Here is a 397591-nt window from a genome sequence, read left to right on the forward strand (position 1 = left end):
ACCAGCAATCGCTAATCCGCTTGAGTTTCTTTAGAGCGAGAGACTTCGTCGCCAGCAGCGCCGCCGCCCTCGTTCAGTGAGTGGGCTTATAGAACCAACCCCTTTTCCAAGTCAACAGCGCTTTTCGAAAAAAATCATTTTTCTTGCATGGCGTTGTTTTTGCAGACGAAATTTCGACCTACGCTCAGATGCGATCGTTCCCCGGATTCCGACCGGCCTCACGGCGCAGGAGAAGTGAACATTCTTCGACTTTTCCCGGGAAAGAACGCCTCTTTCGTCTCCCGCGCCCCGACATGATCACAATCTGCTGGTCTTAAGAGACACATGATTCACACAGGCAAATGCGCGCAGACTGCCTTTCCGTGGCTGATTTGACTTCCATGCCCAAAATATGCACATCTTTCGCCCCAGCCAGGATGGCCAGGAAATGCTCCCAGAGACGCCAAATGTAAGGATGCGGACCCGACTGCCATGATGACGGAGAAAATGATGATCCGCTCGTTGGGCAACGAGCCTCCGCTTCTGGCCGACGGCAGGCGCGCGCCTGACAAGCGCGAGGTTTCCTTGCGCTGGCTCTCGGGCACGTTCCTCACCGGCATTACATCTTCCGTTCTGATGGGAGTGGCCCTGTTTGCCGCGCTTGATGGCCGCCAGCAGCTGGCGATCCCTGCCGAAGCCTATGCGAGTGCTGCCGCTGCGGCGCATGAGGATACGACCGTCGTCCGCGGTGGCCGGCTGATCGCGCCCGCAATCGCCGCAAAACCGTCAGACCGGGCGATCATGGAAGTGTCGACCGTCGTCCACGACGGCGAAAAGGAGGTCGTGCGCCGCCAGCCCTTCGCGCATGTGAAGATGACGCTGGCCGCCAACCATGTCGCGACAGAGGACTATCCCGACTTCGATCCCCTGGCGATCTTCTCCGCCGACGAGCCGCAGCCTGCCCCGCAAAGCCGCACCGGCGCGATTTATGGCTCCGACGTTGAATCCGAAGTCAGCCTGAAAACCATTGCCTTCCCGACCGGCAAGACCGGTATGAAGATGGCCTCCGGCCTGTCACTGGAGGAGGTCGAAGAGAATGTCCGCTCCAACGGTTCCGTGCTGACCGACGGCAACACGCAGCTCGCGGCGCTCTATTACGTCGACCCGCGTCGTTTCTCCAACGAGGATGCCGATGTCGATCTGACCGCCGGTCTCTCCGCCCGCGTGCTCGAGCAGAACATGACGGTCTCGGCACCGGAATCGATCACGCCGCAGACCGAAGAATTCGCCGACGACATCCTGCCGGTGCGCGTCGACGCACCAATCGCCAAGGCGCTGACAGATTCCGGTTATCCGCAGCAATATGCCGATGGCATTGCCGGCATCATCGCCGAGCAGTTGGGAGCCAGTGACCTCGAAAAAGGCGACGTGCTGCGCATCGGCATCATCCAGAAAGGTGAACAGGCAAAGATCATCCGGGCGAGCGTCTATCGCGGCACCCGCCATCTCGTCACGGTGGCCGTCGACGACAAGGGCAAATATGTGCCCGGTAGCGAGCCGCCGATGCTGGATGCCATCGCCACAGCTTTTGATGACAATTCCTTCGCCCCGCCGCCCGGCCAGAACCTGCCGCGCGTTTATGACGGCATCTTTCGCGCTGCCCTTTCCTACGGCATGACCAAGGATATGACCGCGCTGATCATCAAGCTGCTCGCCAGCAATGTCGATTTCCAGGCGCAGCTGCGACCGACGGATACGCTCGAGGCCTTCTTCTCCGTCGCCGACAGTGCCGGCCAGGCGACTGCGGATTCCGAACTTCTCTACGTCAACGCCCGTTTCGGCGATACGCAGACGCGCTTCTATCGCTTCCAGGATCCTGAGGACGGCACGGTCGATTATTTCGACGAGAACGGCAAGAGCATCCGCCAGTTCCTGCTGCGCAACCCGGTCCCGAACGGCATCTTCAAATCCGGCTTCGGCATGCGCCGGCACCCGATCCTCGGTTTTGCCCGCATGCATACCGGCGTCGATTGGGCGGCACCCCGCGGCACAGCAATCATCGCTGCTGGTAACGGCACGGTCGAGAAGGCCGGGTGGGATTCCGGCGGCTATGGCAACCAGACGATCATTCGCCATGCGAACGGTTATGAATCCTCCTACAATCACCAAAGCGCCATCGCCAAAGGCGTCGTGCCCGGCGCCAAGATCCGCCAGGGCCAGGTGATCGGCTGGGTTGGCACGACGGGCGAATCCACCGGCCCGCATCTGCATTACGAGCTGATCGTCAACGGCACCAAGGTCGACCCCCTGCGCATTCGCCTGCCAGGCGGCAAATCCTTGCAGGGCGAGGCACTGGCAAAGTTCGAGGATGAGCGCAAGCGCATCGATACGCTGTTGAACAACCAGACACCGGATCAGGTGGCGAGCAAGTAATCGCCGCCGCAGCCGGCAGGCTGATGAACTGCCGGGGCGTCTCGACCCACAAAAAATGGCGGCCAAGGCCGCCATTTCTCATTCCTCTGACAGCTCAGGCTATGCCGCTTCGCTGACCGTCTGCCGTGACCGGAACTGCAGCCGGTCCGACCCGTTTGTCACCTTCACCGTCGATCCATCCGGCACCTGGCCGGACAGAATCTGCTCGGCCAGCGGATCCTGCACGAATTTCTGGATCACCCGCTTCAGCGGCCTTGCGCCGTAGACCGGATCATACCCCTTGTTCGCCAGCCAGTGGCGGGCGTCCTCATCGAGATCGATGACGATCTTGCGCTCCGACAACAGGGCCACCAGCCGCTTCAGCTGGATATCGACAATCGCGCCCATTTCCTCACGCTTCAGGCGATGGAAGAGGATGATCTCGTCGATACGGTTCAGAAATTCCGGCCGGAAATGCCCGCGCACGACCTCCATCACCTGTTCGCGAACCGTGTCGCTGTCGTCACCATCCTTGAGCTGCGTCAGATATTCGGCGCCGAGGTTCGAGGTCATGATGATCATCGTGTTGCGGAAATCGACCGTCCGCCCCTGGCCGTCGGTCAGACGTCCGTCGTCCAGCACCTGCAGCAGGATGTTGAAGACGTCGGGATGCGCCTTCTCGATTTCATCGAACAGCACGACCTGATAAGGCCTGCGGCGCACCGCTTCCGTCAGCGCTCCACCTTCGTCATAACCGACATAGCCGGGAGGGGCGCCGATCAGCCGGGCAACGGAGTGTTTCTCCATATATTCCGACATATCCATGCGCACCATCGCCGTTTCGTCGTCGAACAGGAAGCGGGCGAGCGCTTTGGTGAGCTCCGTCTTGCCGACGCCGGTCGGGCCGAGGAAGATGAACGAGCCGATCGGCCGGTTCGGATCCTGCAGGCCGGCGCGGGCGCGGCGGACCGCGCGCGACACGGCCTGAACCGCATCACCCTGGCCGATCACCGATTTCCCCAGCTCGTCTTCCATACGAAGCAGCTTGTCGCGTTCGCCCTCCAGCATCTTGTCGACGGGGATGCCGGTCCAGCGGGAAACGACATGAGCGATGTTGTCGGGGATCACCACCTCCTGAACCATCGCGCCGCGCTCACCATCCTGCTTCTCGGCTTCGACGAGCTGCTTTTCAAGGTCCGGAATGACGCCATAGGTCAGCTCGCCGGCGCGCTGAAACTCACCCTTGCGTTGGGCAATCGCGAGTTCGTTGCGGGCATCGTCGAGCTGCTTCTTGAGATCGGCGGCAAGGCCGAGCTTCTGCTTTTCCGCCTGCCAGCGGGCTGTCAGCGCATCGGCTTCCTCTTCAAGACTGGTAAGTTCGGTCTCCAGCCGCTTCAGCCGATCGGCGGAAGCGACGTCGGTTTCCTTCTTCAGCGCCTCGCGCTCGATCTTCAGCTGGATGATGCGGCGGTCGAGCTCGTCGAGCTCCTCCGGCTTGGAATCCACCTGCATGCGCAGCCGCGCCGCCGCCTCATCCATCAGATCGATCGCCTTGTCGGGCAGGAAGCGGTCGGTGATATAGCGGTTGGACAGCGTCGCGGCGGCGACAAGTGCTGCATCGGCGATGCGCACCTTGTGATGCTGCTCGTATTTTTCCTTCAGGCCGCGCAGGATCGAGATCGTGTCTTCGACCGTCGGCTCGTCGACGACGACGGGCTGGAAGCGGCGGGCAAGCGCTGGATCCTTCTCGACATGTTTGCGATATTCGTCGAGCGTGGTCGCGCCGACGCAGTGCAGCTCGCCGCGGGCTAGCGCAGGCTTCAGCAGGTTGGAGGCATCCATCGCCCCGTCCGCCTTGCCAGCGCCGACCAGCGTGTGCATCTCGTCGATGAACAGGATGATCTCACCGTTCTCCGCCTGCACTTCGTTGAGCACGGCCTTCAGCCGCTCTTCGAATTCGCCGCGATACTTCGCGCCGGCAATCAGGGCGCCCATGTCGAGCGCCATCAGCTTCTTGTCCTTCAGCGATTCCGGTACGTCGCCGTTGACGATCCGCAGCGCCAAACCTTCGACGATCGCCGTCTTACCGACGCCGGGCTCGCCGATCAGCACCGGGTTGTTCTTGGTGCGGCGGGACAGGACCTGGATGGTGCGGCGGATCTCGTCGTCGCGGCCGATGACCGGATCGAGCTTGCCCTCGCGAGCTTCGCCGGTCAGATCACGCGCGAATTTCTTCAGAGAATCGAAACCCTGCTCGGCGTTGGAAGAATCGGCCGTCCGGCCCTTGCGGATATCGTTAATGACTTGGTTCAGGCCCTGAGCCGTGACGCCGGCATTCTTCAGCGTCGCAAAGGTCGACGCCGAGGATTCGATCGCCAGCGCCTGCAGCAGGCGTTCCACCGTCACGAAGCTGTCGCCGGCCTTCTTCGCCGCCTCTTCGGCGGTCGAAAGCACCTTGGCAAGCGGCTGCGCCAGATAGATGTTGCCGTTGCCGCCTGAGATCTTTGGCATTTTGGCAAGGGCGGCGTCATTGGCAAGGCGGGCAGCCTTGGGATCGCCGCCGGCGCGCTCGATCAGCGACGCCGCCATGCCCTGATCATCGTCAAGCAGGACTTTCAGCACGTGCTCGGGCGAAAATTGCTGATGACCCTGCGCCAGCGCATAGGTCTGCGCCGATTGGATGAAACCGCGCACCCGCTCCGAATATTTCTCGATATTCATATTCCACCTCCATGGATCGTCCTGCCCTCACGAGGCGCAGACCGATGATTGAGATCGACCCCCTGAAAAGGCAGGCCGCGCTTGCCCGTCTGTCGATTTGGGCAAAGCAGTTCGAGGGGAATATGGTAGCCTGTTCCAAGAGTTTAAAGAGCCCGTAAAATGAAAAACCCCGGCACTGGGCCGGGGATTTTCAAGCAAATCCGAGCAGATGATGAACGTCCCGCCTCTTCCCGAAGGAGAGACGAAATCCCTCACTCCGATGTGGCGTCGGCCAGAACAGGCGCCTCTGCGGAAGCGCCCTCCCCTTCCGAGGCTGCATCGCCTTCTGCGCCACGACGCGGGCGACGGGGACGGTTGCCGGCGCTGCGGCGGCGAGGCTGGCGTTCGCGCGGCTGGCCGGCGGAACCTTCCTCATCCATGGCGACCTCGGCGGGAATGCCTTCGATCTCCGGCTGCGGACCGGTTCCATCGATGACCTCGGGCTGAGGTGCCGGAGCGGGAGCCGGCTGCGGCTGTGCCTGCGGCTGCCTGCTCTGCGGCGGCTGAACGATAACGACATCATCGCCGTCATTGTCGTTGTTATCAATATCGTCGCCGTCGCGATCCGCCGCGTCACGGTCATTGTATTCGCCGCGATCGTCGCGCTGGAAACGCTCCTGCATCTGCGCCTGGGCGCTGGCGATGATCCGATTGTAATGTTCGGCGTGCTGAAGATAGTTCTCGGCCATCACGCGGTCGCCGGAGCTCTGGGCGTCACGGGCAAGTTGCGCGTATTTCTCGGCAATATGCTGGGCAGTACCGCGAATTTTCACGTCGGGGCCGGAGCTGTCATAGGTCCGGGTCAGCGGATTGCCGCCCTTGCGGTTGAAATTGTTGTTATTGTTATTTCCACCGCCGCCATTGTTATTGTTGTTACCACGCCCTCGACCGCGCTTGTTTTGCTGTCCTGGCCTCATAGATCGTTCACCTGAATTCTCTGTTTGTGATGGATACATGGCACCAACCGCCATGACCGGAAAACCGGGTCAGGACCTTTGTGCCGCGAGCATACTGCGCCTCTGCGCCGACCTGCCGCTTGGTTCTCAAGTCAGTTTGACTGATTCACGCGTTGGGTCGTGTTCAACCGTTGAAACTCTCGTTTAAAAGAGCGGACCCCCGAGGCAAACCAAGTACCGAACGAATCTCGTTCATTCCTCTCTGCCCAACACGTGTCCGCAACCTATATTGCTTCCCTGGGAAATCCAAGCCTTTTCTTCGCAATAACAATAATGTCCCGTCCGATGCCGCTATTATCGCCTTTTACGCGAGCGCGAAAATGAGCGCCCTGTCGTTCTGACCATAATCTTTCACGGATTTGAGGCAGCTGAAGCCTTTCGCTTCGAAGATCGCCGTCACATCGTTTCGCTGATCGTAGCCGATTTCCAGTCCGAGAACCCCATCGGGCCTCATGAACCTTGCCGCATCCTTGGCTATGGCATGGTAGGCGTCAAGCCCATCCGGGCCGCCATCCAGAGCCGCAACCGGATCAAATTTCGTCACTTCGGGAGCGAGATCGTGAATGACATTGGAGGCAATATAGGGCGGATTTGAGACAATCGCGTGAAAGGAGCCCTGGATGTCCTCGAACCATCTCGACTGTACGGCCTGAAAGCGATCCTGCAATCCGTTTCTTTCCGCGTTTGATCTTGCCGTTCCAAGGGCATCCGCCGATATGTCGCTACCGATACCTGACGCCTCAGGACACTCGCTCAAAAGCGCAAGGCATATCGCCCCGGTCCCGGTTCCGATATCAAGAATATGGAGATGGCCGTGCACCTTTGCAAGGTCCTTGAGATAGGCAAGCACCGTATCGACCAGGATTTCCGTATCCGGGCGCGGCTCCAGCGTTTCTGCCGATAGCTGAAGCGGCAGACCGTAAAATTCCCGCTCGCCAAGAATGCGGTGCACCGGCTCATGGTCGAGCCGCCGTTCCATCGCCTTGGAAATCATCACGAGCTGGTCAGGAGAAAGTTTCTCGGCCGATCGCGTCAACAGTTCGGTCGACGACTGTTTCAAAAGGCCCGCGACCAGCAGCCGCGCATCGGTTGCCGGATCGACGATGCCTGCCTCCGTGAAGCGGCGGCGCGCTTCGGCAAGCATATCGCCGACCGTCGCGCTCATAGCTGCTCGCCGAGCTGCGCCAGCTGGCTTGCCTGATAATCGGCCATCAGCGCATCGACGACCTCCTCGATCTCACCCTCCATCATCCGGTCGAGCTTATAGAGCGTCAGATTGATGCGATGGTCCGTCACCCGCCCCTGCGGGAAATTATAGGTACGGATACGTTCCGAGCGATCGCCCGAGCCGACCTGGCTCTTGCGATCGGCGGAGCGTTCGCTGTCGGCCCGTTGCCGCTCGGCATCGTAGAGCCTGGAACGCAGCACCTGCATCGCCTTGGCGCGGTTCTGATGCTGCGATTTTTCCGAGCTGGTGACGACGATGCCGCTCGGCAGATGGGTGATGCGCACTGCCGAGTCCGTCGTATTGACGTGCTGGCCGCCGGCGCCGGAGGAGCGCATTGTGTCGATGCGGATATCTTCCGGCCGGATTTCGATGTCGATCTCCTCTGCCTCCGGCAGCACCGCCACCGTCGCGGCCGAGGTATGGATGCGCCCGCCCGCCTCGGTTTCCGGCACACGCTGCACGCGGTGTACGCCGGATTCGAATTTCAGCTTGGCAAAGACGCCGCGCCCGGTGATCGTCGCGATGATTTCCTTGTAGCCGCCGGCTTCTCCCTCGCTTGCCGAGAGCACCTCCACCTTCCAGCCCTTTTCCGAAGCGAAACGCTCATACATGCGAAAGAGATCGCCGGCGAAAAGGGCTGCTTCAGAGCCGCCGGTACCGGCGCGGATTTCCAGGATCGCGCTTTTTTCGTCCGCCGCATCCTTCGGCAGAAGGAGGATCTGCATTTCCTGCTCCAGCGCCTCGATCCGCTCCTTCACCTCGGGCAGCTCGAGTTCGGCAAGATCGCGCATCTCGCGATCCACCGATTTGTCCTCGAGCAGCGTGTCGAGGTCGGCAAGCTCGGCGACCGCCTTCTCATAGGCGCGGATCTTCGTGACGACAGGCTGCAGCTCGGAATATTCGGATGCGAGCTTGACGTAGACGTCGGCGGCCGGGCCTGCCGACATACGCGCTTCGATCTCGTCGAAACGGCGTTCCAGCTCGCGCATCTTTTCCACGGGAAGCTTCGCCACCCTTCACTCCGATTCTTCTTCGTATATGCCTAAAGGGGAATATTGTGGCTCTCGGCGAAGCGGGCAAGCACCTCGCGCATCGGCACCATGGCGGTGTTGTCGTCCAGCACTTCATCCATCGCCTTCGCCAGCGCGCCGACATCGAGCCCGAGCAGCATCGCTTTCACTGGCCCGATCGAGGCCGGCGACATCGAAATCGAGCGGAAGCCTATGCCGAGCAGCGCCATTGCCGAAAGCGGCTTGCCGGCAAGTTCGCCGCAAAGCGTTACCGGCGTCTTGTTCCGGTCCGCCCCACGCACGATGTCGCGCAGGATGCGCAAGAACGGCTTGCCCAGCGGATCGAAGCGGTCCGACACACGCGCATTGCCGCGGTCGACGGCCATCGCGAACTGGAACAGGTCATTCGAACCGACCGAAACGAAATCGACCGCCTCCATCAGCTCGTCGAGCTGCCAGAGCAGCGCCGGCACCTCTAGCATCGCGCCGAATTGCAGCTTGCGCGGCAGCCCGTGGCCGAAGCGCGAGAGATGCTGCACTTCCTTCTGCAGGAGCTCGCGCACCATCCTCAGCTCGGAAACCTCGGTTACCATCGGCACCATCAGCTTCAGCTCGGTGTCGGCCGACGCCTTCAACAGGGCACGCAGCTGCGTGCGCAGCAGTCCCGGCCGGTCGAGCGACAGCCGAATGGCGCGCCAGCCGAGTGCCGGGTTTTCCTCCTCGTGGCCGCGGAAATAGGGTACGACCTTGTCGCCTCCGATATCGAGCGTACGGAAGGTGACGACGCGGCCGGCCGCCTGTTTGATCACATTGCGGTAGAACTGCTCCTGCTCGTCCGCCTTCGGCATGGTGGAGGCGATCATGAATTGCAGCTCGGTGCGGAAGAGACCGATGCCCTCTGCACCCGATTCCGACAGCTGCGGCAGATCGACCAGCAGGCCGGCATTCATCATCAACGAGATCCGCTTGCCGTCTTTGGTGACCGGCTCGATGGCGCGCAGGGCCCGGAACTGCTCCTGCCGTCTGGCGCGGAAGCGGACCTTTTCCTCATAGGAACGGCGATGATCGGCCATCGGCCGCAGATGCACATGCCCCTCGTCGGCGTCGATGATCACGGCATCGCCGTTCTCGGCGAGCGCCACGACGCCCGCCGCCTGACCGATAACAGGAATGCCCATGGCACGCGCGACGATCACCACATGGCTCGTCACCGCCCCTTCCTCCAGCACCAGCCCGCGCACATTGGCTCTGGGATAATCGAGCAGTTCCGCCGCCCCCATGGCACGCGCCAGGATGACCGCGTCGCTGGGGAAACCTTCGGCCGTCGTCCGGCCGGTATAACCGGTCAACTGTCTGAGCAGGCGATTTGCCAGATCCTCGAAATCATGCATGCGCTCGCGCAGATAGGGGTCGGTCAAGCGCATCATCCGCGCTTTGGTGTCGCTCTGCACCTTCTCGACCGCCGCTTCCGCCGTCAGGCCGTTGCGGATCGCCTCCTCGAGCTTGCGTACCCAGCCCTGGTCATGGGCGAACATGCGGTAGGTTTCGAGCACCTCGCGATGTTCGCCTTCCATCGAGACGTCGCGACGCGACAGCATGTCGTCGATCGAGATCCTGAGCGAGCCCATGGCTTCCGCCAGCCGCCGGATCTCTTTCTCCGCATCCTCGTTCAAAAGGTTGGTGACGACAATGCGCGGCTCGTGCAGCACGACGTAGCCGAGGCCGATACCGTCATTATAGGTGTCGCCGTCGACGGTCACCGAGCGCGTCAGGTCGAGTTCGAGGCCCGGCTTGGTGATCTTCTTGAGCTCGCCGGTGGCGATCATCTCGGCAAGCACCATTGCCGTCGTCTCGAGCGCTTCCACCTCTTCTTCGCGATAGTTGCGGCTCGCCTTATTCTGCACGACGAGAACGCCGAGCGACCGCCCGGTCCTCAAGATCGGCACGCCAAGGAAGGAATGGTAGATTTCTTCACCCGTCTCCGGCAGGTAGCGGAACGCCGGGTGCGACTGCGCGTCGGAAAGGTTCAGCGGCTGGGCTGAGGCGGCGATCGTGCCGACGAGGCCCTGGCCCATCTTCAGCTGCGCCAGGTGCACGGCTTCGCGGTTGAGGCCTTCGGTCGCATAGAGTTCGAGCACGCCGTCGGCGCGCAGCACATAGACGGAGCAGACTTCCGCCACCATGTTGCCGGCGATCTGGCGGACGATCCGGTCAAGACGATCCTGCGGCTCCAGCGGCTCTGCCATCAACTCGCGCAGCCGCCTGAGCAGCACGCGCGGACCGCCGGAAAGGTCTCTCATGACGTCTCAAGCTCCCGAAACAACGCACTCTGTCCCGGCCGGCCTGCCTTCGTCTCCTCAACCTGAAGGAGCAGGCCGCCCGCTGGGAATCAATTCTTATCCAGACCGTAGCAGGAATGCAAAGTCCTGACAGCGAGTTCTGCATAGGGACCGTCGATCAGGATGGAAATCTTGATCTCGGAGGTGGTGATCGCCTTGATGTTGATGCCTTTTTCGGCAAGTGCACGAAACGCGGTCGCTGCCACGCCGGCATGGCTGCGCATGCCGATACCGATCACCGAGACTTTCACCAGCCCCGATTCGTTCTGCACGACGTCGTAGCCGATCTTCTCCTTATGGTCGCCGAGCACCTTGATCGCCTTCTCGACGTCGCCCGACGGTACGGTGAAGGTCATATCGGTCTTCGATCCGTCCTCGGAAATATTCTGGACGATCATGTCGACATTGATATGGGATTCGGCAAGCGGCCCGAAGATCGCGGCGGAGACGCCCGGCCGGTCGGCAAGACGGCGAAGCGAGATCTGAGCCTCATCCTTGGCATAGGCGATGCCGGTGACTACTTCCTGTTCCACGATTTCATCCTCGTCACAAATCAGCGTTCCGGGCGGGTTCAACAGATCGCCCATGCCCGGAGCATCGGGATCTTCGAAAGACGAGCGCACGAAGGTACGCACCTTGTGCACCATGGCAAGCTCGACCGAGCGCACCTGCAGCACCTTGGCGCCGAGCGAGGCCATCTCGAGCATTTCTTCGAAAGCGATCTTCTTCAACCTGCGCGCCTGCGGCACGATGCGCGGATCGGTCGTGTAGACGCCGTCGACATCGGTATAGATATCGCAGCGATCCGCTTTGACAGCGGCCGCGATGGCGACGGCCGAAGTATCCGATCCGCCGCGCCCGAGCGTCGCGATGCGGTTGTCGGGTCCCAATCCCTGGAAACCGGCAATGACGGCAACCTGCCCCTCGCCCATGCGCTTGATGATGTCGGAACCGTCGATCTCCAGGATGCGCGCCGCACCATGGGCATTGTCGGTGCGGATCGGGATCTGCCAACCCTGCCAGGAGCGCGCGTTGATATCCATCGCCTGCAGCGCGATGGCCAGCAGCCCCGAGGTCACCTGCTCGCCGGAGGCAACGACCGCATCATATTCCCGCGCATCGTAAAACGGGGAGTTGGCGCCGATCACCTTCGGCGTGCCCTGCACCCAGCCGACCAGCTCATTGGTCTTGCCGGACATGGCCGAAACGACCACCGCCACCTCGTGGCCAGCCTCGACTTCACGTTTCACATGGCGGGCAACGTTCTTGATGCGGTCCAGGTCAGCGACGGACGTGCCGCCGAATTTCATTACGATGCGTGCCATATGCCTCTACCACGACTGGCGCCGGGCGAGCGGAAAACCGGACCCGGCATCACGAAAGCCCAGGGGTGACCGGTTGGCGAGAGAGCCGGGACCACGAATTCTGGAACCGCTCTAAAGCCCAGGCCCCCAAAGGCCCCAAGTTGCGGCGTCTCTTAGCGAGTTTGGCCGGGGGAGGCAAGCGCGCGCGATAAAAGCAGTTGCCGGGCTGCTCCACGCCTGCCAGGTCGCCTGCTTCGCGCCCCTTGACTTATGCCCGTGATCATCCGACTTCACATCTGACGAACGCAAGGAGTGGACGATGACGGAAGGCGCCAGAAGCACGATCGACCAGGGCGAAGTGGACCGCTTCTCGGCGATGGCGGCGGAATGGTGGAGCCCGACCGGCAAGTTCAAACCGCTGCACAAATTCAATCCCGTTCGGCTTGCCTATATAAGAGACAAGGCCTGCGAGAATTTCGGCCGCGATCCGAAAAGCCCCCGGCCGCTCGGGGGTCTGCGCGTCCTCGATATCGGCTGCGGCGGCGGCCTGTTGTCCGAACCGGTCGCCCGCATGGGCGCCTCCGTCGTCGGCGCCGATCCGTCCGAAAAGAATATCGGCATCGCCTCGACCCATGCGAAGGCATCCGGCGTCTCGGTCGACTACCGCGCCGTCACCGCCGAGGAACTCGCCGGGGCCGGCGAAACCTTCGATATCGTCCTGAACATGGAAGTGGTGGAACACGTCGCCGACGTCGAGTTCTTCATGACGACCTGCGCGAAGATGGTCCGCCCCGGCGGCCTGATCTTCGTTGCCACCATCAACCGCACGATGAAGGCGGCAGCGCTTGCCATCTTCGCCGCCGAGAACATCCTGCGCTGGCTGCCGCGCGGCACCCATCAATATGAAAAGCTCGTGCGTCCGGAAGAGCTGGAAAGGCCGCTTGCCGCAAGCGGCCTCGAAATCACCGACCGCGCGGGCGTCTTCTTCAATCCGCTGTCGAACCAGTGGAACCTGTCGAGAGATATGGACGTGAACTATATGCTGCTGGCGAAACGGCCGGCATGATCCGGCATTCATAAGCCGGCTACATTTCGGGCCAGCCGCGCAGACTGACTATCAGTGCACATCCTCCGGCAGAACCGGAATAGCAGCGATCTCGATGCCTTCTTCGACGAGCGCTTGCGCCTCGTCGAGAGTCGCCTGGCCGATGATGCCACGGGCATCAGCCTCGCCGTAATGGATCTTGCGGGCCTCCTCGGGAAACTTCGTGCCGACATCCTCGGAGTTGGCTTTAACGGCGGCGACCGCCTCTTTCAGTTTCTGCAGGGCCTCCTGCCGCATCGCATCCATCGCCAGCGTCTGCCTCTCGTCCTTCTTGCGCGCGGTCGACACGGAAGGCGCCATCAGCAGCTTGGAGACGGCGGCGGAATGGCAGACCGGGCAGGTTAGGAAACCGGTCGCGACCTGACGGTCGAATTCGGCGCTTTCTGAAAACCAGCCTTCGAATTCATGGGCATTGTCGCAGGTGAGGGAATAGCGGATCAAGCGGCGACGCCTCCTGCGACTGCCCCCGCAATCCTTTCGACCGAGAATTCCCGGCCGTTCCTCAGGTTCGGGATCTTGTCATGTGCAGCCTTGACCGCGCCGGGATCGATCTCGGCCAGAATGACCGCCTCTCCAGTGGCGCCGGCCGAGGCCAGCACCGTGCCCCAGGGATCGATGATCATCGAATGACCAAAGGTCTCGCGCCCATCCTCGTGCCGGCCGGCCTGCGCCGCGGCGATCACGAAGACACCGTTCTCGATCGCGCGGGCGCGCAGCAGGATCTCCCAATGCGCTTCGCCCGTCTGCCGGGTAAAGGCGGCCGGAACCGTCATCACTTCGGCTCCGGCAATCGCCTGGGCGCGGAAGAGGGCGGGAAAGCGCACGTCGTAGCAGATGGCAAAACCCATTTCTGCAAAGGGCAGCGACAGGACGCGCGCCTCCGAGCCGGCCGTATAGGCCGCACTTTCACGCCAGCTCTCGCCATTGTCGAGGTCAACATCGAACATATGGATCTTGTCGTAGCGATTGAGGATCCTGCCGTCCGGATCAAACAGGAAACCGCGATTGGCGATCTTGCCGTCGGAAAGCGCGATCGCCGTCGAGCCGACATGCATGTGAATGCCGAACTCCCTGGCAAGCTCGGAGCCGGTCTTGACGATAATGTCATGCGCCTCGTCGGCAAGCACGGCGCGCGCCGCGGCGCGGTCGCGCTGCAGCATGCCGGTCATTTCGGGCGTCTGCACATAGGTCGCGCCCTGGGCGGCAGCCTCGCGCACCAGCCGCGCCATGGCGGCGGCATTCTTGACCGGATCGACCCCGGAGCACATCTGGATGGCGGCAGCCTTGAAACTCATCGGTTCGTCCTCAGGCCGCCAGCATCGGATCGAGCTTGCCGGCGCGGTCGAGCGCAAAGAGATCGTCGCAGCCGCCGACATGTTCGGCGCCGATGAATATCTGCGGGAAGGTGGTCCGCCCGTTCGACTTGCCGATCATCTCCTGGCGAAGGTCCGGGGAATAGGTTGCGTCGTGCTCGACGTAGTCGACGCCCTTTTCTTCAAGAAGGGACTTGGCGCGGCTGCAATAGCCGCAGAACTGCCGTGTATAGATCGTGACGGGTACCATGATATCTCCAGACGGAATGCCGGGTATTTCTGTCATATAGGCTCGGAGAGAGCCCTTGCAAAGGTCAAAACCGTGATCTCGGCCGCACCCGCCTTGCGCAGCGTCCGGCTTGCGGCGGCAACCGTCGCCCCTGTCGTATAAACGTCGTCGACAAGGACGACGCGTTTGCCGAAAATGTCGTTTTCGCGGCCCTTGGCAATCGCGAAAGCGCCCCTGACATTGTCCTCGCGCGCTTTGGCGCCGAGGCCAACCTGCTGGCTGGTGCGCTTGACGCGCACAAGCGTGGCGGCAAGCAGCGGCTTGCCGGAAAGCCTTGCCATATGGCGGGCAAGTTCGGCAGCCTGGTTGAACTTGCGGGTCAGCATGCGGGTGCGGTGCAGCGGAACGGGAATCAGCGCATCGCAGCTTTCGACCGTCCCATCGGAGGCGCGCAGCATCCAGCCGGCCATCATCGGCGCCAGATCGGTGCGATCGCGATATTTGAGCCCATGCACGAGGTCGCGGACCGCATGGTCGTGGGTCGCCGCGGACCGCAACCGGTCGAAAGGCGGCGGATTGGCGATTGCCTCAGCGCTGAGAATGCCGGCGCCGAGATCGTGCGAGAAGGGAATGCCGAGCACCTCGCAATAGGGCCGTTCGATGAAGCGGATGCCGGACCAGCATTTTGCGCACAAACCGCGATGGCCGCCGGCGGAAACACCGCAGACGGAACAAGTCGGCGGATAGAGAAAATCGACAAGTGCCGAAAACGGCCGCAAGAACTGCGTCCGCAGGAACTCCGCCGGTCTCTCGAAATCGATCGGTGCCATGCCGCCCAGAGTAGCCGGTTCTCATTCAAAGGAAAATCGCCTTGCTGCTTCAGCGAGGCGGGACTATGGACATCGCCATGGAAACGATCTTCGACAGAGACCTGATCGCCGCACATCGCCATCGCGCGCTTGCCAACAACGACCTGAAAGCCGCCTTCCTGCTGGACATCGCGGCAGAGGAAATGGCCGAGAGGCTGGCGGTCGTCGAGCGGCGTTTCGAAACCGCCGTCGAATTGCATGGTACGACCGGTGCAGCGGCCCGTGCGGCAATGGCGACGGGCAAGATCGGCACGATGATCCGCGTCGAGAGCGAAAAGGCCTATGCGGGCCGAGGCGAAACCCTGATCGAAGCGCCTTTCGAAGATGTGCCGCTCGAGCCGCAATCGACCAATCTCGTCCTTGCGCCGCTCAGCCTGCATCTGACCAACGACACGCCGGGCGTTTTCATCCAGATTCGCCGTGCCTTGAAACCGGACGGCCTGTTCCTGGCGGCTATTCCCGGCGCCGGCACGCTGCAGGAACTGCGCGACGCCCTCTTGACCGCCGAGGTTGAAATGACCGGCGGCGCCAGCCCGCGCGTCATCCCCTTCGCCGATGTGCGCGATGTCGGCAGTCTCATGCAGCGCGCCGGCTTCACCCTGCCGGTGATCGACGCTGAGACCTATACAGTACGATATGATTCTCTCTTTCCGCTGATGCGCGATCTCCGAGCCATGGGCATGAGCAATCCGCTCGCAGCCCGCGGCCGCATGCCGCTAACGCGCGCCTTCTTCCTGCGGGCGGCAGAGATCTATGCCGAGCGCTATTCCGACCCTGACGGACGGATTCGCGCGACCTTTTCGATCATCTATGTGTCCGGATGGGCGGCTCACGAGAGCCAGCAGAAGCCGCTCCGGCCGGGTTCGGCCAAGGCACGCCTTGCCGATGCGCTGAAAGTGGACGAGCACAAGCTCAGGCAATAAAGCCCTTTGTTTTTATGCATGTCGTTGTCCCGGAACCGCTGCACACTTCCGGGCGACATGGGCATAATATCGAAAAGTGTCAGCGGTTTTCGCAGCCCATCGTGCTGCAGTTCGTCAATCTAGACGGTCGCCTCTTCAATTGACGGTTATGTTGTTGCTGAGAAGGCTGAAGACATTCTGCAGGCTGCCGGTGAAAAAGCCGAGACCCGAGACGAGCGCTGTGCAGATGAGGGCGGCGATCAGGCCGTATTCGACCGCCGTTGCACCCGTGCCGTCCGCAAAAAATGCTTTCAAAAGACGCATTACCCAGCCCTCTGCGTGAATCGACTGCAATGATTAATACAGGCCATCGGGCGATGGCCGGCATTTTCAACAACCGGCGCCGACGCCATATCCCTGGACGACGCAGACCGACCCGGGCGTATCCTGAAGGACGCTTCGGCGAATCGTATAACGCTTGCCGCTTTCATTGTTCGGGATCGATCCGGTGGTTATCGTATCGAAATCCACCGGAGCGCTTGCAAAGACGCTTTTCTTCGAAGAATCCGCCAGCATTGGCGTCAGGATCAGCGTCAGCGCGACCACCGCCGTGCCAAAGAGAAGGGCGATATTGAGCGCACCCGTCCTGCGCGAGGCAGACGAAGCCCGTTCCTTTTCCCGGACAGCTTTCCAGAAATCATCGTCCATGAGGTCAAGCCTTTTAAATACGCACGCCAGATGCTTGATTGAGGCCGATCTTTGGCAGAAGGTGTTAAACGATCCATTAATATCCACAGCCGAAAACAGCACGGCGCAATAATAATCAGCAAACGCTAATGCATTGCGCCTGGAAAAGTCCGGCGACTGCAGAATAATGACACATCGACAAAACAAAAATCGCCGGCGGGTCGCACGGACCAAGCTCAACGAGAGGCGCTTTAAAGCAAATCCTGCAGCATCGGGATGAGCGGCTCGTCGGCCGGCGGCATCGGGTAATCCCGAAGAGCCCCCGCACGCACCCATTTCAGCGCCTGCCCCTCGCGGCCCTGTGCAATGCCTTCATAGCGCCGGCAGATATAGAGCGGCATCAGCAGATGGAACGTCTCGTAGGAATGGCTGGCAAAAGTCAGCGGCGCGAGGCAGGCGATCTTCGTCTTGATGCCGAGCTCTTCCTCGAGCTCGCGAACCAGCGTCTCCTCCGGCGTCTCGCCGGGCTCGACCTTGCCGCCGGGAAACTCCCAAAGCCCGGCCAGCGATTTTCCCTCGGGACGCTGTGCCAATAGAATACGCCCGTCGGCATCGATCAGCGCGCAGGCGGCGACCAGCAATATCTTCCGGCCTGCCTCGCTCATCGCGTCTCCCGCTGCCAATAACAATAATGATAGGCGTCGCGAAAACCGAGGCGCTCATAGAGTGCGATCGCCGGGCGATTGGAAAGCTTTACCTGCAGCCAAGCCGATCGGGCACTGCGCATGCGGGCCCAGCGCAGCGCCGAAGTCAGGATTTCGGTGCCTAGTCCTTCGCGCCGCCGCGTTTCGCAGACCGAAAGCGACATGATACCGGCAAGGTCGTTGTCCTGAACGCAGAGCACGGTCGCAAGAGGTCCCTCTACCGCATTTTCGATCATGAAAAGGCCCGACGGCGGCTTGATCGCGGAAATGATTTCGGCAAGCGCCGGCTTCAAGCTCAGCGGCGCCCTCTCGACCGTCAGATTGGCGTCGACGAAACGGCCGACGTCATGGGTCGGCAGATGATCGAGCGTATCCGGCAGCGCAGCCTCGATGAGATCGCAGGTCATCACCACCGTTTCGTCGAACCGCGTCCAGTTCTGCGCGCTGAGAAGCTCGATCAAGACAGGCGAAGCGAGCGGCGTCTGCCGGACGACGGCGGCGCGGCCATAGGCCTCGAACTTGCGGCTCGCCTTTTCCAGGCGGATCTCGACGTCGCGATGGTCCGAGGGATCGAGCGGCACGATGGAGTTCAGCCGATTGGACGGGTGGCCGGCCGTCAACCGGACCTGCCAACTGCCGTCATATTGCACGGATGCCGCCGGCCAGGCACGAAAACCGACAGCCTCCAGCCTGCGGACCAGCGGCAAATTCTGCGAGGAAATAGATGCCTGCTCCAACGAACGATCAGCTCCGATAGTCGCCATTGATCGCAACATATTCCTTGGTGAGGTCGCAGGTCCAGACGGTTGCCGAACCAGTGCCGAGGCCGATATCGACTTTAACGGGGATATCCTGCGCCTTCATCACATTCGAGGCGGCTTCCTCGGAATAATCGGGATCACGCTCGCCATTGACGGCGACCCTGACGTCACCGAACCAGATGGCGAGCCGGTCGCGGTCGGCCATCTCGCCGGACTTGCCGACGGCCATGACGATCCGGCCCCAATTGGCGTCTTCGCCGGCGGCCGCCGTCTTGACCAGCGGCGAATTGGCGATCGACAGGGCGATACGTTTGGCGGCGGCATCGCTCTCGGCACCCGACACGGTGATTTCGAGCATCTTGGTGGCGCCCTCGCCGTCACGCACCACCTGCAGCGACAGATCCTTCAGCACTTCGTTGAGAGCGGCGCGAAAGGCGGCAAGGCGGGGATCGTCGGCGCGTTCGATATGCGCTTGGCCGTCCTCGGCCGCCGCACCCGTCGCAAACAGCATCAGCGTGTCGGAGGTGGAGGTGTCGCTGTCGACGGTCATCGAATTGAAGGTCGGGCCGACGCCATCGGATAGCAGCGCCTGCAGCGCGGCCGGCGCGATGTCGGCATCGGTCACAACGAAGGAGAGCATCGTCGCCATGTCGGGGGCAATCATGCCTGCGCCCTTGGCGATGCCGTTGATCGTCACGGCAACGCCGCCGATCTCGGCGCTGCGGGTCGAAACCTTCGGATACGTATCCGTCGTCATGATCGCCTTGGCGGCTTCGAACCAGAAGTCGCCCGTGGCCTCGGCCTGCATCCGGTCCAGGACACCTGAGAATTTGCTGGCGTCGAGCGGTTCGCCGATGACGCCGGTAGAGGCCAGATAGACCTCGTTCTCACCGCAGCCGACGGCCGCCGCGGCCGATTTCGCCGTCAGCGCGGTCGCCTGGCGGCCCTTCATGCCGGTAAAGGCATTGGCATTGCCGGAATTGACGACGACGGCGCGGGCGCTGCCATGCGGCAAGTTGGCGCGGCAGAAATCGACCGGCGCCGACGGGCACTTGGAGCGGGTAAAGACCCCTGCGACGGCGGCCGGCTTGTCGAAGACCATCATCAGCACGTCGGTGCGGTTCTTGTACTTGATACCGGCGGAAGCCGTCGCCATGCGCACGCCGCGCAACGGCGGCATGGCGACAAAGGATTTCGGAGCAAGCGGAGAGACGGAACCGGACATGATGAAACCTGCCAATGAGCATTTCCAGGCGGCGTTAGAGCCGGATCGCTGTCTGGAAATGCGACAACATAGTGAAGGGCCCGGAAGAACCGGGCCCGATGCGAATATTACTGCTGCGGCGCCGGCTGGGCGGGCTCACTGCCCGGTTCCGGCTGCTTGTTGGCCTGATCATAACCCTTGCGCAGCGTCTCGTCCGATATCTCGATCTTGGCGGACGTCTTGGCCTGGTTGAGGAGCGCAAGATACTTGTCGCGCATGACGAGCTGACGAACCTGATCCTGCACCTGATCGAAAGGCGGCGGCGGAGCGTCGCGCTTGTCCTCGACCTTGATGACATGATAGCCGAAGTCGGTCTTCACAGGGGTCTTGGAATAGGTGCCCTTCTCGAGCGCGAAGGCTGCGTCCTCGAATTCCTTGACCATGCGGCCGCGCGAGAAATAGCCGAGATCGCCGCCTTCCGACTTGTTCGGATCGGTGGATTTTTCCTTGGCGAGTTCGGCGAAATCCTTGCCGGCGTCGAGCTGCTTGATGATCTCCTTGGCTTCGTCCTCGGTCTTGACGAGGATATGGCGGGCGTGGACTTCCTCCTGCTTCGGCAGGGCTGCGACTTCCTTGTCGTAGCGCGCCTTGATTTCGTCAGGGGTCACGGTGTCGACGACATGCTTCTTGAAATAGGCGTTGTGCAGCTCGCGATCGGAAAGATACTGCATGCGCTTCTTGAATTCATCGGTCTGGTCGAGCTTCTCGGTGATGGCGTCGGCGGCAAGGAGCTTGACGTCGATGGCGGCGGAAAGGGCTGCGACCTTCTTCTGGTCGTCGGGAAGCTGCGCCAGCTGCGGATCGAGATTGGCGACGGCAAGATCGAGTTCCGACTGGTGGATCTCCAGATTGCCGACCTTGGCGACGACGGCGTCCTCTGCATGGGCCGGAGCCTGGAATGCAACGAAAGTTGCAAACGCCAGCAGGGCGAATTTATTGGTGCTCAACATCAAATAACCCTTCACAGTTTCATCGCCGGCGTCAGCATCGCCTATTCCAGCTCAAAATAGCCATCAACACCGGATTGTGGCCTTTCTGTATCCGCCAAATCCGTTGACATCATTCGACCCCCCTCTTATCTGTCACGCAACCTCGCGTCCAGAACAGTTTCCGGGCGTTTCAAGGCGTGCGCCTGATTTTCGGCTGGGCCGCGGACAAGAAACGTCGCGGATGAATATTGAGAAAGGACCAGTCACATGGTCAGCTTTGGCGGTATTGCCCGCAAGTTATTTGGATCGTCCAATGATCGCCGCGTGCGGTCCTTCCAGCCGAACGTCACCGCGATCAACTCCATCGAAGAGAAGACGAAGGCTCTGACGGACGAGCAGCTCGCGGCAAAGACCGCGGAGTTCCGCGCTCTTCTGGCCGAAGGCAAGACGCTCGACGACATCCTGATTCCCGCCTTTGCCGTCGTGCGCGAGGCTTCGCGCCGCGTTCTCGGCCTGCGACCTTTTGACGTACAGCTGATCGGCGGCATGATCCTGCACTCGAATGCGATCGCCGAAATGAAAACCGGTGAAGGCAAGACCCTCGTCGCCACCCTGCCGGTCTATCTGAACGCGCTTTCCGGCAAGGGCGTGCACGTCGTCACGGTCAACGACTATCTCGCCCAGCGCGACGCCGCGACCATGGGCCGGATCTATGGCTTCCTCGGCATGACCACCGGCGTCATCATCCACGGTCTCTCCGACGAGGAGCGCCGCGCAGCCTATGCCTGCGACATCACCTATGCCACCAACAACGAGCTCGGCTTCGATTATCTGCGCGATAATATGAAGTACGAAAAGAACCAGATGGTCCAGCGCGGCCACAACTTCGCGATCGTCGACGAAGTGGACTCGATCCTCGTCGACGAGGCGCGCACGCCGCTGATCATCTCCGGCCCACTCGACGACCGTTCAGAACTCTACAATACGATCGACGCCTTCATTCCGATGCTCGTCCCCAGTGATTACGAGATCGACGAGAAGCAGCGCTCAGCTAACTTCTCCGAAGAAGGCACCGAGAAGCTGGAGAACCTGCTCCGCCAGGCCGGCCTCCTGAAGGGCAACGCGCTCTACGACATCGAAAACGTTGCGATCGTCCACCACATCAACAATGCGCTGAAGGCCCATAAGCTCTTCCAGCGCGACAAGGACTATATCGTCCGCAACGACGAAGTCGTCATCATCGATGAGTTCACCGGCCGCATGATGCCGGGCCGGCGTTATTCGGAAGGCCAGCACCAGGCGCTCGAAGCCAAAGAAAAGGTGCAGATCCAGCCGGAAAACCAGACGCTGGCCTCGATCACCTTCCAGAATTATTTCCGCATGTACGACAAGCTCGCCGGCATGACCGGCACGGCGCAGACGGAAGCGGAAGAATTCGGCAATATCTATAATCTCGACGTCATCGAGGTCCCGACCAACCTGCCGATCAAGCGCATCGACGAGGACGACGAGGTCTACCGGACCTTCGATGAGAAGTTCAAGGCAATCATCGAAGAAATCCTCGACGCCCACAAGCGCGGCCAGCCGGTGCTCGTCGGTACGACCTCGATCGAGAAGTCGGAACTGCTTGCCGACCGTATGCGCAAGCAAGGCTTCGCCGACTTCCAGGTGCTGAACGCCCGCTACCACGAGCAGGAGGCCTATATCGTCGCCCAGGCCGGCGTGCCGGGCGCCGTCACGATCGCCACCAACATGGCCGGCCGCGGTACCGACATTCAGCTCGGCGGCAACCTGGAAATGCGCATCGAGCGCGAACTCGGCGAGATGGAAGCCGGTCCGGAGCGTGATGCCCGGATCCAGGCGATCGTCGAAGAGATCAAGGAACTCAAGCAGAAGGCGCTGGCCGCCGGCGGCCTCTATGTCATCGCCACCGAACGCCATGAAAGCCGCCGCATCGACAACCAGCTGCGCGGCCGCTCGGGCCGTCAGGGCGACCCCGGCCGCTCGAAATTCTACCTTTCGCTTCAGGACGACCTGATGCGCATCTTCGGCTCCGACCGCATGGACAGCATGCTGACCAAGCTCGGCCTCAAGGAGGGCGAGGCGATCGTCCATCCCTGGATCAACAAGGCGCTGGAGCGCGCGCAGAAGAAGGTCGAAGCCCGCAACTTCGACATCCGCAAGAACCTCTTGAAGTATGACGACGTTCTCAACGATCAGCGCAAGGTGATCTTCGAGCAGCGTCTCGAACTGATGGAATCGACCAACATTTCGGAGACCGTCTCCGACATGCGCCGCGAAGTGATCGAGGATCTGGTCGCAAAGCATATCCCCGAACGCGCCTATGCCGAACAATGGGATGCCGTCGGTCTGAAGACGGGCGTCACCAATATCCTCAATCTCGATCTGCCGATCGACGATTGGGTCAAGGAGGAAGGCATTGGCGAGGACGATATTCGCGAGCGCCTGACGGAAGCCGCCAATGCCGCCTTTACGGAAAAGGCCGAGCGTTTCGGCGACGACATCATGCATTATGTCGAGCGCTCGATCGTCATGCAGACGCTCGATCATCTCTGGCGCGAGCACATCGTCAACCTCGATCACCTGCGCTCGGTCATCGGCTTCCGCGGTTACGCCCAGCGCGATCCGCTGCAGGAATACAAGTCTGAAGCCTTCGAACTCTTCACCGGGCTCCTCAACAATCTACGTGAGGCCGTCACTGCCCAGCTGATGCGCGTCGAACTGGTGCAGCAGGCGCCGGCCGAACCCGAACCGCCGCTGATGCAGGCCCATCATCTCGATCCGATGACGGGCGAAGACGATTTCGCCCCGATCTACCAGGCCTCCGAAGTAATGGTCGCGCCCGAGAACCGCAATCCCGAGGACCCCGCCTCCTGGGGCAAGGTCGGCCGCAACGAGGCCTGCCCCTGCGGCTCCGGCAAGAAATACAAGCATTGCCACGGCGCCTTCGAACAAGTCTAAGGCACATACGACAAATCTGAAAATGCCGCCTTCGGGCGGCATTTGCTTTTCTGCGGCAACGCCTGGCAGCTCGGATTCCAGGTCCGCGGCCAGGGCCGTCCCGGAACCGTTTCTTAACCCTGCTCTGTCAAAACTTCGGGGACGATTTGCCTGACCTCAGAGTTTTGCGTGTTCATCATGGCGGTCATAGAAACAGCGGAGAAGATGCTGCCGGCGGGCCTGCGCCCGATCGGCGGCCGAACGCTGCGCATGCTTGCGGCCGTGCTGACCGAAGGCGGCGAGAAGGCCGTCGCTCAGCGCATGGCGCTGACGGCCTTTTCTATCCGCATCCTCAGCGCCGCACTCGCCTTCGTCTCCCAGATCCTGCTCGCCCGGCTGATGGGCGAATATGAATACGGCATCTTCGTTTTCGTCTGGGTGCTGGTCGTCGTCTTCGGCGACCTCTCCTGCCTTGGCTTCCACACCGCGATCATCCGCTTTCTGCCGCAGTACAAGGCGGCGGGCGCCTTCGAGGAAATCCGTGGTCTGACCGGTGCGGCACGCATCTTCGCGCTGCTGTCCGGCACGGCAATGCTTGCCGCCGGCATGCTCGGGCTGCATCTCTTCGGTGATCTGATCGAGCCCTATTATCTCGTCCCGATTTTCCTCGGCCTGTTTGCCATGCCGATGATCGCGCTGGGCGATATTCTGGAAGGCACCTCGCGGGCGAATCACTGGCCGGTGATGGCGCTGGGCCCGGTCTATATTATCCGGCCGATCCTCATCATCGCCTGCATGCTGATTGCGATTGCGACGGGCGCGGAGCATACGGCCGTCACCGCCATGCAGGCGGCGCTCGTGGCCACCTTCGTCACCGCCCTCGGCCAATATGGCGCGACGCTTTACCGCCTTCGCCGGCATTATGACGACGGCCCGCGCAAGGTCGATTTCCTCGCCTGGCTCAGCGTCGCCTTCCCGATCTTCCTGATCGAGGGCGTCAGCTTCCTGCTGACCAATTCCGACGTCGTCGTTGTCGGCATCTTCCTCGAGCCGCATGACGTCGCCATCTATTTCGCCGCCGCCAAGACCATGGCGCTGGTGCATTTCATCAATTTTTCCGTCAAGGCCGCTTCCGGCCCGCGTTTTTCCTCGATCATCGCCGAGGGCGACCATGCCCAGTTGGCGATCGCCGCCACCGATGCCGCCCGTTGGACCTTCTGGCCGGCGCTCGGCGTCGGCCTCGCGGTGCTCGCGGCCGGCAACCTGCTGCTGTCGCTGTTCGGCGGGGCCTTCACCGCGGGTTATCTTGTCATGGCGATCCTGCTTGCCGGCATTCTCGCCAAATCGCTGGTCGGCCCGGCTGAAACGCTGCTGATGATGGCGGGTAAGCAGAACCTCTGCGTCGCCCTCTATGCCGGTGCATTGGCCGCCAATGTCGGTCTCAACCTCGCTTTGATCCCGCATTACGGCATCGAAGGCACCGCGATTGCCACCGCCTCGGCCATGGCGGTCGAGGCCGTTCTTCTGCATGTCGCCGTGCGCCGCACGCTCGGCATTGTCCTCTTCGCCTTCGCCAGCCCCTCCGCCGCAACGCCAGAAATGAGAGTTCGATAGATGGTGCGTCCGCCCCCCGTCACCGAAAGCACCGACCGCATCACCAACCGCATGATCCATGATCTCGCGTCGCTGCATTTCGAGGCACCGCAGGCCGAGGCCCGTGCCGAGATCGGCCGGCCCGGACGCGAACTTTGCCTCTATCCCGGCAAGCTCGGCTACGACCTTCAGGACGAGCTCGACTTCCTCTCCAACCGGGCGATGGAGCCGAACGTCTTTTTCTCCGGCCGCTTCCTTGCGCCCGCCATGCCGCGGCTCGAAGACAGGCAGGTGAATTTCGCCCTGATCCGCGACCACAATGTCGGCCGCAGCCGCATGCGTTTCCTGCTACCGTTTTCGGTCGACAAGCCGGGCTTTGCCGTCGGTCCCTCGATCATCCGCGGCTGGTCGAACAGCTTCGGCCCGCTCGGCACGCCGCTCGTCGACAGCGAGGATGCGGCCGAAACCCTCGACAATTTCTTCGAGGGGCTGACCATTCCTGATCTCAACCTGCCGGGCACCCTGGTCCTGCCGGATCTGAGATTGAACGGTATTTTCGTGCGCATGCTCAAGGCCGTGGCGCTCGGCCGCAATCTGCCGCTCACCGTGACCAATCCCTATCTGCGCCCGATGCTGCAGAGCGAGGAAGAGGCGCCTGCCTATCTCAGCAAGACCATCTCCTCCTCGCATATGCGCGAGATGCGTCGCCAGTGGCGTCAGCTGGAAGAACTCGGGAAGGCGGTCTATGCCGTCGCCCGCCAGCCACGCGAAATCCACGTGCGTTTCGAGGAGTTCCTGGCGATGGAAGCCGGCGGTTGGAAGGGTAAACGACGAAGCGCTCTCGTCACCGATCGCTATCATACCGCCTTCGCCCGTGAGGCGGTGTCGAACCTTGCCGCCGTCGATGCCGTACGCATCCATACGATCGACCTCAACGGCAAGGCGATCGCTGCCATCGTCGTTTTGATGATGGGCGGCGAGGCATATACCTGGAAGACCGCTTATGACGAGAATTATGCCCGCTATTCGCCGGGCAAGCTGTTGATGAGCGAACTCACCGAATGGCATCTCGACGACGCCAATATCGTCCGCTCCGATTCCTGCGCCGTCTCCGACCACCCGATCATGAGCCGCTTCTGGCAGGAGCGCGAGGAGATGGGAACGCTGGTGATCGGCCTGACGCAGAACGGCGACCGCGACATGCGCCAGGTCGCCGCCCAGCTCCACATGTACCGCAGCACCCGCAACATGGCGAAGATGCTGCGCGAGAAGATCATGTCGCTCGCCGGCCGGGGCTAACCTTCCGTCGCAGCTTTCTCTCGCAGCAGCCGGCGGATCACCTTGCCGGTCGTCGTCAGCGGCAGTGACTCGACGAATTCCACCTCGCGCGGATATTCGTGCATCGAAAGCCGCATCTTCACCCAGTCCCTGATATCGGCCGCCAGCGCCTCGCTCGGCGAGTGGCCCGGCGCCAGCACGATATAGGCTTTGACGATCTCAGTGCGCAGTGGATCGGGTTTGCCGACGGCGGCGGCAAGCTGCACGGCGGGATGACCGACCAGGCAATCCTCGATCTCGGCCGGGCCGATGCGATATCCCGACGAGGTGATGACATCGTCGTCGCGGCCTTCGAAGGTGACGTAGCCGTCCGCGTCCTGCCGGCCGATATCACCGGTGAGCAGCCAGTCCTTGACGAATTTTCGCGTCGTCGCCGCCGCGTCATTCCAATAGCCGAGGAACATGACGGGATCGGGACTGGCGATGGCGATCTGGCCCGGCTCGCCTGCCGGCAGTTCATCCCCCTCATCGTTGACGATCGCGACGCGGTGTCCCGGCACCGCCCGGCCGATAGCACCGGCTCTGCTGACATCGTAGGCAGCGGCAGACGAGAGCACGAAATTGCATTCCGTCTGGCCGTAGAATTCGTTGACGGTGATGCCGAGCGTGCGCCGCGCCCATTCATAGGTTTCGCGGCCGAGCGCCTCCCCGGCAGAGCCGATCGTGCGCAGCACCAGATCATATTTCGAGCGGGGATTGGAAACCGAGCGCATCAGCCTCAGCGCCGTCGGCGGGATGAAGGCATTGCGCACGTCCATCTCCGCCATGATCCGATAGGCCATGTCGGCATCGAATTTCTGCGCCGGCGACGAGACGACGGGAACGCCGAGCAGAAGGCTCGGCAGCAGCGCGTTAAGCAGACCACCGGCCCAGGCCCAGTCGGACGGCGTCCAGACCTTGTCGCCCACCTTTGGAAAACCCTCATGGGCGAACTGCATGCCGGGAATATGGCCGGGCAGGACGCGGTGGCCATGCAACGCCCCTTTCGGCGGCCCTGTTGTCCCGGAGGTGAAGATCATCAGCGCCGGATCGTCGGGCGTTGTCTTCTCGCCTTCGAAGACGGGCGCATAGGATACGATGAGATCGGCAAAGGAGAGAGCGTCCGGAGCGCCATCGACGCTGATCACATGCCGCAACTCCGGCAGACGATCGCGGATTTGCCGGATCCGATCGAGGCCGAAATCATTGGTGACGATTGCCGCCGCACCCGAGATCCTCAGCCGATATTCCAGCGCCTCGATGCCGAACAGCAACGCCAGCGGCAAGGCGATCGCGCCCATCTTATAGATTGCGACATGCGCAACCACGGTCTCGAAGGACTGGGGCATCAGCAGAGCGACGCGATCGCCGCGCTTGATGCCAAGCGATGCCAGCACATTGGCGAACATCGAAGAGCTGCCGGAGAGTTCGCCATAGGTCAGCGAAAGATGATTGCCGTCCGGACTGAAATGCTCGAGACAGACACGCTCCGGATCTCGCGCCGCCCAATCGTCGCTGACGGCGCGGCCGATATTGAAGTCTTCCGGAATCCGCCAGGAGAAATCACGATAGAGATCGTCGTAACGATCATGGGAGGGCAGTCGCATAGTCTGGCTTCCGGTGAAATGCTGCAGCAGCTAACACCTTGCGGCGCGGATGTGCAAGCCGGCGACGGAAACGGCGGCCCCATCACTTATCATTGTACGCATCGCCGCGCCGATTCCGCGTGCGCCTCCCTGCGACTTTGACGGTTTCGCACTAGATCATCAAACGCCGCACGGGGTGTCTCATTTCACGGAGTCGTTTCATGGAATACGTCAAATTCGGAAAGACCGGTCTCGAAGTGTCGAAAATCTGCCTGGGCTGCATGACCTTCGGCGATCCGGGCCGCGGCAATCATGCCTGGAGCCTGCGGGAAGAGGAAAGCCGGGCAATGATCAAGCAGGCGATCGACCTCGGCATCAATTTTCTCGATACGGCCAACACCTATTCCAACGGTTCCTCGGAAGAGATCGTCGGCCGCGCCATCAAAGACTTCGCCAAGCGCGAGGATATCGTTCTGGCGACCAAGGTGTTCAATCGCATGCGGCCGGGTCCAAACGGCGCCGGCCTTTCACGCAAGGCGATCTTCGACGAGATCGACAATAGTCTTCGCCGTCTCGGCACCGACTATGTCGACCTCTACCAGATCCACCGTTTCGACTACACGACGCCGATCGAGGAAACGCTGGAAGCGCTGCATGATGTCGTCAAAGCGGGCAAGGCGCGTTATATCGGTGCCTCCTCGATGTATGCCTGGCAATTCGCCAAGGCGCTCTACGTCTCCCGGCTGAACGGCTGGACGGAATTCGTCAGCATGCAGAACCATCTGAACCTGCTCTACCGCGAGGAGGAGCGCGAAATGCTGCCGCTCTGCGAAGACCAGAAGATCGCCGTCATTCCCTGGAGCCCTCTTGCCCGCGGCCGTCTGACCCGCGACTGGGACGAGATGACGGCGCGCAGCGAGACCGACGAATTCGGCAAGACGCTCTACACGCAATCGATCGATGCCGACCGCAGGATCGTCGAGGCCGTGGCCGACATCGCCAGCGCCCGCGGCATTTCCCGCGCCCAGGTCGCCACCGCCTGGATCCTGCAGAAGAGCGTGGTGACCGCGCCGATCATCGGCGCGTCCAAACCGAACCATCTGGCAGATGCCGTCGCTTCGCTCACGGTCAAGCTCACTGCCGAGGAAATCGCCGTGCTGGAATCACCCTACATCCCGCACGCCGTCGCCGGCTTCAAATAGCTGCATCCTCTTCTCGGCGCCCTCATAAAGGCAGATCCTCTCCCGGCCGCGGGAGAGGAGTGGGATACGGCACCCAGCGGTCACAGCTCCGTCCTAGCGGTTACCTGAATATCGAGTAATCGGCTGTCATGACCACCGTTTCTTCACCGAGATCGTTGAGGCCAATGCGCTCATCGCCTTGCGCGACCAAATTATTTCCGCCTACCGGGATCGAGCTGCCGGCGCATCGTCACCAGAAACTGCTCGGCAAGCGCCCGGTCCTCGACAGCACGGGCCAGAATAACGGCGCCGATCATCGATGAGAGCGTGGTGGCGGCATTGGCGCGGCGCTCCTCGGCGGTGTCGCCGGGAACAATATCGGCAAGCGTTTCGACCAGCACCGACAGCCCGTCGCTAAAGACGGCGCGGACGGCGCCGCGGCTGCGGCTGACCTCCTGGATCAGCGTTGCGAAGACGCAGCTGCCGCCCGGATCGTCGACCGTACGCCAATGGATATAATGGTCGAGAAGCGTTTCGAGCGGCCGGTCCGGCGAACTGGCGATATGCTCCTTCCAGCGCGTTTCGACCTTGTCGATCAGCTTGCGGCTGACCTCTAGCGCCAGCTCGTCCTTCGAAGCGAAATGACCGTAGAAGCCGCCATGCGTCAGCCCCGCCGCCTTCATAATGTCGGCGACGCCAACCCCGTCGAAACCGTTCTCGCGGAAAAGCACGCCGGCAACGCTCAGGATCTTTTCGCGGTTTTCGGCAAATTTTTCGCGGCTGACCCGCATTGCTCATCTCCAGAAAATAGTCGCTTGACAAAATATATGACGCCCATCATGAATACGCAAGAAATATGATGACCATCATGTAAATCGGCAGTCCCGCAGCGCCCTCAAATTGAATTCGAACGGAATCTTGCCCATGGTTTCCACCGTCCTTGCCTCAACCCTTGCCCGGCGCAACATTCATTACGGCTGGGTCGTCGTTGCCGCCACCTTCCTCACCATGTTGGTGACAGCGGGCGCCATGGGCGCACCCGGCGTGCTGATTAAGCCGCTGCAGGACGAATTCGGTTGGGAAACCTCGCAGATTTCCTCCGCACTGGCGATCCGGCTGATCCTTTTCGGCTTCATGGGGCCGTTTGCCGCCGCCTTCATGAATTATTTCGGCGTGCGCAAGGTCATAGTCTTTGCATTGGCGCTGATCGGCATAGGCTTCGTCGGCTCGCTGTTCATGACAACGTTGTGGCAGCTCCTGCTGCTCTGGGGCATCGTCGTCGGCTTCGGCACCGGATTGACGGCCATGGTGCTCGCCGCGACGGTGTCGACGCGCTGGTTCACCAGGCATCGCGGCCTTGTCGTCGGCATGCTTTCGGCAAGCTCGGCCACCGGCCAGCTCGTCTTTCTGCCGCTGATGGCGGAACTGACCGAGCGTTACGGCTGGCGCTCGACGGTATTCTTCGTCTGCGCCATGATCATGGTCGCCGCCCTTGCCGTTCTCGCCTTCATGCGCGACCGGCCGGCTGACGTCAATTTGCCCTCGTTGGGCGAGGAGCATGTGACGCCGGCACCGGCCAGGCCGACGCTCGGCGCTGCCCTGATGACGCCGATCACCACGCTTCGCGAGATTTCAACCACCTCGACCTTCTGGATCCTCTTTGCCACCTTCTTCATCTGCGGTCTCAGCACCAACGGCCTGATCCAGACCCATTTCGTCACCCTCTGCGGCGATTTCGGCATCGTGCCGGTGGCCGCCGCCAGCGTGCTGGCCGTCATGGGCATCTTCGATTTCTTCGGCACGATCGGCTCCGGCTGGCTGTCCGACCGGTTCGACAATCGCTGGCTGCTGTTCTGGTACTACGGCCTGCGTGGCCTGTCGCTGCTCTATCTGCCCTTCAGCGATTTCAGCTTCTACGGCCTTTCGATCTTCGCCATCTTCTATGGCCTCGACTGGATCGCCACCGTGCCGCCGACCGTCAAGATCGCCGCCGACCGCTTCGGCCGTGAAAAGGCCGGCCTCGTCTTCGGCTGGGTCTTTGCCGGCCATCAGTTGGGCGCCGCCACCGCCGCCTATGGCGCCGGCCTCTCGCGCACGGAACTGTCGAGCTATCTGCCCGCCTTCTTCGTCGCCGGCGCCTTCTGCCTGCTGGCCTCGATCCTGGCGCTCACGCTGAAGAAATCAGGCCTGCCGAGCGCGGCTCCTGCCGCCGCCCATTGATCAAGCAAGATCCGGCCTCGAAGCAAGGCCGGATTTCTCCACTCGATCAGTCCGATAACTTAGCCCGACCGTCTTGCGCGCGCGGGCGCTCACATGTTAGACAGCCGCCCGGTCTGTATCCGTTGCCCCATTGGCGGAATTGGTAGACGCGCTCGACTCAAAATCGAGTTTCGAAAGAAGTGCTGGTTCGACTCCGGCATGGGGCACCAGCCTACGCTCTGTGAGCTTCGGCTCGGCGAGCCGAAGCTTACAGAGCGTAGGCTGTCGCGCCGTAGTTCCGTCAGGAACGAAGGCGGACTGGTTTCGACCAGCAGCGCCTCGATCCCGATACGGGACAATCCGCATCCAGCTGAAACTATTTATTCTTCAGCAGCCACATCTTGCCGGCCATGGTGATGCCGTAGACGTCTTTCGAGACATCGTCATCGAGGTGCCGCCGCTCAAGGAAACCCGGCTCCTTCAGCTCGCCCAGCGTCTTAGCGGTGACCGATTTGATTTTCTGAGGCCGCTCTTTCCAGCGGTCGTTCTTCGCGTAGGTCACCGTTGCGTTCTGATGCGTCCATTTATTGGCCGGCTGAGGGTAAAGGTCTCCATCCCTGGCGAGTTTCAGCGCGGCGATCTGGGACGGCGTAAGTTCAATCATACTCGAAAATCCTGTGCAGGCGGTGTTTGCGCTGCAAATGCGCTACTACCAAAGGCGTGCTCATAACACCGATGGGCGCGTTTCACCACTGCATTGAGAGTATGCCCGGCATGAAAGGCGAAAACCCGGCTCTTTGAACCGGGCCCCGCCCTTCTGTGATAGTTTCATCAGTTACAGCGCCGCACAGTCCTGGTAACCTCGCCGTCCTCGGTCTGGCGGGTGACGCTCCTGGTTTCGCATCCATTGTCGCGATAGCGACGGCGTTCGCGTTCGCGGACACCGAAGGTCACGCCGCGCTCGCTGATGGTAATCCCGGGCCGGACCCGCTCCTGGCGATAGCCGTCGTCATCATAGGTGCGCTCTCGGACATAGATGCTGTCGGCGAGGACAGGTGTTGCAAACGAACAGGCGGCAAGCGCCGCCACAGTACAGTTCAGGATGAACTTCCGCATGTCGTTTCTCCTTCTCGTGATGAGGGGGCAACGACCTAAGCTAAAACTGGTTCCACATCGCTGGCGCGCCGGCCATGGCGATCCTTTGCCGAGAATATCTGTTCCCGACTGGCCAAGAGCGCCGACCAGGCCCTCAAAATGCAAATCAACTGTTTAATTTTGCTTAGGCTTCGTCCAAGGTGGCGACCGTTACCATCAGATGAGGGCGGACGTGCATCAGGAAGTAGGACTTATCGCGACGGTCGCCGTCAGTTTCGTTTTCGCGGCGGTCCTCGGCTATGGCGCGGACCGGCTCCGGCTGCCGCCGCTCGTCGGCTATCTGATGGCAGGTATCCTGATTGGGCCCCTGACGCCCGGCTTCGTCGCCGACACGGCCCTTGCCGGCCAGCTCGCCGAAATGGGCGTCATTCTGCTGATGTTCGGCGTCGGCTTGCATTTTTCCGCCTCCGATCTGCTCGCCGTGCGCGGCATCGCCGTGCCCGGCGCGATCGGACGGATTTGCCTCGCCACGCTGCTGGGCATCGGCCTTTGCAAGCTCTGGGGCTGGAGCCTCGGCGCCGGGATTGTCTTCGGCCTCAGCCTGTCGGTTGCGAGCACCGTCGTGCTCCTGAAGGCGCTGGAGGAGCGCAATCTTGTCAATGCGGCAAGCGGACGCGTCGCTGTCGGTTGGCTGATCGTCGAAGATCTGGCGATGGTTCTGGCCTTGGTGCTGCTGCCGGCGCTGGCAGAACTTCTCGGTGGCCATGCCGTCGATGCGACCAATCACGGTCTCGGCGAACTGCCGCTGACGCTGACGATCGGGCTGACCTTGTTGAAGGTGGCGGCTTTCGCCGCCATGGCGATCTTCCTCGGCCCTCGGATCGTGCCCTGGCTGCTGACGATGATCGCCCGCACCGGCTCGCGCGAACTCTTCACGCTGACGGTGCTGGCGATCGCGCTCGGCATCGCCTTCGGCTCGGCCGCGATCTTCGGCGTCTCCTTTGCGCTCGGCGCCTTCTTCGCCGGCGTCATCATGAGCGAATCCCAGCTCAGCCACCGAGCCGCGGCCGATTCGCTGCCGTTGCAGAACGCCTTCTCCGTGCTGTTCTTCGTCTCCGTCGGCATGCTCTTCGACCCCTCGATCCTGGTGCGCGAGCCGCTGGCCGTAATCGGCGCGCTGGCGCTCGTCATTGTCGGCAAGGCCATCATCACCTTCGCGATCGTCATGCTGCTGCGCTATCCGATCAGCATGGGCCTGACCTTGGCCGGCGGACTTGCTCAGATTGGCGAATTTTCATTCATCCTCGCCGGCCTCGGCGTCTCGCTCGGGCTTCTGCCGCATGAGGGCCAGGATCTGATCCTTGCCGCCGCGATCCTGTCGATTACTCTCAACCCCGTCGTGATCTTCGCGAGCGACGGCCTTAAGAAATATATGCATTCGACATGGCCTCTCCTTTTCGAAAGCTACGGCAGAAAGAAGCAGAAGACGCTCAGCAAGGAACTGGAAAAGATCAGGGCGCTCGGCGAGGAGCGCGAACGCCAGTACCAGCTGAAGATGCAGCAGCTGATCGAAACTTTCCCTCTATTCTCCCAGGTCGGCGAGGACGCACAGGAGGAGCTTCTACTGCTCTTCAAGGCAAAGGCCGCCCCGCCTGGAGAACGCGTCATCCGCCGCGGCGATCGCGGCGATAGCATGTATTTCATCTCCTCGGGCGCCGTCGAAGTGCGGCTCGCCAGCGGCGCGATCCGCCTCGAACCGGGCGCCTTCTTCGGCGAGATGGCGCTGCTGAGCGGCGGACGGCGCACGGCCGACGTCATCGCCGTCGACTTCTGCCAGTTCGAGGTGCTCGAGCGGCGCGACTTCAACATGTTCATGTCGCACCATCCCAATCTGCGGGCGATCGTCAGCGAAATGGCCCAGAAGCGCACGGAGATGAACGTGCTGCGTCAGCAATGGGAAAAATCGATGGATCTGTCCTGAAACCGCAGTCCGCCATCGTGCCGCGATCCGTTCAGGAATATGCCGGCCAGTAACCGTCGGAACGGAAATCCGCGGGGATGGGATCGAGCCGCGACAGCGCTTCGGCGGCGAAATCGATCTGCATCGACAGATATTGCAGCGCCGCCGGCATCGGGGCGCCGGTCACAAATTCCCGGATGCGGGAGGGATGATAACCGCTGTCGTTGAGCCGCCGGACGGCTTCCCGGCGGACGTCGTCGCGGTTCGGCCTGCCGTCCTCCTCGATACGCCAGTCCGTCAACGCGGCCTGCCCAAGGCCGCCTTCGATCACCTTGAATTTCATGTCTCGCCACCCTGCATTCCGACGCGAAAAAGCTTGCCGCAGAATGGCTGATTCGCAATCTTGCGAAATCTTGGAAGACGCGCACACACTCCGGCGTCACAAAATTTTTAGACCGAGGTGGCACGAAGGACACGGACGAGCATTTACAGCGCTGCCTGCGGCCCCTAAAGCTCTTTTGCATCGCAACAGGAAAGGAACGGAATGCTCCGCAGACTTTACGATTGGACCATGTCTCTGGCCGCGCGCAAATCGGCCGAAGTCTGGCTCGCCGTCATCGCCTTCGTCGAAAGCTCCGTCTTTCTCGTCCCTGCCGATGTGCTTTTCCTGCCGATGGCGCTCGCCAAACCGGAACGCTCCTATCGCTACGCGTTGGTTGCGACCATCGCCTCCGTGCTCGGCGGCATCGCCGGCTGGGCGCTCGGCTATTACGCCTATGATGCAATCGCCAGACCAGTTCTTGAGTTCTACAGCAAATTCGATGAATTCGAGCAATGGCGAAGCGCAATTCACGGCGAATGGGAAATCCTGTTACTATTGCTGGTGACTTCCGGCTTAGCACACCTTCCGCCGATTAAGGTCGTGACCATTCTGGCTGGCGTCATTGGCATGAATCTAGGCTTCTTTGTTATTTCCGCGATCATAGCTCGCGGTGCTCGGTTCCTGCTTTTGGCGTGGCTGCTTCGTCGATATGGCGAGCCAATCCGCCATTTCGTCGAGAAACGCCTTGGTCAGATCGTCGGCATCGGTGCAGGCGTCCTCATCACACTCGGAATCGCGTATAAACTGCTTGCCCACTGAGCCAATTTCGCGGAGTTCCGCCATGACTGCCACTTCTTCGCCGCTCGCCCGCCCCGGCTTTATCTATTCTATATTGCTCGCTATCGGCATGGCTGCGGTGGTCGGCGCCGCGATCGGTTTCCAGTATATCGGCGGCTATATTCCCTGCGCCCTCTGCCTGCTGCAGCGGCAACCTTATTATTATGCCATTCCGATCGCCATTCTCGCTGCGATCTGCGAGCTCGCCGGTCTGCCGAACTGGATTTCCCGCGCAATGATTCTCGCGGCCGGCATCCTGATGCTCGTTACAGCCGGCATGGGCGTCTATCACGCCGGCGTGGAATGGCACTTCTGGCCGGGCCCGGCCACTTGCTCGACGACGGCAAACGGGCTGACGAGCAATGCCGGCGATCTGCTCACCGAGCTCAATACGATCAAAGGCCCCTCCTGCACCGATGCGGCGCTGAGAGTGCTCGGCCTGTCTTTTGCAGGCTGGAATGTAATCGCAGGAGTTCTACTCGCGGCCTTCGCCTTTGTCGGCGTCCGCAAGGCCGCGTGATCAGGATCGATCAGGGCTGCAGCTCAGTATCCCAGTAGAGATAATCGAGCCAGCTGTCATGCAGATAGTTCGGCGGAAACAGCCGGCCGTTATTGTGCAGATCCTGCACGGTCGGCTGATAGGGCTTCTGCGACGGGAACATGCCCGCCTGCTTCGGAAGCTTGCTGCCCTTGCGCAGATTGCAGGGCGAGCAGGCCGCCACGACATTCTCCCAGGTCGTCTCGCCGCCATGGGCGCGCGGGATGACGTGATCGAAGGTCAGATCGTCATGGGCGCCGCAATACTGGCATTCGAACCGGTCGCGCAGGAAGACGTTGAACCGGGTGAATGCGGGATTACGGGACGGCTGAACGTAGGTCTTCAGGCATACGACACTCGGAAGCCGCATCGAAAAGCTCGGCGAGGAAACTGAATGTTCATATTCTGCAATGATATTCACACGGTCGAGAAATACCGCCTTGATCGCGTCCTGCCAGGACCAAAGCGACAAGGGGTAATAACTCAGCGGCCGATAGTCAGCGTTCAGGACGAGCGCCGGCAGGGCCTGTGGGGAGACTGCAATCGTCAAGGGACTCTCCTGATCGATTCGGCATCTGCACCTGTATATTAGGCCGGTTGTTACAGGATTGTGAAGTCCAATAAATTCAGAGGATAAAGGCAATTTAAAGAGTGTGACCGATCAGCCGACTGGCACCATGTCACGACGCATTTTCGTGGCGTAATAGGCCCAGAAAAGCCGGGCTGCCACCGAGCGCCACGGCGACCAGACTTCCGAAAGCTTGGCAAGCGCCTTCGCTTGCGGCCGCGCCGCAAGTCCGAGCGCCGCGCCGACGGCGTTCTGCAGCGCGACATCGCCGGCCGGAAAGACATCGGCATGGCCGCCGCAGAACATCAGATAGACCTCCGCCGTCCACGGGCCTACGCCCTTCAGCCCCGTCAGTTCGCCAAGCGCTTCGCCCGGCGGCTTCAGGCAGAGCCCGGAAAGATCGAGGCCGCCGGAGGCAACCGCTTCAGCGATCCGCGTCAGCGTATCGGCCTTGGCGCGCGACAGGCCGAATTCCCGCCATGCCTCGGGGTGAAACAGCAGGTAAGCTTCCGCCGTGAGCGGACCGTCCGCCGGCAGCATGCGCCGCCAGATCGCCTCGGCGCTGGCACGCGAGACCATTTGCGACACGATGATATGGGCAAGGCCGGCAAATCCGGGCTCGCGCAGTCGCAGCGGAAGCGGGCCAACATCCGCTGCGATCGGTGCGAGGCGCGGATCGAGGCGAAGCAGCACTTCGAGCCCCAGCCTGACGTCATCGTCGTTGCGAATGATCTGCACCTCGCGCCCCCAGTGGTTCAAAACCAAAATCCGTGGCAGAAGAAAGCATGACCACGAGCGAGCGTCAAAAACCTGTCTTTCGTTTTGCGCCGAGTCCCAACGGATCGCTGCATCTCGGCCATGCCCTGTCGGCCTTTTTGAACCGCGACATGGCCGAAGCCTCTCATGGCCGCCTGCTGCTGCGCATCGAGGATATCGACCAGGCTCGCTGCACCCCCGAATTCGAAGCCGGCATCCTGCGGGACATCGACTGGCTTGGCATCGACTGGGAAAGTCCGGTGCGGCGCCAGTCGGAGCATTTTCCGGAGTACCAGGCGGCGCTGCATGCGCTGATCGAACGTGGCCTGGTCTATCCGGCTTTCCTGACGCGCGGCGAAGTGAAGGCGCGTGTCGCCGCTTACGAGGCAACGGGCCAATCCTGGCCGCGCGATCCCGACGGCACGCCGCATTATCCGCCGATTGATCGCGAGCGGCCGGAAACCGAATGGCGGGAGATCCTTTCCTCCGGGAAAAAACATGCCTGGCGGCTCGACATGCGCAAGGCGCTCGACCTGATCGGCGAACTGCTGTTCTGGACGGAAACCGGTGACGGCAGGACAGGCGAGATCGCCGCCGAACCTGGCGTCTGGGGAGATGTCATCCTGTCGCGCTCGGATGCTCCTTCGAGCTACCATCTGTCGGTGGTAGTCGATGATGCCCTGCAGGGCGTCACCCATGTCGTGCGCGGGCTCGACCTTTTCCACGCCACATCGGTACACCGGCTGCTGCAGGTTCTGCTCGGCCTGCCGCCGCCCCTCTACCACCATCATCGTCTCATTCTCGACGCCGATGGCCGCAAGCTTTCGAAAAGCGAAGGTGACAGCGGGCTCGCCGAATTGCGTGCCCGGGGCATGTCAGGGGCCGACATTCGCCGCCTTGTCGGGCTCTGAGCGCCGTTCGACACGCTCTCTGCCGACGATCGAAAGCGTATGCGAGAACATCCGGAAGACGCGGAACTTGATCAGCGCCGCATTGATCTCCGCGCCGATAATGAAGATGGCGCCGACCATGTAGAGAAAGATCAGCACGATCATCACCGAGGCGAGACCGGCATAGGTTGCCGTATAATTGGCGAAGGTCGCCAGATAGTAGGCAAAGATCAGCGCGCCGGCGAGCCAGAGAAGCAGCGTCAGCAAGACCCCGGGGATAACATCGAAAACCCGCCGCTTGCCGGCCGGCAGCCAGAGATGCATGACCAGCAGGCCGACGGTCAGCACGACAAGTGTGCCGTAAATGCGCCAGCTGAAGACGATGCCGAGCGTATCGGCAAACAGCGGAAACCAATTCCTGGCATAATCGAGCGCCAACGGCACCGCCACCAGCAGGATGCTGATCGCCGCGAAGATGATCACCGCGATCAGCACGTAGCCGAGGCTGGCCAGGCGGGTGAAATACCACGCCCGGGTTTCCTGCACCCGGTAGGCGCGATTGAGCGAGATGCGCAGCGCTTCGACGCCGTTCGATGCGAAATAGGCGGCCGCCAGCACCGAGATCGTCAGCAGCCCGCCGCGTTGAATGGTCAGGACCTGCAGCACCTGGTCGGCCAGCGGCTTGGCGATCGCTTCTGGCCAGGTGTCGAAGATCAGATGGATGGCGGTGGAGGAAAACTGATCGGCGCCGAGGAAGCTTGCAAGCGCGGTACCGAAGATCAGGAAAGGGAAAACCGCAAGCAGGCTCGACAGCGCCACGTGGCTTGCCATCGCAAATCCGTCGTCCTCGACCATATGACAGATCGCGTCATAGACCACGTCGTAGATCGTGCGCAGCACCTTCCGCATTCCGTCTCCGGCTTCGAGATTGTATCCTCTGGCCGAATATGGGAAACGAGTCCCATTTTGTACAGGAATCATTCCATGGTGGAGCAGCGAACAATCGTCGTCACCGGCTGTTCCTCCGGCATCGGCGCTCATTGCGCCCGGGCGCTGAAAGCCGATGGCTGGCGCGTCTTTGCGACGGTACGCAAAACCGATGATCTGGCGGCCCTTCAAGCCGACGGCATTGAAGCCTTCCTGATGGATTATGCCCGAACCGAGACGATCACCGAGCTGGTCGGCACGGCTCTCGAACGCAGCGGCGGTCGCGTCGACGCGCTCTTCAACAACGGCGCCTATGGCCAGCCGGGCGCCGTCGAGGATCTTTCGACGGCAGCGCTGCGCGCCCAGTTCGAAGCGAATTTCTTCGGCTGGCACGAATTGACGCGGCAGGTCATTCCGTCAATGCGCAAACATGGCCAGGGCCGGATCGTGCAATGCTCGTCCATTCTCGGGGTGGTCCCCTATCGCTATCGCGGCGCCTATACCGCCTCCAAATTCGCGCTCGAGGGCCTCAGCATCACCCTGCGCATGGAGCTCCACGGCAGCGGCATCCATGTGAGCCTGATCGAGCCGGGACCGATCGCCACACGTTTCACCGCCAATGCGCTCGCAAAGTTCAATGAGAATATCGACGTCGAGAACTCGCCGCACGCAGCCGATTATATCAGACAGTTGGCGAGGCTCGAGGGTACGGGGCCGGTCAACCGCCATAAACTTGGCCCGGAGGCGGTCTATTCGGTATTGAAACACGCATTGAAGGCGAAAAACCCAAGGCCACATTATCCTGTAACGACTCCGGCTAAACAGGGCATGTTCCTGAAGCGGCTGCTCCCGGCGGGCCTCTTCTACAACCTGATGCGCTGGACGGACTGATTAGAAAGCTGAGCGGCATGTCCACGGTCACCTATATCCTTGCGATCATCGTCATGGGCATCGTCGCCCTGGTGCTGATCCGCGGCCTCTTCAACATGATGAAGGGCGGCGACGCCAACCTTTCCAACAAGCTGATGCAGCTTCGCGTCCTGCTGCAGGCAGTCGCTGTCATCCTGATCATGGTGACGCTCTGGCTGACCGGCGGCGGCCGCCCGACCTGAGGACCGACCTAACTATAGAGGGGTAAATATGGGTACTATCGCCTCCTCGAACTCCCTCATTCCTGTGCACGTCACAGGAATCCAGCCACCGCGCGTCCGCGCGGTGAATAACAAAATCCGACGTTCAAAAGAGTCTCCCGCGCCCAAGGACTTGGGCGCACTGGATTCCTGTGACGAGCACAGGAATGAGGGAGGTGAGGTAAGCGGCTTGAGGACGCACCCCGACGGGGGGTGTGTCAGTATGCCGGGGCGAATTTGGCGAGAAGGCCAACCCCACCCTCAGTCATCCCAGGGCTTGACCCGAGGATCCATCCTCCTAACCGCTGACGGATGCGGTGTGGATGCTCGGGTCAAGCCCGAGCATGACGGAGAGTGGGGTGGTTCAACCCTCCCCTCGATCGGCGGTGCGGCATGGTGAAGCTCAACAAGATTTACACGAAGACCGGCGACGACGGCACGACAGGCTTAGCTTCCGGCCCGCGCCGCCGGAAGGACGATCTGCGTGTCGAGGCCTATGGCACGATCGACGAGGCCAACTCCGCGATCGGCCTGGCGCGGCTTTACACGACCGACATGGCCGAGCTCGACACCATGCTGATGTCGATCCAGAACGATCTCTTCGACCTCGGCGCCGATCTCGCGACACCCGATACCGGCGAGCCGCCGGCCTATGAGCCGCTGCGGATCGTCGAGACACAGGTCGAGCGCATCGAGCGCGATATCGATCGGCTGAACGCCCGGCTCGGGCCGCTGACATCCTTCATTCTACCGGGCGGCAGCCCGGCCGCCGCGCATCTGCATCTCGCCCGCACGATCGCCCGCCGGGCCGAACGGCTGATGGTGACGCTGGCGCGCATGGAGGGCGAAATCGTCGGCGGGACCGCGATGAAATATATCAACCGGCTTTCGGATTTCCTCTTCGTCGCTGCCCGCCATGCAAATGACCAGGGTCGTGCGGATGTGCTTTGGGTTCCGGGAAAAAACAGATAGGTTTGCCGCGATCACGATTGCCGGGGGGCCTTATGTTCATACCATTTCACGACGCCAATACGCTGAAACATATCAAGGTCCAGTGGGTGACGCTGGCTTTGATCGCGCTGAATGTCGCAGTCTGGCTCTTTATCAACCTGGAGAGCGAACAGGCTGCCCAGGCAACGACCGTTGGCCTCGGCTACATCCCGGCGATCGCCTTCGGGCAGGCACAGTTGGCTGAGGGATTGGAGATCGTGCCGGAGCCGCTGACCTATCTCACCTATGCCTTCGTCCATTCGGGCTTCTGGCATCTGGCTTCCAATATGGTCTTCCTGTGGGTCTTCGGCGACAATGTCGAGGATGCGATGGGGCATATGCGCTTCCTGCTTTTCTATCTCCTCTGCGCGGCCGTCGGCGCGCTTTGCCACGGCTTGCTGACGACGACACCGGAAGCGCCGCTGGTCGGCGCCTCGGGGGCGATCTCCGGGGTCGTTGCCGCTTATGTCATACTGCATCCGCGCGTCAGGGTCTGGGTGCTGGTGTTCTTCCGTGTGCCCTTGCCCCTGCCGGCCTTCGTGCCGCTGCTTTTGTGGATCGGCCAGCAGTTCTTCATGCTGGCGATTGCACCCGATGGAGACGTCTCCTGGGGCGCCCATGTCGGCGGCATTCTTGCCGGTGCTGTGTTAATCCTGGTGCTGCGTCGTCGCGGCGTACCGCTGTTCGATCAGGAAATCGTGACGCCGCGCGCCGTGAGGAACGAAGCCGGCGCGGGTACGGCCATTGCGGCCGGCGCGAACGGACGGATCGAGCGTCTTCCCTGGGACCGTGGCCGAGGTTAACAGATGGATTGACGTGCACGTAAACGTCAATATATTGCGAAAGCAATGCCCGGCCTGCGTCATTGCAAGCGTTGTATTTGGAGGAAAAACGCGTATCCATGTCGCCATTCGACAATCGAAGCGACGCTCGAGCGCGCATTTTCCTTAAAGCCTCGCTGAGCCAGTTTTCTTGAAGGAAGGACCCCCATGAAGATTCTCGTGCCCGTCAAACGGGTTGTCGACTACAACGTGAAGATCCGGGTGAAGCCGGATGGTTCGGGTGTCGAGCTTGCCAATGTGAAGATGTCGATGAACCCGTTCGACGAGATCTCGGTGGAAGAGGCGCTGCGGCTGAAGGAGGCCGGCAAGGCCGAAGAAGTGGTGGTGGTGTCGATCGGCCCGGCCAAGGCCGAGGAGACGCTGCGCACGGCGCTGGCCATGGGTGCCGACCGGGCGATCCTCATCGAGACCGACGATGCCGTCGAGCCGCTCGCCGTCGCCAAGATCCTCAAAGGTGTCGCCGATGCCGAACAGCCGGGCCTGATCATCACGGGCAAGCAGGCAATCGACGACGATTCCAACCAGACCGGCCAGATGCTGGCGGCGCTGCTGGGTTCGGCCCAGGCGACCTTCGCCTCGAAGATCGAGATCGGTGACGGCAAGGCGACCGTGACCCGCGAGGTCGACGGCGGCCTGCAGACGATCGAGATCAAGTTGCCGGCGGTCGTCACCACCGATCTTCGCCTGAACGAGCCGCGTTATGCCTCGCTGCCCAACATCATGAAGGCGAAGAAGAAGCCGCTCGACAAGAAGAGCCCGGCCGATTTCGGCGTCGACACGACGCCGCGGCTGAAGGTGTTGAAGACCGAGGAGCCGAGTGGCCGCAAGGCCGGCGTCAAGGTCAAGTCGGTGGCCGAACTTGTCGACAAGCTGAAGAACGAAGCCGGCGTGCTGTAATCGGGTTGGAACAGGAGCAACTAAATCATGACCATTCTTCTTCTGGCCGACCATGACGGCAATCACCTCTCCGACCAGACCGCCAAGGCGTTGACGGCGGCAAGCCAGATTGGCTCCGACGTGCATATCCTGGTCGCCGGCAAGGCCGCCAAGGCGGCGGCCGACCAGGCTGCCAAACTTTCCGGCGTCTCGAAAGTGCTGCTGGCCGAAAGCGACGCGCTTGCCAACAATCTCGCCGAGCCGCTGGCCGATCTGATCGTCTCGCTCGCCGGCTCCTACGACACGATCGTCTCGGCCGCCACCTCGGTCGGCAAGACGGTGCTGCCGCGCGTCGCTGCCCTCATCGATGTCGCCCAGGTCTCGGAGATCATCGAGGTCGTCAGCCCCGACACCTTCAAGCGGCCGATTTATGCCGGCAATGCCATCCAGACGGTGCAGGCAAGCGATGCGAAGAAGGTCATCACCGTGCGCACCGCCTCGTTTGCTTCGGCACCGGCAAGCGGCTCTGCAACGGTCGAGGCGATCCCTGCTGCTTCCGATCCGGGTCTGTCGCGCTTCGTCGCCGATGCACTGTCGGCCTCCGACCGTCCGGAACTGACCTCGGCGAAGATCATCATCTCCGGCGGCCGCGCGCTCGGCTCGGCCGAGAAGTTCAAGGAGGTCATACTGCCGGTTGCCGACAAGCTGGGCGCTGCCGTCGGCGCATCGCGTGCCGCCGTCGATGCAGGCTATGCTCCGAACGACTGGCAGGTCGGCCAGACCGGCAAGGTGGTGGCGCCCGATCTCTATATCGCCGCCGGCATCTCCGGGGCCATCCAGCATCTGGCCGGCATGAAGGATTCGAAGGTGATCGTCGCCATCAACAAGGACGAGGAGGCGCCGATCTTCCAGGTCGCCGACTACGGCCTCGTCGCCGATCTGTTCGACGCCCTGCCGGAACTGCAAAAGGCGCTCTAACGAGGGCAAATGCTTTTTTCTTTCGCACTTGCGAATGACTGGAAAATTGTCTCTTATCGAGCTACTACTTACTGCCGGGCGATCCTTCGTCCGGCAGTATTGCTAAAATAAGGCGGCAACGCGGGGGCGAATGCCGTGTGGGGTTTGGAGATGAGTGCGGTGTTAAAGAATATTGGGATTATCGGTGCGGGCCAGATGGGCTGCGGCATCGCGCATGTTTCGGCCGCCGCAGGTTATAGGGTTCATATCTACGATCTCTCGCAGGACCGCATTGAATCCGGCCTTGCCACCATCAACGGCAATCTCGCCCGGCTGGTGACGAACGGCAAGATGACCGATGAAGAGCGTAAATCGACCTTGTCGCGCGTCACCGGCTCCGCCGATGTCAATGACCTCGCTCCGTCCGATCTGGTCATCGAGGCGGCCACCGAGGACGAAAGTGTCAAGCGCAAGATTTATAGTCAGGTTTGTCCGGTAATGAAACCGGAAGCGCTGCTTGCCACCAATACTTCCTCTCTTTCGATTACCCGGCTTGCCGCCGCCACCGACCGCCCCGAGCGCTTCATGGGCATACATTTCATGAACCCGGTGCCTGTCATGAAGCTGGTCGAACTGGTGCGCGGCATCGCCACCGATGAGAAGACCTTCTCCGCCGCCAAGGAATTCGTCGGCACGCTGGAAAAGACCATTACCGTCGCCGAGGACTTCCCGGCCTTCATCGTCAACCGCATTCTGCTGCCGATGATCAACGAAGCTATCTACACGCTGTATGAAGGTGTCGGCACGGTCGACGCCATCGACACGGCGATGAAGCTCGGCGCCAACCATCCGATGGGGCCGCTGCAGCTTGCCGATTTCATCGGCCTCGACACCTGCCTGTCGATCATGCAGGTGCTGCATGACGGCTTGGCGGACTCGAAATATCGCCCCTGCCCGCTGCTGGTGAAATATGTCGAAGCCGGCTGGCTCGGACGCAAATCCGGCCGCGGCTTCTACGATTATCGCGGCGAAGTGCCGGTCCCGACGCGCTAAGCGGGACATCACCAAAAAGGGCGAATGGACCGGACGCCCGTGAAATGCTTTCCTTGCCGTGAACGGGGGGAAACGCCATGTCGACCGAAACACCGATGTTCTTGCTGCAATGCTGCGTCCTTATCGGAATTGCCGGCGTTTTCCTGATCAGAGGAGATGGCGACTCCTGATCGATATCCTTACGATCCGATCGCACCCTTGATCAAAGTCTTGGCGTCCTCGCTGTCCCAGGCGGCGGGTCCGTTCATGGCGGAGATCAGGCAGCCCTTGTTGTCGAGCAGCAGCGTCACCGGCAGGCCGAAGGCGAGACCTTCCTTTTTCAGGCTATTGAAGACGCCGATGGTATTGTCGCGATAAAGCTGCAGCGCATCGACGCCGGTCTCGGCGAGGAAAGTCTTCGGCTTCTCGTCATCCCCCGTATCGATATTGACCGGCACAACCTGGAACTTGTCGCTGCCCATCTGCTTTTCCAGTGCGTTCAGCGCCGGCATCTCCTCGCGGCAGGGCACGCACCACGTTGCCCAGAGATTGAGCAGCACGGTCTTGCCGGCGAAATGGTCGAGCGTCAGCGGCTTGCCGTCAGGGCCGTTGAAGGACACTCCGGTCAGCTTGCGAGGCTCGTTGGCGGCGACCATTGCGGCAACCTGGCCCTTCATCAGCGGCGTCAGATTGGCGGCGCGTTCCCTCGCCATCGGGCATTCGGCCGAAGCGGTATCGCCGATGCCATTGCCAATCCCCGTCTCCTTCACGTATACCGCTGCCGCACCGGCAACAACGCCTGCAACGGCGGCGATTGCGATCAGTTTTACGGACGGCAGACCGAAGGGTTTTTTTGTCGTCATTTCATTCTCCAGGACGGGCATCATGGCCGAGAGCAACACGGACACCAAATCCTCCAACCAGATGTGGGGTGGGCGCTTCGCCTCCGGCCCGGACGCGATCATGGAGGAGATAAATGCCTCGATCGGTTTCGACAAGAAGCTATTCGCGCAGGATATCCGCGGTTCCATCGCCCATGCGACGATGCTCGCCCATCAGGGGATCATTTCGGCCGAAGATAAGGACAAGATCGTTCACGGACTAAACACGATCCTGTCAGAAATCGAAGGCGGCAATTTCGAATTCTCACGCCGGCTCGAAGACATCCATATGAACATCGAGGCGCGCCTGGCGACGCTGATCGGACCGGCGGCCGGCCGGCTGCACACCGCCCGCTCGCGCAACGACCAGGTGGCGCTCGACTTCCGCCTCTGGGTGAAGGAGGAGTTGCAGAAGACGGAGCAGATGCTAACTGGCCTGATCGCCGCCTTCCTCGACCGCGCCGAGGAACATGCCGAAAGCGTCATGCCGGGCTTCACCCATCTGCAGACCGCCCAACCCGTCACCTTCGGCCATCATTGCATGGCCTATGTCGAAATGTTCGGCCGCGACCGCTCGCGGGTGCGCCACGCCATCGAACATCTGGACGAAAGCCCGATCGGTGCGGCTGCCCTCGCCGGCACCGGCTATCCAATCGACCGCCATATGACGGCCAAGGCGCTCGGTTTCCGCGAGCCGACCCGCAATTCCATCGACACGGTCTCCGACCGCGACTTCGCCATCGAGTTCCTGGCGATCGCCGCGATCACGGGCATGCATCTGTCGCGCCTGGCCGAAGAGATCGTCATCTGGTCGACACCGCAATTCGGTTTCATCCGCCTGTCAGACGCCTTCTCGACCGGTTCCTCGATCATGCCGCAGAAGAAGAACCCGGACGCGGCCGAACTGGTGCGCGCCAAGACCGGCCGCATCAACGGCTCGCTGATCGCACTGCTGACAATCATGAAAGGCCTGCCGCTCGCCTATTCCAAGGACATGCAGGAAGACAAGGAACAGGTCTTCGACGCGGCCGAGAGCCTGGAACTGGCGATCGCCGCCATGACCGGCATGGTGCGCGACATGACCGTCAACACCGCGCGCATGAAGGCGGCGGCCGGCTCCGGCTTCTCGACGGCGACCGACCTTGCCGACTGGCTGGTGCGTGAAGCCGGTCTGCCCTTCCGCGATGCCCATCACGTCACCGGCCGCGCCGTGGCGCTGGCCGAAAGCAAGGGCTGCGACCTCGCCGAACTGCCGCTCGCCGACCTGCAGGCGATCCATTCCGCGATCACCGACAAGGTCTATGACGTTCTGACGGTCGAAGCCTCGGTCGCCAGCCGCAAGAGCTTCGGCGGCACGGCGCCGTCCGAGGTGCGCAAGCAGATCGCCTTCTGGCGCGCCCGCAACTGAAAGAAAGGCGAGGCGGAAGCCGCTTCGCCTTCCGCGCACCGGGGGAAAGACCATCCAACAATCAGGGTGCACAAGGCGGAGAAACTTCGCTATGAAGATGTCCATCGTTCGGAATGAATGATGTCCGCCATATCTCGTACAAGAGGATATCCATGCAGAAGAGCTTGCCGCACCTCATTCGCTTGACGGCAGTCGTCGCCGTCATCGGCCTTGCCGTTGCCGGATGCGGGCGTAAGGGCGATCTCGACCCGCCGAGTGCTGCGGCAACGAAAGAAGGCGACGTTTCCAAGCCGACGAAACAGCCGGGAACCGTTGACAAGCCCTTCCTTCTCGATCCTCTTCTTTAAGGCATAAGTCCGTGAACCATTTCGAGTACCGCGACGGCATCCTTCACGCCGAGAACGTTCCCGTTCCCGAGATCGCCAAGGCGGTCGGCACGCCGTTCTACGTCTATTCCACCGCAACCCTGGAACGCCATTACCGGGTCTTCTCCGAAGCCTTCGCCGATATGGACTCGATGGTCTGTTACGCGATGAAGGCGAACTCGAACCAGGCGGTGCTGAAGACGCTGGGTCGACTCGGCGCCGGCATCGACGTCGTCTCGGAAGGGGAGCTGCGCCGCGCACTCGCAGCCGACATTCCGGCAAGCCGCATCATGTTTTCAGGCGTCGGCAAAACCCCGTCGGAGATGGATTTCGCGCTCGAGGCCGGCATCTACTGCTTCAACGTCGAATCCGAACCCGAGCTCGAAATCCTCAACCAGCGCGCCGTCAGCGCCGGAAAGAAGGCTCCCGTCTCCTTCCGCATCAACCCGGATGTCGACGCAAAGACGCATTCGAAGATCTCGACCGGCAAGAAGGAAAACAAGTTCGGCATCTCCTGGGAGCGCGCCCGCGCGATCTACGCCCACGCCGCCAAGCTGCCCGGCATCGAGGTCACCGGCATCGACATGCATATCGGCAGCCAGATCACCGAGCTGCAGCCTTTCGACGACGCTTTCAAGCTGCTGCGCGACCTTGTCGCGACGCTCCGCGCCGATGGCCACACGATCGATCACGTCGATATCGGCGGCGGCCTCGGTGTCCCCTATAAGGACGACAACAATCCGCCGCCGCTGCCGGATGCCTATGCGGCGATCGTCAAGAACCAGCTGCGCGATCTGAATTGCAAGGTCATCACCGAGCCCGGCCGCCTGATCGTCGGCAATGCCGGAATCCTCGTGACCGAGGTGCTTTATGTGAAGGACAGCGGCGAAAAGACCTTCGTCATCGTCGACGGCGCGATGAATGATCTCATTCGCCCGACCCTCTACGAGGCCTATCACGAAATCCGCCCGGTGACGATTTCGGCAGCGAACGCGCCGCGCATCCGCGCCGACGTCGTCGGCCCCGTTTGCGAGACCGGCGACTATCTGGCGCTCGACCGCGAAATGGCGATGCCGAAGCCCGGTGATCTGCTGGCCGTCAGCACGGCCGGCGCCTACGGCGCCGTCCAGGCCGGCACCTATAACAGCCGCTTGCTGGTCCCCGAAGTCCTGGTCAAGGGCAGCGATTTCCATGCGATACGACCGCGTAGAACCTATGCCGAGCTGATCAGTCTCGACTCCGTTCCCGCCTGGCTCGACTAAAGCTTGTCGCGCAACGTGTGCGGCGGTTTTACGATCACGGCGTGCGCAAAACAAAGAACCTAAAGCGCGGGAAGCGACCTGAAAAATCGCGGCGCGCTTCAGGTAGAGCATCACTTTTTGGCGAATAAACGTGAAAAGCCGGTATTGCCGGCCGCTCGCCCTCGCCTTCGCCACAAAGAGTGTTATCCTTGTCAGCCATGAGCGTATTGCCCCGCAATCGCCGGAAGCGCCCTCTGTTCCACTTGAGATCGCGGAGACCGGACCGATGACAAGCCCCTTCAGGCAGAAGAAAGGTGCATTTGCGCTCCGCCCTGCCCTTGCCCGGCTGGTGACGACGAAACGGTTGCTGGCCCGCATCGTGCTTTTTTGCGAGCAGCTGCTGCCACCTCTGTTGCCGGTCCTGTCGGTCGCTGCCCTTTATCTCTCCGCCTCCTGGTTCGGTGTCTTCCGCAGTGTGCCGGACTGGCTGCGCATCCTGTTGTTGATCGCTTTCGCTCTCGCTTTGCTTGTCGCGCTCCTTCCCTTCCGCAATCTGCGCTGGCCGAGGATCGCCGAAGCCGATCGCATGCTGGAAGAGCGCAACGGCCTGCCGCACCAGCCGGTCACCGTCCAGGAAGACGAGCCGGCCTCCGATGCGGCCTTCGCTCGGGCGCTTTGGCGCGAGCACCAGCTGCGCATGGCCGAAAAGATCGCAGCCCTCGATGCGGGTATGCCGAGACCTGATATTGCCGGGCACGACCGTTTCGCCCTTCGCGCCATTCCGGCGCTGCTTGTTGTCACGGCCTTTGCTTATTCGCTGTCGATCAATGGCGGTTCGGTCAGTGACGCCTTGCAGGCAGCACCCGAACAGGTGACGGTCGATCCGGCGGTGCGCATCGACGCCTGGGTGACGCCGCCCTCCTATACCGGCCGCGCGCCGGTCTACCTGACCGCCGACGGCAGTGAACAGGCGCCGATCGGCATTCCGCAGTTTTCCGCTCTGACCGTGCGCGTCAGCGGCGGAAAGACGGCCGAAAAGGTCGTGTTCCGCAAAGCTAACGGTCAGGCGCAGGAGATCGCCGTGCAGGCGGACGCAAGCCGGCGCCAGACGGCTGCGACGGCCGACAACCAGCCGGATGCCGCACCGGCCGGCCAGGCCGCCATCGCGCAGACGCATGCGATGAAGCTCGAGGAGAACGGCACGCTCGAAGTGAACGGCCGCCGCTGGAGCTTCGACATCCTTCCCGACAAGGCGCCGGAAATTGCCTTTGACGGCTTGCCGAAGCCCAGTGTCAACGGCGCGCTTGAGATTGGGTTCACCGTCAAGGACGACTACGGCGTCCAAGAGGCCCATGCGGAGATCGTACCGGTCGAAACCGATCCGGAAGCAACGCCTCTCTACCCATTGCCGGAGTACAGGCTGGATATCCCCCGCCGCAACGCCCGCGACACCAAGGGTGTGACCAGCCGGAACCTGACCGAACATCCGCTCGCCGGCAAACGCGTGCGCGTGACGCTTGTCGCCAAGGACGGAGCCGGCCAGACGGGCCGCAGTCCGCCGCACGAGATGACGCTGCCGTCGCGGCCCTTCAACGAGCCGCTTGCCGCCGCCGTCGCCGAGGAACGGCAGGTTTTCGCCCTCGACACCCGCAAGATGCCGCAGGCGATCGCGCTGAACCAAGCGCTGACCATCCGTCCCGAGGAGACCATCCCCAAGCTCACCAACTACCTGCTGCTGGAATCCGCCTTGGCGCGCATGAAGCTCGCAAGGAGCGAGGAGGCGCTGAAGGATACGGCCCAATATCTCTGGGAAATCGCCCTCGGCATGGAGGACGGCGATCTTTCCCTTGCCGAGCGCAAGCTGCGCCAGGCTCAGCAGAATCTTGCCGATGCGTTGAACCGCAACGCCCCGGACGAAGAGATCAAGAAGCTGATGGACGAGCTGCGCAAGGCGATGCAGGACTATCTGAGCGAGCTTGCCGAGCGCATGCAGAATGCGCCGATGCAGCCGAACCAGAACGCCCAGAACATCCTGCGCCAGCAGGATCTGGAACGGATGATGGACCAGATCGAAAATCTCGCCCGTTCCGGCAACCGTGACGCGGCCCAGCAGATGCTGTCGGAATTGCAGCGCATGATGAACAACCTGCAGGCCGGCCGGCCGCAGCGGGGCCAGCAGAGCCAGGAGAACAGTGAGGCCCGCAAGCAGATCGACAAGCTCGGCCAAATCCTGCGCGACCAGCAGAAGCTGATGGAACAGACCTTCCGCCTTGATCAGCAGCTCAAGGACCGCCTGCAGCGCGGCGAACCCGATATGGGCGAAAACGATCCGCTGCTCGACGAGATGCTCCCCGGCGAAAACGGCGAGCCGCAGGAGCAGCAACAGGGCCAGCAAGGCCAGGAAGGCCAGCAGCCCTCTGATCAGATGACGGCCGAACAGCTGCACGAGGCGCTGAAACAGCTGCGCGCCCAACAGGATGGGCTTGGCAAGCAGCTGGGTGAATTGCAGAAAAAGCTCGGCGAAATGGGCATGAAGCCCGGCCCCGGCTTCGGCCAGGCGCAGCGCGAGATGGAAGGCGCCGGCCGCGAACTTGGCCAGGGCCGCGGCCAACCGGCCATCGAAAACCAGGGTCGCGCGCTGGAGGCGCTTCGCCAAGGCGCCCGTGACATGATGAACCAGATGATGCAGGCGCAGCAGGGCCAGCAGGGGCAAGGCCCGAACGGCCAGGTCGGCCAGGGCGACCAGAACGGCCGCGATCCGCTCGGCCGGCCGCGCATGAGCGAGAGATATATCGAGGACGACGGCGTGAAGGTGCCTGACGAAATCGACGTTCAGCGGGCGCGGGAAATCCTCGATGCGATCCGCGAAAAGCTCGGCAACAATCCGCCGCAGGAAATGGAACGCCGATATCTCGAACGGCTGCTGGATATCCAATAGGCGCTCAAGCGCGTAACCCCGAAAATCGCAACCGGGTTTTCGGGGTTACGCGTGAAATTTCGAATAGGCGTTAGGCGACCAGCGCCCGGGCAACCGCCTTGCGGATATCGGGAAGCGCGAATGGCTTGGCGACGACGTCGATGATCTTTTCGGCAAGGTCGTCGGCTCGTTCGCGCTGCTCGGCATATCCGGTCATCAGCAGGATCTTCAGGCCGGGAAAGGCATCCTTGGCCTGATGGGCGAGTTCGATGCCGTCCATCACAGGCATGCGGATATCGGAAAGCAGCAGGTCGTAGACGCCGTCCTTGAGCTTCTCCAGTCCCTCGGCGCCGTCGGCCGCTTCATCCGTCTCGTGACCGTCGAGCCTGAGCGCCCGGGCTACGAAAGACCGCAGGGAGTCCTCGTCTTCCGTAATCAGAATTCTTGCCATATGTGCATTGCTCCGTCTTCAGCCCCGCGACGGAAATCACCAGACTTTCCTTTTCGATCGGTAAAGATGGCGAAGCGATGGACGGGATGGTTAACAACCCGTCTCGAGCGGCAGCGCAGCGCGGCGCCTCTTTCAGACGTGCGAAGGCGCTGCAGCACTCCCGATCATTAGGCGTCGCCGGTCACTACGCCGACGAAGGGCAATTCACGAAAAGCATAGGCGACATCCATGCCGTAGCCGACGACGAAATAGTCGGGGCATTCGAAGCCGACATAATCGGCCTCCAGCTTTTCCTTGCGCTTGACGCGCTTGTCGAGCAGCACGGCGATCGTGACGTTGCGTGCGCCACGTTCGAACAGCAGCTCCTTGGCAAAAAGCAGCGTCCGGCCGGATTCGAGAATATCGTCGATCAACAGGACATCGCGGCCATGCACATCGCTGTCGATATCCTTGACGATGCGCACGCCCTGCGAGACCGTACCGCTGCCATAGCTCGACAGCGTGATGAACTCGACCTCCGGGGCAAGCCCGGTGTCATGCAGGGCGCGGATCAGGTCAGCGGCGAAAATGAAGGAACCCTTGAGCACGGCGATGACGAGCAGGTCCTTGGTCGGGCCGTTGGCGATCTCCCGCGCCATCGAATGATTGCGTTCGGCGATCTGTTCGGCGGTGAAGAGCGGCTCGATATTTTTTCCACGCACGACAGGCATAAGGCTTGCTCCATAAAAAGAAGGGTAAGCCGTTAGCACATATGCGAGCGTGAAACAGCCTCGCCAGCCAGGAAATTAACCGGATTAGCGCGATCTGTGGCAGGAAAGTCGGCGATGACCCATCCGGCGCGCTAGAGCCTTTCCTGGTTAGATTGAAGCATTCTGTTGGCTCAAACGGAGTCGGATGGTCGACCGGCCGGCGCGCGTCGTAGCCCAGTTCTACGGCCAAGCCGGCCGGTCGAACAGCCGGCCCGTTTCAGCCAACCCGAAGGGCCGGGCATCTTTCCGCCAGGATCAGAGGCGATCGGCTCGGACGTACCAAGGGGTATGCCCATCGCCAATCGCCTCTGCCCTGACGAAAACCTGCTCCGGCAGAATGCTTCAATCTAACCCGGAAAGGCTCTAAGGCAGGAACGATAGCCGGACCTCTGGCACTGTTCCGCCGGCATGCTGAACGCGCGCCGAAAAGCCCCGGCTCTGGCCGCCATAAATGACGTCGACAGGCGGGTTGATGACGACGCTCGCGGTCAACCGCTCGTCGGTCACGAGATCGGCGCGGATCGGCTGCAGCGTCTGCGTCGTGCCGCTGTCGTTCTCGATGATGCCGTTGATGACGAGCACGCGCATGCCGTTCGCATCACGCGGCGTCACCGTCACATGGGTGAAATGCAGCGGCGCTCCGGAATAGGCGCTCTGGTTGGAAAAGCCGGAAAAACCACCGGCAAGTCCGAAGACGAGCACGGCGATGGCCAGCACGAGCGTCGCGAAGCTGCGCAATGAGGCGCGCTGCAGCCAGGATTCCGCAGCCCGTAGCCCAGAAGCCGCCATCGCGAGCATGAACGGGGGCTCTGCGGCGCGTGCGGTGGCCGCGCGCCTGCGGTTGTCATTATTGGTTCTGGCGTTGAACTCCTTCGGTCGAACGCTGCCGAGCGTGACGAATTCGGCGTCAGCAATATCGACAGGGCGCGGATTGCGGAACGGGCGGTTTGCGGGTTCGGGCGGCAGGAAATCATAGGCCCGGCCCGGTGTCCGGCGGCTGAAGAAGGATGCTTCCATGGTGGCTTCCTCGCAGATGTCCACATGGTTTCGCTGCCAGGGGAAATCTGGCATTGAAACGAATCCTGCTCAGTCGTAAATTTTAATGGTTAATGCTTCGCAAAGATCGCCATCAAACGGGCGTCTTTCCGGCAAAATTTACCGGCTGTTAACGGTGTTGGTTAACAAGTCGCACGGTGAAACCAAGAACAGACTGAGCTGCCCGTTGATTCACTTCGAGAATGTCGGTTTGCGCTACGGCATGGGCCCGGAAATCCTCCGGGACCTGACCTTCGACATTCCGAAGAAATCCTTTCAGTTCCTGACCGGCCCGTCCGGCGCTGGCAAGACATCGCTGCTGCGGCTGCTCTTCATGTCGCTGCAGCCGACGCGCGGTCTGATCCGCATGTTCGGGCGGGACATTTCCGAAATTCCCCGTCCCGAGTTGCCGCTGCTGCGCCGGCGCGTCGGCATCGTCTTCCAGGATTTCCGCCTGCTCGATCATCTCACCACTTATGAGAATGTCGCTTTGCCCTTACGGGTGCGCGGCAAGGAGGAAAGCTCCTACAAGACCGACGTCCTGGAACTGTTGAAATGGGTTGGCCTTGGCGAACGCATCAACGTGCTGCCGCCGGTGCTCTCCGGCGGCGAGAAGCAGCGCGCCGCCATCGCCCGGGCGCTGATGGACCGGCCGGAAGTCCTGCTGGCCGACGAGCCCACCGGCAATGTCGACCCGCCGATGGCCCGGCGCCTGCTCAATCTGTTCCTTGAGCTCAACCGGCTCGGCACGGCGGTCGTGATCGCTACCCACGATCTGGCGCTTATGGAGCAGGTGGAGGCCCGCCGCATGATCCTTTCGGAAGGGCATCTCGATATCTATGACTGAGCCCCCATCCAGCAACCGGGAGAAGACGCCGGCCCAGGCCCAGCAGAAGCGGCCGGAAATGCGCGTGCGCCCGACTGCGCCGATCCTGCCGCCGTCCAACATTCAGGGCAACGCCCTGATGGTAGTGATATCGATCATGGCTTTTCTCGCCTGCCTGACGCTCGGCGGCGTCAGCATGGTGCGTTCGACGGCAGCAAGCTGGGAAAGCCAGATCTCCCGCGAGATCACCATCCAGATCAAGCCTGACGACAATCTCGACATGGAGAAGGCGCTGACGCAGGCGCGCGACCTGGCGCTGACGTTCGTCGGCACGAAGAGCGGCCAGATCGTCGACGAGGCAGCCACCGCCCGTCTGCTCGAACCCTGGCTCGGCCCCGGCCTCGACCTCAAGGATCTGCCCGTCCCCCGGCTCGTCGTCATCACCATCGACGAGAGCAACCCGCCCGATTTCGATGCAATGCGCGGCCTCCTGAAGGACAGCATCCCGCAGGCGAGCCTCGACGATCACCGCACCTGGGTCGACCGGCTGGTGTCCATGGCGCACACGACGGTGCTGATCGGCACCGGCGTCCTGCTGCTGGTCTTTTCGGCAATGGTGCTGACCGTCGTCTTCGCCACGCGCGGCGCGCTGTCGGGCAACCGACACATCGTCGAAGTGCTGCATTTCGTCGGCGCCGAAAGCTCCTTCGTCGCCACCGAATTCCAGAAGCATTTCCTGAAGATCAGCCTCAAGGGCTCGGCGGTCGGCAGCGCCCTTGCCGCTCTTTTCTTCGCCACCGCCGGCTTTTGGCAAAGCCGTACCCTGGCGACGCCAGAAACGGATCAGGCAACCGCGCTGTTCGGCACCTTTTCCGTCGGCGTACTCGGTTATGCCGGCATCTTCGCGACCATGATCGTTATCGCGCTGCTAACGACCGTCACCGCGCGGCTGACCGTCATGCGGACGATCTATGAAATCGATACATTGCGCTCGGACCCGACGCGCACCGACGGCATCGCAAGTTGATCGTGACCATGTCGTTTTGTCATTAAAGCGTCTGTTCCACGCCGTAATCAGCGTATAATCACGATTCATGACCATGGGCCATACGACACGCAACCCGATTCGGCAGGATCCGGAGCTTGATCGCCCGGCGGGCCTGCCGCCGCGACGCGGCCCGATACGCCGCCTGCTGCGCTGGGGCGGCTTTGGTTGCGTCCTGGCGATCGCCCTGTTGTTCGGCGGCTTCCTGCGCTTTGCCGATTCCGTGACGACGCTTAAGCCCCCGGTCGAACCGAAGGCGGACGCGATCGTCGTGCTGACAGGGGGCTACCAGCGCATCGACCAGGCCGTGGAACTGTTGCAGAAGGGTGCCGGCAAGCGGCTCCTGATCTCCGGCGTCCACCCGACGACGACGCCGGCTCAGATCCGCAAGATGACGCAGGGCTCGGCCGATCTTTTCTCCTGCTGCGTCGATATCGGTCATGATGCGATAGACACGATCGGCAATGCCGAGGAAACCTCCAACTGGATCCATGCCAAGGGATACAGAAGCGTGCTGGTCGTCACCAACAATTACCATATGCCGCGCACCCTCGCCGAGCTCTCCTATGTCGATCCCGACATCGAGTTCATCCCCTATCCCGTGGTCAACTCGGATCTGAAGACCCGCAACTGGTTCACCGATCCGAACGCGATGCGCGTCATGCTGGCCGAATATCTGAAGGTGCTGCTGGCCGGCGCCCGCAACATCACCGGCTTCGGCCGTCATACCGGATTGCGCTCGGCCAGCGTATCCGCCTCAGACTAGGTTTTACATTCGGATGGCATCAAACGCTTTTTATGACGGACAATATCGTGTAGGCCGGTCGCGTGAGCATGCCTCGGGAAAATTTCATGATCGCCCTGCGTTCCGTCCTCTTCAACACGATCTTCTATGCCAATCTCATCATCCGGATGATCGTGCTCTCGCCCTATTATTTCGTGGTGCCGCGGCTTACCGCCTATGAAATCCCGAAGAACTGGGCGCGCTCCAATCACTGGCTGATGCGCGTGATCGTCGGAACGACCTTTGAGATCGAAGGACTGGAGAACCTGCCTGACGGCAGCTACATCCTGGCGCCGAAGCATCAGTCCTTCTGGGACACCTATGCGCTGCTGCCGCGGCTCAAGGACCCGGTCTACATTTTGAAGCGCGAGCTGATGTGGATTCCGCTCTTCGGCTGGTATGCAAAAAAGCAGCGCATGATCCCGGTCGATCGCGGCGCCCGCGGCAAGGTGATGGTGGACGTGTTGAAGCGCACGAGGGAAGAGCTTTCGACCGGCCGCCAGCTCATCATCTATCCCGAGGGCACCCGCCGCCCGCCAGGCGCCGAGCCGGTCTATAAATACGGCATAGCCCGCATGTACCGCGACCTTGGCATTCCCGTCGTGCCGGTCGCCATGCATCCCGGCCTGTTCTGGCCGCGGCGGAGCATCCGCCGTTATCCCGGCCATTTCAAGGTGAGAATCCTGCCGCCGATCATGCCGGGAATGGATCCGGACGCCTTCTTCGCCCACCTGATCGAGGTGACCGAACGGGCAAGCGACGAGCTCTTGCTCGACACCATCGAACGGAATCCGCATCTGCCGCTGCCGCCGACAGCGATCGCCAGGTTGACCGAGCTACGCAAAGTGAAGGCGGCGACGGCCTGAAATTACAAGGACGCTGTAACACTTTGAGTTGCTGTCTGATTCCTTAAATCGATACCGATTTAAAGAATCAGGCAGCCCGCAGCCGTTCCACCTCGTTGACGACCTGCTCCAGCCACTGATCGCGAATGCCCATCTGCCTCAGATGCGCAAGCGTGTTGAAGACATAGGCATCGTTCGGACCGGACTGGCCCCTGGCCTCGTTCACCACCCGTGCCGCCGCGAGCGTGTCAAGCGTGCCGGCATATTGCTCGTGGTCGCGATCAGCGATATAGGTCACCGCCTGCGTCCTGCGACCCCCTGCGAACTGCAGCCGGACCCGGCGTTCCAGATAGACATTGGTGACAAGTTCGCGGGCGCGGAGATACTCGATCACCTCATCCCATCTGTCCGGCGCAATCCGGAAGGCCATGCCGCGGCAGGCGCCGCCCCTGTCGAGGCCGAGGACGAGGCCCGGATTGTCGCGCGTTCCGCGATGAACGAAGGACCGGACACAGAGCGAACGCCTGTAACCATGCACCAGGGCTTCTGCCCGTTCCAGAAACTCAAAGCCCGGATTCCACATCAGCGAGCCGTAGCCAAACACCCAAAATTCGTCCATATCGCACGCCAGACCGGAATCACATTCGCGATTCACCATTGGAGAACATCATGGCAGCGTCAAGCCGATCCGGCAGCGGTCAATCCAGCAGCGGCAAGAAATTCTGGTTGCTGGGCGGAGGCATTCTCCTGGTGATCGCGCTTTATACCGGCGGCTGGTTCTATGCGGCATCGGCGTTGAAGACCACGGTGCTGAAAGCGATCGCGCCGCGCGATCAGGCGGGCGTCAGCGGCGAATGCTCCGATATCGAATTCCGCGGCTATCCCTTCCGCATCGGCCTGTTCTGCTCCAAGGTCGATGTCGACGACAGCGTCAACGGCGTCTCCGCCACCTTCGGCGCCCTGCGCTCGGCAGCCCAGGTCTATGCGCCCGGCAATATCGTCTGGGAACTCGATTCCCCGGCCGAGATCCGCACCAGCAACGGCCTCTCGATCTCGGCCCAGTGGGCGAACCTGCAGTCGAGCCTGGCGACCAGACTGAAGGGCATCGACCGCAGCTCGATCCTCATCGAGGGCCTGAAGGCGACGGCGGTCTCTTCCTTCACCGGCCAGACCGTAAGCTTCGATGCCGCCCGTACGGAAATCCATCTGCGCCAGAACGGCGCCGATCTCGACGGCGCGATCTCCGTGCAGGATGCGAATACCGCAATCACGGACTGGCCCCAGGTCTTCCCGAAACTCTCCGCCAGCATCGATCTCACCGTTACCGGCAAGGCCGGCCTGATCGACGGCAGCGACCCGAATGGCCTCAATGGCGCAGCCGGCGAGCTGCGCCGCGTCGTCGCCGACATCGGGGACGGCAAGGTCATGACGCTGACCGGTCCCTTCTCCTTCGACGAACAGGGTTTCCTGTCGGGAAAATTCAAGCTGGAGATCGAACGGCTCGGACCATGGGGCGACAGCCTGAAGCAGACCTTCCCGGACATTGCATCGACCGTCAACACGGCGACCAAGCTCTTGAAATCGCTTGCCGGCGGCAAGGATAAGGTGTCGGTCGATCTCGTTGTCGATCATGGCAACGCCACCGTCAGCGGCTTCATCCCGCTCGGCCGGATACCGCCGATCTGAGAGGCTCGCCTTTCAGCCGATGTGCTTGATGAAGAAAACCTCGGGCACCGATTGCAGACCGGGCAGCTCGATGGCGCCGGTTTCGATAAATCCGTTGCGGCGATGCCAGTCCTGCGGCCGGCTCTCGTCGCATTCGCTCGATGTCATCAGCATGCGGGCGCCCTCGGCACGCATCGCCTGTTCCCAGGCAAGAAACAGCGCCGTGCCGACACCCGACCGGCGACGGGCAGTCTGGATACGGATCATTTCCATATAGGGAACCCTGCCCCAGAAGCGCGAGAAGCGCAGGAAGCCAACGATCTCGCCGGCCTCCTTGGCGACGAGATATTCGCCGAGCGCCACGCATCGCGATATCCATGCCTTGCCGGCATTGGCATCTTCGCGCACCAGCCAATCGATATCCGCCTGGGTCGCGCTGACCACCTCCACCATCGCGCGGCTACTTCTTGTCCAGCGGATGGGGGCGGCCGAAATCGGGGGCATCGACGTCCTGGCCGGCCTGGACGATCGAGCGGCGGATGGCGCGCGTGCGGGTGAAAAGTTCGAAGATCTTGTCGCCCTCACCCCAGCGGATCGCCCGCTGCAGATAGGCGAGATCCTCCGAGAAGCGTGCCAGCATTTCAAGGATGGCATCGCGATTGTGCAGGCAGACATCGCGCCACATCGTCGGGTCGGAGGCGGCGAGACGGGTGAAGTCGCGAAAGCCGGAGGCGGAATATTTGATGACTTCCGATTCCGTCACCGTCTCCAGATCGTCGGCGGTGCCGACGATGTTGTAGGCGATGATATGCGGCAGGTGCGAGACGATCGCCAGCACCTTGTCGTGATGTTCCGCATCCATCTCGTCGACCTTCGAGCCGAGCGCCTCCCAAAAGCCGCGCAGCCGCTTCAGCGCCGTCTCGTCGGTTTCCGCGACCGGCGTGAAGATGCACCAGCGGCCTTCGAAGAGGCCGGGAAAGCCGGCATCGGGACCGGACTTTTCCGTGCCGGCCAGCGGATGGCCGGGGATGAAATGTACATTCTCAGGCATATGCGGCTGCATCTGCGCGATGACGGACGCCTTGGTGGAGCCGACATCGGTGACGATTGCGCCGGGCTGGAGGTTGCCGGCGATTTCCTTCGCCACGCTTTCCGAAGCACCGACCGGCACCGAAACGATGATGAGGTCGGCATGCTTGACGGCCTCTGCCGAAGAGGTCGTATAGCGATCGCCGAGGCCAAGCTCTTCGGCACGCTTCAGCGTATCGGCGCTGCGTGTGGCGACGACGATCTCTTTCGTCAGCCCGAGCCGCCGAATGTCGTGGGCGAGCGAAGATCCGATCAGGCCGATGCCGATCAGCGCGATTCGGTCAAACAGCACGCTCATGCCTGACGTCCCATGAATTCGCGGAGTGCTGCGATGACGCCGCGATTGGCCTCTTCAGGACCGATGCTCATGCGCAGCGCATTGGAAAAGCCGTAGCTGCGCACGGCTCGCAGGATGTAACCGCGGCTCGTCAGTAGTTCGTCCGCATCGGCGGCACGCTTGCCATCGATCTCGGGGAAATGGATGAGGACGAAATTGGCGACCGAAGGCGTGACTTTCAGCCCGATCGCTTCCAGCGCCTCCGTCAGCGTTTCCACCCACATCTGGTTGTAGGAGACGGCCTGCTGGACGAAAGCCTGGTCGCGGATGGCCGCGGCACCGGCAGCGATCGCCGCCGCATTCAGGTTGAACGGCGCGCGGACGCGGTTCACCGCGTCGACGATCTCGGCCGGCGCGTACATCCAGCCGACGCGCAGCGCCGCCAGACCGTAGGCCTTCGAAAAGGTGCGGGTCATCACCACGTTGGAGCTGGAAGACACTACCTCGATGCCGGCTTCGTAGTCGTTGCGGCGCACATATTCGGCGTAAGCCGCATCGAGCACGAGGACGACGTGTTTCGGCAGGCTTGCCTGCAGGCGGCGGATTTCGCTGACCGGAACATAAGTGCCGGTGGGATTGCCGGGATTGGCGATGAAGACGATCTTCGTCCTTTCCGTCACCGCGGCCAAAATCGCGTCGACATCGACGGTGTAGTCCTTTTCCTTGACGACGACGGGCGTGGCACCCGTCCCCATGATCTGGATCTTGTAGACGAGGAAGCCGTGCTCGGTGATGATGCCTTCGTCGCCCGGGCCGAGATAGACATGGCAGAGCAGGCCGAGCAGTTCGTCCGAACCGTTGCCGCAGAGGATGTTTGCCGGATTGAGGCCGTGCACGGCGGCGATCGCCTCGCGCAGTTCGATCGCCTGTCCGTCGGGATACCGTCCGAGATTATCGGCAGCGGCCTTGACGGCCTCGATCGCTTTCGGGCTGGCGCCGAGCGGCGTTTCGTTGGAAGAGAGCTTGTAGACTCGGGCAACACCCGGCGCATGTTCCTTGCCCGGCACATAGGATGCAATATCGAGAATACCGGGACGCGGAACGGGCTTGCTGATCTCAACGCTCATGGGTCGACCTTGGATTTTCCGGAAAATGACCAAGTGGCATTAAAGCGGAATGCGGTTCTTGTCGAGAGCCCGGAACGGGGTCACCGGTTGCGCGCCGTCGGCACGCCGTGGGGTGCGAGCACCGGTACGAAGACGCGGCGGGAAGCGCGTGCCGCCACCGGCAGTCCCTGATAGAGCCGCTTCTGCGCCTCGACGATGATGACGCCCGAAAAGGCTGGCCACAGCGTCCGGCCGATCCGCTCGAAGGCGCGGCGAAGCCGCAGGATGGTCCTGAGTTTCGAGGGCGGAAAGAACAGCGCTTCGGCCGTCGCGCCGGGCGTGAAATTCGTCTCGCGCAGCAGATGCGTCAGCTGACCGCGCGAATAGGGCCGGCCCGAACCAAAGGGCGTATGCTCCATGCGGGCCCACACGCCGCGCCGGTTCGGCACGACGATGACAAGCCGTCCGCCCGGTGCCAGCACCCGCCAGAGTTCCTTCAGCGTCTCGCGCGGGCTTTCGGCAAATTCCAGCGAATGCACCATCAACACCCGGTCGATCGAGGAATCCGGCAGCGGCAGTTCCTCATCGAAAATCAGCGTCGTCGACGACAGCGAGCCCATCGGCCAGTTCACTGCGCCCTGTCCGGCCGGCATGAAGGCGAAGGTGCGTTCGGTATCGGCCTGGAATCGATCGAGGAAGGGCACGGCATAACCGAGACCGACAAGGCGCTCCTGCGGCAGGCGCACCCAGAGCGACGACAGCGCCATGGCGATCGACTGCTCGGCAAAACGCCCGAGGTCGGAATGATAGAACTGACGTAGGTCGACGATATCGGCGTGCATTGCAATAAATGTTATCAGCGGGCGGTTGGACTTCAAGGCCGGAACCTCTACATTCCCGCGAGACTCGCATGACAAAGGATTATTGAACGATGAAACCTTTGGAATTAGACGTTTTTCTCTGCCGCACCGATAACTTCGGCGTTCTCGTGCACGATCCGGAGACGGGATTTACCGCGGCGATCGATGCGCCGGAGGAGGCGCCGATCCTGGAAGCGGCGACACGGCGCGGCTGGAAGATCACGCATATCTTTACCACCCATCATCACACCGATCACGTCGCCGCCAATCTGGCGCTGAAGGAGCAGTTCGGCTGTGAAATTATCGGCCCGATCAACGAGGCCGTTGCCATTCCCGGCCTCGACCGGACGATGGCGGATGGCGACAGGTTCCTCTTCGGCAACCACACGGTCAACGTGATCGAGACGCCGGGCCACACCGCCGGCCACATCTGCTATCACTTCGTCGATGACAAGCTGCTTTTTGCCGCCGACACGCTGTTTGCTCTCGGCTGCGGCCGTCTGTTCGAGCGCCCAGCCGCCGACATGTGGCATTCGCTGCAGAAACTTGCCGTGCTGCCGGATGAGACGGCCATCTATTTCGGCCATGAATATACGCTCTCTAACGCCCGCTTCGCGCTGACGATCGATCCCGACAACGAACGCCTGAAGAGCCGCGCCGCCGAGATCGAGGCTTTGCGCGCCGAGGGCAAATTCACCATTCCGACGACACTGGGACTGGAAAAGGAAACCAATCCATTCCTGCGCGCCGGCGATCCGGCCATCCGCCGCAACCTGATCATGGAGGGCAAGACGAACGAGGAAGTCTTCGCCGAAATCCGCAAGCGCAAGGACAATTTCTGATGTCGCCCGAGGACATTGTCCGGCAACTTGGCTTGCAGCCGCATCCGGAAGGCGGTTGGTACGTCGAGACATTCCGCGATGCGGCGGGCGGAGAGCGCGGACATTCGACCGCGATCTATTACCTCCTGACCAGCGGGCAGCGCTCGCACTGGCATCGCGTCCACGACGCCGCCGAGATTTGGCATTATTACGCCGGCGCGCCGCTGGCGCTGCACCGCTCTCAGGATGGGGCGGCAAGCGAGACCCTGACGCTCGGACCGAATCTGATCGCCGGCGAGCGGCCGCAAGCGGTCATTCCCGCCAATTGGTGGCAATCGGCGGAAACCCTTGGCGATTTCACCCTGGTCGGCTGCACCGTTTCGCCCGGTTTCGTATTTGCAAGCTTCGAAATGGCCCCACCCGGCTGGAAGCCCGGCGGCTGAACCCTATTTCGCCGCGGCCGGCCGCAGCCGGGACTTGCGACGGAACATCTCCTGGGCGGCCAGTACCGCCCCGCCGGTGACGAGCAGGCAGGCGAGCGCGATACGCCAGCTCGGCTCTGCAAATCCGAACAGCGTCAGGATCAGCGTCGAAAGCAGGGGTGCTGCATAACTTGCCGCGCCGAGGATCTGGATATCGCCGTTCTTGACGCCGTAATCCCAGGCGTAAAAGGCTGCGCCGACGGGCAAAAGCCCGAGCCCGATGACGGCGATCCACTCGAAGCCCGTTGCCGGCCAGACGGTCACTTCCAGGCCGAGATGGCAGAACAACGACAGGATTGATGTCGCAAGGCAGAAGCCGGTGACGACGTCGGTGGAGACGGCCTCGAAGCGCCGCGTCAACAACGAATAGCCCGACCAAGTGAAGGCGCAGAGGAAGGCGGCGCCGTAACCGACGGCATAGGCGCCGTCGAAATCGATGCCGTTGCGGCCGACGATCAGGAAGGTGCCGCAAAGCCCGGCCAGCGCGCCCGCCACGTGATACCAACGCAGCCGTTCGCCCGGCAGCAGCGCCGAGCCGACGACGATCAGCAGCGGCCAGAGATAGGCGATCAGCCCCGCCTCCACCGCCGGCGCGTTCCTGAGCGCGGTGAAATAGAGGAAATGGTAGCCGAAGAGCCCGGCAATGCCGGTCAGCCACACCTTTGCCGGCTGCTTCAGCAGCGTCAGCCGCGACGGGTTGAGAATAAGCACGACGAGACCGGGGACGCTGCCGATCGCAAAGCAGATGGCCGAAAGCTGGAACGGCGGCATCTTGCCCGAAGCAGCCGTAAACAGCGCCAGGAACGACCACATCAGAATGGCCGTAAAGCCGATCAGCGTCGCGCGAAGTTTCACCTGTCCCCCTTCACGGAGGCGAAAGCTCCGTCAGCTGACGCTGCCATATTTGACGGCAGTGATCGTCACCATTCCATATTCGGTCGGAATGCGCACATAAACAGGAGCATATACATTTGCCACGTCCGACTTGGCAAACCAGATTTCCATGCGGTCGCTTTTGCTCAGATAGTCAATGTCCTTGCGGCCCTTCTTGTAGCCCGAGCGCGGCACGAAGCGGACGCCGCAGACAACCGCCTTGCCCTTGAAGCCGTCGGTGGAAAAATCCTCGTCGCCCTTCGGCGAGAGCACCAGATCCATGCGCGTCTCGCCATCGAAGATCGGCAGCGTCTGCGAGCAGACCTTGGTGCCGCCGGTGAAGACCAGGCCGGAGATCGGGTCGAGCACCGAGCGCATGTCGCGCGGCGTGACGTCGATCCAGTTCTTCGGCCGCCTCGGCGGCGGGGTCGTCGTCGCCGAGATGATATCGCCGTTGCGGTAGCTGACCTCGTAGACGCGGGCCTTCTTGCCGCTCTTATAATAGAGCGAATATTTCAACGCCTGCAGCCGATCATTGCGCACGACGCCGGTGACACTGGTCTTTGCCGAGATAGTCTTGACGAGATTGGCAAGCCCGGCCGATTTGATATCGCCGGCGATTTTGTAAGAATGATCGTCCTCGATCTGCGTGAGGAACGCGGCGCGCGCGATCGGCAGGCCGGCAAGCGTCACCCGGTATACCGTCCGGTGCTGGATCTCGGCCGCCGCTGCCGGTATGGCAAGGAGTGCGGCGATGGCCGAAATGAAAATGCGTCTGCCCGAATGAGCCATGTGTGTAGCCTTGTCCAACCGCGCGCGGCAGTCCTTGCCGAGACGCTCTATACTCCTGCCTTGAAGGGAAGAAAACAGCAGCTTTTTGACAGAATTGCGGGAAAGGCCAAGGTTTGGCTTGACGCGAGCAGGCTGTCTGACTATAGAACCGCAACTTTCCAATCATGCCTGTTGGATTGCGAGCCCGGTTTTGCCGGGGATGGCAATCCGATGGCCCGAGAAAAACAAGAATAGGTGTTCCATGTCCCGCGTGTGCGAATTGACCGGCAAGGCCGTCCTGACTGGTAACAATGTCAGCCATGCCAACAACAAGACCAAGCGCCGGTTCCTGCCGAACCTGTGCCAGGTAACGCTGATTTCCGACGCTCTCAACCAGCGTTATCGTCTTCGCGTTTCGGCTGCTGCTCTTCGTTCCGTCGAGCATCGTGGCGGCCTCGATGCCTTCCTGCTGAAGGCCAGCGAAAACGAACTGTCGATGCGCGCCCGTCTGCTGCGCCGCCAGATCGTCAAGAAGACTGCCGAAGCCGCAGTTGCTGCGTAAGCTTCTGCCCTTCTTGCATACGGCTTCAAAGGCTTGAACGGGTGATACCGGACAAGCCTTTTGCTTTGCCGGATCGTCTCTCCAACTGGTGGCATCACCCAGGATAAAAAAATGCTGAAGACCCGCTATACCATTGCCTATGTCGCGCTGATGACGCTTGTCGTCGTCGCCTCCAACTTCCTCGTTCAGTTTCCGCTGAACGCCGAAGTCGCCGGCATCAACCTCGCCGACATCCTGACCTGGGGCGCCTTTTCCTATCCGGTCGCCTTCCTGATCACCGATCTGACCAACCGCCAGTTCGGCCCGCAGACGGCCCGCAAGGTGGTCTTTGCCGGCTTCGTTGTCGGCGTCAGCCTCTCCTTCTTCACCTCGGTGCCGCGTATCGCCATTGCCTCCGGCTCGGCCTACCTCGCCGGACAGTTGCTCGATATCGCCGTTTTCAACCGCCTTCGCCGCCAAGCCTGGTGGCGCGCGCCGCTCCTCGGCTCGCTGATCGGCTCGGCGCTCGATACGGTGATGTTCTTCTCGCTGTCCTTCGCCGCGTTTTTCGTCGTCCTCGGACCGAACGATCCTTTCGCGCTCGAATCGGCGCCCATCCTCGGCGTCTTCGCAGCAGAAGCTCCGCGCTGGATCTCCTGGGCGATCGGCGATTTCGCCGTCAAGATGATCGTCGGCCTCGTCATGCTGCTGCCCTATGGCGCGCTGATGAACGTGCTGCGGCCGATGCAGCCCGCCCGCGCCAGCTGAACACGCCGGAGAAGTTCACCGACGCCGCCGGACCGCACCGGCGGCGATGGCCGGGTGCAGAAGAACCTCTGCGAGCAGATCGTCGATGTCTCGCGACGAATCGAGCCGCAGCACCGGCGCGGTCTGCGTTTCCAGCCATTGCTCATGCGCCGCGAGGCTGCGCCGCTCGGGGCCGGCCGTATCGTAGCTTGCTGCCCATGCCAGGAATTCTCCGCTTTTGGCTTCCATGTCGCCGCCGGGCCCGATCCTGTCTCCGTATCGAGCCGCCTCGCGCGCACGGATTCGCGCCATGCGAAGCTCCGGCTCGATCCTGAGGAACACGATCAGATCGTAGAGGGGCTCGAGCGGCCTGCCCCATTTCAGCGCCGATCCGGAAAGAATCCAGCCGCCGGGCCGCCGCGTCTCCTCAAGCAACAGCCTTATGCGCTCGCCGGCATCCCGCGGCGTCGTAAACGGCGGATCGGTCGGCAGCCAGAAGAAATCGTCCGTGTCGAGATGAGCGATATCCAGCCGTTCCGCAAGCGCGAGGCCAAGCGACGTGGTGCCGGAACCGGACGCACCCATGACATGAATATGCAGCATGATTTTCCTCCGAAAACCGCCGCTTCTGCGATACCGCCAGCGGGATAACCGAGGCATGTGACGTCAATCTGACGATCCGAGCAATTGCGGCTCTTCGGCGAGCCGGAATTCCAGCATCAGATTGCGCTGCAGAATGGAATGATTATCGTCCGACACCAGAATGATATGGGTCGTGCCGTCGGCCGCCCGAAAAGCATCGAGACCTTCCATATTGTCGATCTGCGAATTGAAATTGCCTTCGAGCAGCAATTCGCCCTCGACCACGGCTCCCGGCCTGATATCGGCGCCCTTGATGCGTCGAAGGCGCATGCCGATGCCTTCGGCCATATTGAAGCGGCGCTCGAGCAGCAGCAGATCGCCGTTCGGCAGGAAGGCGCCGTCGGTGACGTCGAAACTCCCGTCCCGCGCCACCGCGAAGCGCCCTTTGAGCGGCCCGCTGAGAACCGCCGCCACCCGGTTGCCCTCGCTGTCGAGGCCGCGTTCGGAGACGATGACCACACCGCCCTTGAGCGGGCTCGATGAGGGCGCGACAGCAATCGTCTCGATACCGCGATTGTCCTTCAGCATCTTGCGCGGAATGAGGAGCGGCAGGGTGCCGACCGCCGGCGATTCGGCAAAGCCCGGATCGGGATAGACATCGACGCGATGATCCTGCTCGAAGGAGACCAGGATCCGATCGCCGTCGAGCGTCAGGCCCTCGGCATCCATATGGCCCTTACCCTCGAAGCTACGCCCGGCGCGGTTCTTCATCCGGGTGATCTCGACATCCGAAACGCCCCAAAGCTTGCCCTTGGCATCGCGCTCAATGCTGCCGGTCAGCCACTGGCCGGTATCGAGCACGACCACGAAATGCTTCTGGTCCGGCCGGAAGCGGATGGAGGAAAGCGAGCCGAACAGCGCCTTGCCGGAAACCATCTCCAGGCCGCCAAGAAATTCCAGCGATCCGAATTTGGTCTCCGAAGAGCCGATCCTGAAATCCGATATTTGCCGGCTAATGACCGGCACTTCATCGACCGCCCATGAGGGGCAAGCGCCTGTTGCGACGCAGAGAGCGATCGAGGCCGCACGGCAGAGGCGCTTGCCTGTCATTCCGGCGATTTCCCTGAAGCGGCGTCAGCCGGCACGGCGCAGCCGGCCGCCGCGCGGCTGGACGGATTGATCTTCGAAGAGCGAGGCAAGCTGCTCGGTCATCGCACCCGCAAGCTCGTCGGCGTCGACGATCGTCACGGCCCGGCGGTAGTAGCGCGTCACATCGTGACCGATACCGATCGCCAGCAATTCCACCGGTGAACGGGTCTCGATCCGCTCGATGACAGCGCGCAAATGTCGCTCCAGATAATTGCCGGGATTGACCGACAGGGTCGAATCGTCCACCGGCGCCCCATCCGAGATCATCATCAAGATGCGGCGCTGTTCACGCCGCGCGAGCAGGCGATTATGCGCCCAGATCAGCGCCTCGCCGTCGATATTTTCCTTGAGCAAACCCTCGCGCATCATCAGCCCGAGATTGGCGCGCGCCCGCCGCCACGGCGCATCGGCCGATTTGTAGACGATATGGCGCAGGTCGTTGAGGCGGCCCGGCGTCTGCGGCTTGCCGCCGGCAAGCCAGCTTTCCCGCGCCTGCCCGCCCTTCCAGGCCTTTGTCGTAAAGCCGAGGATCTCGACCTTGACGCCGCAGCGCTCCAGCGTGCGGGCAAGAATGTCGGCGCAGGTGGCGGCGACCGTGATCGGCCGGCCGCGCATCGAGCCGGAATTGTCGATGAGCAGGGTGACGACCGTATCGCGGAACTGCGTGTCGCGCTCCATCTTGAAGGAGAGCGCCTGCATCGGATCGATGATGATGCGCTGCAGCCGGGCCGGATCGAGATAACCTTCCTCCAGGTCGAAATCCCAGGAGCGGTTCTGCTGCGCCATCAGGCGGCGCTGCAGCCGGTTGGCGAGGCGGCCGACGGCGCCCTGCAGATGCGCCAGCTGTTTGTCGAGGAAGGCGCGCAGGCGCTCCAGCTCGGCGGCGTCGCAGAGCTCCTCGGCGGTGATGATCTCGTCGAACTCTTCGGTATAGACGTGATAATCGACCTTCTCGTTGAAATCGGCGAAGGGCGTGTTCGGGCGGCGGGTCTCGCCCGGCGTTTCCGAATCGTCCTCGCCCTCTTCCATCATGTCGTCGTCGGAGATTTCGGCGCCTTCGGTCTCGCCGTCCTCCATCTGTTCGTCGGCGACTTCACTGTCTTCGACCGGGGCGGCATCGGTGCCGGCATCCTCGTCGACCTCGTCCTGGTCCTGCTCGTCGCCGCTCGGCTGGTCTTCCTGTTCCGACTGGTCGTCATTGTCGGCTTGGCTGTCGTCATCGCCGTATTCCTCGGCCATCTCCATGGCCGACAGCATATTGCGGACCACCTTGGCGAAGGCCTGCTGGTCGTTGATTGCGCCCGACAGGTTGTCGAGTTCGGAGCCGGCCTTGTCCTCGATGAAGCCGCGCCAGAGGTCGAGCACCTTGCCGGCGGAGGCCGGCGGGCGCTGGCCGGTCAGCTTCTCGCGCACCATCATCGCGACGGCTTCACCGATCGGGGCATCTTCCTGGCGTTCGATACCGGTGAAATTCGCCTTGGAATATTTCTCTTCCGTCATCGAGCGCAGGTTCGACGCCACGCCTTCCATGCGCAACGCACCGATCGATTCGACACGAGCCTGCTCGACCGCATCGAAGATCACCCGGGCGTCCGAGCCCTGCGGCGCCATCGTCGTATGCACCTTTTCGTCATGGCAGGCCAGCCGCAGCGCCATGGAATCGCCGAGCCCGCGGGTGACCGCCAGCTCGTGCGCCGTCGGCCGCTTGGAAAGTTCCGGCAGACGGATGCGCTCGCCGGTCATACCCGGCCGTTCGTTGGCGAAGGTCACCTCGACATCGCCGTCGCCGGCGATCGAGCGCACGCAGCCGGATATCGCCCGGCGCAAGGGCTCGACATCGACGGGCGCACCGGGCTTTGCTTTCGAATTGTCACCGCGAGCTGCCATGATCGGTCGGTCTCAGGCTCCGAGAACGATGTTGGCGGCACTTTCCTTCAGCTCGACGCCGAAGGCGCGCTGATAATGCTCGGCCACCAGCGGCCGCTCCAGCTCATCGCACTTGTTGAGGAAGGTGGTGCGGAAGGCAAAGGCGAGATCGCCGAAGATCTCGGCGTTCTCAGCCCAGGTAATGACCGTGCGCGGGCTCATCACGGTGGAGAGGTCGCCGTTCATGAAGGCGGCACGCGTCAGGTCGGCAACCCGCACCATCTTCGACACGGTCTCGCGGCCTTCCCTGTCCTTGCCGAAGCTCTTCACCTTGGCGGCGACAATATTCACTTCGTGATCGTGCGGCAGGTAGTTCAGCGTCGTGACGATCGACCAGCGGTCCATCTGCGCCTGGTTGATCTGCTGCGTGCCGTGATAAAGGCCTGTGGTATCGCCGAGGCCGATCGTATTGGCGGTCGCAAACAGGCGGAAAGCCGGGTGCGGCCGGATGACGCGGCTCTGGTCGAGCAGCGTCAGGCGGCCGGAGGATTCGAGCACGCGCTGGATGACGAACATCACGTCGGGACGGCCGGCATCATATTCGTCGAAGACGAGCGCGACATTGTGCTGATAGGCCCAGGGCAGGATACCGTCCTTAAATTCGGTGACCTGCAGCCCGTCCTTGACGACGATGGCGTCCTTGCCGACGAGATCGATACGGCTGACATGGCTGTCGAGGTTGATGCGCACGCAGGGCCAGTTAAGCCGTGCCGCCACCTGTTCGATATGCGAGGACTTGCCGGTGCCGTGATAGCCGGAGATCATCACGCGTCGGTTATGGGCAAAGCCTGCGAGAATGGCGAGCGTCGTGTCGCGGTCGAACAGATAGTCGGGATCGAGGTCCGGCACATAGGCGTCGCCCTTGCTGTAGGCGGGGACGCGGATGTCCGAATCGATGCCGAAGGTCTCGCGAACCGAAACGGTGGTGTCGGGCAGTTCAGATATATCCAGGTCGATCTTGCTCATCATGTCTCCAAGGCGGGTGATGCCACCCGGCCATACTGTCTCAGGCCATGTCGCAACCGTGACGCCGCGATTATCTCCGCGCCCGTCCAGGTCGGAACGTCGGCGATACTTCTCCGGGACTGAAACGAAACCTCGGCGGGATGATGTCCGCTTGCGAGCATTCTTGAAAGAGTCCCGGACAAGAAACGCCGCGTCCGGAAGGTCGGCGGAGGCGATGGGTAAACACGCAGATAGGAGCCGCGTTTGCCTGCGGCCTCAGCCGAGTTGGACCATACCCGATTGAAGCCTAAGAGCAAGGACGGGAATTAACAAAAACCGTTCTGCTTCAACAATTGATAAGCCTGGATAACGGCGCGGAAGCGCTCCTCCGAGCCGCGGTCGCCGCCATTGGCATCCGGATGGTGCTTCTTGACCAGCTCCTTATAGCGGCTCTTGATCTCCGCCGACGTCGCATTGGCGTGCAGCCCCATCGTATCGAAAGCCTTGCTTTCCAGCGACTTCAGCTTGCGCGCCTGGGGAAAACGCGGGCCGCTGCCCTTGCCGCCTTCCTTGACGAAACCGAAGGGATCGCGAACGCGGGTATAGGCGCCGGAGCGGACTTCCGAATGCAGCGGACTGTCCTTCGCCGACTTGTTGACGCCGACGGTCCATGTCGGCCGATGGCCGGTGATCGCCTCTTTCTGATATCGGGCGATCTCGCCGTCCGAAAGGCCGGAAAAATAATTGTAGCCCTTGTTGTATTCCTTGACGTGCTCGAAACAGAACAAAAAGAACTGGCCCTCCGCATTGCGTCCGACAGGAGCGCGATGCGAACCTTTCTTGTCGCAGCCGTCCCACTGGCAGGTAGGCGGCGCCTGCTCTGCCTCCTGCTCGCGTTTGCGGCGTGTTCGGATGCGATCGAAATATTTGGAATCAAGTCTCATGGCGGCGCTAATTATGGGGCTGTCGGAAGGCGACAACAAGAATTGACAAATGGGAATGTTGCTGGCTTGGTGGGAACCCCTTTCGCGCAACAGCAAGACCGGATGATGACCCTCAGGACCCGCATCGAAGAAAAACTTGTCGAAGCCTTCGCGCCCGAACGCCTGAGCGTCATCGACGAAAGCCACCTGCATGCCGGCCATCAGCCCGATATCACAGGCACCGGCGAAACCCACATGCGGGTGAGGATCGTTTCGGCGAAATTTGCCGGCCTGTCGCGGCTGGCGCGCCACCGCGCCATCACGGATCTGCTGAAACCGGAGCTCGATGCCGGCCTGCATGCGCTGGCCGTCGAACCGGCAGCACCGGGCGAGGCGACGCGATGGTAGCAGCGCCTATATGGGGAATGGTCGCCGGCGATCCAAGCGGGATCAGGCCGGCTTTGCGCCGTCTTCCCCGGCGGGACGGATGCGCAGCTTGGTGATGCGGTTCTTCTCCCGCTTCATGACGACAAAACGTTTGCCATAAAAGGTGAAGGCCTGGCGCTCTTCCGGAATGGTCATCGATTCATGGATGACGAGGCCCGCGATCGTCGTCGCCTCCTCGTCAGGCAGGTTCCAATCGAGCGCACGGTTCAGGTCGCGGATCGGCACGCCGCCATCGACGACGACCGAACCATCCGCCTCCTGGCGCACGCCCTGAATCTCGATGTCGTGCTCGTCGGAAATGTCGCCGACGATTTCCTCGAGAATATCCTCGAGCGTGACGATGCCCTGGACCTCGCCATATTCGTCGACGACGACGGCGAAATGCTGTTTGCGGCGCAGGAAGGCATTGAGCTGGTCTTCGAGGTTGGTGCTGTCGGGCACGAACCACGGCTTCTGCGCGATCTTGACGATATCGAGATTCTGCGGCTCCATGTTTGGCTCGGCCAGCGCCCGCAAGAGATCCTTGGCGTGAACGACACCGATGATGTTGTCGATCGTGCCGCGCCACAGCGGCATGCGCGTATAAGGGCTTTCGAGGATGGCGCGCACCACCGCCTCCGGCGGATCGTCGGCATTGATCGCCCGCATCTTCGTGCGGTGGACCATGATATCAGACAGTTCCAGCTCGCCGAGATCGAGCACGCCGCCGAGGCGATCGCGGTCGGCCTTCACCACCGACCCCTCGCGATGCAGCAGATCGACGGCGCCGCGCAATTCCTCATGGGCCGTCAGCATCGAGACCTCCCGCGAGAGATTGATGCCGAACAGCGCAAGAATCCGCCGCACGATGCCGTTAACGAAGGAGGAAATCGGACCGACGACGGTGACGAAAAGCCTGGTCGGAAGCGCGACCGCGAGGGCGAAGCGCTCGGGCGCCGATATCGCCCAGCTCTTCGGCAGCACTTCCGCGAAAATGACCAGGATGACGGTCATCGCCAGCGTCGCCAGCGCCACGCCGGAACTGCCGAACAGCCCGAGAAACAGGCTGGTGGCGATCGACGACGACAGGATGTTGGCGAGATTGTTGCCGATCAGCATCGCGCCGATCAGCCGGTCGCGTCGCTCGATCAGCTGGCGGACGAGGCCGGCGCGCTCGTCGCCGTTGACCTCAAGCGTATGGATGCGACTGCGCGACACGGCGGTCAGCGCGGTTTCCGAGCCGGAGAAGAAGGCGGACGTCAGCACGAGCGCCGTGATCGAAAGGATCTCCGGCCAATATGTCGTGAGAAATGCCAGAGCGCCTTCGACTGTCATCAGGGATGTTTTTCCCGGAGAAAGCTGATCACCTCGGAGGCCGGAACGTCGTCAGCGACGAAGGACTGGCCAATACCGCGCGTCAGGATGAAGGTGAGCTTGCCGCCCTTGACCTTCTTGTCCTGCGCGATCGCCTCCATCAGCACCTCAGCCGGCGGCAGCTCGCCCGGAATTTCGGCCATCCGGGTCGGCAAGCCGACCGCCTGCAGATGCCGCGCGACGCGGCGCGCATCGTCTGGGCTTGCGAGGTTCATCCGTGCGGAGAATTCATGCGCCAGCACCATGCCGATCGAAACGCCTTCGCCGTGCACAAGGCGGCGGCTGTCATAGGCGGTCGCCGCTTCCAGCGCATGGCCGAAGGTGTGGCCGAGATTGAGCAATGCCCTTTGGCCGTTCTCGCGCTCGTCGGCGACGACGACATCGGCCTTTGCCTGGCAGCTTGTGGCGATCGCTTCGATGCGCGCAGAACCACCTGTAAAAACCGCCTTCCAGTTCGCTTCCAGCCAAGCGAAGAAATCCGGCTTGTCGATCAGCCCGTATTTCGCCACCTCGGCGTAACCGGCGCGGAATTCCCGTTCGCTCAGCGTGTTCAGCACGTCGGTGTCGGCGAGGACGAGGTCCGGCTGGTGAAAGACGCCGATCAGGTTTTTGCCGTGGCGGGAATTGATGCCGGTCTTGCCGCCGACGGAGGAATCGACCTGCGCCAGCAGCGAGGTCGGCACCTGCACGAAGCGCACGCCGCGACGCACAATGCCGGCCGCAAACCCCGAGAGGTCGCCGATGACGCCGCCGCCGAGCGCGAGGACGCAGTCGTTGCGCTCGACGCGGGCTTCCAGCACCTTGTCGCAGGCCGTCATCAGATGTTCGAAACTCTTCGTCTTCTCGCCGGCCGGCAGCACGACGGCAGCCGAGGCGATGCCCGCCGCATCGAGGCTGGCAACGAGGGCGTCGAGATACAGCGGAGCGACATGTTCGTCGGTGATGACAGCCGCCTTGCGGCCCTTGAGGCGCGAAGCGATCTCGGCCCCGGCCCGCGCAATCAGCCCCGGCCCGATCAGGATGTCGTAGGCGCGCTCGCCGAGCGGCACATGCACGGTCTGGACGGCCGACGCGGAGCTTATCGCATTCATGACACTGTATTTTCCTTCTGAGCTTCGATCATCGCCTTCAGCACCTCGTCGGCCATGATTTCCTTGCGCACGTCGCGCGAGAGCACGGTAAGATCAGCCTGAGCGTAGATCGGATACCGTGCGTTCATCAGATTTTCGAGCGTCTGCTTCGGATTTTCGGTCTTGAGCAGCGGCCGCGTGTCGCGTTTGTTGACCCGTTCCCAGAGCACCTCGAGATCCGCCTTCAGCCAGACCGAAAGGCCGCCCCTCTTGATATGCCTGCGCGTCCGCTCGTTGACGAAGGCGCCGCCGCCGGTGGAGACGACGCGCGGACCGCTCTTCAGCAGACGCTTCATGACCCGCGTTTCCAGCGCCCGGAACTCGTCCTCACCATAGGCCGCGAATAGTTCGGCGATCGTCATGCGCGACACCCGCTCGATTTCGTGATCGCTGTCGATGAAGGGAATGCCGAGTTGGCTGGCGACAATGCGCCCGACGGCGGATTTTCCCGCACCCATCAGGCCGACGAGGATCAGATTGCGTGAACCGAGCGCGGCGCGAGCTCTGTCTTTCAGGCTGTCAGCAACGGTCAGCAGTGGTTCACTCATCGGTCCATTCACACTTTGTTTGCAAACCGTATCGACAAATGCAGGTGGAGCGTCAAGTCGCCGTCAAGGGAATCATCGCTTGAATACCGCTTCTTGCGCTGTCAGATACGCTTCTTATAACAGAAGCAGAGCATGAAGGAGTTGCCGGATGCCGACCCTGTTCCGTTTTCTGTTCGTCTGCGCGATCCTCGCCGGGACGGTTTACGGAGCGATGTGGGCGCTTGCGACCTTCGTGGAGCCCGAGCCGCGCGACGTGACGATCCGCATTCCGTCCGAGCGGGTCAATCCGCCGCCGACGGGCACGATCGACACCACCGGGAAGTGAGAGACATGAGGGATCTCGGCCGCGTCCATGTGGAATCCTTCCTGGAAATGATGAGCGCCGAACGCGGTGCCGCCGTTAACACGCTGCAATCCTATGAGCGCGACCTCGATGACATCAGGTCCTTCCTGAACGGCCGCAGCATAAGGTTGACCGAAGCCGTCTCCGCCGACCTTTCCGCCTATCTCGCCTCGCTTGCCAGCCAGGGTTTCAAGCCCTCTTCGCAGGCACGCCGGCTCGCGGCCATGCGGCAGTTCTATAAGTTCCTCTACGCCGAAGGCATTCGCACCGACGATCCTACAGGCGTGCTCGACGCGCCGAAGAAAGGCCGGCCGCTGCCGAAGACGATGGGGGTCGAGGAGGTCGGCAGGCTGCTGTCGCAGGCGCAGGCCGAGGCCGACGACCCGGCCCCGGGCCAGTTGCAGCGCCTGCGCATGCTGGCGCTGCTGGAACTGCTCTATGCCACCGGCATGCGTGTCAGCGAACTGGTCTCGCTTCCCGCCCGCGTCCTCGACCAGGAGGGCCGCTTCCTGATGATCCGCGGCAAGGGCAACAAGGAGCGGCTGGTGCCGTTGTCGCTCTCGGCGATCAGAGCTTTGAAATCCTACGGCGGCCTGCTGGCTGCCGAAAATGCCGCGGCAAAGGAGCCGCAGGAAAGCCCCTGGCTGTTTCCGGCCGCCTCGAAGGAGGGCTATCTGCCGCGTCAGGTTTTTGCGCGAGACCTGAAGAACCTGGCGATCCGCGCCGGCCTGACGCCGTCGCTGATCTCGCCGCACGTCATGCGCCACGCCTTTGCCAGCCATCTGCTCGCCAACGGCGCCGACCTGCGCGTCGTGCAGGAACTCCTCGGCCATTCGGACATTTCGACCACACAGATCTACACACATGTGCTGGAAGAGAGGCTGCAGCAGCTCGTCCAGACGCATCACCCCCTTGCCAAACAGGCGAAAAAGCACGAATAGGACCGGCGACAAGGGGCGGAGCCAGGAAAACGCCCCGGGCACAAGGAACGGAAACGCACCTCATGCACAATTATCTCGACTTCGAAAAGCCGATCTCCGACCTCGAAGGCAAGATTATCGAACTGAAGAAGCTCGCCACGGAAGACGAGAGCATCGACACCACCGATGAAATCGGCAGGCTCGAGATCCGCGTCCGCGAGGCGATCGTCGAAATCTATTCCAAGCTCAATCCCTGGCAGAAGACACAGGTCGCCCGCCATCCGCAGCGCCCGCACTTCGTCGACTACGCCAAGACCCTCTTCCAGGAATTCACGCCGCTCGCCGGCGATCGCAAGTTTTCCGAGGATGCCGCAATCCAGGCGGGCCTTGCCCGCTTCCGCGGCCAGCCCGTCGCCGTCATAGGCCAGGAAAAGGGCAACGACACCAAGACCCGCCTGAAGCATAATTTCGGCAGCCCCCGCCCGGAGGGCTACCGCAAGGCGATCCGCATCCTTGAAATGGCCGATCGTTTCGGCCTGCCGGTGATTTCGCTGGTGGATACGGCAGGCGCCTATCCCGGCGTCGGCGCCGAAGAGCGCGGCCAGGCCGAGGCGATCGCCCGCTCGACGGAAATGTGTCTCGGCGTCAAGGTTCCCCTCGTTTCCGTCGTCATCGGCGAAGGCGGCTCGGGCGGCGCGATCGCCATCGCCACCGGCAACAAGGTCTATATGCTCGAGCATTCGATCTACAGCGTCATCTCGCCGGAAGGGGCCGCCTCCATTCTCTGGCGCGATTCGACCCGCGCCCGGGAAGCGGCGACCAACATGAAGATCACCGCCGAAGACCTGAAATCGCTCGGCGTCATCGATGGTATCATTTCCGAGCCGCTCGGCGGCGCCCATCGCGATCCCGACAGCGTCATTGCCGCAACGGGCGATGTGATCGCCAATGCGCTGGCCGAAATGGCATCCCGCTCCGGCGAACAATTGCGCAACGAACGGCGCCAGAAATTCCTCAACATGGGCCGAAATCTGTAAGCTAAGCGGCAGCTCTTTGCCGATTGAGGCCAAACCTTGGCCACATTGATGTTATCTCTGACATTTGCGCTTGCGGGGGCGTTCCTCACACGTCATAGGCTGGTAAGGATTTGTGAAGTATAAGCCGCTTATGATTCTGCCTCGTGCCAGGACTCCTTAAGCGACCGGGTCGCACTTCTTTATGGGCTAGTTTGGATGCGCATACGTCATTTTGCCTATGTTTCCCTCATCGCGCTGGCTCTGACCGGCTGCAATGACGCGCTGGAGACGGCGCAGGTCGACCTTTCCAAGGTCAAGAACAAGGTCGAGCAGCCGCTTCCTCCTCATATTCTCGCCGCCATGTCCGCCAAGGGCATGGACCGCAACTCGCCGATCATGATCCGCATCTTCAAGGAAGAAGGTGCCATGGAGATCTGGAAGGCGAAGACCGACAACCGCTTCGACAAGATTGCCGACTACAAGATCTGCGCCTGGTCCGGCCGTCTCGGCCCGAAGGTCAAGACTGGCGACCGGCAGGCGCCGGAAGGTTTCTACGACCTGACACGCGCCAACCTGAACCCCAACTCGAAATATTATCTGGCGATCAACACCGGCTTTCCGAACCGCTACGACGCGGCGAACGGCCGAACCGGCTCCGATCTGATGATCCATGGCGCCTGCTCGTCCTCCGGCTGCTATTCGATGACCGACCAGCAGGTGCTGGAGATCTATGCCTTTGCCCGCGACGCTTTCAAGGGTGGCCAGGCGACCGTGCAGCTGCAGGCCTTCCCCTTCCGCATGACGGCGGAAAACATGGTCAAGCATCGCCTCGACAGCAATTACGAGTTCTGGAAGATGCTGAAGGTCGGCTATGACAATTTCGAAGTGACGAAGCGCCCGCCCGAGGTGAACGTCTGCGAGAAGAAATACGTCTTCAATCAACAGGCAACCGATGGCGGCGCTTTCAATGCCGCCGGCAAATGCCCTGCCATGTCGACGCCGCCGGCGCTGACGGCAGCCCTTGCCTCCTATGGCAAGACCTACGATGCCGACTATGCCAAGGCCATGAGCAAATATGACGGCATGGCCTGGTACGACCCGTCCGAAGCCGAGCGCAAGGCGGTGGTCGCCAAGCTGCGCAAGGGCCGAGAGCTGGCCTTCGCCCCGACCGGCACCTCGTTGGAAGCCGGCCGCATGGTCAAGGTCGCCGAGCTCGAAGATCTGATGGCCAAGCGCACCGCCCACAGCGTGACCACCCAATCCGCGACAGGCGCCACGCCCGCAACGCCCGCCCAGCCGCAGGCAACGGCCGTCGCGGCCGCAGCCCCTGCGGTCGTGCCGGTGCCGATGCAGAACCCGCTGGCCTTTACCGCGCCGGAACCGCAGGAAACGGCAGAAGCCGTGACGAAGAAGCCGTTCTGGAAATTCTGGGCGCGGAACTGAACGGCTTGAACCCCGTTCTGTACGATCTCCGTGGTCTGAAATGCCCACTGCCCGTGATCAAGACACGCAAAAAGCTTGCCGCCATGGCAAGCGGTGCGCTCATTCGTGTCGACACCACCGATCCGCTTGCCGTGATCGACATGCCGCATTTTTGCAGTGAGGACGGCCACGAGCTGGTCGAGACCGAAAAGACCGAAAACGGCCACCGCTTCCTGATCCGCAAGCGCTAAACTTTTCTACGTTAAATAGTCACGGCCGATGTCGTCCAAAGCGGCAGGATCACAGCCGCTCTCGGCGCATTTCCAATTTCCCTGCCATTTCTCGGCTCCGCCGCTCGGAAGTCGCTCCCGCGCCAAAATTCATCATACAACTACACAGCTTTTGTATGTTGACATTATACTTGGCTGGTTCTAGCCATAGTAAGCCGGTCGGAGGAACGGCAAGAATAGAGGAGGCTGACTGACCCACATCTTCTGTTTCCACGAGAAGAGGTAAGCGTGCGCCATCAGATCCGATGAGCACGCCGAGACCGTTTGTTATGTCTCTATGAGCCCTTTCGCGTGATGTTTCCAGCGCGCCTGCCCGTGCGTGGCCGGCCTCGCAAATTGCAGGAAGCAGGCGAAGCGTGCAGGGATCTTCAGCAAAGCCGGAATACTGACTTCTGAAAATAATCGTCATGCAAAATGGGAGGAGAGCATGAAAAACTTTGTCAAACTGGCCGCCGGTCTTATGGTTGCCGCTTCAGTCATGAGCAGCGCCGCCAGCGCGCAAACGGTGCTGAAATCGTCCGATACTCATCCGGACGGCTATCCGACTGTTGAGGGCGTCAAATATTTCGGCGAACTGGTGAAGGAGCGTACGAAGGGCCGCTATTCGGTCGAAGTGTATCATTCCGCCCAGCTTGGCGAAGAGAAGGACACGATCGAACAAGTACGCTCCGGCGTGATCGAGCTCAACCGCGTGTCGATGGCGCCCTTTAACGGCACGGTGAAGGAATCAATCGTTCCGGCCCTGCCCTACATCTTCCGTTCGGAAGAGCACATGCACAAGGTCATGGACGGCGCGGTCGGCGATCAGATCAAGAAGGCCTTCGAACCGGCCGGCCTCGTGGTGCTAGCCTTCTACGATGCAGGCGCGCGCTCGTTCTACAATAAGACGAAGCCGATCAATTCAGTTGCCGATATGAAAGGTCTGAAGTTCCGCGTCATCCAGTCGGACATCTTCGTCGACATGGTGGCGGCCCTCGGCGCCAACGCGACGCCGATGCCCTATGGTGAAGTCTATTCGGGGATTGAAACCGGCGTCATCGATGGCGCTGAAAACAATTTTCCGAGCTACGACACCGCCAAGCATGCGGAAGTGGCGAAGAACTACTCGCTTGACGAACACACCATCCTGCCGGAGGTGTTCGTGATGAACAAAGCGGCGTTCGACAAGCTGACGCCCGAGGATCAGGAAATCTTCAGGCAGGCAGCCAAGGACAGTGTCGCCAAGCAGCGCGAGCTCTGGGCAGCCAAGGTCGCTGAATCACGTGCCAATGTCGAAAAGCTCGGCGCGCAGATCACCACACCGGACAAGCAGGGCTTCATCGAAGCGATGGCCCCGGTTTACGAAAAGCACGTCAAAGACGACGTGCTGAAAAAGATGGTCGCGGATGTAAAGGCTGTGCAGTAGCCTTCGCTTGCCTTCCTTCTTGCGGGAGGCCGCGTGAGCCATCGGGGTGGAGGACTACCTCCACCCCATTTCACCCTTCCGTGCCCCACATTTCTTGATCGATCCTCTCTGTAAGGGAGAGCGTCCGCCCGATTTCGACGAGGCCTGCATGTCGAATAACCTGATCCCCGTCACCAACTTCCTGGCGCGCCTAAGCAACGCTGCGTTGTGGCTCGCCGGCGGCGGCCTGATCCTGATGACGGTCTTTGTCGCCTGGCAGGTATTCTGCCGTTACGTATTGAACGACTCGCCGAGTTGGACGGAGCCGGGCTCGGTCATGCTGATGAGCTGGTTCATCTTCCTGGGCGCCGCCGTCGGGATCCGGGAAAACAATCATCTTGGTTTCGACGTGCTGCTTTACGTCCTGCCAAAATCAGGAAAGCGCGTCCTGCGCATGATCTCGGACGTCGTCATTCTCGCATTCGGCGCCGGCATGATTTGGTATGGCGGCGCGCTCATGAGCCTGACCTGGAACACGACCCTGCCGTCGCTGGGCATTTCCGGCGCGTTCGATTATCTGCCGCTAGCCGCCGGCGGCGTCCTTGCCGTGATCTTCTCGCTGGAGCGGATTGTGCTGCGCCTCGCTGGTGAGCCGATCGACGACGTGCTGGATGAAGTTCTGCCGGCAGAGATTGCCGTCGAGATCGAAAACATCCAAGCCGACCCGAACGCCAAATTGAAAGTGTAGCGCGATGGAACTGTGGATTCTGTTCGGTGTTTTCACCGCCCTAATGCTGATCGGCACTCCGATTGCCTTCTGCCTCGGCGTCGCCAGCTTCGCTACGGTGCTATACATGGGCCTGCCGCCGCTCGTCATCTTTCAACGGCTCAATTCCGGCATGAGCGTCTTCTCGCTGCTTGCCATCCCCTTCTTCATCTATGCCGGTGACCTGATGGTGCGCGGCGGCATCGCCAGCCGCATCGTCGCCTTCGCCGCATCATTAGTGGGGCATGTGCGCGGCGGCCTCGGCCAGGTCAATGTCGTCACTGCGACGCTGTTCGGCGGCATTTCCGGTTCGGCGGTGGCAGAGGCCGCAGCCGTCGGGGGGCTGATGATCCCGCAGATGAAGCAGCGCGGCTATGGTGCCGACTACGCGGTCAACGTCACCTCGATGGCGGCACTGATCGCGCTGCTCCTGCCGCCTTCCCACAATATGATCATCTATTCGATCTCCGCCGGCGGCAAGATATCGATCGCCGATCTGTTCACCGCCGGCGTCCTGCCTGGCCTGTTGCTCGCAGCCGCACTCATGGTGACCGCCTACATCGTCGCACGCTCCCGCGGTTATCCAACGGAACCGTTTCCCGGCTTGGTCATGGTGGCTCACCTGCTCGCCGTCGCGGTACCCGGGCTTCTGCTGATCGCCATCATCTTCGGCGGGGTGAGGTCCGGTGTTTTCACAGCGACGGAAAGCTCGTGCATCGCTGTGCTATACGCGCTGCTGGTAACTCTCTTCGTCTACCGGCAGATGAGCTGGAAGGACTTCGTCCACGCGACGCAGGGCGCCGTGCGCACGACGGCAATGGTACTCCTGATCATCGGCACCGCCGCCGCTTTTTCCTGGCTGATGGCCTTCCTCAAGGTGCCCGCTTCGCTGGTTATCTGGATGAAGAGCGTCGCCGACGACCCGCTGACGGTGCTGCTTCTGCTCAATGTGCTGATGCTGGTGCTCGGCACCTTCATGGACATGGGACCGACCATCATCATCTGCACGCCGATCTTCCTGCCGGTGGCACAGGCTTACGGTGTCGATCCGGTGCACTTCGGCGTGATCATGATCCTGAATTTCGGCATCGGGCTGAACACCCCTCCTGTCGGCGCCGTGCAATTCGTGGCCTGTGCGGTCGGCAAGATTTCGGTCTGGGAGGCTATGCGCTCCATCTGGCCGTTCTACGGCGCCGGTCTCGTCGTGCTCGGTCTGGTCACCTACATCCCGGCGATTTCGCTGTGGCTGCCGGCTGTGTTCAAATAGGAGGGCCACATGGCGGCCGATACAGCCGTTGAATTAAGGATCGAGCGAAGACCGAAACTCTCCGAGGGCGTGGTTTCGGCGATCCGCGCCCAGGTCTTGTCCGGGGGTTACGCGCCGGGCGAGAAGCTGCCGACGGAATCACGAATGGGCGAGCTTTTCGGCGTCAGCCGGACTGTTGTCCGCGAGGCGATTGCAACCCTTGCAGCCGATGGCCTCGTAGAGGCGCGGCAGGGCGCCGGCGTCTTCGTCAAAAATCACCCAACGATCGCCTTCGGCGCGATCAGCCTCGATGTGGGAAACAAGATTTCCCATGCACTCAACGTCATCGAGGTGCGCATGGGACTGGAGATCGAAAGTGCTGGACTTGCTGCGCTGCGACGTAATGCAGCTCAGGAAGCGCAGATCCACGAAGCCTTCTTCGAGTTCGACCGGCTGCTCGAGCGTGGCGAGGCGACCGGCAAGAGCGACTTCGCCTTTCACCGAGAAATCGCGGCTGCCACGAACAATTCATATTATGTGGAAGTTCTCGATGCGCTCGGCATGCGGGCGATCCCCTGCGACATCGCCTCGCCCTGGGGCACGGACAGCACGCTGTCGCGCGATTATCAGGAAGGCCTGCAGCGCGAGCATTTGGCAATCCTGAAGGCGATTTCGGCCGGTGAGCCGGAAGCCGCCCGCGCCGCCATGCGCGCCCACCTGACCGCGAGCCAGGAGCGCTATCGCACGCTGCTGAGCGGCCAGCAGGCAAGATGGCTTTCAGGCACCCGTAAACACAACAGCTGAAGACGATCGCGTCACAACAAAATGCTCCGGCGGTTTAGATCCGCATGCCGGGAATGGCCAGCGGATTGTCCGACAGCGCCGCACGATCCGGCATATCGATGCGCGGTTTGCCGAGGAAAGCGTCGAACAGATCCTTGACGAAGGCTTCCGGCAGATCCCGGGTGATCAGCACCATGCGTGTGCGCCGGTCGTTGGGGTCCGGCCAGGCGGCAAGCCGCACCGGCGGATGGAAAATGCTCTGCACGCCATGCAGCACCAGCGGCCGTTCCGGCCGGTCGGAGACGGAAACGATCGCCTTCATCCGCAGCAGCTTCTCGCCATGGGCCGAGCGCAGGAGATCGATGAACATCTCGAGCGCCATCGGATCGATCGGCTTCTCCTCGATGATCGAGAAAGAGCGGATCGAGGCATTGTGACGATTGATGTCGTGCGGATCCTGATGAGCCTCACCGCCATGATGGTGGTGATGATGATGACCGTGATCATGATGGTGATCGTGGTCATGGTTGTGGTGCGCCGCGTGTGCATCCTCGTCCTGCAGCCAGCGGCCGACATCGGCGATCTTCGTCGCCGGATCATAGAGGCCGTTGACCAGCATCGCAGCACTGCCCGCCTCAGTGCTGTCGGCATCCATCATCGTCGCGCGTGGATTGAGCGCCCGCAGGCGCTTTTCCAGCCTGTCCGTCGCCTCGGCCATCGTCCTTTTCGAGACGATCAGCCGGTCGGCGACGGCCGCCTGTTTGCGCGCTTCCTCGTGATTATCGAGCGTCTGCAGGCCGTTGACCGCATCGACGACGGTCACGACGCCGTCGAGCTCGAAATTGGTGGCGATGACGGGATTGCCCATGATCGCCTGCATGACCGGTGCCGGATCGGCAAGGCCGGTCGTTTCGATGACGACGCGTTTCACCGGCTTGACGCGGCCGGTCTGCACGGCATCCATCAGGTTCGCCAGCGTATCGACAAGCTCGCCGCGCACGGTGCAGCACAGGCAGCCGTCGGAGAGCTCGATGATCGAATCGCCGGAGCTTTCGACCAGCAGATGATCGATGCCGACATCGCCGAACTCGTTGATGATGACGGCCGCGTCCTTCATCGCAGGGTCTTTGAGGATGCGGTTGAGCAGCGTCGATTTGCCGGCGCCGAGAAAGCCGGTCAGGATGGTGACCGGAATCCTGTCGTTGAGCGCGCTCATCTCATTTTACCTTGAAAACGATCTTGCCTTAGAACGAAGTCGGACGCGGCATCGGCACCGGCACGTTGGCGACAGCTCCGGCCGCATCGCCGGTTGCTACTTTTTCCGGCTGCTGCGCCGGCTGCGGATCCTGCCCCGGAATGAGGCCGGCGAAGACGAATTGCGGATCGTGGTCCATTTCCAGAATATAGGGTGAGCTCACCTTCATGCGGCCGACCTCGTCGCGCGTTTCGCTGCGTATCTTGGCGCCCTTGGCGCTGCAGATATCGGCGGTAATGTCGGTCACCTGGTCCTGTCCCTGTCCGTAAGGCTTCAGCGAACCGAGCGTGTCATTGCCGGGAAACTGGGTGGTGAAGCCCTTCTGCAAAAGGTTCGCCGTCGCATCGGCGCGCGCTGCCAGGCTGTCGGTGCCGAGCACGACGGAGACGAGGGTGCGGCCGTTGCGGGTCGCCGAACCGATCTGGTTGAAGCCCGAGGCACAGATGAAGCCGGTCTTCATGCCGTCCGCGCCGGCGAAGCGGCCGATCAGCATGTTGAGATTCGGCACGTTCTGCTGGCCGGTGGTAAATCCCTCCAGCGAGAAATAGCTGGCATATTGCGGAAAGTCGCGGCGCAGCGCCACCGTCAGCACCGCAAGGTCGCGCGCCGTCGTATATTGTCCTTTGCCCGGCAGGCCGTTCGGGTTGACGAAATGCGAATCCGTCATGCCGAGCTTCAGCGCCTCGCCGTTCATCCGCGTCACGAAGCCTTCCTGCGTGCCGCCGACGGCTTCGGCAACCGCAACCGCGACGTCGTTCGCCGATTTCACCAGCAGGATCTTCAACGCGCTGTCGAGCGTCAGCTTCTGGCCGGGCTTGAAATACATCTTGGCGGCCGGCTGCGCGGCGGCGCGCTTGCTCATGACAATGGGCGTATCAAGGCTGATCTGGCCGGCGCGGATCGCATCAAACACGGTATAGACCGTCATCAGCTTGGTGAGCGAGGCCGGGTACCACTTGCGGAAGGCTTCCTCATGCTCCAGCACGCGGCCGGTCTGGACGTCGACGAGAATATGCGGATTGGCCTGAGCGAGCGAAATAGAGGCGAGAAAGGCGGCAGTCGCGGCGACTGTGAAACCCAACGGCCGCATGGCGGCAAACAAACGGAAGTGGCTCGTCGACACGGTTCGTCCTTCAGATGTCCGGAAAATCTCGCAACCTTCCTCTATCTAGCCTATATGGCTATGACATGGCAAAGGTCATTGACGAAGTAATTTCCAAAAGCCTCACACCCTTGTGATGCGATCACAGATTGTCGGGATTTCATAACAGGAACGCCAACATGCCGATTTTGAACAGAGCCGCCGAATTGCAGGATGAAGTCGCCGAATGGCGCCGTCACATTCATGCCCGGCCCGAGCTCCTCTTCGCGGTGGAGAACACGGCCGCCTTCGTCGCTGAGAAGCTCAAGCAATTCGGTGTCGACGAGATCGTCACCGGCATCGGCCGCACCGGGGTCGTCGGGCTGATCAAAGGCAAGGGCGAGGGCCGCCGCACCATCGGCCTGCGCGCCGACATGGACGCCCTGCCGCTGACCGAGATATCGGGCAAGCCCTGGGCCTCGAAGACGCCGGGCAAGATGCATGCCTGCGGCCATGACGGCCATACCGCGATGTTGCTCGGCGCCGCGAAATATCTGGCCGAGACCCGTAATTTCAACGGCAATGTCGCCGTCATCTTCCAGCCCGCCGAAGAAGGCGGCGGCGGCGGCAACCTGATGGTCAAGGACGGCATGATGGAGCATTTCGGGATCGAAGAGGTCTACGGCATGCACAATCTGCCCGGCCTGCCGGTCGGTCAGTTCGCCACCCGCAAGGGCGCGATCATGGCGGCCACCGACGAATTCACCGTCACCATCAAGGGCCGCGGCGGGCACGCCGCCCAGCCGCATCGGACGATCGACCCGATCGCCATCGGCGCCCAGATCGTCGCCAATCTGCAGATGATCGCCTCGCGCACCGCCGATCCGATCAGCTCGGTCGTCGTCTCGGTGACCAAGTTCAACGCCGGTTTCGCCCATAATGTCATTCCGAACGATGCGACCTTCGCCGGCACGGTCCGCACCCTCGACCCGGACGTGCGTACGCTCGCCGAGACGCGCTTTCGGCAGATCGTCGAGGGCCTTGTCGCAGCCCACGGCGCCGAAGCCGAGATCAGCTTCAACCGCAACTACCCCGTCACCATCAACCACCCCGACGAGACCGAGCATGCGGTCGCCACCGCCAGCGCCATTGCCGGCGAGGGCAACGTCAATGCCGAGATCGATCCGATGATGGGCGGCGAGGATTTTTCCTACATGCTGAACGCCCGCCCCGGCGCCTTCATCTTCATCGGCAACGGCGACAGCGCCGGCCTGCACAACCCAGCCTACGACTTCAACGACGAAGCCATCGCCCACGGCATCTCCTATTGGGTCCGCCTCGCCGAACAGCGCCTGGGCTTCTAGTAAGAATTAAGGCTTGGCTTCACGCCAAGCCTTTTGTATGCATGGCGTGCAAGTGGTCCCGTAGCTCAGCAGGATAGAGCACCAGATTCCTAATCTGGGGGTCGCGCGTTCGAATCGCGCCGGGATCACCATTCTTTTAGCGATGAGCCAGACCGCGTAATCTTTACACCTTAATCGGAATTCCGGCCTCGATCGCAGCCTCGATGAAAGCCTGTCGCGCCTCCTCCCGGCTTCGCTTTCCGGAGATGACATCGGCGCACACGGCGCACGCCCTATCCAGGGCGGGGCCCTCGTCTGTCGGCCAGTCTTCAATCAACGCCCATGTCGCAGCCTGCGTGGTCTGGATCACTACCCATTGATCCGGTCCTTCAAGGGCGATCGTCACCGGCTTCTTCCAGATGGTCTGCATTCTTTGGCCTTCCTTGACTGCTGCGGTCGTAGTTAGACCGATAAATCTCGTCTTGCAAATCAGCGCCGACTGCATTGCTTCCCCTATCGGTTCAAGGTGCGTGGGGAGAAGCTCGCCGGCCGCGCACAACCCGCCGCACGCTATATCCCAGCAGCGCCGCAACTACCCAAGCGCTGACAAAACCAATCGCACCCCAGACGAGGCCTGCGAAGCTGACCGGCACGCCGGGCACGAAATCCCGCAAGGTATTGGCGAAAACGACATCATCCGGTTCCCCCAAGAGCACGAACGGTTTGGCGACAGGGGCGGCGGCGCCGAGTTTCAGCTGCTGCGACTGCAGCGTTTCATAGCGTGCGATCGTGCTTTGCATCGAGACGCCGCGGTCGCGCAGGAAATCGTCGGACGATTGCGCGTAGGTGTTCAGCGCCTGCTGGCGATCGAGCTGGTGCTCGGCCGCCTGCCTGTTGAAATCCTCGACGATGACGCGCAATTCGTCAATCGCTCCGCCGATTCGCTGGCGATATTGCTGGGCAAATTCCGGCGCCTGCGAAAACACCGTGCCACCGGCAAGCCCGGCGACGATGGCGATGATCCTTGCAATCGGTCCCATGATCGATGCCTCCGGCTGTTCCCTGCGCTAACGATCCGCGGCCGCAAAGGTTGCTTTCGACACAATCGGTAACGCTATGTGATTGAACCGGCGACACTTCCGGCGAGTTGACGCCATGACAACCGAGTTGCTCCCGTGAGCAATTGAGAAAGAGAGGCTCGTCATGAAACAGTTCATCCTCGCCTGCGCACTCGCCGCAGCGTCCGTTTTGTCAGCCATGCCGTCCCAGGCGGCAAGCGTGACCATCACCACGGATGATGCGCGCCCCTATTACCGCGATTCGGAACGTCCCTATTACCGCCACCACAGCCCCTATTACCGCCACGACATGCGGCGGCGTTACGTTTCCCGCGATTGCTTCACCAAGACCGAAAAGATCCGTCGCCACGGTGATACGGTCATCAAGGAAACTCGAATCTGCCGATAAGGCAAAGCCCGGCCGATCCCTTTCGGCCGGGATTTTTCACTGATCTCCACGGTAAGGAACTTCGCAAACCCAGCCGCGTTTAGCGCGAAATGGGAGTACCCGCCATGCGTATCAAGATGACCGTTCTGGCATTCGCCTATGTCGCCGTCTGCGCTCTGCTTCTCGCCATCGCCTACCAGCCGCAGGGGCAGGTGGCTGCCGCGAAGACCGATCGGCCGGCCGGCTCGTCTTTTCTCGTCGAGCGCTTCGCCGGTTGATCTCCGGCCCGAGAGAGGCCACCGTTAAGGCAGCGCGGCCAGCGACCGCACCATATCCACCGGGCTCCTTCCAAGGCGATGGAGCACCCTCACCATCAATGCGTGCCGTCCAGGGACGATCCGCCGAGGAGGATCCGGTTCTGAACGCGATGCACGCCCTCGACGGCCATGGCGACCGCGGTCGCCCGTTCGATCTCGCCGACTGTGCCGACCGTGCCGCTGAGCACGATCTGGTCTTTTTCCATTGTCACCTCGACATCGGACGCATCGATGCCGCCGGCAATCGCCAGCGCATTGGCGACGGCCGCCTCGACCGACGCACGATTGGCGATTTCGGCCTCCATTTCAGGCTCGAGCCCGTGAAATGTCTGCTCCTTGAAAACCATGACCCGTTCCTCTGTGAAATCTTGAAAGGAAACGCCTGCCGGTTGATTTTGGTTTCAGCCTGTTACCAGTTGAGGCGATAGCGCAGATTGACGCTGCCGGCCTCGTCACCTGAAAACGGGTTGTTCATCGACGCATCGAGATTGAGGTTCGGCAGGATCGTCTGACTGAGGCCCACCGAACTGGAGAAGTCGCCGCTGGCGTTGCTGAGACCGGCGCCGGCCGAGAGCGAGGTTCCCGTCCAGGGATGGATGAGTTTCAGCGCCTGCGACGCCGTCACCGAGGCCTGCCGGGCATCGACCGGATCGTAACCGATGCTGACGGAGCGGCTCGATTGCATGTCGAGCGAATCCGACAGGATCCAGCTGCGCGAACGGCTGAGCGTCAGCGCGCCGCTGCCGCGCAGCGTATCAACGCTGACCTTCGCACCCCGCTGTGATTGGCCTGCCGGCGTGACCTCCGTTCTCACGATTCTGCCCCAGAGCATCGCCTGTTCGGAATCGGGCAGCGGCGCGCCGCCTTTCGTCGCTGCCAGTGCGATGTCAGCGCCGGCGCTTGTTTCCCATTCCGCCGGCAGACGAAAACCCATTGTCGCCTTGTACGACCGCTCCGAAAGCTTGGCGGGCGACCAGATCAGCAGGTCGTCTGCCTTTGCCACCGCAGGGAGCGAAAAGGGCAGCACGGCGAAAAGAATGCAGGCTATCTTGAGTATCTTCATGTGACCCGATCGTTGGACAAGCTTGCTCGCCGAACGGCGCGATGCCGCAGCAAAAGTGCGCATAGCGAACCCGCAAGGGAGCAGCGCGGCCAAGCCGTCCATCCCAATGTCATCCTCGATTTAATGTGTGGCCGAAACGGCCGACGGCAGCCAGGTGCCTGTTCAATGGACGCCGCGGCGCCCTTGGATACCCATGCGACCATGAGCGGCCGCCTGAGACTCATTCCCTCAGGAACGTCGCCAGGATCACATCTCGCCGCCGCTCTGTAAACCCCTTGAGGGCGGAAATCTGCTGCACTGCACACTTGCCGCACCTTCCAAACCCTAGTAGAGCCTCAGCCTACGAGACAAATTTTCGCGAAATTCCACATGACGACCGGCAAAACCGCGCCGCGGCGCCTCAGCATCTTCGGTTCGACCGGCTCGATCGGCCGCAACACGCTCAATGTCGTCGAGCACCTGGGCGGACGAGACAACTTCGAAATTTCCGTGCTGACGGGCAACGGTAATGTCGAATTGCTGGCCCGGCAGGCAAAATCATGGGGCGCGCGACTGGCGGTGACAGCCAGCGACCGGCATTACGAATCGTTGAAGAGCGCGCTTTCCGGCAGCGGCATCGCGGTCGCCTCGGGAAAATCAGGCCTTATGGAAGCCGCCGATCGTGAAGCTGACTGGGTGATGGCGGCAATCGTCGGCACGGCCGGCCTCGCGCCGACACTCGCCGCCGCACGCCGCGGCGCCGATATCGCCCTTGCCAACAAGGAATGCCTCGTTTCGGCCGGCGATCTCTTCTTCAAGGCGATCCGTGAAGGCGGCGGCAGGCTGCTTCCCGTCGACAGTGAGCACAACGCCATCTTCCAGGTGCTGGAGGAAAACCAACGCCATGCCATCGAGCGCGTCGTGCTGACGGCCTCGGGCGGGCCCTTCCGCACCGCCTCGCTGAAGGAAATGGCCGGTGTGACGGCGGAAACCGCGCGGGCCCACCCGAACTGGTCGATGGGATTGAAGATCTCGATCGACAGCGCCTCGATGTTCAACAAGGCGCTGGAGATGATCGAAGCGCGGCATCTTTTCAGCCTCACGCCCGAGCAGATCGAAGTCATCATCCATCCGCAATCGATCATCCATTCGATGGTCGGCTATACCGACGGATCGGTGCTGGCCCAGCTCGGGGCGCCCGATATGCGCACCGCCATCGGTTATGCGCTGTCCTTTCCGCGCCGGCCGAACCTGCCGATCGAGCGGCTCGATTTCGCCAAGCTCGCCCGGCTGGATTTCGAGGCGCCGGATGAGCTGCGGTTTCCGGCCTTGCGGCTCGCGCGCCTGGCGATGACGCGCGGCGGCGTTCAGGGTGCGGTACTGAACGGCGCCAAGGAAGTGGCGCTCGAAGCCTTCATCGAAGGGCGGCTGCCGTTCCTCGCCATGGCCGAGATTACCGAAAGGGTGATGGACGATCTGGCCGGCCTGCCGCCGGCCGCCGAGATGGACGATGTCTTCGCCGCCGACAGGCAGGCCCGGCAGAGGGCTGCAGACCTCATGAAACTGGAGATCGCCGGCTGAAGGTTACCGCAGCCGGTTGCCAGCCTCACCGAACAACCGGCAATCCGGCGGTTCGAACAGCAGGCTGACCTCATCGCCGGCCGCGATGCTGACCGGTGAACGATGCTCGACGGTCAGCGATTGGCCGTCGCCGAGCTGACAGTAGAGATATTGCGTTCCCCCGAGATATTCCGAGAAATCGACCGTCGCCGTCAGCCTGCCCGACCGATCTGGCGCCACCTTCAGATGCTCCGGCCGCAAACCGAGCGTTACTGCGCCTCCCACCGGCCGGCCGGTGCAGGACAAGCGGGTTTCAATGAGGACGCCGGCGACCTCGACCAGGCCCTCCCCCGCAGAGCGGGCATTCAGGAGGTTCATGCGCGGCGAGCCGATGAAGCCCGCCACGAAGGTATTGGCGGGATCTTCGTAGATCTGCCGCGGCGTTCCGGCCTGCTCGACCCGACCGTCGCGCAGCACGACGATCTTGTCGGCAAGCGTCATCGCCTCGGTCTGATCGTGGGTGACATAAATCATCGTGTTGCCGAGTTCGCGGTGCAGGCGGGCGATCTCGATGCGCATGGAAACGCGCAGCTCCGCATCGAGATTGGAGAGCGGCTCGTCGAACAGGAAGACATCGGGCTTGCGCACGATCGCTCGGCCGATCGCCACGCGCTGGCGCTGGCCGCCGGAAAGCTGTCCAGGCCGCCGGTCGAGAAGGTGGTCGATTTTCAGGATCGCCGAGGCGGCCTTGACGCGCGCCTCGATCTCGGCGGCGCTCGTGCGCGCCATCTTCAAGCCGAAAGCGAGATTATCCCGCACGCTCATATGCGGGTAGAGCGCGTAGGACTGAAAGACCATCGCAATGCCGCGTTCGGATGGATCGAGATCGGTGACGAGACGTCCCTTGATCTCGATCTCGCCGTCGGTGACGTCTTCGAGGCCGGCGATCATGCGAAGCAGCGTCGATTTTCCGCAGCCGGACGGTCCGACGAAAACGACGAATTCGCCCTCATCAATCGTCAGATCGATCCCGTGGACCACTTGCAGACTGCCATAGCTTTTTCGCACGTCCTGAAGGACGACGCTTTTGTTGCCCATACCGTTCGTCATCCCCAAACGACCTATTTGCCCGACTGGACCCAGACGAGCATCTCTCCGGGCGCACGGTTGTCCCACAGATGATAGGGCACGAAGCGCGCCGTGGCGACCCGCCGTTCGGCCGGCGCCTGGCGGTAGAGCGGTGTTCCCCAATTCGACGTCTCCTCGCGCTCGACCTTGAGATCAACGGCGACGGCATCGTTGAGGTCCTTCAGCACGACGGTTTCGGCGGCCGGCAGCGCGCGCGGCAGGACGATGGCGTTGAGATCCTCGCCATTGTCAGTCGTTTCCACGCAGTAGACGAGCGGGCCGCGCATCAACGCGACGCGGCCGGCATCCTGGCGCACCTTCGGATTGGCATATTGCGGTCGAAGCGAAAGCGGCAGGTGAAGGGCGACGCGATCTCCATCGGCCCATTGCCGATCGATCCTGGCATATCCGTCACGCATATGGGTGCTGAGGTCGAGCATCGTTCCATTGACGCTGAGGCTTGCGCCCTCCGCCCAATCGGGAATGCGCAGCGACAGCGCGAATGCCGCCGGCTTCTTCAGCCTGGTGGAAAAGGCCACCGCACCGTCCCACGGATAGTTGGTAGTCTGCTCCAGTTCCACTTCGGCGCCGTTGGCAAGTTTCAGCCGCGCGGTGCTCTCGCCATAGAGATGCACGGCGATCTCGTCGTCGGCAACGGCATACATGTACGAGCCAATCGACGTCACCAGCCGGGCTATGTTGGGCGGGCAGCAGGGGCAATGGTGCCACTTCCACCGGTGGTGTTTGCCCGCACTCTCGAGCGGGTTGTCATAGAAGAAGGTCTTGCCGTCGGTCGAAAGCCCGGGCAGCGCGCCATTGTAGAGCGCCTGTTCCATGATGTCGGCATAGCGGCGATCCGGACCGCGTCCGAGCATGCGGCTCGCCCAGAACACCAGGCCAACGGAGGCGCAGGTTTCCGCATAGGCCGTGGCGTTGGGCAGGTCGTAATAATCGGTAAAGCCTTCATTCGACGCGGCCGGGCCGATGCCGCCGGTGATGTACATCTGCTTGGTCGTCAGGTCGTCCCACAACGTTTCCAGCGCCGCCGTCAGGCTGTCGTCCCTGTATTCGGTGGCGATGTCGGCCATGCCCGAATAAAGATACATGGCGCGCACGGCGTGGCCGACGACTTTTTTCTGCTCGCGCACCGGCTGGTGCGCCTGCCCATATTCATAGGTCTTCTGATGATAATCGGACAGGCTGCGGCCGTCACGAACGGCCTCGGCCGTGAAGAAATGCGGCTCGGTGCCGCGTTCGTCGATGAAAAATTTCGACAGGTCGAGATATTTCTTCTCGCCGGTGACGCGGGCGAGCTTGACCAGCGCGAGCTCGATCTCCTCATGGCCGCAATAGCCGGGGATCTGGCCTTCGCCATGCCCGAAAACCTCGATCATGTAATCTGCATAACGGCACATGATGTCGAGCAGCTTGCGCTTGCCGGTCGCCTGATAATAGGCGACCGCCGCCTCCATCAGGTGTCCGGCGCAATAGAGTTCATGATGATCGCGCAGATTGGTCCACCGGCGGGATGGTTCGACACGCTGGAACCAGGCGTTCAGATAGCCGTCCTTGTCCTGCATCCGCTCATACATGTCGATGATCTCGTCGGCGCGCGCCTCGAGCTTCGGGTTCGGCCGGCGGTAGAGTGAATAGGCGATGGTCTCGATCGACTTGCCGAGGTCGGAATCCCAGAACATCTGCGTCGTCCCGCCCCAGGGCTGAATGGGAATGACGACACCGGGGCTCGGCTGATTGACGTCGATCGCCTTGAGCATGCCGGCCTCGACGCAGCGGTCGAGCAGTGTCTCGGCGGTGGAATTGCAGACGGCATCCTGCCATTTGCCCCAGAAGCCGCCGAGATCGACATAGGGAACGGCGACGGGACGGAACTGGCGGTCATTGCTTGATTTGGTCATGGCCTCGACTTTCTCTCATTTCACCGCGCCGGCCATCAGCCCGCGCATGTAGTAGCGTTGCAGGAGCAGGAAAACGATCAGGCATGGGATCGTCATGACGATGACGCCGGCCTGGACCGCTCCCCAATTGATGGCGCCGAGGCGGCCGGCGCGGACCGCCGTCATCAGCACCGGCAGGGTGTATTTCTCGTTGCTGGAGAGCAGCACCAGCGCGGCGAGAAACTCGTTCCAGGCATTGAGGAAGGCAAAGATCGCCACCGTCGCGACGCCGGGCAGAACCAGCGGCAGGAGAACACGCGCCAGCAATTTGAGATCGCGCGCCCCGTCGATGCGGGCGGCCTCCTCGATCTCCTTCGGCACGGCGTCGAAGGCGTTGCGCATCATGAAGACCGAGAAGGGCAGCTGCAGTGTCACATAGACGAGTGTCAGCCCGAGCAGCGAATTGTTGAGGCCGAGCTTTGCCAGAATGATGAAGAGCGGCGTCAGGATCGACTGGAACGGGATCATCAGCGTAGCGATGATGAGCACGAAGAGCGCATTCTTCATCGGGAAGCGGTAACGGGAGAAGCCGTAGCCGGCGAGCAGGCTGACGAGCACAGTCAGTACGACGGTAGCAACCGACACGAACAGCGAATTGATCATGTGCCGCCAGATGCCGGCGCCGAAGGTATCGAGCAGCGCATAGGCATCGAAGCTGATGCCTGATGTCGGCCAGGGCGGCAACGGCGGCAGGCTGGCTTCCGTGCCCTGCCGGAAGGAGGCGAGCAGCGTGATCGCGAATGGCGCTAGGAAGAAGATCGAAATGGCGATGCCTGTGAGATGATAGACGGACTTCACGCGCATCGCTTTGCGCGCCCGGAGTTCCCTTGACGTCGTCATGGACGCTCCTCCCCGACGCGCAGCAGCCAGAGCTGCACGATGCTGATCGCCACCAGGATGGCGAGAAGCGCGATGGATAGCGCTGCGCCATAACCCAGGTTGAACGACACGAAGGACTGATTGAAGATGTAATAGACCACCGAGATCATCTTGTTCTGCGGTCCGCCCGACGTCATGATGTAGAACTGGTCGAAGGCGAGGATCGAGCCGGTAACCGAGACGATCAGCGCCAAGGCGACCGTCTTGCGCATCAGCGGCAGCGTCAGATGCCGGAAACGCTGCCAGCGGCCGGCGCCGTCGATGCGGGCCGCCTCCGTCAGTTCGGACGGAATGGCCTGCAACCCGGTCAGAAGAATGATCATGGTGAAGCCGGCGATCTTCCAGACAACCATCACCACGACAGTCAGAAACGCGGTATCGAAGGTCGCCAGCAGATTGGGGCTCTTTTCCAGAAGGCCGAGCGCCTTCAAGGCCGGGCCAATGAAGCCGCTATCGACATTGGCAAGCCAAACCCAAAGCAGCGAGGCGGTGGCAAGGCCGACGACGACGGGCAGAAAGATGATCGTGCGGTAGGCACTGACGAACTGCCGCTCCTTTTCGACGAAGATGGCGAGCGGAAAGGCGACGGCGAAGATCGCGATGGTGACGATCACGGTGTAATAGGCGGTGAAATTCAGCGCCGACATGAACCGCGTATCGTTGACCATGCGGTAATAGTTGTTGAATCCGATCCAGCGCGACGCCCCCATCAGCGGCCAGTTGTGCAGGCTCATCCATCCCGTGAACAGAACCGGCATGATGAAGAAGACGATGACCAGCGCCATAGCAGGCGCGATATAGGCAAGGCCGCGCCAGTTCGATCTGCGCCGTCGCCTGCGCCGAGGCAATAGAATCTCTGAGCCGGAACCGGTCATCGAAACGCTCCGCATCTTTGAATTGGAATTGGCCGGGAAGCTGCCACCGCTCCCCGGCCGCGACCGTGGGAGAGTTTACTGGCCGCTATCGATGATCGATTGCATTTCCGACTGGGCACTTGAAAACGCGCCGTCGACATCGTCGCCGAAGATCGCCGCGTTGGTGAAGCTTGCCCATGGGCCGTTGGCGCTGTTGATCAGGTCGTTGAACTGCAGCGTATAGGGCGTCTTGGCGACGCTGATCGCCTTGAGGCCGACCTGCATACGCGGATCGAGGCCCTCCAGCACCTTGTCGGCAATATCACCGCGCGTCGGCAGGCTGCCATATTTCGCCATGATCTTCTGGCCGTCCATCGAATAGATATATTCGAGGAACTCCTTCACCGCGTCGATCTTCTTCGTTCCCTTGGTGATGACGAAGTTGTCCCCGCCGGCAAAGGACGAAGGTTTGCCGTCGACGCCCGGAATAAGGGTGACGCCGAAATTGATCTCGGGATGCTGGGTCACCAAAGTCCCGATGGCAAAGGCGCCGAGGCTTTGCTGCCCGATCTTGCCGTTGGTGAAGGTCAGGAAGTTCGTGCCGTTGTCGCTGGCCGCACCCGCCGGCACCAGATCCTTCTTGACCATGTTGCGGTAGATATCGACCGCCTTGCGCATCTGAGGCGTATCGAGCGTTGCCGTCTTGCTGTCGGCCGACAGGATGTCGGCGCCGGCACCCCAGACGAGCGGCGTAAAGGTGAAGATCATGCAGCCGCCGCAGCCGCCGCCGGAGAAATAGAAGCCGTAAGTGTCGTCACCCAGCGCCCGGATCTTCTCGGCGTTAGCGGTGATTTCATCCCAGGTCGCCGGCGCTTTCTCCGGGTCGAGACCGGCCTTCTTGTAGAGATCCTTGTTCCAGGCGAAGACCGAAGTCTCGACCGAGAGCGGCAGACCGTAGATCTTGTCCTGATAGGTGCCGAGGCGGACATGCGACGGCGACAGCGAATTGAAATAGGGAAGCGATTTTGCCCAGTCCGTCAGGTCTTCCAGCTGGCCGGCCGCGGCAAAGGCGGGATTATAGATCAGATCCATCGACAGCGCATCGGGCGCTTGCCCGCCGGCGATCGCGGTCGCATATTTCTGCACCAGTTCGGAGAACGGCACTTCGGTCATCACGACCTTGTTCTCATGGCTGGAATTATAGGCTTCGACGACCTTCTTGAAAGCGTCGCCGATCCCCGAGCGAACCCACATTTCGACATTTTCGGCAGCCGACGCAGCCGAAAACAGGCACAAGGTAGCGATGCCGGTCGCCGCCAATAGACGCTTGATCATGACATTCCTCCCAATATGGCGCATCTCCTCGCGCCTTCGCTCATTCCCTTGCTTTCACTTCCCGGGGGCTTCGCCCCCGCATGACTGCCGGACGATCAGCCGGCACGGCAATTTTCTGACACCCGGCTCGACGAACCGTCCCTCCGCAAGCGCCAGCACCGTCAATCCGGCCTGCCGCCCGAGCTCCTTCAGCTCCATATCCACCGTCGTCAGCGGCGGCCGCGTCTGAGCCGCGACGATCTCCCAATTGTCGAAGCCGATCACCGAGACGTCCTGGGGCACCTCGATGCCGCGCTCACGCAGCGCGTCGACGGCGCCGCGGGCGATCTGGTCGTTGCCGCAGAAGAGCCCGTCCGGCTTCTCGCCCGGCCTCTTCCACAGCTGCTCGACCGCCTCATGGCCCCAGCTTTCCGACCAGACGCCGTAAAGCACGGGCTCACGATGGCCCGCCACCTGGTGATAGGCGCCGGCCCGTTCCCGAACCGAAAAAAACTCCTCCGGGCCGGTGATATGCGCGATCCGCCGCCGCCCGATCTTCGCGAGCCATTCGACCGCCAGTTTCGCGCCCTGTTCGTCGTCCGAACGAAAGGTAACGCTGTTCTGCGTCCCCTCCGTGAAGGCGTAGACGACGGGCACATGCAAATTCGACAGATCGACGGGCAGACGCCTGTCCAGCCGCTTGCCGGTCGCAATGATGCCGTCGACCTGCTTGTCCAGCATCGCATCGACATGGGTCTGGGCGAGCGCCGGATCGTCTTCGATGGCGCACAGGAAAACCGAAACCCCATGATCGACGAGCGCGTCCGAAATGCCCGCCATGACAGGCAGCGTGAAACGGCCGTAAGTGTCGTTCGTCAGCAGTCCGATGGTGAAGCTGCGCTTGCTGAGCAGACCTCTCGCCAGGGCATTCGGCCGATAGCCGATTTCGCCGGCGATCCGCTTCACCCGCTCGCGAGTTTCCGCCCCCATCCGGCCGGTATCGTTGAGCGCCTTCGACGCCGTCGAAATGCTGACCCCGGCCGCCGATGCCACCTCATGGATGGTGATCCTGCCTCTTTTCCCTCCCGTTAGGTTCAGAGCTTCCTCCTTCTGAAGTTGGATTGAGAAAAGCTTTTACCAAGTCCACTGTCAAGTGAGAAAAGGTTTTCTCGTGCAATTCGGAAGGCCGGCATCGACGAGGTGCTGCACGGTGATAAGCAAGCGCCCGGACTCTGAGACCGATGGGTCACGTCCCAATGCACCAGCGCCGGATGGCACTGTGCAGGCCGAAAAAGGTTTAGGGGCGAAGTCTCACGGCCGCAAAACCAATCGCGGCCAGAATCTCGGATGGAGATTCTGGCCGCGATTCGAACCGGACGATGTTGAGAGAATCAGGCGACGTGCCTTGCCAGCGCGCAGCGCGACCAGAGCGAATGTAGCGCCTCGACGAGATGGGCGATATCGGCGTCGGAATGCAACGGTGTCGGCGTGATGCGCAGCCGCTCGGTCTTCTTCGGCACTGTGGGATAGTTGATCGGCTGGACGTAGACACCGCAATTGTCGAGCAGCAGGTCGGAGATCCACTTGCACTTGGCGGCATCGCCGACCATCACCGGCACGATATGGCTGGGATTGTGCATATGCGGAATGCCGCGCTGGTCGAGCAGCGAGCGCAGCTTGCGCACCCGATCCTGATGGCGGGCGCGCTCGAACTGGCTGACCTTCAGGTGCTGGATCGACGCGACCGCGCCGGCGGCAAGCGCCGGCGGCAGCGCCGTGGTGAAGATGAAGCCGGAGGCAAACGAGCGGATGAAGTCGCAAAGGGCGGCCGACGCGGCGATATAGCCGCCCATCACTCCGAAGGCCTTGCCGAGCGTGCCCTCGATGACGGTCAGCCGGTCCATCAGCCCCTCGCGTTCGGCAATGCCGCCGCCGCGCGGGCCGTACATGCCGACGCCATGGACCTCGTCGAGATAGGTCATCGCCCCGTATTTGTCGGCGAGGTCGCAGATCTCCTTGATCGGGGCGATATCGCCATCCATCGAATAGACGCTCTCGAAGGCGATCAGCTTCGGCGCCTTCGGATCGGCGGCCTTGAGCTTGGCTTCTAGATCGGCGACGTCATTGTGCTTCCAGATCACCTTGCCGCATTTGGCGTAACGGATGCCCTCGATCATCGAGGCATGGTTCAGCGCATCGGAAAAGATGATCAGGCCGGGGATCTTGGCGCCGAGCGTGCCGAGTGCTGCCCAGTTGGAGACATAGCCCGAGGTGAAGATCAGTGCCGATTCCTTGCCGTGCAGGTCGGCGAGCTCACGCTCGAGCAGGACGTGATAGTGGTTGGTGCCAGAAATATTCCGGGTGCCTCCCGCACCCGCGCCACAGTGGTCGATAGCGGCCTTCATCGCCTCGATCACTTTTGGGTTCTGGCCCATGCCGAGATAGTCGTTGGAGCACCAGACCGTGACGTCCTTTTCGCCATCGGCCGTATGGCGCGTGGCGCGCGGGAAGTGGCCGCGCTGACGCTCGAGATCGGCAAAAACGCGGTAACGGCCCTCGGCATGAAGCCCGTCCAGCTCGCTTTTGAAAAACGCTTCGAAATCCATCATATGCTCCAGTATCACGCGGCCGTTCTTGCCGACCGGACGTCCGCGCGTCAATGCTTACCCTTTGCTTTAACATCAACTGCGGCAAAAGGCCCAGTTTTTTGAATGATTCCAGATAAAAAAATACGCGAGCGCGGATCACTCAACTGATGCGGCATAGACGAAATGGAATCGCGAAAACCGCTCGGCAGCGACAATGCCCATATTGCAAAAAAATCGGGCCAAGAGTGGACAACCCTTTCTTCCGACATAGTTTTCGGACTAGCGTGGCGAAAAAAGACTAGGGACGGCCTATGCCCATCGGGCGACAACCCAGGAGAAAAGTGATGAAGAAAGCTGTCATACTCGCATTGATCGGCCTGTCGATCGCAAGCTGCACACCGACCCAGCAGGGCGCCGGCATCGGCGCTGCATCCGGTGCTGTCATCGGTGGCGCAGTCACCGGCAATGTCCGTGGCGCGGCAGTCGGCGCGGCGATCGGCGGCGTGTCCGGCGCCCTCATCGGCAGCGTCGCCGAACAGCCCGGCCAATGCTATTATCGCGACCGCTACGGCCGCCGCTACATCGACGCCTGCCCGCGCTGAGAGCGCTTGCACACCGGCCAAATCAGGAAATCCCGGACACACGTCCGGGATTTTTTGTGCTAATTTAGTGCGCTGGCAATTTAAAATGGTACACCCCGCGCGATTTTGCCGCTAAGCTGTTCACGGCTGGGCAACGAAGCTTCATTGTAGACGTAACCAAAAGCGGCGTATGCGGATTAGAGGGATAAGCCCGAAAACAGGTACTGCGTATCGGCGAACAGGCACCATGATGGTGGTCGCAGCGGCAGCTGCTTTCTCACCGGTCCTGATCGGCGACGCTTATGCCTTCAAGCTTTTCGGCATCACTATCTTCGGCAAGGACGAGGACGACGCTCAACAGGTGCCTGATCCGGTGCGCTATCAGGTCGAACTGAAGGCCGACACCGCCGATCCTGATCTCAAGGAAGCGTTGGAGAACAGCTCCCGCCTCGTCAGCGACCAGAAACAGCCGGTCTCCGGCGATCTCGGCATCGTCGTCAAGGCGCGCGACGACCGCGAAAGACTGATTGCCGCCCTGTATGAAAAGGCCCGCTACGGCGGCGTGGTGACGATCACCATCGACGGCCAGAACATTGACGACCTGCCGCCCAATCCGACCTTCGACCGCTCCGGGCCGATTCCCGTCACCGTCGACATAACCCCGGGCCCCGTCTTCAGGGTCAGGGAAGTGCAGTTCGGCGGTGACGCCGCAGACCGCAATCCCGCCGATTACGACCTTGCCCCGGGCGCCGAAGCCGGTTCGCTCGCCATCATCAAGGCCGGCGATAAGATCGTCGAACAGCTGAAGACCGAAGGCCGGCCCTTTGCCAAATTGACCGAGCGCAAGGTCGTCGCCGACCACAGAAGCGATACCGTCGATATCGTGCTTTCCGCCGAGGGCGGGCCGGTCGCCCCGATCGGCGATGTCGGCGTCACCGGCGAAAAAACCGTGAGGCCGGGCTTTATCCAGCGTTATTCCAGACTGAACAAAGGCGACGCCTATTCGCCGGAAACCCTGAAGAAGGCCGGTGAGCGGCTTCGCGCCCTCGGCGTCTTTTCGAGCGTCACCATTCATGAGGGCGATGCGCTGGCGCCGGACGGCACGCTGCCGATGACAATTGAGGTTTCCGAAGGCAAGAGGCGCTATTTCGGCGTCGGCGCCCAATATTCCACTACCGACGGCTTTGGCGTCCAGGGCTATTGGGGCCACCGCAACCTGTTCGGCGAAGCCGAAACGCTGCGGATCGAGGGATCGGTATCACGGCTCGGCGAAACCACCGATGTCGGCAGCCTCGACTATTCCGCCGGCATCCTTTTCACCAAGCCCGGCGCCTTTTTCCCAGCCGCCACGCTGAAGGCCGGCATCGTTGCCAAGACCCAGAATCCGGATGCTTATAGCGCGACGCTCATCACCGCCTCGCTTGGCCTTTCCTATGAGTTGACCGACAAGGACACGATCTCGGCGAGCGGCGAAGTCAGCTGGGAGCGCGATGACGACGCCTTCGGCACCAACGACTATCTGACCTTCACCTTGCCGATCCAATACGATCGCGACGCGCGCGACGACAAATTCAACCCGACGGAAGGCTATCGCGCGACGGTTTCGGTAAAGCCGGGCTACGAGATCTTCAACGCCACACCCTATGCAGCGTTCGAGGGCTCGATCTCCGGCTATCTGCCGTTCGGGGCCGAGGATCGCCTCGTGCTTGCCGGCAAGGTCGCCGCCGGCGTGCTGATCGGCGGCGGCGGGATCGAGGACATTCCCGCCACGCAACGGTTCTTTGCCGGCGGCGGCGGTTCGGTGCGCGGATACAGCTATCAAGAAATCTCGCCTTACAACGACAATGGCGACGCCACCGGCGGCCGCTCCTATGTCACGGCTTCGCTGGAGGCCCGCATCAAGATCACCGATACGATCGGCCTCGTTCCCTTCGTCGATGTCGGCACCGTATCGGACAGCACCTTCCCTGGTTTTTCCGATATCCGCGCTGGCGCCGGCGCTGGAATACGATATGCCACACCTTTCGGCCCGCTGCGGCTTGATTTTGCCGTGCCGCTGAACAAGTACGAAGATGGCACAGATTATGGAATTTACGCCGGCATCGGCCAGTCCTTCTAGGACCGCGATTCCGCTGTCATGTCCGATCTGTGAGCCGTCATGAAAACGGGGGTAGTGTCCGCGCCGATGCAAACGCTGGCAAAAATCGTCAACTGGATCATACGGCTCACCGGCTATGCCGTGGGCGCCACATTGATTCTCGCCGTCGCAGCGCTTGCGATCTTCGGCTTCACCTCTTTTGGCGCCCGTATCGTCACCGAAAAAATAGCCTCCACGCTTTCCAATCGCGACATGACGATCGAGGTGCGCGAACCGGAAGGTCTGTTGACCGGCGGGCTTCGCGCCGCCGAGATCTCCATCTCCGACACGAGGGGCGTTTTTGCTGAGATCCACGGCGTGGCCATTGACTGGAATCCGCTGGCGCTGCTGACGGGAACCTTCCACGCCAAGCGCTTCGAGATCGAAGCGATCGACGTACTGCGCAAGCCGGTGCGCACCCTGCCCTCCCGGCCCGATGCCGAAAATTCCGGCGGCTTCTCTCTCCCGATCAAGATCGACGTCGACCAGGTTGCGCTGCCCAATATCAAACTTGCCGAAGCCTTTGCCGGGCGCGCCTTTGCCCTCGCCGCCGAAGGCAGCCTCTCGGCAGCTGGCGACGGCGGCGAAGCGATCGTCAAAGTCAGCCGCCACGCGGTCCCGGATGCGCGGCTTACCGCCGATATCGCCTATGCGCCGGCCGAAAACCGGCTGCTGCTGAAGGCACAGCTTGCCGAGCCGAAGGGCGGGCTGCTCGCAGGCTTCCTCGGCCTGCCGGACAGTCCCGCCGTCAACATCGACCTCGACGGCCAGGGACCGATATCCGACTGGAAAGGCAAACTGCAGGCGGCGCTCGACGGACAACAGCGGGCCGCAATCGAAGGCCGGCATGCGATCACCGCCGACGGGCTGCACCATCTCGACCTCAAGGGCGGGGGTGACCTGAGTTCGCTTCTGCCGGCAGCATTCCGGCCGCTTTTCGCCGGCCAGACCAACATCGATCTTGCCGCCACCTTCAACGATCATGGCAAGATCGACATCCAGACGGGCAATGTCGCCACCGGCAGCGTCGTCATTGCCGCATCCGGCACGCTTGATCCGGCCGGCAACAATAGCCTCAACGCCAACCTGCTCGGCCCGTCCGGGCCTGTCGATTTCCGCTGGCCGCTCGCCGAAGGCGAAGCGCGCTTCCTGATATCCGGTCTCAACCTGGCGCTGACCGGCGACTCGCAAGCCGCCCGGCTGAGCGTCAGCGGCTCGCTCGACAGCGCGACCCTCCCGCAGGCCGATATCGGCAACGTCAAGCTGACGGCAAAGAGCGACGCCTTCAATCTTGCCGCCCGCTCTGGCAGCGTCCAGCTGCGCCTCGTCGCCGGAGACGCGACTTTTGCCGAGCCGAACCTCAACCGTGCGGTCAAAGGCCCTATTACCATCGCCGCGCCGCTGCAGATCGCGGCCGGCAGCATTGGTTTCAATGGCACCACCGTCGAAAGCGCCAATATCAACGGCAGCCTCAACGGCTCCTACCGGCTGACAGACCGCGCTCTGACCGGCAATGTCAAGCTGATCATCGCGCCGGCGGCTCTGCCGGCTGCGGCGACAAGCAGGTTCGACGGTCCTATTTCTCTCGAAAGCCAGGTGGCGGGCACCGTCCCGTCGAAATTCGCGCTGTCCAACCTCGTCGTCAATTCCGGAACGCTCGAAGCTGCTGGCAACGTCGCCCTCGACGGCTCGACTTTGAACGCCGATCTCTCGGGCCGGCTGCCCGATATCGGCAAGCTGATGCCGGGTGCAAGCGGCGGAGCAGGCTACGCAGTGCGAATCGGCGGCGAACTGCCGGCAATTGCGGTGACGGCCAATCTCAAGGCCACCAGCCTTCAAATGGCCGACCGCACGCTCGCCAATCTTAATGTCGACCTGTCGGGTGTCGCCGATCCGAAGGCGCCACAAGGCAAGATTGCCGCCACCGGCACGATCGACGGCCAGCCGATCGACGTCAACGGCGATATCCGCTCGGAGAACGGCAGGATGAGCATTCCGGCACTGACCGCCGACATCGGCGGCAACCGGCTGACCGGCAATCTCGAATTTTCACCCTCCCTGACGCCCTCGGGCGCATTGACTTTCGATTTTCCCAATATTGGCCTGTTGGCTGCGCTCGGCGGACAGAAAGCCGAAGGCGATCTCAAGGGATCGCTCGACATCGCCGGCGATGATGGCAAGGTCGCCGTGAAGCTGCAGGCGACCGGCGCTTCGCTTCGCCGCGATACACTCGCCGTCGTCAAACCCGAGATCGACGTCACGGTCAGCGATCTCGGCGCCCTTGCGGCAAACGGCACGGTCGGGGCTGAGGAGGTGAATGCCGGCGCAAACAGTCTTGCCGGCCTTTCGCTGGCTTTCACCAAGCAGCAGAATCAAACCGACTTCGATCTCAATGCCGCCTATGATGGCAATCCGGTGCTGGCGACCGGCAATATCCAGACGGCGGACGGCACGATCGACGTAAACCTCGATCGTTTCTCGGCAAGTCCGCGCAACATCCCGCTCGAGCTTGACGCAGCGGCGCAGGTCAAAATCGCCGGCGGCGCCGCCAGTCTGAACGGACTGACGCTGAAAACGGGCACCGGCTCCGTGAGCGTCACCGGTTCGGCCGGGCAGACGCTGAAGCTCGATGCCGTCATCAAGGAGCTGCCGGCAGCACTCGCCAACGGTTTCGTGCCCAACCTTTCGGCTGGCGGCACGATCTCCGGAACGATCGCCGTGACGGGAACGCCGGCCGCACCCATCGCCGACTTCAAGCTTGACTGGAAGGATGCGACGACGGGCCAGACCAAGGGGGCCGGCTTGGCGCCGCTCGGCATCACCGCCGGCGGCAAATTTGCCGACAGGAAGCTCGATTTCGACACGACGATCGGCAGCGCCGACGGCCTCTCGCTCAAGGCGGCCGGCAATGTCGACCTCGCCGATCCGGCGGCGCCGGTGCTCGATATCGACGCCAATATCCTCAACTTGCCCGCCGGTGTCGCCAATGGTTTTGTTCCCGATCTCGCCGCCGAAGGCACGATTACGGGAAGGGTGAACGCCGCCGGCTCCCTCAAGGCTCCGACCACAAATTTCGATCTCGCGTGGAAGAGCGCTGCGACGAGCCACACCAAACGCGCCGGTCTTACGGCTCTTGATGTGACCGCGTCCGGCAAATTCGCCGACAACACGCTCGATTTTGATGCCGCGGTCAGCGGCGCCGACAGCTTATCGCTGAAGGCAAACGGCAACGTCGAGGTCACCGGGACGACAATCGGCAGCGCCAAGATCGACGCGACACTGGCCAATATCCCTGCAGCTGTTGCAAACGGTTTCGTCCCCGATCTCGCAGCCGCTGGCCTTGTCTCCGGAACGGTCTCGGCGAGCGGATCCCTTGCCGCCCCGACCGCCGATTTCGATCTCCATTGGCAAAATGCCGTCACCAGCCACACCAAACGCGCCGGCCTCGCCGGTCTCGGCGTGACGGCATCTGGAAAATTCGCCGACAACAAGCTCGGTTTCGACGCTGCGGCCAGCGGCGCCGACGGCCTCTCGCTCAAGGCAAACGGCGATGTCGCCATTACCGGTAAGACGGTCGGCGCCGCCAAGGTGGATGCGACCTTGGCAAATATCCCGGCAAGTATCGCAAACAGCTTCGTCGCCGATCTTGCTGCCGAAGGCTCGGTCTCGGGAAAAATCTCGGCGGCAGGCTCGCCTTCCGCGCCGACCGCCAATTTTGATCTCAACTGGAAAGAGGCTGCAACGAGCCACACCAGGCGTGCCGGGCTTGCCGCTCTCGGCATTACCACATCGGGAAAATTTGCCGAGAACAAGCTTGATTTCAACGCAGCAGCCCTTGGCGACCAGGGCCTCTCGCTGAAGGCCGTGGGCAATGTCGCCCTCGCCGGCACGGCGATCGACAGCGTGAAGCTCGATGCCGAGATCGCCAAACTCCCCGCCGCTCTCGCCAATGCCTTCGTTCCAGGGCTGGCGGCCGGCGGCACGATATCCGGCACCATGTCTGCGGCCGGCACACCCGCCGCACCGAAGGCCGATTTCAAGCTCGACTGGACGGATGCCGCAACCAGCCACACCAGGACCGCCCAACTTTCCGGTCTTGCGCTTGCCGCCTCGGGCCACCTCGCCGACAATAAGCTTGATTTCAACGCCAATCTCGGCGGCAAGGACGGCCTCTCGCTGAAAGCTGCAGGCAACGTCGCGATATCGGGCGCCTCAGTCAGCAACCTTGACGTCAAGGCCGATCTCGCCGATCTGCCGGCGAGCCTTGCCAACGGCTTCGTTCCCGGCCTTGCGGCGGAGGGCACGGTGTCGGGAACGGCATCCGCCTCAGGCGCGCTTCCCAAGCCCGCCGTCGACTTCAAGCTCGACTGGAAGAACGCCGCAATCGCCCAGACCAGGAGCAGCGGTCTTTCCGGTCTCAGCGCCGCGGCATCCGGCAAATTCGCCAATGACAGGGTCGATTTCGATGCCAACCTCGCCGGCAAGGACGGCGTGCTGGCTAAGGCGACCGGCGGCGTCACGATTGCCGGAACGGCCATCCGCGACCTTTCGGTCAATGCCGATATTCCCGCCCTGCCGGCAAATATCGCCAATGCCTTTGTTCCCGGTCTCGGTGCTGAAGGCACGCTTTCGGCAAGCGCCGTCACATCGGGAACGCCGGCTGATCCGATCGTCGATTTCAAGCTTGACTGGAAGGATGCCGCGACCAGCCACACCAAGGCTGCCGGCCTCTCCCGTCTTGCGCTGGCGGCCACAGGAAAATATGCCGGCGACAGGCTCGATTTTGATGCTGACCTCCGCGGCAGCGGCGGCATTAACCTGAAAGCCGCCGGCAGTCTTTCCATTGCAGGCACATCGATCCGATCGATCGACGTCACGGCAAACGCTGCCAATGTTCCGGCTGCCATCGCCAACGGCTTTGTTCCTGGTATCGGCGCCGACGGCACGATCTCGGCGAGCGCCAAGGCGACCGGCACGCTGTCCTCCCCCGCTGTCGATTTCAAGGTCGATTGGAAGAACGCCGCGACGAGCCAGACCAAGGGCGCCGGTCTTTCGCCGCTCAGCATCGGGGCCTCCGGAAAGCTGGCCGGCAGCAAGCTGACCGTCGAAACCAGTCTTGCTGGTGACGCCGGCATGTCGCTCAAGGGTGGCGGCAGTGTCGTTATATCAGGCAATCGAGCTCTTGACTTGCGCTTCAACGGCAATGTTCCTTTCGCGGTGCTAAGCACCCCGCTTGCGCAGCAGGGCCTGGTCGCCGACGGGGTCGCCACCGTCAATCTTTCGATCGGTGGAACGGCGGCAGCACCTGTCATCAACGGCACGGTCTCGACCAATGGCGCCAAACTTGTCGACGTCAGACGCAATCTTGCCGTCAACAATCTCGCAGCCACCGTCACCTTCAATGGCACCCAGGCCGTGATATCGCGCCTCAGCGGCAATCTCGGCGGCGGCGGCACGATTTCGGCGAGCGGCACCATCGGTATCCAGCCGGCCGGCGGCTTTCCCGCCGACATTTCGATCAAGCTCGACAAGGCGGTTTATGTCGACGGAACCCTCGTCGTCTCGACCGTCAACGGGACAGTGGGCCTGCGCGGACCGATCATGAGCGCCACGCTGAGCGGCAAACTGCGGCTGGACAAGACCTCGATCACCGTCCCGGAAAAATTGCCGACCTCCCTCAGCGAAATCGACATACGGCACAAGAACGCACCGCGGGCGGTGCTTGCGCAGCTGCGGGATGGCGGCGGACGGAAAACCGGCGAGAAATCTTCCGTCATCACCCTCGATCTCGAAATCGACGCGCCCTCGCAAATCTTCGTGCGCGGCCGTGGCATCGATGCCGAGCTCGGCGGCCGCGTGACGATCCGCGGAACGGCCGCGGCACCCATCGTCACCGGCGGTTTCACCATGCGCCGCGGCCGGCTGACCATTCTCAATCGCCGTCTGAACTTCTCCGACAAGAGCAGGATCACCTTTGCCGGTGATCTGACACCGGCGCTCGACATGGAAGCCACCTCCACCTCCGGCACGACGACCCTGACGGTTGATGTGGCCGGCCTCGCCACCGATCCTTCGATCACCTTTTCCTCCTCGCCGCAGCTGCCGCAGGACGAGGTGCTGGCGCAGCTGATTTTCGGCCAGTCGATGTCGAAGCTGTCGCCGGTGCAGATCGCCCAACTCGCCGATGCCGTCAGCCAGCTGGCCGGCAACCGCTCCACCTCGCTTTTCGAAGGCTTGCGCAACCAGCTCGGCGTCGACGATTTCGACGTCAGCACCGACGAGAAGGGCCAGACGAGCGTCAGCGTCGGCCGCTATCTCAACGACCGCACCTATTTCGAACTGCAGCAGGGCGGGGCGGCAGGCGCCAAGGCGATCATCAATCTCGATGTCGGCCGCGGCGTTAAACTGCGCGGCGCCGCCGGCGGCAACGGGGCGGGCGAAGCCGGCATCGTTTATGAGCGTGAGTATTGAGGCGGCTTACCTTTGTTTTGCGCAATCCCGGACGGAAAACCGCTTCGCACTTTTCCTGGATTGCTCTAAAAACCCGTCTTGCTCGTCTTCAAGAGAATATTGGTCTCGGTCGAGTTGATACCGTTGATCAGCCGGATGCGGCGTAGCGTCTCGTCAAAGGAAGCAAGGTCGCGATCCTCGAGTTCGGCGACGAAATCCCATTTACCGTTGGTGCTGTGAAGGGCGCGGACCTGCGGCAGACCTCGCAACTGATCGGCCACCCTGTCGGCCAGCTTGCCGAGCACCTCGATCATGACGATGGCGCGCACGCCGGCCGATCGCGTCTCGTGGCTGGTGCGAATGGTGAAGCCGACAATGGTGCCGCTGGCGACCAGCCGGTCGATGCGGGCGGCGACCGTTGCCCGCGATGCACCTGTTATCGCCGCAAGCGAGGAGACGGAAATGCGGGCATTGTGGCGTAGTGCGCTCAAGAGTTCGGTATCGAGATCGTCCACACTGATCACTCTGTCAAAATAGCTTTATCAACCTGCGCAATCATAATCCATTTCTGCCACTTTTCCATCTTTTTGCCGGCAGCCCTTTATCCCACTATCGGCCGAAACAGGCCTCAACACGGAGCCCTCGCATGAATGTCCAATCGCGATCTGTCACCCTCATCGGCGCACCGCTGGAGGAAGGTTCCGGCCGAAGAGGCGCTGCCATGGGTCCTGCGGCGCTGCGCATTGCCGGTGTAGACCAGACGCTGATCGATCTCGGCCACGATGTCGCGGATAATGGCGATCTCAGGATCGTGCCGGCGATGGACCTGCCGAATCATTCCAAGGCCCATAATCTGAGAATCGTCGGCGCCTTCACCCGCGCGCTCGAAAGCAGCGTCTATGAAGTCGCCGCCTCCGGCCGCTTTCCGCTCATTCTCGGCGGCGACCACAGCCTTTCCATGGGCACCGTATCCGGCATGGCCCGTTATGCCGCCAGCAAAGGCCGCCCGCTCTTCGTGCTCTGGCTCGATGCCCATGCCGATTTCAATTCTCCCACCACCTCCCCCTCCGGCAACATGCACGGCATGCCCGTCGCCTTCTTCTGCGGCGAGGCGGAGTTCGCCGAAATCCTGCCGAAGGATCGTCCCTTCGTCGACCCGAAGCATGTCTTCCAAGTCGGCATCCGCTCGGTCGATGCGCGCGAGCGCGAAGAAATCCACGAACACGGTGTCAACGTCTTCGATATGCGTGCCATCGACGAACAGGGCATCGGCGCCATCATGCGGGACATTCTCGACGTCGTCGCCAAGGCGAACGGCCTGCTGCATGTCAGCCTCGATCTCGATTTCCTCGATCCCGACATTGCCCCCGGCGTCGGCACGACGGTGCCTGGCGGCGCGACCTTCCGCGAAGCCCATCTTGTCATGGAGATGCTCTCGGACAGCGGTCTCGTCTCGTCGCTGGATCTGGTCGAGCTCAATCCGTTTCTCGACGATCGCGGCAAGAGCGCCCGCATATTGGTGGAACTGACGGCCAGCCTCTTCGGCCGCCGCATCTTCGACCGTCCGACACGCGCCGCATAGACCAGAGGGGAAGGACCATGAACGCTTCGGAAAAATTGATTGCGACGGAACAGCGGCTCGGCGCCAATAATTACAAGCCGCTCGACGTGGTGCTGACGCGCGGCGAAGGCGTTCATGTCTGGGATACCGACGGCAATCGTTATCTCGATTGCCTTTCGGCCTATTCCGCCGTCAACCAGGGCCATTGTCACCCAAAAATCCTTGCCGCCATGGTCGAGCAGGCGGGCCGGCTGACCCTCACCTCCCGCGCCTTCCGCAACGACCAGCTCGCCTATCTCTATGAAGAGCTGGCGGCGCTCACCGGCTCGCACAAGATTCTGCCGATGAATTCCGGCGCTGAAGCCGTGGAGACCGCCATCAAGGCGGTGCGCAAATGGGGATACGAGGTCAAGGGCGTGCCGGAAGGCCAGGCGGAGATCATCGTCTGCGCCGATAATTTCCATGGCCGGACGCTGAGCATCATCAGTTTCTCCACCGATCCCGACGCCCGCACCGGCTTCGGCCCCTACACGCCGGGCTTCCGCACCATTCCCTTCGGCGATGCCGAGGCCTTCGAGGCCGCCATCAACGGCAATACGGTCGCCGCGCTGATCGAGCCGATCCAGGGGGAAGCCGGCGTCATCATCCCGCCGGCCGGATATTTTACCCGCATCCGCGAGCTTTGCACTGATAACAACGTCACCCTCATTCTCGACGAGATCCAGACCGGTCTCGGCCGCACCGGCAAACTGCTGGCGGAAGAGCATGAAGGCATCGAGGCCGATGTGACACTGATCGGCAAGGCGCTGTCCGGCGGCTTCTACCCCGTGTCGGCCGTGCTTTCGAATACCGAGGTGCTGGGCGTGCTGAAACCCGGCCAGCACGGCTCGACCTTCGGCGGCAACCCGCTCGCCTGCGCGGTGGCGCGCACCGCGCTGAAGGTGTTGACGGAAGAAGGCATGATCGAAAACGCCGCAGCGATGGGCGGCTATTTTCTCGAAGGTCTGAAGTCGATGCGCTCGAACATCGTTCGCGATGTGCGCGGCCGCGGTCTGATGATGGCCGTCGAGCTGGAACCAGAAGCGGGCGGTGCGCGGCAATATTGCCATGCGCTGAAGGAACGCGGCCTTCTCGCCAAGGATACCCACGACCATACGATTCGCCTCGCCCCGCCTTTGGTCATCACCAGAGAACAGGTGGATTGGGCGGTTTCGCAGATCGAAAAGACCATAGGCTGACGTAAATCGAGATTGAAAACCTGGCTAATCCGGTTTCCGATTTAGATTTGGGCAACACTCTTTCGCTAATGTCGTCGTAACCGTAACGATGCTTCGCCGAATGCAAAGCCATCGCGTGGTGTGAAGGCAAAGCTCGTCAGCGCCAATGGGGGCGCACCCGCTTCTGCTTTGGCTTACGACAGTTGGGAAGAATTCTAATGGCCACGATCAATTCCACTAGCTTCAGCGGCGATACGCTCGAGATCATTGCCTTCCGCCTGCATGATCAGGAATTCTGCGTCAAGACCACGACCATCCGCGAAATCCGCGGCTGGGCGCCGTCGACGCCGATCCCGCACGCGCCGGCCGATGTCATCGGCGTCATGAACCTGCGCGGCTCGGTGATTCCGATCATCGACCTTGCTTACAAGCTCGGCATGAAGAGCACCGTCGCCAACGAACGCAGCGCCATCGTCGTCGCCGAAGTTCACAGCATGGTGATCGGCATGCTCGTCGACCGCGTCTCGGATATTCTGACCATTTCGTCCAGCCAGGTCCAGCCGGTGCCTGAGGTGACCGCCTCGTTCGACCGCGCCTATTGCGAAGGCATCATCGCTTCGGAGAATGGCATGATCTGCTTCCTGAACCTTGCCAAGATGTTCAAGGAAAACGAGACGGACGAACTGGCGGCCTGATCGCATCTAGACAACACAATACTGAAAACCGCCCCGCTCCGGGGCGGTTTTTCTTAGGCCCGAAAGCAAACCGCACTGATATTATATTATTAGCAGTAGCTTTAATACACAATATTAACCACGCTCCCTCAGCATGGAGGTGAAGCATACGGATGATAGTCTCCGGCACGGAGGGATATAACCGGCTACCCGGTTCTTCCCAGGACCGGTGTACCTCGCCCGCCCCCTCGCTTCTCCGGCCGAAACAGCAGATGCTGTGCATCTCAAAGGGACAGATATGTTTGGTCTAAGCTCCGATTCGAAATACATTCTTGACGCCATCTCCAAATCGCAGGCGATCATTGAATTCGATCTCAGCGGAAATATCCTGACGGCAAATGAGAATTTCTGCAGCGCGCTGGGTTATCGCCTGAACGAGATCGTCAGCAAACATCACAGCATGTTCTGCGAGCCGGCCTATGCTGCGACCGCGGAATATCGCGCGTTCTGGGCGCGGCTCGGACGCGGCGAATATGATGCCGGCGCTTACAAGCGTCTTGCCAAGGGCAACCGGCAAATATGGATCCAGGCTTCCTATAATCCTGTTTCAAAGGGTGGAAAGCCATTCAAGGTGGTGAAATTTGCCGCCGATATCACAGCCGCGAAAAAGCAGGCGGTCGAGGATTCCGGCAAGCTTGAGGCGATCTCGCGCTCACAGGCGGTGATCGAGTTCACCCCGAAGGGTGAGATCCTCACCGCGAACGAGAATTTCTGCCGGGCCATGGGATATTCCCTGGCCGAAATCACCGGCAAACATCACAGCATGTTCTGCGACCCGGCCTATATCAGAACCGAGGACTACGGCAGCTTCTGGCGGCGCCTCGCCAACGGGGAATTCATCGCCAACGAATTCGTCCGTTTTGGCAAGGGCGGCCGCGAAATCTGGATCCAGGCAGCCTATAACCCGATCGTCGATGCCGACTGCAAGGTCTACAAGGTCGTGAAGTTCGCGACCGACGTCACAGAGCGCATGAGCGCGATTTCGCTGCTCGGCAGCGCGCTGCGTCAGCTTTCCGAAGGTGATCTGATGAGGACGGTGGACACGCCCTTCGTCCCCTCGATGGAGCAGTTGCGCCACGATTTCAACACCGCGGTCACAGGCCTTGCCGAGACGATGAAGACGATCGGCGAGAATGGCAGCACGATCGCCGCAGGCTCACGCGAGATTGGCGAATCGGCGGATTCCTTCTCCAAGCGGACGGAACAGCAGGCGGCATCGATCGAGGAGACCGCAGCCGCGCTGGAGCAAATCACCACGACAGTCAACGATTCCAGCCGTCGCGCCGAGGAAGCCGGCCGCCTCGTCGCCATGACCAAGCAGGGCGCCGAGCAGTCGGGCGTCGTGGTCCGCAACGCCGTCGCCGCCATGGACCAGATCGAGCAGTCCTCGCGCGAAATCACCAACATCATCGGCGTCATCGACGATATCGCCTTTCAGACCAATCTTCTGGCATTGAACGCCGGCGTCGAGGCGGCCCGCGCCGGTGAAGCCGGCAAAGGTTTCGCCGTGGTGGCCCAGGAGGTCCGCGAACTTGCCCAACGCTCCGCCAACGCCGCCAAGGAGATCAAGGCGCTGATCAATACGTCGAGCGACCTCGTCAAGAACGGCGTCGGCCTCGTCGGCCAGACCGGCAAGGCGCTGGAGGAAATCGTCACACAGGTCGGCGATATCGACTGCAATGTCGTCGCCATCGTCGAAGCCTCAAGGGAACAGGCAACCGGCCTCAAGGAAATCAACCAGGCGGTCAACACACTTGATCAGGCAACCCAGCAAAATGCCGCCATGGTCGAGGAGAGCACCGCCGCCAGCCACAGCCTTGCGAGGGAAGCCGAAACGCTGCGGATCCTGCTGACAAGATTCCGCCTGCCCGGTCAGCCCCGGATCCAGGCCCAATCGCCCGCCGGTGGCGGGCTAGAATCAAAACAGACAGGTTCGCCGGCGCTGCATCTCGTTTCCCGTGTTGCCAAGGCGCACGGCGCGGCGACTGCGACTGCGCAGAGCTGGGAAGAGTTCTGACCTCGGTTCCATACCGCGCCACTGTTCTGCATAGAGCGGGGATAAAACGTGCCGCATGAGCCCTGCGGCGCGCTTTCATATCTCAGCCGAACAGCGCGAAAGTCGCCTTCAGCGTGACCCAGACACCCCAGAGCAGCGGAATGCCGACGACAGACCAGGCGAGCATCGCCTTGGCATCCAGCCCGCCGGTGCCGATGCCGAAGGAACCGGTCGGCCCGGCATTGACGGCGGCCGACTTCGCCTGCAGCGCCGCGACCTCGTCATCCCTCATGAACCACTTGTCCGGGAGCGGCCTGACAAACGCATTGGCGATGAGGCCGAGCGCCAACATGCCGGCGAGGATATACATGGTGCCGGTATAAAGCGCCGGGCCGGGTGCAACGCCGGCGGCAATCTGCGCTTCACGGATATAGTTGACGACGACCGGACCGACGATGCCGGCCGTTGCCCAGGCCGTGAGCAGCCGGCCGTGGATGGCGCCGACGAATTGCGTGCCGAAAATATCGGCGAGATAGGCCGGGATGGTCGCAAAGCCGCCGCCATACATTGACAGGATAATACCGAAGGCGAGAACGAACAGCGCCTTGTTGCCCATGCCTGCGAAGCTGGGCGCCAGTGCATAGAGTACGATGCCGAGAACGAAGAAGCAGTAATAAGTGTTCTTGCGACCGATCTTGTCCGACAGCGACGCCCAGAAGAACCGTCCGCCGATATTGAAGAGCGACAACAGGCCGGCGAAACCGGCGGCGATTGTGGCGATCGCCGCCTTCTGACCGGCGTCGAGCTGGGCGAAACCGACATCCGGCAGGCCGATCAGCGAACCGGCAAAGATTTCTTGCAGCATCGGCGAAGCCATGCCGATAACACCGATGCCGGCCGAAACGTTGAGGCAAAGCACCGCCCAGATCAGCCAGAACTGCTTGGTCTTGTGGGCGTCACGCAGATGCACGTGTTTGGTGGTGATCATCGTGCTCTTGGCCGCCGGCGGCGTCCAGCCTTCCGGCTGCCAGCCGGCCGGCGGGATGCGATAGCCGAAGGCGCCGCCCATCATGAAGACGAAGTAGATGACCGCCATGACAATGAAGGTCTGCCAGACGCCGACCGATGTATCGGTCTTGAAGGCATTCATCAGCAGATTGGCAAGTGGAGCGCCGATCATCGCGCCGCCCCCGAAGCCCATGATCGCCATGCCGGTCGCCATGCCGCGCCGGTCGGGAAACCATTTGATCAGCGTCGAAACCGGCGAGATGTAACCGAGGCCGAGACCGATGCCGCCGATGACGCCGGCGCCGAGCCACATCATCCACAGCTGATGGGTGATGACGCCGACGGCAGCCAGCACAATGCCGCCGCACCAGCAGCAGGCGGAAACGACACCCGGCTTGCGCGGACCGGCCCGCTCGAGCCAGCCGCCCCAGATGGCGGCCGACGAGCCGAGCAGAACGAAAAACAGCGTATAGATCCAGCCGAGGTCGGCAACCCGCCAGTCGCAGGTCGTGGTGAACAGCGCCGAGGCGAGCGTCAGATCGGGGCAGGCGGTCGAAGCCGTGATCCCGAGCGATTTAGACAGCGGCAGCCAGAACACGCTGAAACCATAGGCCATGCCGATGCAGAGATGGATGGCGAGTGCGGCCGGCGGCACCAGCCACCTGTTGAAACCGGGCCTGGCCACGATCCTTTCGCGATCGAGCAGGCCTGAGCCTGCCACCGCTCCGTCTGTACGTGATTCCGCTGCCGTCATGAACAACGCCTCCTTGTTTCAGACCTTGCTGTGATTGAAGCGCCGCCCGTCTTCAGGAGCGCAAAGGACGCTATAACGCTTTGAATTTCCGACTGTTTTTATTTAAAATCGATTTAAATTTTGGCGGTCAAATGACAAAGGCGGCATGCTGCTGCCTTTGTCGGCATGAGTCAGTTGGATTACCGGACCTGGTGTGTTTCCGCTTCCGGTTTGCGGATCATCGGAGCGGCCTGCAGCACGAGGGCATCCAGGCCGTTTTCCTCCTTTTCCAGAATTTCGAACAATTGCCGCCGCATGCGCGGCTCCCAGAATTTGTTGATATGATTGGCGACCCCGTCCGCGGCCTCGCTTGCCGGCTGGCTCTTGAAGAAGGTGGCGATCTGGTTTGCCATATAGACGAGTTTGGTCTTGGTATCATGCGACATCGGCGATGTTTCCGGGCGAGATGCGGTGCGGGTGGGTGAAAATTTCGAAGTCATCGCCGCGCACCAGGGCGACGAGCGTCATGCCGGCCTCGTCGGCCGTGCGAATGGCGAGCGCCGTCGGCGCCGAAATGGCGATAAGCACCGGGCTGCCGAGGATTGCCGCCTTCTGCACCATCTCGACCGAAAGCCGGCTGGTGACGACGACGGCGCCGTCATCGCCGCTTTCGCCGCAGCCGATGACGGCGCCGCAAAGCTTGTCCAGCGCATTGTGCCGGCCGACATCTTCGCGCACGGCAAGCAATCCCTTGCCGGGACGATAGAAGGCGGCGCCATGCACCGCCCGCGTCTCGCGATGCAGCGGCTGCGCCTCGTTCAGAAGCGAAACGGCGCGAACGATATCGGCATGCGAGAGCGCCAGTGGTGATGCCGAGACATCCGGCACCGGCCGCACTGCCTGTTCGATCGATTCGATGCCACAGAGCCCGCAGCCGACCGGCCCCGCCATGCTGCGGCGCCGCGCCCGCAGCCGATCGGCGACGTCGTCGACAAGGCTGACCTGCACGTCGATCCCCTGCTCACCCGCAACGACCTCGATACCCGATATCTCCGCCCGCTCAGCAATGATCCCTTCGCTCAGGCTGAAGCCGACGGCAAAGTCTTCGAGATCGGCGGGCGTCGCCATCATCACCGCATGCGCGCTGCCGCCATAGGAAAAGGCGATCGGCACTTCCTCCGGCACGATACGAGAGCCGCTGTGCATGATGCCGTTACGGCGGGTGGTTTCGGGGGCATGCGCGGTGGTGGGGAAATCTACCATGCGGCAACAGGATGAAAAACACCCGCCTCCGCTTCACCGTCGATCCCAGCCCACCCCCTCATCATCACTCCGCGGCCTCGAGCTTGCCGGCGATGCGGCGGGATTGCCGCGCCTGCTCGTCATATTCCATCTGCCAGTCGCTCGGACCGTTGGAAGGCGAAACCTGCACCGCCGTCACCTTATATTCCGGGCAGTTCGTCGCCCAGTCGGAGAAATCGGTGGTGATGACGTTCGCCTGCGTATTGGGGTGATGGAAGGTCGTATAGACGACGCCCGGCGCCACACGATCGGTGATCAACGCCCGGAGCGTCGTGTCGCCGGAGCGGCTCATGAGCTTCACCCAGTCGCCGTCGCGAACGCCGCGCTGTTCGGCATCGTGCGGATGGATTTCCAGCCGGTCTTCCGCATGCCAGACGACATTCTCGGTCCGCCGCGTCTGCGCCCCGACATTGTACTGGCTGAGGATGCGGCCGGTGGTGAGCAGCAGCGGGAAACGCGGACCGGTGCGTTCGTCGGTCGCCACATATTCGGTGCGGATGAATTTGCCCTTGCCGCGCACGAAGCCGTTGACATGCATGATCGGCGAGCCGAGCGGGTTCTTCTCGTTGCAGGGCCACTGCACCGAGCCCATCTTGTCGAGATAGTCGTAGGACACCAACGCGAAACTCGGCGTCGTCGCCGCGATCTCGTCCATGATCTCCGACGGATGGCTGTAGTTCCAGTCGAGCCCCATCGTCTGGGCAAGCTTCTGCGTCACCTCCCAATCGCCATAACCGTTGCGCGGCGTCATCACCTTGCGCACGCGATTGATGCGGCGCTCGGCATTGGTGAAGGTGCCGTCTTTCTCGAGGAAGGTCGAGCCCGGCAGAAAGACATGGGCGTAATTGGCAGTCTCGTTGAGGAACAGGTCCTGCACGACGACGCATTCCATCGCCGCAAGGCCGGCCGCGACATGTTTGGTGTCGGGATCTGACTGGAGAATGTCCTCACCCTGGACGTAGAGGCCCTTGAAGGAACCGTCGACCGCCGCATCCAGCATGTTCGGGATTCGCAGGCCCGGCTCGTTGTTGAGCTTCACACCCCAGAGCTTTTCGAAGATATCGCGGGTCGCATCGTCGGAAATATGCCGGTAGCCCGGCAGCTCGTGCGGGAAGGAGCCCATGTCGCAGGAGCCTTGCACGTTGTTCTGGCCGCGCAGCGGATTCACGCCGACGCCGGGACGGCCGATATTGCCGGTCGCCATCGCCAGATTGGCGATCGCGATGACCGTGGTCGAACCCTGGCTGTGTTCGGTGACCCCGAGACCGTAATAGATCGCGCCGTTGCCGCCCTTGGCATAGAGCCTTGCCGCGCCGCGCAGATCCGCCGCCGGCACGCCGGTGAAGATCTCGGTCTGTTCGGGGCTGTGCTGGGGTTCGGCGACGAAAGCGGCCCAGTCCTCGAACTCCGACCAATCGCAACGCTCGCGGATGAACTTCTCGTCATAGAGTCCTTCGGTGACGATCACATGCGCCAACGCCGTCATGACCGCGACATTGGTGCCCGGCTTCAGCGGCAGGTGATAGGAAGCCTCGACATGCGGCGACCGGACGATATCGGTGCGGCGCGGATCGATGACAATGAGCTTGGCGCCCTGGCGCAGCCGCTTCTTCAGCCGCGAAGCGAACACCGGATGGCCGTCGGTCGGATTGGCGCCGATGATGACGACGACATCGGACTGTTCGACGCTGTCGAAATCCTGCGTGCCGGCCGAGGTGCCGAATGTCTGGCCGAGGCCGTAGCCGGTCGGCGAGTGGCAGACGCGGGCGCAGGTATCGACATTGTTGTTGCCGAAACCGGCGCGGACCAGCTTCTGCACCAGATAAGTTTCCTCGTTGGTGCAGCGCGACGAGGTGATGCCGCCGATCGCCTCGCGGCCATACTGATACTGGATGCGGCGGAACTCCGACGCCACATGCGCGAAGGCCTCGTCCCAGCTCACCTCCCGCCAGGGATCGCTGACCTTTTCGCGAATCATCGGGTTGAGGATGCGATCCTTATGGTTGGAATAGCCGTAAGCGAAGCGACCCTTGACGCAGGAATGGCCGCGATTGGCCTGGCCATCCTTCCAGGGAACCATGCGCACCAGCTCCTCGCCGCGCATTTCCGCCTTGAAGGAACAGCCGACGCCACAATAGGCGCAGGTGGTGATGGCCGAATGCTCGGGCTGACCGATCGCAATCACCGACTTCTCGGTCAGCGTCGCCGTCGGGCAGGCCTGGACGCAGGCACCGCAGGAGACGCATTCGGAATCGATGAAGGCTTCATGCGCACCCGATGACACCTTGGAGCCGAAACCGCGCCCCTCGATCGTCAGCGCGAAGGTGCCTTGCACCTCCTCGCAGGCGCGCACGCAGCGCGAACAGACGATGCACTTGGAGGGGTCAAAGGTGAAATAGGGATTGGACTCGTCCTTCGGCGTCCATTTCAGATTGATCTCGCCATTGTTACGTGCCCTGACATGGTTGTCGCCGTCATAGCCGTAGCGCACGTCGCGCAGGCCGACGGCGCCTGCCATGTCCTGCAATTCGCAATCGCCGTTGGCAGCACAGGTCAGACAGTCGAGCGGGTGGTCGGAAATGTAGAGTTCCATCACGCCGCGGCGGACATCCTTCAGCCGATCCGTCTGCGTGCGCACCACCATGTTGGCCGCCACCGGCGTCGTGCAGGAGGCCGGCAGGCCGGCCCGGCCCTCGATCTCGACGAGACAGAGCCGGCAGGAGCCGAAGGCATCCATCATGTCGCTGGCGCAGAGCTTCGGCACCTCGATACCGGCCTCCATCGAGGCGCGCATGATCGACGTGCCCTCCGGCACGCTGATCTGCTGCCCGTCGATGGTCAGCGTCACCATTGTTTCCGATTTCGAAGCGGGAGTGCCGTAGTCGATTTCATGGATGAGAGACATGGTCGGCCTCCTGTATGGAAATGGAATTGAGCAAGTCGGGTGAGAAGCGGGCCAGCACGTGAGATGTCATCACTCGGCAGCCTCCACCATCGGCGCCGGCGAAAAATCCTCCGGGAAATGCGTCATCGCGCTCATGACGGGATAGGGCGTGAAACCGCCGAGCGCGCAGAGCGAGCCGAATTTCATCGTATTGCAGAGATCGGCCAGCAGCGCCCGGTTCTTCTCTGGCTCGATGCCATGGGCGATCTTGTCGGCCGTCTCGACGCCGCGCGTCGAGCCGATGCGACAGGGCGTGCATTTGCCGCAGCTCTCGACCGCGCAGAATTCCATGGCGAAACGGGCCTGCTTCAGCATATCCACGGTGTCGTCGAAGACGACGATGCCGGCATGGCCGATCAGCCCGTCCCGGGCGGCGAAGGATTCGTAATCGAACGGCGTGTCGAACAGCGCCCGCGGGAAATAGGCCCCGAGCGGCCCGCCGACCTGCACGGCCTTGACCGGTCGTCCCGTCGCCGTACCGCCGCCGATCCTGTCGACGATATCGCCGAGCGAAAGACCGAAGGCTGTTTCGTAAAGACCGCCATATCTGATATTGCCGGCGATCTGCAGCGGGATGGTGCCGCGTGACCGGCCCATGCCGAAATCGCGATAGAAGGCGGCGCCCTTCTCCATGATTACCGGCACGGAAGCGAGCGAGATCACGTTGTTGATGACGGTCGGACAGTCGAATAGCCCCTTATGCGCCGGCAGCGGCGGCTTGGCGCGCACGACGCCGCGCTTGCCTTCGAGGCTGTTCAAAAGCGCCGTCTCCTCGCCGCAGACATAGGCGCCGGCGCCGGTGCGCACCTCGATATCGAAAGCGCGGCCCGAGCCGAGCACCGACGGGCCGAGGATCCCGGCCTGCCGCGCGATGCCGACGGCCTCGGTCATCGCGGCGATCGCATGCGGATATTCCGAACGCGTATAGACGAAGCCCTTCGTGGCGCCGGTCGCAAGTCCCGAAATCGCCATGCCCTCGATCAGCACGAAGGGATCACCCTCCATGATCATCCGGTCTGCAAAGGTGCCGCTGTCGCCTTCATCGGCATTGCAGACGATATATTTGCGTTCGCCGGCCGCATCGAGGACGGTCTTCCACTTGATGCCTGTGGGGAAACCCGCGCCGCCGCGTCCACGCAGGCCGGAATCGGTGACCTCCTTGACGATTTCGGCGGGCGCCATCGAAACGGCGCGGCGAAGGCCGGCAAGGCCGCCATGCGCCTCGTAATCCGAAAGCGAGAGCGGATCGATCACGCCGCAGCGGGCGAAGGTCAGGCGGGTCTGTTGCTTCAGGAACGGGAGGTCTTCAACCTCCCCGAGACAGAGCGGGTGATCGCCGCCATTGACGATGCCGGCGTCGAAGAGACCGGGCACATCCCTTTCTTTCACCGGTCCGTAGCCGATGCGCTTGCCGGCAAGCTCGACCTCGATCAGCGGCTCCAGCCAGAACATTCCGCGCGAGCCGTTGCGCACGATCTCGGCATCGAGGCCGCGGGCGACGATCTCCTGGGTAATCGCCTTTGCCACCTTTTCGGCCCCGAGCGCCAGCGCAGCGGCATCGCGCGGAACATAAATCTTGACTGTCATCGGCGCGCCTCCGCGACGAGTTCCGTCGCCAGCTGATCGTCGACCCGGGCATACACCTCGCCGTCGAGCATCGCCGACGGGCCGCAGGCGCAGAGCCCGAGGCAGTAGACCGCCTCCAGCGTCACACTGCCATCGAGCGTCGTCTGGTGAAAATCGATGCCGAGCAGCGCCTTGACGCGCTCAGCCAGCGCGTCGCCGCCCATCGACTGACAGGCCTCGGCGCGACAGAGCTTCAGCACATGTCGCCCCGCGGGGTGGTCGCGATAATCGTGATAAAAGGTCATTACCCCATGCACCTCGGCGCGCGAGAGGTTCAGTTCCTCCGCGATCACGGGAAGGGCTTGCTGCGGCACATACCCGAATTCCTGCTGAACTTGATGCAGAATGGAAAGCAGCGGCCCTTCAAGGAAGCGAAGGTCGGCGACAATGGTACGCGTGCGCGCTGCAATATCGCCTTCGGCGATATGAATGGTCATAGGGCAGCCCTCCCAGCCGCTGGTTGCGGAATGGCGCCCTCCCCAGCCGAGGCCATTCGTCGCCCAGCATCTCAAGGAAGCCGGCGACGATCAATAAAGCTATCTCGTGGATCGATAGGTTTTTCCTATCATAGCTCTTCATCCTGCACGAGCACTCGCGCTTCGTGCAGCAAGGCCGACACGAGCGGCGTGAACGGCTCGCGATAGGGCGCGACGAGGCCGACCAGATGGTGGGCCTCCGGCTCAACAATCGGAATCATTCGGATTTCAATTGGGAATCCAAATGATTTCGCGACGTTGCGCGGCATGATGCTTGCCCAACGTCCGGTTCTGACATGCGAGAACAGCACGATCATCGAGTTGGATTCGAGTGTGGGATGCACTGTGGCCCCCGCTTCCGTCAGGTGCCGGTTGATGATGCGCCGGTTCTGCATGTCGGCGGTTAATAGACAAAGCCGAAGATCGCCGACCTCCTTCCAGGTCACGTTGTCGCGATCGGACAGTGGGCTGCCCGCAGCCGTGATCAGGTGATAACGCTCGGCATAGAGGGGAACACTGGTGACACGTCCGAGCGGCTCATTTTCGAGATAGGTGATACCGGCATCGATCTCGAGATTTTCGAGCATGCTCAGCACCTGCAGCGAATTGCGCGAGACGATCGAGAAGGTGACGCCCGGATGTCGTTCCTGAAAGGGCGTGGTGATGCGCGAAAGCATGGCGAGGGCCGTCGGGATGGCGGCGAGACGAATGTGGCCGGAAAGACCGCGCCGCGCCGCGCGCATTTCCTCGCGCATGGTGCGGGCATCGCCGACGATGCGCCGCGCCCATTCGAGCACGCGCTGCCCCTCCGGCGTCAGCCCCTGATATCGCGACCCGCGCTGCACCAGCATGACGCCGAGCTGATCCTCCAGCTGCCGGATGGCGGCCGAGAGCGTCGGCTGCGAGATCCCGCATTCCTCCGCGGCGCGGCCGAAATGCTTTTCATTGGCAAGGGCGATGAAGAATTCGAGCTTGTCGATCATCCGGTCTCCCGATCCGGCGTGAGGTCATCCGGATCCAGCCCATCCTCGTGCGCAGCCGCCGCGCTACGCGACATGCTTAACCGTTTTCGGCAGCCGGAAAAAGATCGAACAGCGATTCGAGGAAGGCGAGCACACTGAGATCGCCGATGCTGTAATAAACCAGCCTGCCTTCGCGGCGTGTATTGACCAGACCTACAAGCCTCAGGCGCGCAAGCTGCTGCGAGACCATTGCCTGTTGAATGCCGAGAATAGTCTCGATTTCACCGACCGTCCGCTCCTCATTCGCTAATATGCAGAGAATCAGAAGTCGGGTCTGGTGCGCCAGCGCTTTCAGCAGATCGCTCGCCTCGTGGGCTTTTCCAGCGAGTTTGTGCAAGTCCTGGCCGGACATCCCCGGCTCGGGTTTGGGCAACGGCATTCGGTATCTCGGAAGGAAGCACTGAGGTAGATCAGTACAATAGCATATTCACACAAGCGAATTATTCCAAAGTAACGAAATGCCAAAAAAAGTCCAAGCAAATCAGCAGATAAGCTGGCCGCCATTGATCTCGATCACCTGACCGGTGATGTAGCCCGAAAGCAAAGGGGCGGCCAGAAAGAGATAGGCGGGGGCACAATCCTCCGCCGTGCCGAGCCGCTGTAAGGGTATGGTCTTCTTCGTCTGCTCCAACTTTTCGCGGGAGGAATAGCGCTCATGGAAATCCGTCTCGATCGTTCCCGGCGAGACGCAGTTGACCCGGATGCCATCCGGCGCCAGCTCACGGGCAAGCGCCTTGGAATAGGTGGAAACGAAGGCTTTCGAGGCCGAATAGACCGAAGAACCGGGACTGCCGCCGGTCAGCGCTGAAATCGAAACGGTGTTGACGATGGCCGCGCCTTCGGCCGCCTTCAATGCCGGCAACAGCGCCCGGGTCAGCGCCACCACCGACGTCTGGTTCAGCCGCACGATCGCTTCATAATCTGCGTCCGTCAGCGTCGCAGCCGGAAAACGGCCGAGCATGGTGCCGGCATTGTTGACGAGCACATGCACCTTGTCGAAAAAGGCGAGGGCATCCTCCGCAAATTGCGCGGCGCCGCCGACGGCGGTGAAATCGGCGTGCAGCAACAGCGCCCGTCTTTCCGATTCGGCCGTCAGCAGGAAATCCGGCAGATCCCGTCCAGGTTTGCGGCCGGTATGGACGATCACCTTCGCGCCGCAATCCAGGAACTGGCGGGCCACCTCGAGGCCGATACCCCGGCCGGCGCCGGTGACGACGACATTGCGATTTTCGAATAGTCTCGGATGGAACACGAAGCCGTCCTCCTCGCGGACAATGCCGCCGGTTGCGCCCTTCGCCCTTAACATATGAGCGCGCCGGCCGAAAGAAAGGCATGCACCGATCTTTCCGCCGGAGACCTCGGGAAAGCTCAGCTTTCGTTCTCGTTCTCCAGTAGCCGCGCACCCGGCCCTTCTTCGCCAAGCCGATCGCAGGGATTGCGCAACGGACAGCTCTCGATCGACAGGCAGCCGCAGCCGATGCAGCCGGTCAGGCGGTCGCGCAGCAGGCTGAGCCGTCTGATTCGCTCGTCGAGTTCATTCTTCCAGCGCGCCGACAGCGTCTGCCAGTCGGCAACCGTCGGTGTGCGCCCCTGCGGCAGAGAGGCGAACGCCGTCTGGATTTCTAAGAGCGGAATGCCGACACGCTGCGCCACTTTGATGATGCCGAGCCGGCGAAGCACGTCACGTCCGTAGCGCCGCTGATTGCCGCGTGTACGGATGCTGGAGATCAGCCCCTTGGCCTCATAGAAATGCAGCGCCGAAACGGCAAGACCACTGCGTTCCGCCACTTCGCCAACCGTCAGAAGCCTGCCGAGCGGCGTTGCAGAAATCGTATCCATCACCCTCTTGACCTCAATATTAGTTGAGGTTTTATAAGGCCTACTCCACCGGTCGTAAAGCAGGAAGAGGCGACGCGCGATCACCAGGCGATAACAGGCCGAAATCATGGCGCCGGCATTTGCGGCCCTCGCACCGGCCGCGTCCTGCAATAGAGAGCCGCCCAAGACGAGCTCGGGTTCCGTTCCCGGCAGGTACGGAACCTCGGAAAACACCCGGACAGAACTCCGTCCGGGTGTTTTTTCGCCTCTGCGGTTCGGTTCCGACCGGACGAACGGGATCGTGATTTTGCGGTTGCGGTAAGAAAACCTGGATGATAGTTTTCGCCGAAATCACAGGGGAGCTCCGTGTCGCCGGGGCTGAGATGAGAAGCGCAAGCCTCCGGACCCTTCAAAGCTGATCTGGGTAATGCCAGCGGAGCGAGGTTCAGATGTTTCCGAGCGCACAAGTGTCACCCTGGCCGATGTCCGGCGGCTTCCCCGGCACCATTCTCGATGTCTTCGACAGGTTTGCGTATCTGCGCCGCCGCGCGACTATTCAAGCGCGCAAAGGAGGCTGCGGCGCTTTGAATTGCTGCATGACCTTGGATCGATTCCGATTTGAAGACTCATGCAGCCGGACGAAAGCCTGAAATCGACGTTGATGACATCGCCACCACCATCGGATTCGCGTCTTGCCGCGCTCGGTGCCGGCCTGTACCGGGCGATCCCGGCCCTGCTCGCCGGTTTTGTCTTTCTGGCCGCATGGGAAATTTATGTCGATCTTTCCGGCATCAAACCATCCATCCTGCCAGCACCTTCGCGTATCCTTACCCAAGGCTGGCTGAACCGCGAAGCGTTAATATCAAACACCTGGCCGACGCTCGGCGCCACACTCGGCGGCTTCGCCCTGTCGCTCGCCTTCGCTTTCGTCTCGTCGATCCTGATGGATTTCATGCCCTCCATGCGCCGGGCGTTGCTGCCGATCTTCATTGGCAGCCAGACCCTGCCGCTGGTGGCGATCGCCCCGCTCGTCGTTCTCTGGTTCGGATTCGGCCTGTTGCCGAAGATATTGTTGGTAGCGCTCGTCACCTTCTTCCCGCTGCTCGTCGCCCTGCTGCAGGGTTATGAGGCGACCGACCGCGACATCGCTGAACTCTTGAACTCGATGAAGGCAAGCCGCTGGCGCATTTTCCGCCTGGCCCGGCTTCCCTCCTCGCTGCCCTATTTTTTCGCCGGCCTCAGGATCTCGATCACCTATGCCGTCGTTGGCGCGATCTTTGCCGAATATGCGGGAGCCGCGCGCGGCCTCGGCATCTATATCCTCAACGCCAAGAACAATTTCCGGCCGGATCTCGTCCTCGCCGCCGTCGTCGTCAGCGCCGTGCTGACACTCTGCCTCTTCGCAGTGACGCTGATGATCGAGCGTCTCGTCATGCCCTGGCAACCGTCCGGGGAGCGCCGCCGATGACCGATGAACTGGTCGAACTGCGTAAGATTTCGAAAACCTTCGACGGCATGCAGGTGCTCGGCGATATTTCGCTCGCGGTCGCAAGCGGCGAGTTCGTTTCGATCGTCGGCCCCTCCGGCTCCGGAAAATCGACGGTGCTTCGATTGCTGACCCAGGCGCTGCGACCCGATTCCGGCGCCCTGCTGTTCAAGGGCGCGCCCCTCGAACAGACGCCGCATTCCTTCGCCTTCATGCCGCAACGCGATGCGCTGATGCCCTGGCGCCGGATCATCGACAATGCCGCACTCGGCCTGGAGGTGCGCGGCATGAGCCGCCGCGCCGCCCGCGCCACGGTGGCGCCGCTGTTCGAGCACTTCGGCCTTGCCGGCTTCGAACACCATTATCCCGCCGAACTTTCCGGCGGCATGCGCCAGCGCGCCGCGCTGTTGCGCACCGTCGTCCAGAGCCAGGACATGCTGCTCCTCGACGAGCCTTTCGGCGCGCTGGACGCGCTGACACGCATGCAGATCCAGGAATGGCTGCAGGGCATGTGGACGCAACATCGCTGGACGGCCTTGTTGATCACCCACGATGTTCGCGAGGCGGTATTCCTCTCCGACCGGATCTACGTGCTATCGGCCCGCCCGGCGCGTATCATCCGCCAATTCCGCGTTCCCCTGCCCCGCCCGAGAAGCATCGCCGATCTCGGCTCGCCGGCGGCCCAGGCGATCGAGACCGAAATCCTGCAAACCCTGCTTCATCCGCTAGAACAGGATGATTTTAGGCCGGTCGGCCCAAATTCCGAATCCCGTTCTGATTTAAAGAGTTAGAGCATGACGTTGTCCGAAGACCGCTCACCTTTTCGGCATTATGCTCTAGAGACCTGAGGAGGTCACCATGCTGCTTCTCACCCGTCGACAGACGATCCTCGCCGCCCTCGCGACAAGCCTCGCCGGCCGCACCGCCTACGCCCAGTCAGCGCCGGCAAAGGTTCGCATTGCGCTCGACTGGACGCCCAACACCAACCATATCGGCATCTATGTCGCCAAGGCGAAGGGCTTCTATGCGGCCGCCGGACTCGATGTCGAAATTCTACCCTTTACCGATACCAGCGCCGGCACGCTGGTGTCGAACGGGGTTGCCGATTTCGGCATTAGTAGCGAGATCGAGGCCATGACGCAGCGCGCCGGCGGCGGTGACGTGAAGATGGTCTATGGCGTCGTCCAGACCGAAACCGCGCGCCTGATCTACAAGGGCGGACGCGACGACATCAAGCGCCCAAAGGATCTCGACGGCAAGACCTATGGCGGCTTCGGCGGCACCTGGGAGAGCGCGCTGGTCTCCGCGATGATCCGCAATGACGGCGGCACGGGCGACGTCAAAACCGTCACCCTCGGCACCTCCGCCTACGAGGCGCTGGACAATGGCTCAATCGATTTCACGCTGGAGATCTACACCTGGGAAGGCATCGCCGCCGAACTGGAAAACCGCAAGATCGGCCGCTTCCACTATTCCGATTACGGTATTCCCGACGAGCAGACGACGGTCATCGTCTCCAGCGACGCCTATCTCTCGGCCAGCCGGGAACACGCCCGCGCCTTTATCCAGGCGACGCGCCAGGGTTATGCCTACTCCGTCGACCATCCCGACGAAGCCTGCGAACTGCTGATTTCCAACAGCAATGGCGCACTGATGAATACGGAACTGGTAAAGGCGTCCCAGAAGGCATTGATCGATGGGCATTTCCTCAAATCCGAGGCCGGCGTGATCGGCACAATCGATCCGGCGAAGGCCGATGCCATCGGCGCCTTCCTGCTCGAGAACGGCATCCTGGTCGATGCGAATGGCGCAAAGCTCAAGGAGAAGCCGGACTTTTCCACCTATTATACCAACGAACTTCTCGGCTGAACCCGTCCCGGCCTTGCCCGAAGCGGGGTTCCACGGCAAGCTTTTGCTTGGTGCGGTTTGAGCCGGATCGGGCAGGGTGAGGAACGACATGCGACCACAGGAGAGGCTGGCCGGAGCGGACTTTCTGCGCGCGACGGCCTGCCTGCTGGTGCTTGCTCATCATCTCGCGCTCCGGCTGGATATGCGCCGAATTCCCGATGAATTGGCACCGGCGGCGCATATTCTCCGCTTCGGCAATTTCGGCGTCGCCATTTTCTTCGTGCTCAGCGGCTTTCTTCTGGCCCGGCCTTTCTGGCGCGCGCTCGATGCCGGCAGCGACATGCCGAGTCTTGCCAGCTATGCCATCCGCAGGGCGGCGCGGATTGCCCCCGGCTTCTGGGTCGCCGCCACCGTCGGCTTTATGGTCAGCCTGACGCTGCTTGCCGTGCCGCTGACACCGGAGCTTGCAATTCGCTATGTTTCCGGAATGCTGTTCATGAGCCAATGGCATTGGCGCACGTTTTTCCCTGTCGAAGCCGACGGACCGCTCTGGTCCATCCCCTTCGAGGTCACCAGCTATGTGCTTCTGCCGGGCTGCTTTTTCCTCTTGTTTCGCCTGCCGCGGCTGCGGCACCGCCGGTTGCTGGCCCGTTCCGCCTGGCTCTGCGTCATTGCCGTCGTCCTCATTGCCCATCTGGCGATCCTCAGGTTCTTCGCGCTGGACGACATCGGGCGGGGCTGGGCCTATGGCCTGCAGGGCGGGGCGAAGGAATGGATGCCCAACTACAATCCGATCGCCTTCTTCGCCCTCTTCGCGCTCGGCGCGCTTGCCGCCGGCATCGACGTTATGCTGCCTGCAAGGCGTTCCTTCTGGTTCGATGCCGCAGCACTTCTCGCTTTATCCATTGCCGGCTACCGCCTCGCCATATCGCCAGGCGGTTCGGCCGAGGCTTACGGCTGGCTAGACATCCCCTACGGATTTCCGGTCTTTCCGCTGGCGATCGCAACCGCACTCGTATCGCTCTGCCATTCGCATCGCCTCGGCAGGTTGCTCGACAACGCTCCCGTCCGCTACGTCGCCAAGATCTCGTTCGGCATTTATATCTGGCAGGAGATCATCCTGACATTGATCCAGAAACTCGACCCCGGTTCGTTCGGCGCTTCCTCGGACAATGTCGTCATCGGCTGGCTGCAATCCTGCGCACTGACGGCGGCGCTTGTCCTTCTGGTGGCAAGTCTCAGCTACCATCTGCTGGAACGACCGGCGATCGAATTCGGAAACCGTCTGACATCTCGCCCACCCGATCGGGCTACTCCTTTTAAAGTATAATATTGTTTTCGCCTCAACTATAGGCATTAAGGTTAACCAGGAATACTCCCATTTTTGGTGTCTCCAGGGTTAGCGATTTGTTAATTATGACGATGACAAACCTTACCTGAGCATGTATTTGTCTCCACACAGTTCAGAATTGCATCTAAACTTGTGGGCCTTGCTTAATGTATGCTTTTACTTCGAAGACGAGTTCACGCTTCGATCCGTCTCAGCGTCAGACCAAAACCAGGACCCTGGTCATAGCGAATTCCAACATTCGCCAGCCGGAGAGCTTTGCCAATGGCAAAGCAAAGCCGGCACTGCGGTTGGCCGTGAAACGGCTGATCGACATCGTCATCTCGGCCAGCGCCCTCCTCGTGCTGGCGCCGCTTTTTCTGGCGATCGCTCTCTTCATCAAGCTCGACGATGGCGGTCCGGTGTTCTTCCGCCAGATCCGCTGGGGCCTGAACGGCCGGAAGATCAACGTCTTCAAATTCCGCTCGATGCGGGCGGAAGCTTGCGATCCCAGCGGCGTCCAGCAGACCGTCAAGGGCGACGTCAGGATGACCGCCATCGGCGCAATGCTCCGCAGGACCAATATCGACGAACTGCCGCAACTGCTGAACGTCCTCAAGGGCGAGATGTCCCTGGTCGGCCCACGCTGCCATGCCATCAACATGCGCGCAGCCGGCAGGCTCTACGAGGAAGTGGTGCCGAACTACCACCAGCGACACGTCATGCGCCCCGGCATCACCGGCCTCGCGCAAACACGCGGCTGGCGCGGCCCGACGACAAGGCCGCTGGCAGCTCGGGCCCGCATCGCCTGTGATATCTATTATGTCAAGAATTTCAGCCTGCTGCTCGACCTGAAGATCCTGTTCAAGACACTGATCATCGAGCTACGCGGCGGCACCGGCTTCTGAGACGCTGCGACAAGCTGCGGCTGCATGATCCGCCAGCAGCTCAGGCGACTCCCAAAGAATTGGAGAGCGCTTTTGGAGTTTTCCTGATCTGATTGAAGCCGTCTGTTTTCTCGACCAAAACAGGCGGCCGCGTTCGTTTGAAGTCGCACGACAACGCTGTTGTCCCTATCCAAGGAAGAAGCCAGACACAAAAAAAGCGGCCATTGAGGCCGCCCTTTCATTGAGGCTGTCGTACCCGGTCAGTCCTGCTGGACGATGCCGCGCAGATGCGTCAGTTCCATGATGAAATGCTCGAGCTTCGACTTGTGCTCGTGCAGCTCTGCATGTTCGAGCTCCTTGCGGGCAGCCTCGATCCGACGGGTCAGCTCGTCCTTATGGAGTTCCTCGACCGGGACGGCGGATTCGGCGAGCAAAGTGCAGCCTGTCGGCAGGATATCGGCAAAACCGCCGAACACCACGTAGTCCTGCTTCTTGCCGGACGCCGAACGCACGCTCACCACACCGGGCTTGATGGTCGTCATCGTCGGCGCGTGGTGCGCCATGACGGTCATCTCGCCCTCGGTTGCGGGAATGACGACCTCGGTCACCATCTCCGACAAGAGCAGACGCTCCGGCGAAACGAGCTCAAAGTTGAAATTGTCAGCCATCAGTGACTTACCTTCTCGGCTATGGCTTTTGCATCTTGCAATTTGGTCCCGCAGAACGGGCAGTGCAGTATCGCCTGGTCGAGATATCCGAGGCCTTCCTCGGTCTGAACCAGCCCCACAACCATCATGACCACGCCGTTATCGGCACGATAGACGGTCGGTGCTGCCGGTTCCGGAAGTTCCGCCACGACCCCCTTGAGGGAGTCGCAGCAGAATATCTCGTCCTGAGCGTCGCTCATCAAGCGGCAGCGAGCTTCTTGGCCTTTTCGATGGCTTCGTCGATCGAGCCAACCATGTAGAAGGCAGCTTCCGGCAGATTGTCGTATTCGCCGTTGACCAGGCCCTTGAAACCCTTGATCGTGTCTTCGAGCGCAACCAGCTTGCCCGGCGAACCGGTGAAGACTTCGGCGACGAAGAACGGCTGCGACAGGAAGCGCTCGATCTTACGGGCGCGGGCGACGGCCAGCTTGTCCTCTTCGGACAGTTCGTCCATGCCGAGGATGGCGATGATGTCCTGCAGGGCCTTGTAACGCTGCAGCGTCGACTGAACCTTACGGGCGACTTCGTAGTGCTCTTCGCCGACAACCATCGGGTCGAGCATGCGCGAGGTGGAGTCGAGCGGGTCGACGGCCGGGTAGATGCCCTTTTCAGCGATCGAACGCGACAGAACCGTCGTTGCATCAAGGTGGGCGAACGAGGTTGCCGGTGCCGGGTCGGTCAAGTCGTCAGCCGGAACATAGATGGCCTGAACCGAGGTGATCGAGCCGGTCGTCGTCGTGGTGATGCGTTCCTGCATCTGACCCATGTCGGTTGCCAGCGTCGGCTGATAACCCACGGCCGAAGGAATACGGCCGAGCAGAGCCGACACTTCGGAACCTGCCTGCGTGAAGCGGAAGATGTTGTCGACGAAGAACAGAACGTCCTGACCCTGGTCGCGGAAGTGTTCCGCAACCGTCAGACCCGTCAGAGCGACGCGGGCGCGGGCGCCCGGCGGTTCGTTCATCTGACCGTAAACCAGCGCAGCCTTGGAGCCTTCGCCACCGCCATGCTTGTTGACGTTCGATTCGATCATTTCATGATAGAGGTCATTGCCTTCGCGGGTGCGTTCACCGACGCCTGCGAAAACCGAGTAACCACCATGCGCCTTGGCGACGTTGTTGATCAGCTCCATGATCAGAACGGTCTTGCCGACGCCTGCGCCGCCGAAGAGGCCGATCTTGCCGCCGCGTGCGTAGGGAGCCAGCAGGTCGACGACCTTGATGCCGGTGACCAGGATCTGCGCTTCCGTCGACTGCTCGACATAAGCAGGCGCATCCTGGTGGATGGCGCGCTTATGGGCGGTGACCAGCGGACCGGCTTCGTCGACCGGCTCGCCGATGACGTTCATGATGCGGCCGAGCGTCTCGTTGCCGACCGGAACCGAGATCGGAGCGCCGGTATCGATGACCTGCTGGCCGCGAACGAGACCTTCACTCGAGTCCATGGCGATGGTGCGGACTTCGTTTTCGCCCAGATGCTGAGCGACTTCGAGAACCAGACGGTTGCCGTTATTGTCGGTTTCGAGCGCGTTCAAAATCGCCGGCAGTTCGCCTTCGAAAGCAACGTCGACGACGGCGCCGATAACCTGGGTGACTTTGCCGACAGAGCGGGTAGCTGCCTCAGCCATTTTCTTACCCTCTTTTCCTAACTCAGAGCGCTTCCGCGCCCGAAATGATTTCAATCAGTTCCTTGGTGATCTGCGCCTGACGCTGACGGTTGTAGCTCAGTGTCAGCTTGTTGATCATCTCACCAGCATTGCGCGTCGCATTGTCCATGGCGCTCATCTTGGCGCCCATCTCGCCTGCGACGTTCTCGAGGAGCGCGCGGAAGATCTGGACGGAGATGTTGCGCGGGATCAGATCGCCGAGGATCGACGCCGGATCCGGCTCGTATTCATAGACGGCGCCGGCATGGGCGGCATCTTCGGCAGCGGCTTCCGGAGCCTTGGCCGGGATGAGCTGCTGCGCGGTCGGAACCTGGCTGATCACCGACTTGAATTCGGAGTAGAACAGCGTGCAGACGTCGAACTCGCCGGCCGAAAACATCTCGATGATGCGCTTGCCGATCTGGTCGGCATTTTCGAAACCGATCTTCTTGACGTCGCGCAGTTCCTTGCGCTCGATGATCAGCGGCGCATATTCACGGCGTAAGATGTCGTAGCCCTTCTTGCCGACGGTGAAGATCTTCACCGTCTTGCCTTCAGCGACCAGCTTGCGGACGTGGTCACGCGCAAAGCGCGCAATCTGCGAGTTGAAGCCGCCGCAAAGACCGCGCTCGGCCGTGCAGACCACCAGCAGATGGACCTTGTCCTGGCCGGTGCCGGTCATCAGCGCCGGTGCGCCATCCGCATCGGTGACGGCCTTGGCGATATTCGCCAGAACCGCACCCATGCGCTGCGAATAAGGCCGGGCGGCCTCGGCCGCCTCCTGCGCACGCCGAAGCTTCGCCGCGGCGACCATTTTCATCGCCTTGGTGATCTTCTGCGTCGCCTTGACGGAGGCGATCCGGTTTTTCAGATCCTTGAGTGAAGGCATCCGTGATCCGTCCTAACTTCGGGCCCGATTACGAGAAAGACTTGGCGAAGCTATCGAGAGCAGCGGTAAGCTTGCCCTTGGTATCGTCGCTGATTGCCTTTTCCGTGCGGATCGCGTCGAGGATGGCCGAGCCTTCCGAACGCAGGTACGAAAGCACGCCCTGCTCGAACTTGCCGACCGATGCGACGGGCAGCTTGTCGAGATAGCCGTTGACGCCGGCGAAAATCACGGCGACCTGTTCTTCCGTCTTCAGCGGCGAGAATTGCGGCTGCTTCAGGAGTTCGGTAAGGCGTGCACCGCGGTTCAGCAGGCGCTGCGTCGCAGCGTCGAGGTCCGAACCGAACTGGGCAAAGGCCGCCATTTCGCGATACTGGGCGAGTTCGCCCTTGATCGAGCCGGCAACCTGCTTCATCGCCTTGATCTGAGCCGACGAACCGACGCGGGAAACCGACAGACCGACGTTAACGGCCGGACGGATACCCTGATAGAACAGGTCGGTTTCGAGGAAGATCTGGCCGTCGGTGATCGAGATGACGTTGGTCGGAATGAAGGCCGAAACGTCGTTGCCCTGCGTTTCGATGACCGGCAGAGCGGTCAGCGAGCCGGCGCCCTTGTCGTCGTTCATCTTCGCGGCGCGCTCGAGCAGGCGCGAGTGCAGGTAGAAAACGTCGCCCGGATAGGCTTCGCGGCCCGGCGGGCGGCGCAGCAGCAGCGACATCTGGCGGTAGGACACGGCCTGCTTCGACAGGTCGTCGTAACCGATCAGCGCGTGCATGCCGTTGTCGCGGAAATATTCGCCCATGGCGCAGCCGGCAAACGGAGCGAGGAACTGCATCGGCGCCGGATCGGAAGCCGTGGCGGCCACGATGATCGAGTACTTCAGGGCGCCACGCTCTTCGAGAACCTTGACGAACTGGGCAACGGTCGAGCGCTTCTGGCCGACGGCGACGTAGACGCAGTAAAGCTTCTCGCCTTCCGGACCGCTCTCGTGAATGGCCTTCTGGTTGAGGAAGGCATCGAGCAGGATGGCGGTCTTGCCGGTCTGACGGTCGCCGATGACGAGCTCGCGCTGGCCGCGGCCGACCGGGATCAGCGCATCGATGGCCTTGAGGCCGGTCGACATTGGCTCATGAACCGACTTGCGCGGAATGATGCCCGGCGCCTTGACGTCGACGCGCGAACGGCGCGTCGCATTGATCGGGCCCTTGCCGTCGATCGGATTGCCGAGCGCGTCGACGACGCGGCCGAGCAGTTCCGGACCAACCGGAACGTCGACGATGGCGCCGGTCCGCTTGACGGTGTCGCCTTCCTTGATGTCGCGGTCGGAGCCGAAAATAACGACACCGACGTTGTCGGATTCAAGGTTCAGGGCCATGCCGCGGATGCCGCCGGGGAACTCGACCATTTCACCAGCCTGGACATTGTCCAGCCCGTAAACGCGAGCGATACCGTCACCGACGGAAAGAACCTGGCCGACTTCCGAGACTTCTGCCTCTTTGCCGAAATTTTTGATCTGGTCTTTGAGAATTGCGGAAATTTCCGCGGCGCGGATATCCATCAGCCAACCTCTTTCAATGCGAGCTTAAGAGTGGAGAGTTTGGTACGAAGAGACGTATCAATCTGGCGGGACCCGACCTTTACGATCAGACCACCGAGAATTGACGGATCGACCGTGACTGATATCGTCACGTCTTTGCCGGTAACGCTCTTGAGTGCCACCTTCAATTCGGTTTCCTGCGCCTCGGAAAGCGCATGCGCCGAGGTGACCTCGGCGGAGATTTCACCGCGATGGTTCGCGGCGATGATGCGGAAGGCCTTGATCATGCCAGGCAGGGCAAACAGGCGGCGGTTGCGCGCCACGACCTTCAGGAAATTGGCGAAGAAGCCGCTGATGCCGGCCCTCTCGCTGATGGCGACAATCGCCTTCAGCTGGTCCTCAGCGGAAAAAACCGGGCTTGCGACGAAGCGCTTCAGTTCGGCGCTCTCATCCAGCATCGCCTGGAAACGGTCGAGATCGGCGGTGACGCTGTCGACGGCGCCCTGTTCGAGCGCCAGCTCGAAAAGCGACGAGGCATAGCGCTCGGCAACACCAGAAGTAAGCTGGGACGTGTCTGCCACTGGCACAAATTTCCCTGATTTCAATCCAAAATCCGGCTCTCGGCGGGCGCCGAACCTATGATCTTGAATTCGTTTTGATTTCCCCCAGAAATCACAAGAGAAGCCTCTTGCTTCTTCCGAAATTCGGGGTCCGTCTAACATAGGATGTTCGGACTCGCAACACGCGTAATGCCCGAATACGCCTTTCGCATGAATTTCTGTCTGCAAAATTGCGCGATGGTCTGAAAGCGGGCCGCGGAAGCCGCCGGCGGCGGCGAAAATTACGTCTGGAAGAAGCCGAAAACATACAGCAGTGGCAGTGCCGCGATAATCGCCTGCACAACCAGAAGTAAATAGTTGAGGTAAGTACTCCCCTTATCTGACAGGATGGAGACGATGCGGGCAAACGCAGCCATGGCGAACGCCGCTCCGAAGGCGGTATAAATCAGCGGCTGAGCCAGCACGACGGCACCGAGGCCAAGACCGAGATAAAAGCCGCCCATCGATCGGACCTCGCTGAAACCTTCACGCCGCTCGCCGCGCGACGCCAGACCGAAGACCCTCATCGCAAGACCCGGCGCAAACATGATGACGAAGCCGGCCAAGGCCGTGAAGGCGGCTGCGCCGAAGGCAAGCTGCTCACCAAATTCCGTCGGAAACTCAAATTCCATGCCTCGACCCCAAATCATCCGCTGATTCTGCGTTTATGCCATGCTCGGCCGGATCCGGGAACGCAGCGTGCGGAACGATCTACAGAAAGCTCTGCGGATCGATATCGAGCTGCACCTGCACCGATCCGCGCTCCTTCGGCGATTGCGACAGCATCGCCCGCAGGAAGCCCTGCATGTCGGAGTTGCGCCGCCCGTGCACCAGAAGCCGGAAGCGGTGGCGGCCGCGCACCAGCGCCAGGGGCGCCTCCGCCGGGCCGAGCACCGAGATGCCGGACACCTGGGGCGCTGCGTTGCGCATGCCGCGCGCATGGTTTTCGGCGTCGTGGCGGGTTTCGGCCGAGACGATGATCGAGGCCAGTCTGCCGAAGGGCGGCAGTGCGGCGCGTTCGCGCTCGGTGATCTCGCGCTCGTAAAAGGCATCGGAATCACCTGAAACAATCGCCTGCATCACGGGATGCTGCGGCTGGTAGGTCTGCAGCAGCCCATGGCTCTTGAGCCCGGTGCGCCCGGCCCGGCCGGTCACCTGCGACAGAAGCTGGAAGGTGCGCTCGGCCGCACGCGGATCGCCGTTGGCGAGGCCGAGATCGGCGTCGATGATACCGACCAGCGTCATCAGCGGAAAATTATGGCCCTTGGCGACGAGCTGGGTGCCGATGACGATATCGGCCTCGCCCCTGGCGATGGCATCGAGCTCCAGCCGCAGCCGCTTCACACCGCCCATGATATCCGAGGAGAGAACGATCGTCCGCGCCTGCGGGAAATGCCGCTCCACCTCTTCGGCGATACGTTCGACGCCGGGCCCGCAGGCAACGAGATGGTCGAGCGTGCCGCATTCCGGGCATGCTTCCGGCGTGCGCTCGGCATGACCGCATTGATGACACTGCAGCTGCTTGCGGAAGCGATGCTCGACCAGCCAGCTCGAACATTGCGGGCATTGGAAGCGGTGACCGCAGACCCGGCAGAGCGTCAGCGGCGCATAACCACGCCGGTTGAGAAAGAGCAGCGCCTGTTCGCGCCGCTCCACCGTCTTGCCGATCGCCCGGATCAGGACCGGCGACAGGAAGCGGCCGCGCTCCGGCGCGTGCCTGCGCATATCGATGAGATGCAGGTCGGGCAGCGCCGCATCGCCGAAACGCGTCGGCAGATGCACGGTGCTGTAGCGCCCGCTCTGCCCGTTGACCTGACTTTCGACCGACGGCGTCGCCGACACCAGGACGACGGGGAAATCACCGATGCGGCCGCGCACCACGGCCATATCACGCGCATTGTAGAAGACGCGGTCTTCCTGCTTGTAGGCGGGATCATGCTCCTCGTCGACGATGATGAGGCCGAGATCCTCGAAAGGCAGGAAGAGCGCCGAGCGGGCGCCGGCGACGACCCTGACTTCGCCGGTCACCGCCTGGCGCCAGACTTTTTCTCGCATGCGCGGAGCGAGGTCGGAATGCCATTCGGCGGGCTTTGCCCCGAAGCGATCCTGAAAGCGCTCCATGAAACTGGCCGTCAGCGCGATCTCCGGCAGCAGGATCAGCACCTGCCTGCCGCGTTTCAGCGTCTCGGCGATCGCCTCGAAATAGACCTCGGTCTTGCCGGAGCCGGTCACGCCGTCGATCAGCGATACGGTAAATTCGCCCTTGCGAATGTCGGAGACGATCTCTGCGGCCGCCTCTTTCTGCGGCCCTTCGAGGCGAGCGGCGGCAAAATCGGGATCCGGCATCGCCACCACTGGCGGCGGCGGCAGGAATATCGTCTCGAAGATGCCGAGCGTAATCAGACCATCGACGACGCTGGTCGAAACGCCAGCCGCATGCGCCAGGCCGCTGCGTGTCCAGGACAAGCCGTCGGAAGCGGTCTCGAGCACGCGCGTCCGCGCCGGTGTCAGCCGCTCCGGTTTGCCGCCGATGAACTTCAGCCCCTCGACCATCGGCTCGGGCTCGAAGGCGTTCGGCGCCCTCAATGCCATGCGCGCGACGAGGCCGGGCGGGGAGAGCGTATAGGCCGCCACCCAGTCGATGAAATCCCGCATCTCCCTGGAAAGTGGAGGGCAGTCGAAGACATGGCTGATCGGACGGAGCTTCTTCGGATCGACGCCATCCTCGCCGCCGTCCCAGACCACGCCGATCACCTGTCGCGGCCCAAGCGGCACCTGCACGACCGAGCCGGGCTCGACCGCCATGCCTTCCGGCACCGAATAGGAATAGGGTTTCGGCGCCGGCATCGGCACCAGCACCGGAACCGTTCGGTTCACGGGCGGTGCTTCGAACAGCGCGCCAAAGAGATCGGACGAATCTGTGCTCATCGGGCGAGAACATGCCCGCAAATCGACGGAATTGGAACCGCAAAGACGAGGCGGTGCATCTTGCGAGGAATGCGGATTTGCGACGGTTCCGCCAGGATCGCCCATACTCTTAAGAAAGGGTTGCCGGACGAACGATTGGCCGCATAGATTGCCGGAGAGATTCAATTGGAAATGCTGAAGCGCTGTTCTTCGGCCGCTGAATTGGAGCGCGCGAATGGCCAGACTGACCGAAGACGCCAAGGGCGTCTATGTGATCGCCGTAACTCCATTCACCGACGACGGCGCCCTCGATCTCGACAGCATCGACAGCATGGTCGATTTCTACGAGGGCGCCGGCGTCACCGGACTGACGGTGCTTGGCCAACTCGGCGAAGCCCCGAAGCTGACAGCCGAGGAATCGCGGAGCGTGGTCGAACGTGTGCTGAAGCGCCTCGACGGGCGCCTTCCCGTCGTCGTCGGCGTCTCAGCGCCCGGACTTGCGCCGATGCGCGAACTTGCCGAAGCCGTCATGGGCGAAGGTGCTGCCGGCGTCATGGTTGCGCCGCCCTGGACGGTCAAGACCGACGACCAGGCTTTGGCCTTCTATCAGTCGGTCGGCGAAGCCCTGGGCGACACGCCTTTCGTGCTGCAGGACTATCCACTCACCACAAACGTGACGATCGCGCCTGTCGTCATCGAGCGCATCGTCAACGCGGTGCCGAATTGCGTCATGCTCAAGCACGAGGATTGGCCGGGTCTTGCAAAGATCTCAGCACTTCGCGCCGCCAGCGACAAAGGCGCCATGCGGCGCATCTCGATTCTTTGCGGCAATGGCGGGCTGTTCCTGCCCGAAGAGATGGGCCGCGGCGCCGACGGCGCCATGACCGGCTTTTGTTATCCCGAGATGATGGTCGGCGTCGTCGAAGCCTATGCGGCCGGCAATCCCGATCGCGCTCATGCGATCTTCGATGCCTATCTGCCGCTCGCCCGCTACGAACAGCAGCAGGGCATCGGCCTTGCCTGCCGCAAATATGTGCTTGCCAAGCGCGGCGTCATCAAGTCCGCCACGCTGCGCAAACCAGGCGCCAGGCTTTCGGCACTCGATATTGCCGATGTCGAGCGGTTGCTGGCCCGCCAGACCATCCGTCTCAAGGAGATCGGCGCCTGAGGGCGGCACGATAGATCGAAGCGGCAGGTATGATTGCGACGGCTATGGTTGTCGAAACAACGTCTTTTCGCCGTCAGGGCAGCCTGACCCATCGAGCTCGAGAACATGGCTATAGCGGTTCCGCGCGCGCGGCTGAAACCCGAGCGACTCCCAGAATTTCGCCGCAGCATCATTTCCCACATGAACAGTGACGGTACTGCAGCAGGGGCGTGCATGATCGAGCAGAGAAAGGGCGAGCATTCGGCCGATGCCGCGCCTGCGCATTGCGGGACGAATATAGAATCGCCGCATCCGCAACGCCCCTGACATGGTGGGCTCGATGGTCATGCCCCCGATGCCCGCAAGCCCCTCCGCAACATAGGCGGCCAGCAGCCTTTCGCCGTCACGCTCGAACCTGACGGCACCGGCCGACCAATCGCCGATGAGGCGGGTGATATGAAGATGGCCCTCCTGCCGGGCATCGCGTTCGAGCTTTGCGATCTCCTGCGGCAATCGATCGCGGATAATGCGGATATCGATCTCATGGCAATACCAATGCATCTAGACGGCAGGTACCGGAATCTCGCGCGGCATCGCCGCGGCCGGCATGCCGACCGGCACGAAGGTGACATCGCCGTCGCTGGCCAAATCATACACCGTATGTTTCTCCAGCGCCTTCGTCACCTCGTTGAGATCGCCGTCGAGATGCTCGGCGGGGATGAGGTTGCCGATCACGAAATCGAAACGGTCGCCGCGCTTGTTCAACAATTCATGAAAGACGGTCATGTCGCGCAGTTCCGTCGACCATTTCGCCAGCCAGTAGAACAGTCCGGAATTGCGCGCCGTCATGTGGACCGGAAGGATCGGCAGATTGTATTTGCGCGCCAGCCCAACCGCCGACGTCTTCCATGGGCGTTCGTTCAGCCGGCCGTTCGCCCAATAGGCGATACGGCCTGATGGAAAGAGCACGGTCGCCTTGCCCTCCCTCACCGCATGGTTCGTCAATTGCAGCGTCTCACGCGCCTTGAGCTTGCTCTTATGCTCCTCCCGCCACTCGACCGGGATGACCATCTCGGCGAAACGCGGATTGACGCGGATTGCATCGCGATTGGCAAAGAACATCATGTCGGGCCGACGCGATTTCAGAAGGTCGAATACTGCAACACCGTCGGCGATGCCTGTGGGATGGTTGCTGACGAGGATGAAGCCGCCCGTATCCGGGATGCGCTCGCCATTGGCGATGCCGATGTCGAGCTTCAGCACGCCGCTCAAATATTCGAACGCCTGGAAGCCCGGCATCTTGGCAACCGCATTGGCGAATTCGATCGCCTTGTTATAGCGCAGAAGCGTGTAGAGGAACGGCCGCATGACCGGCCAGAGCGGATTTTTCACGATCCTCTGGCCGCGTTCGGCAATCAGCGTGTCGACGATATGGCCGGGCTTTCCCTGTGAAACAAGAACGATCGCTTCCGCGAGCTGTCCGAAAGCCGTCATGGAGTCGCGCGGTGCCATGAAAGATCCTGTCTATGGGCTGTAAGCTATCGCAGTACAATATGATCTAAGGATGACAAAGGCTTGGCCGGCATTAGCAATTCCATAACCGTTCCTGCTTCAAATTGGCGGACTTAAGGGCAAATTCAAGGCCGCGACGTGAACGAACTGCTTGTTATCGCCGATCCGCGCCTGATGGCGGAACGGGCCGCCTGGCTCGAAAACCTCGCTCGCGAGCGCCGTCTTTCCGAGCACACGCTCGATGCCTATGAGCGCGACACTCGCCAGTTCCTGACCTTTCTGACCGGCCATCTCGCCGGCCCGGCGACGCTTAGCGACATCCGGGAATTGCGCCCCGCCGATTTCCGCGCCTTTCTCGCGGCCCGACGCAAACAGGGCTCCGGCGCCCGCTCGCTCGGCCGCAACCTGGCGGGCCTTCGCTCGCTGTTGCGCCATCTCGAAAGGAAGGGCCTGGTCAATGCCGCCGGCGCTGCCGCGATCCGCTCGCCGAAACAGCCGAAGTCGCTTCCCAAGCCGCTGTCGGACACGCAGGCGATCACCGTCGTCAGCAACGAAGCCCAGCTCCATGACGAGCCCTGGATCGCCGCGCGCGATGCGGCTGTCATGACGCTGCTCTACGGCTGCGGCCTGCGCATCTCCGAGGCGCTGGATCTCGTTCCTGCTGACCTGCCGAAGGGGGCGGCGACGCTGCGCATCACCGGCAAGGGCAACAAGACGCGGCTGGTGCCGCTGCTGCCCGTGGTGTTCGACGCGGTCGAGAAATATCGCACGCTCTGCCCATATCATCTCGAAAGCGGCGCGCCGCTGTTTCGCGGCGCCCGCGGCGGCAAGCTGCAGGCGGCGATCATCCAGCGCGCCATGCAGAAGCTGCGCAGCGCCTTCGGCCTGCCGGAGACGGCGACGCCGCATGCGCTTCGCCACTCTTTCGCCACCCACCTGCTTGCCGGCGGCGGCGATCTGCGCACCATCCAGGAACTGCTCGGCCATGCCAGCCTATCGACGACGCAAGTCTATACCGGCGTCGATGCGTCGCGGCTGCTCGAGGTGTATGATCGGGCCCATCCGCGCGCCTGATGCATGGCTGTGACAGCGGCCCGCGGCCTATCGGCAAGCTCAGCGCTCATGAATCCGACTTGATACGATGCGCTAAGTTTTCGTTAACGCATTCTCTTAAAGGATTATGCGCAAGCCGAGCGTAGAGCATGAGAAACATAGAGCATGTGACCGGAACATCATCATGACGACATCAATCGGCCGCCGGACCTCATTCCTTGCAGCATCCGGCAACCTGCTGCTCTGGTTGATTGCAGCCTTCCACATGCTGCTTCTTGCGGCGCTGTTGGTCGCCTTCCTGGCGGCACGGCCGGCCGCGGCCGAAGACGGCGCCTGCACCGGACGCAATCTGATGATCGATCTGCAGCAGAGCGACCCCAGCCGCTACGCCGAGGCGGTCAAGGAAGCCGAGGCAGTGCCGAACGGCAAGGGCATCTTCTGGAAGATCGAAAAAACAGGACTTCAGCCTTCATGGCTGCTCGGCAGCATGCATGTCACCGATCCGCGCGTGCTGGCCTTGCCGCCGCGCGCCCAGGCAGCCCACGACGCCGCCAATACGATCATCATCGAATCCGACGAAATCCTCGATGAACGCAAGGCGACCGCCGCCCTGCTGGCGCGGCCGGAACTGACGATGTTCACCGACGGCACGACGATCGACAAGCTGCTGTCTGCCGAGGATTACAGGCGGCTGGAAGCCGGCCTCAAGAAGCGCGGCATCCCGCTCAGCGCCGTCTCCCGCATGCGGCCGTGGATGATCTCGAGCGCCGTCGCGCTTCCGGCCTGCGAACTCGCCCGGAAGGCCAGGGGCGTGCAGTTCCTCGACCAGAAGATCGCCACCGACGCCGTTGCTCAGGGCAAGCAGGTCAAGGGGCTGGAGACCCTTGCCGAACAGATCCAGGCGATGGCCGACCTGCCGGTCGAATTCCATATGAAGTCGCTGATCGAGACGCTGGAACTCGGCGACAAGATGAGCGACGTCGTCGAAACGATGACCGATCTCTACCTCTCCGGCGATATCGGCATGACCATGCCGATGCTGAAGACCGTGACGCCGGAGAAGCAAGGCGAAGACAGCGACTATGCAGCCTTCGAACAGCGCGTCATCCTCGACCGCAACAAGGTGATGGCCGAACGCGCCGCTCCCATTCTCGACGGCGGCAACGTCTTCATGGCCGTCGGCGCCCTGCATCTGCCCGGCCAAGCCGGCGTCATCGAGTTGCTGCGCAAGCAGGGCTTTACCGTGACTGCGGTGAACTGAACCGGCAGCCTTCAGCCAATCGTCATGCAACAACTAAAACAGCCGCCTGCCTCACGGCAAGCGGCTGCGCACTCGATTGCGAATATGTAAGATTACATGTGGATCGGCTTGAAGAAGGTGGCGAGCGCGGCTTCCTTGACCGCTTCCGACATCGTCGGATGCGCGTGGCAGCTGCGGCCGAGATCTTCCGACGAACCGCCGAACTCCATCAGCACAGCAATCTCGTGGATCATCTCGCCGGCGCCGAAGCCGACGATATGGCCGCCGAGCACGCGGTCGGTTTCCTTGTCGGCGAGGATCTTGACGAAGCCATCGGTCGCCAGCATCGCGCGGGCGCGGCCGTTCGCCGTGAACGGGAACTTGCCGACCTTGTAGGCGATACCCGCCGCCTTCAGCTCTTCCTCGGTCTTGCCGACCGAGGCGATCTCGGGCTGCGTGTAGACGACGCTCGGAATGACATCGTAGTTCACATGGCCATGCTGCCCGGCAATGATTTCGGCAAGCGCCACACCCTCGTCTTCCGCCTTGTGCGCCAGCATCGGGCCCTTGACCACATCGCCGATCGCATAGATGCCGGCGACATTGGTCTTGAAGTGACCGTCGATCTCGACGCGGCCGCGACTGTCGAGCGCAACACCGGCCTCTTCGAGGCCGAGACCCGCCGTATAAGGCTTGCGGCCGGTGGCAATCAGCACGACCTCGGCGTCGAGCGTCACCTTATCGCCGCCCTTGACTGGCTCGAAGATGACCTTGGCGCCGGTATCGCCCTTTTCGACGCCGGTGACCTTGGCGCCGAGATGGAAATCGATGCCCTGCTTGGCAAGCATGCGCTGGAACTGTTTGGAGACCTCGCCGTCCATGCCGCCGAGGATGGTGTCGAGATATTCGACGACCGTGACCTTGGCGCCGAGGCGCGACCAGACCGAACCGAGTTCGAGGCCGATCACGCCGCCGCCGACGACGATCAGCGTTTCCGGCACCTTGTCCAGCGCGATGCCGCCGGTGGAGGAAATGATGGTCTTCTCATCGATCTCGACCTGCACACCGGGAATGCCGGCGACATCCGAACCGGTGGCGATGACGATGTTCTTGCCTTCGATCTCCTGCACTTGGCCGTCCTCGGCGGTGACGGCAACCTTGCCGGCCGAGACGACCTTGCCTGCGCCCTGGAAGGCATCGATCTTGTTCTTCTTGAAGAGGAAGGCGACGCCGTCGACATTCGCCTTCACCGTCGCATCCTTGTGCGCCATCATATTGGCGAAGTTGAGCGTCGGCGCGGGAAGATCGATGCCGAGCGCGCTCATGCCGTGACCGGCCTGATGGAACATTTCGGAGGCATGCAACAAGGCCTTGGACGGGATGCAGCCGACGTTCAGGCAGGTGCCGCCATAGGTGGCGCGCTTCTCGACGACGGCGACCTTGAGGCCGAGTTGGGCTGCCTTGACGGCGCAGACATAGCCGCCCGGGCCGGTTCCGATAACGATCACATCGTAAGACATTGCTTCTTTTCCTTTGGATTTTTCAATTAGTCGGCGGCGCGCGACAGCGCGAGGCGGAAGCCGAAGCCGACGAGTGCCGCTCCGGTGATGCGGTTGAACCATTTGCCGCTGGCGATGAAGCGGTCACGGATTGTCTTGACCGTGAAGAAGTAGGAGACGCCGGCAAACCAGGCGACCAGCGCCGCCGCCATGCCGATACCGTAGGAGAACTGGATCAGCGCTGGTGTGTCGTGATGCACCAGAGTCGAAAACAAGGACAGGAAGAACAGCACCGGCTTCGGGTTCAGCGCATTGGTGATGAAACCCATTCCGAGGCATGTCAGCATCGACGCCGACTTGCGGTCTTCGCCCGTGACTTCGATCTCCTGCACCTTGAAGCCCGGTTCGCGGAACGACTTGATGCCGAGATAGACGAGATAGGCGACACCCGCCCATTTGATCATCGCAAACAGCATCAGCGACTTGGAAACGATGATCCCGAGGCCAGGGATCGTATAGCTGACATGAAAGAGCAGCGAGAAGCCCATGCCCAGCCCGGTCATGATGGCGGCGCGACGCCCATGCACGATGCTCTGGCGCAGGATGACAGCGAAATCGGCGCCCGGCACGACGATGAAGATTGAGAAGACAGCCATCAGGCCAAGAAATTCGAAGATATAGCTCATGCTGATTTCGCCCTGTCCTTCTAACGGCCGCCGCTCACATTGAGGATCGATCCGGTGACATAGGACGCCGAAGGTGAAAGCAGATAGAGGATTGCATCCGCCACCTCCTCCGGCATGCCGGCCCGCTGCATGGGCACTGATGGCGCCATTTCGCGCGCCCGGTCCGGCAGGCCACCCGATGCATGGAGATCGGTTTCGATGATGCCGGGCCTGACGGCATTGACGCGAATCCCTTCTCCAGCGACCTCGCGCGCAAGCCCGATGGTGAAGGTGTCGATCGCCGCTTTCGATGCCGCATAATCGACATACTGAGTCGCCGAACCGAGGATCGCCGCCATCGACGAGACGTTGACGATCGCCCCGCCCTGACCACCATGGCGATGCGACATGCGGCGCACGGCCTCGGCGGCGCAGAGTATCGAGCCGGTCACATTGACGCGCAGCATGCGCTCGATCCGCTCGACCGACATCTCGTCGACCCGCTGCGGATAGTCGACGATGCCGGCATTGTTGACCAGTCCGTCGAGCCGGCCGAAATGACCATCGACCGCCGAAAACATCGCGGCGATATCCGCGGCCTTGCCGACATCGCCCTGGATGGCCAGCGCCTCGCCACCGCTGTCGGTGGTCTCCGCAACGACGGCATCCGCCGCTTGCCGGCTCGCGGCGTAATTCACCGCGACGCGCCAACCCCGGCGCGCAGCAAGCCGGCAGACCGCCGCGCCGATGCCGCGGCTTCCGCCGGTCACGAGAACAACAGGGGTATCGCTCATATCGCACACTCCTTGAATGTCAGCACGTCCCACGGCGCCACCGAAGCCTTGCCCTTACCCCAGGCGCTGGATTCGCGAATGGCGGGGCCAAGGCCGGGAAGCACCAGCTTTTCGGCGGCCGCAGCACCTTCCGGCTGCAGATTGTCCATCTCGCCCTTCGCATCCATGCCGTAGACAGCGCCCTGCCAAACCGTGCAGGCATCGAGATCGGCGCCGGTCGCGTCGCCCTCGGGACAATTGAACATCAGGATTCCAATGGCACGCACCGGATCTTCCGATGGCATGACATAGCCTTCCATCACCACAGGCGTCTCCAGCGCGCTGACCTTGAACTGATTGCTGGCGGCGGCCGACGCGGAATTCAGCGGTGAAAAGCGCAATTCATAGGTGCCGTCGCGATCGACATAGACAGCCTGTTCCTGCTTGCAGGCGGCGCCGAGCGCGTTCACAGGAACAGCGACAAACGCGGCGGCCGCGATTGCAGCCACGCTTTTCCATCCCGCCGTGATCCCGACCCCACTCATTGCAGCTTCGGTTCCCTTCGCCCGTCGGCGTTCTCGATCACACCGAAATCGGTCAGCAGCACCAGCGCGTGACCGTCCCTGTCGAGTCCCCAGAAGACCGGATAGAACCCGTCGCCCCAGCCGCTCCAGAACACCGCGACATTGCCCTTTTTGCCGGCGACCGGCCGGTGCAGCGCGTAGATGCTCTTGTTGGCGTCGAGATCCGCAGCCAGCACGTCGTCGTAATAATTGATGTCGGCGCCGGGCTTTTGCGCCTGCACCTGCGCTTGCCGTTCGTCGATCAGAGCAAGCGTCTGCGCATCCATGTAGCAGCCGACGCCGGCGTCGACGGGGTAGCCGAAGATCTCGTCGTCCTTCAGCGTTGCCGGATCTTGTCCGGGCAGGACGGCAAGCTCCCAACGATCCGGCCTGCCTTCGGCAAACCGCATGCTGGCGGGGGCGATGCGCCCAAACGCCTGGTAGAGCGTCACCGGGTATTCGCCCGGCGCAACGGTCCTGGCGAGCGCCGGCCGGTCGGGCTGGGCGAGCGGATCGGCGGCGACGATGCGCCCCGAGGTCAGCTCGACATTGCCCATATGGATCACGTTGATCGACCGTCCGGAGAGTTCGCCGTCACCGAGCGTCACCAGCTCGAAATTGCTGCTTGCCTTGCTGACGTCCCAACCAGCCGACGCGGAAACCGGGACATGCGCGGCGGCAGCGCAAAGAACAAGGCGCGCCGCTCGCATGATCCGGTTCCGCATCGAAAAGCTCCCTTAGAGATCGAGAACCAGGCGCTCCGGATCTTCCAGGCTTTCCTTGACGCGCACGAGGAAGGTGACCGCTTCCTTGCCGTCGACGATGCGGTGATCGTAGGAAAGCGCCAGATACATCATCGGACGGATGACCACCTGGCCGCCGATTGCAACCGGCCGCTCCTGAATCTTGTGCATGCCGAGAATGCCAGACTGCGGTGCGTTGAGGATCGGCGAAGACATCAGCGAGCCGTAAACGCCGCCATTGGTGATGGTGAAGGTGCCGCCCTGCATGTCGGCCATGGAGAGCGAGCCGTCACGGGCTGCCTTGGCAAAACGGCCGAGGTCCTTCTCGATTTCGGCGATCGACATCTGGTCGGCATCGCGGATGACGGGAACGACGAGGCCCTTGTCGGTGCCGACGGCCATGCCGACATGGCAGTAGTTCTTGTAGATGACGTCGGTGCCGTCGATCTCGGCATTAACAGCCGGCAGTTCCTTCAGCGCATGCGTTACCGCCTTGGTGAAGAAGCCCATGAAGCCGAGCTTGACGCCGTGCTTCTTCTCGAAAATGTCCTTGTACTTGTTGCGCAGATCCATGACCGCCTTCATGTCCACCTCATTATAGGTGGTGAGCATGGCGGCGGTGTTCTGCGCGTCCTTGAGACGCTTGGCGATCGTCTGGCGCAGGCGCGTCATCTTCACGCGCTCTTCGCGCGAGGCATCCTCGACCGTCGACGGGCCGCGCGCAGCAGCGGGCGCTGCCGCCGGGGCAGCGGCCGGTGCGGAAATGCCCTTGGCGACGGCGGCGATGACATCGCCCTTCAGCACCTGGCCGCGCTTGCCGCTGCCGTCGATCTGATCGGCGGAAAGGTTGCTTTCGGCCAGCATCTTCGCGGCCGCCGGGGCCGGCGGCATGGTGGAGACGGAAGCGCTCGACGACGATGCTGCCGCAGCGGCAACCGGCGCCGGCTGAGCGGGAGCCGCCGGCGCTGGCTGGGCAGGAGCGGCGGCCGGTGCGGCAGCAGCGGGCGCGGCGGCGGCGACGGCACCTTCGGCGATCTGGCCGAGCAGGGCGCCGAGGCCGACGGTCTCGCCGGCGGCGACGACGATTTCCGAAAGCGTGCCGGAGGTCGGTGCCGGAACTTCGATGGTCACCTTGTCGGTTTCAAGCTCGAGAATCGGCTCGTCGGCCTTGATGGCGTCGCCGACCTTCTTGAACCAGGTGCCGACGGTTGCCTCGCTGACGGATTCACCGAGAGTTGGAACGCGGATTTCTGTGGCCATTGTTCAGATCCTGATTTCGTGTGTGTTCGTTTTAAGCGTTTCAGACGGCGGGCGGCCGCAAGATGATCGAGGGCATGGGCAGGATATCGAAACGGAAACCGAAACCGGAGGCGATGATCGGATCGCCGTCGGCAAGAGCCTGGGCCGCCGCCTGATCCTCGACTTCGACGACCGCCATGCCGAAGGCGCCTGCACCCTCGAACACCGGACCAACGACGACCGCCGATCCCGCAAGGGCGTGCCGATGCCAGTATTCGACATGGCTTTTCATCGCCGCCATTTCCTCCCCGGTCCCGTCATGCGGAAAAGTGGGGCGCGGCGGCAGCAGTCTCAAAAAGAAATAAGCCATTACGCCCCCCTTGATTTAACCGCCCAATGCATCCTCGAGGAATGCGGCGAGCTGTGACAGATGCTTCGACATCAGGCCCGTCGCCGGCGAGGCGGCAGCCGGACGGCCGGTGTAACGGACGCGCTGGTATTTCGCATCGATATGGGCAAGCACCCATTCGAGGAATGGATCGATGAACGACCATGCGCCCATGTTTTTCGGCTCTTCCTGGCACCAGACCATTTCGGCGTTTCGGAAGCGCGACAGCTCGTTGATGAGCGCCTTTGCCGGGAACGGATAAAGCTGTTCGACGCGCAGCAGGTAAATGTCGTCGATACCGCGCTTTTCACGCTCTTCGAGAAGATCGTAATAGACCTTGCCGGAGCACATGACGACGCGGCGGATCTTGTTGTCCTTCTGCAGCTTGATCGGGCCGTCTTTGATCACCTCGGCATCGTCCCAGAGCAGGCGATGGAAGGCGGATTCACCGGCCATTTCGGCCAGCGTCGAGACCGCCCGCTTGTGGCGCAGCAGCGATTTCGGCGTCATCAGGATCAGCGGCTTGCGGAAGTCACGCTTCAGCTGCCGGCGCAGGATGTGGAAGTAGTTCGCCGGCGTCGTGACATTGGCGACCTGCATATTGTCTTCCGCGCAGAGCTGCAGGAAGCGCTCGAGGCGAGCCGAGGAATGCTCCGGACCCTGTCCTTCATAACCGTGCGGCAACAGGCAGACGAGGCCCGACATGCGCAGCCACTTGCGTTCGCCCGAGGAGATGAACTGGTCGAAGACCACCTGCGCGCCGTTGGCGAAATCGCCGAACTGCGCTTCCCAGAGCGTCAACGCATTCGGGCGGGCGAGCGAATAGCCGTATTCGAAGCCGAGCACGGCCTCTTCCGAAAGCATCGAGTTGATGACTTCGTAGCGTGCCTGCGTCGGCGAAAGATTGGCGAGCGGAATGTAACGCTCTTCGGTCTCCTGATCGTAGAGAACCGAGTGGCGCTGCGAGAAGGTGCCGCGCTCGCAATCCTGGCCGGACAGGCGGATCTTGTGGCCTTCCAGGCAGAGGGCCCCGAAGGAGAGCGCTTCTGCCATCGCCCAATCGATGCCCTCGCCGGTGGCGATCATGTTGGCCCGGTTTTCCATGAAGCGCTGAATCGTGCGGTGCGCATTGAAGCCTGCCGGGATCTCCGAGAGCTTGCGGCCGATCTCCTTCAGCGTCTTCATCGGCACGGCGGTCTTACCGCGGCGCTGCTCGTCGGCATTGTCGGCGGTGCGCAGGCCCGACCACTCGCCGTCCAGCCAGTCGGCCTTGTTCGGCTTGTAGCTCTGACCGGCCTCGAACTCCTGCTCGAGATGTGCGCGCCAGTCGGCCTTCATCTTTTCGACTTCGCCATCCGTGAGCAGGCCTTCGCGAACGAGACGATCTGCATAAAGCTGCAGCACCGTCTTGTGGCCGCGGATGACCTTGTACATCTTCGGCTGGGTGAAGGACGGCTCATCGCCCTCGTTATGACCGTAGCGGCGATAGCAGAACATGTCGACCACAACCGGCTTGTGGAACTTCATGCGGAATTCGGTCGCAATCTTGGCGGCGTAGACCACGGCTTCCGGATCGTCGCCGTTGACGTGCAGGATCGGCGCCTCGATCATCTTGGCGACATCAGACGGATAGGGCGACGAGCGCGAAAAGGCCGGGTTCGTGGTGAAGCCGATCTGGTTGTTGATGATGACGTGCATGGTGCCGGCGACACGGTGGCCGCGCAGACCGGAGAGGCCGAGAATTTCGGCAATGACGCCCTGGCCGGCGAAGGCCGCGTCGCCGTGGATCAGCAACGGCAGCACCTTGGCGCGTTCAGACAGCGGAATGATGTCGCCGTCCCATACCGTAGCGCTCATGTCCTGCTTGGCGCGAACCTTGCCCATGACGACAGGATCGACGATTTCGAGATGCGACGGATTTGCCGTCAGTGAGACGTGCACCTTGTTGCCGTCGAATTCGCGGTCGGAGGAAGCGCCCAGATGGTACTTCACGTCGCCGGAACCTTCGACTTCGTCAGGCGCATAGGAACCGCCCTTGAACTCGTGGAAGATGGCGCGGTGCGGCTTGCCCATCACCTGGGAGAGCACGTTCAGACGGCCGCGATGGGCCATGCCGAATACCGCTTCCTTAAGGCCGAGATGGCCGCCGCGCTTCAGGATCTGTTCCAGTGCGGGGATCAGCGATTCACCGCCGTCGAGACCGAAACGCTTGGTGCCCTTGAACTTGACGTCGAGGAACTGCTCGTAGCCCTCGGCTTCGATGAGCTTGGCAAGGATCGCCTTCTTGCCTTCCGCCGAGAAGGCGACGCCCTTGTCTGGCCCTTCGATCCGCTCCTGGATCCAGGCCTTCTCCTCCGGATTGGAGATATGCATGAATTCGACGCCGAGCGTCGAGCAGTAGGTGCGCTCGAGGATCTCGATCATCTCGCGGATGGTCGCGTATTCCAGGCCGAGCACGTTGTCGATGAAGATCTTGCGATCATAATCGGCTGATGTGAAGCCGTAATTTTCCGGCGACAGCTCATGATAGTCGTCGACGGTAGCGGCGATGCCGAGTGGATCGAGCTTGGCGTGCAGATGGCCGCGCATGCGATAGGCGCGGATCATCATGATGGCGCGCACCGAATCGCGCGTCGCCTGCAGCACGTCGGTGGTGTCGGCCGGCTTGCCGGCGGCTTCGGCCTTTGCCTTCACCTTGGTTTCGATCGCCTTCTCGACGATGCCCCAATTGCCGTCGAGCGCCGACACCAAATCGCCGCCGGCGGCCAGCGGCCAGTGCTTCTTGCGCCAGGAGGCTCCCTTGGCCGCCTTCTTCACATCAGCAGGATCCTCTTCCAGCGCCTTGAAGAAGGCGCGCCATTGATCGTCGACCGATGCCGGATCCTCTTCGTAGCGCGCATAGAGCTGCTCGATATAGGCCGCGTTGGCGCCATCCAGAAACGAGGTGATCTGAAACTGCTCGTTGGCTTCTTGCCGTGCCATGGTGATATGCGGACGCTTCCGTCCGCCTCCTGACTTTGATGAATTTGCCGGCTTCGTCACCGGCTGCCGCATTCCGATTGCCGCCTGTCCGCGGCGCATCTGCTGGTCTCGTGCTGTCACACCGGGCGGAAACGCAGATGCCGTTCTTCCGCCCGGTCTATATGGCTGGCTTAGCCCTTAAGGACTTCAACCAAGGTCTTGCCGAGACGAGCCGGCGACGGCGAGACGCGAATGCCTGCCGATTCCATCGCTGCGATCTTCGATTCCGCATCGCCCTTGCCGCCGGATACCACGGCGCCGGCATGGCCCATGGTGCGCCCCTTCGGCGCCGTGCGGCCGGCAATGAAGCCGGCCATCGGCTTCTTGCGGCCCTTCTTGGCTTCGTCCTTGAGGAACTGCGCAGCGTCTTCTTCTGCCGAACCGCCGATTTCGCCGATCATGATAATCGACTGCGTGGCTTCGTCGGCCAGGAACATTTCCAAGACGTCGATGAACTCGGTGCCCTTGACCGGGTCGCCGCCGATGCCGACGGCGGTCGTCTGGCCGAGGCCTTCGTTGGAGGTCTGGAAAACCGCTTCATAGGTCAGCGTGCCCGAACGGGAGACGATGCCGACCGAACCCTTGCGGAAGATCGAACCCGGCATGATGCCGATCTTGCATTCTTCGGGCGTCAGAATACCAGGGCAGTTGGGGCCGAGCAGGCGCGACTTGGAGCGGTCGAGGCGCGCCTTGACGCGGACCATGTCCATGACGGGAATGCCCTCGGTGATGCAGGTGATGAACGGGATTTCGGCGTCGATCGCCTCGATGATGGCGTCGGCCGCACCGGCCGGCGGAACATAGATGACGGTCGCGTCGGCACCGGTCTTTTCCTTGCCTTCGGCAACGGTCGCGAAAATCGGCAGGCTTTCGCCCTTTGCGCCGGTCCAGGTTTCGCCGCCCTTCTTCGGGTGGATACCGCCGACCATCTGCGTGCCGTAATAGGCAAGCGCCTGTTCGGTGTGGAAGGTTCCGGTCTTGCCGGTCAGACCCTGAACCAGGATCTTGGTGTCTTTATTGACGAGAATAGACATTCTTTCCGATCCTTCAAATTAGCCGTTGATCGCCGCGACGATCTTCTTGGCCGCATCGTCCAAGTCGTCAGCCGCCGTGATCGCGAGACCCGACTCGTTCAGGATCTTCTTGCCGAGCTCGACATTGGTGCCTTCAAGGCGCACGACGAGCGGAACCTTGAGGCCGACTTCCTTGACCGCGGCAATGACGCCCTCGGCGATGACGTCGCACTTCATGATGCCGCCGAAGATGTTGACGAGAATGCCCTCGACCTTGGGATCGGCAGTGATGATCTTGAAGGCCGCAGCGACCTTCTCCTTGCCGGCGCCGCCGCCGACGTCGCAGAAGTTGGCCGGCTCCTTGCCGTAGAGCTTGATGATGTCCATCGTCGCCATGGCAAGGCCTGCGCCGTTGACCATGCAGCCGATATTGCCGTCGAGCGCGACGTAAGCGAGGTCCCACTTGGAGGCCTCGATTTCCTTGGCGTCCTCTTCGGTCTCGTCGCGCAGCGTCCTGACGTCGTCGTGGCGGAAGAGCGCGTTACCGTCGAACGACATCTTGGCGTCGAGAACCCGCAGATGGCCATCCTTCATGACGATCAGCGGATTGACCTCGAGCAGCGCCATGTCCTTCTCGTTGAAGGCCTTGTAGAGCGCCGGGAAGAGCGACTTGGCGTCTTCTGCAGCGGCACCCTCGAGCGCCAGCGCCTTGGAGATCGCTGCGACGTCGGCAGCCGTCACGCCGGCTTCCGGATCGATGGCGATCGTCTGGATCTTTTCGGGCGTGTCATGGGCGACAGCTTCGATGTCCATGCCGCCTTCGGTGGAAACGACGAAGGCGACGCGGCCGACCGAGCGGTCGACCAGCAGCGAGCAATAGAGCTCGCGAGCGATGTCGGCGCCGTCCTCGATATAGAGGCGGTTGACCTGCTTGCCGGCTTCGCCGGTCTGAGCCGTCACCAGCGTATTGCCGAGCATTTCCTTGGCGTGGGCGACCACTTCGTCGATCGACTTGGCGAGACGCACGCCGCCTTTGGCTTCCGGCGACAGTTCCTTGAACTTGCCCTTGCCGCGGCCGCCGGCATGGATCTGGCTCTTGACCACATAGAGCGGGCCGGGAAGCGACTTGGCGGCAGCCTCGGCTTCTTCGACCTTGAGGACAGCCACACCCTCGGCAACCGGTGCGCCATAGCCCTTCAGCAGAGCCTTGGCCTGATATTCATGAATGTTCATGGGTTTATCCCTGTTTCGATGACGTCGGCCCCGATTACTTGAGGGCGGGCGCGATGTTGATGCAGGCTTCGCAAAGACCGGCGACGGCGCCGACGGACTTGTCGAAGGCTTCCTTCTCGGTCTTGTTGAGGTCGATCTCGATGACGCGCTCGACGCCGCCGGCGCCGATGACGGTGGGAACGCCGACATACATGTCCTTGACGCCGTACTGGCCGGTGAGATGGGCAGCGCAGGGCAGAACGCGCTTCTTGTCCTTGAGGTAGGATTCGGCCATCTCGATCGCCGAGGCGGCCGGAGCGTAATAGGCCGAGCCGGTCTTCAGCAGGCCGACGATTTCGGCACCGCCGTCACGGGTGCGCTGGATGATCTCTTCCAGGCGCTCCTTGGTGACCCAGCCCATGGTGACGAGATCGGTGAGCGGAATGCCGCCGACGGTCGAATAGCGGGCGAGCGGCACCATCGTGTCGCCGTGGCCGCCGAGAACGAAGGCCGTCACGTCCTGGACGGAAACGTTGAATTCCTTGGCGAGGAAGAGGCGGAAACGCGAGGAGTCGAGAACGCCGGCCATGCCGACGACCTTGTTGGCGGGAAGGCCGGAAAACTTCTGCAGCGCCCAGACCATGGCGTCGAGCGGGTTGGTGATGCAGATGACGAAGGCATTCGGCGCATATTTCTTGATGCCGGCGCCGACCTGCTCCATGACCTTGAGGTTGATGCCGAGAAGATCGTCGCGGCTCATGCCCGGCTTGCGCGGAACGCCAGCGGTGACGATGCAGACGTCAGCGCCTTCGATGGCGGAATAGTCGCTGGCGCCGGTCAGATTGGCGTCGAAGCCTTCGACCGGAGAGGACTGTGCGATATCGAGGCCCTTGCCCTGGGGAATGCCATCGGCGATGTCGAAGAGGACGATATCGCCCAGTTCCTTCAAGCCGGCGAGATGCGCCAGCGTGCCACCAATCATGCCAGAACCAATGAGTGCGATCTTGTTACGCGCCATTTCGCTGTTTCCTTTGCGATCAAATTCGTCGAACGACGCTTAGGCACCGCTCAATGACGCAATCGCATAGACCCAAAGCCTAAAAATGGCAATGCATTAATTTTGATGCAGCATTTTCAATCGTTTAGATATCAAAATTCTTACGTAAACGTAAGAGTTTCCGTCACCAAATTGTTACTCGGCGGCGCGTTTTTCGTGGTGCAGTGCAAGATATTCAGCACTGCGCATTTCGAAGAGGCGCGACGCCGTACGCTCGAATTCGAAGCCTTCCGTGCCCCGGCGATTGACGAGCAGCTCCTCCGGCATTGCTGCCGCGGATATGTAAAGCCGCACGGCGTGATCGTAGAACGTATCGACCAGAATGATGAAACGCTTGATCTGGTTCCGTTTGTCCGGCCCGAGCAAGGGAACGTGATCGACAAAGACCGTATCGAAGCGCTCGGCGATGGCGAGGAAATCGGCTGCGCCGAGCGGCTTGTCGCAAAGATCGGCGAAGGAGAACCGGGCCATGCGGTCGGCGGCGAGCGGCACATGGATCGAGCGTCCTTTCATCGGGATATCGAGCGGCTGCGCCTTGCGCCCATGCAGCGCTTGCGTCCAGGACGCCTCCATCGCCATGTCGTTATGTTCGTTGATCGGCACGAGATAGACGGGCTGGCTGCTCAGCTTCTCCATCCGGTAATCGGTCGGCGAATCCAGCGTGACGACATCGACATGCTCCCTGAGCAGGGCCACGAAAGGCAGGAACAGGCCGCGGTTGAGACCATCCTTGTAGAGATTGTCGGGCTCGACATTCGAAGTCGCGACCAGCACGCAGCCTCGCGCAAACAGTTCGGAGAACAGCCTCGACAGGATCATCGCGTCGGCAATGTCGGTGACCGTGAACTCGTCGAAGCAGAGCAGTTCCGCCTCCTCGTAAAGGGCCGCGGCGACCGGCGGCATTGGGTCGGCCTGCTTCGTCTCGCCGTTCTTGAGCTTCAGCCGATGCGCCGCGATGCGGTTGTGCACATCCGCCATGAACTCATGGAAATGCGCCCGCCGCTTCTTTCGGCACGGCGCCATCGAGAAGAACATATCCATAAGCATGGTCTTGCCGCGTCCGACGCTGCCGTGGATATAAAGCCCCTTGATGCCGCCTACGGCTTTCTTCTTCGAGGCGAACAGCCAGCCGAGCGCGCTCGATTTCGCCGCCGGTCGCTGCTGCTTCAGCCCGGCGAGCACCCGATCCAGGCTTTTGGCCACATCCATCTGGGCGGAATCGACCTGCAACGCACCGGAAAGCGTCAGCGATTTAAGCTGTTCGCAGACGCTGAGCGCATAGTCTGGCATTGGCTGCATAAGGGCATGTCCGCCTGTCAGTCATCGGCGGGGCGCCGCCGGATCGTTTACCGCGCCGGTACCGCGCCGGTTGATTACCGGCTGAGGCTGATCGGCTGACCGGTATTCGTCTGGCCTTGGAAGCGGTTATCGGCCGTCTTATAGACGCTGCCGATCTGGTTGCCCGAACGGTCCTTGAGCAGCACCTGCTTGCCCGCGACCTCCCAGGAGCCCATGGCCGTCAGCTCGCCGACGCAGCCGCGCGTGCCGCCGCGCGACCCGCTACCGAGATTGGTCAGCGTCAGGAACATGTCGCAACTGCCGTTGACGCGCCAGTTTCCGACCATCGATTCCTTCGTAACGTCGAGCGCATTCGCGGCGACCGCGCCCGGCTGGGCACCCGGCATCGGCGATGTCGAGGCCGGCGCCGCCGGGAACTGCGAGCTGCCGGCCGGCGGCGGAAGCTGTCCGCCCTGCACGGAGGGAACCGGCTGCGCCGTCAGCGGCGCCGGCGCGGCGCTGGGAGAGTTGGAGCTGTAATCATATGCCGTACGCTGACAACCGGCTAGCGCGAGAGCCATCACCAGACCTGTCATCGCATATCGCAACTGCATCATCATACTCCTGAAATTCGGCTGTCGCCGCAGAGAAACGGACGTGAGACAAGATCCGATTATCGTAATTCGCTTTGGTTAATCAAGTCGGGCGGCATAAATTGCCCGTAACAACACCTAATCGAAAAACGATACAGTTCAACTGTCCCGCTGCAAAACTTCCTGCCCACAGAATTTGTCAGGAAGGTGTTGCGCGTGTTGATCTCTGTCCGGATTCCTGTCGAACGCTCGTAATATCTCGGAACAACGCTCGAATGAGCTCCCGCGATCTAGACGCCTTCTGGATCGAAGCCGTCTATTCCGCCATCGGCATGCAGGCGATCAGACCCGGCGCTCGACCATCATCTTTTTGATTTCGGCGATTGCCTTGGCCGGATTGAGCCCCTTGGGGCAGGTCTGCGCGCAATTCATGATCGTGTGGCAGCGATAAAGGCGGAACGGATCTTCGAGATCGTCGAGGCGTTCGCCGGTCGCCTCGTCTCTGGAATCGATCAGCCAGCGATAGGCCTGCAGCAGGACGGCCGGGCCGAGATAACGGTCGCCGTTCCACCAGTAGCTCGGACAGGAGGTCGAACAGCAGGCGCAAAGAATGCATTCGTAAAGACCGTCGAGCTTCTGCCGGTCCTCATGGCTCTGCTTCCATTCCTTGGCCGGCGTCGGCGACACCGTCTTCAGCCAGGGCTCGATCGAGCGATGCTGGGCATAGAAGTTGCTCAGATCGGGCACAAGATCCTTGACAACAGGCATATGCGGCAGCGGATAGACCTTCACCGCGCCCTTGATATCGTCGAGACCCTTGGTGCAGGCAAGCGTGTTCGTGCCGTCGATATTCATCGCGCACGAGCCGCAGATGCCTTCGCGACAGGACCGGCGCAGCGTCAGGGTCGGGTCGATCTTGTTCTTGATGTAGAGCAGGCCGTCGAGCACCATCGGACCGCAATCGTCGACATCGATGTAGAAGGTGTCGATCGACGGGTTCTGGCCGTCATCCGGGCTCCAGCGGTAGACGCGGAACTCGCGGGTGTTCGTCGCACCCGCCGGCTTCGGCCAGACCTTGCCTTCGCGCATCTGAGAATTCTTGGGGAGAGCGAGTTCAACCATACCAGGTTCCTCTTGAAATCAGTAGACGCGGGCCTTCGGCTCGATCTTATACGGATCGATGCCCTCGGCGATCAGCTCGGTGTGCACAGGGCGATAGTCGAGTTTCACGTCGCCCGCCTCGTTGACCCAGGCAAGCGTATGCTTGCGCCAGTTGACGTCGTCGCGGCCGGCGAATGCGCCCTCGGTATAATCCTCGCGGGCATGCGAACCGCGGCTCTCCTTGCGGGCCTCGGCGCCATAGATCGTCGTGATGGCGTTGGCCATCAGGTTCTGCAGCTCCAGCGTTTCCACCAGATCCGAGTTCCAGACCATCGAGCGGTCGGTGACCTTGATGTCACGCATTTCCTGCCAGATCGCCGAAATGCGCCGGCAGCCGGATTCCAGCGACTCCTGCGTGCGGAAGACGGCCGCGTCTTCCTGCATGGCGCGCTGCATCTTTTCGCGCAGCTCAGCCGTCGGCGTGCCGCCGCCGGCATAGCGCAGACGGTCGAAGCGGTCCATGATCTTGTCGCAGGCCGAAACGTTCAGATGCGGGATCGGCGCTGCGCGGTCGATCACCTCGCCGGCGCGGATCGCAGCAGCCCGGCCGAAGACCACGAGGTCGATCAGCGAGTTGGAGCCGAGGCGGTTGGCGCCGTGCACCGAAGCGCAGCCTGCCTCACCCACCGCCATCAAGCCGGGAATGATCCGCTCCGGATTGGCGCTGTCGGCGTTCAGCACTTCGCCCCAATAGTTGGTGGGAATGCCGCCCATATTGTAATGGACAGTCGGCAGGACCGGGATCGGCTCGCGTGTGACGTCGACGCCAGCGAAGATCTTGGCGCTCTCGGAAATCCCCGGCAGTCGTTCATGCAGAACGGCCGGATCGAGGTGGTCGAGATGCAGGAAGATGTGGTCCTTGTTCTTGCCGACGCCGCGGCCTTCGCGGATCTCCAGCGTCATGCAGCGCGAAACCACGTCGCGCGAGGCAAGGTCCTTGGCCGAAGGCGCATAACGCTCCATGAAGCGTTCGCCCTCGGAGTTGACGAGGTAGCCGCCTTCGCCGCGTGCGCCCTCGGTGATCAGACAGCCCGAACCGTAGATGCCGGTCGGGTGGAACTGCACGAATTCCATATCCTGCAGCGGCAGGCCGGCGCGCGCCACCATGCCGCCGCCGTCGCCGGTGCAGGTATGGGCAGAGGTCGCCGAGAAATAGGCGCGGCCGTAGCCGCCGGTCGCCAGCACCACCATCTTGGCGGCGAAGCGATGGATCGTGCCGTCATCGAGGCACCAGGCGACGACGCCGATGCAGCGGCTGCCGTCTTCCGACATGATCAGGTCGAGCGCAAAATACTCGATGAAGAATTCGGCATTGTTGCGCAGCGACTGGCCGTAGAGCGTGTGCAGGATGGCGTGGCCGGTACGGTCGGCGACGGCGCAGGTGCGCTGCACCGGCGGGCCTTCGCCGTAATTCTGCATGTGGCCGCCGAACGGGCGCTGATAGATCTTGCCTTCCTCGTTGCGCGAGAACGGCACGCCGTAATGCTCGAGCTCATAGACCGCCTTGGGCGCTTCCATGGTGAGATACTGCATGGCGTCGACGTCGCCGAGCCAGTCGGAACCCTTGACCGTGTCGTAAAGGTGCCATTGCCAGCTGTCCGGCGTCATGTTGCGCAGCGAGGCGGCGATGCCGCCCTGGGCCGCGACCGTGTGCGAACGGGTCGGGAAAACCTTGGTGATGCAGGCGGTGCGGAAACCCTGCTCGGCCATGCCGAGTGTCGCGCGCAAGCCAGCGCCGCCGGCGCCAACGACGATCACGTCATAGGAGTGATCGACATATTGGTAGGCCTTGCCATTCTGGGCGGGTGAAGTCGGTGCCATAGCGAGCTTATCCTACAAATGCGATTTTCAGAATGGCGAAGAGACAGAGGCCGGCGATCACGATCGCGAAGAACGTGTTCAGCATCAGCAGCGCGATCTTGCCGAACTCGCCATGCACGTAATCCTCGATGATGACCTGCATGCCGAGCTTCATATGGATGACGCCCGAGATCACCATCAGGCCCATGACGACGGCGACGAACGGGTTCGACAGGGCGCGAACCACATCCGCATAGGGCGCGCCGGCATAGGCGATCATGAAGATGACGAAGAAGAGGATCAACGGAATGTTGGAGACGGCGGTCAGCCGCTGACGCCAGAAATGGCTCGTGCCTTCCTTGGCGGAGCCAAGCCCGCGAACCTTGCCGAGGGGGGTGCGCATATCCATGAGAGGACCTTCAGAAGCGAATGAGGAGGCCGATCACCCAGACCAGTACGGTCAGACAGAGCGACCCGATGACGTTGGCGATGGCGAGCTTGGTCGAGACTTCCTTCTCGAAACCATAGCCGAGGTCCCACATGAGGTGGCGGAAACCGCCGAGCATGTGGTGCAGTAATGCCCAGGTGTAGCCAAGCAGCACGAGCTTGCCGAGAAGGCTGCCGAGCACCCAGTTGGCCCAATCATACGACGCTTGGCCGCTTGCCGCCGCGATCAGCCACCAGGCGACGAGCAGCGTGCCGACATAGAGCGCACCGCCGGTAATGCGGTGAACGATCGACATGACCATGGTGGGAATAGGTTTATAAATTTGCAGATGCGGCGATAGGGGCCGGTTATTTGTCACGTTCGCCATCAGAACCTCGCGGCGGCTTCTCTGCGCTCCCGGATTTCGGAGCATGCTCAGTCAACCACACGAATGACAAAATTCTCTGTGTGCGTTGCATCAATTGCGACGTTTACTCACCGGAAAGCCCGACGACAAGCACAATCGCTGTCTGCTTTTAATTTAATCGATTCGGGTTACGCCTAAGTTTGCGGGTGAGAGCAGTTTCAGAAAAACTGCGACGCGGTTTTCCGCCCGGAATTGCGTAAGAACAAAAGGTTAGAGCCTATCTGCACTTCGGCGAAAGCTGAACCGCGCTCAGAAAACTGGTCTTTTCGGCTCAATATTTATGCCGCTCTCCCCAGGCGCATGGACAAGCAGCGGCTTTTGGCGCAATCTGGCATTAACGATTTGTTAACGATCGGAAATTCCGGAGGCCGGCATCCATGTTTCGCAGTCCGTCTGCAGTCGCCCTGCTTGCACTCGCCGCGCTTGTCGCCTTGCCTGCCGCCGCCGGCGAGCGCCGTCTCGATCATCGCTTCGCCGATCATCGCTTCCTTGGCCACCGCCACGCCTTGCACAATGGATTGTTTCTCGGCCAACGCCTCGGCTGGCGCGATCGCGGCATCAGGTTCGATAGCGCCCACGTTCGCCGGCACGGCAGGGAGCGGATGCCGTTCCTGAAGCAGTTTTCGTACCCGGCGACAAATCGCGTCGCCCGCAGCAGCCTAATCATCATCGCGCCGCAGCCGCCGGGTGGCGACAGCGGCGACACCTATGCCGGCGCCTATGCCTATCAGATCGATGGCGGGACTTATGTCGGCGGCAATGGCTACGGGTATTATCCCTCAGCCCGGCCGGTGCCGCTGGCGCCGAAAGCGAAGGTCATCGACGTCGCCGTCCAGGACGATCCCTGCAGCTACGAGGCCAATGTCTGCGTGATCCGGCCTTAAGATATCGAGCCGAAGCGCCAGACCGTCGTCTTCTTGATTTCGCTGTCCTCCAGCGCCCGCGTCACCGGCACCTGATAGGCCGCACAGAATTCCAGCTGTTCCCGTGGCAGATAGCTTCTCCCGGGATCGCCGACCAGAACCAATATGCCTTCCGCCGTCAGCCTCGTCAGCCAGGGAACGAGCGCATCGGCGAAGGCACGGTCGTAAAAGACGTCGCCGGCAAGCACGATATCGGCGTCGACATCCTGTCCGATCAGATTGGCGCCGGTAAATCCGAGAGAGACGCCGTTGGCCTCGGCGTTCAGCCGGATCGCCGTCTCCGCCCAGGGATCGATATCGGCGACCGTCACCTCACGCGCACCGGCCATGACAGCTGCAATGCCGACGAGGCCGGAGCCGCTGGCAAAATCCAGCACGCGCTTGCCGCGCACCATCTCCGGATGATCGAGGATGTAGCGCGCCAGTCCCTGCCCGCCCGCCCAGGCAAAAGCCCAGAAGGGCGGCGGCAGGCCGATCGCTTCCAGCTCCTCCTCCGTCTTCAGCCAGAGCTCATGCGCCTCGCTGGCGAGATGAAGCGAAATCTCCGGCACATGCGGCGGCGCCATCAGGCTGGTATTGACGCGGATGAAGGCTTCCGGATCGGTTTTCAAAGGTGTCAGCGCGGCGGATTGTCGAGCCCGCCCATGCGGCAGACCTCGGCCCATTCGTCGTCGGTCACCGGCTGCACCGAAAGGCGCATCGAGGTGACGAGCGACATCTTGGCGAGTTTCTCGCTCGCCTTGACGTCCTTCAGCGTCACCGGCTTCGGCATGTCCATGACGGCGCGGATATCGACGCAATCCCACTTTGGATCGCCCTTGGCGGTGGAATCGGGATGCGACAAAGCGCAGACCTCGACGATGCCGACGATCTCCAACCCGTCATTGGAGTGGTAGAAGAAACCCTTGTCACCGATCTGCATCGCCCGCATGTTGTTGCGCGCCAGATAGTTGCGAACGCCGGTCCATTCCGTACCCTTTTCACCGGCAGCCTTCTGCTGCTCCCAGGACCAGGAGGCGGGTTCGGATTTATAGAGCCAGTGCGCCATGCTTACGCCTCCGGCTTGTTGAAGACCCAGTTGAAGGCCTTGACCTCGACGCTTTCGAACAGGCCGGCCTTGGCGTAAGGATCGGCATCGGCAAGCGCACGTGCGGCGTCCTTCGTTTCCGCTTCGACGACGATCAGGCTGCCGCAGGCTTTGCCCTCGTCATCGAGAAATGGGCCGGCAATCTTCAACGTGCCCGCAGCGTTCAGCCCGTTCAGATACTCGAGATGCGTCGGCCGCGTCTCCATGCGGACGTTCAAATGTCCCGGCTTGTCCTTGCAGAGAAGGGCGAAAAGCATGTCTATTCTCCTATTCGGTGGTGATTGGACGCGTCATCAACTGCTCGATGGCGTCAGATATGTCGAGCTTGCCGTCGATGATGGCGGAAACGGCATCGGTGATCGGCATGCTGATCGAAAGTTCCGCCGCAAGGCGCGCGGCGACGGAGGCGGCAAGTGCGCCTTCCACCAGCGCCCCTTGCAAGGGATCGACCTTTTCGCCGCGTCCGAGCGCGATGCCGAAGCGCAGATTTCGCGATTGATGGCTCGTTCCCGTCAGCACCAGATCGCCGAGACCGGAAAGCCCGCGCACCGTGTCCGCCTTCCCGCCCTTGGCAACGACGAAGCGTGACATTTCCGCAAGTCCGCGCGCAATCAGCGCCGCACGCGCCGAATCGCCGATACCGCCGCCCTCGACGATGCCGCAGGCGATCGCCAAAACGTTCTTCAGAGCGCCGCCGAGCTGCACGCCGATCCGATCGTCGGAGGCATAGAGCCGAAAGGTCCGGCCGGAGATCGCCTGCGCCAGCCGCTCCGCGGTCTCCATGTCACCGGCCGCGATCGCCATCGCCGTCGGTAGGCCTTTGGCGATATCGGCGGCGAAGCCGGGGCCGGAAAGCACCGCGACCGGATGGTCGGGCAGTTCGCGTTCCAGCATGTCGGTCAGGAGATTGCCGGTTGCCCGCTCGATGCCCTTGGCGCAGCTGACAACGACGGCATCGTCAGAGAGGTAGGGACCATATTGCCGCGCGGCGTCGGCCTGGGCTTGCGAGGGCATGGCAAAGTGCACGATGGAGGCGCCGGCGATCGCATCCGCCTCGGCCGAAAACTCCAGCGACTCGGGCAGCGGGATGCCGGGCAACACCGCATCATGCAGCCGTTCGGCCTTCAGATCGGCGATCAGCGACGGATCGCGCCCGACGAGCGTCACCGCGCTCCGCCCGGTAAGAGCGATAACGGCGGCGAGCGCCGTGCCGAAAGCCCCTGATCCGACAACGGCGATCTTTTCGCTCATGCCTTGGCCCCTCTTTTTCCGAAACCGATGAGTGTCTCCGCCTTGGAGTCGAGCGGCCAGCGCGAGCGCGGCTGCACGTCGAGCGGATCGGGCGCAATACCTATGGCCATCCGCTCCAGGCCTGCCCAGGCGATCATCACGGCATTGTCGGTGCAGAGACTGAGCGGCGGCGCGATGAAGCGGAAGCCGTTCTTGTCGCACAGCGCCTGTAGCGTGCCGCGCAGTTCGAGATTGGCGGCGACGCCGCCGGCGACGACGAGCGCCGGCTTCTCGCCGATGACGGGAAATTCCGTCTTGAACCGCTGCAGACCGCGGCCGATGCGGTCCTTCAGCGTGCGTGAAATCGCCCGCTGGAACGAAGCGCAGATATCCGACACGTCCTGATCGCTGAGCGGCGCGATCTCCTGCGCCGTCTGCCGCACCGCCGTCTTCAGGCCGGAGAAGGAGAAATCGAGCCGCGTCTCGCCGACCAGTGGCCGCGGAAAATCGAAGCGACCGGCGTTGCCGTCCCGCGCCATGCGTTCCACCGCCGGGCCGCCGGGATAGGGCAGGCCGAGCAGTTTTGCCGTCTTGTCGAAGGCTTCCCCGAGCGCATCGTCGATCGTCGTGCCCCAGCGCTGATATTGTCCGACGCCGCGCACCAGGATGAGCTGTGTATGGCCGCCGGAGACGAGCAGCACCAGATAGGGAAAGGAAAGCCCGTCGGTCAGCCGCGCCGTCAGCGCATGGCCCTCGAGATGGTTGACCGCATAGAGCGGCTTGCCGGCGGCCTTGGCGATCGCCTTGCCGGTCATCAATCCCACCAGCAGCCCGCCGATTAGCCCGGGGCCTGACGTGGCGGCGATGGCGTCGACATCGGCCAGCGACACTTTGGCGCGCTTCAGCGCCTCCTCGATCAGCTCGTCCAGCGCCTCGACATGGGCGCGCGCGGCGATCTCCGGCACCACACCGCCATAGGCGCTGTGCTCGTCGAGCTGGGAAAGCACGACGTCCGACAGCACATTGGCATGCCCCTCCGCATCGCGCTCGACAACCGCGGCGGCGGTCTCGTCGCAGCTTGTTTCGATGCCGAGGATGCGCAGAAAGGGAACCATGAGGCCTGTTCGTTGATTGCGATGGAACCGAAACCCGTTTACGAGAATTCCGGTAACAACGGAACAGAGCGGATGCAAACAAAACCTTTCCGGATCGGTACGCGGGGCAGCCCGCTGGCGCTCGCCCAGGCGCATGAGGCCCGCGACCGGCTGATGGCGGCGCATCACCTGCCCGAAGAGATGTTCGAGATCGTCGTGCTGTCGACCAAGGGCGATCGCATCACCGACCGGTCGCTTGCCGAGATAGGCGGCAAGGGCCTCTTCACCGAGGAGCTCGAACAGAAGCTTGTCTCGGCCGAGCTGGATTTCGCCGTGCACTCCACCAAGGACATGCCGACGCACCTGCCGGACGGCCTTCATCTCGCCGCCTATCTGCCACGCGAGGATATCCGCGACGCCGTCGTCGGCCGCACCGCGCCCAAGCTGATCGACCTGCCGCATGGCGCCACCGTCGGCTCTTCGTCGCTGCGCCGGCAGGCGCTGATCCGCCGCATGCGGCCCGACATCAACGTCATAACCTTCCGCGGTTCGGTCGAAACCCGGCTGCGCAAGCTCGAAGAAGGTCAGGTTGATGCGACTTTGCTGGCGCTCGCCGGCCTCAAACGCCTCGGCAAGGTCGAAGTGCTGACCGATATCCTCGATCCCGACACTTTCCCGCCGGCGCCGGCGCAGGGGGCGATCTGCATCGAAAGCCGGATCGGCGACACGAGGATCGACGATCTGCTGGCGGCGGTCAACGATGCCGCGACCTTCGACACCGTTTCCTGCGAACGCGCTTTCCTCGCCGCTCTCGACGGTTCCTGCCGCACGCCGATCGGCGGTTATGCCGTTTGCGAGGGCGACCTCATCCGCTTTTCCGGCCTCATCATCACGCCCGACGGCCGCAGCCAGCATGCGGTGACGACCGACGGCCACCGTCGCGATGCGGCCGCGCTCGGCACCCGCGCCGGCCAGGACGTGCGCGCAAGGGCTGGCAGCGCCTTCTTCGACGACTGGCACTGAAGCAGTCATGCGCGTGCTCGTCACCCGCCCCGCACATTCGGCCGAGAAAACCGCTCAACGTCTGCGCGACATGGGCCACGAGCCGCTGCTACTGCCACTGCGTCGGCCACAACATGACAGTTCCGCAGCCGCCAGCGCGCTTGCCGCCACCCGCGGAGCGATCGCGGTGACCAGCGCCGAAGCCATGAGGGTCCTGTCGGCTCTCGGCGAGACACTTGGTCCGCACCTAGACCGCCCGATTTTTGCGGTCGGCGAGACGACGGCGCAAGCGGCGCGGCGCCTTGGCTTCCGAACCGTCACCGCATCTTCGGGCAACGGCCGCGATCTCGCCGATCTCGTCGGCGCCCAAAGCGTGGAGGACTTGCTTTACCTCGCCGGCAGGCCGCGCGCAGAAACCTTCGAAGGCAGATTGCGCGAACTCGGCATCCGCTTTTCCGTCGCCGAATGTTATCGCATGCTGCCGGTCGCTCCCGGCCCGGCCGACATCAAGGCGATTTTTTCCGGCCATCGCCTGGATGCCGTTCTGTTCTATTCCCGGCAGACGGCCGAGGATTTCTTTCAGCTGGCAGAGCTGCGATCGGCTTTGTCGGAACAGGGCGGAATCCGCCTTCTCTGCCTCAGCGAGGCGGTAGCGCAGGCGATTCCGGCCTCCCTGAAAGAGACTGTGGCGATTTCCTCGATGCCGGATGAGATAAGCCTTTTGTCGCTGCTTTGAATGCTCCAGCTGCCCAAATTTGATCTAACCTCTTCCCTTAACTAGCATCACTGTCTAGTTTCGTTGCAATGCAGGATAAAGAGGACCTTATGGTATCGGGAACCCCGCCACGCCATTCCAAGAGCGCCGACGAGCCGGTCACGATCGACCTCGATTCTCAGGATTTCGCCTCCGTAGCCGATACCGAAAAGCCGGTGGACACTGATGCCGGCGAGGCCGACAGCACCGCCGCCGATGCCGATCTGCCGCCCGAAACCGAAGCGGCGTCGCAGCCCGAGCTTCAGAGCGAGCCGGAGGCGGAAGCGCCGGAGGAAGCCACGGCGGCCGCCGAACCTTCCTTCACGTCGTCTGCCGAACAGCCCGCGTCAAAAGGCGCCGGCGCCTCCGGTCTCATCGCCGCCGGCATCTTCGGCGGTCTCGTGGCGTTGCTTGGCGCAGGCACCATCCAATATGCCGGATACCTTCCGGGCTCATCGGCGCCGCAGACGGCCTCGCCTGAGATCGCCGATCTCTCCGGCGAGATCGACGGCTTGAAACAGACCGTCGCCAACCTTGCCGCCAATCCCGCAAGCACGGATGACGGCGCGCTTGAGACGCGCATTGCGGCGCTGGAAACGGCTGCGAAGAACGCCGCGGCGGCGCCGTCGGGCGACCCGGCAAATGTCGAGGCGCTCAACCAGAAGATTGCGGAGCTGAGCGGCCAGGTCGAGCAGCTGCGCGCCACACTTACCCAGTCCTCCGAGCAGCAGACGAGCGATGGCGCCGATATCGCCAAGCGCCTCGACGAGGCCGAAAAGAAGCTGAACGAACCGCGCCAGGATGTCGCCGTCGCCCGGGCGATCGCGGCAGCCGCCCTCAAGGCGGCGATCGATCGCGGCGGCCCTTTCCTCGCCGAACTTGATGCTTTCGCCGGCGTCGCTCCCGACGATCCTGCCGTCGCCGACCTGCGCAGCTTTGCCGAGACCGGCATTCCCTCACGCGCCGAGCTCGTGCGTCAGGTTCCCGACATTGCCACCGCGATCGTCGAGGCCGTCAATCAGCCGGATCCGAACCAGAGCTGGTCGGACCGACTGATGGCGAGCGCCAAGTCGCTGGTGACCGTGCGTCCCGTCGGCAATATCGAGGGCGAAAGCGTCGAAGCCATCTCCGCCCGCCTGGAGGACAAAGTGAAGAACGGCGATCTGTCCGGTGCTTCCGCCGAATGGAATGCTCTGCCGGCTCCCGGAAAGCAGGCCTCCGCCGCCTTCAAGCAGTCGCTGGAGGCGCGCATCCGCGTCGAAGAGCTGGTCGGCGGGGCGCTGTCGAAGGCCGTCGCCGGCACGGGCAAGGAGGGGTGAGAGCATGATCAGACTCGTCGTCTTCGCCGTCCTGGTGCTGCTTCTCGCCTATGGCTTCTCCTGGTTTGCCGATCGCCCCGGCGATCTCTCGCTGATCTGGGAGGGTCAGATCTATCAGACGAAGCTGATCGTCGCCGTCAGCGCGATCATCGCTCTGATTGCCGCCGTGATGATCGTCTGGTGGTTCGTTCGCCTGATCTGGACTTCGCCGCATTCCGTCACGCGCTATTTCCGCGCCCGCAAGCGCGACCGCGGCTATCAGGCGCTGTCGACGGGCCTGATCGCCGCCGGCGCCGGCAATGCCACTCTCGCCCGCAAGATGGCGGCGCGCTCGCGCGGTCTCATCCGCGCCGATCAGGAGCCGCTGATCAACCTGCTCGAGGCTCAGGCTGCGCTGATCGAAGGCCGCCACGATGAGGCGCGCGCCAAGTTCGAGGCCATGGCCAACGATCCGGAAACACGCGAGCTTGGCCTTCGCGGCCTCTATCTCGAGGCCCGCCGTCTCGGCGCCAACGAGGCCGCCCGCCAATATGCCGAAAAGGCCGCCGACAACGCGCCTTATCTGCCCTGGGCCGCTCAGGCGACGCTCGAATATCGCAGCCAGGCCGGCAACTGGGACGATGCGATCCGGCTGCTCGAGCAGCAGAAGGCCGCCCGCGTCGTCGAAAAGACGGAAGCCAACCGCCTGCACGCCGTGCTCCTGACGGCGCGCGCCGGCGAGCGGCTGGAAAGCAACCCCGCCGGCGCTCGCGACGACGCGCTGCAGGCGCTGAAGCTCGCCGCCGGCCTTGTTCCGGCCGCCCTCATTGCCGCCAAGGCCTTGTTCCGCGAAAACGGCCTGCGCAAGGCCGCTTCGATCCTCGAACAGGCATGGAAATCGGCGCCGCATCCCGAGATCGGCCAGACCTATGTCAGAGCCCGCAGCGGCGATTCCACGCTCGACCGGCTGAAGCGCGCCGAGCGGCTGGAGGCGTTGCGCCCGAACAATGTCGAATCCCTCCTCGTTGTCGCCCAGGCCGCGCTCGACGCGCAGGAATTCGCCAAGGCTCGGGCCAAGGCGGAAGCGGCGGCGCGCATCGAGCCGCGCGAAGCCGCCTTCCTGCTGCTTGCCGACATCGAGGAGGCCGAGACCGGCGATCAGGGCCGCGTGCGCCACTGGCTGGCCCAGGCGCTGAAGGCTCCGCGCGATCCCGCCTGGGTGGCGGACGGCTTCGTCTCCGACAAATGGCTGCCGGTATCGCCGGTGACGGGCCGCATTGACGCCTTCGAATGGAAGGCGCCATTCGGCCAGATCGAAGGTCGGCTCGAAGACGGTTCGGCGCCCGCCGCGATCGAAACCGCTCTGAAGACCCTGCCGCCTCTGCATGACGTCAGGTCCGAAAGCCCGGTCAACGATCACCGCATCATCGAGCTGGAACGGGCCGCAACGATCGCCGAGGCTGTGCGCCCCGCGCCGGCGCCGGCAAAGCCGAAGCCCACCGGCGATAAAGCGCCGGCACCGAACGAGGCAAAGCCCTTTTTCGGCGGATTGCCTGATGATCCCGGCGTTCGCGATTCCAGGGCGGAACCGGACCCCAAGACACGGCTCCGCCTTTTCTGAAATGGAACGACAACCGCATGTTCGAACGCTTTCAGGCATTTTTTCAGAACCTCACCGCCGACCGTCCGAAAAAAGGCTTTGCTCCCGATGATCCGCGCATCGCAGTGGCAGCACTCTGTATGCAGGTCATGGAGGCCGACGGCCAGATCAAGGCCAGCGAAAAGAAGCGGCTACGCAAGCTCTTGAAGGAGCAGTATTCGCTCGAGGGCAAGCAGCTCGATGCTTTGATGGCCGCCGGCCTCGAAGCCGAAAGCTCGGCCGTCGACTATTATCGCTTCACCGCCGACCTGAAGCGCCATCTCAACACCGAGCAACGGCTGGAACTGATCGGCATCCTCTGGGACATCGTTTATGCCGATGGCGAGCGCAGCGAGATGGAGGACCACGTCATCTGGCGGATCGCCGATCTGCTCGGGGTCTCCTCACGCGAACGCATCCAGAAGCGGCAGGAGGCCGCCGCCAGGGTCACGGATGTCCAGGTTGCACAAGATGATGCCGACTGAGCAAAACCCGAACCGCGACCTGCGCCCGATCCTCATCGTCCTGCATCAGGAGCGGTCCAGCCCCGGCCGTGTGGGCCAATTGCTGGTCGAAAAAGGCTACTGCCTCGATATCCGTCGCCCGGTCCTCGGCGAGGCTCTACCGAAGACTCTCGAAGGCCATGCCGGCGCCGTCATCTTCGGCGGGCCGATGAGCGTCAATGATCCGGATGACTTCATCAAGAAGGAAATCGACTGGCTCGAGGTTCCGCTACGGGAGAAACGTCCCTTTCTGGGTATCTGCCTCGGTGCCCAGATGCTGGTGCGTCATCTCGGCGGCAAGGTGGCATCCAATTCCGATGGCTCGACGGAAATCGGCTGGTATCCGCTGCACCCGACCGAGAAGGGCCGCCTGCTGATGCACTGGCCGAAGATGGTCTATCATTTTCACCGCGAAGGCTTCGAGCTGCCGCACGGCGCCGATCTGCTGGCCGAAGGCGATGCCTACCCGAACCAGGCCTTCCGTTACGAAGGCAATGCCTGGGGTCTACAGTTCCATGCCGAACTTACCCGGGTGATGATGCATCGCTGGGTCGTCCACGGCGCCCATCGCTTCATCCTGCCGAACGCTCAGCAAGGCCGCGAACATCTCGAAGGCCGCATGCTGTTCGACGCGCCGCTGAAAGCCTGGCTGACTGAATTTCTCGATATCGTCTTCGAAGGCAAGACGGCGAAAGCCGCCTCCCCGATCACCCTTTCCGCATAGACCGCCGCGGCCCGGCAACCGCGCTCTAGCCCTGACGAAAACCTGCTCCGGCAGAATGCTTCAATCTAACCAGGAAATGCTCTATGCCGATGCGCTGGGCGCGTCGAGGGAATCGATCCGGCGCAGTTTCGGGAAACTCGAAGCCCAGATCGCCGCGACCGCTAGCGTTCCGATACCGCCGATGACGACTGCCGGCACCGCGCCGAAGATCGATGCCATCGTGCCTGCTCTGAATTCGCCGAGCTCGTTCGACGCGCCGACGAAGACCATGTTGACCGCATTGCCCGGCCACGCAGGTGATCCGGCGTCCAGAGCGCGATCAGGCTCTCACGCACATAGACCGATATCATGTCGGCCGCCCCCATCAGGGCGAGTGCGGCAATTGAGACCTCGGTGCTGGTCGAGACGCCGAAGATGATGGTGCCGATACCGAACAGGGCGACACCGATGAACATGTAGATGCCGGCGCGATGTTTCAGCGGATAGGCCGCGAGGAAGATCGCCATGACGATGGCTCCAAGCCCCGGTGCGGCGCGCAGCAATCCGAGGCCCCAAGGGCCGAGCGTCAGAATATCGCGGGCGAAGATCGGCATCAGCGCCGTGGCGCCGCCGAGCAGCACGGCGAAGAGATCGAGCGAGATCGCGCCGAGCACGACCTTTTCGGCGCGGATGAAACTGAAGCCGCCGAGGATCATCGCCCAGCTCTTGGCCTCACCCACCGTCTTCTGCTCCGGTTTCGGGATCATGAAGAGAAGGCCCGCGCCGAGAATGGAAAAGATCACCGCCACTGTATAGGCGGTCGTCGCGCTGACACCATAGAGCAGGCCACCGATCACCGGCCCGGTGATCGCCGCAAGCTGCCAGGACGATGAATTCCAGGCGATTGCATTTGAAACGGCATGCTCCGGCACGAGATTGGGTGCGAGAGACTGCACCGCCGGCGACATGAAGGCGCGTTCGATGCCGAAGATCAAAAGCACCGCAAAGACCGGCCAGGGCGCGAAAGTGTCGGTCGCCGCCATGATGAGCAGCGCCAGCGCGCAGAGCGCGCTCACCAGCGAGCATAGCGCTGCGATGGCCCGGCGATTGTGCCGGTCGGCCACCGAACCGGTGACGAGGATGAGCAGCAGCGACGGCAAAAACTGCACCAGGCCGATCAGGCCGAGATAGATCGCCTTGCCCGTCTGATCGTACATCTGCCAGCCGACGGCGACGCTGACGATCTGCTGCGAGAAAGAAAGCAGAAAACGGGCAAAGAAGAAGCGGGTGTAAGACGAATGCCGGAACGCGGCAAAACGGTCTTCGGTGGGCGAAAACGACATGAGCCTTGTCCGAGGAAGCGGGCGCCGAAATGGTTGCAAAGGCCGCCCGTTAAACATGATTTGCCCTGCGTTCCCACACGGCACTTGCTCGTTTAGTTGCCAATGTCTACATGTCTGTCAACAACCAATTGGAGACGACGATGTTTGCCTTGTTTCAAACCATTGATTTGGTTTTGAATATTTATACGTGGATCCTGATTGCCAGCGCCGTTTTCTCCTGGCTCTATGCGTTCAACGTCATCAATTCCAGCAACCAGTTCGTCAATTCGGTCGGCATGTTCCTCTATAATGTCACCGAGCCGGTGCTGAAGCCGATCCGTCGTCGGCTGCCGAACCTCGGCGGCATCGACATTTCACCGATCATCCTGCTGGTGATCATCTTCTTTCTGCGCACCTTCCTCTGGACCACCGTTTATCCGCTGGTCTCTTGAGCCCTCCCTGGAGGCTCTTCGCTGATCATCTGCGCCTGACTGTTCGGCTGACGCCGAATGGCGGGCGAGGCGCGTTCGATGGCATTGAGACGGACAGCGAAGGCGAGACTTATCTGAAAGCGCGCGTCACCGCCGTTCCGGAAAAGGGAAAGGCCAATAAGGCGCTGATCGCGCTCGTTTCCCAATCGGTCGGCGTTGCCAAATCCAGCGTCAGCCTCGTTTCCGGCGAAACCGCGCGCAAAAAAATCCTCCGGATCGAGGGTGACCCGGAGGATTTGGCACAAAAGCTCGAAAAACTTTCAGGCTGAACGATCAGCCTTTCGCCTTCTTGGCACGCCCGATGGCCTCGAGGATAAGGGCGCCGGCTTCGCCGGAATCGCCCCAGCCGAATATCTTCACCCACTTGCCGGGCTCCAGATCCTTGTAATGCTCGAAGAAGTGCTCGATCTGCTTCAGCGTGATCTCGGGAAGGTCGGTATAATCCTTCACCTTCTCATAGCGCAGCGTCAGCTTCGGCGACGGCACAGCAATGATCTTTTCGTCCTTGCCCGAGTTGTCTTCCATCTTCAGGACTCCGATCGGGCGCACGTTGATGACGCAACCCGGAACCAGCGGGCGGGTGCTGGCGATCAGCACGTCGATCGGGTCACCGTCTTCCGACAGCGTGTGCGGCACGAAACCGTAATTGCCCGGATAGGTCATTGGCGTATAGAGGAAGCGGTCGACGACCAGCGTGCCGGCGTCCTTGTCCATCTCATACTTGATCGGATGACCGCCGACCGGAACCTCGACAATAACGTTGACGTCTTCAGGGGGATTATTACCGATGGAAACGGCGTCGATGCGCATACGAAACTCCTGCGAGGTTGAATTGCTCGCAGCCAGATAATCAGTTTCATGCGGCAACGCAACATTGGAGATCACCAATGCGTGATGACGTCGGCAGCCAACCACATCAAAATTCTAGTAGGAGATGAGCGGACTGCAGGCTGGGCGGCTCAGTTCCAGATGAAGCCGATTTTCTTCAACTGCTTGTGGTCGAAATTTTCCATGCCTTCGCAGAAATCGATCCCGCCGTGATGGCGGTAAAAGCGGCTGGCGGTCTCGTTTTCCTCGAGGCACCAGACAACCAGCCCGTTGCAGCCGAGCGACTTCAACAGCCGGCGCGCCTCGCCGAACAGCATACGGCCGAGACCGATGCCCTGATATTCAGGGCGAAGATAGATCTCGTAGATCTCGCCTTCCTGCGGCAGGGCGCGGGCGCGGTTGAGCCCGAGCGTCGCATAGCCGGCGACCGTGCCGGCGACATCGAGAACCAGCAATGTCGCAGGTCCGCGCGTTGCCTTGCGCCACCAGTTTTCGCCGCGCCTCTCAATCATCTGCGTCAGGGCGCGATGCGGAATAATCCCCGCATAGGTGTGCTGCCAGGCAAGCCTGTGGGTTTCCGAAATGGCTCGGGCATCGTGCGGTTCGGCCCGCCGGACATCGATCGACAACGTCTTCATAACGTTTACTCTGGTCCTGCCGAGGGCAATTAACCATACGCGATGACGCATTCGGCCCGATTGCCCACAGACTTAACATGTGGACGACAGGCAAAATTTAACGCTTTTTTAACGATTGTCACAAGTCGGAATCGACGCAGCGCACAATAAAAAACCCCGGCTCAGTGGCCGGGGTTATCAAGGCATATTTCCAGGCCCTCAGAGAGCCGCTTTGGACTTTTCGAAACGCTTGCGATCGTTTGCGTCGAGATACATCTTACGCAGACGAATATTCTTTGGCGTCACTTCCATCAGCTCGTCGTCCTGGATCCAGGACAGCGCGCGATCAAGTGTCATGCGGATCGGCGGCGTCAGCTTGACCGCTTCATCCTTGCCGGCGGCGCGGATGTTGGTGAGCTGCTTGCCCTTCAGGACGTTGACCTCAAGGTCGTTGTCGCGCGAGTGGATGCCGATGATCATGCCGGCATAGACCTTTTCGCCCGGCTCGATGATCATTGGGCCGCGATCTTCCAGGTTGAACATCGCATAGGCGACGGCTTCGCCGGCTGCGTTGGCGAGCAGCACGCCATTGACGCGGCCGCCGATCGCACCCTTATAGGGCTGGTAGTCGTGGAACAGGCGGTTCATGATCGCCGTGCCGCGCGTATCCGTCAGCAGCTCCGACTGGTAGCCGATCAGGCCGCGGGTCGGTGCATAGAAACGCAGGCGAAGACGATTGCCGCCCGACGGACGCAGCTCGACCATTTCGGCCTTGCGCTCCGACATCTTCTGCACGACGACACCGGAATGTTCTTCGTCGACGTCGACGACGACTTCTTCGATCGGCTCGAGCAGCTGGCCGCTTTCATCCTTGTGCATGACGACGCGCGGCCGCGACACGGCAAGCTCGAAGCCTTCGCGACGCATGGTTTCGATGAGCACGGCGAGCTGAAGTTCGCCGCGGCCGGAGACGTAGAACGAATCCTTGCCTTCGGCTTCTTCGATCTTCAGGGCAACATTGCCTTCCGCTTCCTTGAAGAGACGGTCGCGGATGACGCGTGAGGTCACCTTGTCGCCTTCGGTGCCGGCCAGCGGGCTGTCGTTGACGATGAAGGACATGGTCACGGTCGGGGGGTCGATCGGCTGCGCCTTCATGGCTTCAGAGACGGCCGGATCGCAGAAGGTGTCGGCAACGGTACCCTTGGAGAGGCCGGCGATCGCGACGATGTCGCCCGCATGGGCTTCATCGATCGCAGTGCGCTCGATGCCGCGGAAGGCGAGGATCTTGGAGATTCGGCCGGTTTCGATCAGCTTGCCGTCCTGGCCGAGAACCTTGACGGCCTGGTTCGGCTTGATCGAGCCCGATGCGATGCGGCCGGTGATGATACGGCCGAGGAAGGGGTTGGCTTCAAGGATCGTGCCGATCATGCGGAACGGGCCTTCCTCGACGGTCGGCTCCGGAACATGCTTGAGCACCAGGTCGAGAAGCGGCGCAAGACCCTCATCCTTCGGACCTTCGGGATTGACGTTCATCCAGCCGTCGCGGCCCGAACCGTAGAGGATCGGGAAGTCGAGCTGTTCGTCGGTCGCGTCGAGATTGGCGAAGAGGTCGAAGACTTCGTTGATGACTTCTTCATGGCGACCGTCCGGACGGTCGATCTTGTTGATCGCGACGATCGGGCGAAGGCCGACCTTCAGCGCCTTGCCGACGACGAACTTCGTCTGCGGCATCGGACCTTCGGAGGCATCGACGAGAACGATCGCTCCGTCCACCATCGAGAGGATGCGCTCGACTTCACCGCCGAAGTCGGCGTGGCCGGGGGTATCGACGATGTTGATACGGACACCCTTCCATTCGACCGAGGTTGCCTTGGCGAGAATGGTGATGCCGCGTTCTTTTTCGAGATCGTTCGAGTCCATCACGCGTTCAGCGACACGCTGATTTTCGCGGAACGAGCCGGACTGCTTGAGAAGCTCATCCACCAGGGTCGTCTTGCCATGGTCAACGTGCGCGATGATCGCGATATTGCGAAGTGCCATATGTGAAATCTCTGAGGCTGCGGCGCACGCTCTTGAGGACGCGCCTATTGGTTTGGGGCGTCCATACAGTTTTTTTTGCGTTTGCGAAAGAGGGGAACGCGCAAAAGCTGCGGCAAGGCCGTCGCCCCGCCGCATCACAGTCTGTCATCAAATTGTCTTAGGCGTCGCTGCCTGTCAATTCCTCGAAGGTCGAAAGTCCCTTTTTGACAAGCATCGCATCCGGGCTCGGCAGCTTGCCGCGGAAGGCCTTGTAGGCGTCCTCCGGATCGACCGAGCCGCCGACGGAATAGATATTTTCCTTCAGCTTGCGCGCCATCTCGCGATTGAAGGCGTCCCCCGTCTCCTCGAAGGCGGCGAAGGCATCGGCGTCGAGCACCTCGGACCACATGTAGGAATAATAGCCTGCCGAATAGCCGCCGGAGAAGATATGCTGGAAGTGCGGTGTCGCGTGGCGCATGACGATTGATTTCGGCATGCCGATCTCGGCCAGCACCTCGGCCTGCACCGCCATTGGGTCTTCGACCACTTCGCGCGTATGGAAGGCCATATCAACAAGCGCCGACGAGGTGAACTCGACGGTGTTGAAGCCGGCGTTGAAGGTGCGGGCGGCCAGCACCTTGTCGAGCAGCTTCTGCGGCATCGGCTCGCCGGTTTCGAAGTGCACGGCATATTCCTTGAGGATGGCGGGCACCGTCAGCCAATGCTCATAGAGCTGCGAGGGCAATTCGACGAAATCGCGGGAGACGCCGGTGCCCGACACCGAGGGGTAGGTGACGTTGGAAAGCATGCCGTGCAGCGCATGGCCGAATTCGTGGAACAATGTGCGGGCGTCGTCGAGCGACAGCAGCGCCGGCTTGCCCTCGGCCGGTTTGGCGAAGTTGCAGACATTGTAGATGATCGGCAACTCGCCATGGCGGCCGTTTTTCAGTTCGAGCTTGTGCTGCGACTGCAGCGAGCTCATCCAGGCGCCTGATCGTTTCGAGCTGCGGGCGAAGTAATCGCCGAGGAAGAGGGCGACCAGCCTGTCGTCACGGTCCCTGATTTCGAAAACCCTGACATCGGGATGATAGGCCGGCACGCCTTTCATCTCGATCGCACGGATGCCGAACAGCCGATTGGCCACATCGAAGCAGGCGTCGATGATCTTTTCGAGCTGCAGGTAGGGCTTGAGCTCGGCCTCGGAGAAATCGAACTTCCGCGTCCGGATCTTTTCGGCATAGTGGCGCCAGTCCCAGGGCATCACCTCATGGTTCCGGCCCTCCTCGGCGATCAGCGTCGCAATGTCGATCTCCTCCTCGCCGGCGCGTTTCACCGCCCGCGCCCAGACCGCTTTCAGCAGGCCGTTCACCGCATCCGCCGTCTTCGCCATCGTATTGTCGAGCTTCAGCTCGGCGAAATTGCCGTAGCCGAGCAGGCTCGCCACCTGCTGGCGCAGCGCCAGCGTTTCCTTGATGACGCTGCGGTTGTCCGTTTCCCCGCCGTTTGCGCCACGCGCCACCCAGGCCTTGAAGGCCTGCTCGCGCAAATCCCTACGCTCCGAGAAGGTGAGGAACGGCTCGATGACCGAACGTGACAGCGTCACGGCATATTTGCCCTCCTCGCCGCGCTCGCGCGCCGCCGCCGCCATCGCATCGCGCAGGAATTCCGGCAATCCGTCGAGTTCGGCGCCGTCGGAAAGTACCAGCGCCCAAGCGTTCTCGTCGGCGAGCACGTTCTGGCCGAACTGCGTCCCGAGGCCGGCAAGCCTTTCGTCGATCGCGGCAAGCTTCTCCTGCTCGGCCTTCTCAAGCTTGGCGCCCGATTTGACGAAGCCCTTCCAATGGCGTTCCAGCACCCGCTTCTGTTCCAGCGTCAGGCCGAGGCTCTCGCGGTTCTCCCAGAGCGTGTCGATGCGGGCGAACAGCGCGGCATTCATGCCGATCTTCGAATAGTGGCGCGACATCTTCGGCGAAATCTCGCGCTCCAGCGACTGAATGACATCGTTGGTATGCGCCCCAGCCTTGCTCCAGAACAGCGCCGAGACGCGCGACAGCGCATCGCCGGCAATCTCCAGCGCCGTGACCGTATTGTCGAAGGTCGGGGCATCGCTGTTTCCGGCGATCTCGTCGATTTCCCTTTCGTGCACGGCCAGCGCCGCGTCGAAGGCGGCAGCAAAATCGCCATCGTCGATGGCGTTGAAACGCGGCAGGCCGTGGAGACCGTCCCAATTGGTGAGCGCCGGATTGAAATCATGGGGAGAAGGCATGGGAGAATTCCTTTTGGTATGCGAATGGATGGTTCAATATAGGAGAGCCGCCATGGAATTGGTATGTTGCGGCGGCCACCTGATGCACGTCAGCCAAATTGGTGGACAAGCTTCGTCGCGCGCAAATTAACCAATTGTTAACGATTGACGCGAATCATGCACAAGCGCTAGTTTTCCGGCGATCTTCCTGCCAGGGGACATGCGACATGGAAATTTTTTCCCTGCGGTCTTCTCAGAGTTTGCTATTTAAAAACAACCCTAATAACGCAAAAAATTCGAAGACTGCCGATATTCACATCGAGATCAAAGCTCCGGCCCCCGTCTCGTTCCAGATCGAAGACAATCCCGACGAGGGGCCTGATTTTACTGCGGTCAGCCCCGGAGAGCTGCGCACTTACGCGCGCCAAAGCTTCGACAGCGGTCTGATCGATCAGAACACCTATGCCGCGATCTCCGAGCCATTGCCGATGCACGCGATCGATCCGCTCGGCAACATCCTCGACCTCTCCAGTGTCACCGACGGCACCAGCTTCAATTTCCTCGATTATTACAAAAACCAGCTGCAGGTCGCCATGTCGATCGGCGATCCCAACGAAGTTCAGACGCTGAAATCGATCGTCAATTTCCTGGATGGCTGAATCAGGCCTTGCGCCAGCCGATGAGGCCGGGCGTCGCGTGCCATAGCGCCTGGGCGGCAAAGCCCATGAAGAGGACGCCGGAGCAGCGCACGATCAGCCGTTCGTGGGCGCGATAGAAGCGCCGCACCACGCCGGCGCCGATAATGCCGATCAGGATGATGTCGGCCGTCACGAAACCGACGAAGGACACGCCGAGAAGCACCGGCAACGCCTCGAAATGGAGCGCGCCGGCGGAGCCGGCGACCAGCGCGGTGAATGTGGCGAGCGCCACCGGATAACCCTTCGGATTGGTGACGCCGAAGATCAGGCCGCGGCGAAACGGCCGCTCGACCATGACAAGCGGCTGCCCCTCCGCTTTCGGCCTGGCATTGACCGCGCTCCAGCCGATCCAGGCAAGATAGAAACCGCAGGCGAGGCCGAGCAGATCGAAGACGAAAGTCCCGATCGTCTTCGCGCCGACGATCGCGATCAGCGCCAGCGACGACCAGATCAGATCCCCAACCAGGTGCCCCATCATGAAGAAGGCCCCGGCCTTACGCCCCTGCCCGGCGCCGATGCCGAGCAGCTGCAGGAAGGCGGGTCCGGGGATGAGCACGTAGAAAAGCGCCGCCAGGAAGGCGCCGAACAGCAGGGACTGCGTCATGGAATGCTCCGAGGGTGCTTGAGGCAGAGTAAGTCATCCCCGGCATCCGTCAAGGGCATGGCAACGGCTTCCGGCTCAAGTAGCCACCACCGAATTGGCCTCTAAAGCGCAAAGGTACCCAGCGGTTTTGCGATAACGACATGCGAGAAAATAAAGACCTAGCTAAAGCGCGGGTAGCGAAACTGAAAGATCGCGACGTGCTTTAGTGTTGCGTGCTGTCGATTGCCGGTACGGAAAACTTCACGACCTTTCCGCCCAGCACTTCATGTTCCGGTGTGGCCATTTCGATGAGCACCTTGTGCTCACCTGGCGGCAGGGCGGTAACTACTATTGCGCCGGTGCCGCCCGCATCGGCCCACCGCCAAGGCAGGTCGTCAATGCTGACATGAAGGTGACCGGCCCTCGGCGAGACGTCGCTGGCGCTGGCGCCAAAGATTGGCAGGATGCGGAAATTCTCGGTTCGATAGGGAATGATGGCCACCGCGCGGCTGGCGAGCGGTCCCGCAAGCGGCTGATCTACGACGAGTTTGGGTGCGGGCTCGTTCTTGATGGGAAGGAACTGCGTAGCCGTTTGCGCCTGGATGGGTGTGACGGCGGCCAGCAGCAAAGCTGCTGTTGCGAGCGTTCTTGTGATCGTGGTCATGATAATATCCTCTGGTGTTCGCGCCGGTCCTAGCCCACATCTTCTCGGTGCGCCGGCGCGATATCGGGTTGGAAGGCCTTGATCGAAAACCGGTCAGGCGACGTTGAGCTCGACGGCGATGTTGCCGCTGGTGGCCTTGGAATAAGGGCAGAGCTGGTGAGCACGCTCGACCAGGGACTTGGCGAGATCCGGGTCGATGCCCGGCAGCTTCGCATTCAGCCGCGCCTGGACACGTCGAGACGTCCATCGGAACTGCGCGACGCGCCGTCGCGACCGCCGGTGGTGCTGGTTTTGCCTGTGTAGATGACTGTCGACATTCGGATACTCCTTGTGGATTTCAGCCCGCGAGATTGCAGCGGCCGACTTGCGAGCCCAGGATCAATGGGCCTTGGACTGCGATGACAGGGAAGATGAGCTTCGCAAGACCGGTCCGGTAGTGAGCAGAAGCGAGAGTGAGCCTCTCGTTTTCTCTCGCTACCGCCGGCGCCGGAGTTGCGCGATCTTCAGGGCATCAACCGAAATCGCGACCGCTGAAGCGATCCCGCTTTCACATACGTCCGGGAGACCGACATGAACACGCATTTTAAACGCAAGATCGTCTTCGCTCTGTCGATGGGTGTCGTAACGACAGGCCTGATCTCTTTCACGCTGCTCGCGCTCAATCTGGGCTTCTCGAAGGGGTTCGTCCTGACGTGGCTCCGCTCTTGGAGCATTGCCTATCTTATCGTCATTCCCACCATCCTGCTGATCGGTCCTCGCCTTCAGGCTCAGGTCGATCGCGTCATCCGTGACGTCTAGAACTAAAGAGTTAGAGCATGATGTCGTCCGAAAACCGCTCACACTGTTCAGCATCATGCTCTAAGAGCAACCATCAATATGACAATGGCCACGCTTCGCCGCGGCCGTAGTCAAAGAAGTGGACGCTTCATTTCGGTGACGGCGCATCGCCATAGCTGCCGCAGGCCGCGCGAAGCCGGGGGAGCGCCCAATCGATGAAGGCGCGCACCTTGAGTGCAAGCAAGCCCTGACGCGAATAGACGATGTGGATCGGCTTGGGCTCGCCGTCATAGTCCTTCAAGATCTGCACGAGCGCGCCCGAGGACACCTCCTCCGGAACTTGGTAGTCGAACAGGCGGGCGATCCCGACCCCATTCAGCGCGGCGTCAACGCAATTGGCCGCCGTGTTCACCTCGATCCTGCTCCGTGGCAACACCTCCACGGACTTTCCGCCGATCTCGAAACTCCAAAAGAACGACCGCTTGTGGAACATGATGCCATCGTGATCAGCAAGCTCGGTGGGATGTTGGGGAATGCCATGCCGTTCCAGATAGGCCGGGCTGGCGCAGGTCAGCAGACGGAACTCGCCGGCCTTCACGGCGTAAAGCGAACTGTCGACCAACTCACCAAGTCGAATCGCGACATCGACCTGCTCATTGACCAGATGAACGGAGCGGTCGAGCGAAAGAACATTCAGCGTCACCTCTGGATGCTTGTTCATGAAGTCGAGTGCGATCGGCAGAACATAGCGGTGGCCGAACTCGATCGGCATCGTGATGGTCAGCAGTCCCCGCGGCATCTGATATTCGCCCGACGCCCTGCGTTCGACCTCCTCCAGATCGGCGATAATCTTGCGCGCCGCCTCGACATAATCGCGACCGGCATCCGTGAGCTGCAGGTTGCGGCTCGTTCGGATGATGAGGTTGGTGCCGAGGTATCGCTCCAGATCGGCGACCTTACGGCTGACGCTCGGCAACGGTGCGTTCAGCTTACGGCTACCTGCCGACAAGCTCCCGGCATCAACCACCGCAAGCAGAACCCGCATTGCATCAAGCCGATCCATAATGCCCCGACGGTTAGAAGCCTCGATGTTCAGGATAGGAGAAATCGGTTCTGCTGGATAGGCGGTTCGGCCATTCGCCTCGGGCCCCGACGACGCAGATAGTCTGCCGATTCCAAGCGCATCGAGAGGGTGGCTCTCACTTTCACTGGGTACCAGCCCATGCCTGTGGCCGGTAAATTTTCACCCATTCGATCAAGTGTCCCGCCCGATTGCCAATCAAAGCTGCCGGGCCTCACGAAGATCAAAGGTACAGTGACGCAACTTCAAAAGGGTGAACATTGTGGACAGACTCTTCTATGTCGGCGTGTCGGCCGCTCTCTTTGCGGCTTTCGCGTTTTCGCTCAACTTTGTTGTGCCCTTCATCATCGGTGACTATTCCACCTTTGATTTTGCGCTCGTCCGTCATGTCGTCTCGGCTCTCGTCGGGCTTTACATTCTGTTTTCGCAGAAAGGTGCAACGCGCCATCTTATGCTGCGGAACTGTCTGCAGGCCATCTGGCTCGCCTTCGTCGGATATGTCGGTTACTTCCTGACGGTCACGGGAGCGGCCGTCTTTGCCGGCCCCGTCATCGCTCCGGCCTTTCTCGGTCTGGTGCCGATCGTATTGATGGTCATTGGCAATCAGCGTGAGGGATCATTGCCGTGGCGCTCCCTTATGATGCCTTTGGCGCTGGTGCTGGTCGGCCTTGTTCTCGTCAATGGCACGGCATTCACGGCTGAAGGATTGAATTCCGTCAGATCCTTGTGGGTAGGCGTGCCACTGGCGCTCGCTGCCGTGGGACTTTGGGTCTGGTTCGCTCTCGCCAATCAGGCTGCCCTCGCCGCCCGACCGGAAGTGCCCTCCGGTGTGTGGTCGGCCCTGATATTGACCGGCGGTGGCGTCTTGATGCTGGCCTTCTATCCGGTCGGCGCCGCGATGGATCTGTTCCAGCTCCCAGCATTGGGATTCGGCTGGAGCGCCGCCGGCAATTTATATGTTTGGGGTGCATCTTTCGCGCTGCTGGCAACGGTAGGCGGCGTCTGGGCCTGGAACATTGCATCACGAAGCCTGCCCGTTGCCTTGGCTGCGCAATTGATCGTTTCGGAAACAGCCTTCGGTGTCATCGGGGGACTTGTCGTGCATGCTCGTTGGCCAACCCCGATCGAAGTCGCTGGGGTGGTTGTCCTGATCGCCGGCGTTGTTCTGTCAGTGAGGATTTTCTACGACCGCCAATTTGCATCGGGAAAGATATCGCTTGCGCATGAGTGACCTGCTGGGCGTAGGGCGACATTCAGCCCATCGCCCTTCGGCGAGTTGGGCCGACTGATCCGTTCAAATTCTTCGGTCAAACACGGCAACCGGTGTTTTCAGGCGGTAGAGCGTCGTCGGTCGCCGGGCCCGATCGGTCTGTCGCTTTTCGCCCTCGACGACTTCGAGCAGATCCAGATCGTTGATCTTGCGGCGAAAGGCACTTGGGTCCAACCGTTCGCCCATCACCGTTTCATAAATCGCCTGCAGTTCCGACATCGTAAAGACGACGGGAAGCAGCCTCGCCGGAATGGTCGAATAGGCGCCCTTGCCGCGCAGCCGCGCCAACGCGGCATCCACGATTTCATTGTGGTCGAAGGGCAGCTTGCCAGCGGCTTCGACTGGCCGCAACTCCAGCAGACTGGCGCTGCCTTCCAAAGCCCCCCGCGGGACCAGCGCAAAATACGCGATCGACACCGACCAGTCGCGAGGATCTCGTCGCGCCGATGCGAAGGTCCGGAGCTGCTCGAAGAATATGCCCTCGAGCCCCGCCTTGGAATTGAGGATGCGCCGGACCGCCGCCTCGGCGTCGGCGTCCTCGTCTGTGTGCACATAGCCGCCGATCAGCGCCGGAACGCCGGCAAACGGCTCGGCAGGACGCTGAAGCAACGCCACGCATAGCTTTCCCTCGTGCAGCGTCAGCAAGACGATGTCGACCGTCACGATCGGTCGTGCGAATTCAGCCTCTGCCATCTCTATGTTCCTGCCGTCCTCTTAGCCCTCATAGCGGCCAATCGAAAGAATGACAATTTGCAAATAGCAACTTGCAAAATGCAAATTGCAATTCTATATAAGGAGTAACGGGACAGCGGACAAAGAGCCGCGCCCGCCCACCAAGCAACAGCAAAGGAGTATGTCATGGGGATGGGACGTTTCAGCACGGCCGACTGGGCGGCCTATAACGCACGCCATGTGGATGGCCGCAGTCGAGCCGAAGTATTCGGGGCCACCGGCATCAATCCGCGGTTCGATCCGGCGCGCTTTTCCACTCGAGAGAGTCGCGACAGCGCCTACAACCCGCAATCGACTCCGATTATTCTGGCCGCTGATGTGACCGGATCGATGGGCATGATCGCCCACGAGCTGATGCGCGGCGGGCTCATTACCCTGACATCGGAGATTTACGATCGCCGGCCGGTATCCGATCCGCACATTATGGTGGCAGCGGTCGGAGACGCGTTCACCGATGCGGCACCGCTGCAGGCCACCCAGTTCGAGGCGGACATCTCGCTTGCCAGCCAGATCCGCGCCTTGTGGTTGGAGGGCAATGGCGGTGGCAATGACGGCGAAAGCTATAGCGCCGCTCACCTCCTGGCAGCCCTCAAAACCTCGACCGATGCCTTCGAAAGACGCGGCCGCAAGGGTTATCTCTTCACCATCGGTGACGAGCCGGTTCACAACGGCCTGGCCGCCGACAAGATCGCTCGCATCTTCGGCGTCGAACCGCCGCGCGGCCTGAGCGCACAAGAATGTCTTGCGATGGCGCAGAGATCCTATGAAGTCTTCCACATCGTCATCCGTGAAGGCTATGCGGCCACGCGGCTCGGCCGGGTGCTGCAGAGCTGGCAACCCTTGCTGCCCGGCCGCACCTTCGTACTCGATGATCACAGGCGCATTGCCGAATTGGTGGTTTCCATCATCGAAATTACCGAAGGCCGCGAGGCCGCCGATGTGGCCGCCAGCTGGCCGGACGCGGCGGCGGCAGTGGTCGCCAAGGCCATCGGCGAACGCCCAAGCCGGCGCCTGCTGCCATTCTTCTAAGCCAGGTACTCTAACTGCCCCGGCGCGACGCTCCGGGGCCATTGAGGAGCAGAATAATGAGTATCCAAGCACAGGCCGTGATCGGCGCGCTTTATGGCGACGAAGGCAAGGGGCTGATGGTCGACCGCCTTGCCGCAGCCACGCCGGGGGCCGTGGTGGTTCGCAGCAATGGCGGTGCTCAGGCCGGCCACACCGTGGTCGATCCCGCCGGCCGCCGCCATGTCTTCCACCATATCGGCTCGGGCAGCTTTGCCGGGGCCGCCACGCATTTCAGCCGCTTCTTCGTCGCTCACCCGATGCTGTTTCTCGACGAGTTGTCCGCCCTCAATGAGCGGGGTGCGAAGCCTCAGATCAGCAGCGACCCGCGCGCCCTGATCACCACGCCTTTCGACGTCCTGATTAACCAGGCCGTGGAACTGGCGCGGGGCACTGCCCGCCACGGAAGCTGCGGCCTCGGCTTCGGCGAGACGATCGAGCGCAACCTGCAGCCCGAATTCGCCCTTTCGACAAAGGATCTGTTCCGCCCCGATCTGCACGCCCGTCTTGTTTCGATCCGCGACTGCTGGGTGCCTGGACGGCTCGCCGCGCTCGGCATCACCGCCTTACCCGAAGAACTGGCTGCCGTATTGGCTGACGAAATCACCATCGCCGGCTTCGAGGCGGATTGCGCCGCCTATCGCGACCACGTCACCCTCTGGCCCGACCGACGGCTGTGCGAACGCGCATCCGTCATCTTCGAGGCGGCACAAGGCCTATGCCTCGATCAGAACCGTGGCGTATTTCCTCACGTCACGCGTTCGAATACTGGGCTAACAAATATACTCGCGATCGCCGCCGAAGCCGGTGTCACAGAGTTGGGCGCGGTGTATGCGACGCGCTGCTACACCACCCGCCACGGTGCAGGGCCGCTCAAGGGGGAGGTTCCAACGCTCCCCGGCGTCAATGTCGTCGACCCCACCAACGCGCCGAACGAATGGCAAGGTAGCCTGAGGCTCGCCCCGCTCGATCTCTTTACGCTCCGCAAGGCCATCGCAGATGATCTGACGTCGGATCGCGGCGGTATTGCGGTCAAAGCCGGGCTGGCGGTAACCTGTCTCGATCAGACGGAAGACGGCTTTGCCGTCACCGATCAAGATGAAGAAATACGGCTTGATCCCGCCAAGGCCGCCCCTGATATTGCCGACTTCGTCGGCCTGCCGCTCTCGGCCGAGAGCTGGGGACCGCGTCGCCGTGACGTCAGGCTCTATCTCGAAGCAGCCGTCGCCTAGTCAATGCAGCAACAAAGGACCTGCCCGGCCCGGCATTTGCCGGCGGGGTCAATATCCCCGCTTAGTCCTGGCGCGACTGCTTGATCTCGACAGGCGTCCTCATGATGATTTCCCGATGCGGGAACGGGATCGACACGCCGGCTTGCTTGAACGCGTCCCAAAGCGCCATCAAAACCTGGCCCCTGACATTCGTCAGACCATTTGCGGGATCGGAGATCCAGAAGCGGAGCCGGAAATCAAGCGACGAAGCGCCAAAGCAGGTAAGCCAGCATACCGGCGCCCTGTAATCGTTGGCGACGCGATCCACCGTAGAGGCAGTCGCGATTGCGATTCTGGCGACTTCATGGGGATCGCTGTCATAAGCCGTACCGAAGTCGACATCGATCCTGACATAGTCACTGGAGAACGACCAGTTGACGACCTGTTGGGAAATGAAGTCTTCGTTGGGGATCAGGTATTCTTTGCCGTCACGGGTGATGACCGAGACGAACCGCGAGCGCAAATCGCGGATCGAACCGAAAGTATCGCCGAGCGTGATCGTGTCGCCAGGTTTGATGGATTTATCGAGCAGGATGATGATCCCCGAGATGAAGTTCGATACGACTTTCTGAAGGCCGAAGCCTATTCCGACGCCGACTGCGCCGGAAAAAACGGTCAATGCGGTAAGGTCGATGCCGGTCGCTGACAAGGCAATTGCGCCGGCGATCATGATCAAGCCGATTTTTATGAACTTGCTGATCAGGACCTTGATCGATGGCGAAAGATCGCCCGACCTCTGCACCCAACGGGACAGGACATTGCCGACGAGAACCGCTACCCAGATGAGCGCGACGGCCAAGACGACCGCTTTCAGCACAAGAAGGAGTGAAAGACGCACAGCCCCCAGATTGACGGCTAGGCCATCGAGCGCGGAGAGCACCGGACCGTCAAGCCGGAGCGCGTACAACGCGACGTAACTCCAACTGACGATTGCGACCGTACGCGACAAGGTGGGATTATGGATAATCTTGGTCAGTACGGAGATGATGAACCACGCCCCCGTCAGCGTCAGGGCAGTCGAGACGAGCCACCGTTGCGACGGCCAGGTGTTTTGAGTGAGAGCGATGTTTGCAAGCCACAGCCATACCGCAAGAAAGAGCCACTTCAAGCGCCGCATGAAAGCGATTATGACGCGCAAGAGGTCCGGATTGCCTTTGATGCGCCTGGCTTTCGCTTCCAACGCGGGTTCAGTGCGTGATGCCAGGAACGACGCTGCGACGTAACCGACGGCGACAATCCCGAATTGGTAGAGCGTCCATTCGCTGAAGACAAACGTTCGGAACCACTGTTCGAACGCGTCGATTGTCTGCCTGACATCCATGGTTCCGGCCTTTGTAGCCCTTCAAGGCAGATAAAGGCGTCGACACGATTTTGTTCAATTATCCCCACGCGAGGCATCCGGTGAACTCAGACGTTTTGAGATCGATTGCCGCTGCGTCCACGAAAACGCCCGCGCGGCAGAGCCGGCGGGCGCATATCTGGTTCGAAAACCTGTGATTACTTCGCGAGGTTCCGCTTGCCGAGCGTTCGCAGGCGCAACGCATTGAGCTTGATGAAGCCGGCTGCGTCCTTCTGGTCGTAGGCGCCCTGGTCGTCCTCGAAAGTGACGAGCTTGTCGGAATAGAGCGACTTTTCGCTTTCGCGGCCGATGACCATGACATTGCCCTTGTAGAGCTTCAGCGTCACTTCACCTTCGACATGCTCCTGGCTCTTGTCGATCAGCGCCTGCAGCATCTCGCGCTCCGGCGAGAACCAGAAACCGTAATAGATCAGCTCGGCGTAGCGCGGCATGATCTCGTCCTTGAGATGGGCCGCACCCCGGTCCAGCGTGATCGATTCGATGGCGCGATGCGCCGAGAGCAGGATCGTGCCGCCTGGCGTTTCGTAGACGCCGCGCGACTTCATGCCGACGAAGCGGTTCTCGACGAGGTCGAGACGGCCGATACCGTTGTCGCGGCCATAGGTATTGAGGGTGGCCAGCAGCGTCGCCGGCGACATCTCGACACCGTTGATTGAGACGGCATCGCCCTTGCGGAAGCCGACCTTAATCACCGTTGCCTTGTCGGGCGCGGCTTCCGGGGAAATCGTGCGCATATGCACATATTCCGGCGCCTCCTGGGCGGGGTCTTCCAGCACCTTGCCCTCGGAGGAGGAGTGCAGGAGGTTAGCGTCGACGGAGAACGGCGCTTCGCCCTTCTTGTCCTTGGCGACCGGGATCTGATGCTGTTCGGCGAAGGCCAGCAGCTCCGTGCGGCTCTTGAAAGCCCAGTCGCGCCACGGCGCGATGATCTTGATGTCGGGGTTCAAAGCATAGGCGGACAGCTCGAAACGAACCTGGTCGTTGCCCTTGCCGGTCGCGCCGTGGGCGATCGCATCGGCGCCGGTCTTGCGGGCGATATCGATCAGGTGCTTGGAAATCAGCGGCCGGGCGATCGAAGTGCCAAGCAGATAGACGCCTTCGTAAACGGCATTGGCGCGGAACATCGGGAAGACGAAATCGCGCACGAATTCCTCGCGCACATCCTCGATGTAGATTTCCTTGATGCCGAGCATCTCGGCCTTCTTGCGCGCCGGCTCCAGCTCTTCGCCCTGGCCGAGATCGGCGGTGAAGGTGACGACTTCGGCGCCGAGCTCCGTCTGCAGCCACTTCAGGATGATCGAGGTGTCGAGGCCGCCGGAATAGGCGAGCACGACTTTCTTCACGTCTTTGTATGATGCCATGATGATGAGGTCCGTTGCATAAAGGCCGGCGAAAACCCGGTATCGCGGCACTTTTAGCGAGATTGGCGCGTGACGCAAGGGCAAGTGGGGCGCCACCGGCGCGATAGAGTTTGACAGCGCGAAAGCGGAGCCCATATTCGCCATCGTCCGAACAATGCTCGAGGAGAGGCTGCCCGTGACGAATATTCAAGACATTTTCAAGAAATCCAATGTTGCGGTCGTCACCGGCGGCGCGTCCGGCATCGGCCTGGCCGCGTCGAAATATTTCGCCGGCCAAGGCATGAGCATCGTCATCGCCGATCTCGGCGGCGATCGGCTGGCAACAGCCGCCGACGAACTCAAGGCCATTGCCGGCGAAGAAGATGTCATGGCGGTCGAGACCGACGTCGCCAGCCGGGACTCCCTGGAGGCGCTGGAGCGCGCGGTGCTCCAGCGTTTCGGCCGCGTGCACGTGCTGATGAACAATGCCGGCATCGGCCCGGAGACCTCGATCTTCAGCCCGCAGGCGAACTGGGACCACATCTTTGCCGTCAACCTGATGGGCGTCATCAACGGCACACGCACCTTCGGCCCTAAGATGCTGTCGCATGGCGAGCCAGGCCTCATCATCAACACCGGCTCGAAACAAGGCATCACCACGCCGCCCGGCAATCCGGCCTACAATATCTCGAAATCGGGCGTGAAGGTGTTTACCGAGGCGCTCCAGCACGAACTGCGCAACATCGAAGGCGGAAAGATCTCCGCCCATCTGCTGATCCCCGGCTTCGTCTTCACCGGCCTTACCAAGGGCGACCGCGCGGAAAAGCCCGCCGGCGCCTGGACGCCGGAGCAGACGGTTGAATTCATGGTGGAAAGCCTCGAACGCGGCGATTTCTATATCCTCTGCCCAGACAATGACGTTGCGCGTTCAGTCGACGAACGCCGCATGGCCTGGGCAATGGGCGACATCATCGAGAACCGGCCGCCGCTGTCGCGCTGGCACAAGGACTATGCCGACAAGTTCAAGGCCTGCCTGGAGCAGAAATGATCGGCGCTCAGTCGCCCGGGATAATGACATGCATGAACCAAGCAGCGAACGCGCTTTGCATGAATCAAGTTTAGTGCAACGCGCATGACAAGGTTTGATTGGTAATTTTTCTGAAGGCCGGGTAAGAAATCGTCGGATCTTCCCGGCTTTCAGAGTACGCCCATGGATTTCCTGCCCAGCCTGCCGACCCTTCTGGCTTTCGCCGCCGCTACGCTGCTGCTTGCGGCAACCCCGGGGCAGGACATGACCCTGTCGATCAGCCGTTCGCTGGCCCAGGGCAAGAAGGCGGCTCTCTTCGTCGTCGTCGGCACCAGCCTCGGCATCGTCGTTCACACGATGCTGGTCGCGTTCGGCATTTCGGCGCTGATCACCGCCTCGCCGACCGCCTTCTTGATCCTGAAAACCGGCGGCGCCGCCTACCTGTTCTGGCTCGCCGTCCAGGCGATCCGTTTCGGCTCGAAGCTCACTGTCGCCAAGGTCGAGGATAAGAGGGGCACCGCCCTTTCCAACATCTCGTCGGGCTTCTGGGTCAATCTCTTGAACCCCAAGGTCATCATCTTCTTCATGACCTTCCTGCCGCAATTCGTCAGTGCCGGCGACCCGGCCGTCACGCAGAAGCTGCTTTTCCTCGGGCTTTGCTTCATCCTGGTCGGCATGCCGGTTAATGCCGCCGTCGTCTTTGCCGCCGACTGGCTGGCTTCCTGGCTGCAGAACAACAGAAGGGTGCTGCGCGGCATGGATTATACCTTTGCCGGCGTCTTCTCGATCTTCGCCGCCAAGATCCTGCTCACCCAGGCGAAATAATCGCGGTCGGCGCTGGCCGATCAGCCCGCTGTCGGCATAGCCACTCAGCCCACTGTCGGGTTCAGCCAATCAGCAAAGCATCGTCGTCGAGCGTCTGGCCGCGCATCTTGCGGAACATGGCGATCAGATCCTCGACCTGCAGGTTCTTTCGGTTGTCGCCCGCCACGTCGAGAACGATCTCGCCGCCATGCAGCATGATCGTGCGATGGCCGTAATCCAGCGCCTGGCGCATGGAATGCGTCACCATCATCGTCGTCAGCTTGCGCTCGGCAACGATCTTCTGCGTGAGGTTCATCACGAACTCGGCCATCCCGGGATCGAGCGCGGCCGTATGTTCGTCGAGCAGCAGCACTTCGGAACCGGCAAGTGTCGCCATGACGAGCGAAACGGCCTGCCGCTGCCCACCGGAGAGCAGATCCATGCGGTCCTTCAGCCGTTTCTCCAGCCCGAGATTGAGTTCGGCGATCCGCTCTTTGAAATAATCGCGCCTCTTGCCGCCGAGTGCCGGCACAAGCCCGCGCTTCTCGCCGCGGCGGGCCGCCAGAGCGAGGTTCTCCTCGATCGACAATGAGCCGCAGCTTCCCGTCAGCGGATCCTGGAAGACGCGCGCCACGAGACCGGCGCGTGCCGCCGTTGACTTGCGCGTCACCTCGGTCTTGCCGATCAGCACCTGCCCCTCGCTCGGGATGACATCGCCGGCGAGCACGCCGAGCAGCGTCGATTTGCCGGCGCCGTTCGAGCCGATGACGGTGACGAAGGAGCCCTGCTCGATGGTCAGGCTGACGCCGTTCAGCGCCTGCTTCTGCAGCGGCGTGCCGCGTCCGAAAACGACCTTGATATCCTTGACGCTGATCACGATGCGGCACCTCTACGAAGGCGGGGAAGGATGAGCGCCACGGTGACCAGCACCGCCGTCACGAAATTAAGGTCGGAGGCCTGCAGGCCGATAACGTCGCTCGACAGCGCTAGTTGGATGGCGATGCGATAAAGGATCGAGCCGAGCACGCAGCCGATGAGGGCAATCAGCAGGCCGCGGCGCCCGAGCAATGTCTCGCCGATGATGACCGCCGCAAGTCCGACGACGATCGTGCCGACACCCGAGGTGACGTCGGCAAAGCCGTTGGTCTGGGCAAACAGCGCACCGCCCAAGGCCACCAGCGCATTCGAGATCGCCATTCCAAGATAGATCTGCCGGCTGGTATCGACGCCCTGGGCGCGGGCCATGCGCGCATTGGCGCCGGTCGCGCGCATGGCAAGCCCGGCATCGCTTTCCAAAAAGCGCCAGACCAGGACGAGCGCGACGATGACGAGAACGCCGACGAAGAGCGGCCGCACGTAGAAATCGCGCAGGCCATGGCCGAAGAACGGGCTGATCATCGTGTCGGCATTGATGAGCGCGACATTGGGTTTGCCCATCACCCTCAGATTGACGGAAAACAGCGCGATCATCGTCAGGATCGAGGCGAGCAGGTTGAGGATCTTGAAGCGCACATTGAGCAGCGCCGTGACCATGCCGGCGGTAGCACCGGCGGCCATGGCGATCAGCGCCGCAAGCCAGGCATTGACGCCGGCGATGATCAGCACCGCCGTCACCGCCGCACCCAGCGGAAAGGAACCATCGACCGTCAGGTCGGGAAAATCGAGGACGCGGAAGGCGAGATAGACGCCGAGAGCGACGAAGGAATAGACCAGGCCGAGCTCGACGGCCCCCCAGAATGCGATTTGGCTCAAGGCTTTCAGCCCCTTTTGTTTCCGTTCCGCCGGTCGCGAAACCGGAGCCTTGTAATACTACAGCCGCCCCCGTGCAAACGGGAGCGGCTGAATGTGAAAGGTCAATGAAGCTATGGCCGATTATTCGACGACTTTGTTGGCGCGCGAAAGCACGCTCTCGGGCAGGGTGACGCCCATTTTGGCAGCAGCCGCCTTGTTGACGACGAGATCGCTGCCGGCGGCGGTCTTGACCGGGATTTCGCCGGGGTTCTCGCCCTTCAGCACACGCACGACGATTTCGCCCGTCTGCTTGCCGACATCGTAGTAGTTGAAGCCGAGGGCGGCGATCGAGCCGCGCGAAACCGAATCCGTATCGGCGGTGAAGAGCGGCAGCTTGCTCTCTTCGGCAACGGCGACGGCGCCTTCGAGCGCCGAGATGATGGTGTTGTCGGTCGGAACATAGATCGCATCGGCGCGGCCGACGAGGGCGCGGGCAGCACCCTGAACCTCAGCCGACTTGGTGGCCGCCGATTCCACAACCGTCAGACCGGCCTTTTCGGCTTCGGCCTTCAGCACGGCGAGCAGCGAAACGGAATTCGCCTCACCTGAATTGTAGAGATAGCCGATTGTCTTCACCTTTGGCACGATTTCCTTGATCAGCGCCAGGTGCTCGCCGACCGGCGACATGTCGGAAAGACCGGTGACGTTGCCGCCGGGCTTGTCCATGTTCTTGACGAGCTGGGCGCCGAGCGGGTCGGAGACGGCGGTGAAGACGACGGGAATGTCGCGCGTCGCCGAAACCACGGCCTGGGCGGACGGCGTTGAGATCGGCACGATGACGTTCGGCTCGTCGCCGGCGAACTGGCGGGCGATCTGGGCTGCCGTCGCCGGATTGCCCTGCGCCGATTCGAACACGAATTTCAGGCTCTCGCCTTCCTTGTAGCCGGCGGCCGTCAGCACATCGAGAACGCCCTTGCGGGCCGCATCCAGCGCCGGATGCTCGACGATGGCCGTCACGGCAACGGTCACGTTATCGGCCCTGGCGGGTAGGGAAAGAGCCAAAGTGGCGGCAAGAGCGAGCAGAATCGGGCGCATGGGTGTCCTCCTGAATGATTTTGGCGGCACTATTAGGAAAAGCGCATGCTTAAATCAATGCAGGAGAATTGTAGCGAGGATCAAACTTGCTGATCAGTCATCGGCGCCGTGGTTGGCGATCATCATTGCCTCGAAGGCCAGGCGCTCGGTCTTGCGCATGCGTTCGGACTCCGATTTCAGCTGGCCGCAGGCAGCAAGAATATCGCGGCCGCGCGGCGTGCGGATCGGCGAGGCATAACCGGCCGAATTGATGAAATCGGCGAACTTCTCGATCTGCTCCCAGTCGGAACACTGGTAGTTGGTGCCGGGCCAGGGATTGAACGGAATGAGGTTGATCTTCGCCGGCACGCCCTTCAAGAGCTTGATCAGCCCCCTGGCGTCTTCAAGGCTGTCATTGACGTCCTTCAGCATCACATATTCGAAGGTGATGCGCCGCGCATTGGAAAGGCCGGGATAGGCCTTGCAGGCGTCGATCAATTCCTTCAGCGGATACTTCTTGTTGATCGGCACCAGGATGTCGCGCAGGTCGTCGCGCACCGCATGCAGGGAGATCGCCAGCATGACGCCGATCTCCTCGCCGGTGCGGAAGATTTCCGGCACGACGCCGGAGGTGGAAAGCGTCACGCGACGTTTGGACAGCGACAGGCCGTCGCCATCGGTAGCGATCAGCAGGGCCTGCTTGACGGCATCGAAATTATAGAGCGGCTCGCCCATGCCCATCATCACGATATTGCTGACCTTGCGGCCTTCGGCCGGCATGATCGTGCCCTGCGGCGCTTCACGATCCGGGAAGTCGCCAAGCCGGTCGCGGGCGAGCAGCAGCTGCGACAGGATTTCCTCCGCCGTCAGGTTGCGCACCAGCCGCTGTGTGCCGGTGTGACAGAAGGAACAGGTCAGCGTGCAGCCGACCTGGCTGGAAATGCAGAGCGTGCCGCGGCCCTCTTCCGGAATATAGACGGCTTCGATCTCGACTGGGCGGCCGGCACCGCGCGCGGGAAAGCGCAGCAGCCATTTGCGGGTGCCGTCATTGGAGACCTGCTCCTCGACGATCTCGGGACGCGCGATGGTGAAATGCTGCTTCAGCATTTCGCGCATATCCTTGGCGACATTCGTCATGTGATCGAAATCGGAGACGCCGCGCACATAGATCCAGTTCCAGAGCTGCGCGACGCGCATCTTGATCTGCTTCTCGGCCACGCCTTTTTCCCTGAGGGCCGCAGCCATTTCCTCGCGCGACAGCCCGATCAGGGAAGGCTTTTCGGCGCCGTAAGAAACGTTCGGCGCCTGCGGCTTGGTGACATCAATCGCATCCATGACGGACATGGTCTTTAGATCCCGAATTCGAACACGTAACCGCCCCGCAAGCCCCGCGGACTTCAGGAACAAGCCGGAAGAGGTGAGGCGCATGACGGCACATTGGCAGAAATTGAATGGCGGAACGGCGACTGATATCGCGATCTGTCCGCTGTTGGCCCGGCCTTTAGCATCATTTTGCCGGCCCGTCACTATAGAGCCTTTCCTGGTTAGATTGAAGCATTCTGCCGGAGCAGGTTTTCGTCAGGGCAGAGGCGATTGGCGATGGGCATACCCCATGGTACGTCCGAGCCGATCGCCTCTGATCCTGGCGGAAAGATGCCCGGCCGACCGGCCGCAGCGCTTCGCCGTGGCGAAGCGGTCAGTGCGTCCGGCGTTTTTCAGTCTTGCAGATTTGCCAGGCAAATCTGCGGGAGGGTTGGCTGAAACGGGCCGGCTGATCGACCGGCCGGCTTGGCCGTAGAGCCGGGCTACGACGCGCGCCGGCCGGTCGACCATCCGACTCCGTTTGAGCCAACAGAATGCTTCAATCTAACCAGGAAAGGCTCTAGAAATGGAAAACAGCAAGGGCCGGCGCAAGGCCGGCCCTCGAAATTCCGTTGGGTAAAAAGGTGCTTACTTGCAACCTTCGATCTGCTTCAGCGCCGCCGAGATGCCCGAGAGCGAATAGCTGTAGGACGTGCCCGTTCCCTTGCGCGAGACGGCATTGACAGTCATCGAATGACCGGTCTTCATCGCCGCGACGAGGGCCGGCTCCTGAGCCGCATTCTCGACCCAGCCGGCCTTGTCCTTGGTGAACATCACGAAGGTCTTGTTGTCGATGACGACATTGATTTTCGAATTTTCCTTCACCGTATAGCCCATCATCGCCTGGGGTTCGTAGGAGATGTTCTGGCCGGGGCGCTGCGAGACGATGAAGAAATTGTCGCCGTGGTCGACGCTTGCCGGCTGCTTTGCCGTCGGCACGGACAGCACGTAGCAGACGGTGCTGGCGCCCGACTTGTAGGAATAGGCGCCCCATGCCTGAAACTGCTGAATGCGGGTCGGCGCGGCTTGCTGCGCTGTCGCAACTCCGGCCATACCAAGGGTGAGTGCGAGGGCGGATACGATACTTTTTACAAACATGGATTCCTGCCGGTTCTTGCGATTCAAGGCCCGAAGCGATCAGAGCGGGCGGCGCTTAATCACGATCTGCTTTATTTTGACTTAATTCAGGTTACCAAATGGTCAACAACAGCTGCGATTTGTATGTGCCTGTGTCATTTCAGCTCGACCACGACTTTTGCCCCTTGCTGAAATCGGCTGCGATGCCGGTGCGCCGATGGCACCGGCCGGCCGTTCGGGTGAATCTAAGACACAAAGATTCAGGCAAGAGTTTGACCTTTCAAAAATCCGTTGTACCTCATTAAGACTTTGGAAATCCGGGACGAAATTTTCGCCGCAGGGGGCTCGTGAGACGACATGGATGCCGAGGAAAGACGGCGTTTCGCTGCCCTCGCAAAGGCTGTCGCAGACGATCGCGACCAGCAGGCCTTTTCCATCCTGTTCGACTATTTCGCCCCGCGTCTGAAGGCCTGGCTGTTGCGCCGGAAGATGACATCAGGCGAGGCCGAGGAGCTGGTTCAGGAGATCATGATCGTGCTCTGGCACAAGGCCTATCTCTACGACGCCACGCGGTCTTCACTCTCGACCTGGCTCTTTCGCATTGCCCGCAACCGCCGGATCGACCTGCAGCGCCGCGCCGACGCCCGCCTTTTCGACGAGACGGACCCGGCCCTGCAGCCGCCGGCCGACATCGGCGCCGAAGACATCATCGTCAATGACGATCGCGACGCGAAGATCCGTGCCGCGGTCGGCCAACTGCCGCAGGAACAGCGCGACATGCTGCGTGCCGCCTTTTTTCTCGGCCAATCGCACGCCGAGATCGCTGAATCGACCGGGCTGCCGCTCGGCACGGTGAAATCGCGTATCCGGCTTGCCTTCGGCAAACTCCGCAAGGTGCTGGAGCAGGAACTCGGCTGAAGCGCGCCGGCCCTTCAAATGGTTTTCATCGTATCCGCGGGTGGGTCGGCGAGGACGCGGTCCGCCGCGTCGTAATGCCCTGGCCGGATATGGCCGCGCACCATGGCGAACGCGGCGGAAAGCACGGCGACGTCGTCAGAAAAGCCGATGACGGCGAAAATATCCGGGATCATGTCGACCGGCATGACGAAATAGGCGAGTGCTGCGAGCAGCACACCTCGCACCTTGGTCGGCGTTTGTGGATCGAGCGCGCAGTAGAAGCCGGCGACGACATCGCGCGAGAACGGGATCTGCCGCACGGCCCGGCGGAAGGTCGGCCAGAACTTCTGCCGCACCGTCTTCTCCCGCCGGCTCTGGGTGTCTTCGTCGCCCGGCAGCAGGATTTCCCCGAATTTGACCTCGTCCATCCCTGACTTCCTTTCGTCCCTGCCAACATATGGTGATGGCGCCCAGGCTTTCAATCGACCCCTTTCAATCGACCTCGCCTTCAGCGCGGACGTCGCGCTGCCGCCTTCTCCATCGCCTTGGCGAGCTTGAAATCCAGCTCCGTCAGCCCGCCGGCATCATGCGTGTTCAACGTCACATCGACCCTGGAATAGACGTTGAACCATTCGGGATGATGGTTGAGCTTCTCGGCCGTGATCGCTGCCTCCGTCATGAAGCCGAAGGCCTCGATGAAATTCGAAAACTTGAATGTCTTGGAGATCGAGGAGGCCGCGTCATTGAGCGCCCAGCCGGCAAGGCCCGCCAGCTCCGCCTCGACCGCTGCCCGTTCCAGTCTTTCCCATTTCATGCCATGCTCCTCTTGTTCTTCCGACAGGTCTACCGATGACGCCTATCAGTATCCTCTTCGTTTGCATGGGCAATATATGCCGTTCTCCGCTCGCCGAGGGAATTTTTCGCCACCTCGTCACCGAGGCTGGCCTGAACGGCCATTTCACCATCGATTCCGCCGGCACCGGCGGCTGGCATGAAGGCGAGCCGCCCGACGGGCGTTCGATCGCCACCGCACAAAGCAACGGTATCGACATTTCCGGGCAACGCGCCCGCCGAATCCGCTCCAGCGATTATAGGGATTTCGATCTGATCCTGGCCATGGACCGCGATAATGTGGCGGCGCTCGAAAAGATCGCGCCGCCTGAGGCGACCATCCGGCTCTTCGGAGATGCCGCGCTTGGGACCGGAGAGGATATTCCCGATCCCTATTATGGCGGCCCTGATGGTTTCGAGCTGATCTATACCAGGCTCTTGACCGGCTGCAGCAGCCTGCTCGAAGCGCTCGGCGTCGAACGTGCCTCGTGCAGCGGGAACACTTCCTCTGTCAGGTAGGGTCCGCCGCCCACCGATTCGCGCGACGAAAGCAGCACGAAGCGTGGCGCCGTGAAGGTCGCGGTATGGAAGTTGCCGCGCCCGGCCAGATATTGCACGACATCGTCGAGCCGCGAGGATTTGAGCCGGGCCAGCGTCACATGCGGCATGAATTTGCGCGGATCCGGCGGCAGGCCGATGCGCTGGCAGATGCGCTCGATCTCACCCTGCAGGGCGTACATCTCAGGCGATTGCGAGACGCCGGCCCAGACCGAATGCGGTTTTTTCGAGCCGAAGGAACCGATGCCTTCGAGGCGGAACTGGAATTCGGGCCGGTCGATCCGATCGAGGCGTTCGACGATTTCATCGGCCGTGCGGCCGTCGACATCACCGATGAAGCGCAGCGTGATGTGGTAATTCTCCACATCGATCCATCGTGCTCCGGGGAGGCCACCGCGCAGCAATGAAAGGCTCATCGCCGCATTGCGCGGAATTTCGAGGGCGGTAAACAGTCTCGGCATAACGAGCACTCCCCGAATCTTTTGCAGGTGCTTACACGGAATCACGCAATCAATGAGCGCGCAAGCCCCTATTTCTTCACAGTAGAAATCGTCCCGACGAAATTTGTGACATCGGCTTCCATCTTTTCGACCATGACGTCGATACCTCTCGCATTCGGATGCATTCCGTCTTCGAGTTTCAGCCCCGCATCGAGCGCCACCCCGTCGAGGAAGAAGGGATACAGCCGAACTTCGTATTTCTCCGAAAGTTTCCGATAAATTGGATTGAAGCGCTCCGCATAGTCCGCACCCATGTTCGGCGGTGCCATCATGCCGACGAGGAACACAGCGATGCCGCGCTCCTTCAGGCGACTTATCATACGGTCGAGATTCTTCTCGCTCTCCTCCGGCGGAATGCCGCGCAGCGCGTCATTGGCGCCGAGCTCCAGAATGACGCCGTCGGTTCCGTCAGGCACCGACCAGTCGATGCGGGCAAGCCCCCCTGTCGTCGTGTCGCCCGACACGCCGGCATTGGCGATGGCAACGTCGAGCCCCTTCGCCTTCAAGGCCGCCTGCAGCTTTTCGGGGAAACCCTCGCCGGGCGCCAGCTGGTAGCCCGCCATTAGGCTGTCCCCGAACCCGACGAGATTGATCGTTCGGGCAGCGGCGGCCCCGGCAAAAATCAGCGAGACGGCGATGACGGTGAATTGAAGCGCGGCAACTTTAAATCTCATTCTGGCTTCCCTAGATTGGCGAGGTGCCGTCACGCGGCCATTCGGTTAGAGATTTATATAGGGCGATTTCCTTGGCAAAAACCATCATCGAGTTGAAGAGCGCCGATCTGACCCTTGGCAGTGCCGCCGCTTCCGTCCATGTGCTGAAGGGCATCGACCTCGATATTTCAGCCGGCGAATCCGTCGGCATCGTCGGCCCTTCGGGTTCCGGCAAGTCCACCCTGCTGATGGTGCTTGCCGGATTGGAGAAGCTCGACAGCGGTGAAATCAACATCAACGATACACCGCTCCATACGCTTAGCGAGGACGAGGTCGCCGATTTCCGCGGCCGCAACATCGGCATCGTCTTCCAGTCCTTCCACCTGATTGCCAATATGACGGCGCTGGAAAACGTCGCCGTGCCGCTGGAGCTCGCCAATGTCCGCAACGCCTTCGAAATCGCCCATCGCGAGCTGAATTCCGTCGGCCTCGGCGAACGGTTGAACCACTATCCGGGCCAACTTTCCGGCGGCGAACAGCAGCGCGTGGCGATCGCAAGGGCGCTCGCCCCCTCGCCCGCTTTGCTGATCGCCGACGAGCCCACCGGCAATCTCGATACCGAGACGGGCCGCCAGATCGCCGACCTCTTGTTTTCCAAACAGGCCGAACGCGGCATGACCCTGCTGCTCGTCACCCATGACGTCTCGCTTGCCAACCGCTGCTCGCGCCAGATTCGCGTCCGCTCCGGCCAGATCGAAGGCGACAGCGCCGCCCGCCGCAGCGAGGCGGCAATCGCATGAGAATGATTACGCCGCGCACCGCGCTTGCATTTCGCCTGGCGCTCCGTGAGCTCCGCGGCGGCATTCGCGGCTTTTACATTTTCCTAGCCTGCATCGCGCTCGGCACAGGCGCGATTGCCGCCGTCAATTCGGTTTCGCAGTCGATCACCGACACAATCGCCTCGCAGGGGCAGGAGCTCTTGGCCGGCGACGTCCGCTTTGAGCTCAACAACCGCGAGGCCACACCGCAGGAAATGGGGTTCCTCGAAAGTCTCGGCACCGTCTCGGTGTCGACAGGTCTGCGCTCGATGGCCCGCAAGCCTGATGGTTCCGACCAGGCGCTGGTCGAAGTCAAGGCCGTCGACGACGCCTACCCTCTCTATGGCAGCTTCGCGGCCGAGCCGGATTATCCGCTCGCAGCCCTGCTTTCGGCCCAAAGCGGCACCTATGGCGCGGTCGCAGCCCCGCTGCTGCTCGATCGGCTTGGCCTTGCGGTCGGCGACGAATTGCTGCTCGGCAATGTCAAACTCAGCATCACCGGCACTGTCAAGACCGAGCCGGACGCCCTTTCCGAAGGCTTCGGCCTTGCGCCGCGCCTGCTCGTCAGCCGCCGGGCGCTCGATGCCTCGGGCCTTATCCAGACCGGAAGCCTGGTCGAACATGCCTACAAGATCCGGCTGGAGGACAGGAGCGCGATATCGGGCATCCAGGCGCGCGCCTCAAGGGAATTCCCCTCCGCCGGCTGGGCGATCCGCACCAGCGACCGGGCCGCGCCCTCGCTTACCGAAAACATCACCCGCTTCTCGCAGTTCCTGACGCTGGTGGGCTTCACCGCGCTGATCGTCGGCGGCGTCGGCGTCGCCAATGCGGTGCGTGCCTTCCTCGATTCCAAACGCACCACCATCGCCAGCTTCAAATGCCTCGGTGCGCCGGCCGCCGTCGTCGTGCTGATCTATCTGTTCCAGATCACCATCATCGCCCTTGGCGGCATCATGATCGGCCTCGTCGTCGGCGCCCTGTCGCCGATCTTCGCTGCGCAGTTCCTGGCGCAATTTCTGCCGGTGTCCACAGCGCCGACGCTCTATCCCGGCGCCCTGCTGCTAGCGGCGCTCTTCGGCATCCTGACAACGCTCGCCTTCGCCATCCTGCCGCTCGGCCATGCCCGCGAGGTGCCGGCGACGGCGCTCTTCCGCGAGCAGGGCTTCGAGGCCCGCCGCCTGCCGTCCTGGCCCTATATCCTGCTGGCCGCCCTCTTCATGGCAGCGCTTGCCGGCCTTGCCGTCCTCACCGCCTATGATCGCTTCATCGCCGTCGTTTTCGTCGGTGCGATCGTCTTCGCCTTTGTCGTGCTGCGCCTCGTCGCCGCCCTGATCGCCTGGCTTGCGCGCCGCAGCCCGCGCGTCAACTCGCCGGCGCTCAGGCTTGCGATCGGCAACATCCACCGTCCCGGCGCCCTGACGCCCTCGGTGGTGCTGTCGCTCGGCCTCGGCCTGGCGTTGCTGGTGACGCTGACCTTGATCGACGGAAACCTGCGCCAGCAGCTGACCGGCCGGATGAACGAGGGCGCGCCGAACTTTTTCTTCGTCGATATCCAGAGCGCCGAGGTCGACGCATTCCGCAATCTCGTCCAGGCGCAGGCGCCGAAGGGCAAGTTCATGGAGGTGCCGATGCTGCGCGGCCGCATCGTCGCCTTCAACGGCGAGGATGTCAGCAAGATGAACGTGCCGGCCGCCGGCCGCTGGGTGCTGAACGGCGATCGCGGCATCACCTATGCCGACACTTTGCCGGAAAATGCCGCGCTGACCGAAGGCAGCTGGTGGGACAAGGATTACAGCGGCGAGCCGCTCGTCTCCTTCTCCTCGGAAGAGGCGCATGAACTCGGCCTGAAGATCGGCGACACCGTCACCGTCAATGTGCTCGGCCGCAACATCACCGCCAAGATCGCCAATCTGCGCCGCGTCCAGTGGGAATCGCTATCGATCAATTTTGTCATGGTCTTCTCGCCGAACACTTTCCGCGGCGCCCCGCACGCATGGCTCGCGACCCTGACCGATCCCGCCTCGACGCCGGCCGAAGATGCGGCGATCCTGAAATCCGTCACCAACACCTATCCGACGATCACCAGCGTGCGCGTCAAGGACGCGATCGATATCGTCAACCAGCTCGTTGCGCAGCTTGCGACCGCGATCCGCGCCGCCGCCTCGGTGGCCCTGATCGCCTCGATCCTCGTCCTTGCCGGGGCGCTTGCCGCCGGAAACCGGGCGCGCACCCACGATGCAGTGGTGCTGAAGACGCTCGGCGCCACCCGGGCCATGCTGATCCGCGCCTTCAGTTACGAATATCTGATCCTCGGGCTCGCAACCGCGATCTTCGCGCTAATCGCCGGCGCCGCCGCCGCCTGGTTCATCGTCGCCCGCATCATGCGGCTGCCCTCGGCCTTTCTGCCCGATGTGGCGGGGCTGACGCTGGTGACGGCGCTCGTCCTGACCGTCGGCATCGGCCTCATCGGCACCTGGCGCATCCTCGGCCAGAAGGCGGCGCCCGTCCTGCGCGAGCTTTGACCGGATAGCGACGCCCAAACCCTTCACCTTACGGCGATTTAACCGGCCGGGCCTTTGCAAGCCTCTTGTTTGCGAGGGGCGAAGGCCTCATATTGTCTGCAGGCATGCTGGAGCTCCGCAGCGGCGCCCGGGTCGAAAACCCCGACACCGTATCTCCATCGGAGCTTGTAAGAGGAAACTATGGCTGATCTTCGTAACTATCAAAGCCGCGCTCAGACCGGCGAGATGATTGATCAGGGCCTGCGCGCTTATATGCTCAAGGTCTACAACCTGATGGCGCTGGGTCTGGCGATCACCGGTGTGGCCGCATATCTGTCGTTCCAGCTCGCTTTCGCCAATGGCGAGATTACCGCTTTCGGCCAGGCGATCTACCTGAGCCCGCTGAAATGGGTGGTCATTCTGGCGCCGCTGGCTCTGGTGTTCTTCCTGAGCTTCCGGATCCATAGGATGTCGGTGAGCGCCGCCCAGACGACCTTCGCGATCTATGCCGCGCTCGTCGGTCTGTCACTCTCGTCGATCTTCCTGATCTATACCGGTCAGAGCGTCGTTCAGACTTTCTTCGTCACCGCCGCCTCCTTCGGCGCGCTGTCGCTTTACGGCTACACGACGAAGCGTGACCTGTCGGCAATGGGCTCGTTCCTGATCATGGGTCTCTTCGGCCTGATCATCGCCTCGATCGTCAACATCTTTCTGGCCTCGTCGGCGATGCAGTTCGCCATCTCGGTGATCGGCGTGCTGATCTTCGCGGGCCTCACCGCTTACGACACGCAGCGGATCAAGGAACTCTACTACGAAGCTGATGACGTCGCTGTTGCCGGCCGCAAGGCGATCATGGGCGCACTGACGCTCTATCTCGACTTCATCAACCTCTTCATGTTCCTGCTGCAGTTCATGGGCAACCGTAAATAAGCAGGTCCATTACGATCGAAAAAGGCGGCTTCGGCCGCCTTTTTTGTTGCGCCGTTTTCGCAGGGATGGTTTTAGAGGAGCTCCGCCCCGCCGCTGGACCAACTGCCCGATGTCCTTCCTTCTGCGCGACGCCTCTCAAGCCGATATCCCCGCCATTACCGGGATCTATCGCGACTCCGTCCTGAACGGCGTTGCAAGCTACGAGATTGCGCCGCCCTCCGAGGCCGAGATGTTGCAGCGTTTTGCCGCCATCGTCGGCCAGCAATATCCCTATATCGCCGCAGCCGATGACGACGGAAACTTCCTCGGCTACGCCTATGCCTCGGCCTTCCGCACCCGCCCGGCCTATCGTTGGATGGTGGAGGATTCGGTTTACCTGGCGCCCGAAGCCCGCGGCCGCGGTATCGGCAAAGCACTGATGAGCGAATTGATCGACCGCTGCACCGCCCTCGGTTTTCGTCAGATGGTGGCCGTCATCGGCGGCGCAAGCCCCGCCTCGATCGCGCTTCATCTCAAGGCCGGCTTCGTGGAGGTCGGCCTGATGCAGGGCACAGGCTACAAGCATGGCCGCTGGCTCGACACGATGCTCATGCAGCGCAGCCTTGGCGAGGGCATGACGACCGATCCGGATCCATCCGCCTATCCCGGCACGCTGTTCGCCGGCTGATGAGGCTTATTGATCGACCAGCTTCAAGGCCTTGTCGAAGACCTTGAGGACTAGGTTCAGCTCGTGTCCGCGCTTCAGGATCATGCCGTTGACGTTGATGACGGAATAGGCGCCTTGCTTGGCGGCGAGCTTCGGGTTCTTTTCGATTCGGAAGAGCGGCATTTCGCCGGAGCGCTTGAAGACGGAAAACACCGCCTTGTCCTTCAGGTGATCGATGGCGTAATCGCGCCATTCACCCTCGCCGACCATGCGGCCGTAGATCCAGAGGATCGCGTCGAGTTCGCGCCTATGGAAAGTCACCGGCAGCGGATCTTTGCTTTGTTTGTATTCCCTGAGATCGACGACGACTGAGGAACTATTGTCGACGGAGCGGTTTCCGCCGTGTCGCAAATCCGGCTGATCTGTCATCAGTCTCCCGAGGCCTCCGCTTGTGACAGGGGAATGACAGTTTGCCCGAGCCGCCACAAATTGCAAGAGTGCGGGCCGTCACATTCAGTCGCAGCCGACAGTGGACAGGTCGCCGCTTTCTCGGCAGCGCCGCATTTCAGTCAAAACAGCGCCTCATTTGCAGGAGAATTATGCATCCCGGTTTGGCGCCAGCGCGCCAAAGGGCCCGGCGGAGCGTATCGACCTTAACCCCAGCCCCGAATACGCTCAGCCGGGCCGCCCGGACCTTCATCCGCAAGCGGGTGCAATCTCAGATATTTTTACCCGCCATCACCACGGTCGCGCCAAGGATCGCGGCCGGATCGCCGTCCGCGGTGGCCGACTGCAGCAGGATAGCGCAACCCTCGAGCTGCGGCCGCTGCAGGACGGTTGCCGGCAGCGTCAGACTGGTCGCCTTGCCATCCCACATGCCGACCGTTTCGACATTGGTGACGCTGTGCAGATACGAGAGCTTCTTTCCGCTGTTCTCGCCTTTTTCGACCTCGATCGTCTTTTCCTTGTCGAAATAGACCATCACGACATTGGCTTTGCCCTGTCCCGCTCCGATCTTGATCTCCAGCTCGTCGCCCCGCATAGATGCGCTGATAGGAACGGTCAACCCGTTGCCTTCGCCGCTATAGGTGTCGATCCTGCTGTTGATGCCGTTCAAATCGGAGCCGGCCAGGTGGCCGCGTCCATTGACAATGGCCTGCGGCGTGTAGACGTTGCTGCGGCCCATCGTCCTGGCATAGCCATATTGCCGCTCGGTGTTTTCCTTCGAACTCAGCGTGTCGGCCCAGCCGAGATAATTCCAGTAATCGACGTGATAGGCGAGCGCGATGATATTTCCCTGGTTCACCAGCTTGCGGAAAGCCGCATCAGCCGGCGGACAGGAGGAGCAGCCCTGCGCCGTGAAGAGCTCGACGACGCCTTTAGGCGTGCCGTCTTCTGCATGCAGCGGCCCTGCGAGAGCAAGACCGGCCAATAGCGGGATCAACAAACGGGGGGACATTCACCTGCACCTCTTTTTCAGCGTCGCCAGCGTGTTGGTAACCGGAGGCTCTGAGATATGAACGTACGAATAATCCTTCCGGGTCCAAACGAAAAGTCACGAACGGGTGAGACGCAGCACGGCCGGAAGCCGCAGAAGACAAATCATCGTGAGCCCGCTCGAATGCTGCCGCCGCAAAAGAAAAGCCGCCGGAAATTGCTCTCCGGCGGCCCTGATCATGTCAGGCTCTTAATAATCAGGCAGCGAGATCGCGCAGGACCGTCTGCAGAATGCCGCCATTGTTGAGGTAAATCACCTCGTCGAGCGTATCGACGCGCGACAGCAGCGGAACGTCCTTAACGGTGCCGTCGCTATAGGTGATCTTGGCGATCTTCCGCTCGCGCGGCTTGATCTTGTCCAGGCCCTCGATGGTGACGAGTTCATCGCCCTTGAGGCCGAGGCTCTGCCAAGTCGTGCCCTCTTCGAAGACGAAGGGGATGACGCCCATGCCAACCAGGTTCGAGCGATGGATGCGCTCGAAAGACTGGGCGATCACCGCCTTGACGCCGAGCAGGTTGGTGCCCTTGGCCGCCCAGTCGCGCGAGGAGCCGTTGCCATATTCGACACCGGCGAAGATGACGAGCGGCACGCCTTCCTGCTTGTACTGCATCGCCGCGTCGTAGATCGAGGTCTCTTCCTTCGACGGGTAGTGGATGGTGTAGCCACCTTCCTTGCCGTTCGGGCCGAGCATGTGGTTGCGGATGCGGATGTTGGCGAAGGTGCCGCGCATCATCACTTCATGGTTGCCGCGGCGCGTGCCGTACTGGTTGAAGTCGGCAACGGCAACGTCATGACCGATGAGATAGGCACCGGCCGGCGATGCCGCCTTGATCGAACCGGCCGGCGAGATGTGGTCGGTAGTGATCTTGTCGCCGAACAGGCCGAGGACGCGCGCACCCTTGATGTCGGCGACGCCGGTACCCTTCTTGCCCATGCCGACGAAGTAAGGCGGATTCTGGACATAGGTCGAATTGTCGTCCCAGGCATAGGTCTGGCCCGGCGGAACCTGAACGGCCTGCCAGTTGACGTCGCCCTTGAAGACGTCGGCATACTTGCTTTCGTAAAGCTCGCGGGTGACGTATTTCAGGATGAACTCCTGGACTTCCGCAGAGGTCGGCCAGATGTCCCTGAGGTAGACCGGGTTGCCGTTCTGGTCCTCGCCGATCGGCTCCTTGGTCAGATCCTTCTGCACCGTGCCGGCAAGCGCATAGGCGACGACGAGCGGCGGCGAAGCGAGGTAGTTCGCCTGAACGTCAGGCGAAATACGGCCTTCGAAGTTGCGGTTGCCGGAGAGCACGCCCGATACGATCAGGCCCTTGTCGTTGATCGTCTTCGAGATCGGCGCCGGGAGCGGACCGGAATTGCCGATGCAGGTGGTGCAGCCGAAGCCGACGAGATTGAAGCCGAGCTTGTCGAGATCGGCCTGCAGGCCGGACTTGGCGAGATATTCGCCGACGACCTGCGATCCCGGAGCGAGCGAGGTCTTGACCCACGGCTTGGTCTTCAGGCCCTTGGCGACGGCATTGCGGGCAAGAAGGCCGGCGGCGATCAGCACCGACGGGTTGGAGGTGTTGGTGCAGGAGGTGATGGCGGCAATCGCCACGTCGCCATGGCCGAGATCGAAATCCGTGCCTTCGACCGCATAGCGGTTAGTAAGCTGGCCGGGCTTCTTGTAATCGGCATCCATCGAGCCGGCGAAACCGGAAGCGATGTTTTCGAGCGCGATGCGGCCTTCCGGACGCTTCGGGCCGGCCATCGACGGCACGACATCGCCGAGGTCGAGTTCCAGCGTGTCGGTGAAGACGAGGTCGGAACCGTCTCCTTCGCGCCACATGCCCTGGGCCTTCGAATAGGCTTCGACCAGCGCAATCCGGTCATGCGTGCGGCCGGACATGGTGAGGTAGTTGATGGTTTCGCCGTCAACCGGGAAGAAGCCGCAGGTGGCGCCGTATTCCGGACCCATATTGCCGATCGTCGCGCGGTCGGCGAGCGGCATGTTGTCCATGCCGGGGCCGAAGAATTCGACGAACTTCGAAACGACGCCCTTCTTGCGCAGCATCTGCACGACAGTCAGAACGAGGTCGGTCGCCGTGACGCCTTCCTTCAGCTTGCCGGTCAGCTTGAAGCCGATGACTTCGGGAAGAAGCATCGAAACCGGCTGGCCGAGCATCGCCGCTTCCGCTTCGATACCGCCCACGCCCCAGCCGAGAACGCCAAGACCGTTGATCATCGTCGTATGGCTGTCGGTGCCAACGCAAGTATCGGGGTAGGCGATCGTCTCGCCGTCCTCTTCCTTGGTCCAGACGGTCTGGCCGAGATATTCGAGGTTGACCTGGTGACAGATACCGGTGCCGGGGGGCACGACGCGGAAATTCTTGAAGGCCTGCTGGCCCCACTTCAGGAAGCGGTAGCGTTCGCCGTTGCGCTGATATTCCAGCTCGACGTTCTTGGCGAAAGCCTGCGGCGTGCCGAATTCATCGACAATGACGGAGTGGTCGATGACGAGGTCGACGGGAACGAGCGGGTTGATCTTCTCGGGATCGCCGCCGAGCGACACCATCGCGTCGCGCATCGCGGCAAGGTCGACGACGGCCGGAACGCCGGTGAAGTCCTGCATCAGCACGCGCGCCGGGCGATAGGCAATCTCGTTTTCGACCGCGCCCTTATTGTTCAGCCATTCGGCGACGGCCAGGATATGCTCCTTGGTGACCGACTGACCGTCTTCGAAGCGCAGTAGGTTTTCGAGCAGCACCTTCATCGAATAGGGCAGCTTCGAGACGCCGGGCAGACCGTTTGCCTCAGCCTTGGGCAGGCTGTAATAGACATAGTCCTTTCCACCAACGGAAAGCGTGGAACGACAATTGAAACTGTCAAGAGATTTAGACACGAGAGACCCCGTTTCTGATAGCCAACACAGTCGTGCGAACGCCTATGCACTTAATGCACATCAGGATGCGGGTACGGCCATTTCCGCTGTCCGCACGTGGAGCAGACGCTCCAAGTTCGGCGCAAGGATGAAATTCACGCCGACCGCTGGCGTGGTTGCAGGTCTTATAGATAATTTCCTAAAAACTTGCCATACCCGGAAACGAGCAAAATCGGACATTTTTTGACCCCTCCGCAACCCGCAACGACGAAAGAACCGATGCATGCATCTCACCGCCGAAAATCTGGCCGCAAGGCGCGGTGACGATTTGATTTTCGTTAATCTTTCCTTTCACTTGGCAGCCGGCGAGGCGCTTGTGCTGACGGGGAGAAATGGATCCGGAAAGTCCACTTTGCTGCGCGTTGTCGCCGGTCTGTTGAGGCCGGAAAAGGGCACTGTCATCTTTCATGGCGACGGCAGCCGGGAGGGCCGGCATCCCGGCGAGGTCAGCCACTACCTTGGCCATCGAAATGCGATGAAGAATGAACTTACGGTTGCAGAGAACCTCGATTTCTGGCGCGCCTTTCTTGACGAAACGGAAGTGCCTGCCGGCCTATCCCCTGAGGAGGCAGCCGAAGCCGTCGGCCTTTCGGGAATAACCCACCTTCCCTTCGGTTATCTCTCCGCCGGCCAGCAGCGCCGATTCGCCTTCGCAAAGCTGCTGGTCGCCCACCGCCCCATCTGGATCCTCGACGAACCCACGGCGGCACTCGACGCCAGCGCCGACCGGCTGCTTGCCGGCTTGATCGAAGCGCATCTGGCAAAAGGCGGCATCGTGCTGGCGGCGACGCATCAGCCCCTGGGCTTGAAGAATATGCAGGAATTGAAGATGACGGGCTTTGCCGGCGTGGATCAGGGGGTGTGGGGATGATGGTTTGCGATGTCGCTACCCCCCTCTGCCCTGCCGGGCATCTCCCCCACAAGGGGGGAGATCGGCAAGATGCACCGGCCCCGCGAAATCTTGGTCGTGCGCCGAGCGGCTGTCGCCATCCGTGGCGTTTGATTGGGGCAAGAGGGCGCCCCCAGCCGATCTCCCCCCTTGTGGGGGAGATGCCCGGCAGGGCAGAGGGGGGTGCCGCACCATCCATCACACATGTAGAGAGCCGCCCCTAGATGACCGCCCTCTTCCTCCGCGATCTCAAACTCTCCATCCGCGCCGGCGGCGGCGCGCTGATCGGCGTGCTGTTCTTCCTCACGATCGTCGCCGTCATCCCGTTCGGCGTCGGCCCGGATCTCAAGCTGCTCTCGCGCATCGGCCCAGCCATCGTCTGGATCGGCGCGCTGCTTGCCGCCCTTCTCGGCCTCGACCGCCTGTTCCAGGCCGAGCGCGACGACGGGTCGCTCGACCTGATGCTGATGCAGGAAACACCGCTTGTCCTCACCGTGCTGGTCAAATGCTTCGCCCACTGGACGGCGACCAGCCTGCCTTTGGTGATCGCCTCACCGCTGCTCGGGCTCTTCATGAACATGGACGAGACGGCGATTGCTGCCACCATGCTGACGCTGCTTGTCGGCTCGCCGGCCATCACCTTCATAGGCGCCGTCGGCGCCGCCGTTGCCGTCGCCCTGCCGCGCGGTGGCCTGCTGGTCTCGATCCTGGTACTGCCGCTGACCATCCCGGTGCTGATCTTCGGCGTCAGCGCCACCTATGCCGCGGTCGAGGATCCCGCCCCCTTCCTGTCACCCTTCCTCATCCTGGCAGCGCTGACGCTGTTCTTCGCGGTGATCGGCCCGGCCGCCGCTGCGCTCGCGCTGCGAAACACGTCGGATTGAATGTCATTCGATTGCGGGACTAGCCGGATCAAGGTAAGGAAACGGACATGAGCGAAACAAGCCTTGCCATCAGCAAATTCAGCGATCTCGCCAACCCAACGCGGTTTCTGGCGCTGGCGGCGCGCGCCCTTCCGTGGCTGGCCGGCATGACCGCCCTCTGTTTCGCGGCCGGCCTCTATCTGAGCTTTGCGACCGAAGGCGATTACCAGCAGGGCGAGACCGTGCGCATCATGTATGTCCACGTGCCCTCGGCCTGGCTTTCGATGATGTGCTACACGGTCATGAGCTGCTCTGCGATCGGCACGCTGGTCTGGCGCCATCCGCTGGCCGATGTCTCGGCCAAGGCCGCAGCCCCGCTCGGCGCCGCCTTCACCTTACTGGCGCTCGTCACCGGCTCGCTCTGGGGCAAGCCGATGTGGGGCACCTGGTGGGTCTGGGACGCGCGGCTGACCTCGGTCTTCGTTCTCTTTCTGATGTATCTCGGCCTGATTGCGCTCAGCCGCGCCATCGACGATCCATCGAAGGCCGCGCGTGTTTCCGCCGTGCTCATCCTCGTCGGCTTCGTCAACATCCCGATCATCAAATTCTCTGTGGACTGGTGGAATACGCTGCATCAGCCGGCCAGCGTGATGCGCCTCGATGGGCCGGCGATCGATCCGGAATTTCTGCGTCCGCTCTTCGTCATGGCGATCGCTTTCACGCTGCTCTTTTTCACGCTGCACGTCATGGCAATGAGAAACGAGATCTGGCGCCGCCGCATCGCCGCCCAGCGCCGTCTCGCCGCCCGCATGGCGAGCCGGGAGGAATAGCCGGTGACGCACGCCTTCTATGTCTACGCCTCTTACGGCTTCGCAGCGCTGGTCACGGTCGCCGTCACGCTGTGGACCTGGGCCGACGGCCGGGCGCGGCGCCGCGAACTCGCGGCGCTCGAAGCCGCCGGCATTCGCCGCCGCTCGGCGCGCGCGGGGGACGGCGAATGAGCGAGGCGCCCGAAACCACGGCCCGGGCGCGCGGGCTTGGCCGTTATGCGCTGGCGCTTCTGCCGCTCATCGTCTTCGGTGGCATTGCCGCGACGGCCGCAAAGATGCTCTATGACCAGGATTTCCACGGCAAGAACATCGCCGAGATCCCCTCCGCCCTGATCGGCACCAAGGCGCCGGCGCTGAACCTGCCGCCGCTTGAGGGCGCCAACCTGCCGGCGCTGACCGATGCCGCCATCAAAGGCAAGCTGACCCTGGTCAACGTCTTCGCCTCCTGGTGCCTGCCCTGCCGGGACGAACATCCGATCTTGAAGGAACTGGCGAAGGACGGGCGGCTCAACATCGTCGCCATCAATTACAAGGACAAGAACGACAACGCCCTGCGTTTCCTCGGCGAACTCGGAAATCCCTATCGGGCGATCGGCATCGATCCGAACGGCAAGGCGGCGATCGACTGGGGCGTTTACGGCATTCCGGAAAGTTACCTCGTCGGCCCCGACGGCACCATCCTCTACAAGCGCGTCGGCCCCTTCGACGATATCAGCCTGAAGGAAGGGCTGTTTCCGGCGATGGAAAAGGCGCTGGGAAAGCCGGTTTCTTAAGTTTCATTCCGGGAGAAGACCCCTCCCCAACCCCTCCCCACAAGGGGGAGGGACTTATATGCCGCTCCCGACATATCCCACTCACCGTTTCATCCGCAGAGAGGTTGCTGCCTGGCGCCATACAGTGCGCCGAGTTAGCCCCTCCCCCTTGTGGGGAGGGGTTGGGGAGGGGTTTTCTTGCCAAATGCGGATTAAATCCCACCCTGCCAGACCTTGATCGCCTCCACCGGCCAGATCAGCATCACCACGTTGAGCGTCAGATTATCGCGGATCACATAACCGGTGAAAATCTCGAAGAAGAGGGCGATCGCCACCGTCAGCGCCACCGGCGCACGCGAGGCAAAGAAGAAGCCGATGCACATGAAAACGGTATCCATCGCCGAATTCAGGATGCTGTCGCCGTAATAATCCAGCGCGATCGTCGCCGTGCGGTAGCGGTCGATGATCAGAGGCGAATTCTCCAGCAGTTCCCAGCCGGATTCAATGACAAGCGCCAGCAGCAGCTTTGCCGCCAGCGGCTTGCGGCGCAAGATCAGGTGGCTGAGCCCGTAGAACAGGAAGCCGTGGATAATATGCGACGGTGTGTACCAGTCGGACAGATGCTGTGAATTGCCGCTGGTGTTGACCCCGCCCTCCCACAGCTTGACATAACCGCAGGCGCAGATCGGCACGCGGCCCATCAGATATTCGGCGACGATCTGCGCGACCAGCACCGCAAGGCAGGCGACGAACCAGAAGCTCTGATGCCTGACACGATATTCGGCGTCTGCAGCACTCACTTCTCGCCGCCCGGTTCCAGGTTGATACTGTGTTTCAGCACCAGCGGCATTTGCGCTAGCGTGAAGATGATGGTGATCGGCATCGTGCCCCAGACTTTGAAGGCGACCCAGGTATCATCGGAAAAATTGCGCCAGACGACTTCGTTCAACACGGCGAGGAACAGAAAGAAGATGCCCCAACGGATGGTGAGCTTGCGCCAGCCTTCGCCATCGAGCTGGAAGGCGGCGTTGAAGACGTAGCCGAGCAGCGAGCGGCCGAAGGCGAGCCCGCCGAGCAGCGCGACGCCGAAGAGCGCGTTGACGATGGTCGGCTTCATCTTGATGAAGGTCTCGTTCTGCAGCCAGATCGACAGCGAGCCGAAGATGACGACGACGATGCCTGAGACGAACGGCATGATCGGCAGATGGCCGAGCACGACCTTGGAAACGGACAGCGAAATGACCGTCGCCGCCATGAAGAGCGCGGTTGCGACGAACAGCGGGCCGCCCAGTTCGGCCAGGGCCGGAAATTTCTCCACCAGCCACTGACCGCGCAGATTGGCGAAGAAGAAGATCATCAGCGGCCCGAGTTCCAGCGCCATTTTCAGCATCGGATGATGGCGGTCGGCCGCGCTCGGCGTGATATCGCTTTCGGTGGTCATGCGTTCTTCGAACCTGCTATTTCTGAAAATTCGTTTCCCGACCGTCCCTTGCAGGCTTTCGGCGGCTTATCTGTGGCATCATTGCGGAAGCCCGGCAATGGCATGGGCGAAATCCTCGGCCTCGAACGGCTCCAGATCGTCGACCCCCTCGCCGACGCCGATGAAATAGACCGGCAGCTTGTACTTGGCGGAAATGGCGACGAGAATGCCGCCTCGCGCCGTGCCGTCGAGCTTGGTCATGATCAGCCCGTTGACGCCGGCGACATTGCGGAAGATCTCGACCTGGCTCAGCGCATTCTGCCCGGTCGTGGCATCGAGCGTCTGCAGCACCGTATGCGGCGCATCGGGGTCGAGTTTGCCGAGCACCCGCACGATCTTCTCGAGCTCGGCCATCAACTCGGCCTTGTTCTGCAGACGGCCGGCGGTATCGACGATCAGCACGTCGCATTTCTTCGCTTTCGCCTGCTCGAAGGCATCATAAGCAAGGCCGGCGGCATCGGCGCCGAGCTTGGTGCCGACGAATTCGGATTTGGTCCGCTCGGCCCAGATCTTCAACTGCTCGATCGCCGCCGCGCGGAACGTATCGCCGGCAGCCAGCATCACCTTCAGCCCGGCGCCCGACAGCTTCGCCGCGAGCTTGCCGATCGTCGTCGTCTTGCCGGTGCCGTTGACGCCGACGACGAGGATGACATGCGGTTTGTGCGAGAGATCGAGCTGCAGCGGTTTGGCGACCGGCTTCAGAACCTTGGCGATCTCGGACGCCATGATCCGGCTGACATCCTCGCCGGTAACGTCCTTGCCGTAGCGCTCCGAAGCGAGCGTATCGGTGACGCGCAGCGCCGTCTCGACGCCGAGATCGGCATGGATCAGCAGGTCTTCAAGATCCTGCAGCGTCTCGTCGTCGAGCTTGCGCTTAGTGAAGAGCGCGGTGATCTGGTTGGTGAGCTGCGAAGAGGTGCGCGCGAGCCCATTGCGCAGCCGCTGGAACCAGCTGAGTTTCGCCTGCGGAGCGATGGGCTGCGGTTCGACGATCGCAGGGCCAGTGGCGAAGCCTTTGGGGAGGATCGGAGGTTCAGGCTTTGGCTGTTCCGCAGCAGTTTCGGAGGGCTCGCCGGGTGAGATACCCCCCTCTGCCCTGCCGGGCATCTCCACCACAAGGGGGGAAATCGGCTGAACGGCGATATCTTCTTCCACATCGATCTCAGCAGGGGTTTCCTCCGAGAGCGCTTCTGTTGCCTCGGCGGTCACTTCGACCGAAGCCGGCGTGTCTGCCTCCGAACGATCTCCCCCCTTGTCGGGGAGATGTCCCGAAGGGACAGAGACGGGTGATTCCACCTCGCTCTCGGCAATTGCCTGCGTCTCTGCTTCAGCTTCGGCTTCCAACAGTGAAAGCGGCACCAGCCCGAACTCGCTCATCTGATCTGCGGGAGGCAAAGGCAACGGCTCATCGAGGATGTTTGATTCCTCGGCCTTGCCGACATCCGCCGATGGTCCACCCGCCGTATCCATCTCCTCGGGAAGAACCGGATCATCGGCGACCGGAAGATCTTCGTCGCGCGAACGCGGCTCGAGCTCTTTTTCCACGGCGTCAGGCACGGGCTCTTCAGCCGGCTTGCCGAAGGTGAAGACCTTTTTGATGAAACTGAGCGCCATGAGAATTCCGTGAAAGTCAGGCCGCTGCGGCCGTCGATTGCATGTCGAGATGCTTGCCATTGTGGCCGGTGATGGTGGCCGGCACAAGTTCGCCGGGGCGGAGGCCGGCGGCAGCGACCAGCGTGAAGTTCTCCGTATGCGCCAGGCCGTTGTTTTCGACAAGCAGCCATTGCCGGGTTCCGACCATGCCATCGAGATGGGATTGATGGAGCCTCTGTCCGGTGGCGCGCAGCCGTGCGGCCCGATCCTTGACCAGCGACCGGTCGAGCTGCGGCATTCGGGCGGCCGGTGTGCCGGGGCGCGGGCTGTAGGGGAAGACATGCAGATGCGCGATACCGGCCTCCTCGGCCAGCCGCACCGCATTGCCGAACATCTCTTCCGTCTCCGTCGGGAAGCCGGCAATCATGTCGGCGCCGAAGCTCATCTCGGGGCGAAGACGGCGAGCGTCTTCTATGAAACGCAGCGCATCGGCGCGCGAATGGCGGCGCTTCATGCGTTTGAGGATCATGTCGTCGCCGTGCTGCAGCGACAGATGCAGATGCGGCATGAAACGCGGCTCGTCGGCTATGAGATCCATCAGATGGGCATCGGCCTCGATGCTGTCGATCGAGGAAAGCCTGAGGCGGCGGATATCCGGGATCTGCTTCAAGAGCGTCTTCGCCAGAAGGCCGAGCGTCGGGGTCCCCGGCAGATCGCCGCCATAGCTGGTGGCGTCGACCCCGGTCAGTACGATCTCGCAATAGCCACTGTCGGCGAGCTTGCGCGCCTGGTCGACCACGGCTCCCATCGGCACGGAGCGGGAATTGCCGCGGCCATAGGGGATGATGCAGAAGGTGCAGCGGTGGTCGCAGCCGTTTTGCACCTGGATGAAGGCGCGCACATGCCCGTCGATGTGCCTGACCATCTGCGGCGCCGTTGCCTTGACGCTCATGATGTCGTTCACGCGCAGCTTCTCTTCGGCCGAAACGCCGAAATCCGGCAGGCTGCGATAGGAAGCGCTCGAAAGCTTCTCCTCGTTACCCAGAACGGCATCGACCTCTGCCATGGCGGCGAAGGTCTCTTTTTCCGTCTGCGCGGCGCAGCCGGTGACGATGATGCGGGCATGCGGATTGTCGCGCCGCGCCCGGCGGATGGCCTGGCGGGCCTGGCGCACGGCCTCGCCGGTCACGGCACAGGTATTGACCAGGACGGCGTTGTTGAGCCCGGCCTTCTCGGCCTGCGCCTTCATCACTTCGGATTCATATGTGTTGAGGCGGCAGCCGAAGGTAATGACCTCGATGCCGCTCACTGCGCCTCGGCTCCCCGGTCCGCATCGCCCGACCAGAGACCGGTCGCAGGATCGAGCCTGCCCGACCACTCCCATTCGGCCGGACCGGTCATGATGACATGATCGTCGCGCTCGCGCCATTCGATCGAAAGCGTGCCCGGCGGCTTGGCGCTCGCCACGTTGATCATCACCCTGCGGCCGGTGCGGCCGGTGCGCGCGGCGCTTACGGCGGCGGAACAGGCGGCCGAACCGCAGGCGAGCGTCAGACCCGCGCCGCGCTCCCAGGTGCGGGTCGTCATCGACGTCGGCGAGGTCACCTGCGCCAGAGTGATGTTGGCGCGCTCGGGAAACATCGGATGGTTTTCCAGCAGCGGCCCGAAGCGAGCGAGATCATAGGACATCACGTCCTTGTCCACCCAGAAGATCGCATGCGGGTTGCCCATCGACATGGCAGACGGTGAATGCAGCACCGGATTGTCGATCGGGCCGATCTGCAGTTCGATGCGGCTGGTATCGTGGAATTCTTCGGCCAGCGGGATCCTGTCCCAATCGAACACCGGCTTGCCCATATCGACGGAGATCGTCCCGTCCTCGTGTTCGACGGCGTTGAGGATGCCCGCGACCGTCTGGAAGGTGAAGGCCTTTCGGCCGGTCTCGGCGGCAAGCGCCTGCACGACGCAGCGCGTGCCGTTACCGCAGGCCTGCGCCTTGGAGCCGTCGGAATTCAGGATATCGATGAAGGCGTCAGTGCCGTCGGCCTTCGGATCATGGATCGCCATGATCTGGTCGAACGCGGTCTCAGGATCGGCATTGAGCGCGACAGCCGCCGCTGCCGTTACCTTGTCCGGCCGACCACGCATGTCGACGACCAGGATCTTGTTGCCAAGCCCGTTCATCCTCGCGAATTCGACCGTCGTGCTCATGGTATCATTCCGTCCGTGTTTCCGCTGTATATGGCGGAAATGCGAAGGAATTACCAGTGGGTGAGTGCCGGGCAGCCATTGCCGCCGGCCGCCCTTGCTAGGCAGTCCGGTTTTACCGCTCAGCACCGTTGGAATTAAAAGACGCCGCATGCGCTTCGACGATGGCGGCGGTGATGACCTTTCTCAGCTCGTAGACCAGCGAGCGGGATCGCTTGCGATCCAGATCCTGTGCCGCCTTTGCAAGACTTAGGCCTTCGTTCAGAACAATATGATGAGCCCGCGCCAGTGCCCAGCTTTCAATATCAGGATTGATCATTCGATATCTCCGCCGGATCATCCGGCATCAAGGATATTCACGAATCATTTTACAGGATGCACTTAAGTAGAAAGTAGAATCATAAGTGGAATATTTTGCAACTGGGCTCTATCGCGAATTGGGGCCGTCAGCCGGAATTTTTACTGTGAAATATACCCGACAGGGCGTCCGAAACCTCCGCCGGGCGGTCATCCCACGCATTCGCCTTGACTTTCGCGCCGCTTTCCTGTTTATCGCGCCCAATCCGCGACGAGCCGCATGACTCTGAGCCGCCGACCGGGACCTGAGATCCCGGAGGTCAACACCCGACAGCGCGATGCGCCCTCGGGTGCTTTTTGGCTTTGCGTCTTGTTTTCGTCACGGAAAAGCACGACGTTTCCGGGCATATTGAACCCGCCCGAAACGTATCAAGGAAGAGCCGATGTTTGAAAACCTCCAGGACCGTCTTGGATCCATTCTGAATGGACTGACAGGCCGTGGCGCGCTTTCGGAAGCCGATGTTTCCGCAGCGCTGCGCGAGGTTCGCCGTGCGCTGCTGGAGGCCGACGTCGCACTCGACGTCGTGCGTTCCTTCACCGACCGCGTGCGTGAAAAGGCCGTCGGCGCCGAGATTCTGAAGTCGATCAAGCCCGGCCAGATGGTCGTCAAGATCGTCCATGACGAACTGATCGAGATGCTGGGCGGCGAAGGCGTCGGCATCGACCTGCATGCCGCTGCCCCGGTCGTCGTCATGATGGTCGGCCTGCAGGGATCCGGCAAGACCACGACAACAGCCAAGATCGCCCATCGCCTGTCGACGCGCGAGAAGAAGAAGGTGCTGATGGCGTCGCTAGACACGCGCCGTCCGGCAGCCCAGGAGCAGCTTCGCCAACTCGGCGCCCAGGCCAGCATCGACACGCTGCCTGTTATATCAGGCCAGTCGCCGACCGATATCGCCGCCCGCGCTGTTCAGGCCGCAAAGCTCGGTGGCCATGACGTCGTCATCCTCGACACCGCCGGCCGCACTCATATCGACGAGCCCTTGATGGTCGAGATGGCCGACATCAAGAAGCGTTCGAACCCGCATGAAATCCTTCTGGTCGCCGACAGCTTGACCGGTCAGGATGCCGTCAACCTCGCCCGCAATTTCGACGAACGCGTCGGCATCACCGGCCTCGTGCTGACCCGCATGGACGGCGACGGCCGCGGCGGCGCCGCCCTTTCGATGCGAGCCGTCACCGGCAAACCGATCAAGCTGATCGGCGTCGGCGAGAAGATGAGCGAGCTTGAGGAGTTCCATCCTCGCCGCATCGCCGACCGCATTCTCGGCATGGGCGACATCGTCTCGCTCGTCGAGCGCGCGGCGGAAAATATCGACGCCGAGAAGGCGGCCGCCATGGCCGCCAAGATGGCCAAGGGCAAGTTCGATCTCGACGACCTCGCCGACCAGCTGCGCCAGATGCAGAAGATGGGCGGCATGGGCGGCATCATGGGCATGATGCCCGGCATGGCAGGCATGAAGGACAAGATGGCCGCCGCCGGCCTCGACGACAAGCTTTTCGGCCGCCAGATCGCCATCATCCAGTCGATGACCAGGGCCGAGCGCGCCAATCCCGACCTGCTCAAGCATTCGCGCAAGAAGCGCATCGCCGCCGGCTCCGGCACCGATGCCGCCGCCATCAACAAGCTTCTGAAGATGCACCGCCAGATGGCCGACATGATGAAGATGATGGGCGGCAAGGGCAAAGGCGGCATGATGAAGCAGATGATGGGCGGCCTTGCCGGCAAGATGGGGCTTGGCGGCTTAGGCGGCATGGGCGGCGGCATGCCCGATCTCTCGAATATCGACCCGAAGCAGCTCGAAGCCCTGCAGAAGCAGGCCGAAGCAGCGGGGCTTGGAAAGCCGGGTGGGGGTATGCCCGGTCTCGGCGGTCTGCCGGGTGGTTTGCCGGGCCTCGGCGGCGCCAAGCTGCCGGGCCTCGGCGGTGGTTTCCCGGGATTGCCCGGCTTGCCGAAGAAGAAGTGAAAGGATCGTTTGCCCCATGATTGATCCAGACGTCAAAGCCCAGCTCGCGAGCTACCGTCAGTCGATCGACAACATCGACGCCGCTCTCGTGCACATGCTGGCCGAACGCTTCCGCTGCACCAAAGAAGTCGGCGTGCTGAAGGCCAAATACAACCTGCCGCCGGCCGATCCGGCGCGCGAGGAATACCAGATCGAACGCCTTCGCCAGCTGGCGAAAGCCGCCAATCTGGACCCGGATTTCGCCGAGAAGTTCTTGAACTTCGTCATCAAGGAAGTCATCCGGCATCATGAGCAGATCGCTGCGGATCACGCTGAACAGAGCGCCACAGCCCGATAACCATACCGCTTAACGAAGCGGTCAAGAAAAGCCTAAGGAGTAAAGAACATGGCACTGAAAATTCGTCTCGCCCGCGGTGGCTCCAAGAAGCGCCCGTATTACCACGTCGTTCTCGCCGATGCGCGCAGCCCGCGTGACGGCCGCTTCCTCGAAAACCTCGGTTCCTGGAACCCGATGCTCGCCAAGGACGACGAGAAGCGCGTTCAGCTGAACGCCGAGCGCATCAAGCACTGGATCGAAAACGGCGCGCAGCCGACCGACCGCGTCCTGCGCTTCCTCGATGAAGCAGGCGTTGCCAAGCGCGAAGCCAAGAACAACCCGGTCAAGGCAAAGCCCGGCAAGCGCGCCCAGGAACGCGCCGCCGAAAAGGCGCAGAAGGCCGCTGACGCCGCCGCTGCTGCTGCCGACGCCGCGGAATAATCGGGACCTTCCCCAGTCGAACGGGCGGCATGGCGACATGCCGCCCGTTTTCATTTCCAATTACCCGCACTTCGTTTATGAGAAGCCTGTCTTCCGGCTTCACATGAAGGAACCCATGACAAAGCTTGAAAACCCCGTTCTGATGGCGACGATCGGCGGCGCACAGGGCCTGCGCGGTGAAGTGCGCGCCAAGGCCTATACGGCCGATCCGGCCGCGCTCGGCGACTACGGCCATCTGCACAGCATGGACGGACGCAGCTTCGAAATCCTCGAAATCCGCGAAATGAAGAACGTCGTCGTCGTCCGGTTCCGCGGCATCAACGACCGCAACGCCGCCGAGGCGCTGAACGGCCTGGAACTCTACATCGAGCGCGACAATCTGCCCGACGAGGAGCTGGAGGACGACGAGTTCTACTATGCCGATCTCGAAGGACTCGAGGCACGGGACGACCAGGGCGTCAGCTACGGCACGGTCACCGGCGTCTTCGATTTCGGCGCCGGCGATCTCCTGGAACTCAAGGGTCCAGGCAAGCGCCCGGTGCTGATCCCCTTCTCGGAAGCCTCGGTGTTGGAGATCGACCTCGAAGCCGGTACATTGCTGATCGATCCGCTGGCGGCGGGGCTGATCGACGATCCCGAAGAACTCTCGAAATTCGTTCCCGACAAGCCGAAAAAGAAGAAGTGATGGCTTTCCGGGCAAGCGTGCTGACACTCTATCCGGAAATGTTTCCCGGACATCTGGGCTTTTCGCTCGCCGGCAAGGCGCTGCAGCGCGGGCAATGGTCCCTGGACGCCGTGCAGATCCGCGATTTCGCTACCGATAAACACCGCACCGTCGACGACACGCCCGCCGGCGGCGGTGCCGGCATGGTGCTCAAGCCCGATGTGCTCGCCCGTGCCATCGACAGCACCGGTGAAGACGATACCCGCCCGCGCCTGCTGATGAGCCCGCGCGGACGGCCGCTGACACAGCAGCGCGTGCGCGAACTGGCGGCGGGCGACGGCGTCATCATCGTCTGTGGCCGCTTCGAGGGCGTCGACCAGCGGGTGATCGAAGCGCGGGGGCTGGAAGAGGTCTCGATCGGCGACTACGTGCTGTCGGGCGGTGAGCCGGCCGCACTGATCGTGCTCGATGCGATCGTCCGCATCCTGCCCGGCGTCATGGGCAACAATCTTTCCGGCCTGCACGAAAGCTTCGAAGGCGGATTGCTGGAGCATCCGCATTATACCAGGCCGCAGGAGTGGGAAGGCCGGGAAATCCCCTCCGTCCTGACGTCCGGCAACCACGGCGCCATCGAAAAATGGCGCCACGAGGAGGCGGTGCGGCTGACGCGGGAGCGGCGGCCGGATCTCTTCGAAAAGGTTGAATCCGAGAAAAACGGCTGATTCTCCCCTCCCCTTCACAAAAATGCCGTGCGAGGGATGACAAGCTCCGGCCTTTCGTGTATTGGCGCACGCGGAAATGGGGTTAGCCCCGTCTGCCAGCAAACAAAGAATGGCGAATCCGCTCCCGCCCCGAAGGGGCAAAATCCCGAGGCTCGCCCAAGGGATCAGTGCCGAGCGCTCTGGCTGTTTCAGAAGAACCAAAGGTTAAGACGATGAACATCATTCAGCAGCTCGAGGCCGAACAGGCCGCCAAGATCGAAGCCAAGCGCACCCTTCCCGAATTCTCCCCGGGCGACACCGTCCGCGTCAACGTGAAGGTCACGGAAGGCAACCGTACCCGCGTTCAGGCCTATGAAGGCGTCTGCATCGCCCGCTCCGGCGGCGGCCTGCAGGAAAACTTCACCGTTCGCAAGATCTCCTACGGCGAAGGCGTCGAGCGCGTATTCCCGGTCTATTCGCCGCTGATCGAAAGCGTCGACGTCGTTCGCCGCGGTAAGGTCCGTCGCGCCAAGCTCTATTACCTCAGAGACCGTCGCGGCAAGTCTGCCCGTATCGTTGAAGACACCGGCGTCCGCGCCCGCAAGCTCAACGACGCCGAGCGCGCCGCCGTTGCCGAGGAAAAGGCACGCATCGAAGCTGAAAAGGTTGCAGCCGCTCAGGCGCTTGCCGCCGAGAAGGCAGCAGCAGAAGCCGCCGAAGCCAAGGCCGCTGCCGAAGCAGCAGCCGCAGCGGAAGCTGCAGCAGAATAAGATCTGCGCAAAATTCTATTTCTGAAAAGGCGGTCTTCGGATCGCCTTTTCTATTTTTTGCGCGCCCGCGCGGCCGGCGGCCTTGCCTTCCGCAGGTCATCCATGACAGTTTTTGCCGTTCAATCTTGGAGCCGTCTCATGCTGTTTCGCCGCACCGTTCTTGCGGGCTTTGCCGCCCTTGCCCTACTGCCGCTGTCCGCATCGGCTGCCGAACTGCCTGATCTCGGCGGCAAGAGCGTCGTCGTCGTCACCGAGAATGCCTATCCGCCGCTGCAGTTCGTCGATCCGAAATCCGGCAAGGCGATCGGCTGGGAATATGATGCGATGAACGAGATCGCCAAGCGGCTGAACTTCAAGGTCGAATACCAGAACACCAGCTGGGACGCGATGATCCAGGCGGTTTCCGACGGCCAGTACAATATCGGCATGACCGGCATCACCATCAAGGACGACCGCAAGCAGAAGGTCGATTTCTCCGATCCCTATATGCGCTCGCAACAATTCATGCTGGTGCGCGGCGACGAGAAGCGCTTCACCGACGCCAAGAGCTTTGCCGCCTTCAACGACGGCCTGATCGGCGCCCAACCCGGCACATCGCCTTTTTATACTGCCGTCTATGAAATCCTCGATGGCAACGAACAGAACCCGCGCATCAAGCTTTTCGAAACCTTCGGCGCTACCGTGCAGGCGCTGAAGACCGGCGACGTCGACCTCGTGCTGACCGACAGCGTCGCGGCCAAGGGCTATGTCGATTCCTCGAACGGCGGGCTGAAGGTGGTCGGCGAAGCGCTCGGCACCGAGGATTTCGGCTTCATCTTCCCGAAGGGCTCAGATCTCGTCGCTCCCGTCAATGCCGCTATCGCAGCGCTGAAGGCGGACGGCACCTTTGATGCGCTGAACAAGAAGTGGTTCCTCGACTACAAGATGGGCGAATAGTCCCGAGCGATCGCAGATGGCGCCACAACCATCCCTGCGACATGAGAAGGACGACCGTCCCTGGTGGCTGGCCGTCCTTGTTCTGATCGGTCTCGTTCTCGCCGTCGTTATCATCACCAACGATATTTACACCCAGGTCTTCCGGACCGTGGTGAATGGCGCCGGCATTACTGTCTTCGTGACGCTCGTCGCCTTCATGCTGGCGACAGTGCTTGGTCTCGGCATCGCGCTGCTCGGCCTGTCTGACAGCATCGTGCTGCGCCAGATCGCCCGCTTCTATATCGAGATCATCCGGGGCATTCCGATCCTGGTGCTGCTCTTCTACATCGCTTTTGTCGGCGCGCCTGGTCTTGTCGCGGCCTATAACTTAATCATCACGCCGCTGGTGCAGGCCGGCATTGCCGAACCGATCCTCGTGCGCGATCTGTCGCTGATGTGGCGGGCCATCATCGCGCTGATGATCGGCTATTCCTCCTTCATTGCCGAGATCTTCCGCGCCGGCTTCCAGTCGGTCGATATCGGCCAGATAGAGGCGGCCAAATCCCTCGGCCTGTCGCGCTACCGCCGGTTCCGGCTCGTCGTCTTCCCGCAGGCCATCCGGGTCATCTTCCCGCCCCTCTCCAACGACTTCGTCTCGATGGTGAAGGATTCCTCGCTCGTCTCCGTTCTCGGCGTCGCCGACATTACCCAGATGGGCAAGGTCTACGCCTCCGGCTCCTTCCGCTTCTTCGAGACCTATTCGATCGTCACCTATATCTACCTGATCCTGACGATCGGCCTGTCGCTGGCGCTGCGCCGGATCGAGAAGAAGATGAAGCAGATGCCGCGCTGAGCCACATCACGATTCGAATTGCCGTTTCGATCAAAAATCGCTATATCCAGCGCCATGGAATCCAAGTTCAGATGCACTGGCGCGCATATTTTCGTGCTGCAGGATCATTATCGCCTGCCGGCGCGGTTCTTTGCCTGCGTCTCCGGTGCGCTCAACAGCCGACTTCGTTGATCGAATGACGGCCGGCGGAGCCTGATCCGCCTTCTTCCGATTTTCCAAAGCTTCCAATAAACGGACTTAACGCCATGAGCGCACCGCGTACCCTCTACGACAAGATCTGGGACGACCACCTGGTCGACGAACAGGCCGACGGAACCTGTCTTCTCTACATCGACCGCCACCTGGTCCACGAAGTCACCTCGCCGCAGGCCTTCGAAGGCCTGCGCATGAGCGGCCGCAAGGTTCGCGCGCCGGAAAAGACCCTCGCCGTCGTCGACCACAACGTTCCGACATCGCCGGATCGCCATCTCGGCATCAAGAACGAAGAAAGCCGCATCCAGGTCGAGCAACTTGCCAAGAATGCCGCCGAGTTCAACGTCGAGTATTATTCCGAGAACGATAAACGCCAGGGCATCGTGCACATCATCGGGCCGGAACAGGGCTTTACCCTGCCGGGCATGACGATCGTTTGCGGCGATAGCCACACCTCCACTCACGGCGCTTTCGGCTCGCTCGCTCATGGCATCGGCACGTCTGAGGTCGAGCACGTTCTTGCCACCCAGACGCTGATCCAGAAGAAGGCCAAGAACATGCTGGTGCAGGTCGACGGCCAGTTGCCGCACGGCGTCACCGCCAAGGACATCGTTCTTGCCATCATCGGCGAGATCGGCACGGCAGGCGGCACCGGCTACGTCATCGAATATGCCGGCGAAGCGATCCGTTCGCTGTCGATGGAAGGCCGCATGACGATATGCAACATGTCGATCGAAGGCGGCGCCCGCGCCGGCCTGATCGCGCCTGATGAGATCACCTTCGAATATATCAAGGGCAAGCCGCGCGCGCCGAAGGGCGAAGCGCTGGAACAGGCGATCGCCTACTGGAAGACACTGCAATCGGATGAAGGCGCCCATTTCGACCGCGTCGTCAAACTGAACGCCGCCGAATTGCCACCGATCGTTTCCTGGGGTTCTTCGCCTGAAGACGTCGTCTCGGTCCAGGGCATCGTACCGAACCCCGACGAAATCCAGGACGAGACGAAGCGTGCCTCCAAGTGGCGCGCGCTCGAGTACATGGGCCTGAAGCCGGGCACCCCGATGACCGACATCAGCATTGACCGGGTCTTCATCGGCTCCTGCACCAACGGCCGCATCGAAGACCTGCGCGCCGTCGCCAAGGTCGTCGAGGGCAAGACCGTTGCTTCGACCGTCAACGCCATGATCGTTCCCGGCTCCGGCCTCGTGAAGGAACAGGCGGAAGCCGAGGGGCTCGACAAGATCTTCAAGGCCGCCGGTTTCGACTGGCGCGAGCCGGGCTGCTCCATGTGTCTTGCCATGAACGACGACCGCCTGAAGCCGGGCGAACGTTGTGCCTCGACCTCGAACCGCAACTTCGAAGGCCGCCAGGGCTTCAAGGGCCGCACGCACCTCGTCTCGCCGGCCATGGCCGCCGCAGCGGCGATTGCCGGTCACTTCGTCGATATCCGCGAGTGGAACTGATCCGTCCGGCGGAATGAAAGATAAAGCCGCCCGATGCGCCTCAGCGCATCGGGCGGCCTTTTTTATTGCGGCGTCGAGATCGACGGTATTGATCGCACCGGCAATCAAAAAGCCGCCGTCATCGGGTCCGGTCCCATGCGGGCGCTTGCGCTGTCGAGCTTGGCGATCGCCGCCATGTCATCGGCATCGAGCTTGAAGTCGAACACCTGGAAATTCTCCTCGATGCGCGACGGCGTCACCGACTTCGGGATGACGACGAGGCCGCTGTCGATGTGCCAGCGGATAATGACCTGAGCCGGCGTCTTCCGATGTTTCCTGGCGATCTCGCCGATGACAGGGTCCGAGATGAACTGCCCTTGGCCAAGCGGGCTCCAGGATTCAGTAGCGATGTTCAGCTTTTTATGTGCCTCCTGCGCCGCCTTCTGCTGGAAGTCGGGATGCAGCTCGATCTGGTTGATGACAGGAACGACGCCGGTTTCGCCGATGATCCGCTCCAGATGCTCGGGATAAAAATTCGACACACCGATCGAGCGGGCTCGCCCCTCTTCCCTTATGCGCACGAACGCCTTCCAGGTTTCGATGTAGAGGCCGCGATGCGGCGACGGCCAGTGAACGAGATAAAGGTCGACATAGTCGGAGCCGAGCTTCTTCAGGCTGCCGTCGAAGGCACGCAGCGTATTGTCGTAGCCCTGATCGGTGTTCCTGAGCTTGGTGGTGACGAAGATGTCCTTGCGGTCGAGGCCGGAAGAGCGGATGCCTTCGCCGACACCCTCCTCATTGTCGTAACCGGACGCCGTATCGATATGGCGATAGCCGGCGGCAATGGCAGTGCGCACAGTCGGGGCGGCAATCTCCTGCGGTGTCTGCCAGACGCCGAGCCCGACCTGTGGAATGGAATGTCCGTCATGGAAAGTGATGATGGGGTGAGCGGTCACAATATATCTCCGGGAGTTTGAAGAATTGGACGAGGCATGAGTTGCGCCCGCCTACAGCGCCGCGCGTCCTTCAGACGCGCAAAGGACGCTGTAGCACTTTGAATGGCGCGGGCGTCCCAGAACGCATCTCAGCCTTAGCGTTCGGTCACCGGAAGGATATAGGCAGCCGCATCCGGAAGACAATCAGACCACCCGGACAATCGTTCCCTTGCGGAGATGCGGCAGGAGGCGGCGCATGTCGCCGAGACTCACCGCCACGCAGCCGGCTGTCGGCTCGTAGCCCGGTCGGATGAGATGGAAGAAGATCGCCGAGCCGCGGTTGCGCGCCCGGCAGGAGATGTTCCAGTCCATCACCAGGCAGATATCGTAAAGCCCGTCGCTGCGCCGCATCTCCTCGTGACTGGCACCGAACGGCGCCCTGACGAGCCGATTGTAGTTGGCATCGCCTGACTGGTCGCACCAGAGCATGCCGGCGCCGATGCGGCGGATGGGAAGCGCAGTGGCGAGCCGGCCGTTCCGCTCGCCGCGCCGGAAGCCTGACAGCAGCTTCATCGATGTGATCGGCGTGGCGCCGTCACCCTCGCGTTTCAGGACGGAGCGGCCGGAGCGGCCGATCGCGGCAGGCACGATGATCGCGCCAAGCCGGACGATCGCGCGGCTCTTTCTCCCCGGTGCCGGGCGCACTACGACCGTCGACGACCTGACCCTCGGCTTGCGCCTTGCTTTTTCCATTTTTCTCGCATGTCTTGCATTGCCTGAGGCTTTGATTGAAATCATATGCAAACATGCCCGGCAACAGCTCCGCCGGCCGATCCTTGCCAAAGCTGCAATTTGGCGTAGGACTAGGAGACCTAACATGAGGACGCAACGGCATGACCGCACGCACCATTCTTCTGGTGGATGACGACGAAGACCTTCGACAGACGCTGACGGAGCAATTGTCGCTTTATGAGGAATTCACGGTTCTGCAGGAAGCCAACGCCGGCAAGGGTGTTGCAACCGCCCGTTCGACGCCGGTCGATCTGTTGATCATGGATGTCGGCCTCCCTGACATGGATGGCCGCGAAGCGGTGAAGCTCCTGCGCAAAGGCGGCTTCAAGGCGCCGATCATCATGCTCACCGGCCATGATACGGATTCCGATACGATCCTCGGCCTCGAAGCCGGCGCCAACGATTATGTCACCAAACCCTTTCGTTTCGCCGTGCTGCTCGCGCGCATCCGCGTGCAGCTGCGCCAACACGAGCAGAGCGAGGACGCAACCTTTACCGTCGGCCCTTATCTCTTTAAGCCGAGCCAGAAGCTGCTGACCACCGACAACGGCCAGAAAATCCGTCTGACGGAAAAGGAAGCGGCAATCATCCGCTATCTCTACCGCGCTGAACAGAAGGTCGTCACCCGCGACGTGCTTCTCGAAGAGGTCTGGGGCTATAATTCCGGCGTCACCACCCATACGCTGGAAACCCATGTCTACCGGCTGCGCCAGAAGATCGAGCGCGACCCCTCAAACGCGGAAATCCTGGTGACGGAAAACGGCGGCTACAAGATCATACCCTAGAACAGGATGATTTTAGGCCGGGCGGCCTAAATCTGAATCCTGTTCTCGATTAAGAGTCAGAGCATGATGTTGCCCGAAAACCGCTCACAATTTTGGGCCATCATGCTCTAGAGTATTTTGGTTTCCTCCGAATCACGGGAAATCCTCTATCTCTTTGTTTCCACGCAGTTCCGCACGCAAACCGCTCCGCCGTTTTGTTGGAATTGCTCCAAGGCGAAAAGCCCGCATGGCGCTGACGGACGACATTCACCTGCTCTCGCAGCTTCCGCTGTTCAAGGACATGAGCGAGGACCAGCTGCGACTGATCGCTTTCGGCGCCGACCGGCGCATGATCGCCGCCGGCCAGATGCTGTTTCGCCAGGGCGCGCCGGCCGAGAGCGCCTATGTCGTCTTGAGCGGCAGCCTGGCACTCAGCACCACGAGCAGCGACGGCATGCAGCGGGCCGATGCCGTTGCCGGACCCGGCACGCTGATTTCCGAGCTGGCGCTGGTGACTTTGGTCGAGCGCAAGTTCACCGCGATCGCGCGTGAGGATACGAGCATCATCCGCATCACCCGCGCTCTCTTCCATCGGCTGCTCGAGGAATATCCGGACGCGGCCCGTCTGATTGAAAATCGCATACGCGACAATCTTGCTGAACTTGCTGCCAAGGCCGCAAGCCAGTTTCACCGGTTCAGCTGACTTGTCACAGATCGAAATGCGCCGTCACCGGCACATGGTCCGAGGGCCGGTCCCAGCCGCGCGCTTCCTTCAGGATTTCGATACGCTTGAGATGCGGCCCGAGATCCGATGAGGACCAGATGTGGTCGAGCCGGCGGCCGCGATCGGCCGCTTCCCAGTCCTTGGCGCGGTAGCTCCACCAGGTATAGAGCTTCTCGCTGGCCGGCACGTGCTGGCGCATGAGATCGAGCCAGGCGCCGCGCTTCATCACCTCGAGCAGCCCGTCGGTTTCGACGGGCGTATGGCTGACGATCTTGAGCAGCTGCTTATGCGACCAGACGTCGTGTTCCAGCGGCGCGATGTTGAGGTCTCCCACCAGGATGGCCGAGGTATTGGCCTCGCCATTGGCCTTCAGCAGCTTCATTTCCTCGATGAAATCGAGTTTGTGGCCGAATTTCGGATTGATCGTCCGGTCCGGCTCGTCGCCGCCGGCCGGGACGTAAAAATTATGCAGCCGGATGCGGCGATTGCCGCGTTCGAAGATCGCCGATATGTGGCGGGCGTCGCCGACGCCGCAATAATCCTGCCGGTGATCTTCGGTCAGCGGAATGCGCGAGGCGATCGCCACGCCGTGATAACCCTTCTGACCGTGGATGATGATGTGATCATAGCCCATGGCCCGCAAGGGCGCGGCGGGAAAGAGCTCGTTCGGCACCTTGGTTTCCTGCAGGCATAGGATATCCGGCCTGTGCTTGAGAACGAGCTGCTCGACGATCGGCATGCGCAACCGTACCGAATTGATATTCCAGGTGGTAATTGAAAAGCCCATGCGGCAAGCCCTTTCCCGCACGCCGGGAAACGGCGTGCTATCATGAAAGGGCTTTAGAACAAAGGCGGACCGGAGGGAACCGGGCCGCGTGCAAAAGCGTCAGGAGATCAACCGAAAAGGCTCAGAGCATGATGCCGAAAAGTGTAAGCGATTTTCGGGCGACATCATGCTCTAACTCTTGAATTTAGAACAGGATTCAGATTTTAGGCCTCAAGCCTAAAATCATCCTGTTCTAGTCGCGCGATTGCGGCGTGCCGGGAATACTCTCATAGGGAACCCGGAAGACGCGATCATCGAACTGCACGCCTGTTTTGACGTTGAAGATCATCACCGAAGTGTCCTTGCCCTGATTGTCGGTGATCGTCCACTGACGCAGGTCATAGGTTTTCGGGTCGAACATCATGGTGATGGTCGAGTTTCCGAACACGGTGTTGTTGCCAAGGGCGATCGTCGTCAGATCAGACTCTTCCTTGACGCCCTTCACCATGCCGGCCGACAGGTCGATGCGCTGCGCCAGCAGCAGGCTGAGCGGCGTCTTCGAGAGCGGATAGAGATCCCAGGTCTTGAGCTTGGTATTGCCGATGGCGACGTTCTTGCCGTCGGCGATCACCCGCATCGGCGACGGATCGTCATAGTTGAAGCGCAGCTTGCCGGGGCGCTGGATGAAGAACTTGCCGCCGGTCTGCTCGCCGCGCGGGCCGAACTGCACGAATTCGCCTTGCATCGTCGTGACGCCGGAGAAATGGTCGGCAATCGCCTGCGCCGTGCCGGAGGCGGGTGCCGCCGCCTGCGCGCGGGCGCCGAAGGGAATGGCGCTTGCCACCGCAGCCACGGCGAAAGCGCCGAGAAGATCGCGCCGCGTCATCGTCAGGCCGGAGAGGAAGGGATCGGAGTTACGCATCTAAATCTCCTTTATGCGATCTGCATGCTGCCGAAAGGCGGCGTCTTCAAGGCGTTGCGATCGGCCCGCGAGAGGAAACGGCTTTGCTGCGATCGGGTTTCCGCAGTAGCGGCCGTATCTGAAATATATGGCTGTTATCTCAGCGGTCGAGGATGTCGTCTTCTGTGGGAACGAGGATTTCGCGTTTGCCGGCATGGTTGGCCGGCCCGATGATGCCCTCCTTCTCCATGCGCTCGATCAGCGAGGCGGCTCTGTTATAGCCGATGCCGAGACGGCGCTGCACATAGGAGGTTGAGGCCTTGCCGTCACGCAGCACGACGGCGACGGCCTGATCATAGGGATCTTCCGAATCCGAAAGGTTCGACGTGCCGGCCGGTCCGCCGCCGCCATAATCGCCATCCTCGTCGTCATCGGCGGTAATCGCGTCGAGATATTGCGGCGAGCCCTGCGTCTTCAGGTAGGAGACGATCTCTTCGACCTCGACATCCGAGACGAATGGGCCATGCACGCGCTGGATGCGCCCGCCGCCGGCCATGTAGAGCATGTCGCCCATGCCGAGCAGCTGCTCGGCACCCTGTTCGCCGAGGATGGTGCGGCTGTCGATCTTCGAGGTGACCTGGAAGGAGATGCGGGTCGGGAAGTTCGCCTTGATCGTGCCGGTGATGACGTCGACGGAAGGGCGCTGCGTCGCCATGATCACATGTATGCCGGCCGCACGCGCCATCTGCGCCAGGCGCTGGACGGCGCCTTCGATGTCCTTGCCGGCGACCATCATCAGGTCGGCCATCTCGTCGATGATGACGACGATATAGGGCATCGGCCTCAGGTCGAACTCTTCGGTCTCGTACATCGCCTCGCCGGTATGGCGGTCGAAGCCGGTCTGCACCGTGCGCGAGATCACCTCGCCCTTCGACAAGGCCTGTTCGACACGGGTATTGAAGCCGTCGATATTGCGCACGCCGATCTTCGACATCTTCTTGTAGCGCTCTTCCATCTCGCGGACGGTCCATTTGAGCGCGACGACGGCCTTCTTCGGATCGGTGACGACAGGCGAAAGCAGGTGCGGAATGCCGTCATAGACGGAGAGTTCGAGCATCTTCGGATCGATCATGATCAGCCGGCACTGTTCCGGCGTCATGCGGTAGAGCAGCGACAGGATCATCGTGTTGATGGCGACTGACTTGCCCGAGCCGGTGGTGCCGGCGACGAGCAGATGCGGCATCTTGGCGAGATCGGCAATGACGGCTTCGCCGCCGATCGTCTTACCGAGCGCCATGGCGAGCTTGGCCTTGCTGCCGTCGAAATCCCGGGAGGCGATCAACTCGCGCAGGAATACGGTCTCGCGCGTCTGGTTCGGCAGTTCGATGCCGATCGCATTGCGGCCGGGAACGACGGCGACGCGGGCGGCAATGGCGCTCATCGACCGGGCGATGTCGTCGGCAAGGCCGATGACCCGCGACGACTTGATGCCGGGCGCCGGCTCCAGTTCGTAAAGCGTGACGACGGGGCCGGGACGAACATGGATGATCTCACCCTTGACGCCGAAATCTTCGAGCACGCCCTCAAGCATGCGGGCATTCTGCTCCAGCGCGTCGGCCGACAACGTTGAATCGCGGACCACGTTCCTCGGTTCGGCGAGCAGGTGCATCGAGGGCAGCTGAAAACCCTCAGGACGAATGAACGAACCCTGCGCCTCGCGCTCGATGCGAGCGCCGGGTTTTGGACGCGAGATCGCGGGCACGACGCGAGGTTCCGGCTTGCCGATGGCTTTCGCCGGCGCGCGGATCATCCAGTCGTCGTCATCGTCGTCGGGCAGGATATCGGCCGGGCGCGGCGGCATGTCGGTATCGAAGGGCGGATCGTCGTCCTCATCCTCGTCGTCGATGGAAAGCGACGGCGCGGCGACGACGCGCCGCGGCGAAGCCGCCCTCGCCCCCATCGATGGCTCCATCGACGGTTCCATGCGCTCGCCGCGCACGGCCGGCGCCTTGGCGCGCACCGGTTCGTTCAGCGTGCCGAATTCATCATCGTTGAAATCATAGGGTGATTCGAAATCGCCCTGGCGCCGCTTGCGCGGTCCCATGCCGAGGAGCCGACGCAGCCGCCCCTGGCTCATATACCAGGCATGTGTCATCGCGCCGCTGAAAGCGACCCAGCGCGACTCCTCTTTCTCGTCTTCGTCTCCGACGACCCGCGCCTTGCTTGTCGTCTCGACGTAATCGTCCTCGATTTCGTCATCAGCTTCGCTGCGGCCGACGAGGCCTGATGCAAACAGCATCATCCAGGCAGTCGGTACGGCAAAGATGCAGCCGACGACCATGGCGAAGGTGCCGGTGGGATAGGCGCCGACGAAGAGCGCGGGAAAACGCAGGATCATATCGCCGACGACGCCGCCGATGCCGTTCGGGATCGGCCAAGTGAGCGGCGGCGGAAAACAGCCGATGACGGCGGAGGAAAGCACCGAACCGGCAAACCAGGCGCCGATGCGGGCGGGAATGCGGCTGAAGCTGCGGCCCGAGATCATCGTCAGCGCCCAGGCGACGATCGGCAGCATCGAAACGACGCTGGCAAGCCCGAGGAACTGCATGACGATATCGGCAAAGGCAGCGCCGCTGTAGCCGAGGATATTCGTCGGCAGGTTGGCGGTGGCATAGGAATAGCTCGGATCCGCGACGTTCCATGTCGCCAGCGCCGCGACGCAGAACGCCAGCAGCAGAAAGATCGCAAAGCCGATGAGCGCCTGGATCTGCCGCAGCATGAATGCCGAGAAGGAGAACCGATCCGGACGGCCATCCATCGCCGGCGACGTGCTTCTTGCCATGTGTCTAACCCGTCCACTGCCTGAGGGCATGCGAATCACCGAAGCTTCGCCATGCCAAAATGCGTCCGCTCTACCTAACCAGAACGGGGTTAAAGCGATATTAACCATGCATGGCTGGACGTGCATTCCGAACAGGGAAATAAAAAAGGCCCGAACCTTGAAAGGTCCGGGCCGAATGCGGTCTATGGTTAGATAGGCCGCGACGGGCCGTGAAGCGGCGCCCTTCTGCCGGGCGCCGCAAACCCTTTGATCAAGACGAGTGGTAGGCGGCTTCGCCGTGGGTCGAAAGGTCGAGACCTTCGCGCTCGGCCTCGACGCTGACGCGCAGGCCGACGACGACGTCGACGATCTTGTAAAGGATCGCCGAACCGATGCCCGACCACAGTAGCGTCGTCAGCACGCCCTTGGCCTGAGCCCAGACCTGGGTTGCCGTGCCGGCATAGGAGGCGGCGAAATCGGCTGTCGAATAATCGACGATGCCTGCACCGCCCAGCGCCGGGTTGACGAGGATACCGGTGCCGAGAGCGCCGATGATGCCGCCGACGCAATGCACGCCGAAGACATCGAGGCTGTCGTCGTAGTTGAACTTGTTCTTCACGACGTCGACGAAGAAGTAGCAGACCGGCGAAACGATCAGGCCGAGAACGATCGAGCCCATTGGGCCGGCAAAGCCGGCCGCAGGGGTGATGGCGACGAGACCGGCGACGGCACCCGAAGCACCGCCGAGCATCGAAGCCTTGCCGCGGGTGAGGCTTTCGATGATGCACCAGGACACGGCGGCGGCTGCCGTCGCAACGAAGGTGTTGATCATGGCGAGCGAGGCATAGCCATTGGCTTCGAGGTTGGAGCCGGCGTTGAAGCCGAACCAGCCGACCCAGAGCAGCGAGGCGCCGACCATGGTCAGCGTCATCGAGTGCGGAGCCATGATTTCCTTCTTATAACCGGTGCGCTTGCCGAGCATGATGGCGCCGACGAGGCCGGCAATACCCGCATTGATGTGAACGACCGTGCCGCCGGCGAAATCGATTGCGCCGTAGGAGAAGATCAGACCGGACGGCGAGGTGTAGGAGCTCGGACCGCCCCAGAACCAGACCATGTGCGCCATCGGGAAGTAGATGAAGGTAACCCAGAGCACGACGAAGAGCATGACGGCCGAGAACTTGATGCGCTCGGCGAAGGCGCCGACGATCAGGCCGGGCGTGATGCAGGCGAAGGTCATCTGGAAGACGATGAAGGTGTATTCGGGAATGGCGACACCCTTCGAGAAGGTTTCGACGAGCGACGAGGTGTTGACGCCGGCAAGGAACGCCTTTGAGAAGCCGCCGACGAAGCTGTTCAGCGAGCCGCCGTCGGTGAAGGCGAGGGAATAGCCGTAGGTCACCCAGAGCAGCGCCACGACGGCGGTGATCATGAAGACCTGCATCAGCACGGAGAGCATGTTCTTGGCGCGGACGAGACCGCCGTAGAACAGCGCCAGGCCGGGGATGGTCATCAGCAGGACGAGCGCCGAGGAGATGAGCATCCAGGCATTGTCACCCTTGTCCATGGTGAAGGCCGGGGCGGCGGCAGCGGCCGTGGTGGCGGCGGGCGCAGCCTCCTGCGCGAAAGCGACAACCGGCGCCAGAAGCGCAGCTGTTGCTGCGCAGATCAGCGCAAAGGGGGAAGAAAACTTCGAAGTCGACATTGAAAAAAGCTCCTTGATCTGCCGCTTACAGCGCTTCTGAATCGGTTTCGCCCGTACGGATGCGCACGGCATGATCGATCGAATAGACGAAAATCTTGCCGTCGCCGATCTGGCCGGTCTTGGCCGACGCCGCGATGGCTTCGACCGCCCGGTCGACGAGTTCCGATGCAACGGCGATTTCGATCTTGAGCTTCGGCAGGAAGCTGACCGCATATTCGGTGCCGCGATAGATTTCGGTATGCCCCTTCTGGCGGCCGTAACCCTTCACTTCGGTCACGGTCAGGCCCTGAATGCCGATCGCCGTAAGGGCTTCGCGGACCTCATCGAGCTTGAACGGCTTGATAATAGCCATCACAATTTTCATCTGGTTTCCCATCCTTCGTTATCCTCGGCACGGAGCCGACTCTCCTTGCCGCTGACGTTCCTGAACAGCGACCGGCGTTATACATTCAAAGGACGTGCCAGATTCGTGGCTCGATATAAGGTATTGAAATACATAGATTAAATCAAATGACGCCAATAAACAGGCAGATGATTGAGCAATAAGCGCACAAATAATGCCCAAAATTCGAAATATGCCTATTATTTATTCATTTGCCTTTTTACGAATCAAACCTTCCTGGGCGACCGAGGCGACGAGCAGTCCCGACCGGGTAAACAGGCTCCCGCGTGTCAGCCCTCTGGCGCCGGAAGCCGATGGGCTATCCTGCGTATAGAGCAGCCAGTCGTCGAGCTTGCAGGGCCGATGGAACCACATGGAGTGATCGAGGCTCGCCACCTGCAGGCTCTGATCGAAGATCGACGTACCATGCGCATAAAGCGACGTGTCGAGCAGCGTCATGTCGGAGAGATAGGCAAGCACCGCCGCCTGGTAGCGCCGATCGTCGGGAACCGGGCCGGTGGCGCGCACCCAGACGTCCTGTTTGGGGTCGAGCTTCTTGTCGGAAAAATAGTGCGTCAGCGAGACCGGACGGATTTCGATCGGCCGCTCGCGCTGCCAGTATTTCGGATCGCCTCCGGCGCATGCGCGAGATATTGTTCCTTGATCTGCTGCTCGCCGAGCAGCGCCTCCGGCATCTGCACCTCGGGCATGACGATCTGGTGGTCGAAGCCGAGCTCTTCCAGCTGGAAAGAGGCCGACAACGCGAAGATCGCCCTGCCGTGCTGGATCGCGACGACACGCCTGGTATTGAAGCTCGATCCGTCGCGGATGCGCTCCACCTGATAGATGATCGGCACCGAGGGATCTCCGGGCCGCATGAAATAGGCGTGCAGCGAATGGACGAAACGCTCAGCCTCGATGGTGCGCTGCGCCGCCATCAGCGCCTGGCCGATCACCTGCCCGCCGAAGACCCGCTGCCATCCCGCCTGAGGGCTGCGGCCACGGAAGATGTCGACCTCGATCGGCTCCAGATCGAGCGTCGCAAGCAGCCTCTCCATCGCCGAAGGCCCTGATGTCTCGCGCGTCATTTTGTATGCCTCCCGGCGGTAGGAAGTGAGGTTGCGATGATCTATATAGATCACATCTGAGGCACAAGGTACGGGAGCGGCGCGATGCTTGATATGCTGGTTGTGGGCGGGGGCTATGTCGGCCTTTCCGCGGCCGTCGCGGTCAAGCAGGCAGCGCCGCATCTGAAAGTCTCGGTGGTCGAGGCCGCCCCCGAACATGTCTGGAGAAACGATACGCGGGCTTCTGCCATCATCGCCGCGGCGGCGAAGATGCTTCAGGTCTTCGGCGTCTGGGACGAGATCGAGCCGGAGGCCCAGCCGATCACCAAGATGATCGTCACCGATTCCAGGACCTCGGATCCGGTGCGACCGGTGTTTCTGACCTTCGACGGTGAAGTGGCCGAAGGCCGGCCCTTCGCCCACATGATCCCCAACGTCGCCATGGTCGCGGCACTGCGCGGCACCTGCGAACGACTCGGCATCGACATCCGCCACGGACTTGGTGCGACGGAGCTCAAAACTGGGGACAGTCATGCCACCGTCATGCTTTCGGACGGCAGCACGCTGGAATCCCGGCTGGTGGTGGCCTGCGACGGCGTGCGCTCGAAGCTGCGTGATCTCGTCGGCATCAGGACCGTCACCTGGGACTACGGCCAGTCCGGCATTGTCGCGACCGTCGAACATGAGCGGCCGCATGAGGGTTGCGCCGAGGAGCATTTCCTGCCGGCCGGCCCCTTCGCCATCCTGCCGCTCAGGAACAACCGTTCTTCGCTGGTCTGGACCGAGCGCACGCATGATGCCGATCGGCTGGTGGCCGCCGACGAGCTGGTCTTCGAGGAGGAACTGGAACGCCGCTTCGGGCACAAACTCGGGGCGCTGAAGGTCATTGGCGACAAGCGCGCCTTTCCGCTCGGCCTGACGCTGGCCCGCGCCTTCGTCGCTCCGCGTTTCGCGCTCGCCGGCGACGCCGCCCACGGCATCCATCCGATATCAGGACAAGGCTTAAACCTCGGCTTCAAGGATGTGGCGGCGCTGGCCGAAACCATCGTGGAAGCCGATCGTCTCGGCCTCGATATCGGTTCGATCAACATTCTCGAGCGCTACCAGACCTGGCGGCGCTTCGATACCTTCCGCATGGGCGTGACGACCGACGTGCTGAACCGGCTCTTCTCCAATGATGCAATGCCGATCCGCGTCGCCCGCGATGTCGGCCTCGGCATTGTCGACCGGCTGCCGCGCCTCAAATCCTTCTTCATCGGCCAGGCGGCCGGAACGACGGCGAAGGACAACCCGCGCCTGCTGACCGGCCAGACGATCTAAAGACAAGGATGAAAAGCGCTACTCGTCGAGGCGCCTCGCCTCGGACACCAGCATGATCGGGATACCGTCGCGGATCGGATAGGCAAGATGCGCCTTTTCCGAAACCAGCTCATTGTGTTCGCGATCATAGGACAGCCGGCCCTTCGAGAGCGGGCAGACCAGGAGCTCCAGCAGTTTCGGATCGACGCGGCTCAGTTTTTCGTCCATGGCCGAAGTTTACTGCAGAACCGTGTCGGAGTCACCGAAGACCCGCGCCAGCACGATTTCGGTAATGGCGATCAGCGTCTCGGCCCGCGTCTTGAGATCGGGCGCCTCCAGCAGAGCCTGTTTTTCGGCCGGTCCGAAGGGCGACATCATAGCGAGCGAATTGACCAGCGTCAGATTGCTCGCCCGCTCGACGCTCTCCCAGTCGGCCTCCAGCTTGTTGGCATCGAGATAGGCTTTGAAGGCGGTGAGCAGGGCGGTGCGATCGACCGCCTCCTCCTCGTTCTCCGCCGAGAGGTCGGCGATGAAAGGCGCGATCCGAAAGGTGCGGAACGGATTGCCGGTTACCTTCTCTTCGAGCAGCCGGAAGCGGCAGACGCCGGTCAGCGACACGATATAGCGCCCGTCGCCGGTCTCGGCGAAGGAGGTGATTCGCCCGAGGCAGCCGACGGTGGCAAGACTGGGCTCGTGCCCCTTGTCCTCATGGTCGCCGAGCGCCGGTTGCACCATGCCGATCAGCCGGTTTCCGGCAAGCGCTGCATCCAGCATCGTCAGATAACGCGGCTCGAAGATGTTGAGAGGAAGCTGTCCGGCCGGCAGGAGGAGGGCCCCGGGCAGCGGGAAGACGGCGATGGCATCGGGCAGATCGCCCGGCTTCAGGTATCTGGCATTACCGACTTGCATGAAACCGTCCCGCATTCTTGTAAACGGGCATGCCCGTTCTGACGAGAATGTGGTGCCCCCGCTTAAAAACGCAAGGGCCGATATTCTAATCTTAGGAGAACAGCATCGCCGAAAGCTTGCGGCGGGCGGCAACCGTCGCCGGATCCTTGAAACCCCAAACCTCGAAGAACTGCAGAAGCTGGCGGCGCGCGCCGTCATCGTCGAAGCTGCGGTCTTTGCGCATGATCTGAAGCAGATGTTCGGCCGCCTCGTCGCGCCGGCCTTCGACGTTGAGGATCTTGGCGAGCTTCAGCCGCGCTTCGTGATTGTCGGGATCGGCAGCCAGGTCACGTTCGAGGGCAACGGGGTCGCCGAGCTTGCGCGCCTCCTCGATCTGGTCGAGCTTCTTCAAGACAGCTTGGATGCCGGCATCTTTCGAGAGCTCCTCCGGCAGATCAGTCAGAGTTTCGCGCGCCCGCTCATGCTGGTTGGCAGCGATCATGCATTCGGCCATGCCGGCAAGCGCCTTGGCATTTTCGGGATCGGCCTGCATCACCGCGGCGTAAAGCTGAGCGGCCTCATTGATCTTGCCGGCGGCCAGCAGTTCTGCCGCTTCCACAAGCACGGCTTCGATCTCGGCGGCCTCGTCGGCGCCGGCCGGGCCGGCGATGCGGTCGATGAATTGCTGGACCTGGCTTTCCGGCACCGCCCCCATGAAGCCGTCGGCGGGACGGCCGTTGACGAAGGCGATGACGGCCGGAATCGATTGAATACCGAGCTGGCCGGCAATCGAGGGATGGTCGTCGATGTTCATCTTGACCAGCCGAACGCGGCCCTTGGCTTCGTTGACCACCTTCTCCAGGACCGGTGTCAGCTGCTTGCACGGGCCACACCAGGGCGCCCAGAAATCGACCAGCACCGGCTGTTTACGTGATTCCTCGATGACGTCCTTGCCGAAATTGGCGGTCGTCGTGTCGGTGATGTAGCTGCCGGCCGCAGCCGCGGGTGCAGGCTGAGCGCCGAAGCTTGTCGTCGCCGTCATCTGATTTCCGAAGGAACCGTTATAGGGGTTGTCGCTGCCGCTCATAGGTATCTCCCGCCGCCGATCCTGCCGGCATCATTGTAGCGCTAAAATCGTATGTCAGGACGTCACTTTCAAGACAAGCGGCTTATGTCCCGTCGCTTCCATGAAACGGACGAGGTCGCCGCTTGCAATCGATGTCGTCGCGTCGTTGGAGAGCGGATGGCAGTTAACGGTCTCCTCAGCCATCAGATCGGTATCGAGCACGAAGGTGACATTTCCTGCCGTATCGTTGATTGCGCCGAAGGCGGTGACCGCGCCGGGAATGACACCGAGATATTCCATCAGCTTCTCCGCCCTACCGAAGGAAACCCGGCCGGATCCGCCGATAAGGGTGTGAACCTGCTTAAGGTCGACCTCGGCATTCTCCTCCACGGTCAGCAGAAAATACCTGTCCTTCTTGTCCTTGATGAAGAGATTCTTGGTGTGGCCGCCGGGGATCTCGTCGCGCAGCGCAACCGATTCTGCCACGGTGAAAACAGGCGCGTGATCGACCGTCTTATGGGCGATGCCGAGCCCGTCGAGAAAGGCAAACAGATCGTCTTTCGTCTTGGGCGTGTTTTCGGGCATCGGGCAATCCGTTGGTGGCGAGGAAAAAGTAAGGCGTCCTGATTAAGTCCGTCCAGATCATTTGGCAATCTTCGCCACCGACGCCCTACCCCCACATTTGCGGCCTTTCCTCCGGGCTCATGCGACCGCACGAATTTTTCTTCGTCTCTTCGTCATTTCCCTGTTGCATTTGAAAATCCGTTAGGCCATATAGCGCCCGTCGCCACGAGGCGGCGCCCACGGTCCAACGACTACCCCGGACCGATGCGGATTGAGCGGGTGTAGCTCAGGGGTAGAGCACAACCTTGCCAAGGTTGGGGTCGAGGGTTCGAATCCCTTCGCCCGCTCCAGTTTTCCCAGCATCATATAGAAGACGCGGCAGCAGACTGTCCTTGTGACATCGATGACAACCTCGTTGCGAACGGGTCTTATGCAAACGCTTGTCGCTGCCTGCTCTCGGCATAGGTGGCGTCAGTCACCTCATAGCGATGTCCTTTCCGTTGGTGAAATCGGCTATGCGGCCTAACCCATCAAGCTCCAGAAGCCATGCTTCTTTCCATGCTGACGGATCAGTTCGTTGACATAAGCGTCGTGGGGTTGGGCCTTGCCGAAATCGTCGATATGAGGCGCAAGCGAAGCGCATTCCGCCAGATGACGCGCGGCATGCCTGTAACGGCTGGATCGGCCGCAATCGAGGGCGAAGCCGATCATCGAGCGCAGCACGATGGTTGCTGCGAGTGGGTGTTTCTCCTGCAGCATTTCAGCGGCCGGCGTCATCAGTTCATAAAGCTCGCCGTCCAGTTCCGCCTGGCGCCTGGAGACAAGTTTGGCTGCCTCGGCAGGGGCGGGCCAGGTGAGGAAGAAGGCAAGGGCTCGATGAACATCGGGAAAGCCGTGTGCGAAGGTGAATGCTTTCTCCTCGGCCTCGAGGTCGTCGAAGTCGGCGAGCTTTCGCAGGAAAGTCCGAAGGTGCTCCCCGTTCAGCGACTGCTCGAAGCATTGCCATCGATAGGCCTGCGCTTCCTCCACTCGTCCGAGCGCTTCGAGCGTTTCGGCGCGGGCTTCCTGCCATTCAAAAGGCATTTCGAACCGGTGATCGACACCGTCCAAAATCCTCAATGCTTCCTCGGCGCGTCCAGCCAGGAGCAAGCGGTCGGAAATCGCGATCGCGACCATCGGCGCCCTTAAGGTCTCTTCCGGCTGCTGGGCGATGAAGGCATCGGCATCATCCTGGGCATCGGCAATGTCCTGCAGAGCGATGCGCGCCGCCTGTTGCCGATGCTTGGCATAGATCTCGTTCAGTCCGCTGCCGCCCCAGTCGAGAATTTTCCTGTCGGCGTCAGCAGGCTCTTCCTCCGCTTCGTTCAACCATTGCACCAGGAGGCCCTTCAAATGTTCGAGGCCGTCCTTGCCCAGCGCCGGAACCATCTCGGCGATCAGCGGGTCATATTGGCCGTAGTCGTTATCCTGCAACACCGTAAAGACCTTGTCGGCAAGGACATCGGTACCGATGCCCGCGGAGCTGGCGATGACGCCGGCATCGGCACATGCCTGATGGAACGTCTCGAGGAAGGCGATGTCGTTGCTGTTGGATCGGTGGAAAATCGAATCGGCAACGGCAAGGAATTGCCAGATGAGATCGAAGGCTTCCTTCGGATCGTCGGCGGCCACGACGGTGACGATCGCGGATCGCTGCGTTTCGAGGTCCGCATTGATGGCTTTTACTTTGTGCCATTCGATGACGCTCTGCGCTCGAGCGATGCTGCTAAGGCGCTTGCGGATCTCACGCGCGACCTCGCTGCTGCCCTGATTGCCGGCCAGTTCCATGCGAAGCCGCCGTTTATGGGCGGCGCTGCCGGTGCTGATTTCGATCAGCAGTTCGGCGAGACGTTGTGCACCGAGAGCTTCCAGGTTCTTCGCGTTGAGAGTGGTCTTTGCTGCCATGGATCACCGCTGTCGTTTCGCGCCGACCCTAACTCGGTATTCAAATCACTCCAAGTCCGAGGAGGAGGCGCAAGCGTGGTATCGCGAATTCGTATGACTTTATCGGCGGTTAGTCTCGCCGAAATCATGGCCGTTAGCCAAAAAATAACGCTGCCTCGTAACGACTCCTAAAGCCCGCTTTGGCACCTTGTCGCCCATCGATATTTTCTTCCAAAAATTCTTCGGCTGGGGTTGGTTATGAGTCACACTAAGGACGCCTGGGTCAGCCAGCGCGCTTATTCGCTGTGGGAATCGGAAGGCCGGCCGGATGGGCGCGGGGAAAGCCATTGGGCGCAGGCGCTCAAGGAGTTCGAGCAGCTGGAGCTGACGAAGGCTTCGCCCGACGGAAACGATCTCATCGCGAAGCTGAAGGCAGCCGGGCGGCTGATGCGGGTTGCGCCCCCTACCAAGGACGACCTGCAGCTGAAAGCGGCGCGTTAGGCGATTGCCAATTCCTCGTGCATCGAAATAGTCAGCGGCAATCCAGGCGATGGTCGGCCTTGCCGGCAGTCGTCTTGCGACCCTACCGGCGAGCGGCCCAGTTGAGGCCGCGCCGCAGCATGAGCGGCATGTAGGGATGGTCGAATTCGGCCGCGACATGACCGAGAGCGGAATAGAAGATGCGGCCGGCACCGAAATGGCGCTTGAACACGACCGGCATCACGACATTGCGGGCGGCCGGATCGTATGCGCCGGTGAAGGTGGTGGTTGCCAGGATTTCGACTGTGGGATCGAAATGCAGGTAATACTGCTCCGAGCGGTAGTCGAAGTCGGGAATGCCCTCCATGACAGGATCGTCCTGGCGGGTCACGGCGACGCGGAAATCGATGATGTTGCCGGGATGGGCGACCCAGGTGACGCCGGCGACATAGCGGAAAGGCGCGCTTTCCTTGAAGGAGGTGGCGAGCGCGCCATGATGGCCGGCAAGCCCCAGCCCGCCGCGCACCGCTGCGACCAGGCCAAGGGCATGATCCTTCTCGAGCTTTTCGCCGGTGATGATCGGCACCAGCAGATCTGCTTTCGCCAGTGTCGGAGATCCGAATATGCCGAGATCGCCGGTCACCTCGACCGCAAAGCCGTCCTCGCGCAAGAGATCGGCGACGATACGGGCGCATTGCTCCGGCTCATGGCCCTGCCAGCCGCCCCAGACGACCAATGCCTTCCTCATTCACGCGCTCCCTGGCTGATTGCTGCGGACCGTTGCACCACATGAGCCCTTAAAACGGGCGGTTACGCAAATCACGCGAATAATTCACGAATCGCCGATTCGGCACAAATCGTACGGGGCGTCGGGCGGTTCGGCATTTGAGCGATTGCCGTTCACGCCTGTCGCAGTTCCTTCTTTTTATTGCCGTGTATCTCGTCTAGGTTTCTCCCGTCTTTTAAGAACAACAAGGGTGGTGCATGGCAGGTGAAACGGTTCTTGTGGTCGGCGGCGCCGGTTATATCGGCTCGCATACGTGCCTCGACCTGGCGAACAAGGGCTACAAGCCTGTCGTCTTCGATAATTTTTCCAACGGCCACCGCGAGTTCGTCAAATGGGGGCCGGCCGAGGAAGGCGATATTCGCGATCGCGCCCGCGTGGACGAGGTGCTCGCCAAGCACCAGCCGGCGGCGATCCTGCATTTCGCGGCGCTGATCGAGGTCGGCGAATCGGTCAAGGATCCGGTTTCCTTCTATGAGAACAACGTGATCGGCACCTTGACGCTGCTTTCGGCGGCGCAGGCCGCGGGCATCAACGCCTTCGTCTTCTCCTCCACCTGCGCCACCTACGGCCTGCCGCAGAGCGTGCCGCTCGACGAGACGCACCGTCAGGTGCCGATCAACCCTTATGGGCGGACGAAATATATCGTCGAGCAGGCGCTCGCCGATTACGACCAGTATAAGAGCCTGCGCTCGGTGGTGCTGCGTTATTTCAACGCCGCCGGCGCCGATTTCGAAGGCCGGATCGGCGAGTGGCATCAGCCGGAGACGCATGCGATCCCCCTGGCGATCGATGCGGCGCTTGGCCGCCGCCAGGGTTTCAAGGTGTTCGGCAGCGATTACGAGACGCGCGACGGCACCTGCGTGCGCGATTATATCCATGTGCTCGATCTTGCCGATGCGCATGTGCGCGCCGTCGAATATCTGTTGAAGGGCGGAGAGTCCGTCGCGCTCAATCTCGGCACCGGCACGGGCACGACGGTCAAGGAATTGCTCGGCGCTATCGAGGACGTGTCGAATCGGCCGTTCCCGGTCGAATATATCGGCCGTCGCGAGGGCGATTCGCATACGCTGGTCGCCAATAATGACAAGGCCCGCGACGTGCTCGGCTGGGTGCCGCAATATGATCTGTCCGCGATCATCCGCTCCGCCTGGAACTGGCATGCCAAAACCAACCAGCATTGAAAGGGGCGCTAGGCCGAATGTCCTGCTGATCACGGCGGACCAGTGGCGCGGCGATTGTCTGTCGACCGCTGGTCATGCGTGTGTCGAAACGCCGAATATCGATGCGCTGGCGCGCGAAGGCACGCTCTTCCGGCAGCATTATGCCGGGACTGCCCCCTGCTCGCCGGCGCGGGCGACGCTCTATACCGGCCTCTACCAGATGAACCACCGCGTCTGCCGCAACGGCACGCCGCTCGACGCCCGTTTCGATAATCTGGCGCTGGCGGCCCGGCGGGCGGGGTACGACCCGACGCTGTTTGGCTATACCGATACGGCGCCCGATCCGCGCGGCATGGATGCCGATGATCCGCACCTGACGACCTATGAAGGTGTGCTGCCTGGCTTCACCGCCCGCCAGCTTCTGCCCGAGCATGAGAGACAATGGCTCTCCTGGCTCAGATCCCGCGGCCACACCGAAGCCATCAGCCGCGATATCCATATACCCGTCGGCGCAGAGCCGGGAGCAATCTCCGATGCGGCGCCGGCCTATTCCCGCGACGAAACCCAGACGGCCTTCCTGAGCGGCGAGTTCATCCGCTGGATGGGCGAACAGGACAGACCGTGGTTCGCGCATGTTTCTTTCCTGCGTCCGCACCCGCCATTCTCCGCGCCGGAACCGTTCAACCGGATGTTCGGGCCGGATGACGGGCCGGCATATGCACGTGCGGCAAACGCCCAAGCGGAAGAGGCAAGCCATCCCTATCTTGCCTATGCCATGCCGCGCTCCGACAAAGGCAGCTTCGTCTATGGTGCAACCGGGCCGCTCAGCGGCTGGAACGCCGAGGACTTTGCGGCGATCCGGGCGATCTATTACGGCATGATAGCGGAGGTCGATGACCAGCTCGGCCGCATCTGGCAGGCGCTGAAGGATGCAGGCGCTTGGGAAAATACGCTTGTCGTCTTCACGTCCGATCACGCCGAGATGGCGGGTGATCACTGGACGCTCGGCAAGGGTGGCTTCTTCGACGGCAGCTATCATGTCCCGCTGGTCATTCGCGATCCCGCAAGCGGCGCCGCAGGCGGAAGCGTCGAACAATTCACCAGCGCTGCGGATATTTTTCCGACATTGTGCGAAAAGCTCGGTATCGAGGCGAAAAACGGACTCGACGGCCGGTCGCTCATGCCGTTCGTCAACGGCGGGAGCGAGCCGGGATGGCGGGATGCGGCATTCTGGGAGTTCGATTTCCGCGACATCGCCGCCGGCGAGGCGGAACGGCATTTCGGGCTCAGGTCCAACCAATGCAATCTCGCCGTGATCCGCGATGCGCGGTTCAAATATGTGCATTTTGCCGGCTTGCCGCCGCTGCTCTTCAATCTCAGCGACGATCCGATGGAGCTCAAAAATGTCGCGGCTGATCCGGCCTATGCGGCCACCCGGCTTGAATATGCCGAAAAGCTGCTGTCGCTGAGAGCGCGGCATCTGGATCAGACGCTTGCCTATACCGAATTGACGGAAAAAGGGCCGGTGACGCGCCGGCCCTGACCCCTTTTAGCCGAGATAATCACGCTTGCCGACCGGCACACCCTGATTGCGCAGGATGGCGTGGGCGGTCGCGACGTGAAAATAGAAGTTCGGCAGCGCGAAGATGGTGACATATTCATCACCCGGAAGCACGATACCGCTGTTGCCCGGCAGGGTGATCTGGCGGCCTTCCACGCCTTCCAGCGCTTGCGCCGAAAATGTAGCGAGATAGGCTTCGGTCTTTGCCAGGCGCTCGCGCAACTCGTCGAACGTCTTCTCATTGTCTTCGAACTTCGGGGCGTCGGTGCCGGTCAGGCGAGCCAGGGTGAATTTGGCGCTGTCGCTGGCGCGCTGATACTGGCCGGAAAGCGGCAGCATGTCGGGCGCAAGGCGCGCAGCGACCAATATGGCGGGATCGACTTTCTTTTCCCGCGCAAAGGCTTCGGCCTTGTCGAGATAGGTTTTCAGGCTGGCGAGGCCGCGCTGGAACATCGGAACGGTGAGGCGATAGATCGAAATGGACATTTGTCCTGTCTCCAAAATCTTCAAATAATCAGGCCGCAGCGAGAGATCGAATGCGCCTGCGGCGGTGCACCTGTCTTCGACCCCGCCATAGATGGAGGCTCCGTTAGCCTTCTGCAATGAGGCTCATGCAGGCGCCGGGTCATGAAGATCATGGCGTTGCGCGTCCGATCAACATCTCGTTGCCGCTAAAGAGGCTTGACGCCGTTCCCAGAAAATGGAATGAATATTCCGCAGAACAAATTTTACGGTTTGTTTGTTCCGTTTTACGGACGCCGCGGGAGAGGCGGCGTAGCGAATTGCGGCTTCAGGGCAGATGCCCGGGGCTCCGGCGTGAGGAGGGTGCAGCCGGGCACCGCTTTGTGGAGGAAGTAAAATGAAAAAGTTCATCCTGGGCACTGCGATGGCGCTCGTCATGTCGGCGGCCGCTCACGCGGAAACGGTCGGCGTGTCGATGGCGAAGTTCGACGACAACTTTCTGACCGTGCTGCGCAACGGCATGACCGATTACGCCAAGACGCTGAGCGGGGTCACCCTGCAGGTCGAAGACGCGCAGAACGACGTTTCCAAGCAGCAGAGCCAGATCCAGAATTTCATCGCCTCCAAGGTCGATGCAATCATCGTCAACCCGGTTGATACAGACGCAACGACGGCGATGTCGAAGCTCGCCGCTGATGCCGGCATTCCGCTGGTTTACGTCAACCGCCAGCCGGTCAACGTCGACACGCTGCCGGAAAAGCAGGCCTTCGTTGCTTCCAACGAGCAGGAATCCGGCACGCTGGAAACCAAGGAAATCTGCCGCATTCTCGGCGGCAAGGGCAAGGCCGTCGTCATCATGGGCGAGCTCTCCAACCAGGCTGCGCGCATGCGCACCCAGGACATCCATGACGTCATCAAGACCGATGAGTGTAAGGGCATCGAGATCGTCGAAGAGCAGACGGCCAACTGGGACCGCACCCAGGGCGCCGACCTGATGACCAACTGGCTCTCCAGCGGCATCGAATTCGACGCTGTCATCTCCAACAATGACGAAATGGCGATCGGTGCTATCCAGGCGCTGAAGGCAGCCGGCAAGGATATGAGCAAGGTCGTCATCGGTGGCGTCGACGCCACGCAGGACGCGCTGGCCGCTATGCAGGCAGGTGACCTCGACGTCACCGTTTTCCAGGATGCCGCCGGTCAGGGCAAGGGCGCGCTCGACACCGCCCTTAAGCTTGCCAAGGGCGAAAAGGTCGAGAAGAAGGTCTACATCCCCTTCCAGCTCGTCACCCCTGAAAACGTCAAGGACTTCGTCGCCAAGAACTGAGGCGAGTGCCAAGCAGGATGCGGGCTCAGCCCGCATCCTTTCCGCCTGTCCGTATCCGGAGGAGATGATATGGCCGTCAGCCCGACAACCATGGCCGCCGTGCGCGCAAGCGGCGCCGTCCCGAATGCGGAGTTTCTGTTGAGCGCCGAGGGCGTTCGCAAGGAATTCCCCGGTGTCGTCGCGCTCGACGACGTACAGTTCCGGCTAAAGCGCGCTTCCGTGCATGCGCTGATGGGCGAAAATGGCGCCGGCAAATCGACATTGATGAAGATCCTCGCCGGCATCTACACGCCCGATAAAGGCGATATCCGGCTGAAAGGGATCGAAATCCAGCTGAAATCTCCGCTCGACGCGCTTGAGAACGGCATTGCGATGATCCATCAGGAACTGAACCTGATGCCGTTCATGACCGTGGCCGAAAATATCTGGATCCGCCGGGAACCGAAGAACCGCTTTGGCTTCGTCGATCACGGCGTGATGCATCGCATGACCGAGGAGCTGTTTGCCCGGCTCAATATCGATATCGATCCCGATATCGAGGTCCGTTACCTCTCGGTCGCCAACCGCCAGATGGTCGAGATCGCCAAGGCGGTTTCCTATAATTCCGACGTGCTGATCATGGACGAGCCGACTTCGGCGCTGACGGAGCGCGAGGTCGAGCATCTTTTCCGCATTATCCGCGACCTCAGGGCGCAGGGAATCGGCATCGTCTACATCACCCACAAGATGAACGAGCTTTTCGAGATCGCCGACGAGTTTTCGGTGTTCCGCGACGGCCGCTATATCGGCACCCATGCGTCGACCGAGGTCACCCGCGACGACATCATCCGCATGATGGTCGGGCGCGAGATCACCCAGATGTTCCCCAAGGAAGAGGTGCCGATCGGCGAGGTCATGCTCTCCGTCAAGGATCTTTGCCTCAAGGGCGTCTTCAAGAACGTCTCCTTCGAGGTAAGGGCAGGTGAGATCCTCGGGGTGGCCGGCCTTGTCGGCTCCGGGCGGTCGAATGTCGCCGAAACGCTCTTCGGCGTGACGCCGGCAAGCTCCGGCTCCATCGAGCTCTACGGAAAACCGGTGACGATTTCTTCGCCGACCGAGGCCATCCGCAACCAGATGGCGTTCCTGACCGAGGACCGCAAGGATACCGGCTGTCTGCTGATCCTCGATATTCTCGAGAACATGCAGATCGCCGTGCTCCAGGACAGATATGTCAAGGGCGGCTTCGTGCAGCAGGGCGCCATCGAGGCAACCTGCGAAGACATGGCAAAGAAGCTGCGGGTGAAGACGCCCAATCTTTACGAACGGGTAGAAAATCTTTCCGGCGGCAATCAGCAGAAGGTGCTGATCGGGCGCTGGCTGCTCACCAATCCGCGCATCCTGATCCTCGACGAGCCGACACGCGGCATCGATGTCGGCGCCAAGGCGGAAATTCACCGGCTGGTCACCGAAATGGCGCGAAACGGCGTGGCAGTCATCATGATCTCATCCGAGATGCCCGAGGTTCTCGGCATGAGCGACCGCATCATGGTCATGCACGAGGGACGCGTGACCGGTTTCCTCAATCGCGATGAAGCAACGCAGATCAAGGTGATGGAGCTGGCTGCGCAGTGATGCGCCGTCTGTAATCGTCCAAGGGAGGTTTGACATGAGTACCAAGGCAGCAGAGGGCGCGGCTCCGCTCGCAACCCGGCAGAGGCGGCGGCGCATACCGACTGAGCTCAGCATTTTCCTCGTGCTCCTCGGCATCGCGCTGATCTATGAAGTGCTCGGCTGGATGTTCATCGGCCAAAGTTTCTTGATGAATTCGCAGCGCCTGACGATCATGATCCTGCAGGTTTCCGTCATCGGCATCATCGCCGTCGGCGTCACGCAGGTCATCATCACAGGCGGCATCGATCTTTCATCCGGCTCCGTCGTCGGCATGACGGCGATGATCGCCACGAGCTTCGCCCAATCGTCGACCTGGGGACGGGCGGTCTTTCCGTCCCTGACCGACCTACCGGCTTTCGTGCCGATCATGGTCGGCCTGCTGATCGGCGCGGCTGCGGGTCTGGCGAACGGCGCGCTGATCGCCTACACGAAAATCCCGCCCTTCATTGCAACGCTCGGCATGTTCGTGTCGGCCCGCGGCGTGGCAAAGTGGTACACGAAGGGACAGCCGGTTTCCGGCATCACCGAGCAGTTTCACTTCATCGGAACCAAGGCCTGGCCGGTCGTGGTCTTCCTGGTCGTCGCGCTGATCTTCCATATTGCGCTGCGCTACACACGTTACGGAAAGTTCACCTATGCCATAGGCGCAAACCCGCAGGCGGCGCGCGTCTCCGGCATCAACATCGAGGCGCATCTCGTCAAGGTCTATGTGATTGCCGGATTGCTCGCCGGCCTTGCCGGCATCGTCACGGCGGCACGCGCGGAAACCGCGCAGGCAAGCATGGGCGTCGGCTATGAGCTCGATGCGATTGCCGCGACCGTCATCGGCGGCACCTCGCTGACCGGCGGCGTCGGCCGCATCACCGGCACTGTCATCGGCACCATCATCCTCGGCGTCATGACATCGGGCTTCACCTTCCTGAGGATCGACGCCTACTACCAGGAGATCGTCAAAGGCTTCATCATCGTCGCGGCTGTCGTCATCGACGTCTACAGACAGAAGAAGCGCCGCAAGCACTGATCCCGGCCGACATCATTCATGATTTTACGGGGGCTTCGGCCCCCGTTTTTCGTTTTGGCGCCGATGACCGATTTTCAAAAAAAGAGATGGCGAATTCCACCAGCTTTTCTATTCTGGCTGCTTCATTCGCCCGCTACAGCGCCGCGCGTCTGAAAAGACGCGCAAAGGACGCTGTAGCACTTTGAATGCTGCATAATTTTATCCTTAAATCGATTCCGATTTAAGGAATTAGGCAGTAGGGCAGCGCAGGAAGACAGATGCAATTCGTATTTGACGGTCACAACGACGTTCTCCTTCGACTCTGGACACATTCAAAAGACGGCAGCGACCCTATCGCGGAATTTGCGGACGGCACGACGGTCGGCCATATCGATGCGCGCCGGGCGAAAGCGGGCGGTCTGTCCGGTGGTCTCTGCGCCATCTATATTCCCTCGGGCGATCTCGTCTTCGCCGATCCGGATGCCGACGGCAGTTATGTCACGCCGATGGCTGCCCCGCTTGATCCGCTTCCTTCCCTTGCTATCGCCACAGAAATGGCAGCGATCGCGCTGCGGCTAGACCAGGCCGGCGCGTGGCGTCTCTGCCGCACGGTCAAGGACATCCGCGGCGCCATGGCGGAGGAGATTTTCGCCGCTGTCATGCATATGGAGGGCTGTGAGGCGATCGGCGCCGACCTGTCGGCGCTCGAGTTATTCTATGCTGCTGGCCTGCGCTCGCTCGGGCCGGTCTGGAGCCGGCACAACGTCTTCGGCCATGGTGTGCCCTTCGCCTTCCCGATGTCGCCGGACACCGGGCCGGGGCTCACCGATGCCGGTTATGCGCTGGTGCGGGAATGCAATCGCCTCGGCATTCTGGTCGACCTTGCCCATATCACCGAGAAGGGCTTCTGGGACGTGGCGAAGACGACCGACCAGCCGCTGGTCGCCAGCCACTCCAATGCCCATGCGCTGACGCCGGTCGCGCGCAACCTGACGGACAGGCAGCTCGATGCGATCCGCGAAAGCCGCGGCCTGGTCGGCATCAACTATGCCACCGCCATGCTGCGTCCGGACGGCCGCTCGGACAGCGATACGCCGATTGCCGACATGATCCGTCACATCGACCATCTCGTGAACCGCATCGGCATCGATTGTGTGGCGCTCGGATCGGACTTCGACGGTGCTACCATTCCTGAAGAGATCGGCGATGCCGCCGGCAATCAGAAGCTGATTGCCGCTCTCCGGGAGGTTGGTTATGGTGAGGCCGATCTCACGAAACTTGCCCGCGAAAATTGGCTTCGTATTCTGGCACAAGCTTGGCGGGAGGATTGCGTCTAAAGCGCTGCGCGCCTCTGGACGCGCTGAAAACGGACAATAGTTTTAATGGGGCACGACCGACAAAACGCTTCGTAATCAATCAAGAACAGGGGAACAGACCATGATGATCACCAAGCTCAGCCGTAATTTCCGCCTGCTTTCCGCCGGAGCCGCTCTTTCGCTCCTGATGATGACGGCACCTGCCGCCTTCGCCGAAACGCCCAAAGACACGCTGGTCGAGGGTTTTGCCATCGACGACATCATCACGATGGATCCCGGCGAGGCCTTCGAGCTTTCGACCGCAGAGATCACCAGCAACAGCTACAGCCTGCTCGTCCGTCTCGATCTCGCCGACACATCCAAGGTGAAAGGCGATCTTGCCGAAAGCTGGAGCGTTTCGGATGACGGCCTGACCTATACGTTCAAGCTGAAACCAGGCCTCAAATTCGCATCGGGAAATCCGATCACCGCCGAAGACGTTGCATGGTCGTTCGAGCGCGCCGTCAAGCTCGACAAGAGCCCGGCCTTCATCCTTACCCAGTTCGGCCTGACCGGCGACAATGTCACCGAAAAAGCCAAGGCGGCCGATGCCAATACTTTCGTCTTCACTGTCGACAAGGCCTATGCTCCGAGCTTCGTGCTCAACTGCCTGACGGCGACGGTCGCCTCGGTGGTCGATAAAAAGCTCGTGCTGGAGCATGTGAAGGCGATAACGCCGGATGCCGAGCACAAATACGACAATGATTTCGGCAATGAGTGGCTGAAAACAGGCTATGCCGGCTCCGGCGCCTTCAAGCTGCGCGAATGGCGGGCCAACGAAGTCGTCGTGCTGGAGCGCAACGACAATTATTACGGCGACAAGCCGAAGCTCAACCGCGTCATCTACCGCTACATGAAGGAAAGTGCCGCCCAGCGGCTGGCGCTCGAAGCCGGCGATATCGATATCGCCCGCAACCTCGAACCGGGCGATATCGACGCCGTTTCGAAGAATGCCGATCTGGCGACGACAAGCGCCCCGAAGGGCACGATCTATTATGTCAGCCTGAACAACAAGAACGAGAACCTGAAGAAGCCGGAAGTCCAGCAAGCCTTCAAATATCTGGTCGACTATGATGCGATCGGCGCGACCCTGATCAAGGGTATCGGCGAGATCCATCAGACCTTCCTGCCGGAGGGCCAACTCGGCGCGCTCGACGAGAACCCCTACAAGCTCGATGTCGCCAAGGCGAAGGAACTGCTGGCCAAGGCCGGCGTGCCCGACGGTTTCTCGGTGACGATGGACGTGCGCAACACCCAGCCTGTAACCGGGATTGCCGAATCGATGCAGCAGTCGCTGGCCCAGGCCGGCGTGAAGCTGGAGATCATCCCCGGCGACGGCAAACAGACGCTGACCAAATATCGCGCCCGCACCCACGATATGTATATTGGTCAGTGGGGATCGGACTATTTCGACCCGAACTCGAATGCCGACACCTTCACCAGCAATCCCGACAATTCCGATGCCGGCACGGTGAAGACCCTTGCGTGGCGCAACACCTGGGAGGCGCCGGAACTCGACAAGCAAGCCAAGGCGGCGCTGCTCGAGCGCGACGCTGAGAAGCGTGCGGCTATGTATGAGGACATTCAGAAGAAGTTCCTCGCCAACAGCCCCTTCGTCATTATCTTCCAGCAGACCGAGGTGGCCGGCTATCGCAAGAACCTGAAGGACTTCAAGCTGGGTCCGAGCTTCGATACCAACTTCGTCGGGCCGATCGCCAAGGAATGATCCGGCAGGATTGATCGCTTGAGCACCATCGAAGCAACACAGGTGGCGGCGCGGCCAAAAAAGGGCCGTGCCAGCACCTTAGCCAAGGCGGTTGGGCGGTTCATGTTCGCTGCCGTCACCACCTATCTCGGCCTTTTGGCCGTCACCTTCTTCATCGGCCGCGTCGTGCCGATCGATCCCGTGCTCGCCATCCTCGGCGACCGCGCTCCCACCCATGTCGTCGAGCGGGTGCGCCGGGAAATGGGCTTCAATCTGCCGCTCTATGAGCAGTTCTACATCTATGTCAAAGGCGTCCTTTCCGGCGATTTCGGCAATTCGGTGCTGACGACCAACCCCGTCATGGTCGATATCCGCCGCGTCATGCCGGCGACGATCGAGCTCGCGACGCTCGGAACGCTGATCGGCGCCTGCGTCGGCGTGCCGCTCGGCGTTCTCGCCGCCGTGCGCCGCGGCAGTATCGCCGACCAGGTGGTGCGCGTCATCGGCCTGATCGGTTATTCGGTGCCGATCTTCTGGCTGGCGCTGATCTCGCTCGTCATCTTCTATGCGCAGCTGCGCTGGGTGGCCTTTCCCGGCCGCATCGACATCGTCTTCGAATATACATTCACGCCGATCACCGGCTTCTATCTTCTCGACAGCGCCTGGCAGGGGCAGTGGGATGTTTTCTATGATGTGTTCCGCCACATCATCCTGCCCGCCTCGCTGCTCGGCTATTTCTCGCTTGCCTATATCAGCCGCATGACCCGCAGCTTCATGCTGAACGAGCTGTCGCAGGAATATATCGTTGCCGCGCGCGCCAAGGGGCTTTCGGAAACACGGGTGATCTGGGGGCATGCGCTCCGCAACGCCGCCGTGCCGCTCGTCACCGTCATCGCGCTTTCCTATGCCGGCCTGCTCGAAGGATCGGTACTGACCGAGACCGTCTTCTCCTGGCCGGGCATCGGGCTCTACATCACCAACTCGCTGCAGAATGCCGATATGAACGCCGTTCTCGGCGGCACGATCGTCATAGGCACGGTTTTCATCGGCATCAATCTTCTGTCCGATCTTCTCTACCGGACGCTCGACCCGAGGACGCGAAACCGATGACGGCTCCCGCCAGCCCATTGCCAACGATGAGCCGCCGCGACTGGCTGCTGTCCGACCGGCCGCAATCGCGCATGCAGGCGCGGCTCGGCCGCGCCTATGTCACCTGGCGGCAGTTCACCGCAAACCGGCTTGCCGTCGTCGGCCTGCTGATCATCGTGGCGCTGCTTTTCATCGCCGCCTTCGCCGATATCATCGCCACGCACAATCCCGTCGTCGGCGATCTGCGCAATGCCCGGCTGCTGCCGCCGGGAACGGGTGAATTCCTGCTCGGCACCGACGATCAGGGCCGTGATATCTTTTCGCGGCTGATTTACGGATCGCGTTTGACGCTGCTGGTCGTCGTGCTCGTTGCCGTCATCTCGGCACCGATCGGCCTGATCGTCGGTACCGTCTCCGGTTATGCCGGCGGCTGGGTGGATGCGACGCTGATGCGCATCACCGATATTTTCCTCGCCTTTCCGAAGCTGGTGCTGGCGCTCGCTTTCGTCGCAGCACTGGGGCCCGGCATCCAGAACGCGATCATCGCCATAGCCATCACCTCCTGGCCGCCCTATGCCCGTATCGCCCGCGCCGAAACGCTGACGGTGCGGCGGTCCGACTATATCTCGGCGGTGAGGCTGATGGGTGCCTCGCCGCTGCGCATCATTGTGCGCCATGTCATGCCGCTCTGCATTTCCTCGCTGATCGTGCGCGTGACACTCGATATGGCCGGCATCATCCTGACGGCCGCCGGCCTCGGCTTCCTCGGCTTGGGCGCGCAGCCGCCGCTGCCGGAATGGGGGGCGATGATTGCTTCGGGCCGGCGCTTCATCCTCGATCAATGGTGGGTGGCGGCGATGCCCGGCATCGCCATCCTCATCGTCAGCCTCGGCTTCAATCTGCTCGGCGACGGCCTGCGCGACGCACTCGATCCGAAGGAGAGCGGCCAGTGACGACGCTTCTGACGGTCGACACACTCAAGGTCAGCTACCCCACGCGCACCGGCTTGATCGAGGCCGTGCGCGGCGTCTCCTTCACACTCGGCAAGGAAAGGCTCGGCATCGTCGGCGAATCCGGCTCCGGCAAGTCGCAGACCGGCCGGGCGATCATGGGCCTGACGCCGAAACACGGCATCGTCACGGCCGACAGGCTGGATTTCAGCGGCATCGACCTCCTCAAGGCCTCGGCCGGGCAAAGGCGCAGGCTGCGCGGCAAACGCATCGCCATGATCCTGCAGGATCCGAAATATTCGCTCGATCCTGTCATGACGATCGGCCGGCAGATCTGCGAAACGCTGCGCACCCATGAAAAGGTCGGCAAGGCGGAGGCGCGCGAGCGAGCGCTCGCCATGCTGGAGGCCGTGCAGATCCGCGATCCGAAACGCGTCTTCGACCTGCACCCGCACGAAGTTTCGGGCGGCATGGGGCAGCGTGCGATGATCGCCATGATGCTGATCGCCGGGCCGGAACTGCTGATTGCCGACGAGCCGACCTCGGCGCTCGACGTGACGGTGCAGCTCGATGTGCTCAGAATCATGGACAGGCTGGTGTCGGAGCGCGGCATGGGATTGATCTTCATCTCCCATGATCTCCGGCTGGTTTCCACGTTCTGCGATCGCGTCATCGTCATGTATGCCGGAAAGATCGTCGAGGAGCTTGCGGCCGCCGATCTCAGACATGCGCAGCATCCCTATACGCAAGGACTGCTGAACTGCATGCCCGAAATCGGCGCCAGCCGTCATCCCCTGCCGGTGCTCGACCGCAAGCCGGAGTGGGCGGCATGAGCGCAGCACTCCATGTCGACAATCTCAGCGTCGTCTACGATGAATTTCACGCGCTGAAGGACGTCAGCATCGATGTCGAACGCGGTGAATCCTTCGGTCTCGTCGGCGAGTCCGGCTCGGGAAAATCCACCTTGCTGCGCGCCGTGGCCGGACTTGCGCCGATCAGCGGCGGCGCGATCCACGTCGACGACGAAGCATTGAAAGGCGCAAAGCGCAGCAAGGCCTTCTATCGGCGCGTGCAAATGGTCTTCCAGGATCCTTATGGCTCGCTGCATCCGCGCCAGACGATCGACCGGCTGCTGCTCGAACCGCTTGCGATCCACGGCATCGGGGACAACGACAGGCGCATTGCCCGTGCGCTCGACGAAGTCGGTCTCGGCAATGGTTTTCGTTTCCGCTACCCGCATCAGCTTTCCGGTGGCCAGCGGCAGCGCGTGGCGATCGCCAGGGCGCTGATCGTCGAGCCGTCGATTCTGCTGCTCGACGAGCCGACGTCGGCGCTTGATGCCTCGGTGCAGGCGGAGGTGCTGAACCTGCTCGAGCAGATCCGCAGCGACCGCAAACTCACCTTCATAATGGTGAGCCACGATCTCGGTGTGATCACCCATATGTGCGATAGGCTCGCCGTGATGCGCAACGGCGCCATTGTCGAACGATTGAGCTCGCAAGCGTTGGCAGAGGGCGCGGTTCAACAGGACTATACGAGAAATTTGATGATCGCGAGCAAGGGGTTCGTCAAAGCCTGAAAGGCAATCAATTCAAGCCCTTGAAAAGTAACGGCGGGCGGCGGCGTTATGGATAATGATTCCCTAAAAGACGACTAATCAACTAGACTATTGACAGCTGCCCCGCTTCTGTCATGATCCTGTTAACGACTGTTAGCTTTCGTGATCGATGGAGGTCAAGGCATGTTCTTTCTCGGCGGGATGACCATGGGCTACCTCGATCCTCCGGCTAGAGCCAACCGCAAAGAACAGATCACGGTGTCCATGCCTGCGGAAAAGGACCGGCGCCTGATCGAGACCTCCAACCCGCCTCAGGACGAGAACGCCATCGAGCGCTCGTTGATCTGGGCGTGGCGCACGCTCTGCTAAGAGCTGGTCGAATTTTCTCTTCCGCTCCCTCTGGACGGAAATTTATCTCTACCTACCTGATAGAGAATAAGAAATATAACAGCGAGCCGCACAACCGGCCGCACGCGAACAACGGAGGCGACATATGGCAGAACTGGGTATTTCGCATACTCACGTGAACCACTATGGTTCCGTACCGACCAAGAAGCCGCACGCCGCGCGTCACAGGCTTCAGACGGTGCTCCATGGGACAATTTTCACTGCGGCATTTCTGTTTGTGGTGGCGATGGTCTTCGGCGTCGTCGGTTAATTGGCGGATAACAAGCCTCGGCAGCGGCCGGGGCTTTGGCGGGTGCCGCAATTAGTGAATCCGGGCATCTTATCTGTCCCGGTATTCCGCCCTTGATCATTCTCTATCTTTTCCAATTGCAGATGCGCCGCATCCACCCAGATGCGGCGCATTTTTGATCTCGTTCTGTCGACGGCCGATTTTATGATTGCCATGCGACCTCTTTCGCCCCGCACCGGCAAGCGAGCGCTGCTCCGCTGGTCTGCACCCCTTGACTTGAATTGTTGCGATGGTGTCCAACTTTTCGACATGGTTTTGCGCAGAGGGTAACGATCGCCCTTTGGGGGCGATCCTGCTACAAAGCCTCGTCCGTTTGCATCGTCTGCCGACGTCATTCCCCCAGCTTCATCGATCTTCGACGAATCGGGGCCCGTTCATGTAGCAGTCATGATAAGCAGTGCAAAAGGCTGAGCAAAACCAGCCATAACTTTGTTTGGATCCAGAACCGAACCCATGTCTATTGCCATTCTTTCTCCGAGCCTTCCCCGCGAACCCGAGATGAAGCAGATCGATCACAATGATTCGATCCGCTCGACCTATCTTTCCATCGAGGACATTAAGGCGATGGGCGATGCCGTCGCCCGCAACGGCGTCGATAAGCTGCCGGCTTTCGCCCCTTTCGATTTCTTCGCGCGCCACAAGGAAAATCAGAAGGAAATCCTGCGCGTCTATCGCACGACGGCGACGGATGTGGAGGCCGGCGAGACGATCACGCCTGCGGCGGAATGGCTGCTGGACAATCACTACATCGTCGAGGAGGCGATCCAGGAGGTGCGGCGTGACTTCCCCCGCCGCTTCTACCGCGAATTGCCGACCATGCCTGTCGGCGGTGTCGAGATTCCCCGCACTCTGGTGCTTGCCTGGCTCTACGTCGCCCATACCCACAGCACGATCTCGCAGGAAAGCCTGACGGCGCTGGTCGACGGCTTCCAGGCCAACGAGACGCTGAGGATCGGCGAACTCTGGGCGCTGCCCTCGCTGGTGCGCTACGTGCTCGTCGAAAACCTTCGCCGTATTTCGAGCCGTGTGGAAGCCAGCCGCCGCCTGCGCCGCCGCGCCAACGAGGCCGCCGACGAGCTGGTGCGCCTGACCGATCCGGCCAAGGCAGCCGCCTATCTGAAGACGCTGGAACCGCTTGCCGAGGACAATACCTTCTCGACGCAGTTCCTCTACCGCCTGCGTGACGGCTCGCAGACCTCGAGCCTGGCGATCACCTGGCTCGACGAGCGGCTCGAAGAGCTTGGCCGGAACACCGAAGAGGCGACGACGGCGGAACACAGCCGTCTCTCCTCCGGCAATGTGACGATGGGCAACATCATCCGCAGCCTGCGCGAGATCGACGATACCGAATGGTCGGTTTGGGTCGAGCAGGTCAGCCATGTCGACAAACTGCTATGGGAACATTCGGACTACGGCATTCTCGATTCCGGCTCGCGCAACAAATATCGCAAGCAGATCGAAAAGCTGGCGAAGCGTTCGCCGCTGACTGAAATGGAAATCGCCCAGCTGGCGCTCGATATGACGGATGCCGCCAAGGCCTCCGGCGAACCGCAGCCGCATGAACCGAATGTCGGCGGCTTCCTATCCGGCGCGCAGCGACCGAAGCTCGAGGCACGGGCGAATTATCGCCCGACAGTCACCCAGCATTTCGTGCGCGCCGTGCGCCAGTTCAACTGGCTGGCAATTGCCGTACCGGTCATGCTGCTGACTGTTATCGCCATGGCTGTTGTCGGCAACTTCATGGCTAGTGCCGGCATGGGTGCACTCGAAATCGCCGTGCTGCTGATCATGTTCTCGCTGCCGGCATCGGAGGGGGCGACAGGCCTCTTCAACACGCTTCTTTCTTTCTTTGTGACGCCAGCGCGTCTCGTCGGCTACGAGTTCAAGGAAGGCATTCCGGAGGATGCGCGCACGCTGCTCGTCGTGCCCTGCCTGATCTCGAACCGCGACAGCGTCGACGACCACGTTCGCAATCTCGAGGTCCACTATCTCGCCAATCCGCGCGGCGAGATCTATTTCGCGCTGCTCAGCGACTGGCCGGACAGCGATGTCGAGGAGACGCCCGCCGATCTCGAGGTTCTTGACTATGCCAGGCGCGAGATCGCCAATCTTTCCGCCCGCTATGCCTATGACGGCAAGACGCGTTTCTACCTGTTGCACCGCCGCCGCCTCTACAACGCCTCGGAAGGCGTCTGGATGGGCTGGGAGCGCAAACGCGGCAAGCTGCACGAGCTGAACATGCTGCTGCGCGGCGACCGCGACACGACATATCTGCCGGGCGCCAATGCCGTGCCGGCCAATGTGCAATATGTCATGACGCTCGACGCCGACACGCGCCTGATGCGCGACGCCGTCACCAAGCTCGTCGGCAAACTCTATCATCCGATCAACCGTCCGGTCATCAATCCGAAAACCGGTCGTGTCGAAAGCGGCTACGGCGTGCTGCAGCCGCGTGTCACGCCGTCGTTGACGACGGGCAAGGACGCCTCGGTCTTCCAGCGCGTCTTTTCGATCAACCGCGGCCTCGATCCTTATGTCTTCACGGTTTCCGACGTCTATCAGGATCTCGCCGGCGAGGGCACTTTCACCGGCAAGGGGCTTTATCATGTCGATGCCTTCGAAGCCTCGCTGAAGGGCCGGATCGACGAGAATTCCGTGCTCAGCCACGACCTTCTCGAAGGTTCGATGGCGCGCTGCGCCCTCGTCACCGATCTCGAGCTGGTCGAAGATTTCCCGATCCGCTACGAGGTGGAGACCTCGCGCCAGCATCGCTGGGCGCGCGGCGACTGGCAGCTCCTGCCCTACATGTTCAATCCGAAATACGGCGTCACGGCCCTCGGCCGCTGGAAGATGTTCGACAATCTCCGCCGGTCGCTGACGCCGATCGCCTGGTTCTTCGCTTCCGTGCTCGGCTGGTATTTCATGGGTCCGCTCGGCGCGCTCGTCTGGCAGATTCTGCTGATCTTCTGCCTCTTCGTGGCGCCGACGCTGTCGCTGATCAACGGCATCATCCCGCGCACCAGCGACATCGTCGCCCGCGCCCATCTCTATACGGTCTGGTCGGATATCACCGCCGCCAATGCGCAGGTCGCATTGCGGATTGTCTTCATCGCCGACTCCGCCTGCATGATGGCGGATGCGATCGGCCGTTCGCTCTACCGCCTGTTCGTCAGCCGCAAGCTGATGCTGCAGTGGCGAACCGCCGCCAGCGTTCAGGCCGGCGGGCAAGGCACCCTCGCCTCTTATTACAAGCAGATGTGGCATGCGCCGGTGCTGGCGCTGCTGGCGCTTGGTTTCGCCGCTCTTCCCGGCGACAACGCTTTCCTCGTCGGCATTCCCTTCGCGCTGCTGTGGATTCTCTCGCCTGTCGTCGCCTGGTATGTCAGCCAGTCGGCGGAAACCGAGGACCGGCTCGAAGTCGCCGATTCCGTGTCGAGCGAGTTGCGCAAGATCGCCCGGCGCACTTGGCGCTATTTCGAGACCTTCACCACGGCCGAGCAGAATTATCTGCCGCCGGATAATATCCAGGAAACGCCGCATGTCATCGTCGCGGCCCGCACCTCGCCGACCAATATCGGCGTCTATCTGCTTTCCGTCGTCTCCGGCCGGCAATTCGGCTGGTTCTCCTTCGAGGAGACGCTCGAGCGGCTGGAGCAGACGATTGCCACAATCGATAAAATGGAGAAATTCCGCGGCCATCTGTTCAACTGGTATCACAGCGATACGCTGCAGACGCTTGGGCCGCGTTATGTCTCAGCCGTCGACAGCGGCAATCTCGCCGGCCACCTGATCGCCGTTTCTTCGGCCTGCCGCAACTGGGCCGAGGCGCCCTCTGCCCACATGCAGGGCAATCTCGACGGTGTCGGCGATACGGCAGGCATTTTGGGCGAAGTGCTGGCGGACCTGCCTGATGACCGCAAGACCGTGCGGCCGCTACGCCGGCGCCTGGAAGAGCGCATTGTCGGCTTCCAGAACGCGCTTGCCGCCGTCAAGCGCGAGCACGAATTCGCCTCGATCCGCATCATCAACCTCGCCGTTCTCGCCCGCGACATCGAAAAGCTCGCCGCCAATCTCGACCACGAGGTCAAGTCGAAGCAGAGCGAAGAAGTCACCCAATGGGCGGCGTCGCTGGTGAAGGTCTGCGAGGCGCATATATCAGACAGCACCTTCGATCTTTCCAAGGTCGATGCGCTCCGGCCGCGTCTGGTCGCGTTGCGCGACAAGGCCCGCGATCTCGCCTTCTCGATGGATTTCGGCTTCCTGTTCCGACCGGAACGTCGCCTGCTTTCGATCGGCTACCGCGTCGAAAGCGGCGAGCTCGACCAGGCCTGCTACGATCTGCTGGCTTCCGAATGCCGCCTGACCAGCCTGTTCGGCATCGCCAAGGGCGATCTGCCGACCGAACATTGGTACCGCCTCGGCCGTCAGGTCGTGCCGGTGGGATCGCGCGGCGCGCTGGTCTCCTGGTCCGGCTCGATGTTCGAATATCTGATGCCGCCGCTCGTCATGCAGGAGCGCGGCGGCGGTATTCTCAACCAGACCAACAATCTTGTTGTCGTCGAGCAGATGAATTACGCCCGCAAGCTCGGTATTCCGTGGGGTATTTCGGAAGCGGCCTTCAATGCCCGCGACCATAACCTCAACTATCAGTACACGAATTTCGGGGTGCCGACGCTCGGTCTCAAGCGCGGCCTCGGCCACAATGCCGTCATCGCGCCCTATGCTTCGCTGCTGGCCAGCCAGTACGACCCGCCGGGCGCACTTGAAAACCTGCAGCGGCTGCGCAAGGTCGGCGCGCTCGGCAAGTTCGGCTTCCACGACGCCGTCGACTTCACGCCGACGCGCGTGCCGGAAGGCAAGAAATGCGCGGTGGTCTACAATTATTATGCCCACCATCACGGCATGTCGATCGCCGCCGTCGCCAACGTCGCCTTCAACGGCCATCTGCGCGAGCTCTTCCATTCCGACCCGGTTATCGAGGCGGCGGAGCTTCTGCTGCAGGAAAAGGCGCCGCGCGACATTCCGGTCATGAGCGGCAAGCATGAATCCGACACGCCGGCGAGCATCCAGGACGATCTGCTGCGGCCGGAGATCCGGAAGATCAGCGATCCGGCTTCGCGCGACCGTGAACTCGTGTTCCTGTCGAACGGCCACTACTCGCTGATGCTGACGGCGACGGGCGCCGGTTATTCCCGCTGGAACGGCCTTTCCGTTTCCCGCTGGAAGGCCGATCCGACCGAAGACCGCTGGGGCACCTTCATCTTCCTGCGCGATACCGCCACCAACGAATGGTGGTCGGCGACGGCAGAGCCGAAGGGCGTCGAGGGTGAAAAGATCAAGGTCGAGTTCGCTGACGAAAAGGCGCAATTCATCAAGACGGTCGGTGATCTGACGAGCGAGGTGGAGTGCATCATCGCAACGGAGCATGATGCAGAGGCCCGCCGCGTCACCCTGCTCAACATGGGCACGGAAGACCGTTTCATCGAAGTCACTTCCTATCTCGAACCTGTCATCACCTCGGATGATACCGACAATGCGCATCCGGCATTCGCCCGCATGTTCGTCAAGACCGAAATCGGCAAGCGCGGCGACGTCATTCGCGCCGAACGCAACAAACGCGATCCGAATGAGCCGAACATCAGCATCGCGCATCTGATCGTCGACAATGCCGGCGACACCCGTCACACCGAATTCGAGACCGACCGGCGCAAGTTCATCGGCCGTGGCCGCAGCCTCGCCGATGCGGCGGCCTTCGATCCGGGTGCCACACTTTCCGGCAGCGACGGCTTCATGCTCGATCCCGTCATGTCGCTGCGCCGCACCGTGCGTGTGCCGGCCGGCAAAAAGGTCAGCGTGTTCTTCTGGACGATCGCCGCTCCAAACCGCGACGAGGTCGACAAGGCGGTCAACCGCTATCGTCACCCCGACGCCTTCAACCACGAACTCGTCCAGGCCTGGACGCGCACGCAGGTGCAGATGCGCCATGTCGGCGTCACCTCGCAGCAGGCGGCAGCCTTCCAGCATCTCGGGCGCTACCTCGTCTATCCCGACATGCAGTTGCGCAAGGATGAAGCGACGGTCGAGGCCGGCCTGCAGTCGCAATCGGCACTGTGGCCTTTGGCGATCTCCGGCGATTTTCCGATTTTCACGTTGCGCGTCAACGACGACATGGATCTCGATATCGCCCGCGAGGCGCTGCTGGCGCAGGAATATCTGCGCTCGCGCGGCGTCACCGCCGATCTCATCATCATGAACGAACGCGCCTCTTCCTACGCGCAGGACATGCAGCACGCGCTCGACGCCATGTGCGAGAACGTGCGCCGCATGGGCCAGGCCGACGGGTTACGTCAGCATATCTTCGCGGTTCGAAAGGACCTGATGGAGGAGAGCACCTATCATGCGGTGATCGCGGCTTCCCGCGTCACCCTGCATGCGAAGAACGGCAAGGTGGTCGACCAGATCAACCGCGCCGTCGCCCTCTTTGCACCCTCGAAAGATGAACTGCAGGAAATGGAGCGCGCCGAGCGCAACAAGGTTCCGGTCAAGCGCATCGCTCCGGTGGCGCCGCCTGTCGTGCCGGCCGTCGTCATCGAGGAGGGAGGCGATCTCGACTTCTGGAACGGCATCGGCGGCTTTGCCCGAGACGGCCGCGAATATGTCGTTCGCCTGCCCGGGGGCCATGCGACGCCCCAGCCCTGGATCAACGTCATTTCCAACGACAGGTTCGGCTTTCACGTGTCGGCCGAAGGCGCTGGCTTCACCTGGAGCGTCAATTCGCGCGATTACCAGCTGACCTCCTGGTCGAACGATGCGGTGGTCAACCGTTCGGGTGAGGCCTTCTATCTCGCCGATCTCGACAGCGGTGCGGTCATGACGCCGTTCGCAGCGCTGTCGCGCCGGCCGGACGTTCGTTTTGAGGCCCGCCACGGGCTCGGCTATTCGGTCTTCTCGAGCATCCAGCACGATATCGCACTGGAGCTGACGCAGACGGTCGCCCGCGACAAGCCGGTGAAGCTGCAGCGCCTGCGCCTGCGCAACACCGGCTCGACCGGCCGCAGGCTGCGGCTCTACGGTTACGTTGAATGGGTCCTCGGCAGCAATCCGGGACGCACCGCACCCTTCATCTTGTCGAGCCAAGATGAGGAGACGGGCGCGCTGTTTGCCACCAATCCCTACAGCATCGATTTTTCCAACCGAACCGCCTTCTTCGCGGCGAGCGAGACTCCTTCGAGCGTCTGCGCAAGCCGGCGCGAGTTCATCGGCAAGGCGGGAACGATCCAGGCGCCGCAGGCCGTTACGTCAGCGGCTGCTCTTTCGGGTGCGACCGAACTCGACGGCGATCCGGCCGCGGCTCTGGCGATCGACATCGAGCTTAACGCCGGCGAGGAGCGCGACTTCACCTTCTTCCTCGGCGATACGCCGACGGAAGAAGAAGCGCGCGCCGTCATCGCCGATATCCGCAAGGCTTCGTTCGATGATGCCGTCGAGGCAAACCGCAGCTTCTGGCGGGATTTCACCGGCAGGCTGCAGATCTCGACGCCGGATCGCGGGATGAACAATCTCGTCAACACCTGGCTGCCCTATCAGAGCCTCGGCTGCCGGATCATGGCCCGCACCGCCTTCTACCAGGCAAGCGGCGCCTTCGGCTTCCGCGATCAGCTGCAGGACACGCTGGCCTTCCTGCTGCACGAACCCTCGATCGCCCGCCGGCAGATCCTGAACGCCGCCTCGCGCCAATTCCGCGAGGGCGATGTCCAGCATTGGTGGTTGCCGGGAACGGGTGCCGGCGTCCGCACGATGATCTCGGACGACGTCGTCTGGCTGAGCTATGCGATCCACCACTATTGCAGCGTCACCGGCGACAAGAGCGTGCTCGACGAGGAAATCGCCTTCCTGGAAGGTCCGGCGCTTCTCGAGGGACAGCATGACTCCTTCTACAAGCCGGAGATTTCCGAGGATAAGGCGAGCGTCTACGAACATGCGGCGCTGGCACTCGATCTCGCCATCGCCCGCAAGGGGGCTAACGGCCTGCCGCTGTTCCTCGGCGGCGACTGGAACGACGGCATGAACCGCGTCGGCATCGCCGGCCGCGGCACCAGCGTCTGGCTCGGCTGGTTCCTGGCGGGTGCATTGCGCAACTTCATTCCCTATGCCGAAGAGCGCGGCGACACTGCGCGCGCAAAGCGCTGGTCTGCACATCTAAAGGACTTGAAGAAAGCGCTCGAAACCGCGGGATGGGACGGCGGCTACTATCGCCGAGGCACGTTCGACGATGGCGCGCTGCTCGGTTCCAAGGAAAGCCCGGAATGCCGGATCGATTCGATCGCGCAGTCCTGGAGCGTTCTATCCGGCGAGGGCGACCCGGCCCGCGCCGTCAAGGCCATGGACGCCGTGCTCGATCAACTGGTCGACGAGGAAGCCCGCATCGTCCGGCTGTTCACGCCGCCTTTCATCAATTCCGCCAGGGATCCCGGTTATATCAAGGCTTATCCGCCGGGCGTACGCGAAAACGGCGGCCAATATACCCATGCCGCGACCTGGGTGGTGATGGCGCTGGCCGAGCTCAAGCGGGGCGATGATGCTCTGCGCTGCTTCCAGATCCTCAACCCGATCACCCATGCGCTCGACAAGGCTTCGGCCGAGCAATACCGGGTCGAACCCTATGTCGTGGCTGCCGACGTCTATGGACATGAGCCCTATACGGCGCGCGGCGGCTGGACCTGGTACACGGGCTCGGCCGGCTGGCTCTACCGGGCTGCCGTTGAGGGCATTCTCGGTATCCGGTTGAAAGACGGCCGGCTTTATGTGCGTCCGTCGCTTCCGTCGGAATGGGACGGTTTTGCGGCAGAGGTGGAGCGGGGCGACGGCAAATACCGCATTTCGGTCTCAAAAGCGTCCAATGCTAGCGGTTACACTCTGTCGATTAACGGCAGCGAAATCGCCGATCCCGAAGAGGGATATCCGCTCGGATAAAAGCGTTTCTCCACGCAGACATCACCGGCGATTCGCGAACGGCCAAAAGGGAACCCTTTTGGCCGTCGTCGCGTTTGCAATCGGATAACAGGAGACACCTCATGGCAAGCACGCTGTCCGAAGCCATCGGCACCGAGCGCAGTTCCCTATCGCCAGCTGCGCCAAGGCGCGATACACGGCTTGACGTGCTGCGTGGCCTCGCCCTGATCATGATCTTCATCAATCATGTTCCCGGGCAGTTCTTCGAATATGCGACGACGAAGAATTTCGGCTTCTCCGATGCCGCCGAGGCCTTCGTGCTGATATCGGGCATTGCCGTCGGCCTTGCTTACGGGAGCCGCTTTCAGCCGGGCAACCGGCTCAGCATGGCGATCAAGGCGGCAAAGCGGGCCTTCACGCTCTACCTCGCCCATATGATCACGACATTCATGACGCTGGCGCTGTTCATCTGCGGCGCCTGGCTGTTCCACCGGCCCGGACTTCTTGTCGAAATCAATATTCTGGCGGTGCTGATGAACCTCAAGGACGGTATCCCGGCGCTGCTCCTGCTCGGCCACCAGATCGGCTACAACAATATCCTGCCCATGTACGGGGCGTTGCTGCTGATGGTGCCGATCCTCCTTCTCCTGAACGAGCGAAGCCCGCTGCTGGCGCTTGCCGTCTCGGGCACGGTCTGGCTGCTCGCCGGCATTTATCAGGTGGCGCCGCACAACATGCTGATCGAAGGCTATTGGTTCCTCAATCCGCTCTCTTGGCAATTCCTATTTTCGATCGGCATCGTCTCGATCCTGCATATCAACCGCGGCGGCCGGATCCCGCGGCATCCGCTATTGCTAGGCGTCGCCGCCGCTTACGTCGTGCTGTCCTTCGTCTGGGTGACAGGTCATCTCTGGATTTTCGGCAACTCGCTGGCAGCGCTTGGCCTGCCGCCTGTTATCACCGGTTTCGACAAGACCTTCTTGTCGCTGCCGCGGCTGCTGCATGTGCTGGCGCTGACCTATCTGATTATCAGCATCCCCGCATTCTCCCGCATCCTGCGGCGTCCCGCGGACCACCCGCTGACGATCCTCGGCCGGCATTCGCTCAACATCTTTGTCGCCGGCACGATCCTCGCCATGGTCGGCCAGGTGGTGCTCTACATCACCAACAAGGATCCGCTGGTCGGCCCGATCTTCGTCATCGCCGGGATTGCGACGCAATTCTCCTATGCCTACTATCTCGAGCACAAGCGTCAGCAGGGCAAGGTCAAGAGTAAGCTCGTCACCGAGGTTGCCGCCGTCCCGGTGCCCGTGCGGATCGGCGGCGCGGCAAACACCTATCGCCGCACCAATCGGAAATAACAGCCGGCTTTGCCTGGAGACTGGATAGAAGTGAGCCGGCGGGCCATGCCCGTCGGCTCAGTTTTTGTGAACGAGGATGTTCACCAGCCTGTTCAGGGGATCGCGGACATAAAAGCGCCTGACGCCCCAGGGCTCGTCCACTGGGCCGTATTCGATCGGAAAACCGGCGGCCGACATCGCCGCGAAAGCAGCATCGAGATCGTCGACTTCGATCGAGAGGTCCGGCACCGGCGTGCCGGAGCCACCTTCGCTGGCGATGCTCACCTGAACGTTCATAGGCCTCGCGGCGCCGAAGGTGGTGATCCAGCCGTGATCCATGATCACGTCGAGGCCGAGGATATCCTGATAGAACCGCCGGGCCGGCGTGATGTCGGGTGCCGCAATATTGGCAACGATGCGCAGGACCTTCATGGGCTTTCCCCCCGATGCTTGGACAAGGCGGAAGGTAGGAAGATCGCCAGGGTGGTCAATCGCGGGAATGGCGACGTGGCGGCGTATGGCACCCCCTCTGCCCTGCCGGGCATCTCCCCACCTGTGGGGGAGATGCCCGGCAGGGCAGAGGGGGTGGCTCAGGGTACACGGAGAGTTGGACTGGCCTTACCCAGAAACAAAAAGGCCGGAAGGAGCTACCCTTCCGGCCTTTGTTTTGAAACCCGACCGATCAGGCCGCTTCCGTGGCGTGGGCCTTGCGGACTTCGGCGTCCGTCAGGATACCGCTTGCGCGCAGCAGGGCGGCGAAGCGACCGTTGCTCTGGCTGAGTTCGTCGAAGCTGCCCTGCTCGGCGACGCGGCCATTGTCCAGGAAGAGCACCATGTCGGCTTCGCGGACCGTCGACAGACGGTGGGCGATGATGAAGGTGGTGCGATTCTCACGCAGATTGTCGATCGCTGCCTTGACGCGGGCTTCAGTCTCGACGTCGAGCGCCGAGGTGGCCTCATCGAGCACCAGGATCGGCGCGTCCTTGAGGATGGCGCGGGCGATCGCGATGCGCTGGCGCTCGCCGCCGGAGAGCTTGTTGCCGCGCTCACCGACATGGGTGTCGTAGCGATGCTCACGGGTCTCGATGAAGTCGGCGGCGGCGGCGGCCTCGGCCGCACGGCGCATTTCCTCTTCGCTCGCGCCCTCGCGGCCGAGACGGATATTGTCGCTGATCGAACGGTTCAGCAGGCCCGCATCCTGGAAGACGGTGGCGATATGCCGACGCAGCGACTTGCGGGTCACCTTGGTGATATCGGTGCCGTCGACGAGAATCTGGCCGCCCTGCGGATCGTAGACGCGCTGCAGCAGGTTGACCAGCGTGGTCTTGCCGGCGCCGGTCGGCCCGACGATGGCGACCGTCTGGCCGGCCTTCACCGAGAAGGAAACATTGTGCAGGCCCTGCGAACTGTTGCCGAAGCCGAACGAGACGTCGCGGAATTCGACCGCACCCTTGACGTTCTTGATCTCGCCGTTGCCGGCCGGCTCTTCACGTTCACGCACCGAATCCTCGAGCGTGTAGAAGTCCTGGAGTTTGGAGCGGGCCTCGAAGATCTGTGTGGCGAATTGACGCATCAGGTCGAGACGGGCAATCAGCAGGTTGGCAAAGCCGATGAAGGCAATGACGTCACCGACGCGCAGCTCACCGGACTGGACGAGCATCGTGCCGATGATCAGGACGACCATCATCGCGATGGTTGAGGCCATGCGGTTCAGCGCGCTGGCGATCGCCCACCAGTCGAGCACCGGATACTGCGCTTCGAGCAGCCGGTTAGCGAAGGATTTCAGCGCCTTGGTCTCAGCTTCGATGCGGTTGTAGCTATGCAGCACGGACACGTTGCTGATCGAGTCGCTGACATGCGAGAAGACGGTATGGTAGTGGTTCTCGACCGAAGCCTGGCCATCCTTGGTGCGACTCATGACGACGCGGCCGATCAGCCAGTAGGCGATGGCGAGCACCATGAGCACGGCGGAAAGGCGCAGGTCCATCGACATTGCGGTCGGTATCAGCAGAGCAAGCGCGATGACCGTCGACAGATGGTTGCGCATGAATTCCAGCCAGAGGCCGAACAGCGTCTCGCAGGCGCGCAGCAGCGTATGCAGCGCGTTGGAGGTGCCGCGCTGGTGGTGCCAGGCGAGCGGCATGGAAATGATCCGGCCGAAAGCCTCCGTCAGCAACGTGGCCCGCCGCCCGTGGGCAAGCCGGTCGGCCTCGCGCGATACCAGGACGAAGGCAACGGTGTTGAACACGGCGAAGCCCGCCCACATGAACAGGATGGGCTTGACTTCACCCTTGCCCGAGATCGCATCGATGATGCGACCGAACAGGATCGGTTCCGCAATGGTAATGGTCGCCAGAACAATATTGGCGATAACGACCAGGGATACGCGGAGCTTGTAGGCGCCAAGATAGCGCAGAGCTCTTGCATAGACCTTGAATAGCGACACGTCTAACCTCTTGTGCATCTGCGAAAACGGGAATGATGCGATGCTACAAAAGGCTACCTGAACCGGCGATTAACGGATCATTCAGAGCTCACCCCGCGGAAAGATCAAGCTGAACGCTCTATCGCCTGCTGCGACGAAATCGAGCTGCATCAATAGCATAGAGCAGTGGATCGCGTGAAGATTGCTCACATTTTTCGGCGTCAGGGTCTGGCAACCGAATATCTGCGGGATTATATGCCAGACAATTTGCGCTTGCATTTTAATAAATGTTTAGCACAGCATTGAAATTAAAGACTGCATTTTTGAAAGACCGTTTTCGCGATGAAATTGAAATGCCGCCAACGGCCTGGATGCGGACTTAAGGTCCGGACAAGGGGCGCTTTGTGAATATCAATTCCTTGATTCAAGTGCTTGTAATTCTGGAAGAGTGCCCAAATCCGGACGCCGTGGTCAACGAGCTCGAGCAGGTCCTCCATGGTTCCGGCTTCGAGTATTACGGTCTGCTACGCCATTTGCAGCAGACACCGGCGCAGCAGAATTCGGAATTGCGGGCCGCACCGCTGGCCGGCCGCTGGCCGGAACGATGGCTGCAGATATATGCCGCAAAAAAATACATCCGGATCGATCCGATGGTGCGCTATCTCGCCCATGCGCAACGGCCTTTCCGCTGGCGGGAGAGTATGGCGGCGTTCAACGGCAGCACGCATCGGCGCCGCATGGAGCAGATGATGGTCGATGCCTTCGGCCACGGATTGGAGGATGGCTATCTCTTTCCGATCCACGGGCGCAACGGCATTCTGGGCAGCCTCAGTCTCGGCGGCAAACCGATCGAATTGTCGCCGGTGGAGATCGCCTTGCTCGAGGCCGTCGCGCGCAAGACCTTCTGGCGGTTGCTCGAGCTGACAGGCGAGGCTGAGGCGTTGGAGACAGTGCTGCCGGCCGAGACGCCGCTGACGCGGCGCGAGATGGAAATCCTGCATTATCTCGCCGAAGGCATGACGTCGATGGAGATCAGCAAGATGCTGAAGATCTCGAACCACACCGTCGACTGGTATATGAACGGCCTGCAGAACAAGCTGAAAGCAAAGAACAGGCAGCAGGCGGTGGCGCTCGCTTTCCGCCATGGCCTGATAAGCTGAGCATTTCCTTATCCATTTCGCCAAAATCGCTGCATACTGCCAGTCGACATGTCTTCGCATGGCGAGAAAGTGCGTTTCGCAGTCGCAAGAGAAATTGAACTTCCTGTGACAAGAAGTTAAGAATTTTCTTCGCGGGTGCAGCATGCCCGCGTCTGAACGTCGGAGGAGACCGTTTTGCCCATTTCCAAGATACTCGTTGCTAATCGCTCTGAAATAGCCATTCGCGTGTTCCGCGCGGCCAACGAGCTTGGAATAAAAACGGTGGCGATCTGGGCGGAAGAGGACAAGCTGGCGCTGCACCGCTTCAAGGCAGACGAAAGCTATCAGGTCGGCCGCGGCCCGCATCTTGCTCGCGACCTCGGACCGATCGAGAGCTATCTGTCGATCGATGAGGTGATCCGCGTCGCCAAGCTTTCCGGCGCCGACGCCATTCACCCCGGCTACGGCCTCTTGTCGGAAAGCCCGGAATTCGTCGATGCCTGCAACAAGGCCGGCATCATCTTCATCGGCCCGAAGGCCGATACGATGCGCCAGCTCGGCAACAAGGTGGCGGCGCGCAATTTGGCGATCTCGGTCGGCGTGCCCGTCGTGCCGGCAACCGAACCGTTGCCGGACGATATGGCCGAAGTGGCGAAGATGGCCGAAGAGATCGGTTATCCCGTCATGCTGAAGGCTTCCTGGGGCGGTGGCGGCCGCGGCATGCGCGCAATCCGCGATCCGAAGGATCTCGCCCGCGAGGTGACCGAGGCCAAGCGCGAGGCGATGGCGGCCTTCGGCAAGGACGAAGTCTATCTGGAAAAGCTGGTCGAGCGTGCCCGCCATGTCGAAAGCCAGGTCCTCGGCGACACACACAGCAATGTCGTGCATCTCTTCGAGCGTGACTGCTCGATCCAGCGCCGCAACCAGAAGGTCGTCGAGCGTGCGCCGGCGCCCTATCTTTCCGAGGCGCAGCGCCAGGAGCTCGCCGCCTATTCGCTGAAGATCGCAGCGGCGACCAACTATATCGGCGCCGGCACCGTCGAATATCTGATGGATGCCGATACCGGAAAATTCTACTTCATCGAGGTCAATCCGCGGATCCAGGTCGAGCATACGGTGACCGAAGTGGTCACCGGCATCGATATCGTCAAGGCGCAGATCCATATCCTCGACGGGGCTGCGATCGGCACGCCGGAATCGGGCGTTCCCGCTCAGGCTGACATCCGTCTCAACGGCCATGCGCTGCAGTGCCGCATCACCACGGAAGATCCGGAGCACAACTTCATTCCGGATTACGGCCGCATCACCGCTTATCGCTCGGCTTCCGGCTTCGGCATCCGTCTCGACGGCGGCACCTCCTATTCCGGGGCGATCATCACCCGCTATTATGATCCGCTGCTCGTCAAGGTGACGGCCTGGGCGCCGAACCCGTCCGAAGCGATTTCCCGCATGGACCGTGCGCTGCGCGAATTCCGCATCCGCGGCGTCGCCACCAATCTGACCTTCCTCGAAGCGATCATCGGCCACCCGAAATTCCGCGACAACAGCTACACCACCCGCTTCATCGACACGACGCCGGAGCTGTTCCAGCAGGTCAAGCGCCAGGACCGCGCGACGAAGCTCTTGACCTATCTCGCCGACGTCACCGTCAACGGCCATCCCGAGGCCAAGGACCGGCCGAAGCCGATTGCCAACGCCGCCAAGCCGGTGGTGCCCTATGCCAACGGCAATGGCGTCAAGGACGGCACCAAGCAGCTGCTCGACAGGCTCGGCCCGAAGAAATTCGGCGAATGGATGCGCAATGAGAAGCGCGTGCTTTTGACCGATACGACAATGCGCGACGGCCATCAGTCGCTGCTTGCCACCCGCATGCGCACCTATGACATCGCCAGGATCGCCGGCACCTATGCGCATGCGCTGCCGAACCTTCTGTCGCTCGAATGCTGGGGCGGCGCCACCTTCGACGTCTCCATGCGCTTCCTGACCGAAGATCCGTGGGAGCGGCTGGCGCTGATCCGCGAGGGCGCGCCGAACCTGCTCCTGCAGATGCTGCTGCGCGGCGCCAACGGCGTCGGCTACACCAACTATCCCGACAATGTCGTCAAATATTTCGTCCGCCAGGCGGCCAGAGGCGGCATCGATCTCTTCCGCGTCTTCGACTGCCTTAACTGGGTCGAGAACATGCGGGTATCGATGGATGCGATCGCCGAGGAGAACAAACTCTGCGAGGCGGCGATCTGCTATACCGGCGATATCCTCAATTCCGCCCGCCCGAAATACGACCTGAAATACTATACCGAGCTTGCGGTCGAGCTCGAAAAGGCCGGCGCCCATATCATCGCGGTCAAGGATATGGCGGGTCTGTTGAAGCCGGCGGCGGCGAAGGTGCTGTTCAAGGCGCTGCGCGAGGCGACCGGCCTGCCGATCCACTTCCACACCCATGACACCTCGGGCATTGCGGCCGCCACCGTTCTTGCCGCCGTCGAAGCCGGTGTCGATGCCGTCGATGCGGCGATGGATGCGCTTTCCGGCAGTACTTCGCAGCCCTGTCTCGGCTCGATCGTCGAGGCGCTCTCCGGCTCCGAGCGTGATCCCGGCCTCGATCCGGAATGGATCCGCCGCATCTCCTTCTATTGGGAAGCGGTGCGCAATCAGTATGCGGCCTTCGAAAGCGACCTCAAGGGGCCGGCCTCGGAAGTCTATCTGCACGAAATGCCGGGCGGCCAGTTCACCAACCTCAAGGAGCAGGCCCGTTCGCTGGGACTGGAAACCCGCTGGCACCAAGTGGCGCAGGCCTATGCCGACGCCAACCAGATGTTCGGTGATATCGTCAAGGTGACGCCCTCTTCCAAGGTGGTCGGCGACATGGCGCTGATGATGGTCAGCCAGGACCTGACGGTCGCCGACGTCGTCAGCCCAGAGCGCGAAGTCTCCTTCCCGGAATCGGTGGTCTCGATGCTGAAGGGCGATCTCGGCCAGCCGCCGTCGGGATGGCCGGCAGCGCTGCAGAAGAAGGCACTGAAAGGCGAAAAGCCCTACACGGTGCGTCCCGGCTCGCTGCTGAAGGAAGCCGATCTCGATGCCGAGCGCAAGGTCATCGAGACGAAGCTGGAACGCGAGGTCAGCGACTTCGAGTTCGCCTCATACCTGATGTATCCGAAGGTCTTCACCGACTTTGCGCTCGCCTCCGATACCTATGGGCCGGTCTCGGTGCTGCCGACGCCGGCTTATTTCTACGGGCTAGCCGATGGCGACGAGCTGTTTGCCGATATCGAAAAGGGCAAGACCCTCGTCATCGTCAATCAGGCGATGAGCGCCACCGACAGCCAGGGCATGGTCACCGTCTTCTTCGAGCTCAACGGCCAGCCGCGGCGCATCAAGGTGCCGGACCGGGCGCATGGGGCGACGGGGGCTGCCGTGCGCCGCAAGGCCGAGCCCGGCAATGGTGCCCATGTCGGCGCGCCGATGCCCGGCGTCATCAGCCGCGTCTTCGCCTCATCAGGCCAGGCCGTCAGCGCCGGTGACGTGCTCGTCTCCATCGAGGCGATGAAGATGGAAACCGCGATCCATGCGGAAAAGGACGGAACGATTGCGGAAATCCTCGTCAAGGCCGGCGACCAGATCGATGCCAAGGACCTGCTTGTCGTCTATGCCGGTTGAGCCTTGCCGAGAGGCTTGTTCAGCTGCCGGAGGCTTCGGCCAATCACCCGATTGTGTGTGATCAAGCTGTCGGAAAGCTGATTTTTCGAAGCGTTTACGGCCTCCTCGCCTTGCCCGGTGAGGAGGCTTTCTCATAGACTTCAGGTCGTATTATCCGCCCCAAGACCAACCAGGAAATCCTCTCCATGAACAAGTTGAAGATTGCCGTCATCGTCGGCAGCACGCGTATTGGCCGTTTTGCAGAACATCCGGCCAAGTGGATCGCCGGGCTCGTCGGCCAGCGCTCCGATCTCGAAGTCGAGGTTCTCGATCTTCTCGACTATCCCATGCATTTCTTCGGCGAAGAGCGCGCAACGACGGCGGAAAGCGAAGCCGCCGAACGTTGGAAGAAGAAGCTGCGCGAATTCGACGGCTTCATTTTCACCGTCGCCGAGTACAATCATGCGCCGACGGGGGTTCTGAAAAACGCGATCGATCTCGGCGAGTTCATCCAGAAGCCGGTCGGCTTCGTGGGCTATGGCGGCGTTGGCGGTGCGCGCGCCGTCGAGCAGCTTCGCCTGATCTTCGTCGAAATGAGCGCGGCTTCGGTCAAGACCGGCGTTCACATTGCCTTCAGCGAATATCTTGCCGTTCTCAAGGAGGGCAAGCAGCTTGGGGACTACGCCCATCTCAACGAAGCCGCCAAGAACATGCTCGACCAGCTGACCTGGTGGGGCAACGCCTTGAAGGCCGCGCGCGCCGTCGTCACGGCGGCTTGATCGAAATGCCGGCGGTGCCGGGCGACAGCCCGGCACCGTTTTAAATATCGTAGGTATGCGCCGCGTTGATCGTCGAGATGAAGCGCTTGGTGCGTTCGCGCTCAGGCGCGGTGAAGATCGCTCTGGCGCTGCCCGTTTCCACCACGCTGCCGGCTTCCAGGAAGACGACGTCATTGGCGATCTTGGAGGCGAGGCGCAGATCATGGGTCGCCATCACCATGGTCGTGCCTTCCCGGGCCAGCTGGCCCAGCACATCGACCACTTCCGCCGAAAGTTCCGGATCGAGCGCCGAGGTCGGCTCGTCACACAGAAGCACGCGCGGCGACGGCGCCAGCGCCCGGGCGATCGCCACGCGCTGTTGCTGGCCGCCCGATAATGTCGAGGGCCAGGCATCGGCCTTGTGTGCCATGTCCACCTTGGTCAGGAGTTCCGTGGCGCGTTCGCGGGCTTTCTCCTTCGGCCATTTCAGCACCGTGACCAGACCTTCCATGACATTTTCGATCGCGGTTTGATGCGGGAAGAGCTGGAAGTTCTGGAAGACCATGCCGGTCTGGCGGCGGATTTTCTGAATCGCCTGCCAGCCGACGCGTTTGCCGGGCGCGAAGGAAAGCTCTGCCTCGCCGAGACGGATTGCACCTGATGTCGGGATTTCGAGCAGGTTGATACAGCGCAGCAGCGTGCTTTTGCCGCCGCCTGAGGGCCCGACCAGCGCGGTGACGCTGCCTTCGGGAATGCGAATGCTGATGTCCTTCAGGATGATGGCGTCGCCGAAGCGCTTTTCGATGTTGGAAAGCTCGATCATGCATTTGCCTCCAGCATGCCGCCGTAACGCGCGAAGCGGCGTTCCAGCCGCACCTGCAGCTGCGAGAGGATGGAGCTCAGGACAAGATAGATCAGCGCCGCCTCGATATAGAGGATCAGTGGCTCATAGGTGGTGGCGACGATGCGCTGCGCGGCCTGGAAGAGCTCCGGCACGGTGATGGCGGCGGCAAGCGACGTGTCCTTCACCAGCGAGATGAAAGTGTTCGACAACGGCGGTACGGCGACGCGGCCGGCCTGCGGCAGGATGGTGCGGCTCATCGCCTGACGCCAGCTCATGCCGATCGAATAGGCCGCTTCCCACTGACCCTTGGGCACGGAGGAGATGACGGCGCGGATGATCTCGGAGCTGTAAGCGCCGATATTCAGGGTGAAGCCGATGAGGGCGGCGGGAAAGGCGTCGAGCAGGATGCCGATGCTCGGCAGGCCGTAGAAGATGACGAAGAGTTGCACGAGCAGCGGTGTGCCACGGATAACCCAGACATAGAAGCGGGCGATCGCCGCAACCGGCGCTGGGCCGAAAAGCCGGGCGATCGCGGTGATAAGGCCGAGGATCAGGCCGAAGAAGAAGGAGAGCAGGGTCAGGGGAATGGTGAAGATCAATCCCGCCCAGAGGAGCGAGGGAAGCGATTCCGCCATCAGTTGGAGCCAGTGCGGCAAGGGATGTTCCCTCTCGTGGATTAGGGTGACATCTCGAATACCCCTCCCCAACCCCTCCCCACAAGGGGGAGGGACTTATCCAGTCTCTCGCCCCGCACGAAATAGCAGCTGAACTGCGGGCCGAAACGGTTGTTTTGAGATGAGGCGGTCCCCGCGGAGCCCCTCCCCCTTGTGGGGAGGGGTTGGGGAGGGGACTTTTCCCGAGCTTACTTCGAAACGTCCTGGCCGAAATACTTGTCGGCGATCTTCTTGTACGTACCGTCCGCCTTGATGTCGGCGAGCGCCTTGTTGATTTCGGCGAGCAGTTCCGGCTCGCCCTTGCGGATGATGATGCCGGAGTAATCGGCATTTTCCTGCTCAGCGGCGATCTTCACCGGCGCGTCCGGCTTGTGCTTCTTGAAGTCGAGGAAGGAGAGGCTGTCGTTGATCGTCGCATCGGCGCGCTTGGTCAGCACGAGCTGGATCGACTGGTCGAAACCGTCGGTGCCGACGAGTTCGGCGCCGGCTTCGGTCGCGAGCTTGCCGAAGTTGCTGGTCAGCGACTGGGCGGATTTCTTGCCCTTCAGATCGGCGAAGGTCTTGATGCTGTCGTCGCCGTCGCGGATGATCAGCACGGCCTTGGAGGCGATATAAGGTTCGGAGAAATCATATTTCTGCTTGCGGGCTTCGGTGATGCCGACCTGGTTGATGACGGTGTCGTAGCGCTTGGCGTCGAGGCCGGCGATCAGGCCATCCCACTTGCCTTCGACGAATTCGGCCTTGACGCCGAGCTTTGCGGCGATCGCTTCGCCGATCTCGACGTCGAAGCCGACGAGCTTGCCGCTTTCGTCATGATAGGTGAAGGGCGCATAGGTGCCCTCGGTGCCGATTTTGAAGACGCCCGCCGACTTGATGGCGGCAAGGTTTTCGCCGGCATGGGCGGGCAGGAGGGCAGCAGCCTGAATGAGGGCAGCGGCGGCGACGGTTTTCAACCAGTTCATTGTTTTATCCATCCTTGGGAGGGTTGTTAGCGGATGCGCCATAGTTCGCAGAAAACTAGGGCGTCGGAAGCGAAGGAAACTGCGAATAAAAGCAGCAAGTGCGAATATTTTTCTCAAGCGGCCGCTTGGGCCTCGAATTGCCTGCAGCCAGGCCATTTTGCCTCGTTGGCGGGCTGCTTTATTTCAACAGGTCAGAAAACGTGTGACCGTGCATGTTGCATGCACAGTCATAAACGTTTATGCACGTTTCATATCATTCAACCTTCAACCCGGTAAAAACATGCAGGATTTTCTGTTGCGAGAGCGCCAAGGTGTGATTTCCGAGAGGCTGCGGCTGAACGGCCGCGTGCTGGCGGCGGAACTTGCGATCGAATTCGGCGTCTCCGAAGATACGGTGCGGCGCGACCTTCGCGAGATGGCGGCGGCGGGACTCTGCGAGCGGGTCTATGGCGGCGCCTTGCCGGTCGCGCCGGCATATGGAAGCCTGACCCAGCGCATCGGCCTTGCCGCCGACCGGAAGCAGGCACTGGCGCAGGCCGCGGCAAATCAGATCGCCGCCGGCTTGACGGTGTTCTTCGATGCCGGCAGCACCAATCTGGCGATTGCCAATGCCTTGCCGGCCGAACTCGAACTGACGGCTGCGACCAATGCGCCGGCAATCGCCGCAGTGCTGATCGACAAGCCCGCTGTCAACGTCATCCTGATCGGCGGCATGGTGGACCGGCAGACCGGCGGGGCGCTCGGCGCCAAGGCGCTACGGGATATGGAACAGATATCGCCGGATCTCTGCATTCTCGGCGCCTGCGGCGTCGATCTCGAGGCCGGCATCACAGCGTTCGGCTTCGAGGATGCGGAGTTCAAACGGTTTGCGACGTCGAAAAGCAGAAAAGTTCTGGTGGCCGTGACCTCGGAGAAATTCGGCACCGCTGCGCCCCACGGCATCCTGCCGATGGCACATTGCGAATGCCTGGTGGTCGAGCACGATGCCGACCCGGCCGTCCTTGCCGGCTATCGCGAGCGCGGCTGCAGGACCGTCATCGCCGAGCAAACGAACTGAACCGCTGTCATAGAGTTTAGAAAAACCGGGCTTGTTTAGACCGGCAATGAGGAAAGACCGAGAAATGGACAGTCATGTGAGTGCACCGCGGGGAGCCAGGAGCGGCTTCATCACCAGAAGCAGGGCGGCCGTTTCCCTGCTCTTTCTCATGAACGGCTTCGTCGTCGGCTGCTGGGCGCCGAAGATCCCGGATTTTGCCGAGCGTCTCGGGCTCTCCAAGTTCGAGCTCGGGCTTATGATCATCGTCTTCGGTGTCGGCTCGCTGGTCATGATGCCGATCGCCGGCGCGCAGATCGCCAAACTTGGTTCGCGTGTCGTCGTCCGGGCAACCGCCGTTTGCGTGCTGCCGCTGCTCCTGGCTTTGACGCTCGCCCCGAACGTGATCACCGCGGCTGTCTCGCTCTTCCTGTTCGGCGGCTTCATCGGCGCCATGGATGTGGCGATGAATGCCAACGCGGTCTCTGTCGAAAAATCCATGCGCCGCGCCATCATGTCCTCCTGCCACGCCTTCTGGAGCCTCGGTGGCTTGATCGGCTCCGGCCTCGGCGGCATCGTGATCGCCAAGCTCGGCATTCTCGGCCATGCCCAGCTGGCGACCGTGCTGGCGGCGATATTCGTAGCCGTCGCCTGGCCGATGATCCTTGCCGATCCGCCCCATCCCGATGCCAAGAAGGAGAAGACGCGGCTGCCGATGGTGCCGCTGCCGTGGCTGCTCGGCTTGATGGCGCTGTTCTCCATGGTGCCGGAAGGCGCGGTTCTGGATTGGGGCGCGCTCTATCTCCGGCAGGAAATGGATGCTTCTGTCGCCCTATCCGGTCTCGGTTTCGCAGCCTTTTCGGCGACCATGGCGACCATGCGCTTTGCCGGCGATCTGGTGCGCGATCGCCTCGGAGGCGTCAAAACGCTACGCATCTGCACGCTTTTTGCCATCGTCGGCATGTTGCTTGCTGGCCTTGCGCCGGATGCCGAGATCGCCATCCTGGGTTTTGCCCTTTGCGGCATCGGCATTTCCAACATGGTGCCGATCGCTTTCTCTGCGGCGGGCAATATTCCCGGCCTCAAACCCGGCATCGGCATCTCCGTCGTCACGACGATGGGTTATTCCGGCATGCTCGTCGCGCCGTCGCTGATCGGCTTCGTTGCTGAACATATCGGCTTTGCCGTGGTCTTTATGGCGCTGCCGGTGCTGCTGCTGTTCGTTCTCGCGTTTTCGAAGCTGGCCCATTATGCCGACGGAGTTTCCGGAGGCGGCCATTGAGCCGCCTCCAAACAAAAGTGATATAGGGGGCGGTTGACAAGAAAGCGGTCATGATCCACCTGAAAGGCACCATTTCTAAAGCGCGGCGCAATCTTTTCAGATTCGCTTGCCGCGCTTTAGATCTTTGTTTTACGCATGTCGTTATCGCAAAACCGCTGCGCACTTTTGCGCGACATGCTTAGGGGTGCAAGAGCTTTCAATGTTGTCAGCCGCCGATTTTGATCCGAAACCGCGCCGGGCTTCCGTTGCCGTCGATGTCGGCGGCGTCATCGTCGGCGGCGGCGCGCCGATCGTCGTGCAATCGATGACGAATACCGATACGGCCGATATCGATTCGACCGTCGCCCAGGTCGCGGCGCTCCACCGGGCAGGCTCGGAGCTGGTGCGCATCACCGTCGACCGCGACGAGAGTGCGGCCGCCGTGCCGAAGATCCGCGAGCGGCTGCTGCGGCTCGGCATGGACGTGCCGCTGATCGGCGACTTCCATTATATCGGTCACAAGCTGCTCGCCGATCATCCCGCCTGCGCCGAGGCACTGGCGAAATACCGCATCAATCCCGGCAATGTCGGCTTCAAGGACAAGAAGGACAAGCAGTTCGCCGAGATCATCGAGATGGCGATCCGCTACGATAAGCCGGTGCGCATCGGCGTCAACTGGGGCTCGCTCGATCAGGACCTGCTGACGGCGCTGATGGATGCGAATGCTGCAGCCGGTTCGCCGCTTTCGGCCCGGCAGGTGACGCGCGAGGCGATCGTCCAATCGGCGCTGCTTTCGGCAGCGCTTGCCGAGGAAATCGGCCTACCGCGCAACCGTATCATCCTCTCGGCCAAGGTCAGTCAGGTGCAGGATCTGATCGCCGTCAATTCCATGCTCGCCGAGCGCTCGAACCACGCGCTGCATCTCGGCCTCACCGAAGCCGGCATGGGCAGCAAGGGCATCGTCGCCTCGTCGGCCGCGATGGGCTTCGTGCTGCAGCATGGCATCGGCGATACGATCCGCGTGTCGCTGACCCCCGAGCCCAACGGCGACCGCACGCGCGAAGTCCAGGTGGCGCAGGAAATCCTGCAGGTCATGGGCTTCCGCCAGTTCGTGCCGGTCGTCGCTGCCTGTCCCGGCTGCGGGCGCACGACCTCGACGGTGTTCCAGGAACTGGCCCAGAACATCCAGAACGATATCCGCAAGAACATGCCGGTCTGGCGCGAGAAATATCCGGGCGTCGAGGCGCTGAATGTCGCCGTCATGGGCTGTATCGTCAACGGACCGGGTGAAAGCAAGCACGCCGATATCGGCATTTCGCTTCCCGGCACCGGCGAGACGCCGGCAGCACCCGTTTTCATCGACGGCAAGAAGGCGCTGACGCTGCGCGGCCCCAATATCGCCGCTGATTTCGAAGCACTTGTCGTCGATTATATCGAGAAGCGCTTCGGCCAACGGACGGCGGCGGAATGAAGACCGGCGAGTCTAGATGAGCCGGTACTGGTCGCCCATCGTCAGCAAGCTTCGGCCCTATGTCGCAGGCGAGCAGCCCCGTATTCCCGGCCTGATCAAGCTTAACACCAACGAGAATCCCTACGGTCCGTCTCCCAGAGCGATCGAGGCGATCGAGCAAGCGACGGACGATCGTCTTCGGCTCTATCCCGATCCCGCAGCCACGGAATTGCGCGAGGCGATCGCCGTCCGTTTCGGTCTGGGAGCAGATGAAGTCTTCGTCGGCAACGGCTCCGACGAGGTGCTCGCTCATAGCTTTCAGGCGCTGCTGAAACACGAGCTGCCGCTTCTCTATCCGGATGTCAGCTATCCATTCTATCCAGCCTATAGCCTGCTATACGACGTCGAAACGATCGAAGTGCCTGTCGACGACAGGTTCCGGATACGGCTGGCGGATTACGACAGGCCGTGCGGCGCGATCCTCATCCCCAATCCGAATGCGCCGACTGGCATCGGCCTGCCGCTTGCCGATATAGAGGCGCTTGTCGCCGCCCATCCGGATGCGGTCGTGGCGATCGACGAGGCCTATGTCGATTTCGGCGGAGAGAGCGCCGTCCCGCTCATTTCCAAATACCCCAATCTGCTGGTCATTCAGACTCTGTCGAAATCCCGCTCGCTTGCGGGTCTGCGCGTCGGTTTTGCGTTGGGGCAGCGGGAGCTGATCGAGGCGCTGGTGCGCGTCAAGGACAGCTTCAATTCCTATCCGCTCGATCGTCTGGCGCAGGTCGCCGCGACGGCGGCGATCAAGGACGAGGCGTGGTTCGAGACGTGCCGGAGCAAGCTTGTTGCCACCCGCCACGCTCTTGTCCGGGAACTCGAAGCACTGGATTTCCAAGTGCTGCCGTCTCAGGCGAATTTCGTTTTCGCAAGACACGCAAGCCGGCCGGGTGCCGCGCTTCAAGCCGCGCTGCGGGAGCGCGGTGTGCTCGTCCGGCATTTCGCCAAGCCGCGTATTTCGGAATTCCTGCGCATCAGCATCGGCACAGACGAGGAATGCGCCCGTCTGGTGTCCGCTCTCAAGGAAATATTGGCGGCCTGATCGGTCAGTTAGTTCTTCCGGTCGGCGATGAAATGCGCCGCGGCGATGAGGGTCGATGCGCGGGCGCTATAGGGAGCCAGCAGCGCCTCGGCGTCGGCGACATGCCGGCGGAGCTCGGTCTCTGCCCATTCCATGCCGTGCAGCGCCACGAGCGTTCCCTTGCCTCGGGCCGCATCCTTGCCGGTCGCCTTGCCCATGGTAGCGGCATCCGAGGTCAGGTCGAGAATGTCGTCGGCGAGCTGGAAGGCAAGGCCGATCTTTTCGCCGAAGGCGCGCAGGCGGCGGCGATCGTCCTGCGGGCTTCCCGCGATGATGGCGCCGGCCTCGCAGGCAAAGCGGATCAGCGCACCCGTTTTCATCGCCTGCAAGCGGATGATGCCGGCTTCGTCTTGAGCCTGTTTTTCCGCCGCCAGATCGAGCGCCTGGCCGCCGGCCATGCCGCCGAGACCGGCGGCGCGCGCAAGTGCCAGCACCAGCGATGCCTTGCTGGCATCGGGAAGCGCCGTTTCCGGTGCTGCGACAATGTCGAAGGCGTAGGTCAGCAGGCTATCGCCGGCGAGGATCGCGGTGGCTTCATCGAACTTGATGTGCACCGTCGGTTTGCCGCGGCGCATGTCGTCGTCGTCCATGGCCGGCAGATCGTCATGCACGAGGGAATAACAGTGCACGCATTCGAGCGCGGCGCCGATACGAAGGGCGGCCTTCGCATCACCGCCGAGAAGAGCGGCACTTTCGACGACCAGGAATGGACGCAGCCGCTTGCCGCCGTTCAGCACCGCATAGTGCATGGCGCTGCGCAGGGTCTCGGGCCTGGCGATTTCATCGGAAAGGGCGTTCGGCAACAGCAATGCGTCGAGCAGCGCCTCGATCTCGCGGGCGTTGTTCTTCAGCCTCGTCTCGAAAGTGTCCCGGTTCGCGTCCATCGGCGCTGTTTGGCATGGGGCAAGGGGGCTTGCAACGGAATTGTCGATGGCTACTGCAAGATTTCCCATGTGCTCTGGCATAAGCGCCTCACAGGCGTTATGAGAACGACAGGGAGCGAAGTGGACTGGGGACATTTTGGATATAGCGCCGGAGACAGAGGATATCGCCGACATGCCGGCCCGTCGGCGATGGTTCGAAAATCGGCCTGTGCTGAAGCGTATCGTTCTTGCCGTGCTGGCTCTGATCGTCCTTCCCTACGTCCTGATCTTTTTCTATCTGCTGCCCTTCATCCATCCGGTCTCGACCCTGATGCTGCGCGATCTCGTGCTGTTGCGCGGTTATGACCGCAGATGGGTGTCGCTGGACGAGATCTCTCCGGCCCTGGTGCAGTCGGTGATGATGTCCGAGGACGGGCAATATTGTTTTCACGGCGGCGTCGACTGGGCCGAGATGCGCATGCTGGTCGAGGATACGCTGAAAGGTCAGGCAACCCGCGGCGGCAGCACCATCCCGATGCAGACGGCCAAGAACCTCTTTCTCTGGAACAGCCGCTCCTTCGTGCGCAAAGCGATGGAGCTTCCGCTGGCCGTCTCCACGGATTTCGTTCTGTCGAAACGGCGGCTGATGGAAATCTATCTCAACATCGCAGAATGGGGTCCCGGTATCTACGGCGCCGAGGCGGCAGCCCAACATCATTTCAAGGTGCCGGCCTCGAAGCTGACGCGGCGGCAGGCATCGCTGCTTGCCGTCTCGCTCCCGAACCCGATCGACCGCAATGCCGGCAAGCCCGGACGAGGCCTTCGTCGGCTGGCCGGCGTGATCGAGAGGCGTGCGCAGGGTTCCGGCGATTACGTCAAATGCCTCTATGATTGAGATCATTGCGCTTAAGCCGGGAAAACCAAATCACATTTTTGCTGGAATGGCGGTAGAAGCCGCAAGCGTCATCTGACATTCTTGGTTCTGCCATATGGGCGGTGCAGTCCAATCGGAGTCCCTCAGTCGACCATGACGGCCACGACCTTTTCTCCCGAACTGCTCCTCTATTCGAAGACGCACAATCCGAGCCCGCCCGCTCACCTCGGCAGCCGTTATCGCAGGGTCGGCGGCTTTCTGCCCGAGGCCGGCAGTACCATCGTCTGTCATGTCGAGAAGGCGTCGCGGACGCAGACGGTGCTGATCGAAGCGCGCGAGAAATATCTGGCGATGCCCGAGGCCGAACAGTTCCTCTTCACGCCGATCTCCAGCCTTCACATGACGCTTTTCGAAGGTATCATCGAGACCAGACGCCGGCAGGATTACTGGCCGCGTGATCTCTCTCTCGATACGCCGATCGACGACATGACCGAGCTCCTGGCGGCACGGCTCGAAGGTTTTTCGATGGCCGAGCCCTTCAAGATCGCCGTCGTCGACGCTCAGCCGTCGGGACTGCTCGTCGATGGGGCAACCGAGCAGGACCGCAAGATCATGCGCGCCTGGCGCGACGCACTTGCCGATCTTCTCGGCTATCGCCAGCCGAACCACATGGACTACAAGTTCCATATTACCTTCGCCTATCCGATCGAACGGCTGGAGGACGAAGCCTTGCCGCGCTGGCAGGCAATGCTTGACGGCGTGGCAGAGGATATCCGCCGCGAGGCTGCTGTTTTCGAGATGACGCCGCCGGCATTCTGCGTGTTCGAGGACATGAACCATTTCCACGAACTGCTGATCTTCGAATTCGACACCTGAACGGGACAAGCCCATGGACAGACCGACGCTCTACATCGCTAACAAGAATTATTCCTCCTGGTCGTTCCGGGCCTGGTTAGCGCTGACCGGCACCGGTGTCGATTTCGAGGAAGTCTTGATCCCCTTCGACTATTCCGGCGGCAATCCCGACATCAAGGCCATCTCGCCGAGCGGCAATGTGCCGGTGCTGCAGCACGGCGCATTGAAGATCTGGGAATCGCTGGCGATCATCGAATATGCCGCCGAGCTTTATCCCGAAGCCGGTCTTCTGCCGAGGGATCGCGCTACGCGGGCGCTCGCCCGTTCGGTTTCGATGGAGATGCTGTCGGGCTTCCGGGCCCTGCGCGGCGCCTGCCCGATGAATATCCGCCGGCCGAGGGCCAGGATCGTCTTGCCGGATGGCGTCGACGCCGATATCCGCCGCATCGAGACGATCTGGCGCGACCTTCTGCAGAAATCCGGCGGACCCTTTCTCTTCGGTGCCTTCAGCGGAGCGGATGCGATGTTTGCGCCTGTCGTCAACCGGTTCGACATCTATGATCTCGTCGATCGGGACGAGACGCTTGCCTATATGACGACGATGAAGGCGCATCCGGCCTGGCGGAAATGGGAAGAGGCGGCCCGCGCCGAGCGTTGGATCGTGGCGGAAGACGAAGTCTGAGCGAGGAATCATCGCCTCGCAAAAAATATTGATGGGGACTGGTCAAGGCCGCCCCTTGCATGTATAAGCGCGCAAAATTTCCGAAATCGCGACATGTCCGTTTCGGCCGCCAGTCTGGCCGTGGGAATGTTTTGCCCGCAAGTGGAGTAAGAGAAATGGCTGTACCGAAGAGAAAAACGAGCCCGTCCAAGCGCGGCATGCGCCGTTCGGCTGATGCGCTGAAGGCTCCGACCTATGTCGAAGACAAGAATTCCGGCGAACTGCGCCGCCCGCATCACATTGACCTGAAGACTGGCATGTATCGCGGCCGCCAGGTTCTGACGCCGAAGGAAAGCGCATAATTTCTCGATCCGGCTTGTCCGATCGAAGGTTTTCAAGGCCGGCGTCATGCCGGCCTTTTGTATTTCTCCGCAGCAGGGTTATCGGCAAATATAATAGTTGCAGCGGCTTGAAGTGGGACGGCGGTTTAGCGCAGTATTCTCCTGGCGCCAGGAGATTTGCCGATGATAGCCGCAATGCCGCTGATGATTATCCCGTTTATTCTTTACAATCTGGCGATGCTCGGCCTGATGGGCGATGGCGGCATTGCAGTGCTGAAGCACGATATCATTGTGCTGTCGATGCTCTCGGGCGCGATCTGGAGCATGGCGCTCGGCGATCTCTTCATCGTCATAGCGCTCATCGTTCTCTTCTTCGAAATCCTGAAGGCAACCAGAACCGGCCCCGGCAACCTCATCAACCACATATTGTCGATGCTGGTGTTCATCGCCTTCCTGGTCGAGTTTCTGCTCGTCCAGGACGCTGCGACACAGGTATTCTTCATTCTGATGACGATCGCTCTGATCGATGTGATCGGCGGGTTTGCCGTTTCGATCCGAAGCGCCGGGCGGGATGTCTCGATCGGCCTATAGGTTATCGAGCTTGTTCTGAAGGGCGCGGAGCTGTTCCTTCAGCTCGTCGATATCCTTGGCCTCGGCTTTGCGGCTTTCCTTGGCCGCCGGCGGCGTCATGAACGGCGAGAACATCTGCATGGCCTGCTGAAACAGCTCGGTATTGCGGCGAACCTGGTCCTCGACCATCTGCATTGGCAATTGCAGGTTCTTGCCGAGCGGCGTTTCGCCGAAGGCGCGGTTCACCTGCTCGCGCATCTGCGCCTGCTGTTCGGCAAAGGCGCGCATCGAATGTTCGAGAAAGCTCGGAACGACCATCTGCATCTGGTCGCCGTAATAGGTGATGAGCTGACGCAGGAAGGAGATCGGGAGCAGTGTGTTGCCGGTCTTCGATTCCTGTTCGAAGATGATCTGGGTCAGCACCGAATGGGTGATATCATCCCCGCTTTTTGCATCCTGGACGATAAAATCATCGCCCTTCTTCACCATCTCCGCCAAATCTTCCAGCGTCACATAGGTGCTGGTGCCTGTATTGTACAGGCGGCGATTGGCGTATTTCTTGATGACTATCTGACCCTCATTCTTCGCCATATCAGTCTCCTGAACCCCCGTCTGATTTATGGATGTTCCTCCACTTCAGACTGTAAACGCAAAAGAAGGCCGGTGACAATCTCTTTGTGCGATGCGGCAAACCTTTAACAGATCATACGAATTGGCTTTACGGGCCCGCCCGCCGAAAAATGACGGCGGCCGGTCTTCGCGTTTGACTTGTGCTCAAAGCTTTGCCAGTTTCCCCTTATGTTAGTGGGACGAAAAACGAGGAGCCTCCCCATGAGCAATTCATCCATCGTCATCGCCAGCGCAGGCCGGACCGCCGTCGGTTCGTTCAACGGCGCTTACGCAACGGTCCCCGCGCACGAACTCGGCGCGGCGGTCATCAAGGGCGCGCTCGCACGCGCCGGCGTCGATGCCGGCGAAGTCGATGAGGTGATCCTCGGCCAGGTGCTGGCCGCGGGTGAAGGCCAGAACCCGGCCCGCCAGGCGGCGATCAAGGCCGGTATTCCGAAGGAAGCGACGGCTTGGGGCGTCAACCAACTGTGCGGCTCGGGCCTGCGCGCCGTCGCGCTCGGCATGCAGCAGATTGCCACCGGCGATGCCAAGATCATCGTTGCCGGCGGTCAGGAATCCATGTCGATGGCGCCGCATGCCGTGCATTTGCGCGGCGGCGTCAAGATGGGCGACACGAAGATGGTCGACACAATGATCAAGGACGGCCTGACCGATGCCTTCCATGGTTATCACATGGGCATCACGGCCGAGAATATTGCGCGTCAATGGCAGCTTTCGCGTGACGAACAGGATCAGTTCGCCGTCGCTTCGCAGAACAAGGCGGAGGCCGCCCAGAAAGCCGGCCGCTTTGCCGACGAGATCATCCCCTATGTCATCCAGACGCGTAAGGGCGACGTTACCGTCGATGCCGACGAATATATCCGCCACGGCGCGACGCTGGAGGCGATGGGCAAGCTGCGGCCGGCCTTCGACAAGGACGGCACGGTGACCGCTGCGAATGCCTCCGGCCTCAATGACGGCGCTGCCGCAGCGGTGTTGATGAGCGAAGCGGAAGCGGTCCGCCGCGGCATCCAGCCGCTCGCCCGCATCGTTTCCTGGGCAACGGCGGGCGTCGATCCTTCAATCATGGGCACCGGCCCGATCCCGGCGTCCCGCAAGGCGCTGGAAAAGGCCGGCTGGTCGGTCGGCGATCTCGATCTCGTCGAAGCCAACGAGGCTTTCGCGGCACAAGCCTGCGCCGTCACCAAGGATCTGGGTTGGGATCCTGCCATCGTCAACGTCAATGGCGGGGCGATTGCCATCGGCCATCCGATCGGCGCTTCCGGCGCGCGCGTTCTCAACACGCTGCTGTTCGAAATGAAGCGCCGCGGCGCCAAGAAGGGCCTGGCTACGCTTTGCATCGGCGGCGGCATGGGTGTCGCCATGTGCTTCGAGGCATTTTAATAGCACACCATACGATCGTCATTGATTGAAACCCCGCCCCGCGCGGGCGAAAACACAAGGGGAGCGGAACATGAGCAGAGTGGCTCTGGTCACCGGAGGTACACGCGGCATCGGCGCAGCCATATCCATGGCGCTGAAAAACGCCGGCTACAGGGTTGCGGCGACTTATGCCGGCAATGAGGAGAAGGCCAGAGCCTTCCACGAGGTCACCGGCGTCGCCGTATTCAAGTGGGACGTTTCGGACTATGCTGCCTGCGGTGAAGGGATCGCTACGGTTGAAAGCGAGATCGGCCCGGTCGAGATTCTCGTCAACAATGCCGGCATCACCCGCGATGCAATGTTCCACAAGATGACGCCGCAGCAGTGGCACGAGGTGATCAATACCAATCTCACCGGCCTGTTCAACATGACGCATCAGGTCTGGACCGGAATGCGCGACCGCAGCTTCGGGCGCATCGTCAATATCTCCTCGATCAACGGCCAGAAGGGCCAGATGGGCCAGGCGAACTATTCGGCCGCCAAGGCCGGCGATCTTGGCTTCACCAAGGCGCTTGCCCAGGAAGGGGCAGCGAAAAACATCACAGTCAACGCCATCTGCCCCGGTTACATCGGAACGGAAATGGTGCTTGCCGTGCCGGAGAAAGTGCTGAACGAGCGCATCATTCCCCAGATACCCGTCGGTCGTCTCGGCGAGCCGGAAGAGATCGCGCGTTGCGTCACCTTCCTCGTCTCCGATGATGCCGGCTTCATCACCGGTTCGACGCTGACGGCCAATGGCGGGCAGTTCTTCGTCTAGCTCATTCTCCGAGATCGGAATCGATTTCGAAATGATCACGTGGATTGAAAAAGGAGCGCATCCGGCTGGATGCGCTCCTTTTCTGTCCGCATGCCACTGTTGGCGCTGACGGCTGCGGCCGGCAAAGAAAAACGGGCGCCGAAGCGCCCGTTGGGAAGTCCGATATGAGTTTCCCGGTCAGTAGCGGCAACGGGCCTCGTAGCGGCGGCCGTAGCGGTCGCGATAGATGCAGTAGCCGCGGCGTTCGACCGACTGGCCGATCAGGGCGCCGGTCAGGCCGCCTGCAACGGCGCCGACAGCGGCACCACCCCAGCTGTTGGTAACGGCGCCGCCGATGACCGCGCCGGTGCCGGCGCCGATCGCCGTGCCCTGCTCGGTCGCCGTGCAGGATGCGAGAGCGCCTACGAGCGCGCCAATAAGAACAATCTTCTTCATCATGTCGTAACTCCCCAGGTTGTCGGGCTTTAGATGCGGCCCATTAGTACAAGGATAATGATAATGACGAGAACTAGCCCCAAACCGCCGGCAGGTCCATAGCCCCAGCCACGGCTATAACCCCAATTCGGCAAGGCTCCGATCAAGAGCAGAATGAGGATAACCAGAAGTATCGTGCCAAGCATGGTGTGTTTCCTTCATTTCATCCGCAATCTGAATGGACAAGAAACACGCATTGGCGATTTTTGTTCCCGGTTGCGCCCGCGAATTGTGATGCGTCCCGATTCATGGTTTGCGATCCGTCTTCCCTGCCAAATTGTTGGTATGGTTAAAAAGTCGTTTGCATACAATATGTTGCGGTGAACAAATCGAGAAGCTCGCAATGTCGCCGATTCGTCGGTGATTCGTTCCGTTTTCGATCGACCCGATCGCGGCAAGCGGTTCCGGCTTAACGCTGTGTAAATTTCGTCGTCGAAAGGTTAACGCCTGTCCGGAACGGTCGGACATGAGGATCTGTCGCTTGCCTAATCTAGCGACGGGTGACGGCGGCGCTACCGGATCTTGCCGTGAACGAAAGGTGAAAGCGGTCCGGTCGGCGATTCGTCTCCGATTCGTTCCGGATTTGGTCGAGAAATTAATTGGGGTGGAATTTCGCGCGGCAAAAAGCGGGGCGGCAGATCGCCGGAAGGCGAAACAAATGCGAACAGGGCAGAGTCTCGTGATTCAGCATTTAGTGGGAAAAAGTGATTCAAAATCAATACTTAGCCGTGAACAAAAGCTGAATCAGCGGGAGTCAGCGATTCGTCGCTGATTCGTTCTCAGGCTGTTCCGAATCGGAAATGCAGGCGTTCCCGATGACTCGCAAAGGTCGTAATCGCCGAAGCATTTTAAAATCTGCCCTTGCGTTTGCGGCGACAGCTGTCCATGTGTTCTGTGCCTCCGTCGAGAGGTGACAGTTTTCCTGGGGCCGCCTGCCTCATTTGCATGGAATATGACTCTGACTTCGCAGCCGATGATTCTGAGCGGGCGCGGTGTGACCGCGATGCTCGGACCAACCAATACCGGCAAGACCCACTATGCCATCGAGCGCATGGTCGCACACGGGACCGGCGTGATCGGCCTGCCGCTGCGGCTGCTGGCGCGCGAGGTCTATACGCGGGTGGTGGAGAAGGTCGGTGTGCAGAACGTGGCGCTGGTCACCGGTGAGGAAAAGATTTCGCCGGCCAATGCACGTTTTTCGGTCTGTACCGTCGAAGCGATGCCGCGCGACACCAAGGCCGCCTTCGTCGCAATCGACGAGGTGCAGCTCGCCGGCGATCTCGAGCGCGGCCATATCTTCACCGACCGTATCCTGCACCTTCGCGGCCGCGAGGAAACGCTGCTGCTCGGCGCGGCAACGATGCGGCCGATCCTGCAGCAGCTGCTGCCCGGTATCACCATCGTCGAGCGGCCGCGGCTTTCGCATCTTTTCTATGCCGGGCAGAAGAAGATTACCCGGCTGCCGCAGCGCTCCGCCATCGTCGCTTTTTCGGCCGACGAGGTCTATGCCATCGCCGAGCTCATCCGCCGGCAGCGTGGCGGCGCGGCGGTCGTGCTGGGCGCGCTCAGCCCGCGCACTCGCAATGCGCAGGTCGCGCTTTATCAGGCGGGCGACGTCGAATATCTGGTGGCGACCGACGCAATCGGCATGGGCCTCAATCTCGATGTCGATCACGTCGCTTTCGCCCAGGACAGAAAATTCGACGGCTACCAGTTCCGCAACCTCAATCCGGGTGAACTCGGCCAGATCGCCGGCCGCGCCGGGCGGCACGTGCGCGACGGCACCTTCGGCGTCACCGGCCAGGTCTCGCCCTTCGACGAGGAGCTGGTCCAGCGCATCGAAGGCCATGAATTCGACAATGTCAAAGTCCTGCAGTGGCGCACGACCGAGATGGACTTCTCCTCGATCCAGTCGCTGCGCGCCAGCCTCGAAGCGGGGCCGCGCGTCGCCGGACTGACGCGGGCGCTGCCCGCGGTCGACCAGCAGGCGCTGGAGCAGCTGTCGCGCTATCCCGAAGTCATCGATCTCGCCGACCGGCCGGGCCGCGTCGAAAAACTCTGGGAGGCTTGCGCACTTCCCGACTACAGGCGTATCACTCCGGCACAACATGCCGATCTGATCGCGACCCTCTTTTCCGATCTCGTCCGCTATGGCACGGTGAATGAGCAATTCCTTGCGGAGCAGGTTCATCGCTCCGATCGGACAGATGGGGAAATTGACACGCTTTCGGCGCGAATCGCGCAGATAAGAACCTGGACCTATGTGTCGAATCGGCCCGGCTGGCTGACCGATCCGACACATTGGCAGGAAAAGACGCGGGAAATCGAAGATCGATTGTCCGATGCGTTACATGAAAGGTTGACGAAACGCTTTGTTGATCGCAGGACATCTGTGCTCATGAAGCGCCTGAGAGAGAATGCGATGCTGGAAGCTGAAATCAGTGTGAATGGCGATGTCTTCGTTGAAGGACATCATGTAGGGCAGTTGAGCGGATTCCGTTTCACGCCGGTGGCGGGAACGGACGGACCGGATGCCAAGGCGGTTCAGGCTGCGTCGCAAAAAGCGCTCGCGCTCGAATTCGAAGCCAGAGCGGCGCGGATGCATGCCGCCGGCAACAGTGATCTGGCGATAGGCTCGGACGGGTTGATCCGCTGGCTCGGTGATCCGGTGGCACGGCTTTCGGGCAGCGATCACGTCATGCGCCCGCGGGTGATCCTGCTGGCCGACGAGCAGTTGACGGGCAATGCCCGCGATCACGTCGCCGCCCGCATCGAGCGCTTCGTCAATCATCATATCAGCACGGTGCTGAAACCGCTCGACGATCTGTCGCGCGCCGAGGATCTGCAGGGTCTGGCCAAGGGGCTTGCCTTCCAGCTCGTTGAAAATCTCGGCGTGCTCTTCCGTCGTGACGTGACCGAGGAGGTGAAGTCGCTGGATCAGGAGGCCCGCGCCTCCATGCGCCGCTACGGCGTGCGTTTCGGCGCCTATCACATCTTCGTCCCGGCACTTCTGAAGCCGGCCCCGGCCGAACTGATCACGCTGCTCTGGGCGTTGAAGAACGACGGTTTGGACAAGCCGGGTTACGGTGACCTCATTCCCGTGTTGGCCGCCGGCCGTACTTCCGTCGTGACCGATCCGAGCTATGAGCGGATGTTCTACAAGCTCGCCGGTTTCCGCTTCCTCGGCAAGCGTGCGGTGCGCATCGACATTCTTGAGCGGCTTGCCGATATCATCCGTCCGCTGCTGCAATGGAAGCCGGGTCAGAACAATCGTCCGGAGGGCGCCTATGACGGCCGCCGCTTCACGACGACGACGGCGATGCTGTCAATCCTCGGCGCGACGCTCGAGGACATGGAAGAAATCCTCAAGGGTCTCGGCTATCGCGCCGATGCCGTGAAGGCGGAAGAGGCGTCGGCTCATCTTGCCGCGCAGGACGCCGCTTCGGCGCCCGCAGCCTCCGTGGAGGCATCTGCGGAAGAAACGGTGGAAAAGGCTGATCACGACGACGCCGACGCGGCGCCAGACGAGGCTGTTTCCGAGCCATCCCCAGCCGAGTCGGCCGCAACCGACGCCCCCGCGGCAGAGGCACTTCAAAGCAACCCCGCGAACGAAGCCTCGGCAGAGGTTCCGGCCGCCGGGGAAACAGCCGCTGATTCCGGGGAGACCGGCGAACCGGCGGAACCGAAGCCGGTTCTTCTGTGGCGCCTCGGTGGCCGCAACGATAATCATCGCCAGGCGCGTGGCGGCCATGGCGAACGCCGCGGTGGCCAGGGCCACGATCGAGGCCAGAACCAGGATCGCGGCGAGCGCAATCGCCGCCCCGGCGGCGAAGGCGGCGAGGGCAATCGCGGCGGCGACGGACGCGACAACAACCGCAACAACCGTGGCAAGGACGGCGGTCGCGATGGCCGGCCGCAGCAGGCCAGGGGCGGCGAGCGCAAGGACCAGCCGCGCGGCGACCGGCAGGACCGTGGTGATCGCAAGGATCGCGGCGAACGCAATGACCGGAACGATCGCAACAACAATCGCGGCGCACAGCCGCTGCGCTTCGAGGCCAAGCCGCCACGCAAGGAGAAGCCGATCGATCCGGATTCGCCCTTCGCCAAGCTCGCCGCTCTCAAGGAACAGATGAAGAAGTAGTCATGGGCGGGGAGACACAGCCGGTAAGCGGTTCGCGCCAGCGCATCGACAAGTGGCTGTTCTTCACGCGCATGGTGAAGTCGCGTTCGCTGGCGCAGAGCCATGTCCAGTCGGGGCACGTGCGCATCAACGGCGAGCGCTGCAGCCAGCCGAGTCAGATGGTCAAGCCGGGCGACCGCATTGAGTTGACGCTGGAACGGCGTGACGTCGTGCTGATCGTGCGTCTCGCCGGCGAGCGGCGGGGCCCCTACGAGGAGGCCCGCCTGCTCTATGATGACCAATCGCCGCCGCCGGATGAGACAAAACGCCTCACCCCCTACGAGCAGGCGATCCGGGCGACCGGGACCGGCCGTCCGACCAAAAAGGAAAGACGCGCGATCGACAGGCTGATGTCGGACGAGGATTAGAAAACTCTGTCTGCGGCGGCGGCTTTTGCAGATCGTTTATCCTTGAATTCCGGCGATAAAGCCGATACGTCACTGACAACCTGCCGGAAGCGTGCTTGCCTCCCAAGCCTGTCCACGCTTCGTCCGGCACGGGGATAGGCGCGACGTTCCAGGTTGCCCGGCCCCATCCGCATGGAAATCCTGGAGTTCTTCATGACCTATGTCGTGACCGACAATTGCATCAAGTGCAAATACACCGACTGCGTGGAAGTCTGCCCCGTCGACTGCTTCTATGAAGGCGAGAATTTCCTCGTCATCCATCCCGACGAATGCATCGATTGCGGCGTCTGCGAGCCCGAATGTCCCGCCGAGGCGATCAAGCCGGATACCGAGCCGGGCCTCGACAAGTGGCTGAAGATCAACACCGAATATGCCACCATCTGGCCGAATATCACGGTCAAGAAGGACCCGCTGCCGGAGGCCAAGGAGATGGATGGCCAGACCGGAAAGTTCGAGAAATATTTCTCCGAAAAACCCGGTTCCGGCGATTAACACGGCTGCCCGCCTCGACCGCCGGATTCGGGCGTTTACGCGATGAAACGTTTTAAATCCTGCGTGTCTGATATGGGTGATGTGTGTTGCCCGCATGACTCAGGCGAAGCAAATTATTGATTTCCTCATATTTTTATGATAGGTTTCGCCTACTGTTCCATTTGTGGCATAACGCATGCCCAAAACCATCACGAAAGCAAAACCAATCCGTACGCGGTTTCCGTGACATATCAACGCTTTGAGCGCCGGATCCCAAGATCGCGCGCAAGAAGTCTTTGCTTTTGCCTGATGGGACCAGAGTGAAGTCACCCGACGGATACGACCGTCTCACCCGGGCCTGACTGACCCGGCTCCGGCCGCCGCCGGAAGCGTAACAGGGAGTTTTTGAATAGAATGACGACTCAGCAGAAAAAGCCTTCTACAGCACGTCACGGCTTCAAGACCGGTGAATCGATCGTCTACCCCGCACATGGCGTCGGTACCATCACCGCTATCGAAGAGCAAGAAGTTGCCGGCATGAAGCTCGAACTTTTCGTTATCGATTTCGAGAAGGACAAGATGCGCCTGAAGGTTCCGGTCGCGAAGGCGATGAGCATTGGCATGCGTAAGCTTTCGGAAACGGATTTCGTCGATCGTGCATTGAAGGTTGTGCAGGGCAAGGCGCGCGTCAAGCGCACCATGTGGTCCCGGCGTGCGCAGGAATATGATGCCAAGATCAATTCCGGCGATCTGATTTCCATCGCTGAAGTCGTGCGTGATCTTTATCGTGCGGAAAACCAGCCTGAGCAGTCCTATTCCGAGCGCCAGCTCTACGAGGCTGCGCTCGACCGCATGGCGCGCGAAATCGCCGCCGTCAACAAGATGTCGGAAACCGAGGCCGTCCGCCTTGTCGAGACCAACCTCAACAAGGGCCCGAAGCGCGGCAAGGCCATCGAAGAAGACGATTCGCAGGACGAAGCCGCATAAGGCGACCTTGTTTTCTTTATCAAAAAACCCGGCCTTCGTGCCGGGTTTTTTTATTGGAACTTTTTCCAGACTGCCGCGTTTATCAAACGTAATTGCGGACTGCTCGTCGAGCGTGGCTCGTCGGGCGAACTGCCATTCCGTCAAATGTTCGGTGAGGAGCGGATCATGCCTTTTCAATATTGCCCGTTCGGCAACATGAAAAAACAGGTCCAACCCAGCCGTCTTAGCGGCCCATGATGAAAATTAGGGCCTCCCCCTGAAAAGTCCAGGGGTGAGGCCTTCATGCATTCGGAACCCCATTCAGTCGGGACAGCGATGTTCCGGAAGGTGAGTTGTTTTGTTCATTTTGAGGGCGAAGGCCTGTTTCGGGAGATCGAAATGAAGAACATGTCTGCAGATCGGCGCATGATCAAAATCGCGATGGCTGCCCCCTATCTCGCCCGCCAGGAAGAGCACGATCTCGCCACCCGCTGGAAGGATCATGACGATCGCGGGGCGCGCAACCAGATCGCGATGGCGCATATGCGCCTAGTGATCTCCATGGCCGGCAAATTCCGCAATTTCGGTCTGCCGATGAGCGACCTCGTACAGGAGGGCTATGTCGGCTTGCTGGAGGCGGCCGCGCGTTTCGAACCGGAACGCGATGTGCGCTTCTCGACCTATGCGAGCTGGTGGATCCGGGCGTCGATCCAAGATTATATCCTGCGCAACTGGTCGATCGTGCGCGGCGGCACGAGTTCAGCGCAGAAGGCGCTGTTCTTCAATCTGCGTCGCCTGCGCGCCAAACTCGCCAAGGGCGACACACAACTGACGCTCCAATCCATCCATCAGGAAATTGCCGCGGCGCTGGGCGTCAGCCTTGCCGACGTTCAGACTATGGATGCCAGGCTTTCCGGCAACGACGCTTCGCTGCAGGCGCCTTCCGTCTCCGGCGATGCTGAGAGCGCGGAAAAGATGGATTTTCTCGTCAGCGACGATCCGCTGCCCGACGAACAGGTTTCCAACATGATCGACGGCGAGCGCCGCCGCGTCTGGCTCGCCTCGGCGTTGAAACATCTCAACGAACGCGAAATGAAGATCATCAGCGCCCGGCGTCTGGCCGAAGACGGCGCCACGCTCGAAGAGCTCGGTGCCGATCTCGGCATTTCCAAGGAGCGTGTGCGCCAGATCGAAAGCCGGGCGATGGAAAAACTTCGTACCGCGCTGGTGAGCGCCGACCCGCATATGGCGGCCTACGCATAGACCGGCTGCATACAGCATCCTTTGCGCGTCTGAAAAGACGCGCGCCGCAAACCTCATTCCCTCCAGCAGCACAGACTGGCCCGGCGCAAGCCGGGCTTTTTTTACTCGGCAATGATCTTGACGCGATCGCCGGGTGAAACGGCCGCGCCCATGGGCAGGGCATTGATGAGCTTGAACAGATCGAGCTTGCGGTCGGTGCCCATCATGCGGGCAGAGAGCGTCGAGATGTTCTCGCCCGGCCGCACCGTGACGACACGGATACGCAGCGGCTTCAGCGAGGCCGTTTCCGCCGGCGTCATGCGCCGGAAACTCGCCCGCAGAACATTGGCCGTCGGCTCCAGGGCGTCGCTGCCTTTCGGCACGGCGGTGAGGAAACGGAAGATCTGCGTATTGTTGCGGATCACGGTGACATCGAAATCCCAGCGGTCGGCGCTGGCGCGCGCGGTGGCAGCCTCCATGCCGTTGATGGTGATCTGCTGGATGGTCGACGGGTCGAGACCGGTCACCCAGCCGCTGGAGATATAATTGGTGAGGCTCTGGTTCTGGTTGTCGGCGACGCCATCGAAGCGGACGGCGATGTCGTTCGGGCCGGTCGCCATCACCGCCTCGACCTTGTTGTCGATGTGAAATTCAGGTGGCACGTCGAAACGGATGCCGAGGCCGCCATGCAGGAAAGTCTGGCCGCGCACATAGCCTTCTTCCGGGCTGTCGCCGTACAGCAGGCCGTCTATGCCGTCGAGATAATAATCGCGGCCCTTATCGCCAACGGAACCCTCCTGGCCAAAGGCCCGCGCATGAGTGCGGGCAAGCTCGATACGCTGGGCGGAATTCGGGTGGCTCGAGAGAAAGTCGAGGCTCTGGTCGGCCTCCGGGTCGACCGACATGAAGCGGCTGTACGCCGCCATGGAATCGAGGAATCGGGCGGCGGCATAGGGATCGTAGCCGGCTTCGCCGAGCATGCGCACACCGATGACATCGGCCTGCAGTTCCTGCTGGCGCGAAAAGGCGGCGAGCCGCAGCTTGCCGCGGGCCAGCGCCTGTTTGCCGGCGATGTCGCTGGAGAGCACCTCAGCGACGACGCGGCTGGCGATGACCTCCGCCTCTTCGCGCTTCTGCCGCTCGATGCCGTGGTTGGCCGTCACGTGGCCCATTTCGTGTGACAGCACGGCGGCGACCTCCGAAGCATCGTTGGCAAGGGCGAGCAGGCCGCGGGTGACGTAGAGGTAACCGCCCGGCAGCGCAAAGGCATTGATAGCAGGCGAGTTCAGGATGGTGATGCGGTAGGACTGACTCGGATTTTCCGACACCGCCGTCAGCGCGCCGGCGATCCGGGCGACGAGACGCTCGGTCTTGGCATCCTTATATTCGCCGCCATAGCTTGCCACGATGCGCGGATGTTCGCGGGCGCCCATCGCCGCACGCGGGTCGTTCTTCTGCACCTCGTCAACGATCTGCGGATTGGAAGACGGCGAGATGCTCGGCTGATAGGATTGTTCGATCAGCGATTGACACCCGTTCAGCGCCATTGCGATGGCTGAAAGCAGCATCAGGCGACGCACGAAACGGCGCGGCGCGCAGATGGCATCACTGGAAAGCGCGGGCGATTTCCACGTCGTCAAGCTGTCCAGTCTGGTTCTCCGCATCATGTCGCTGCTTTGCCGGTTTGCCGCAGATCGGGACCGGCCTTGGCAAGGGGAACTTAACAGGTGCGCACCCCTGATCTCGCGCTGCACGCTAGGCCGATACAAGTCGTTGCTGTAACTGATTTCCGCATCGGTTGCATAGCGAGACTCTGTTTAAATGTGGCGCCGTTGCATTTTGGCAATGCCTCAGTCGTCGAGGCCTCCTTCGCTCGGATGAAATTATGGCGAAAGTTCCGTCACAAGGGGCAGATATGCCGGCGGCGCGAAAAAAGAACGGGGTGATTGAGGCAATCACGGCGGAAACAGCCGCAGCACGCGAAACTTGCAACTACCGATAGCGATTCTGAGGAGAGATCGCCCGATGTGGCGACTTCCATTTTGCGATCGGCTATTCCGCCGCTTCCGCCGTGGCCGGTTGCGGCTGCTTCATCTCGCCGGCGCGCGGCAGCTGCACGGGCTTCAACATCACGGCGGCGGCAAGGCCGATCAGGGCAATGGCGCAGGAGGTCATGAACAGCGGCGAGAAGGCGGCGGCATAGAGATCGGCGACAGCCTGGCGGCTCGCTTCGGGAAGAGCGGCCATCATCTTCGGCGTCAGCTGTTCGATATCGGCAACACCGGCAATGGGAACGCCGGCCTTGCCGAGACCGGAGGCGATGACGGCGCCGTAGATGGAAATGGCGATCGAAGCGCCACCCATGCGCGATAGGGTCACCGAACCGGTTGCGGCGCCGACGTCGCGGGCGGGCGCGGCATTCTGCACGCCGATAACGGGAACCTGCTGGGCAAGGCCGATGCCGATTCCGTGCAGCAGCATGATCGCGCCGATGAAGGCGATCGGCGTTCCGGCCTGGATCTGCGACATCAGCGCGAAGGCGACGGCGCTGCAGGTGAGACTTGCGATGGCGAAAGGTTTGTAACGTCCTGTCCTGGAGATGATGCGGCCTGCCGACAGCGATCCGCAGACGAGGCCGCCTGTGAGGAGGATAAAGAAAAGGCCGGCGGCGGAGGGCGAAAGACCCGTCGTCGTCTGCAGGAAGAGAGCGAAGTAATTGACCATGCCGATGGCGATGGCGCCGCCCGTGATCGAGATGATCAGCAGCAGGCTGAAGGTCGAATTGCGGAAGAGCTGCAGCGGCACGATCGGCTCGGGTGCGCGACGTTCGACCAAAACCCAGGCGACGGCGCAAACGATGCCGAAGGCGACGACGCCGATACTCTCGGGCGAAACCAATGCGCCGAACAATTCGCTGCTATCGGTAGCGAGCACGACGCTCGTGGTCGTCAGCGCAAGCAGCAGCGCGCCGGCATAATCGATCTTGGGACGGCGATGCGGTTTGCGGTAGGGCAGCATGAAGGCCAAGCCGGTCAGCGCGATGAAGCCGATCGGCACGTTGACGAGGAAGATCGAGCGCCAGCCGAAGAGATCGCTCATCGTGCCGCCGAGCACCGGACCGATCGCGCCCGACGCCATCAGCACGAGGCTGGAATAGCTTTGATAGCGCGCCCGCTCGCGCGGCTCGAACAGATCGGCGTTAACGGCGAAGATCGATACCATGATGCCGCCACCGCCGAGGCCCTGCAGCACGCGGGCAGCGATCAGCGTGTCCATCGAGACGGCGAGGCCGCAGACCGCCGAGCCGACGGTGAAGATTGCGATCGCGGTCATCATTACATATTTGCGGCCGAAGAGATCGCCGAGCTTGCCATAGAGCGGCATGACGGCGCTGAGCGCTAGAAGATAGGCCGAGCCGATCCAGCCGAAACGTTCGAGATGGCCGAATTCGCCGACGATCGTCGGCAGCGCCGTGGAGACGATCTGATTATCCAGCGTCGCCATGAACATGGCGGTCATCAGGAAGAAGAAGAGGATAAGCCGGCGACGAGGGTCCGTCACCAGCGGCGACGGCGCGAGTTGCATGTCCATGGATGCGTCGTTCCGATTGGTCGGCTTTTTATGTGCCGTTAGCATATATTTGTCAATAGCACATTATTGACCTCGACATATTCAGTTTCCGCTGCCGCTCTGTTATGGTGTCGTCATGAATGAAACTCTGACCAGCATCCTGTCCAACAGCCCGGCCGAGCCAGACGACGACAACGTGCCTCTCATCGGCCGGAGCATGGCGCGCATGCGGCTGCTGACAGGGCGGCGGCTGATCGGCCGGTTGGCCATCCAAAGCGCCGCACCGGGCCTCGAGCTTTCGCATCTCGATGTGCTCGATGCTGTGCGCAGGGCGCAACCTGCCGGCGAGGTCACGGTCGGCCTGATCGCGGAGATGCTGCGCATTGATCCCTCACGGGCAAGCAGGGTGGTCGCCGACATGGTCGGACGCAACGTGCTGCGCCGCGAGGCGTCGCAAGCCGATGCGCGGCGGATCGTTGTCGTCATGACGGCGGCGGGCGAGGCCCTGCTTGCGGAGATTCGTGCGCAGAAATTCGCAATCATCTCTCAGATCGTCTCCGACTGGCCTGAAGAGGATGTCGAACGTTTCGCGACGCTGTTCGATCGTTTTATCGGCGGCTACGAGGCGATCTTCCTGTCGCGTGACAAGGATACGCCGGGTTGAGGTGATCCGCCGATCCTTCGGCCCTTCCCCTCGCCCCCCCGTTTGCGCTAAGGGCAATGCCCATGAGCCAATCCAACTTCACCATTCTGCTCGGCGGCGAACTCAGCCTGACGGAGCGCCTCCGCCGTGCCATCGGCGGCAGCCGCTTCATCGCAGCCGATGGCGGCATGCGGCACGCGGCCGCACTCGGCGTGACACCGGAGCTCTGGGTCGGCGATTTCGATTCGACGCCGGCCGATCTCGACGGGGCGTTTCCCAATGTGCCGAGACAGCCCTACCCGGCGGCAAAAGCGGCAACGGACGGCGAGATCGCGGTATCGGAAGCGATCGCCCGCGGTGCACGGCGGCTGATCCTCGCCGGCGCGCTCGGCGGTGAACGCTCCGATCATGCCCTTCAGCACCTGTTGTCGGCCGTCAGCCTGGCGGAAGAGGGTTTCGACATGCTGCTGACCTCGGGCAAGGAGGAGGCGGTGCCGCTGATTGCCGGCACGATCGAACTCGATCTCCCCAAAGGCAGCCTGTTTTCCGTGCCCGGATTCGGCCCGCTGACCGGCCTTTCGATTGAGAATGCGCGTTATCCGCTGACAGATTTCCATCTGCCTTTCGGCTCGTCGCGCACCATTTCCAACGTGGCGGAAGGCAAGGTTCGTTTTTCGCTCAGCAGCGGCCGGGCGATCGTGCTTGCCCGACCTTATGATCTTTCCGGAGTCTGATTTTTGGCCCCTCCCATTCTGAAACTCGACGACATCTTTTTGAGCTTCGGTGGCGCGCCGCTTCTGGCGGGTGCTTCGCTGCAGGTCGAGCCCGGCGACAAGATCTGTCTGGTCGGCCGCAACGGCTCGGGAAAATCGACGCTCCTGAAGATTGCCGCCGGCCTGGTCGAGGCGCAGTCCGGCGAGCTCTTCCGCCATCCCTCTTCGACGGTGCGTTATCTCGAACAGGCGCCGGATTTTGCGGAATTCAAGACGGTGCAGGCCTATGCGGAAGCCGGGCTCGGCCCGGGTGACGACCCTTATCGCGTTACCTATCTGCTGTCGCATCTCGGGCTGACCGGCGAGGAAGACCCGAAAACCCTCTCCGGCGGCGAATCGCGCCGGGCAGCCCTGGCGCGCGTGCTGGCGCCGGAACCTGACATTCTCCTGCTTGACGAGCCGACGAACCATCTTGATCTGCCGACGATCGAATGGCTGGAAGGCGAATTGCAGAAGAGCCGCAGCGCCCTGGTGCTGATCTCACACGACCGGCGTTTCCTCGAAAAAGTTTCGACCGCGACCGTCTGGCTCGACCGCGGCACCTCGCGCCGGCTCGACAGGGGGTTTGCGCATTTCGAGGCCTGGCGCGACCAGGTGCTCGAGGCCGAGGAGCAGGAGCAGCACAAGCTCGGCAAGGCGATCGAGCGCGAGGAGCATTGGCTGCGCTACGGCGTGACGGCGCGGCGCAAGCGCAATATGCGCCGGCTCGGCGAGTTGCAGACGATGCGTTCGCAGTATCGCGGCCATAAGGGACCGCAAGGCACGGTGCAGGCGACGGCTGCAGACGCGCAGGAATCCGGCAAGCTGGTGATCGAGGCCGATAAGATCACCAAGAGTTTCGGCGAGCGCGCCATCGTTGCGCCCTTCTCCATCCGCGTGCATCGCGGCGATTGCATCGGCTTGGTCGGCCCGAACGGCGCCGGCAAGACGACGCTGTTGAAAATGCTGACGGGGCAGCTCTCTCCGGATAGCGGCACGATAAAACTCGGCACCAATCTGGAGATTGCCACACTCGACCAGAAGCGCGAGGATCTCGATCCGGAGGATACGCTTGCAAACTACCTGACGGATGGGCGTGGCGAAAACCTGATCGTCAACGGCGAGCAGCGGCACGTCACCGGCTACATGAAGGAGTTCCTGTTTCAGCCGGAACAGGCGCGGACGCCGATCAGGAGTCTCTCCGGCGGTGAGCGCGCCCGGCTGATGCTGGCCCGCATACTGTCGCGCCCGGCAAATCTGCTGATCCTCGACGAACCCACAAACGATCTCGACATCGAGACGCTCGACCTCCTGCAGGAAATCGTCGCCGGCTTCCCCGGCACCGTCATTCTCGTCAGTCATGACCGCGATTTCCTCGACCGCACCGTGACCTCGACGATCGCACCCGCCGTGCCGGATGCGCCTGATGGCCGCTGGATCGAATATGCCGGCGGCTATTCGGATATGCTTGCCCAGCGCAAGGGCGCGCTCGAGGAGCGCAAGAAGGCCGAAAAGGCAGCGGAGAAGCCGAAGGTGCAGGAGACGGTGCCTGCCGCCGCAGGCGCGAAGGGCAAGCTCTCCTTCAAGCAGAAATTCGCACTGGAAAACCTGCCGAAGGAGATGTCGAAAGCGGAAGCCGAGATCGCCAAGCGCGAGCTCGTCATGGCCGATCCCAATCTCTTCACGCGCGATCCGGCTGCCTTCAACCGGCTTGCGGCCGAGATGGAGAAACTGCGCGCCGGCCTGATTGCCATGGAAGAGGAGTGGCTGGAGCTCGAAATGCTGCGAGAGGAGCTGGAGGGCTGACTTTCACAAATCAACCGCTCGTTGTAACCAGCGGTCCGGCCAAGGCGACCTAAAGCGCCGGGGAGGGGATGTCGGCGGGGATGGCGGCGGCGCCCGCACTGGCCCTGGCGCCCGGCTGGGCGACCTGCGGCTGCGGCTCTTCGGATTTTGAAGGCAGCGCCTGCAGATGCAGGACGCGCGGCTGCAGCGCCTCAAGATAGGCTTCGGAGCGGCCGATATAGATCATCGCGGTTTCGGGCATGGAGGTCAGCAGCTTTGCCATCGTTGCCTGCCACTCCGGCTCCATGCCTTCCAGCACTTCGTCGAAGATAATCCAGCGCGGGCGCACCAGCAGCAGGCGGGCGAAGCCGATCGCTTTCTGTTCGTCGCTGTCGAGCAGCTTGTCCCAGCGGGCGCGAGTATCGAGCCTTGCGATCAGCGAATGCAGGCCGGCTCTTTCGAGGGCGGCCTCGACGGCCGCCTTCTCGTAGGCATCGGCGCGTTCGGGGAAAGCCAGGGCTTCGCGCAGGGTGCCGCCCGGAACATAGGCGATCTGGGGCACGAACAGCATGTCGTCGACCGGCGGCAGCCCCATCGTGCCGCTGCCGCATGGCCAGAGGCCGGCCATGGCCTGAAACAGCAGCTTGCGGTTGACGCTGTGATCGCCGTTGATCATGATTTTCTCGCCGGCCTTGACCAAGACATCGGTTTCGCGCAGGCGAAAGCCGCCGCATTCCTCGATGTCTTCGCCGATCTTGGCGTTGATCACTACATCCTTCAGCGTCAGTGTGTCGGGCGCGGTGTTCTCATAGGCAATACTGTCCTTCGGGTCGTAGTCCTCGTCCATGTCGAGCAGCGCCTGGCGAAAATCGGTGACGCGCATCAGTGTAGCGCGCCATTCGGCGATCGGGCCGAAATTGGCGACGTACCAGCGCAGCGCCGTATTGACCTGGTTGAAGGCGCCGACCGACATCATCAGCTGGCCGAGGGTCAGGCCGCCGGAGAAATAGGCGGGTGCCGCGACGATGATCGGGATGACGATCACCAGCCAGCCGTAGCCGGCCGAAACCCAGGTGAGATTGGTATTGGCCATGGCGAGCCGCCTGACGACCCGCAGCACCGAGCTGATGTCGGTGTTGATGCGCCGGCGCTCGTTCTCCTCGCCGCGGGCGACGGTGATCGCCGGCATGTTCTCATTGGCATGCATCAGCGTGAAACGAAGCTCGGCCTCCTTCGAAAAGCGGTCGGCATTGAGCTTGACCAGCTTGCGGCCGACGACTTGGCTCAGCACCGAGGCGGAAGCGGCATAGAAAATCGCCGCCCAGACCATGTAACCGGGAATGGAGAAGCTGTGGCCGCTGATGTGGAAGATGAAGCCGCTCGAAAGCTGCCACAGCACGCCGATGAAGCTGACGAGAAGAATGGTCGACTGCAGCAGGCCGAGAACGAGCCCCGTCGTGCTTTCGGCAAGGTTGCGGGAATCCTCATGCAGACGCTGATCCGGGTTCACGCCGATCAGACCGCTGGAGGCGAGCCGCAGCGCCCGCTTGCGCTTCAGCCACTGGTCGACAAGATCGCGCGATAGGCCTTCTCGCATATAAAGCGCGGTCATCTGGTTCAGCCAGGCCTGCAACACATTGAGCAGCAGCAGCGTGCCGGCGATCATTGCGAAGATTTCAAGCTGATGGAAGAATTCGCCGAGATCGCGGCGCTCGAGCGAATCGTAGAAGGGAGCGTTCCATTCATTGAGAATGACCTGGCCATAGGCCGTCGCCAGGATGACAAGGATCAGCACGGTTGCCAGAAACAGCACCTTGCCACGCACTTCAGAATTCCAGAATGCAGAGAACATCACCCCGAGGCGATATGTCAGGCTGAAATCATACCCTACTCCATCCTGCCTCCGGATCCCCGGCCTCCCCTTGGTCTTATCTGCCATCACGCTTTTCCAACACCGCCCATGCTGTCATTATTAACATGCTGGCGTTATCGGTCTATCAACAGATTCTATCAGTCATTAAACTGTGATGAGGCTTGCCTGAGTCGCCGCCGCATGCATTCGGCAGTTGATTCGTCGCTCAACAGCGACTAATTAAGGCATTCCGTGGTGATTTGGCCGGCCGGCTTGCAGCCACGTTAAAAAAGTCGCTAAAGGGCCGCGTGCGGACCGGTAGCGATTTTTTGTCGCCGCCGGTTTTTTATTTTGATCGAGTGACCGCAATGCCCATCAAGATCCCCGATACGCTGCCCGCTTTCGAAACCCTCGTCCAGGAGGGTGTACGGGTAATGACCGAGACGGTGGCGATCCGTCAGGATATTCGCCCATTGCAGATCGGGCTGCTCAATCTCATGCCGAACAAGATCAAGACCGAACTGCAGATGGCCCGCCTGGTCGGCGCCTCGCCGCTGCAGGTGGAGCTGTCGCTGATCCGCATCGGCGGGCACAAGGCGAAGAACACCTCCGAAGATCACCTGCTTGCCTTCTACCAGACCTGGGAAGAGGTAAAGCAGCGCAAGTTCGACGGTTTCATCATCACCGGGGCGCCGATCGAGCTTCTGCCGTATGAGGACGTCACCTATTGGAAAGAGATGCAGGAGATCCTCGACTGGACGGAAACCAACGTCCATTCGACGATGAACGTCTGCTGGGGCGCGATGGCGGCGATCTATCATTTCCACGGCGTTCCGAAATACGAACTGAAGGAGAAGGCCTTCGGTGTCTACCGCCACCGGAACCTGAAGCCTTCCTCGATCTATCTCAACGGCTTTTCCGATAATTTCGAAGTGCCGGTGTCGCGCTGGACGGAGGTGCGGCGCGCCGACATCGAGAAATCCGAAAGCCTGGAAATCCTGATGGAATCGAGCGAGATGGGCGTCTGCCTCGTGCATGAGAAAAGGGGCCGGCGGCTCTACATGTTCAATCATGTCGAATATGATTCCACCTCGCTCTCTGACGAGTATTTCCGTGATGTCGAGGCCGGCGTGCCGATCAAGATGCCGCACAATTACTTCCCGCATAACGACCCGGCGCTTGCGCCGCAGAACCGCTGGCGCAGCCACGCCCATCTCCTGTTCGGCAACTGGATCAACGAAATCTACCAGACGACGCCCTATGACGTCGAAGAGATCGGCATGGATCTCTGAGCGGATGAGCGGATGCCGCGGCATTTCTTTTTGATCCGACCGGTTGCGGATTGAAGCAAATGCGGGCAGGTTCCGGTCCTGAACCCCAAGGATAGAACGGAACGGATGTCGATCATGTCGGAGAAGTTGGAGCGGGAAGTTTTCGGGCAGACGAAGGCGGGGGAAACCGTCTATCGTGTGGTCATCAAGGGCGGCGGGCTCACGGCCAAAATCATCAGCTGGGGCGCGGTCATCCAGGATCTGCGTCTTGAGGGACATGACGCGCCGCTCTCGCTCGGGTTTGAGGAATTCGACAGCTATCCGCTCTATTCCGCCTATTTTGGCGCCACACCCGGCCGCTGCGCCAACCGGATCGGCGGCGGCAAATTCACCCTCGACGGCAAGGCCTATCAGCTCGAGCCGAACGAAAACGGCGTCACGCATCTGCATGGTGGCAGCGACAATATCGCCAAACGCAACTGGACGATCGTCGAGCATGCCGTCGACCGCGTGGTGCTGAAAATCGTCGATCCCGATGGCCGCGCCGGCTATCCCGGCAATTGCACCATCCAGGCAACCTTCTGGGTGCACGGCAACGGCGAACTGTCGGTGACCTACGAATCGACCAGCGATCAGCCGACGCTCGCCAATGTCTGCCAGCACGCCTATTTCAATCTCGACGGCCGCGAGGATGCGCTGGGCCACGACATCATGATCGCCGCCGATCATTATCTGCCGACCGATGAGAGGCAGGTGCCGACCGGCGAGATCCGTTCCGTTGCCGGCACGGAATTCGACCTGCGCGAAATGACGCCGATGAAGCGTTTCGCCGGCAGCGAACAGGTGCTGTACGACCATAACTTCTGCCTGTCAGCCGAACGCACCGCCAAGCGCAGCGTCGCGCTCGCCCGCAGCCTTTATTCCGGTGTGTCGCTTGAAGTGCGCAGCACCGAGCCGGGCGTGCAGTTCTATGCCGGTTTCAAGCTGAATACCGGGGCGCCCGGCCTCGGTGGGCGCAAATACGGCCCCTTCGCCGGCTTCTGCCTGGAAACGCAGGTCTGGCCGGATGCCATCAATCACCAAGGTTTCCCGAATGCGGTGCTGCGCCCCGGCGAAGTGCTGCGCCAGGAGACGGATTATATCTTTACCAAGAGCTGAGCGTCCGCCGGACGAACGCCTGTCAAATTTGACCGCTATGAAACCCTCTCCGGACACTCGCCGGGGAGGGTTTTTTCTATTGGCATCCGATTGCGTCTTGCCGATTGGTTCTAAATAGGTTCTATTGCCTGCCCATGGATAGAACCAGTCTGATAGGGGAACTGAATAGCCGCGGTCTGCGTGACGCGGGCCTGACCGGGCCGCTCTACAAGCGGCTGGCGCAGGCCCTGACCGGCCTTGTGCAGGAAGGCCTGCTGAAGCCCGGCACCGCGCTTCCGGGCGAGCGCGACCTTGCCGAGGCCTTGAAGCTCGGGCGCGTCACCGTGCGCACCGCCTATCGCGACCTGATGGCGTCGGGCGTACTGGAATCGCGCCACGGAAGCGGTACTTTCGTATCGAGCAGAGTGGAGCGCATGGAACAGTCGCTCTGGCGGCTTTCCTCCTTCTCCGCCGACATGCGCTCGCGCGGGCGGCTGCCGGCCGCACGAATCTTGTCGCGGTCGGTCAACACGCCGTCGCCGGAGGAATCCTTCCTGCTCGGCCTCGGTGGCGACGAGCCGGTTCTGCGGCTCGACCGCCTGCGTCTAGCCGACGGCCTGCCGCTGGCGATTGAGCGCGCCGTGGTGCCGATCAAGTTCCTGGGCGACGATGCCGGCGGCGAAGGATCGCTTTACGACGCGCTGGCGGCCAACGGCCACAGGCCGGTGCGGGCGCTGCAGCGGCTGACCGCGGTCACCCTCGACCCGTCCTCCGCCGCGATCCTGAACGTCAAGGCTGGCGCGCCGGCGCTTCTGATCGAACGTGTCTCGCGCCTGGAAGACCAGCGCGTCGTCGAATACACCCGCTCGCATTATCGCGGCGATGCCTATGATTTCGTTGCCGAATTGAGAATCGGAGATGACCTATGAGTGAGAACCAGTCGCTGATGCTGCAGGAAGCCGGCCAGTCGCCGGAGGTGGTGGCCACACTTCTCGAAAAGGAAAAGCCCATCTTTGCCGAGATCGCCCGGCTGTTTTCGTCCGCCCGCCCGAGCGTGGTGACGACGGCGGCGCGCGGCTCTTCGGATCACGCCGCCACCTTCTTCAAATATCTCTTCGAGATCACCTGCGGCGTTCCGGTCGCCTCGGTCGGTCCGTCGATCGCTTCCGTCTACGGCGCCGCGCTCCATCTGAAGGGCGGCGTGCATTTCACTGTCTCGCAATCGGGTGCCAGCCCCGATATCGTGGCGCTGCAAGAGGCGGCCAAGAAGGGCGGGGCGACGACAATCGCCGTCGTCAACGTCACCGACAGCCCGCTCGCAAAACAGGCCGATATCGTTCTCGGCCTTAATGCCGGCGCCGAAAGGAGCGTTGCGGCAACGAAGTCCTTCATCGCTTCCGTTGCCGCTCTTGCCGGCGTCACGGCTGCGATCGGCGGCGCGTTCGACCTGCAGACAGCGCTCGTCAAGCTGCCGGAGGCGCTTTCGGCCACCGCCGGGATCGATACGGCGGCAGCCGAAGAGGTGCTCTTCAACGCGACCTCGCTCTATACGGCCGGCCGCGGCCCGGCCTTCGCGATCGCGCTCGAAGCGGCTTTGAAGGCCAAGGAAACCGCCGGCCTGCATGCAGAAGCTTTCTCGCTGGCGGAACTGATGCACGGTCCGATGCGCCTGGTGCAGCCGGGTTTCCCGATCGTCGCCTTTGCGCCCGACGACGCGGCCTTCGCCAATAACGGCCAGGCGCTGGAGCGCCTGCAGAAACTCGGCGCCACCACCGTCGGTTTCTCCACGCAGCCGCTCTCTGGCCTCAATCTGCGGGTGCCGACGACGGGCAACGGTCTCGTCGATCCGCTGGTGTCGCTGCTCGTCTATTACCGGCTGATCGAGTCGGTAACACGCCGCAAGGGCTTCGATCCGGACAAGCCGGCAAACCTGCTCAAGGTGACGGAGACGGTCTGATGGCCCGCAAGATCTTCATCGGCGCCCGTATCTTCGACGGCGAGCGCTTTCATGACGACAAGGCGCTGATCGTTGCCGACGGCCGGGTCGAAGCGATCGCCGCTGGAAACGATCTGCCGGACGCCGAGACGGTGACGCTTGCCGGCGGCGTGCTTTCGGCCGGCTTCATCGATGCGCAGGTCAACGGCGGCGGCGGGCGGATGCTGAACGACGAACCATCAGTCGCCTCGATGGAGATCATCGCACAGGGGCATCGGCCCTATGGCACGACGTCGCTGCTGCCGACGCTGATCACGGATACGGCAGAGGCCTCCATTGCCGCGATCGAGGCCGCGATCGAGGCTGTCAGAGGGAACCGCGGCGTCGCCGGTTTGCATCTCGAAGGCCCGCATCTGGCGCCGGCGCGCAAGGGCGCGCATCTGGCCGAATTGATGCGGCCGGTGGAGGATCGCGACGTCAAGGCCTTCATCCGTGCGCGTGAGGCGATCGGCACGCTGCTCGTCACTATTGCCGCCGAACAGGTGACGGTCGCCCAGGTGCGTGAACTGGCCGAAGCCGGCGTCACCGTCAGCATCGGCCATTCCGATTGTTCGAGCGAGGCGGCGGCGGAACGTTTCGATGCCGGAGCGCGCGGCGTCACGCATCTCTTCAACGCGATGAGCCAGATGGGACATCGCGCCCCCGGCCTCGTCGGCGCGGCGATCGATCATCCCTCCACTTGGTGCGGCATCATTGCCGACGGTCATCACGTCGATCCGAAGGCCTTGCGCACCGCGTTGCGCGCCAAGCGGGGCGAAGGCAAACTGTTCTTCGTCACCGATGCGATGTCGCTCGTCGGATCTGAGAAGGATTCATTCACGCTGAACGGGCGCACCGTCCGGCGTGAAAGGGGCGGCTTCTGCTCGAAGCTGGTGCTGTCCGATGGCACGCTCGCCGGTTCCGACGTCGACATGATCTCGACGATCCGTTATGGCGTCACCTATCTCGATCTGACGCTCGCCGAGGCGTTGCGCATGGCGACCCTCTATCCCGCCCGCTTCCTCAGACTTGCCGATCGCGGCCATCTCTCGCCGGGCGCGCGCGCCGATCTCGTCCATCTCACCGATGCGCTGACTGTTACCGTCACCTGGCTTGCCGGCGAAGCGGCCTGACATCAAGGAGACTTGGCATGACTGATATCACCGATGCCTATTTCTCCAATCTGATCGGTCGGCTGGAGACGCTGAAGCAGGTACTTGCCGAGCCGATGGTGCAGGCAGCGTCGGTCATCCTCGATGCCGCCCGCGGCGACAAGCGCGTCTATGTCTTCGGCACCGGCCATTCACATATGCTGGCGGAAGAGGTGCACTATCGCGCCGGTGGGCTCGCTTTCACTGTACCGGTGCTTGTCGGGTCGGCCATGCTGCACGAGGGAGCGGTCATCAGCTCGGTCTATGAACGTACCCAAGGTCTGGTGCGGCCGATGTTGGAGCGTTACGGCATGCAGCCGGGCGACGTCATTATCATTGCCTCGAATTCCGGCGTGAACGCCGCGCCGATCGAGGCCGCCGATTATGCGCATGAAATCGGCGCCAAGGTGATCGCCATCACCTCGATCGCCTATTCCGCAGCGATCGCCAATGGCCGCCGCCGGCTCGCAGAAGTCGCCGATATCGTGCTCGACAACGGGCTGCCGCCGGGTGATGCCGTTCTCGACCTCGAAGGCACGGGGCTCCGGGTCGGGCCGGTGTCGACGGCGGTCGGGGTGACTGTTATCAATGCGATCTTTGCCGAAGTCGCCTCGGAGCTCTCCAAATCCGGCGATGCGCCGGTCTATCTCAGCGCCAACATGCCGGGGGCGGCCGAGATCAATCAGAAGCTGGTGAAGAAGTACAGGCCGCGCAATCCGCATCTCTGATATCGCGGATACAAAAAAGGCCGGTCTGAGCCGGCCCTTTGCGCGAGATGCAACCAGGATTAGTCCTTGGCGCGCTCGACGTAGGAATTGTCTTCGGTCGCGATGACGACGCGGGTGCCGGCATTGATGTGCGGCGGCACCATGGTGCGCACGCCGTTCGACAGCATGGCCGGCTTGTAGGAGGACGACGCCGTCTGGCCCTTGACGACCGGTTCGGTCTCGGTGATTTCGAGGGTCACGTGGCGCGGCAGTTCCAGCGCCAGCGGAATGCCTTCATGGATCGACAGGATGCAGGACATGCCTTCCTGCAGGAAGGCCTTTTGGTCGCCCATCGTTTCGACATCGACCACGACCTGGTCGTAGGTCGCCGGGTTCATGAAGTGGAAACCTTCGCCGTCTTCATAGAGATACTGGAAGGAGACGTCTTCGACGAAGGCGCGCTCGACCTGTTCGGTGGTGCGCCAGCGCTCGGAAACCTTCACGCCGTCGACGATGCGGCGCATGTCGACCTGGGTGACCGGCGTGCCCTTGCCCGGATGAAAGTTCTGGGCGGTGAGAACGACGTAGAGCTTGCCGTCGACATCGAGAACGTTGCCCTTGCGGACCGAAGAGGCGATGACCTTGACCATAAGACTTCCTTGTAACTCGGCTTTCGGCGTCGTAGAGGACTGTCGAAACGCCCTGCAGACGCAAATGTTTTTCTTTGGGGGCGCAACTAACCTAAAATCCGGGAAATAGCCACCCCCATACCGGCTTCTCCGGCGAAGAAAGCTTGGAATGAAATCTTCGGCCAAAGCGTCCCCCTGGTGGACCCCGTCCGTGCATGCCGATCGCCGCCCCTTCCTCATCGGGCGCAATGCGATCCAGGCTGTATTACGCGGGTTTTTCGCGCGCGAGGATTTCATCGAGGTGGATACCGCGGTGCTGCAGATCTCGCCGGGCAACGAGGCGCACCTGCATGCCTTTGCGACGGAAGCGGTGACGACGGACGGGCAGAGGGCGCCGTTTTATCTGCACACCTCGCCGGAATTCGCCTGCAAGAAGCTGCTCGCAGCCGGTGAGCAACGCATCTCCTGTTTTGCCCATGTCTACCGCAACCGCGAGCGCGGGCCGCTGCATCACCCGGAATTCACCATGCTCGAATGGTATCGGGCCGGCGAAAGCTACGAGAGCCTGATGATGGATTGCGTGCGCATTCTGGCGCTTGCGGCCGAGACGGCGAAGACCGACAGGCTTGGCTATCGCGGCCGTGAGAGCGATCCTTTCGCCGGGCCGGAACGGGTGAGCGTCGCCGAAGCGTTCGAGCGCCACGCCGGCATCGATCTTCTCGCCTCCGTCGCCGCCGACGGTTCGACCGATCGCGAACATCTGGCCGCCGAGCTCAGGCGCGCCGGCATGCGTGTGGCCGAAGATGACGGCTGGGCCGATCTCTTCAGCCGGGTGCTGGTCGAAAAGATCGAGCCGCATCTCGGCTTCGGCCGCATCACCATTCTCGACGAATATCCGGTCTCGGAGGCGGCCCTTGCCCGCCCATCAGCCCGCGATCCGCGGGTTGCCGAGCGTTTCGAGCTCTATGCCTGCGGCGTCGAGCTCGCCAACGGCTTCGGCGAGCTCACCAACGCCGCCGAACAGAAGCGGCGGTTCGAGATCGAGATGGCCGAGAAGATGCGGGTCTATGGTGAGAACTACCCGATCGACGAGGATTTGCTCGCGGCACTTTCGTCAATGCCCGAGGCAAGCGGCATTGCGCTCGGTTTCGACCGGCTGGTCATGCTGGCGACGGGGGCTTCGCGCATCGATCAGGTGCTCTGGGCGCCGGTTGCGGAGTATGGGCGATGAACGCCGTCAAACCGCTCAAGAACGTCGATGATCTTCTGCAGGCCGGGCTGGTCTTGCCCGGCCATCGTGCAATTCTCGACGAAGTGGCCGCGCGTTACGCGATCGCCCTGACGCCTGCCGTCACCAGGCTGATCGACCGCGCCGATCCTGATGATCCGATCGCACGGCAATTCGTGCCCGACGCCGCCGAACTGACGGTCGCGCCCGAGGAACGCGCCGATCCGATCGGCGATCATGCCCACAGCCCCGTCGAAGGCATCGTTCACCGCTATCCCGATCGCGTATTGCTCAAAGCCGTGCATATCTGCCCGGTCTATTGCCGCTTCTGCTTCCGGCGCGAAATGGTCGGGCCGCAGGGCCTCGGCACGCTCGATGCGGCGGCGATGCAGAAAGCCTTCGATTACATAGCCGGCCACCAGGAGATCTGGGAGGTCATCCTCACCGGCGGCGATCCACTGGTGCTTTCCGCGCGCCGGCTCCGCGACATCATGGAGGCGCTGGCGGCAATCGCGCATGTCAAGATCGTGCGCTTCCACACCCGCGTTCCCGTGGTCGATCCCGAAAAGATCGACTTGGCGCTGATCGCTGCCCTGAAGGCGAGCGGCAAGACGGTCTATGTGGCGCTGCATGCCAACCATCCGAGGGAACTGACAAGCGAAGCGCGCGCGGCTTGCGCCCGCCTGGTCGATGCCGGCATCGCCATGGTGAGCCAGTCGGTACTGCTGAAGGGCGTCAATGACGATCCCGATGTGCTTGCCGAACTGATGAAGGCCTTCGTCGAGATCCGCGTCAAACCCTATTACCTGCATCATCCGGATCTCGCGCCCGGCACCGGCCATTTCAGATTGACGATCGACGAGGGGCAGCGGATCGTCGCGGCGCTGCGCGGACGGATTTCCGGGCTTTGTCAGCCGGCCTATATCCTCGATATCCCGGGCGGTCACGGCAAGGCCGTCATCAGCGAAAGCGTTGTCAGGGCAACAGGTGACGGATGTTACTCCGTCTCGGATTATCGCGGCGGCGAGCATTCCTATCCCACCGCCGGTTGACGCAAAATGGCGCTTTGCGTGTCATTTCTGTACTCGTCGCGTCGAAGAGCGTCGCAAGTCTCGTTGCCGAAACTCTATTAAGCGATTGATGTAGAATTTGTATTTTTACTCCAGCCGGGCCGATTGCTAAAATCCTAACTGTGAGTGCTAATCATATTTAACCCAACAAATTAGCGGAATGTTCTGTTTTCCGCACTAAAAGAACGCTCATGACAAGGCGATGAACGCCGGTTCGGGATCATGAGAATCTTGGAGTGATGGGATGAATAAGACAATCCGCGACCTCGTAGCCAAATTCGGCAAGCTTCCGACGTCGATCGACCAGATCGCCGACGATGCCGATCTTTATGCAGCAGGTCTGACGTCCTTCGCTTCGGTGCAGCTGATGCTCGGCATTGAAGAGGCGTTCGACATCGAATTTCCCGACAATCTGCTGAACCGCAAATCCTTCGCGAGCATCTCGGCGATCGCCAAAACCGTCGATCTCATCCAGGATGGCCGGAAGGTCGCCTGATGAACTTCCCCGTCAAGATCATGCAGGACGGTCTTACCGCTAGGGTGGCTCGTGTCGCCGAAATCGCGGCCAAACATGCCGATGCCGTCGATGCCGAGGGCCGCTTCCCACGGGAAGCCGTGGATGCCATGAAGGCCGAGAGGCTGCTCGGCATTCAGGTGCCGCACCATCTCGGCGGTGAATCGGCCTCGATCACCGAGATCGCCGAATTGTGCTCGATGCTCGGCCAGGCTTGCGCGGCGAGCGCCATGGTCTTCGCGATGCACCACATTAAGCTGTCGAGCCTTGTCGAACACGGCGCCGACAGCCAATGGCATTGCCATTTCATGCGCCGCATTGCTGCCGAGCAACTGCTGATCGCCTCCGCCACCACCGAGGGTGGGATCGGCGGAAACCTGCGCAACAGTATTTGCGCAGTTGAGGTCGATGGCGATAGCTGCCGCCTCGAGAAGGATGCCACCGTCATTTCCTACGGCTCGCATGCCGACGCCATTCTCATCACCTCGCGTGCGCATGCCCAGGCGGCTTCCTCCGATCAGGTGCTTACGGCCTTCCTCAAAGACCAGTACACGCTTGAGAAAACGCACGTCTGGAACACGCTCGGCATGCGCGGCACCTGCTCCGACGGCTTCCTGTTCAAGGGACAAGCGCCGGCAGAGCAGATCCTGCCGAAGCCTTTTGCCGAAATCGCGGCGCAGTCCATGCTCGCCTCCTCGCATCTGCTTTGGAGCGGTGTCTGGTACGGCATTGCGGTCGATGCCGTCGCTCGCGCCCAGGCCTTCGTGCGCGCCGCTGCCCGCAAGGCGCCGGATGCCCAGCCGCCGGGTGCGCTGCGCCTGGCCGAGGTGTCGAACCTGCTGCAGATGGTGAAATCCAACGTGGTTGCCGGCCTCAAGGCCTATGAACATGCCAAGGCCGATCCCGACAGGCTGTCGTCGATGGGCTTTGCCGTGGCGATGAACAACGTCAAGATCGCCTCGTCCGAGACGATCCTGGAGATCGTCAACCACGCCATGCTGATCTGCGGCATCATGGGCTACAAGAACGGCACGCCCTTCAGCCTGGGACGCCATCTGCGCGACGCCCATTCCGCACAGCTGATGATCTCGAACGACCGCATCCTCGGCAATACGTCGAGCATGCTTCTTGTCCACAAGCAGGACACTAGCCTACTGGGGTAACAGTCATGGATATGCAGACCTCGTTTCTCGACCGGCTTTTCGAATCCGGCCTGCTGATCGATACGGGTATCGACGGGCTCTATGGCCGCAGCGGCCAGTTCGAAGAGGTGATCGCCGCGTTTGAGCGCCTTATCGACAAGGTCGGCGGCGGCGACGGTGCGGAGGCCATGCGTTTTCCGCCCGGCATGAACCGCGCCTTTTTCGAAAAGAGCGGCTACATGAAGAGCTTCCCGCAGCTGGCCGGCACGGTGCACAGCTTCTGCGGCAGCGAACTCGACCATGTGAGCCTGTTGCAATGCATGGAAGTCGGCGAGGACTGGACCAAGGGACAGGAAGCGACCGATATCGTGTTGACGCCGGCTGCCTGCTATCCACTCTATCCGACGGTCGCCAAGCGCGGCAATCTGCCGAAGACCGGCGGCCTCTTCGACCTGCAATCCTATTGCTTCCGCCACGAGCCGTCGAAAGACCCGGCCCGCCAGCAGCTGTTCCGGATGCGCGAATATGTCTGCATGGGCACCGAAGAGCATGTCACCGATTTCCGCCAACGCTGGATGGATCGCGGCGTCGAGATGATGAAAGCCGTCGGCCTCGAGGTGACGATCGACATCGCCAACGATCCGTTCTTCGGCCGCGCCGGCAAGATGCTCGCCAACAATCAACGCGACCAGAACCTGAAGTTCGAACTGCTGATCCCGATCACCTCGTCCGCCAATCCCACCGCCTGCATGAGCTTCAACTATCATCAGGACGCCTTCGGCACGAAATGGGGCCTCAACCTCGAGGACGGCAGTGTCGCGCACACGGCCTGTGTCGGCTTCGGGCTGGAGCGCATCGCGCTTGCGCTGTTCCACCATCACGGGCTTGACGTGAAGCAATGGCCGGCCAGCGTCCGGAAAACGCTGTGGGGCTGATGGGAGCGATGACATCGGTATTTTCGGGGATCGACCCGGAAACCTACCGGGCGCATGCGCTGCATTCCAGCGAGCGCGCCTGGCCGGAAACCAATTGTTATGTCGATCTCTGGATCGAGGTGCTGGCGACGTCGGGCGTTGCGCCCGAGGCGATGCTCGGTTTCACCCTGATCCAGGATTTCGAGGGCGACCAGTTCACCTTCTTCAAGGTGCCGCTCGAAGATCTCGAAGCGCTCTACGGAATCCGCGCCACCGAGCTTGCCATTTACGACCGTGTCGAACGCCATGTCGAAGTGCAGATCGCGCGGGGCCGGCTCTGCCTGATCGAGATGGATTCCTTCTATATGCCGGATACGCGCGGCACCGCCTACCGGCAGGAGCACGGTAAAACGACGGTGGCGATCAACCGGCTGGACGTTGCGGCCAAGCGCGTCGATTATTTCCACAATGCCGGCTATTTCCGCCTTGAAGGCGAAGATTTCGACGGGCTGTTCCAGCTGCAGCTGACGGAAAACGACCCGCCATTCCTGCCTTACACGGAATTTGCACGATTCCCGGAAAAGCCCGCCGATGAAGTGCATCTGCGCGCGACCGCGCGGCGGCTGTTCGGGGCTCATTTCAACAGGCGACCCAGCGAAAATCCGATCCGCGCCTTTGCAAGCGTCTTTCCGCAACAGGTGGAAGCGGTGGCTGAGCGGCCGTTCGGCTTTTTTCACAAATATGCCTTCAATACGCTTCGCCAGGTCGGCGCCAATTTCGAGCTTGCGGCCGATCACTTGGCCTGGCTCTCCCCGGATGAATTCGCCGCCGCCGCCGAGCATGCCAGGCGCATTTCGGACGCAGCGAAATCGGTGCAGTTCCAACTCGCCCGCGCCGTCGCCCGCAGGAGGTTCGAGCCGCTGCAGGCAGCCCTTGATCCGGCCGCCGATGCATGGGATTTGATGATGGCATCGCTTGCAGAGCGAATCTGAGGCCGGAGATCAGACCATGCGGGGGCGTTTGGCAAGCATCGGAGCCGAGGAAAGCGTGCTTTCCGAAGGCTGGAACCTGGTCCTGACGGAACCGGATGCCTGTGCGGTGCCGCACGACATTCCGCTCTCTGCGCAGTTCATTCCAGCACCCGTTCCCGGAACAGTCGCCGCGGCACTCGAAAGGGCCGGGCTTTTCGACCGGGAAAATCCGGAACCGCTGAACACGAAAGACGCCTGGTATCTCTGCCGGCTCTTCGATGCTGAGCCCGGCGAAGCGATCTTGCGTTTCGCGGGGCTTGCGACGCTTTGCCATGTGTTCCTGAACGGCCAGGAAATCCTGTTTTCCGAAAGCATGTTTACGGCGCACGAAATTCCGGTGACGCTTTCGGGCGGCGACGAGCTGGCGCTCTGTTTCCGGGCGCTCGGACCGCGTCTGTCGGAGCCCGGTCCGCGCGCGCGCTGGCGGCCGCAGATGATCACGCCGGCGGGCTTGAAAAATTTCCGCACGACGTTGCTCGGGCATATGCCGGGCTGGTGCCCCGATATCCACGCGGTCGGCCCGTGGCGGCCGATTTCGCTGGTGCGGCGCGATCCCGTCTCGATCGACAATGTCTCGATCCGCACCGTATTGGACGAGAGCGGCGTCGGCCGGCTCAGCGTTTCCCTGCACAGTAGTGCCGACAACCCTTCGATGCTGCTCCGTTGCGGCGGAATGGAGCAGCCGTTCGAAAAGGTCGGCGAGAATCATTACTCGGCTATCCTCAAGCTTGCCGACATCGAACCCTGGTGGCCGCACACGCATGGCGCTCCACGTCTCTACAAACTGACGCTGGTTTCCGATGGCGCCGAGTATTTGCTCGGCAGCACCGGCTTCCGGCGTATCGAGGTCGAGCGCGGCGATGACGGCGATGACTTCGCGATTCTCGTCAATGGCGAGCGCGTCTTTTGCCGCGGCGCGGTGTGGACGACGGCGGATGTCGCGCGCTTGCCGGGCGGACGGGCGGACTACGAGCCGTTCCTGCGTCTTGCCACTGACGCCGGCATGAACATGATCCGTATCGGCGGCACCATGGCCTACGAGACGCCGGATTTCTTTGCGCTTTGCGACGAGCTCGGCCTGCTGGTCTGGCAGGACTTCATGTTCGCCAATTTCGACTATCCGCGCAACGACAAGACTTTTCTCGGCCATGTACATGCTGAGGTCGAGGAATTCCTGCACGGCGTCCAGGCCTCGCCTTCGCTCGCGGTGCTCTGTGGTGGCAGCGAGATCCACCAGCAAGCGGCGATGCTCGGCCTGCCGACGGAATTCTGGAGCGGACCGGTCACCGACGAAATCATCCCGGCCATCGTTGCCCGCATGCGTCCCGATGTGCCCTATGTTCCGAATTCGCCCTATGGCGGCGCGATGCCGTTCTCTCCCAATTCAGGCATCGCCCATTATTACGACGTCGGCGCCTATATGCGGCCGATTGCAGATGCGCGCCGCGCCGATGTGCGGTTTGCCTCGGAAAGCCTGGCCTTCGCGCATGTGCCGCAGCAACGGACGCTGCGACGTCATCTCGATGTGCCGGCCGTCCACAGCCCGCTCTGGAAGGCGCGTGTACCGCGCGACCGTAGCGCATCTTGGGATTTCGAAGACGTTCGCGATCATTATCTGGAGCTTCTCTACGGTCTCGATCCGGCCCAGTTGCGCCGCGAAGATCAGGAACGCTATCTCGATCTCTCCCGCGCCGTCACCGGCGAAGTGATCGAGGAAACCTTCGCCGAATGGCGGCGCGAGGGTTCCGCCTGCAATGGCGCGCTTGTCTGGACGCTGCAGGACCTCATGCCCGGCCCCGGCTGGGGCGTGATCGATTCCACCGGTGAACCGAAGCCGGTCTGGTATGCGATGCGCCGTGCGTTCCGGCCGGTCCAGGCAATCTTCACCGACGAGGGAACCAACGGACTCGATGTGCATGTCGTCAACGAGACGGATGCCGACCTCGACGTGGAGCTCGAGGTCTTCTGTCTGCGCGACGGCAAGCAGCAGGTCGTCAGCGGCAACATGGCCTTCAAGCTGGCGGCAAGGAGTGTAGAGCGGTTTGCATCTACCGCGTTGTTCGGCGCCTTCTTCGATACGACCTATGCTTTCCGGTTCGGCCCGCCGGCCCATGATGTTAGCGTCGCGCGACTGCGCTCGTTGTCGGACGCCGTGGTTCTGGCCGAAAGCTTCCATTTTCCTTGCGGACGGCGCAACGCGCTACGCGACGCGGGCATCGAAGCATCGCTCGTCAGAGACGGTGACGACTGGTTCGTCGATCTTCGCACCGACCGGCTGGCGCAGTCAGTGCATATCGACGTCGAAGGCTATCGGGCCGACGACGACTGGTTCCATCTCGCCCCCGGCGTGATGCGTCGCGTGAAACTCCACGCCCGCTCCGGCACCGAGAACGATCTTCCGCCTGCGGGCGAGATCAGAAGTCTGGGCAGCTCACATCGCGTCATGCTCCAGGGCTGATGCTTCCGCCAAGAATAAATACCGACGCATTGAGAAAGATCCGTGGTTTGAGAACGATATACCGCTTTCTGCGTGCCCATCTCCTGCAGCGGCTGATCCCGCGCTCGCGTCTTGCCTTCAATCCGCGCAAGCCGGTGGAAGTCGTCGGCTATCTCTCGATGGCCGTCGGCGTCGGCGAATCGGCAAGGCTCTGCGCCGGTGCTCTGTCGGAAGCGGGGCGGGCGATTTCGCTTTCCGACGTCAGCACCCATCCAGACGAGAAGTCCTTTGCCGGCTGGATGCCGGCAGGTCTCTCCACTGAGCCGCCGGGGAGCCGGATCTGGCATCTCAATCCGCCGATGCTGCCGCGCGCCATTTTGAAGAAGGGCGTCGCGAATTTCACCCGCGCCTTCAACATCGGCAATTTCGCTTGGGAGCTCGAAGTCGTGCCGGCGGAGTGGCGCAATGCGATGCATTATATGAACGCCGTCTTCGTGCCGTCGGAATTCACCCGGCGGGCAATCGCCCCGCTGACCAAGGCGCCGGTCATCGTCGTTCCGCATCCCGTCACCGAGGCGCCGGCGACCGAAGGCATGCGGGAGAAGTTCGGCATCGAGAAGGACGCCTTTCTCGTCAGCTTCATCTTCAGTGCCGGCTCGTCGATCAACCGGAAGAATCCGCAGGCCGTGATCAAGGCTTTCAGGATATTTGCCACCGAAGCCCCAAGTGCCTTTCTGCTGATGAAGGCCAGCGGCGATGTGAACAAGGACGAAGGCCTGCGCGAGCTGGTTGCCTCGGTTGAGGGCGACAGCCGGATCAGGATCGTCACCGACAGGCTGTCGAACGCCGAAATCAACGGTCTCATCCGCTGTTCAGACGCCTATCTTTCGCTGCATCGTTCCGAGGGTTTCGGGCTGACGGTCGCCGAGGCGATCATGCAGCGTACCCCGGTTATCTCAACCGCCTGGTCGGCCACGGCGGATTTCTGCGATCCGGACAATACATGGCTGGTCGACTCAGCCCTCATTCCGGTGGTCGACACCCATCCCGAATTTGCCGGGCTCGCGGGCGCGGTCTGGGCGGATCCCTCTCCTGATGCGGCGGCCGCGCACCTGCAAGACATCTTCCGCGCACCCGAGCGTGCACGCGAGAAGGCCGAGAAGGCGCGGGAGTTCCTGCTGCGTTACCTCGCGGAAAACAGCTACGAGAAGGCGCTTCAGACGCTGGCGGCGATGCAGGCCAGCTAGTGTCACTCCCGCTTTATTTTAACATTTTCGCATTAGAAATGGTGGGTATCAGGCCTTAGGCCGAGCCTGGCGGATGGACGGATGTCGAAGGGTATTATCGCAAATTCGGTGATGAATGCGGCGGCAGGCATGCTGCTGTTGCTGACGGGCTTCGTCTCCTCGATCATCACGGCGCGTCTGCTTGGGCCGGAGGCAAACGGCATCGTCGCCTTCTCGCTGTGGCTGGTGATGACAGGCGCCTCGATCGCGGAGCTCGGCTCCAGCATCACGCTCCTGAAGACCATGCCGCAGCTTTCGGCGGAAGGTTACGATGAGCGCCGCCGGCGAGGATTTGCCGCCATCCTCGTCAGCTTCATGATGTTTTCGACTGTCGCGCTGCTGGCGCTCTACGCCCTGTTCTTTCTGACCTCCGAGGAGATGCACTGGGCCGAGACCGCGCCGTCCGTCGCTCTGGTCACCGGCGCGCTGTTCTTCGTCCAGGCGATCGGATCCTTCGTCAAATTCTACCTGATCGGCGAAAAGAAGCTTGGCGCCTTCTTCAAGCTGACCGTCGGCGTCTCGATCGTGCAGCTTGCCGGCGTTGCCGCCGGCGCCGTTTTCTATGGCGTCGAGGGGGTTCTCGTCGGTTATGCGCTCGGCCAGCTCGTGCTGTTTTTCGCCACACTGCCGATCCTGCTTGCGCGGCGCGACTGGTGCGGGGTCTCGCTGAAGTATCTCGCCTCGTCCTCCGTCATCCTGTCGATCCAGTTCATCATCGATTCCATCTTCCTCAACCGGCTCGAGCTGCTCTTCCTGCAGCAGTTCTGGTCGGTGGAGATGGTCGGTTACTACGCCGTCGGCCTGTCGATCGCTAATATCGCGCTGCAACTGCCGATCCAGATGACCGGCAGCCTGCTGCCCTACTATTCCGAGCGGCGGCATAACAGCGACGATTCGACCTTGCCGGTCGAAGTCTTCGCCGCCGTCACCCGCAGCATGGCCTATATCGTATTGCCGATGAGCCTCGGGCTTGCGGCGATCTCCAGCGAACTGGTGTTCGTCGTGTTCGGCGAAGCGTTCCGCCGCAGCGGCACGGTGGTGGCGCTGCTGGCGCTGGTGGCGCCCGCCTATACCTTCATGCAGATCCTCAGCCTCTACCTCCTGTCGATGGACAGGGCCCGCTCCCGCCTGAACATCAGTGTGATAGGTGGCCTTCTGATGGTAGTCGGTTGTTTACTGATCATACCTAGGCTCGCCGCCGAGGGTGCCGCGCTCGTGCGCATCCTCGTCTTCGTTGCAATGTCGGTGATGATGATCAGACAGACAGGATTCGGATCTCAGCTTTCGGGCCTTTACACGAGCCTGACGAAGGTGACGCTCGCTGCCGTGCTTTGTGCCTGCGGGGCGATTTCGGCGCTGGAATTCATACAGGGTCCGGCCGGCCTCGTTGCTGCAATCCTTGCCGGCACATTCTGCTATTTCGCCGCACTCCGCGTGCTGCGCGCCGTGCCGGCCGAAGATGTCGACGTCATGCGCGCCATTCTGGATAAGATGCCGTCGTTGCTCAAGCGGCCTGTGGGACACGCGATCAATTTCATCGCGCCGCGGCTTCCCGGCGATCCCGATCGCGCCAAGGTCGCGCCCGGCGAATTCTCGCTCGAACCGGCCGAGGGTGCCGGACGCAGCGCTGCCCTGCCTGTCGTCTTCGACGGCACGATCGGGCTGTTCATGCCTGAGAATCCCGTGGCGAAGAAACGTTCGGCCGCCGTCCTCTTCGTCAGCCCCTGGGGGTTCGAGGAGATGTGCAGCCGCAAATTCTTCCGCGTCGCCGCCGAGCATTTCTCCGATATCGGCGTGCCGAGCCTGCGCTTTCATTATCGCGGCACCGGCGATGCGCTGGATTTCGGCGCATTGCCGGCAAGACTGGAAACCTGGGAAATTTCGATCCGGGCGGCCGCGGCCAAGCTGAAATCGCTCACCGGCTGCGACCGTATCGTCTTGATCGGACAGGGCCTCGGCGCAACGCTTGCCCAACGCATCGGCTCTTCGATCGACGGCGTCGACAGCCTCGTCATGCTGGCGCCGGTGCTGAGCGGCCGGGCCTATCTGCGCGAACTCACCATGTGGTCGAAGATCATCGATGCCGATCTCGGCCTCGGCAAGGAGCATGTCCAGACCGCCAAGGTGCAAATCGCCGGGCTGGTCATGCCCGAGGAGATCGCCGGCGAGCTCGCCAAGCTCAACATCGCCTCGCCACAGGGGTTGGCGGCGTCCCGCTATCTGATCCTCGAACGTCCCGCCAAGGCCGACGATACCGGCTTTGCCGATGCGTTGAAGGCGCTCGGCGCCGATGTCGAGCAGACGGTTTTCGAAGGCTATGACGAACTCGTCACCAATCCGCTCTTCGCCAAGACGCCGATGGCTGTGGTCGCGCTGCTGACGACCTGGCTGGAGGGCGCCACGGTGGAGACGTCCGCCGCTCCTTCGCCGGTAGAAATCGAGAACCCGCCGCTGGCCGGCGATGGTTTTGTCGAAATGCCGGTCCGTTTCGGAAGCCATGATCACCTGGTCGGCGTCGTCAGCCGGCCGCCCGGCGAGATCAAGGGCAGTGCCGTGCTCTTCCTGTCGACGGCCTATGACCGGCATGCCGGCTGGGGGCGGACGACGGTTGATATGGCGCGCGAGCTTGCGCGCCAGGGCGTGGTTTCGCTGCGCTTCGATTCCGCCAATGTCGGCGACAGTCCGCCACGGCCCGATGCACCGGAGCAGGTGCTCTATTCCGATACGCAGACCGCCGATGCGGTCGCCGCGCTCGATCTGCTCGAAGGCATAGCCGCCGGCCCGTTCATGGTGGCCGGCCGATGCAGTGGCGGCTATGTCGCCTTCCGCGCCGGCGTTGCCGACGAGCGGCTGAAGGCCGTCGTGTCGATCAATCCCTTCGTTTATTACTGGGATCCTGAGATACCTGTGCGTAAGGAACATGTTGTCTCCGTTCCCCGCAGCCTTGATGATTACGGCCAGCGCCTGGCGCGGCTCGATACGCTAAAGCGGCTGCTGCGCGGCCAGGTGGACGTCGTCTCTGCGCTGCAGAACATGGTCATCGCTGCCGGTCGTCGTCTGTCCCCATGGATCGCGCCGCTGCTCGAACTGCTCCCCGACCGGCGCCACATCGCCCGCGAAGTCCGGCATTCCTTCGCTGAGTTCGGTAAGCGTAAGGTGCCGTTGACGCTGATCTACAGCGAAGGTGATGTCGGCCTCGATCACGTCTATTTCCACTTTGGACCGCGCGGCGCCAAGCTTTCCCGCTATCCGAACGTGCGGCTGCTGATGCTGCCGGACGCCGATCACAATCTGACGCCGCCGCAATCACGCAGGTTCGTGCTCGATGAGATTATCCGTCTCGCCAAAGCGTGACGGAATTTCAGGCTGGCAGGATCAGACCCGGTCGGCCGCGGCGACGTTCAGCGATCGATAAAGATCGACATAACGTCCGGCGACAATATCCCAGGAATAGCCGCGCGCGGCGTCGAGGAGCCCGGAACGAACGACGTCCGGTTGACGTGAAAGGCCTTCATAGGCCGCTTCGATCACGGTCGCGGCGGCCTCGGGATTGGTGAAATCGGCAAGCCTGATGACGGGATGCCGGTCGGCAAGCGTTGTGAAGGCATCGTTGGCATTCAGCACCGGCAGAAGGCCGGCGCTCATCGCCTCCAGTGCCACTAGGCCGAAGCCTTCATATTCCGAGGCAGAGGCAAACAGCGAGGCCTCGGCAATGACGCGCCGAATGGCGTCATTGTCGGGCGAAACGTGCAGGGTGACGCGGCCGGAAAGGTCCCGGCCTTCGATCGCGGCTTCGACATCGGCCCGGTTCAAGTCGGATTCGGCCCCGACGATGTCGAGATGCCAATCCGGGTCACGGGTTTTCAGCACGGCCATTGCATCGAGCAAATGCTCCAACCGCTTGTTCACCGAGAACCGGCCGATGGTGACGATGCGGCGCTTTGCCCGACGCGACGCGGTGTCGGCGAATTTGCCGATATCGGCGCCATTTTCGATAAGCAGGCTGTCGGGTGCGATTTCGGAGAATTGCTTGAGATCGGAGGCGCTGCAGCAGACGAGCCGGCGGTAGGCCATCGCCGAAACACGGGTCAGGGTACGAAACCAGATCTTCTTGATCGCCGCGTATTTTCGTGTGTGGAAGAAGCCGCCATGGGTGGTGACGAGCATCGGCTTGCGATGCAGCAGCCTGCCCCAGGCGAGCGCGTCGAAGAAGAAATCAATGGCATGGACATGGATGAGATCGGCATCGGCGAGATGGCCGAAAACCTTGGGCGCCAGCGGATAACGGCTGCTGCCGGACCAGGGAATGCGCACCACTTCGATGCCGTCGATATCTTCGCGGGCCGGCAGCTTTTCCTCAGGCGCGGTGAACAGCGAGTTCAGCGTGACGACGCGAACGCGATAACCGCGCCGCACCGTCTGGCGGGCGAGATTGGCGACCACGTCTTCCAGGCCGCCGCGATTGGGCAGGAATTGACGCACGACATGGACGATCAGCGGGGCCGATTCCAACGTCGGCTTCTCGCGCACCCTATCTGCCTCGACGATCGCCATTTTCCACCTATCGCTGCGAGCGCCGCATCAAACGGACGCGGGACTCTTATAGCAACGACGAGCTATCTCAGGCGTTAAGTAGCGATTTAAGCGGCATGCCGAACGGCGATTCTTCGGTAAAAAGGTTAACCGCGTCTGACGGAGCTCAGAAGGCTTTGAAGGTCAGCGTCGTCAGCGAGCGGACGATGCCGGGAATATTGGCGATGTTGTCGTTGATGAACTTGCCGATATCCTGGCCTTCCTCGATATAGACCTTCAACAGCAGGTCGTAGTCGCCGCTGGTGGAATAGAGCTCCGAGACCAGTTCGGTCTGGTAGATGGCGTCGGCGACATCATAGGTCTTGCCGGGGGCGCATTGGAGCTGGACGAAGATCGGCTTCATGGGATTTCCTGCAGAGATTGTTTGGCTGATATAATGGTCGAAAGCGCCATGCCGATGCAAGCCGTTCCTCACGCAGCCGGATTGGCGGCGGCTTCCGCGACGATCCAGTCGCGAAAGGCGGCGAGCGGCGCATAGTCGGCGCGCTCGCGCGGAAAGGCAAGATAATAGCGCTCACGGCTCTCCATCTCCCGGTCGACGGCGGCGACAAGATCGCCGCGCCTGAGCTCCTCCTGCATCAGGAATGTCGGCAAGAGGGCGACGCCGAGACCGGCGATCGCCGCCTGTGCGGCAGTGGCGAACTGGTCGAAGAGCATGCCATGCACGCTTTCGAAGGACACGCCGTTGCCGGCGAACCACTGCTCCCAGGCATCCGGGCGCGTCGTCAGATGCAGGAGCGGAACGGCGAGCAGATCCTGCGGTTCCGAAATCCGGTGCTGATTCAGAAAGTCTGGGCTGCAGGCCGGCACCGTGCGCTCCGACATCAAAAAGGCGAGCTCGGCGCCGGGCCAGTGCGGATGGCCGAAATGGATCGCGGCATCGATCGAATCGAGGCGGAAATCGAAGGGTGAAAGCCGGGTCACCAGATTGATGGTTACGCCGGGATTGGCGGCGAGGAAGCGCCCGAGCCGCGGAGCCAGCCAACGCGTGCCGAAGGTCGGCAGGATGGCGAGATTGAGCGTGCCGCCATGCGGATTGGCGCGCAGGTTCAAGGAGGCGCTGGAGATGCGCCGCAGCGCTTCGCGGATTTCGCGGGCATAACTGTCGCCGGCAAGCGTCAGCCGCATGGTCTGGCGTTCGCGCAGGAAGAGCTCGACGCCAAGCTGCTCCTCCAGCGCGCTCACCTGGCGGCTGACGGCGCTCTGCGTCAGGTCGAGCTCGCGCGCGGCGGCCGTCACACTGCCGGTGCGGGCAACCGCCTCGAAGGCGGCGAGATGTGAAATCGACGGCAGAAACCGTCTTGAGCCAAGCATGTTCATTCCGTTTCAGAATGAGCTATTTCCGAAATAGCGATATTTCCGGCTTCGCAGCGGTTGTAAAGAGTTTCATCCTGCAAAAACGGAATGAGCCGGAGTTTTCCAGATGCCGCAAGCCTTCGTTTCCACTGACCGCATCCGTTCGCTTTTCACCGAGGCGATGTCGCAGATGTACCGGGCGGAGGTGCCGCAATACGGCACGCTGATCGAACTGGTCGCCGATGTGAATGCCGGCTGCCTCGAAAACGATCCGGAACTGCGCGAGCGCCTATCCCGGGCCGGCGAGCTCGAACGCATCGATGTCGAGCGCCACGGCGCCATCCGCCTCGGCACGGCGGACGAACTTTTCACCATCCGCCGGCTGTTTGCCGTCATGGGCATGCAGGCGGTCGGCTATTACGATCTCTCTGTTGCCGGCGTGCCGGTTCATTCCACCTGCTTCCGGCCGATCGACGAGGCGGCACTCAACGTCAATCCGTTCCGTGTCTTCACCTCACTGCTGCGCCTGGAACTGATTGAGGACGAAGGACTGCGCAGCGAAGCCGGAGCCATTTTGGCAAAGCGGCGCATCTATACGCCGCGCGCCCTCGCACTGATCGAGCGCCACGAGCAGAATGGCGGTCTGACGGAAGCGGAAGCGACGGAATTCGTCGCCGAGGCGCTTGAAACCTTCCGTTGGCACGGAGAGGCGACGGTCAGCGCCGAAACCTACAAGCGCCTGCACGACGCCCATCGGCTGATCGCCGACGTCGTCAGCTTCAAAGGGCCGCATATCAATCACCTGACGCCGCGCACGCTCGATATCGACGCGGTCCAGGCCCGCATGCCGGAACGCGGCATCACGCCGAAGGCCGTCATCGAAGGGCCGCCGCGCCGTCATTGCGATATCCTGCTGCGGCAGACGAGCTTCAAGGCGCTGGAGGAGGCGATCGTCTTTGCCGGTGACGCGGAAGCCGTTCAAGGGACGCATACCGCCCGTTTCGGCGAGATCGAACAGCGCGGCGTGGCGCTGACGGCCAAGGGCCGGGCGCTCTACGACCGGCTGCTCGCCTCGGTTCGCGGCGAGGTACAGGTCGGCGCCGGCGGCGCCAAGGCCGGCGCTTACGATCAGGAACTCGTCGATCGTTTCAAGGCGCTGCCGGACAGCTGGGACGAGCTGCGCAGGCAAGACCTGGCCTTCTTCCGTTATTCCGCCACGTCAGCAGGCATTGCCGCCGCGGTCAACGGCACGCTGGCCGGCGATCCGGAAGCGCTGATCGCCAAGGGTTACCTTGCCTTCTCGCCGATCGTTTACGAAGACTTCCTGCCCGTCAGCGCGGCCGGCATCTTCCAGTCGAATCTCGGTACCGATCAGCAGCAGAATTACGCCACGCGCTCGAACCGCGACGCCTTCGAGGCCGCACTCGGCGCCACCGTTCAGGACGAGCTGGCGCTTTATGCCGAGCGCCGGGCGGCATCGCTGGATGCAGCGATGGAAGCGCTCGGCCTTACCGGCCTGCAGCTGAAGACCGTTGCGTGAAATGCGCGCTTCAACGCTTCATCATATGGGTTAAACTACCGCGATTTCGTTCCGATCGGACTGAACCATGCTGAATGATCCGCGCTCCCACGGCCTCTGGGAAAAGACCGCAGCCGAACCGCCTGTCACCTCGCCTCTCGCAGGCGCGGTATCGGCCGACGTCGTCATCGTCGGCGGCGGCTACACCGGCCTCTCCTCCGCTCTGCATCTTGCCGAAGCCGGCTCGAAGGTGGTGTTGCTGGAGGCAAAGGAGATCGGTTTCGGCGGCGCGGGGCGCAATGTCGGCCTGATCAATGCCGGCATGTGGGTGATGCCCGACGATCTGCCCGGCGTGCTCGGTCCGCTGTATGGCGAACGCCTGCTCGAGCTGCTCGGCAATGCGCCGAAGCTGGTCATGGAACTGATCGACAGGCACGGGATTGCCTGCGAACTCGAACGCAGCGGCACGCTGCACTGCGCCGTTGGCGCCGACGGACTGAAGGAGATCGAGGCACGCGCGGCGCAATGGGCAGCGCGCGGCGCACCCGTGACGCTGCTCGATGCGGCGGAGACGGCCAAACGCATCGGCAGCGATGCCTATACCGGTTCGCTGCTCGACATGCGCGCCGGAACGCTGCAGCCGCTGGCCTATGCGCGCGGCCTTGCCCATGCCGCTGTCAAGGCGGGCGTTGTCATCCATACATCGAGCCCCGTCATCGCAACGGAGCGCAACGGCAGCCGCTGGACCGTGAAGACGAAAGGCGGTGAGGTCAGCGCGGACTGGATCATCGTCGCGACCGATGCCTATAGCACCGGCCCCTTCGAGCAGGTGCGCAACGAGCAGGTCTATCTGCCCTATTTCAATTTCGCCACCGTCCCGCTCGGCCACAATCTGCGCCAATCAATCCTGCCGGGGCGGGAAGGCGCATGGGACACCAAGGACATTCTGTCCTCCTTCCGCATGGATCAGGCCGGCCGTCTCGTTTTCGGCAGTGTCGGAGCGCTGCGCAATACCGGGCTTGCCGTGCACAAGGGCTGGGCCAAGCGCGCCTTGAAGCGGCTCTTCCCTGTCATCGGCGATGTCGAATTCGAATGCGAATGGTACGGCCAGATCGGCATGACCGACAATGCGCTGCCGCGCTTGCACAAATTTCAGCCCGGTGTCATCGGTTTTTCGGGTTACAATGGCCGCGGCATCGCTCCCGGCACGGTTTTCGGCCGGACACTGGCCGAGCATATTCTCGGCCGGCTCTCGGAAGCCGATCTGCCGCTGCCGCTAACCTCGCCCACCGAACCGAGCTTCCGGGCGCTCAAGGAATTATGGTACGAAGCCGGCGCTCAGGTCGCCCATTTCGCCGATGCCCGCTTCTGACGACAAGCGCTTCCGGGAAGCGGAACTCGCTTCTGAGAACAACAAGATTGGAACCACGACAATGACTATCGCCGTCCTCGATCTCGCAACCGAAACCGCCAAGCTGCTCGCCGAACTCGGCGTCGACGCAAGCCGCTATCACGGCGGCACGCTTTCCGTCACCTCGCCGGTAACTGGCAAGGAGATCGGCAAACTCAGAGAGCACACCGTTTCCGAGACGAAGGCGGCGATCGAAGAGGCGCATAAGGCCTTCCTCGAATGGCGTGCCGTTCCGGCGCCGAAGCGCGGCGAGCTGGTTCGCCTGCTCGGCGAGGAGCTGCGCGCCGCCAAGACGGCGCTCGGCCGTCTCGTCTCGATCGAGGTCGGCAAGATCAGCTCGGAAGGCCTCGGCGAAGTCCAGGAGATGATCGATATCTGCGATTTCGCCGTCGGTCTTTCCCGCCAGCTCTACGGCCTGACGATCGCCACCGAGCGTTCCGAGCACCGGATGATGGAAAGCTGGCATCCGCTCGGCGTGGTCGGCATCATCTCCGCCTTCAACTTCCCCGTCGCCGTCTGGTCGTGGAATGCAGCGCTTGCAATGGTCTGCGGCAATTCCACCGTCTGGAAGCCTTCGGAAAAGACGCCATTGACGGCGCTTGCGGTGCAGGCGCTGTTCGAGAAAGCCCTGAAGCGCTTCGTTGCCGAGGGCGGTACTGCGCCGGCCAATCTGTCGACTTTGATCATCGGCGGCCGCGAGGTCGGCGAGGTGCTGGTCGATCATCCGAAAATCCCGCTCGTCTCCGCCACCGGCTCGACCGCGATGGGCCGCGCCGTCGGTCCGCGCCTGTCGCAGCGTTTTGCCCGCGCCATCCTCGAACTCGGCGGCAACAATGCGGCGATCGTCTGCCCGAGCGCCGATCTCGACCTGACGCTGCGCGGCGTCGCCTTCTCCGCCATGGGCACGGCCGGTCAGCGCTGCACGACGCTACGCCGTCTCTTCGTGCATGAAAGCGTCTACGACCAGCTGGTGCCGCGCCTGCAGAAGGCTTACGGCTCCGTCACCATCGGCAATCCGCTCGAAACCGGCACGCTTGTGGGACCGCTGATCGACGGCCAGGCCTTTGAGAAGATGCAGGCAGCGCTTGGCGAAGCGACTTCGGCCGGCGGCAAGGTGACCGGCGGCCAACGCGTCGACAACGGTTCGGCCAATGCCTTCTACGTTCGCCCCGCGCTGGTCGAAATGCCCGATCAGACCGGACCCGTCGAGCACGAGACCTTCGCGCCCATTCTTTACGTGATGAAATACAGCGATTTCGACGCGGTGCTGGCCCTGCACAATGCCGTGCCGCAGGGGCTGTCGTCGTCGATCTTCACCAACGACATGCGCGAGGCCGAAACCTTCGTCTCGGCGCGCGGCTCGGATTGCGGTATCGCCAACGTCAATCTCGGCCCTTCGGGCGCCGAGATCGGCGGCGCCTTCGGCGGCGAGAAGGAGACCGGCGGCGGGCGCGAATCCGGCTCCGATGCCTGGAAGGCCTATATGCGCCGCGCGACCAATACGATCAACTACGGCAGCACGCTGCCGCTCGCGCAGGGCGTCAAGTTCGACGTCGAATAAGTGCATTTGCGAGAGAGGCGATGCTCACGCGGCGTCGCTTCTTTCGACTGCCGTGAGATTTATGCACGCTCGTAACAAGATATTGTGATGCTTGTTTCGAGGCGACCAAACTTGAAATAGCTAGTCAAGAAAAATATACGCCTCTTACCACCCTCGGGAAGCCAGGGTGACATTGCCATGGAGGCTATCTTGACTATTGCTCTTAACCGTTTTTCCCACGTGCTGGCGCTTGCCGCTTCGCTTCTCTCCGCCACGGCGCTCGCCGGCAGCGCCAATGCGCAGGATGAAGGCATCGTCGTCTACAATGCTCAGCACGAAAGCCTGGGCCGCGAATGGATCGATGCCTTTACCAAGGAGACCGGCATCAAGGTCACCATGCGCCAGGGCAGTGACATGCAGTTCGCCAACCAGATCATCCAGGAAGGCGACGCCTCTCCGGCCGATATCTTCCTGACGGAAAATTCGCCGGCGATGACGCTGGTCGACGGCGCAGGCCTCTTCGCGCCGGTCGAAAAGGAAACGCTGGATCAGGTTCCCGATCAGTATCGCCCGGCCGATGGCATGTGGACAGGCATTGCCGCCCGCACGACGGTTTTCGCCTATGACAAGACGAAGCTTACCGAGGACAAGCTGCCGAAGTCGATGCTCGACCTCGCCGATCCGGCCTGGAAGGGCCGCTGGGGTGCGGCGCCCGCCGGCGCCGATTTCCAGGCGATCGTCGCTTCGCTGCTGCAACTCAAGGGCGAAGACGCCACCAAGGCATGGCTGAAAGGCCTCAAGGACAATGCTACGCCCTACAAGGGCAACAGCGTCGCCATGAAGGCGGTCAATGCAGGCGAAGTCGAAGGTGCGATCATCTATCACTACTACTGGTTCGGCGACCAGGCCAAGACAGGCGAGAACAGCAAGAATGTCGGCCTGCACTACTTCAAAAACCAGGATCCGGGCGCTTTCGTCAGTGTTTCGGGCGGCGGCATCCTCAAGTCCACCCAGCACATGAAGGAAGCCCAGGCTTTCCTGAAGTTCATCACCGGCAAAGCCGGGCAGGCGGTTCTCAAGGATGGCACGTCTTATGAATATGCCGTCGGCAAGGATGCGGCCTCCAACGACAAGCTCACGCCGCTCGCCGATCTGGATGCTCCGAAGGTCGAGGCTTCGACGCTGGACAGCAAGAAGGTCGTGGAGCTGATGACGGCCGCCGGCCTGATCTGACACTTCTGCCGCAGGCTTGCAGCGGCCAAAACTATTGCTTTTGGCTCAAGAAAACCTTAGGGCATGACGAAATCCGGCAACCGTCCTCCAAAGGCGGTTGCCTTCCTTTTTCAGCGTGTGAAGGCATCGGCCTTGCTGCAGGACAACAGATTGCTCGCATCCGGTACCGAGGCGCCGGCCGCGCCGGGGACCATGCGAATGGTTTTGCCGCGCGGGAGCATGCCGCACGCGTCGGTCGTGCTCCTCGCCACCCTGGTCGCGCTATTCAGTCTCGTGCCGCTCGGCTTTATCGGCTGGATCACCTACCATGTCGGCTGGGAAACCGTGAAGGCGCTCGTCTTCCGGTCGCGCGTCGGCGACCTCCTCATCAATACGGTTCTCTTGGAATCGATCACCATTCCGTTGTCAGTCGCGCTGGCCGTGACGCTCGCCTGGCTGACCGAGCGGACCGATGTTCCTTTCGCCAGGCTGTGGGCTTGGCTGGCGATCGCGCCGCTCGCCGTGCCGGCCTTCGTGCACAGCTATGCCTGGGTCAGCCTCATTCCCGGCATGCGCGGCCTACAGAGCGGCGTCTTCGTTTCGGTGATCGCCTATTACCCTTTCCTCTATCTGCCGGTCGCCGCAGCCTTGCGCCGTCTCGATCCGGCCATCGAAGATGCCGCGGCCTCGCTCGGCCTCAATCCCTGGCGTGTCTTCTTCCGCGCCGTGCTGCCGCAGCTGAGATTTGCCATCTGCGGGGGCTCGCTGCTGATCGCGCTGCACCTGCTTTCGGAATATGGCCTGTTCGTCATGATCCGCTTCGACACCTTCGCGACGGCGATCGTCGACCAATTCCAGTCTTCCTACAACAGTCCAGCCTCCAACATGCTCGGCGGCGTGCTCGTCGCCTGCTGTCTTTTCCTGCTTGGCCTCGAAGTGCTGCTGCGCGGCAACGAACGTTATGCCCGCGTCGGCGCCGGCTCGCCGCGTCCGGCCGATCGTCGGCGCCTCGGCTGGTTCATGGTGCCGGCCCTCTCGCTGCCCATCGTGCTGGCGGTGTTGACGCTCGGCGTGCCGCTGGTGACACTTGGGCGCTGGCTCTATCTCGGCGGCAGCGAGATCTGGCGTATCGAGGTTGCCAGCGCCTTCGTGCAGACGATCGTGCTCGCCCTTGCCGGCGGCGTGCTTGCGACGATTGCCGCGGCGCCGATGGCGTGGCTGTCCGTGCGTGCACCCGGCCGCTTGCAGCGCCTGCTCGAAGCCTGCCACTATTATGTGGGATCGCTGCCGGGTGTCGTCGTGGCGCTGGCCCTGGTGACGATCACCGTGCGCCTGATGCTGCCGCTCTATCAGACCTTCGCAACCCTGCTCGTCGCCTATGTGATGCTTTTTCTGCCGCGCGCCATGGTCGGGCTGCGCACCAGCATCTCCCAGGCGCCGGTGGAACTGGAGCGCGCCGCGATGGGTCTCGGCCGCACCCCCGGCCAGGCGGTGCGGCAGATCACCATGCGGCTTGCAGCGCCCGGAGCCGCCGCCAGCGTGGCTCTCGCCGCACTCGGCATCACCAATGAACTGACGGCGACGCTGATGCTTTCACCCAATGGCGTCGATACGCTGGCGACGAAATTCTGGTCGCTGACCAGCGAAATCGATTATGTCTCCGCCGCCCCCTACGCCTTCATGATGATCGTGCTGTCGCTGCCGCTCACCCTGACGCTCTATACGCAATCGAAACGGACCGCCGGCCAATGACGCTGCTTACGATCGAGAACATCAGCAAGCGTTACGGCCCGGTCCAGGCGCTGAAGGATATTTCGCTCGAAGTGCAGGCGGGCAGCCGCACCGCCGTCGTCGGGCCTTCCGGTTCGGGCAAAACGACGCTGCTGCGCATCATTGCCGGCTTCGAGCAGGCCGACGCCGGCAGGGTGACCCTGGATGGCGACGTGCTGGCGGACGGTCCGGCCGCGGTGCCGGCCCACAAGCGCGGCATTGGCATCGTCTCGCAGGACGGAGCACTGTTTCCGCATCTGAGCGTTGCCGAGAATATCGGTTTCGGTTTCGAGAAGGGGGCTGTGGATCGCGAGAAGCGCATCATCGATCTGCTCGATATGGTCGAGCTCGATCGCGGCATGCTGGCGCGGCGCCCGCACCAGCTTTCCGGCGGCCAGCAGCAGCGCGTTGCGCTCGCCCGCGCGCTCGGCCGCAAGCCGCGGCTGATGCTGCTCGACGAGCCGTTCTCGGCGCTCGATACCGGCTTGCGTGAAAACATGCGCAAGGTGGTGGCGCGCGTGCTGCAGGCAGCCGGCATTACCGCTGTTCTGGTGACGCATGATCAGGAAGAGGCACTGAGCTTTGCCGATCAGGTGGCGGTCCTAAGGGAAGGGCGGCTGATCCAGGCCGGATCGCCGCAATCATTGTATCTGCATCCCAGGGATCGCGAGACGGCGCTGTTCCTCGGCGATGCCGTGTTGCTGCCCGCCATCATCCGAAACGGCCAGGCCGATTGCGCCCTCGGCCGCGTCGCCGTCGACTGCAGCCGGCAAGGCAAGGCGGAGATCATGCTGCGTCCCGAACAGATCCGTGTCATCGCCGATGAAAGCGAACGCGATCATGGCGGACGTGTCGTCGAGGTGGAGTTCGGTGGCGCAGTCTGCACCGTTGCCGTCTCGCTCGATGGCGTTGCCCTGCCGCCGATCCGGATCAAGACCTCGAGCGTCGCCCTTCCCTCGCACGGCGATCTCGTTCGCCTCGATATCTCAGGCAAGGCGCATGTCTTCGAGCGGTAAAATCAGCCGAACTTGCGCACCACTTCTTCCGGCTCGATGCCTTCGAGCCAGCCGCCGGTAAAGCCGGCGCGCTCGAGGCCAAGGCGGAGGGTCGGCGATCGCCGCATCAGCTTCCAGATGAAGTCGGAGCGCTCGTTTTCAATGGTCATGACGACAAGACCCTGGTCGATGCCGACGGTGCGGTCGTCGACCCAGCCTTCCGGCCGCTTGGTCTTGACCGTCGGGTTGAAGCCGCCGGGAAAACCGCCCTCCAAGAGCAGATTCGGATAGCTGGTCAAAAGTGCCTTGGTGCCGTCGAGAGCCGCCTGCCGGTCGTAGGGCAGGCAGGCGAGGGCCGCCCAGGGCGCGATCGTCCCGTCATCCGGGCCAAGCGGGGCGCCGCGGGCGGCGTAACCCAGAACCTTCGGCTGTCGACCGCCGCGCATGCGCCGGGTCGGCGGCGGGCCATCGCAGGCGGAGAAGCCCCAGATATTCCTGTTATAGCCGACAAACTGGCCGGGATTGCGCTCGGCGTAATCGCGCTGGACGTTGATGACGACCTGGGTGTTGCGGAAATAATCCCAGTTGCGCTCCGCCATCGGCCTGTCCTGAATACCGCGGAAATCGATCCAGGCATGCGAGAAGAGATGGATGAACAGCGGGCCGGCATAGAGATAGGGCTGTTCGCCGTGCATCATCCAGGAATAGCTTGCCGTAAAGGCGTCGTAGCACGACTGCGGGATCGGATGCGTCGGCGATGCCAGCGCCAGGGCATAGAGGATGATCGCCTCGTCGAAGCCGTGATAGCGCCAGCGCAGAAAGCCCGATGAAGGCTTCCAACCCATGGAAATGGTGTCGCCCTTGTTCAGCGCCCAGCGCCAGTCGACGCGTTCGTAGATGAAGGTCGCTAGCTCACGGATTTCGGTCTCGGTCTCGTCCTGGCGATCGAAATATTGCGCTGATGTCAGGATGCCGGCAACGAGCAGCGCCGTGTCGATCGTCGAAAGCTCGCTGTTCCAGGCGCGGTTGCCGGTATCCATGTGCAGGAAATGGTAGAAAAAGCCGCGGTGGCCGGTCGCATGACGTTCCTCGCCCTGGCGCGCCTCGGCAAAGAAACGCAGCGTATTGACCGTGCGTTCGGCCGCTTCCTTGCGGGTGATCCAGCAACGTTCGACACCAACGGTATAGGAGGAAAGTGCAAAGCCGACGGCCGCGATGCTCGCCGGCACGCCGCCGATCGAGGTATCCGCCACCAGGCCATTCTCGGGATTGGAATATTTCAGGAAGTACTTGAATGCCGAATACTGCAACCTGTCGACCAGGGCTGCATCAATATCTTCAATCCGTTGCAGCATAGGCTCCTACCCAACTGTTGCATCGCCCCATGGTGGAACATGGGGGCCGTCCCACCGGCAAATCAAACCTTTTTGATTCGCAAGGATAAGAGAACACAAACGGCGGGTATTGGTCGTTAACAATTATCGGTGAAATAATATCTAGCATAAGTCATATAAGCGCTGCAGCAAAAGGGCGCGATGCGCCGCGGCGGCACAGCGCATCTCCAGCAATACTTGTTGCCTCGCAGCACCCTGCAGGGCGGCCGCTTATCGACCGATCGCAAAAAACCCATTCGCAAGTCGCTTGAGGGTCGCGGAGTCGTGCCGAACATTCTTTTGAGAAATCATCTCTCGCTGGCGTCGGTGAAATCTTAAGCCTGTGGCGATCGCGCGGAGAGGAAGACCTGCGGCTCGAAGGCAAAATCCCTGTCGAAAGGATATGTCGGATGCTGTTTGCGCAGCCGCGGCAGGCGTTCGACGAACTGATCGACCACACCCTCCGACAGCGCCATCAAGTTCGGATTGGCGATCGGCGCCAGTTCCGGCGAGAGATAGCCCGATTTGACGACGATGATTTTGGCCGCATGTGGGTCGAGGCCCAGCCGGGTGAAATCGACAATATTGTGGTAGGGCCGCCGTTTGGCCGACAGCACGAGATCGATGCCGCCGGTCGAAACCACCGCCTGACGGTCGGCCGGATCCGACGTTTCGTGCAGGAACCGGACGATGAAACGGGCAATCACCGGCTTGCTGCCCTGGGTATCGAGTGAAGCGCCGACGCTGAGTTCCAGCTCAGTACCCACGCCTGCGGCGTAACAGGCTTCGGTCGCCGCCTTGTCGGTGATGCCGGCGAAGACGACACCGCTGGCGTCTCCGGATATCAGCTCGGCCAAGACGTCGGCTCGGTCCCCGACGCCGCCGCCGGTCGGGTTATCGCCGGATTCGGCGAGCACGACAGGAGCCGTCGGGCTGGCGATGGCCCTCGCGACGCATTCCTCGACCGATCCCGTCTCGCAGCCGAAAACGAAGTCCTCGCGCGCATCCCAATAAGCTTTTGCCAGACGTCGGGCCTCACGCTCGAGCACGGCCCGATCGGTGCCGGTCATGATGGCGGCAGCCGTGGCGCGCGGTTCGTCGGCCCAGACGTAACCGACCATCAGCGACGCATCCCAGACACCGTCAATCGCATCGATTTCGGGCAGCATCGCATAGAGGCTCTTAGCCGGCTCATCGACGGTGCTCGTACGTTCGCCCGGCAGCACGACCGGGATCGGCGCCCAGAGAACAACCGGCTTCACGCCTGTTTTCAGGCTCTTTACCAGCATGGCGACCGAGCGGCGCATCGTCTCCTCGACATCGATATGCGGCGCCGTGCGATAGGTCGAATAGATGTCGAGCGCATCGATGATGCGTTGGGTGACATTGCCGTGCAGGTCGTAGCTTGCCGAAACCGTACATTGCTCGCCGACCAGCGCGCGGGCCGCACAGATCCAGTCGCCTTCGGCATCCTCCATGCCGTCCACATACATGGCGCCATGCATGGCGAGGTAGAGGCCGTCGAGCGGCAGCAGCGGCTTCAGGCGCTCGAGGAATTCGATCTTGAACGCTTCATAGGTGGCACGTGAAACCGGCCCGCCGGCAATGGCCCGGGCATGGATCGTCGGCAGGAATTCCGCATCATAGTCTCTGAGGAAGGCAAAGTAGGGCGACTCCAGCAGCCCCTCCCCGCGCAACACCCGAAAATCCCTCTCCTTGTTCAGCACGGGATTGTATGTGCTGCACTCGATATGAATGCCACCGACGGCAATGCGCATGAGAACCTCAGATGATGGTGGGAGCAATCGGGACGTTATGGCGGTACCGGCAGACCCGCGCCTTTCGAGGCCAGTGCCGCCTTCTGGTGTTCACGCATCATCTTGACATCAAGTGCGGGCGCACCGCAAGCGAATGGCTTGGCATCTTTGCCGGCATATCGGCCGTCCCCCAGCGCGGTCGAAACCGGCTGAACGCAAGACACGGGCGTAGACCCGGCAGCGCTTGAAGGCTCGGACAGGATAAGGCGGGCCTTATGCCGCGCCGATGAAGATCCTCGTTTGCCGAACTCGACCCAGAATACGCAAGATGCAATGTGCTCGACCCTGTTGTCCATCAGGAGTTGTGCCGCTCGGGAGGAGCGTCAAATGATCACGCATCGTCTTGCGGTGGGCATGGCCGTCAGCCTCGCCCTCGCGCCTGCCATCGTCCGCGAATACGGGCTTTTTCTCAAAGCCACGCGCATCGCGCGCTTTGACGCAGGTGTCGGCCACGGACTTTCCGTGCCCGCCAAACCGGTATGTGCGGGAGACGCCTCCTGACGAATGCGGGGCGGGCCGATGCGGCACCCCGCTCTCTGCTGCATGCCGCAGGAACAGGAAAAGTGTATTCGCCAACCAAGGGACGCAGTTATGTCACTGGAGACGGAAGCGGTTATTTCAGGTCCAATTGTCAGGGAAGAGACGTCCGCTGCGTTCAAACGACGCTTCATGATCAGGATGATTGCCGTTCTCACCGGCGGAATGCTGCTCGATGGCTACATTCTCGGGGTCATCGGCCCGGTAACGGCCGTCATGAAGGCGGAAATGGGAATGTCGACGGTCGATATGGGCCTCATCGCCTCGGCTGCGCTGTTCGGGATCCTGATCGGCTCGCCGCTCGGCGGGTGGGCGGGCGACAAATTCGGCCGCAAGCCACTGTTCATGATCGACATGGGATTGTTCGTGCTGGCCTCGGCGATGCAGTTCTTCATATTGAAATCCAGCGAAATCAATGAGAGGTTTGCGAGCCAAAGTTGGAGCGGCATCGGGGGAAAGTCGCGTGCGAAAATTCATTTCTATCATCTTGGGGCTTGGCTTACTGATCGCGGGAGTTTGGGCCTTTGCCTACATGTTCATGAACAGTGGCCCCGTAACGCTTCTTTTCTGGATGGTCCCGATTGGAAGCTTCTCTCTAGGTCTGGTGATCCTGTGGAAGACTTCAGTTCGCTCCTAAAGCGGGGCGACAATAGGCGGTAGGACCACGACAAATATCGTGCTTGCGATGATAGTTGGCGTTTTTCTCATCGGAAGGGCAGTGGTTACCGGGAAATTAAATGGTTGCGGTCCTTTTGCTTTACGCGGCGCGTCGTCGGTACCGAATACGTGAATGCATCAAGGCTCTATCCGATGCCAATATCGGCGCGTGATACATTCATTACTACGGGTTTTTAACTTCTTCTTTAAGGAGCTAACGGCTGAACAATCTGCTGGAATGCCAGATAGTTCTCTGCACATGACGGAGAGTGCTTGAAATCATGGCGGAGAGGGTGGGATTTGAACCCACGATACCCTTGCAGGTATGCCGCATTTCGAGTGCGGTGCATTCGACCACTCTGCCACCTCTCCGCGGTCAGGTCGGCGCTTGTTCGGCGCGGGCGTTCTCATAACGAGCCTATGACAGCTTGGCAAGCCGAAATCTCAAGCTTTTCCATCCTTTTGCCTTGACACCTTTTCGTCACTCGCGTATCCCGCATCCGCAATAGGAGTGGAGTAATCCGCTCCTGCCCGCCTCGCGCTCGCGCGGGGTTTCACCGGCAGACCAGAATTCCGGGCTAGACCCCTGAAATCCCTGCTTAACCTCGACTGATAAAAAGACGGCCACCTGCTTCGATAGCGGGGAGCGCCGGAACGAACATGAAAGGATAAAAAATGTTCGCAGTCATCAAGACCGGCGGTAAACAGTACCGAGTGGCAGCCAATGACGTGCTGACCATCGAAAAGCTCGAAGCTGTCGCTGGCGACTCCATTGAATTCACCGAAGTGCTCGTGATCGGCGAAGGCGCCGACGCTGCGATCGGTGCGCCCTTCGTCACCGGCGCCTCTGTCAAGGCAGAAGTCGTCGAACAGAACCGCGGCAAGAAGGTCATCGCCTTCAAGAAGCGCCGCCGTCAGAATTCGAAGCGTTCGCGCGGCCATCGTCAGCATCACACGGTCGTCCGTATCACGGACATCGTGGCTGCCAAGTAAGATCAACGGGACAAGGTTTAAAGGAGAACTCCAATGGCACACAAAAAAGCTGGCGGTTCCTCGCGCAACGGTCGCGATTCCGAATCCAAGCGCCTTGGCGTGAAGAAGTTCGGCGGCGAAGCCGTCATCGCAGGCAACATCATCGTGCGTCAGCGCGGTACGCAGTGGCATCCGGGTTCCAACGTCGGCCTCGGCAAGGATCACACGATTTTTGCGCTTACCGCCGGCAATGTGAACTACCGAACGAAGGCCAACGGTCGCGTCTACGTGTCTGTCATGCCGAAAGCGGAAGCAGCGGAATAAGCCGGTAGCGCTCAAAAACAGCCGGCGTCTCATCGACCCGGCTGGCCGTACCAGGTTCAGTCCAGAAAACAGGGGAGATGGGGCGCCATCTCCCCTTTTTCTTTGTCCAAACAGGAGGACTGAACATGCAAGGCGAATTGTTGAGGGCAGACCAATCACGGTCTCCCCGGGAAGACCAGCGGTCTCCCATAGAACGGCTGAGGCCGGAGCGGTTAAGGACCGATTGCCCTGTCTTGTTATCGGAAAGGCTCGTCATGCGCGCGCCCCATGAAGAAGACATCGACGCCCTTGCCCATCTCGCCAACAACGCCAAAGTCGCCACCATGGTATCGCGTATGCCGCACCCCTATACCGCCAATGATGCCGCCGACTTTGTTTGGCGTACGCGAAATGGCGAGATCGGTAAGTGCGTCTATGCGATCACCAAAGCCGAAAACGGCGCCTTTATCGGCTGCTGCGGCGTCGAACCGCATACCGACGGCAAGACCGTCGAGATCGGTTACTGGCTGGGTGAGCCCTATTGGAACCAGGGTTATACAACCGAGGCCTGCCATGCCCTGGTCGATATGGTGTTCAGGACCCGTCAGGACGTCGACCAGATCGACGCCCGCTGCAGGGTGATGAACGTCGCCTCCCGGCGTGTCATCCAGAAGTGCGGCTTCCAGTTCCAGGGTTCGGGGCTCGCCGCCTCGCTGGCGCTTGGCAGCAACGTGCCTGTGGAATGGTACAGGCTCGACCGCAAGACCTGGATGTCGCTGAGAAGCTGGGGGAACATCGCATGAGCACGACCGCGCTGCAAAGGCCGGAAACCAGACCGATGATGCCCGGCCCCGCGCCTGTCATCTCGACATCGCGGCTGACGCTCCGCCCCCACAGGCTGAGCGATGCGCCTGCGATCGCGGAATCGCTTTCTGATTTCGCGGTCACACGCATGCTGTCCCGCGTTCCCGCGCCCTTCGACCGGCAGGATGCACTGGACTGGCTGATCCCGGTGACCTCGGGCACCCTGCCGGACTGGCCGCTGGCGATAACAGGCAAGGACGATGTTCATATCGGCAACGTCTCGATCGAGCTGCGCCATGGCCGCTGGCACCTCGGCTACTGGCTGAACCGCTACTACTGGCGGCGCGGCTATATGAGCGAGGCGGTGGCGGCGATCATCGAGCGCTTCTCGCGCCGCATGCCGGAGACGCCGATCCATTCCGGCGTCTTCGCCGACAATCCGGCGTCGCTGAGACTGCAGGAGAAGCTCGGTTTCCGCATGACGGGTTGCGGCGAAATCTATTGTTTCGCCCGCAATACCATGGTTTCGCACATCGAAACCGTACTGCAGCCGGGCATGCTGCAGCCGCGGAAGGTTGCCTAATCGAAGGAAGGGAGACGCCGCCACCGGCGGCGTCTCGGTCAATCGCCGATCTCGACCCAGAGCGGGAAATGATCGGAGCCGACGGATTGCGTGTCGATCCGGGCGGATTTCAACCGGCTCACGAGGCCGCAACTGACGAAGCAATAATCGAGATGCATGCGTTTGCCGTGATCCTCGGGATCCATCCAGCTGTAGCTCTCGGGGCGATAGGCTTCGAGCGTGGCAAAGGCGTCGACCGGTGTGCCGATCCTGGCGACGCGGCCGTAATATCCGCCGGCGGCACCGGCAAGCGCACAATATTCCGGCGATTCCGGCTCCATGTTGAAATCGCCCATGATGACGTAATCCTCCGGCAGCGGCGGCTCCGGCAGATCGAATTCGGCCGCTCCCGTCAGCGAACCGCCCTCCTGGACGAAAGCATTGATATGCGCGTTCAAAAATTGCAGCTGGCGGATGCGTTCGTCGGGAGAAACGTGGTCGAGATGGACGGAGTAGACGCGGATCGCGCCCCCGGGCACGGTGATGACCGCCTCGGTCGCGCCGCGCTGCGGGTTGATCTTGCCGAGCGTGCGGCTGCGCGGCAGAAGCAGCGTCCGGGTCGAGACGATCGGCCAGCGCGACAGCACCATATTGCCGAACTGAAAGCGCGTGCCGGGTGCCGGCGCGGACTTGCCTTGATCAGCCTCGACATGCAGGTCGCAGGCCGGCCCATACACCCAGAAATGGTCGGGAAAGAAGGCGGCGATACCGGCCACCATGTCGGCAAAGCCGTTGCGCGAGAAGCCGCGGGTCACCTCCTGCAGCGCGATGATGTCGGCCCGTTCGAGGCTCCGGGCAATGCGCGCGAGATCGTATCTGCCGTCGAGACCGAAGCCGTACTGTATGTTATAGCTCGCAAAATTCACGATAATCTTTGACCTCCGTCGGAACCGCCTATATCGAATGGGCCAAGACGGGCCGTCCAACTGCCACCGGATACTGGAAGTGAAATGAAATTTCTCGACGAAGCAAAGGTCTATATCCGATCCGGCGACGGCGGCGCGGGCAGCGTCTCCTTCCGGCGCGAGAAATTCATCGAGTTCGGCGGCCCCGATGGCGGTGACGGCGGACGCGGCGGCGACGTCTGGGTGGAGACGGTCAACGGCCTCAACACGCTGATCGATTTCCGCTATCAGCAGCATTTCAAGGCGACGATCGGCACCCATGGCATGGGCAGGAACCGCACCGGCGCCAATGGCAGTGACGTGACGCTCAAGGTCCCTGTCGGCACCCAGATCTTCGAGGAAGACCGGGAAACGCTGATCTGCGACCTCACCGTCGAAGGCCAGCGTTACTGCCTCGCCCGTGGCGGCAACGGCGGCTTCGGCAACGCCCATTTCAAGACCTCGACCAATCAGGCGCCGGATTGGGCCAATCCCGGCCTGCCCGGCGAGGAAAAGACCATCTGGCTGCGCCTGAAGCTGATTGCCGATGCCGGCCTCGTCGGCCTGCCCAATGCCGGCAAATCGACCTTCCTCGCGTCCGTCACCCGCGCCCGGCCGAAAATCGCCAACTATCCCTTCACCACGCTGCATCCCAATCTCGGCGTCGCCACCATCGACGAACGGGAATTCATCTTGGCCGACATTCCCGGCCTGATCGAAGGCGCCCATGAAGGTGTAGGCATCGGCGATCGGTTCCTCGGCCATGTCGAGCGCACCCGCGTGCTGCTGCACCTCGTCTCCGCGCAGGAGGAAAAGGTCGGCAAAGCCTATAAGACGGTCAAACACGAGCTCGAAGCCTATGGCAACGATCTCACCGACAAGCCGGAGATCGTGGCACTCTCGCAGATCGACGTGCTCGACGAGGCCGAACTGAAAAAGAAGACGAAAGAGCTGGCCAAGGCCTGCGGCAAGACGCCGTTCCTGATTTCGGCCGTCACCGGCAAGGGCATGACCGAGGTGCTACGGGCGCTGCGCGATATCATCGTCGAAGAAAATGCCGAGGAAAAGCCGGTCAAGGTGCCGAAGCTCAGGCATCGCGACATGATCGTCTCCGACGAGGGCGAGGATGAGGCCGATGACCAGCCGTAAGCCGCTCGGCCGCTACCGCCGCATCGTCATCAAGATCGGCTCGGCCCTCCTGGTCGACCGCAAGGCCGGGCTGAAAAAGGCTTGGCTCGATGCCATGTGTGCCGACATTGCGGGGCTGAAGGCCAAGGGGATCGATGTGCTCGTCGTTTCCTCGGGCGCGATCGCGCTCGGCCGCTCGGTGCTCGACCTGCCTTCCGGCGCGCTGAAGCTCGAGGAAAGCCAGGCGGCCGCTGCCGTCGGCCAGATCGCGCTCGCGCGTGCCTGGTCGGAAAGCCTGTCGCGCGACGAAATCGTCGCCGGCCAGATCCTGTTGACGCTCGGCGATACCGAAGAGCGCCGCCGCTATCTCAATGCGCGCGCCACCATCAACCAGCTTTTGAAAATCGGCGCCGTGCCTGTTATCAACGAGAACGATACGGTCGCGACCAGCGAAATCCGCTATGGCGACAATGATCGGCTGGCGGCCCGCGTCGCGACCATGACTGGCGCCGACCTGCTGATCCTTCTCTCCGATATCGACGGCCTTTATACCGCTCCGCCGCATCTCGATCCGAATGCGGCCTTCCTGGAGACGATCGCCGAAATCACCCCTGACATCGAGGCGATGGCCGGCGGCGCCGCTTCCGAGCTTTCACGCGGCGGCATGCGCACCAAGATCGATGCCGGCAAGATCGCCACGACCTCGGGCTGTGCCATGATCATTGCCTCCGGCAAGACCGATAGCCCGCTGTCGGCGATCGAAAACGGCGCCCGCTCCTCCTGGTTCGCGCCGTCGGGCACGCCGGTGACCGCCCGCAAAACCTGGATTGCCGGGCAGTTGCAGCCGGCCGGAGAACTGCATGTCGATGACGGCGCCGTCACCGCCCTCGGGGCCGGCAAGAGCCTGCTTCCCGCCGGCGTGCGCAGCGTTTCCGGCCTCTTCAGCCGTGGCGACACGGTGGCGATCATCGGCCCTGAAGGTCGCGAGATCGCCCGCGGTCTGGTGAGCTACGATGCCGAGGACGCCCGTCGGATCGCCGGCCGCAAGTCGGCCGAAATCGCGGCAATCCTAGGCTATGCCGGGCGCGCCGCCATGGTCCATCGCGACGACATGGTAATGACCGCACAGATCAGACAGAAATCGGAAAGGCAGAAAAAGGACGCGAGCTATGCTTGATACCGTTGCGCTAAGCCCTGACATTGACGCGCTGATGATCGACATCGGCCGCAAGGCCAAGGCTGCCGCGCGACCGTTGGGCTCTGCGTCCACCGAGGCGAAGAACAGCGCCTTGAATGCCATGGCCGACGCGATCCTCGCGAACAAGGCGCATATCCTTGCCGAGAACGCCAAGGACCTGAAGGACATCGAAGGCAGCGAGATGCTCGCCTCCTTCGTCGACCGGCTGACGCTGAACGACAAGCGTGTCGCCGAGATGGCCGAGGGAATCCGCGCCATCGCCGCCCTTGCCGATCCGGTCGGCGAAGTCATCGCCGCCTGGGATCGGCCGAACGGCCTGAAGATCGAGCGCGTCCGCACGCCGCTCGGCGTCATTGGCGTCATCTTCGAAAGCCGGCCGAACGTCACCGCCGATGCCGGCGCCCTTTGCCTCAAGGCGGGCAATGCCGTGATCCTGCGCTGCGGCTCGGATTCGCGCCGTTCATCGCAGGCTATCCATGCCTGCTTGGTTGAGGGCCTGAAGGCCGCCGGCCTTCCAGAGCAGGCTATCCAGCTCGTTCCGATCACCGATCGCGCTGCCGTCGGCGGCATGCTGCGCGGTCTGGACGGCGCAATCGACGTCATCGTCCCGCGCGGCGGTAAGAGCCTGGTGGCCCGCGTGCAGAGCGAGGCGCGCGTGCCGGTCTTTGCCCATCTCGAAGGTCTTTGCCACATCTATGTCGATGCCTCCGCCGATATCGAGATGGCGAAGCAGATCGTCGTCAATGCCAAGATGCGCCGCACCGGCATTTGCGGCGCGGCCGAAACCCTGCTCGTCGACGGTGCCGCGATCGGCACGCATCTGACGCCGCTGCTTGAGGTTCTCACCGAAGCAGGCTGCGAGATCCGCGGCTCCGCGACGGTGCTGAAGGTCGCTCCCGGCATCAAGCCGGCGACCGAGGAGGACTGGACGACCGAATATCTCGACGCGATCATTTCGGTCGCGGTCGTCGATGGCATATCGGGCGCGATCGCCCATATTCAGACCTATTCGTCGAACCACACCGAGGCCGTGATCGCCGAGGACCCGGCGGTGGTCGAGCGTTTCTTCACCGAAGTCGATTCGGCTATCCTGCTGCACAATGCCTCGACGCAATTTGCCGATGGCGGTGAGTTCGGCATGGGCGCGGAGATCGGCATTGCTACCGGTAAGATGCATGCTCGCGGCCCGGTAGGCGTCGAGCAGCTCACCTCCTTCAAATACCGGGTGCGCGGTGCCGGACAGACCCGACCTTGACGTGGACGACGGAAAAACTGGATCGGCGCTACCTCCGCATGCCGCACAGCGAACGCGGCATGGCCGTCGGCCTGTTCGGCGGTTCGTTCAACCCGCCGCATCAGGGCCACGCGCTTGTTGCCGAGATCGCAATCAAGCGGCTCGGCCTCGACCAGCTCTGGTGGATGGTGACCCCGGGCAATCCATTGAAGAGCCGCAACCAGCTCGCACCGCTTGCCGAACGCATTGCCGAAAGCGAACGTATCGCCGCCGATCCGCGCATTAAGGTCACCGCTTTCGAACAGGCGCTCGGCGTCAGCTACACCGCCAATACGCTTGCCCGCATCAAGGCCTGCAATCCGCATGTACATTTCATCTGGATCATGGGCGCCGACAGCCTGCAGACCTTTCACAAATGGCAGAAGTGGCAGGAGATTGCCCGCACTTTCCCGATCGCCGTGATCGACCGGCCGGGCGCGACACTCTCCTACCTCTCCTCGAAGATGACGCGGACCTTCGATTTTGCCCGCGTCGACGAGGATGACGCGCGCGTGCTCTGGAAGAAGCGGGCACCGGCCTGGACCTTCATCCACGGACCACGGTCCGGCCTGAGCTCGACGGCAATCCGCAACGGCGCGCAACCGGACAGCGCCGAATAGACTGATTTTTAGGGAAATCCCGGAAACGAGAAAGCCCGACGGGGGAGGATCCGTCGGGCTTATAAACTCGATCGACAACTGGGAGGAGGAGTGTTGTCGACCCTATCGAACGGCTATGGGAGGAGGAGAAGCCGTGTCGATGAGTGTGTTGTACCATATTCCGCCGGAAGATGAATATCGATTTGTGCAATGCAGCAATGCTGACGATGCAACACTGAGGCCGAGAGGCTTCGACTGTTGCCGATTTTATCAGCAAGGCGGAACGAAAATGGCCATTGTCACGGCCGGTCTGGTGGTCAGTCGTCGGCTTTCCCAGGCAAAGGCGTTACCGCCGAATCTCCTACTCTAGGAACAGCCATGCGCTTCAAGAACGCGTGGATCCTCATCTCCAGACAACAGGGTTATATTTCCTTGGATATATCTCTGGCCAGAACCCAAGCGCCGTTATATCCATGAAGATATTTCGAACCGCGGGAAGGAATCATGCACAGCCGCCGCCAATGGATGAAACTGACAACCGCCGCGATCGCGGCTTCCTGGCTTGGCGCGGCAGCGCTGCCGACTAAGGCAGAAGCCGCCGAAAAGCTGACTGTCTTTGCCGCAGCAAGCCTCAAGGACGCGCTCGATGCCGCCAATGCCGCCTGGGCGAAGGAAAGCGGCAAGCAAGCCGTTACTTCCTATGCGGCAAGCGGCGCGCTCGCGAAACAGATCGAAAACGCGGCCCCTGCCGATATCTTCATCTCGGCCGACCTCGACTGGATGGATTACCTTGCCAAGAAGAATCTGATCAAGGCCGACAGCCGCACGAACCTGCTTGGAAACCGGATCGTGCTCGTTGCCGAAAAGGACAAGGCCAAGCCGGTCGAGATCAAGCAGGGCTTCGATCTTGCCGGTCTGCTCGGTGACGGCAAGCTGGCGATGGGTGAGCCGAAATCGGTTCCGGCCGGCAAATACGCCATGGCCGCGCTCGAAAAGCTCGGTGTCTGGACATCGGTCGAAACCAAGGTCGCCGGCGCCGAAAGCGTGCGCGCCGCCCTTGCCCTGGTCTCCCGCGGCGAGGCGCCCTATGGCATCGTCTACCAGACGGACGCGACGGCCGATAAGGGTGTCGCCATCGTCGGCACCTTCCCCGCCGATTCCCACCCGCCGATCATCTATCCGGTCGCAATTCTTGCCGAGAGCAGGAACCCGGACGCCGCAGCCTATCTCGACTTCCTGAAATCCGATAAGGCAGCCGGCTTCTTCACGGCGCAGGGATTTACTGTCTTGAAATGATGGGCTGAATTGATTGCGGAATCGATAGTGACAGCTTAGCGTGAAGCCGCCCCTCACCCTAACCCTCTCCCCGTAAACGGGGCGAGGGGACGTGCCCAGCGACACGTTGGCAAGAGACGGAAGGGTTGCGGCTGCTCCCCTTCGCCCCGCAAGCGGGGAGAAGGTGCCGGCAGGCGGATGAGGGGCAATCGGGTGACCGGATTTTCCAGGGAGACAACTGCGTTTGGATATGTTCGGCCTGAGCGATGAAGAATGGACGGCGATCCTGCTCAGCCTGCGCGTCTCGGTCGTCGCCATGCTGGCGAGCCTGCCCTTTGGCATCCTCGTCGCCCTGCTGCTTGCCCGGGGCCGCTTCTGGGGCAAGTCGGTGTTGAATGGCATCGTTCACCTGCCGCTGATCCTGCCCCCTGTTGTCACCGGTTTTCTTCTTCTCATCCTGTTCGGCCGCCGCGGCCCGATCGGCAGCCTGCTCGATCAGCATTTCGGCATCGTCTTTTCCTTCCGCTGGACGGGTGCGGCACTCGCCTGCGCCGTCATGGCCTTTCCGCTGATGGTGCGCAGCATCCGTCTGTCGATCGAGGCGGTCGACCGCAAGCTCGAGGAGGCGGCCGGAACGCTGGGGGCCGGCCCGATCCTGGTCTTTCTGACGGTCACGCTGCCACTGACCCTGCCCGGCATCATCACCGGCATGATCCTTTCCTTCGCCAAGGCGATGGGCGAATTCGGCGCGACGATCACCTTCGTCTCCAACATTCCCGGCGAGACCCAGACCTTGTCATCTGCCATCTACACCTTTACCCAGGTGCCGGGCGGCGATGCCGGCGCGCTGCGGCTGACGCTCGTCGCCGTCCTCATTTCCATGACCGCCCTGCTCGCCTCCGAGTTCCTCGCGCGTTTCGCCGGCCGAAGGATTGATCCGGAATGACGTTGATCGTCGAGGCAAAACAGAGGCTCGGCGCCTTTCTTCTCGACGCCGCCTTCACATCCGAAGGCGGCGTGACCGCGCTGTTCGGACGCTCCGGCTCCGGCAAGACCTCACTGATCCGCATCATCGCCGGCCTCGCCCGTCCGGACGAGGGCCGCGTTATCCTTGACGGCGAAACCCTGACCGAAACCAAAGCCGGCCGCTTCGTTCCGAAACACCGCCGTCATTTCGGTTATGTCTTCCAGGAGGCGCGGCTGTTCCCGCATCTCAGCGTCCGCGCCAATCTTTCCTACGGCCGCTGGTTCGCGCCAAGACCTGCAGGCGGCGAGAGCTTCGATCACGTCGTCGACCTGCTCGGCATCGAGACGCTGCTGGATCGCAGCCCCGCAAAACTTTCCGGCGGCGAGAAGCAGCGGGTCGCGATCGGCCGCGCCCTTCTCTGCTCGCCCCGGCTGCTGTTGATGGACGAGCCGCTGGCCGCCCTCGACGAGGCGCGCAAGGCCGAGATCCTGCCCTATCTCGAGCGATTGCGGGATCAGACCGAAATCCCGATCGTCTATGTCAGCCATTCGATCGCCGAGGTGGCGCGGCTCGCAAACAAAGTGGTGGTCATGCGCGATGGCAGGGTGGAGGCGGTCGGCCCGGCCGTCGACATTTTGAGCCGCGTCTCTGCGGCCTTCGACCGGAAAGAGGCGGGGGCGCTGCTGCAAGGCATCGTCGAAAGCTTCGACGCACGGCACCATCTCTCGACCGTCGCCCTCAAATCCGGTCGGCTGCATATTCCCGGCGCGGCACTCTCGCCCGGCAGTCCGGTCCGCATCCGCATCCCATCGCGCGACGTCATGCTGGCGACGGCAAGACCGGAGGGGCTCAGTGCCCTCAACATTGTTGAAGGCAGGATCGAACAGCTATTTCAGGATGCGGACGGAACGGTTGAAATCCGGCTCGACTGCGGCGGCGATAGCATCCTCTCGCGCGTCACCGCGCTCTCCTGCGAGCGCCTCGACCTTCGACCCGGCAAGATTGTCTTCGCCGTCATCAAGACGGTTGCCCTAGAACAGGATGATTTTAGGCCTAGTCGGCCTAAAATCTGAATCCTGTTCTAAATTAAAGGTTTAGAGCATGATGTCGTCCGAAAACCGCTCACACTTTTCGGCATCAAGCTCTAGAGGCTTAGCCGTGCCCATCCCGCCGCGGGTTACGCTTTGCCTCGAGCCAGGCAAGGTCCTCGGCAAGGCTCGCTTGCAAAATGCTTTCCATCCGCCGAAACCGCGCCAGCAGTTGCTCGCCGAACGGCGTCAGCGCCGCACCGCCGCCCTTCTGGCCGCCGCGTTGTGATTCCACCACCTGTTCGCAGAACATCCGGTTCATCTCGCTGACCAGCAGCCATGCGCGGCGATAGGACATATCCATCGCCCGCCCTGCTGCGGAGATCGATCCGGTTGCGCGGATATGTTCCAGCAGCTCCATCTTGCCGCGTCCGAGCCGATCCTCATCCGGGAAGCTGATTCGCAAGATGGGAACGAGTGGTTTTGCGGCCGGATCGGTCATTCGAATCTGCAGATGGTGGAATTTCCCGCACTTTACGCTCCGGCCTGAAAACTGTACACCGCGCCGACAAGCAGCGGGGCAGCAATATAGTTCAATTCGGTCGCCAGATCGGATTTTCCGCCGCTCCGTACGTTAGCACGTCTTGAAACATTAATGGTTTGATGCCTATCTTAACCATATCCGGTCGTGATCGGATTTCGTGTTGTGCATGGTTTGTCATTCCAGGAAAGGGAAAGCACTGACAACAGTACACGCCAAGGGAAAAACGCTCGCCGTTGTCCCGAAGAGCGCAGAACGTGGCGCCGATGCCGCTGCCCGCGCCTTAGAAGCCGTCCTCGCCAGCCTTGAGGACTCCAAAGCTGAAGATATCGTCACTATCGACATTGCCGGAAAATCGGCGCTGGGAGACTACATGATCGTCGTCTCCGGCCGTTCGAACAGGCATGTCATGGCGATCTCGGACCACCTGCTCACCGATCTGAAGGACGAAGGCTTCGGTACGGCCCGCGTCGAAGGTCAGGAGGGCGGCGATTGGATCCTGATCGACACCGGTGACATTATCGTGCATGTGTTCCGTCCTGAAATCCGAGAGTTCTACAACATCGAAAAGATGTGGGCGGCTCCTGACATGGATGAAGAAACACGGCACTGACAGCCGGGGCCGGCATTCTGACCGGTACCTGAGAGTGGCATTGACTGGCCGGGAACCATTGTAAGCCGGCCAGGGGGCGCGCTTTGTGCGCCGCGGATGCCTCATAAGCGGGAGCGGGTGAATGCGAGTTGGTCTTTTTGCGGTGGGACGGCTGAAATCCGGCCCCGAAAAGGATCTTGCGGCCCGCTATTTTGATCGTTTCGCCAAGGCCGGCCCTGCGGTCGGCCTCGAACTTGCCCGTATCGCCGAGGTTGCCGAAAGCCGCGCTTCCAATGCGGAGACCCGCAAACGCGAGGAGGCGGCGATGCTGTTGAAATCGCTTGCCGAAGGCAGCGTCCTCATTCTTCTCGACGAACGCGGCAAGGCGCTCGACAGCGAAGCCTTCGCAAATCTGCTCGGCGCCTATCGCGACCAGGGCAAGCGTGAGCTGATGATCGCGATCGGTGGCGCCGACGGCCTCGATCCCGCGCTCTACAATCGGGCCGACGCCACACTCTGCCTGGGCAAAATGACCTGGCCGCACCAGCTCGTCCGCACGCTGATCGCCGAGCAGCTCTATCGCGCCGTCACCATCCTGTCCGGCCATCCCTATCATCGCGTCTGACGTGTTCCACGTGGAACTCAAGCCTTTGACGATGCGTCGCATTGTCACGCAGCCGTGTTTCGCCTGGCCTGCCGTTCGCCTGCGAACTTTCTGGCAAAGCGTGCCAAATCAGCTTAGTCTCCGCGCGATTTGAAAGAGTGCCCCGACACGCATGACGACGACACCAACCAGGCGACACCGCATGATCCTGCCGGCCCTTGCGGCCGGTTTTGGTATCGCCGTCATCGTCGTATCAGGTAACACCTTCACCGTCCGGGCGCAGGAAGCCGCGCCGGAAGCGGCGCAATCTGCAGCGCAGCCGCCCGCAGCCGAGCCGCCGCCACCCGATCCGGCCGCTGAACTTGCCGCCAAACGCGATCAGACCCGCGCCGAGCTCGAAACCCTGGCGAAATCCATCAGTCTTTCCTCGGACAAGGTGAGCGAACTCCAGCAAAGCATCGCCAATCTGGAAAAAAGCACGGAGAGCATCCGCCAGGCGCTGATCGATTCCGCCGCCCGCCGCAAGGGGCTCGAAAAGCAGATCCTCGAAAGCGAGAAGAAGCTGGCCGATCTCGGCGTCAAGCAGGATGGCATCCGCCGTTCGCTGCATGAGCGCCGCGGCCTGCTGGCCGAGGTACTGGCAGCACTTCAGCGCATGGGCCGCAACCCGCCCCCAGCCTTGCTCGTCACTCCCGATGACGCGCTCGCTTCCGTGCGCAGCGCCATCCTTCTCGGCGCCGTCGTGCCCGGCATCCGCAAGGAAACCGACAAGCTCGCGGCAGACCTTGCAAGCCTTGCCGCCCTGCAGACGGCAAGTGCGGCCGAAAAGGCCGGCCTGACGGCGACGATGACCGATGGCATCGAGGAAGAGCGCCGCATGGACCTGCTGCTTGCCGAAAACGACAAGCTCAGCCGCAGCAACGCCGCCGAACTGGCCGCCGAAAGGAAACGTTCGGAGGAGCTGGCGGGCAAGGCGACCAGCCTGGAAGGCCTCGTCGCGTCGATGGAATCCGAGATCGCTTCCGTGCGCGATGCGGCTGCCGCCGCCCGCCAGGCCGAGGAGAACCGCAAGCTCCTGACCGACGAACAGCGGGCTCAGGCGCGGGCTCTGGCCGACAGTGGCGTGCCCGATAAAAACCGCATTGCGCCCGCATATCCCTTCGGAGAATTGAGGGCCAAATTGGAGCTGCCCGTGGCAGGCGATATCCTGCGCCAGTTCGGCGACGCCGACGGCACCGGGCACGAAGCCATGGGAATGACCGTCGCCACCAACCCGGAGACAGTGGTGACGGCGCCTGCAGATGGCTTGGTGGTTTTCGCCGGCGTTTTCCGCAGTTACGGCCAGATGATCATTCTTGATGCGGGCGACGGATATCACCTGGTTCTCTCGGGAATGGATACGATCAATACCCGTCAGGGAAAATTCGTTTTCGCCGGCGAGCCGCTCGCCGTGATGGGGGCGAAAAGAGTGGCAAGCGCAACTGCATTGGCGCTGGAAACGGACCGGCCAACGCTTTACATTGAATTTCGAAAAGACGGTAAACCGGTCGATTCCCGACCGTGGTGGACCGCCAAGGACACTGGAAAGGCACGCAATGATTCGTAGGGCTTCTCTTGTTCTGGTCGGCGCATTGATGGGTGCGACCGCGATGAGCGTCATTTACTCGGCAGGTGTGCCGGCAGAAGCGGCCGGATCCTCTACATATAAGGAACTCTCGGTATTTGGCGATGTCTTCGAACGCGTGCGTGCGCAGTACGTCACGCCGCCGGCCGAAGACAAGCTGATCGAGAATGCCATCAACGGCATGCTTTCCTCGCTCGATCCGCATTCGAGCTATATGAATGCGAAGGACGCCGAGGACATGCGCACCCAGACCAAGGGTGAGTTCGGCGGCCTCGGCATCGAAGTCACGATGGAAGACGAGCTCGTCAAGGTCATCACCCCGATCGACGATACGCCCGCCGCCAAGGCCGGCGTTCTCGCTGGCGACTACATCTCCGAGATCGACGGCCAGTCCGTGCGCGGCCTGAAGCTGGAAGACGCGGTCGAGAAGATGCGTGGCGCCGTCAACACGCCGATCAAGCTGACGCTGATCCGCAAGGGCGCCGACAAGCCGATCGAGCTGACGATCGTCCGTGACGTCGTCGCCGTCCAGGCGGTCAAATCACGCGTCGAGGACGATGTCGGTTACCTCCGCATCATCTCCTTCACCGAGAAGACCTATCCCGACATGGAAAAGGCGATCAAGAAGATCAAGGACACCGTTCCGGCCGACAAGCTGAAGGGCTACGTCCTCGACCTGCGCCTTAATCCGGGCGGCCTGCTCGACCAGGCGATCAATGTCTCTGATGCCCTGCTGCAGCGCGGCGAGGTCGTTTCGACCCGCGGCCGCAATCCCGATGAAACCCGCCGCTTCAATGCCGGCCCGGGCGACCTGACTGACGGCAAGCCGGTCATCGTGCTGATCAACGGCGGTTCGGCCTCCGCATCGGAAATCGTTGCCGGCGCGCTTCAGGATCTGCGCCGCGCCACCGTTCTCGGCACCCGTTCCTTCGGCAAGGGTTCCGTCCAGACGATTATCCCTCTTGGCGAGAACGGCGCGTTGCGCTTGACCACGGCACTCTACTACACACCGTCGGGCCGCTCGATCCAGGGCACCGGCATCACGCCTGACATCAAGGTCGAAGAGCCGCTGCCGGAAGAACTGCAGGGCAAGATGGTGACCGAAGGCGAATCCAGCCTGCGCGGCCACATCAAGGGTCAGAGCGAAACCGATGAAGGTTCGGGCTCCGTTGCCTACGTGCCGCCGGATCCGAAGGATGACGTTCAGTTGAACTACGCGCTCGACCTTCTGCGCGGCAAGAAGACCGATCCGGCCTTCCCGCCGAACCCTGATAAGGCCGTCGTCGCCAAGTAATCGATCGTCGCAAGGCCGGGCACTCGCCCGGCCTTGACCCTTTATGCTGTTTCCCGGTTTTGGAGCGGGCGAGAAAATTGGGAACGGACCTGCATGCGCCTTTGGGGCGCAACCGCAAAACCGCCAGCCGGCGTCCCGGCGTGCTGCGCCTCGGCCGCATTGCTGCCAGTCTCTGCCTTTTCGCGATAGGCGGCTTTTCTCTCTATACAGCCTTTCGGGGCGACGGGCTGGAGCGCGCCAAACCGCCGACGGCCGAACAGGCCGCAACCCAAGCTTCCGGCAAACCGCCGACGGCCGCTGCCGACCAGGCGGCGGACGGAATGCCCCGCGCCGATCCACGCTCGGGCGCCAATGTCGAACAGATGATCACCGGTGATGGCTCCGTCGTCACCAAATACAGTCCCCGCCCTCGCGACGGCAGCGGACCGGTGCTGGTCGATGCCATGCAGATCGGCCAGGACCCGCGCATGGCAGCCCAACCCAATGAAGCACTGCTCGAAGACACCGCCTTTGGCAGGCTGCCGATCGTCGGCCCCGACGGCCGGCGGCCGATGGACCAATATGCCCGTCCCTCATCCGGCGCACGTGGCATCCGCATTGCCATCGTCGTCAGCGGCCTTGGCCTCAGCCAGACGGGGACGCAGCGCGCCATCGCCGAATTGCCGGAGGAAATCACCCTCGCCTTTGCCGCAAGCGGCAACAGCCTGCAGCGCTGGATGCAGGAGGCCCGCCGCGGCGGCCACGAGATTCTTCTGCAGGTGCCGCTCGAGCCATTTGATTATCCGGCCAATAATCCCGGTCCGGAGACGCTGCTGACCTCGAAGCCGGTGGCCCGCAACATCGAGAACCTGCACAAGGCGATGGGTGAGATCACCAATTACACCGGCATCATGAACTATCTCGGCGGCCGTTTCCTCTCCGACCCCGCCGCCATGGAACCTGTCATGCGCGATATCGGCAAGCGCGGCCTGCTGTTCCTCGACGACGGCACGTCGGCGCAGTCGAAAACGGCGACGGTCGCCAAAGGCACCGAACTGCCCTATGCCTTTGCCGACCTGCAGCTCGACGGCCAGCTCGATATCAGCGCCATCCTGAAGAAGCTCGACGAGCTCGAACGCATCGCCCGCAAGAATGGCCAGGCGATCGGCATCGCCTCGGCTTTCGATGAAAGTGTCGACGCCATCGCCAAATGGAGCGAGGAAGCATCCATGCGCGGCATCGAGATCGTCGGCGTCGCGGCGCTTTCCAACGACCCGAGAAGCCCCTGAGATAATTCCTGAACGGAGAAGAAGATGAGCCAGGCGACCGTGAAAGCCGAGGATCTGCCCTACCGTCCCTGCGTCGGCGTCATGATCCTGAACCGCGATGGCCTGGTCTGGGCCGGGCGACGGATCCCCGACGGCAATTCCGAATATGACGGCTCGCCGCAGCTGTGGCAGATGCCCCAGGGTGGCATCGACAAGGGCGAGGATCCCTTGGACGCCGCCTATCGTGAGCTCTACGAGGAAACCGGGATCAGAACGGTGACCTTGCTTGCCGAAGCAAGGGACTGGATCAACTATGATCTGCCGCCGGCGCTGATCGGCATCGGATTGAAAGGGAAATTCCGCGGCCAGACGCAACGCTGGTTCGCCTTCCGCTTCGAGGGCGACGAAAGCGAGATCGCCATCAACCCGCCGCCCGGCGGTCATGATCCGGAATTCGATGCCTGGGAATGGAAGCCGATGCAGGAACTGCCCGGTCTGATCGTTCCGTTCAAGCGCGCCGTCTACGACCAGGTGATCGCCGAGTTCCGGCATCTGGCAGCGCTGCAGTCGGAAGACTGAGCGCCTTTTTGCGCGAAGACGTGTATTGAAGATGCCAGCCGCGCGGAGTGGCCGGCATTTCCGTCCGAATTATTCGGCTTCGTTGGCCGAATCGGCGTTAAGCTGGCCGTATTTGCTCTCGCCGATTTTCTCGAGCAGATCGAGTTGCGTTTCGAGGAAGTCGATATGGCCTTCCTCATCCGCCAGCAGTTCTTCGAAAAGTTTCATGGAAACGTAGTCGCCGGCATCGTGACAGATATCGCGCGACTTCTTGTAGGCCGTGCGGGCGTCATATTCGCCGGCAAGATCGGCTTCCAGCACTTCCTTGACATTCTGGCCGATGCGCAGAGGCGCCAGAGTCTGCAGATTCGGATGGCCTTCGAGGAAGATGATGCGCGCAACAAGCCGATCGGCATGGTGCATTTCTTCGATGGATTCGGCGCGCTCCTTCTTGGCGAGCTTGGTGTAGCCCCAGTCCTCGAGAAGCCGATAATGAACCCAATATTGATTGACCGCGCCGAGCTCGAGGAACAGTGCCTCGTTAAGCCGCTCGATGACCTTTTTGTCGCCTTTCAATGTCCGCTCTCCTGTTTTCCTCATGGAATCGTTTCAAGCGTGACATGAAATCAAATATTTCGGTCTCCGTCGAGTGGCGACGGGCGTGATATTCCTCGGTCGTCTGGATGATGATATCGACCACATTGGGGAAGCAGCCGCAGCAACGGCCGCGTTTTTCCATGGCGTGGTAGACCTTCGCAGGTACGATAAGCTGCCAACAGTCCTCGTCGAGAAGGTTGGTGATAACCTCCCGGATTTCCTTGTCGGTTATATAATTGCAGCTGCAGACAAGCACGTCTTCATTTCCAAACATGACACTGACTATCGTGTTTTTTGCTAAAGAAGATGATGGCTGTCAAGAAAAAATTCGAATCCGATTGCATCGATTGGAAGCGATGGACGAGGGCTGTTGCAGATTGTCTGAAATTTTGCAGCGAGCGCATGATGAAGGTGTGCCCGGTCAGCGGCCGCTTTGACGTGTTCAATGAAAGTTCCGCCCGCGCGGCATGACCTCGGCGGTTTCCGCCGCACCGCCATGGCGTCCCGCCGCACTCATCCGTCTTTCCAATTCCGCCTTCTCCTGCGCAGTCGCAAATTTTCTCTGCCGTGGGTCGACCCCCGGCCTCAGCACCTCGTCCGCGCGCTCACAAGCGCCGAAACGCCGGGCCTCGCGTTGCAGGATGCCAAGCGCCGGCGTCATGTCCTCGATATGCTCGACGACCGTATGGATCACCCCGCTATGGCTTTGCAGCCTGCCGCGGATTTTCACCAGCCGGGCCCCCATGACGACTGCCCTATATTTGTCGAACATCTTGTTCCAGACGATCGCATTGGCAACGCCGGTTTCGTCCTCCAGCGTCATGAAGATCACGCCTTTGGCCGAACCCGGGCGCTGCCGCACCAGCACCAGACCGGCAATCGTCACTCTCTTCCCGTTGGGCACCGTCAGAAGATCGACATTGCGTGTGATGCCCGCCTTTCGCAATTCCTCCCGCAGAAACGAGACGGGATGCGCTTTCAGCGACAGCGAGAGATAACGATAATCCTCGATCACCTGCTCGCCCGGCAGCATATCCGGCAGCACCGCCGCGGGTTCGGGCTGAAGGTCGATATGACGGACCTGTTCGAAAAGAGGCAGCTCTTCGGCCGCACTCTTCACATCCAGTGCCCGCACAGCCCAAAGCGCTTCGCGGCGCGACAGATTGATGGATCGGAATGCATCCGCATCCGCCAGTCGCTCGATGACGGATTTCGGCAGACCGGATCGCAGCCAGAGATCGCGCACCGAACGATATCCTTGCCCTCGATTGTCGACGAGCCGTTTCATATCGTCTGACGAGAGACCTTTGATCTGCCGGAAACCCAGCCGCACCGCATGCCGGGTCTTGATGATCTCCCGCATCTGCCCATGCCGGAAATCGACAGCCTTTCGGTCGAAGGCAGCCTCTTCCAAAGTACAATCCCAGTCGGATTCATTGATGTCTACCGCTAGGATCCTAACCCCATGTTCGCGTGCATCCCGCACCAGCTGAGCCGGCGCGTAAAACCCCATCGGCTGGGAGTTCAGCATCGCCGCGCAGAAGACATCGGGATAATAGGCCTTGAGCCATGAAGAGGCATAGACGAGCAGCGCAAAGGATGCGGCATGGCTTTCCGGAAAGCCATATTCACCGAAACCTTTGATCTGATTGAAACATTGCTTTGCGAACTCGGGATCGTAATTCTTTGCGACCATTCCCTCGATGAAGCGCTTCTCGAAATCGCCGATCGTACCGGTCCGCTTGAATGTCGCCATCGCTCTGCGAAGCTTGTCGGCTTCTGCCGGCCTGAAGCCTGCAGCGGTGATTGCGATCTGCATCGCCTGCTCCTGAAACAGTGGGACGCCGAGGGTTCTTTCGAGGACCGCTTCCAGCTCCTTGCTTGGATATTTCACTGGAATGTTCCTGGCCCGCTGCTCCCGGCGTTTCAGATAGGGATGGACCATATCGCCCTGGATCGGTCCTGGCCGAACGATCGCCACCTCGATGACGAGGTCGTAGAATATCTTCGGCTTGAGGCGCGGCAGCATGCTCATCTGCGCCCGGCTCTCGATCTGGAAGACGCCAAGCGTATCGGCCCGGCCCATCATCTCATAAACCGGCTTGCCCTCGTCCCCATGCTCCCTGTTGCCGAGGTCTGCGAGCGTCTTCTTGACATCATAATGCAATTCAAGCAGCGAAAAGGCCTTCCGCAGACAGGTCAGCATGCCGAGCGCCAGCACATCCACTTTGAGGATCTTGACGTTGTCGAGATCGTCCTTATCCCATTCGATCATGTAGCGATCCGGCATCGCCGTCTTCATGATCGGCACGACCTCGTCGAGTCGGTCCCGCGTGATGACGAAGCCGCCGACATGCTGGGTGAGGTGGCGCGGAAAGCCGAGAAGCTCGGAGGCATATTGCAGCACGTTCTGGGTCAGTGGATCCTTGACGTCGAGACCGGCCGCCTTGGCATCCCGATCGGAGAGATTGTCCTCCGACCAACCCCAGACGAGGCTGCTGATCGCCGACTGAACATCCTCCGACAGGCCGAAGGCCTTGGCGACCTCACGGCCGGCAGAACGGGTGCGGTAGGTGGTCACTCCCGACGTCAGCCCGGCATGTTCGATGCCATATCGTCCGTAGATGAACTGGATGACTTCCTCACGCCGGTCATGCTCGAAATCGACGTCGATATCCGGCGGCTCGTCCCGGTCCATCGAAATGAAACGGTCGAAAAGCAGTGTGCTCTTCTGAGGGTCAACTTCCGTTATTTCAAGGCAATAGCAGATGACCGAATTTGCCGCCGATCCGCGTCCCTGGCACAACACCTTGAGGTCATAACGGGCGTGCTGGATGATCCTGTGAACCGTCAGGAAGTAGGAGGCGTAGTTCTTATCGCCGATGAGTTTCAGTTCATAATCGATCTGCTGCGCCACCTTGGGTGGCACACCCCCGGGATAGCGCCTTGCGGCTCCCGCCCTCGTCAGTCTCTCAAGGGTCTGCTGCGGCGTTTCGCCGGGATCGTTTTCAGGCGGATAATTGTGCTGCAGTTCCTTCAGCGAAAAGGTCAGTTTGCCGAAAAAGACCTGCGTATTTTCGACCGCATCGGGATAGTCCCCGAATATCCGCATCATTTCACGTGAATCCTTGAGGTAGCGCTCGGCATTCGGCGCCAGCAGGAATCCGGCTTGTGATATCTGCACATGCTCCCGGATCGCGATCACGACATCTGAAAGCGGCCGGCGTTCAGGATGATGGTAAAGCGGCTGGTTGGTCGCAATCAACGGCACGCGATTTCGGGCGGCAAGCATGGCAAGCACCGCAAACACCTGCCTGTCGCGACCGTCATAGGCCGGCGCCAGCACCATAAAAAAAGCCTTGCGGAAACGTCTGCGAAACCGTTCCAGATAATCCTCCAGCGCAGTCTGGCCCGCCTGGCTCTCGACAAGGGTACGATCGGCAACGAGGGCAAGCATCATCTCGTCCCCCCATTCCATGAGCTCCGCTTCGGTCAGGATGCAGGTTCCCTTGACCGCTTCCTCCTTCAGATTGCCAGCGCTGAGAAGGCGGCAGAGGTTTGCCCAGCCCCGCCGATTGCATGGGTAGGCGAGGATATCAGGCGTGTCGTCGGAAAAGACGAGACGGGCGCCCGGCTGTATCCGGATTGGATGGAAAATCCTTTCCTTTTTTCCGTTCTCCTCCGCTTGGGCCATGATCGCATCTCTGTTCTTGTATCTCTCCTCAAGCTGTTCCGCCTGGGCATGCGCACGCACGACGCCGGCAACCGAATTCCGGTCGGCAATTCCAAGACCGCCGAGTCGGAGATGAGCAGCCTGCAAGACCATCTCTTCCGGACTGGAGGCGCCTTCGAGGAACGAGAAATTCGTCTTCGCGCCGATCTCGAAAAATGCGCGCTCGCTCTTCATGCAAACACACCGTGCATGAACCAGCGGGGATCGAGTTCCCGGCCATAGAAACCTCGACGATAGATCCAGAAACGATGGCCGCTCTCGTCCTCGATGCGAAAATAATCGCGCGCCTCCGCGTCACTTCCGTCGATCCACCATTCCATGGCAATCCGCTCCGGACCTTCGCTTTTTGCCACTTGATGCTGCATACGCCGCCAGCGAAAGATTTGCGGCGGACCATCGGGCACTTCGGCGAGTACGGTCTCGACCGGCTCCGGCGTTGCAAAAAGCCGCAACGGGCGCTCTTGGCGGAAAGGAAGAGAAGCCTTCTGCTCGGCTTTCCTACGTCTTGAAAGATTGTCCATCGTCGGAACCGCGATGACGGCGCGTTCCGGCACATGGCTCTCGCGGAGTTGGAAACTTTGCAGACAATCCTCACCCAGCCGAGCGGAGACACGGTCGACGAAAGCCGAAAGGGAGATTTCTCCCTGACGATCGCCTTCGAAGTCAGCCTGCGCTTCGTTGAAGGGATCATGCCGCAACACATTCAGCCGCACGATCTCGAAACCATAACCGGCATCGAGATCGTCATAGACCGCCTGCAGGCGCTCGGAAAAAAGCCCGGCGATAAATTTCGGTTCGCGAAGCGGTTGCGAAGCGCCGACGGAAATACGGAAGACCCTGCCGTCGACGCGGAAGAGCACCAATTCGAACACCCGCCCGCCGGCGCCTCGTGCCTCCAGCGACGGCTGCAGCGACACGGCGACCTGCCTGGTGACGGCAAGGATCTGTTCTTCAGTTCCGATTGGCTCGATCAGGCGGCTTTCGGCCGAAAGGCTGGCGACCGGACGACGGGGCGAAACCGCTTCCTCTTCATGTCCCAGCGCCTGGTCGAGACGCAGCAGCAATTCCGGCCCGAACCGGCGGGTCAGCGGTGCCCGCGGCGCATTGATGATGTCGCCGATATATTTCAGACCGAGCTTCTTCAGCGCATCGACGGTTTGCCCCTGCAGCCGCAAAGCTGCGATCGGCAAGGACATCAGCACTTGCTCCGTCTCCTCATCCTCGATCACGCCGCTTTGCCCGAAACGCGACACCGCCCAGGAAAGACCCGGCGACGATGAGATCGCGCCGCGCGCATCGATCCCCATGTGAAACAGCCGCGACAGAACATCCTTGAGAAGCGCCTTTTCGCCGCCGAAAAGATGCGTGCAGCCGGTAATGTCGAGAAACAGGCCGTCCCTGCCGTCGAACGCCACCAAAGGCGTATACCGGTCGCACCAGTCGGCAATTGCCTCCAGCAGCCGGCGGTCGGCCGCCGGATCCTCTTCCACCACATCGAGCGTCGGATACATGGCGCGCGCTTCGGCCACGCCCTGTTCCTTCTTCAGCCCCAGCCGCTCGGCCAATTCGTCCAGTGCCGTCAACCGCATGGCATTGTTGAGCTTGCCCGAACAGACGATGGACGGCGCCTCAGGACGCCCTTTCGAACGCCAGGAGGGCCCCCATCGCCTGCGGGCGATACGATCGGTTGGCAGATGCGGGAAGCTGAGCGCCAGAATGCGCTGACTGTTCGCCTGGAGGACGAAGGAGGTTTGGTTCGGAGACAGGGAAAAATTCGCGTTCATGGGGGTTCCACTCCAGGAGAAAGGAGAGCGGGGCCGGATTGCGGCTCTTCTCCAGCGTGAGACGGAAAACCGGATTGCCGATACTGCCGGCAAGCTTCGATCCATCCGGCAACGGCCGCAGACCAGACGGTGCCGGTTCGACATGCAGGCGCAAGGCCGCACTGCTAGCCTCCTCCGCTCCTGCCTGCCGCAGAAGAAAGAGCGGACGACGGGCAGCATGCGCCCTGAGACTGAGCCTGCGGCTTTCGGTCAGGCCGAAATGCGCAGGGTTGCCCCGCACTTCGAGGATGACGGCCGAGAAAGCAGCGCTTTCCACCGCTGCCTCCGCGAGCCAGAGCGCTTCGTCCAGCTTGCGCGGCGCGGCATGGAGATATCGTTCCGGACTCAACCCGAAATCCCGAAGCCCGGGAGCATAGGGACGGCCGGCCTCCAACGTGCCGACGGCATCGCCGATCCAGAGCAACGGCATAAGCCTGCCGGCATCTGATTCCTGTTTCTGCAGCCGCGCGGCAACAGCCATCGCCAGCCCGCTTGCCGCGCCCGCATCGCGAGACAGCGCGGAGCGGAATTCGGTAATCCCATCGAGGGGCAGGCCGCCTTCCAGCGCCCTATCGACAAACTCCACCCCAAACGGCAAGGGGGGCAGAATGCGCTCCTGGCGGGTCTTGCGTCCTTGCGCCAAGGCTTCCTGCTCCGCGGCCGCAAGCGCCGGCGCGGGCTTTCCCTCCAACTTAGCGATGGTTTCGCGGAGCGCAAAAAGCCGCTCGCGCGCCAGGGCGTTCTGCGCCATGGCGTTTCTCCGATCCGTCTTGTTCCTGTTATGTTCTTATGGATTCCAGAGAGCGGAAGAAGAGTCAACAACCATTTTCTATGAATTTATTCCTGCCTTTGATTCCGCACTCGAAAATCGGCGATAAAGGTTCTATATGGGCCCGCAAAGGAAGGAACATTCATGGCCCGCATAGACCAGAGCGATGATTGGCGGGACCGCCATGCGCCGACGATCAGCACTTTCGAGTCGCTGGCCATGGAGGCCTATAGCCATCTGCCCGATGAATTCCGTCAGCTGACGACCAACCTCACGATCGAGATCGAGGATTTCCCCGATGACGACGTTTTCGAGGACATGGCGCTGGAAACCCCTTTCGACCTGCTCGGCCTTTTCGAGGGCAGGGGCATTTCCGAACGTTTCACGGTGGAAACCGGCGAGATGCCAAACCGCATCCGCCTCTACCGGCGCCCCATTCTCGATTACTGGGCGGAGAATGACGAGACGCTCGGCGATATCATCACCCACGTCCTGATCCACGAGATCGGCCACCATTTCGGGCTGAGCGACGATGATATGGAGCGGATCGAGGCCAGCGCCGAGGAAGCCGCGGAGCGTTAGGCGTCTATCCTGGAATTAAGTCTTACTGCTCGGAGAGTTTCATCTCCGGATCGTAATCCTTGCCTTCGACAGTCTTGACGACGGCCTGGCCGCACTGCATCGCGCCGGTTGCGGCATTGAAGGCATAGGTCGGCGAACCCTCCAGCGACCAGCCCTTGTTGAGGGCGGCGGTGACCTTGTGGCAGAACGAGGCGTCGTCGGGACCGGTCAGGAAGCGGTAGAGTTTCATCAGGCGGGCTTTCTTGCAGATATCAGGCGAGCTTTATGAACCAGAGCCTCGGCCTGGACAAGATGCAGCCGTTCGATCATTCGCCCGTTGGCGTTGATGACATTGAGGCCCCTGGCGTCAGGATCGGCAAAAGCTGATATGACCGCCTCGGCTTCCGCAATCTCCTCCGCACTCGGCCCGAAATGCCGGTTGGCGGGCTCGATCTGCGAGGGATGGATCAGCATCTTGCCGGCAAAACCCATGGCGCGGCCCTGGCCGCATTCGGCGTCGAAGCCTTCGGCATCCTTGAAATCATTGAAGACGCTGTCGATCGCATCGAGCCCATAGGCCCTGACCGCAAGGACGACCTGCATCAGCCACGGCACGAGATAGCTCCGTCCCGGCTGGGGAAGCACGCCCGTTTCCTTGCGCAGGTCATTAAGCCCGACGACGAGACAATCGAGCCTTGCACCCGGCGTGCGGCCGGCTCCGGCGATCGCTCCGACATTCAGCACGCCGCGCGGTGTCTCGATCATCGCCCAGATGCGCAGCGCCTCCGGCGCCTCCGCATCGGCAAGCAGATCGCTGATGTCAGTCACATCGCCAGGTTCGTCCACCTTCGGCAGGAGAACGGCGTCGGGCAAAAGCGCCTTGACCAGATCGAGATCCGCCGCCCCGAATTCGGATGACAAAGAATTGATGCGGATGATCCTCTCCTTGCCCTCAAGCGGCGGCCCGGCAAAAAAGCCGCGTAGATTTTCCCGCGCCTGCCCCTTCTTCTCGGGCGAGACGGAATCCTCCAGGTCGAAAATAACCGCATCGCAATCAAGGGAATGGCTCTTTTCAAGCGCCCGGAGATTGATGGCGGGCACGCTCAGCACCGAGCGGCGCAGATGCAGGGAACGGAGAGGTATGGTTCGGCTCATCACTCATTAGTGCCAAGCTTCGCAAAGCCCGGCAAGACAACAAAAAGCCATGCTTGCCTTGCAGAGAGAAAAAAGAAGGACCACATTCCTTTCTGTAGAAAGGTATCAAACCCATGCAGAACATTCGCTCCATCTTCTTCATGCTTGCCGGCGCCACCGTTTTTGTCGCCATGCTGCTTCTCACCTTTTCGGTGACGCTTGCCGTCGGCGGCATCCTGACCGTGCTCATGGTCGGCCGCGCCCTTTCGATGAAGATGAAGCCCGCTCCGGTCCGCGCCAAGGCAAATAATGGCCAACGCGAAATGCGCATCTGGAATGACGGCCGCGGCACGATCATCGACCTCTGAACTGCTTTCCAGAAAAAACTGACCGACACTGTCGGATCATGCTTCCATGATACGTCTTTGAAGCAGCCAGGCATTCCGCCGGCGCTCAGAAACGATGGAGGACGAGCATGGATACGACGACGGAAAACAATCCGGTTAAAATGCCGCCGGTCAAGAATGGCCTGCTGCCCTATCTGACGGTCGATGGCGCGGTGAAGGCCGCGGAATTCTACATGAAGGCCTTCGGCGCCGAGGAGGCCCATAGGGTGCCGGTCGACGAGAGCGGCCGGACGATGCATATTCATCTCTATATCAACGGCAGCTCCCTCATGCTGGCCGATGCCTATCCCGAATACGGCCATCCCTTCAAAGGTCATGAAGGCTTCGCCATCCAGCTGGTCATCGACGATATCGATTTCTGGTGGGAGCGCGCGGTTGCGGCCGGCGCCGAGGTCGTCATGCCTATCGAACTGATGTTCTGGGGCGACCGCTACGGCCAGCTTCGCGATCCGTTCGGCGTCCTCTGGGGCCTGAACGCCCCGACCAAGTAAGAACGCGCGCACCCTGACGGCCGCGCGAAACGCCGCGTGGCCGCCACTTTCGAAAGATTCTCCTTCATTTCGGCGAAAAACTGGACTAGATGCAAATTCAGGAAAGTACGTTTGCTGAAATGGAGCATGGTCATGGATAAATTCGTCAAGCTGACGGGCGTTGCAGCGCCCTTGCCGGTCGTCAACATCGACACCGACATGATCATTCCGAAGGACTATCTGAAGACCATCAAGCGCACCGGTCTCGGCACCGGCCTCTTCGCCGAGGCCCGTTACAACGAAGACGGTTCCGAAAATCCCGATTTTGTCCTGAACAAGCCGGCCTATCGCGATGCCAAGATCCTGGTCGCCGGTGACAATTTCGGCTGCGGTTCCTCGCGCGAACACGCTCCCTGGGCGCTGCTCGATTTCGGCATCCGCTGCGTGATCTCCACCAGCTTCGCCGACATTTTCTACAATAACTGCTTCAAGAACGGCATCCTGCCGATCAAGGTCAGCCAGGAAAACCTCGATAAGTTGATGGACGACGCCTCGCGCGGCTCCAACGCCATCCTGACCGTCGACCTGGAAAACCTCGAAATCACCGGCCCCGACGGCGGTTCGATCAAATTCGATCTCGACGAGTTCAAGCGCCACTGCCTGCTGAACGGCCTCGACGATATCGGCCTGACGCTGGAAAAGGGCAAGGCGATCGACGAATTCGAAAAGAAGAACGCTTCTGCCCATCCCTGGGCCGCTTAAAGCCCGAACGAATGACGATCGATCAAGCCGGGCCTTTGCCCGGCTTTTTCTTTTCTAAAGCATGCCGCGCAACTGTGCAGCGGTTTTGCGGCAACGACATGCTTCAACAAAGAACTTTAAGCGCAAGGAGGCGAATCCGAAAGAACGCGACGCGCTTTAGAGATCAGAGAAACCGCTCTTTCCAGAGCCTCAGCTTTTCCAGCGACACGCCGATGCCGCCGCAGACTTCGATTAGTGGATTGTCGAAGCGCGCCAGCAGCCCGGCATGGACATCGGCAACGGCAAGGGCGGCACCGCAGGCCGGCTCGACCAGGATGCGCCGCGCATCGGCAAATTTCAGGCAGGCGGCAACGGCATCGGCATCGCTGACGAGAACGCTTTCGATCGGATGCTGTTTCGGCAGGTCGAAGACATGCTGGGCGACCTGCCGCGCGCCGAGCGATGTGGCGATCGAGGTGATGGCAGGCAGGATAATGCGCTCATTTGCCTTGAGGCTTTCATGCAGCGAAGCCGCCCCTTCGGTTTCCACGGCAATCACAGGCACGTCGGGAAGCCCGTTTCGCTTCAGCCCTCCACAATGCCGGCAAGCAGCCCGCCGCCGCCGACGCTGGTGACGACGCAGTCAAATTTTGCGCCCTTCGCCACCACTTCGTCGACCAGCGTCGCATGGCCATCCCACAAAAGCGGATGGTCGAAAGGATGCACATAACTCGCCTTGCGGCTCCGGGCGCGTTCGACCGCGTGGGCATTGGCCTCGTCGAAAACGGCTCCGTGCACGAGGACACTGGCGCCGGTTGCCGCAATCGTCTGCCGGACGTCGGCCGCCGTCGTCTCCGGCACGACGATCGTGACCGGCACGCCGAGCGCGCGGCCGGCATAGGCTGCGGCAATACCGGCATTGCCGCCGGAAGCACAGAAGATCTCGCGCGCGCCATTTTCCACCTCGTGCTGGCAAAGCCGGCCGACGCCGCGTAGCTTGAAGCTACCGGAGGGCTGCAGTGCGTCGAGCTTCAGCCAGAGCGGCTTGCCGCTGGCGCTGAAATCAGCGGCTGTTCGAGCCAGCGGCGTGTCGAGATGGAGAGGCGCTGAAGGCATGGAAACATTCCGGAAATATCTGCTGGAGCCTTCCGTTCTATTCCAGTTGGAGGCGTCGGAGCAACTATCGGCGCTGAGAGCGAAGCGTACCGATTCACCCTTTCTCTCGCTTGAAATGCCCATTTCCGGGGTCTAAGAAGCCGCAGCTTGTTTTTCCAGGAGGGCTCCATGACAGCGCGCAATCTTTTCCTGCTGCCGGGTGACGGCATCGGTCCCGAGGCCATGGGCGAGGTCCGCAAGATCATCGCCTATATGAACGAGGCAATGAATGCCGGTTTCGTCACCGACGAAGGCCTTGTCGGCGGCTCCGCCTATGATGCCCATGGCGCGGCGATCTCGGAAGACGACATGCAGAAGGCGCTTGCCGCCGATGCCGTTCTGTTCGGCGCCGTTGGCGGCCCGAAATGGGATAGCGTGCCCTATGAAGTGCGCCCGGAAGCCGGCCTGCTTCGCCTGCGCAAGGATCTGCAGCTTTTCGCCAACCTGCGTCCCGCCATCTGCTATCCGGCCCTTGCCTCGGCCTCCTCGCTGAAGCCGGAACTGGTCGAAGGCCTCGATATCCTGATCATCCGCGAGCTGACCGGCGGCGTCTATTTCGGCGAGCCGAAGGAAATCATCGATCTCGGCAATGGCCAGAAGCGCGGCATCGACACGCAGGTCTACGATACCTACGAGATCGAACGCATCGCCGGCGTCGCCTTCGAAATGGCCCGTACGCGTCAGAACCGCGTCTGCTCCATGGAAAAGCGCAACGTCATGAAGTCGGGCGTGCTCTGGAACCAGGTGGTCACCGAGACGCACAAGGCGAAATATTCCGACGTTCAGCTCGAACATATGCTCGCCGATGCCGGCGGCATGCAGCTGGTGCGCCAGCCGAAGCAGTTCGACGTCATCGTCACCGACAATCTCTTCGGCGACATGCTCTCCGACGTCGCTGCCATGCTGACCGGCTCGCTCGGCATGCTGCCCTCGGCCTCGCTCGGCGCGCCGGACGGCAAGACCGGCAAGCGCAAGGCGCTCTACGAGCCGGTGCACGGCTCTGCCCCTGATATCGCCGGCAAGGGCATCGCCAACCCGATCGCCATGATCGCCTCCTTCGCCATGTGCCTGCGTTACTCCTTCAACATGGTGAAGGAGGCCGACGATCTGGAAAAGGCGATTGCCAACGTGCTCGACAAGGGCATCCGCACCGGCGACATCATGGCCGATGGCGCAAGGCAGGTCGGCACCGTCGAGATGGGCGATGCGATCCTTGCCGAGTTCAAGGCGCTTTCCGCCTGATATATTTCACGTGAAACAGTTTCCCGCCCTTCGCATTACGCATGCGGAGGGCTTTTTTCATGGATGAACAATCCGCGGTTCAGTCGAATTAGCCAAAACGGGCTATCCTTGGCCATAATCTCGTGTATTTTTGCGCCGGATTTCACGAGCGCATACTCAGCCGTCGTATGAATTTCCGGTTTATGCGCCACAAAGTGATAGAGCGCCTGTCGGACGCGCCGCGCTCGAAGGCTATTTTGAACGGACGACTAAATGCGGGCATTTTGGACTTCCCTGGACAGGCGCTGGCGCCGGAGCGACGCTGCCATGCCGCCTTTGCGCTGGCAGGCCTGCCTCTTCATCACGATCAACGCCGTGATCCTTTCCATGCTGCTCTTCGATGCGCCGATAGGCGCCAGCGAGCCTCCTGAATCGGTGAAGCAGCTTGGCGAGCTCCTGACCGGTTTCGGCGATTCCGCCTGGCTAATCATTACCAGTATCCTGCTCTTCTTCCAGGGCAGGGCGGGCTACAAGCTCTTGAAGACGGCGCGAGCCAGGGCGCAGGCACTCTATGTCAGCTGGATCGGCGCCTATCTCTTCACCACGGTCGTTTTCTCAGGGCTCCTCGCCAATCTTTTGAAGCGGGCGATCGGAAGGGCTCGTCCCGATCACTTCCACGACTACGGCATGTTTTCTTTCACGCCCTTTTCGGGCCATTCCGCTTTCGAAAGCTTTCCTTCCGGCCATTCCACCACGGTCGGCGCCTTCTTTGCGGCCTTCGCGCTTCTGTTTCCGCGCTACCGCGTTGCCTTCATCGCCTGCGCCATCTGGCTCGGCATGACGCGTGTCATGGTCGGCGCCCATTATCCGAGTGATGTCATCGCCGGCCTTGCCTTCGGCGCCTGGTTCTCGCTGCTGATGGCGATCGTCTTTGCCCGCTGCGGTTTGCTCTTCAAACTGGCGCCGGACGGCTGGCCGCTCGCCAAGCGCCTGTTCCCTGACATGGAAAAGCCCGGCGCCTTGTGAGCGCCGGGCCGGTTTCTAGAGCTTCTGAGACGCGAGTGCGTCATCAATCCATCGCGTGGATGTCCCTGTTCTTCGTTTCCGGCAGGAAGATCAGGCCGATCACCAGCGTGATCGCCGCAAAAACGATCGGATACCAGAGACCGTAGTAGATATCGCCCGCAGCAGCGCTCATCGCGAAGGCGGTTGCCGGCAGCAGGCCGCCGAACCAGCCGTTGCCGATGTGATAAGGCAGCGACATGCCGGTATAGCGGATGCGGGTCGGGAACAGCTCGACCAGAAGTGCAGCGATCGGGCCGTAGACCATCGTCACATAGAGGACGAGGACGAACAGGATCGCAACCGTGCCGACCCAGTTGACGCGGGCAGGATCGGCGGTCATGGCGAAATTGCCGCCATTGGCGATGGTATAAACCGCCATGTCGGTGACGCCATTGGCCTCATCGGCCGTCAGCAGCTTGCCTTCGACCAGCTTGGCCGCCGGCATGGTTTCCTTGGCGCCGGCGCGGATAGCTTCGGCATTGAGCGCCAGTTCCGGATTGGCGGCGATGAAGGCATCGAGCTTGGCATCCGGCACCTTGGCGACACCGCGTTTCAGCGGATAGCCGGCATCGTGAAGCGCGATGTTGACGCTCTTTTCGAAGGCGGCAGTCATGCCCTTCGCCTTGTCGCCGGCGGCAGCGGCGTCAAAGCTCGGAACCGTCGCGTTACCAACCTTCACCGTCGCCGGCTGCCCGGCAGGGCCTGCAACGACGTCATAAGGCACCGAGTTCTTCGTCAGGAACGCCGTCGCCACGTCGCAGGAGCTGGTGAATTTCGCCGTGCCCGTCGGGTTGAACTGGAACTTGCAGTCCGCCGGGTCGGCCGTGACCGTCGCGCGGATCGAGGCCTGCGCTTCGGCAAGTGCCGGGTTTGCTGTCCAGGTCATCGCCTTGAATAGCGGATTATAGGTCACCGCGGCGATGAGAAGACCGGCCATGATGATCGGCTTGCGGCCAATCTTGTCCGAGAGCGCGCCGAAGATGACGAAGAACGGCGTTCCAAGCAGAAGCGAGATCGCAACCATGATGTTGGCCGATTGCAGATCCACCTTCAGCACGTTCTGCAGGAAGAACAGTGCATAGAACTGACCGCCGTACCAGACGACCGCCTGGCCCATGGTGGCACCGAGAAGCGCGATGATCGCGATCTTGGCGTTGCGCCATTGGCCGAAAGCTTCGGTCAGAGGCGCCTTGGAGCCTTTGCCTTCCGCCTTCATGCGCTGGAATGCGGGCGACTCGTTCATCTTCAGACGAATCCAGACGGAAATGCCGAGCAGGACGACTGAGACCAGGAACGGAATGCGCCAGCCCCAGGCGGCGAATTGAACCGGACCCATGATGGACTGAACCAGAATGATGACGATCAGCGACAGGAACAGGCCGAGCGTTGCCGTCGTCTGGATCCACGAGGTGAAATAGCCGCGGCGCCCGTTCGGCGCATGTTCGGCGACATAGGTTGCCGCACCGCCATATTCACCGCCAAGCGCCAATCCCTGCAGCAGGCGCAGGCCGATCAGGATGATCGGAGCTGCGATGCCGATCGTGGCCGCACCCGGCAGGATGCCGACGAGGAAGGTCGACAGACCCATGATCATGATCGTCACGAGGAAGGTGTATTTGCGGCCGACGAGATCGCCGAGACGGCCGAATACCAGCGCGCCGAAGGGACGCACCAAGAAGCCGGCGGCAAAGGCGAGTAGCGTGAAGATGTTGCGCGTCGCCTCGGGATATTGGGTGAAGTAGGTCGCGCCGATATAGGTGGCGAGCGAGCCGTAAAGATAGAAATCATACCATTCGAAAACGGTGCCGAGCGAAGAAGCGAAGATGACCTTCTTCTCCTCGCCCGTCATCGGACCGGCCTTCGCGCCGTCGATGCTTGCGACATTTGCCATTGTCTGTCCTCCACAGAGTGATGAGCAACGCGCGCGGCCTACTCTCCTCAAGCATACCCCTGGCCGCGACACGCCTGACGGGAGTGTGCCAGAAACGGCGGATCAAAAAGAGGGATGCTTTGGGATTATGACTTTAGTCTAACAGCGGGGGAGCTCTGTCGCGTGCATCGCGCGCTCCGCTGGAAGGAAATTTCGCTGCGGTTTGCGGCGGACGCCACCTCAGATCGTGCCCGACGCCCTCCTCCGCGTGCTCATGCGCGTCCGTGGATATACCTAGACGGCTGGATCGAACCAGAACGGTCCGTTCCCAGGCGGTCCTTACGACAGCACTCCTTCCGTCTGGCAGCCGCCCGCGCAAAAACCTTGACTCCTGTGGAAAACCTTTTAAGAGCGACAGCGGAAAAGGAATCTCCATGGTTCGAGACGAACACGCCATTGCCGGATGCAATGACCGGGCACGGGTTGCCGGGGTGGATATTGCCGTTCCGGTTTCTGCCAAAACCAAGGCCAAAACGACGACGAAAACCGTCTGACGTCTCTGGCCTGCCGCTCTCTCCCCGGCTCGGCTGGGGACAGGAAGACGCGATCCGTCGCGCCTTTCCCCTCACCGGACAAGAGGAGAGAAGAGAAAGAGAGCTTGAGAAATGGGTTTCAAAGTAGCAGTCGCGGGAGCGACCGGAAATGTCGGCCGGGAGATGCTCAACATCCTCTCCGAACGAGGCTTCCCCGCCGATGAGGTCGTGGCGCTCGCCTCGGCGCGTTCGCAGGGCACCGAGGTGTCCTATGGTGACCGGACATTGAAGGTCTCCAATCTGGAGAACTACGATTTCTCCGACACCGACATCTGCCTGATGTCGGCCGGCGGCGAGGTTTCCAAGAAGTTTTCCCCGAAGATCGGCCAGCAGGGCTGCGTCGTCATCGACAATTCCTCGGCCTGGCGCTACGACGCCGACGTGCCGCTGATCGTGCCGGAAGTGAACCCGGATGCCGTCAGCCAGTTCACCAAGCGCAACATCATCGCCAATCCGAACTGCTCGACCGCCCAGCTGGTGGTGGCGCTGAAGCCGCTGCATGACTTCGCCAAGATCAAGCGCGTTGTCGTCTCGACCTACCAGTCCGTCTCCGGCGCCGGCAAGGACGGCATGGACGAACTCTTCAACCAGACACGCGCCGTCTTCGTCGCCGACCCGATCGAGAACAAGAAGTTCACCAAGCGCATCGCCTTCAACGTCATCCCGCACATCGATAGCTTCATGGAAGATGGCTATACCAAGGAAGAGTGGAAGGTGCTGGCCGAGACGAAGAAGATGCTCGATCCGAAGATCAAGGTGACCTGCACCGCCGTGCGCGTACCTGTTTTCATCGGCCATTCGGAATCGGTCAACATCGAGTTCGAAAACGAGATCACCGCCGACCAGGCCCGCGACATCCTGCGCGATGCGCCGGGCTGCCTCGTCATCGACAAGCGCGAGAACGGCGGCTACATCACGCCCTATGAATCCGCCGGCGAAGATGCGACCTACATCTCGCGCATCCGCGAGGACGCGACGGTTGAAAACGGCCTTAATATGTGGGTAGTCTCCGACAACCTGCGCAAGGGCGCGGCTCTGAACGCGATCCAGATCGCCGAGCTGCTCGTCAATCGCGGCCTGGTCAAGCCGCGCAAGCAGGCCGCCTGACACCATTTGTAAACCATAAGATGTTAAAGCCCTGCTCGGTGAGCGGGGCTTTTTCAAGCAATACAGCTGTATAAGCGTTCGCTAAAAGGTGATCGTGACAAAATCGCGGGTGACTGGCATTCTCTTGCCCGCCTAAAAACTATGCAGATCGAGAGCGGGGTTTCTCAATGCGCATGACAAAGTTGTTTCTGGCGGCCGCTGCGGTAATGGGCGTCCTCCATACGGTACCGGCGTTCGCGCAAGGAGCGCAATGCGGCAATACCAGCGCCGGCTTCGATGCCTGGGTTGCCGATTTCAAACAGACGGCAGCGGCCAACGGCGTCAGCCAATCGGTGCTCAGCCGCGCCTTCGCCAATGTCAACTATAACAAGCCGACGATCGCCGCCGACCGCGGCCAGAAAAGCTTCAAGCTCTCCTTCGACGCCTTCATGCAGAAGCGCGGGGGAGCCGCCATCATCTCCCGTGGCCGCAGCATGAAGGCCGCCAACCAGGCCCTTTTTGCATCGCTTGAGCGTCGCTTCGGCGTTCCCGCCGGCCCGCTGATCGCCATCTGGGGCATGGAGACCGGTTTTGGCAGCTATATGGGCAATCAGCATACGCTGTCGGCTGTTTCGACCCTTGCCTATGACTGCCGTCGTTCGGAATATTTCACCGACCAGCTCTATGCCGCGCTCCAGCTCGTCTCCGAAGGTTATCTGAGCCCGCAGGCAAAGGGTGCCGCCCATGGTGAAATCGGCCAGACGCAGTTCCTGCCGAGGAACGTCGTGCGGTTCGGCGCCGATGGCGACGGCGACGGCCGTGTCGACATGGTCGCCTCCCGCGCCGATGCGCTGGCCTCGACCGCCAATTTTCTCAAGGGTCACGGCTGGCGCGCCGGCGCCGGTTATCAGCCGGGAGAGCCGAATTTCGCTGCCATCCAGGGCTGGAACGCCGCCAGCGTCTATCAGCAGGCGATTGCCTATATCGGCCAGCAGATCGACGGCGGCAGATAAGCCTTCAGAGACAATGATCCCGCGAAACGCCGCTGCAATATGCGGCGTTTTTCATAGGCGCGCATCGAAACCACCGCCGGAGGCTGCCTTGCGGCGCTCCTCCTGCGGCGGAGCCGGCACGACCGGCCCGGAAACGACGCAGTTGCGGCCGGACGCCTTGGCGGCGTAAAGCGCCAGATCTGCGCGTTTGACAAGATCCTCGAAGTTCCGGCTTGCGCCGTCGTTTGCCCGGCCGGCGCATCCGAAACTCGCCGTGACCTTGAGCAGCTCGCCGCTCGGTAACGGGATTTCCGCCATCTCGATCGCCAGCCGCACCCGCTCTGCAACGATTGCAGCGTCGTCTGGCGTCGAATCGGGTAGAAGCGCCAGGAACTCCTCGCCGCCGTGACGCACCAGCAGATCGAAAGAACGGAAATTCTCGCGCGCGACACCCGCGACATGGCGAAGCACGGCGTCGCCCGCGTCATGACCATAGATATCGTTGATCCTCTTGAAATGATCGAGATCGAACAGCACGACGGATATCCAGCGCGATCCGTGTTCGGCCTGGGTCAGAAGCGCGGATGCCGCGACCTCGAAGCCGCGCCTGTTATACAGGCCGGTCAAGAGGTCGGTCTGGGCGGCGTTGCGCAACTCCGCCACCAGCGCCTCGCGGTCCAGCGTCAGCCGGTCGATCAGGCGCAGACCCCGTGCCGCAAGCACCATCACCAACGTGGCGAGGATGAGCAGACCAGCACACAGCGCGAGAATCCGCGTCAAATGCAGGTGCGAACGCGTCGAAAAGTTCTCGCCGGTGTCGTGAATATCTCTGGCGGCCTCGATCATCTTCTGCTGCAGGAAACTCATTCGTTCGTTCTGCGCCGCGGCCCAGACGTCACGTACTGCGCGCGTCGGCCGCGATCCGGCGAGGATCGCATCGGTGATGGCATTCGCCTTCACCTGACTGCTGCGACCGAGATAGCCGACGATATCGCGCTCGATCGACTTTTCGGAGTGGAAGACCATGTGATCCATGCCCTCGCCGATCATCACCTTTCCCTGCACGAACAGCTCCACCGGAAATCTAGCGGAGGGGCCGCGGTCGAGGTAACGCGTGCCAATCCCGGTGATCAGCCTTTCGCCATAGTAGGTCAGCATGATGCCCATCAGCTGGTTGGATTTCTCGAGCAGCACCGGGTCGCTGATCAGCGGCGAGAGCGCATCGACGACGGCAAGCTGCTTGAGGGCCGCGTACCAGTAGATGGAACCGGGATCGCTGCCGGCATAACGGCCCTGGTCGACGGCGCTTCGGGCGGCGATGATGCGGCTATAGGCGAGGCCGAGAGTCGACAATTCGTCCACGAGCTCTTCATCGAGCACATCGCGGGAAGGCAGGCTGGCGTAAAAAGCCCGGCGTTCGTCATCGAGCGTCGCCCGGCTTCGCTGCATGTCCATCGCAGTCTTGCTGCTGGGATGAGCGAGATAGTGGCGCGTGGCACCGATTTCACTCAGGATCTCAGTGGCGGCGATTGACCCGCCGCGGGCAAGCACGTCGGCGAACTGCCGGTCTTTCTCGAGGTTCCTGTATTGCGTCAGGGAAGTCCGGATGACGACGACGCCTTCAATGAGCATGAAGACGAAGGGCAGCATGATGGCCGCCAGGATAACCTTTTTGATGGTCTCGAATTTCATCGCCAATCGCCACGGTCATCAAAAACGTCGGTCGCGCGACCACTGACAGAAGCTTAACGGAAATTCTTAAAAAACTGATAAAGCGGCAGGTCCCTAGATCTCGGGACGAATGAAGTCGCGTGTCTCGGCATCCATAACCCAGAGTTCGCCGGTCGAAATATCGAACCACGCGCCGTGGAGATGCAATTTCCCTGCCTCCTCGAGCGTCCTGATCTCGGGAAAGGTTCTGAGATTGTCGATCGAATTGCGGATCGAAACGCGCTCCAGCGCCGTCTGCCGCTCGGCTGCCGTCATCACGTCATTGCTCTGGATCTGCTCGGCTGCCGGTTTGACCAGCGACATCCAGCGACCGATGAAATCGCCCGGCGACAGCGGCTCGACGTTCGGATCGAGTGCTGCACGGATGCCGCCGCAGCGGCCATGGCCCATCACGACGATATCCGAGACCTTCAGCGCCTGCACGGCAAATTCCAGTGCGGCCGATGTCGAATGGAAATGCCCATCCGGCTCGTAGGGCGGCACCATATTGGCGACGTTGCGGATAACGAAAAGCTCGCCTGGGCCGGCATCGAAGATCAGCTCGGGAGCTGCGCGTGAATCCGAACAGGCAATGACCAGCGTACTCGGGCTCTGGCCGTTTTCGGCCAGCTGCCGATATCGGTCGCGGGCGTCGGCATAACGCCCGTTCATAAAGTTGCGATAGCCGTCCAGAAGGGTGTTTGGAAAACGCTGCATTCTTCTGGATTAGCGCGCGCCGAAGACAAGATCAACTGCTGCACCGCAAAATGAGCACACTGGCAGACGCATCATTTTTTCCGCCGCTGCGCCGGATGCACGAGCCGGCGCATCTGCACCATCGCCATCGGCCTCGAAAGGCTTGACGCGTCGCTTGCCAGCATCAACTCGTTGCTGCCGCGCTTGACGGCACGCGCCAGCACTTCGAAAACGCTGGCGGTGGCAAGCTGCAACGCCTTTTCATCCTCAAGACCGGATAGCAGGCGCGACAAGAAAACCGCGGCGAGCAGGTCGCCGAGACCGTTCGGCGGGTTCTCGACGACGCGGTGCTCGGCAAGAAGCGCGTGACGGCCGGAAAGATAGAGATTGCCGGTACCACCCGCCATCATCGGCACCGCCGAGGTGACGAGCATACGCGACGGCCCGAGCGCCAGCGCCGCCTCCATGATCGCGCTGTTGTCGTCAAGCGCTGCTCCCGACAGCCAGGCGAGCTCGTAGCGGTTCGGCGTCGCCAGCGAGGCGAGCGGGATGAGATCGTCACGAATGGCCTCGGCCGTTGCTTCCGGCACGTAGAGGCCGCCGAGGTCGCCCATCACGGGATCGCAGACATAGAGCAGTTCGGGATTGTTCTGGCGCAGTGCAGCGATCAGCCGGGCGACGGAGCGCGCCTGGGCGGCATTGCCGAAATAGCCCGAAAGCACCGCGCGGACTTCACCGATCCAGGGCGCACGGATCAAATCGTCGATCGCCGCGTCGAAATCGGCTTCCGCAAATGTCAGCCGCGTCGAACGGCCATGGCCGGGATGCCAGGGCAGGATGATGGTCGGCAGCGCCCAGACCGGATGGCCGAGCGTCTCCAGTGCGAAGACCGCCGCTCGATTTCCGACCGAGCCGCGCACGACATGGCTGGAGATGACGATGACTGCGCCCGCTGCATTTTCCGACATGGTATCAAGGTCCGCATGATGATGGCGTTTGATGATCTTTTTGACGCCACGCTGTCAACCATTCTTCACCTGCGCATGGAAATGTGCGGCGAAAGAAAAAGGGAAAAGATGGCCGTCGACGTGTGTTTTGGCTACGAAATCGGAAAAATCTCCGACAATTTCCCATTTCCGGCGCCAAAAAAGCGTCAAAACCATCGCGCTGGCCCCTATTTTAGAGATTTTTTCGAAGAATCTTCTGCTAGCTTGCAGAAAATCAGTCCATTGCGGGAGGCGATCCATGGCTGCCAGAAACAATCCGAAACGGGAAAAACAGATCGAAGGCGCGCGTAAGGTCGCCAAGGCGACGGGCGAGGCCCGTCTCGATCCGGAAATTCTCTTCGGCCGGGCAAGCAATGACGATCTCGAACGCTACACGCCTGAAATGCTGGCGCTTTCTGCCGTGCATTCGGCAAAAGAACTTGCCGCCTGGAACGGCAAGACGCCGCGCGTCAGTATCGACACCATCGGCGGTGTGGCCCCTGACGGCATTGCCGTCTCGGTGCTTTCGGTGACCGACCGGAATATGCCGTTTCTCTATGAATCGGTCATGGGTGAAGTGACGAGTACCCACCGCGATCTCTTCATGGCCGTGCATCCCATCCTGGTGATGGAAAAGGGCAAGGCGCCTGCGCTCTATTCCGCCGATCAGCCGAGCGATCCCGCCACACGCGTCAGCCATATCCAGCTCCATATCGCCCCGCTGAATTCCGGCCAGGCGGCCGATCTCGTCAAACGCATCCAGACCGTGCTCGAACAGGTCCGTCTGTCGGTCTCGGACTGGAAGCCGATGCTTTCCAAGCTCGACGTGGTAATCGCCGAGCTTTCGGCCAATGGCGCCGGCCGCAGGAAGGCCGAACACGCCGAGGCGCTGGCGTTCCTCCACTGGCTGCGCGACGAGAATTTCACCTTCCTCGGCATGCGCGAATATGTTTATTCCGGCAAGGGTTCCGATGCCAAGGTCGAGCGCGACAAGGGCACGGGCCTCGGCATCCTCTCCAATCCCGATGTTCGGGTGCTGCGTACCGGCAAGGATGCCGTGACGACGACGCCTGAGATCCTCGCCTTCCTCGACGGCCCCGACTTCCTGATCGTCACCAAGGCAAATGTGAAATCGATCGTCCATCGCCGCGCCTATATGGATTATGTCGGCGTCAAGCGTTTCGACGCCGAGGGCAATGTCACCGGCGAACTGCGCATCGTCGGCCTGTTCACCTCGACAGCCTATACGTCGCTCGCCTCGGAAATCCCGCTGCTGCGTTCCAAGATCGAAAAGGTGAAGGAGCATTTCGGCTTCGACCCGATGAGCCATTCCGGCCGCATGCTTGATAACACGCTGGAATCCTATCCGCGCGATGATCTTTTCCAGATCGACACGACACTGCTTGCCAGCTTTGCCGAGCAGATCAACGATCTGGCCGACCGGCCGCGCGTGCGCGTCCTGCCGCGCATCGACCATTTCGACCGCTTCGTCTCGGTGATCGTCTATGTGCCGCGCGAGGAATACGACTCGATCGTGCGCGAGCGGATTGGCACCTATCTGAAGACCGTCTATGACGGCCGTGTCTCTGCCTATTATCCGGCTTTCCCCGAAGGCGGCGTGGCGCGCGTGCATTTCATCATCGGCCGCTCCGGCGGCAAGACGCCCCGCATTCCGCAGGCGAAGCTCGAGCAGACGATCCGTGAAATCACCGCCCGCTGGGACGACCGTTTCGAAGCGCTAGCCGGGCCGAAAGCGCCGAAAATATCAGTCGATCAGGCCTTTCAGGATTCCTTCACCCCGGAGGAAACCGTCGCCGACCTCGCCGATATCGGTGCCTGCGCCGCCGGCGAGCCGATCCGCATCCAGTTCTATCATCGTCAGGAAAACCAGAGCCGCATCCTCTCGCTGAAGATCTTCCAAGCCGGCGGCCAGCTGGCGCTGTCGCGGCGTGTGCCGCTTCTCGAGAATCTAGGCTTCAATGTCGTCAGCGAACGCACCTTCGATATCGGAGTGCCGGTTGCTGACGGTCAAACCAAACTCGTGGTGCTGCATGACATGGAGCTCGAGACCCGCAACGGCCGCGACATCGACCTGCAGCGCTATGGCGCCGCCCTCGAGGAAGCCTTCGTCGCCGCCTTTGCCGGCACGATCGACAATGACAGCTTCAACCGGCTGATCCTTTCGGCGGGGCTCTCGGCCCGTGAGACCAATGTGCTGCGCGCCTATGCGCGCTACCTCCGCCAGGCCGGCATCGCCTATTCGCAGGACTATATCGCAACGACGCTCGACAAATATCCCGGCGTCGCCGCCGCCATTTTCCGGCTGTTCCACGACACGCTCGATCCCAAGCTGCCGGAGAAGGCCCGCGTGAAGAAGCTTGCCGAGCTGCACCAGGGGATCGAGGCCGAGCTCGCCGAGGTGCCAAGTCTCGACGACGACCGCATACTGCGCCGCTACGTCAACATCGTCGACGCCACGCTGCGGACCAACTATTTCCAGAAGAACCCTGATGGTTCGCCGAAATCCATGCTCGCCTTCAAGCTCGATCCGCACCTGGTCGACGGACTGCCGCAGCCGAAACCCTTCCGTGAGATGTTCGTCTACGGCGTCGAGGTGGAAGGCGTGCATCTGCGCTTCGGCAAGGTGGCGCGCGGCGGACTGCGCTGGTCGGACCGCGCCGAGGATTACCGCACCGAGGTGCTCGGCCTCGTCAAGGCGCAGCAGGTAAAGAACGCCGTCATTGTGCCGGTCGGCGCCAAGGGCGGCTTCTACCCGAAAAAGCTTCCCCTCGGCGGCAGCCGCGACGAGATCTTCAATGCCGGCCGCGAGGCTTACAAGACCTATATCCGCACCCTGCTTTCGATCACCGACAATATCTCCGGGGCCGAGATCGTGCCGCCGACGGATACGGTGAGGCTTGACGGCGACGACCCGTATTTCGTCGTCGCCGCCGACAAGGGCACGGCAACCTTTTCCGACACCGCCAATGCGCTGGCGCAGGAAGCCGGCTTTTGGCTTGACGACGCCTTCGCCTCCGGCGGCTCGGCCGGTTACGACCACAAGAAGATGGGCATCACCGCCCGCGGCGCCTGGGAAACTGTCAAACGCCATTTCCGCGAAATGGACATCGACATCCAGACGACCCCCTTCACCGTCGCCGGCGTCGGCGACATGTCGGGCGACGTCTTCGGCAACGGCATGCTGCTGTCGCCGAAGATCCGGCTGGTCGCCGCCTTCGACCACCGCGACATCATCATCGATCCCGATCCCGACATGGAAAAGACGCTGGCAGAACGCCAGCGGCTCTTCGACCTGCCGCGCTCGAGCTGGCAGGATTTCGACAAAAACATGCTTTCGAAAGGTGCGATGATCATTTCCCGCGCGGCAAAATCGGTGACGCTGACGCCGGAAGCGATCGCGGCAATCGGCATCGACAAAGCCGTGGCCACGCCATTCGAGATCATGACGGCGATCCTGAAAAGCCCGGTCGACCTGCTCTGGTTCGGCGGTATCGGCACCTATGTGAAAGCGTCCTCCGAAACCGATACCGAGGTCGGCGACCGCGCCAACGATCCGATCCGCATCACCGCGGCGGAGGTACGCGCCAAGGTGATCGGCGAGGGCGCCAACCTCGGCGTCACGCAAAAGGGCCGCATTGCCTATGGCCTCAGGGGCGGGCGCTGCAATTCCGACGCCATCGACAACTCGGCCGGCGTCAATACCTCGGACGTCGAGGTCAACATCAAGATCGCGCTGGCGGCTGCGATGCATGACGGACGGCTGACGCGGGCGAAACGTGATCAGCTTCTTTCGTCGATGACCGCTGAAGTGGCGGCTCTCGTGCTGCGCAACAATTATCTCCAGTCGCTGGCGATCTCGCTGACGGAGCGCAAGGGTACGGCAAATGGGCTGGAGCTCGGCCGCTTCATGAGCGTGCTCGAAGCCGCCGGCCAGCTGAACCGCAAGGTCGAGACCTTGCCCGACGACCAGACCCTCGCCGAACGCTATACGGCGGGCAAGCCGCTGACGCGGCCGGAAATCGGCGTTCTGGTGTCCTATGCCAAGATCGTGCTCTTCGACGCGCTCGCCGCAAGCGATCTGCCCGACGACCCCTATTTTGCGTCGACGCTGTCGAATTATTTCCCGGTCAAAATGCAGAAGTCGAACGCCGACGATATCGCCAGCCACCGCCTGCGGCGTGAAATCATCGCGACCGTGCTAGCCAACGAAGCGATCAACCGCGGCGGGCCGAGCTTTATCGTAGCGATGATGGATGCAACGGCGGCTTCGGCGCCGGAAGTGGTGCGCGCCGCAATCGTCGCGCGTGACGGTTTCGACCTCACCCGACTCTGGGCCGAGACGGATGCGCTCGACGGCAAGATATCGGGCGAGATGCAGAACCGCATCTACGAGGAAATCAGCCACAGCTTTATTGTTCTCACGCGCCTGCTGTTGAAGACCGCCATGACCAAGGCCGATATGGCCGAGGTGATTAGCCGGCTGCAGGCCGCTCTTAAGAAGTTGCGGCCTGCTTTTGCAGAACAAGCAGCCGCCGATGCTGCCGCACGACAGGCGGAATACGTCCAGGCGGGTGTGCCAGAAAAGCTCGCTGCCGAGATCGCCAACCTCCAGAGCTTCGCGCTGGTGCCGGAGATCATGCAGATTGCCGAGCGCACCGGCGAGCCGCTGGTGCGTGCTGCGGAAAATTATTTCGCGGTGTCGAAGACCTTCCGGATCGCCCGGCTGCTTGCGGCCGGTGGCCGGATCCTCACCTCCGACCACTACGAAAATCTGGCACTCGCCCGCAGCATCGACCAGATCGCCAGCGCCCGGCGCGACATCGTCATTTCGGCCCTGTTCGACCACGGCAAGGAAAAGCTGCCCGTCCAGGCCTGGCATGCCCAGGATCGCGTCCGCATCAACCGCATCGTCGAAGAGCTTTCGAGCCTCAGCGACAGCGGCGATCCCAATCTTGCGCGCATTACCGTGGCCGCCGGCATCCTGACCGATCTTGCGCGCGACCGGGCGAGGTGAGACAGTCCGCCAAAAAAGGAGCGGATGTTGAATCGCATAGACTGGACAGGAACGCAGCCGCCGAAAGCCACGGAGAAGGGCATCTGGGGGTGGATGTTCTTCGACTGGGCGGCGCAGCCCTTCTTCACCGTGGTCACCACCTTCATCTTCGGACCCTATTTCGTCTCCCGCCTGACCGATGACCCGGTGTCGGCGCAGACGACTTGGAGCAACATGGCGACGATCTCGTCGCTGATCATCGCCCTGCTCTCGCCCGTTCTCGGCTCGATCGCCGACCAGTCCGGCGCGCGCAAGCCCTGGATCGGCTTCTTCGCCGTCGTCAAGATCGCAAGTCTGTTCGGCCTGTGGTTCGCAGCCCCTGGTTCGCCTGTCCTCTATCCCGTAATCTTCATGATCCTCGCCTCGATTTCGGCCGAGTTTTCGATCGTCTTCAATGATTCGCTGATGCCGCGGCTGGTCGCCAAGCACGAGGTCGGCAAGCTTTCCAACACCGCCTGGGGGCTTGGTTATCTCGGCGGCATCATCGTGCTCATTGCTGTCGTCACGCTTCTGGCGGCAAGCCCGGAAAGCGGCAAGACCGTTCTCGGCCTCGACCCGCTTTTTGGCCTTGATCCCAAGACCGGCCAGGATGCACGCATCACCGGGCCGATCTCGGCCGTCTGGTACCTGATCTTCATCCTGCCGATGTTCTTCTTCACGCCCGATGTCGGCAGAGGCCTGCCCTTCGGCACCGCCATCCGCGCCGGCCTGTCGGAGCTCAGGAACACCCTCGGCGAACTCAAAGAGCGGCGCGGCATCCTCAAATTCCTGATTGCCCGCATGATCTATCAGGACGGCGTCAACGGCCTGCTGATCCTCGGCGGCGTTTTTGCCGCCGGCATGTTCGGCTGGGCAACGATCGAAATCGGACTTTACGGCATCATCCTCAACGTCATTGCCACCTTCGGCTGCCTGATCGCCGGCCGCATCGACAAGGGCGTCGGTTCGAAGGTGACGGTTGTTATCAGCCTCACGATGCTGCTTCTCGCCACCATCGGCATCATCTCGACCGGGCCGGGTTACACGATGTTTGGCCTGGTGGCGTTGCCGACGACGGATTCCGGCGGCCTCTTCGGCACCGCCGCGGAAAAGGCCTATATCCTTTACGGCCTGTTGATCGGGTTCGCCTTCGGGCCGGTCCAGGCCTCGTCGCGCTCCTATCTCGCCCGCAGCGTCAGCCCTGAAGAAGCCGGCCGGTACTTCGGCATCTATGCGCTTTCGGGGCGCGCCACGAGCTTCATGGCGACGCTGCTCTTTTCGCTGGTGACCTATATGAGCGGATCACCGCGGCTCGGAATGGCGACGCTGATCCTGTTCCTCGCCGGCGGACTGGTGCTGCTCGTCCGCACGCCCTATCCGGCCGATCGGGCATAGACGCCCAATTAGTGCCGGAAGTGGCGCATGCCGGTGAAAACCATCGCGATGCCGTGTTCATTGGCGGCATCGATAACCTCCTGATCACGCATCGAACCGCCCGGCTGGATCACCGCCGTCGCGCCCGCGGCAATCATCGACAGAAGACCGTCGGCAAACGGCAGGAAGGCTTCGGAGGCAACCGCCGAACCCTTTGTCATCGGAACCGCGAGGCCGAGCGCCTTGGCGGCCTCTTCGGCCTTCAGCGCAGCAATGCGGGCCGAATCGACCCGGCTCATCTGGCCGGCGCCGATGCCGGCCGTCTGGCCGTCCTTGGCATAGACCACGGCATTCGATTTGACGTGTTTTCCGACCTTGAAGGCGAACTTCATGTCCTCGAGCTCCTGCGCCGTCGGCGCGCGCCTGGTGACGACCTTGAGTTCCAGATCCTCGACCATGCCGTTGTCGCGGCTCTGGACGAGCAGGCCGCCGGAGACGGTCTTCGCCGTCAGCCCTGTAACGCGCGGATCGGGCAGGCCGCCGGCGGACAGGAGCCTGAGATTAGGTTTGCGGGCGACGATCGCCTTTGCCTCTTCGGTGACATCGGGGGCGATGATCACCTCGGTGAACAGCTTGACGATCTCTTCGGCCGTTTCGCCGTCTAATATCTGGTTCAGCGCAATGATGCCGCCGAAGGCGGAAACGGAATCGCAGGCAAGCGCCCGCTGATAGGCTTCGACCAGGCTGGAGCCGGTGGCGACGCCGCAGGGGTTGGCGTGTTTGATGATGGCGCAGGCAGGCGCCTTTTCCGGCAGGAACTCGGCGACCAGCTCGTAGGCCGCGTCGGTATCGTTGATATTGTTATAGGAGAGCTGCTTGCCCTGGAGAAGGACAGCCGTCGAAACACCCGGGCGCTTCTCGCCGGTCACATAGAAGGCGGCCTTCTGGTGCGGGTTTTCGCCGTAGCGCATCTCTTCCTTCAGCACACCGCCAATGACGCGGTGGCGCGGCGTGTCGATCGATAGCGCTTCGGCAAACCAGTTGGAAATCGCAGCGTCATAGGCCGCGGTGCGGGAATAGGCCTTGGCGGCCATGCGCTGGCGGAAGGCGTAGGCCGTCTTGCCTGCATCGGCCGAAAGCTGCTCCTTGAACTCGGCATAATCGTCGGGATCGGTCAGGATCGTCACATAGGCATGGTTCTTGGCCGATGCCCGGATCATTGCCGGACCACCAATATCGATATTCTCGACGGTCGTCGGGTAATCGCCGCCGGCCGCGCGCACCTCCTCGAAAGGATAGAGGTTGATGACGGCGAGATCGATGGCCTCGATGCCGTGCTTCTTCATCGCTTCCTGGTGTTCGCTGTCGTCACGAATCGCCAGCAGGCCGCCATGCACTGTCGGGTGCAGCGTCTTGACGCGGCCATCCATGATCTCCGGAAAACCGGTGATGTCGGAGACATCGGTGACGGCGAGACCGGCAGCAGCGATCGCCTTGTAGGTGCCACCGGTCGACAGCAGGCGCACGCCTCTTTCAGACAAGGCCTGGGCGAGCTCGACGATGCCGGTCTTGTCAAAGACGGAGAGGAGCGCGGTCTTGATTTCGACCTTGTCCGGTGCGGGGATTTTCTTGGAAATGACGGCCATGAACTTTCTCCGTTCGGGCTTCGGTTCTGCTTGCGCCGCGTTAGCACAGCTTCGCCGCCGCGCAAACAGGCGCTAACCCTTGCGGGATAAAAACCAGCGGATTTCCGTCTTCTCGGCAAGATCGAAGTCGATCTCGATCTGGTCCGAGCCGCAAATGCCGGAGCTGTCGGCAAAGAAAATGTCCTCGGAAATCAGCACTTCGTTGCCGGGGGCGGAAAACAGCCAGCTTTCGCCGTCCGGCGCAGTCAGCAGCACTGACTCGCCGTCGCTTTGCTGCAGCACGATCGAAGGATGGATATGAAACCGGGCGACCGCCTTCAGGGGCTCGTCGCTGTCATATCCGTCACGGACGACCAACCGGTCGTGGCCCGTTACGATCGTGCCGGCGGCATTGAGTGTCAGCTCACGCTCATGCAGCACGCCGAATGCTCTCACATAACCGTCATGGCTGAGCTTGATGCCGTCGCGTCCATCCTCCGTCTCCGCACGCTCGACCGTTACCGTCCTGACCGGTTCGGTGATCGCATGGTTGAGGAAAGGCGAGAGCGAAAAGCGACTGGAGGAAGTGTCGTTGAGGATGACGGTCGAATGCGCCGCGGTCGTGCGCGCCATCTGGACATAGCGGTGCCCGGCAAATTTCGGCGAGCCGGAATTGACGATGAAGCGATGGCGGCCCGACGACATCTCGAAGGAAAGGCTGCCGGCATGCGCAGTGCGCACCGCGCCGCCTGCAGGCGGCGCGCCGCTATCGGCGATGATCACCGTCCTGCCCCCGGCAAGTCGCTGATAGCGCGACTGCGGCAAAGCTTTGAACGGCTGGCCGGCGGTCTCGTCATATCTCAGCACCGACATCAACTCGTTGGCAAGCGTCGAGGTCGCGCCGTTGAAAAGCGCCAGATCCCCATCCTGATGGCGAAAGAACCGCAAGGCCGGATACATGCGGTCGATGCCCGAGATCAGCTTCTGCGGCAGTTCATGGCCAAGATTGACATAGGTCTGCCGCAACGGCAGCAGATCGAGCAGCAGTTCAAGGCCGACGCGCGGATTGCGTGAGATATGGCCGCCATCCGGCAGAATCTGGCTATCGAATTCGCGATCGAGCGCCTGCGCCGCCCTTCTCAGCGTGGAGGCGCGGGCCGGCATGGCAACGGACGCCATGGCGAGCGCGATGCGCAGGCGAAACAACTCCAGGCCGCCGAGCGTATAGGGCGCCATGCGCTGCAGAAATCTCACCTGAAACGCCAGCGACTTCATGAAGCGGCGATAAAAGCCGCGGTCGGCATTCTGCAGCACGACAGGCGAATGCGACAGCCAGGCGATGACGCGCTGGGCGGTGACGTCGGTGTCCCAGGCGATCCCTTCCATGCGGCCGGCATGGATCGAGAGCCAGCTGTCGACGACGGTGCGGGCGGCGGCGGCGCTGCGTTCCGTCTTGTGGGCGCGCATATGCCGCAGCCAGCCGAAACTGTGGAGGCGGGTCGCGAAGGGCCGCGAGGGCAGGGTGAAAGTGAAGGGCGATTTGCCGTTCGTTTCCAGCATGCGCCCGGCCAGAAGAAACCGCCCGTTGAGAATTTCTTCAGCCACATGCGGATCGATGCCGCGAAGATCGGTCGGCGCGACGATCAGGCGCTCGGGCACCTTGATCGAATGGCGAAAGAGCTTCAGGCGCAGCAACGCGACGCGGCGCAAGGCGCGCCGCCAAGCTTCCCGAACATACATGCTCGCAAAACGCCGACCGGACTGCATATTCTATTGTCTATTGACCCTCGTGGTTAAGAATAGGTGAAAAGCGGCCGATTTCATCGCCCGCAATGAATTAATTCGTGACAAAGTTCGAATATATGCAAATTACCGCATTTTAGTTGAGATCATTCGACGGTTCACAACGCACCGTGGCGATGATGCGAGGGTTTAAACCCCGCATGGTTTGCTCCGACTTTTAAGGTTGGTCAGCTCGCTCGTCGCAGCACCGCTGCGTAAAAGCCGTCGAGGCCGGAGGCGATGCCCTCAGGCATCTTCAGCATGGTCGGAAGCGTGCGGAATTCGCCGAGCGGCGTGATCGCTGCCTCAAGGCCGGGCCAGTCGCCCGCATTGATCGGAACGCGCTCGATTGCATCCGTATCAGAAAGAACACGGGCGACGACCTCCTCGCCCTCGGCGGGATCGAGCGAGCAATTTGAAAACACCAGCATGCCAAAGGGCGTCAGCAGGGTCAGCGCATGGCGCAGCAAGCGCTCCTGCAGCGCCGCCAGCCTGGCGATATCATCCGGCCCCTTGGTCCATAAGACGTCAGGATGCCGGCGCGTCGTGCCGGTGGAAGAGCAGGGGGCGTCGAGCAGGATCGCATCGAAGCCTTCGGGCGGCTTGAATGTCGTCAGGTCTGCCGCGACCGTTTCCGCCGTCAGGCCAAGCCGGTCGAGATTCGAGCGCAGCCGTCTTAGCCGACTTTCCGACTGATCGAGTGCGGTGACCGCGCCGCCGGCAAGGATGAGCTGTGCCGTCTTGCCGCCGGGTGCAGCACAGAGATCCGCCGCACGTTTGCCCGCGAGATCGCCGAAAAGCCTGGCCGGAATGCTTGCCGCTGCATCCTGCACCCACCAGGCGCCCTCATCGAAACCCTCGAGCGACGGAATGCCGCCATCGAAAGCGGCAAGCCGCACGCCGCCGGTGGGCAAGGCAACGCCGTTCAACCTCTTTGCCCAGCCCTCGGCGTCGGATTTGACGGTCAGATCGATCGCCGCCGGTTCGAGCTGCGATTGCGAGATCGCCAGCGCTGCCTCCCGGCCATAGGCCTTTTCCAGCCGCGCAAGGAACCAGGACGGCATCGGCGCGACCTTGCCGATCTCTGCCAGCACCTCCTCCTTTTCGCGGCCGAGCCGGCGTAGCACGGCGTTGACCAGCTTGGCGAAACGACGATTGCGCGGATCCTGATTGGCCTGCTCGACAGCAAGATCGACGGCCGAATGGTCGGGCACGTCGAGATAGAGAATCTGCGCCGCGCCGATTGCCAGAACGTGATGCAGCGCCCGCGCGCCCTCCGGCAGCGGCGATTCCAGCAGCGAGGCGATCGCCGCATCGATGCGCGGCAGATGACGCAGCGTCGTGTTCAGAATGGCGCGGACAAGCGCCCGGTCGCTTTCACCGAGCGCTTTATAGGCAGGATTGCCATGTTCGTGATCGAGAGCGCCGTCGAGCGGCAGCTTGCGGTCGACGACAGCGGCGAGAATTTTTGCCGCCGCGGCACGGGCTTGCAGGCCGGGCTTAACAGGCGCCGACCGGTCGGCCGGCCGATCGGCGGAAGGTTTCTGTTTACGGAATGGCTTTTTCGTGCCGTCTGAATTCAAGACCACGGACCTCTTGGCGGTTGCGAACCACCGCGACCCGTATTCGGAACAGAGCGCGATTTGCGCGTCGGATTAACAGCACGAACCGGTCCCGTCGAGACATTCATGCCGCTTTGCGCCATCTCCTGCAGCGCGGCAATGCGGTTTTCCGTGTTCGGATGCGTGGAAAACAGATTGTCCATGCGCTCGCCGGAGAGCGGATTGATGATGAACATATGAGCCGTCGCCGGATTGCGCTCGGCATCCTCGTTCGGCACATGGGCGGCACCGCGGGCGATCTTGCCGAGTGCCGAAGCGAGCCAGAGCGGATTGCCGCAGATTTCGGCGCCGCGGCGGTCGGCCGAATATTCGCGCGTGCGGCTGATCGCCATCTGCACCAGCATGGCGGCAAGCGGCGCCACAATCATGGCGACGAGGACGCCGATGAAGCCGAGCGGATTGTTGTTCTCGCGGTTACCGCCGAAGAAGAAGGCGAAGTTGCCGAGCATCGAGATCGCGCCGGCAAGCGTTGCCGTGATCGTCATCGTCAGCGTGTCGCGATTCTGGATATGGGCGAGCTCATGCGCCATCACCCCGGCGACTTCCTCGGGAGACAGTGCCTGGAGCAGCCCTGTCGAGGCGGCGACCGCGGCATTTTCAGGATTGCGGCCGGTTGCGAAGGCATTCGGCTGCGGGCTGTCGTAGAGATAGACCTTCGGCATCGGCAGCCCGGCATTGCGGGCGAGATCGCGCACGATCGCAAAAAATTCCGGCGCATTGCGCTCGTCGATCTGCTGGGCGCGGTAGGCCGCCAGCACCATGCGATCGGAATTCCAGTAGGAGAAGAAATTCATGCCGGCGGCAATGAGAAATGCGATCATCATGCCGCCCCGACCGCCGATAAGGAAGCCGACAAACATGAAAAGCGCCGTCATGAAGGCAAGCAACATGGCAGTGCGAACGAGGTTCATTGCGAATCTCCAACTCCAATTTCGGCGTCGCAAGCTTTCAATCCCAACGACGGCGCATTATGATTTGGTTATTCACCAGCCATTTTCAATGTTTTCAGGCAGGAGAAGCCATGCAGGACGCCGATAACGACAATAGCCAAACGCCGACGGCCGAAGGATCGGAGCCGCCGCGAAGAATGCTGCCTCCGGCTGCCCAGCGTGCACTTGCCGAGGCCGAGGAGCGGCGAAAGAACCGGACGCCGCTGGAGCTGCCGCCGGAGATCGGCGGCCGCGGCGGAGCCGAGCCGGCCCGCTTCGGCGATTACGAGGTCAATGGCCGGGCGATCGATTTCTAAGCAAGGATTGTCGAGCCCGGGCCTTGTGCAGCCGTCTAATATTCAGCCTGCAATGTAAAGTGAGCCGCCCCAGGTCCTGGAGGCGGAGCGGCTCTGTGTTTGTCAGGCCGTCGCCTTGTTTTGCCGGTTGGCGATCAGATCGTCGACGACAGCAGGATCGGCAAGTGTCGAGGTATCGCCGAGAGCACCGAAATCATCCTCGGCGATCTTGCGCAGAATGCGGCGCATGATCTTGCCCGAGCGGGTCTTCGGCAGGCCGGGGGCAAACTGGATCTTGTCGGGCGAGGCGATCGGCCCGATTTCGGCGCGCACATG

The 397591-nt window shown here is 61.8% G+C and carries 368 protein-coding genes, 4 tRNA genes, 5 pseudogenes and 1 riboswitch; of the genes and pseudogenes, 194 read left to right on the forward strand and 183 right to left on the reverse strand.

The annotated features are described in order from the left end of the window. The first annotated feature begins 471 nt into the window (after positions 1 to 471). Positions 472 to 2412, forward strand: a complete 1941-nt coding sequence (locus EFR00_RS09020) for a M23 family metallopeptidase (RefSeq protein ID WP_077991970.1) — start codon at positions 472 to 474, stop codon at positions 2410 to 2412. Positions 2413 to 2511: 99 nt separating this feature from the next. Here EFR00_RS09020 and clpB read toward each other — a convergent pair whose 3' ends face one another. From clpB to EFR00_RS09050, 6 genes are all read right to left on the reverse strand, one after another. Beyond that, on the reverse strand, positions 2512 to 5112 hold the full coding sequence (clpB, locus tag EFR00_RS09025; RefSeq protein WP_077991971.1) for an ATP-dependent chaperone ClpB: 2601 nt from the start codon (positions 5110 to 5112) through the stop codon (positions 2512 to 2514). 251 nt (positions 5113 to 5363) lie between these two features. Then, positions 5364 to 6068 (reverse strand): DUF4167 domain-containing protein, encoded by a 705-nt coding sequence (locus EFR00_RS09030; protein ID WP_077991972.1) that lies wholly within the window; start codon positions 6066 to 6068, stop codon positions 5364 to 5366. Between the two features lie 343 nt (positions 6069 to 6411). Further along, positions 6412 to 7272, reverse strand: a complete 861-nt coding sequence (gene prmC / locus EFR00_RS09035; protein WP_077991975.1) for a peptide chain release factor N(5)-glutamine methyltransferase — start codon at positions 7270 to 7272, stop codon at positions 6412 to 6414. After that, complete coding sequence (prfA, locus tag EFR00_RS09040; RefSeq protein WP_077991980.1) at positions 7269 to 8348, reverse strand: peptide chain release factor 1; 1080 nt, start codon at positions 8346 to 8348, stop codon at positions 7269 to 7271. The genes prmC and prfA overlap by 4 nt, the downstream gene beginning before the upstream one ends. A gap of 29 nt (positions 8349 to 8377) precedes the next feature. Next, positions 8378 to 10645 (reverse strand): phosphoenolpyruvate--protein phosphotransferase, encoded by a 2268-nt coding sequence (gene ptsP / locus EFR00_RS09045; protein ID WP_039622440.1) that lies wholly within the window; start codon positions 10643 to 10645, stop codon positions 8378 to 8380. An 89-nt stretch (positions 10646 to 10734) separates the two neighbouring features. Beyond that, positions 10735 to 12009: an aspartate kinase gene (locus EFR00_RS09050; RefSeq protein ID WP_038691540.1), complete on the reverse strand. Its 1275-nt coding sequence runs from the start codon at positions 12007 to 12009 to the stop codon at positions 10735 to 10737. Positions 12010 to 12307: 298 nt separating this feature from the next. Here EFR00_RS09050 and ubiG point away from each other — a divergent pair, with 298 nt between their 5' ends. Next, positions 12308 to 13054: a bifunctional 2-polyprenyl-6-hydroxyphenol methylase/3-demethylubiquinol 3-O-methyltransferase UbiG gene (ubiG, locus tag EFR00_RS09055; RefSeq protein WP_077991981.1), complete on the forward strand. Its 747-nt coding sequence runs from the start codon at positions 12308 to 12310 to the stop codon at positions 13052 to 13054. Positions 13055 to 13105: 51 nt separating this feature from the next. On the opposite strand, the gene EFR00_RS09060 is transcribed toward ubiG, so the two are convergent. From EFR00_RS09060 to EFR00_RS09075, 4 genes are read right to left on the reverse strand one after another with little or no spacing between them, the layout of a single operon-like run. Next, a complete protein-coding gene (locus EFR00_RS09060; RefSeq protein ID WP_077991982.1) occupies positions 13106 to 13534 on the reverse strand; it encodes a DUF1178 family protein in 429 nt (142 codons plus the stop codon). Continuing rightward, positions 13531 to 14388, reverse strand: coding sequence for a carbon-nitrogen hydrolase family protein (locus EFR00_RS09065; protein WP_077991983.1), 858 nt, complete (start codon positions 14386 to 14388; stop codon positions 13531 to 13533). The genes EFR00_RS09060 and EFR00_RS09065 overlap by 4 nt, the downstream gene beginning before the upstream one ends. 10 nt (positions 14389 to 14398) lie before the next feature. Beyond that, complete coding sequence (grxC, locus tag EFR00_RS09070; protein WP_010002303.1) at positions 14399 to 14656, reverse strand: glutaredoxin 3; 258 nt, start codon at positions 14654 to 14656, stop codon at positions 14399 to 14401. A 32-nt stretch (positions 14657 to 14688) separates the two neighbouring features. Continuing rightward, positions 14689 to 15465: a ComF family protein gene (locus EFR00_RS09075; RefSeq protein WP_077991985.1), complete on the reverse strand. Its 777-nt coding sequence runs from the start codon at positions 15463 to 15465 to the stop codon at positions 14689 to 14691. 77 nt (positions 15466 to 15542) lie between these two features. On the opposite strand from EFR00_RS09075, the gene EFR00_RS09080 reads away from it, so the two are divergent. Further along, positions 15543 to 16427 (forward strand): methyltransferase domain-containing protein, encoded by an 885-nt coding sequence (locus EFR00_RS09080; RefSeq protein ID WP_077992422.1) that lies wholly within the window; start codon positions 15543 to 15545, stop codon positions 16425 to 16427. 135 nt (positions 16428 to 16562) lie between these two features. On the opposite strand, the gene EFR00_RS09085 is transcribed toward EFR00_RS09080, so the two are convergent. From EFR00_RS09085 to EFR00_RS09110, 6 genes are all read right to left on the reverse strand, one after another. Then, positions 16563 to 16730, reverse strand: coding sequence for a Flp family type IVb pilin (locus tag EFR00_RS09085; RefSeq protein WP_009995351.1), 168 nt, complete (start codon positions 16728 to 16730; stop codon positions 16563 to 16565). 66 nt (positions 16731 to 16796) lie between these two features. Then, positions 16797 to 17114, reverse strand: a complete 318-nt coding sequence (locus EFR00_RS09090; protein WP_009995353.1) for a hypothetical protein — start codon at positions 17112 to 17114, stop codon at positions 16797 to 16799. Positions 17115 to 17344: 230 nt separating this feature from the next. Beyond that, positions 17345 to 17758 carry an 8-oxo-dGTP diphosphatase MutT gene (gene mutT, locus EFR00_RS09095; RefSeq protein ID WP_009995355.1) on the reverse strand — a complete coding sequence of 138 codons (414 nt, stop codon included), beginning with the start codon at positions 17756 to 17758 and terminating at the stop codon, positions 17345 to 17347. Then, a complete protein-coding gene (locus EFR00_RS09100; protein WP_077991988.1) occupies positions 17755 to 18561 on the reverse strand; it encodes a GNAT family N-acetyltransferase in 807 nt (268 codons plus the stop codon). The genes mutT and EFR00_RS09100 overlap by 4 nt, the downstream gene beginning before the upstream one ends. Then, the gene (argJ, locus tag EFR00_RS09105) at positions 18542 to 19783 is read right to left on the reverse strand and encodes a bifunctional glutamate N-acetyltransferase/amino-acid acetyltransferase ArgJ (RefSeq protein WP_077992424.1); all 1242 of its coding nucleotides are present in this window, start codon (positions 19781 to 19783) and stop codon (positions 18542 to 18544) included. The genes EFR00_RS09100 and argJ overlap by 20 nt, the downstream gene beginning before the upstream one ends. A 107-nt stretch (positions 19784 to 19890) precedes the next feature. Next, on the reverse strand, positions 19891 to 20772 hold the full coding sequence (locus EFR00_RS09110) for a peptidylprolyl isomerase (protein WP_077991990.1): 882 nt from the start codon (positions 20770 to 20772) through the stop codon (positions 19891 to 19893). A gap of 246 nt (positions 20773 to 21018) precedes the next feature. On the opposite strand from EFR00_RS09110, the gene secA reads away from it, so the two are divergent. The 3 genes from secA (at position 21019) to EFR00_RS09125 (ending at position 26604) form a co-directional block, all read left to right on the forward strand. Then, entirely contained in the window at positions 21019 to 23733 is a 2715-nt protein-coding gene (secA, locus tag EFR00_RS09115) for a preprotein translocase subunit SecA (protein WP_077991993.1), read from the forward strand. A 177-nt stretch (positions 23734 to 23910) separates the two neighbouring features. Continuing rightward, positions 23911 to 25326: a lipopolysaccharide biosynthesis protein gene (locus tag EFR00_RS09120; RefSeq protein WP_077992426.1), complete on the forward strand. Its 1416-nt coding sequence runs from the start codon at positions 23911 to 23913 to the stop codon at positions 25324 to 25326. Then, entirely contained in the window at positions 25327 to 26604 is a 1278-nt protein-coding gene (locus EFR00_RS09125) for a GNAT family N-acetyltransferase (protein ID WP_009993246.1), read from the forward strand. It abuts the gene before it with no gap. Here EFR00_RS09125 and EFR00_RS09130 read toward each other — a convergent pair. Further along, a complete protein-coding gene (locus EFR00_RS09130; protein WP_077991994.1) occupies positions 26601 to 28229 on the reverse strand; it encodes an AMP-binding protein in 1629 nt (542 codons plus the stop codon). The two genes, EFR00_RS09125 and EFR00_RS09130, sit on opposite strands and share 4 nt — an antisense overlap. A gap of 200 nt (positions 28230 to 28429) precedes the next feature. On the opposite strand from EFR00_RS09130, the gene EFR00_RS09135 reads away from it, so the two are divergent. Next, on the forward strand, positions 28430 to 29410 hold the full coding sequence (locus EFR00_RS09135) for an aldo/keto reductase (protein ID WP_077991995.1): 981 nt from the start codon (positions 28430 to 28432) through the stop codon (positions 29408 to 29410). A 191-nt stretch (positions 29411 to 29601) separates the two neighbouring features. Here the strand turns inward: EFR00_RS09135 and EFR00_RS09140 are convergent, their stop codons facing one another. Beyond that, positions 29602 to 30180: a TetR/AcrR family transcriptional regulator gene (locus EFR00_RS09140; RefSeq protein WP_077991996.1), complete on the reverse strand. Its 579-nt coding sequence runs from the start codon at positions 30178 to 30180 to the stop codon at positions 29602 to 29604. A 133-nt stretch (positions 30181 to 30313) separates the two neighbouring features. Here EFR00_RS09140 and EFR00_RS09145 point away from each other — a divergent pair, with 133 nt between their 5' ends. Both EFR00_RS09145 and EFR00_RS09150 read left to right on the forward strand, forming a co-directional pair. Next, the gene (locus EFR00_RS09145; protein WP_077991997.1) at positions 30314 to 31609 is read left to right on the forward strand and encodes an MFS transporter; all 1296 of its coding nucleotides are present in this window, start codon (positions 30314 to 30316) and stop codon (positions 31607 to 31609) included. A 124-nt stretch (positions 31610 to 31733) separates the two neighbouring features. Next, a tRNA-Leu gene (locus tag EFR00_RS09150) sits at positions 31734 to 31818 on the forward strand. Between the two features lie 146 nt (positions 31819 to 31964). Here EFR00_RS09150 and EFR00_RS09155 read toward each other — a convergent pair. After that, positions 31965 to 32252, reverse strand: a complete 288-nt coding sequence (locus EFR00_RS09155; RefSeq protein ID WP_003589997.1) for a hypothetical protein — start codon at positions 32250 to 32252, stop codon at positions 31965 to 31967. 167 nt (positions 32253 to 32419) lie between these two features. Continuing rightward, positions 32420 to 32704: a hypothetical protein gene (locus EFR00_RS09160; protein WP_077991998.1), complete on the reverse strand. Its 285-nt coding sequence runs from the start codon at positions 32702 to 32704 to the stop codon at positions 32420 to 32422. A gap of 211 nt (positions 32705 to 32915) precedes the next feature. Here EFR00_RS09160 and EFR00_RS09165 point away from each other — a divergent pair, with 211 nt between their 5' ends. Further along, positions 32916 to 34664 (forward strand): cation:proton antiporter domain-containing protein, encoded by a 1749-nt coding sequence (locus tag EFR00_RS09165; RefSeq protein WP_039623541.1) that lies wholly within the window; start codon positions 32916 to 32918, stop codon positions 34662 to 34664. A gap of 31 nt (positions 34665 to 34695) precedes the next feature. Here the strand turns inward: EFR00_RS09165 and EFR00_RS09170 are convergent, their stop codons facing one another. Then, complete coding sequence (locus tag EFR00_RS09170) at positions 34696 to 34986, reverse strand: hypothetical protein (protein ID WP_038691566.1); 291 nt, start codon at positions 34984 to 34986, stop codon at positions 34696 to 34698. Between the two features lie 201 nt (positions 34987 to 35187). On the opposite strand from EFR00_RS09170, the gene EFR00_RS09175 reads away from it, so the two are divergent. Together EFR00_RS09175 and EFR00_RS09180 are read left to right on the forward strand one after the other, a co-directional pair. Further along, on the forward strand, positions 35188 to 35784 hold the full coding sequence (locus EFR00_RS09175) for a YqaA family protein (protein WP_077992000.1): 597 nt from the start codon (positions 35188 to 35190) through the stop codon (positions 35782 to 35784). 22 nt (positions 35785 to 35806) lie between these two features. Continuing rightward, positions 35807 to 36322, forward strand: coding sequence for a disulfide bond formation protein B (locus EFR00_RS09180; protein ID WP_009991727.1), 516 nt, complete (start codon positions 35807 to 35809; stop codon positions 36320 to 36322). Positions 36323 to 36332: 10 nt separating this feature from the next. On the opposite strand, the gene EFR00_RS09185 is transcribed toward EFR00_RS09180, so the two are convergent. After that, on the reverse strand, positions 36333 to 36890 hold the full coding sequence (locus tag EFR00_RS09185) for an HNH endonuclease (protein ID WP_077992002.1): 558 nt from the start codon (positions 36888 to 36890) through the stop codon (positions 36333 to 36335). Between the two features lie 111 nt (positions 36891 to 37001). Next, positions 37002 to 37646 (reverse strand): DNA-3-methyladenine glycosylase family protein, encoded by a 645-nt coding sequence (locus EFR00_RS09190; protein ID WP_077992434.1) that lies wholly within the window; start codon positions 37644 to 37646, stop codon positions 37002 to 37004. 47 nt (positions 37647 to 37693) lie between these two features. Here EFR00_RS09190 and gluQRS point away from each other — a divergent pair, with 47 nt between their 5' ends. Next, the gene (gene gluQRS / locus EFR00_RS09195) at positions 37694 to 38575 is read left to right on the forward strand and encodes a tRNA glutamyl-Q(34) synthetase GluQRS (protein WP_009993290.1); all 882 of its coding nucleotides are present in this window, start codon (positions 37694 to 37696) and stop codon (positions 38573 to 38575) included. Here gluQRS and EFR00_RS09200 read toward each other — a convergent pair. Beyond that, positions 38540 to 39463, reverse strand: a complete 924-nt coding sequence (locus tag EFR00_RS09200) for a YihY/virulence factor BrkB family protein (RefSeq protein ID WP_010061047.1) — start codon at positions 39461 to 39463, stop codon at positions 38540 to 38542. The two genes, gluQRS and EFR00_RS09200, sit on opposite strands and share 36 nt — an antisense overlap. 75 nt (positions 39464 to 39538) lie before the next feature. Here EFR00_RS09200 and EFR00_RS09205 point away from each other — a divergent pair, with 75 nt between their 5' ends. The 7 genes from EFR00_RS09205 (at position 39539) to EFR00_RS09235 (ending at position 45329) form a co-directional block, all read left to right on the forward strand. Beyond that, positions 39539 to 40372, forward strand: a complete 834-nt coding sequence (locus EFR00_RS09205) for an SDR family oxidoreductase (RefSeq protein WP_077992004.1) — start codon at positions 39539 to 39541, stop codon at positions 40370 to 40372. A gap of 17 nt (positions 40373 to 40389) precedes the next feature. Further along, the gene (locus tag EFR00_RS09210) at positions 40390 to 40593 is read left to right on the forward strand and encodes a twin transmembrane helix small protein (RefSeq protein ID WP_038691576.1); all 204 of its coding nucleotides are present in this window, start codon (positions 40390 to 40392) and stop codon (positions 40591 to 40593) included. A 411-nt stretch (positions 40594 to 41004) separates the two neighbouring features. Further along, positions 41005 to 41583 (forward strand): cob(I)yrinic acid a,c-diamide adenosyltransferase, encoded by a 579-nt coding sequence (locus tag EFR00_RS09215; protein ID WP_009993357.1) that lies wholly within the window; start codon positions 41005 to 41007, stop codon positions 41581 to 41583. A 32-nt stretch (positions 41584 to 41615) separates the two neighbouring features. Further along, positions 41616 to 42404: a rhomboid family intramembrane serine protease gene (locus EFR00_RS09220; RefSeq protein ID WP_077992006.1), complete on the forward strand. Its 789-nt coding sequence runs from the start codon at positions 41616 to 41618 to the stop codon at positions 42402 to 42404. 186 nt (positions 42405 to 42590) lie between these two features. Further along, complete coding sequence (locus EFR00_RS09225) at positions 42591 to 43340, forward strand: electron transfer flavoprotein subunit beta/FixA family protein (protein WP_077992008.1); 750 nt, start codon at positions 42591 to 42593, stop codon at positions 43338 to 43340. Positions 43341 to 43367: 27 nt separating this feature from the next. Further along, on the forward strand, positions 43368 to 44297 hold the full coding sequence (locus tag EFR00_RS09230; protein ID WP_077992010.1) for an electron transfer flavoprotein subunit alpha/FixB family protein: 930 nt from the start codon (positions 43368 to 43370) through the stop codon (positions 44295 to 44297). Positions 44298 to 44447: 150 nt separating this feature from the next. Further along, positions 44448 to 45329: a 3-hydroxybutyryl-CoA dehydrogenase gene (locus tag EFR00_RS09235; protein ID WP_077992012.1), complete on the forward strand. Its 882-nt coding sequence runs from the start codon at positions 44448 to 44450 to the stop codon at positions 45327 to 45329. A 179-nt stretch (positions 45330 to 45508) separates the two neighbouring features. On the opposite strand, the gene tlpA is transcribed toward EFR00_RS09235, so the two are convergent. Next, positions 45509 to 46171, reverse strand: a complete 663-nt coding sequence (gene tlpA, locus EFR00_RS09240) for a thiol:disulfide interchange protein TlpA (RefSeq protein WP_038692784.1) — start codon at positions 46169 to 46171, stop codon at positions 45509 to 45511. A 22-nt stretch (positions 46172 to 46193) separates the two neighbouring features. Between tlpA and argH the strand changes: the two genes are divergently transcribed. The 3 genes from argH to lysA all read left to right on the forward strand — a co-directional run bounded on the left by argH (position 46194) and on the right by lysA (position 49224). After that, a complete protein-coding gene (gene argH / locus EFR00_RS09245) occupies positions 46194 to 47597 on the forward strand; it encodes an argininosuccinate lyase (protein WP_077992015.1) in 1404 nt (467 codons plus the stop codon). Positions 47598 to 47749: 152 nt separating this feature from the next. Beyond that, on the forward strand, positions 47750 to 47944 hold the full coding sequence (lptM, locus tag EFR00_RS09250; RefSeq protein WP_077992436.1) for an LPS translocon maturation chaperone LptM: 195 nt from the start codon (positions 47750 to 47752) through the stop codon (positions 47942 to 47944). Between the two features lie 11 nt (positions 47945 to 47955). Further along, positions 47956 to 49224: a diaminopimelate decarboxylase gene (gene lysA / locus EFR00_RS09255; RefSeq protein WP_077992017.1), complete on the forward strand. Its 1269-nt coding sequence runs from the start codon at positions 47956 to 47958 to the stop codon at positions 49222 to 49224. A 34-nt stretch (positions 49225 to 49258) separates the two neighbouring features. Here lysA and EFR00_RS32965 read toward each other — a convergent pair whose 3' ends face one another. Next, complete coding sequence (locus EFR00_RS32965; protein WP_164519048.1) at positions 49259 to 49423, reverse strand: hypothetical protein; 165 nt, start codon at positions 49421 to 49423, stop codon at positions 49259 to 49261. A 66-nt stretch (positions 49424 to 49489) separates the two neighbouring features. Here EFR00_RS32965 and EFR00_RS09260 point away from each other — a divergent pair, with 66 nt between their 5' ends. Beyond that, positions 49490 to 52141: a TIGR02302 family protein gene (locus EFR00_RS09260; protein WP_077992020.1), complete on the forward strand. Its 2652-nt coding sequence runs from the start codon at positions 49490 to 49492 to the stop codon at positions 52139 to 52141. Positions 52142 to 52211: 70 nt separating this feature from the next. Here the strand turns inward: EFR00_RS09260 and EFR00_RS09265 are convergent, their stop codons facing one another. The 3 genes from EFR00_RS09265 to EFR00_RS09285 form a co-directional block, all read right to left on the reverse strand. Beyond that, positions 52212 to 52571: a response regulator gene (locus EFR00_RS09265; protein WP_003543311.1), complete on the reverse strand. Its 360-nt coding sequence runs from the start codon at positions 52569 to 52571 to the stop codon at positions 52212 to 52214. A gap of 167 nt (positions 52572 to 52738) precedes the next feature. Further along, positions 52739 to 53281: a hypoxanthine phosphoribosyltransferase gene (hpt, locus tag EFR00_RS09270; RefSeq protein WP_038691597.1), complete on the reverse strand. Its 543-nt coding sequence runs from the start codon at positions 53279 to 53281 to the stop codon at positions 52739 to 52741. 402 nt (positions 53282 to 53683) lie between these two features. Then, positions 53684 to 54337 (reverse strand): hypothetical protein, encoded by a 654-nt coding sequence (locus EFR00_RS09285; protein WP_077992023.1) that lies wholly within the window; start codon positions 54335 to 54337, stop codon positions 53684 to 53686. Between the two features lie 205 nt (positions 54338 to 54542). Between EFR00_RS09285 and ftsE the strand changes: the two genes are divergently transcribed. The 4 genes from ftsE to EFR00_RS09305 all read left to right on the forward strand — a co-directional run bounded on the left by ftsE (position 54543) and on the right by EFR00_RS09305 (position 57876). Further along, on the forward strand, positions 54543 to 55202 hold the full coding sequence (gene ftsE, locus EFR00_RS09290) for a cell division ATP-binding protein FtsE (protein WP_004671394.1): 660 nt from the start codon (positions 54543 to 54545) through the stop codon (positions 55200 to 55202). Beyond that, complete coding sequence (locus tag EFR00_RS09295) at positions 55195 to 56208, forward strand: cell division protein FtsX (protein WP_077992026.1); 1014 nt, start codon at positions 55195 to 55197, stop codon at positions 56206 to 56208. Before ftsE ends, EFR00_RS09295 begins: the two co-directional genes overlap by 8 nt. 67 nt (positions 56209 to 56275) lie before the next feature. Continuing rightward, positions 56276 to 56992, forward strand: coding sequence for a YdcF family protein (locus EFR00_RS09300; RefSeq protein ID WP_170961493.1), 717 nt, complete (start codon positions 56276 to 56278; stop codon positions 56990 to 56992). Between the two features lie 86 nt (positions 56993 to 57078). Then, a complete protein-coding gene (locus EFR00_RS09305; RefSeq protein ID WP_009995394.1) occupies positions 57079 to 57876 on the forward strand; it encodes a lysophospholipid acyltransferase family protein in 798 nt (265 codons plus the stop codon). A 67-nt stretch (positions 57877 to 57943) separates the two neighbouring features. Here EFR00_RS09305 and EFR00_RS09310 read toward each other — a convergent pair whose 3' ends face one another. Continuing rightward, a complete protein-coding gene (locus EFR00_RS09310; protein WP_077992437.1) occupies positions 57944 to 58474 on the reverse strand; it encodes a gamma-glutamylcyclotransferase in 531 nt (176 codons plus the stop codon). A 50-nt stretch (positions 58475 to 58524) separates the two neighbouring features. On the opposite strand from EFR00_RS09310, the gene EFR00_RS09315 reads away from it, so the two are divergent. Beyond that, entirely contained in the window at positions 58525 to 59541 is a 1017-nt protein-coding gene (locus tag EFR00_RS09315) for a DUF2125 domain-containing protein (RefSeq protein ID WP_077992028.1), read from the forward strand. Between the two features lie 12 nt (positions 59542 to 59553). Here the strand turns inward: EFR00_RS09315 and EFR00_RS09320 are convergent, their stop codons facing one another. The 4 genes from EFR00_RS09320 to EFR00_RS09335 all read right to left on the reverse strand — a co-directional run bounded on the left by EFR00_RS09320 (position 59554) and on the right by EFR00_RS09335 (position 62870). Then, on the reverse strand, positions 59554 to 59973 hold the full coding sequence (locus EFR00_RS09320) for a GNAT family N-acetyltransferase (RefSeq protein WP_077992029.1): 420 nt from the start codon (positions 59971 to 59973) through the stop codon (positions 59554 to 59556). A gap of 7 nt (positions 59974 to 59980) precedes the next feature. Continuing rightward, positions 59981 to 60907 carry a prephenate/arogenate dehydrogenase family protein gene (locus tag EFR00_RS09325; RefSeq protein ID WP_077992030.1) on the reverse strand — a complete coding sequence of 309 codons (927 nt, stop codon included), beginning with the start codon at positions 60905 to 60907 and terminating at the stop codon, positions 59981 to 59983. Further along, positions 60904 to 62013 (reverse strand): histidinol-phosphate transaminase, encoded by a 1110-nt coding sequence (gene hisC, locus EFR00_RS09330; RefSeq protein WP_077992031.1) that lies wholly within the window; start codon positions 62011 to 62013, stop codon positions 60904 to 60906. Before hisC (EFR00_RS09330) ends, EFR00_RS09325 begins: the two co-directional genes overlap by 4 nt. Before the next feature lie 80 nt (positions 62014 to 62093). Beyond that, positions 62094 to 62870, reverse strand: a complete 777-nt coding sequence (locus EFR00_RS09335) for a class I SAM-dependent methyltransferase (protein ID WP_038691615.1) — start codon at positions 62868 to 62870, stop codon at positions 62094 to 62096. Positions 62871 to 62923: 53 nt separating this feature from the next. Between EFR00_RS09335 and gloB the strand changes: the two genes are divergently transcribed. Next, positions 62924 to 63694 carry a hydroxyacylglutathione hydrolase gene (gene gloB / locus EFR00_RS09340; protein WP_077992032.1) on the forward strand — a complete coding sequence of 257 codons (771 nt, stop codon included), beginning with the start codon at positions 62924 to 62926 and terminating at the stop codon, positions 63692 to 63694. Next, on the forward strand, positions 63694 to 64116 hold the full coding sequence (locus tag EFR00_RS09345; RefSeq protein WP_077992034.1) for a cupin domain-containing protein: 423 nt from the start codon (positions 63694 to 63696) through the stop codon (positions 64114 to 64116). Before gloB ends, EFR00_RS09345 begins: the two co-directional genes overlap by 1 nt. A gap of 3 nt (positions 64117 to 64119) precedes the next feature. Here the strand turns inward: EFR00_RS09345 and yddG are convergent, their stop codons facing one another. Both yddG and EFR00_RS09355 read right to left on the reverse strand, forming a co-directional pair. Then, the gene (yddG, locus tag EFR00_RS09350; RefSeq protein WP_039622509.1) at positions 64120 to 65010 is read right to left on the reverse strand and encodes an aromatic amino acid exporter YddG; all 891 of its coding nucleotides are present in this window, start codon (positions 65008 to 65010) and stop codon (positions 64120 to 64122) included. Between the two features lie 30 nt (positions 65011 to 65040). Beyond that, a complete protein-coding gene (locus tag EFR00_RS09355) occupies positions 65041 to 65820 on the reverse strand; it encodes a DUF3108 domain-containing protein (RefSeq protein WP_077992036.1) in 780 nt (259 codons plus the stop codon). Between the two features lie 241 nt (positions 65821 to 66061). Here EFR00_RS09355 and rpmB point away from each other — a divergent pair, with 241 nt between their 5' ends. Together rpmB and EFR00_RS09365 are read left to right on the forward strand one after the other, a co-directional pair. Beyond that, complete coding sequence (rpmB, locus tag EFR00_RS09360; protein WP_004679586.1) at positions 66062 to 66361, forward strand: 50S ribosomal protein L28; 300 nt, start codon at positions 66062 to 66064, stop codon at positions 66359 to 66361. Positions 66362 to 66472: 111 nt separating this feature from the next. Further along, positions 66473 to 67108, forward strand: coding sequence for a VUT family protein (locus EFR00_RS09365; RefSeq protein WP_039622513.1), 636 nt, complete (start codon positions 66473 to 66475; stop codon positions 67106 to 67108). Between the two features lie 15 nt (positions 67109 to 67123). Here EFR00_RS09365 and EFR00_RS09370 read toward each other — a convergent pair whose 3' ends face one another. From EFR00_RS09370 to EFR00_RS09390, 5 genes are all read right to left on the reverse strand, one after another. Then, positions 67124 to 67690 carry an ATP-binding protein gene (locus tag EFR00_RS09370; protein ID WP_077992042.1) on the reverse strand — a complete coding sequence of 189 codons (567 nt, stop codon included), beginning with the start codon at positions 67688 to 67690 and terminating at the stop codon, positions 67124 to 67126. Positions 67691 to 67753: 63 nt separating this feature from the next. Then, entirely contained in the window at positions 67754 to 68779 is a 1026-nt protein-coding gene (locus tag EFR00_RS09375) for an esterase-like activity of phytase family protein (RefSeq protein WP_077992044.1), read from the reverse strand. A gap of 24 nt (positions 68780 to 68803) precedes the next feature. Continuing rightward, positions 68804 to 70705 (reverse strand): cobaltochelatase subunit CobT, encoded by a 1902-nt coding sequence (gene cobT / locus EFR00_RS09380; protein WP_077992047.1) that lies wholly within the window; start codon positions 70703 to 70705, stop codon positions 68804 to 68806. Between the two features lie 12 nt (positions 70706 to 70717). Next, positions 70718 to 71710 carry a cobaltochelatase subunit CobS gene (gene cobS / locus EFR00_RS09385; protein WP_004679595.1) on the reverse strand — a complete coding sequence of 331 codons (993 nt, stop codon included), beginning with the start codon at positions 71708 to 71710 and terminating at the stop codon, positions 70718 to 70720. 305 nt (positions 71711 to 72015) lie between these two features. Beyond that, on the reverse strand, positions 72016 to 72633 hold the full coding sequence (locus EFR00_RS09390) for a J domain-containing protein (protein WP_004679597.1): 618 nt from the start codon (positions 72631 to 72633) through the stop codon (positions 72016 to 72018). A gap of 102 nt (positions 72634 to 72735) precedes the next feature. On the opposite strand from EFR00_RS09390, the gene EFR00_RS09395 reads away from it, so the two are divergent. After that, the gene (locus EFR00_RS09395; RefSeq protein WP_170961494.1) at positions 72736 to 73020 is read left to right on the forward strand and encodes a BolA family protein; all 285 of its coding nucleotides are present in this window, start codon (positions 72736 to 72738) and stop codon (positions 73018 to 73020) included. 42 nt (positions 73021 to 73062) lie between these two features. Here the strand turns inward: EFR00_RS09395 and EFR00_RS09400 are convergent, their stop codons facing one another. Genes EFR00_RS09400 through EFR00_RS09410 form a run of 3 tightly spaced genes read right to left on the reverse strand, consistent with a single transcriptional unit; the run spans position 73063 to position 76090 of the window. After that, the gene (locus EFR00_RS09400) at positions 73063 to 74373 is read right to left on the reverse strand and encodes an HlyC/CorC family transporter (protein ID WP_039622521.1); all 1311 of its coding nucleotides are present in this window, start codon (positions 74371 to 74373) and stop codon (positions 73063 to 73065) included. Continuing rightward, the gene (gene aroB, locus EFR00_RS09405) at positions 74373 to 75503 is read right to left on the reverse strand and encodes a 3-dehydroquinate synthase (RefSeq protein WP_077992049.1); all 1131 of its coding nucleotides are present in this window, start codon (positions 75501 to 75503) and stop codon (positions 74373 to 74375) included. Before aroB ends, EFR00_RS09400 begins: the two co-directional genes overlap by 1 nt. Beyond that, entirely contained in the window at positions 75500 to 76090 is a 591-nt protein-coding gene (locus EFR00_RS09410; protein WP_009994152.1) for a shikimate kinase, read from the reverse strand. The genes aroB and EFR00_RS09410 overlap by 4 nt, the downstream gene beginning before the upstream one ends. Before the next feature lie 148 nt (positions 76091 to 76238). Between EFR00_RS09410 and EFR00_RS32970 the strand changes: the two genes are divergently transcribed. The 9 genes from EFR00_RS32970 (at position 76239) to EFR00_RS09450 (ending at position 84281) form a co-directional block, all read left to right on the forward strand. Then, positions 76239 to 76415, forward strand: a complete 177-nt coding sequence (locus tag EFR00_RS32970; protein WP_009994155.1) for a hypothetical protein — start codon at positions 76239 to 76241, stop codon at positions 76413 to 76415. Positions 76416 to 76420: 5 nt separating this feature from the next. Beyond that, a complete protein-coding gene (gene xerD / locus EFR00_RS09415) occupies positions 76421 to 77374 on the forward strand; it encodes a site-specific tyrosine recombinase XerD (RefSeq protein ID WP_077992052.1) in 954 nt (317 codons plus the stop codon). 62 nt (positions 77375 to 77436) lie between these two features. Beyond that, on the forward strand, positions 77437 to 78390 hold the full coding sequence (locus EFR00_RS09420; protein WP_010057227.1) for an acetyl-CoA carboxylase carboxyltransferase subunit alpha: 954 nt from the start codon (positions 77437 to 77439) through the stop codon (positions 78388 to 78390). 195 nt (positions 78391 to 78585) lie between these two features. Then, a complete protein-coding gene (locus EFR00_RS09425; RefSeq protein WP_077992054.1) occupies positions 78586 to 79812 on the forward strand; it encodes a L,D-transpeptidase family protein in 1227 nt (408 codons plus the stop codon). 5 nt (positions 79813 to 79817) lie between these two features. Beyond that, the gene (locus tag EFR00_RS09430) at positions 79818 to 80042 is read left to right on the forward strand and encodes a sulfurtransferase TusA family protein (RefSeq protein ID WP_039622534.1); all 225 of its coding nucleotides are present in this window, start codon (positions 79818 to 79820) and stop codon (positions 80040 to 80042) included. Positions 80043 to 80508: 466 nt separating this feature from the next. Then, positions 80509 to 81486: a TRAP transporter substrate-binding protein gene (locus EFR00_RS09435; protein WP_009992933.1), complete on the forward strand. Its 978-nt coding sequence runs from the start codon at positions 80509 to 80511 to the stop codon at positions 81484 to 81486. Positions 81487 to 81634: 148 nt separating this feature from the next. Continuing rightward, positions 81635 to 82213: a TRAP transporter small permease gene (locus EFR00_RS09440; RefSeq protein WP_077992057.1), complete on the forward strand. Its 579-nt coding sequence runs from the start codon at positions 81635 to 81637 to the stop codon at positions 82211 to 82213. 4 nt (positions 82214 to 82217) lie between these two features. Next, positions 82218 to 83498: a TRAP transporter large permease gene (locus EFR00_RS09445; RefSeq protein WP_077992059.1), complete on the forward strand. Its 1281-nt coding sequence runs from the start codon at positions 82218 to 82220 to the stop codon at positions 83496 to 83498. 9 nt (positions 83499 to 83507) lie between these two features. Next, complete coding sequence (locus EFR00_RS09450) at positions 83508 to 84281, forward strand: FadR/GntR family transcriptional regulator (protein WP_077992060.1); 774 nt, start codon at positions 83508 to 83510, stop codon at positions 84279 to 84281. A gap of 34 nt (positions 84282 to 84315) precedes the next feature. On the opposite strand, the gene EFR00_RS09455 is transcribed toward EFR00_RS09450, so the two are convergent. Both EFR00_RS09455 and EFR00_RS09460 read right to left on the reverse strand, forming a co-directional pair. Next, positions 84316 to 85476 carry a CobW family GTP-binding protein gene (locus tag EFR00_RS09455; protein WP_077992063.1) on the reverse strand — a complete coding sequence of 387 codons (1161 nt, stop codon included), beginning with the start codon at positions 85474 to 85476 and terminating at the stop codon, positions 84316 to 84318. 28 nt (positions 85477 to 85504) lie between these two features. Further along, positions 85505 to 86638 carry a D-alanyl-D-alanine carboxypeptidase family protein gene (locus EFR00_RS09460; RefSeq protein ID WP_077992066.1) on the reverse strand — a complete coding sequence of 378 codons (1134 nt, stop codon included), beginning with the start codon at positions 86636 to 86638 and terminating at the stop codon, positions 85505 to 85507. A 158-nt stretch (positions 86639 to 86796) separates the two neighbouring features. Here EFR00_RS09460 and EFR00_RS09465 point away from each other — a divergent pair, with 158 nt between their 5' ends. After that, entirely contained in the window at positions 86797 to 87960 is a 1164-nt protein-coding gene (locus tag EFR00_RS09465; RefSeq protein ID WP_077992068.1) for a M20 aminoacylase family protein, read from the forward strand. 54 nt (positions 87961 to 88014) lie between these two features. After that, positions 88015 to 88091 (forward strand) — tRNA-Arg (locus EFR00_RS09470). Positions 88092 to 88123: 32 nt separating this feature from the next. On the opposite strand, the gene EFR00_RS09475 is transcribed toward EFR00_RS09470, so the two are convergent. Both EFR00_RS09475 and EFR00_RS09480 read right to left on the reverse strand, forming a co-directional pair. Then, the gene (locus EFR00_RS09475; RefSeq protein ID WP_004679623.1) at positions 88124 to 88369 is read right to left on the reverse strand and encodes a DUF982 domain-containing protein; all 246 of its coding nucleotides are present in this window, start codon (positions 88367 to 88369) and stop codon (positions 88124 to 88126) included. Positions 88370 to 88460: 91 nt separating this feature from the next. Beyond that, positions 88461 to 88979 (reverse strand): DUF2937 family protein, encoded by a 519-nt coding sequence (locus tag EFR00_RS09480; protein WP_009994878.1) that lies wholly within the window; start codon positions 88977 to 88979, stop codon positions 88461 to 88463. A gap of 163 nt (positions 88980 to 89142) precedes the next feature. Here EFR00_RS09480 and EFR00_RS09485 point away from each other — a divergent pair, with 163 nt between their 5' ends. After that, positions 89143 to 89406 carry a hypothetical protein gene (locus EFR00_RS09485; protein WP_009994880.1) on the forward strand — a complete coding sequence of 88 codons (264 nt, stop codon included), beginning with the start codon at positions 89143 to 89145 and terminating at the stop codon, positions 89404 to 89406. 104 nt (positions 89407 to 89510) lie between these two features. Then, the gene (locus EFR00_RS32975; protein ID WP_009994881.1) at positions 89511 to 89663 is read left to right on the forward strand and encodes a hypothetical protein; all 153 of its coding nucleotides are present in this window, start codon (positions 89511 to 89513) and stop codon (positions 89661 to 89663) included. 95 nt (positions 89664 to 89758) lie between these two features. On the opposite strand, the gene EFR00_RS09490 is transcribed toward EFR00_RS32975, so the two are convergent. Both EFR00_RS09490 and EFR00_RS09495 read right to left on the reverse strand, forming a co-directional pair. Continuing rightward, on the reverse strand, positions 89759 to 90049 hold the full coding sequence (locus tag EFR00_RS09490; RefSeq protein WP_009994883.1) for a BON domain-containing protein: 291 nt from the start codon (positions 90047 to 90049) through the stop codon (positions 89759 to 89761). 62 nt (positions 90050 to 90111) lie between these two features. Next, positions 90112 to 90765, reverse strand: a complete 654-nt coding sequence (locus tag EFR00_RS09495) for a hypothetical protein (protein ID WP_077992439.1) — start codon at positions 90763 to 90765, stop codon at positions 90112 to 90114. Positions 90766 to 91134: 369 nt separating this feature from the next. Here EFR00_RS09495 and dxr point away from each other — a divergent pair, with 369 nt between their 5' ends. Further along, positions 91135 to 92325 (forward strand): 1-deoxy-D-xylulose-5-phosphate reductoisomerase, encoded by a 1191-nt coding sequence (gene dxr, locus EFR00_RS09500; RefSeq protein ID WP_077992071.1) that lies wholly within the window; start codon positions 91135 to 91137, stop codon positions 92323 to 92325. Between the two features lie 3 nt (positions 92326 to 92328). Here the strand turns inward: dxr and EFR00_RS09505 are convergent, their stop codons facing one another. From EFR00_RS09505 to hemA, 7 genes are all read right to left on the reverse strand, one after another. Beyond that, positions 92329 to 93414, reverse strand: coding sequence for an ABC transporter ATP-binding protein (locus EFR00_RS09505; protein ID WP_077992074.1), 1086 nt, complete (start codon positions 93412 to 93414; stop codon positions 92329 to 92331). Between the two features lie 11 nt (positions 93415 to 93425). Then, on the reverse strand, positions 93426 to 95348 hold the full coding sequence (locus EFR00_RS09510) for a glycoside hydrolase family 127 protein (RefSeq protein WP_077992076.1): 1923 nt from the start codon (positions 95346 to 95348) through the stop codon (positions 93426 to 93428). Between the two features lie 15 nt (positions 95349 to 95363). Then, positions 95364 to 96227, reverse strand: a complete 864-nt coding sequence (locus EFR00_RS09515) for a carbohydrate ABC transporter permease (protein ID WP_077992078.1) — start codon at positions 96225 to 96227, stop codon at positions 95364 to 95366. After that, positions 96224 to 97141: a carbohydrate ABC transporter permease gene (locus tag EFR00_RS09520; RefSeq protein ID WP_077992081.1), complete on the reverse strand. Its 918-nt coding sequence runs from the start codon at positions 97139 to 97141 to the stop codon at positions 96224 to 96226. The genes EFR00_RS09515 and EFR00_RS09520 overlap by 4 nt, the downstream gene beginning before the upstream one ends. A gap of 75 nt (positions 97142 to 97216) precedes the next feature. Then, complete coding sequence (locus EFR00_RS09525) at positions 97217 to 98455, reverse strand: ABC transporter substrate-binding protein (RefSeq protein ID WP_039622559.1); 1239 nt, start codon at positions 98453 to 98455, stop codon at positions 97217 to 97219. A 54-nt stretch (positions 98456 to 98509) separates the two neighbouring features. Then, positions 98510 to 99487: a LacI family DNA-binding transcriptional regulator gene (locus tag EFR00_RS09530; RefSeq protein ID WP_039622561.1), complete on the reverse strand. Its 978-nt coding sequence runs from the start codon at positions 99485 to 99487 to the stop codon at positions 98510 to 98512. 338 nt (positions 99488 to 99825) lie between these two features. Continuing rightward, positions 99826 to 101040 (reverse strand): 5-aminolevulinate synthase, encoded by a 1215-nt coding sequence (gene hemA, locus EFR00_RS09535; RefSeq protein WP_010059967.1) that lies wholly within the window; start codon positions 101038 to 101040, stop codon positions 99826 to 99828. Between the two features lie 326 nt (positions 101041 to 101366). Here hemA and EFR00_RS09540 point away from each other — a divergent pair, with 326 nt between their 5' ends. The 3 genes from EFR00_RS09540 to EFR00_RS09550 all read left to right on the forward strand — a co-directional run bounded on the left by EFR00_RS09540 (position 101367) and on the right by EFR00_RS09550 (position 110211). Next, positions 101367 to 101624, forward strand: coding sequence for a YMGG-like glycine zipper-containing protein (locus tag EFR00_RS09540; RefSeq protein WP_004679653.1), 258 nt, complete (start codon positions 101367 to 101369; stop codon positions 101622 to 101624). 169 nt (positions 101625 to 101793) lie between these two features. After that, positions 101794 to 103722 (forward strand): autotransporter assembly complex protein TamA, encoded by a 1929-nt coding sequence (locus EFR00_RS09545; RefSeq protein WP_183738728.1) that lies wholly within the window; start codon positions 101794 to 101796, stop codon positions 103720 to 103722. A 66-nt stretch (positions 103723 to 103788) separates the two neighbouring features. Then, a complete protein-coding gene (locus EFR00_RS09550) occupies positions 103789 to 110211 on the forward strand; it encodes a translocation/assembly module TamB domain-containing protein (RefSeq protein WP_077992085.1) in 6423 nt (2140 codons plus the stop codon). A gap of 65 nt (positions 110212 to 110276) precedes the next feature. Here the strand turns inward: EFR00_RS09550 and EFR00_RS09555 are convergent, their stop codons facing one another. Beyond that, the gene (locus tag EFR00_RS09555; RefSeq protein ID WP_009990797.1) at positions 110277 to 110714 is read right to left on the reverse strand and encodes an Lrp/AsnC family transcriptional regulator; all 438 of its coding nucleotides are present in this window, start codon (positions 110712 to 110714) and stop codon (positions 110277 to 110279) included. Between the two features lie 122 nt (positions 110715 to 110836). Here EFR00_RS09555 and rocF point away from each other — a divergent pair, with 122 nt between their 5' ends. The 4 genes from rocF to EFR00_RS09575 all read left to right on the forward strand — a co-directional run bounded on the left by rocF (position 110837) and on the right by EFR00_RS09575 (position 115719). Then, positions 110837 to 111772 carry an arginase gene (gene rocF / locus EFR00_RS09560; protein WP_077992088.1) on the forward strand — a complete coding sequence of 312 codons (936 nt, stop codon included), beginning with the start codon at positions 110837 to 110839 and terminating at the stop codon, positions 111770 to 111772. A gap of 17 nt (positions 111773 to 111789) precedes the next feature. Next, positions 111790 to 112989 (forward strand): ornithine--oxo-acid transaminase, encoded by a 1200-nt coding sequence (gene rocD / locus EFR00_RS09565; RefSeq protein ID WP_077992090.1) that lies wholly within the window; start codon positions 111790 to 111792, stop codon positions 112987 to 112989. Between the two features lie 197 nt (positions 112990 to 113186). After that, the gene (locus EFR00_RS09570; protein WP_007632607.1) at positions 113187 to 113663 is read left to right on the forward strand and encodes a chemotaxis protein CheW; all 477 of its coding nucleotides are present in this window, start codon (positions 113187 to 113189) and stop codon (positions 113661 to 113663) included. Positions 113664 to 113940: 277 nt separating this feature from the next. Further along, positions 113941 to 115719, forward strand: coding sequence for a methyl-accepting chemotaxis protein (locus tag EFR00_RS09575; RefSeq protein ID WP_077992093.1), 1779 nt, complete (start codon positions 113941 to 113943; stop codon positions 115717 to 115719). Positions 115720 to 115801: 82 nt separating this feature from the next. Here the strand turns inward: EFR00_RS09575 and EFR00_RS09580 are convergent, their stop codons facing one another. From EFR00_RS09580 to soxR, 10 genes are all read right to left on the reverse strand, one after another. Beyond that, positions 115802 to 117460: an OFA family MFS transporter gene (locus EFR00_RS09580; RefSeq protein WP_077992095.1), complete on the reverse strand. Its 1659-nt coding sequence runs from the start codon at positions 117458 to 117460 to the stop codon at positions 115802 to 115804. A gap of 179 nt (positions 117461 to 117639) precedes the next feature. Then, the gene (locus EFR00_RS09585) at positions 117640 to 117885 is read right to left on the reverse strand and encodes a formate dehydrogenase subunit delta (protein ID WP_009986553.1); all 246 of its coding nucleotides are present in this window, start codon (positions 117883 to 117885) and stop codon (positions 117640 to 117642) included. Next, entirely contained in the window at positions 117875 to 118702 is an 828-nt protein-coding gene (fdhD, locus tag EFR00_RS09590) for a formate dehydrogenase accessory sulfurtransferase FdhD (RefSeq protein ID WP_077992098.1), read from the reverse strand. Before fdhD ends, EFR00_RS09585 begins: the two co-directional genes overlap by 11 nt. A 64-nt stretch (positions 118703 to 118766) precedes the next feature. After that, a complete protein-coding gene (fdhF, locus tag EFR00_RS09595) occupies positions 118767 to 121646 on the reverse strand; it encodes a formate dehydrogenase subunit alpha (protein ID WP_077992100.1) in 2880 nt (959 codons plus the stop codon). 69 nt (positions 121647 to 121715) lie between these two features. Further along, positions 121716 to 123272, reverse strand: a complete 1557-nt coding sequence (locus EFR00_RS09600) for a formate dehydrogenase beta subunit (protein WP_077992102.1) — start codon at positions 123270 to 123272, stop codon at positions 121716 to 121718. Then, positions 123269 to 123748 carry a formate dehydrogenase subunit gamma gene (locus EFR00_RS09605; RefSeq protein ID WP_077992104.1) on the reverse strand — a complete coding sequence of 160 codons (480 nt, stop codon included), beginning with the start codon at positions 123746 to 123748 and terminating at the stop codon, positions 123269 to 123271. The genes EFR00_RS09600 and EFR00_RS09605 overlap by 4 nt, the downstream gene beginning before the upstream one ends. A 128-nt stretch (positions 123749 to 123876) precedes the next feature. Next, a complete protein-coding gene (locus EFR00_RS09610) occupies positions 123877 to 124770 on the reverse strand; it encodes a LysR family transcriptional regulator (protein WP_038691703.1) in 894 nt (297 codons plus the stop codon). A gap of 76 nt (positions 124771 to 124846) precedes the next feature. After that, entirely contained in the window at positions 124847 to 125188 is a 342-nt protein-coding gene (locus tag EFR00_RS09615) for an ArsR/SmtB family transcription factor (protein WP_038691705.1), read from the reverse strand. A 102-nt stretch (positions 125189 to 125290) separates the two neighbouring features. Next, on the reverse strand, positions 125291 to 126061 hold the full coding sequence (locus EFR00_RS09620; RefSeq protein ID WP_038692786.1) for an SDR family NAD(P)-dependent oxidoreductase: 771 nt from the start codon (positions 126059 to 126061) through the stop codon (positions 125291 to 125293). 116 nt (positions 126062 to 126177) lie between these two features. Beyond that, on the reverse strand, positions 126178 to 126648 hold the full coding sequence (soxR, locus tag EFR00_RS09625; protein ID WP_039622589.1) for a redox-sensitive transcriptional activator SoxR: 471 nt from the start codon (positions 126646 to 126648) through the stop codon (positions 126178 to 126180). 640 nt (positions 126649 to 127288) lie between these two features. On the opposite strand from soxR, the gene EFR00_RS09630 reads away from it, so the two are divergent. From EFR00_RS09630 to EFR00_RS09650, 5 genes are all read left to right on the forward strand, one after another. Further along, positions 127289 to 128095, forward strand: a complete 807-nt coding sequence (locus tag EFR00_RS09630) for an ABC transporter permease (protein ID WP_077992442.1) — start codon at positions 127289 to 127291, stop codon at positions 128093 to 128095. Then, on the forward strand, positions 128092 to 128904 hold the full coding sequence (locus EFR00_RS09635) for an ABC transporter ATP-binding protein (RefSeq protein ID WP_009996363.1): 813 nt from the start codon (positions 128092 to 128094) through the stop codon (positions 128902 to 128904). Before EFR00_RS09630 ends, EFR00_RS09635 begins: the two co-directional genes overlap by 4 nt. Positions 128905 to 128971: 67 nt before the next feature. Further along, a complete protein-coding gene (locus EFR00_RS09640; protein ID WP_009996361.1) occupies positions 128972 to 129982 on the forward strand; it encodes an ABC transporter substrate-binding protein in 1011 nt (336 codons plus the stop codon). Positions 129983 to 130070: 88 nt separating this feature from the next. Beyond that, complete coding sequence (locus EFR00_RS09645; RefSeq protein WP_009996358.1) at positions 130071 to 131291, forward strand: acyltransferase family protein; 1221 nt, start codon at positions 130071 to 130073, stop codon at positions 131289 to 131291. A 167-nt stretch (positions 131292 to 131458) separates the two neighbouring features. Next, positions 131459 to 132196: a sugar transferase gene (locus EFR00_RS09650; RefSeq protein ID WP_038691714.1), complete on the forward strand. Its 738-nt coding sequence runs from the start codon at positions 131459 to 131461 to the stop codon at positions 132194 to 132196. Positions 132197 to 132435: 239 nt separating this feature from the next. Here EFR00_RS09650 and EFR00_RS09655 read toward each other — a convergent pair whose 3' ends face one another. From EFR00_RS09655 to EFR00_RS09690, 8 genes are all read right to left on the reverse strand, one after another. Next, on the reverse strand, positions 132436 to 132843 hold the full coding sequence (locus tag EFR00_RS09655; RefSeq protein ID WP_010053653.1) for a F0F1 ATP synthase subunit epsilon: 408 nt from the start codon (positions 132841 to 132843) through the stop codon (positions 132436 to 132438). Then, a complete protein-coding gene (locus EFR00_RS09660) occupies positions 132843 to 133082 on the reverse strand; it encodes a hypothetical protein (protein WP_009984701.1) in 240 nt (79 codons plus the stop codon). Before EFR00_RS09660 ends, EFR00_RS09655 begins: the two co-directional genes overlap by 1 nt. After that, a complete protein-coding gene (gene atpD, locus EFR00_RS09665) occupies positions 133082 to 134509 on the reverse strand; it encodes a F0F1 ATP synthase subunit beta (RefSeq protein ID WP_038691716.1) in 1428 nt (475 codons plus the stop codon). The genes EFR00_RS09660 and atpD overlap by 1 nt, the downstream gene beginning before the upstream one ends. Positions 134510 to 134531: 22 nt before the next feature. Beyond that, positions 134532 to 135416 carry a F0F1 ATP synthase subunit gamma gene (locus EFR00_RS09670; protein WP_038691718.1) on the reverse strand — a complete coding sequence of 295 codons (885 nt, stop codon included), beginning with the start codon at positions 135414 to 135416 and terminating at the stop codon, positions 134532 to 134534. 28 nt (positions 135417 to 135444) lie between these two features. Then, complete coding sequence (gene atpA / locus EFR00_RS09675; RefSeq protein WP_077992106.1) at positions 135445 to 136974, reverse strand: F0F1 ATP synthase subunit alpha; 1530 nt, start codon at positions 136972 to 136974, stop codon at positions 135445 to 135447. Beyond that, the gene (locus EFR00_RS09680) at positions 136974 to 137540 is read right to left on the reverse strand and encodes a F0F1 ATP synthase subunit delta (RefSeq protein WP_170961502.1); all 567 of its coding nucleotides are present in this window, start codon (positions 137538 to 137540) and stop codon (positions 136974 to 136976) included. The genes atpA and EFR00_RS09680 overlap by 1 nt, the downstream gene beginning before the upstream one ends. Positions 137541 to 137794: 254 nt before the next feature. Continuing rightward, entirely contained in the window at positions 137795 to 138184 is a 390-nt protein-coding gene (locus EFR00_RS09685; RefSeq protein ID WP_077992107.1) for an AGROH133_08824 family phage infection protein, read from the reverse strand. Between the two features lie 79 nt (positions 138185 to 138263). Further along, complete coding sequence (locus EFR00_RS09690; protein WP_077992444.1) at positions 138264 to 140480, reverse strand: primosomal protein N'; 2217 nt, start codon at positions 140478 to 140480, stop codon at positions 138264 to 138266. A 214-nt stretch (positions 140481 to 140694) separates the two neighbouring features. Here EFR00_RS09690 and EFR00_RS09695 point away from each other — a divergent pair, with 214 nt between their 5' ends. Beyond that, the gene (locus EFR00_RS09695; RefSeq protein WP_077992109.1) at positions 140695 to 141627 is read left to right on the forward strand and encodes a dihydrodipicolinate synthase family protein; all 933 of its coding nucleotides are present in this window, start codon (positions 140695 to 140697) and stop codon (positions 141625 to 141627) included. Between the two features lie 42 nt (positions 141628 to 141669). On the opposite strand, the gene EFR00_RS09700 is transcribed toward EFR00_RS09695, so the two are convergent. Both EFR00_RS09700 and EFR00_RS09705 read right to left on the reverse strand, forming a co-directional pair. After that, positions 141670 to 142167: a GNAT family N-acetyltransferase gene (locus EFR00_RS09700; protein ID WP_077992111.1), complete on the reverse strand. Its 498-nt coding sequence runs from the start codon at positions 142165 to 142167 to the stop codon at positions 141670 to 141672. Further along, complete coding sequence (locus EFR00_RS09705) at positions 142168 to 143118, reverse strand: GNAT family N-acetyltransferase (RefSeq protein WP_077992113.1); 951 nt, start codon at positions 143116 to 143118, stop codon at positions 142168 to 142170. Between the two features lie 138 nt (positions 143119 to 143256). Here EFR00_RS09705 and EFR00_RS09710 point away from each other — a divergent pair, with 138 nt between their 5' ends. Further along, a complete protein-coding gene (locus tag EFR00_RS09710; RefSeq protein WP_038691729.1) occupies positions 143257 to 144192 on the forward strand; it encodes a tyrosine recombinase XerC in 936 nt (311 codons plus the stop codon). A 163-nt stretch (positions 144193 to 144355) separates the two neighbouring features. Then, on the forward strand, positions 144356 to 145432 hold the full coding sequence (locus EFR00_RS09715) for a TraB/GumN family protein (RefSeq protein WP_077992116.1): 1077 nt from the start codon (positions 144356 to 144358) through the stop codon (positions 145430 to 145432). Between the two features lie 92 nt (positions 145433 to 145524). Here EFR00_RS09715 and lpdA read toward each other — a convergent pair whose 3' ends face one another. From lpdA to sdhC, 17 genes are all read right to left on the reverse strand, one after another. Further along, positions 145525 to 146931: a dihydrolipoyl dehydrogenase gene (gene lpdA / locus EFR00_RS09720; RefSeq protein WP_077992118.1), complete on the reverse strand. Its 1407-nt coding sequence runs from the start codon at positions 146929 to 146931 to the stop codon at positions 145525 to 145527. Between the two features lie 26 nt (positions 146932 to 146957). Beyond that, on the reverse strand, positions 146958 to 147596 hold the full coding sequence (locus tag EFR00_RS09725) for a LysE family translocator (protein WP_009993966.1): 639 nt from the start codon (positions 147594 to 147596) through the stop codon (positions 146958 to 146960). Positions 147597 to 147616: 20 nt separating this feature from the next. After that, positions 147617 to 148369, reverse strand: a complete 753-nt coding sequence (locus EFR00_RS09730; RefSeq protein ID WP_009993965.1) for an SDR family oxidoreductase — start codon at positions 148367 to 148369, stop codon at positions 147617 to 147619. After that, positions 148366 to 148893 carry a hypothetical protein gene (locus EFR00_RS09735; RefSeq protein ID WP_077992121.1) on the reverse strand — a complete coding sequence of 176 codons (528 nt, stop codon included), beginning with the start codon at positions 148891 to 148893 and terminating at the stop codon, positions 148366 to 148368. The genes EFR00_RS09730 and EFR00_RS09735 overlap by 4 nt, the downstream gene beginning before the upstream one ends. Continuing rightward, positions 148890 to 149636: a DUF4241 domain-containing protein gene (locus tag EFR00_RS09740; RefSeq protein ID WP_077992124.1), complete on the reverse strand. Its 747-nt coding sequence runs from the start codon at positions 149634 to 149636 to the stop codon at positions 148890 to 148892. The genes EFR00_RS09735 and EFR00_RS09740 overlap by 4 nt, the downstream gene beginning before the upstream one ends. Before the next feature lie 12 nt (positions 149637 to 149648). After that, on the reverse strand, positions 149649 to 150914 hold the full coding sequence (gene odhB, locus EFR00_RS09745; protein WP_077992126.1) for a 2-oxoglutarate dehydrogenase complex dihydrolipoyllysine-residue succinyltransferase: 1266 nt from the start codon (positions 150912 to 150914) through the stop codon (positions 149649 to 149651). Between the two features lie 40 nt (positions 150915 to 150954). Next, positions 150955 to 151263 carry a YciI family protein gene (locus tag EFR00_RS09750; RefSeq protein WP_077992128.1) on the reverse strand — a complete coding sequence of 103 codons (309 nt, stop codon included), beginning with the start codon at positions 151261 to 151263 and terminating at the stop codon, positions 150955 to 150957. Positions 151264 to 151278: 15 nt separating this feature from the next. Further along, complete coding sequence (locus tag EFR00_RS09755; protein WP_039623559.1) at positions 151279 to 154263, reverse strand: 2-oxoglutarate dehydrogenase E1 component; 2985 nt, start codon at positions 154261 to 154263, stop codon at positions 151279 to 151281. A gap of 170 nt (positions 154264 to 154433) precedes the next feature. Then, positions 154434 to 155336, reverse strand: coding sequence for a succinate--CoA ligase subunit alpha (sucD, locus tag EFR00_RS09760; RefSeq protein WP_038691746.1), 903 nt, complete (start codon positions 155334 to 155336; stop codon positions 154434 to 154436). Positions 155337 to 155354: 18 nt separating this feature from the next. Beyond that, positions 155355 to 156548 (reverse strand): ADP-forming succinate--CoA ligase subunit beta, encoded by a 1194-nt coding sequence (sucC, locus tag EFR00_RS09765; protein ID WP_077992130.1) that lies wholly within the window; start codon positions 156546 to 156548, stop codon positions 155355 to 155357. Between the two features lie 34 nt (positions 156549 to 156582). Continuing rightward, the gene (gene mdh, locus EFR00_RS09770; protein ID WP_010034465.1) at positions 156583 to 157545 is read right to left on the reverse strand and encodes a malate dehydrogenase; all 963 of its coding nucleotides are present in this window, start codon (positions 157543 to 157545) and stop codon (positions 156583 to 156585) included. Between the two features lie 174 nt (positions 157546 to 157719). Beyond that, on the reverse strand, positions 157720 to 158883 hold the full coding sequence (zapE, locus tag EFR00_RS09775) for a cell division protein ZapE (protein WP_077992133.1): 1164 nt from the start codon (positions 158881 to 158883) through the stop codon (positions 157720 to 157722). 74 nt (positions 158884 to 158957) lie between these two features. Beyond that, positions 158958 to 159476, reverse strand: a complete 519-nt coding sequence (locus EFR00_RS09780) for a protease inhibitor Inh/omp19 family protein (protein WP_077992135.1) — start codon at positions 159474 to 159476, stop codon at positions 158958 to 158960. 321 nt (positions 159477 to 159797) lie between these two features. Further along, on the reverse strand, positions 159798 to 160577 hold the full coding sequence (locus EFR00_RS09785) for a succinate dehydrogenase iron-sulfur subunit (RefSeq protein WP_038691756.1): 780 nt from the start codon (positions 160575 to 160577) through the stop codon (positions 159798 to 159800). A gap of 18 nt (positions 160578 to 160595) precedes the next feature. After that, positions 160596 to 162437 carry a succinate dehydrogenase flavoprotein subunit gene (gene sdhA, locus EFR00_RS09790; protein ID WP_039622637.1) on the reverse strand — a complete coding sequence of 614 codons (1842 nt, stop codon included), beginning with the start codon at positions 162435 to 162437 and terminating at the stop codon, positions 160596 to 160598. A gap of 7 nt (positions 162438 to 162444) precedes the next feature. After that, positions 162445 to 162825 carry a succinate dehydrogenase, hydrophobic membrane anchor protein gene (gene sdhD / locus EFR00_RS09795; protein WP_010020712.1) on the reverse strand — a complete coding sequence of 127 codons (381 nt, stop codon included), beginning with the start codon at positions 162823 to 162825 and terminating at the stop codon, positions 162445 to 162447. Positions 162826 to 162835: 10 nt separating this feature from the next. After that, positions 162836 to 163231, reverse strand: a complete 396-nt coding sequence (gene sdhC, locus EFR00_RS09800; RefSeq protein ID WP_038691763.1) for a succinate dehydrogenase, cytochrome b556 subunit — start codon at positions 163229 to 163231, stop codon at positions 162836 to 162838. 416 nt (positions 163232 to 163647) lie between these two features. On the opposite strand from sdhC, the gene EFR00_RS09805 reads away from it, so the two are divergent. Continuing rightward, complete coding sequence (locus tag EFR00_RS09805) at positions 163648 to 164154, forward strand: hypothetical protein (protein WP_077992138.1); 507 nt, start codon at positions 163648 to 163650, stop codon at positions 164152 to 164154. On the opposite strand, the gene EFR00_RS09810 is transcribed toward EFR00_RS09805, so the two are convergent. The 5 genes from EFR00_RS09810 to tsaD are packed head-to-tail and all read right to left on the reverse strand — an operon-like array spanning position 164151 to position 167625. Beyond that, positions 164151 to 164804 carry a class I SAM-dependent methyltransferase gene (locus EFR00_RS09810; RefSeq protein ID WP_077992140.1) on the reverse strand — a complete coding sequence of 218 codons (654 nt, stop codon included), beginning with the start codon at positions 164802 to 164804 and terminating at the stop codon, positions 164151 to 164153. The genes EFR00_RS09805 and EFR00_RS09810 overlap by 4 nt on opposite strands. A 5-nt stretch (positions 164805 to 164809) precedes the next feature. Beyond that, positions 164810 to 165241, reverse strand: coding sequence for an EVE domain-containing protein (locus EFR00_RS09815; protein ID WP_064683804.1), 432 nt, complete (start codon positions 165239 to 165241; stop codon positions 164810 to 164812). Between the two features lie 2 nt (positions 165242 to 165243). After that, the gene (locus EFR00_RS09820; protein ID WP_077992145.1) at positions 165244 to 165537 is read right to left on the reverse strand and encodes a YciI-like protein; all 294 of its coding nucleotides are present in this window, start codon (positions 165535 to 165537) and stop codon (positions 165244 to 165246) included. Between the two features lie 10 nt (positions 165538 to 165547). Beyond that, positions 165548 to 166531: an NAD(P)H-dependent glycerol-3-phosphate dehydrogenase gene (locus EFR00_RS09825; RefSeq protein ID WP_077992148.1), complete on the reverse strand. Its 984-nt coding sequence runs from the start codon at positions 166529 to 166531 to the stop codon at positions 165548 to 165550. Further along, positions 166528 to 167625 (reverse strand): tRNA (adenosine(37)-N6)-threonylcarbamoyltransferase complex transferase subunit TsaD, encoded by a 1098-nt coding sequence (gene tsaD / locus EFR00_RS09830; protein WP_077992150.1) that lies wholly within the window; start codon positions 167623 to 167625, stop codon positions 166528 to 166530. The genes EFR00_RS09825 and tsaD overlap by 4 nt, the downstream gene beginning before the upstream one ends. A 72-nt stretch (positions 167626 to 167697) precedes the next feature. On the opposite strand from tsaD, the gene hemC reads away from it, so the two are divergent. The 6 genes from hemC to EFR00_RS09860 all read left to right on the forward strand — a co-directional run bounded on the left by hemC (position 167698) and on the right by EFR00_RS09860 (position 173524). After that, entirely contained in the window at positions 167698 to 168627 is a 930-nt protein-coding gene (gene hemC / locus EFR00_RS09835) for a hydroxymethylbilane synthase (protein ID WP_077992151.1), read from the forward strand. A 7-nt stretch (positions 168628 to 168634) separates the two neighbouring features. Next, positions 168635 to 169342 carry a uroporphyrinogen-III synthase gene (locus EFR00_RS09840; RefSeq protein ID WP_077992152.1) on the forward strand — a complete coding sequence of 236 codons (708 nt, stop codon included), beginning with the start codon at positions 168635 to 168637 and terminating at the stop codon, positions 169340 to 169342. Positions 169343 to 169410: 68 nt separating this feature from the next. Then, positions 169411 to 170679 (forward strand): COG4223 family protein, encoded by a 1269-nt coding sequence (locus tag EFR00_RS09845; RefSeq protein ID WP_183738738.1) that lies wholly within the window; start codon positions 169411 to 169413, stop codon positions 170677 to 170679. 4 nt (positions 170680 to 170683) lie between these two features. Continuing rightward, on the forward strand, positions 170684 to 172279 hold the full coding sequence (locus tag EFR00_RS09850; protein WP_077992158.1) for a heme biosynthesis protein HemY: 1596 nt from the start codon (positions 170684 to 170686) through the stop codon (positions 172277 to 172279). 17 nt (positions 172280 to 172296) lie between these two features. Next, positions 172297 to 172782, forward strand: a complete 486-nt coding sequence (locus EFR00_RS09855; RefSeq protein ID WP_077992159.1) for a tellurite resistance TerB family protein — start codon at positions 172297 to 172299, stop codon at positions 172780 to 172782. Further along, complete coding sequence (locus tag EFR00_RS09860; protein WP_179363779.1) at positions 172769 to 173524, forward strand: glutamine amidotransferase; 756 nt, start codon at positions 172769 to 172771, stop codon at positions 173522 to 173524. Before EFR00_RS09855 ends, EFR00_RS09860 begins: the two co-directional genes overlap by 14 nt. An 81-nt stretch (positions 173525 to 173605) precedes the next feature. On the opposite strand, the pseudogene EFR00_RS09865 reads toward EFR00_RS09860, so the two are convergent. Then, a pseudogene (locus EFR00_RS09865) lies at positions 173606 to 174846 on the reverse strand (MFS transporter). Between the two features lie 140 nt (positions 174847 to 174986). On the opposite strand from EFR00_RS09865, the gene EFR00_RS09870 reads away from it, so the two are divergent. Then, the gene (locus tag EFR00_RS09870; RefSeq protein WP_009993319.1) at positions 174987 to 175277 is read left to right on the forward strand and encodes a YggT family protein; all 291 of its coding nucleotides are present in this window, start codon (positions 174987 to 174989) and stop codon (positions 175275 to 175277) included. Beyond that, positions 175274 to 175585 carry a DUF167 domain-containing protein gene (locus EFR00_RS09875; RefSeq protein ID WP_009993317.1) on the forward strand — a complete coding sequence of 104 codons (312 nt, stop codon included), beginning with the start codon at positions 175274 to 175276 and terminating at the stop codon, positions 175583 to 175585. The genes EFR00_RS09870 and EFR00_RS09875 overlap by 4 nt, the downstream gene beginning before the upstream one ends. 4 nt (positions 175586 to 175589) lie before the next feature. Here the strand turns inward: EFR00_RS09875 and ppa are convergent, their stop codons facing one another. The 4 genes from ppa to EFR00_RS09895 all read right to left on the reverse strand — a co-directional run bounded on the left by ppa (position 175590) and on the right by EFR00_RS09895 (position 181046). Continuing rightward, positions 175590 to 176126, reverse strand: a complete 537-nt coding sequence (gene ppa / locus EFR00_RS09880; RefSeq protein WP_077992163.1) for an inorganic diphosphatase — start codon at positions 176124 to 176126, stop codon at positions 175590 to 175592. A gap of 149 nt (positions 176127 to 176275) precedes the next feature. Then, positions 176276 to 176782 carry a GNAT family N-acetyltransferase gene (locus EFR00_RS09885; RefSeq protein ID WP_009988773.1) on the reverse strand — a complete coding sequence of 169 codons (507 nt, stop codon included), beginning with the start codon at positions 176780 to 176782 and terminating at the stop codon, positions 176276 to 176278. A gap of 198 nt (positions 176783 to 176980) precedes the next feature. Continuing rightward, complete coding sequence (typA, locus tag EFR00_RS09890) at positions 176981 to 178801, reverse strand: translational GTPase TypA (RefSeq protein WP_038691791.1); 1821 nt, start codon at positions 178799 to 178801, stop codon at positions 176981 to 176983. A gap of 157 nt (positions 178802 to 178958) precedes the next feature. Continuing rightward, the gene (locus tag EFR00_RS09895) at positions 178959 to 181046 is read right to left on the reverse strand and encodes a M3 family metallopeptidase (protein ID WP_077992166.1); all 2088 of its coding nucleotides are present in this window, start codon (positions 181044 to 181046) and stop codon (positions 178959 to 178961) included. Positions 181047 to 181252: 206 nt separating this feature from the next. On the opposite strand from EFR00_RS09895, the gene EFR00_RS09900 reads away from it, so the two are divergent. After that, positions 181253 to 181684, forward strand: coding sequence for a hypothetical protein (locus EFR00_RS09900; RefSeq protein WP_077992172.1), 432 nt, complete (start codon positions 181253 to 181255; stop codon positions 181682 to 181684). A gap of 1 nt (position 181685) precedes the next feature. Here EFR00_RS09900 and EFR00_RS09905 read toward each other — a convergent pair whose 3' ends face one another. The 3 genes and pseudogenes from EFR00_RS09905 to EFR00_RS09915 all read right to left on the reverse strand — a co-directional run bounded on the left by EFR00_RS09905 (position 181686) and on the right by EFR00_RS09915 (position 183287). Beyond that, on the reverse strand, positions 181686 to 182327 hold the full coding sequence (locus EFR00_RS09905) for a LysE family translocator (RefSeq protein WP_039622665.1): 642 nt from the start codon (positions 182325 to 182327) through the stop codon (positions 181686 to 181688). A gap of 202 nt (positions 182328 to 182529) precedes the next feature. Continuing rightward, positions 182530 to 182970 (reverse strand): DUF6130 family protein, encoded by a 441-nt coding sequence (locus tag EFR00_RS09910; RefSeq protein ID WP_077992174.1) that lies wholly within the window; start codon positions 182968 to 182970, stop codon positions 182530 to 182532. Positions 182971 to 183063: 93 nt separating this feature from the next. Further along, positions 183064 to 183287 (reverse strand): annotated as a pseudogene (locus EFR00_RS09915) (OsmC family protein). Between the two features lie 253 nt (positions 183288 to 183540). On the opposite strand from EFR00_RS09915, the gene EFR00_RS09920 reads away from it, so the two are divergent. Continuing rightward, the gene (locus EFR00_RS09920) at positions 183541 to 183768 is read left to right on the forward strand and encodes a DUF2798 domain-containing protein (protein WP_038691800.1); all 228 of its coding nucleotides are present in this window, start codon (positions 183541 to 183543) and stop codon (positions 183766 to 183768) included. A 127-nt stretch (positions 183769 to 183895) separates the two neighbouring features. On the opposite strand, the gene EFR00_RS09925 is transcribed toward EFR00_RS09920, so the two are convergent. Continuing rightward, on the reverse strand, positions 183896 to 184810 hold the full coding sequence (locus EFR00_RS09925; protein WP_077992176.1) for a LysR family transcriptional regulator: 915 nt from the start codon (positions 184808 to 184810) through the stop codon (positions 183896 to 183898). A 280-nt stretch (positions 184811 to 185090) separates the two neighbouring features. On the opposite strand from EFR00_RS09925, the gene EFR00_RS09930 reads away from it, so the two are divergent. Next, positions 185091 to 186059: a DMT family transporter gene (locus tag EFR00_RS09930; RefSeq protein ID WP_009992054.1), complete on the forward strand. Its 969-nt coding sequence runs from the start codon at positions 185091 to 185093 to the stop codon at positions 186057 to 186059. Between the two features lie 63 nt (positions 186060 to 186122). On the opposite strand, the gene EFR00_RS09935 is transcribed toward EFR00_RS09930, so the two are convergent. Continuing rightward, complete coding sequence (locus tag EFR00_RS09935) at positions 186123 to 186791, reverse strand: NUDIX hydrolase (RefSeq protein ID WP_010061317.1); 669 nt, start codon at positions 186789 to 186791, stop codon at positions 186123 to 186125. Positions 186792 to 186956: 165 nt separating this feature from the next. Here EFR00_RS09935 and EFR00_RS09940 point away from each other — a divergent pair, with 165 nt between their 5' ends. Continuing rightward, complete coding sequence (locus tag EFR00_RS09940; RefSeq protein ID WP_077992178.1) at positions 186957 to 187859, forward strand: hypothetical protein; 903 nt, start codon at positions 186957 to 186959, stop codon at positions 187857 to 187859. A gap of 56 nt (positions 187860 to 187915) precedes the next feature. Further along, positions 187916 to 189127, forward strand: coding sequence for an adenylosuccinate synthetase (locus tag EFR00_RS09945; RefSeq protein WP_009990293.1), 1212 nt, complete (start codon positions 187916 to 187918; stop codon positions 189125 to 189127). Between the two features lie 61 nt (positions 189128 to 189188). On the opposite strand, the gene EFR00_RS09950 is transcribed toward EFR00_RS09945, so the two are convergent. After that, positions 189189 to 190487 carry a mechanosensitive ion channel family protein gene (locus tag EFR00_RS09950; RefSeq protein ID WP_077992180.1) on the reverse strand — a complete coding sequence of 433 codons (1299 nt, stop codon included), beginning with the start codon at positions 190485 to 190487 and terminating at the stop codon, positions 189189 to 189191. Positions 190488 to 190663: 176 nt separating this feature from the next. Next, entirely contained in the window at positions 190664 to 191887 is a 1224-nt protein-coding gene (locus EFR00_RS09955; RefSeq protein WP_038692790.1) for an argininosuccinate synthase, read from the reverse strand. Between the two features lie 175 nt (positions 191888 to 192062). On the opposite strand from EFR00_RS09955, the gene EFR00_RS09960 reads away from it, so the two are divergent. Beyond that, positions 192063 to 192914 (forward strand): SDR family NAD(P)-dependent oxidoreductase, encoded by an 852-nt coding sequence (locus EFR00_RS09960; RefSeq protein ID WP_077992445.1) that lies wholly within the window; start codon positions 192063 to 192065, stop codon positions 192912 to 192914. Positions 192915 to 193076: 162 nt separating this feature from the next. Further along, the gene (locus tag EFR00_RS09965) at positions 193077 to 193718 is read left to right on the forward strand and encodes a LysE family translocator (protein ID WP_077992184.1); all 642 of its coding nucleotides are present in this window, start codon (positions 193077 to 193079) and stop codon (positions 193716 to 193718) included. Positions 193719 to 193779: 61 nt separating this feature from the next. Here EFR00_RS09965 and EFR00_RS09970 read toward each other — a convergent pair whose 3' ends face one another. The 5 genes from EFR00_RS09970 to EFR00_RS10000 all read right to left on the reverse strand — a co-directional run bounded on the left by EFR00_RS09970 (position 193780) and on the right by EFR00_RS10000 (position 198962). Next, positions 193780 to 194574, reverse strand: coding sequence for an ABC transporter ATP-binding protein (locus EFR00_RS09970; RefSeq protein WP_009991616.1), 795 nt, complete (start codon positions 194572 to 194574; stop codon positions 193780 to 193782). Then, positions 194571 to 195449: an ABC transporter permease gene (locus EFR00_RS09975; protein WP_077992186.1), complete on the reverse strand. Its 879-nt coding sequence runs from the start codon at positions 195447 to 195449 to the stop codon at positions 194571 to 194573. Before EFR00_RS09975 ends, EFR00_RS09970 begins: the two co-directional genes overlap by 4 nt. Positions 195450 to 195569: 120 nt before the next feature. After that, positions 195570 to 196523, reverse strand: a complete 954-nt coding sequence (locus EFR00_RS09980; RefSeq protein WP_009992814.1) for an ABC transporter substrate-binding protein — start codon at positions 196521 to 196523, stop codon at positions 195570 to 195572. A gap of 93 nt (positions 196524 to 196616) precedes the next feature. Further along, on the reverse strand, positions 196617 to 197846 hold the full coding sequence (gene rlmN, locus EFR00_RS09985) for a dual-specificity RNA methyltransferase RlmN (RefSeq protein ID WP_077992187.1): 1230 nt from the start codon (positions 197844 to 197846) through the stop codon (positions 196617 to 196619). A gap of 606 nt (positions 197847 to 198452) precedes the next feature. Then, positions 198453 to 198962: an invasion associated locus B family protein gene (locus EFR00_RS10000; protein WP_038691818.1), complete on the reverse strand. Its 510-nt coding sequence runs from the start codon at positions 198960 to 198962 to the stop codon at positions 198453 to 198455. 336 nt (positions 198963 to 199298) lie between these two features. On the opposite strand from EFR00_RS10000, the gene EFR00_RS10010 reads away from it, so the two are divergent. Further along, a complete protein-coding gene (locus EFR00_RS10010) occupies positions 199299 to 199859 on the forward strand; it encodes a sigma-70 family RNA polymerase sigma factor (RefSeq protein WP_009988475.1) in 561 nt (186 codons plus the stop codon). 14 nt (positions 199860 to 199873) lie between these two features. Here the strand turns inward: EFR00_RS10010 and EFR00_RS10015 are convergent, their stop codons facing one another. Continuing rightward, entirely contained in the window at positions 199874 to 200266 is a 393-nt protein-coding gene (locus tag EFR00_RS10015; protein ID WP_038691820.1) for a YkvA family protein, read from the reverse strand. A gap of 80 nt (positions 200267 to 200346) precedes the next feature. Next, positions 200347 to 200652 carry a 4a-hydroxytetrahydrobiopterin dehydratase gene (locus EFR00_RS10020; RefSeq protein ID WP_038691822.1) on the reverse strand — a complete coding sequence of 102 codons (306 nt, stop codon included), beginning with the start codon at positions 200650 to 200652 and terminating at the stop codon, positions 200347 to 200349. A gap of 35 nt (positions 200653 to 200687) precedes the next feature. Between EFR00_RS10020 and EFR00_RS10025 the strand changes: the two genes are divergently transcribed. Then, complete coding sequence (locus EFR00_RS10025) at positions 200688 to 201188, forward strand: low molecular weight protein-tyrosine-phosphatase (RefSeq protein ID WP_077992199.1); 501 nt, start codon at positions 200688 to 200690, stop codon at positions 201186 to 201188. On the opposite strand, the gene thpR is transcribed toward EFR00_RS10025, so the two are convergent. Both thpR and EFR00_RS10035 read right to left on the reverse strand, forming a co-directional pair. Then, complete coding sequence (gene thpR, locus EFR00_RS10030) at positions 201095 to 201688, reverse strand: RNA 2',3'-cyclic phosphodiesterase (protein WP_004676889.1); 594 nt, start codon at positions 201686 to 201688, stop codon at positions 201095 to 201097. The two genes, EFR00_RS10025 and thpR, sit on opposite strands and share 94 nt — an antisense overlap. A gap of 68 nt (positions 201689 to 201756) precedes the next feature. Further along, a complete protein-coding gene (locus EFR00_RS10035) occupies positions 201757 to 202401 on the reverse strand; it encodes an arylesterase (RefSeq protein WP_038691824.1) in 645 nt (214 codons plus the stop codon). A 71-nt stretch (positions 202402 to 202472) separates the two neighbouring features. On the opposite strand from EFR00_RS10035, the gene EFR00_RS10040 reads away from it, so the two are divergent. The 4 genes from EFR00_RS10040 to EFR00_RS10055 all read left to right on the forward strand — a co-directional run bounded on the left by EFR00_RS10040 (position 202473) and on the right by EFR00_RS10055 (position 207296). After that, positions 202473 to 203180, forward strand: a complete 708-nt coding sequence (locus tag EFR00_RS10040) for an ABC transporter ATP-binding protein (protein ID WP_077992200.1) — start codon at positions 202473 to 202475, stop codon at positions 203178 to 203180. Next, complete coding sequence (locus EFR00_RS10045; RefSeq protein WP_077992201.1) at positions 203177 to 205720, forward strand: ABC transporter permease; 2544 nt, start codon at positions 203177 to 203179, stop codon at positions 205718 to 205720. Before EFR00_RS10040 ends, EFR00_RS10045 begins: the two co-directional genes overlap by 4 nt. A gap of 180 nt (positions 205721 to 205900) precedes the next feature. Next, positions 205901 to 206629 (forward strand): Bax inhibitor-1/YccA family protein, encoded by a 729-nt coding sequence (locus tag EFR00_RS10050; RefSeq protein WP_077992203.1) that lies wholly within the window; start codon positions 205901 to 205903, stop codon positions 206627 to 206629. A gap of 109 nt (positions 206630 to 206738) precedes the next feature. Beyond that, a complete protein-coding gene (locus EFR00_RS10055; RefSeq protein WP_077992204.1) occupies positions 206739 to 207296 on the forward strand; it encodes a GNAT family N-acetyltransferase in 558 nt (185 codons plus the stop codon). 6 nt (positions 207297 to 207302) lie between these two features. Here the strand turns inward: EFR00_RS10055 and EFR00_RS10060 are convergent, their stop codons facing one another. From EFR00_RS10060 to acnA, 3 genes are all read right to left on the reverse strand, one after another. Next, positions 207303 to 207704 carry a DUF2794 domain-containing protein gene (locus EFR00_RS10060; protein WP_009991293.1) on the reverse strand — a complete coding sequence of 134 codons (402 nt, stop codon included), beginning with the start codon at positions 207702 to 207704 and terminating at the stop codon, positions 207303 to 207305. Between the two features lie 289 nt (positions 207705 to 207993). Continuing rightward, complete coding sequence (locus EFR00_RS10065; RefSeq protein WP_077992205.1) at positions 207994 to 208734, reverse strand: DUF1223 domain-containing protein; 741 nt, start codon at positions 208732 to 208734, stop codon at positions 207994 to 207996. 235 nt (positions 208735 to 208969) lie between these two features. Further along, positions 208970 to 211660, reverse strand: coding sequence for an aconitate hydratase AcnA (gene acnA, locus EFR00_RS10070; protein WP_077992206.1), 2691 nt, complete (start codon positions 211658 to 211660; stop codon positions 208970 to 208972). A gap of 262 nt (positions 211661 to 211922) precedes the next feature. Here acnA and ccmA point away from each other — a divergent pair, with 262 nt between their 5' ends. The 5 genes from ccmA (at position 211923) to EFR00_RS10100 (ending at position 215054) form a co-directional block, all read left to right on the forward strand. Further along, complete coding sequence (gene ccmA, locus EFR00_RS10075) at positions 211923 to 212570, forward strand: heme ABC exporter ATP-binding protein CcmA (RefSeq protein ID WP_077992209.1); 648 nt, start codon at positions 211923 to 211925, stop codon at positions 212568 to 212570. 242 nt (positions 212571 to 212812) lie between these two features. Next, positions 212813 to 213472, forward strand: a complete 660-nt coding sequence (gene ccmB, locus EFR00_RS10085; RefSeq protein WP_077992213.1) for a heme exporter protein CcmB — start codon at positions 212813 to 212815, stop codon at positions 213470 to 213472. Between the two features lie 47 nt (positions 213473 to 213519). Then, positions 213520 to 214281, forward strand: a complete 762-nt coding sequence (locus EFR00_RS10090) for a heme ABC transporter permease (protein ID WP_009991494.1) — start codon at positions 213520 to 213522, stop codon at positions 214279 to 214281. A gap of 3 nt (positions 214282 to 214284) precedes the next feature. Continuing rightward, positions 214285 to 214452 carry a heme exporter protein CcmD gene (ccmD, locus tag EFR00_RS10095; protein ID WP_009991495.1) on the forward strand — a complete coding sequence of 56 codons (168 nt, stop codon included), beginning with the start codon at positions 214285 to 214287 and terminating at the stop codon, positions 214450 to 214452. Beyond that, entirely contained in the window at positions 214449 to 215054 is a 606-nt protein-coding gene (locus tag EFR00_RS10100) for a DsbE family thiol:disulfide interchange protein (protein ID WP_077992215.1), read from the forward strand. The genes ccmD and EFR00_RS10100 overlap by 4 nt, the downstream gene beginning before the upstream one ends. A 191-nt stretch (positions 215055 to 215245) precedes the next feature. On the opposite strand, the gene EFR00_RS10105 is transcribed toward EFR00_RS10100, so the two are convergent. The 6 genes from EFR00_RS10105 to EFR00_RS10130 all read right to left on the reverse strand — a co-directional run bounded on the left by EFR00_RS10105 (position 215246) and on the right by EFR00_RS10130 (position 220654). After that, positions 215246 to 215833, reverse strand: coding sequence for a DUF2585 domain-containing protein (locus tag EFR00_RS10105; RefSeq protein ID WP_009991304.1), 588 nt, complete (start codon positions 215831 to 215833; stop codon positions 215246 to 215248). Further along, a complete protein-coding gene (locus EFR00_RS10110) occupies positions 215830 to 216474 on the reverse strand; it encodes a septation protein A (RefSeq protein WP_077992217.1) in 645 nt (214 codons plus the stop codon). Before EFR00_RS10110 ends, EFR00_RS10105 begins: the two co-directional genes overlap by 4 nt. A gap of 78 nt (positions 216475 to 216552) precedes the next feature. After that, on the reverse strand, positions 216553 to 218127 hold the full coding sequence (ftsY, locus tag EFR00_RS10115) for a signal recognition particle-docking protein FtsY (RefSeq protein ID WP_077992220.1): 1575 nt from the start codon (positions 218125 to 218127) through the stop codon (positions 216553 to 216555). A 16-nt stretch (positions 218128 to 218143) separates the two neighbouring features. Next, positions 218144 to 219415: a tRNA (N(6)-L-threonylcarbamoyladenosine(37)-C(2))-methylthiotransferase MtaB gene (gene mtaB / locus EFR00_RS10120; protein WP_077992222.1), complete on the reverse strand. Its 1272-nt coding sequence runs from the start codon at positions 219413 to 219415 to the stop codon at positions 218144 to 218146. After that, positions 219412 to 220317: a diaminopimelate epimerase gene (gene dapF / locus EFR00_RS10125; protein ID WP_038691854.1), complete on the reverse strand. Its 906-nt coding sequence runs from the start codon at positions 220315 to 220317 to the stop codon at positions 219412 to 219414. The genes mtaB and dapF overlap by 4 nt, the downstream gene beginning before the upstream one ends. A gap of 112 nt (positions 220318 to 220429) precedes the next feature. Further along, the gene (locus EFR00_RS10130; RefSeq protein WP_170961407.1) at positions 220430 to 220654 is read right to left on the reverse strand and encodes a hypothetical protein; all 225 of its coding nucleotides are present in this window, start codon (positions 220652 to 220654) and stop codon (positions 220430 to 220432) included. A 400-nt stretch (positions 220655 to 221054) separates the two neighbouring features. Here EFR00_RS10130 and ffh point away from each other — a divergent pair, with 400 nt between their 5' ends. From ffh to leuC, 9 genes are all read left to right on the forward strand, one after another. Next, positions 221055 to 222638, forward strand: coding sequence for a signal recognition particle protein (ffh, locus tag EFR00_RS10140; RefSeq protein ID WP_077992225.1), 1584 nt, complete (start codon positions 221055 to 221057; stop codon positions 222636 to 222638). 16 nt (positions 222639 to 222654) lie between these two features. Next, positions 222655 to 222975 carry a chorismate mutase gene (locus tag EFR00_RS10145; protein WP_009994364.1) on the forward strand — a complete coding sequence of 107 codons (321 nt, stop codon included), beginning with the start codon at positions 222655 to 222657 and terminating at the stop codon, positions 222973 to 222975. A 48-nt stretch (positions 222976 to 223023) separates the two neighbouring features. Further along, positions 223024 to 223395 carry a 30S ribosomal protein S16 gene (rpsP, locus tag EFR00_RS10150; RefSeq protein ID WP_009994363.1) on the forward strand — a complete coding sequence of 124 codons (372 nt, stop codon included), beginning with the start codon at positions 223024 to 223026 and terminating at the stop codon, positions 223393 to 223395. Between the two features lie 115 nt (positions 223396 to 223510). Next, positions 223511 to 224080: a ribosome maturation factor RimM gene (gene rimM, locus EFR00_RS10155; protein WP_077992451.1), complete on the forward strand. Its 570-nt coding sequence runs from the start codon at positions 223511 to 223513 to the stop codon at positions 224078 to 224080. After that, a complete protein-coding gene (gene trmD / locus EFR00_RS10160) occupies positions 224080 to 224781 on the forward strand; it encodes a tRNA (guanosine(37)-N1)-methyltransferase TrmD (RefSeq protein ID WP_009994360.1) in 702 nt (233 codons plus the stop codon). The genes rimM and trmD overlap by 1 nt, the downstream gene beginning before the upstream one ends. A 212-nt stretch (positions 224782 to 224993) precedes the next feature. Beyond that, positions 224994 to 225530, forward strand: a complete 537-nt coding sequence (gene rplS, locus EFR00_RS10165; protein WP_038691862.1) for a 50S ribosomal protein L19 — start codon at positions 224994 to 224996, stop codon at positions 225528 to 225530. Positions 225531 to 225668: 138 nt separating this feature from the next. Continuing rightward, positions 225669 to 226466, forward strand: a complete 798-nt coding sequence (locus EFR00_RS10170) for a transporter substrate-binding domain-containing protein (protein ID WP_038691865.1) — start codon at positions 225669 to 225671, stop codon at positions 226464 to 226466. A gap of 16 nt (positions 226467 to 226482) precedes the next feature. Next, positions 226483 to 227298 (forward strand): amino acid ABC transporter permease, encoded by an 816-nt coding sequence (locus EFR00_RS10175; protein ID WP_077992227.1) that lies wholly within the window; start codon positions 226483 to 226485, stop codon positions 227296 to 227298. 245 nt (positions 227299 to 227543) lie between these two features. After that, the gene (gene leuC, locus EFR00_RS10185) at positions 227544 to 228953 is read left to right on the forward strand and encodes a 3-isopropylmalate dehydratase large subunit (protein ID WP_038691868.1); all 1410 of its coding nucleotides are present in this window, start codon (positions 227544 to 227546) and stop codon (positions 228951 to 228953) included. A gap of 104 nt (positions 228954 to 229057) precedes the next feature. Here leuC and EFR00_RS10190 read toward each other — a convergent pair whose 3' ends face one another. Together EFR00_RS10190 and EFR00_RS10195 are read right to left on the reverse strand one after the other, a co-directional pair. Further along, positions 229058 to 229888 (reverse strand): aldo/keto reductase, encoded by an 831-nt coding sequence (locus EFR00_RS10190; RefSeq protein WP_077992230.1) that lies wholly within the window; start codon positions 229886 to 229888, stop codon positions 229058 to 229060. 183 nt (positions 229889 to 230071) lie between these two features. Then, entirely contained in the window at positions 230072 to 230620 is a 549-nt protein-coding gene (locus EFR00_RS10195; RefSeq protein ID WP_009988317.1) for a L,D-transpeptidase family protein, read from the reverse strand. 140 nt (positions 230621 to 230760) lie between these two features. Between EFR00_RS10195 and EFR00_RS10200 the strand changes: the two genes are divergently transcribed. Both EFR00_RS10200 and EFR00_RS10205 read left to right on the forward strand, forming a co-directional pair. After that, positions 230761 to 231444: a response regulator transcription factor gene (locus EFR00_RS10200; RefSeq protein ID WP_011427159.1), complete on the forward strand. Its 684-nt coding sequence runs from the start codon at positions 230761 to 230763 to the stop codon at positions 231442 to 231444. Positions 231445 to 231670: 226 nt separating this feature from the next. Continuing rightward, on the forward strand, positions 231671 to 232126 hold the full coding sequence (locus EFR00_RS10205; protein WP_038691875.1) for a cyclic nucleotide-binding domain-containing protein: 456 nt from the start codon (positions 231671 to 231673) through the stop codon (positions 232124 to 232126). 4 nt (positions 232127 to 232130) lie between these two features. Here EFR00_RS10205 and EFR00_RS10210 read toward each other — a convergent pair whose 3' ends face one another. The 6 genes and pseudogenes from EFR00_RS10210 to tesB form a co-directional block, all read right to left on the reverse strand. Further along, complete coding sequence (locus EFR00_RS10210) at positions 232131 to 232934, reverse strand: exodeoxyribonuclease III (protein WP_077992233.1); 804 nt, start codon at positions 232932 to 232934, stop codon at positions 232131 to 232133. 232 nt (positions 232935 to 233166) lie between these two features. After that, positions 233167 to 233835: an outer membrane lipoprotein carrier protein LolA gene (locus tag EFR00_RS10215; protein ID WP_038691879.1), complete on the reverse strand. Its 669-nt coding sequence runs from the start codon at positions 233833 to 233835 to the stop codon at positions 233167 to 233169. Positions 233836 to 233974: 139 nt separating this feature from the next. Then, a complete protein-coding gene (locus tag EFR00_RS10220; protein WP_077992236.1) occupies positions 233975 to 236656 on the reverse strand; it encodes an FtsK/SpoIIIE family DNA translocase in 2682 nt (893 codons plus the stop codon). Positions 236657 to 236906: 250 nt separating this feature from the next. Further along, positions 236907 to 238340: an ammonium transporter gene (locus EFR00_RS10225; protein ID WP_077992238.1), complete on the reverse strand. Its 1434-nt coding sequence runs from the start codon at positions 238338 to 238340 to the stop codon at positions 236907 to 236909. 25 nt (positions 238341 to 238365) lie between these two features. Beyond that, on the reverse strand, positions 238366 to 238716 hold the full coding sequence (locus EFR00_RS10230) for a P-II family nitrogen regulator (RefSeq protein WP_003543684.1): 351 nt from the start codon (positions 238714 to 238716) through the stop codon (positions 238366 to 238368). A gap of 210 nt (positions 238717 to 238926) precedes the next feature. After that, positions 238927 to 239810, reverse strand: a pseudogene (tesB, locus tag EFR00_RS10235) (acyl-CoA thioesterase II). 84 nt (positions 239811 to 239894) lie between these two features. On the opposite strand from tesB, the gene EFR00_RS10240 reads away from it, so the two are divergent. Further along, positions 239895 to 241109, forward strand: coding sequence for a ubiquinone biosynthesis hydroxylase (locus EFR00_RS10240; protein ID WP_077992241.1), 1215 nt, complete (start codon positions 239895 to 239897; stop codon positions 241107 to 241109). Between the two features lie 18 nt (positions 241110 to 241127). Here EFR00_RS10240 and EFR00_RS10245 read toward each other — a convergent pair whose 3' ends face one another. The 4 genes from EFR00_RS10245 to EFR00_RS10260 all read right to left on the reverse strand — a co-directional run bounded on the left by EFR00_RS10245 (position 241128) and on the right by EFR00_RS10260 (position 243627). Next, complete coding sequence (locus tag EFR00_RS10245; RefSeq protein WP_009993761.1) at positions 241128 to 241316, reverse strand: Trm112 family protein; 189 nt, start codon at positions 241314 to 241316, stop codon at positions 241128 to 241130. A gap of 9 nt (positions 241317 to 241325) precedes the next feature. Continuing rightward, positions 241326 to 242012: an LON peptidase substrate-binding domain-containing protein gene (locus tag EFR00_RS10250; protein WP_009993760.1), complete on the reverse strand. Its 687-nt coding sequence runs from the start codon at positions 242010 to 242012 to the stop codon at positions 241326 to 241328. Between the two features lie 76 nt (positions 242013 to 242088). Beyond that, on the reverse strand, positions 242089 to 243063 hold the full coding sequence (trxA, locus tag EFR00_RS10255; RefSeq protein ID WP_077992244.1) for a thioredoxin: 975 nt from the start codon (positions 243061 to 243063) through the stop codon (positions 242089 to 242091). A 54-nt stretch (positions 243064 to 243117) separates the two neighbouring features. Then, positions 243118 to 243627 (reverse strand): prolyl-tRNA synthetase associated domain-containing protein, encoded by a 510-nt coding sequence (locus EFR00_RS10260; protein ID WP_077992248.1) that lies wholly within the window; start codon positions 243625 to 243627, stop codon positions 243118 to 243120. Positions 243628 to 243881: 254 nt separating this feature from the next. On the opposite strand from EFR00_RS10260, the gene EFR00_RS10265 reads away from it, so the two are divergent. Next, positions 243882 to 243956, forward strand: a tRNA-Gly gene (locus tag EFR00_RS10265). Between the two features lie 172 nt (positions 243957 to 244128). Here the strand turns inward: EFR00_RS10265 and EFR00_RS10270 are convergent. Then, positions 244129 to 245550: a DUF6880 family protein gene (locus EFR00_RS10270; protein ID WP_077992251.1), complete on the reverse strand. Its 1422-nt coding sequence runs from the start codon at positions 245548 to 245550 to the stop codon at positions 244129 to 244131. Between the two features lie 237 nt (positions 245551 to 245787). On the opposite strand from EFR00_RS10270, the gene EFR00_RS10275 reads away from it, so the two are divergent. Further along, positions 245788 to 246030, forward strand: a complete 243-nt coding sequence (locus tag EFR00_RS10275) for a DUF2934 domain-containing protein (protein ID WP_077992253.1) — start codon at positions 245788 to 245790, stop codon at positions 246028 to 246030. An 82-nt stretch (positions 246031 to 246112) separates the two neighbouring features. On the opposite strand, the gene EFR00_RS10280 is transcribed toward EFR00_RS10275, so the two are convergent. Further along, positions 246113 to 246757, reverse strand: a complete 645-nt coding sequence (locus EFR00_RS10280) for a ThuA domain-containing protein (protein WP_077992256.1) — start codon at positions 246755 to 246757, stop codon at positions 246113 to 246115. A 236-nt stretch (positions 246758 to 246993) separates the two neighbouring features. On the opposite strand from EFR00_RS10280, the gene galE reads away from it, so the two are divergent. Together galE and EFR00_RS10290 are read left to right on the forward strand one after the other, a co-directional pair. Beyond that, positions 246994 to 247977 (forward strand): UDP-glucose 4-epimerase GalE, encoded by a 984-nt coding sequence (galE, locus tag EFR00_RS10285; protein WP_077992259.1) that lies wholly within the window; start codon positions 246994 to 246996, stop codon positions 247975 to 247977. Beyond that, on the forward strand, positions 247955 to 249499 hold the full coding sequence (locus EFR00_RS10290; protein ID WP_077992262.1) for an alkaline phosphatase family protein: 1545 nt from the start codon (positions 247955 to 247957) through the stop codon (positions 249497 to 249499). Before galE ends, EFR00_RS10290 begins: the two co-directional genes overlap by 23 nt. A 6-nt stretch (positions 249500 to 249505) precedes the next feature. Here EFR00_RS10290 and EFR00_RS10295 read toward each other — a convergent pair whose 3' ends face one another. Further along, positions 249506 to 250003, reverse strand: coding sequence for a DUF1993 domain-containing protein (locus EFR00_RS10295; protein ID WP_077992264.1), 498 nt, complete (start codon positions 250001 to 250003; stop codon positions 249506 to 249508). A gap of 373 nt (positions 250004 to 250376) precedes the next feature. Here EFR00_RS10295 and EFR00_RS10300 point away from each other — a divergent pair, with 373 nt between their 5' ends. The 13 genes from EFR00_RS10300 (at position 250377) to EFR00_RS10355 (ending at position 271623) form a co-directional block, all read left to right on the forward strand. Then, positions 250377 to 251306 carry a sugar ABC transporter substrate-binding protein gene (locus tag EFR00_RS10300; protein WP_077992267.1) on the forward strand — a complete coding sequence of 310 codons (930 nt, stop codon included), beginning with the start codon at positions 250377 to 250379 and terminating at the stop codon, positions 251304 to 251306. Between the two features lie 69 nt (positions 251307 to 251375). Then, positions 251376 to 252917 (forward strand): sugar ABC transporter ATP-binding protein, encoded by a 1542-nt coding sequence (locus tag EFR00_RS10305; protein ID WP_077992270.1) that lies wholly within the window; start codon positions 251376 to 251378, stop codon positions 252915 to 252917. 34 nt (positions 252918 to 252951) lie between these two features. Beyond that, a complete protein-coding gene (locus EFR00_RS10310; RefSeq protein WP_077992273.1) occupies positions 252952 to 253977 on the forward strand; it encodes an ABC transporter permease in 1026 nt (341 codons plus the stop codon). A 257-nt stretch (positions 253978 to 254234) separates the two neighbouring features. Continuing rightward, on the forward strand, positions 254235 to 255293 hold the full coding sequence (locus EFR00_RS10315) for a dipeptidase (protein WP_077992276.1): 1059 nt from the start codon (positions 254235 to 254237) through the stop codon (positions 255291 to 255293). A gap of 100 nt (positions 255294 to 255393) precedes the next feature. Further along, complete coding sequence (locus tag EFR00_RS10320; protein WP_077992279.1) at positions 255394 to 257037, forward strand: ABC transporter substrate-binding protein; 1644 nt, start codon at positions 255394 to 255396, stop codon at positions 257035 to 257037. An 18-nt stretch (positions 257038 to 257055) separates the two neighbouring features. Beyond that, the gene (locus EFR00_RS10325; protein WP_183597817.1) at positions 257056 to 258126 is read left to right on the forward strand and encodes an ABC transporter permease; all 1071 of its coding nucleotides are present in this window, start codon (positions 257056 to 257058) and stop codon (positions 258124 to 258126) included. Further along, positions 258123 to 259058: an ABC transporter permease gene (locus tag EFR00_RS10330; protein WP_077992281.1), complete on the forward strand. Its 936-nt coding sequence runs from the start codon at positions 258123 to 258125 to the stop codon at positions 259056 to 259058. The genes EFR00_RS10325 and EFR00_RS10330 overlap by 4 nt, the downstream gene beginning before the upstream one ends. After that, on the forward strand, positions 259055 to 259888 hold the full coding sequence (locus EFR00_RS10335; protein ID WP_077992282.1) for an ABC transporter ATP-binding protein: 834 nt from the start codon (positions 259055 to 259057) through the stop codon (positions 259886 to 259888). The genes EFR00_RS10330 and EFR00_RS10335 overlap by 4 nt, the downstream gene beginning before the upstream one ends. Beyond that, the gene (locus EFR00_RS10340) at positions 259885 to 260634 is read left to right on the forward strand and encodes an ABC transporter ATP-binding protein (protein ID WP_077992283.1); all 750 of its coding nucleotides are present in this window, start codon (positions 259885 to 259887) and stop codon (positions 260632 to 260634) included. The genes EFR00_RS10335 and EFR00_RS10340 overlap by 4 nt, the downstream gene beginning before the upstream one ends. Positions 260635 to 260796: 162 nt before the next feature. After that, on the forward strand, positions 260797 to 260982 hold the full coding sequence (locus tag EFR00_RS10345) for a hypothetical protein (protein ID WP_009993386.1): 186 nt from the start codon (positions 260797 to 260799) through the stop codon (positions 260980 to 260982). 124 nt (positions 260983 to 261106) lie between these two features. Further along, positions 261107 to 261271, forward strand: a complete 165-nt coding sequence (locus EFR00_RS32980; RefSeq protein ID WP_009993387.1) for a hypothetical protein — start codon at positions 261107 to 261109, stop codon at positions 261269 to 261271. Positions 261272 to 261763: 492 nt separating this feature from the next. After that, positions 261764 to 270283, forward strand: coding sequence for a glycoside hydrolase family 94 protein (locus EFR00_RS10350; RefSeq protein WP_077992284.1), 8520 nt, complete (start codon positions 261764 to 261766; stop codon positions 270281 to 270283). 101 nt (positions 270284 to 270384) lie between these two features. Beyond that, on the forward strand, positions 270385 to 271623 hold the full coding sequence (locus tag EFR00_RS10355; RefSeq protein ID WP_077992285.1) for an OpgC family protein: 1239 nt from the start codon (positions 270385 to 270387) through the stop codon (positions 271621 to 271623). A 57-nt stretch (positions 271624 to 271680) separates the two neighbouring features. On the opposite strand, the gene EFR00_RS10360 is transcribed toward EFR00_RS10355, so the two are convergent. Both EFR00_RS10360 and EFR00_RS10365 read right to left on the reverse strand, forming a co-directional pair. Then, entirely contained in the window at positions 271681 to 272034 is a 354-nt protein-coding gene (locus EFR00_RS10360) for a VOC family protein (protein ID WP_077992291.1), read from the reverse strand. 250 nt (positions 272035 to 272284) lie between these two features. Next, positions 272285 to 274048, reverse strand: a complete 1764-nt coding sequence (locus EFR00_RS10365) for a glucan ABC transporter ATP-binding protein/ permease (protein WP_077992292.1) — start codon at positions 274046 to 274048, stop codon at positions 272285 to 272287. 383 nt (positions 274049 to 274431) lie between these two features. Here EFR00_RS10365 and EFR00_RS10370 point away from each other — a divergent pair, with 383 nt between their 5' ends. The 3 genes from EFR00_RS10370 (at position 274432) to EFR00_RS10380 (ending at position 279584) form a co-directional block, all read left to right on the forward strand. Beyond that, positions 274432 to 275187, forward strand: coding sequence for a helix-turn-helix transcriptional regulator (locus EFR00_RS10370; RefSeq protein ID WP_077992294.1), 756 nt, complete (start codon positions 274432 to 274434; stop codon positions 275185 to 275187). 174 nt (positions 275188 to 275361) lie between these two features. Continuing rightward, positions 275362 to 278826 (forward strand): pyruvate carboxylase, encoded by a 3465-nt coding sequence (gene pyc, locus EFR00_RS10375; protein ID WP_077992297.1) that lies wholly within the window; start codon positions 275362 to 275364, stop codon positions 278824 to 278826. 185 nt (positions 278827 to 279011) lie between these two features. Next, complete coding sequence (locus EFR00_RS10380) at positions 279012 to 279584, forward strand: NADPH-dependent FMN reductase (protein ID WP_038691928.1); 573 nt, start codon at positions 279012 to 279014, stop codon at positions 279582 to 279584. Between the two features lie 40 nt (positions 279585 to 279624). On the opposite strand, the gene EFR00_RS10385 is transcribed toward EFR00_RS10380, so the two are convergent. The 3 genes from EFR00_RS10385 to EFR00_RS10395 form a co-directional block, all read right to left on the reverse strand. Further along, positions 279625 to 280386, reverse strand: a complete 762-nt coding sequence (locus tag EFR00_RS10385) for an amino acid ABC transporter ATP-binding protein (RefSeq protein ID WP_009994338.1) — start codon at positions 280384 to 280386, stop codon at positions 279625 to 279627. Then, a complete protein-coding gene (locus EFR00_RS10390; protein WP_038691932.1) occupies positions 280383 to 281063 on the reverse strand; it encodes an amino acid ABC transporter permease in 681 nt (226 codons plus the stop codon). The genes EFR00_RS10385 and EFR00_RS10390 overlap by 4 nt, the downstream gene beginning before the upstream one ends. A 206-nt stretch (positions 281064 to 281269) precedes the next feature. After that, positions 281270 to 282043, reverse strand: a complete 774-nt coding sequence (locus EFR00_RS10395) for an amino acid ABC transporter substrate-binding protein (RefSeq protein WP_077992299.1) — start codon at positions 282041 to 282043, stop codon at positions 281270 to 281272. A 280-nt stretch (positions 282044 to 282323) separates the two neighbouring features. Between EFR00_RS10395 and EFR00_RS10400 the strand changes: the two genes are divergently transcribed. The 4 genes from EFR00_RS10400 (at position 282324) to hisC (EFR00_RS10415) (ending at position 286886) form a co-directional block, all read left to right on the forward strand. Then, a complete protein-coding gene (locus tag EFR00_RS10400) occupies positions 282324 to 283100 on the forward strand; it encodes a DeoR/GlpR family DNA-binding transcription regulator (protein ID WP_077992301.1) in 777 nt (258 codons plus the stop codon). Between the two features lie 64 nt (positions 283101 to 283164). Further along, positions 283165 to 284358, forward strand: a complete 1194-nt coding sequence (locus EFR00_RS10405) for an MFS transporter (RefSeq protein WP_077992304.1) — start codon at positions 283165 to 283167, stop codon at positions 284356 to 284358. A 199-nt stretch (positions 284359 to 284557) separates the two neighbouring features. After that, positions 284558 to 285808 (forward strand): flavodoxin-dependent (E)-4-hydroxy-3-methylbut-2-enyl-diphosphate synthase, encoded by a 1251-nt coding sequence (ispG, locus tag EFR00_RS10410; protein ID WP_077992307.1) that lies wholly within the window; start codon positions 284558 to 284560, stop codon positions 285806 to 285808. A 16-nt stretch (positions 285809 to 285824) separates the two neighbouring features. After that, positions 285825 to 286886, forward strand: coding sequence for a histidinol-phosphate transaminase (gene hisC / locus EFR00_RS10415; RefSeq protein ID WP_077992309.1), 1062 nt, complete (start codon positions 285825 to 285827; stop codon positions 286884 to 286886). Between the two features lie 8 nt (positions 286887 to 286894). Here the strand turns inward: hisC (EFR00_RS10415) and EFR00_RS10420 are convergent, their stop codons facing one another. Then, entirely contained in the window at positions 286895 to 287809 is a 915-nt protein-coding gene (locus tag EFR00_RS10420; protein ID WP_009995966.1) for a polyprenyl synthetase family protein, read from the reverse strand. Positions 287810 to 287945: 136 nt separating this feature from the next. On the opposite strand from EFR00_RS10420, the gene mtgA reads away from it, so the two are divergent. From mtgA to EFR00_RS10445, 5 genes are all read left to right on the forward strand, one after another. Beyond that, positions 287946 to 288683 (forward strand): monofunctional biosynthetic peptidoglycan transglycosylase, encoded by a 738-nt coding sequence (gene mtgA / locus EFR00_RS10425; protein ID WP_038691942.1) that lies wholly within the window; start codon positions 287946 to 287948, stop codon positions 288681 to 288683. 132 nt (positions 288684 to 288815) lie between these two features. After that, positions 288816 to 289538 (forward strand): DUF1868 domain-containing protein, encoded by a 723-nt coding sequence (locus tag EFR00_RS10430; RefSeq protein WP_009995962.1) that lies wholly within the window; start codon positions 288816 to 288818, stop codon positions 289536 to 289538. Between the two features lie 13 nt (positions 289539 to 289551). Beyond that, a complete protein-coding gene (locus EFR00_RS10435; RefSeq protein WP_077992312.1) occupies positions 289552 to 290199 on the forward strand; it encodes a glutathione S-transferase family protein in 648 nt (215 codons plus the stop codon). A gap of 155 nt (positions 290200 to 290354) precedes the next feature. Then, positions 290355 to 290540, forward strand: coding sequence for a 50S ribosomal protein L32 (gene rpmF / locus EFR00_RS10440; protein ID WP_003543812.1), 186 nt, complete (start codon positions 290355 to 290357; stop codon positions 290538 to 290540). A 162-nt stretch (positions 290541 to 290702) separates the two neighbouring features. Further along, a complete protein-coding gene (locus EFR00_RS10445) occupies positions 290703 to 291110 on the forward strand; it encodes a hypothetical protein (protein ID WP_009993947.1) in 408 nt (135 codons plus the stop codon). Here EFR00_RS10445 and phaR read toward each other — a convergent pair. After that, on the reverse strand, positions 291105 to 291680 hold the full coding sequence (gene phaR / locus EFR00_RS10450) for a polyhydroxyalkanoate synthesis repressor PhaR (RefSeq protein ID WP_009993948.1): 576 nt from the start codon (positions 291678 to 291680) through the stop codon (positions 291105 to 291107). The two genes, EFR00_RS10445 and phaR, sit on opposite strands and share 6 nt — an antisense overlap. Positions 291681 to 291920: 240 nt before the next feature. On the opposite strand from phaR, the gene EFR00_RS10455 reads away from it, so the two are divergent. Continuing rightward, complete coding sequence (locus EFR00_RS10455) at positions 291921 to 293102, forward strand: acetyl-CoA C-acetyltransferase (RefSeq protein ID WP_077992314.1); 1182 nt, start codon at positions 291921 to 291923, stop codon at positions 293100 to 293102. Between the two features lie 70 nt (positions 293103 to 293172). Then, on the forward strand, positions 293173 to 293898 hold the full coding sequence (phbB, locus tag EFR00_RS10460; protein WP_009991898.1) for a beta-ketoacyl-ACP reductase: 726 nt from the start codon (positions 293173 to 293175) through the stop codon (positions 293896 to 293898). Positions 293899 to 294075: 177 nt separating this feature from the next. On the opposite strand, the gene EFR00_RS10465 is transcribed toward phbB, so the two are convergent. Together EFR00_RS10465 and EFR00_RS10470 are read right to left on the reverse strand one after the other, a co-directional pair. Next, positions 294076 to 294336: a YMGG-like glycine zipper-containing protein gene (locus EFR00_RS10465; RefSeq protein ID WP_009991900.1), complete on the reverse strand. Its 261-nt coding sequence runs from the start codon at positions 294334 to 294336 to the stop codon at positions 294076 to 294078. Between the two features lie 26 nt (positions 294337 to 294362). Continuing rightward, on the reverse strand, positions 294363 to 294518 hold the full coding sequence (locus EFR00_RS10470) for a DUF3309 family protein (RefSeq protein WP_009991901.1): 156 nt from the start codon (positions 294516 to 294518) through the stop codon (positions 294363 to 294365). A gap of 806 nt (positions 294519 to 295324) precedes the next feature. Here EFR00_RS10470 and EFR00_RS10475 point away from each other — a divergent pair. The 5 genes from EFR00_RS10475 to EFR00_RS10495 all read left to right on the forward strand — a co-directional run bounded on the left by EFR00_RS10475 (position 295325) and on the right by EFR00_RS10495 (position 301659). Continuing rightward, the gene (locus tag EFR00_RS10475; protein WP_077992316.1) at positions 295325 to 298513 is read left to right on the forward strand and encodes a helicase-related protein; all 3189 of its coding nucleotides are present in this window, start codon (positions 295325 to 295327) and stop codon (positions 298511 to 298513) included. A 2-nt stretch (positions 298514 to 298515) separates the two neighbouring features. Beyond that, on the forward strand, positions 298516 to 298920 hold the full coding sequence (locus EFR00_RS10480) for an RNA-binding S4 domain-containing protein (RefSeq protein WP_039622800.1): 405 nt from the start codon (positions 298516 to 298518) through the stop codon (positions 298918 to 298920). A 192-nt stretch (positions 298921 to 299112) separates the two neighbouring features. Beyond that, positions 299113 to 299451: a ferredoxin FdxA gene (fdxA, locus tag EFR00_RS10485; protein WP_038692796.1), complete on the forward strand. Its 339-nt coding sequence runs from the start codon at positions 299113 to 299115 to the stop codon at positions 299449 to 299451. A 393-nt stretch (positions 299452 to 299844) separates the two neighbouring features. Continuing rightward, complete coding sequence (locus EFR00_RS10490; RefSeq protein WP_011427211.1) at positions 299845 to 300417, forward strand: CarD family transcriptional regulator; 573 nt, start codon at positions 299845 to 299847, stop codon at positions 300415 to 300417. A gap of 378 nt (positions 300418 to 300795) precedes the next feature. Then, the gene (locus EFR00_RS10495) at positions 300796 to 301659 is read left to right on the forward strand and encodes an RNA polymerase factor sigma-32 (RefSeq protein WP_038692797.1); all 864 of its coding nucleotides are present in this window, start codon (positions 300796 to 300798) and stop codon (positions 301657 to 301659) included. Positions 301660 to 301760: 101 nt separating this feature from the next. On the opposite strand, the gene EFR00_RS10500 is transcribed toward EFR00_RS10495, so the two are convergent. After that, on the reverse strand, positions 301761 to 303305 hold the full coding sequence (locus tag EFR00_RS10500) for a M48 family metalloprotease (RefSeq protein ID WP_038691959.1): 1545 nt from the start codon (positions 303303 to 303305) through the stop codon (positions 301761 to 301763). Between the two features lie 385 nt (positions 303306 to 303690). After that, positions 303691 to 305229 carry an MDR family MFS transporter gene (locus EFR00_RS10505; RefSeq protein WP_077992318.1) on the reverse strand — a complete coding sequence of 513 codons (1539 nt, stop codon included), beginning with the start codon at positions 305227 to 305229 and terminating at the stop codon, positions 303691 to 303693. Between the two features lie 115 nt (positions 305230 to 305344). Between EFR00_RS10505 and EFR00_RS10510 the strand changes: the two genes are divergently transcribed. From EFR00_RS10510 to EFR00_RS10520, 3 genes are read left to right on the forward strand one after another with little or no spacing between them, the layout of a single operon-like run. After that, the gene (locus EFR00_RS10510; RefSeq protein WP_009988832.1) at positions 305345 to 305872 is read left to right on the forward strand and encodes a MarR family winged helix-turn-helix transcriptional regulator; all 528 of its coding nucleotides are present in this window, start codon (positions 305345 to 305347) and stop codon (positions 305870 to 305872) included. 56 nt (positions 305873 to 305928) lie between these two features. Continuing rightward, positions 305929 to 306585, forward strand: coding sequence for a thiamine diphosphokinase (locus EFR00_RS10515; RefSeq protein WP_183597839.1), 657 nt, complete (start codon positions 305929 to 305931; stop codon positions 306583 to 306585). 3 nt (positions 306586 to 306588) lie between these two features. Further along, the gene (locus tag EFR00_RS10520; protein WP_077992320.1) at positions 306589 to 308409 is read left to right on the forward strand and encodes an ABC-F family ATP-binding cassette domain-containing protein; all 1821 of its coding nucleotides are present in this window, start codon (positions 306589 to 306591) and stop codon (positions 308407 to 308409) included. Between the two features lie 49 nt (positions 308410 to 308458). On the opposite strand, the gene EFR00_RS10525 is transcribed toward EFR00_RS10520, so the two are convergent. Continuing rightward, on the reverse strand, positions 308459 to 310327 hold the full coding sequence (locus tag EFR00_RS10525; RefSeq protein ID WP_077992323.1) for an ABC transporter ATP-binding protein/permease: 1869 nt from the start codon (positions 310325 to 310327) through the stop codon (positions 308459 to 308461). Between the two features lie 155 nt (positions 310328 to 310482). Continuing rightward, a riboswitch (SAM riboswitch) is annotated at positions 310483 to 310560 on the forward strand. Positions 310561 to 310608: 48 nt separating this feature from the next. On the opposite strand from EFR00_RS10525, the gene metA reads away from it, so the two are divergent. The 6 genes from metA (at position 310609) to EFR00_RS10555 (ending at position 316502) form a co-directional block, all read left to right on the forward strand. Then, on the forward strand, positions 310609 to 311532 hold the full coding sequence (gene metA, locus EFR00_RS10530) for a homoserine O-acetyltransferase MetA (protein ID WP_077992325.1): 924 nt from the start codon (positions 310609 to 310611) through the stop codon (positions 311530 to 311532). Positions 311533 to 311646: 114 nt separating this feature from the next. Beyond that, positions 311647 to 312669, forward strand: a complete 1023-nt coding sequence (locus tag EFR00_RS10535) for an aldose epimerase family protein (protein WP_077992457.1) — start codon at positions 311647 to 311649, stop codon at positions 312667 to 312669. A gap of 134 nt (positions 312670 to 312803) precedes the next feature. Next, positions 312804 to 313577, forward strand: a complete 774-nt coding sequence (locus EFR00_RS10540; RefSeq protein WP_077992328.1) for a GntR family transcriptional regulator — start codon at positions 312804 to 312806, stop codon at positions 313575 to 313577. Then, positions 313574 to 314605, forward strand: coding sequence for an SIS domain-containing protein (locus tag EFR00_RS10545; protein ID WP_077992334.1), 1032 nt, complete (start codon positions 313574 to 313576; stop codon positions 314603 to 314605). The genes EFR00_RS10540 and EFR00_RS10545 overlap by 4 nt, the downstream gene beginning before the upstream one ends. Further along, positions 314605 to 315756, forward strand: a complete 1152-nt coding sequence (gene nagA, locus EFR00_RS10550; RefSeq protein WP_009992956.1) for an N-acetylglucosamine-6-phosphate deacetylase — start codon at positions 314605 to 314607, stop codon at positions 315754 to 315756. The genes EFR00_RS10545 and nagA overlap by 1 nt, the downstream gene beginning before the upstream one ends. Positions 315757 to 315773: 17 nt before the next feature. After that, entirely contained in the window at positions 315774 to 316502 is a 729-nt protein-coding gene (locus EFR00_RS10555) for an SIS domain-containing protein (RefSeq protein ID WP_038691979.1), read from the forward strand. Positions 316503 to 316561: 59 nt separating this feature from the next. On the opposite strand, the gene efp is transcribed toward EFR00_RS10555, so the two are convergent. Beyond that, complete coding sequence (gene efp / locus EFR00_RS10560) at positions 316562 to 317131, reverse strand: elongation factor P (protein ID WP_010031711.1); 570 nt, start codon at positions 317129 to 317131, stop codon at positions 316562 to 316564. 148 nt (positions 317132 to 317279) lie between these two features. On the opposite strand from efp, the gene epmA reads away from it, so the two are divergent. The 9 genes from epmA (at position 317280) to EFR00_RS10605 (ending at position 330086) form a co-directional block, all read left to right on the forward strand. Then, positions 317280 to 318341, forward strand: a complete 1062-nt coding sequence (gene epmA / locus EFR00_RS10565; protein WP_077992336.1) for an EF-P lysine aminoacylase EpmA — start codon at positions 317280 to 317282, stop codon at positions 318339 to 318341. Then, positions 318338 to 319390 carry a lysine-2,3-aminomutase-like protein gene (locus EFR00_RS10570; protein ID WP_009992867.1) on the forward strand — a complete coding sequence of 351 codons (1053 nt, stop codon included), beginning with the start codon at positions 318338 to 318340 and terminating at the stop codon, positions 319388 to 319390. The genes epmA and EFR00_RS10570 overlap by 4 nt, the downstream gene beginning before the upstream one ends. Before the next feature lie 262 nt (positions 319391 to 319652). Then, the gene (locus EFR00_RS10575; protein WP_009992865.1) at positions 319653 to 319904 is read left to right on the forward strand and encodes an acyl carrier protein; all 252 of its coding nucleotides are present in this window, start codon (positions 319653 to 319655) and stop codon (positions 319902 to 319904) included. Beyond that, positions 319904 to 321085 carry an acyl-CoA dehydrogenase family protein gene (locus tag EFR00_RS10580; protein WP_077992339.1) on the forward strand — a complete coding sequence of 394 codons (1182 nt, stop codon included), beginning with the start codon at positions 319904 to 319906 and terminating at the stop codon, positions 321083 to 321085. Before EFR00_RS10575 ends, EFR00_RS10580 begins: the two co-directional genes overlap by 1 nt. Before the next feature lie 5 nt (positions 321086 to 321090). Next, positions 321091 to 321999 carry an amino acid--[acyl-carrier-protein] ligase gene (locus EFR00_RS10585; protein ID WP_009994187.1) on the forward strand — a complete coding sequence of 303 codons (909 nt, stop codon included), beginning with the start codon at positions 321091 to 321093 and terminating at the stop codon, positions 321997 to 321999. Between the two features lie 8 nt (positions 322000 to 322007). Beyond that, complete coding sequence (locus EFR00_RS10590) at positions 322008 to 322970, forward strand: DUF1839 family protein (protein ID WP_077992463.1); 963 nt, start codon at positions 322008 to 322010, stop codon at positions 322968 to 322970. A 16-nt stretch (positions 322971 to 322986) separates the two neighbouring features. Beyond that, the gene (locus EFR00_RS10595; RefSeq protein ID WP_077992341.1) at positions 322987 to 325467 is read left to right on the forward strand and encodes a glycoside hydrolase family 2 protein; all 2481 of its coding nucleotides are present in this window, start codon (positions 322987 to 322989) and stop codon (positions 325465 to 325467) included. Between the two features lie 47 nt (positions 325468 to 325514). Further along, complete coding sequence (locus tag EFR00_RS10600) at positions 325515 to 326693, forward strand: glycosyltransferase family 4 protein (protein ID WP_077992344.1); 1179 nt, start codon at positions 325515 to 325517, stop codon at positions 326691 to 326693. Between the two features lie 81 nt (positions 326694 to 326774). Beyond that, positions 326775 to 330086: an oligosaccharide flippase family protein gene (locus EFR00_RS10605; protein ID WP_077992346.1), complete on the forward strand. Its 3312-nt coding sequence runs from the start codon at positions 326775 to 326777 to the stop codon at positions 330084 to 330086. 21 nt (positions 330087 to 330107) lie between these two features. On the opposite strand, the gene EFR00_RS10610 is transcribed toward EFR00_RS10605, so the two are convergent. From EFR00_RS10610 to EFR00_RS10620, 3 genes are all read right to left on the reverse strand, one after another. After that, on the reverse strand, positions 330108 to 331286 hold the full coding sequence (locus EFR00_RS10610) for a glycosyltransferase family 4 protein (RefSeq protein ID WP_077992349.1): 1179 nt from the start codon (positions 331284 to 331286) through the stop codon (positions 330108 to 330110). 145 nt (positions 331287 to 331431) lie between these two features. After that, a complete protein-coding gene (locus EFR00_RS10615) occupies positions 331432 to 331668 on the reverse strand; it encodes an Lrp/AsnC ligand binding domain-containing protein (RefSeq protein WP_003543721.1) in 237 nt (78 codons plus the stop codon). Positions 331669 to 331736: 68 nt separating this feature from the next. After that, a complete protein-coding gene (locus EFR00_RS10620) occupies positions 331737 to 332645 on the reverse strand; it encodes a LysR family transcriptional regulator (protein WP_077992353.1) in 909 nt (302 codons plus the stop codon). A 103-nt stretch (positions 332646 to 332748) separates the two neighbouring features. Between EFR00_RS10620 and hglS the strand changes: the two genes are divergently transcribed. The 6 genes from hglS to EFR00_RS10655 all read left to right on the forward strand — a co-directional run bounded on the left by hglS (position 332749) and on the right by EFR00_RS10655 (position 341089). Continuing rightward, positions 332749 to 334161 carry a 2-oxoadipate dioxygenase/decarboxylase HglS gene (hglS, locus tag EFR00_RS10625; protein ID WP_077992355.1) on the forward strand — a complete coding sequence of 471 codons (1413 nt, stop codon included), beginning with the start codon at positions 332749 to 332751 and terminating at the stop codon, positions 334159 to 334161. A gap of 67 nt (positions 334162 to 334228) precedes the next feature. Continuing rightward, a complete protein-coding gene (locus tag EFR00_RS10630) occupies positions 334229 to 335512 on the forward strand; it encodes an NAD(P)/FAD-dependent oxidoreductase (protein WP_077992357.1) in 1284 nt (427 codons plus the stop codon). Positions 335513 to 335573: 61 nt separating this feature from the next. Continuing rightward, complete coding sequence (amaB, locus tag EFR00_RS10635) at positions 335574 to 337112, forward strand: L-piperidine-6-carboxylate dehydrogenase (protein WP_077992465.1); 1539 nt, start codon at positions 335574 to 335576, stop codon at positions 337110 to 337112. A 189-nt stretch (positions 337113 to 337301) separates the two neighbouring features. Continuing rightward, positions 337302 to 338324 carry an iron ABC transporter substrate-binding protein gene (locus EFR00_RS10645; RefSeq protein ID WP_148102820.1) on the forward strand — a complete coding sequence of 341 codons (1023 nt, stop codon included), beginning with the start codon at positions 337302 to 337304 and terminating at the stop codon, positions 338322 to 338324. A gap of 63 nt (positions 338325 to 338387) precedes the next feature. Then, a complete protein-coding gene (locus EFR00_RS10650) occupies positions 338388 to 340055 on the forward strand; it encodes an ABC transporter permease (RefSeq protein ID WP_077992362.1) in 1668 nt (555 codons plus the stop codon). Further along, positions 340052 to 341089: an ABC transporter ATP-binding protein gene (locus EFR00_RS10655; RefSeq protein ID WP_077992368.1), complete on the forward strand. Its 1038-nt coding sequence runs from the start codon at positions 340052 to 340054 to the stop codon at positions 341087 to 341089. Before EFR00_RS10650 ends, EFR00_RS10655 begins: the two co-directional genes overlap by 4 nt. Before the next feature lie 2 nt (positions 341090 to 341091). On the opposite strand, the gene EFR00_RS10660 is transcribed toward EFR00_RS10655, so the two are convergent. Both EFR00_RS10660 and EFR00_RS10665 read right to left on the reverse strand, forming a co-directional pair. After that, entirely contained in the window at positions 341092 to 342423 is a 1332-nt protein-coding gene (locus EFR00_RS10660; protein WP_009994018.1) for a glucoamylase family protein, read from the reverse strand. A 353-nt stretch (positions 342424 to 342776) separates the two neighbouring features. Next, on the reverse strand, positions 342777 to 344219 hold the full coding sequence (locus EFR00_RS10665) for a M81 family metallopeptidase (RefSeq protein WP_077992370.1): 1443 nt from the start codon (positions 344217 to 344219) through the stop codon (positions 342777 to 342779). 366 nt (positions 344220 to 344585) lie between these two features. On the opposite strand from EFR00_RS10665, the gene EFR00_RS32985 reads away from it, so the two are divergent. Together EFR00_RS32985 and EFR00_RS33500 are read left to right on the forward strand one after the other, a co-directional pair. Continuing rightward, complete coding sequence (locus tag EFR00_RS32985) at positions 344586 to 344759, forward strand: hypothetical protein (RefSeq protein ID WP_009992105.1); 174 nt, start codon at positions 344586 to 344588, stop codon at positions 344757 to 344759. Positions 344760 to 344849: 90 nt separating this feature from the next. Continuing rightward, positions 344850 to 345455, forward strand: a complete 606-nt coding sequence (locus EFR00_RS33500; RefSeq protein ID WP_225882546.1) for an MFS transporter — start codon at positions 344850 to 344852, stop codon at positions 345453 to 345455. Between the two features lie 279 nt (positions 345456 to 345734). Here EFR00_RS33500 and EFR00_RS10680 read toward each other — a convergent pair. After that, positions 345735 to 345824, reverse strand: a tRNA-Ser gene (locus EFR00_RS10680). A gap of 303 nt (positions 345825 to 346127) precedes the next feature. On the opposite strand from EFR00_RS10680, the gene rplU reads away from it, so the two are divergent. The 4 genes from rplU to EFR00_RS10700 all read left to right on the forward strand — a co-directional run bounded on the left by rplU (position 346128) and on the right by EFR00_RS10700 (position 348114). Beyond that, positions 346128 to 346445: a 50S ribosomal protein L21 gene (rplU, locus tag EFR00_RS10685; protein WP_009995580.1), complete on the forward strand. Its 318-nt coding sequence runs from the start codon at positions 346128 to 346130 to the stop codon at positions 346443 to 346445. 33 nt (positions 346446 to 346478) lie between these two features. Then, positions 346479 to 346748: a 50S ribosomal protein L27 gene (gene rpmA / locus EFR00_RS10690; RefSeq protein WP_004127267.1), complete on the forward strand. Its 270-nt coding sequence runs from the start codon at positions 346479 to 346481 to the stop codon at positions 346746 to 346748. Positions 346749 to 346873: 125 nt separating this feature from the next. Then, positions 346874 to 347530 (forward strand): GNAT family N-acetyltransferase, encoded by a 657-nt coding sequence (locus EFR00_RS10695; RefSeq protein ID WP_038692019.1) that lies wholly within the window; start codon positions 346874 to 346876, stop codon positions 347528 to 347530. Continuing rightward, positions 347527 to 348114: a GNAT family N-acetyltransferase gene (locus EFR00_RS10700; protein WP_009995585.1), complete on the forward strand. Its 588-nt coding sequence runs from the start codon at positions 347527 to 347529 to the stop codon at positions 348112 to 348114. The genes EFR00_RS10695 and EFR00_RS10700 overlap by 4 nt, the downstream gene beginning before the upstream one ends. A 38-nt stretch (positions 348115 to 348152) precedes the next feature. Here the strand turns inward: EFR00_RS10700 and EFR00_RS10705 are convergent, their stop codons facing one another. After that, positions 348153 to 349019 carry an endonuclease/exonuclease/phosphatase family protein gene (locus EFR00_RS10705; RefSeq protein WP_009995587.1) on the reverse strand — a complete coding sequence of 289 codons (867 nt, stop codon included), beginning with the start codon at positions 349017 to 349019 and terminating at the stop codon, positions 348153 to 348155. Positions 349020 to 349103: 84 nt separating this feature from the next. On the opposite strand from EFR00_RS10705, the gene obgE reads away from it, so the two are divergent. The 7 genes from obgE (at position 349104) to modC (ending at position 356550) form a co-directional block, all read left to right on the forward strand. After that, positions 349104 to 350186, forward strand: coding sequence for a GTPase ObgE (gene obgE / locus EFR00_RS10710; RefSeq protein WP_077992372.1), 1083 nt, complete (start codon positions 349104 to 349106; stop codon positions 350184 to 350186). Beyond that, positions 350173 to 351342 carry a glutamate 5-kinase gene (gene proB / locus EFR00_RS10715; protein WP_077992374.1) on the forward strand — a complete coding sequence of 390 codons (1170 nt, stop codon included), beginning with the start codon at positions 350173 to 350175 and terminating at the stop codon, positions 351340 to 351342. Before obgE ends, proB begins: the two co-directional genes overlap by 14 nt. Then, positions 351335 to 352618, forward strand: a complete 1284-nt coding sequence (locus EFR00_RS10720; protein ID WP_077992376.1) for a glutamate-5-semialdehyde dehydrogenase — start codon at positions 351335 to 351337, stop codon at positions 352616 to 352618. Before proB ends, EFR00_RS10720 begins: the two co-directional genes overlap by 8 nt. 38 nt (positions 352619 to 352656) lie before the next feature. Then, complete coding sequence (locus EFR00_RS10725) at positions 352657 to 353256, forward strand: nicotinate-nucleotide adenylyltransferase (protein ID WP_106797013.1); 600 nt, start codon at positions 352657 to 352659, stop codon at positions 353254 to 353256. A gap of 483 nt (positions 353257 to 353739) precedes the next feature. After that, a complete protein-coding gene (modA, locus tag EFR00_RS10730) occupies positions 353740 to 354531 on the forward strand; it encodes a molybdate ABC transporter substrate-binding protein (protein WP_077992378.1) in 792 nt (263 codons plus the stop codon). A gap of 223 nt (positions 354532 to 354754) precedes the next feature. Continuing rightward, complete coding sequence (gene modB / locus EFR00_RS10735) at positions 354755 to 355456, forward strand: molybdate ABC transporter permease subunit (protein ID WP_077992380.1); 702 nt, start codon at positions 354755 to 354757, stop codon at positions 355454 to 355456. Beyond that, on the forward strand, positions 355453 to 356550 hold the full coding sequence (gene modC / locus EFR00_RS10740) for a molybdenum ABC transporter ATP-binding protein (protein ID WP_077992382.1): 1098 nt from the start codon (positions 355453 to 355455) through the stop codon (positions 356548 to 356550). The genes modB and modC overlap by 4 nt, the downstream gene beginning before the upstream one ends. Positions 356551 to 356629: 79 nt before the next feature. Here the strand turns inward: modC and EFR00_RS10745 are convergent, their stop codons facing one another. Further along, on the reverse strand, positions 356630 to 357007 hold the full coding sequence (locus EFR00_RS10745; protein WP_010051473.1) for a winged helix-turn-helix domain-containing protein: 378 nt from the start codon (positions 357005 to 357007) through the stop codon (positions 356630 to 356632). Between the two features lie 208 nt (positions 357008 to 357215). Between EFR00_RS10745 and rsfS the strand changes: the two genes are divergently transcribed. The 6 genes from rsfS to EFR00_RS10775 all read left to right on the forward strand — a co-directional run bounded on the left by rsfS (position 357216) and on the right by EFR00_RS10775 (position 362986). Then, positions 357216 to 357659, forward strand: coding sequence for a ribosome silencing factor (rsfS, locus tag EFR00_RS10750; RefSeq protein ID WP_038692036.1), 444 nt, complete (start codon positions 357216 to 357218; stop codon positions 357657 to 357659). Positions 357660 to 357780: 121 nt separating this feature from the next. Beyond that, the gene (gene rlmH / locus EFR00_RS10755; protein ID WP_009990313.1) at positions 357781 to 358263 is read left to right on the forward strand and encodes a 23S rRNA (pseudouridine(1915)-N(3))-methyltransferase RlmH; all 483 of its coding nucleotides are present in this window, start codon (positions 357781 to 357783) and stop codon (positions 358261 to 358263) included. Between the two features lie 181 nt (positions 358264 to 358444). Continuing rightward, positions 358445 to 359848, forward strand: a complete 1404-nt coding sequence (locus EFR00_RS10760; RefSeq protein WP_077992384.1) for a murein hydrolase activator EnvC family protein — start codon at positions 358445 to 358447, stop codon at positions 359846 to 359848. Beyond that, entirely contained in the window at positions 359838 to 361160 is a 1323-nt protein-coding gene (locus EFR00_RS10765; protein WP_003543943.1) for a S41 family peptidase, read from the forward strand. The genes EFR00_RS10760 and EFR00_RS10765 overlap by 11 nt, the downstream gene beginning before the upstream one ends. 77 nt (positions 361161 to 361237) lie before the next feature. After that, positions 361238 to 362428, forward strand: a complete 1191-nt coding sequence (locus EFR00_RS10770; protein ID WP_077992391.1) for a divergent polysaccharide deacetylase family protein — start codon at positions 361238 to 361240, stop codon at positions 362426 to 362428. Between the two features lie 24 nt (positions 362429 to 362452). Then, positions 362453 to 362986: an RNA pyrophosphohydrolase gene (locus EFR00_RS10775; protein ID WP_077992397.1), complete on the forward strand. Its 534-nt coding sequence runs from the start codon at positions 362453 to 362455 to the stop codon at positions 362984 to 362986. 69 nt (positions 362987 to 363055) lie between these two features. On the opposite strand, the gene bfr is transcribed toward EFR00_RS10775, so the two are convergent. The 5 genes and pseudogenes from bfr to EFR00_RS33505 form a co-directional block, all read right to left on the reverse strand. Beyond that, positions 363056 to 363541, reverse strand: a complete 486-nt coding sequence (gene bfr / locus EFR00_RS10780; protein ID WP_009994966.1) for a bacterioferritin — start codon at positions 363539 to 363541, stop codon at positions 363056 to 363058. After that, positions 363507 to 363906 (reverse strand): annotated as a pseudogene (locus EFR00_RS10785) ((2Fe-2S)-binding protein). The gene bfr and the pseudogene EFR00_RS10785 overlap by 35 nt, the downstream one beginning before the upstream one ends. Before the next feature lie 98 nt (positions 363907 to 364004). After that, positions 364005 to 367469 carry an error-prone DNA polymerase gene (locus EFR00_RS10790; protein WP_077992398.1) on the reverse strand — a complete coding sequence of 1155 codons (3465 nt, stop codon included), beginning with the start codon at positions 367467 to 367469 and terminating at the stop codon, positions 364005 to 364007. After that, on the reverse strand, positions 367466 to 369013 hold the full coding sequence (locus EFR00_RS10795; protein ID WP_280950800.1) for a Y-family DNA polymerase: 1548 nt from the start codon (positions 369011 to 369013) through the stop codon (positions 367466 to 367468). The genes EFR00_RS10790 and EFR00_RS10795 overlap by 4 nt, the downstream gene beginning before the upstream one ends. Then, entirely contained in the window at positions 368925 to 369869 is a 945-nt protein-coding gene (locus EFR00_RS33505; RefSeq protein WP_009996764.1) for an ImuA family protein, read from the reverse strand. Before EFR00_RS33505 ends, EFR00_RS10795 begins: the two co-directional genes overlap by 89 nt. 162 nt (positions 369870 to 370031) lie before the next feature. Between EFR00_RS33505 and EFR00_RS10800 the strand changes: the two genes are divergently transcribed. Continuing rightward, a complete protein-coding gene (locus EFR00_RS10800) occupies positions 370032 to 370469 on the forward strand; it encodes a metallopeptidase family protein (protein ID WP_008528622.1) in 438 nt (145 codons plus the stop codon). A gap of 22 nt (positions 370470 to 370491) precedes the next feature. Here EFR00_RS10800 and EFR00_RS10805 read toward each other — a convergent pair whose 3' ends face one another. Together EFR00_RS10805 and EFR00_RS10810 are read right to left on the reverse strand one after the other, a co-directional pair. After that, the gene (locus EFR00_RS10805; protein ID WP_009996762.1) at positions 370492 to 370698 is read right to left on the reverse strand and encodes a DUF1737 domain-containing protein; all 207 of its coding nucleotides are present in this window, start codon (positions 370696 to 370698) and stop codon (positions 370492 to 370494) included. Then, positions 370698 to 371603 carry an HpcH/HpaI aldolase/citrate lyase family protein gene (locus EFR00_RS10810; protein ID WP_077992401.1) on the reverse strand — a complete coding sequence of 302 codons (906 nt, stop codon included), beginning with the start codon at positions 371601 to 371603 and terminating at the stop codon, positions 370698 to 370700. Before EFR00_RS10810 ends, EFR00_RS10805 begins: the two co-directional genes overlap by 1 nt. A gap of 113 nt (positions 371604 to 371716) precedes the next feature. On the opposite strand from EFR00_RS10810, the gene EFR00_RS10815 reads away from it, so the two are divergent. The 3 genes from EFR00_RS10815 to leuD all read left to right on the forward strand — a co-directional run bounded on the left by EFR00_RS10815 (position 371717) and on the right by leuD (position 373221). Further along, positions 371717 to 371950 (forward strand): hypothetical protein, encoded by a 234-nt coding sequence (locus tag EFR00_RS10815; RefSeq protein WP_010028885.1) that lies wholly within the window; start codon positions 371717 to 371719, stop codon positions 371948 to 371950. Positions 371951 to 372057: 107 nt separating this feature from the next. Then, complete coding sequence (locus EFR00_RS10820; RefSeq protein ID WP_009987234.1) at positions 372058 to 372480, forward strand: VOC family protein; 423 nt, start codon at positions 372058 to 372060, stop codon at positions 372478 to 372480. A gap of 132 nt (positions 372481 to 372612) precedes the next feature. Continuing rightward, the gene (gene leuD, locus EFR00_RS10825; RefSeq protein ID WP_038692803.1) at positions 372613 to 373221 is read left to right on the forward strand and encodes a 3-isopropylmalate dehydratase small subunit; all 609 of its coding nucleotides are present in this window, start codon (positions 372613 to 372615) and stop codon (positions 373219 to 373221) included. 163 nt (positions 373222 to 373384) lie between these two features. Here leuD and EFR00_RS10830 read toward each other — a convergent pair. After that, positions 373385 to 374316, reverse strand: a pseudogene (locus tag EFR00_RS10830) (pyridoxal-phosphate dependent enzyme). Positions 374317 to 374484: 168 nt separating this feature from the next. Here EFR00_RS10830 and leuB point away from each other — a divergent pair. Together leuB and lpxE are read left to right on the forward strand one after the other, a co-directional pair. Next, on the forward strand, positions 374485 to 375597 hold the full coding sequence (leuB, locus tag EFR00_RS10835; RefSeq protein ID WP_038692060.1) for a 3-isopropylmalate dehydrogenase: 1113 nt from the start codon (positions 374485 to 374487) through the stop codon (positions 375595 to 375597). A gap of 252 nt (positions 375598 to 375849) precedes the next feature. Continuing rightward, complete coding sequence (lpxE, locus tag EFR00_RS10840) at positions 375850 to 376602, forward strand: lipid A 1-phosphatase LpxE (protein WP_179363785.1); 753 nt, start codon at positions 375850 to 375852, stop codon at positions 376600 to 376602. Positions 376603 to 376645: 43 nt separating this feature from the next. Here lpxE and EFR00_RS10845 read toward each other — a convergent pair whose 3' ends face one another. Further along, on the reverse strand, positions 376646 to 378532 hold the full coding sequence (locus tag EFR00_RS10845; RefSeq protein WP_077992405.1) for an MFS transporter: 1887 nt from the start codon (positions 378530 to 378532) through the stop codon (positions 376646 to 376648). Between the two features lie 281 nt (positions 378533 to 378813). Between EFR00_RS10845 and EFR00_RS33510 the strand changes: the two genes are divergently transcribed. The 3 genes from EFR00_RS33510 to EFR00_RS10860 all read left to right on the forward strand — a co-directional run bounded on the left by EFR00_RS33510 (position 378814) and on the right by EFR00_RS10860 (position 381203). Then, positions 378814 to 379065 (forward strand): hypothetical protein, encoded by a 252-nt coding sequence (locus EFR00_RS33510; protein WP_077992472.1) that lies wholly within the window; start codon positions 378814 to 378816, stop codon positions 379063 to 379065. A 111-nt stretch (positions 379066 to 379176) separates the two neighbouring features. After that, positions 379177 to 380211: an aspartate-semialdehyde dehydrogenase gene (locus tag EFR00_RS10855; protein ID WP_038692066.1), complete on the forward strand. Its 1035-nt coding sequence runs from the start codon at positions 379177 to 379179 to the stop codon at positions 380209 to 380211. Between the two features lie 167 nt (positions 380212 to 380378). Then, positions 380379 to 381203, forward strand: coding sequence for a lytic murein transglycosylase (locus tag EFR00_RS10860; protein ID WP_038692068.1), 825 nt, complete (start codon positions 380379 to 380381; stop codon positions 381201 to 381203). Between the two features lie 51 nt (positions 381204 to 381254). On the opposite strand, the gene EFR00_RS10865 is transcribed toward EFR00_RS10860, so the two are convergent. The 3 genes from EFR00_RS10865 to pdxY form a co-directional block, all read right to left on the reverse strand. Continuing rightward, on the reverse strand, positions 381255 to 382874 hold the full coding sequence (locus EFR00_RS10865) for a GGDEF domain-containing protein (protein ID WP_077992406.1): 1620 nt from the start codon (positions 382872 to 382874) through the stop codon (positions 381255 to 381257). Positions 382875 to 382967: 93 nt separating this feature from the next. Then, complete coding sequence (locus tag EFR00_RS10870; RefSeq protein ID WP_077992409.1) at positions 382968 to 383609, reverse strand: carbonic anhydrase; 642 nt, start codon at positions 383607 to 383609, stop codon at positions 382968 to 382970. Between the two features lie 71 nt (positions 383610 to 383680). Further along, positions 383681 to 384556 (reverse strand): pyridoxal kinase PdxY, encoded by an 876-nt coding sequence (gene pdxY, locus EFR00_RS10875; RefSeq protein WP_039622907.1) that lies wholly within the window; start codon positions 384554 to 384556, stop codon positions 383681 to 383683. A gap of 15 nt (positions 384557 to 384571) precedes the next feature. Here pdxY and EFR00_RS10880 point away from each other — a divergent pair, with 15 nt between their 5' ends. Genes EFR00_RS10880 through EFR00_RS10890 form a run of 3 tightly spaced genes read left to right on the forward strand, consistent with a single transcriptional unit; the run spans position 384572 to position 391022 of the window. Continuing rightward, on the forward strand, positions 384572 to 384886 hold the full coding sequence (locus EFR00_RS10880) for a hypothetical protein (protein ID WP_225881421.1): 315 nt from the start codon (positions 384572 to 384574) through the stop codon (positions 384884 to 384886). Continuing rightward, positions 384834 to 389609, forward strand: a complete 4776-nt coding sequence (locus EFR00_RS10885) for an NAD-glutamate dehydrogenase (RefSeq protein WP_077992410.1) — start codon at positions 384834 to 384836, stop codon at positions 389607 to 389609. The genes EFR00_RS10880 and EFR00_RS10885 overlap by 53 nt, the downstream gene beginning before the upstream one ends. 24 nt (positions 389610 to 389633) lie before the next feature. Further along, complete coding sequence (locus tag EFR00_RS10890) at positions 389634 to 391022, forward strand: MFS transporter (protein ID WP_077992412.1); 1389 nt, start codon at positions 389634 to 389636, stop codon at positions 391020 to 391022. An 8-nt stretch (positions 391023 to 391030) separates the two neighbouring features. On the opposite strand, the gene purH is transcribed toward EFR00_RS10890, so the two are convergent. From purH to htpX, 4 genes are all read right to left on the reverse strand, one after another. Further along, the gene (gene purH, locus EFR00_RS10895) at positions 391031 to 392647 is read right to left on the reverse strand and encodes a bifunctional phosphoribosylaminoimidazolecarboxamide formyltransferase/IMP cyclohydrolase (RefSeq protein ID WP_077992414.1); all 1617 of its coding nucleotides are present in this window, start codon (positions 392645 to 392647) and stop codon (positions 391031 to 391033) included. 72 nt (positions 392648 to 392719) lie between these two features. Further along, entirely contained in the window at positions 392720 to 394393 is a 1674-nt protein-coding gene (locus EFR00_RS10900; protein ID WP_077992416.1) for a heparinase II/III family protein, read from the reverse strand. A gap of 203 nt (positions 394394 to 394596) precedes the next feature. Next, positions 394597 to 395997 carry an RsmB/NOP family class I SAM-dependent RNA methyltransferase gene (locus tag EFR00_RS10905; RefSeq protein ID WP_009991073.1) on the reverse strand — a complete coding sequence of 467 codons (1401 nt, stop codon included), beginning with the start codon at positions 395995 to 395997 and terminating at the stop codon, positions 394597 to 394599. Continuing rightward, complete coding sequence (gene htpX / locus EFR00_RS10910; RefSeq protein WP_077992418.1) at positions 395988 to 396941, reverse strand: zinc metalloprotease HtpX; 954 nt, start codon at positions 396939 to 396941, stop codon at positions 395988 to 395990. Before htpX ends, EFR00_RS10905 begins: the two co-directional genes overlap by 10 nt. 110 nt (positions 396942 to 397051) lie before the next feature. Here htpX and EFR00_RS10915 point away from each other — a divergent pair, with 110 nt between their 5' ends. Next, positions 397052 to 397276 (forward strand): DUF1674 domain-containing protein, encoded by a 225-nt coding sequence (locus EFR00_RS10915; protein WP_077992420.1) that lies wholly within the window; start codon positions 397052 to 397054, stop codon positions 397274 to 397276. Between the two features lie 102 nt (positions 397277 to 397378). On the opposite strand, the gene EFR00_RS10920 is transcribed toward EFR00_RS10915, so the two are convergent. After that, on the reverse strand, positions 397379 to 397591 hold a 213-nt coding region (locus EFR00_RS10920), incomplete at its 5' end, for an AMP-binding enzyme (protein WP_425376252.1).

Source organism: Rhizobium sophoriradicis, from assembly GCF_003939025.1.
Classification (GTDB): domain Bacteria; phylum Pseudomonadota; class Alphaproteobacteria; order Rhizobiales; family Rhizobiaceae; genus Rhizobium; species Rhizobium sophoriradicis.

Bases quoted from the DNA above. Each gene is read 5' to 3' on its own strand.
- EFR00_RS09020 (WP_077991970.1), top strand. From the start codon at position 472: ATGATGACGGAGAAAATGATGATCCGCTCGTTGGGCAACGAGCCTCCG.
- clpB (WP_077991971.1), bottom strand. From the start codon at position 5,112: ATGAATATCGAGAAATATTCGGAGCGGGTGCGCGGTTTCATCCAATCG.
- EFR00_RS09030 (WP_077991972.1), bottom strand. From the start codon at position 6,068: ATGAGGCCAGGACAGCAAAACAAGCGCGGTCGAGGGCGTGGTAACAAC.
- prmC (WP_077991975.1), bottom strand. From the start codon at position 7,272: ATGAGCGCGACGGTCGGCGATATGCTTGCCGAAGCGCGCCGCCGCTTC.
- ptsP (WP_039622440.1), bottom strand. From the start codon at position 10,645: ATGAGAGACCTTTCCGGCGGTCCGCGCGTGCTGCTCAGGCGGCTGCGC.
- EFR00_RS09050 (WP_038691540.1), bottom strand. From the start codon at position 12,009: ATGGCACGCATCGTAATGAAATTCGGCGGCACGTCCGTCGCTGACCTG.
- ubiG (WP_077991981.1), top strand. From the start codon at position 12,308: ATGACGGAAGGCGCCAGAAGCACGATCGACCAGGGCGAAGTGGACCGC.
- EFR00_RS09065 (WP_077991983.1), bottom strand. From the start codon at position 14,388: ATGAGTTTCAAGGCTGCCGCCATCCAGATGTGCTCCGGGGTCGATCCG.
- grxC (WP_010002303.1), bottom strand. From the start codon at position 14,656: ATGGTACCCGTCACGATCTATACACGGCAGTTCTGCGGCTATTGCAGC.
- EFR00_RS09075 (WP_077991985.1), bottom strand. From the start codon at position 15,465: ATGGCACCGATCGATTTCGAGAGACCGGCGGAGTTCCTGCGGACGCAG.
- EFR00_RS09080 (WP_077992422.1), top strand. From the start codon at position 15,543: ATGGAAACGATCTTCGACAGAGACCTGATCGCCGCACATCGCCATCGC.
- EFR00_RS09085 (WP_009995351.1), bottom strand. From the start codon at position 16,730: ATGCGTCTTTTGAAAGCATTTTTTGCGGACGGCACGGGTGCAACGGCG.
- EFR00_RS09090 (WP_009995353.1), bottom strand. From the start codon at position 17,114: ATGGACGATGATTTCTGGAAAGCTGTCCGGGAAAAGGAACGGGCTTCG.
- mutT (WP_009995355.1), bottom strand. From the start codon at position 17,758: ATGAGCGAGGCAGGCCGGAAGATATTGCTGGTCGCCGCCTGCGCGCTG.
- EFR00_RS09100 (WP_077991988.1), bottom strand. From the start codon at position 18,561: ATGGCGACTATCGGAGCTGATCGTTCGTTGGAGCAGGCATCTATTTCC.
- argJ (WP_077992424.1), bottom strand. From the start codon at position 19,783: ATGTCCGGTTCCGTCTCTCCGCTTGCTCCGAAATCCTTTGTCGCCATG.
- EFR00_RS09110 (WP_077991990.1), bottom strand. From the start codon at position 20,772: ATGTTGAGCACCAATAAATTCGCCCTGCTGGCGTTTGCAACTTTCGTT.
- secA (WP_077991993.1), top strand. From the start codon at position 21,019: ATGGTCAGCTTTGGCGGTATTGCCCGCAAGTTATTTGGATCGTCCAAT.
- EFR00_RS09120 (WP_077992426.1), top strand. From the start codon at position 23,911: ATGGCGGTCATAGAAACAGCGGAGAAGATGCTGCCGGCGGGCCTGCGC.
- EFR00_RS09125 (WP_009993246.1), top strand. From the start codon at position 25,327: ATGGTGCGTCCGCCCCCCGTCACCGAAAGCACCGACCGCATCACCAAC.
- EFR00_RS09130 (WP_077991994.1), bottom strand. From the start codon at position 28,229: ATGCGACTGCCCTCCCATGATCGTTACGACGATCTCTATCGTGATTTC.
- EFR00_RS09135 (WP_077991995.1), top strand. From the start codon at position 28,430: ATGGAATACGTCAAATTCGGAAAGACCGGTCTCGAAGTGTCGAAAATC.
- EFR00_RS09140 (WP_077991996.1), bottom strand. From the start codon at position 30,180: ATGCGGGTCAGCCGCGAAAAATTTGCCGAAAACCGCGAAAAGATCCTG.
- EFR00_RS09145 (WP_077991997.1), top strand. From the start codon at position 30,314: ATGGTTTCCACCGTCCTTGCCTCAACCCTTGCCCGGCGCAACATTCAT.
- EFR00_RS09155 (WP_003589997.1), bottom strand. From the start codon at position 32,252: ATGATTGAACTTACGCCGTCCCAGATCGCCGCGCTGAAACTCGCCAGG.
- EFR00_RS09160 (WP_077991998.1), bottom strand. From the start codon at position 32,704: ATGCGGAAGTTCATCCTGAACTGTACTGTGGCGGCGCTTGCCGCCTGT.
- EFR00_RS09170 (WP_038691566.1), bottom strand. From the start codon at position 34,986: ATGAAATTCAAGGTGATCGAAGGCGGCCTTGGGCAGGCCGCGTTGACG.
- EFR00_RS09175 (WP_077992000.1), top strand. From the start codon at position 35,188: ATGCTCCGCAGACTTTACGATTGGACCATGTCTCTGGCCGCGCGCAAA.
- EFR00_RS09180 (WP_009991727.1), top strand. From the start codon at position 35,807: ATGACTGCCACTTCTTCGCCGCTCGCCCGCCCCGGCTTTATCTATTCT.
- gluQRS (WP_009993290.1), top strand. From the start codon at position 37,694: ATGACCACGAGCGAGCGTCAAAAACCTGTCTTTCGTTTTGCGCCGAGT.
- EFR00_RS09200 (WP_010061047.1), bottom strand. From the start codon at position 39,463: ATGCGGAAGGTGCTGCGCACGATCTACGACGTGGTCTATGACGCGATC.
- EFR00_RS09205 (WP_077992004.1), top strand. From the start codon at position 39,539: ATGGTGGAGCAGCGAACAATCGTCGTCACCGGCTGTTCCTCCGGCATC.
- EFR00_RS09210 (WP_038691576.1), top strand. From the start codon at position 40,390: ATGTCCACGGTCACCTATATCCTTGCGATCATCGTCATGGGCATCGTC.
- EFR00_RS09215 (WP_009993357.1), top strand. From the start codon at position 41,005: ATGGTGAAGCTCAACAAGATTTACACGAAGACCGGCGACGACGGCACG.
- EFR00_RS09220 (WP_077992006.1), top strand. From the start codon at position 41,616: ATGTTCATACCATTTCACGACGCCAATACGCTGAAACATATCAAGGTC.
- EFR00_RS09225 (WP_077992008.1), top strand. From the start codon at position 42,591: ATGAAGATTCTCGTGCCCGTCAAACGGGTTGTCGACTACAACGTGAAG.
- EFR00_RS09230 (WP_077992010.1), top strand. From the start codon at position 43,368: ATGACCATTCTTCTTCTGGCCGACCATGACGGCAATCACCTCTCCGAC.
- EFR00_RS09235 (WP_077992012.1), top strand. From the start codon at position 44,448: ATGAGTGCGGTGTTAAAGAATATTGGGATTATCGGTGCGGGCCAGATG.
- tlpA (WP_038692784.1), bottom strand. From the start codon at position 46,171: ATGACGACAAAAAAACCCTTCGGTCTGCCGTCCGTAAAACTGATCGCA.
- argH (WP_077992015.1), top strand. From the start codon at position 46,194: ATGGCCGAGAGCAACACGGACACCAAATCCTCCAACCAGATGTGGGGT.
- lptM (WP_077992436.1), top strand. From the start codon at position 47,750: ATGCAGAAGAGCTTGCCGCACCTCATTCGCTTGACGGCAGTCGTCGCC.
- EFR00_RS32965 (WP_164519048.1), bottom strand. From the start codon at position 49,423: ATGGCTGACAAGGATAACACTCTTTGTGGCGAAGGCGAGGGCGAGCGG.
- EFR00_RS09260 (WP_077992020.1), top strand. From the start codon at position 49,490: ATGACAAGCCCCTTCAGGCAGAAGAAAGGTGCATTTGCGCTCCGCCCT.
- EFR00_RS09265 (WP_003543311.1), bottom strand. From the start codon at position 52,571: ATGGCAAGAATTCTGATTACGGAAGACGAGGACTCCCTGCGGTCTTTC.
- hpt (WP_038691597.1), bottom strand. From the start codon at position 53,281: ATGCCTGTCGTGCGTGGAAAAAATATCGAGCCGCTCTTCACCGCCGAA.
- EFR00_RS09285 (WP_077992023.1), bottom strand. From the start codon at position 54,337: ATGGAAGCATCCTTCTTCAGCCGCCGGACACCGGGCCGGGCCTATGAT.
- EFR00_RS09295 (WP_077992026.1), top strand. From the start codon at position 55,195: ATGACTGAGCCCCCATCCAGCAACCGGGAGAAGACGCCGGCCCAGGCC.
- EFR00_RS09300 (WP_170961493.1), top strand. From the start codon at position 56,276: ATGACCATGGGCCATACGACACGCAACCCGATTCGGCAGGATCCGGAG.
- EFR00_RS09305 (WP_009995394.1), top strand. From the start codon at position 57,079: ATGATCGCCCTGCGTTCCGTCCTCTTCAACACGATCTTCTATGCCAAT.
- EFR00_RS09310 (WP_077992437.1), bottom strand. From the start codon at position 58,474: ATGGACGAATTTTGGGTGTTTGGCTACGGCTCGCTGATGTGGAATCCG.
- EFR00_RS09315 (WP_077992028.1), top strand. From the start codon at position 58,525: ATGGCAGCGTCAAGCCGATCCGGCAGCGGTCAATCCAGCAGCGGCAAG.
- EFR00_RS09320 (WP_077992029.1), bottom strand. From the start codon at position 59,973: ATGGTGGAGGTGGTCAGCGCGACCCAGGCGGATATCGATTGGCTGGTG.
- EFR00_RS09325 (WP_077992030.1), bottom strand. From the start codon at position 60,907: ATGAGCGTGCTGTTTGACCGAATCGCGCTGATCGGCATCGGCCTGATC.
- hisC (WP_077992031.1), bottom strand. From the start codon at position 62,013: ATGAGCGTTGAGATCAGCAAGCCCGTTCCGCGTCCCGGTATTCTCGAT.
- gloB (WP_077992032.1), top strand. From the start codon at position 62,924: ATGAAACCTTTGGAATTAGACGTTTTTCTCTGCCGCACCGATAACTTC.
- EFR00_RS09345 (WP_077992034.1), top strand. From the start codon at position 63,694: ATGTCGCCCGAGGACATTGTCCGGCAACTTGGCTTGCAGCCGCATCCG.
- EFR00_RS09355 (WP_077992036.1), bottom strand. From the start codon at position 65,820: ATGGCTCATTCGGGCAGACGCATTTTCATTTCGGCCATCGCCGCACTC.
- rpmB (WP_004679586.1), top strand. From the start codon at position 66,062: ATGTCCCGCGTGTGCGAATTGACCGGCAAGGCCGTCCTGACTGGTAAC.
- EFR00_RS09365 (WP_039622513.1), top strand. From the start codon at position 66,473: ATGCTGAAGACCCGCTATACCATTGCCTATGTCGCGCTGATGACGCTT.
- EFR00_RS09370 (WP_077992042.1), bottom strand. From the start codon at position 67,690: ATGCTGCATATTCATGTCATGGGTGCGTCCGGTTCCGGCACCACGTCG.
- EFR00_RS09375 (WP_077992044.1), bottom strand. From the start codon at position 68,779: ATGACAGGCAAGCGCCTCTGCCGTGCGGCCTCGATCGCTCTCTGCGTC.
- cobT (WP_077992047.1), bottom strand. From the start codon at position 70,705: ATGGCAGCTCGCGGTGACAATTCGAAAGCAAAGCCCGGTGCGCCCGTC.
- cobS (WP_004679595.1), bottom strand. From the start codon at position 71,710: ATGAGCAAGATCGACCTGGATATATCTGAACTGCCCGACACCACCGTT.
- EFR00_RS09390 (WP_004679597.1), bottom strand. From the start codon at position 72,633: ATGAGACTTGATTCCAAATATTTCGATCGCATCCGAACACGCCGCAAA.
- EFR00_RS09395 (WP_170961494.1), top strand. From the start codon at position 72,736: ATGATGACCCTCAGGACCCGCATCGAAGAAAAACTTGTCGAAGCCTTC.
- EFR00_RS09400 (WP_039622521.1), bottom strand. From the start codon at position 74,373: ATGACAGTCGAAGGCGCTCTGGCATTTCTCACGACATATTGGCCGGAG.
- aroB (WP_077992049.1), bottom strand. From the start codon at position 75,503: ATGAATGCGATAAGCTCCGCGTCGGCCGTCCAGACCGTGCATGTGCCG.
- EFR00_RS09410 (WP_009994152.1), bottom strand. From the start codon at position 76,090: ATGAGTGAACCACTGCTGACCGTTGCTGACAGCCTGAAAGACAGAGCT.
- EFR00_RS32970 (WP_009994155.1), top strand. From the start codon at position 76,239: ATGCCGACCCTGTTCCGTTTTCTGTTCGTCTGCGCGATCCTCGCCGGG.
- xerD (WP_077992052.1), top strand. From the start codon at position 76,421: ATGAGGGATCTCGGCCGCGTCCATGTGGAATCCTTCCTGGAAATGATG.
- EFR00_RS09420 (WP_010057227.1), top strand. From the start codon at position 77,437: ATGCACAATTATCTCGACTTCGAAAAGCCGATCTCCGACCTCGAAGGC.
- EFR00_RS09425 (WP_077992054.1), top strand. From the start codon at position 78,586: ATGCGCATACGTCATTTTGCCTATGTTTCCCTCATCGCGCTGGCTCTG.
- EFR00_RS09435 (WP_009992933.1), top strand. From the start codon at position 80,509: ATGAAAAACTTTGTCAAACTGGCCGCCGGTCTTATGGTTGCCGCTTCA.
- EFR00_RS09440 (WP_077992057.1), top strand. From the start codon at position 81,635: ATGTCGAATAACCTGATCCCCGTCACCAACTTCCTGGCGCGCCTAAGC.
- EFR00_RS09445 (WP_077992059.1), top strand. From the start codon at position 82,218: ATGGAACTGTGGATTCTGTTCGGTGTTTTCACCGCCCTAATGCTGATC.
- EFR00_RS09450 (WP_077992060.1), top strand. From the start codon at position 83,508: ATGGCGGCCGATACAGCCGTTGAATTAAGGATCGAGCGAAGACCGAAA.
- EFR00_RS09455 (WP_077992063.1), bottom strand. From the start codon at position 85,476: ATGAGCGCGCTCAACGACAGGATTCCGGTCACCATCCTGACCGGCTTT.
- EFR00_RS09465 (WP_077992068.1), top strand. From the start codon at position 86,797: ATGCCGATTTTGAACAGAGCCGCCGAATTGCAGGATGAAGTCGCCGAA.
- EFR00_RS09475 (WP_004679623.1), bottom strand. From the start codon at position 88,369: ATGCAGACCATCTGGAAGAAGCCGGTGACGATCGCCCTTGAAGGACCG.
- EFR00_RS09480 (WP_009994878.1), bottom strand. From the start codon at position 88,979: ATGGGACCGATTGCAAGGATCATCGCCATCGTCGCCGGGCTTGCCGGT.
- EFR00_RS09485 (WP_009994880.1), top strand. From the start codon at position 89,143: ATGAAACAGTTCATCCTCGCCTGCGCACTCGCCGCAGCGTCCGTTTTG.
- EFR00_RS32975 (WP_009994881.1), top strand. From the start codon at position 89,511: ATGCGTATCAAGATGACCGTTCTGGCATTCGCCTATGTCGCCGTCTGC.
- EFR00_RS09490 (WP_009994883.1), bottom strand. From the start codon at position 90,049: ATGGTTTTCAAGGAGCAGACATTTCACGGGCTCGAGCCTGAAATGGAG.
- EFR00_RS09495 (WP_077992439.1), bottom strand. From the start codon at position 90,765: ATGAAGATACTCAAGATAGCCTGCATTCTTTTCGCCGTGCTGCCCTTT.
- dxr (WP_077992071.1), top strand. From the start codon at position 91,135: ATGACGACCGGCAAAACCGCGCCGCGGCGCCTCAGCATCTTCGGTTCG.
- EFR00_RS09505 (WP_077992074.1), bottom strand. From the start codon at position 93,414: ATGACGAACGGTATGGGCAACAAAAGCGTCGTCCTTCAGGACGTGCGA.
- EFR00_RS09510 (WP_077992076.1), bottom strand. From the start codon at position 95,348: ATGACCAAATCAAGCAATGACCGCCAGTTCCGTCCCGTCGCCGTTCCC.
- EFR00_RS09515 (WP_077992078.1), bottom strand. From the start codon at position 96,227: ATGACGACGTCAAGGGAACTCCGGGCGCGCAAAGCGATGCGCGTGAAG.
- EFR00_RS09520 (WP_077992081.1), bottom strand. From the start codon at position 97,141: ATGACCGGTTCCGGCTCAGAGATTCTATTGCCTCGGCGCAGGCGACGG.
- EFR00_RS09525 (WP_039622559.1), bottom strand. From the start codon at position 98,455: ATGATCAAGCGTCTATTGGCGGCGACCGGCATCGCTACCTTGTGCCTG.
- hemA (WP_010059967.1), bottom strand. From the start codon at position 101,040: ATGGATTTCGAAGCGTTTTTCAAAAGCGAGCTGGACGGGCTTCATGCC.
- EFR00_RS09540 (WP_004679653.1), top strand. From the start codon at position 101,367: ATGAAGAAAGCTGTCATACTCGCATTGATCGGCCTGTCGATCGCAAGC.
- EFR00_RS09545 (WP_183738728.1), top strand. From the start codon at position 101,794: ATGCGGATTAGAGGGATAAGCCCGAAAACAGGTACTGCGTATCGGCGA.
- EFR00_RS09550 (WP_077992085.1), top strand. From the start codon at position 103,789: ATGCAAACGCTGGCAAAAATCGTCAACTGGATCATACGGCTCACCGGC.
- rocF (WP_077992088.1), top strand. From the start codon at position 110,837: ATGAATGTCCAATCGCGATCTGTCACCCTCATCGGCGCACCGCTGGAG.
- rocD (WP_077992090.1), top strand. From the start codon at position 111,790: ATGAACGCTTCGGAAAAATTGATTGCGACGGAACAGCGGCTCGGCGCC.
- EFR00_RS09570 (WP_007632607.1), top strand. From the start codon at position 113,187: ATGGCCACGATCAATTCCACTAGCTTCAGCGGCGATACGCTCGAGATC.
- EFR00_RS09575 (WP_077992093.1), top strand. From the start codon at position 113,941: ATGTTTGGTCTAAGCTCCGATTCGAAATACATTCTTGACGCCATCTCC.
- EFR00_RS09580 (WP_077992095.1), bottom strand. From the start codon at position 117,460: ATGACGGCAGCGGAATCACGTACAGACGGAGCGGTGGCAGGCTCAGGC.
- EFR00_RS09585 (WP_009986553.1), bottom strand. From the start codon at position 117,885: ATGTCGCATGATACCAAGACCAAACTCGTCTATATGGCAAACCAGATC.
- fdhD (WP_077992098.1), bottom strand. From the start codon at position 118,702: ATGGTAGATTTCCCCACCACCGCGCATGCCCCCGAAACCACCCGCCGT.
- fdhF (WP_077992100.1), bottom strand. From the start codon at position 121,646: ATGTCTCTCATCCATGAAATCGACTACGGCACTCCCGCTTCGAAATCG.
- EFR00_RS09600 (WP_077992102.1), bottom strand. From the start codon at position 123,272: ATGACAGTCAAGATTTATGTTCCGCGCGATGCCGCTGCGCTGGCGCTC.
- EFR00_RS09605 (WP_077992104.1), bottom strand. From the start codon at position 123,748: ATGACCATTCATATCGCCGAAGGCGATATTGCAGCGCGCACGCGTACC.
- EFR00_RS09610 (WP_038691703.1), bottom strand. From the start codon at position 124,770: ATGATCGACAAGCTCGAATTCTTCATCGCCCTTGCCAATGAAAAGCAT.
- EFR00_RS09615 (WP_038691705.1), bottom strand. From the start codon at position 125,188: ATGCCGTTGCCCAAACCCGAGCCGGGGATGTCCGGCCAGGACTTGCAC.
- soxR (WP_039622589.1), bottom strand. From the start codon at position 126,648: ATGGATACGATTTCTGCAACGCCGCTCGGCAGGCTTCTGACGGTTGGC.
- EFR00_RS09630 (WP_077992442.1), top strand. From the start codon at position 127,289: ATGACATCGCCACCACCATCGGATTCGCGTCTTGCCGCGCTCGGTGCC.
- EFR00_RS09635 (WP_009996363.1), top strand. From the start codon at position 128,092: ATGACCGATGAACTGGTCGAACTGCGTAAGATTTCGAAAACCTTCGAC.
- EFR00_RS09640 (WP_009996361.1), top strand. From the start codon at position 128,972: ATGCTGCTTCTCACCCGTCGACAGACGATCCTCGCCGCCCTCGCGACA.
- EFR00_RS09645 (WP_009996358.1), top strand. From the start codon at position 130,071: ATGCGACCACAGGAGAGGCTGGCCGGAGCGGACTTTCTGCGCGCGACG.
- EFR00_RS09650 (WP_038691714.1), top strand. From the start codon at position 131,459: ATGTATGCTTTTACTTCGAAGACGAGTTCACGCTTCGATCCGTCTCAG.
- EFR00_RS09655 (WP_010053653.1), bottom strand. From the start codon at position 132,843: ATGGCTGACAATTTCAACTTTGAGCTCGTTTCGCCGGAGCGTCTGCTC.
- EFR00_RS09660 (WP_009984701.1), bottom strand. From the start codon at position 133,082: ATGAGCGACGCTCAGGACGAGATATTCTGCTGCGACTCCCTCAAGGGG.
- atpD (WP_038691716.1), bottom strand. From the start codon at position 134,509: ATGGCTGAGGCAGCTACCCGCTCTGTCGGCAAAGTCACCCAGGTTATC.
- EFR00_RS09670 (WP_038691718.1), bottom strand. From the start codon at position 135,416: ATGCCTTCACTCAAGGATCTGAAAAACCGGATCGCCTCCGTCAAGGCG.
- atpA (WP_077992106.1), bottom strand. From the start codon at position 136,974: ATGGATATCCGCGCCGCGGAAATTTCCGCAATTCTCAAAGACCAGATC.
- EFR00_RS09685 (WP_077992107.1), bottom strand. From the start codon at position 138,184: ATGGAATTTGAGTTTCCGACGGAATTTGGTGAGCAGCTTGCCTTCGGC.
- EFR00_RS09690 (WP_077992444.1), bottom strand. From the start codon at position 140,480: ATGAGCACAGATTCGTCCGATCTCTTTGGCGCGCTGTTCGAAGCACCG.
- EFR00_RS09695 (WP_077992109.1), top strand. From the start codon at position 140,695: ATGGCCAGACTGACCGAAGACGCCAAGGGCGTCTATGTGATCGCCGTA.
- EFR00_RS09700 (WP_077992111.1), bottom strand. From the start codon at position 142,167: ATGCATTGGTATTGCCATGAGATCGATATCCGCATTATCCGCGATCGA.
- EFR00_RS09705 (WP_077992113.1), bottom strand. From the start codon at position 143,118: ATGGCACCGCGCGACTCCATGACGGCTTTCGGACAGCTCGCGGAAGCG.
- EFR00_RS09715 (WP_077992116.1), top strand. From the start codon at position 144,356: ATGACGACATCAATCGGCCGCCGGACCTCATTCCTTGCAGCATCCGGC.
- lpdA (WP_077992118.1), bottom strand. From the start codon at position 146,931: ATGTCTTACGATGTGATCGTTATCGGAACCGGCCCGGGCGGCTATGTC.
- EFR00_RS09725 (WP_009993966.1), bottom strand. From the start codon at position 147,596: ATGAGCTATATCTTCGAATTTCTTGGCCTGATGGCTGTCTTCTCAATC.
- EFR00_RS09730 (WP_009993965.1), bottom strand. From the start codon at position 148,369: ATGAGCGATACCCCTGTTGTTCTCGTGACCGGCGGAAGCCGCGGCATC.
- EFR00_RS09735 (WP_077992121.1), bottom strand. From the start codon at position 148,893: ATGAGTGGGGTCGGGATCACGGCGGGATGGAAAAGCGTGGCTGCAATC.
- EFR00_RS09740 (WP_077992124.1), bottom strand. From the start codon at position 149,636: ATGCGGAACCGGATCATGCGAGCGGCGCGCCTTGTTCTTTGCGCTGCC.
- odhB (WP_077992126.1), bottom strand. From the start codon at position 150,914: ATGGCCACAGAAATCCGCGTTCCAACTCTCGGTGAATCCGTCAGCGAG.
- EFR00_RS09750 (WP_077992128.1), bottom strand. From the start codon at position 151,263: ATGGCTTATTTCTTTTTGAGACTGCTGCCGCCGCGCCCCACTTTTCCG.
- EFR00_RS09755 (WP_039623559.1), bottom strand. From the start codon at position 154,263: ATGGCACGGCAAGAAGCCAACGAGCAGTTTCAGATCACCTCGTTTCTG.
- sucD (WP_038691746.1), bottom strand. From the start codon at position 155,336: ATGTCTATTCTCGTCAATAAAGACACCAAGATCCTGGTTCAGGGTCTG.
- sucC (WP_077992130.1), bottom strand. From the start codon at position 156,548: ATGAACATTCATGAATATCAGGCCAAGGCTCTGCTGAAGGGCTATGGC.
- mdh (WP_010034465.1), bottom strand. From the start codon at position 157,545: ATGGCGCGTAACAAGATCGCACTCATTGGTTCTGGCATGATTGGTGGC.
- zapE (WP_077992133.1), bottom strand. From the start codon at position 158,883: ATGCAGCCAATGCCAGACTATGCGCTCAGCGTCTGCGAACAGCTTAAA.
- EFR00_RS09780 (WP_077992135.1), bottom strand. From the start codon at position 159,476: ATGCAGTTGCGATATGCGATGACAGGTCTGGTGATGGCTCTCGCGCTA.
- EFR00_RS09785 (WP_038691756.1), bottom strand. From the start codon at position 160,577: ATGGTTGAACTCGCTCTCCCCAAGAATTCTCAGATGCGCGAAGGCAAG.
- sdhA (WP_039622637.1), bottom strand. From the start codon at position 162,437: ATGGCACCGACTTCACCCGCCCAGAATGGCAAGGCCTACCAATATGTC.
- sdhD (WP_010020712.1), bottom strand. From the start codon at position 162,825: ATGGATATGCGCACCCCCCTCGGCAAGGTTCGCGGGCTTGGCTCCGCC.
- sdhC (WP_038691763.1), bottom strand. From the start codon at position 163,231: ATGGCGAACGTGACAAATAACCGGCCCCTATCGCCGCATCTGCAAATT.
- EFR00_RS09805 (WP_077992138.1), top strand. From the start codon at position 163,648: ATGTTTCGCAGTCCGTCTGCAGTCGCCCTGCTTGCACTCGCCGCGCTT.
- EFR00_RS09815 (WP_064683804.1), bottom strand. From the start codon at position 165,241: ATGGCGCACTGGCTCTATAAATCCGAACCCGCCTCCTGGTCCTGGGAG.
- EFR00_RS09820 (WP_077992145.1), bottom strand. From the start codon at position 165,537: ATGCTTTTCGCCCTTCTCTGCAAGGACAAGCCGGGACATTTGAACGTC.
- EFR00_RS09825 (WP_077992148.1), bottom strand. From the start codon at position 166,531: ATGAGCGAAAAGATCGCCGTTGTCGGATCAGGGGCTTTCGGCACGGCG.
- tsaD (WP_077992150.1), bottom strand. From the start codon at position 167,625: ATGGTTCCCTTTCTGCGCATCCTCGGCATCGAAACAAGCTGCGACGAG.
- hemC (WP_077992151.1), top strand. From the start codon at position 167,698: ATGCAAACAAAACCTTTCCGGATCGGTACGCGGGGCAGCCCGCTGGCG.
- EFR00_RS09840 (WP_077992152.1), top strand. From the start codon at position 168,635: ATGCGCGTGCTCGTCACCCGCCCCGCACATTCGGCCGAGAAAACCGCT.
- EFR00_RS09845 (WP_183738738.1), top strand. From the start codon at position 169,411: ATGCAGGATAAAGAGGACCTTATGGTATCGGGAACCCCGCCACGCCAT.
- EFR00_RS09850 (WP_077992158.1), top strand. From the start codon at position 170,684: ATGATCAGACTCGTCGTCTTCGCCGTCCTGGTGCTGCTTCTCGCCTAT.
- EFR00_RS09855 (WP_077992159.1), top strand. From the start codon at position 172,297: ATGTTCGAACGCTTTCAGGCATTTTTTCAGAACCTCACCGCCGACCGT.
- EFR00_RS09860 (WP_179363779.1), top strand. From the start codon at position 172,769: ATGATGCCGACTGAGCAAAACCCGAACCGCGACCTGCGCCCGATCCTC.
- EFR00_RS09870 (WP_009993319.1), top strand. From the start codon at position 174,987: ATGTTTGCCTTGTTTCAAACCATTGATTTGGTTTTGAATATTTATACG.
- ppa (WP_077992163.1), bottom strand. From the start codon at position 176,126: ATGCGCATCGACGCCGTTTCCATCGGTAATAATCCCCCTGAAGACGTC.
- EFR00_RS09885 (WP_009988773.1), bottom strand. From the start codon at position 176,782: ATGAAGACGTTGTCGATCGATGTCCGGCGGGCCGAACCGCACGATGCC.
- typA (WP_038691791.1), bottom strand. From the start codon at position 178,801: ATGGCACTTCGCAATATCGCGATCATCGCGCACGTTGACCATGGCAAG.
- EFR00_RS09895 (WP_077992166.1), bottom strand. From the start codon at position 181,046: ATGCCTTCTCCCCATGATTTCAATCCGGCGCTCACCAATTGGGACGGT.
- EFR00_RS09900 (WP_077992172.1), top strand. From the start codon at position 181,253: ATGGAAATTTTTTCCCTGCGGTCTTCTCAGAGTTTGCTATTTAAAAAC.
- EFR00_RS09905 (WP_039622665.1), bottom strand. From the start codon at position 182,327: ATGACGCAGTCCCTGCTGTTCGGCGCCTTCCTGGCGGCGCTTTTCTAC.
- EFR00_RS09910 (WP_077992174.1), bottom strand. From the start codon at position 182,970: ATGACCACGATCACAAGAACGCTCGCAACAGCAGCTTTGCTGCTGGCC.
- EFR00_RS09920 (WP_038691800.1), top strand. From the start codon at position 183,541: ATGAACACGCATTTTAAACGCAAGATCGTCTTCGCTCTGTCGATGGGT.
- EFR00_RS09925 (WP_077992176.1), bottom strand. From the start codon at position 184,810: ATGGATCGGCTTGATGCAATGCGGGTTCTGCTTGCGGTGGTTGATGCC.
- EFR00_RS09935 (WP_010061317.1), bottom strand. From the start codon at position 186,791: ATGGCAGAGGCTGAATTCGCACGACCGATCGTGACGGTCGACATCGTC.
- EFR00_RS09940 (WP_077992178.1), top strand. From the start codon at position 186,957: ATGGGGATGGGACGTTTCAGCACGGCCGACTGGGCGGCCTATAACGCA.
- EFR00_RS09945 (WP_009990293.1), top strand. From the start codon at position 187,916: ATGAGTATCCAAGCACAGGCCGTGATCGGCGCGCTTTATGGCGACGAA.
- EFR00_RS09950 (WP_077992180.1), bottom strand. From the start codon at position 190,487: ATGGATGTCAGGCAGACAATCGACGCGTTCGAACAGTGGTTCCGAACG.
- EFR00_RS09955 (WP_038692790.1), bottom strand. From the start codon at position 191,887: ATGGCATCATACAAAGACGTGAAGAAAGTCGTGCTCGCCTATTCCGGC.
- EFR00_RS09965 (WP_077992184.1), top strand. From the start codon at position 193,077: ATGGATTTCCTGCCCAGCCTGCCGACCCTTCTGGCTTTCGCCGCCGCT.
- EFR00_RS09980 (WP_009992814.1), bottom strand. From the start codon at position 196,523: ATGCGCCCGATTCTGCTCGCTCTTGCCGCCACTTTGGCTCTTTCCCTA.
- rlmN (WP_077992187.1), bottom strand. From the start codon at position 197,846: ATGTCCGTCATGGATGCGATTGATGTCACCAAGCCGCAGGCGCCGAAC.
- EFR00_RS10000 (WP_038691818.1), bottom strand. From the start codon at position 198,962: ATGTTTGTAAAAAGTATCGTATCCGCCCTCGCACTCACCCTTGGTATG.
- EFR00_RS10010 (WP_009988475.1), top strand. From the start codon at position 199,299: ATGGATGCCGAGGAAAGACGGCGTTTCGCTGCCCTCGCAAAGGCTGTC.
- EFR00_RS10015 (WP_038691820.1), bottom strand. From the start codon at position 200,266: ATGGACGAGGTCAAATTCGGGGAAATCCTGCTGCCGGGCGACGAAGAC.
- EFR00_RS10020 (WP_038691822.1), bottom strand. From the start codon at position 200,652: ATGAAATGGGAAAGACTGGAACGGGCAGCGGTCGAGGCGGAGCTGGCG.
- EFR00_RS10025 (WP_077992199.1), top strand. From the start codon at position 200,688: ATGACGCCTATCAGTATCCTCTTCGTTTGCATGGGCAATATATGCCGT.
- thpR (WP_004676889.1), bottom strand. From the start codon at position 201,688: ATGCCGAGACTGTTTACCGCCCTCGAAATTCCGCGCAATGCGGCGATG.
- EFR00_RS10035 (WP_038691824.1), bottom strand. From the start codon at position 202,401: ATGAGATTTAAAGTTGCCGCGCTTCAATTCACCGTCATCGCCGTCTCG.
- EFR00_RS10045 (WP_077992201.1), top strand. From the start codon at position 203,177: ATGAGAATGATTACGCCGCGCACCGCGCTTGCATTTCGCCTGGCGCTC.
- EFR00_RS10050 (WP_077992203.1), top strand. From the start codon at position 205,901: ATGGCTGATCTTCGTAACTATCAAAGCCGCGCTCAGACCGGCGAGATG.
- EFR00_RS10055 (WP_077992204.1), top strand. From the start codon at position 206,739: ATGTCCTTCCTTCTGCGCGACGCCTCTCAAGCCGATATCCCCGCCATT.
- EFR00_RS10060 (WP_009991293.1), bottom strand. From the start codon at position 207,704: ATGACAGATCAGCCGGATTTGCGACACGGCGGAAACCGCTCCGTCGAC.
- EFR00_RS10065 (WP_077992205.1), bottom strand. From the start codon at position 208,734: ATGTCCCCCCGTTTGTTGATCCCGCTATTGGCCGGTCTTGCTCTCGCA.
- ccmA (WP_077992209.1), top strand. From the start codon at position 211,923: ATGCATCTCACCGCCGAAAATCTGGCCGCAAGGCGCGGTGACGATTTG.
- ccmB (WP_077992213.1), top strand. From the start codon at position 212,813: ATGACCGCCCTCTTCCTCCGCGATCTCAAACTCTCCATCCGCGCCGGC.
- EFR00_RS10090 (WP_009991494.1), top strand. From the start codon at position 213,520: ATGAGCGAAACAAGCCTTGCCATCAGCAAATTCAGCGATCTCGCCAAC.
- EFR00_RS10100 (WP_077992215.1), top strand. From the start codon at position 214,449: ATGAGCGAGGCGCCCGAAACCACGGCCCGGGCGCGCGGGCTTGGCCGT.
- EFR00_RS10110 (WP_077992217.1), bottom strand. From the start codon at position 216,474: ATGACCACCGAAAGCGATATCACGCCGAGCGCGGCCGACCGCCATCAT.
- ftsY (WP_077992220.1), bottom strand. From the start codon at position 218,127: ATGGCGCTCAGTTTCATCAAAAAGGTCTTCACCTTCGGCAAGCCGGCT.
- dapF (WP_038691854.1), bottom strand. From the start codon at position 220,317: ATGAGCACGACGGTCGAATTCGCGAGGATGAACGGGCTTGGCAACAAG.
- EFR00_RS10130 (WP_170961407.1), bottom strand. From the start codon at position 220,654: ATGATCCGGCGGAGATATCGAATGATCAATCCTGATATTGAAAGCTGG.
- ffh (WP_077992225.1), top strand. From the start codon at position 221,055: ATGTTTGAAAACCTCCAGGACCGTCTTGGATCCATTCTGAATGGACTG.
- EFR00_RS10145 (WP_009994364.1), top strand. From the start codon at position 222,655: ATGATTGATCCAGACGTCAAAGCCCAGCTCGCGAGCTACCGTCAGTCG.
- rpsP (WP_009994363.1), top strand. From the start codon at position 223,024: ATGGCACTGAAAATTCGTCTCGCCCGCGGTGGCTCCAAGAAGCGCCCG.
- rimM (WP_077992451.1), top strand. From the start codon at position 223,511: ATGACAAAGCTTGAAAACCCCGTTCTGATGGCGACGATCGGCGGCGCA.
- trmD (WP_009994360.1), top strand. From the start codon at position 224,080: ATGGCTTTCCGGGCAAGCGTGCTGACACTCTATCCGGAAATGTTTCCC.
- rplS (WP_038691862.1), top strand. From the start codon at position 224,994: ATGAACATCATTCAGCAGCTCGAGGCCGAACAGGCCGCCAAGATCGAA.
- EFR00_RS10170 (WP_038691865.1), top strand. From the start codon at position 225,669: ATGCTGTTTCGCCGCACCGTTCTTGCGGGCTTTGCCGCCCTTGCCCTA.
- EFR00_RS10175 (WP_077992227.1), top strand. From the start codon at position 226,483: ATGGCGCCACAACCATCCCTGCGACATGAGAAGGACGACCGTCCCTGG.
- leuC (WP_038691868.1), top strand. From the start codon at position 227,544: ATGAGCGCACCGCGTACCCTCTACGACAAGATCTGGGACGACCACCTG.
- EFR00_RS10195 (WP_009988317.1), bottom strand. From the start codon at position 230,620: ATGGAAAAAGCAAGGCGCAAGCCGAGGGTCAGGTCGTCGACGGTCGTA.
- EFR00_RS10200 (WP_011427159.1), top strand. From the start codon at position 230,761: ATGACCGCACGCACCATTCTTCTGGTGGATGACGACGAAGACCTTCGA.
- EFR00_RS10205 (WP_038691875.1), top strand. From the start codon at position 231,671: ATGGCGCTGACGGACGACATTCACCTGCTCTCGCAGCTTCCGCTGTTC.
- EFR00_RS10210 (WP_077992233.1), bottom strand. From the start codon at position 232,934: ATGGGCTTTTCAATTACCACCTGGAATATCAATTCGGTACGGTTGCGC.
- EFR00_RS10215 (WP_038691879.1), bottom strand. From the start codon at position 233,835: ATGCGTAACTCCGATCCCTTCCTCTCCGGCCTGACGATGACGCGGCGC.
- EFR00_RS10220 (WP_077992236.1), bottom strand. From the start codon at position 236,656: ATGGCAAGAAGCACGTCGCCGGCGATGGATGGCCGTCCGGATCGGTTC.
- EFR00_RS10225 (WP_077992238.1), bottom strand. From the start codon at position 238,340: ATGTCGACTTCGAAGTTTTCTTCCCCCTTTGCGCTGATCTGCGCAGCA.
- EFR00_RS10230 (WP_003543684.1), bottom strand. From the start codon at position 238,716: ATGGGAAACCAGATGAAAATTGTGATGGCTATTATCAAGCCGTTCAAG.
- EFR00_RS10240 (WP_077992241.1), top strand. From the start codon at position 239,895: ATGCTTGATATGCTGGTTGTGGGCGGGGGCTATGTCGGCCTTTCCGCG.
- EFR00_RS10245 (WP_009993761.1), bottom strand. From the start codon at position 241,316: ATGGACGAAAAACTGAGCCGCGTCGATCCGAAACTGCTGGAGCTCCTG.
- EFR00_RS10250 (WP_009993760.1), bottom strand. From the start codon at position 242,012: ATGCGGGACGGTTTCATGCAAGTCGGTAATGCCAGATACCTGAAGCCG.
- trxA (WP_077992244.1), bottom strand. From the start codon at position 243,063: ATGAGCGGCAGCGACAACCCCTATAACGGTTCCTTCGGAAATCAGATG.
- EFR00_RS10260 (WP_077992248.1), bottom strand. From the start codon at position 243,627: ATGCCCGAAAACACGCCCAAGACGAAAGACGATCTGTTTGCCTTTCTC.
- EFR00_RS10270 (WP_077992251.1), bottom strand. From the start codon at position 245,550: ATGGCAGCAAAGACCACTCTCAACGCGAAGAACCTGGAAGCTCTCGGT.
- EFR00_RS10275 (WP_077992253.1), top strand. From the start codon at position 245,788: ATGAGTCACACTAAGGACGCCTGGGTCAGCCAGCGCGCTTATTCGCTG.
- EFR00_RS10280 (WP_077992256.1), bottom strand. From the start codon at position 246,757: ATGAGGAAGGCATTGGTCGTCTGGGGCGGCTGGCAGGGCCATGAGCCG.
- galE (WP_077992259.1), top strand. From the start codon at position 246,994: ATGGCAGGTGAAACGGTTCTTGTGGTCGGCGGCGCCGGTTATATCGGC.
- EFR00_RS10290 (WP_077992262.1), top strand. From the start codon at position 247,955: ATGCCAAAACCAACCAGCATTGAAAGGGGCGCTAGGCCGAATGTCCTG.
- EFR00_RS10295 (WP_077992264.1), bottom strand. From the start codon at position 250,003: ATGTCCATTTCGATCTATCGCCTCACCGTTCCGATGTTCCAGCGCGGC.
- EFR00_RS10300 (WP_077992267.1), top strand. From the start codon at position 250,377: ATGAAAAAGTTCATCCTGGGCACTGCGATGGCGCTCGTCATGTCGGCG.
- EFR00_RS10305 (WP_077992270.1), top strand. From the start codon at position 251,376: ATGGCCGTCAGCCCGACAACCATGGCCGCCGTGCGCGCAAGCGGCGCC.
- EFR00_RS10310 (WP_077992273.1), top strand. From the start codon at position 252,952: ATGAGTACCAAGGCAGCAGAGGGCGCGGCTCCGCTCGCAACCCGGCAG.
- EFR00_RS10315 (WP_077992276.1), top strand. From the start codon at position 254,235: ATGCAATTCGTATTTGACGGTCACAACGACGTTCTCCTTCGACTCTGG.
- EFR00_RS10320 (WP_077992279.1), top strand. From the start codon at position 255,394: ATGATGATCACCAAGCTCAGCCGTAATTTCCGCCTGCTTTCCGCCGGA.
- EFR00_RS10330 (WP_077992281.1), top strand. From the start codon at position 258,123: ATGACGGCTCCCGCCAGCCCATTGCCAACGATGAGCCGCCGCGACTGG.
- EFR00_RS10340 (WP_077992283.1), top strand. From the start codon at position 259,885: ATGAGCGCAGCACTCCATGTCGACAATCTCAGCGTCGTCTACGATGAA.
- EFR00_RS10345 (WP_009993386.1), top strand. From the start codon at position 260,797: ATGTTCTTTCTCGGCGGGATGACCATGGGCTACCTCGATCCTCCGGCT.
- EFR00_RS32980 (WP_009993387.1), top strand. From the start codon at position 261,107: ATGGCAGAACTGGGTATTTCGCATACTCACGTGAACCACTATGGTTCC.
- EFR00_RS10350 (WP_077992284.1), top strand. From the start codon at position 261,764: ATGTCTATTGCCATTCTTTCTCCGAGCCTTCCCCGCGAACCCGAGATG.
- EFR00_RS10355 (WP_077992285.1), top strand. From the start codon at position 270,385: ATGGCAAGCACGCTGTCCGAAGCCATCGGCACCGAGCGCAGTTCCCTA.
- EFR00_RS10360 (WP_077992291.1), bottom strand. From the start codon at position 272,034: ATGAAGGTCCTGCGCATCGTTGCCAATATTGCGGCACCCGACATCACG.
- EFR00_RS10380 (WP_038691928.1), top strand. From the start codon at position 279,012: ATGAACAAGTTGAAGATTGCCGTCATCGTCGGCAGCACGCGTATTGGC.
- EFR00_RS10385 (WP_009994338.1), bottom strand. From the start codon at position 280,386: ATGATCGAGCTTTCCAACATCGAAAAGCGCTTCGGCGACGCCATCATC.
- EFR00_RS10395 (WP_077992299.1), bottom strand. From the start codon at position 282,043: ATGAACTGGTTGAAAACCGTCGCCGCCGCTGCCCTCATTCAGGCTGCT.
- EFR00_RS10400 (WP_077992301.1), top strand. From the start codon at position 282,324: ATGCAGGATTTTCTGTTGCGAGAGCGCCAAGGTGTGATTTCCGAGAGG.
- EFR00_RS10405 (WP_077992304.1), top strand. From the start codon at position 283,165: ATGGACAGTCATGTGAGTGCACCGCGGGGAGCCAGGAGCGGCTTCATC.
- ispG (WP_077992307.1), top strand. From the start codon at position 284,558: ATGTTGTCAGCCGCCGATTTTGATCCGAAACCGCGCCGGGCTTCCGTT.
- hisC (WP_077992309.1), top strand. From the start codon at position 285,825: ATGAGCCGGTACTGGTCGCCCATCGTCAGCAAGCTTCGGCCCTATGTC.
- EFR00_RS10420 (WP_009995966.1), bottom strand. From the start codon at position 287,809: ATGGACGCGAACCGGGACACTTTCGAGACGAGGCTGAAGAACAACGCC.
- EFR00_RS10430 (WP_009995962.1), top strand. From the start codon at position 288,816: ATGACGGCCACGACCTTTTCTCCCGAACTGCTCCTCTATTCGAAGACG.
- EFR00_RS10435 (WP_077992312.1), top strand. From the start codon at position 289,552: ATGGACAGACCGACGCTCTACATCGCTAACAAGAATTATTCCTCCTGG.
- rpmF (WP_003543812.1), top strand. From the start codon at position 290,355: ATGGCTGTACCGAAGAGAAAAACGAGCCCGTCCAAGCGCGGCATGCGC.
- EFR00_RS10445 (WP_009993947.1), top strand. From the start codon at position 290,703: ATGATAGCCGCAATGCCGCTGATGATTATCCCGTTTATTCTTTACAAT.
- phaR (WP_009993948.1), bottom strand. From the start codon at position 291,680: ATGGCGAAGAATGAGGGTCAGATAGTCATCAAGAAATACGCCAATCGC.
- EFR00_RS10455 (WP_077992314.1), top strand. From the start codon at position 291,921: ATGAGCAATTCATCCATCGTCATCGCCAGCGCAGGCCGGACCGCCGTC.
- phbB (WP_009991898.1), top strand. From the start codon at position 293,173: ATGAGCAGAGTGGCTCTGGTCACCGGAGGTACACGCGGCATCGGCGCA.
- EFR00_RS10465 (WP_009991900.1), bottom strand. From the start codon at position 294,336: ATGATGAAGAAGATTGTTCTTATTGGCGCGCTCGTAGGCGCTCTCGCA.
- EFR00_RS10470 (WP_009991901.1), bottom strand. From the start codon at position 294,518: ATGCTTGGCACGATACTTCTGGTTATCCTCATTCTGCTCTTGATCGGA.
- EFR00_RS10475 (WP_077992316.1), top strand. From the start codon at position 295,325: ATGACTCTGACTTCGCAGCCGATGATTCTGAGCGGGCGCGGTGTGACC.
- EFR00_RS10480 (WP_039622800.1), top strand. From the start codon at position 298,516: ATGGGCGGGGAGACACAGCCGGTAAGCGGTTCGCGCCAGCGCATCGAC.
- fdxA (WP_038692796.1), top strand. From the start codon at position 299,113: ATGACCTATGTCGTGACCGACAATTGCATCAAGTGCAAATACACCGAC.
- EFR00_RS10490 (WP_011427211.1), top strand. From the start codon at position 299,845: ATGACGACTCAGCAGAAAAAGCCTTCTACAGCACGTCACGGCTTCAAG.
- EFR00_RS10495 (WP_038692797.1), top strand. From the start codon at position 300,796: ATGAAGAACATGTCTGCAGATCGGCGCATGATCAAAATCGCGATGGCT.
- EFR00_RS10500 (WP_038691959.1), bottom strand. From the start codon at position 303,305: ATGATGCGGAGAACCAGACTGGACAGCTTGACGACGTGGAAATCGCCC.
- EFR00_RS10505 (WP_077992318.1), bottom strand. From the start codon at position 305,229: ATGGACATGCAACTCGCGCCGTCGCCGCTGGTGACGGACCCTCGTCGC.
- EFR00_RS10510 (WP_009988832.1), top strand. From the start codon at position 305,345: ATGAATGAAACTCTGACCAGCATCCTGTCCAACAGCCCGGCCGAGCCA.
- EFR00_RS10515 (WP_183597839.1), top strand. From the start codon at position 305,929: ATGCCCATGAGCCAATCCAACTTCACCATTCTGCTCGGCGGCGAACTC.
- EFR00_RS10525 (WP_077992323.1), bottom strand. From the start codon at position 310,327: ATGGCAGATAAGACCAAGGGGAGGCCGGGGATCCGGAGGCAGGATGGA.
- metA (WP_077992325.1), top strand. From the start codon at position 310,609: ATGCCCATCAAGATCCCCGATACGCTGCCCGCTTTCGAAACCCTCGTC.
- EFR00_RS10535 (WP_077992457.1), top strand. From the start codon at position 311,647: ATGTCGGAGAAGTTGGAGCGGGAAGTTTTCGGGCAGACGAAGGCGGGG.
- EFR00_RS10540 (WP_077992328.1), top strand. From the start codon at position 312,804: ATGGATAGAACCAGTCTGATAGGGGAACTGAATAGCCGCGGTCTGCGT.
- EFR00_RS10545 (WP_077992334.1), top strand. From the start codon at position 313,574: ATGAGTGAGAACCAGTCGCTGATGCTGCAGGAAGCCGGCCAGTCGCCG.
- nagA (WP_009992956.1), top strand. From the start codon at position 314,605: ATGGCCCGCAAGATCTTCATCGGCGCCCGTATCTTCGACGGCGAGCGC.
- EFR00_RS10555 (WP_038691979.1), top strand. From the start codon at position 315,774: ATGACTGATATCACCGATGCCTATTTCTCCAATCTGATCGGTCGGCTG.
- efp (WP_010031711.1), bottom strand. From the start codon at position 317,131: ATGGTCAAGGTCATCGCCTCTTCGGTCCGCAAGGGCAACGTTCTCGAT.
- epmA (WP_077992336.1), top strand. From the start codon at position 317,280: ATGAAATCTTCGGCCAAAGCGTCCCCCTGGTGGACCCCGTCCGTGCAT.
- EFR00_RS10570 (WP_009992867.1), top strand. From the start codon at position 318,338: ATGAACGCCGTCAAACCGCTCAAGAACGTCGATGATCTTCTGCAGGCC.
- EFR00_RS10575 (WP_009992865.1), top strand. From the start codon at position 319,653: ATGAATAAGACAATCCGCGACCTCGTAGCCAAATTCGGCAAGCTTCCG.
- EFR00_RS10580 (WP_077992339.1), top strand. From the start codon at position 319,904: ATGAACTTCCCCGTCAAGATCATGCAGGACGGTCTTACCGCTAGGGTG.
- EFR00_RS10585 (WP_009994187.1), top strand. From the start codon at position 321,091: ATGGATATGCAGACCTCGTTTCTCGACCGGCTTTTCGAATCCGGCCTG.
- EFR00_RS10590 (WP_077992463.1), top strand. From the start codon at position 322,008: ATGACATCGGTATTTTCGGGGATCGACCCGGAAACCTACCGGGCGCAT.
- EFR00_RS10595 (WP_077992341.1), top strand. From the start codon at position 322,987: ATGCGGGGGCGTTTGGCAAGCATCGGAGCCGAGGAAAGCGTGCTTTCC.
- EFR00_RS10605 (WP_077992346.1), top strand. From the start codon at position 326,775: ATGTCGAAGGGTATTATCGCAAATTCGGTGATGAATGCGGCGGCAGGC.
- EFR00_RS10610 (WP_077992349.1), bottom strand. From the start codon at position 331,286: ATGGCGATCGTCGAGGCAGATAGGGTGCGCGAGAAGCCGACGTTGGAA.
- EFR00_RS10615 (WP_003543721.1), bottom strand. From the start codon at position 331,668: ATGAAGCCGATCTTCGTCCAGCTCCAATGCGCCCCCGGCAAGACCTAT.
- EFR00_RS10620 (WP_077992353.1), bottom strand. From the start codon at position 332,645: ATGAACATGCTTGGCTCAAGACGGTTTCTGCCGTCGATTTCACATCTC.
- hglS (WP_077992355.1), top strand. From the start codon at position 332,749: ATGCCGCAAGCCTTCGTTTCCACTGACCGCATCCGTTCGCTTTTCACC.
- EFR00_RS10630 (WP_077992357.1), top strand. From the start codon at position 334,229: ATGCTGAATGATCCGCGCTCCCACGGCCTCTGGGAAAAGACCGCAGCC.
- amaB (WP_077992465.1), top strand. From the start codon at position 335,574: ATGACTATCGCCGTCCTCGATCTCGCAACCGAAACCGCCAAGCTGCTC.
- EFR00_RS10650 (WP_077992362.1), top strand. From the start codon at position 338,388: ATGACGAAATCCGGCAACCGTCCTCCAAAGGCGGTTGCCTTCCTTTTT.
- EFR00_RS10655 (WP_077992368.1), top strand. From the start codon at position 340,052: ATGACGCTGCTTACGATCGAGAACATCAGCAAGCGTTACGGCCCGGTC.
- EFR00_RS10660 (WP_009994018.1), bottom strand. From the start codon at position 342,423: ATGCTGCAACGGATTGAAGATATTGATGCAGCCCTGGTCGACAGGTTG.
- EFR00_RS10665 (WP_077992370.1), bottom strand. From the start codon at position 344,219: ATGCGCATTGCCGTCGGTGGCATTCATATCGAGTGCAGCACATACAAT.
- EFR00_RS32985 (WP_009992105.1), top strand. From the start codon at position 344,586: ATGATCACGCATCGTCTTGCGGTGGGCATGGCCGTCAGCCTCGCCCTC.
- EFR00_RS33500 (WP_225882546.1), top strand. From the start codon at position 344,850: ATGTCACTGGAGACGGAAGCGGTTATTTCAGGTCCAATTGTCAGGGAA.
- rplU (WP_009995580.1), top strand. From the start codon at position 346,128: ATGTTCGCAGTCATCAAGACCGGCGGTAAACAGTACCGAGTGGCAGCC.
- rpmA (WP_004127267.1), top strand. From the start codon at position 346,479: ATGGCACACAAAAAAGCTGGCGGTTCCTCGCGCAACGGTCGCGATTCC.
- EFR00_RS10695 (WP_038692019.1), top strand. From the start codon at position 346,874: ATGCAAGGCGAATTGTTGAGGGCAGACCAATCACGGTCTCCCCGGGAA.
- EFR00_RS10700 (WP_009995585.1), top strand. From the start codon at position 347,527: ATGAGCACGACCGCGCTGCAAAGGCCGGAAACCAGACCGATGATGCCC.
- obgE (WP_077992372.1), top strand. From the start codon at position 349,104: ATGAAATTTCTCGACGAAGCAAAGGTCTATATCCGATCCGGCGACGGC.
- proB (WP_077992374.1), top strand. From the start codon at position 350,173: ATGACCAGCCGTAAGCCGCTCGGCCGCTACCGCCGCATCGTCATCAAG.
- EFR00_RS10720 (WP_077992376.1), top strand. From the start codon at position 351,335: ATGCTTGATACCGTTGCGCTAAGCCCTGACATTGACGCGCTGATGATC.
- EFR00_RS10725 (WP_106797013.1), top strand. From the start codon at position 352,657: ATGCCGCACAGCGAACGCGGCATGGCCGTCGGCCTGTTCGGCGGTTCG.
- modA (WP_077992378.1), top strand. From the start codon at position 353,740: ATGCACAGCCGCCGCCAATGGATGAAACTGACAACCGCCGCGATCGCG.
- modC (WP_077992382.1), top strand. From the start codon at position 355,453: ATGACGTTGATCGTCGAGGCAAAACAGAGGCTCGGCGCCTTTCTTCTC.
- EFR00_RS10745 (WP_010051473.1), bottom strand. From the start codon at position 357,007: ATGACCGATCCGGCCGCAAAACCACTCGTTCCCATCTTGCGAATCAGC.
- rsfS (WP_038692036.1), top strand. From the start codon at position 357,216: ATGGTTTGTCATTCCAGGAAAGGGAAAGCACTGACAACAGTACACGCC.
- rlmH (WP_009990313.1), top strand. From the start codon at position 357,781: ATGCGAGTTGGTCTTTTTGCGGTGGGACGGCTGAAATCCGGCCCCGAA.
- EFR00_RS10760 (WP_077992384.1), top strand. From the start codon at position 358,445: ATGATCCTGCCGGCCCTTGCGGCCGGTTTTGGTATCGCCGTCATCGTC.
- EFR00_RS10765 (WP_003543943.1), top strand. From the start codon at position 359,838: ATGATTCGTAGGGCTTCTCTTGTTCTGGTCGGCGCATTGATGGGTGCG.
- EFR00_RS10775 (WP_077992397.1), top strand. From the start codon at position 362,453: ATGAGCCAGGCGACCGTGAAAGCCGAGGATCTGCCCTACCGTCCCTGC.
- EFR00_RS10790 (WP_077992398.1), bottom strand. From the start codon at position 367,469: ATGAAGAGCGAGCGCGCATTTTTCGAGATCGGCGCGAAGACGAATTTC.
- EFR00_RS33505 (WP_009996764.1), bottom strand. From the start codon at position 369,869: ATGGCGCAGAACGCCCTGGCGCGCGAGCGGCTTTTTGCGCTCCGCGAA.
- EFR00_RS10800 (WP_008528622.1), top strand. From the start codon at position 370,032: ATGGCCCGCATAGACCAGAGCGATGATTGGCGGGACCGCCATGCGCCG.
- EFR00_RS10805 (WP_009996762.1), bottom strand. From the start codon at position 370,698: ATGAAACTCTACCGCTTCCTGACCGGTCCCGACGACGCCTCGTTCTGC.
- EFR00_RS10810 (WP_077992401.1), bottom strand. From the start codon at position 371,603: ATGAGCCGAACCATACCTCTCCGTTCCCTGCATCTGCGCCGCTCGGTG.
- EFR00_RS10815 (WP_010028885.1), top strand. From the start codon at position 371,717: ATGCAGAACATTCGCTCCATCTTCTTCATGCTTGCCGGCGCCACCGTT.
- EFR00_RS10820 (WP_009987234.1), top strand. From the start codon at position 372,058: ATGGATACGACGACGGAAAACAATCCGGTTAAAATGCCGCCGGTCAAG.
- leuD (WP_038692803.1), top strand. From the start codon at position 372,613: ATGGATAAATTCGTCAAGCTGACGGGCGTTGCAGCGCCCTTGCCGGTC.
- leuB (WP_038692060.1), top strand. From the start codon at position 374,485: ATGACAGCGCGCAATCTTTTCCTGCTGCCGGGTGACGGCATCGGTCCC.
- lpxE (WP_179363785.1), top strand. From the start codon at position 375,850: ATGCGGGCATTTTGGACTTCCCTGGACAGGCGCTGGCGCCGGAGCGAC.
- EFR00_RS10845 (WP_077992405.1), bottom strand. From the start codon at position 378,532: ATGGCAAATGTCGCAAGCATCGACGGCGCGAAGGCCGGTCCGATGACG.
- EFR00_RS10855 (WP_038692066.1), top strand. From the start codon at position 379,177: ATGGGTTTCAAAGTAGCAGTCGCGGGAGCGACCGGAAATGTCGGCCGG.
- EFR00_RS10860 (WP_038692068.1), top strand. From the start codon at position 380,379: ATGCGCATGACAAAGTTGTTTCTGGCGGCCGCTGCGGTAATGGGCGTC.
- EFR00_RS10865 (WP_077992406.1), bottom strand. From the start codon at position 382,874: ATGAAATTCGAGACCATCAAAAAGGTTATCCTGGCGGCCATCATGCTG.
- EFR00_RS10870 (WP_077992409.1), bottom strand. From the start codon at position 383,609: ATGCAGCGTTTTCCAAACACCCTTCTGGACGGCTATCGCAACTTTATG.
- pdxY (WP_039622907.1), bottom strand. From the start codon at position 384,556: ATGTCGGAAAATGCAGCGGGCGCAGTCATCGTCATCTCCAGCCATGTC.
- EFR00_RS10880 (WP_225881421.1), top strand. From the start codon at position 384,572: ATGATGATGGCGTTTGATGATCTTTTTGACGCCACGCTGTCAACCATT.
- EFR00_RS10885 (WP_077992410.1), top strand. From the start codon at position 384,834: ATGGCTGCCAGAAACAATCCGAAACGGGAAAAACAGATCGAAGGCGCG.
- EFR00_RS10890 (WP_077992412.1), top strand. From the start codon at position 389,634: ATGTTGAATCGCATAGACTGGACAGGAACGCAGCCGCCGAAAGCCACG.
- purH (WP_077992414.1), bottom strand. From the start codon at position 392,647: ATGGCCGTCATTTCCAAGAAAATCCCCGCACCGGACAAGGTCGAAATC.
- EFR00_RS10900 (WP_077992416.1), bottom strand. From the start codon at position 394,393: ATGCAGTCCGGTCGGCGTTTTGCGAGCATGTATGTTCGGGAAGCTTGG.
- htpX (WP_077992418.1), bottom strand. From the start codon at position 396,941: ATGAACCTCGTTCGCACTGCCATGTTGCTTGCCTTCATGACGGCGCTT.
- EFR00_RS10915 (WP_077992420.1), top strand. From the start codon at position 397,052: ATGCAGGACGCCGATAACGACAATAGCCAAACGCCGACGGCCGAAGGA.